Annotated in this window: 390 protein-coding genes, 1 tRNA gene, 1 rRNA gene and 9 pseudogenes; 216 read left to right on the forward strand and 185 right to left on the reverse strand. The window is 68.7% G+C overall.

Annotation, left to right across the window (positions count from 1 at the left end):
* Positions 1 to 3: 3 nt before the first annotated feature.
* From rrf to recN, 7 genes and pseudogenes are all read left to right on the forward strand, one after another.
* Positions 4 to 120: ribosomal RNA gene (rrf, locus tag GVY64_RS06670) — 5S ribosomal RNA — on the forward strand.
* Between the two features lie 816 nt (positions 121 to 936).
* A pseudogene (locus tag GVY64_RS06675) lies at positions 937 to 1,938 on the forward strand (hypothetical protein); the annotation flags it as partial.
* An 842-nt stretch (positions 1,939 to 2,780) separates the two neighbouring features.
* Positions 2,781 to 3,671: an HAD-IIA family hydrolase gene (locus tag GVY64_RS06680; RefSeq protein ID WP_159839713.1), complete on the forward strand. Its 891-nt coding sequence runs from the start codon at positions 2,781 to 2,783 to the stop codon at positions 3,669 to 3,671.
* Positions 3,672 to 3,684: 13 nt separating this feature from the next.
* Positions 3,685 to 3,993 carry a hypothetical protein gene (locus GVY64_RS06685; RefSeq protein ID WP_201297929.1) on the forward strand — a complete coding sequence of 103 codons (309 nt, stop codon included), beginning with the start codon at positions 3,685 to 3,687 and terminating at the stop codon, positions 3,991 to 3,993.
* A 1-nt stretch (position 3,994) separates the two neighbouring features.
* Positions 3,995 to 4,816: a TlyA family RNA methyltransferase gene (locus GVY64_RS06690; protein WP_159839714.1), complete on the forward strand. Its 822-nt coding sequence runs from the start codon at positions 3,995 to 3,997 to the stop codon at positions 4,814 to 4,816.
* Positions 4,813 to 5,772: an NAD kinase gene (locus tag GVY64_RS06695; protein WP_159839715.1), complete on the forward strand. Its 960-nt coding sequence runs from the start codon at positions 4,813 to 4,815 to the stop codon at positions 5,770 to 5,772. Before GVY64_RS06690 ends, GVY64_RS06695 begins: the two co-directional genes overlap by 4 nt.
* Complete coding sequence (gene recN / locus GVY64_RS06700) at positions 5,750 to 7,534, forward strand: DNA repair protein RecN (RefSeq protein ID WP_159839716.1); 1,785 nt, start codon at positions 5,750 to 5,752, stop codon at positions 7,532 to 7,534. The genes GVY64_RS06695 and recN overlap by 23 nt, the downstream gene beginning before the upstream one ends.
* Before the next feature lie 9 nt (positions 7,535 to 7,543).
* On the opposite strand, the gene GVY64_RS06705 is transcribed toward recN, so the two are convergent.
* The gene (locus tag GVY64_RS06705; RefSeq protein ID WP_159839717.1) at positions 7,544 to 7,963 is read right to left on the reverse strand and encodes an SRPBCC family protein; all 420 of its coding nucleotides are present in this window, start codon (positions 7,961 to 7,963) and stop codon (positions 7,544 to 7,546) included.
* A gap of 433 nt (positions 7,964 to 8,396) precedes the next feature.
* Between GVY64_RS06705 and GVY64_RS06710 the strand changes: the two genes are divergently transcribed.
* The 14 genes from GVY64_RS06710 (at position 8,397) to GVY64_RS06775 (ending at position 23,094) form a co-directional block, all read left to right on the forward strand.
* Positions 8,397 to 8,831 carry a hypothetical protein gene (locus GVY64_RS06710; protein WP_159839718.1) on the forward strand — a complete coding sequence of 145 codons (435 nt, stop codon included), beginning with the start codon at positions 8,397 to 8,399 and terminating at the stop codon, positions 8,829 to 8,831.
* A gap of 391 nt (positions 8,832 to 9,222) precedes the next feature.
* Positions 9,223 to 10,437, forward strand: a complete 1,215-nt coding sequence (gene steA, locus GVY64_RS06715) for a putative cytokinetic ring protein SteA (RefSeq protein ID WP_159839719.1) — start codon at positions 9,223 to 9,225, stop codon at positions 10,435 to 10,437.
* A 10-nt stretch (positions 10,438 to 10,447) separates the two neighbouring features.
* Positions 10,448 to 11,392: a copper transporter gene (locus tag GVY64_RS06720; RefSeq protein ID WP_159839720.1), complete on the forward strand. Its 945-nt coding sequence runs from the start codon at positions 10,448 to 10,450 to the stop codon at positions 11,390 to 11,392.
* Between the two features lie 224 nt (positions 11,393 to 11,616).
* The gene (locus tag GVY64_RS06725) at positions 11,617 to 13,338 is read left to right on the forward strand and encodes a CTP synthase (RefSeq protein ID WP_159839721.1); all 1,722 of its coding nucleotides are present in this window, start codon (positions 11,617 to 11,619) and stop codon (positions 13,336 to 13,338) included.
* 4 nt (positions 13,339 to 13,342) lie between these two features.
* Complete coding sequence (locus tag GVY64_RS06730; protein ID WP_159839722.1) at positions 13,343 to 14,002, forward strand: NUDIX domain-containing protein; 660 nt, start codon at positions 13,343 to 13,345, stop codon at positions 14,000 to 14,002.
* 6 nt (positions 14,003 to 14,008) lie between these two features.
* Positions 14,009 to 14,953 carry a site-specific tyrosine recombinase XerD gene (xerD, locus tag GVY64_RS06735; RefSeq protein WP_159839723.1) on the forward strand — a complete coding sequence of 315 codons (945 nt, stop codon included), beginning with the start codon at positions 14,009 to 14,011 and terminating at the stop codon, positions 14,951 to 14,953.
* A 159-nt stretch (positions 14,954 to 15,112) separates the two neighbouring features.
* On the forward strand, positions 15,113 to 15,577 hold the full coding sequence (locus tag GVY64_RS06740) for a cupin domain-containing protein (RefSeq protein ID WP_159839724.1): 465 nt from the start codon (positions 15,113 to 15,115) through the stop codon (positions 15,575 to 15,577).
* Between the two features lie 190 nt (positions 15,578 to 15,767).
* Entirely contained in the window at positions 15,768 to 16,712 is a 945-nt protein-coding gene (locus GVY64_RS06745; RefSeq protein WP_159840047.1) for a ParA family protein, read from the forward strand.
* A 518-nt stretch (positions 16,713 to 17,230) separates the two neighbouring features.
* Complete coding sequence (locus GVY64_RS06750) at positions 17,231 to 18,037, forward strand: segregation and condensation protein A (protein ID WP_159840048.1); 807 nt, start codon at positions 17,231 to 17,233, stop codon at positions 18,035 to 18,037.
* Positions 18,038 to 18,092: 55 nt separating this feature from the next.
* Positions 18,093 to 18,749 (forward strand): SMC-Scp complex subunit ScpB, encoded by a 657-nt coding sequence (gene scpB / locus GVY64_RS06755; protein WP_159839725.1) that lies wholly within the window; start codon positions 18,093 to 18,095, stop codon positions 18,747 to 18,749.
* A gap of 9 nt (positions 18,750 to 18,758) precedes the next feature.
* A complete protein-coding gene (locus GVY64_RS06760) occupies positions 18,759 to 19,838 on the forward strand; it encodes a pseudouridine synthase (RefSeq protein ID WP_159839726.1) in 1,080 nt (359 codons plus the stop codon).
* A gap of 35 nt (positions 19,839 to 19,873) precedes the next feature.
* A complete protein-coding gene (cmk, locus tag GVY64_RS06765) occupies positions 19,874 to 20,581 on the forward strand; it encodes a (d)CMP kinase (protein WP_159840049.1) in 708 nt (235 codons plus the stop codon).
* Positions 20,578 to 21,996: a ribosome biogenesis GTPase Der gene (der, locus tag GVY64_RS06770; protein ID WP_159839727.1), complete on the forward strand. Its 1,419-nt coding sequence runs from the start codon at positions 20,578 to 20,580 to the stop codon at positions 21,994 to 21,996. The genes cmk and der overlap by 4 nt, the downstream gene beginning before the upstream one ends.
* A 339-nt stretch (positions 21,997 to 22,335) precedes the next feature.
* Entirely contained in the window at positions 22,336 to 23,094 is a 759-nt protein-coding gene (locus GVY64_RS06775) for an acyl-[acyl-carrier-protein] thioesterase (protein WP_159839728.1), read from the forward strand.
* On the opposite strand, the gene GVY64_RS06780 is transcribed toward GVY64_RS06775, so the two are convergent.
* On the reverse strand, positions 23,091 to 24,539 hold the full coding sequence (locus tag GVY64_RS06780) for a mannitol dehydrogenase family protein (RefSeq protein WP_159840050.1): 1,449 nt from the start codon (positions 24,537 to 24,539) through the stop codon (positions 23,091 to 23,093). The genes GVY64_RS06775 and GVY64_RS06780 overlap by 4 nt on opposite strands.
* A 476-nt stretch (positions 24,540 to 25,015) precedes the next feature.
* On the opposite strand from GVY64_RS06780, the gene GVY64_RS06785 reads away from it, so the two are divergent.
* The 3 genes from GVY64_RS06785 to GVY64_RS06795 are packed head-to-tail and all read left to right on the forward strand — an operon-like array spanning position 25,016 to position 26,758.
* A complete protein-coding gene (locus GVY64_RS06785) occupies positions 25,016 to 25,495 on the forward strand; it encodes a Dps family protein (RefSeq protein ID WP_159839729.1) in 480 nt (159 codons plus the stop codon).
* Positions 25,495 to 25,929, forward strand: a complete 435-nt coding sequence (locus tag GVY64_RS06790) for an anti-sigma factor (RefSeq protein ID WP_159839730.1) — start codon at positions 25,495 to 25,497, stop codon at positions 25,927 to 25,929. The genes GVY64_RS06785 and GVY64_RS06790 overlap by 1 nt, the downstream gene beginning before the upstream one ends.
* Positions 25,919 to 26,758 (forward strand): RNA polymerase sigma factor SigF, encoded by an 840-nt coding sequence (locus GVY64_RS06795; RefSeq protein WP_159839731.1) that lies wholly within the window; start codon positions 25,919 to 25,921, stop codon positions 26,756 to 26,758. Before GVY64_RS06790 ends, GVY64_RS06795 begins: the two co-directional genes overlap by 11 nt.
* 6 nt (positions 26,759 to 26,764) lie before the next feature.
* Here GVY64_RS06795 and GVY64_RS06800 read toward each other — a convergent pair whose 3' ends face one another.
* From GVY64_RS06800 to GVY64_RS38870, 3 genes are all read right to left on the reverse strand, one after another.
* Positions 26,765 to 26,998: a hypothetical protein gene (locus tag GVY64_RS06800; RefSeq protein WP_159839732.1), complete on the reverse strand. Its 234-nt coding sequence runs from the start codon at positions 26,996 to 26,998 to the stop codon at positions 26,765 to 26,767.
* A gap of 205 nt (positions 26,999 to 27,203) precedes the next feature.
* Positions 27,204 to 27,485 (reverse strand): hypothetical protein, encoded by a 282-nt coding sequence (locus GVY64_RS37680; RefSeq protein WP_236566706.1) that lies wholly within the window; start codon positions 27,483 to 27,485, stop codon positions 27,204 to 27,206.
* Positions 27,486 to 27,604: 119 nt separating this feature from the next.
* Positions 27,605 to 27,736 (reverse strand): hypothetical protein, encoded by a 132-nt coding sequence (locus GVY64_RS38870; RefSeq protein WP_328820880.1) that lies wholly within the window; start codon positions 27,734 to 27,736, stop codon positions 27,605 to 27,607.
* Positions 27,737 to 27,781: 45 nt separating this feature from the next.
* Between GVY64_RS38870 and GVY64_RS06805 the strand changes: the two genes are divergently transcribed.
* Positions 27,782 to 29,401, forward strand: a complete 1,620-nt coding sequence (locus GVY64_RS06805; protein WP_328820881.1) for an AMP-binding protein — start codon at positions 27,782 to 27,784, stop codon at positions 29,399 to 29,401.
* Positions 29,402 to 29,452: 51 nt separating this feature from the next.
* Here GVY64_RS06805 and GVY64_RS06810 read toward each other — a convergent pair whose 3' ends face one another.
* Both GVY64_RS06810 and GVY64_RS06815 read right to left on the reverse strand, forming a co-directional pair.
* On the reverse strand, positions 29,453 to 30,817 hold the full coding sequence (locus tag GVY64_RS06810) for a WS/DGAT/MGAT family O-acyltransferase (protein ID WP_159839733.1): 1,365 nt from the start codon (positions 30,815 to 30,817) through the stop codon (positions 29,453 to 29,455).
* A gap of 193 nt (positions 30,818 to 31,010) precedes the next feature.
* Positions 31,011 to 31,661, reverse strand: a complete 651-nt coding sequence (locus GVY64_RS06815) for a DUF6968 family protein (protein WP_159839734.1) — start codon at positions 31,659 to 31,661, stop codon at positions 31,011 to 31,013.
* Positions 31,662 to 31,859: 198 nt separating this feature from the next.
* Between GVY64_RS06815 and GVY64_RS06820 the strand changes: the two genes are divergently transcribed.
* On the forward strand, positions 31,860 to 32,354 hold the full coding sequence (locus tag GVY64_RS06820) for a hypothetical protein (protein WP_159839735.1): 495 nt from the start codon (positions 31,860 to 31,862) through the stop codon (positions 32,352 to 32,354).
* Positions 32,355 to 32,409: 55 nt separating this feature from the next.
* On the opposite strand, the gene GVY64_RS06825 is transcribed toward GVY64_RS06820, so the two are convergent.
* The 3 genes from GVY64_RS06825 to GVY64_RS06835 all read right to left on the reverse strand — a co-directional run bounded on the left by GVY64_RS06825 (position 32,410) and on the right by GVY64_RS06835 (position 34,385).
* Positions 32,410 to 33,177 carry a hypothetical protein gene (locus GVY64_RS06825; RefSeq protein WP_236566666.1) on the reverse strand — a complete coding sequence of 256 codons (768 nt, stop codon included), beginning with the start codon at positions 33,175 to 33,177 and terminating at the stop codon, positions 32,410 to 32,412.
* A gap of 189 nt (positions 33,178 to 33,366) precedes the next feature.
* Positions 33,367 to 33,750 carry a helix-turn-helix domain-containing protein gene (locus tag GVY64_RS06830; RefSeq protein ID WP_159839736.1) on the reverse strand — a complete coding sequence of 128 codons (384 nt, stop codon included), beginning with the start codon at positions 33,748 to 33,750 and terminating at the stop codon, positions 33,367 to 33,369.
* 146 nt (positions 33,751 to 33,896) lie between these two features.
* On the reverse strand, positions 33,897 to 34,385 hold the full coding sequence (locus GVY64_RS06835; protein WP_159839737.1) for a nitroreductase family deazaflavin-dependent oxidoreductase: 489 nt from the start codon (positions 34,383 to 34,385) through the stop codon (positions 33,897 to 33,899).
* A gap of 172 nt (positions 34,386 to 34,557) precedes the next feature.
* On the opposite strand from GVY64_RS06835, the gene GVY64_RS06840 reads away from it, so the two are divergent.
* Entirely contained in the window at positions 34,558 to 35,424 is an 867-nt protein-coding gene (locus GVY64_RS06840; protein ID WP_159839738.1) for a mycofactocin-coupled SDR family oxidoreductase, read from the forward strand.
* A 16-nt stretch (positions 35,425 to 35,440) separates the two neighbouring features.
* Here the strand turns inward: GVY64_RS06840 and GVY64_RS06845 are convergent.
* Positions 35,441 to 36,017: pseudogene (locus GVY64_RS06845) on the reverse strand (TetR/AcrR family transcriptional regulator).
* 94 nt (positions 36,018 to 36,111) lie between these two features.
* A complete protein-coding gene (locus tag GVY64_RS06850; protein WP_159839739.1) occupies positions 36,112 to 36,987 on the reverse strand; it encodes an LLM class F420-dependent oxidoreductase in 876 nt (291 codons plus the stop codon).
* A 338-nt stretch (positions 36,988 to 37,325) separates the two neighbouring features.
* Between GVY64_RS06850 and GVY64_RS06855 the strand changes: the two genes are divergently transcribed.
* The 7 genes from GVY64_RS06855 to GVY64_RS06885 all read left to right on the forward strand — a co-directional run bounded on the left by GVY64_RS06855 (position 37,326) and on the right by GVY64_RS06885 (position 44,625).
* Positions 37,326 to 38,528 carry a cytochrome P450 gene (locus GVY64_RS06855; RefSeq protein ID WP_159839740.1) on the forward strand — a complete coding sequence of 401 codons (1,203 nt, stop codon included), beginning with the start codon at positions 37,326 to 37,328 and terminating at the stop codon, positions 38,526 to 38,528.
* Positions 38,529 to 38,589: 61 nt separating this feature from the next.
* On the forward strand, positions 38,590 to 38,817 hold the full coding sequence (locus tag GVY64_RS06860) for a ferredoxin (RefSeq protein WP_159839741.1): 228 nt from the start codon (positions 38,590 to 38,592) through the stop codon (positions 38,815 to 38,817).
* Positions 38,817 to 39,368, forward strand: coding sequence for a nuclear transport factor 2 family protein (locus GVY64_RS06865; protein WP_159839742.1), 552 nt, complete (start codon positions 38,817 to 38,819; stop codon positions 39,366 to 39,368). Before GVY64_RS06860 ends, GVY64_RS06865 begins: the two co-directional genes overlap by 1 nt.
* A 5-nt stretch (positions 39,369 to 39,373) precedes the next feature.
* A complete protein-coding gene (locus GVY64_RS06870; protein ID WP_159839743.1) occupies positions 39,374 to 40,624 on the forward strand; it encodes a hypothetical protein in 1,251 nt (416 codons plus the stop codon).
* Between the two features lie 24 nt (positions 40,625 to 40,648).
* The gene (locus tag GVY64_RS06875; protein ID WP_159839744.1) at positions 40,649 to 42,250 is read left to right on the forward strand and encodes an acyl-CoA synthetase; all 1,602 of its coding nucleotides are present in this window, start codon (positions 40,649 to 40,651) and stop codon (positions 42,248 to 42,250) included.
* Position 42,251: 1 nt separating this feature from the next.
* Positions 42,252 to 43,367 carry an NAD(P)H-dependent amine dehydrogenase family protein gene (locus GVY64_RS06880; protein WP_159839745.1) on the forward strand — a complete coding sequence of 372 codons (1,116 nt, stop codon included), beginning with the start codon at positions 42,252 to 42,254 and terminating at the stop codon, positions 43,365 to 43,367.
* Positions 43,368 to 43,398: 31 nt separating this feature from the next.
* The gene (locus GVY64_RS06885) at positions 43,399 to 44,625 is read left to right on the forward strand and encodes a cytochrome P450 (protein WP_159839746.1); all 1,227 of its coding nucleotides are present in this window, start codon (positions 43,399 to 43,401) and stop codon (positions 44,623 to 44,625) included.
* Between the two features lie 55 nt (positions 44,626 to 44,680).
* On the opposite strand, the gene GVY64_RS06890 is transcribed toward GVY64_RS06885, so the two are convergent.
* On the reverse strand, positions 44,681 to 46,045 hold the full coding sequence (locus GVY64_RS06890; RefSeq protein WP_159839747.1) for a cytochrome P450: 1,365 nt from the start codon (positions 46,043 to 46,045) through the stop codon (positions 44,681 to 44,683).
* 155 nt (positions 46,046 to 46,200) lie between these two features.
* Between GVY64_RS06890 and GVY64_RS06895 the strand changes: the two genes are divergently transcribed.
* Entirely contained in the window at positions 46,201 to 47,400 is a 1,200-nt protein-coding gene (locus tag GVY64_RS06895; RefSeq protein ID WP_236566667.1) for an MCE family protein, read from the forward strand.
* Here GVY64_RS06895 and aztA read toward each other — a convergent pair.
* Complete coding sequence (aztA, locus tag GVY64_RS06900; protein WP_159839748.1) at positions 47,397 to 48,083, reverse strand: zinc ABC transporter ATP-binding protein AztA; 687 nt, start codon at positions 48,081 to 48,083, stop codon at positions 47,397 to 47,399. The two genes, GVY64_RS06895 and aztA, sit on opposite strands and share 4 nt — an antisense overlap.
* A gap of 58 nt (positions 48,084 to 48,141) precedes the next feature.
* Between aztA and aztB the strand changes: the two genes are divergently transcribed.
* The 7 genes from aztB (at position 48,142) to GVY64_RS06935 (ending at position 56,231) form a co-directional block, all read left to right on the forward strand.
* Positions 48,142 to 50,145: a zinc ABC transporter permease AztB gene (gene aztB, locus GVY64_RS06905; protein WP_159839749.1), complete on the forward strand. Its 2,004-nt coding sequence runs from the start codon at positions 48,142 to 48,144 to the stop codon at positions 50,143 to 50,145.
* The gene (aztC, locus tag GVY64_RS06910) at positions 50,142 to 51,059 is read left to right on the forward strand and encodes a zinc ABC transporter substrate-binding protein AztC (protein ID WP_159839750.1); all 918 of its coding nucleotides are present in this window, start codon (positions 50,142 to 50,144) and stop codon (positions 51,057 to 51,059) included. Before aztB ends, aztC begins: the two co-directional genes overlap by 4 nt.
* Positions 51,060 to 51,090: 31 nt before the next feature.
* On the forward strand, positions 51,091 to 52,254 hold the full coding sequence (gene aztD / locus GVY64_RS06915) for a zinc metallochaperone AztD (protein WP_159839751.1): 1,164 nt from the start codon (positions 51,091 to 51,093) through the stop codon (positions 52,252 to 52,254).
* A gap of 72 nt (positions 52,255 to 52,326) precedes the next feature.
* Complete coding sequence (gene bla, locus GVY64_RS06920) at positions 52,327 to 53,235, forward strand: class A beta-lactamase (protein ID WP_159839752.1); 909 nt, start codon at positions 52,327 to 52,329, stop codon at positions 53,233 to 53,235.
* Positions 53,236 to 53,397: 162 nt separating this feature from the next.
* Entirely contained in the window at positions 53,398 to 53,658 is a 261-nt protein-coding gene (locus GVY64_RS06925) for a hypothetical protein (protein WP_159839753.1), read from the forward strand.
* 58 nt (positions 53,659 to 53,716) lie between these two features.
* Entirely contained in the window at positions 53,717 to 55,555 is a 1,839-nt protein-coding gene (locus GVY64_RS06930) for a hypothetical protein (RefSeq protein ID WP_236566668.1), read from the forward strand.
* 250 nt (positions 55,556 to 55,805) lie between these two features.
* Entirely contained in the window at positions 55,806 to 56,231 is a 426-nt protein-coding gene (locus GVY64_RS06935; protein ID WP_268895604.1) for an amidohydrolase family protein, read from the forward strand.
* Between the two features lie 211 nt (positions 56,232 to 56,442).
* Here GVY64_RS06935 and GVY64_RS06940 read toward each other — a convergent pair whose 3' ends face one another.
* From GVY64_RS06940 to fabG, 4 genes are read right to left on the reverse strand one after another with little or no spacing between them, the layout of a single operon-like run.
* Positions 56,443 to 57,717 (reverse strand): ABC transporter substrate-binding protein, encoded by a 1,275-nt coding sequence (locus GVY64_RS06940; RefSeq protein ID WP_159839755.1) that lies wholly within the window; start codon positions 57,715 to 57,717, stop codon positions 56,443 to 56,445.
* Entirely contained in the window at positions 57,714 to 58,535 is an 822-nt protein-coding gene (locus tag GVY64_RS06945; protein ID WP_159839756.1) for a carbohydrate ABC transporter permease, read from the reverse strand. The genes GVY64_RS06940 and GVY64_RS06945 overlap by 4 nt, the downstream gene beginning before the upstream one ends.
* Complete coding sequence (locus GVY64_RS06950; RefSeq protein ID WP_159839757.1) at positions 58,525 to 59,391, reverse strand: carbohydrate ABC transporter permease; 867 nt, start codon at positions 59,389 to 59,391, stop codon at positions 58,525 to 58,527. The genes GVY64_RS06945 and GVY64_RS06950 overlap by 11 nt, the downstream gene beginning before the upstream one ends.
* 56 nt (positions 59,392 to 59,447) lie before the next feature.
* A complete protein-coding gene (fabG, locus tag GVY64_RS06955) occupies positions 59,448 to 60,200 on the reverse strand; it encodes a 3-oxoacyl-ACP reductase FabG (RefSeq protein ID WP_159839758.1) in 753 nt (250 codons plus the stop codon).
* A 155-nt stretch (positions 60,201 to 60,355) separates the two neighbouring features.
* On the opposite strand from fabG, the gene GVY64_RS06960 reads away from it, so the two are divergent.
* The gene (locus tag GVY64_RS06960; protein WP_159839759.1) at positions 60,356 to 60,826 is read left to right on the forward strand and encodes an SRPBCC family protein; all 471 of its coding nucleotides are present in this window, start codon (positions 60,356 to 60,358) and stop codon (positions 60,824 to 60,826) included.
* Positions 60,827 to 60,905: 79 nt separating this feature from the next.
* On the opposite strand, the gene GVY64_RS06965 is transcribed toward GVY64_RS06960, so the two are convergent.
* Positions 60,906 to 61,073, reverse strand: a complete 168-nt coding sequence (locus GVY64_RS06965) for a DUF305 domain-containing protein (RefSeq protein ID WP_236566670.1) — start codon at positions 61,071 to 61,073, stop codon at positions 60,906 to 60,908.
* A 256-nt stretch (positions 61,074 to 61,329) separates the two neighbouring features.
* On the opposite strand from GVY64_RS06965, the gene GVY64_RS06970 reads away from it, so the two are divergent.
* On the forward strand, positions 61,330 to 61,887 hold the full coding sequence (locus GVY64_RS06970; RefSeq protein ID WP_159839760.1) for a TetR/AcrR family transcriptional regulator: 558 nt from the start codon (positions 61,330 to 61,332) through the stop codon (positions 61,885 to 61,887).
* Positions 61,888 to 62,265: 378 nt separating this feature from the next.
* Positions 62,266 to 63,507 carry a PepSY-associated TM helix domain-containing protein gene (locus GVY64_RS06975; RefSeq protein ID WP_159839761.1) on the forward strand — a complete coding sequence of 414 codons (1,242 nt, stop codon included), beginning with the start codon at positions 62,266 to 62,268 and terminating at the stop codon, positions 63,505 to 63,507.
* Positions 63,508 to 63,515: 8 nt separating this feature from the next.
* On the opposite strand, the gene GVY64_RS06980 is transcribed toward GVY64_RS06975, so the two are convergent.
* Together GVY64_RS06980 and GVY64_RS06985 are read right to left on the reverse strand one after the other, a co-directional pair.
* Entirely contained in the window at positions 63,516 to 64,160 is a 645-nt protein-coding gene (locus GVY64_RS06980) for a LysM peptidoglycan-binding domain-containing protein (RefSeq protein ID WP_159839762.1), read from the reverse strand.
* 221 nt (positions 64,161 to 64,381) lie between these two features.
* Positions 64,382 to 64,618: a peptide deformylase gene (locus tag GVY64_RS06985; protein ID WP_159840054.1), complete on the reverse strand. Its 237-nt coding sequence runs from the start codon at positions 64,616 to 64,618 to the stop codon at positions 64,382 to 64,384.
* A 258-nt stretch (positions 64,619 to 64,876) separates the two neighbouring features.
* On the opposite strand from GVY64_RS06985, the gene GVY64_RS06990 reads away from it, so the two are divergent.
* From GVY64_RS06990 to GVY64_RS07025, 8 genes are all read left to right on the forward strand, one after another.
* Positions 64,877 to 65,077 (forward strand): hypothetical protein, encoded by a 201-nt coding sequence (locus GVY64_RS06990; RefSeq protein ID WP_159839763.1) that lies wholly within the window; start codon positions 64,877 to 64,879, stop codon positions 65,075 to 65,077.
* Between the two features lie 459 nt (positions 65,078 to 65,536).
* Complete coding sequence (locus GVY64_RS06995) at positions 65,537 to 66,778, forward strand: oxygenase MpaB family protein (RefSeq protein WP_159839764.1); 1,242 nt, start codon at positions 65,537 to 65,539, stop codon at positions 66,776 to 66,778.
* Positions 66,779 to 67,146: 368 nt separating this feature from the next.
* Positions 67,147 to 67,341 (forward strand): hypothetical protein, encoded by a 195-nt coding sequence (locus tag GVY64_RS07000; protein ID WP_063023499.1) that lies wholly within the window; start codon positions 67,147 to 67,149, stop codon positions 67,339 to 67,341.
* A gap of 229 nt (positions 67,342 to 67,570) precedes the next feature.
* Positions 67,571 to 68,791, forward strand: coding sequence for a sensor histidine kinase (locus GVY64_RS07005; protein WP_159839765.1), 1,221 nt, complete (start codon positions 67,571 to 67,573; stop codon positions 68,789 to 68,791).
* Positions 68,788 to 69,465, forward strand: a complete 678-nt coding sequence (locus GVY64_RS07010) for a response regulator (RefSeq protein WP_159839766.1) — start codon at positions 68,788 to 68,790, stop codon at positions 69,463 to 69,465. The genes GVY64_RS07005 and GVY64_RS07010 overlap by 4 nt, the downstream gene beginning before the upstream one ends.
* Before the next feature lie 193 nt (positions 69,466 to 69,658).
* Positions 69,659 to 70,603: an alpha/beta hydrolase gene (locus GVY64_RS07015; RefSeq protein WP_159839767.1), complete on the forward strand. Its 945-nt coding sequence runs from the start codon at positions 69,659 to 69,661 to the stop codon at positions 70,601 to 70,603.
* Positions 70,604 to 70,619: 16 nt separating this feature from the next.
* Positions 70,620 to 72,539 (forward strand): ABC transporter ATP-binding protein, encoded by a 1,920-nt coding sequence (locus GVY64_RS07020; protein ID WP_159839768.1) that lies wholly within the window; start codon positions 70,620 to 70,622, stop codon positions 72,537 to 72,539.
* On the forward strand, positions 72,536 to 74,251 hold the full coding sequence (locus GVY64_RS07025; RefSeq protein WP_159839769.1) for an ABC transporter ATP-binding protein: 1,716 nt from the start codon (positions 72,536 to 72,538) through the stop codon (positions 74,249 to 74,251). The genes GVY64_RS07020 and GVY64_RS07025 overlap by 4 nt, the downstream gene beginning before the upstream one ends.
* Positions 74,252 to 74,321: 70 nt before the next feature.
* Here GVY64_RS07025 and GVY64_RS07030 read toward each other — a convergent pair whose 3' ends face one another.
* Entirely contained in the window at positions 74,322 to 75,074 is a 753-nt protein-coding gene (locus GVY64_RS07030; protein WP_159839770.1) for a hypothetical protein, read from the reverse strand.
* Positions 75,075 to 75,101: 27 nt separating this feature from the next.
* On the opposite strand from GVY64_RS07030, the gene GVY64_RS07035 reads away from it, so the two are divergent.
* Complete coding sequence (locus tag GVY64_RS07035; protein ID WP_159839771.1) at positions 75,102 to 78,314, forward strand: BTAD domain-containing putative transcriptional regulator; 3,213 nt, start codon at positions 75,102 to 75,104, stop codon at positions 78,312 to 78,314.
* Positions 78,315 to 78,327: 13 nt separating this feature from the next.
* Here the strand turns inward: GVY64_RS07035 and GVY64_RS07040 are convergent, their stop codons facing one another.
* Positions 78,328 to 79,068: an SDR family oxidoreductase gene (locus GVY64_RS07040; protein ID WP_159839772.1), complete on the reverse strand. Its 741-nt coding sequence runs from the start codon at positions 79,066 to 79,068 to the stop codon at positions 78,328 to 78,330.
* 377 nt (positions 79,069 to 79,445) lie between these two features.
* Here GVY64_RS07040 and GVY64_RS07045 point away from each other — a divergent pair, with 377 nt between their 5' ends.
* Positions 79,446 to 80,084 (forward strand): fatty acid desaturase, encoded by a 639-nt coding sequence (locus GVY64_RS07045; protein WP_159839773.1) that lies wholly within the window; start codon positions 79,446 to 79,448, stop codon positions 80,082 to 80,084.
* 39 nt (positions 80,085 to 80,123) lie between these two features.
* Here the strand turns inward: GVY64_RS07045 and GVY64_RS07050 are convergent, their stop codons facing one another.
* Positions 80,124 to 80,336, reverse strand: a complete 213-nt coding sequence (locus tag GVY64_RS07050) for a hypothetical protein (RefSeq protein ID WP_159839774.1) — start codon at positions 80,334 to 80,336, stop codon at positions 80,124 to 80,126.
* A 224-nt stretch (positions 80,337 to 80,560) separates the two neighbouring features.
* Between GVY64_RS07050 and GVY64_RS07055 the strand changes: the two genes are divergently transcribed.
* Complete coding sequence (locus tag GVY64_RS07055; RefSeq protein WP_442939536.1) at positions 80,561 to 81,271, forward strand: hypothetical protein; 711 nt, start codon at positions 80,561 to 80,563, stop codon at positions 81,269 to 81,271.
* 200 nt (positions 81,272 to 81,471) lie between these two features.
* Here GVY64_RS07055 and GVY64_RS07060 read toward each other — a convergent pair whose 3' ends face one another.
* Positions 81,472 to 81,963 (reverse strand): hypothetical protein, encoded by a 492-nt coding sequence (locus GVY64_RS07060; RefSeq protein WP_236566671.1) that lies wholly within the window; start codon positions 81,961 to 81,963, stop codon positions 81,472 to 81,474.
* Between the two features lie 283 nt (positions 81,964 to 82,246).
* On the opposite strand from GVY64_RS07060, the gene GVY64_RS07065 reads away from it, so the two are divergent.
* Entirely contained in the window at positions 82,247 to 82,435 is a 189-nt protein-coding gene (locus GVY64_RS07065) for a hypothetical protein (protein ID WP_159839776.1), read from the forward strand.
* Positions 82,436 to 82,568: 133 nt separating this feature from the next.
* Here the strand turns inward: GVY64_RS07065 and GVY64_RS07070 are convergent, their stop codons facing one another.
* From GVY64_RS07070 to GVY64_RS07095, 6 genes are all read right to left on the reverse strand, one after another.
* Positions 82,569 to 83,240: a serine protease gene (locus tag GVY64_RS07070; RefSeq protein WP_159839777.1), complete on the reverse strand. Its 672-nt coding sequence runs from the start codon at positions 83,238 to 83,240 to the stop codon at positions 82,569 to 82,571.
* A 274-nt stretch (positions 83,241 to 83,514) separates the two neighbouring features.
* Positions 83,515 to 84,189 carry a PAS and ANTAR domain-containing protein gene (locus GVY64_RS07075; RefSeq protein ID WP_236566672.1) on the reverse strand — a complete coding sequence of 225 codons (675 nt, stop codon included), beginning with the start codon at positions 84,187 to 84,189 and terminating at the stop codon, positions 83,515 to 83,517.
* 139 nt (positions 84,190 to 84,328) lie between these two features.
* Positions 84,329 to 84,481 (reverse strand): hypothetical protein, encoded by a 153-nt coding sequence (locus tag GVY64_RS07080; protein ID WP_159839779.1) that lies wholly within the window; start codon positions 84,479 to 84,481, stop codon positions 84,329 to 84,331.
* A gap of 42 nt (positions 84,482 to 84,523) precedes the next feature.
* A complete protein-coding gene (locus GVY64_RS07085; protein ID WP_159839780.1) occupies positions 84,524 to 84,715 on the reverse strand; it encodes a DUF3072 domain-containing protein in 192 nt (63 codons plus the stop codon).
* Between the two features lie 90 nt (positions 84,716 to 84,805).
* A complete protein-coding gene (locus tag GVY64_RS07090) occupies positions 84,806 to 86,119 on the reverse strand; it encodes a uracil-xanthine permease family protein (protein ID WP_236566673.1) in 1,314 nt (437 codons plus the stop codon).
* A 75-nt stretch (positions 86,120 to 86,194) separates the two neighbouring features.
* Complete coding sequence (locus GVY64_RS07095) at positions 86,195 to 88,999, reverse strand: aminotransferase class I/II-fold pyridoxal phosphate-dependent enzyme (RefSeq protein ID WP_159839781.1); 2,805 nt, start codon at positions 88,997 to 88,999, stop codon at positions 86,195 to 86,197.
* A gap of 289 nt (positions 89,000 to 89,288) precedes the next feature.
* Here GVY64_RS07095 and GVY64_RS07100 point away from each other — a divergent pair, with 289 nt between their 5' ends.
* Positions 89,289 to 90,278 carry a BtrH N-terminal domain-containing protein gene (locus GVY64_RS07100; RefSeq protein WP_159839782.1) on the forward strand — a complete coding sequence of 330 codons (990 nt, stop codon included), beginning with the start codon at positions 89,289 to 89,291 and terminating at the stop codon, positions 90,276 to 90,278.
* Positions 90,279 to 90,309: 31 nt separating this feature from the next.
* On the opposite strand, the gene GVY64_RS07105 is transcribed toward GVY64_RS07100, so the two are convergent.
* The gene (locus tag GVY64_RS07105; protein ID WP_236566674.1) at positions 90,310 to 90,762 is read right to left on the reverse strand and encodes a winged helix-turn-helix transcriptional regulator; all 453 of its coding nucleotides are present in this window, start codon (positions 90,760 to 90,762) and stop codon (positions 90,310 to 90,312) included.
* Positions 90,763 to 90,846: 84 nt separating this feature from the next.
* Between GVY64_RS07105 and GVY64_RS07110 the strand changes: the two genes are divergently transcribed.
* Positions 90,847 to 92,073, forward strand: a complete 1,227-nt coding sequence (locus tag GVY64_RS07110) for an MFS transporter (protein ID WP_159839784.1) — start codon at positions 90,847 to 90,849, stop codon at positions 92,071 to 92,073.
* Positions 92,074 to 92,165: 92 nt separating this feature from the next.
* Here the strand turns inward: GVY64_RS07110 and GVY64_RS07115 are convergent, their stop codons facing one another.
* The gene (locus GVY64_RS07115; RefSeq protein WP_159839785.1) at positions 92,166 to 92,705 is read right to left on the reverse strand and encodes a winged helix-turn-helix transcriptional regulator; all 540 of its coding nucleotides are present in this window, start codon (positions 92,703 to 92,705) and stop codon (positions 92,166 to 92,168) included.
* A gap of 58 nt (positions 92,706 to 92,763) precedes the next feature.
* Between GVY64_RS07115 and GVY64_RS07120 the strand changes: the two genes are divergently transcribed.
* Both GVY64_RS07120 and GVY64_RS07125 read left to right on the forward strand, forming a co-directional pair.
* Positions 92,764 to 93,408 carry a dihydrofolate reductase family protein gene (locus GVY64_RS07120; RefSeq protein ID WP_159839786.1) on the forward strand — a complete coding sequence of 215 codons (645 nt, stop codon included), beginning with the start codon at positions 92,764 to 92,766 and terminating at the stop codon, positions 93,406 to 93,408.
* 139 nt (positions 93,409 to 93,547) lie between these two features.
* Positions 93,548 to 93,808 (forward strand): hypothetical protein, encoded by a 261-nt coding sequence (locus tag GVY64_RS07125; protein WP_159839787.1) that lies wholly within the window; start codon positions 93,548 to 93,550, stop codon positions 93,806 to 93,808.
* A 48-nt stretch (positions 93,809 to 93,856) separates the two neighbouring features.
* Here the strand turns inward: GVY64_RS07125 and GVY64_RS07130 are convergent, their stop codons facing one another.
* Positions 93,857 to 94,087: a mycothiol transferase gene (locus tag GVY64_RS07130; protein ID WP_236566675.1), complete on the reverse strand. Its 231-nt coding sequence runs from the start codon at positions 94,085 to 94,087 to the stop codon at positions 93,857 to 93,859.
* On the opposite strand from GVY64_RS07130, the gene GVY64_RS07135 reads away from it, so the two are divergent.
* The 3 genes from GVY64_RS07135 to GVY64_RS07145 are packed head-to-tail and all read left to right on the forward strand — an operon-like array spanning position 94,020 to position 98,282.
* Positions 94,020 to 95,489 carry a serine/threonine-protein kinase gene (locus GVY64_RS07135; protein ID WP_236566676.1) on the forward strand — a complete coding sequence of 490 codons (1,470 nt, stop codon included), beginning with the start codon at positions 94,020 to 94,022 and terminating at the stop codon, positions 95,487 to 95,489. The genes GVY64_RS07130 and GVY64_RS07135 overlap by 68 nt on opposite strands.
* 13 nt (positions 95,490 to 95,502) lie before the next feature.
* Positions 95,503 to 96,768 (forward strand): DUF7373 family lipoprotein, encoded by a 1,266-nt coding sequence (locus GVY64_RS07140; RefSeq protein ID WP_159839789.1) that lies wholly within the window; start codon positions 95,503 to 95,505, stop codon positions 96,766 to 96,768.
* On the forward strand, positions 96,765 to 98,282 hold the full coding sequence (locus tag GVY64_RS07145) for a serine/threonine-protein kinase (RefSeq protein ID WP_159839790.1): 1,518 nt from the start codon (positions 96,765 to 96,767) through the stop codon (positions 98,280 to 98,282). The genes GVY64_RS07140 and GVY64_RS07145 overlap by 4 nt, the downstream gene beginning before the upstream one ends.
* 41 nt (positions 98,283 to 98,323) lie before the next feature.
* On the opposite strand, the gene GVY64_RS07150 is transcribed toward GVY64_RS07145, so the two are convergent.
* Positions 98,324 to 99,250 (reverse strand): AraC family transcriptional regulator, encoded by a 927-nt coding sequence (locus tag GVY64_RS07150; protein WP_159839791.1) that lies wholly within the window; start codon positions 99,248 to 99,250, stop codon positions 98,324 to 98,326.
* A 102-nt stretch (positions 99,251 to 99,352) separates the two neighbouring features.
* On the opposite strand from GVY64_RS07150, the gene GVY64_RS07155 reads away from it, so the two are divergent.
* The 4 genes from GVY64_RS07155 (at position 99,353) to GVY64_RS07170 (ending at position 102,464) form a co-directional block, all read left to right on the forward strand.
* Positions 99,353 to 100,189: an NAD(P)H-binding protein gene (locus tag GVY64_RS07155; RefSeq protein WP_159839792.1), complete on the forward strand. Its 837-nt coding sequence runs from the start codon at positions 99,353 to 99,355 to the stop codon at positions 100,187 to 100,189.
* A gap of 224 nt (positions 100,190 to 100,413) precedes the next feature.
* Positions 100,414 to 100,611 carry a response regulator transcription factor gene (locus GVY64_RS37685; RefSeq protein ID WP_442939539.1) on the forward strand — a complete coding sequence of 66 codons (198 nt, stop codon included), beginning with the start codon at positions 100,414 to 100,416 and terminating at the stop codon, positions 100,609 to 100,611.
* A 175-nt stretch (positions 100,612 to 100,786) separates the two neighbouring features.
* A complete protein-coding gene (locus tag GVY64_RS07165; RefSeq protein WP_159839794.1) occupies positions 100,787 to 101,290 on the forward strand; it encodes a hypothetical protein in 504 nt (167 codons plus the stop codon).
* Position 101,291: 1 nt separating this feature from the next.
* The gene (locus GVY64_RS07170) at positions 101,292 to 102,464 is read left to right on the forward strand and encodes an MAB_1171c family putative transporter (RefSeq protein ID WP_159839795.1); all 1,173 of its coding nucleotides are present in this window, start codon (positions 101,292 to 101,294) and stop codon (positions 102,462 to 102,464) included.
* Between the two features lie 36 nt (positions 102,465 to 102,500).
* On the opposite strand, the gene GVY64_RS07175 is transcribed toward GVY64_RS07170, so the two are convergent.
* Positions 102,501 to 102,908 (reverse strand): VOC family protein, encoded by a 408-nt coding sequence (locus GVY64_RS07175; RefSeq protein WP_159839796.1) that lies wholly within the window; start codon positions 102,906 to 102,908, stop codon positions 102,501 to 102,503.
* A gap of 91 nt (positions 102,909 to 102,999) precedes the next feature.
* Here GVY64_RS07175 and GVY64_RS07180 point away from each other — a divergent pair, with 91 nt between their 5' ends.
* The 3 genes and pseudogenes from GVY64_RS07180 to GVY64_RS07190 all read left to right on the forward strand — a co-directional run.
* Complete coding sequence (locus GVY64_RS07180) at positions 103,000 to 104,037, forward strand: helix-turn-helix transcriptional regulator (RefSeq protein WP_159839797.1); 1,038 nt, start codon at positions 103,000 to 103,002, stop codon at positions 104,035 to 104,037.
* Positions 104,004 to 104,285, forward strand: coding sequence for an ArsR/SmtB family transcription factor (locus tag GVY64_RS07185; protein WP_159839798.1), 282 nt, complete (start codon positions 104,004 to 104,006; stop codon positions 104,283 to 104,285). The genes GVY64_RS07180 and GVY64_RS07185 overlap by 34 nt, the downstream gene beginning before the upstream one ends.
* A gap of 23 nt (positions 104,286 to 104,308) precedes the next feature.
* Positions 104,309 to 104,882, forward strand: a pseudogene (locus GVY64_RS07190) (cation transporter); the annotation flags it as partial.
* A 112-nt stretch (positions 104,883 to 104,994) separates the two neighbouring features.
* On the opposite strand, the gene GVY64_RS37190 reads toward GVY64_RS07190, so the two are convergent.
* The gene (locus GVY64_RS37190) at positions 104,995 to 105,126 is read right to left on the reverse strand and encodes a MerR family transcriptional regulator (protein WP_236566677.1); all 132 of its coding nucleotides are present in this window, start codon (positions 105,124 to 105,126) and stop codon (positions 104,995 to 104,997) included.
* Between the two features lie 165 nt (positions 105,127 to 105,291).
* On the opposite strand from GVY64_RS37190, the gene GVY64_RS07200 reads away from it, so the two are divergent.
* Positions 105,292 to 105,684: a hypothetical protein gene (locus GVY64_RS07200; protein WP_159839799.1), complete on the forward strand. Its 393-nt coding sequence runs from the start codon at positions 105,292 to 105,294 to the stop codon at positions 105,682 to 105,684.
* 40 nt (positions 105,685 to 105,724) lie between these two features.
* Here GVY64_RS07200 and GVY64_RS07205 read toward each other — a convergent pair whose 3' ends face one another.
* A complete protein-coding gene (locus tag GVY64_RS07205) occupies positions 105,725 to 107,578 on the reverse strand; it encodes a hypothetical protein (RefSeq protein ID WP_159839800.1) in 1,854 nt (617 codons plus the stop codon).
* 428 nt (positions 107,579 to 108,006) lie between these two features.
* Here GVY64_RS07205 and GVY64_RS07210 point away from each other — a divergent pair, with 428 nt between their 5' ends.
* The 4 genes and pseudogenes from GVY64_RS07210 to GVY64_RS07225 form a co-directional block, all read left to right on the forward strand.
* Entirely contained in the window at positions 108,007 to 108,483 is a 477-nt protein-coding gene (locus GVY64_RS07210; protein ID WP_159839801.1) for a LysM peptidoglycan-binding domain-containing protein, read from the forward strand.
* Between the two features lie 9 nt (positions 108,484 to 108,492).
* A complete protein-coding gene (locus GVY64_RS07215; RefSeq protein ID WP_159839802.1) occupies positions 108,493 to 108,687 on the forward strand; it encodes a LysM peptidoglycan-binding domain-containing protein in 195 nt (64 codons plus the stop codon).
* Positions 108,688 to 109,249: 562 nt separating this feature from the next.
* Positions 109,250 to 109,531 carry a hypothetical protein gene (locus GVY64_RS07220; RefSeq protein WP_159839803.1) on the forward strand — a complete coding sequence of 94 codons (282 nt, stop codon included), beginning with the start codon at positions 109,250 to 109,252 and terminating at the stop codon, positions 109,529 to 109,531.
* Positions 109,532 to 109,686: 155 nt separating this feature from the next.
* Positions 109,687 to 109,989 (forward strand): annotated as a pseudogene (locus GVY64_RS07225) (tetratricopeptide repeat protein); the annotation flags it as partial.
* Here GVY64_RS07225 and GVY64_RS07230 read toward each other — a convergent pair.
* Complete coding sequence (locus GVY64_RS07230) at positions 109,979 to 110,326, reverse strand: hypothetical protein (RefSeq protein ID WP_159839804.1); 348 nt, start codon at positions 110,324 to 110,326, stop codon at positions 109,979 to 109,981. The pseudogene GVY64_RS07225 and the gene GVY64_RS07230 sit on opposite strands and share 11 nt — an antisense overlap.
* 198 nt (positions 110,327 to 110,524) lie before the next feature.
* On the opposite strand from GVY64_RS07230, the gene GVY64_RS07235 reads away from it, so the two are divergent.
* The 3 genes from GVY64_RS07235 to GVY64_RS07245 all read left to right on the forward strand — a co-directional run bounded on the left by GVY64_RS07235 (position 110,525) and on the right by GVY64_RS07245 (position 112,080).
* On the forward strand, positions 110,525 to 110,839 hold the full coding sequence (locus tag GVY64_RS07235) for a hypothetical protein (protein ID WP_159839805.1): 315 nt from the start codon (positions 110,525 to 110,527) through the stop codon (positions 110,837 to 110,839).
* 442 nt (positions 110,840 to 111,281) lie between these two features.
* Entirely contained in the window at positions 111,282 to 111,488 is a 207-nt protein-coding gene (locus GVY64_RS07240; RefSeq protein ID WP_201297930.1) for a recombinase family protein, read from the forward strand.
* 412 nt (positions 111,489 to 111,900) lie between these two features.
* Entirely contained in the window at positions 111,901 to 112,080 is a 180-nt protein-coding gene (locus tag GVY64_RS07245) for a hypothetical protein (RefSeq protein ID WP_159839806.1), read from the forward strand.
* 88 nt (positions 112,081 to 112,168) lie between these two features.
* On the opposite strand, the gene GVY64_RS07250 is transcribed toward GVY64_RS07245, so the two are convergent.
* Positions 112,169 to 113,788 (reverse strand): MFS transporter, encoded by a 1,620-nt coding sequence (locus GVY64_RS07250; RefSeq protein WP_159839807.1) that lies wholly within the window; start codon positions 113,786 to 113,788, stop codon positions 112,169 to 112,171.
* 286 nt (positions 113,789 to 114,074) lie between these two features.
* Between GVY64_RS07250 and GVY64_RS07255 the strand changes: the two genes are divergently transcribed.
* Positions 114,075 to 114,647, forward strand: a complete 573-nt coding sequence (locus tag GVY64_RS07255; RefSeq protein WP_159839808.1) for a TetR/AcrR family transcriptional regulator — start codon at positions 114,075 to 114,077, stop codon at positions 114,645 to 114,647.
* A gap of 420 nt (positions 114,648 to 115,067) precedes the next feature.
* Here GVY64_RS07255 and GVY64_RS07260 read toward each other — a convergent pair.
* The 4 genes and pseudogenes from GVY64_RS07260 to GVY64_RS07275 all read right to left on the reverse strand — a co-directional run.
* Positions 115,068 to 115,484, reverse strand: a pseudogene (locus tag GVY64_RS07260) (SDR family oxidoreductase); the annotation flags it as partial.
* Between the two features lie 87 nt (positions 115,485 to 115,571).
* A complete protein-coding gene (locus tag GVY64_RS07265; protein WP_159839809.1) occupies positions 115,572 to 115,832 on the reverse strand; it encodes a 3-hydroxyacyl-CoA dehydrogenase NAD-binding domain-containing protein in 261 nt (86 codons plus the stop codon).
* Between the two features lie 155 nt (positions 115,833 to 115,987).
* Positions 115,988 to 116,299, reverse strand: a pseudogene (locus GVY64_RS07270) (alpha/beta fold hydrolase); the annotation flags it as partial.
* 268 nt (positions 116,300 to 116,567) lie between these two features.
* The gene (locus GVY64_RS07275) at positions 116,568 to 117,212 is read right to left on the reverse strand and encodes a hypothetical protein (protein ID WP_236566678.1); all 645 of its coding nucleotides are present in this window, start codon (positions 117,210 to 117,212) and stop codon (positions 116,568 to 116,570) included.
* A 662-nt stretch (positions 117,213 to 117,874) separates the two neighbouring features.
* Here GVY64_RS07275 and GVY64_RS07280 point away from each other — a divergent pair.
* Both GVY64_RS07280 and GVY64_RS07285 read left to right on the forward strand, forming a co-directional pair.
* On the forward strand, positions 117,875 to 118,048 hold the full coding sequence (locus tag GVY64_RS07280) for a hypothetical protein (RefSeq protein WP_159839811.1): 174 nt from the start codon (positions 117,875 to 117,877) through the stop codon (positions 118,046 to 118,048).
* A 51-nt stretch (positions 118,049 to 118,099) separates the two neighbouring features.
* The gene (locus GVY64_RS07285) at positions 118,100 to 118,432 is read left to right on the forward strand and encodes a glycosyl hydrolase family 65 protein (RefSeq protein WP_159839812.1); all 333 of its coding nucleotides are present in this window, start codon (positions 118,100 to 118,102) and stop codon (positions 118,430 to 118,432) included.
* A 210-nt stretch (positions 118,433 to 118,642) separates the two neighbouring features.
* Here the strand turns inward: GVY64_RS07285 and GVY64_RS07290 are convergent, their stop codons facing one another.
* Positions 118,643 to 121,063: a heavy metal translocating P-type ATPase gene (locus tag GVY64_RS07290; RefSeq protein ID WP_201297946.1), complete on the reverse strand. Its 2,421-nt coding sequence runs from the start codon at positions 121,061 to 121,063 to the stop codon at positions 118,643 to 118,645.
* A 128-nt stretch (positions 121,064 to 121,191) separates the two neighbouring features.
* A complete protein-coding gene (locus GVY64_RS07295) occupies positions 121,192 to 121,488 on the reverse strand; it encodes an SHOCT domain-containing protein (RefSeq protein ID WP_159839814.1) in 297 nt (98 codons plus the stop codon).
* Between the two features lie 585 nt (positions 121,489 to 122,073).
* Between GVY64_RS07295 and GVY64_RS07300 the strand changes: the two genes are divergently transcribed.
* The 7 genes and pseudogenes from GVY64_RS07300 to GVY64_RS39060 all read left to right on the forward strand — a co-directional run.
* Complete coding sequence (locus tag GVY64_RS07300; RefSeq protein ID WP_159839815.1) at positions 122,074 to 122,298, forward strand: DUF2933 domain-containing protein; 225 nt, start codon at positions 122,074 to 122,076, stop codon at positions 122,296 to 122,298.
* A gap of 512 nt (positions 122,299 to 122,810) precedes the next feature.
* Positions 122,811 to 123,422 (forward strand): ATP-binding cassette domain-containing protein, encoded by a 612-nt coding sequence (locus tag GVY64_RS07305; protein ID WP_442939549.1) that lies wholly within the window; start codon positions 122,811 to 122,813, stop codon positions 123,420 to 123,422.
* The gene (locus GVY64_RS07310) at positions 123,419 to 124,909 is read left to right on the forward strand and encodes an ABC transporter permease (RefSeq protein ID WP_159839817.1); all 1,491 of its coding nucleotides are present in this window, start codon (positions 123,419 to 123,421) and stop codon (positions 124,907 to 124,909) included. The genes GVY64_RS07305 and GVY64_RS07310 overlap by 4 nt, the downstream gene beginning before the upstream one ends.
* 15 nt (positions 124,910 to 124,924) lie before the next feature.
* Positions 124,925 to 125,527, forward strand: a complete 603-nt coding sequence (locus GVY64_RS07315; RefSeq protein ID WP_159839818.1) for a hypothetical protein — start codon at positions 124,925 to 124,927, stop codon at positions 125,525 to 125,527.
* A 1,044-nt stretch (positions 125,528 to 126,571) separates the two neighbouring features.
* Positions 126,572 to 127,417, forward strand: coding sequence for a hypothetical protein (locus GVY64_RS07320; RefSeq protein WP_159839819.1), 846 nt, complete (start codon positions 126,572 to 126,574; stop codon positions 127,415 to 127,417).
* Positions 127,418 to 127,559: 142 nt separating this feature from the next.
* Positions 127,560 to 128,933 (forward strand): MFS transporter, encoded by a 1,374-nt coding sequence (locus GVY64_RS07325; RefSeq protein ID WP_201297931.1) that lies wholly within the window; start codon positions 127,560 to 127,562, stop codon positions 128,931 to 128,933.
* A gap of 337 nt (positions 128,934 to 129,270) precedes the next feature.
* Positions 129,271 to 129,549, forward strand: a pseudogene (locus GVY64_RS39060) (hypothetical protein); the annotation flags it as partial.
* A 670-nt stretch (positions 129,550 to 130,219) separates the two neighbouring features.
* Here the strand turns inward: GVY64_RS39060 and GVY64_RS07335 are convergent.
* The 3 genes from GVY64_RS07335 to GVY64_RS07345 form a co-directional block, all read right to left on the reverse strand.
* Positions 130,220 to 131,347, reverse strand: coding sequence for a PLP-dependent cysteine synthase family protein (locus GVY64_RS07335; RefSeq protein WP_159839821.1), 1,128 nt, complete (start codon positions 131,345 to 131,347; stop codon positions 130,220 to 130,222).
* A 106-nt stretch (positions 131,348 to 131,453) separates the two neighbouring features.
* On the reverse strand, positions 131,454 to 132,047 hold the full coding sequence (locus GVY64_RS07340; protein ID WP_159839822.1) for a hypothetical protein: 594 nt from the start codon (positions 132,045 to 132,047) through the stop codon (positions 131,454 to 131,456).
* A 554-nt stretch (positions 132,048 to 132,601) separates the two neighbouring features.
* The gene (locus GVY64_RS07345; RefSeq protein WP_159839823.1) at positions 132,602 to 133,237 is read right to left on the reverse strand and encodes a class I SAM-dependent methyltransferase; all 636 of its coding nucleotides are present in this window, start codon (positions 133,235 to 133,237) and stop codon (positions 132,602 to 132,604) included.
* Between the two features lie 456 nt (positions 133,238 to 133,693).
* On the opposite strand from GVY64_RS07345, the gene GVY64_RS07350 reads away from it, so the two are divergent.
* The 8 genes and pseudogenes from GVY64_RS07350 to GVY64_RS07380 all read left to right on the forward strand — a co-directional run bounded on the left by GVY64_RS07350 (position 133,694) and on the right by GVY64_RS07380 (position 140,208).
* Positions 133,694 to 134,341 carry a hypothetical protein gene (locus tag GVY64_RS07350; RefSeq protein WP_159839824.1) on the forward strand — a complete coding sequence of 216 codons (648 nt, stop codon included), beginning with the start codon at positions 133,694 to 133,696 and terminating at the stop codon, positions 134,339 to 134,341.
* A 101-nt stretch (positions 134,342 to 134,442) separates the two neighbouring features.
* Positions 134,443 to 135,558, forward strand: coding sequence for a PLP-dependent cysteine synthase family protein (locus GVY64_RS07355; protein WP_159839825.1), 1,116 nt, complete (start codon positions 134,443 to 134,445; stop codon positions 135,556 to 135,558).
* The gene (locus GVY64_RS07360) at positions 135,555 to 136,868 is read left to right on the forward strand and encodes an MFS transporter (protein ID WP_159839826.1); all 1,314 of its coding nucleotides are present in this window, start codon (positions 135,555 to 135,557) and stop codon (positions 136,866 to 136,868) included. Before GVY64_RS07355 ends, GVY64_RS07360 begins: the two co-directional genes overlap by 4 nt.
* Positions 136,816 to 137,625, forward strand: coding sequence for an alpha/beta fold hydrolase (locus GVY64_RS39065; protein ID WP_442939543.1), 810 nt, complete (start codon positions 136,816 to 136,818; stop codon positions 137,623 to 137,625). Before GVY64_RS07360 ends, GVY64_RS39065 begins: the two co-directional genes overlap by 53 nt.
* A gap of 111 nt (positions 137,626 to 137,736) precedes the next feature.
* Positions 137,737 to 138,135 (forward strand): annotated as a pseudogene (locus GVY64_RS38875) (replication initiator); the annotation flags it as partial.
* A gap of 46 nt (positions 138,136 to 138,181) precedes the next feature.
* Positions 138,182 to 138,775 (forward strand): replication initiator, encoded by a 594-nt coding sequence (locus GVY64_RS07370; RefSeq protein WP_159839827.1) that lies wholly within the window; start codon positions 138,182 to 138,184, stop codon positions 138,773 to 138,775.
* 12 nt (positions 138,776 to 138,787) lie between these two features.
* On the forward strand, positions 138,788 to 139,003 hold the full coding sequence (locus GVY64_RS07375; RefSeq protein ID WP_159839828.1) for a helix-turn-helix domain-containing protein: 216 nt from the start codon (positions 138,788 to 138,790) through the stop codon (positions 139,001 to 139,003).
* A gap of 32 nt (positions 139,004 to 139,035) precedes the next feature.
* Positions 139,036 to 140,208, forward strand: coding sequence for a tyrosine-type recombinase/integrase (locus GVY64_RS07380; protein ID WP_236566679.1), 1,173 nt, complete (start codon positions 139,036 to 139,038; stop codon positions 140,206 to 140,208).
* Positions 140,209 to 140,250: 42 nt separating this feature from the next.
* Here the strand turns inward: GVY64_RS07380 and GVY64_RS07385 are convergent.
* From GVY64_RS07385 to GVY64_RS07400, 4 genes are all read right to left on the reverse strand, one after another.
* Positions 140,251 to 140,324: transfer RNA gene (locus GVY64_RS07385), tRNA-Pro, on the reverse strand.
* 159 nt (positions 140,325 to 140,483) lie between these two features.
* A complete protein-coding gene (locus GVY64_RS07390; RefSeq protein WP_159839830.1) occupies positions 140,484 to 141,287 on the reverse strand; it encodes an SDR family oxidoreductase in 804 nt (267 codons plus the stop codon).
* Entirely contained in the window at positions 141,284 to 141,904 is a 621-nt protein-coding gene (locus GVY64_RS07395; RefSeq protein WP_159839831.1) for a TetR/AcrR family transcriptional regulator, read from the reverse strand. The genes GVY64_RS07390 and GVY64_RS07395 overlap by 4 nt, the downstream gene beginning before the upstream one ends.
* A gap of 312 nt (positions 141,905 to 142,216) precedes the next feature.
* A complete protein-coding gene (locus GVY64_RS07400) occupies positions 142,217 to 143,020 on the reverse strand; it encodes a GNAT family N-acetyltransferase (protein ID WP_159839832.1) in 804 nt (267 codons plus the stop codon).
* Positions 143,021 to 143,205: 185 nt separating this feature from the next.
* Here GVY64_RS07400 and GVY64_RS07405 point away from each other — a divergent pair, with 185 nt between their 5' ends.
* The 3 genes from GVY64_RS07405 (at position 143,206) to GVY64_RS07415 (ending at position 145,625) form a co-directional block, all read left to right on the forward strand.
* Positions 143,206 to 143,781, forward strand: a complete 576-nt coding sequence (locus GVY64_RS07405) for a TetR/AcrR family transcriptional regulator (RefSeq protein WP_159839833.1) — start codon at positions 143,206 to 143,208, stop codon at positions 143,779 to 143,781.
* A gap of 73 nt (positions 143,782 to 143,854) precedes the next feature.
* Positions 143,855 to 144,643: an oxidoreductase gene (locus tag GVY64_RS07410; RefSeq protein WP_159839834.1), complete on the forward strand. Its 789-nt coding sequence runs from the start codon at positions 143,855 to 143,857 to the stop codon at positions 144,641 to 144,643.
* 142 nt (positions 144,644 to 144,785) lie between these two features.
* Positions 144,786 to 145,625, forward strand: coding sequence for an MBL fold metallo-hydrolase (locus GVY64_RS07415; RefSeq protein ID WP_159839835.1), 840 nt, complete (start codon positions 144,786 to 144,788; stop codon positions 145,623 to 145,625).
* A gap of 301 nt (positions 145,626 to 145,926) precedes the next feature.
* Here the strand turns inward: GVY64_RS07415 and GVY64_RS07425 are convergent, their stop codons facing one another.
* Positions 145,927 to 146,265: a TetR family transcriptional regulator gene (locus GVY64_RS07425; RefSeq protein WP_201297933.1), complete on the reverse strand. Its 339-nt coding sequence runs from the start codon at positions 146,263 to 146,265 to the stop codon at positions 145,927 to 145,929.
* A 485-nt stretch (positions 146,266 to 146,750) separates the two neighbouring features.
* Here GVY64_RS07425 and GVY64_RS07430 point away from each other — a divergent pair, with 485 nt between their 5' ends.
* A complete protein-coding gene (locus tag GVY64_RS07430; protein ID WP_159839837.1) occupies positions 146,751 to 147,662 on the forward strand; it encodes a class I SAM-dependent methyltransferase in 912 nt (303 codons plus the stop codon).
* A gap of 45 nt (positions 147,663 to 147,707) precedes the next feature.
* Here the strand turns inward: GVY64_RS07430 and GVY64_RS07435 are convergent, their stop codons facing one another.
* Both GVY64_RS07435 and GVY64_RS07440 read right to left on the reverse strand, forming a co-directional pair.
* Entirely contained in the window at positions 147,708 to 148,958 is a 1,251-nt protein-coding gene (locus tag GVY64_RS07435) for an alkane 1-monooxygenase (protein ID WP_159839838.1), read from the reverse strand.
* Positions 148,959 to 149,705: 747 nt separating this feature from the next.
* The gene (locus GVY64_RS07440; RefSeq protein ID WP_159839839.1) at positions 149,706 to 151,028 is read right to left on the reverse strand and encodes a lipase family protein; all 1,323 of its coding nucleotides are present in this window, start codon (positions 151,026 to 151,028) and stop codon (positions 149,706 to 149,708) included.
* Positions 151,029 to 151,197: 169 nt separating this feature from the next.
* Between GVY64_RS07440 and GVY64_RS07445 the strand changes: the two genes are divergently transcribed.
* From GVY64_RS07445 to GVY64_RS07455, 3 genes are all read left to right on the forward strand, one after another.
* On the forward strand, positions 151,198 to 151,737 hold the full coding sequence (locus tag GVY64_RS07445; protein ID WP_236566681.1) for a TetR/AcrR family transcriptional regulator: 540 nt from the start codon (positions 151,198 to 151,200) through the stop codon (positions 151,735 to 151,737).
* 99 nt (positions 151,738 to 151,836) lie between these two features.
* Positions 151,837 to 152,493, forward strand: a complete 657-nt coding sequence (locus GVY64_RS07450) for an SRPBCC family protein (RefSeq protein WP_159839841.1) — start codon at positions 151,837 to 151,839, stop codon at positions 152,491 to 152,493.
* Positions 152,493 to 152,900 carry an ArsR/SmtB family transcription factor gene (locus GVY64_RS07455; protein ID WP_159839842.1) on the forward strand — a complete coding sequence of 136 codons (408 nt, stop codon included), beginning with the start codon at positions 152,493 to 152,495 and terminating at the stop codon, positions 152,898 to 152,900. Before GVY64_RS07450 ends, GVY64_RS07455 begins: the two co-directional genes overlap by 1 nt.
* Positions 152,901 to 152,923: 23 nt before the next feature.
* Here the strand turns inward: GVY64_RS07455 and GVY64_RS07460 are convergent, their stop codons facing one another.
* On the reverse strand, positions 152,924 to 154,183 hold the full coding sequence (locus tag GVY64_RS07460; RefSeq protein ID WP_159839843.1) for a KasA/KasB family beta-ketoacyl-ACP synthase: 1,260 nt from the start codon (positions 154,181 to 154,183) through the stop codon (positions 152,924 to 152,926).
* A 106-nt stretch (positions 154,184 to 154,289) separates the two neighbouring features.
* Here GVY64_RS07460 and GVY64_RS07465 point away from each other — a divergent pair, with 106 nt between their 5' ends.
* Complete coding sequence (locus tag GVY64_RS07465; protein ID WP_159839844.1) at positions 154,290 to 155,240, forward strand: GlxA family transcriptional regulator; 951 nt, start codon at positions 154,290 to 154,292, stop codon at positions 155,238 to 155,240.
* A gap of 14 nt (positions 155,241 to 155,254) precedes the next feature.
* Here the strand turns inward: GVY64_RS07465 and GVY64_RS07470 are convergent, their stop codons facing one another.
* Together GVY64_RS07470 and GVY64_RS07475 are read right to left on the reverse strand one after the other, a co-directional pair.
* Positions 155,255 to 155,896: an HAD family hydrolase gene (locus GVY64_RS07470; protein ID WP_159839845.1), complete on the reverse strand. Its 642-nt coding sequence runs from the start codon at positions 155,894 to 155,896 to the stop codon at positions 155,255 to 155,257.
* Positions 155,897 to 155,955: 59 nt separating this feature from the next.
* Positions 155,956 to 157,206, reverse strand: coding sequence for a cation:proton antiporter (locus GVY64_RS07475; RefSeq protein WP_159839846.1), 1,251 nt, complete (start codon positions 157,204 to 157,206; stop codon positions 155,956 to 155,958).
* 327 nt (positions 157,207 to 157,533) lie between these two features.
* On the opposite strand from GVY64_RS07475, the gene GVY64_RS07480 reads away from it, so the two are divergent.
* The 10 genes from GVY64_RS07480 to GVY64_RS07525 all read left to right on the forward strand — a co-directional run bounded on the left by GVY64_RS07480 (position 157,534) and on the right by GVY64_RS07525 (position 168,412).
* Positions 157,534 to 158,349, forward strand: coding sequence for an SDR family oxidoreductase (locus GVY64_RS07480; RefSeq protein WP_236566682.1), 816 nt, complete (start codon positions 157,534 to 157,536; stop codon positions 158,347 to 158,349).
* 10 nt (positions 158,350 to 158,359) lie between these two features.
* The gene (locus GVY64_RS07485) at positions 158,360 to 159,538 is read left to right on the forward strand and encodes an acyl-CoA dehydrogenase family protein (protein ID WP_159839848.1); all 1,179 of its coding nucleotides are present in this window, start codon (positions 158,360 to 158,362) and stop codon (positions 159,536 to 159,538) included.
* Between the two features lie 5 nt (positions 159,539 to 159,543).
* Complete coding sequence (locus tag GVY64_RS07490; protein ID WP_159839849.1) at positions 159,544 to 160,707, forward strand: acyltransferase family protein; 1,164 nt, start codon at positions 159,544 to 159,546, stop codon at positions 160,705 to 160,707.
* A gap of 371 nt (positions 160,708 to 161,078) precedes the next feature.
* On the forward strand, positions 161,079 to 162,110 hold the full coding sequence (locus GVY64_RS07495) for an L-tyrosine/L-tryptophan isonitrile synthase family protein (protein ID WP_159839850.1): 1,032 nt from the start codon (positions 161,079 to 161,081) through the stop codon (positions 162,108 to 162,110).
* 8 nt (positions 162,111 to 162,118) lie between these two features.
* Positions 162,119 to 162,922 carry a TauD/TfdA dioxygenase family protein gene (locus GVY64_RS07500; protein ID WP_159839851.1) on the forward strand — a complete coding sequence of 268 codons (804 nt, stop codon included), beginning with the start codon at positions 162,119 to 162,121 and terminating at the stop codon, positions 162,920 to 162,922.
* Positions 162,923 to 162,949: 27 nt separating this feature from the next.
* Positions 162,950 to 164,746: an NAD(P)/FAD-dependent oxidoreductase gene (locus GVY64_RS07505; protein WP_159839852.1), complete on the forward strand. Its 1,797-nt coding sequence runs from the start codon at positions 162,950 to 162,952 to the stop codon at positions 164,744 to 164,746.
* A 9-nt stretch (positions 164,747 to 164,755) separates the two neighbouring features.
* Positions 164,756 to 165,697, forward strand: a complete 942-nt coding sequence (locus GVY64_RS07510) for a GlxA family transcriptional regulator (RefSeq protein ID WP_159839853.1) — start codon at positions 164,756 to 164,758, stop codon at positions 165,695 to 165,697.
* A 186-nt stretch (positions 165,698 to 165,883) separates the two neighbouring features.
* Positions 165,884 to 167,560 (forward strand): S8 family peptidase, encoded by a 1,677-nt coding sequence (locus GVY64_RS38645; RefSeq protein ID WP_159839854.1) that lies wholly within the window; start codon positions 165,884 to 165,886, stop codon positions 167,558 to 167,560.
* Between the two features lie 4 nt (positions 167,561 to 167,564).
* Positions 167,565 to 167,972 carry an NYN domain-containing protein gene (locus tag GVY64_RS07520; protein ID WP_159839855.1) on the forward strand — a complete coding sequence of 136 codons (408 nt, stop codon included), beginning with the start codon at positions 167,565 to 167,567 and terminating at the stop codon, positions 167,970 to 167,972.
* 89 nt (positions 167,973 to 168,061) lie between these two features.
* Positions 168,062 to 168,412 (forward strand): hypothetical protein, encoded by a 351-nt coding sequence (locus tag GVY64_RS07525; RefSeq protein WP_159839856.1) that lies wholly within the window; start codon positions 168,062 to 168,064, stop codon positions 168,410 to 168,412.
* 72 nt (positions 168,413 to 168,484) lie between these two features.
* On the opposite strand, the gene GVY64_RS07530 is transcribed toward GVY64_RS07525, so the two are convergent.
* Together GVY64_RS07530 and GVY64_RS07535 are read right to left on the reverse strand one after the other, a co-directional pair.
* A complete protein-coding gene (locus GVY64_RS07530) occupies positions 168,485 to 170,062 on the reverse strand; it encodes an MFS transporter (protein ID WP_159840059.1) in 1,578 nt (525 codons plus the stop codon).
* A 37-nt stretch (positions 170,063 to 170,099) separates the two neighbouring features.
* Complete coding sequence (locus GVY64_RS07535; protein ID WP_159839857.1) at positions 170,100 to 170,597, reverse strand: MarR family winged helix-turn-helix transcriptional regulator; 498 nt, start codon at positions 170,595 to 170,597, stop codon at positions 170,100 to 170,102.
* Positions 170,598 to 170,866: 269 nt separating this feature from the next.
* Here GVY64_RS07535 and GVY64_RS07540 point away from each other — a divergent pair, with 269 nt between their 5' ends.
* From GVY64_RS07540 to GVY64_RS07570, 7 genes are all read left to right on the forward strand, one after another.
* Entirely contained in the window at positions 170,867 to 172,531 is a 1,665-nt protein-coding gene (locus GVY64_RS07540) for a fatty acyl-AMP ligase (protein ID WP_159839858.1), read from the forward strand.
* A gap of 29 nt (positions 172,532 to 172,560) precedes the next feature.
* On the forward strand, positions 172,561 to 172,827 hold the full coding sequence (locus GVY64_RS07545) for an acyl carrier protein (RefSeq protein ID WP_159839859.1): 267 nt from the start codon (positions 172,561 to 172,563) through the stop codon (positions 172,825 to 172,827).
* Positions 172,824 to 177,101, forward strand: a complete 4,278-nt coding sequence (locus tag GVY64_RS07550; RefSeq protein WP_159839860.1) for a type I polyketide synthase — start codon at positions 172,824 to 172,826, stop codon at positions 177,099 to 177,101. Before GVY64_RS07545 ends, GVY64_RS07550 begins: the two co-directional genes overlap by 4 nt.
* A 451-nt stretch (positions 177,102 to 177,552) precedes the next feature.
* Entirely contained in the window at positions 177,553 to 179,136 is a 1,584-nt protein-coding gene (locus GVY64_RS07555; RefSeq protein ID WP_159839861.1) for a carboxylesterase/lipase family protein, read from the forward strand.
* A 134-nt stretch (positions 179,137 to 179,270) separates the two neighbouring features.
* The gene (locus GVY64_RS07560) at positions 179,271 to 179,678 is read left to right on the forward strand and encodes a hypothetical protein (RefSeq protein WP_159839862.1); all 408 of its coding nucleotides are present in this window, start codon (positions 179,271 to 179,273) and stop codon (positions 179,676 to 179,678) included.
* Between the two features lie 201 nt (positions 179,679 to 179,879).
* Positions 179,880 to 180,134: a S1 RNA-binding domain-containing protein gene (locus tag GVY64_RS07565; RefSeq protein WP_159839863.1), complete on the forward strand. Its 255-nt coding sequence runs from the start codon at positions 179,880 to 179,882 to the stop codon at positions 180,132 to 180,134.
* A gap of 418 nt (positions 180,135 to 180,552) precedes the next feature.
* On the forward strand, positions 180,553 to 181,239 hold the full coding sequence (locus GVY64_RS07570; RefSeq protein ID WP_159839864.1) for a PAS and ANTAR domain-containing protein: 687 nt from the start codon (positions 180,553 to 180,555) through the stop codon (positions 181,237 to 181,239).
* 18 nt (positions 181,240 to 181,257) lie between these two features.
* Here GVY64_RS07570 and GVY64_RS07575 read toward each other — a convergent pair whose 3' ends face one another.
* Complete coding sequence (locus GVY64_RS07575; protein WP_159839865.1) at positions 181,258 to 182,334, reverse strand: baeRF2 domain-containing protein; 1,077 nt, start codon at positions 182,332 to 182,334, stop codon at positions 181,258 to 181,260.
* A 792-nt stretch (positions 182,335 to 183,126) separates the two neighbouring features.
* Between GVY64_RS07575 and GVY64_RS07580 the strand changes: the two genes are divergently transcribed.
* A complete protein-coding gene (locus tag GVY64_RS07580) occupies positions 183,127 to 183,288 on the forward strand; it encodes a hypothetical protein (RefSeq protein ID WP_159839866.1) in 162 nt (53 codons plus the stop codon).
* 493 nt (positions 183,289 to 183,781) lie between these two features.
* Positions 183,782 to 186,538, forward strand: a complete 2,757-nt coding sequence (locus tag GVY64_RS07585; protein WP_159839867.1) for a hypothetical protein — start codon at positions 183,782 to 183,784, stop codon at positions 186,536 to 186,538.
* On the opposite strand, the gene GVY64_RS07590 is transcribed toward GVY64_RS07585, so the two are convergent.
* Complete coding sequence (locus GVY64_RS07590) at positions 186,520 to 187,992, reverse strand: MFS transporter (RefSeq protein WP_159839868.1); 1,473 nt, start codon at positions 187,990 to 187,992, stop codon at positions 186,520 to 186,522. The two genes, GVY64_RS07585 and GVY64_RS07590, sit on opposite strands and share 19 nt — an antisense overlap.
* A gap of 115 nt (positions 187,993 to 188,107) precedes the next feature.
* On the opposite strand from GVY64_RS07590, the gene GVY64_RS07595 reads away from it, so the two are divergent.
* Positions 188,108 to 188,764, forward strand: coding sequence for an EthD domain-containing protein (locus tag GVY64_RS07595; RefSeq protein ID WP_159839869.1), 657 nt, complete (start codon positions 188,108 to 188,110; stop codon positions 188,762 to 188,764).
* A 5-nt stretch (positions 188,765 to 188,769) separates the two neighbouring features.
* On the opposite strand, the gene GVY64_RS07600 is transcribed toward GVY64_RS07595, so the two are convergent.
* Positions 188,770 to 189,648: a LysR family transcriptional regulator gene (locus tag GVY64_RS07600; protein ID WP_159839870.1), complete on the reverse strand. Its 879-nt coding sequence runs from the start codon at positions 189,646 to 189,648 to the stop codon at positions 188,770 to 188,772.
* Between the two features lie 71 nt (positions 189,649 to 189,719).
* On the opposite strand from GVY64_RS07600, the gene dapA reads away from it, so the two are divergent.
* Both dapA and GVY64_RS07610 read left to right on the forward strand, forming a co-directional pair.
* A complete protein-coding gene (gene dapA / locus GVY64_RS07605) occupies positions 189,720 to 190,655 on the forward strand; it encodes a 4-hydroxy-tetrahydrodipicolinate synthase (protein ID WP_159839871.1) in 936 nt (311 codons plus the stop codon).
* Positions 190,652 to 192,190 carry a DHA2 family efflux MFS transporter permease subunit gene (locus GVY64_RS07610; RefSeq protein ID WP_159839872.1) on the forward strand — a complete coding sequence of 513 codons (1,539 nt, stop codon included), beginning with the start codon at positions 190,652 to 190,654 and terminating at the stop codon, positions 192,188 to 192,190. The genes dapA and GVY64_RS07610 overlap by 4 nt, the downstream gene beginning before the upstream one ends.
* 50 nt (positions 192,191 to 192,240) lie before the next feature.
* Here the strand turns inward: GVY64_RS07610 and GVY64_RS07615 are convergent, their stop codons facing one another.
* Entirely contained in the window at positions 192,241 to 192,795 is a 555-nt protein-coding gene (locus GVY64_RS07615; protein WP_159839873.1) for a TetR/AcrR family transcriptional regulator, read from the reverse strand.
* Positions 192,796 to 192,880: 85 nt separating this feature from the next.
* On the opposite strand from GVY64_RS07615, the gene GVY64_RS07620 reads away from it, so the two are divergent.
* A complete protein-coding gene (locus GVY64_RS07620) occupies positions 192,881 to 193,597 on the forward strand; it encodes an SDR family NAD(P)-dependent oxidoreductase (RefSeq protein ID WP_159839874.1) in 717 nt (238 codons plus the stop codon).
* A gap of 9 nt (positions 193,598 to 193,606) precedes the next feature.
* Here GVY64_RS07620 and GVY64_RS07625 read toward each other — a convergent pair whose 3' ends face one another.
* On the reverse strand, positions 193,607 to 194,038 hold the full coding sequence (locus tag GVY64_RS07625; RefSeq protein ID WP_159839875.1) for a type II toxin-antitoxin system Rv0910 family toxin: 432 nt from the start codon (positions 194,036 to 194,038) through the stop codon (positions 193,607 to 193,609).
* A gap of 622 nt (positions 194,039 to 194,660) precedes the next feature.
* Here GVY64_RS07625 and GVY64_RS07630 point away from each other — a divergent pair.
* The 9 genes from GVY64_RS07630 (at position 194,661) to GVY64_RS07670 (ending at position 204,262) form a co-directional block, all read left to right on the forward strand.
* Positions 194,661 to 196,031, forward strand: a complete 1,371-nt coding sequence (locus GVY64_RS07630) for an ATP-binding protein (RefSeq protein ID WP_159839876.1) — start codon at positions 194,661 to 194,663, stop codon at positions 196,029 to 196,031.
* Positions 196,031 to 196,456 carry a roadblock/LC7 domain-containing protein gene (locus GVY64_RS07635; RefSeq protein WP_159839877.1) on the forward strand — a complete coding sequence of 142 codons (426 nt, stop codon included), beginning with the start codon at positions 196,031 to 196,033 and terminating at the stop codon, positions 196,454 to 196,456. The genes GVY64_RS07630 and GVY64_RS07635 overlap by 1 nt, the downstream gene beginning before the upstream one ends.
* A 73-nt stretch (positions 196,457 to 196,529) precedes the next feature.
* Positions 196,530 to 196,880, forward strand: a complete 351-nt coding sequence (locus GVY64_RS07640; RefSeq protein WP_039805398.1) for a DUF742 domain-containing protein — start codon at positions 196,530 to 196,532, stop codon at positions 196,878 to 196,880.
* Positions 196,855 to 197,460: a GTP-binding protein gene (locus GVY64_RS07645; RefSeq protein ID WP_159839878.1), complete on the forward strand. Its 606-nt coding sequence runs from the start codon at positions 196,855 to 196,857 to the stop codon at positions 197,458 to 197,460. Before GVY64_RS07640 ends, GVY64_RS07645 begins: the two co-directional genes overlap by 26 nt.
* A 2-nt stretch (positions 197,461 to 197,462) precedes the next feature.
* Positions 197,463 to 198,728, forward strand: coding sequence for a cytochrome P450 (locus GVY64_RS07650; protein ID WP_159839879.1), 1,266 nt, complete (start codon positions 197,463 to 197,465; stop codon positions 198,726 to 198,728).
* A gap of 13 nt (positions 198,729 to 198,741) precedes the next feature.
* On the forward strand, positions 198,742 to 199,971 hold the full coding sequence (locus tag GVY64_RS07655) for a cytochrome P450 family protein (protein ID WP_159839880.1): 1,230 nt from the start codon (positions 198,742 to 198,744) through the stop codon (positions 199,969 to 199,971).
* 297 nt (positions 199,972 to 200,268) lie between these two features.
* Positions 200,269 to 201,555, forward strand: a complete 1,287-nt coding sequence (locus GVY64_RS07660; RefSeq protein ID WP_159839881.1) for a cytochrome P450 — start codon at positions 200,269 to 200,271, stop codon at positions 201,553 to 201,555.
* Positions 201,556 to 201,760: 205 nt separating this feature from the next.
* Positions 201,761 to 203,023 carry a cytochrome P450 gene (locus tag GVY64_RS07665; protein WP_159839882.1) on the forward strand — a complete coding sequence of 421 codons (1,263 nt, stop codon included), beginning with the start codon at positions 201,761 to 201,763 and terminating at the stop codon, positions 203,021 to 203,023.
* A 9-nt stretch (positions 203,024 to 203,032) separates the two neighbouring features.
* Entirely contained in the window at positions 203,033 to 204,262 is a 1,230-nt protein-coding gene (locus GVY64_RS07670; protein ID WP_159839883.1) for a cytochrome P450 family protein, read from the forward strand.
* Positions 204,263 to 204,297: 35 nt separating this feature from the next.
* Here the strand turns inward: GVY64_RS07670 and GVY64_RS07675 are convergent, their stop codons facing one another.
* The gene (locus tag GVY64_RS07675) at positions 204,298 to 205,245 is read right to left on the reverse strand and encodes a hypothetical protein (protein WP_159839884.1); all 948 of its coding nucleotides are present in this window, start codon (positions 205,243 to 205,245) and stop codon (positions 204,298 to 204,300) included.
* Between the two features lie 59 nt (positions 205,246 to 205,304).
* Between GVY64_RS07675 and GVY64_RS07680 the strand changes: the two genes are divergently transcribed.
* On the forward strand, positions 205,305 to 206,633 hold the full coding sequence (locus tag GVY64_RS07680; protein ID WP_159839885.1) for an MFS transporter: 1,329 nt from the start codon (positions 205,305 to 205,307) through the stop codon (positions 206,631 to 206,633).
* A 358-nt stretch (positions 206,634 to 206,991) separates the two neighbouring features.
* Positions 206,992 to 207,492 carry a flavin reductase family protein gene (locus GVY64_RS07685; RefSeq protein ID WP_159839886.1) on the forward strand — a complete coding sequence of 167 codons (501 nt, stop codon included), beginning with the start codon at positions 206,992 to 206,994 and terminating at the stop codon, positions 207,490 to 207,492.
* Positions 207,493 to 207,523: 31 nt separating this feature from the next.
* On the opposite strand, the gene GVY64_RS07690 is transcribed toward GVY64_RS07685, so the two are convergent.
* Both GVY64_RS07690 and GVY64_RS07695 read right to left on the reverse strand, forming a co-directional pair.
* Positions 207,524 to 208,390 (reverse strand): TIGR03619 family F420-dependent LLM class oxidoreductase, encoded by an 867-nt coding sequence (locus GVY64_RS07690; RefSeq protein WP_159839887.1) that lies wholly within the window; start codon positions 208,388 to 208,390, stop codon positions 207,524 to 207,526.
* Positions 208,387 to 208,788 (reverse strand): MerR family transcriptional regulator, encoded by a 402-nt coding sequence (locus GVY64_RS07695; protein WP_159839888.1) that lies wholly within the window; start codon positions 208,786 to 208,788, stop codon positions 208,387 to 208,389. Before GVY64_RS07695 ends, GVY64_RS07690 begins: the two co-directional genes overlap by 4 nt.
* 495 nt (positions 208,789 to 209,283) lie before the next feature.
* Between GVY64_RS07695 and GVY64_RS07700 the strand changes: the two genes are divergently transcribed.
* Together GVY64_RS07700 and GVY64_RS07705 are read left to right on the forward strand one after the other, a co-directional pair.
* On the forward strand, positions 209,284 to 209,931 hold the full coding sequence (locus tag GVY64_RS07700) for a hypothetical protein (RefSeq protein ID WP_159839889.1): 648 nt from the start codon (positions 209,284 to 209,286) through the stop codon (positions 209,929 to 209,931).
* Positions 209,932 to 210,284: 353 nt separating this feature from the next.
* Positions 210,285 to 211,028, forward strand: a complete 744-nt coding sequence (locus GVY64_RS07705) for an IPT/TIG domain-containing protein (RefSeq protein WP_159839890.1) — start codon at positions 210,285 to 210,287, stop codon at positions 211,026 to 211,028.
* A gap of 237 nt (positions 211,029 to 211,265) precedes the next feature.
* Here GVY64_RS07705 and GVY64_RS07710 read toward each other — a convergent pair whose 3' ends face one another.
* From GVY64_RS07710 to GVY64_RS07725, 4 genes are all read right to left on the reverse strand, one after another.
* Positions 211,266 to 212,327: an NAD-dependent epimerase/dehydratase family protein gene (locus GVY64_RS07710; protein ID WP_159839891.1), complete on the reverse strand. Its 1,062-nt coding sequence runs from the start codon at positions 212,325 to 212,327 to the stop codon at positions 211,266 to 211,268.
* 79 nt (positions 212,328 to 212,406) lie between these two features.
* Entirely contained in the window at positions 212,407 to 212,649 is a 243-nt protein-coding gene (locus tag GVY64_RS07715) for a hypothetical protein (protein WP_063020934.1), read from the reverse strand.
* Between the two features lie 43 nt (positions 212,650 to 212,692).
* Positions 212,693 to 213,019: a plasmid stabilization protein gene (locus tag GVY64_RS07720; protein WP_067809656.1), complete on the reverse strand. Its 327-nt coding sequence runs from the start codon at positions 213,017 to 213,019 to the stop codon at positions 212,693 to 212,695.
* A gap of 128 nt (positions 213,020 to 213,147) precedes the next feature.
* On the reverse strand, positions 213,148 to 214,308 hold the full coding sequence (locus tag GVY64_RS07725; protein ID WP_159839892.1) for a lipase family protein: 1,161 nt from the start codon (positions 214,306 to 214,308) through the stop codon (positions 213,148 to 213,150).
* 451 nt (positions 214,309 to 214,759) lie between these two features.
* On the opposite strand from GVY64_RS07725, the gene GVY64_RS07730 reads away from it, so the two are divergent.
* Together GVY64_RS07730 and GVY64_RS07735 are read left to right on the forward strand one after the other, a co-directional pair.
* Positions 214,760 to 215,164, forward strand: coding sequence for a hypothetical protein (locus GVY64_RS07730; RefSeq protein ID WP_159839893.1), 405 nt, complete (start codon positions 214,760 to 214,762; stop codon positions 215,162 to 215,164).
* Positions 215,165 to 215,421: 257 nt separating this feature from the next.
* Entirely contained in the window at positions 215,422 to 215,733 is a 312-nt protein-coding gene (locus GVY64_RS07735) for a DUF427 domain-containing protein (protein WP_159839894.1), read from the forward strand.
* A 141-nt stretch (positions 215,734 to 215,874) separates the two neighbouring features.
* Here GVY64_RS07735 and GVY64_RS07740 read toward each other — a convergent pair whose 3' ends face one another.
* Positions 215,875 to 216,273: an NUDIX hydrolase gene (locus GVY64_RS07740; RefSeq protein ID WP_159839895.1), complete on the reverse strand. Its 399-nt coding sequence runs from the start codon at positions 216,271 to 216,273 to the stop codon at positions 215,875 to 215,877.
* Positions 216,274 to 216,335: 62 nt separating this feature from the next.
* Positions 216,336 to 216,932: a helix-turn-helix domain-containing protein gene (locus GVY64_RS07745; RefSeq protein WP_159839896.1), complete on the reverse strand. Its 597-nt coding sequence runs from the start codon at positions 216,930 to 216,932 to the stop codon at positions 216,336 to 216,338.
* Positions 216,933 to 217,156: 224 nt separating this feature from the next.
* Here GVY64_RS07745 and GVY64_RS07750 point away from each other — a divergent pair, with 224 nt between their 5' ends.
* A complete protein-coding gene (locus GVY64_RS07750; RefSeq protein ID WP_159840060.1) occupies positions 217,157 to 218,149 on the forward strand; it encodes an NAD-dependent epimerase/dehydratase family protein in 993 nt (330 codons plus the stop codon).
* Between the two features lie 3 nt (positions 218,150 to 218,152).
* On the opposite strand, the gene GVY64_RS07755 is transcribed toward GVY64_RS07750, so the two are convergent.
* The 9 genes from GVY64_RS07755 to GVY64_RS07795 all read right to left on the reverse strand — a co-directional run bounded on the left by GVY64_RS07755 (position 218,153) and on the right by GVY64_RS07795 (position 226,152).
* Positions 218,153 to 218,923, reverse strand: a complete 771-nt coding sequence (locus tag GVY64_RS07755; RefSeq protein WP_159839897.1) for a glucose 1-dehydrogenase — start codon at positions 218,921 to 218,923, stop codon at positions 218,153 to 218,155.
* Positions 218,924 to 218,998: 75 nt separating this feature from the next.
* A complete protein-coding gene (locus GVY64_RS07760) occupies positions 218,999 to 219,847 on the reverse strand; it encodes a helix-turn-helix transcriptional regulator (RefSeq protein WP_159839898.1) in 849 nt (282 codons plus the stop codon).
* A gap of 109 nt (positions 219,848 to 219,956) precedes the next feature.
* A complete protein-coding gene (locus GVY64_RS07765) occupies positions 219,957 to 221,192 on the reverse strand; it encodes a cytochrome P450 family protein (RefSeq protein WP_236566684.1) in 1,236 nt (411 codons plus the stop codon).
* Positions 221,189 to 222,460: a cytochrome P450 gene (locus GVY64_RS07770; RefSeq protein ID WP_159839899.1), complete on the reverse strand. Its 1,272-nt coding sequence runs from the start codon at positions 222,458 to 222,460 to the stop codon at positions 221,189 to 221,191. Before GVY64_RS07770 ends, GVY64_RS07765 begins: the two co-directional genes overlap by 4 nt.
* Entirely contained in the window at positions 222,457 to 223,044 is a 588-nt protein-coding gene (locus tag GVY64_RS07775) for a GTP-binding protein (protein ID WP_268895597.1), read from the reverse strand. Before GVY64_RS07775 ends, GVY64_RS07770 begins: the two co-directional genes overlap by 4 nt.
* Positions 223,045 to 223,081: 37 nt before the next feature.
* A complete protein-coding gene (locus tag GVY64_RS07780) occupies positions 223,082 to 223,447 on the reverse strand; it encodes a DUF742 domain-containing protein (RefSeq protein ID WP_159839901.1) in 366 nt (121 codons plus the stop codon).
* Positions 223,444 to 223,860: a roadblock/LC7 domain-containing protein gene (locus GVY64_RS07785; protein ID WP_159839902.1), complete on the reverse strand. Its 417-nt coding sequence runs from the start codon at positions 223,858 to 223,860 to the stop codon at positions 223,444 to 223,446. The genes GVY64_RS07780 and GVY64_RS07785 overlap by 4 nt, the downstream gene beginning before the upstream one ends.
* Positions 223,857 to 225,182, reverse strand: coding sequence for a sensor histidine kinase (locus tag GVY64_RS07790; RefSeq protein ID WP_236566685.1), 1,326 nt, complete (start codon positions 225,180 to 225,182; stop codon positions 223,857 to 223,859). The genes GVY64_RS07785 and GVY64_RS07790 overlap by 4 nt, the downstream gene beginning before the upstream one ends.
* Positions 225,183 to 225,735: 553 nt before the next feature.
* Positions 225,736 to 226,152 carry a hypothetical protein gene (locus GVY64_RS07795; protein WP_159839903.1) on the reverse strand — a complete coding sequence of 139 codons (417 nt, stop codon included), beginning with the start codon at positions 226,150 to 226,152 and terminating at the stop codon, positions 225,736 to 225,738.
* Positions 226,153 to 226,328: 176 nt separating this feature from the next.
* On the opposite strand from GVY64_RS07795, the gene GVY64_RS07800 reads away from it, so the two are divergent.
* Together GVY64_RS07800 and GVY64_RS07805 are read left to right on the forward strand one after the other, a co-directional pair.
* Positions 226,329 to 226,736, forward strand: a complete 408-nt coding sequence (locus tag GVY64_RS07800) for a TIGR03668 family PPOX class F420-dependent oxidoreductase (protein ID WP_159840063.1) — start codon at positions 226,329 to 226,331, stop codon at positions 226,734 to 226,736.
* Positions 226,737 to 226,831: 95 nt separating this feature from the next.
* Positions 226,832 to 227,263, forward strand: coding sequence for a nitroreductase/quinone reductase family protein (locus GVY64_RS07805; RefSeq protein WP_159839904.1), 432 nt, complete (start codon positions 226,832 to 226,834; stop codon positions 227,261 to 227,263).
* Positions 227,264 to 227,289: 26 nt separating this feature from the next.
* Here the strand turns inward: GVY64_RS07805 and GVY64_RS07810 are convergent, their stop codons facing one another.
* From GVY64_RS07810 to pruA, 6 genes are all read right to left on the reverse strand, one after another.
* Entirely contained in the window at positions 227,290 to 228,510 is a 1,221-nt protein-coding gene (locus GVY64_RS07810) for an MFS transporter (protein WP_442939545.1), read from the reverse strand.
* Positions 228,507 to 229,148 carry a GntR family transcriptional regulator gene (locus GVY64_RS07815; RefSeq protein WP_159839905.1) on the reverse strand — a complete coding sequence of 214 codons (642 nt, stop codon included), beginning with the start codon at positions 229,146 to 229,148 and terminating at the stop codon, positions 228,507 to 228,509. Before GVY64_RS07815 ends, GVY64_RS07810 begins: the two co-directional genes overlap by 4 nt.
* A 138-nt stretch (positions 229,149 to 229,286) precedes the next feature.
* Positions 229,287 to 230,696 (reverse strand): amidase, encoded by a 1,410-nt coding sequence (locus tag GVY64_RS07820; RefSeq protein ID WP_159839906.1) that lies wholly within the window; start codon positions 230,694 to 230,696, stop codon positions 229,287 to 229,289.
* Between the two features lie 112 nt (positions 230,697 to 230,808).
* Entirely contained in the window at positions 230,809 to 232,251 is a 1,443-nt protein-coding gene (locus GVY64_RS07825) for an amino acid permease (protein ID WP_159839907.1), read from the reverse strand.
* A gap of 263 nt (positions 232,252 to 232,514) precedes the next feature.
* Positions 232,515 to 233,474: a proline dehydrogenase family protein gene (locus GVY64_RS07830; RefSeq protein WP_159839908.1), complete on the reverse strand. Its 960-nt coding sequence runs from the start codon at positions 233,472 to 233,474 to the stop codon at positions 232,515 to 232,517.
* Positions 233,474 to 235,111: an L-glutamate gamma-semialdehyde dehydrogenase gene (gene pruA, locus GVY64_RS07835; RefSeq protein ID WP_159839909.1), complete on the reverse strand. Its 1,638-nt coding sequence runs from the start codon at positions 235,109 to 235,111 to the stop codon at positions 233,474 to 233,476. Before pruA ends, GVY64_RS07830 begins: the two co-directional genes overlap by 1 nt.
* A 125-nt stretch (positions 235,112 to 235,236) precedes the next feature.
* On the opposite strand from pruA, the gene GVY64_RS07840 reads away from it, so the two are divergent.
* Positions 235,237 to 236,490 (forward strand): PucR family transcriptional regulator, encoded by a 1,254-nt coding sequence (locus GVY64_RS07840; RefSeq protein WP_328820887.1) that lies wholly within the window; start codon positions 235,237 to 235,239, stop codon positions 236,488 to 236,490.
* 234 nt (positions 236,491 to 236,724) lie between these two features.
* Here the strand turns inward: GVY64_RS07840 and GVY64_RS07845 are convergent, their stop codons facing one another.
* Entirely contained in the window at positions 236,725 to 237,774 is a 1,050-nt protein-coding gene (locus GVY64_RS07845; RefSeq protein WP_159839911.1) for a saccharopine dehydrogenase NADP-binding domain-containing protein, read from the reverse strand.
* 130 nt (positions 237,775 to 237,904) lie between these two features.
* On the opposite strand from GVY64_RS07845, the gene GVY64_RS07850 reads away from it, so the two are divergent.
* Both GVY64_RS07850 and GVY64_RS07855 read left to right on the forward strand, forming a co-directional pair.
* Positions 237,905 to 238,852 (forward strand): AraC family transcriptional regulator, encoded by a 948-nt coding sequence (locus tag GVY64_RS07850; RefSeq protein ID WP_159839912.1) that lies wholly within the window; start codon positions 237,905 to 237,907, stop codon positions 238,850 to 238,852.
* Positions 238,853 to 239,158: 306 nt separating this feature from the next.
* Positions 239,159 to 241,162, forward strand: coding sequence for a serine/threonine-protein kinase (locus GVY64_RS07855; protein WP_159839913.1), 2,004 nt, complete (start codon positions 239,159 to 239,161; stop codon positions 241,160 to 241,162).
* A 146-nt stretch (positions 241,163 to 241,308) separates the two neighbouring features.
* Here GVY64_RS07855 and GVY64_RS07860 read toward each other — a convergent pair whose 3' ends face one another.
* Positions 241,309 to 243,720: a hypothetical protein gene (locus tag GVY64_RS07860; protein ID WP_159839914.1), complete on the reverse strand. Its 2,412-nt coding sequence runs from the start codon at positions 243,718 to 243,720 to the stop codon at positions 241,309 to 241,311.
* A complete protein-coding gene (locus GVY64_RS07865) occupies positions 243,721 to 244,224 on the reverse strand; it encodes a hypothetical protein (RefSeq protein WP_159839915.1) in 504 nt (167 codons plus the stop codon).
* Positions 244,225 to 244,483: 259 nt separating this feature from the next.
* Between GVY64_RS07865 and GVY64_RS07870 the strand changes: the two genes are divergently transcribed.
* The 5 genes from GVY64_RS07870 (at position 244,484) to GVY64_RS07885 (ending at position 247,151) form a co-directional block, all read left to right on the forward strand.
* Positions 244,484 to 244,930 (forward strand): ester cyclase, encoded by a 447-nt coding sequence (locus GVY64_RS07870; RefSeq protein ID WP_201297934.1) that lies wholly within the window; start codon positions 244,484 to 244,486, stop codon positions 244,928 to 244,930.
* Between the two features lies 1 nt (position 244,931).
* The gene (locus GVY64_RS07875; RefSeq protein WP_159839916.1) at positions 244,932 to 245,408 is read left to right on the forward strand and encodes a DUF3237 domain-containing protein; all 477 of its coding nucleotides are present in this window, start codon (positions 244,932 to 244,934) and stop codon (positions 245,406 to 245,408) included.
* Positions 245,409 to 245,497: 89 nt separating this feature from the next.
* Positions 245,498 to 246,163, forward strand: a complete 666-nt coding sequence (locus tag GVY64_RS07880) for a MerR family transcriptional regulator (RefSeq protein ID WP_201297935.1) — start codon at positions 245,498 to 245,500, stop codon at positions 246,161 to 246,163.
* Positions 246,148 to 246,297, forward strand: a complete 150-nt coding sequence (locus tag GVY64_RS37195; protein WP_201297936.1) for a hypothetical protein — start codon at positions 246,148 to 246,150, stop codon at positions 246,295 to 246,297. Before GVY64_RS07880 ends, GVY64_RS37195 begins: the two co-directional genes overlap by 16 nt.
* Complete coding sequence (locus tag GVY64_RS07885) at positions 246,294 to 247,151, forward strand: hypothetical protein (RefSeq protein WP_236566686.1); 858 nt, start codon at positions 246,294 to 246,296, stop codon at positions 247,149 to 247,151. Before GVY64_RS37195 ends, GVY64_RS07885 begins: the two co-directional genes overlap by 4 nt.
* Before the next feature lie 32 nt (positions 247,152 to 247,183).
* Here the strand turns inward: GVY64_RS07885 and GVY64_RS07890 are convergent, their stop codons facing one another.
* Together GVY64_RS07890 and GVY64_RS07895 are read right to left on the reverse strand one after the other, a co-directional pair.
* Positions 247,184 to 247,714, reverse strand: coding sequence for a class IV adenylate cyclase (locus tag GVY64_RS07890; RefSeq protein ID WP_159839918.1), 531 nt, complete (start codon positions 247,712 to 247,714; stop codon positions 247,184 to 247,186).
* 148 nt (positions 247,715 to 247,862) lie between these two features.
* Positions 247,863 to 248,267 (reverse strand): helix-turn-helix domain-containing protein, encoded by a 405-nt coding sequence (locus tag GVY64_RS07895; protein WP_159839919.1) that lies wholly within the window; start codon positions 248,265 to 248,267, stop codon positions 247,863 to 247,865.
* 306 nt (positions 248,268 to 248,573) lie between these two features.
* Between GVY64_RS07895 and GVY64_RS07900 the strand changes: the two genes are divergently transcribed.
* From GVY64_RS07900 to GVY64_RS07925, 6 genes are all read left to right on the forward strand, one after another.
* The gene (locus tag GVY64_RS07900; RefSeq protein WP_159839920.1) at positions 248,574 to 248,726 is read left to right on the forward strand and encodes a hypothetical protein; all 153 of its coding nucleotides are present in this window, start codon (positions 248,574 to 248,576) and stop codon (positions 248,724 to 248,726) included.
* A 118-nt stretch (positions 248,727 to 248,844) separates the two neighbouring features.
* A complete protein-coding gene (locus tag GVY64_RS07905; protein WP_159839921.1) occupies positions 248,845 to 251,493 on the forward strand; it encodes a lantibiotic dehydratase in 2,649 nt (882 codons plus the stop codon).
* The gene (locus GVY64_RS07910) at positions 251,490 to 252,458 is read left to right on the forward strand and encodes a lantibiotic dehydratase C-terminal domain-containing protein (protein WP_159839922.1); all 969 of its coding nucleotides are present in this window, start codon (positions 251,490 to 251,492) and stop codon (positions 252,456 to 252,458) included. The genes GVY64_RS07905 and GVY64_RS07910 overlap by 4 nt, the downstream gene beginning before the upstream one ends.
* Positions 252,455 to 253,840, forward strand: coding sequence for a SagB family peptide dehydrogenase (locus GVY64_RS07915; RefSeq protein ID WP_159839923.1), 1,386 nt, complete (start codon positions 252,455 to 252,457; stop codon positions 253,838 to 253,840). Before GVY64_RS07910 ends, GVY64_RS07915 begins: the two co-directional genes overlap by 4 nt.
* The gene (locus tag GVY64_RS07920; RefSeq protein ID WP_159839924.1) at positions 253,837 to 255,759 is read left to right on the forward strand and encodes a TOMM precursor leader peptide-binding protein; all 1,923 of its coding nucleotides are present in this window, start codon (positions 253,837 to 253,839) and stop codon (positions 255,757 to 255,759) included. Before GVY64_RS07915 ends, GVY64_RS07920 begins: the two co-directional genes overlap by 4 nt.
* Before the next feature lie 13 nt (positions 255,760 to 255,772).
* Positions 255,773 to 256,156 (forward strand): hypothetical protein, encoded by a 384-nt coding sequence (locus tag GVY64_RS07925; RefSeq protein WP_159839925.1) that lies wholly within the window; start codon positions 255,773 to 255,775, stop codon positions 256,154 to 256,156.
* 5 nt (positions 256,157 to 256,161) lie between these two features.
* Here GVY64_RS07925 and GVY64_RS07930 read toward each other — a convergent pair whose 3' ends face one another.
* The 4 genes from GVY64_RS07930 to GVY64_RS07945 are packed head-to-tail and all read right to left on the reverse strand — an operon-like array spanning position 256,162 to position 260,407.
* Positions 256,162 to 256,917, reverse strand: a complete 756-nt coding sequence (locus GVY64_RS07930; protein ID WP_159839926.1) for an ABC transporter permease — start codon at positions 256,915 to 256,917, stop codon at positions 256,162 to 256,164.
* On the reverse strand, positions 256,914 to 257,906 hold the full coding sequence (locus GVY64_RS07935; protein ID WP_159839927.1) for an ATP-binding cassette domain-containing protein: 993 nt from the start codon (positions 257,904 to 257,906) through the stop codon (positions 256,914 to 256,916). Before GVY64_RS07935 ends, GVY64_RS07930 begins: the two co-directional genes overlap by 4 nt.
* A 9-nt stretch (positions 257,907 to 257,915) precedes the next feature.
* Complete coding sequence (locus GVY64_RS07940; RefSeq protein ID WP_159839928.1) at positions 257,916 to 258,719, reverse strand: hypothetical protein; 804 nt, start codon at positions 258,717 to 258,719, stop codon at positions 257,916 to 257,918.
* On the reverse strand, positions 258,716 to 260,407 hold the full coding sequence (locus GVY64_RS07945) for a hypothetical protein (protein ID WP_159839929.1): 1,692 nt from the start codon (positions 260,405 to 260,407) through the stop codon (positions 258,716 to 258,718). The genes GVY64_RS07940 and GVY64_RS07945 overlap by 4 nt, the downstream gene beginning before the upstream one ends.
* Before the next feature lie 492 nt (positions 260,408 to 260,899).
* Here GVY64_RS07945 and GVY64_RS07950 point away from each other — a divergent pair, with 492 nt between their 5' ends.
* Positions 260,900 to 262,459, forward strand: a complete 1,560-nt coding sequence (locus GVY64_RS07950) for a phytoene desaturase family protein (protein ID WP_159839930.1) — start codon at positions 260,900 to 260,902, stop codon at positions 262,457 to 262,459.
* Here the strand turns inward: GVY64_RS07950 and GVY64_RS07955 are convergent.
* From GVY64_RS07955 to GVY64_RS07975, 5 genes are all read right to left on the reverse strand, one after another.
* The gene (locus GVY64_RS07955) at positions 262,447 to 263,433 is read right to left on the reverse strand and encodes a zinc-binding dehydrogenase (RefSeq protein WP_159839931.1); all 987 of its coding nucleotides are present in this window, start codon (positions 263,431 to 263,433) and stop codon (positions 262,447 to 262,449) included. The genes GVY64_RS07950 and GVY64_RS07955 overlap by 13 nt on opposite strands.
* Positions 263,434 to 263,449: 16 nt before the next feature.
* Positions 263,450 to 263,872, reverse strand: a complete 423-nt coding sequence (locus GVY64_RS07960) for an organic hydroperoxide resistance protein (protein WP_159839932.1) — start codon at positions 263,870 to 263,872, stop codon at positions 263,450 to 263,452.
* A 2-nt stretch (positions 263,873 to 263,874) separates the two neighbouring features.
* The gene (locus GVY64_RS07965; protein ID WP_159839933.1) at positions 263,875 to 264,321 is read right to left on the reverse strand and encodes a MarR family winged helix-turn-helix transcriptional regulator; all 447 of its coding nucleotides are present in this window, start codon (positions 264,319 to 264,321) and stop codon (positions 263,875 to 263,877) included.
* A 115-nt stretch (positions 264,322 to 264,436) separates the two neighbouring features.
* Complete coding sequence (locus tag GVY64_RS07970; RefSeq protein ID WP_236566687.1) at positions 264,437 to 265,435, reverse strand: PQQ-dependent sugar dehydrogenase; 999 nt, start codon at positions 265,433 to 265,435, stop codon at positions 264,437 to 264,439.
* A gap of 224 nt (positions 265,436 to 265,659) precedes the next feature.
* A complete protein-coding gene (locus GVY64_RS07975) occupies positions 265,660 to 266,571 on the reverse strand; it encodes a dienelactone hydrolase family protein (protein WP_159839935.1) in 912 nt (303 codons plus the stop codon).
* 215 nt (positions 266,572 to 266,786) lie between these two features.
* Here GVY64_RS07975 and GVY64_RS07980 point away from each other — a divergent pair, with 215 nt between their 5' ends.
* A complete protein-coding gene (locus tag GVY64_RS07980; RefSeq protein WP_159839936.1) occupies positions 266,787 to 268,790 on the forward strand; it encodes a CocE/NonD family hydrolase in 2,004 nt (667 codons plus the stop codon).
* 40 nt (positions 268,791 to 268,830) lie between these two features.
* On the opposite strand, the gene GVY64_RS07985 is transcribed toward GVY64_RS07980, so the two are convergent.
* Together GVY64_RS07985 and GVY64_RS07990 are read right to left on the reverse strand one after the other, a co-directional pair.
* Positions 268,831 to 269,751 (reverse strand): LLM class F420-dependent oxidoreductase, encoded by a 921-nt coding sequence (locus tag GVY64_RS07985; RefSeq protein WP_159839937.1) that lies wholly within the window; start codon positions 269,749 to 269,751, stop codon positions 268,831 to 268,833.
* 29 nt (positions 269,752 to 269,780) lie between these two features.
* The gene (locus tag GVY64_RS07990) at positions 269,781 to 271,016 is read right to left on the reverse strand and encodes a PucR family transcriptional regulator (RefSeq protein WP_159839938.1); all 1,236 of its coding nucleotides are present in this window, start codon (positions 271,014 to 271,016) and stop codon (positions 269,781 to 269,783) included.
* Positions 271,017 to 271,324: 308 nt separating this feature from the next.
* Between GVY64_RS07990 and GVY64_RS07995 the strand changes: the two genes are divergently transcribed.
* Positions 271,325 to 271,798, forward strand: coding sequence for a gluconokinase (locus GVY64_RS07995; protein ID WP_159840066.1), 474 nt, complete (start codon positions 271,325 to 271,327; stop codon positions 271,796 to 271,798).
* A gap of 22 nt (positions 271,799 to 271,820) precedes the next feature.
* Here GVY64_RS07995 and GVY64_RS08000 read toward each other — a convergent pair whose 3' ends face one another.
* The 7 genes from GVY64_RS08000 to GVY64_RS08030 form a co-directional block, all read right to left on the reverse strand.
* Complete coding sequence (locus GVY64_RS08000) at positions 271,821 to 272,594, reverse strand: DUF5995 family protein (RefSeq protein WP_236566688.1); 774 nt, start codon at positions 272,592 to 272,594, stop codon at positions 271,821 to 271,823.
* A 285-nt stretch (positions 272,595 to 272,879) separates the two neighbouring features.
* On the reverse strand, positions 272,880 to 273,674 hold the full coding sequence (locus GVY64_RS08005) for a M50 family metallopeptidase (RefSeq protein WP_159839940.1): 795 nt from the start codon (positions 273,672 to 273,674) through the stop codon (positions 272,880 to 272,882).
* Positions 273,675 to 273,759: 85 nt separating this feature from the next.
* Positions 273,760 to 275,430, reverse strand: a complete 1,671-nt coding sequence (locus GVY64_RS08010) for a serine/threonine-protein kinase (RefSeq protein WP_159839941.1) — start codon at positions 275,428 to 275,430, stop codon at positions 273,760 to 273,762.
* Between the two features lie 86 nt (positions 275,431 to 275,516).
* The gene (locus GVY64_RS08015; protein WP_159839942.1) at positions 275,517 to 276,407 is read right to left on the reverse strand and encodes a bile acid:sodium symporter family protein; all 891 of its coding nucleotides are present in this window, start codon (positions 276,405 to 276,407) and stop codon (positions 275,517 to 275,519) included.
* An 85-nt stretch (positions 276,408 to 276,492) separates the two neighbouring features.
* On the reverse strand, positions 276,493 to 277,542 hold the full coding sequence (locus GVY64_RS08020) for a Gfo/Idh/MocA family protein (RefSeq protein ID WP_159839943.1): 1,050 nt from the start codon (positions 277,540 to 277,542) through the stop codon (positions 276,493 to 276,495).
* 514 nt (positions 277,543 to 278,056) lie between these two features.
* Positions 278,057 to 278,728 (reverse strand): response regulator transcription factor, encoded by a 672-nt coding sequence (locus tag GVY64_RS08025; RefSeq protein WP_236566689.1) that lies wholly within the window; start codon positions 278,726 to 278,728, stop codon positions 278,057 to 278,059.
* Positions 278,710 to 280,398: an ATP-binding protein gene (locus GVY64_RS08030; RefSeq protein ID WP_201297937.1), complete on the reverse strand. Its 1,689-nt coding sequence runs from the start codon at positions 280,396 to 280,398 to the stop codon at positions 278,710 to 278,712. Before GVY64_RS08030 ends, GVY64_RS08025 begins: the two co-directional genes overlap by 19 nt.
* Positions 280,399 to 280,553: 155 nt before the next feature.
* On the opposite strand from GVY64_RS08030, the gene GVY64_RS08035 reads away from it, so the two are divergent.
* Genes GVY64_RS08035 through GVY64_RS08045 form a run of 3 tightly spaced genes read left to right on the forward strand, consistent with a single transcriptional unit; the run spans position 280,554 to position 283,286 of the window.
* Positions 280,554 to 281,360, forward strand: a complete 807-nt coding sequence (locus GVY64_RS08035; protein ID WP_159839944.1) for an ABC transporter ATP-binding protein — start codon at positions 280,554 to 280,556, stop codon at positions 281,358 to 281,360.
* On the forward strand, positions 281,350 to 282,234 hold the full coding sequence (locus GVY64_RS08040; protein WP_159839945.1) for an ABC transporter permease: 885 nt from the start codon (positions 281,350 to 281,352) through the stop codon (positions 282,232 to 282,234). The genes GVY64_RS08035 and GVY64_RS08040 overlap by 11 nt, the downstream gene beginning before the upstream one ends.
* A 2-nt stretch (positions 282,235 to 282,236) precedes the next feature.
* A complete protein-coding gene (locus GVY64_RS08045) occupies positions 282,237 to 283,286 on the forward strand; it encodes an ABC transporter substrate-binding protein (RefSeq protein WP_236566690.1) in 1,050 nt (349 codons plus the stop codon).
* A gap of 93 nt (positions 283,287 to 283,379) precedes the next feature.
* On the opposite strand, the gene GVY64_RS38650 is transcribed toward GVY64_RS08045, so the two are convergent.
* Positions 283,380 to 283,502, reverse strand: coding sequence for a hypothetical protein (locus GVY64_RS38650; RefSeq protein WP_268895598.1), 123 nt, complete (start codon positions 283,500 to 283,502; stop codon positions 283,380 to 283,382).
* A gap of 97 nt (positions 283,503 to 283,599) precedes the next feature.
* On the opposite strand from GVY64_RS38650, the gene GVY64_RS08050 reads away from it, so the two are divergent.
* The 3 genes from GVY64_RS08050 (at position 283,600) to GVY64_RS08060 (ending at position 286,636) form a co-directional block, all read left to right on the forward strand.
* The gene (locus GVY64_RS08050) at positions 283,600 to 284,838 is read left to right on the forward strand and encodes a NupC/NupG family nucleoside CNT transporter (protein ID WP_442939546.1); all 1,239 of its coding nucleotides are present in this window, start codon (positions 283,600 to 283,602) and stop codon (positions 284,836 to 284,838) included.
* A gap of 86 nt (positions 284,839 to 284,924) precedes the next feature.
* Entirely contained in the window at positions 284,925 to 285,869 is a 945-nt protein-coding gene (locus tag GVY64_RS08055) for a GlxA family transcriptional regulator (protein WP_159839946.1), read from the forward strand.
* Positions 285,870 to 285,901: 32 nt separating this feature from the next.
* Entirely contained in the window at positions 285,902 to 286,636 is a 735-nt protein-coding gene (locus GVY64_RS08060; protein WP_159839947.1) for an HD domain-containing protein, read from the forward strand.
* A gap of 4 nt (positions 286,637 to 286,640) precedes the next feature.
* Here GVY64_RS08060 and GVY64_RS08065 read toward each other — a convergent pair whose 3' ends face one another.
* The gene (locus GVY64_RS08065) at positions 286,641 to 287,396 is read right to left on the reverse strand and encodes a siderophore-interacting protein (RefSeq protein WP_159839948.1); all 756 of its coding nucleotides are present in this window, start codon (positions 287,394 to 287,396) and stop codon (positions 286,641 to 286,643) included.
* A 111-nt stretch (positions 287,397 to 287,507) separates the two neighbouring features.
* Here GVY64_RS08065 and GVY64_RS08070 point away from each other — a divergent pair, with 111 nt between their 5' ends.
* A complete protein-coding gene (locus GVY64_RS08070; protein ID WP_159839949.1) occupies positions 287,508 to 288,335 on the forward strand; it encodes an NADPH-dependent oxidoreductase in 828 nt (275 codons plus the stop codon).
* A gap of 10 nt (positions 288,336 to 288,345) precedes the next feature.
* Here GVY64_RS08070 and GVY64_RS08075 read toward each other — a convergent pair whose 3' ends face one another.
* Positions 288,346 to 289,338, reverse strand: a complete 993-nt coding sequence (locus GVY64_RS08075) for an LLM class flavin-dependent oxidoreductase (protein WP_159839950.1) — start codon at positions 289,336 to 289,338, stop codon at positions 288,346 to 288,348.
* Positions 289,339 to 289,405: 67 nt separating this feature from the next.
* On the reverse strand, positions 289,406 to 290,593 hold the full coding sequence (locus GVY64_RS08080) for a serine hydrolase domain-containing protein (protein ID WP_236566691.1): 1,188 nt from the start codon (positions 290,591 to 290,593) through the stop codon (positions 289,406 to 289,408).
* 202 nt (positions 290,594 to 290,795) lie between these two features.
* Between GVY64_RS08080 and GVY64_RS08085 the strand changes: the two genes are divergently transcribed.
* The gene (locus tag GVY64_RS08085; protein WP_159839951.1) at positions 290,796 to 292,232 is read left to right on the forward strand and encodes an amino acid permease; all 1,437 of its coding nucleotides are present in this window, start codon (positions 290,796 to 290,798) and stop codon (positions 292,230 to 292,232) included.
* A gap of 13 nt (positions 292,233 to 292,245) precedes the next feature.
* Here GVY64_RS08085 and GVY64_RS08090 read toward each other — a convergent pair whose 3' ends face one another.
* The 7 genes from GVY64_RS08090 to GVY64_RS08120 form a co-directional block, all read right to left on the reverse strand.
* The gene (locus GVY64_RS08090; protein WP_159839952.1) at positions 292,246 to 292,611 is read right to left on the reverse strand and encodes a DUF4345 family protein; all 366 of its coding nucleotides are present in this window, start codon (positions 292,609 to 292,611) and stop codon (positions 292,246 to 292,248) included.
* A gap of 288 nt (positions 292,612 to 292,899) precedes the next feature.
* A complete protein-coding gene (locus GVY64_RS08095) occupies positions 292,900 to 294,366 on the reverse strand; it encodes an MDR family MFS transporter (RefSeq protein ID WP_159840072.1) in 1,467 nt (488 codons plus the stop codon).
* 85 nt (positions 294,367 to 294,451) lie between these two features.
* Positions 294,452 to 294,853: a DUF779 domain-containing protein gene (locus GVY64_RS08100; protein ID WP_159839953.1), complete on the reverse strand. Its 402-nt coding sequence runs from the start codon at positions 294,851 to 294,853 to the stop codon at positions 294,452 to 294,454.
* Positions 294,853 to 296,370, reverse strand: coding sequence for an aldehyde dehydrogenase (gene adh / locus GVY64_RS08105; protein WP_159839954.1), 1,518 nt, complete (start codon positions 296,368 to 296,370; stop codon positions 294,853 to 294,855). Before adh ends, GVY64_RS08100 begins: the two co-directional genes overlap by 1 nt.
* Positions 296,371 to 296,474: 104 nt before the next feature.
* On the reverse strand, positions 296,475 to 297,677 hold the full coding sequence (locus GVY64_RS08110) for a helix-turn-helix domain-containing protein (protein WP_159839955.1): 1,203 nt from the start codon (positions 297,675 to 297,677) through the stop codon (positions 296,475 to 296,477).
* A gap of 242 nt (positions 297,678 to 297,919) precedes the next feature.
* Entirely contained in the window at positions 297,920 to 298,474 is a 555-nt protein-coding gene (locus tag GVY64_RS08115) for a hypothetical protein (RefSeq protein WP_159839956.1), read from the reverse strand.
* Between the two features lie 596 nt (positions 298,475 to 299,070).
* Complete coding sequence (locus tag GVY64_RS08120; RefSeq protein WP_159839957.1) at positions 299,071 to 299,415, reverse strand: hypothetical protein; 345 nt, start codon at positions 299,413 to 299,415, stop codon at positions 299,071 to 299,073.
* A 213-nt stretch (positions 299,416 to 299,628) separates the two neighbouring features.
* On the opposite strand from GVY64_RS08120, the gene GVY64_RS08125 reads away from it, so the two are divergent.
* Together GVY64_RS08125 and GVY64_RS08130 are read left to right on the forward strand one after the other, a co-directional pair.
* Complete coding sequence (locus GVY64_RS08125) at positions 299,629 to 300,141, forward strand: mycothiol transferase (protein ID WP_159839958.1); 513 nt, start codon at positions 299,629 to 299,631, stop codon at positions 300,139 to 300,141.
* Between the two features lie 89 nt (positions 300,142 to 300,230).
* Positions 300,231 to 301,640: a metallophosphoesterase gene (locus GVY64_RS08130; RefSeq protein ID WP_236566693.1), complete on the forward strand. Its 1,410-nt coding sequence runs from the start codon at positions 300,231 to 300,233 to the stop codon at positions 301,638 to 301,640.
* Positions 301,641 to 301,655: 15 nt separating this feature from the next.
* Here the strand turns inward: GVY64_RS08130 and GVY64_RS08135 are convergent, their stop codons facing one another.
* The gene (locus GVY64_RS08135; protein ID WP_236566694.1) at positions 301,656 to 303,149 is read right to left on the reverse strand and encodes an AIM24 family protein; all 1,494 of its coding nucleotides are present in this window, start codon (positions 303,147 to 303,149) and stop codon (positions 301,656 to 301,658) included.
* Positions 303,150 to 303,499: 350 nt separating this feature from the next.
* On the reverse strand, positions 303,500 to 303,796 hold the full coding sequence (locus GVY64_RS08140) for a hypothetical protein (protein WP_159839961.1): 297 nt from the start codon (positions 303,794 to 303,796) through the stop codon (positions 303,500 to 303,502).
* Between the two features lie 410 nt (positions 303,797 to 304,206).
* On the opposite strand from GVY64_RS08140, the gene GVY64_RS08145 reads away from it, so the two are divergent.
* Positions 304,207 to 304,401 carry a hypothetical protein gene (locus tag GVY64_RS08145; RefSeq protein ID WP_159839962.1) on the forward strand — a complete coding sequence of 65 codons (195 nt, stop codon included), beginning with the start codon at positions 304,207 to 304,209 and terminating at the stop codon, positions 304,399 to 304,401.
* Between the two features lie 98 nt (positions 304,402 to 304,499).
* On the opposite strand, the gene GVY64_RS08150 is transcribed toward GVY64_RS08145, so the two are convergent.
* From GVY64_RS08150 to GVY64_RS08165, 4 genes are all read right to left on the reverse strand, one after another.
* The gene (locus GVY64_RS08150; RefSeq protein WP_159839963.1) at positions 304,500 to 305,204 is read right to left on the reverse strand and encodes a DUF6081 family protein; all 705 of its coding nucleotides are present in this window, start codon (positions 305,202 to 305,204) and stop codon (positions 304,500 to 304,502) included.
* Positions 305,205 to 305,212: 8 nt separating this feature from the next.
* Positions 305,213 to 306,142, reverse strand: coding sequence for an SAM-dependent methyltransferase (locus tag GVY64_RS08155; RefSeq protein WP_159839964.1), 930 nt, complete (start codon positions 306,140 to 306,142; stop codon positions 305,213 to 305,215).
* A gap of 177 nt (positions 306,143 to 306,319) precedes the next feature.
* On the reverse strand, positions 306,320 to 306,787 hold the full coding sequence (locus tag GVY64_RS08160) for a pyridoxamine 5'-phosphate oxidase family protein (RefSeq protein WP_159839965.1): 468 nt from the start codon (positions 306,785 to 306,787) through the stop codon (positions 306,320 to 306,322).
* A gap of 26 nt (positions 306,788 to 306,813) precedes the next feature.
* A complete protein-coding gene (locus GVY64_RS08165) occupies positions 306,814 to 307,647 on the reverse strand; it encodes an SAM-dependent methyltransferase (protein WP_159839966.1) in 834 nt (277 codons plus the stop codon).
* A gap of 254 nt (positions 307,648 to 307,901) precedes the next feature.
* Between GVY64_RS08165 and GVY64_RS08170 the strand changes: the two genes are divergently transcribed.
* Positions 307,902 to 308,798: a helix-turn-helix domain-containing protein gene (locus GVY64_RS08170; protein ID WP_159839967.1), complete on the forward strand. Its 897-nt coding sequence runs from the start codon at positions 307,902 to 307,904 to the stop codon at positions 308,796 to 308,798.
* Between the two features lie 556 nt (positions 308,799 to 309,354).
* Here the strand turns inward: GVY64_RS08170 and GVY64_RS08175 are convergent.
* From GVY64_RS08175 to GVY64_RS08185, 3 genes are all read right to left on the reverse strand, one after another.
* Positions 309,355 to 310,365: a zinc-binding dehydrogenase gene (locus GVY64_RS08175; RefSeq protein WP_159839968.1), complete on the reverse strand. Its 1,011-nt coding sequence runs from the start codon at positions 310,363 to 310,365 to the stop codon at positions 309,355 to 309,357.
* A gap of 70 nt (positions 310,366 to 310,435) precedes the next feature.
* Positions 310,436 to 311,185: an LGFP repeat-containing protein gene (locus GVY64_RS08180; protein ID WP_324198435.1), complete on the reverse strand. Its 750-nt coding sequence runs from the start codon at positions 311,183 to 311,185 to the stop codon at positions 310,436 to 310,438.
* Between the two features lie 453 nt (positions 311,186 to 311,638).
* Positions 311,639 to 312,520 (reverse strand): LysR family transcriptional regulator ArgP, encoded by an 882-nt coding sequence (locus GVY64_RS08185; protein ID WP_159839970.1) that lies wholly within the window; start codon positions 312,518 to 312,520, stop codon positions 311,639 to 311,641.
* A 74-nt stretch (positions 312,521 to 312,594) separates the two neighbouring features.
* Here GVY64_RS08185 and GVY64_RS08190 point away from each other — a divergent pair, with 74 nt between their 5' ends.
* Positions 312,595 to 313,218, forward strand: coding sequence for a LysE/ArgO family amino acid transporter (locus GVY64_RS08190; RefSeq protein WP_236566695.1), 624 nt, complete (start codon positions 312,595 to 312,597; stop codon positions 313,216 to 313,218).
* Between the two features lie 9 nt (positions 313,219 to 313,227).
* On the opposite strand, the gene GVY64_RS08195 is transcribed toward GVY64_RS08190, so the two are convergent.
* Both GVY64_RS08195 and GVY64_RS08200 read right to left on the reverse strand, forming a co-directional pair.
* Positions 313,228 to 314,034: an LLM class flavin-dependent oxidoreductase gene (locus GVY64_RS08195; protein WP_159839971.1), complete on the reverse strand. Its 807-nt coding sequence runs from the start codon at positions 314,032 to 314,034 to the stop codon at positions 313,228 to 313,230.
* 208 nt (positions 314,035 to 314,242) lie between these two features.
* A complete protein-coding gene (locus GVY64_RS08200; RefSeq protein WP_236566696.1) occupies positions 314,243 to 314,830 on the reverse strand; it encodes a TetR/AcrR family transcriptional regulator in 588 nt (195 codons plus the stop codon).
* Positions 314,831 to 314,896: 66 nt separating this feature from the next.
* Here GVY64_RS08200 and GVY64_RS08205 point away from each other — a divergent pair, with 66 nt between their 5' ends.
* Positions 314,897 to 315,670: an SDR family NAD(P)-dependent oxidoreductase gene (locus GVY64_RS08205; RefSeq protein ID WP_159839973.1), complete on the forward strand. Its 774-nt coding sequence runs from the start codon at positions 314,897 to 314,899 to the stop codon at positions 315,668 to 315,670.
* A gap of 59 nt (positions 315,671 to 315,729) precedes the next feature.
* Positions 315,730 to 316,746 carry an NADP-dependent oxidoreductase gene (locus GVY64_RS08210; protein ID WP_159839974.1) on the forward strand — a complete coding sequence of 339 codons (1,017 nt, stop codon included), beginning with the start codon at positions 315,730 to 315,732 and terminating at the stop codon, positions 316,744 to 316,746.
* Here GVY64_RS08210 and GVY64_RS08215 read toward each other — a convergent pair whose 3' ends face one another.
* The 3 genes from GVY64_RS08215 to GVY64_RS08225 all read right to left on the reverse strand — a co-directional run bounded on the left by GVY64_RS08215 (position 316,747) and on the right by GVY64_RS08225 (position 318,903).
* Positions 316,747 to 317,100, reverse strand: a complete 354-nt coding sequence (locus tag GVY64_RS08215; RefSeq protein WP_159839975.1) for a hypothetical protein — start codon at positions 317,098 to 317,100, stop codon at positions 316,747 to 316,749.
* 75 nt (positions 317,101 to 317,175) lie between these two features.
* Positions 317,176 to 318,003, reverse strand: a complete 828-nt coding sequence (locus tag GVY64_RS08220) for an SAM-dependent methyltransferase (protein WP_159839976.1) — start codon at positions 318,001 to 318,003, stop codon at positions 317,176 to 317,178.
* A 150-nt stretch (positions 318,004 to 318,153) separates the two neighbouring features.
* On the reverse strand, positions 318,154 to 318,903 hold the full coding sequence (locus GVY64_RS08225; RefSeq protein ID WP_159839977.1) for an IclR family transcriptional regulator: 750 nt from the start codon (positions 318,901 to 318,903) through the stop codon (positions 318,154 to 318,156).
* Between the two features lie 244 nt (positions 318,904 to 319,147).
* Between GVY64_RS08225 and GVY64_RS08230 the strand changes: the two genes are divergently transcribed.
* From GVY64_RS08230 to GVY64_RS08265, 8 genes are read left to right on the forward strand one after another with little or no spacing between them, the layout of a single operon-like run.
* Positions 319,148 to 320,182: an NrtA/SsuA/CpmA family ABC transporter substrate-binding protein gene (locus GVY64_RS08230; RefSeq protein ID WP_159840074.1), complete on the forward strand. Its 1,035-nt coding sequence runs from the start codon at positions 319,148 to 319,150 to the stop codon at positions 320,180 to 320,182.
* Position 320,183: 1 nt separating this feature from the next.
* Positions 320,184 to 321,023, forward strand: a complete 840-nt coding sequence (locus GVY64_RS08235) for an ABC transporter permease (RefSeq protein ID WP_159839978.1) — start codon at positions 320,184 to 320,186, stop codon at positions 321,021 to 321,023.
* Positions 321,020 to 321,802, forward strand: a complete 783-nt coding sequence (locus tag GVY64_RS08240; RefSeq protein WP_159839979.1) for an ABC transporter ATP-binding protein — start codon at positions 321,020 to 321,022, stop codon at positions 321,800 to 321,802. Before GVY64_RS08235 ends, GVY64_RS08240 begins: the two co-directional genes overlap by 4 nt.
* Positions 321,799 to 322,824, forward strand: a complete 1,026-nt coding sequence (locus GVY64_RS08245) for an ABC transporter substrate-binding protein (protein ID WP_159839980.1) — start codon at positions 321,799 to 321,801, stop codon at positions 322,822 to 322,824. The genes GVY64_RS08240 and GVY64_RS08245 overlap by 4 nt, the downstream gene beginning before the upstream one ends.
* On the forward strand, positions 322,821 to 323,921 hold the full coding sequence (locus tag GVY64_RS08250; RefSeq protein ID WP_159839981.1) for an LLM class flavin-dependent oxidoreductase: 1,101 nt from the start codon (positions 322,821 to 322,823) through the stop codon (positions 323,919 to 323,921). The genes GVY64_RS08245 and GVY64_RS08250 overlap by 4 nt, the downstream gene beginning before the upstream one ends.
* Positions 323,918 to 325,087, forward strand: coding sequence for an LLM class flavin-dependent oxidoreductase (locus GVY64_RS08255; RefSeq protein WP_159839982.1), 1,170 nt, complete (start codon positions 323,918 to 323,920; stop codon positions 325,085 to 325,087). The genes GVY64_RS08250 and GVY64_RS08255 overlap by 4 nt, the downstream gene beginning before the upstream one ends.
* A gap of 13 nt (positions 325,088 to 325,100) precedes the next feature.
* Positions 325,101 to 325,808, forward strand: a complete 708-nt coding sequence (locus tag GVY64_RS08260; protein ID WP_159839983.1) for a class II aldolase/adducin family protein — start codon at positions 325,101 to 325,103, stop codon at positions 325,806 to 325,808.
* Between the two features lie 32 nt (positions 325,809 to 325,840).
* Positions 325,841 to 326,782, forward strand: coding sequence for an ABC transporter substrate-binding protein (locus GVY64_RS08265; RefSeq protein ID WP_159839984.1), 942 nt, complete (start codon positions 325,841 to 325,843; stop codon positions 326,780 to 326,782).
* Positions 326,783 to 326,846: 64 nt separating this feature from the next.
* Here the strand turns inward: GVY64_RS08265 and GVY64_RS08270 are convergent, their stop codons facing one another.
* Positions 326,847 to 327,002: a hypothetical protein gene (locus GVY64_RS08270; protein ID WP_159839985.1), complete on the reverse strand. Its 156-nt coding sequence runs from the start codon at positions 327,000 to 327,002 to the stop codon at positions 326,847 to 326,849.
* Positions 327,003 to 327,364: 362 nt separating this feature from the next.
* Between GVY64_RS08270 and GVY64_RS08275 the strand changes: the two genes are divergently transcribed.
* Positions 327,365 to 327,643: a hypothetical protein gene (locus GVY64_RS08275; protein WP_043736702.1), complete on the forward strand. Its 279-nt coding sequence runs from the start codon at positions 327,365 to 327,367 to the stop codon at positions 327,641 to 327,643.
* Between the two features lie 102 nt (positions 327,644 to 327,745).
* Here GVY64_RS08275 and GVY64_RS08280 read toward each other — a convergent pair whose 3' ends face one another.
* Positions 327,746 to 330,973 (reverse strand): BTAD domain-containing putative transcriptional regulator, encoded by a 3,228-nt coding sequence (locus tag GVY64_RS08280; protein ID WP_201297938.1) that lies wholly within the window; start codon positions 330,971 to 330,973, stop codon positions 327,746 to 327,748.
* A gap of 57 nt (positions 330,974 to 331,030) precedes the next feature.
* Here GVY64_RS08280 and GVY64_RS38655 point away from each other — a divergent pair, with 57 nt between their 5' ends.
* The 3 genes from GVY64_RS38655 to GVY64_RS08290 all read left to right on the forward strand — a co-directional run bounded on the left by GVY64_RS38655 (position 331,031) and on the right by GVY64_RS08290 (position 332,435).
* Positions 331,031 to 331,162: a hypothetical protein gene (locus GVY64_RS38655; RefSeq protein WP_268895600.1), complete on the forward strand. Its 132-nt coding sequence runs from the start codon at positions 331,031 to 331,033 to the stop codon at positions 331,160 to 331,162.
* Positions 331,162 to 331,749: an NADPH-dependent FMN reductase gene (locus GVY64_RS08285; RefSeq protein WP_159839986.1), complete on the forward strand. Its 588-nt coding sequence runs from the start codon at positions 331,162 to 331,164 to the stop codon at positions 331,747 to 331,749. Before GVY64_RS38655 ends, GVY64_RS08285 begins: the two co-directional genes overlap by 1 nt.
* Positions 331,750 to 331,883: 134 nt before the next feature.
* A complete protein-coding gene (locus GVY64_RS08290; protein ID WP_159839987.1) occupies positions 331,884 to 332,435 on the forward strand; it encodes a dihydrofolate reductase family protein in 552 nt (183 codons plus the stop codon).
* A 75-nt stretch (positions 332,436 to 332,510) separates the two neighbouring features.
* Here GVY64_RS08290 and GVY64_RS08295 read toward each other — a convergent pair whose 3' ends face one another.
* The 3 genes from GVY64_RS08295 to GVY64_RS08305 form a co-directional block, all read right to left on the reverse strand.
* Entirely contained in the window at positions 332,511 to 332,753 is a 243-nt protein-coding gene (locus GVY64_RS08295; RefSeq protein ID WP_159839988.1) for a hypothetical protein, read from the reverse strand.
* 323 nt (positions 332,754 to 333,076) lie between these two features.
* On the reverse strand, positions 333,077 to 334,042 hold the full coding sequence (locus GVY64_RS08300) for a DUF5996 family protein (protein ID WP_268895601.1): 966 nt from the start codon (positions 334,040 to 334,042) through the stop codon (positions 333,077 to 333,079).
* A gap of 228 nt (positions 334,043 to 334,270) precedes the next feature.
* Complete coding sequence (locus GVY64_RS08305) at positions 334,271 to 334,465, reverse strand: hypothetical protein (protein WP_159839989.1); 195 nt, start codon at positions 334,463 to 334,465, stop codon at positions 334,271 to 334,273.
* 424 nt (positions 334,466 to 334,889) lie between these two features.
* Here GVY64_RS08305 and GVY64_RS08310 point away from each other — a divergent pair, with 424 nt between their 5' ends.
* A complete protein-coding gene (locus GVY64_RS08310) occupies positions 334,890 to 335,732 on the forward strand; it encodes a class I SAM-dependent methyltransferase (protein ID WP_159839990.1) in 843 nt (280 codons plus the stop codon).
* Between the two features lie 5 nt (positions 335,733 to 335,737).
* Positions 335,738 to 336,352, forward strand: coding sequence for a TetR/AcrR family transcriptional regulator (locus tag GVY64_RS08315; RefSeq protein WP_159839991.1), 615 nt, complete (start codon positions 335,738 to 335,740; stop codon positions 336,350 to 336,352).
* Positions 336,353 to 336,406: 54 nt separating this feature from the next.
* On the opposite strand, the gene lipB is transcribed toward GVY64_RS08315, so the two are convergent.
* From lipB to GVY64_RS37695, 4 genes are all read right to left on the reverse strand, one after another.
* Positions 336,407 to 337,042, reverse strand: coding sequence for a lipoyl(octanoyl) transferase LipB (gene lipB, locus GVY64_RS08320; RefSeq protein ID WP_159839992.1), 636 nt, complete (start codon positions 337,040 to 337,042; stop codon positions 336,407 to 336,409).
* Between the two features lie 78 nt (positions 337,043 to 337,120).
* Positions 337,121 to 337,600 (reverse strand): hypothetical protein, encoded by a 480-nt coding sequence (locus GVY64_RS37200; RefSeq protein WP_201297939.1) that lies wholly within the window; start codon positions 337,598 to 337,600, stop codon positions 337,121 to 337,123.
* A 377-nt stretch (positions 337,601 to 337,977) separates the two neighbouring features.
* Positions 337,978 to 339,264: a PucR family transcriptional regulator gene (locus GVY64_RS08330; protein ID WP_328820890.1), complete on the reverse strand. Its 1,287-nt coding sequence runs from the start codon at positions 339,262 to 339,264 to the stop codon at positions 337,978 to 337,980.
* Entirely contained in the window at positions 339,261 to 339,401 is a 141-nt protein-coding gene (locus GVY64_RS37695) for a hypothetical protein (RefSeq protein WP_236566707.1), read from the reverse strand. Before GVY64_RS37695 ends, GVY64_RS08330 begins: the two co-directional genes overlap by 4 nt.
* Before the next feature lie 31 nt (positions 339,402 to 339,432).
* On the opposite strand from GVY64_RS37695, the gene GVY64_RS08335 reads away from it, so the two are divergent.
* Positions 339,433 to 340,359, forward strand: coding sequence for a class I adenylate-forming enzyme family protein (locus GVY64_RS08335; protein WP_159839993.1), 927 nt, complete (start codon positions 339,433 to 339,435; stop codon positions 340,357 to 340,359).
* A gap of 326 nt (positions 340,360 to 340,685) precedes the next feature.
* On the opposite strand, the gene GVY64_RS08340 is transcribed toward GVY64_RS08335, so the two are convergent.
* From GVY64_RS08340 to GVY64_RS08375, 8 genes and pseudogenes are all read right to left on the reverse strand, one after another.
* Complete coding sequence (locus tag GVY64_RS08340) at positions 340,686 to 341,441, reverse strand: ZIP family metal transporter (protein WP_236566697.1); 756 nt, start codon at positions 341,439 to 341,441, stop codon at positions 340,686 to 340,688.
* Between the two features lie 202 nt (positions 341,442 to 341,643).
* On the reverse strand, positions 341,644 to 342,552 hold the full coding sequence (locus GVY64_RS08345) for an alpha/beta hydrolase (protein ID WP_159840080.1): 909 nt from the start codon (positions 342,550 to 342,552) through the stop codon (positions 341,644 to 341,646).
* Positions 342,553 to 343,048: 496 nt separating this feature from the next.
* Complete coding sequence (locus GVY64_RS08350; RefSeq protein ID WP_159839994.1) at positions 343,049 to 343,771, reverse strand: alpha/beta fold hydrolase; 723 nt, start codon at positions 343,769 to 343,771, stop codon at positions 343,049 to 343,051.
* Positions 343,772 to 343,910: 139 nt separating this feature from the next.
* A pseudogene (locus tag GVY64_RS38660) lies at positions 343,911 to 344,018 on the reverse strand (NAD(P)H-binding protein); the annotation flags it as partial.
* Positions 344,018 to 344,458: an SgcJ/EcaC family oxidoreductase gene (locus tag GVY64_RS08360; protein WP_159839995.1), complete on the reverse strand. Its 441-nt coding sequence runs from the start codon at positions 344,456 to 344,458 to the stop codon at positions 344,018 to 344,020. The pseudogene GVY64_RS38660 and the gene GVY64_RS08360, both read right to left, overlap by 1 nt.
* Complete coding sequence (locus GVY64_RS08365) at positions 344,455 to 345,177, reverse strand: SDR family NAD(P)-dependent oxidoreductase (RefSeq protein ID WP_201297940.1); 723 nt, start codon at positions 345,175 to 345,177, stop codon at positions 344,455 to 344,457. Before GVY64_RS08365 ends, GVY64_RS08360 begins: the two co-directional genes overlap by 4 nt.
* An 8-nt stretch (positions 345,178 to 345,185) precedes the next feature.
* The gene (locus tag GVY64_RS08370; protein WP_159839997.1) at positions 345,186 to 345,821 is read right to left on the reverse strand and encodes an SgcJ/EcaC family oxidoreductase; all 636 of its coding nucleotides are present in this window, start codon (positions 345,819 to 345,821) and stop codon (positions 345,186 to 345,188) included.
* Between the two features lie 175 nt (positions 345,822 to 345,996).
* Positions 345,997 to 346,626: a glyoxalase gene (locus GVY64_RS08375; RefSeq protein ID WP_159839998.1), complete on the reverse strand. Its 630-nt coding sequence runs from the start codon at positions 346,624 to 346,626 to the stop codon at positions 345,997 to 345,999.
* Between the two features lie 190 nt (positions 346,627 to 346,816).
* Between GVY64_RS08375 and GVY64_RS08380 the strand changes: the two genes are divergently transcribed.
* From GVY64_RS08380 to GVY64_RS08390, 3 genes are read left to right on the forward strand one after another with little or no spacing between them, the layout of a single operon-like run.
* Positions 346,817 to 348,517, forward strand: a complete 1,701-nt coding sequence (locus tag GVY64_RS08380) for a GMC family oxidoreductase N-terminal domain-containing protein (protein ID WP_159839999.1) — start codon at positions 346,817 to 346,819, stop codon at positions 348,515 to 348,517.
* Positions 348,518 to 348,570: 53 nt separating this feature from the next.
* On the forward strand, positions 348,571 to 349,098 hold the full coding sequence (locus GVY64_RS08385) for a GNAT family N-acetyltransferase (protein WP_201297941.1): 528 nt from the start codon (positions 348,571 to 348,573) through the stop codon (positions 349,096 to 349,098).
* 47 nt (positions 349,099 to 349,145) lie between these two features.
* Positions 349,146 to 349,730 carry an NAD-dependent epimerase/dehydratase family protein gene (locus GVY64_RS08390; protein WP_159840000.1) on the forward strand — a complete coding sequence of 195 codons (585 nt, stop codon included), beginning with the start codon at positions 349,146 to 349,148 and terminating at the stop codon, positions 349,728 to 349,730.
* A gap of 6 nt (positions 349,731 to 349,736) precedes the next feature.
* On the opposite strand, the gene GVY64_RS08395 is transcribed toward GVY64_RS08390, so the two are convergent.
* The 11 genes from GVY64_RS08395 to GVY64_RS08445 form a co-directional block, all read right to left on the reverse strand.
* The gene (locus tag GVY64_RS08395; RefSeq protein WP_159840001.1) at positions 349,737 to 350,906 is read right to left on the reverse strand and encodes a MarP family serine protease; all 1,170 of its coding nucleotides are present in this window, start codon (positions 350,904 to 350,906) and stop codon (positions 349,737 to 349,739) included.
* Between the two features lie 116 nt (positions 350,907 to 351,022).
* The gene (locus GVY64_RS08400; protein ID WP_159840002.1) at positions 351,023 to 353,731 is read right to left on the reverse strand and encodes a fumarate reductase/succinate dehydrogenase flavoprotein subunit; all 2,709 of its coding nucleotides are present in this window, start codon (positions 353,729 to 353,731) and stop codon (positions 351,023 to 351,025) included.
* Complete coding sequence (locus GVY64_RS08405; protein WP_159840003.1) at positions 353,728 to 354,468, reverse strand: ABC transporter ATP-binding protein; 741 nt, start codon at positions 354,466 to 354,468, stop codon at positions 353,728 to 353,730. The genes GVY64_RS08400 and GVY64_RS08405 overlap by 4 nt, the downstream gene beginning before the upstream one ends.
* Positions 354,465 to 355,322: an ABC transporter permease gene (locus GVY64_RS08410; RefSeq protein ID WP_159840004.1), complete on the reverse strand. Its 858-nt coding sequence runs from the start codon at positions 355,320 to 355,322 to the stop codon at positions 354,465 to 354,467. The genes GVY64_RS08405 and GVY64_RS08410 overlap by 4 nt, the downstream gene beginning before the upstream one ends.
* Positions 355,319 to 356,746 (reverse strand): ABC transporter substrate-binding protein, encoded by a 1,428-nt coding sequence (locus GVY64_RS08415; protein WP_159840005.1) that lies wholly within the window; start codon positions 356,744 to 356,746, stop codon positions 355,319 to 355,321. Before GVY64_RS08415 ends, GVY64_RS08410 begins: the two co-directional genes overlap by 4 nt.
* Positions 356,747 to 356,758: 12 nt before the next feature.
* Entirely contained in the window at positions 356,759 to 356,986 is a 228-nt protein-coding gene (locus GVY64_RS08420) for a 4Fe-4S dicluster domain-containing protein (protein ID WP_039797742.1), read from the reverse strand.
* Positions 356,987 to 357,772 carry a GntR family transcriptional regulator gene (locus GVY64_RS08425; RefSeq protein ID WP_201297942.1) on the reverse strand — a complete coding sequence of 262 codons (786 nt, stop codon included), beginning with the start codon at positions 357,770 to 357,772 and terminating at the stop codon, positions 356,987 to 356,989.
* Positions 357,773 to 357,978: 206 nt separating this feature from the next.
* Complete coding sequence (locus tag GVY64_RS08430) at positions 357,979 to 358,974, reverse strand: 1-aminocyclopropane-1-carboxylate deaminase/D-cysteine desulfhydrase (protein ID WP_159840006.1); 996 nt, start codon at positions 358,972 to 358,974, stop codon at positions 357,979 to 357,981.
* On the reverse strand, positions 358,971 to 359,582 hold the full coding sequence (locus tag GVY64_RS08435) for a QsdR family transcriptional regulator (RefSeq protein ID WP_236566698.1): 612 nt from the start codon (positions 359,580 to 359,582) through the stop codon (positions 358,971 to 358,973). The genes GVY64_RS08430 and GVY64_RS08435 overlap by 4 nt, the downstream gene beginning before the upstream one ends.
* A gap of 46 nt (positions 359,583 to 359,628) precedes the next feature.
* Positions 359,629 to 361,422 (reverse strand): acyl-CoA dehydrogenase, encoded by a 1,794-nt coding sequence (locus GVY64_RS08440; protein ID WP_159840008.1) that lies wholly within the window; start codon positions 361,420 to 361,422, stop codon positions 359,629 to 359,631.
* A gap of 296 nt (positions 361,423 to 361,718) precedes the next feature.
* Positions 361,719 to 364,697, reverse strand: a complete 2,979-nt coding sequence (locus GVY64_RS08445) for a helix-turn-helix transcriptional regulator (protein ID WP_159840009.1) — start codon at positions 364,695 to 364,697, stop codon at positions 361,719 to 361,721.
* 331 nt (positions 364,698 to 365,028) lie between these two features.
* Here GVY64_RS08445 and GVY64_RS08450 point away from each other — a divergent pair, with 331 nt between their 5' ends.
* Complete coding sequence (locus GVY64_RS08450; protein WP_159840010.1) at positions 365,029 to 366,174, forward strand: epoxide hydrolase family protein; 1,146 nt, start codon at positions 365,029 to 365,031, stop codon at positions 366,172 to 366,174.
* Positions 366,175 to 366,263: 89 nt separating this feature from the next.
* On the forward strand, positions 366,264 to 367,232 hold the full coding sequence (locus tag GVY64_RS08455; protein WP_159840011.1) for a hypothetical protein: 969 nt from the start codon (positions 366,264 to 366,266) through the stop codon (positions 367,230 to 367,232).
* Positions 367,233 to 367,359: 127 nt separating this feature from the next.
* Here GVY64_RS08455 and GVY64_RS08460 read toward each other — a convergent pair whose 3' ends face one another.
* Positions 367,360 to 368,571, reverse strand: a complete 1,212-nt coding sequence (locus GVY64_RS08460) for a helix-turn-helix domain-containing protein (protein WP_201297943.1) — start codon at positions 368,569 to 368,571, stop codon at positions 367,360 to 367,362.
* A gap of 200 nt (positions 368,572 to 368,771) precedes the next feature.
* Between GVY64_RS08460 and GVY64_RS08465 the strand changes: the two genes are divergently transcribed.
* The 6 genes from GVY64_RS08465 (at position 368,772) to GVY64_RS08490 (ending at position 372,991) form a co-directional block, all read left to right on the forward strand.
* On the forward strand, positions 368,772 to 369,113 hold the full coding sequence (locus tag GVY64_RS08465; RefSeq protein WP_159840012.1) for a hypothetical protein: 342 nt from the start codon (positions 368,772 to 368,774) through the stop codon (positions 369,111 to 369,113).
* On the forward strand, positions 369,113 to 369,400 hold the full coding sequence (locus tag GVY64_RS08470; protein WP_159840013.1) for a hypothetical protein: 288 nt from the start codon (positions 369,113 to 369,115) through the stop codon (positions 369,398 to 369,400). The genes GVY64_RS08465 and GVY64_RS08470 overlap by 1 nt, the downstream gene beginning before the upstream one ends.
* A 497-nt stretch (positions 369,401 to 369,897) precedes the next feature.
* Positions 369,898 to 370,032 (forward strand): hypothetical protein, encoded by a 135-nt coding sequence (locus GVY64_RS38665; RefSeq protein ID WP_268895603.1) that lies wholly within the window; start codon positions 369,898 to 369,900, stop codon positions 370,030 to 370,032.
* Positions 370,033 to 370,315: 283 nt separating this feature from the next.
* On the forward strand, positions 370,316 to 370,864 hold the full coding sequence (locus tag GVY64_RS08480) for a hypothetical protein (protein WP_159840014.1): 549 nt from the start codon (positions 370,316 to 370,318) through the stop codon (positions 370,862 to 370,864).
* Positions 370,861 to 371,997 (forward strand): hypothetical protein, encoded by a 1,137-nt coding sequence (locus GVY64_RS08485; RefSeq protein ID WP_159840015.1) that lies wholly within the window; start codon positions 370,861 to 370,863, stop codon positions 371,995 to 371,997. The genes GVY64_RS08480 and GVY64_RS08485 overlap by 4 nt, the downstream gene beginning before the upstream one ends.
* A 61-nt stretch (positions 371,998 to 372,058) precedes the next feature.
* Positions 372,059 to 372,991, forward strand: a complete 933-nt coding sequence (locus tag GVY64_RS08490; protein WP_159840016.1) for an FAD-dependent oxidoreductase — start codon at positions 372,059 to 372,061, stop codon at positions 372,989 to 372,991.
* Between the two features lie 16 nt (positions 372,992 to 373,007).
* Here GVY64_RS08490 and GVY64_RS08495 read toward each other — a convergent pair whose 3' ends face one another.
* Positions 373,008 to 373,505 carry a helix-turn-helix domain-containing protein gene (locus tag GVY64_RS08495; RefSeq protein ID WP_159840017.1) on the reverse strand — a complete coding sequence of 166 codons (498 nt, stop codon included), beginning with the start codon at positions 373,503 to 373,505 and terminating at the stop codon, positions 373,008 to 373,010.
* 447 nt (positions 373,506 to 373,952) lie between these two features.
* Between GVY64_RS08495 and GVY64_RS08500 the strand changes: the two genes are divergently transcribed.
* The gene (locus GVY64_RS08500) at positions 373,953 to 374,243 is read left to right on the forward strand and encodes a hypothetical protein (protein ID WP_159840018.1); all 291 of its coding nucleotides are present in this window, start codon (positions 373,953 to 373,955) and stop codon (positions 374,241 to 374,243) included.
* 96 nt (positions 374,244 to 374,339) lie between these two features.
* Here GVY64_RS08500 and cysC read toward each other — a convergent pair whose 3' ends face one another.
* From cysC to GVY64_RS08515, 3 genes are read right to left on the reverse strand one after another with little or no spacing between them, the layout of a single operon-like run.
* The gene (cysC, locus tag GVY64_RS08505) at positions 374,340 to 376,175 is read right to left on the reverse strand and encodes an adenylyl-sulfate kinase (RefSeq protein ID WP_159840019.1); all 1,836 of its coding nucleotides are present in this window, start codon (positions 376,173 to 376,175) and stop codon (positions 374,340 to 374,342) included.
* Positions 376,175 to 377,107 (reverse strand): sulfate adenylyltransferase subunit CysD, encoded by a 933-nt coding sequence (gene cysD / locus GVY64_RS08510; RefSeq protein WP_159840020.1) that lies wholly within the window; start codon positions 377,105 to 377,107, stop codon positions 376,175 to 376,177. The genes cysC and cysD overlap by 1 nt, the downstream gene beginning before the upstream one ends.
* A 9-nt stretch (positions 377,108 to 377,116) precedes the next feature.
* The gene (locus GVY64_RS08515; protein ID WP_159840021.1) at positions 377,117 to 378,016 is read right to left on the reverse strand and encodes a helix-turn-helix domain-containing protein; all 900 of its coding nucleotides are present in this window, start codon (positions 378,014 to 378,016) and stop codon (positions 377,117 to 377,119) included.
* A gap of 84 nt (positions 378,017 to 378,100) precedes the next feature.
* On the opposite strand from GVY64_RS08515, the gene GVY64_RS08520 reads away from it, so the two are divergent.
* The 3 genes from GVY64_RS08520 to GVY64_RS08530 are packed head-to-tail and all read left to right on the forward strand — an operon-like array spanning position 378,101 to position 381,213.
* On the forward strand, positions 378,101 to 379,264 hold the full coding sequence (locus tag GVY64_RS08520; protein WP_159840022.1) for a hypothetical protein: 1,164 nt from the start codon (positions 378,101 to 378,103) through the stop codon (positions 379,262 to 379,264).
* Positions 379,264 to 380,040, forward strand: a complete 777-nt coding sequence (locus GVY64_RS08525; protein ID WP_159840023.1) for an SDR family oxidoreductase — start codon at positions 379,264 to 379,266, stop codon at positions 380,038 to 380,040. Before GVY64_RS08520 ends, GVY64_RS08525 begins: the two co-directional genes overlap by 1 nt.
* A 3-nt stretch (positions 380,041 to 380,043) precedes the next feature.
* Positions 380,044 to 381,213, forward strand: a complete 1,170-nt coding sequence (locus tag GVY64_RS08530; RefSeq protein WP_159840024.1) for a sulfotransferase family protein — start codon at positions 380,044 to 380,046, stop codon at positions 381,211 to 381,213.
* Between the two features lie 496 nt (positions 381,214 to 381,709).
* On the opposite strand, the gene GVY64_RS08535 is transcribed toward GVY64_RS08530, so the two are convergent.
* Entirely contained in the window at positions 381,710 to 382,387 is a 678-nt protein-coding gene (locus GVY64_RS08535) for a PaaI family thioesterase (protein ID WP_159840025.1), read from the reverse strand.
* A 199-nt stretch (positions 382,388 to 382,586) separates the two neighbouring features.
* Between GVY64_RS08535 and GVY64_RS08540 the strand changes: the two genes are divergently transcribed.
* Entirely contained in the window at positions 382,587 to 383,237 is a 651-nt protein-coding gene (locus GVY64_RS08540) for an HAD family hydrolase (RefSeq protein WP_159840026.1), read from the forward strand.
* Between the two features lie 8 nt (positions 383,238 to 383,245).
* Here the strand turns inward: GVY64_RS08540 and GVY64_RS08545 are convergent, their stop codons facing one another.
* The gene (locus GVY64_RS08545; RefSeq protein WP_159840027.1) at positions 383,246 to 383,839 is read right to left on the reverse strand and encodes a TetR/AcrR family transcriptional regulator; all 594 of its coding nucleotides are present in this window, start codon (positions 383,837 to 383,839) and stop codon (positions 383,246 to 383,248) included.
* A gap of 21 nt (positions 383,840 to 383,860) precedes the next feature.
* On the opposite strand from GVY64_RS08545, the gene GVY64_RS08550 reads away from it, so the two are divergent.
* Both GVY64_RS08550 and GVY64_RS08555 read left to right on the forward strand, forming a co-directional pair.
* Positions 383,861 to 384,226: a hypothetical protein gene (locus tag GVY64_RS08550; RefSeq protein WP_159840028.1), complete on the forward strand. Its 366-nt coding sequence runs from the start codon at positions 383,861 to 383,863 to the stop codon at positions 384,224 to 384,226.
* Positions 384,223 to 384,723, forward strand: coding sequence for a hypothetical protein (locus tag GVY64_RS08555; protein ID WP_159840029.1), 501 nt, complete (start codon positions 384,223 to 384,225; stop codon positions 384,721 to 384,723). The genes GVY64_RS08550 and GVY64_RS08555 overlap by 4 nt, the downstream gene beginning before the upstream one ends.
* 241 nt (positions 384,724 to 384,964) lie before the next feature.
* Here the strand turns inward: GVY64_RS08555 and GVY64_RS08560 are convergent, their stop codons facing one another.
* From GVY64_RS08560 to GVY64_RS08570, 3 genes are all read right to left on the reverse strand, one after another.
* Positions 384,965 to 385,462, reverse strand: a complete 498-nt coding sequence (locus tag GVY64_RS08560; RefSeq protein WP_159840030.1) for a hypothetical protein — start codon at positions 385,460 to 385,462, stop codon at positions 384,965 to 384,967.
* Between the two features lie 140 nt (positions 385,463 to 385,602).
* Complete coding sequence (locus GVY64_RS08565; protein WP_159840031.1) at positions 385,603 to 386,409, reverse strand: ABC transporter ATP-binding protein; 807 nt, start codon at positions 386,407 to 386,409, stop codon at positions 385,603 to 385,605.
* Positions 386,406 to 387,077: a FadR/GntR family transcriptional regulator gene (locus tag GVY64_RS08570; protein WP_159840032.1), complete on the reverse strand. Its 672-nt coding sequence runs from the start codon at positions 387,075 to 387,077 to the stop codon at positions 386,406 to 386,408. The genes GVY64_RS08565 and GVY64_RS08570 overlap by 4 nt, the downstream gene beginning before the upstream one ends.
* A gap of 257 nt (positions 387,078 to 387,334) precedes the next feature.
* On the opposite strand from GVY64_RS08570, the gene GVY64_RS08575 reads away from it, so the two are divergent.
* Positions 387,335 to 389,005: a 2-isopropylmalate synthase gene (locus GVY64_RS08575; protein WP_236566705.1), complete on the forward strand. Its 1,671-nt coding sequence runs from the start codon at positions 387,335 to 387,337 to the stop codon at positions 389,003 to 389,005.
* A gap of 138 nt (positions 389,006 to 389,143) precedes the next feature.
* Positions 389,144 to 389,335 carry a hypothetical protein gene (locus GVY64_RS08580; protein ID WP_159840034.1) on the forward strand — a complete coding sequence of 64 codons (192 nt, stop codon included), beginning with the start codon at positions 389,144 to 389,146 and terminating at the stop codon, positions 389,333 to 389,335.
* A 224-nt stretch (positions 389,336 to 389,559) separates the two neighbouring features.
* On the opposite strand, the gene GVY64_RS08585 is transcribed toward GVY64_RS08580, so the two are convergent.
* Positions 389,560 to 389,943: a nuclear transport factor 2 family protein gene (locus GVY64_RS08585; protein ID WP_159840035.1), complete on the reverse strand. Its 384-nt coding sequence runs from the start codon at positions 389,941 to 389,943 to the stop codon at positions 389,560 to 389,562.
* A gap of 88 nt (positions 389,944 to 390,031) precedes the next feature.
* Between GVY64_RS08585 and GVY64_RS08590 the strand changes: the two genes are divergently transcribed.
* A complete protein-coding gene (locus tag GVY64_RS08590) occupies positions 390,032 to 390,814 on the forward strand; it encodes a helix-turn-helix domain-containing protein (protein ID WP_159840036.1) in 783 nt (260 codons plus the stop codon).
* 18 nt (positions 390,815 to 390,832) lie between these two features.
* On the opposite strand, the gene GVY64_RS08595 is transcribed toward GVY64_RS08590, so the two are convergent.
* Together GVY64_RS08595 and xylB are read right to left on the reverse strand one after the other, a co-directional pair.
* A complete protein-coding gene (locus GVY64_RS08595; protein ID WP_159840037.1) occupies positions 390,833 to 391,462 on the reverse strand; it encodes a maleylpyruvate isomerase family mycothiol-dependent enzyme in 630 nt (209 codons plus the stop codon).
* A gap of 153 nt (positions 391,463 to 391,615) precedes the next feature.
* The gene (xylB, locus tag GVY64_RS08600; protein WP_159840038.1) at positions 391,616 to 393,022 is read right to left on the reverse strand and encodes a xylulokinase; all 1,407 of its coding nucleotides are present in this window, start codon (positions 393,020 to 393,022) and stop codon (positions 391,616 to 391,618) included.
* Between the two features lie 229 nt (positions 393,023 to 393,251).
* Here xylB and GVY64_RS08605 point away from each other — a divergent pair, with 229 nt between their 5' ends.
* Positions 393,252 to 393,743 carry a hypothetical protein gene (locus tag GVY64_RS08605; RefSeq protein WP_159840039.1) on the forward strand — a complete coding sequence of 164 codons (492 nt, stop codon included), beginning with the start codon at positions 393,252 to 393,254 and terminating at the stop codon, positions 393,741 to 393,743.
* Here GVY64_RS08605 and GVY64_RS08610 read toward each other — a convergent pair.
* From GVY64_RS08610 to GVY64_RS08635, 6 genes are all read right to left on the reverse strand, one after another.
* Positions 393,734 to 394,744, reverse strand: a complete 1,011-nt coding sequence (locus GVY64_RS08610) for a glycoside hydrolase family 172 protein (protein ID WP_159840040.1) — start codon at positions 394,742 to 394,744, stop codon at positions 393,734 to 393,736. The genes GVY64_RS08605 and GVY64_RS08610 overlap by 10 nt on opposite strands.
* On the reverse strand, positions 394,741 to 394,920 hold the full coding sequence (locus GVY64_RS08615; RefSeq protein WP_159840041.1) for a hypothetical protein: 180 nt from the start codon (positions 394,918 to 394,920) through the stop codon (positions 394,741 to 394,743). The genes GVY64_RS08610 and GVY64_RS08615 overlap by 4 nt, the downstream gene beginning before the upstream one ends.
* Before the next feature lie 56 nt (positions 394,921 to 394,976).
* The gene (locus GVY64_RS08620) at positions 394,977 to 396,461 is read right to left on the reverse strand and encodes an FGGY-family carbohydrate kinase (RefSeq protein ID WP_159840084.1); all 1,485 of its coding nucleotides are present in this window, start codon (positions 396,459 to 396,461) and stop codon (positions 394,977 to 394,979) included.
* A 2-nt stretch (positions 396,462 to 396,463) separates the two neighbouring features.
* Positions 396,464 to 397,876, reverse strand: coding sequence for an L-fucose/L-arabinose isomerase family protein (locus GVY64_RS08625; protein WP_159840042.1), 1,413 nt, complete (start codon positions 397,874 to 397,876; stop codon positions 396,464 to 396,466).
* A 109-nt stretch (positions 397,877 to 397,985) separates the two neighbouring features.
* Positions 397,986 to 398,864, reverse strand: coding sequence for a glycosyl hydrolase family 32 (locus tag GVY64_RS08630; protein WP_159840043.1), 879 nt, complete (start codon positions 398,862 to 398,864; stop codon positions 397,986 to 397,988).
* Positions 398,865 to 398,963: 99 nt separating this feature from the next.
* Positions 398,964 to 401,255, reverse strand: coding sequence for an excinuclease ABC subunit UvrA (locus tag GVY64_RS08635; protein ID WP_236566699.1), 2,292 nt, complete (start codon positions 401,253 to 401,255; stop codon positions 398,964 to 398,966).
* Positions 401,256 to 401,318: 63 nt separating this feature from the next.
* On the opposite strand from GVY64_RS08635, the gene GVY64_RS08640 reads away from it, so the two are divergent.
* Complete coding sequence (locus tag GVY64_RS08640; RefSeq protein WP_159840045.1) at positions 401,319 to 402,287, forward strand: helix-turn-helix transcriptional regulator; 969 nt, start codon at positions 401,319 to 401,321, stop codon at positions 402,285 to 402,287.
* The last annotated feature ends 466 nt before the right edge of the window (positions 402,288 to 402,753 follow it).

The raw sequence follows: 402,753 nt of genomic DNA on the forward strand, positions 1-402,753 counted from the left end.
AGTTACGGCGGCCATAGCGGTGGGGAAACGCCCGGTCCCATTCCGAACCCGGAAGCTAAGCCTGCCAGCGCCGATGGTACTGCACTCGACAGGGTGTGGGAGAGTAGGACACCGCCGGAACATCCTTCGCGATAGGGGACCCAGATACTGGGTCCCCTATCGGCGTTTGAGCACCTGATGGAGCTCCGACAGACTTGCCGTACCGGCGCCCCACCGCAGGTACGTGATTGAATTCGTGGGACTACAGACTTTTGCGACACCAAGAAAGGGAGCACCGTGCCGGAACAGAACGACGATCGGAAGCCCTTCCGGCGCGGCGCTCCCGACTCGGGACCCGGCCGACGAGACGACAACTCGGACGCAGGCCGACGCGGCGGTGGATTCCATCGCCGAGGCGAGTCCGGAGAGCGCGGCGGCTTCGCGCGGCGCGAAGGGTCGACTGGCTCCGGCCGGCGAGACAGCTCCTCCGAACGCGGCGATTTCCAGCGCCGGGACAATTCCGGAGGGTTCGACCGTCGCGGAAGCAGCGGCAATGACGACCAGCGTGGCCGTGCGGGTGAGCGCGGCGGGTTCCGCCGCCAGGACTCCGGCGATCGCGGTGGTGACAGTGGCGGCTTCCGGCGCGGGGGTGACGCGTCGAAGCGCGGCGGATTCCAGCGTCGGGACGAGTCCGGGGGACACGGCGGATCCGCAGGGAGAGGTGGGCCTGCGCAGCGCGGTGGGTACCAGCGCCCGGAGAACTCGGACGAACGCGGTGGCTTCAAACGCCGGAGTGAGAGCGGAGAGCGCCGCGACGATGCGCGGGGCGGGTATCGGTCCGCCGGCGACTCCGGCGCTCGCCGCGGGTTCGAGCGTGGCGGTTCCGGCGACCGTGGCGGATTCCGCCGCCAGGACTCCACCGACCGTGGCGGTGACAGTGGGGGATTCCGGCGCGGGGGTGACCAGTCCAAGCGCGGTGGTTTCCAGCGCCGGGACGAGTCCGCGGGTGCTGGTGGCGATGTCCGCCGCGGTGAATCCGGCGATCGCGGCGGATTCAAGCGTCGCGGCGATTTCGATGAGCGCGGTGACGCGGCAGGACGCGGCGCGTCCGGCTACCAGCGGCGCGATGACGAGAGCCATCGCGCGGGTTCGGATCGCGACGAGCGGCGCGGCGGCGCGGACCGCGAAGGCCGCGGTCCGCACGGTGACGCGTCGCAGGACCGTCGCCGGGGCGGCAAGGGCGCCCGTAGCGGTGCCGGGCGTTCCCTCGATCGCCGCCCGCCGCGGCCGGAGGAGCCCGATCTGCCGGATGAAGTGCAGGCCACCGACCTCGACCCGGCCGTGCGGCGGGACCTGCTCAGTCTGGACAAGGGCAATGCGGAGACGGTCGCCCGGCACTTGGTGATGGCGGTACGACTGCTCGATGACGATCCCGGGCTCGCGCTCGCCCATGCCCGGGCGGCGCGGCAGCGAGCCGGGCGGATCGCAGTCGTCCGTGAGACCGCGGGCGTGGTGGCCTATCACGCCGGCGAATGGGCGGAGGCCCTGTCCGAACTGCGTACCGCGCGCCGGATGTCCGGTGGTTCGGGGTTGCTGGCCGTCATGGCCGATTGCGAACGTGGACTGGGCCGTCCGGAACGTGCGATCGAACTCGGTCGCAGCGAGGAAGCGCGTGCTCTGCGCGGTGACGACGCCGCCGAACTGCGCATCGTGGTCGCCGGCGCGCGGATGGACCTCGGTCAGTACGACCAAGCCGTCGTGACCTTGCAGACTTCGGATTTGGATCCGTCCCGGACCGGTTCCGCCGCGGCGCGCCTGTTCTACGCCTACGCCGATGCGCTCGTCGCCGCGGGCCGTACCGACGAGGGCCTCACCTGGTTCCTGAACGCCGCCTCGGCCGACCTGGACGGAGAGACGGACGCCGAAGAACGGGCCGCCGAACTCACCGGAGATATCTGAACCTGCCGTTGAGGCGGTGCGCACCGGTTCATCCGGCGGCGTTCAAGTGCCGCGTTCGTCTCAGAGTCGTTCGCAAGCACGACTCTCCGCTTCGGCGGGCGAGTTCGAAAGCTGTTGGCGCCGGTCTGCCTTTGCCGCCCCTGCCTCCTCTGTAAGGCGCTTCACTGTAAGCACGCCTGGGCCGCTGGATAGAAGTCCTGAGATCGTCTCCAAGCCGACACACGTGTCCGTGCTGCACTCAGGCGTGCCAGCTCCAGCGGCGTGACGCGGGTCGTCCCTTCGGCGGGCGAGATTTGCAGCCGGCCGTCGAGGTGGCCGCACCTGACGGCTGGGGTACTTCCTCTCAGCAGGACGCCCGGCCGCTTCAGCAGCTCGAGGAGTTGGGTGGTGGTCTGCTGGGGCAAGTGGGTGCGGGCGGCATAAAGCGCGCTGCTGGGATGCAGTCGGTTCCTTCTCGGCCCTTCTCGCGGCGGGTTCGGAGTTCGGCCATCACCGGTGGCGACGAGAAGAGCGCGGTGAGGCGGCCGGCTCGCGTTGTCGACGTCGTGGTCCGGCGATAATCGGCACGAGGCGCAGCATGGCGGAGGGTGCGGAGGTGCGCACTGTGCCCGCGCGATCACATCGTGGTCGTGATGTGCAGGAGCGGCGACCATGGGCTTGATCAGAAACTGCGCTGTCTCGCTTGCGATCCGGTGCGGCAGGAGTGGCCGACGCCACGTCTTTCCGGTGTGCCCGCCGGCGTAGTGTCGAGTGTCTCGGACTCGCCGAGCGGATGTGCTGCCGGAGGGCCCGGCGGTGATGAGTCGGCACGGCGCCGATCGGTGACACGGAGTGAGAGTGGTGTGAAGCGACTACGAGATCGCTACCGAGCCCTGCTGCTGGATCTGGACGGGACGCTGTACCGCGGTCACGAGGTGATCGTGGGGGCGCCGGAGGCGCTCGCCGCGAGCGGGCAGCCCGATCAGCGGCTGGTGTATGTCACGAACAACGCCAGCCGCGGGCCGCAGGTCGTGGCAGCGCATCTGTCCGAACTCGGCTTTCCCGCCGCTCCCGACGACGTGGTGACCAGCGCCCAGGCCGCGGCGCGGTTGCTGGCCGAGCGGCTCGATCGCGGCGCGCCCGTTCTGGTCGTCGGCACCGACGATCTGGCCGCCGAGGTGGACGGCGTCGGACTGCGACCGATCCGGCGTTTCGACGGCGCCGCGCCCGCCGCGGTGGTGCAGGGGCATTCACCCCAGACCGCCTGGCCGGACCTCGCCGAAGCCGCCTATGCCCTGCGTGCGGACGCCCTGTGGGTCGCGGCGAACACCGACCGGACTTTGCCGAACGAACGCGGCCTCGCGCCGGGCAACGGCGCGATGGTCGCCGCACTGCGGGCCGCTTCCGATCGGGAGCCGATCGTGGCCGGCAAGCCGTATGCGCCGCTGTTGGAGGACGCGCTCGTCCGGGCCGGTTCCCGCTCGGCCTTGGTGGTGGGCGACCGTCTGGACACCGACATCGAGGGCGCCAACCGGGTCGGTCTGGACTCGCTGCTGGTGCTCACCGGCGTCAGCACGCTCGACGAACTGCGCGAGGCCCCGGATGCTCAGGTGCCGACCTATGTCGCCGATTCGCTCGACGCCCTCAATCACGCGGTCGTCGCCGCCGAGCCGGATGCCGACCTCGGCGACATGCTGCAGCGCCACCCCGGGCGAGCTGTGACGGTCCGCGCGTCCGATTCGGAAATCCGATAGCGTTGACGCCACGATGACTACACCCACGCCTCGTCCGAACGGTCCCGGCACGGCGGCCGGTGCGCACGGTCCCCGGCCCGGGGTTCCGCTGCCCGGTCAGCACCTGCCGGGTGCGCAAGGCCGTCCGGAGCCTGCCGACCCGGATCGTATCCGCGGCGAGGTCGACAGCCTGCTCGCCGAACTCGAGCGTCCCGGTTGGAACGGGCCCGTGCCCGCGACCGACAGCGCCGAGGCCGGAGTCGACATCACCCGTCGCGCTCGCATCCTGGAGCAGGCACATGACGTGCTGGTACAGGCCTTGGCCACGGTGGACAAGATCTGAGGTGGCCAGACGCGCACGGGTGGACGCGGAACTGGTTCGCCGCGGATTGGCGAGATCGCGAGAACACGCGGTCGAACTGATCGGCGCGGGCCGCGTCCTGATAGCTGGAACGGTCGCGGTGAAGGCGGCGACCGCCGTCGAGGCGGGTACGCCGCTGGTGGTCCGCGAGGAGCCCGACGAGGTCTCGTGGGCCTCGCGCGGCGCGCACAAACTCCTCGGCGCGCTGGCGCGGTTCGAGCCGGACGGGCTGTCCGTGGCGGGCAAGCGCTGCCTGGACGCGGGCGCTTCGACCGGCGGTTTCACCGACGTGCTGCTGGCGCGGGAAGCGCGGGAGGTCGTCGCCGTCGACGTCGGGTACGGCCAGCTGGTCTGGCGTCTGCGTACCGACGAGCGGGTCCGCGTGTTCGACCGCACCAACGTGCGCAACCTGACGCCCGAAATGATCGGCGGCACGGTCGACGTGGTGGTGGGCGACCTGTCCTTCATTTCGCTGAGCCTGGTGCTGCCCGCGCTGGCTGCCTGCGCGGCGCCTGGCGCCGACCTGTTGCCCATGGTGAAACCACAGTTCGAGGTCGGTAAGGAGCGGGTCGGCTCCGGCGGCGTGGTGCGGGATCCCGCGCTGCGCGCCGACGCGGTGCGTGGTGTCGCGGCGGCGGCCGCGGAGCTGGGCATGCGCACGGTCGATGTAGTGGCGAGCCCGCTGCCGGGACCGTCGGGCAATGTCGAATACTTCTTGTGGCTGCGCAACGACGGGCCTTTCGCCTACGACGGCGAGCAGGTCGCTGCGCTGGTCGAGCGTGCGGTTGAGGAGGGTCCACAGTGAACGCGCTGGCCCAGCCCTGCGGCCGGGAGATCCTGCTGGTGTCACATCCGGGCCGGGCGGAGATCATCGAGACCGCCCATCGGGTGGCGAAGATCTTCGCGGACGCGGGTATCTGCCTGCGCGTGCTCGCCGACGAGGCGGACAGCACGCGGTTCGAGGCCGAGCCGGGCGGCTATCCGGTGCGCGTGGTCGAGCACAGCCCGGAGGCAGCGGTCGGCTGCGAGATGGTGCTCGTGCTCGGTGGCGACGGAACGTTCCTGCGCGCTGCCGAACTGGCGCGTCCGGCCGGGGTGCCGGTGCTCGGGATCAATCTCGGCCGCATCGGTTTTCTCACCGAGGCCGAGGCGGAGCATCTGGATGAGGCGCTCGCCCAGGTGGTCCGGGGGGATTACACGATCGAGCATCGGATGACCATCGACGTCACGGTCCGCGTCGAGGACGAGGTCGTCGACAGCGGATGGGCGCTGAACGAGGCGAGCATCGAAAACGCTTCGCGCATGGGGGTGCTGGAAGTGGTGTTGGAGGTCGACGGGCGACCGGTGTCGTCGTTCGGCTGCGACGGCATCCTGATCTCGACGCCGACCGGTTCGACCGCCTACGCTTTCTCCGCGGGCGGTCCGGTGGTGTGGCCGGAACTCGAAGCCTTGCTGGTGATTCCGAGCAATGCCCATGCCCTGTTCGCGCGGCCGCTGGTGACCAGCCCCGAGTCGCGGATCGCGGTCGAGTCCGTGGCGACCGGACACGATGCGATAGTTTTCCTGGACGGCAGGCGCACGCTCGCACTGCCCAGCGGGGGCCGGGTCGAGGCGGTTCGCGGCGCTCGACCGGTGCGCTGGGTGCGACTGGACTCCGCACCCTTCGCCGACCGGATGGTGCGCAAGTTCCAATTGCCCGTGACAGGCTGGCGTGGCCGACGGCGAACGGAGAGCACAAGTGCTGACAGAGATCAGGATTGACGGGCTTGGCGTCATTTCCACGGCGACCGCGCAATTCCACGCGGGACTGACTTGCCTGACCGGCGAGACCGGCGCGGGCAAGACCATGGTGGTGACCAGCCTGCATCTGCTCAGCGGTGCGCGCGCGGACGCGGGCCGGGTCCGGCTCGGCGCGTCCCGCGCCGTGGTGGAGGGCCGGTTCACCATCGAGGACGTCAACGATGCCGCCCGCGCGGAGGTCGCGCACGTGCTGGAGGCGGCCGCGGCCGAGCAGGACGACGACGGCAGCGTCATCGCGATCCGCACGGTCGGCAGCGACGGACGCTCCCGCGCGCATCTCGGTGGTCGTGGCGTCCCGGCCTCGGTGCTGGCCGATTTCACCGCGCCCTTGCTGACCGTGCACGGTCAGAACGACCAGCTGCGGTTGCAGCGTCCCGATCAGCAGTTGTCGGCACTGGACCGGTTCGCGGGCGACGCGGTGGCCGCGCTGCTGCGGAAGTACCAGGTGCTGCGCCGATCCTGGCTGGACGCCCGCGCCGAGTTGCTCGAACGCACCGCGCGCAGCAGGGAATTGGCCCTCGAGGCCGAGCGGCTCGAACACTCGCTGAACGAAATCGACGCCATCTCTCCGGAACCCGGCGAGGACGTGCGCATCGTCGACGAGGTGCGCAGGCTCAGCGACCTGGATTCGCTGCGGGAAGCGGCGGCCACCGCGCACGAGGCGCTGGCCGGGCCTGCCGACGCACCCGCAGACGGTTCCGGCGCCATGGAAGCGCTCGGCACCGCCCGCGCCCGCATCGAAGCCGCCGACGACCCGGCGCTGATTGCGCTCGCGCCGCGCCTGGCCGACGCCATCGCCGTGGTGGTCGACGTGACCACCGAGTTGAGCAGCTATCTGTCGGATCTGCCGTCGGATCCGGGTGCGCTGGATTCGCTGCTCACCCGGCAGGCCGAATTGAAGACGCTGACCCGCAAATACGCAGCCGACATCGATGGGGTGCTGGCCTGGGCGCAGGAGGCCCGGACCCGGCTCGGTTCACTGGACGTCTCCGAGGAGGCGCTGGCGAAGCTGGCCGCCGAGGTGGACACCGCCGCCGAACGGGTGCGGGAGGCGGCGAAGAAGCTGAGCGCCGCGCGGCGGAAGGCGGCGGGCAAGCTGGCCGCCGCGGTGAGCGCCGAACTGGGGGGTCTGGCGATGGGCAAGGCGCGCCTGGAGGCCGAGGTGCGGCCGGTGCTCGCGGGCGCGCAGGACTCGGCGCCGCTCACCGTCGACGGCCGGGAGTTGCATGCCGGCGCCATGGGTATCGATGAGGCCGAGTTCCGGTTGGCGGCGCATTCGGGCGCGCAGTCGTTGCCGTTGAGCAAGAGCGCGTCCGGAGGTGAGCTGTCGCGCGTGATGCTGGCGCTGGAAGTGGTGCTGGCCGGCTCCGAGCACGGAGCGACCATGGTGTTCGATGAGGTCGACGCGGGCGTCGGCGGGCGCGCCGCGGTGGAGATCGGCCGCAGGCTGGCCCGGCTGGCGCGCACGCATCAGGTGATCGTGGTGACCCATCTGCCGCAGGTCGCCGCGTTCGCCGATACGCACCTGGTGGTCGACAAATCCGACGACGGCAAGGGCGCCGTCAACAGCGGCGTCCGTGCGCTGACCAACGACGAGCGCGTGGTCGAGCTGGCGCGCATGCTGGCCGGTCTCGACGACACCGAAACCGGCCGGGCGCACGCGGAGGAACTGCTCGCGACGGCGCGCGCAGAGAAAGCGGGCGCCGAGGCGGCCGCGCGCTGAGCGCGCCGGTCAGCGCACCGCCTTTTGCGCACCCTTGATGAACTGGCCGATCAGGTTCTTCAGACCGAGTTCCAGCACCTTGGCGGGCACCGGCAGCGACGGGTCCGATTCCATTGTGTAGGAGACCAGAGTGCCGTTGTCGGCGTCGGCGAAAGTGACGATGCCGACGTGCCGCTTCACCGGCGCGCCCTTCACGATCTTGTATTCCATCCGCTCGCCGGGCACGAGCTTCGTGATCTCCTCGGTGACCCCGACCGGGCCGAGACCGATCAGATGCTGCGCGCCGACGCCCTCGCGTTCGGTGAGGCCGGGCTTGATCAGCTTGACCTGGACCGGGATGTAGGGGCTGATGCTCTCGCGGTCGGCGAAAAGCCGGTAGACGACCTCGCGCGGGGCGGCGATGACGGCGTCGACGGTGGTGCTGGCCATGAATTCTCCTCTTCCAGTTACGTGTGACCGGCAGCATATAGCTACAGCGGGCACCGCTCGGCGATCGTGTCGTCCGCATCACAATCCGGGATGAGCTGTCTCGTAGGGAGGGATTTCGGGCTGGTGTACGGCGCCCGGCTCGAGCAGGGAAGGAGCCGTGGCCGCCGCATACAGTGTGCTCTATCTACTGGTGACATACGTGCGTCTTCCTGAAATCGCGCGAAGTCGGATCTCGGCTCGACGAAAAGTAGACGCATACGCAGCCGGATCAGCTCACGAAGCACACCTCGTGTCAACGTTTTTCGTCGCGCGCCAGTCATCGCATGCGAATGATGTCCGCAATGTCCGATTCATCATCTACTATTGAACTCAGTAGGTTAACGGTGGATGAATTCCGCCGGGCAGCGGGAAGTGCCGAGGCAAAGGGGCCGACATGCGCAGCGTTCTTCCAGTGATGACCGAGATCGGCGGGGCGCGTCGTCGCGGCCCGGCCGGCCGACGCCGGAATGTGGCAAGAACGGGGGCATTCGCGCTGATCGTGGCCGGTCTGGCCGCGGGAGCGATCGGCGCGGCCGGTGGGGCTGCCGCGGAGTCGTTGTCCCGCTCCGACCACTCCGGTCGCGCCGGTTCGCACGGCGACTCGACAGGGTGGCATGAGATCGACCCGTTCGGCTACCAGCATTCCGACCCGAACCCGCTGCGGCAGAACGAACATCAGCATGCCCTGCGCGAGTACCACCGGAAGAGCAAGCCCCCGCCTGCCGAAAGCGGCCCCGGCGACGGCACGGGCGACGCGGCCTGGAGCCGCACGCCACGTCCGGACGGTAGCGGCTGGACCGTGTGCCGCCCACAGGCGAAGTGGTGCTGAGCGATCGAGTTCGCGGGCTCGGTACGGCACGGTCGCCGTGATCCGCATCGGCCGGCGGTGGTCGTCTCGCTGGAATCGGCGCGGTAGCGATATGTTCGCTGGCTGGTGATTCCGGGTGGATACGACCTCTGATCTCGGGCGGGCGGGCGCTGTGGCACATCGGTCCGGGCCGTTGGGCAAGTGGTTTTCGTTTCGCCGCCAGGAGGCGTCCTGGGAGATGTATCTCCTCTTTGGATTGCTCCGAGCAGGGATATTAGGCCGGCGTCGACGTGATCCGTATCGAGACGGCGCATCGGTCCGGCGGTGACCGCGAGCACGCAGAGGCGCGAATGCGGCGTGCGGAACGGCGCGCCTCCACCAATGGTTGAGAGTTTGCCGCCATCATCGGCACATGAAGATGCCGGCGCTGTTGTCGAGAAACACCGAAACGCTGCCTGGTCTGATCGGGACGGCCCGGGTGGATCGCAACACCCGGCGGCTGCTCACACGGGTAGGGCCGGGCGACATCGTCGTCCTCGACGAGATGGATCTCGACCGGATGACCGCCGACCGGCTGGTCGAGGCGCGCGTCGGTGCGGTGATCAACACCTCGCCGTCCATTTCCGGCCGTTACCCGAACTTGGGACCCGAAGCGCTCGTCGCCAACGGGATCCTGCTGCTGGACACGGTGAGCTCGGATGCGTTCAAGAAGATCAAGGACGGCGTCAAAGTTCGTGTCGTCGACGGCGTGGTCTACGCCGACAAGCTGATCAAGAAGGAACCGGAGGTCCTCGTCGAGGGCATCGAGCTCACCGAGTGCGCGATCGCGGAACGGATGATCGAGGCGCGCAACGGCCTGGCCGATCATCTCGAGGCGTTCGCGGGCAACACCATCGAGTTCATCCGCACCGAGAGCGCGCTGCTCATCGACGGATTCGGTGTTCCGGAACTGGATCTGGTGATGAAGCACCGGCACGTGGTGGTGGTCGCCGACGGCCCGGAGCACGCCGAGGATCTGCAGCGGCTCAAGCCGTTCATCAAGGAGTACGCCCCGATCCTCATCGGCGTCGGCCGTGGCGCGGACACCCTGCGCAGGCGGGGGTACCGGCCCGACGTCATCGTGGGCGACCCCGAGGAAATCACCACCGCCACCATGAAATGCGGCGCAGAGGTGATCCTGCCGGCCGACACCGACGGCCATGCCAAAGGGCTCGAACGCATCCAGGACCTCGGTATCGGCGCGACGACGTTCCCCTCCTCGGGATCTGCCGCCGATCTGGCGCTGCTGCTGGCCGACCATCACGGCGCGGCCCTGATCGTCGCCGCGGGGGCGCCCGCCTCGCTCGACGACTTCTTCGACCGCGGCCGCCGCGACAGCAGTCCGGCCACCTTCCTCACCCGGCTCAAGGTCGGCACGAAGCTGATGGACGCGAAGGCGGTCGCCACCCTGTACCGCAACCGCGTGTCCGGGGTCGCCGTCGCGCTGGTCGTGCTCGCCGCGCTGATCGCGGTGATCGTCGTGCTGCTGGCGTCCAACAGCGGCGGGGACGTCCTGGACTGGGGTGCGGACATCTGGAACCGCTTCGCGCGGTGGGCGCAGGGGCAAGCCGAATCTTGGGAATTCTGAACGGAGAACGATGATTTCGATGCGCCGACATGTCATCTCGATCGTCGCGATCTTTCTCGCGCTCGCGATCGGTGTGGTGCTCGGATCTCAGACGCTCGCGGCCGATCTGCTCTCCGGATTGCGGGCGGACAAGACCGACCTGCGGCAGCAGGTCGACATCCTGACCGAGCAGAACCGGCTGCTCGGCGAGCAGGCCGTGGCCGCCGACCGGTTCATCGCCGGGTCGTCGGGGCGCATCCTCGGCGGTGCGCTGGCCGACCGCAGCGTCGTCGTGTTCACGACGCCGGACGCCGATCCGGGAGACGTGGAGGCGGTGACGCGGGCGCTGGCGGCCTCGGGGGCGGCAGTCACCGGCCGGATCGCGCTCACCGAGGCGTTCATCGACGCCACGGAGGGTGACCGGATGCGCACGGCGCTCACGAACGTCATCCCGGCCGGGGCGCAGCTGCGGACCGGCGCGGTGGACCAGGGCAGCATGGCCGGTGATCTGCTCGGCCTGGTGCTGCTGCTCGATCCGGAGAACGGGCAAACGCGGAGCACTCCGGAGGAGCTCGGGCTGGTCCTGGAGACCCTGCGTGGCGGCGGGTTCCTCGCCTACGGCGACACGCCGGTGCGACCCGCGCAGCTCGCGGTCGTGATCACCGGCAACGGCGTCGCCGCCGCGGAGAACGGCGCGGGCTCGAATGCCGCGCGCTTCGCCGGCGCCTTGCGCGGCCGTGGTGCGGGAGTAGTCCTCGCGGGCCGCGCGGGCGCCGCCGATGGGCCGGGGCCCATCGCCGTGGTCCGTACCGACGCCGCGCTCGCGGCCCAGGTGAGCACCGTCGACAATCTCGACCGCGAACTCGGCCGGGTCACCACCGTGCTGGCGCTCGGCGAACAGCTCAACGGTGCCGCCGGACGCTACGGCACCGGCGCCAAAGCCACGTCGCTCACGCTGGCCGCCGTCCCGGGCTGACGAACTGACGGAGATCTTGTCACCGGAGGCGTTCGCACAGGTCACAGGCCTGATCGACCGTTACCGCCGACGCCGGGCCACCGGCTCGCGGTGAATACCGGCGAGCGGGACGCGACCGACCTCACATTCCGGCCGCCGCGGCTCTGATCGAAGTCTCGGCGATCGGCGGGCAAACGCGCGTGGCATTCGAACGGACGGGCGGATTCGTGTTACCGTGAAGACCCGTGGGTCAAACACGGATTCAGGCGCGAACGGACACGAAGCACATCTTCGTCAGCGGTGGTGTCGCCTCCTCATTGGGTAAAGGTCTTACCGCCTCCAGCCTCGGTCAGCTGCTGACGGCGCGTGGGCTGCGCGTCACGATGCAGAAACTCGACCCGTATCTGAACGTCGATCCCGGCACGATGAACCCCTTCCAGCACGGCGAGGTGTTCGTGACGGAGGACGGCGCGGAGACCGACCTGGACGTCGGCCACTACGAGCGCTTCCTCGACCGGGACCTGTCCCGGGACGCGAATGTGACGACCGGGCAAATCTATTCGTCGGTCATCGCCAAGGAGCGTCGCGGCGAGTACCTCGGCGACACGGTGCAGGTGATCCCGCACATCACCGACGAGATCAAGAACCGGATCCTCGCCATGCGCGGCCCGGATCTGCAGGGCCAGACGCCGGATGTGGTGATCACCGAGATCGGCGGCACCGTCGGCGACATCGAGTCGCAGCCGTTCCTGGAGGCCGCCCGCCAAATCCGCCACGACGTCGGGCGCGACAACGTCTTCTTCCTGCACGTGTCGCTGGTGCCCTACCTCGCGCCCTCCGGTGAGCTGAAGACCAAGCCGACCCAGCACTCGGTGGCGGCGCTGCGCAATATCGGCATCCAGCCCGACGCGCTGATCCTGCGCTGCGACCGCGAGGTCCCGCAGGCCCTGAAGAGCAAGATCGCGCTGATGTGCGACGTCGAGGTCGACGCCTGCATCTCCACGCCGGACGCGCCGTCGATCTACGACATCCCGCGCGTGCTGCACCGGGAGGGCCTGGACGCCTACGTGGTGCGCAGGCTGGGGCTGCCGTTCCGGGACGTGGACTGGACCGTGTGGGGCGACCTGCTCGACCGGGTGCACTCGCCGCGCGAGACGGTCGAGGTCGCGCTGGTGGGCAAGTACGTCGACCTGCCCGACGCCTACCTCTCGGTCACCGAGGCGCTGCGCGCGGGCGGGTTCGCCTCGCGCGCGAAGGTGAACATCCGCTGGGTCCCCTCGGACGAGTGCGAGACCCCCGTCGGCGCCCAGCACGCGCTGCGCGACGTGGACGCCGTGCTGATTCCCGGCGGGTTCGGCATCCGCGGCATCGAGGGCAAAGTCGGCGCGATCCACTACGCGCGCACCCGCGGCATCCCGCTGCTCGGCCTGTGCCTGGGACTGCAGTGCATGGTGATCGAGGCGGCGCGCCGGGTAGGGTTGGCAGAGGCCAACTCGGCCGAATTCGAACCGGACACACCGCATCCCGTCATCTCCACCATGGCCGACCAGGAGCAGGCCGTGGCAGGCGAGGCCGATCTCGGTGGCACCATGCGGCTGGGCGCCTACCCGGCGACGCTGGCGAAGGGCTCGGTCGTCGCGCAGGCCTACGGCAGCGAGCACGTGTCCGAGCGTCATCGCCACCGCTACGAGGTGAACAACGCCTATCGCGACAAGATCGCCGAGAGCGGCTTGCGGTTCAGCGGCACCTCGCCGGACGGGCACCTGGTCGAGTTCGTCGAGCTGCCCGCCGACGTGCATCCGTTCTTCGTCGCCACGCAGGCGCACCCTGAGCTGAAGAGCCGCCCGACCCGCCCGCATCCGTTGTTCGCGGCGCTCATCTCGGCGGCGCTGAAATACAAAGCGGCGGAACGACTTCCGGTGGACATTCCGGGTGAAGAACTGGCGGGTGCGACGGAACAGGTGTAGCGGCATGACCAACGGGGGCGCTGCCGAGCCCGGCAGCCACGATTTCGAGATCGAATCCAGCAAGACCGTCTACAGCGGCGCGATCCTCGCATTGCGGCTCGACCAGGTGCGGATGCCGGGCGGCCGGGTCGTCGAGCGCGAGGTGATCGAGCATCACGGCGCCGTCGCCGTGGCCGCGATCGATGACGACGGCAACGTGGTGCTGATCAATCAGTACCGCCACCCGATCGCCAGGCGGCTGCTCGAGCTGCCCGCCGGGCTGCTCGACGTGCCCGGGGAGGATCCGCTGCTCGCGGCGCGCCGTGAGCTGGCCGAAGAGACCGGGTTGGCCGCCAGGGAATGGGCGGTCCTGGTCGACGTCGCGCTCTCACCCGGGTTCACCGACGAAGCGCTGCGGATCTACCTGGCCCGCGGGCTGTACGAGACCGACCGGCCCGATCCCGAATTCGAGGAGGCGGATCTGGAAGTGGTCCGCATGCCGGTCGACGCGGCGGTCCGCGCGGCACTGAGCGGGGAGATCGTCAACGCCACCGCGGTCGCGGGCGTGCTCGCGCTGGCGGCCGCGCGGGCGGGCGGTATCGAACCGCGACCGCCGGACGCGCCCTGGGACGGTCAGCCCACGACCTTCCTCCGCCGCAAGGCGGCCGAGAAGTCCGAAGACTGACCGGAGGTGCTCGGTCGCGAGCTCGACGCCTACCTCGACCATCTCGCCGTCGAGCGCGGCGTCGCGCCCAACACCCTCGGGGCCTATCGGCGTGACCTCGGCCGCTATCTGGACTTCTTGACCGGGCGCGGGATCCGCTCGCTCGACCGGGTCGCGGAGTCGGACGTCGCCGAGTTCACCATGGCGTTGCGGTCGGGCGGCCACGGACACCCGCCGCTGGCGGCGAGTTCGGTGGCCCGCGCGCTGATCGCGGTGCGGGGCTGGCATCGCTTCGCCGCCGCGGAGGGGCTGACCGACACCGACGTGGCGCACGCGGTGAAACCGCCCGCGCCGGGCCGCAGGCTGCCCAAGGCACTGCCCTACGACCAGGTGCTGCGGCTGCTCGAGGCGGCGGGTGGTGGTCAGGCGGACGCCGCGGCGGGCGTCGACGGCGGGCCGCGCGGCCTGCGCGACCGTGCGCTGCTGGAGTTGCTGTATTCCACCGGCGCCCGGATCTCGGAGACGGTCGGATTGGACGTGGACGATCTCGATCTCGAGGAACGGTCGGTCGTGTTACGCGGCAAGGGCGGGAAACAGCGCCTGGTGCCGATCGGGCGACCCGCCCTGGCCGCTGTGGACGCCTACCTGGTGCGCGGACGGCCTGTGCTCGCCGCGCGCGGAAAGGGCAACGCCGGAGCCCTTTTCCTGAATGCCCGCGGCGCGCGGCTGTCCCGGCAGAGCGCCTGGCAGGTGCTGCACACCGCAGCCGAACGGGCGGGCATCGCGGCGGCGGTATCGCCGCACACGTTGCGTCACTCTTTCGCCACCCATTTGCTCGACGGTGGCGCCGATGTCCGGGTGGTGCAGGAATTGCTCGGCCACGCCTCGGTGACCACCACCCAGATCTACACCCTGGTCACCGTCAACACCCTGCGTGAAGTCTGGGCGACCGCGCACCCGCGCGCACGGTAACCCGTTCGGCGCTCGACGATTTCCCCTGTGTGGACTGTTCGGCCGGCGCGGCTCGTGAGGCGGAACAAAGTGGACCCCGGTCCGGTTGTTTCGGTCACCGGGTGCGCGCGGTGCGCTCACCGGCGGCCCGGACTCCGACCACGACACGAGGTGAGCTGCATGGCAAAGTCTTTCATCGTCCACGAGGCCGACGTCGAAGCGGTTCCGCTGCCCGGCGGCGGCTCCTTCCGGCTGCTCGAGGACAGCGAGAACTCCGCGGGGTTGTTCGGCGCCAATCGCCTCACCCTCGCCGCCGGCGCGGACGGCACCCGGCCGCACCACCACACGAAGTCGACCGAGATCTTCTATGTGCTGGACGGCACGATGGAGTTTCTCGTCGACGGGGCCCGCAGCGCCGTGGGCAAAGGCGGCTTGGTGGTGGTGCCGCCGGGTGTCGTGCACGCCTTCGGCGCGGGCGCGGACGGGCCCGCCGAGTTCCTGGCTGTGCTCACACCCGGTATCGTCCGCTTCGATTACTTCCGGCAACTCGGCCGGATAGCGCGCGGGGAGGCGGACTGGGACAGCATGAACGAATTGCACGACCGGTTCGATGTTCATTTCGACGGCGGACCGCAATGGCGTTGACCAGCGCCGGACGAACACGCCGCGCGCAGGCGCGGCACTCGAGTGCCGTCAAGCGGTAGCGTCTATCGAGAGCTGGACCGCACGAAAGCGAGGTCGGCCCTGATCGGCCTCGCTACGCTCGGCGAGGCAACGGGCAGGAACGTATAAGGAGCAGCGGATCGTGACGACAGCCGGAGCGGCAGAGCCGCCGATGGGTGCTGGGGCGGAGCCGCTTACGGGCTCGCGACCGGGTCCGTACTCGGACGCCGCGGCGGAAACGCTGTGGGGCCACGGAGTCGAGCCGGTCCCGGAGGACGCGACGCTCGGCCCGACCGGACGACCGTTGCGGCTGGTGCCGGACCCGCCGCCGGTCGGCGAGCACGGTGACGCGTTGATCGTGGCCATGTGCAATCAGAAGGGCGGGGTCGGCAAGACCACCTCCACCATCAATCTCGGTGCCGCCCTGGCCGAATACGGCCGGCGCGTGCTGCTCGTCGACCTGGATCCACAGGGCGCGCTGTCGGCCGGTCTCGGCGTCGCCCACCACGATCTCGAATCGACGGTGCACGACCTGCTCATCGGTTCCAAGGTGTCCATCGACGACGTGCTGATGCAGACGCGTGTCCCCAACATGGACCTGTTGCCGAGCAACATCGACCTCTCCGCCGCGGAGATCCAGCTCGTCAACGAGGTGGGCCGGGAACAGTCGCTCGGCCGCGCGCTGGAGCCGGTGCGCAACCGCTACGACTACATCCTCATCGACTGCCAGCCTTCACTGGGCCTGCTCACGGTCAACGCCCTGGCCTGTTCGGACGGCGTGATCATCCCCATGGAGTGCGAGTACTTCTCGCTGCGCGGGCTCGCCCTGCTCAACGACACCGTCGAGAAGGTGCGGGACCGGCTGAACCCGCGGCTGAGCCTGTACGGAATAGTGGTCACCATGTTCGACTCTCGACTGCTGCATTCCCGCCAGGTCATGGCGCGCGTCGTCGAGGTGTTCGGTGAGCTGGTCTACGACACCGCCATCGCGCGCACCGTCCGTTTCCCGGACGCCAGCGTCGCGGGCGAGCCGATCACCACATGGGCGCCGAAATCCAGTGGCGCCGAAGCGTATCGGTCGATGGCCCGGGAAGTCATCCACCGATCCGGCCGGTGAGCGGCCGCTCCGACCCCTCGTCTGCGTCCCACCACGACCCGTCCGGCCAGGGGTCTTCCGCGGCCGGATCGACAGCCAGGCCCGACGACCGGGCGCCCGATCCGCCGGACCCGACGGCTCCGGGGCAGCCTCCCGCGCTCGGGAACGCCGCCGCCGCGTTCATCGCCGCGGGCCGGGACGCGACGCCCCGGCGCCCGAACCCGGCCATCCTCGGAGGCGCCGCGCCCCAGCCGGACGCCGATGATTCGCTCCGGCCGCACGGCGCGGAGGAACCGTCCACGAGCCCACTCACGCAGCCCGTCGAGGCGGCCGCGCGGGAGGCCGCCGAGACATCGGCGGATCGGCCCGCTGACGCACCGGACGCCCGCGCCGGTTCGCCGGATGCGCCGAACCCGTCCGCCGGTTCAGCGGGTGCACCTGACGCGGCCGGTGGTTCGCCGGACGACCCCGGACCGTCGCCGGGCACAGCGAAGACGGGAGAGCCGCCGACGGTCGAGCCGCAGGCGTCCGGGTTCCGGCTGCGGCTGAGCAACTTCGAGGGGCCGTTCGATCTGCTGCTCACCCTGATCAGCTCGCGCAAACTGGACGTCACCGAGGTGGCGTTGCACAAGGTCACCGACGAGTTCATCGCCTACACCAAGGCATTGACGGCGAACATGGCGCGGCAGAACACGCTGCGCTCGGACAAGATCCTGGACCAGACGACCGAATTCCTGGTCGTCGCCGCCACGCTGCTGGATCTGAAGGCCGCGCGCCTGCTGCCGTCCGGGGAGATGACCGACGCGGAGGATCTCGAGCTGCTCGAGGCGCGCGACCTGTTGTTCGCCCGGCTGCTGCAGTACCGCGCGTTCAAGCAGGTCGCCGAACTGCTCGGCGAGCTGGAGGCGGCCGCGCTGCGCCGCTATCCGCGGGCGGTCGGCTTGGAGGAGCGCTACGCGGGCCTGCTTCCCGAGGTTACGCTGGGTGTCGGGGCGGCCGAGTTCGCCGCGATCGCCGCGGCGGCCTTCCGGCCACGTCCGGTACCCAAGGTCGGGCTCGACCATCTGCACACGCACGCGATCTCGGTGGCCGAGCAGGCGGCCCTGGTGCTGGAACGGCTCAAACAGCGCGGTGCGGGCGCGTGGACCTCGTTCGGCGAGCTGGTCGCCGACTGCGAGGTGCCGGTCCAGATCGTCGCCCGCTTCCTGGCGCTGCTCGAGCTGTATCGCGGCAAGACGATCGAGTTCGACCAGCCGGATCCGCTCGGTCCCCTGGCGGTCAGCTGGATCGGCGACGAGGCCGCGCAACAGGCGGACACCGTGACAATCGAGGAGGACTACGGGTGAGCGAGCACAGCGCGCGATCGCGCACGACGGGGCCGGGCTCCGGCGAGGCTCGGTCATGAGCGAGGCAGTGGTGGAACTCACCCCCGAGCCGCTCGCGGACGACGAACTCCGTTCGGCGCTGGAGGCCATGCTGCTGGTCGTCGACTCGCCCGCACCGGCTGACCAGCTCGCGACCGCGCTCGGCGACACCGCGGAGCGCGTCGAGCACACCCTGCGCGCGATGTCCGCCGAGCTGTCGGCGCGCTCCAGCGGGATAGATCTGCGTTTCGTCGGCGACGGCTGGCGCTTCTATACTCGCAGCGAGTACGCGCCGTATGTGGAGCGGATGCTGCTCGACGGCTCCCGGTCGAAACTGACCCGGGCGGCGTTGGAGACGCTGGCGGTGGTGGCATACCGTCAGCCGGTGACCAGGACCAGGGTCAGCGCGGTGCGCGGCGTGAACGTCGACGGGGTGATGCGCACGCTGCTGGCCAGGGGCCTGATCGCCGAGGCAGGCGTCGACCCGGAGACCAACGGGACGCTGTACCGCACCACCGAACTGTTCCTGGAACGGATCGGGCTCGCTTCGCTGAGCGACCTGCCGCCGCTGGCGCCCCTGCTTCCGGGCGTCGACCTGATCGACGAGATCAACGAGAGCCTGGAGACCGACCCCCGGTACACCAGGCTGAAGAAACCCGCCGAGGCCGATTTGGACCTCGGCACCGAAGAGTGACAGGACATCATGAATACGCCCGCTCGCCGAGATGGCACACCGGATCGTAGGAAACGCGGCGCCCAGCCCGAACGGGGCGGCGCAGGCCGCGGCTCGAGTTCGCGCGACGCGCGTTCGGCCCAACGGGGGGCCACCGCCCGTGGCGCCCAGCAGGGTGGCGCAGGCCGTGGACTGGCGCAGCGCGGATCGGGGCAGGCTCCCAACCCGCAGCGGCACACGGCCGCGGCCGGTAAGAAGAAGCCCAAGCCGCAGCGCCAGGCCGTGCAACCGCCGCTGCTGAGCAATGCCAAGCCCGCGCGCCACCAGAACGTGGAGGCCGCCGAATCCGGTGGCCACACCAAGCTCCCGTGGGGCGAGGGGGAGCGGTTGCAGAAGGTCCTCGCCAAGGCGGGCGTCGCATCGCGGCGGGCCGCCGAGGAGATGATCGCGCAGGGCCGCGTGGAAGTCGACGGCATGATCGTGCGCGAGCAGGGCCTGCGCATCGACCCGCAGCACGCCGTGGTGCGCGTCGACGGCACCCGCGTGATGGTGCGCGAGGAACTCGTGCACGTCGCGCTGAACAAGCCCAAGGGCTGGCAGTCCACCATGTCCGACGATCTGGGGCGCCCCTGCGTCGGCGACATCGTGGCGGAGCGGGTCGCCGCGGGGCAGCGCCTCTTCCACGTCGGAAGGCTGGACGCGGACACCGAGGGCCTGCTGCTGCTCACCAACGACGGCGATCTGGCGCACCGGCTCATGCATCCGTCCTTCGAGGTCTCGAAGACCTATCTGGCGACGGTGCACGGCGAGGTGAACAACCGCGCGGTCGCCAAGCGGTTGCGCGAAGGCGTAGAGCTGGAGGACGGTCCCGCCAAGGTCGACCGCTTCCAGGTGCTCGAACTGGGGGAGGGACGTTCCCTGGTGAAGGTGGTGTTGCACGAGGGGCGCAAGCACATCGTGCGGCGCCTGCTCGACGCGGTGGGCCATCCGGTCGTCCGGCTGGTGCGCACCCATATCGGTCCGGTCGCGCTGGGCGACCAACGGCCCGGCACTCTGCGGGTGCTCGGCCGTGATGAAATCGGCAAACTCTACGAGGCGGTGTCGTTGTGAACGGTGTGGAGATCCCGGTGCAGGCGCCGGCGCGGATGGCCGGTACGAGCCCGCTGGTGGTCGCCATGGACGGGCCGTCGGGCACCGGTAAGTCGAGTGTGTCGCGGCGGCTGGCCACCCGGCTCGGAGCCAGGTACCTCGACACCGGCGCCATGTACCGCGTGGCGACGCTGCGCGTGCTGCGCGCCGGCATCGAGCTGACCGACACGGCGGCCATCGCCGCCGCGGTCAAGGAACTGCCGCTGTCGATCGGCACCGATCCCAGTCGCGAGGTGATCGAACTCGACGGCGAGGACGTGCGGTCGGAGATCCGCGGTGACGCCGTCACCAAGGCCGTTTCGGCGGTCTCCGCGGTGCCGGAGGTGCGCGAGCTGCTGGTCGCCATGCAGCGCGACATCACGACGGCCGCGGGGCGGATCGTGGTGGAGGGCCGCGACATCGGCACCGTCGTGCTGCCCGCCGCGGACGCCAAGATCTACCTGACCGCCTCCGCCGAGGCGCGGGCACACCGGCGCAATCAGCAGAACATCGCCGAGGGCCGGGGCGACGACTACGCGGGCGTGCTCGCCGACGTGCAGCGCCGCGACACCCTCGACTCGACCCGCAAGGTGTCCCCGCTGCGCCCGGCCGAGGACGCGGTGGACGTCGACACCAGCGAACTGTCCATGGACGAGGTCATCGACGAGCTGTATCGCGTTGTCGCGGAGCAGGTCTCGGCGTACGGGGCCGGAGGAGACCGATGAACGAGGACGTGCTGGCAGGCGACGGCGTCTGGAGCGACGAGGCCGACTGGGAGCTGGCCGAGCTCGAGGGCGAATTCGAGGACGCGCAACACGTCGCGATGCCGACGCTAGCGGTGGTCGGCCGCCCGAACGTGGGCAAATCGACGCTGGTGAACCGGATCCTCGGCCGCCGTGAGGCGGTCGTGGAGGACATTCCCGGCGTGACCCGCGACCGCGTGTCCTACGAGGCGAACTGGGCAGGCCGCCGATTCCTGGTCCAGGACACCGGCGGCTGGGAGCCCGACGCCAAGGGGTTGCAGCAATCGGTGGCCCGTCAGGCCGAACTGGCCATGCAGACCGCCGACGCGATCCTGCTCGTGGTCGACGCCGTCGTGGGCGCCACCGCCACCGACGAGGCGGCGGTGAAGAAACTGCGGCGTTCCGCGGTCCCGGTCATCCTGGTCGCGAACAAGGTCGACGACCAGCGGGTGGAAGCGGAAGCGGCGGCGCTGTGGTCGCTCGGATTGGGCGAGCCGCGCATGGTCAGCGCCGCGCACGGCCGCGGCACCGGCGACCTGCTCGACGACGTGCTCCAGGTGCTGCCCGAGACGCCGCGCGAAGGGACCGGCGGCGCGGGCCCGCGCCGGGTGGCGCTGGTCGGCAAGCCGAACGTCGGCAAGTCGAGCCTGCTGAACAAGCTGGCCGACGACGAGCGCTCGGTGGTGCACGATGTCGCGGGCACCACGGTGGATCCGGTCGACTCCCTCGTCGAACTGGGCGGCAAGGTCTGGAAATTCATCGATACCGCCGGGCTGCGCCGCAAGGTCGCCAACGCCAGCGGCACCGAGTTCTACGCCTCGCTGCGCACCAAGTCCGCGCTGGAGGCCTCGGAGGTGGCGATCATGCTGATCGACGCCTCGCAGCCGATCACCGAACAGGACCTGCGAGTGATCAGCATGGTCGCCGACTCCGGACGGGCGCTGGTGCTGGCGTTCAACAAGTGGGACCTGGTCGACGAGGATCGCCGCCTGCAACTGGAGCGTGAGGTCGACCGCGAGCTGGTGCGGGTGCCGTGGGCGCAGCGGGTGAACATCTCCGCGCAGACCGGTCGCGCGGTGCAGAAGCTGGTGCCCGCCATGGAGACCGCGCTCGAGTCCTGGGACAAGCGCATTTCGACGGGCAGGCTCAACACCTGGCTGAAGGAAGTGACCGCCGCGACCCCGCCGCCGATGCGCGGCGGCAGGCTGCCGCGCGTGCTGTTCGCCACCCAGGCGACCACTCGGCCGCCGACGTTCGTGCTGTTCACCACCGGGTTCCTGGAGGCGGGTTACCGGCGCTTCCTGGAACGCAGGTTGCGCGAGGAGTTCGGCTTCGCCGGTTCGCCGGTCCGCATCTCGGTGCGTGTGCGGGAGAAGCGGGATCGGTCGAGGAAGTAGGCGGTCACGGTGCCTCGTGTGGAGTGCTCGGCGGATGATCCTCGGTTACGTCCGTGCGGCCGCTGAAGCTCCTCAGGGCGGCCGATCCGGCAACTCGGGCGTGCCGGGGGAGCTTGCCCCGTTTCCGGATCCGGCACGCGTCCTCGCCGAAGGGGCGGCGCACACGGGGCCCAGCGTAGACAACGCAACCACCATCCGATCACGAGCTAATAATTGGCGACTCGCCTTCGGTGCGACATGTTTCATGAAAATTACTAATCAAACCGCTCATCTTCTCGTATAGATGACGATATGCGCGTACTCATCGCCGGGCTGGCAAATAGCTGGCATCATCCGGTCATGGTCATTCCCAGCGTGCTGCCGGAACCGCCGGCCGTCCTCACTCCCTTCGAGACGGGATGGCCCGTGCGTCTCGCCGACACCGACCGCGACCAGCGCCTGCGGCTCGACGGTGTCGCGCGCTATCTCCAGGACGTCGGTTACGACCATCTCGACGTCTTGGAGGACGGCGATATCCACCGATTGTGGGTGATCCGCCGGACGGTGATCGATGCGCTCAAACCACTCGGGTTCGGCGAATGGGCGACGCTGCGGCGCTGGCCCTCGGCCACGTCCACCCGGTGGTGCGCGATGCGGGTGCAGATCTGCGGCAGCGCGGGCGGCCTCGTGGAGACCGAGAGTTTCCTGATCCACTTCGGCACGGAATCGGGCGTTCCGACCCGGATGAGCGACCGGTTCCTCGCGCCCATGCTGGCGTGCACCACCGAGCATCGGCTGCGCTGGCAGGCCGAACTCACCGAGCCCATGCCGACGGCCGGTGAGCCCGGCGTGCAGATCCGGCCGTTCCCGCTGCGGGTCACCGATATCGACCTGCTCGACCATATGAACAATGCCGTCTACCTCACCGCGCTCGAAGAGGTGCTCGCCGATCACGCCGAACTGAAGTCCGGGCCGCACCGCGTGGTGGTCGAATACGGGAAGCCGGTGCGGTCCGGCGAGGACGTCGAGCTCGTCGCGCGGCGCGGGGAATCGAGCCTGGACGTGTGGTTCGCCGTGGGTGCGGACTGCCGCGCCGTCGCCCGCGTCACCCCGCGTTAGCGAGCCAGCTCCGCCACGGTGGCGTGCGCTCCCCGGGTGCGCAGGCTGCGCAGAGCGGCCGAGTAGGCGGCGACGAACCGGGGGTGGTCGATCAGGTCGCCGAACAGCGAGCGCTCGCCGAGGAAGGCGGCGGGCTGCTCGCGCTCCCGCCGGGCGAGTGGAATCAGCCGGTCACGCAGCCGGTCGACGATCTCGATCGGCTCGCCGTGCTCGTCGACGCCCTCGGCGTAGCGCGCCCAGCTCGCGACGACCGCCGCCGCGCACTCGATGTTCCCGCCGGTGGCGAGCTGGGTCCGGACCACCGGCAGCAGCCACTTCGGAATCCGGTCGGAGGATTCCGCGCACAGCCGGGCGATGGTGTCGCCGATCGCGGGGTTGGCGAACCGGTCGAGCAGCGTCCGCTTGTAGTCGTCCAGGTCGACTCCGGGCACCGGGCGCAACGTCGGTGTCGCCTCGGTGTCCATATAGCGCAGCAAGAAGCGCCGGAAGGCCGGGTCCTGCGCGGCTTCGTGCACCAGCCGGTAGCCGCTCAGGTAGCCGAAGTAGCACAGCGCTTGATGGCTCGCGTTGAGCAACCGAAGTTTCATCAGTTCGTACGGGGTGACGTCGTCGACGATCTGGACTCCGACTTCCTCGAAGGCCGGTCGGCCGAGTCCGAACGAATCCTCCAGCACCCACTGGACGAACGGTTCGGTCACCACCGGCCACCGATCGGTGAGTCCGTAGCGACGCTCGATCTCGCCGGTCGCTCCGGCGGGGGTCACCGGCGTGATCCGGTCCACCATCGAATTGGGGAAGCGCACCTGCTCGGCCACCCAGGAGCCGAGTCCGGGATCGCGCAGCCCGGCGAACGCGCCGAACATCCGCCGCGCGACGTTCCCGTTGCCCTCGATGTTGTCGCATGACAGCACGGTGAACGGCGCGACCCCGCGGGATCGGCGCCGGGCCAGCGCTTCGGTGACGAACCCGAAAACGGTCACCGGCGCCCCGTTCCCGGCGAGATCGGCGCGGATGCCGGGATCGTCGGCGTCGAATTCCCCGGTGGCGGCGGCGATGTGGTAGCCACCTTCGGTGATGGTGAGCGAGACGATCCGGGTGGCGGGGTCGGCGAGTTTCGCCACGACGGCCTCCGGATCGTCCGGCGCATATTCGTACTCGACGAGAGAGCCGATCGTGCGTGTGGTCCACGTGCCGTCCGCGCCGACCGTCGACAGCGTGTACAAGCCGTCCTGCGCCCGGAGCACGTCGCGCATCCGGCGATCACCGGGCAGGACGCCGACCCCGCAGATGCCCCAATCCTGCCCGAGCCCGCGTTCGAGCAAGCGGTCGACGTACATCGCCTGGTGCGCCCGATGGAAACCGCCGACGCCGAAATGCACTATGCCCGTCGAGATCCGGGATCGGTCGTACCTCGGTGTCGAGAGGCGACCGGCGAATTCCGCCATCGTCGCTGCCCGCAGGGGCGTCGACGTCCGCTCCGGCATCACGCACCTCCCCGTGTTGTGTGGATCACACCATAGTGCAGCGACGGTCCCGGATCGGGCGGCGCGGCCTCGGTGCGTCGAGCTGTCCGAGCCGGTCGCCCACGTGCGGATCAGCACCGTGGTGCGGCGCTGGCATGCCGCTCCGGACGAGGCCGAACGGCCCGCCCGCGCGGCAGCGGGGCTGGTGCGAGTTCGGTCACTTCGCTGCCGATCGCCACCGTGTGGCGTCACTCTGCTCGGTCGGCCGCGCGGTGTCGGCATCGGTTCCACCAGCCTGTTCGTGCCCTGCTCCGCTCGGACAGGTCGAGCGGCCAGGCCGCACCGCGAGCCGGGGCGATCGCCCCGCTTTTCCGGCTGGGCACTCTACCGGACGGTTTAGTGCGGCACGACTGGGTAGACCGTCGATGACCCGATCGACGGCAGAAAGGTTCGAGACGATGTCCCAACCCATCACCAGTACGTTGGACCCGGAGCAGCAGCGCATCGCGGGCGAGACTCTGCAGGGGACGGTGGTCGACCTGATCGACCTGTCGCTGATCGCGAAGCAGGCGCACTGGAACGTGGTCGGCTCCAACTTCCGATCGGTGCATCTGGCGTTGGACGAGTTGGTGACCGCAGCGCGGGAGTTCACCGACGCGGCCGCGGAACGCGCCACCGCCGTCGGCGTCAGCCCCGACGGGCGCGCCGCGACCGTGGCCAAGGATTCCGGCGCGCTCGGCATCGGCGAGGGCTGGCAGCAGGACACCGACATCATCGACACGATCGTCGGCAACCTCGCCGCCGTGATCAAGCGGCTCCGTGAGCGGATCGCGGCGACCGAGAAAGCCGATCCGGTGACCCAGGATCTGTTCCTCGCGATCGCGGCCCGGCTGGAGCAGTTGCACTGGATGTGGCAAGCACAGCTCGCCACGGCCTGATGCGGGTCATCACGTGCGCGTTCGGCGCGCCCGCCACCGACACCACCACGGTCGCGGTGCGGATCCCTGCCGACGCGCGACACCTGGCCTTGATCCGCGCGTTGAGCGACACCGTCTGCCTGGTCGCCGAGGTGCCGCTGGACGCGGCCGCGGACATCCGTCTGGCGATGAACGAGTCGGCCACGATGCTGATCGCGGCCGCCGTCCCCGGCTCGACGCTCGGCTGCGCGTTCACCTACGGCCTGGGCCGGATGAGCGTGCGCGTCGACGCGGTCGCCGTGGCCGAGGTCGAAAGCGACCCGTTGAGCTGGGAATTGGTCCGCATGCTCACCAGTTCCCGGTCGATTTCCCGTGACCCTTTTGATTCCGATCTCGGCGGGTACCCGACCGTTATCGAATTCAGTTGGGAACGAGGACCATTTGATGACACGTGAGTTCACGACCGACGGAAATGATACGGCGAGCCGTACCCGCGCGGGCGACAGTTACGACAACATCGAGCCGTGGTTCGAGAAGATGGCCGCGATGAAGGATGGTGATCCCCATCGCGCCGCGCTGCGCGAGGAGGTGACGCGGCGCTGTCTTCCGCTCGCCGAGCACATCGCCCGCAAGTTCTCCGGCCGTGGTGAGGCATACGAGGACCTGTTGCAGATCGCGCGGGTCGGGCTGGTGCTCGCGGTGGATCGGTTCGATGTCTCGCGCGGCAGTTCGTTCCTCGGGTTCGCGGTTCCCACGATCATGGGCGAAGTCCGCAGGCATTTCCGCGACAACACGTGGTCGTTGCGAGTGCCGCGGCGGCTCAAGGAGATTCAGCTGCGCGTCGGCCCCGCCACCGAAGCACTGTCGCACCGCCTCGGCCGGATGCCGACGGCCAGGGAGATCGCCGAAGAGCTGGACGTCGAACTGGGTGAGGTCACCCAAGCGCTCATCGCGAGCAACGCCTATCAGACCAACTCGCTGGACACCGGCGGCCGAGAGGACGCCGAGGGTGCGCCGCAGTCGCTCGCCGACACGCTCGGGGCCGAGGAACCGTGCTACAACCTGCTGGAGCAGGCGATGGCGGTGCGTCCCCTGATCGCCGAGCTGCCGCCGCGCGATCGGCAGGTGCTGATCATGCGCTTCTACGAGTCCCGGACCCAGAGCCAGATCGCCGAGCAGCTGGGCGTCTCCCAGATGCAGGTCTCGCGCATCCTCGCCCGGATTCTGGGCAACCTGCGCGAGCGCGCGCTCGGTTCCGACGAACTCGCGTCGCGCGCCGCCTGAGTCCGCCTAGGTGCCCGGCCGGGCGGCCGACTCGGTCATCGGCGTGGCGGAGACCTCGCCCGTCCAGCCGCACGGCAGGGCGCAACTGGCGATGACCTTGGTCTCCATACCGCCGTCGTCGTAGCGCATGGTGGTGGTGGCCGCGTAAGCGGGATAGCCACACGCTCGGCATTTGCCGAAGAAATCGAGGATCTCTTCGGCGCGGGAGTGCGCGATTCGTCGTGCGGGCTTGTCGTCCATAACCTCTCCAGCCAGCGTGCGGTCCTGCCGAGCAGGCGTCTGCGACGTTAGGACCGGTCGTCGCGCCCGGCGGACGTTTCGGTGATCGTTGGGCTGATTCACAGGCGCGGCGCGCGTGCTTTGGGCCGGTTCCCAGGCGCAGGTGAATGCTGGGCAATCGCAGCGTATTCCCTGCGTATCGCTGGTAGTGGCGACGAGTCGGGGGCTACTTGAATTTATCTGTGACTGACGTTACAAAGGAGCTACCCGCCGACCCGAAGTTCTTCGAACCGGCCGACGAGAAGTGCACAAGTTGGTTACCGATGTCATCGATGTGGTCGCCGAGTTCGCGATCGCCCGCAAGACCATCTGGGATCTGCTGCTCGAACCGCAGACGTATCCGCGCATGTTCACCGGTATCGGTGCGTGCGAGCAGATCCAGTCGGCCGACGGCGCCGTGGTCTGGCAGATGCGCGTCGGCACCTATCGGTCCGGCATCCGCACCCACCAGATCCGGTTGAGCGTGGGCCGGTGGTATGAGAGTTTCGAGATGCAGTACGCCGCGCTGGGCAGCTTCGCGTCGGTGCGGCTGCACGGCGACGAAGAGCGCACCAAAGTCACGGTCACCTATTTCGCGCCGAGCCGGGTGCATCCGCGCGTGGCCGAGTTGTCCAACGTGGCGATCGCGGACTGGACCAAGAGCGGGCTGAAGCGGGTGGCCGACGTCGCCAAGGGCGCGCGGACGTCCTTGGTCGTCAACGGGAGGATTCGCCGATCCGGCGCAATGCGGGCGTGGCGCGGCAGATGGTGGCCACCAGCGTCGTGCTGCCGGTGCGTCTGGATCGCAGCTTCAAACAGCTGCGCTCGCTGGCGAAGTGGGGGTTCAACCTGGCAGGCGGGTACGCGGCGGGAGCGGCGTCCACGCCGGAGCGCATCGCCGTCATCGACGATCGCGGCACCCGGTCCTTCGCCGACATGCACGAGCGGACCAACGCGCTGGCCGGTGCGATGGCCGCGCACGACCTCGGTCCGGGTGACGCCATCGGCCTGCTGGCGCGCAATCACGCGGCCATGGTCGAATGCATGGTCGCCGCAGGCAAATTGGGCGTGGACGTGGCGCTGCTCAATTCCGGGCTCGCGGGCCGCACCATCGAGGAAATCGTCCAGCGCGACCGGCTGTCGGCATTGTTCGTCGACGGTGACCTGGAGGAGTTGGTGCGCTATCTGCACGCCGACATCCCGCGCTACAACACCGACGAACGCCCCCCGGTGCCGGACCGGACGACCGTGAACCAACTCGTGGCCGAGGGGCACACGACCTTTCGCACGCCTGCCCAGCCGGGCCGGCTCATCGTGCTCACCTCGGGCACCAGCGGGACGCCGAAGGGAGCGCGCAGGCCGCATCCGAAGGGCTTCGGGTCTATCGCGGCCTTGCTGTCGCGCATCCCGATGCAGATGGACGAGACCATGCTGATCCCGGCACCGCTCTTCCACACCTGGGGGCTGGCCGGATTACAACTGAGCACCGCGCTGCGCGCGACCGTGGTGCTCGCGGAACGGTTCGACGCGGAGGACTGCCTGCGCCGCATCGCCGAGCACAAGGTGAACACGGTGATCGTGGTGCCGACCATGGTGCAGCGCATCCTGGATCTGCCCGCACACGTGCGCGGCCGCTACGACACCTCCAGCCTGCGGCACATGATCAGCTGTGGTGCGCCGCTGGCCGGCGCGACCGTCGAGCGCTTCATGGACGCCTACGGCGACGTCCTCTACAACGTCTACGGCTCCACCGAGGTCTCGTGGGCGACGATCGCCACACCCGAGGACCTGCACACCTCTCCGACCACGGCAGGACGCCCGCCGCTGGGCACCAAGGTCGCCGTACTCGGGCCGGATCATCGCAGGCTGCCGATCGGGGCCACCGGCCACATCTTCGTCGGCAACCACATGCTGTTCGACGGTTACGTCAACTCGGCGCCGCCGGACGAGGCGCACGGCATGCTCGACACCGGCGACCTCGGCTATCTCGACGCCGCGGGGCGGCTGTTCATCGCCGGGCGGGACGACGAGATGATCATCTCCGGCGGCGAGAACGTCTTCCCCCGTCCCGTCGAAGAGGCGCTCGCGCATTTGCCGCAGGTCAGCGACGTCGCGGTAGTGGGTGTGCCGGACCACGAGTTCGGTCAGCGGCTGGTGGCGTTCGTGGTGAAAAGAGAAGGGGCGGGGCTGGATTCGGACATGGTCCGCACCTACATCCGCAACCGGTTGAGCCGCTTCTCGGTCCCGCGGGACGTCACCTTCCTGTCGGCGTTGCCCCGGGGCGACACCGGCAAGATCCTCAAGCGTCTGCTCGCCGGTCCCGGCGCGACCAAGCCGGAGCTGCCACCCTCGATCAACGGGCTGGGGACGGCGAGTTCCTCCTGACACCGCCTGCTCGGCGCGACGTGGTCTCGCCACCACGGCAGCGTCCGGCGCTTAGTAGACGGTGTCCTCCAGATCGGTCAGCGCGGTTTCCAAGTGGTCGAGCAGCCTGGCCACATCGGGCACGCTGCGGCGGCAGGCGACGATGCCGATGTCCAAACTGTCGGCGCTGCTGGTGAGGGTGATGTTCACCGCCTGGCCGTCGAACGGGATCGACAGCGGATAGCTGGCGGCGACGCGGGCGCCGTTCCAGTACTGGGGTTCGCGCGGCCCCGGGATATTGGAGATGACGATGTTGAACGGCGGACTGGTCAGCGCGACCGTGGCGGGCAGCAGCAGCGACAAGGCGAGCGGGCTCAGCGTCAGCGCCGAGAGCGAGACCGCCTGCACGGGCGAGAGCGCGCGGTAGATCTCCTTGCTGCGGTGCATCGAGGAGCTGATCGCGGCCAGCCGCGCGGCCGGGTCGGGCAGGTCGGTGGCGAGATTGCACAGCAGCGCCGCGACGGCGTTGCCCCCGCTCGCGCCGTCATCGGATTCCGGACGCAGCGAGACCGGCACCATGGCGATCAGCGGTTTGTCCGGCAACGCGACATGGTCGAGCAGGTAGGCGCGCAGCGCGCCCGCCGACATGGCCAGGACCACGTCGTTGAGCGTGGTGCCGGTCATCTTCTTGACCTGCCGGATCCGGTCCAGCGGCCAGGAGCGGGCGGCGCACCGGCGGGCGCCGCCGATCGGGACGTTGAACATGGTGCGCGGCGCGGCGAAGGGCAGCGTCAACTGCTGTTCGAGCAGTGCGGTACGGGCCAGGCGCAGCGCGGAAGGCGCTGACCCCGCCGCGGCGAGCAGCGCACGCGCCCGGGTGCCGAGCGTGTGCTTGCCCGGTTCGTGCTCGCGGCGCCCGGTGGACAGCGGAAGATGCCAGGGCACCAGCGCCTCACCGGACTCGGGGTCGGTGGTGAGTGTGCGCTGCAACAGCCGTTGCGCGCCGACGCCGTCGATGAGCGCGTGGTGCATCTTGGCGTACAAGCCGACCCGGTCGCCGGCGAGCCCTTCGATCAGATGCGCTTCCCACAGCGGCCGGTGCCGGTCGAGCAGGGTGCTGTGCAGCCCTGCGGCCACCTCGGTCATGGCGTCCAAGCCGCCCGACTCCGGCAGTGCCCAGCGCTGGACGTGGTAGTCGAGTTCGACGGCGTTGTCCACCGTCCAGGCCAGCTGCGGCGTGCCGAACAACCGGGCCGGGCGCTTGCGGAACATGGGGTGGAAGTTCTGGTCGGCCGCCAGCGTCGCGTACGCGCGCCGGGCGAACTCGGGCCCGCTGCCGTCCGCGGGGTCGAAGATCGACAGCGAACCGACGTGCATCGGATGCTCGCGTGATTCCGCAACGAGGAACAGGGCGTCCACCGGCGAGATGAATTCCATGGGCAGTTCCCTCCTGGCGACGCCGCGACTCCGCCACGGTCTGGTTCAGGACGTGGCGGAAGGTCGGCGACGGGCGGCCGGACTGCTCATGGCGCGGGATGCCGCACCGGTCGAACGACGATCCACCAACCGATGATTCGATGCCGAATCCGGACCGGCTGGGCGGTTCGCCGCGGAATTGTGCGTCTCGATCTCAGGACAGGCGGCTGACCGGCCAATCCTGCGGCAGCTCGAGGCGTTCGCTGATCATGCTGATCGCGTTGTGCAGCGCCTGGATCTCGTCGACGCCGCTGGCCACCGACGCGCCCTGCTCACTGATGTGGAATCGGCACAGATGCTTGCGCCGGTCGGCCGCCAGGTAGGGCCTGCCGATGATGATCGACAACGAGCTGTCGGCATCGCGCAGCGTGCGGGCCGCGATGAGAGCCTGCGGTTCCTGCACGGCCGTCGTGGCGGCGCGCGACGGACGGGTGGGGGCGGCCGGGAACCCGGGATCGGAGGGCTCGGTCACGGCGAAGTGCGCGCCGTGGCTGTTGGCCTGCCGCAGCTCCTGAGCGATCTCCTGGAAAGCGCGGTACAGCGCGGCGATCGAATCGGCGCCGTGCGCCCACCGCTCGCCGATGCCCTGGATGCGGAATCCGCACACCACGCCGGTGTCACCCGGTGCCATCTGGGGTTTTCCCACCTCGATCGACACTTCTCGCGTGGCGTCGGCTACGGTGCGGGTGGCGATCACCTCCCTGATCCGCCGCCATTTCGTGCTCGCGATCGCACCGCCGTGTTCGGACTCGCGCACTGCGGGCGTGGTCGTGTCACCAGTGACCCGCGCCGGTATCGCTCTCATGATGTCTGGAGTACCCAAGTTGGACCCCGGTTTATCCTGCGGTTCGAGGTGACCTGGACCGCAGGGCGAAGACACGCCGGACCGGCAAAGGGGCTACCGGACGGTTAACGCGCCTCGGGTTTGGCAGGCTGTCGCCGAGGTGTGATGGTGGGGCCGCGACGATGAGGAGGGGCGGACGAAGTGGTAACGATTGCGCAGTTGCGAGCGGTTCTGTCGATCCTGCGCGTCGACCCGGAGGAGGTCGGCGGGCGGCTGGACGACACGGGTCTGCGTGGTGCGGACGCCGAGCGCGTCCTATTGATCGGTTTGCTACACCGGATCGCGAGCAGTGAGCTGCGTCAGGTCGTCACCACGACGATGGACGACGAGGAGGCCGCCAGGGCCGCGGCGGTGAGCACCCTTCCGGTGAACGGCGAGAACCCCACCGAGCAGGTGCGTTTCGACGCGCACTGGCTGCACGACCGGATCGGCGCACTGGCGGCGGCCACCACCGTGGACCCGGTGCCGGTGCTGTTGGACGCCGCCGCGCGGTCGGCGGACGCGGCCGAGGTCCTGCTGCTGCTCAGCCGCAATCCCCGAGGCCACGACGCGGACACCAGATGGGAGCGCGCGCTCGACGATCTGGGGCGCGCCTATCACCTGATCAACGACGAGCGCGTGGGGCGCTCGAACACGACGACCGCGCCGCTGTAGCGGCGCGGTCGTCGGAGGTCTCGCCCCGGCGGCGTGGCACGCCGCCGGGACGGAATCACTTGGGTTGCGCGGGCGTGGCCTGCACGGGTTTGTCGGCGAAGCGGGTGGTTCCCTCAGCCGCCTGCAGCGTGGTGAGCAGGTCGACGCCCGCCACGACGAGCGTGGGCCCGCCGACCGCGATGGTCCCGAGGATCCCGCCGAGGCTCGCGCCGGTCAGCAGGCCGGCCACACAACCGACGGCGATGGTGACCAGGCAGCCGATCGTGGCGCCGATGGCGGTGCCGACGAAACCGCCGATAGCGGTGGCGAGTCCGAACTGCCCGGCGAATTCGTCACGCGCACGCTGATTCTCGGTCATCGACGCGACCGGTGTGGCGACCAGCGGCTCGGTGATCGCGACACCTTCCGGCCGGATCGGCTTCAGCTCCAGCACCGTGCCGTCCTTTTTCACCTCCGGACGCACCGCAATGGCGGCGCCCGCGATCCGGAAGTCGAGCGGCAACGTCATGGCGACGTGGCCGTCGTGATCGCGGATGTCGACCACGTCGATCACTTGCGCGATGTCGGCCGGGGCGCCTGTGTCGTCGATGAGCACGCCGTTGCGCTCGGTCAGCCGGGCGTGCTCGTCACCGGCGGGCTGATCACGCAGCGCTTTGGCCAATTCGAAGGTCCCGCCCCGGAGTGCGGCGACCACGGTCTGCTCGACGATCTTGGCCGAGTAGGTGATGTCGGGAGCCGGCTCGGCGTGAGCGACGCCCGCGCCGATGGTGAGCGAGCCGATGGCGAGTATCGCTGCCGCAGTGGTGCCGCGGAGTTGCATCATTCGTCCAATCCTTCATCGGGTTCACACCTGCCTCCAGCACGGCCGGACCCGCGCACTCCGGCGGCGCAAGAGCAGTCGTCCAGGGTCGCTGAGCAGCCTAGCAGCGCCCACAGCAACCGACGAGCGTTCCGGCTCGGCCGGTCGGAGATACCGAATAATTCTCCGACCGGCCGACTTTCGGCTCGGCGATCAGCGCGCCGCGGCGAGTTCGCTTGCCGGCTCGGCACGCAAGATCATCGCGCTGGTGCCGGGCGGCCACTCGAGTCCCGCGTCGAGCCGGTCGAGCACTTCGGCGCTCGGGCACGCGTTGCGCGACCGCTCGATCTCGCTGACCAGCTTGGCAGGCGGGCCGCCGTTGCCCGCCACGTCCGCCTGGGTCCACTTCCGCTCCCGCCGCCGCGCACGCACTCGCGCGGCGAGCGCGTCGAGGTCGAGCGCGACTTCGGTTCGCACCTCGTCGTGCACTTCCGGCGTCGGTGGCGCCGAGCGCGCCGGTTCGCCGGGCTCGTCCGTCCGGTGCTTCTCGCGCAGCATTCCGCTGGTGATCAGCCTGGACCGTTTCCGCCTACCCATTTTCGCCACACGCTCTCCCATCCTCTGTCGAGTCGATCGATTGCGTCGCACTGCTCCGGCGGCGGACAGCGCCCATCGCGCCGGGAACGCTGAACATCATGGGGGGAGTGCGGGTGCGGACCGCGTTCGACGCGCCGGGCGCGGGGTCAGCGCGCCTCGTCGTCCGGTCGCAGAATCAGCACCGGTATCTCGCGCTCCGTCCAGGATCGGTAGGCGTCGAAGTCCGGGTAGAGCGCCACCAGCAAGGGCCACAGACGTTTTCGCTCCTCCGGTGTCGCCACCCGGGCGCGGACGCGGCGCTGCTCGGCGCCGATCTGCACCCGGGCTGCGGGATGTGCCAAGAGGTTGAAGTACCACTGCGGATGGTTCGGCAACCCGCCCTGCGAAGCGACGATCACCAAGTCGTCGCCGTCGACGAGGTACAGCAGCGGGGCGGTGAACAGCTTGCCGGATTTGCGGCCGCGGTGCTCGAGCAGCAGGGTCGGCACCGGCTTGCGGAAACCCGCGCCGATCCGCCATCGCCCGCCGACGCGTCCTGCGGTCCGGCGGAAGACCCATACCTGGGCTTTGGACATGTACTTGATGAGCGCCGCGACCAGCGGCGAATCGAGATGGCGCGGCCGGCTCGGGGTCATCGGACCCCCCGATCGCGACGGGTTGCGCGAGCGCAATCGAGTGCGGTGGCGAGTGATTGATCCATACCTATGTCCGTAGTATTGTCCAGACAGATGTCCGGTTACTATTCCATAGCGATGCGGCGCGTGTCGCGGGGTGGCGGGAACCGGCGACGAGCACGGTGGAGGAAACATGGATCGGGTCAGCGGCAAGGTCGTCCTGGTAACCGGTGCGGGGCGGGGGCAGGGTCGCAGTCACGCGGTCGCCCTGGCCGAGGAGGGCGCCGACATCGTCGCCTTCGACATCTGCGCCGACATCGCCAGTAACGAGTACGCGCTGGCCACCGAAGCGGATCTCGCCGAGACGAAGGAGTTGGTCGCGAAGACCGGCCGCCGCGTCGTGGCGCGCAAGGTCGACGTGCGGGATCGGCCCGCGCTGCACGAGGCGATCGCGGCGAGCGTCGCCGAACTCGGGCGCCTGGACGTGGTCGTGGCGAACGCCGGGATCTGCCCGCTCGGCCACCACGTGCCGTTGCAGGGATTCGTCGACGTCTTCGACGTCAACTTCGTCGGCGTGGTGAACACCGTGCACGCCGCCCTGCCGCATCTGGGCGCGGGCGCCTCGATCATCGTGACCGGTTCGGTGGCGGGCTTGGTGCCGCAGACCGGGTTCAACGGCCAGCAGGCGCTGCAAGGCCCCGGCGGCGACGGCTACGGCCTGTCGAAGAAGATGATCCGGTCCTACACACAGACGTTGGCCTTGACGCTGGGACCGAGTTCGATCCGCATCAACGCGGTACACCCGACCAATGTCGACACCGACATGCTGCACAATCCGGGCATGTATCAGATCTTCCGGCCCGACGTGCAGAACCCGACGCGCGCCGACGCCGAGGTCACCTTTCCGTTCATGCAGGCCATGCCGATTCCCTTCGTCGAATCCTCGGACATCTCGCACGCGATCACGTTCCTGGCCTCCGACGAGTCGCGCTACGTGACCGGCTTGCAGATGTTCGTCGACGGCGGGGCGTCGCTGAAATTGGGCCTGGCCGGGCAGTGACGCGCAACCCGCCGCGTCACTGCAGGATGAGCATCGCGGACCGCTCGATGCGGTCGGCGATGTCGGAATACGATTCGTAGCCCATCCCGGCGTGGACCAGCGCGCCCATACAGCAATTCGAGTGATTTCAGAACGTCCGCGTCGGGATTTCCGGACAGCGCATGCGCGAGCCGGGCGCGGATTTCCAGACCGATGCGGGCCCGCAAATGTTCGACATCCGGATCGCGGCCGAGCAGCGCGCTGGTGACCGCGCCGGACAATGCCGGTTCGTCGGCGACGAGCAACGCGATGCTGCGTAGTTCGGCGATCACCCGCACGGTGGCATCCGGTTCCTCGCTGACGGGCGAGGGCGTCGCGCGCAGCCTGCGCCAGAAGATCTCCGCGACCAGGTGCTCCTTGGAGGAGAAATATGTATAGGCGGTGGCGGTGCCGACCTTGGCGTTGGCGGCGACCATCCGGATGGTCATGCCCGCGAACCCCTCCCGGGAAAGCACTTCCAACGCCGATCTGGTGAGCTTCTCGACGGTGTCGGCTTGTTTTCCGGACAAGCGCCGCCGCGTCGCCTCGACGGTTCTGGAATGGCTTTCGGACATGTGTCTAGACTAGAGTTGTCACTCTATTCCGGCAACTTCCGTGCTGGGTGAACGGCTGTGTGTCCGGCCACTGTGGAAATGTCCGCGCGGTGCGCTACGGCCGGGCGCTCATGCCGAGTGGCCGTCCCATGGCGGTCAGCTTGCCGGAGAGCCGGTCCAGATAGGCGAGCACCGCCCCTTCGTCCTTGTCCGGTAGTCCGTAGACGACGTCGGTGACGCCCGCGCGCTCCCAATCGTCCAGGCGGGCGGCATCCGGTGTGGCGTCGAGAGCCACCACGCGTGGACGTCCGGAGAGACCGGCCTGCTCCCAGATCTCGTGCAGTAGCGCGAGCCGATCCGTGATCTCCGTTTCCCCGGGGGTGGTGATCCAGCCGTCGGCGGAGTCGGCGCTCCAGCGGAAGGTGTGTTCGGTGCCGGCCGCGCCGATCAGCACCGGCACCGCGCGCCGCACCGGCTTGGGCCACGCCCAGCTCGGTCCGAAGCGCACGTACTCGCCGTCGTGGCTCGCCTCGTCCCGGCTCCACAGCGCCCGCATCGCGGCCAGGTATTCGCGCAGCACCGTGCGCCGTTTGCGCGCCGGCACGCCGTGATCGGCGAGTTCGTCGGTGTTCCAGCCGAATCCGGCGCCCAGCAGCACCCGGCCACCGCTGAGATGGTCCAGGGAGGCGATCGTCTTGGCCAGGGAGATCGGATCGTGCTCCACCGGGAGCGCGACGGCGGTGGCCAGTTCGATGCGCTCGGTGACGGTGGCCGCCATGGACAGCGCCACCCATGGGTCGAGCGTCCGCAGGTACCGGTCGTCGGGCAGGGACGCGTCGCCGGTCTGTGGGTGTGCCGCGGTGCGCGCGACCGGGATGTGGGTGTGCTCGGGGACGTAGAAGGAGTCGAAGCCCGCCTGCTCCGCGGCGCGGGCGGCGGGGGCGGGCGCGATGCCGCGGTCGCTGGTGAACAGCACGATGCCGAATCGCATGGGAACCCTCGTCTCGTCGCGTCGTTCGATGCGGCGTCCGTCTTCCGCCTGCGGCACCCCTCGTCATCTCGCAGGCGGAGGCCGGCGGCTGCCGGACCGTAGGTGTCTGGACAACTGTTCGGAATGTAGTCCGGTCGGCCGCCCTCGGCAAGAACGCGTTCTTGTTTCTCGGCGGTATGGACGCTGTTGATCCAGGATTCGAAGAGATCGCTCGTTCGGGATTGTCCTGAAAATGCGTCAGTGGTACCGTCCAGACACATGTCCAGCTATGTGTCTCTCCGGTGTGGGATCTTGTCACGCCCGGCGGAGAACGTGTTCTCGGTTTGGGAGTGTGGGCGATGACCGCTGCGGTGGAGCCGCTGGTGTTCGATCCGTATGACTACGGGTTCCACGAAGATCCGTATCCGACGTATCGGCGGCTGCGGGAGGAGGCGCCGCTGTATCACAACCCGGATCTGGGCTTCTGGGCCTTGTCGCGGCATGCGGATGTGGTCGGGGCGTTCCGTGACAGTGTGCGGTTGTCGAGTGCGAACGGGGTGTCACTGGATCCGGCGGCGTGGGGGCCGCATGCGCATCGGGTGATGTCCTTCCTGGCGATGGACGATCCACGGCATATGCGGATGCGGCGCTTGGTATTCAAGGGGTTCACCCCGAAGCGGGTGGCGGAGATGGAGAACCGGATCCGGGAGCTGACGCTGTCGTATCTGGAGCCCGCGGTGGCCGGCGGTCGTTTCGACTGGATCGATGCGGTGGCGGGCAAGTTGCCGATGGACGTGATCTCGGAATTGATGGGAGTCCCGGCAGCGGATCGGGTGGAGATCCGGCGGTTGGCCGATCTGGTGGTGCACCGCGAGGACGGTGTGCTGGATGTTCCGGTGGCCGCGGCGGAGGCGTCGATGAAGCTGCTGGTCTATTACGCCGAGATGGTGGCCGAGCGGCGGCGTGCGCGGCGAGAGGATCTGACTTCGGCTCTGCTGGACGCGGAGATCGAGGGCGACCGCTTGGCGGACGAGGAGATCATCGGGTTCTTGTTTCTGATGGTTGTGGCGGGAAACGAGACCACCACCAAATTGCTGGGTAACGCCTTGTATTGGGGGGCGCGTAACCCGGGGGAGTACGCGAAGGTCGCCGCGGACCCGGATCTCGTCTCGGACTGGGTCGAAGAGACCTTGCGTTACGACACCTCCAGCCAGATGGTGGCGCGCACGGCGGCCGAGGATCTGGACTATCACGGCGGCACGATCCCGGCGGGGTCGAAGGTGCTGTTGCTGATCGGTTCGGCCAACCGTGATCCGGATGTGTTCGACGACGGTGACAGTTTCCGCATCGATCGTGCCGACAAGTCGGGTCTGGCGAGTTTCGGCGCGGGAGTGCATTTCTGCCTCGGCGCCCATCTGGCCCGGCTGGAAGCGACCATCGCGTTGCAGGAGTTCGCCTCGCGCGTCACGACTTTCGACATCGTTTCCGACGGCATCCAACGCGTGCATTCGTCCAACGTGCGTGGTTTCGCGCACCTACCCATCACCGTGGAGACACGATGAGCCGCCGATCCGAACGGTTCCGCAGGCCGGGCTCGCCCCACCGGATCGCGCGGAGCCGGTCATGAGAATCCGGGCCGATCTGGATCTGTGCCAGGGGCACGCCGTCTGTCAGGCCGAGGCGCCGGAGGTGTTCCGGGTGCCCAGACGCGGCCGGGTCGAAATCCTCGACGACGGGCCGGACGCCGGCCTCCGGCCCGCCGTGGCGGACGCGATCCGTTACTGCCCTACCCAAGCCCTGTCGATCGCCGGCGAAGGCGCGACCGACTCCTCCCCGAAAGGTAGCGACTGATGCCAGGTTTCGACCGCGCCGAGCTCGACGAGATGATCCAGCGCTGGATCGTGGAGAACCAGCGCTGCGAGGAAAAGGGCGACTGGAAGCCGCTCGCGCAGATGTACACCGAGGACGCCACCTACGGCTGGAACTACGGCCCCACCCAGGAGTTCATGGCCGTCGGGCGTGACGAGATCCGCGACCTGGCCCTCGGCCAGGAGATGGCCGGGCTGGAGGGCTGGACCTACCCCTATCAGGAATTCGTGGTCGACGACCGCACCGGCAACGTCATCGGACTTTGGAAGCAGGTCAGCGAGGCCACACGTCCGGATGGGCGCAACTACTCGCCCGAGGGCATCGGCGGTAGCTGGTTCCGCTACGCGGGCGACTTCCAATGGTCCTGGCAGCGCGACTTCTTCGACTTCGGTAACGTCTCGGCGCTGTTCCTGGAGATGATCACGAACAAGGCGCTGACGCCGGGCATGCAGAAGCGCATCGAGCGCTCGGTCTCCGGTCAGCCGCTGCCCGGCTGGTATCGCGTCGGCGAGTCCCCCGTTCCGCTGTGGTGACCGACATGGCCGCACCACACAGCCGATTCGCCGACCTGGACCGGGAGACCCTGGCGGCGCTGGTTCCCGAGCTGCTCCTGTGCGGGCACCTCATCGACCGCTCCGGCATGGCCCATTCGATCGCCGCCTTCGGCCGCGAGGGCATGACCGCGATCGCCATCGAGGAGTGGCAGGTGGCCAGCCCGGTCTACACCCGGCGCATGCAGCGGGCGCTCGGCTTCTCCGGCGACGGCGTGGAGACCATCTTCAAAGGCCTGCAACTGGACATCGGCGCGCCACCGCAGTTCATGGATTTCCGTTTCCGGGTCGACGACCACCACCGCGGCGAGTTCTGGCTCGACCACTGCGGTGCGTTGGCCGACGTGGAACCGATGGGCGATGACTTCGTCGTGTCGATGTGCCACGACATCGAAGACCCGACCTTCGACGCGACCGCGCTGGCCACCAACCCGCACGCCCAGGTCCGGCCGATCCACCGCCCGCCCCGCCGTCCGGCCGACCGCACGCCGGTGTGCGCGTGGACGGTCGTCATCGATCCCGCTCACGTGCCGCCGCAGGTGCCGCCCAACGCCGACCTGGTCGCCGGGTCGGCGGCGGCCGGACTCGAGCTGGCCGATATCGACCGCGACGACGAAGGACGGCCGGACTACTCCGGCCCGCTGCTCAGCGATGTGCGCTTCGCGGACTTCTCCCGCTCCGCGCTGGTCCGTCTCGCCGACGAGGTGTGCCTGCAACATCATCTGCTCACGCTCGGTTTCATGATCGCGGTGCGCGCCCGGGCGGACGCCGCCGCGGCGCTGGAGATCGGGCGCAAACAGTTCGCGGGGATCGCCGGGCTGACCAGTGAACGCTTGCGCAGTTGCCTCGGTCTCGGTGACGACGCCGCCGCGCTCGCGACGGTGCTGCGGTTGCATCCGGCGCTTAATCCGTTGGCTTACACAGGGATCGAGATCGACGAGTCCGGCGGTGCGGTCACGGTGACGTTCCCGGCCACGAGCGGCGCGCGCACCGACGGAACCTGGCCGTCGATGCTCGACCCCGAGCATCTAGAGCCGCTGAACACGCTGGTCCGCGGCGTGAACCCGCGCTTCTGCGCGGAAGTCGTCGCCGCGGGTGAGCAGGGTTGGCGCGCCGCCGTCACGCTCGGCGACGAACCGTTCCGGGAGGCGACGGAGGTCGCGCTGACCCGGTTCAGCACCGGCGCCGCCTTCACCTTCACCGACCGGGGGATACCCCTGCCGCTCACCGTCGTGTGACCGCCCACCCAGAGATGGAACGACATGGCCAACAACTTCGCCGATCTCTTCGAGCACTCCGTGGACGCCATGCCCGAGCGGGTGGCGCTGATCCAGTCCGGCCGCCGGGTGACCTTCGGTGAACTCGACGCCCGCGCCAACCGCCTCGCGCACCATCTGGCGAGCGTCGGCGTCGCAGCGGGAACGCACGTGGGTTTCCAGATGCACAACAGCATCGAGACGATGGAGGCGCTCATCGCGTGCTTCAAGCTCGCCGCGGTGCCGATCAACATCAACTACCGGTACGGCGTGGCGGAACTGGCCTACGTCTACGCCGACGCGGATCTCGAAGTGCTCGTGCACCATTCCTGTTACGCCGACGCGGTGCGCGAAGCCCGCGCGCGGACACCCGCGCTGCGGCACACGATCTGCGTCGCCGACGAAGACGGCCCCGCCACGGAGGGCTCAGGTTACGAGTCCGCCCTTGCCGGTCGGCCTGCCGATCGTCCGGCGGTCCACCGCAGCGCCGACGACCTGTTCATGATGTACACCGGCGGGACGACCGGGATGCCGAAAGGCGTCATGTGGCGGCAAGAGGACATGTGGCGGGTCCTCGGCGGCGGCATCGACTTCTACACCGGCGAACCGGTCGCCGACGAGTTCCAGCAGTCCCGTACCGGAGCCGGGATCGATCCGAGCAGGTGGCTGGTGCTGCCGCCGCTGATCCACGCCGCCGCCATGATGCCCACCTTCACCGCGCTGTGGTCGGGCAACACGGTGATCTTCGAGTCCCGCTTCGACGCCGCGCGCGTCTGGCGGACCGTCGCCGAGCAACGTCCTCAGGTCATGGTGATCACCGGCGACGCCATGGCCAGGCCGTTGCTCGAGGCGTACCAGCGCGCGCCGGTGGACGCCTCGTCCTTGCTCGCGATCGCTTCCGGCGCCGCGCTGCTGTCGCAACCGGTGAAGAACGCGCTGCTGGAGCAGTTTTCCTGGGCGGTCGTCTCGGATTCCATCGGATCGTCCGAAACGGGCTTCGGCGGCATCGGTTTCGCCCGGAAAGACGACGACCCCGCCCGCGGCCCCCGCGTGCAGACCGGCCGCGGCGCGGTCGTCGTGGACGACGACGGCCGCCCCGTCGCGCCCGGATCGGAGGGCTGGCTGGCCAAGACCGGCAACGTGCCGATCGGCTACTACAAGGACCCCGGGAAGACCGAGAAGTTGTTCAAGACCGTCGACGGCGTCCGCATGGTCGTCACCGACGACCGAGCCCGCGCCGAAACCGACGGCTCGATCACGCTGCTCGGGCGCGGCAACATGGTGATCAACACCGGAGGCGAGAAGGTGTTCGTCGAAGAGGTCGAAAGCGTGGTGAAGACCCACGAATCGATCTACGACGCGGTAGTGATCGGGGTGCCGCACGAACGCTGGGGTCATCAGGTCGCCGCCGTGGTGTCGCTGACCGGCCCCGGGCCGCTCGAGTTCGCCGACCTGCACGCGCATGTTCGCAATTTTCTGGCCGGATACAAAGTGCCCAAACAGATCTGGGTGGCGGACGCCATCGTGCGCGCGCCCAGCGGCAAACCCGACTACCGGTGGGCCAAGCAGTATGTAGCCGGTCGAGGGCCCGACCACAAGGCGGACTGACATGATCCGGGTGATCCAATGGGCGACCGGCGGGGTCGGACGGGCCGCCATCGAGGGCATTCTCGACCATCCCGAGCTGGAACTGGCCGGAGCCTGGGTGCACAGCGCGGACAAGGACGGCATGGATCTGGGCGAGCTGATCGGACGCCCGCCGATCGGGGTGCGCGCGACCACCGACGCCGACCGTCTGCTCGCCACACCGGCCGACTGCGTGCTGTACAGCCCTTTCCTGGCCGACACCGAGACGGTGCGCGCCATCCTGCGCTCCGGCAAGAACATCGTCACCCCGCTGAGCTGGTTCCATCCGCGCCCCGCGGAGCGGCAGCGATACGACGAGCTGTGCCGCGCCGCCGGAGTGACATTGCACGGCACCGGAATACATCCCGGTGGCATCACCGAGAAGATCCCGCTGGTGGTGTCGGCGCTGTCGGGGCGGATCACCGCGGTCCGCGCCGAAGAGTTCTCCGACATCCGCACCTACGGCGCGCCCGAGGTGGTCCGGGACTGGATGCTGTTCGGCGCGACGCCGGAGCAGGCCGCGGCCAGCGTCATGGCCGACGTGCTCGCGGGCGGCTACGGCCAGTCGGTCCGGATGATCGCCGAAGCGCTGGGCATCGCGCTCGACGAACAGGTGCGGGTGACGCACGAGACCGCGGTGGCCACCGCGCCGATCGATTCGCCGATCGGCCCGATCGCGCCGGGACGCGTCGCGGCCCAGCGCTTCCGCTGGCAGGGGACCGTCCGCGGCACGCCGGTGATCACGGCCGCGGTGAACTGGTTCATGGGCACCGAGGACCTGGATCCGCCATGGACCTTCGGGCCGGCGGGGGAGCGCTACGAGGTCGAGATCGTCGGTGATCCCGGTGCGACGGTGACGTTCACCGGCATGCACGCGCACAGCGCCGCCGCCGGTCTGGTACGCAACCCCGGCATCGTCGCCACGGCCATGCACTGCGTGAATTCGATTCCCTACGTGGTCGCCGCCCCGCCGGGTGTGCGGACCTATCTCGAACTGCCGCTCGTGGCGGGGCGCGCCGCCGCCTCGTTGCGCGGGGCCGCCTGCGACGGGTCCGCGGCGGCCGAACCCGACGCCGCGCGGCGAACTCCGCTGCGTTGACCGGCGTGCTCGTTTCATCCAGGAGGTAGCAATGGCAGCACCGGCATTACCGGTCGGGTGGGACTTCACCGACCCGGCGCTGTGGGAGAACCGCAGTCCCGTCGAGGAATTCGCGCAGCTGCGCCGGACCGCCCCGGTGTGGTGGAACGCGCAGTCCGACGAGTCCTCCGGCGGGTTCCGCGACGGCGGCTACTGGGTGGTCAGCAAGCTCGCCGACATCAAGGAGATCTCGAAGCATCCGGAGCTGTTCTCCTCCGAGCGCAAAGGGGCCATCATCCGCCTGCCCGGCGACATCACGCCGGAGCAGATGGCGCTCACCGGCGCCTTGCTGGTGAACATGGATCCGCCCAAGCACGCCAAGATCCGGCGGATCATCTCCAAGGGCTTCACCCCGCGCGCGGTGGAGAGCCTGCGCGCCGCGCTGACCGAACGCGCCGCGCGGATCGTGCACGAGGCCAGGAAGTCCGGCAGCGGCGACTTCGTCGAACAGGTCGCCTGTGAACTGCCGTTGCAGGCGATCGCCGAACTGATCGGCGTGCCGCAGGCGGATCGGCGCAAGCTGTTCGACTGGTCCAACCAGATGCTCAACTACGACGATCCCGAATACGGCGATCCCGCCATGGCCTCCACGGAGATCCTCGGCTACGCCTGGAACATGGCCGAGCAGCGGCGCGCCTGCCCGGTGGGGGACATCGTGAGCGAGCTGGTGCACGCCGACGTGGACGGTGAAGCGCTCGGCTCGGACGAGTTCGGCTTCTTCGTCATCCTGCTCGCCGTGGCGGGCAACGAAACCACGCGCAACGCCATCACTCACGGGATGAAGGCGTTCGTCGATCATCCCGAGCAGTGGGAGATCTACCGGCAGCAGCGCCCGCGCACCGCACCCGACGAGATCGTCCGGTGGGCCACCCCGGTGACCGCCTTCCAGCGCACCGCGACGCAAGATCTTGAACTCGGCGGGCAGCACATCCGGCAAGGTCAGCGGCTCGGATTGTTCTACAGCTCGGCGAATTTCGACGAGGAGGGCTTCACGGATCCGTTCACGTTCGACGTGCTGCGCGATCCGAATCCGCATGTGGGCTTCGGGGGCACCGGCGCTCACTATTGCGTGGGCGCGAACCTGGCGCGACTGGAGATCGATCTGATGTTCGACGCCATCGCCGACGCGATGCCCGATCTGCGGGAAGTCGCCGAGCCCGTGCGGCTGCGGTCCGGGTGGATCAATGGCATCAAGAGCTGGCGCGTGCGCTACGAGTAGATCCGTGCGGGCTCCCCGTCACCGACGGGGAGCTCTCGCGTGCCCGGCCGCGCCGTCAGCCGTTGTCGTCCCTGCGGCGCCTGCGATAGCGGACGGTGCAGGGCTGGGCGAGCTGCACGACCATCTTGGAGTGATCGTTGCGGTAGCTGTCGGACGGCTGGGTCATCTCGAACTCCCAGTCCCGCAACAGCAACGAGAAGATCGCCTTCAGCTGCATCAGCGCGAACGCCGCGCCGACGCAGCGGTGGCGGCCCGCGCCGAACGGAATCCAGGTCCAGCGGTTGACCAGGTCGGCCTGGTTGGGATCGATGTAGCGGCCCGGATCGAACGCGTCCGGATCGGGGAAGTCCTCCGGGATCCGGTTCGAGATCGCGGGAGTGGCGGCGACATGGTCACCCGCCTCGATCCGATGGCCGCAGACGTCGAATTCGCCGCGCGCCACCCGCATCAGGATGATCAGCGGCGGGTGCAGGCGCAGCGTCTCCTTGAGCACGGATTCCAGCACCGGTATCTGGCGCAGCGCGCCGAAGCTGATGTCCGAGCCGTCGGCGTAGAGCTCGTCGAGTTCGGCGACCACGCGGCCGAGCACCTCGGGGTGGCGCAGCAGTTCGATGATCGTCCAGGCCGCCGTGCCGGAGGTGGTGTGATGACCGGCGAACATCATGGAGATGAAGATGCCGGTGATCTCGCCGGCGCTGAAACGCGGTGCGCCGTCGTCGCCCGGGATCGAGATGAGCACGTCGAGCATGTCCCGGTCGTCCTTGCCGGTGGGCGGGTCGGCGGCCCGGCGATCCATGATCGCCTGAACCAGCTCGACCAGCTCGGCTCGCGCCTGGTCGCGGCGGCGGAAGCTCTCGATCGGGGCGTACGGGTCGACGTAGGCCAGGGCGTCGGTGCCGCGTTCCAGGTCGTGGTACAGGTGGGCGAAGCGGTCGTCGAGGTCGTTGCGGAATTTCACGCCGATCAGGCAGGCCGAGGAGGTGTAGATGGTCAGCTCGGCGAAGAAGTCGAGCAGGTCGATCTCGCCTTCGTCACCCCAGCGCGCGAGCATCCGCTCGACCTCGCGGGCGATGGTCTCGGCGTGCCCGCGCATATGCTCGGCGCGCAGCGCCTGGTTGTGCAGCATCTCCTTGCGGCGTTCCGGGCTGGCGTCGAAGACGACGCCCTCGCCGAAGATCGGCTTCATGAAGGGGTAGGCGGCAGCCTGGTCGAGATCGTCGTCGCCGGAGCGGAAGAAGAATTCGTTGGCCTCCGCGCCGGACAGCAGGATGACCTGGCGCCCGGCCAGGTCGAACGAGCCGACGTCGCCGCACTCCGCGCGGACCCGGCGCATGAGCCCGATCGGGTCGACGCGGAACTCCTCCAGATGACCGTGCTCGTGGTCGCCTCCGGATACCCGCCGTGGTTTCACCAGAGTCATTGGAAATCCTTCCCCAGATAAGTGTCCAAGTTTTATGATGGACACGTGTCTGGACAGTACTACGGTTAGCGAGCGTCCGGCAAGACGCGGCCGACGGCCGTCGTCGCGCCCGCCGGACGCCGTAGCCGCGGGATGCGTGATCGGTGGATTCGACGATGAATTTCGGCAGGCAGACGATGCTGGTGACGTGGCGGCTCCTGCGGTTGAAGATCGCGGGCGCGGTGCTGATCCTGCTCGTCACCGCGGTCGTGGTGGTCGCGGTGACGATGTACGCCGGGCGTTTTCGGGCGACGGTGCCCCTTACCGTCGAGACGCCGCGCACGGGACTGGTGCTCGACGCCGATGCCGAGGTGCGCATGCGGGGCGTCGAACTCGGCAGGGTGGACGCCGTGGAATTCCACGGTGACCGGGCGCGGCTGCGCCTCGCGCTCGATCCCGGGCTGCTGCGGCTGGTGCCGGCCAACGCGACGGTGGACATCCGCTCCACCACCGTATTCGGCGCGAAGTACGTGAATTTCGTCGTGCCGAGCATTCCTTCGCCGACTCCCATGCGCCCCGGATCGACGATCCGGGCGGAATCGGTGACGGTGGAATTCAATACGCTGTTCCAGCGTCTGAGCGACATCCTGGCGAAGGTCGAACCGGGCAAGCTCAACGCCACCCTGGCCGCGTTGGGCGCCGCCCTGCAGGGACGCGGCGACCGCCTGGGCGATCTGCTCGCGCGCGCGGACGACTACCTGCGGCAGATCAACCCGAGCCTGCCCGCGCTGCGGCGTGATCTCTCCGCCGCCGGGCACGTCACCGGACTCTACGCCGACACCGCCCCCGATCTGCTGCGCACGGCGGACAACGCGACCGCGACCGGCCGGACGGTCGCCCAGGACGCGGAAGATCTGGACGCCGTGCTGCTCACCCTCATCGGTCTGGCCGACACCACCCGCTCGACGCTCACGGACAACGAGCGAGAGCTCACGGCGGTGCCGGCGATCCTGCGACCGGCCGCTTCGCTGCTCGACACGTATTCACCTGTGCTGCACTGCGTCGTGGTCGGCATCGCGAAAGCACTTCCCGCGGCCGAGGCCATCATCGGCGGCAACAAACCCGGGGCCATCTTCAACGCGAGTTTCATGTACGGGGCACAGCCCTACAAATTTCCGGACGACCTGCCCAAAGTGAACGCGACCGGAGGGCCGCGCTGCGACGGGATTCTCGACCGAGTTCCGGACAGTCACGCCCGCTATGTGGTCACCGATACCAACGAGGGCGCGCCGTTCACCCCGTCCACCACCGTCACGCCCAACCCGCCCAAAGTCTTTCAGATCCTCTTCGCCGGAATGCCCGGCGTGCCGCGCTAGTCGACCGTTTCGGGGAGGTTTCCGCGCAGGACGGTGTGCGGATCGCCCTCGCAGGCGACTCGGCCGTCTCGCAGCAGCAGGCAGTGGTCGGCGCGCAGGGCGTCCTCGCGGCTGTGCGTCGCGTGGACGACCGTCACGCCCTGCGTCCCGACGTGGCGGATCGCCTCGGCGATCTCCTGCCGGGCAGTGGAGTCCAGGCCGGTGGCCGGCTCATCCAGCAGGAGCAAGTCGGACTCCTGCGCGAGTGCACGTGCGAGCAGCGCGCGTTGACGCTGACCCCCGGAGAGGGTGTCGAGCCTGCGCTCGGCCAGGTCGGCGATGGCCATCCGGTCCAGGCACGCGCGCACGACGGCGCGATCCTGCCGGGTCAGGCGCCGCCATGCGCCGCGGTGCGCCCAGCGTCCCATGGTGACCGTCTCGCGGACGGTGATCGGCAAGGTCGCGGGAACGGCGCTGTGTTGCACGACGTACGCCGGCCGCCGCAGATGTTCCCGGCGAACGGTGCCCCCGGTGGGCGTGATGACTCCGGCCAAGACGCCGAGCAGGGTGGATTTGCCGGAACCATTGGGTCCGACGAGGGCGGTCACTCGCCCGGCCGGGATCGCGGCGCTGAACGCGCGCAGCACCGGACGTCCTCGATAACCGGCCGTCACCTCGGCGACGTCGACAGCGGGCGGCGGCATGTGCGGCTCCGATCAACTCATTGAAATGAAAACCGTTATCATTGTAGAGTGCTGGCTCATGGAGTGGTTGGCCCCGTTCGAGGTCTCGTTCGTGCAGCGGGCGTTGTGGGGCGGATTACTCGTCTCGTGCCTGTGCGCGCTGGCGGGCACCTGGGTGGTGATGCGCGGCATGGCGTTTCTGAGCGACGCGATGGCGCACGGCATGCTGCCCGGAGTCGCGATCGCCGCGTTGCTCGGCGGAAACCTGTTGCTGGGCGCGGCCTTCAGCGCCGCGGCCATGGCGGCCGGAGTCTCGGTGCTCGGCCGCGGCACCAGGTTCGCCGCGGACACCGGTATCGGACTGTTGTTCGTCGGGATGTTGTCGGCAGGCGTGATCATCGTGTCGCGATCGCCCTCATTCGCGGTCGACCTGACCGGCTTCCTCTTCGGTGACGTCCTCGCCGTCGGCGAGCGGGACCTGTGGTACCTGGCGGCGGCTTCGGTGCTCGCGGCGGCGATCTCGCTGCTGGGCTACCGAGCGTTCGTCGCGCTCACCTTCGATCCGCGCACGGCGCACACCCTCGGCTTGCGGCCCCGAGTGGCGAACGTGGCGCTGATCGCTCTGGTGACCCTGGCGATCGTCGCGTCGTTCCACATCGTCGGCACACTGCTGGTCTTCGGCCTGCTCATCGCCCCGCCCGCGGCGGCCGTCTACTGGGTGCACCGCATCCCGCTGATCATGCTCACCGCGGCGGCGCTCGGCGCGCTGGCCACCTTCGCCGGGCTGTTGATCTCGTGGCACGCGCGTACCGCCGCGGGGGCGACCATCGCGGCGACCGCGGTCGCCTTGTTCTTCGTCTCGGCGCTGTCGTCCTGGCTCCGTGACCGGATCCGCTCCTCGCGGGTGACCCCGAAACCACTGGCGCTCGCACTGGTGCTCGCCGCGATCACGCCCCTGATCGGTTGCGGAACAGAGGAATCCGCGCCCGCCGAGCCCGCCCCCCACGGATACGTGGCGGGCGCGGAGGAGACCGACGAGGCGCAGCCGCGTCTCGTCGCCGCCGACACCGCGACCGGCGCCGTGCGGGTGATCGACCTCGTCACCGAGGACGTCCAGGATCTCGGCCGGATGGCAGGCGTCGACCGGGTGACCGCCGACGGGCGCTTCGCGTTCCTGTCCGCCCGCGACGGGGTGCGGATCGTGGACGCGGGCGCGTGGACGGTCGACCACGGCGACCACGTGCACTACTACCGCGCATCCGCCCGGGATCTGGGCGAGGTCACCGGCGGCCCGATATCCGCCGTGCATGCCGACAGCGCGGTCACCGCAGTGGTTTTCGAAACAGGTGGCACCACACTGCTGGACCGGTCCGCGCTCGGCGCGGGGTCGCGGACGGAGCGTGGTGTGATCGCGGACGGAGCCGCCGTGCCGTACGCCGAGCGTCTGCTCGTGGCCGTGCCATCCGATGGGCGGATCGAGGTCCGCACCCGCGACGGCGCGCCCGCCGAGGTGCTCGCGCAGCCGTGCCCGCATACGCGTGGCTCGGCGGTGACCAGGCGAGGCGTCGTCTTCGGCTGCGCCGACGGTGCTTTGCTGGTGACGATGCGGAACGCGGTGTTCACCGGCGAGAAGATCCCCTACCCACAGGGCACCGCGGAAGGCGAGCGCGCGGTCGAGTTCTTCCATCGCCCCGGCAGCGCGACGCTGGTGGCCGCGGCCGGACGACGTGGCGTGTGGGTGCTCGACGTCAGGAGCAGGACCTGGACCATCGTGCCGACCGGCCCGGTGGTCGCGGCGAACACGGCGGGAGAGGGCGCCGCTCTGCTGACCCTCACCGCGGACGGCTTCCTACACGGCTACGACGTCGCGTCCGGCCGCGCGTCCGCCCCGGCACGCCCGCTCATCGCGCCGGTGCCCGAGGGCACGTCCCCGCCGCGGATCCTGGTCGACGAACACCGCGCCTACCTCAACGATCCAGCGGCGCGGGCGATCCACGAGATCGACTACACCGACAACCTGCGCACGGCGCGCACGTTCCGCCTCGACATCGCGCCCACATCGATCGCGGAGACCGGCCGATGAGACCCGCTGCCCGATGGTTGGCGCCGGTCGTCGTCGCGCTGCTCGCGCTGACCGGATGCTCGATCGCCGGCGCGCACCGCGACCGCGTCGTCGTCACCACCAACATCCTCGGCGACCTCACCCACGCCGTCGCGGGCGACGCGGTGGAGGTCACGGTGCTCATGCCGGCGAACGCGGACCCGCACTTCTTCGCCGTCTCCGCGCAGCAGGCGGCCGAGCTCGAACGCGCGAGCCTGATCGTCTACAACGGGCTCGGCCTCGAGGAGAGCGTGCTGCGCAATGTCGAGGCGGCCGAGCAGGCCGGGGTGGCGAGCGTATCCGTCGGCGCGGCGATCGACCCGATCAGCTATACGGCGGAGGATGCGGACGGGAGGCCGGATCCGCACTTCTGGACCGATCCGCGTCGCGTGCGCCGGGCGGTGGAGGTCATCCGGGACGGGATCGTCGACCGGGTCCCCGGCGTGGATGCCGCGGCCGTCCGCGCCGGAGCCGATCGCTACCTGGCCGAACTCGACCGGCTCGAGCGCTGGATGATCGAGCGGTTCGCCACCATCCCCGCCGAGCGGCGAAAGCTGGTCACCAACCACCACGTCTTCGGCTACTTGGCACGGCGATTCGGCTTCGAGGTGGTCGGCGCCGTGGTCCCGGGCGGGACCACGCTCGCGTCACCGAGCCCGTCGGATCTCTCCGCCCTCGCCGGGACCATCCGGGCCGCCGGGGTGAGCGCGATCTTCGCCGACTCCTCGCAACCGGACCGCTTGGCCCGCGTGCTGGCCGAGCAAGCCGGTGTGCGCGTGCAGGTCGTCTCCCTGTACTCCGAATCCCTCACCGAACCGGGCGGAGGTGCGGGCACCTACCTGGAAATGATGCGGGCCAACACCGAGGCGATCGTGCGCGGCCTCACTGCCCCATAGCCCCAACCACCAACGAAAGACGGAGTCACCCATGCCCGTTCGGTCACGAACCACGACATCGTCCGCTCTGATCGGCTTGCTGACCGTCGTGCTCGCCGGTTGCGGCGCCGACGCTTCCCCGGAACCGGAAGACCGGCGCGCACCGATCGCCGATCCCGTCGCGATCACCTACGACGGCGGAATCCACGTACTGGACGGAAACAGTCTCGCACTCGCGGCCACGGTCGAGCTCGACGGCTTCAACCGGCTCAACCCCGCGGGCGACGACCGTCACCTCATCGTCTCGACCAAAGAGGGCTTCCGCGTCTTCGACGCCGCCACAGCCGAATTCACCGGCACCGACTTCCCCGGACCCCACCCCGGGCACGTGGTCCGGCATGCCGGGCGAACGGTGCTGTTCAGTGACGGCACCGGCGAAGTCGTCGCGTTCGACTCCGCCGATCTCGCCGACGGGCGGCCGCGGACCGCCACCTACCGCGCCGCCGCTGCGCACCACGGCGTCGCGATCGAACTCGCCGGCGGCGACCTCGTCCTCACGCTCGGCGCCGAGGAGAAGCGGACCGGGATCGTGGTGCTCGACAAGAACCGCGCCGAGAAGGCGCGCAACGAGGACTGCCCCGGCGTGCACGGGGAGGCGACGGCCGCGGGCGAGGCCGTGGTGATCGGCTGCGAGAACGGCGTGCTGATCTACCGCAACGGCGTCATCGGCAAGGTGACCAGCCCGACCGAGTACGGCCGGATCGGCAACCAGGCGGGCAGCGAAGCCTCGCCCGTCGTCCTCGGTGACTACAAGCAGGACAAAGACGCCGAACTCGAACGTCCGCAACGCGTCTCGCTGATCGACACGGTCACCGGGGCATTGCGCCTGGTCGATCTGGGTACCAGCTACACCTTCCGTTCGCTGGCTCGCGGCCCGCACGGCGAAGCGCTGGTCCTGGGCACCGACGGCCGCATCCACGTGATCGATCCCGTCGCGGGCGCCGTCGTGCGCACCATTCCGGTCACGGGCCCCTGGCAAGAGCCGCTGGAATGGCAGAAGCCGCGTCCCGCGCTGTTCGTCCGCGGCGGCACCGCCTACGTCTCGGATCCCGCCGCGAAGCAGATCCACCGCGTCGACCTGGCCACCGGGGCGAAGACGGCGAGCGTCACGCTGCCGAACACACCGAACGAAGTGAGCGGCGTGGTCGGGCACTGACCCCGGGCTCTCGTGGGTGGGGACGCAGGATAATCGCCATGGCCTGCTGGGTGTTCACCTGAAAGGACGCGTATGACATCGCCGCCGTCTACATTCGGTCGTCGTGTGCTGCTGACCGCGGCGGCATTCATACCGCTGGCCGGGTGCGCTACGGAAGAGTCGTCGTCCTCCTCCGCTCCCACAGTGCAGGCGGCGGAGCGCCACGATCGATTGATCGAGCTGGAAGGAAAGTTCGACGCCCGCCTGGGCGTCTACGCCCGCGCCACCGGGACGGGCGCCACCATCGCCCACCGCGCGGACGAACGATTCGCGTTCTGCTCGACATTCAAGGGCCTGGCCGCGGCGGCGGTATTGCAGCGCAATCCGCTGTCGCACTTGGATACCGTCGTCACCTATACCAGGGACGACCTGCTGAAGAACGCCTCCGTCACGCCGCGTCACCTGGATACGGGTATGACGATCCGGCAACTGTGCGACGCCGCGATCCGCTACAGCGACGGCACCGCGGGCAACCTCCTGCTCCGCGATCTCGGTGGCCCCGCCGAATTGACGGCGTACGCGCGGAGTCTGGGCGACACGGTCACCCGGATGGACCGGATCGAGCCCGCGATCACCGAAGCCACCCCGGGCGATCCGCGCGACACGACTTCGCCGAGAGCCTTCGGCGAGCTGTACCACCGCATCGTGGTGGGCGACGCGCTGCCACCGGACAAACGCGACTTCCTGCGCGACCTGATGGAACGCAACGCGACCCCGGCCGGAGCCCAGCGGATCCGGGCCGGCACACCGCAGGGCTGGACGGTGGCCGACAAGACCGGGACCGGTGACTACGGCACGCTCAACGACATCGCGATCGTGTGGCCCCTGGCTTCCCCGCCACTCGTCGTCGCCGTCATGTCCAGCAAGGCCGCCCGGGACGCCTCGTACGATCAAGGCCTGCTCGCCGAGGCCGCCGCGTACGTCGTGGACACTCTCACCTAGCGGGCCGCCGCGATTCCCGACCGAAAACGGGAGGCATGTCTTGTCCGCGGCCGTCGTCACGGCGGCGGGAAACCGGTTGCGTTGCAGGCTCATCGCCAGAAACCCGCTGCAACACGAGCCGGACGTCCCCAAGGCCGAGTGGTTCACCGAGGGCGGTGATTCATGGAGGCACTGTGTTCGATCGGACCCAGCGGGTTCGCGCGATATGCCCGGCTGTTCCACCCGGTCGAACCCGGCGACGATCCGTTCGATCCCGGCATTTTGCTGGATTTCGAGGGCGACCTCGGCGTCGAGGCGCTGCGGCGGCTGACCGGTATCGCGGGCAGCGCCGCGCTGATCGAGGCGTTGCCGGCGGACACATCACTGGACGTCGAGGAGACCCTGTCGTCGAGCGACCTGCCGTATCGGCGAGACCGAGCGTGACCTCTCCGTAGCGCGAAGGGAAGGATCCCCGACCGGACCACCGCTACGGTGGGATGACATGGACACTGCTGTGCTCGCCGTGCCGGAGCCCGCACGCGTCCCTCGATCCGCGGCGACGAGGGGCCGGCTCCGGCGGATCTCGAACGCACAGCCGGTGGTCGTGGCGGCCGGTTGCCTGCTCGTGCTGCAGCTGGCGATCCGCTGGTGGGTGGCCGACAGCGGCTACTTCTATTGGGACGATTTCATCCTGGTAGGCCGCGCGGCCCGATTCGGTCTGTGGTCGACGGACCTGCTGTTGTACGACCACGACGGCCACTTCATGCCGCTGGCCTTCGCGACCGCCTGGGCGGTGAACGCGGTGGCGCCACTGGTCTGGGCGGGCCCGGTGGTGGTGCTGCTGCTCCTGCAACTGGCGGCGTCGGTCGCCGTGGTGCGCATGCTGCTGCTCCTCGCCGGCCCGCGCTGGCCCCTCTTGTTTCCGCTGGTCTTCTACCTGTTCTGCCCTCTGACGATCCCGGCTTTCGCCTGGTGGGCCGCCGCGCTGAACGCATTGCCGCTGCAGTTCGCCCTCGCCTGGGTGATCGGCGACGCGGTGCTGCTGGTCCGGACCGGGCGGCGCCGGTACGCGCTGTCCGGGATCGCGGTGTCGGCGGTGGCGCTGCTCTTCTTCGAGAAGTCCGCGGTCGTGCCGTTCGTCGCGTTCGCCGTCACGGCGCTGGCCCGCCATGTCGACGGCGGCGCGGCCCCGATTCGCGTGGTGGCGCGGCGGGGCGCGGCGCTGTGGGCCGGGTCGGGCGTGGTCCTGGCCTGCTGGTCGATCGCCTATCTCGTGGTGGTCGACGGCCCCGGCTTGCCCGACCGGTGGGACGAGTTGCGTGACCTGCTGCCCGGCGCCGCATCGCTGGGAATCGCGCCTGCCCTGTTCGGCGGGCCGTGGGTGTGGGAGCGGTGGCTACCGTCCACGCCGTGGGCGGATCCGCCGGGGTGGGCGGTGGTAGCGGCCTGGCCGGCGCTGATCGCGGTCGTGCTGGCGACAATGCGCGCCCGGCAGCGGATAGCTGCGGTCTGGCTGACGGCCGCGGCCTATGTTCTGATCGCGCAGCTGGCCGTGGCGCTGGCCCGCGGCGGACCGAACACCGCGGGGGAGCTGATGCAGTCGCTGCGCTATTTCGCCGACACAGCGGTGGTACTGGCGGCCGCGGGGGCGCTCGTGCTGCGAGCCCGTCCCCGGCCGTCCCGGGGACCGACGGTCGCGGGCCGGCCCGCGACGGCCACGGTGACGGTGGTGTTCGTCGTCAGCAGTCTCTGGTCCACCTGCACGTTCGTGCGATCGTGGCGCGCCGGCCCGACCGAGTCCTACATCACCACCGTGAAATCGGGCTTGAACGCGTGGGACGGCGCGCCCCTGCTCGAGCAGGAAGTGCCGTGGAATGTGCTGAATCCTCTGGCCTATCCGCAGAATCTGACCAAGAACGTGCTGGCGCCCGTGGCCGCCCCCGGCACGTTCGCGGACTCGACACCGCACCTGCGGATGATCACCGACAGCGGCGCGATCGTCGACGCGGCGGTCTGGTGGAACCGGATCATCCTGCCCGGACCGGAGCCCGGCTGCGGGCACCGCATCCACGGCTCCGCCCCGGCGCGCCTGCCGCTCGACGGCCCGATGCTCGAGAACAAATGGACGGCGCAACTCAACTACCTCGCCGGCCGCGACGGCCGGATCGCCGTGGCGCTGGAACACGGCGAAGCGGTCACGGCGCCGGTCCGGAAAGGCCCGAACACCGTGTTCGTTCGCCTCATAGGCAGCGGGTCCGCACTCCGGATCGCCGCCACCACACCGGACTTGAACCTGTGCGTCGGCGTCGGACCGGTCGGTGTCGCCTCCTACGACAACTGAACCGCCACACCTTTTCCGGTGCCGCGCGATTGTCCGGCCGCCGCGCGACCCACTTCACGTGCTCCTGAGTCCCGATAGCGCGGGGCGGGGCTGCGGTTTGCGCCTGACGCGCGGGCGATATCTGATTCCTTCACGGTCCTGAAGATTTCCTCACTCGGAATTGACGACTATTTCGTCGTAGTTGATGATTTCATCTAATATCGTTCCTGGCCCGTTACTGCAACACCTACGCGGCGGGACTGTTCCTATGATGGTCACCGGCATGACGCAGCGCTACCCGAACATCCGGTTCCAGCTGGCGCACGCGGGTGGGACGCTGCCGTTCCTGTCCCACCGCGTCAGCGTGGCCGCGCAAACGGTGATCGGCGAACTGTGGCCTGCGGACCTGCCCCGGCCGTCGATCCTCGACACGCAACGCCAGATCGCGAACTTCTACTACGACACCGCGCTCAGCGGATCGGCCGCGGCGATGGCGGGCGTGCTCGCGGTCAGCTCCCGCGACCACGTCGTCTTCGGTTCGGACTGGCCGTTCAGCGCGCTCACCCTGCCCCAATCGGGCACCCACGATCCGGCTCCCGGGCTCAGCGGCGTCTTCGACGCCGATCAGCGGATGGAGGTCGAACGGATCAACCCGCTGCGGCAGTTGCCCCGGCCGGCCGCGGCGGTCGACGCGTGAGCGGCCGTCGCCGCACGCCATCGGGCGGGCCTGCGGCCGCCCGGCGAAACTCCGCACCGCGATCCCGGATGCTCGCGCTGCTGGGGCTGGTCATCGGGTTGTGCTCCGGTGCGGCGGTGACGGCCTTCTACGACCGGAAAGCGTTGGCGCGCACGGCGGATCGCGGCCAGGTCGCCGCGACGTGATCCGCCGGCGCGCTCACGGCGCTCGCTCAGTTCTGCGCGACGGCCTCCTCGGCTGCGGCGCGGGCACGTGGCAGCGCCTCCCGCACCGGAATCCGGCCCAGATACATTTCGGCGAGGATCGGGTCGACGGCGCGCAATGCGGCCGGGAAACCCGGCCCGCCACCGGAGGAAATGCGCGGGCCGCGCAGCACGTCGAAGAAGGGGGCGACATCGACCCCCTTATCGGCCCAGTAGTCGCGATAGCGCTGCTGTTCGGAGACGACTGCCGGGATGGTGGCGCCGCCTTCGGCCAGAAAGCGATTTCCCGCGCCGCTGCCGAGCCAGGCCAGTACCCGGCGTACCGCGTCCGGATGCCGGGTGGCCGCGTTACCGGCGACGCCGATCGCGTTGTTCGTGCTCACCCGTCCGGCCGGGCCCGCGGGCAGCAACGCGACGCCCCAGGCGAAGCGAGCCTGCTCGGAGATCTGGGCGAGAGTGAACGTTCCGGACTGGAACAGCGCCAGTTTTCCTTGCAGGAACGCGTTCTTCGCGAAGTCGGGATTGGTATTGGTGTCGGCGGGCGAGGGCGTGAGTCCGTCGGCGATCAACCGCACCAGATAGTCGGACGCCGCCACGCCCTGCGGGCTGTCGAAGACGAAGTGATCGCGATCGTCCTGGAAGCGTGCTCCCGCCGAGCCCAGATAGGGCAGTTCGACGGACTGGAAGTCGCGCCCCCCGTTGTAGGCGTACGGGGCGACGGCCGCCAGCCGGCGCAGCAGCGGCCGTAGGGTGTCGTCGCCGTCCGGATTCCAGCGCAGTGCGTTCAGTTCCGCCGGATCCACGTGCGCGGCCGCGAGCAAGTCGCGGTTGTAGTAGACCGCTGTTCCGGCATCGACGAATTGCGGTACGGCCCACAACTTTCCGTCGCGTGTGTACTGCGTCACCGCCGACGGGTCCCAGGCTGTCACGGCCTCGGGACCGAGTGCCGCCCCGATGTCGATCAAGCGTCCGGCGTCGGCGTAGTCCTCGTACAGGTTGGTCCAGAACAGGTCGTCGGCAGTGCCCCCGGCGACGTCCAGCCGCAGCTTTTGCTGATACGACGCCCACGGCACCACCGTGATCCGCACTTCGATGTCCGGATTCGCCCGTTCGAACTCCGCGAGCGAGGCACGATAGGCGGGGACGAGGCTCTCGTCCCAGATCCGCAGCCCGAGCACGGTGCGGCCGGATCCGTCGCCGTCGCGGCCGAGCCACAAGACGGCCGCGACCAGCAGCACCGCGGCGAGCGCGAGGGCGACCACCACGCGGGTCGAAGTCCTCATTTCACTCCCGTCCACGCGATCGAGCGCAGCACCTGCCGCTGGAAGATCACGAACAGCACCACCAGCGGCGCGATGGCCAGCGTCGTGGCCGCCATCACCAGCGTCCACTGCGCGTTGTACCGGGTCTGCAGGTTCGCCGTCGCCACGGTGAGCACCTGCCACGAGCGACCGCTGCTCGCGACCAGCGGCCACATGAAGTTGTTCCACTGCGAGACGATCGTGATCAGCGTCAAGGTCGCCAGCACCGGCCTGCTCATCGGCACCATCACGTGCACGATGATGTCGAGGGTGTTCGCGCCGTCGAGCCGCGCCGCCCCGATCAGCTCCTGCGGGATCGCCCGGAAATACTGACGCAGCAGGAAGATCGCGTAGGGCGAGCCGAATACGAACGGCAGCACCAGCGCCCAGAACGTGTTCAGCAGCTCCAGTTGCGCGAACATCAGATAGAGGGGGATGAGCGTCACCATCGGCGGCACCATCATGGTGGCCAAGTACATCCAGAACAACGCGTCGCGGCCCGGGAATTCGGTGCGCGCGAACGCGTACGCCGCCAGCACCGAGGTGATCAGCTGGCCCCCGGTGACGAACGCCGTCATCAGGGCGGTCACCAGCACCGCCCGACCGAATCCGTAGTCCAGCACCGTCCGGAAGTTCTCCGCGGTGACCGGATGCGGAAGGGTCAGCGGTGATCCGGTGGCGAACTGCTCGGGCGTCTTGACCGCCGTGAGGGCGCTGAGCAGCAGGGGAGCGACGGTCAGCAGCGCGCCGGCGGAGAGCACCGCATAGGCCGCCGCCGAACGAAGGCGATCAGAATTCATAGGTGGTCCGATTCCGGAAGTAGCGGTGCTGCGCCATGGTGATCGCGAACATCACCGCGAACACCACCAGCGCCATGACCGCGGCGCGGCCCGGACGCGCCGCGTCGAATGCTTCGGTGAAGATCCGCATCGCGAGGACGTCCGTGCGATCGCCCGGCCCGCCCTTGGTCAGCGCGTACACCGTGTCGAAGGTCTGGAACGCGCTCAGCACGCCGGTGACCAGGACGAAGAACATGGTGGGACGCAGCAGCGGCAGGATCAGCCAGCGGATCCGCCGCCATCCGGTGGCCCCGTCCAGCGCTCCCGCGTCGAGTATCTCGCTCGGTATCGCGCGGATTCCGGCCACGAAGAACAACGCCACGTATCCGAAGTTCGCCCACACGCTCACCGCGGCCACCGACGGCAATGCCAGCGCCGGATCCGACAACCACTCGACGCGCCGGCCGAGTACGGCATTGACGGCGCCGCCGGTGGGCGCGAGCATCCACTGCCACACCACACCCACCGCCACCGGCGCGCACATCCACGGCAGCGTGTACATGACGCGCAGGCTCGTCGCGCCGCGCCGTCGCGCCAGCAACGCCGCGACCGCGAAACCCAGCACGGTCTGCGCGGGCACCACGATCGCGGTCAGCGCGAGCGTCACCAGCAGGGCATGGCCGAAGGCGGCGTCGGTCAGCACCGACCGCCAGTTGCGCAGGCCCACGAAATCCAGCGGCCCCAACAGGTTCCAGCTGTGCAGACTGAGCCAGGCCACCACCAGGATCGGCGCTATCAGGAACGCGCCGACGCCGAACAGGCTCGGCAGCAGCAGAACATAACTCGTCACGCTACGACGAGCCCCAAGCCGGTTCATGTGCTGCGACGTTACCGCCCCCGCCCACCCGCACCCGGCGGGCGGGGGCGGGGTCGTCAGTCGGTCGGACCGCCCGCCACGTAGATCACCTGGCCCGATACGAAACCGGCGCCCTCGCTGACGAGGAACGAGGCGGTGTGCGCGATGTCGTCCGGTGTTCCCACGCGCTGCACGGGAATCTGTGCGGCGGCGGCCTTCTGGAAGTCCTCGAACGAGACGCCGACGCGCTCGGCGGTGGCGGCGGTCATGTCGGTGACGATGAACCCGGGCGCGATGGCATTGGCCGTCACGCCGAACTTGCCCAGCTCGAAGGCCAGGGTCTTGGTGAAGCCCTGCAGGCCGGCCTTCGCCGCCGAGTAGTTGGCCTGGCCGCGATTGCCGAGCGCCGAGGTGCTGGACATGTTCACGATCCGCCCCCATTTCTGCTCGACCATGTACTTCTGCACCGCGCGGGTGAGCAGGAAGGCGCCACGCAGGTGCACGCCCAGCACCGCGTCCCAATCCGCGACGCTCATCTTGAACAGCAGGTTGTCGCGCAGGATGCCCGCGTTGTTCACCACGACGGTCGGCGCGCCCAGCTCGTTCTCCAGCTGCTCGACGGCGGCGGCGACCGAATCCTCGTCCGACACGTCGGCGCCGAGTGCGAGGGCCTGTCCGCCCGCCTCGGTGATCGCGCGGACCGTATCGGCGCAGGCTGCCGCGTCGAGGTCGAGCACGCCGACACGAAGCCCGTCCGCCGCCAAGCGCTTGGCGATCGCCGCACCGATCCCTCGTGCGGCGCCGGACACTACTGCAACTCGCTCGCCCATGAGCGCGTCCCTTCGTCGGTCGGATGTCGGATCAGTCATACCGCACCTGCCCGCCGTCGTGTCCGGGACCATTCCGCCCGGATCGGCGCGCGGGATTTCCACCGGTCTCGAGCAGAAGGCTTGCCCGGCTCTCGACCCGATGCTTCGATCGGCATGTGACCGACCAGAACGAGGTTCCCCGTATCGTCAGCGCCAGCCGCGAGATCAACGCGGGCCCGGCGGAAATCTTCGAGCTCATCGCCGATCCCGCCGAGCAGCCGCGCTGGGACGGCAACGACAACCTGGCCGAGGCCGCGACGGGGCAGCGGGTGCGCGCGGCCGGCGCGGTGTTCAGCACGACGCTGACCAACGGAGCGGTGCGCGACAATCACGTCGTGGAGTTCGCCGAGGGCAGCCGCATCGCGTGGCGCCCGTCGGAGCCCGGGAAGGAGCCGCCCGGTCACCTCTGGCGCTGGGAGCTCGAGCCGGTGGGCGTGGGCCGAACCCGGGTCACCCACACCTATGACTGGACATCGCTCACCGACGAGAAGCGCCAGGTCCGCGCTCGCGCGACCACCGCGGACAAGCTTGCGGCCTCGCTCGATCGCCTCGCCGGACTAGCCGAGCAGCAAGCGGTTTCGTCGTAGTCACCGTTCGCACGTCAGCGTGGGGCGGTGGTTCAGGCCGGTAGGCCGATGAGCGCGGCTTCCTGTCCTTGGGTGCTGATCATGTCGCGGGCGGCTGCTCGACCACGCCGCCGTGCAACAGGCGATCAGCGGCCTGCGCCATCTGGATGCCGCCGTAATGGTGGCGCTGCATCAGGCGCAGGAACCGCGTCGCCGCCTCCGCGCCGCGCGCGCCGGCGAGTGCGTCGAGGTCGGCCTGGCTCGCCATACGTGGTGGCGGCAGCGTCGTGTATCCGAACGACCCGGTAGGGGGTGGCGGCGTCGGAGGAGCGCGGTTCCGGCGCGGCGCTACGGAGTCCCTACCCACGGAGTCGAGCCGGTCCGGCCCCTCGTCGCGCCGGACGCTGTTGTCCGGTTACCTGAGTCGGTGTGCGCGTGTCACGCCGGACGTCAATGGGTGCGGCTCCCCTCCGCGCGTTGCCGGTCGTTCGGCGCGGTGCGGCCGGTCCGGTAACCTTGCCCGAATGACCTCGCCACGCCGTGTGAACAGGGGGCCGAAGGCGGCGGCCGGCAACCGGGCGGCCTTGATTCAGGCGGCGCGAGAGGTCTTCGCCGACAGCGGTTTCGACGCGCCGTTCAGCTCCATCGCGCGGGCCGCGGGAGTCGGGCAGGGCGTGCTCTACCGGCACTTCCCGACCCGGGAGAGCATCGCGCTGGCAGTGTTCGAGGAGAACATCGACGGCATCGAGGCGCTGGCGGCCGATCCGGCGGTCACGGTCGACGACCTGCTGGCGATCATGGTCGATCAGATCACCACCTCGGCGGCCTTCATCGCGATGATCCATCCCACCGATACCGACGACATGCGCCTGTTCGAGGTGGCGCGACGGTTGATCACCCTCATCGCGGAAAAGCTCGCGGATCCGGCTCAGCGCGGCACGATCAGTGCCGACATCACCACCGCCGACGTGGTCCTGGCGCTGGCGATGCTCGCGGCGGTGCTGTCGAAGACCGACGCGCAGTCGAAGAAGGAGACCGCCCGGCAGGCCTGGGCGTTGCTGGACCGCGCGTTGCACGACTGACGGCGAGGGGCGCGTCGCGGATGCGCGCGTTCAGCGCGATCGATCGATCGACGTGAACGTGTCTGCTACCCGCCCGAGCGAACGGACGACATACAGCAGGCCATCGGCGAATTCCCGTCGCCCGACGTCCATTCCGGTTTCCGACGACCAGCGGGCGAGCAACCGACGCACCGCGGCGTCGGCGCCGCTGGTGCGCAACCGCACCGCGGCGGCACGCGTTTGCCGCTGTGCCTGATCATCCAGGGCGACAGAGGCTTTCGGTGGCCTGCGCGTGGCGGACGCCGACGAGGTGCGGCGTCGATCTCGTGCCCGCCGGGTGACCGGGTGATGCGTCCTGCCTGCGTTGGGAAGGCTCGCTTTTGAAGTTAGCCTAACCTTATGAACGCGACCGTGGTGGTGTCCGAGCCGGGCAAGCGGATCGTCCGGGGGCGCAGGCGAGCCCGAAGACCGGTGCGCCGCAAGCTGATCGTGATCCACCGCTGGTCGGCGTTGCTGCTCGGGCTGGTCCTGGTGATCCAGTGCACCTCGGGCGCGATCCTGCTCTACCACGCCGAACTGTTCCGGGCTCAGCACGCCTCGTTCTATCGGCACACCGACGGACCGCCGGTGCTCGACGGTGAGCAAGCCGTCGCGCTGGTTCGCGCCGCCGATCCCGACTTCGACGTCGGCTGGGTCGGCATGGACGGCGGCGTCCTCGTGGTCGGGAACATCGGCTACACCGCCGCCTACTCCGTCGACCCCGGCACCGGGCGGATCAACGAGCGGGTGGATCTGACCGACGGACTCTTGGGCTGGCTGGCCAATCTGCACAACTGCGCCTTCGGCTGTGCGCGGTACTCCGGCGCGATCCCGGTCCTGGAGAACAAGGCGCCGGTCATCCACATCAAGTGGGGGGCAGTCATCGTGGGCTCGATCGGCCTCCTGCTGGTCTCGCTCGCGGTATCCGGTGCGGTCATCTGGTGGCCGTCGCTCAAACGGCTGCGCCAGGGGTTCCGCGTCCGGCTCCGAAAGGGCCGCTTCGCCCGGGACCGCGACCTGCACAACGTGATCGGCATCATCGCCGTGCCGTTCCTGCTGGTATGGGGCATCACCGGCATCACCATCGAATGGCCTGCCGTGCAGCGCGCCTGGCTCGTCGCGACCGGCGGCAACACCGTTCTCGAACGCACCGAGAAGTCCTTCGTGCCGAGGCCGGGTGGTGCGGACCGTGCCGCTGTCTCCCTCGGCGAGGCGGGCGCGATCGCGCATCGAGCCGCCCCGGGCCGGCTCGCTTACCTCGTGCTGCCCACGGACACCACCCCGTACTACCGTGCCACGGTCGCCGGCGCCTATTCCCCGCGCGAGCACCGCCTGTTCTACAGCGGCGACGTGCTGGTCTACGTGAACGCCTACGACGGCTCCGACATCAAGGTGGTCGACGCGAGCCACGACCGGCCGCTGGCGAACACCTTCTACGCGAAGGTCTTCGAGCCCGCCCACTTCGGCTGGCTGGTGAACGGCTGGTGGCGGCTGATCTGGCTCGCTCTCGGACTGACTCCGCTCGCCCTCGCCGTCACCGGTCTGTCGACTTGGTCGGTGCGGCGCCGGGCCCGGCGCCGCGACAACCGCGCGGTGACGTAATCGCGGAACTACGACGGGAAGTAGATCACCTGGCCCGCGAAGACCGTGTCGGGGTTGTCGATGTGGTTCGCCGCTGCGGCGACCCCGACGCGGGTGTCCGCATCGGTGGTGCCGTATACCCGGCGGCACATCGATCGCAACGTATCGCCCGCGACGCTTTGGCGGCGATTCAGGCCGGGCACGACAAGGATGTGCCCCGGTGCCGGTTCGGCGCCCGAAAGGTGGTTCGCCAGTTCGATCACCAGAGCGAGATGCTCGTCGCCGTACCAGCGTTCCGCCAGAGTCGCGAGGGTCTCGCCTTCGACGACCGTATGGTGGCCGACATCGCCCAGTTCCGGAATGTGCAACCAGGCGCCGGGCTGTATCTCCCGTTGTGCCACACCGTTGACGACTTCCCAGATCAACTGCACGCCGGTGTCCTCGGTGCCGTAGTAGCGCTGGGTGATCTGCCTGCGTGTCGCGGTGGAGTCGGTGGTGGTGACGAGATGCCGCCGCGTGATGTAGGGGATCCAGAGTTGCTGTCCGACATCGATCGAATCCGGGTCGGCGAGGTGGTTCTGGCGCGCGATCGCCGGGAACAGGCTGCTGTCTCCGTACTCGCGATGCGCGATCCCGGAGAGGGTGTCGCCGGGTCGAACTTCGTACTTCTTCAACTCTTCCACCTTCTCTGCTCGGGCGGCGAATGGTGCCGCGACTGCATTCCTGCGGAATCTCTCGTCACCGTTTGTCGCGTCGGGCCGACCTCGGACATCCGCGGGACGCTTCCGCACCACCGAATGCTCGCCGGAATCGGTTGCGCAATCGTGAGTAGCCGACTACTCGTTTTCCTGGACGCCGCTATGACCTGGGATCACGGGGTATCCGTGCCGGGAAGTCAACTGTTGCCGGGGTGAGTCCAGTGCCGGTCTTTGATCATGCGACGGGCGGCTCGCTTGTTTCTGCCGAGGAGGCGTTCCAGATACAGACGACCGGCGAGGTGGTCGGTCTCGTGCTGAAGACAGCGGGCGAGGTAGCCGGTGGCTTCGACGGTGACGGAGCGCCCGGTCCGGTCGACGCCGGTGACCCCGGCCCAGTGCGCCCGCCCGGTGGGATACCACTCGACCGGGTCGATTCAGCCGCTGCGCACCGAGCAAGACGGCGCGCTGCCCGATCGACAAACTCGACGCCTCGCGTTCGTGACCCACGAGGTGTGCTCACCGCGGGCGTTTCGGCAGCCGACGACGGGTACTCACGTGTGCCGTTGCGGGGCAGTTCTTTTCGATCGTGTGAAGATGCGCCGGGGCTGATTGGGTCGCCGGGCGCCGGGTAGCACCAAGACGTGGCGCACAGAGCCACAGTCGGTTTCATCCGCTACCGAAAGGAGCAAGTGATGGCAGACCAGAACAACCCCGGGCAGTTCGGCAACCGCTCCGACACCGAGGAGCAGGCGCGCCGCGGCGGCCAGGCCAGCACCGGCAGCTTCGGCGACCGCAACTCCGCCGATCCGAGCGCGGCCGGGCGTAAGGGCGCCGAAGCCCAGCCCACCGAGGCCAAGGCGCGTGGCGGCCAGCACAGCCACGCCGGTCGCTGACGTCGACCGGACAACACGGGCCGGGCGGTACAACCGCCCGGCCCGTTTCATGTCCGGAGTCGCTGCTGCCAGGGGCCGTTCCCTGCGCACGCGGATCCGGGGCGATCGCCGCGGCGTATTCGCTACGAGCGCTATGTGACTACTCGTTATTGATATTGCCGAGCGTTGGGTCGGGTGGTGCCGCTGCCGTCACCGCTGACTGCGGGGCAGTGGACGATTGTGGAATGCGTGTCCGACTGCTGTGAATATGCTGATCATACTCGGTGATCGCATCGCCTACGCGGACACTCCACCGCAGCGTGAGTGGATGAGAACAAGTTCTGAAAAGTAGAGACAACGCGGCATTCGCCTTGCTAAGTTAATGAATGTTCTTATCGCTTGCGACGGCGAGGAGCGGGCGTCGCACCATACGTCGCATCATCACGGTGACGCCCGCGCTCAATGAGGAGTGGCGCAGACATGGATCGACTCAGCAGGCGTAATGCCTTGAAGGCCGGGGGCGTACTGGGCGCGTTCGGCGCTCTGGCCATGGTGACTCCGGCGCGCGCGGAGCCGTGGACGTGGTCACCGCAGGGTTCGGTGGCGGGCACGGGAGAAGGAGCCGACCCGCTCACCGTGTGGGATCCCGAGGTGGACCAGTTGGTCGCCTCGCTGGTGGACCGGGGGGAGGTGCCGAGGGTCAACGAGTTGTTGCGCACCTGGACCAGGAACGGCCAGCCGCTGCCTGCCGGGCTGCCGACGGAACTGCGCGACTTCATGGAATACGCCCGTCAGCTGCCGCCCTGGGCGGATCGGGCCAAGCTGGCCACCGCGGTCGAGTTCAACAAGAAGCGCGGCCTGTATCTCGGCGTGCTGTACGGACTGGCCAGCGGCATGATGAGCACGGTCATTCCCAAGGAGGCGCGCGCGGTCTACTACTCCAAGGGCGGTCACGATCTGAAGGACCGCATCTCCAAGACCGCCAAACTCGGCTACGACATCGGGACCGCGAATGCCTATGGTCCCGACGGCGAGATGGTCGTCACCTGCTTGAAGACCCGGTTGGTGCACGCCGCGGTGCGCCACCTGCTGCCGCAGTCCCCGCACTGGGTGCACTCGGCCGAGGAGGACATCCCGATCAGTCAGAACGACATGATGGTCACCTGGCACAGCCTGCCCACGACCGTCATGAAGCATCTGACCGCGTGGAACGTGCCGATCCCCGCCGCCGAGTCCGAGGGGTTCCTGCACTCGTGGCAGGTGTGCGCGCACATGCTCGGCATCCGGGACGAGTACATCCCGAACTCGTGGGCCGAGGCCAACTCTCAAGCCGCTCAGGTGCTCGACCCGATCCTGGCGGCGACCCCCGAGGGCGCCGAGCTCGCCGACCGCCTGCTGCGCCTCGGCGCGAATCTCGATCTGGCCATCCTGACCAAACCGGTGCTCGGTGCGTTCACCCGCTTCCTGCTCGGCGACAAGATCGCCGACGGGCTGGCCATCGCCAGGGAGCCGGTCTGGGACCCGCTACTGCGGGTGAGCTGGGGGCCGTTCATCGCCGTGCGCGAAGGGCTGCTTCCGGTGGTGCCGTTGGCGCCGGATGCCTACTGGTTGTTCGACGAGTTCCTCCGGCAAGCGGCTCTGGTCTACCTGGCCGAACTGGAGATGCCGATCAGCATCGAGATCCCGACGATGAACCGGGACATGAACCGCCCGCCTCGCTGATCCGGTGCGGCTGCCTCACGGGGTTCCGGCGCGTCTGCGCGACCGGTTCCCGGGCGGCAGGCCCGCAGCCGCAGGTCGGAAAATCTGCGCGACGAAGCGCTCGAGCGCACGGCCGATAGCTATTAAATTACTAGCTATTCTTTTCCTGAGATAACCGAGAAGAGTGACACCTCGCCGTAAGGGCCGATGCCGCGGTCGGTCTGATCGAGCGTGGGCCACATGTCTCGACCGAAGTGATGAGGAGTTCGTCGACCAATGAGCCATCGGACGCTCGGTCCGCCGCATGGCTCGACCGCGATGCGATCGATGTCCGTAGGCGGAGCGGGATACGCCGCATCGATACCGCCGCGCCGAACAGTGCGGCGGACATGACGAATCCGCAGCATATCCGGCATATCCATATCGAATCCGGCGCCTTGATCCTGGACTACCGCGCTTGTGCGGAACAGGCGAGGAGCGTGGCCGCCGGTCTGGCGCGCAGTCATCCGGAGTTGATCGTCACCATCGATGACGACGTCCACGTCGAGCTGCCGGAATTGCCCTGCGGCGATCTCTGGCGGTGAGTACCGCCGTCGAACCCATTCCGGCCCGACGGCGCAGGCCACACCGCGCAGCCGGGTGAGGTGGTCGGCCGGAGCAGGAGCAACCCGGAGACCCGGTCGTCCAGGCGACGGGGTCGGCCGGCCTACGCACGTACGCGTAGGCGAGCCGGGGTCGGCTGCGTCGATCGTCGTAGCCGGTCGCGCGCCCGCGCGGGAGCGGGAGCACGCGCGGATGCCGTACGCTCACGGCATGGTTGTGCAGGCGGCGTCGCGACGGCTGTCCGCCTGGTTCTCGCGTCGGCCCACTTGGTTCCCGGATGTCCTGCTGGCGCTGTTCGTCACCGTGATCCAGGTGCAGAGCGCCGCGATCCCGGTGCCGCTCGAGCCGGCCTACACACCGGTGTCGGGTTTCGGATATGTCCTGCTGATCGTCAGCGGCCTGGCTGTGGCCGCGCGCCGCAGACAGCCGGTGGCGGTGTTCGTGGTCACGGCGTTGGCCAGCCTGGCGTATTTCGGTCTCGGCTTCCCCGACCGCGCTTCCTATCTCGCGCTCTTCGTCGCCCTGTACACCCTCGCCGCCTACGGCGACGGGCGGCGGTCGCTGCTGATCGCCGGTGGGGGCATCACGGTGCTCGCCCTCGGCTGGCTGATCGCCGCGGCGGACATCAAGCCGCTGGTGGCCATCGGCTGGGTGTTCTTCCGGATCGGCGCGTCGGTGATCAGCACGATCCTCGGTGAGTCCGTCCGGTCGCGTCGGGTCATCGCCGCCGACGCGCAAGAACGGGCGGAACTGGCCGAACGGTCTCGCGACGAAGAAGCCAGGGCGCGCGTCGACGCGGAACGGCTGCGCATCGCCCGCGAAGTCCACGACACCGTCGCCCACGCGATCGCCATCATCAACGTGCAATCCGGCGTCACCGCGCACGTGCTCGACAAGCGACCGGAACAAGCCCGCGAAGCGTTGCGCACCATCGAGCAAACCAGTTCGCGGGCACTGCGGGAGATGCGCGCGATCCTCGGGGTCCTGCGCGATGGCGACGAACGCGAGCCGTACCCCGGCCTCGGCCAGATCGACGAACTCGTCGGCAAGGCCCGCGACGCCGGGCTCGACATCGCTGTCGAGCAGACCTCCCCGGTGACGCCGCTGCCGAGCGCGGTGGGCAGCGCCGCGTATCGCATCGTGCAGGAATCCATCACGAATGTCATCCGGCACGTCGGCCCGACGAGAGTGACGGTGGCACTGGAACCCGGTATCGACACTTTGCGGATCCGGGTGGCCGACGAGGGCCGCCGCGACCGCGCGCAGGTCCCGGCGCGTCCCGACGGCTCACCCACAACCGGCCGCGGCATCGTCGGAATGCGCGAACGCTGCCGGCTGCTCGGTGGTGAACTCGACGCGGCCGCGCGTCCCGGCGGCGGATTCGAGGTCACCGCCCGCCTGCCCCTGACCCCGATCGGATCGCGCTCGTGAACTCCACGCCACCGATCAAGGTCCTGCTCGCCGACGACGAACGCCTGGTCCGTTCCGGCTTCAGAGTCCTGCTCGACCTGGAAGACGACATCACGGTGGTCGGTGAAGCCACCACCGGCGCGGAAGCTGTCGAACTCGCGCGCGCCACTCGCCCCGACGTCGTCCTCATGGACATCCGCATGCCGCGGCTGGACGGGATACGCGCCACCGCGCAGATCGCGGCGGCCGCCGGGATGGAGCAGGTCAGAGTGCTCATCCTCACCACCTACGACACCGACGAGAACGTCTTCGACGCCTTGCAGGCGGGCGCGAGCGGATTCCTGCTGAAAGACGCGGGACCCGCCGAACTCTTGCACGCCATCCGGGTGGTCGCCGCCGGTGATGCGCTGCTCGCGCCACGCGTCACCCGCCGCCTCATCGGCCAGTTCACCGCGCAGCGCAGGGCCGCCAAGTCCGCACAGGAGCGGCTGGCGGTGCTGACCGATCGCGAGCGCGAAGTGCTGGCGTTGGTGGGGCAGGGCATGAGCAACGACGAGATCGGCGCCGCGCTGTTTCTCAGCCCGGCCACCGCACGCACCCATGTCAGCCGCGCGATGGTGAAACTGGGTGCGCGCGACCGAGCGCAGCTGGTCGTGATCGCCTACCAAACGGGGCTGAGCGATCCCACGCAGTAGCCGGTGCCGTGTAGGTCCCGGCTCCGGGTCAGCGTCGCGAACAGCAAGAAATCGCTGCTTATTTCGCTGACGCGTGCGCGATAGGCTACGACGACCGACGCAGCCTGGTGCGACCGTCGTACGCGGATTCACGTACACGGCGACTCCTGTCGCCGGAAGCCGAGCATGCCCGGCGGGCGCGACGATCGACGGCATGATCCTGGATCCCGAACTCGAAGCAGCAGTTCCGTTCTTCCCCCCGGCCGACCTGTCCGACCCCGGGACGGCGCGGGAGAGACTCGCCGCGCTGGCCGCCGCGATCCCGGCACCGGCCATCGCGCACCTGGAGATCGAAAACCGCACGGTGCCCGGCGCTGTCGAGGTGCCGGTCCGAATCTATCGGCCCCGCGAGGCGCGGGGCGCGATCATCTGGCTGCACGGCGGCGGATTCGTCATGGGTGATCTGGACACCGAACATCCGTGGGCCACGCTGATCGCCGACAATTCCGGCGCGACGGTGATCTCGGTGGGCTACCGCTTGGCCCCCGAACATCCGTTTCCCGCCGCCCACGACGACGTCTACGCGGTGCTGGCCTGGACCGCCGAGCATGCGGCCGAGCTGGGCATCGACCCGGCGCGGATCGCGATCGGCGGCCACAGCGCCGGTGCGGGCCTAGCGGCCGCGGTCGCCTTGCGCGCGCGTGACGAGCAAGGGCCGTCGATCCGCTTCCAGCTGCTCAATCAGCCCGTCCTCGACGACCGGCAGCAGGCCTGGTCGGCGCGCACCTTCACCGACACGCCCTTCGTGACTCGGGCGAAGGTCACCCAGATGTGGCAGCACTACCTGGGCGCCACGCCCGCGACGCCGTACGCCGCGCCCGCACGGGCCGCCGATCTGTCCGGTCTGCCGCCCGCCTACATCGCCACCGCCGAGTTCTGCCCGAACCGCGACGAAGACATCGACTACGCGCTGCGCTTGCTGCAAGCGGGCGTGCCGGTCGAACTGCATCAGTGGCCGGGCACCTTCCACGGGTCACAGGCGATCATGTCCGCCGGGGTATCCCAGCGCCAGAGCGCCGAACTCGCCGCCGCCCTGCGCCGCGCCCTGAGCGCGGACGCGTCGACGGGCTCGAAAACCGCTGCCCAGCAGAGCGCTTGACGAAGGCGGGAGAACGATGACCACCATCGACCTCGCCGAGGCGAGTAATCAGACCACCACACCCGCGCCGGACGTCGATTCCCCGGCGGAGCCGAGCGCGGCGAAGTTGCTGCGCCCCTTCGCGGGCGGTTTCGCCGCCGTCGTCGTCCTGCAGATCATCGGCGCGGTCGCCGGCCTGGCGCCATTGCTCGCGGTTGTCGAACTGGGACGAACTCTTCTGTCGCCCAACCCTGTCGACCACGATCATGTCCGGATGATCGTGCTCGCGGGCGCGGGCGGGATGTTCGTCCGGCTGCTGTGCACGGCCGCGTCGTCCGGCATCGGGCATCGGCTCGACGGCCGGGTGCAACTGGCGTTCCGCAGGCACCTGGCCGCGCGCCTGGGACGGGTGCCGATCGGCTGGTTCTCGCGGCGCGGCAGCGGCGAGCTGGCGAAGATCGTGGGCAAGGACGTCGATGCCGTGCATCCGCTCATCGCGCACACCCCGGGGGAACTCGTCGCCGCATTCGTGGTGCCGCTGGTATCGCTGATCTATCTGTTCACCGTCGACTGGCGGCTCACCTTGATCACGCTGATACCGGTCGTGCTGGCGGTGGCGCTGGTGCCCCTCATGATGACCCCCACCCGGTTGCGCGAGCAGAAGCACTTCGACGCGGGAATGGGCCGGATCGCGAGCGCGACCGTCGAGTTCGTCCAGGGCATCTCGGTGGTCAAGGCGTTCGGCTCCGGCGAGCGCGCCCACCGCAGGTTCCGCACGGCCACCGACGATTTCGCGGACTCCTTCCTGCGCATGGTGCACGGTCTGGCCGGGATCGGCGCGGCGATGCAGGTGGTGCTGTCGCCGCCGTTCGTGCTGCTGGTCGTGCTGCTCGGCGGAGCGGTGCTGATCCCGAGCGGTTCGCTCGCCCCGGCGGATCTGCTGCCGTTCCTGCTGCTCGGGCTCGGCCTGACCGCTCCGGTCGCGGCGCTCGGCCACGGCTTCGACGATCTGCAGGCCGCGCAGCGCGCGGTCGGCCGGATCCGGGACGTGCTCGCGGTGCCGTCGCTGCCGGAACCCGCGCGCCCGACAGCGCCGCGCGGGCACCGGGTGGAACTGCGGGACGTCCGATTCGGCTACGAAGCCGAGCACGAGGTGCTGCGCGGTATCGACCTGGTACTCGAGCCGGGGACGGTCACCGCGATCGTCGGGCCGTCGGGCAGCGGGAAATCCACACTGGTTCAGCTGTTGCCCCGGTTCTACGACCCCACCCACGGTTCGGTCCGGCTGGGCGGCGTCGATCTGCGCGCACTCGGCAGCCGGGAGCTCTACCGGACGGTTTCCTTCGTCTTCCAGGACGTACGACTGCTGCGTGCCTCGGTCGCGGACAATATCGCGCTGGCGGTACCGCAGGCCGACCGCGACGCCGTGGTCCGGGCGGCGCGGCTGGCGAACATCCATGATCGGATTCTCGAGCTGCCGCGCGGATACGAGACGGTCATCGGCGCCGATGCCGGATTGTCCGGTGGTGAGGCGCAGCGGATCGCGCTCGCACGCGCGCTGCTGGCCGACGCGCCCGTCCTCGTGCTCGACGAGGCGACCGCCTTCGCCGATCCGCAGACCGAGCAGGCGGTGCGCCGAGCCCTGACGACACTGAAGGGCGATCGGACGATCCTGGTCATCGCGCATCGTCTCGAGACGATCGCCGACGCCGACGCCGTCGTGCTGCTGGAGAACGGATCGATCGTCGAACGCGGCAGCCCCGTCGAATTGCTGGCGCGGGACGGCAAGTTCGCCGACTTCTGGCGGTCGCAGCGATCCGCGCGAACCGATGACATCGAAACCCTCGGCGGCGTGCTGCGGCGCGAGCTCGGAGCGTGGGGCGGCCGCCGGAACGCGACCACCCGGCGGCCCGCCGACGTCGCCGACCGGACATCGCGAGGAGGCGAGTCCCGATGATCCGAATCCTGCTGCGCGTGCTGGGACACGAGTACGCCAGGCCCGTACGTCGCACCGTGGCCCTGATGGCGGCCACCTCGATCGCCGAAGGGCTGTCCTACGCGCTTCTGGTCCCGGTCCTGCGGGCGCTGTTCGGGAACACGCCCACCGACGCGTGGCCCTGGCTGATCGCCTTCGCAGCGGCGATCGCGGGTTACGCGGCGCTGCGCTATCGCAGCGATCTGTCCGGATTCCTGGTGGGGACCACGCTCTTGCGCGGGGTCTATCGCCGCTTCGGCGATCACCTGGCCCGATTGCCGCTCGGCTGGTTCACCGCGCGCCGCGTCGGAGAGGTGTCGGTGCTGGCGAGCGAGGGCGTGCTGCAGGCGATGAGCGTGATCGCGCATCTGCTGGCGCCGATGATCAACGCCGCGGTGACTCCGCTGACGATCGTCGCCGTGATGCTCGCCTACGACTGGCGCATGGGGCTTGCCGCGCTGGCCGCCGTGCCGATCGTGGCGGCGATCCAGATCTGGACGGGACGTTCGATGGCCGCCGCCGACGCCGAACGCACCGAACGCGCCGAGGAGGCCACGGGCCGCGTCATCGAATATCTGCAGGCGCAGCCTGTGTTGCGGGCGGGCGGCCGGACCGCCGAACGATTCCGCCTGCTCGACGACTCGTTGGCGGGACTCGAACGCGCCTCCCGCCGCGCCGTGCTGTCGGCGCTGCCCGGCATCGTGGGCTTGGCGCTCACGGTTCAGGCGATGTTCACCGCGCTGCTGGCCCTTGGCGCCTACCTGGCGCTCGGCGGCGACGTCGGTGCGGCGGAGATCCTGACCCTTCTTGTGCTCGCCGCCCGCTGCGCGGACCCGCTGCTGTCGCTGTCGGAAATCGCGGGCAAACTCCGCAGCGCTCGCTCCGTGCTGGCCGGCCTGGACACCTTGTTGCGCACCGAGCCGCTGCCGGAACCCAGCCGGCCCATCCGGCCGGTCGGACACGACCTGGTCTTCGAGTCCGTCGTCTTCCGGCACGGCGGCCGCACGGTGATCGACGACGTGTCGCTGTCCGTGCCCGAGGGACGGCGGGTCGCCATCGTCGGCCCCTCCGGCGCGGGCAAGAGCACACTGCTGCAGTTGGTCGCACGGTTCTACGACGTGGACGGCGGCACCGTGCGCGTCGGCGGAGCGGGCGTGCGCGCGATCAGCACCGACGTGCTGATGGAGCGGATCGCCATCGTCTTCCAGGACGTCTACCTCTTCGACGGCACCATCGAGGAGAACGTGCGTCTCGGCCGTCCCGGCGCCACCGAAGCCGACGTGCGGGCCGCGGCGACCGCGGCCCGGTTGGACGAGGTGATCGAGCGGCTGCCCGGCGGCTGGGCGACGAAGGTCGGCGAGGGCGGCGCGCTGCTGTCCGGTGGTGAGCGCCAGCGGGTCTCGATCGCGCGAGCGTTGCTGAAGAACGCGCCCATCGTGCTGCTGGACGAGGTCACCTCCGCGCTGGACCCGGTGAACGAGGCGGCCGTGCACGACGGCATCGAGCGGCTGATGGCCGGACGCACGGTGGTGATGGTCGCGCACCGACTGCGGACCGTCCGCCGGGCCGATCACATCGTCTTCCTGGACAACGGCCGGATCGTCGAACAAGGCAGCCACGACGAGCTGCTGCGCGACGGTGGCCGCTACGCCGACTTCTGGGCGATGTCCACGGCGACGGTGGCGAGCGAGTGAGCCGATGTCGGCACCGCGGCTGCCCCCGAGCCGCGGTGCCGACATCTCGGCTCGACCCGGAGCGGCCCGGTCACGCGGTCCGCTCGTGGTCGGGTGCGGACGGGCCGCGCGTGTGCTTCGCCCAGCGTCGCAGCCCGGCCGGGCTGCGCAGCATCAGCACGCCGATGGCGGCGACGGCGATGCCGCGCGGTGCTTCGTAGATGAATCCGGACAACCCCTGGGTGGCGGGAATCGGCAGGAAGAATCCGACCATGCCGAGCAGCGTGAGCACCGCGATCCAGCGGGGAACCGTGTTGTGGCGCAGCATGCTCGCGCCCAGCAGGCCCATGCCGGCGAGCATGACCAGACCGCCGATCGAGTTGAACAGCGCGAACGCGGTCGTATCGATCATGTTGTCGTTGTCCGCGATAAGGTGCGCGGTCGCCGGGTCCTGCGCGAACGGGTAGGCGACGAACAATTCGACGGTGAGATGCCCGGTCGCGGTGACGATATTGCCGAGCAGGTAACAGACCGTGCCGAGGAACCCGGCCGTGCCGAGTCGCGGCCGCAGCCACGCGTACATCCCGGGCAGTCCGAGCACGAGCAGGACGGTGCCGACGCCGAGCAGCGTCTGGGCGATCGGTGTCCCCGGGCTGGTCAGCGCCTCGACCGAATGGCCCTTGCGTGCCACGATCGGATGCAGTGTGCCGCCCGCGATGCACAGGACGCCGCCGATGGTCAGCGCGGCGCCGCACATCCGCAGTACAGTCTCGCGGGAGGGACCGCCGACGGTCCGCTCGTCGCCGGTGGCCGGGGTTGGCAGGAGTGCTTTTGTGTGTGTCATGAGCCAAGAGTCGACGAGGGCGCTGGTGTGACGCTGGTGCGCGGCCGGTCCGGCGACGACCCGCCCGCCATCGCGGTGCTCGGGCCGCTGGAGGTGCGCGGCCCGGACGGCGCCCGCATCACCATCCCGGCGCGCAAACACGCCGATCTCCTGGTCATCCTGGCGGCCGAGCGCACCGCTCGCAGCGCGGACTATCTGTGCGAATTGCTCTGGCGGGGACGCCCGCCCGAGAGTGCCCTGGTCACGCTGCAGGGCTATGTGTCGCGATTGCGCAGGGCGCTGCGGCCGCTGCCCGAAGTGCGAATCGAGACGGGCCCCAACGGCTACGTGCTGCGGTGCGGCGGCTCGGGCACCGACCTCGACCTGCTCGACGTGCTGTCCAGGGACGCCCGCGCGGCGCACGCCGACGGCGACGTGGCACGCGCCGTCGATCTGCTCGAACGCGCTCTGCGGCTGTGGCGCGACGAGGCGCTGCCGGACGTCGGTGACATCGCCGAACTCGCTCCCGAGCGGGCGCGTCTGGACGAGCTGCGGTCGGAACTGATCGGACTGTGCGCGGAGGGCTTGATCGTGCTGGGCCGGGCCGGGCACGCGGTCACACTGCTAACCGACGAACGCCGGCGGCATCCGCATCGGGAAGGCACGGCGCGATTGCTGGCGCTGGCGCTGCGCGACAGCGGACGGGTCTCCGAGGCGCTGGACGTGCTCACCCGGCTGCGACGTGCGCTGCGCGAGGAGTTCGGCCTGGATCCCGCGCCCGATACCGCCCGGGTCGAGAACGAGATCCGCAATCCGCCGCAGCCGCCGTCGCCGTCGCCCCGACGGTCGGCGCTCGTCGGGCGCGACGACGTCGCCGCCGTACTCGACCGCGCCCGCGAACGGTCGCAGCGAGGGCTGGTCGTCGTGACCGTGCGCGGCGCGCCCGGCATCGGCAAGACGGCCGTCGTCGAGGACAGCGTGCGACGCCACGGCGACGCGGCCTTCTTCACCGCGGGCAGCAGCGGCGTGGATTCCTCCGCCTCGGCGACGTTGACGCCGTGGCTGGATCAGGCGGCGCTGGCCGGGCGCACCGTCCCCGCGATCCCGACGCCGCGCGCGCTCGCCGCGCTGTTCGCGGAGGTGGTGCGGGAGACCGGCCGGATGGTCGCCGTGATCGATGACGTGCAGTGGGCCGACCCCGACTCGGTGCGGATGATCGCGGCGGCCTTGCGCGTGCTGCGCGCCCATCCCGTCCTGCTGCTGCTCACCATGCGGCCCGAGCCGCTCCCGCCCGAGGTGGACGCCGCGGTGCGGCTGCTTCAGGACGCGGGTTCGGCTGTCACGGTGCATCTTTCGCCGCTGTCCGACGCGGACGTGGCGGAGCTGGTGCGTGTGGACGCGGGCTTGTCGGCTCCCGAGGTGCGCGCGCAGATCGTCGCGTTGAGCGGCGGCAGCCCCTTCGTCGCCGCGCAACTGTGCGATCTCGTGCGGGCCGGACGTCCGCTGGACGTCGGGGGCGCGGCCACCGAGATCACGGCGGCGAAACTGGGCGCCGTTCCACCGTCGGCGCGTGCGCTCGCCGAGCTGCTGGCCGTCATCGGCCCGCACGCTCCGGTGGGATTGGTCGCCGCCGCCGACGGCGCACCGCGGTTCGACGACCGGATCGGCGAACTCGTCGCCGCGCGGGTCGTCTCCGTCGAGGACGGTGTCGTCGCCTTCGGGCACGAACTCGTGCGTGCCGCCGTGCTGGCCACCATCGGCGCGGTACGAACGGCGTCGCTGCACAAACGGATCGCGGATGCCCTGGCCGACCTGCGGCCCGGCGCGCTGGTGGCGCAGGCCGTGCATCGCAGCGCGGCCGCGCTCGATGCGCTGGATCCCGCCGCCGCCGACGCCTGCGCCGCCGCGGCGCGGGACGCGCTGCGGCGCGACGCGGCCACCGAATGCGCCGAACTCGCCGCGCGCGGGTTGCGGCACACGGATCCCGGTGACGCGGAGGCGGCGATCGAATTCGATTGGCTGGCCGGACAAGCGCACAACCGCCTCGGCCGCTACGACGCTGCCGCCGCCTGTTTCGACCGCGCGGGGCGGCGCTGCGGTGAACGCGGTGACTGGGCCGGGCTGGCGCGGACCGCGCTGCTGGCCGCGCCGCGCGGCGTAGCCGGATACTTCTCCGGATACGGTGTGGTGCAGACGGGTTCGTCGGGATTGCGGGCGCAGGCGCTGGCGCACCGCCTCGATCTCGACGCCGATCTGGTGGCCGAGGTGGAGGCGATCGAGGCCGCCGATCGCGCGATCCACGGCCTCGCGGGCGATCTCGACGCCTTGGCCGAAGCGCGGGCGCGGAGCGCACCGGGCAGCCGGTCGTGGCCGCAGGTGCTGCTGGCCGAGTTCGTGTGCACCTGGGATCCGGCGACCGTCGCCGACCGGCGCAAGATCGCCGAGGAACTCGAGGAACTCGCCGGGCACGATCGCGCTGCCCGGGCGACGGCGGTCCATCTGCGCCGGGTCTGCGCGTTGGAGGCGGGCGACCTGCGGCTGGTGCGCCGGTTGTCGGCTGAATTCGCCCGGCTCGCCGCCGACGGCGGCACCGACCTCGCGGCCACTCAGCTGTGGTGGCAGGTGATGCTCGCGGTGCTGCGCGGCGACTACCAGCGGTCCCGGTCGCTGATGACGCGCTTCGCCGCCGATCTGGGAGCGGTCGACGATCAGGCCCGGTTGCTCGCCGAGGCCTCGGTGCTGACCAGCAGTTCGATCGAGCTGTGGCACCGCGGACGGCTCGGCGAGGCACTGGCCGAGGCCGACCGCATGGCCGAGGACTTCGACGAGGATTTCGCGCTCGTGGTCGCGATGGCCGCGGCCGAGCTGGGGGACCACGACCGGGCGATGTCGTCGATCGAGTCGATCGTCGCGCTGCCGGGCAGATGGCACGGCCCGCGCGTCGTCGTGCGGGTGCCGCTGCTGCTCGAGGCGCTGCTCGCGGTGGGCCGGCGGGCGCCGCGGCAGCGCGACCGGGTGGTCGAGCTCACCGCCGGACTCGAACCGCTGACCCAGGGCTGGGGCGAGACGCTGCTGGTGCAATGGCCGGGTCTGGTGTGTCTCGGGCCGTCCGGCCTCTACCGCGGCACCGCACGCGGAATCCTCGGTCTCCCCGGCGCGCGGGACGAGGTGGTGGCCGCGCGCGACCGTGCGCGTGCGCTCGGCGCACGGCCATACGAGGCACGGGCCGAGTACCGCTTGAGCCGATGGCCGTTCGCCTGATCGGTCGGCGGATTCAAAGGGTGTTCCGGAGCCACTCCCGGTAGTGCGTGGGCGCCAGGCGCGCGTCCGGGCCCGCGGTGAGCACATCGCCGGGGACGGCGGCGAACATGCCCGCGGTGTCGTCGGTGACGACGATGCGGTCGTCGTGCCGTGCGGCGAGGGTGAGCCTGCCGAGTTCGTCGAGGGTGAACACGTCCGGGCCCGCGACGTCGCGGACCCCGCCCAGCGGGTCTCCGGTGGCGACCTCGACGACGGCGTCGACCACATCCGCGGCGGCGATCGGCTGGATCGGGGTGGCGGGCAGGCGGACGGTCTCGCCGTCGGAGGTCCACGACAGCACCGAGTCCATGAACTCGAAGAACTGTGTGACGCGCACGATGGAGTACGGCGTCGGCCCCTTCCGCAGCAGGTCTTCCTGCAAGGTCTTGGCCCGGTAGTAGTCGAGCTGGGGCACCCGGTCCACGCCCACGATGGACAGCACGACCTGGTGCCCGACACCGGCGTTCTGCCCAGCGGCGAGCAGGTTGCGCATGGAGGTGCGGAAGAACTCCAGCGACGCCTCGTCGAAGGTCGGCGAGTTCGCCAGGTCGATCACGACCTGCGCACCCTCCAGCGCCTGGTCCAGCCCCTGACCGCTGATCAGGTCGACACCGGTGGACATAGCAGCGGGGACGGCCTCGTGCCCGGCCGCGGTCAGCTTCCGGACCACCTGCGACCCGATCCGCCCGGTACCGCCGATGACTGTGAGCTTCATGGTTTCTCGCCTTTCGCGGTCGGCCACCGGGCACCCCGGCGGTTCATGGCAGGCGATTGCTGTGGCTTCTGCGGCCGAGCCAGCATCCCACTGGCGAATCGGCGGTGGGGCGAGTTCGCGATCCCGCACGACAGAACCGTTACCGGTTCGTTCCGGTCCTGGTACCGCGTCTGCTCGGGCGGCGGGTTCGCCGGTCGGTCGCCGGTGCCGACGGCCCGGACCGGTGGTCGTCGAAACCCACCCGGCGCCGTCCCCGTCCAGCGACTCGTACACCGCACCGGTGTGGACGAGGGCGATCCGGGCACCGTTTCGTTGCGTGGACGTAAGGGGCGCGACAATCCCCGTAGGGGTGATCGTGGGGCAGGTCGCCGTTCGCGTTGCTCAAAGCCGGTCATCTCCTGCATCACCGCTACAGCCGGATCAGGGAGCGCGCCCAGGTCTACGATCCGGCGAAGTCCAGCTGGGCGAAGGCCGCGCCCGGGTACTACCTGCGGCTGTTCGGCGGGCTGTATCTGGTCGAGGTCGCGGCGGTGGTGCTGGCGGCGCTGCCCGCCGCGGCGGTGCGCAGGCTCGCCCGCGCGGCGGACGGGCCGGACACGGTGGCTGGGCCGTTGCTGGGACGCCTCGCGCAACCCGAGGTGTCGCGGCAGTTCCGCGTCGACGCGGCCGCGATCGCGCTGCTGTACGGTGCGGCGTTCCTCGCCTACGGCGGCGACTGGTGGATGCTGCTCACGGCGCTCGCCGGGCGCGACGCCATCGTCTCGCTGTCGGACAACGCCTACCACTACGGCACCGCTCTCGATGCGCCACTCGAGGCGCTGAACCTGAAACTGCCCGCACCGCTGGAGCTGCTGGCATTGAGCTTCAATCTGCACGGGATGCACCATCGGCTGCCGGGCCTGCGCTGGTACGAGCTTCGGCCCGCCTTCGATGCCGAGGGCGGGCGGTACGACGCCGGTTGGTTCCGCGCGGTGGCCCGCCAGGTTCGCGGCCCGCTCCGGCTCACCGATCGCTGAACAGGCGGCGCCGGTGACCCGCGCCGATCACTCCTCGGTTCAGAACGCGGCGCTGCGGAACGCGTCGTCTTCCGGGTCGTCGTCGTTGTCCGAGATCGTGGAGGCGGAATGCTCGTGGTCGGGCTCGGGTTCGGTGGCCGGGAGCGCGAGGCGGATGTCGTCGAGCCGTTCCGCCCCGCAGCGGGGCAGCAGGCCGACCACGGTGTCGGCCAAGGCGTGCGGATTCGCACTCGAAAGCGTCGAATCCGCCACTGTGCGCGAGCGTCTCACTGCTGCGGGGGGAGGGAGAAGGCGAGTGGCTTCCGGATTCTCGGTAGAAGGCCATTGCCGGGCAGCGGTTTCCATCGAAGCGGTGTGCTCGATGGTGCGGGCGTCACCGGTATGGAGTTCGGGAGGCGGGCAGCAGCCGGTGCGGGGCGGCCCTACACTCGACGCACACGCATGCTTCGGACGGAGGTGATCGGCGGTTGAATCCCATGGATCCGCGCGACCAGCACACCGCACGTTATGAACCCGGTTATCAGCCGGGGAATTACCGTGATCCCGGATACAACCGCGATCGCGGGTATGGACAAGATCCCGGATACGGACAAGATGCCGGATACGGCCGAGAGCCCGGCTATGGCCAAGACGTCCGGTACGGCCAAGACTCCGGATACGGCCACGGCTCGGGGTTGGACCAGGATCACGGCTACAGCGCCTACGAGTCCGACCGTCCGGCCCGTCGGTCGCGGCCACACCAGGGTCCGGACGTCAACATCGGCATGTTCGTCGGCGGTGTGATCGCGGCGGCCGTGGTGACCGCGCTGGCGGCCTGGTTGTGCGCCTGGATCATCGAGATCATCGCCACCCGGGTCACCGAGAGCGGTGAGTTCGGGGTGTGGAGCCCGATGTCCCAGGACGCGTACTGGTTCGCCGTGGTGGCCTTCATCTGCGCCCTGCTGGCCGGCGTGCTCTGGTATCTGCTCCGCTTGGGCACTCCGTCACCGGAACTGTTCTTCGGCTGGATCGTCGGAATCCTCACCGCGGCGGCGGTGATCATTCCCCTGGCTCTGTCCAGCCACCTCTGGGTGGGTATCTCCACCGGTATCGAACATCTGGTGATCGGTCTGCCCATCTTCAGTCTCGTACGCATGGTGGGTGCCAAGAGCACCGTGCCCCCCGATAGCGCACGGTCGGCCGGGTAGCAGCCGCGGGCCGTGGCGGCCCCATGGCGCGGCCGAGGCGGCGAGCAGCGGTCGGATGGGCGGAGTGGATGTGCGGCGGCCGGAATAGGGGCGCTTATATCGTCGGGTCGCGTCGTCGACGATTTCGAGTAATGCGAGGCCGGGCGGATCGGTGACCCGCCCGGCCGTGTGAATTACCTCGATTCGGTTCTTCCGATGGATCAGAACGGCGTGAAGAAGAAGCCGAACCACGCACCGACTGCGGCGCCGACCGCGCAACCGATGACGGCGCCGACGATGAAGAACCAGATTCCGATGGCGATGCCGATCGCGCAGCCGATCGCCGCACCGATCACCGCGCCGCCGAACAGGGCGTCGTGCATCAAGCCCTGAATCTCCGGTGTGACCGCCGCGGGCGACGGCACGCCGGCCGCCGGTGTCAACGTCAACGTCCTACCCGACTGGTCGAGCGCGGGTGTGACGCTGAAGTTCTGCCCGGTCTCCATACGCAGTGTCGTCGGTATCGTGCCGACGATCGCGCCGTTGTCGGCGATCACTTCGACCGCATCCGGCGTCACCTCGAACTTCCCCGAGGCCAGATCGACGGTAGCGGTGCGGTGATCCGCCGCCAGCGTCGTCGTGTAGGAGATAGGACCATCCACCCCGTTCATCGTGAGGTCTGTCAGGGTGCCCTCACCATGCGCTGTGGCCATTGCTATTCCTGTCGACGCTACGGCCAACAGGGCGGTCGCCACCAATTTCTTGATAATCATTCGGGCGTCCAATCATGGGACCTGTGTGGATTCCCCCGGGCGGGCATCATCGACCGTCAGCTATGATCTTTCTCCCTCAACCATTCGGTTGTCGATAGGTATCCGCTATGAGGCATTTCCGTACTCGAAGTCGGAAATTGTCTCGGCCGCCCGTTGAAATACAAGAGGACACGGATCGGCGCGTTGCGGCGGCTTCATCGAGGTGCGCTGGTACAACCCGTTCATGACTCGGCAGACACCGACAATTAGGCACGCGCGCCTGGCGTTGGAGCAGGTTGCCGCCGAACTCGACCAGACGGCTTTTCGCGGCGGCTATCTCACCTCCGAGCGCATGCGATTTCTCGCGACCAAGGTCCGCGACGCGTTCCAGGTGTACGACGACGCCGTCGAATCGGCCGCACCGGCGGACTGACCGGCAGCGTGGCCGCGGTACTCACCGCCGGCAGTGCCGACCTCGCTCGACGTGTCGCGACCACGGATGGATCCGGCCGAGCTCCGATCGCCTATCCGGCCTGGTGTTGGTTCGCGATCATCCTGTCGGCGGCTCAGATCGGCCGGAACCCCGCGCCGACGCCGTCGCGGGAGTCGATGTCGGCGAGGATGGCGTTGATGTCGGTGCCCACCTCGGGGCCGAGGCACCCCATGCCCAGATAAGCGTTGACCATGCCGACCAGCGTCGAACCGAGGACCACCGGCGCGCCGGAATCGCCTTTGAGCACACACATCTGGGTCCAGGTATCGCTGCTGTCACCCATCAGGTCGCCCCAGGCGACACCGCAGGTCCGGCCGGTGGTCCGGCCTTTCTTGCACACGACGTCGGGAAATTGCGCGGGGCCGCCGAGACCGTCGATGAAGAATCCTCCGACCTCCCGGGTGGGAGCGACCCGTGCGGCATCGAATTCGATGATTCCGTAGTCCAATTCGTGATCGGCGTAGACGAATCGCCCCAGCACCCCGTAGCTCGGATAGGTCACCGACGTGACGTGCGCCCCGGGTTCGCCGCAGTGGCCCGCCGTCAATCCCACCAACCTGTTCGCCGCGTCGTAACCGATGGTGGTGAGCGTGCATTCGGCTCGGTCGTCGATCGCGATGCCCGAGCCGCCGCCCATCGGCGGCGGCGGTAACTGCGGAACACCGGCCGCCGTGCCCGCGCCGGCCGAGATCGGTCCGCACGCGAGTGCTGCCGCGGCTACGACCTTCATCAGCGAACGAGTCATTGTTCCTCCCACCGGACCGGACGTGCTTTCCCGACCTGGACCGCAGCGCTCCTGCCCTCGAATCCGGAGCATGCGCGAGCTTTCCAGCGTTGCCCCTGCGGGCTACCCACGCCGACGAGACGGAAACGGAACGCCGCTTCCAGTGGGTCCGCCGCGACAGCGCGCCGCTGGGCCGGCAGCGCAGCGCTCACCGAGCCGCTCGCAACGCGAAGCCGGTGCGCCGGGCATTCCGAGCGGGCGAGCGTGCCGCCGCCGCGACGGAGCCGGGCGATGGTCAGTCGGGGTATTCGTGGATGGTCAGCAGGAGATGGTCCAGCCTGGTCCGTTGCTCGACGGGACCGCCACCGGCCGCCGCGGCGACGGTGACCAATTTGGCCGCCAGCACCCGCAGTTTGGTGTTCGTCTCCTGGGACCGCCACCGCAACACTTGGAAGGCTTGCTCGGCGGTCAGGCCGTAGGCGAGCATCAGCATCCCTTTGGCTTGCTCGATCGCCGCGCGGGCCTCGACCACTTCCGGGAGCGCCTCGTCGAGGGCTTCACGCCGTTGCTGGTCGACGGTGGCGGTCAGATCGATGAAGTAGCCCGAGGTGCCCACGACCGCGCCGGTGCCGTCGAAGATGTGGTCGGCGACCACGAGCACGTGCCGGACATTGCCCGCGGTGTCGATGATGCGGTGGCGGCTGCAGAACGCGCCGTGGTCACGGACCGCGGTGGCGAGGGCGTCGGCGACGGCGGCGCGGTCGGCGGGGTGTTTGTGCGACAGCACCAGGTCGGTGGTCGGCTGTACCTGGCCGGGGAGGTAGCCGTACAGCGCCGCCACCTCGTCGGACCATTCCCAGCGCTGGTCGTCGAACCAGAACCGGAAGCTGCCGACCCGGTCGGGACGTTCGTCCTCCGGTCCGGTGCGGTCCGCGGCGTCCTGCCCATCGGCGTGGCTCACCTGTCTCATCATGCTCCTGCGCAGCGGCGCCGGAGGTCACAATCGAGGGCGGTCGGCACGAGGGCTTCGAACAGGCGGGCTCCCGGGCGAGCCGGCTTTCGCTACCGGCGGAGCGGCGGTGAACCCTCCCCGGTCCGCGGCGCCTGATCTACGTGTCCGGGTCTTTCTCCCGGCCGTCTCCGGGGCCTGGGCCCGCCAAGTCGCCGGAAGCCTCGGACCCGCCCTCGAGGACGTCCTTTTCTCGATCGTCCGGGTTTTCGTGCGTGCCTTCGTCGTTCGCGGCGTCGTACGGATGGTTCATCAGTGATTCTCCTCAGAGGCGTAGACGCTCCGACCGAGCCGGTCAGGCGCCGCGGCCGGTGTGCTGCTGAAGTTCGTCGATCAGTTGCGAGGCTTCCGCCTTCGTCAACTCCGCCGGCACCTCCGCGCCCGCCTCTTGGGCCAGGGTGTGCAGATAGGACTCCTGCGGGCCGGTCATCGGCTCCTCGCCGGTGGTCCACTGATCCGGATCCTTCTCCGGCTTCGGCTGCACCATAGCCACTCCTCACGTCGGCAGAACAGGTGTTCGACTCCTGCCTACCCGGATCGGCGATCCTCAATCACCGAGGCGGTGATACGACGAGGGTCACCGATCCGTCGATTTCTCCGGCTTGCGCGCCTCGTCGGCGGGGTGGGTTACGACCGTTCCGCGCCAACCACCGATCAGCCGCATCGCGTGATAGATCGCCAGTGCGGCGAGGGCGCCGAGGGCGATGCCGCCGAAGTCGAGGTCGCCGATCACCCAGGTGAAATCGGCGATACCGATGACCAGTGGGATGGCGGCGGTGAACTGGTTGATCGGCTTACCGAAGTCCACCCGGTTGCTCACCCAGATGTGCACGCCGAGGATGCCGACCAAGCCGTAGAGCGCGGTCGTCACACCACCGAGCACCCCGGCCGGGATGGCGGCGATCACCGCTCCCACCTTCGGTGACAGGCTGAGCACGATCGCCGCGGCACCGGCTACCCAGTAGGCAGCGGTCGAGTAGACCTTCGTCGCGGCCATCACGCCGATGTTCTCCGCGTAGGTGGTGGTCGCCGAGCCGCCGCCACTGCCGGCCAGCACCGTCGCCACGCCGTCGGCCACCAGCGCGCGGCCCAGGCGCCGGTCGTAGTCGATGCCGGTCATCGTGGTGATCGACTTGACGTGGCCGATGTTCTCCACCACGAGCACCAGCACCACCGGCAGGAACATCGGCAGCACCGAGAGGTGGAAGCTCGGTGCGTGGAAGTCGGGCAGCCCCACCCAGGAAGCGTCCCCGATCGCCGCGGTGTCGACCTCACCGCGCGCGAGCGCGAGCAGATAGCCGAGCACGACACTGGCGACGATCGCCAACCGGCCGAGCAATCCGCGGAAGAGCACGAGGCACAGGATCAGCAGGATGAGCACGACCGTCGCCGTGATCGCGTCCTTCTCGAAATTCGTCTTGGCGGTCGGAGCCAGGTTCAGCCCGATGAGGGCGACGATGGTGCCGGTGACCACCGGCGGCATCAGCGCCTCGATCCAGTGGGTGCCTGCGAAGTGCACCACCACGCCGATGACGATCAGCAGGACGCCAACCACGACGATTCCGCCGAGCGCCGCCCCCATTCCGTGCGAGGCGGTCGCCGCGAGGACCGGAGCGATGATCGCGAAGCTGGAACCCAGATAGCTCGGCAGCCGGTTGCGGGTGATCACCAGGAACAGCAGGGTTCCGACCCCGGAGAAGAGCAACGTCGCCGACGGCGGGAACCCGGTGAGGACCGGCACGAGGAAGGTGGCGCCGAACATCGCCACCACATGCTGCAACCCGATCCCGATCGTGCGCGGCCAGGTCAATCGCTCGCCGGGGGCGATCACACCGCCGGTGCCGACCTCGGTCCAGCGGAACATCGATCCGGTTCGCGATTCGGGCGTCATGGGAGCAGTGTGCGGCATCGTCGCTCGTCGCGCCGGGTTCGCCCGCCCGGGCTGCGGGAAACTTGCCGGACCGCCTTACGAGATCCCGACTCGACGATGGTTCACGGGCGCCGCAGCTGCCTCGGACAGACCGCCGGACACCGCGGTACCCGCATGACGGGCCGCGGTCAGCCGCGCGAGCGCGGCTTCGGTGAAGACCGACAGCCCGAGGTCGGGGTTGTATCCGTGAATCTCCTTGACGTCGAGCTCGGCCAGGAAATACAGGATCTCCGTCGAGATCACCTGCCCGGGCACCAGCACGGGGAAGCCGGGCGGGTAGGGGACGACGAAGGTGGCGGACACCAGCGGCATCCCCTTGGCGAGCCGCCGCCCGGCGTCGCCGAGCAGGACATGCTCGCGGTCGGACTCCTCGTACCCGGCGTAGAACGCCGATCGCATATCCCCGAACGAGCTGGCCCCGTCGGGACGAAACGCGCTGTCGAACTCGCTGAAATCGGGGAGTGCAGGCAGTTCCTTGGTGATCTCGTCGATCCGGCGCTGTTGCAGGGCGCGATCGGCCTTACCGGCCGCGCTCCGGCTGGTCTCGAAGTCGGCAGCCACCCGGCGTAACACGTCGAGCAGGTAGTGCACGCTCGACCAGGTGACGCCGATGGTGAAGATCAACAGCACGCTGTTGATCGAAGTCTTGTTGATCTGGATGCCGAAGCGATCCATCAGGATCTTCTCGCGGAAGTCGAACCCGTTCATGCCGGTCGCGCCGACGAACAGGGTGACCCTGGTGGGGTCGAGCACGAACTGATCGGACCGCCACGCCTCGTTCCACTCGGCCAGGCCACCCTGCCTGACCTGCCGGTACGAGCGGACTTCGGAGGGCCGGAATTCGTCGGGCACCAGGTCGTCCTCGTCGAGGATGCGGAACCACTTGCCGATCAACCGGTCTTTGCGGACGCGGTGACGGAAGACCAACGCCATGTCGTAGGCGTGCCGGACCAGCTGGAAGCCCTCGATGTCGACCTGCCTGCGGGCCAGATCCAACGACGCCAGGAGTTGCTGATTCGGCGACGTCGAGGTGTGGGTCAGAAACGCCTCGGCGAATGCCTCACGGGCGAGCGCTTTGAAATCCTGGTCGCGGACATGGATCATCGACGCCTGCCGCAGCGCGGACAGCGACTTGTGGGTGGAATGCGTCGCGTACACGCGGACGCGCGCACGTTCCGGGTCGGGAAGCAGGCGGCGATCACTCCACTCGGCACGGTCGACGCCGTGCATCGACGCACGCCACCGGCGGTATTCCTCCGCGTATCCCGGCGAGGACAACGTCGATGCGAGTTGCTCGGCGGCGACCATCGCGGTTCGCTGTCGCGCCCACGGCACCGCCGTCGCGAACGCGTACCACGCCTCGTCCCACAGGAAGCAGATGTCCGGCTTGATCGCCAGCACCTCTTCCATCACGCGCCTGGGGTTGTAGACGATGCCGTCGAACGTGCAGTTGGTCAGCAGAAGCATGCGCACCCGATCCAGTTGGCCGGCCGCCTCGAGATCCAGCAGCGCCTTCTTGATGGTGTGCAGCGACACGGCTCCGTAGATCGCGAACTGTTCGAGCGGGTAGGCGTCGAGGTACAGCGGGTACGCCCCGGCGAGCACCAAGCCGTAGTGGTGCGACTTATGGCAATTGCGGTCGATCAGGACGATGTCGCCCGGGCGGGTCAGGGCCTGCACGACGATCTTGTTCGCGGTGGACGTCCCGTTGGTCACGAAGTACGTCCGGTCGGCACACCACGTCTCGGCGGCTTTGTCCATCGCCACCCTGATCGTGCCGTGCGGGTCGAGCAGGGAGTCCAGCCCGCCGGAGGTGGACGACGTCTCGGCCATGAAGATGTTGCGGCCGTAGAACTCGCCCATGTCCTGCAGCGACTTGGAGTTGAAGATGCTCGCGCCCCGCGCGACGGGCAGCGCGTGGAACTGGCCGACCGGCGCGGCCGCATAGGCCCGCAGGGCATCGAAAAACGGTGTGGCGTAACGGCACCGGATCCCGGCGAGCACCGTGCTGTGCAGGTCGGTGACGTCGTTGAGCCGATAGAACGTGCGATCGTAGATGTCCGGCTCGGCTTCGGTCTCCGCGGCGATCGATTCGTCGGTGAGCAGATACAGGTCGATATGGGGCCGCAGCTTCCGGATCCACTCGCCACATTCGACCCAGTCGGGGGCGCGGTCGGTCACGACCACGCCGTCGTTGGCGCCGAGCAATGTGGTCATCAACGGCAGCCGGTCGCGGGAACGGAGCGGTAGGTCGTGCCGGATGATCGCCGCCTGGATCTCGCCGTTCAGCGCGACGGCGGTGATGGCGTCCTCGATGCTCGCCACGACGAGCAGTTCGAACTGCACATCGTCCGACGATTCGCGAAGCGCCCGCAGGCTCTCCGCCAGGCCCTCCGGCGCTTCGGGCGGGGAATCGTCGCCGAGCAGGACCGTGTAGAACTGCTGCTGCTTGGCCCGGGCCACGAGTTCCTGCTCGGCCAGCGGCGCGGCTGTGTCGAACAACGCCGCGCGGTCGCCGTACTCCGAGAGCAAGCGCACGGCCAGCGACACTTCCTCGGCGAGCCGTACCGTCGCCAGATCGGCGAGGTATCCGCGAAACGCCGTCAGCCGCGCCGCGCCCGGGTACAGCCAGTACCGCTCGTAAGCGCCGAGACGATCGAGGAGGCGCCGCACCCGGGCGGCTTCGTGGGTGGTGTCCAGCCCGGCGCTGTTGACATCGGCGAGTCTGCGGCACGCGTCGTCGAGCAGATTCCACGTGTCGATCCGCGAGTACGACGGGTTGGCCACCGCCGCCAGCGCGGAAACGGAAAGCCCTTTCGGGCGTTCGCCATCTCGATGCATGTCGTCAGTTACGCCCCTCGGTCGGTGGGCGAAGTGATCAGTCGACCAGGACGGATCACCCTCGAACATTCATCCCTGCAGTCATTGTGCTCCGCCGTAGATCGAATTCCTAGGCGCAGAGGTCGCGGCGGTTGGACTCTCCCGTCACGGGAGAGTCCACCATGTCGGCAACGCTCTTTCCGTCACCATCCACGAGTGCGCTGCGCCCACTCCTTGGTGACGCCGACTCCGTCGGGCAGGCAAAGGCGCCGCGCGAAGGGCTGACGATCTGCGCCCAGGAAGGCATGACATGACCGCGGTGAGAGACATTGATGTCCGCAGTGCCCAGCATTGCGAGACGACAGCTCTGGGGGTGCTGTTGCGGAAACAGGGCATCGACCTCTCCGAGCCGATGCTCTTCGGCCTCGGCTCCGGTCTGTCCTTCGTCTACTGGGACAGCAAGACCATGGGCTTCCCCTTCCTCGGCGGACGGGCCAAGCCGTTCGACCTCACCAGGAATCTGGCTGGCCGACTCGGGCTGGAACTCGCGGTCCAGGAGACCGCGTCCCCTCGCAGGGCTTGGGCGAACGTGGTTGCTCCCATCGACGCAGGCCACCCCGTCGGACTTCAGCTCGACAGCTACCACCTGGACTACTTCACGTCGAAGGTGCACTTCGGCGGGCACATCGTCGCCATGTACGGCTACGACGACCGCGACGCCTACCTGGTGGACACCGATCAGCAAGGCGGCAAGGTGTCCACCAGTCTGACCAGCCTCGCCGAAGCCAGAGCCGCGCGCGGCCCGATGACCGCCAGGCACCGGTCCTTCACCCTCACCGTCCCGAGGAACCCGCCGTCCCTACCCAGCCGCATCATTCCGGCAATCACCGCCTGCGCCCGCGCCTTCCTCGACCCGCCCATCGCCAACCTCGGCCACCGGGGCATCGAGAAGGCGGGCAAACTGGTGCCCACCTGGCTGCGGCGAACCGACGACCCGCGGCGGGACCTGGCGCAGGTTGCCCTTCTGATGGAGAAGGCAGGTACCGGCGGCGCCCTGTTCCGTAACTTCTACCGGAACTTCCTCGCCGAATGCACCCGAATACTGGACAGCCCCCACCTGCGCACCGGCCTCGAGTTGTACACCGAGGCAGCCACCCTATGGACCGAAGTCGCGGCACTGATCGCAGCGGCCGGTGATTCAGGCGACGCGCAGCCTCTCGTCCAGGCGGGCGCGGTTCTCTGCGATCTCGCACGCATAGAGCGCGAGGCCATGCGGGCGCTGAGCTGCCTGGGGGAGTGAGCGGACCACCAGCCCACTACTGCCGCATGGCTCAGCCGACCTTGCGGACTCGGGCCGTTGCCGCTGTGAGGGGCTCTCCGGCCGGGGTTTCGGGGCGCAGTTCGGCGACGGGGCTGCCGTCGAGGCTCAGCAGTGTCGAGTGCGGCTCGTCGTCGCCGAAGGCGTGGCGTTCTCCCCATTGCCGCAACGCGACGATGGTGGTGAAGAGGTCTTGTCCGGCCTCGGTGAGTTCGTAGGTGCGGCGCTTGCCTCCGGGAGCCGGGTCGGCGGTGAGGATGCCGTGGTCGACGAGTCGGCGGAGACGGTCGGCGAGGATATTCCGCGCGATCCCGAGACGCTGCCGGAACTCGGTGAACGCGGCCGCGCCGTCCATGGCGTCGCGCACGATCAGCAGGCTCCACCGATCGCCGACCAGGTCGATCGTTCGAGCCACGGGGCAGGTGGGATCGGTCCAGTCGCGGGACGAACCGTGCGTCGGGGGCACAACGCTCCTTTCCATTCGGTTGCAATCCGAAACCATTATGCCTACGGTCGAATGGTTTCATTCTGCTACTAATCAGGAGGCGCGGTGTCGACGGGAGTAACCCGATCCCAGCGATGGATCCTGGCGCTGGTGTGCGCCGTGGCGGTGTCGACGGTCTACGCGATCCAGCCGGTAGTGGCAGCGGCAGGGCGCGATCTGGAATTGCCGCCGGAGTCGCTGGGCCGGCTGGTCGCCGCCGGGCAGATCGGCTACTTCGCCGGTCTGATGCTGTTGGTCCCGCTCGGTGACGTGGTCGACCGCCGACGGCTCATCGCCGCGCATCTGGCGCTCACCGCCGTGGGGGCCGCGATCGCGGCCGCCGCACCCAGCGGCATTCTCGTCACGGCGGGACTGGCCGTGGCGGGGATGTTCGCGGTCGTGGTGCAGGTGACGGTCGCCTATGTCGCCGCCGTCTCCGAACCGAGCGAGCGGGGCCGCAATATCGGCGCCGTCACCTCGGGTGTGGTGATCGGCATTCTCGGTGCCCGAGTCCTCGCGGGCGCGCTGGGCGACACGGTCGGCTGGCGCGCGGTCTACGCACTGCTCGCCATCCTCTGCGCGGCACTGGGCATCCTCGCCCGAGCAAGGCTGTACCCGGACCGGAGGGCGACCGGTGCGCGATACACCCAGGTGCTGGCGTCGATGGGGCGGCTCGTGCGCACCGATCGACTGTTGCTGAGCCGGGGCCTGATCGGCTTGTTCCTGTTCGCATCCTTCGGAACCCTCTGGAGCGGGCTCGCACTGCCGCTCGGTGCTCAGCCCTGGAACCTGAGCACCACCGAGATCGGCCTGTTCGGGTTGGTAGGCCTGGCCGGAGCGCTCGGTGCCGCCCGCGCGGGACGATGGGCCGACGCGGGCCACGCCCAGGCGATCACGGGTTGGTCGCTGACAGCGCTCATCGGCTCGTGGGTGCTCATCGCCCAGGGCCGCTCGTCCCTGGGGCTGCTCGTGGCGGGCATCGTCCTGCTCGACTTCGCCGTCCAAGCCGTGCACGTGAGCAGTCAGCACCTGCTCACGGCCGCGCATCCGAATCGCGCGGGCAGTGTCATCGGCGTCTATATGTCCTTCTATTCCCTCGGGTCCGCCCTCGGGGCGGTCACGACCACGTGGGCATACGGCTCGTGGGGGTGGCGGGCCTCGTGTGGGGTCGGCGCCCTCTATGCGCTGTCCGCGCTGGTTGCATGGGTGCTGGCTCGGCTCGGCGGGCGTCCGGCTGTCGCGCGGTCCGCGGGATACGTGAAAACGCCGATCCCGAGCACTGCGAATCGCTGATCGCTTCCGATCCGCGCGGAACCGGCAGCCCCACCCGGCTCGTCACAGCACTGCCGACGGAGGCCAACGCCTCTCGGCGGCGGCAGGCGGACCTATCCGGCGGCGTCGTGTTCCGCCCCGGCTGCTGCTTCGTGATAGGCGGCGGTCAGTTCCGCGAGCACGCCGTCGGTCGGTATCGGCGCTCCGGCCAGGTGGATGGCGCGGAGTTCGGCCATGAATCGCTCCCAGAGCGGGGGACCGCCGGCGGCCAGCAGCTCGGCTCGCACGGTCAGCTCCGGCGCCGTGTTCAACCAGTGCGCGCCCCACGCGCCGAGCTGGGCCATGACCGGGACGAGCTGGATGGCTGCCTCGGTGAGATGGTATTCGACCTTCTGGCGGTGGCTCGGGTCGTCATCGCGGGTGAGCAGGCCCGCGTCGACGAGTTTCGCGAGGCGATTGGCCAGGATGTTCGACGCGATGCCCTCCATGGACGCGGCGAGCAGCTCGCGGAAGTGGGTGAAGCCGCCGAACATGATGTCGCGCAGAACGATCAAGCTCCAACGGTCCCCGAGCAGCTCGATCGTCATGTTGATCGGGCAGCCCGACTTCCCCGGAGGGACTGGCAGCTTGTCATGAGCAACTGGTTGCACCATGGGATCAGTGTAGGTAAGTTGCCTACTGATTGCATATTGCAACCAGAAAGGGTTTCCGATGGCACAGTTGGTCCGCGTGCAGAACTTCAATGTCTCCACCGATGGCTACGGTTCCGGGGAAGGGCAAAGCTTCGAGCGCCCCTTCGGCCACGCCGATCCGAGTGCGCTCTTCTTCTGGACGGGCGCCACCGCGCACTGGCCCACCCGGACCGAACCAGGGGGGACCTACGGCTTGGACGACTACTGCACTCGCGACTTCACCAACAACATCGGCGCCGAGATCATGGGACGCAACAAGTTCGGTCCCCAGCGGGGGCCGTGGGAGAACTACGAGTGGCAGGGCTGGTGGGGAGACGAACCTCCGTTCCACACACCGGTGTTCGTCCTGACCCACCACGTGCGTCCGTCGTTCACGCTGGGAGACACCACCTTCCATTTTCTCGACGCAACGCCGGAAGCAGCGCTGGCGCGGGCATTCGAGGCCGCCGAGGGCAAGGACGTGCGCATCGGCGGTGGTGTCGCCACGGTCCGGGAATTCCTCGACGCCGACCTGATCGACACGATGCATATCGCCGTCGCACCAGCCGAACTCGGTCGCGGCGAGAGGTTGTGGGAGAGCCCCGATGAACTCGTCGACCGTTTTCACCTGGAGCGGATCCCGAGCCCCAGTGGCGTGGTGCATCATTTCTTCTGGCGACGGTGACGTGGTGATGCCGGCGTTCCGCGGCGAGCGTCGCGGCCTCCGCCCGCTGCCCGGCGCCGGTGCGCCGCGGATTACGAAACCTTCTGTCATGGAGACGTACTCTCGACATCGGGGTATTCGAGTCAGGCACAGGTGGACGATGGGCACGCGATGGTTCGGGGTGTCGGCTCTGGTGGCGTTCGTCGGCTCGGGACTGCTGCAAGTGGCTTTCTACTGGTCCACGCGGCCTTGGCTGGTCTGGCCCGGATGGGTCCTCTTCGTGGCGGGGATGGTGGGGATATCCGTGGCGGTGTGTCACGTGGAGCGCCGGGCGCGGGCGGAATCCGAACAGGAAGCGGAACGAATGCGTGAGCTGCGTGCGATGTACGAGCGAATGTTCCAGCAGCGCGACGAGCAGTAACGCGGTGCTCCGCGAGCGTCAGGTGTTCCTGTCACGGAAGGTTCTGGATCAGTGTCCGGCCGCACCGTCGATCAGTTCGCGAAGGATGTCCGCATCCCCGGCATGGCGGCCGGTCTCCTCGATCATGTGGGACTCGAAGCGCCTGGGCAAGAAGAGGTTCCGAACGTTATAGTCGGCCCATTCGTGGGCGTGGTGCGGGAGGGGAATCCTGGTGGACGTTGTCGAGGGCGCGGTGTTCGCCGGGTATCGGATCGAACGTCGACTCGGCGCGGGCGGCATGGGCACCGTCTTCCTCGTCCGGCATCCCAGGCTGCCGCGCAGGGACGCGTTGAAGATCCTGGCCGATTCGCACCGGGACGATCCGGAGTTCCGCGCTCGCTTCCTGCGCGAGGCCGAGATCGCGGCCCGCTTGCAGCACCCCAATCTCGTCGCGGTGCGCGACCGCGGCGAGCAGGACGGTCGGCTGTGGATCACGATGCAGTACGTCGACGGCGTGGACGTCGCGGAACTGATCCGGCGCGGCCAGGGGGGTCTGGACCCGGCGCGCGCCGTCCACATCGTCACCGAGGCGGCCCGCGGACTCGACGAGATCCACCGCGCCGGGTTGCTGCATCGTGACGTGAAACCGGCGAACATCTTGGTCGCACCCCAGCCCGACGGCTCGGATCGCGTGCTGGTCACCGACTTCGGCATCGCCCGTCCCGCCGACGACTCACCCACCCTCGCCGTCGGCGGCATGACGGCCAGCCTCGCCTACGCCGCCCCGGAACAGATCAGCGGCGACCGCGCCGACCGGCGCGCTGACGTGTACTCCCTGGGATGCACCCTCTATCAGGTGCTCACCGGATCGGCGCCGTTCCCCAGGGACAATCCGGGTTCGGTCATGTACGCCCATCTGAACGAGCCGCCGCCCCGCCCCTCGCTCGAAAAGCCCGGCGTGCCTGCTGCGTTCGACGCGGTGGTGGCCAAGGCGATGGCCAAGAATCCCGGCGATCGGTTCCCGAGCTGCGGGGATTTGGCGCGCGCGGCCGAGGCGGCCCTGACGGACGCGGTGCCGGTGATCGCGCCGTCGAGCGATGGTCGTCGCCGTGGGCGGCGACTCCTCGCGATCGTCGTCGCGGTCGCGGCGGTGGCGTCGGCGGCGATGTCGGTGTGGGCGTTGACGCGCACCGACGAATCGTCGGCTCGTCCCGTCCCGCGCTCGACCAGTCCGGTGCCGGCGGTGTCGAGCGCCTGGGGGGCTCATGCCTATATGGCAGAGGCCTTTGCCCAGTTGCTGCCGTTCTCGCCGGACGGGGTCGGTTATCGAGAGGCCGCGTTCTGCCGGGCGGTGGACGAGCGCGGCAGGCAGATCGCTTTCGCGGCCGAGGTCCCCGTAGGGATACTGCGGTGCACCGGTGACCGCGATCCCACCGTTACGCTCGAAGTCTTCTGCAACGCGGATCGTTCGGTGATGGTGCCGATTCCCCGTGAGCGGACCGAGGGTGCGGAGCAGTGGAGCCGCGCATCCGGTGCCGGAAGTCTGCACTGGAGCAATTACACGACGGTGCTCGGGGAAGTCTCGGGTCGGCTGGACGTGTACTTCGACGCTCCGAACCGGAAATTCTGCAGGCTGCAAGTGGTCGGCGGCGATTCCGGCGCCGAAATGCGCGCTCGATGGTGGGCCGATGCGCCACTGTGACAAGGTGTCAGGGATGTTCGTTCGAACAGCGGCGATTCGCGTCGCCGGCACGATCGCGGCGTTGGTGACCGTACTGGTGGTGAGCGGCTGTGTGCGGCAGGGCAAGCCGGTGCCCGCTCACGCGGACCTGGCCGCACTGGACGTCGGCTACTACTCCGTCGAGCCACTCACCGAGCCACACGTCGCCGAGAAACGGTACGGGCGGGTGGTGGAGTCGGTACGCATGGCAGAAGCGGTGATCGATCCGGTCGAGGCCTATCCGGCCCTGGTCTTCGGGCTCGGCGCGGTGCGGGTCGCGCCGCTGCCGACCCCCGTCAAGACCTCCGGACTGTTGTCGGCGCCGGTTCAGGCGGTGCTGGAACGGCACGGCATGCTTGCCGGTTTCTCGGTCAGCGGCAGTGACACGGAAATGGCGGGTACTCCGATCGTCGGCGCCGCCCGCATGCTCACCGTGATGCTGCTCCGATTTCCCGACGCCGAGTCGGCCCGGCGGGCCGCGCAGGAAATCGATGCCGTCGACGCCGCCGTCAGTGCGGAGAACGTACCCATCGCGATTCCGGATCATGCTGCCGCACACGCCCATTGGAGACCGACGGTGCCGACGCTCGCGGCCACCATGGCGCACGAGTCGTTCGTGATCAACGTGCTCGCCGGGCATACCACGCCGGACCCCGCCGCACTCACCGGTCTGGCGAGTCGCGCCTTCGCTGCGCAACTGACGAGATTGCGCGATTTCCAGCCCACGCCGGAAGACAAGGTCGCCGCTCTCCCGCTGGACCGCGACGGCATGCTCCGGCGGATCGTCCCGGACAAGCCCGGACAATGGACGTTCCCGGTGGCGATCGCCCCGGGCAGCGTCCGGACCGCGGGGTGGAATGCCGCCATCTGGCCGATGGGCATCGTCTACGGCCCGCGCGGCGCCTACCTGCACAGCGGCCGTCCGCTGGAAGGGGCGGAGAAAGGACAACCGCAGGAGTTGCTGGCCACGATCGGACACCACTGGCTCGCGCGGTTCGCGACCGTCGCCATCGCCCGCGCGGAGTTCGACGCCCACGCGGGCGAGGAGACAGGGGCGGGTGCCCGCCCGGCGCCCGTGCCCGCGGGGCTGCCGGACACGCGCTGCGGCGAGCGGCTCGACGGCACGGAGTTCGCGCCGCGCTTCAGGTGCCAGGTGCTGTTCGGGCGCTACCTGGCGGTCGTCTCCGGACGGACTGCGGCGGACGCCCAGCAGCGGGCGGCGGCCCAGTACGCCGTATTGCTGAACAGCGAGTCCGAATGACCGAAACATTCCTACCGGGCACGATTTTCGCCGGGTACCGGATCGAACGGCTGCTGGGCAAGGGAGGCATGGGCGCGGTCTACTTGGCCAGGCATCCCCGGCTTCCGCGGTGGGACGCGCTGAAAGTGCTGTCGGCGCAGCAGGCCGTCGACGCCGTCTTCCGGGCCCGGTTCGTGCGTGAGGCCGACCTCGCCGCGCAACTCGACCACCCCAATATCGTCGCCGTGCACGATCGAGGCGTGGACCAGGGGCGGCTGTGGATCGCCATGCAATTCGTGGACGGTCCCGATACCGGTGCTCTTCTCCGCCGCGCGCCCGGCGGCTTGCCGCCGCACCGGGTGGCGGACATCGTCGGCGCGGTCGCGCGGGGTCTCGACGCCGCCCACCGGGCCGGGGTGCTGCACCGCGACGTCAAGCCGGGCAACATCTTGCTGGAATCGCGCGAGAACGAACCGGACCGGGTCTTCGTCACAGACTTCGGCATCGCGCGTGCGCAGGCGGAGTCGACCTCGCCGACCGAGCCGGGCACAGTCCTGGCGACGCTCGCATACGCCGCCCCGGAGCAGCTCACCGGAGGCGCTGTCGATCACCGCGCCGACGTCTACGCCTTGGGCTGCACGCTTTACGAATTGCTGACCGGCGCGCGCCCCTTTCCACGGCCGAGCGCGGCCGAAACCGTGCGAGCCCATCTGCGGGACGCGCCGCCGCGCCCGTCCGCGGTCCGGCCGGCCCTGCCGCAGGGAGTCGATGAGGTGGTGGCCCGCGCGCTGGCCAAGGATCCGGACCACCGCTACCCGTCATGCGGGGAACTCGCCGCCGCGGTCGCGACGGCGGTCGGGACGAAGCAACAGCCTGCTCCGGTCGGCGGTTCCGTCACGTCCCGGTCGCGGATACGATTCGCGCTCGCAACGGCTGTCGGGGTGGGTGCCGTCGTACTCGGTATCGGCACAGTCCTCGCGTTGACCGGCAACCTCGGCGGCGAGTCCTCGGCCTTGCCCACCTCGGCCGCCCGGTCGAGTACCGCGGCGGCCCCGACCACTGCCGTCGGCGATCGCACCGACTGGGGCAGCTACCAGACCGTGATCCGCCAGTTCCCGAGGCTGTTGCCCGCGACGCCGAATGCCGTCGGCCATGGCGGCATTCGATGCCATCCGGTAGACCTGGGCGGGAACCCGGTCGAATTGAACTCGCAACTCGGCGAGCTGGCCAGGCTCCAGTGCGACGGCGACCGAAACCCGGTGGAGCGGCTCGTCGTGAACTGCAACACCGATCGGCAGCCGAACCCGGTGGCGCCGTTCACCGATATGACCGTGCGCGGTGACGAGTCATGGCAGCGAATCGCCGGGACCGGGCGAGTCATCTGGGGCGACCTCACCGGCGTGGACGGCCGACCGACCGGCACCGTCCTCGTGCAATTCGACCCACCCATCCGCGACTTCTGCCACATCCTGGTCCGCGGCGGCGCCTCCGGCCAGGATCTGTACGACCGCTGGTGGCGCGACGCACCTCTCTAGCCGAATCGCGGTGCGCGGCATTCCTGACATCCGGCCGGAGGTCAGGTCGCGATGCTCGGCGTATCGACCCGCTCCGCACGGCGGTAGATTCCCGGGGCGACGCCGTAGGCGCGCTTGAACGCTTTGGCGAAGGCGAACTCGGAGCCGTAGCCGACCTGTGCGGCCACATTCCGGATCGGGGCGTCGGATTCGCGGAGCATGCGGCCGGCGTTGGTCATGCGCCACCAGGTCAGATACGACACCGGTGGTTCGCCCACCAGCGCGGTGAATCGCTGGGCGAACACCGATCGGGACAGGCCGTTGCGCGCCGCCAGCTGTTCCACGGTCCAAGGGGCGGCCGGGCGGGCGTGGATGTCGCGCAAGGCTCGACCGATCGCCTGATCGCCGAGCGCTCGCGCCCATCCCGGCGAATCCGCGCATTCGTCCGCCCAGGTGCGCAGGATATAGAGCAGCATCGCGTCGACCAGCGGGGGAACGATGCCGTCGCGGCCGGGGCGATCCTGGTCGAACTCGGTCGCCAGCAGGCCGACGAGATGACCGAGCTCGGCGTTCCCCGCCGGCAGGTGCAGAACCTCGGGCAGGTCCCTCATCAGCGGATGCGGCCGCGTTCGATCGAGCTGGTACGCGCCACAGAGCAGAATCGACCGCTCTCCAGAACCGTCGACGCGGACACGGCCGATCGGCGAATCGGGCTGCGAGCGCTCGGGAAGGAAGTCGATCAGCGGCGTTCGAGGGTCGTCGGCGAGGGCGTGCGAACTCCCCGTGCGAAGGAAGACCACGTCGCCGGGGCTCAGCGCGAGAGGGTCGGTTCCGTCGGTCAGCAGCCAGCAGGTGCCGCTGAGCACGACATGGAAGGTCGTGCCGGTGACGGCCGAAAAGCGCAGACCCCAGGGCGCGCGTACGTCGGTGCGGGCCGCGCGGGTCCGTCCCGTTCGCATCGCGGCGAGCGCATCGGAGAGAACATCCACAAGTCAGGACTCTAGGACATGTTTTCCGGATTCTCAGGCATTCATCATCCTGGCCTAGATCCGTAGATTTTCTCTCGAACAACCGATCCGAGGAGGAAACCCATGACTGTTCTGGTGCTCGGCGCGACCGGTAAGACCGGTAGGCCCGTGGTGGACGCGCTGGTGGCCCGCGGCGTCGCCGTGCGCGCGGCAAGCCGCAATCCCGCGCCTTCGACCGCTGGTGTCGAGCCGGTGCGTTTCGACTGGGCCGATCGTGCGACCTGGGTTCCTGCGCTGCACGGCATCGACAGCATGTACGTGGTCGGCCCGTACGCCGTGCCCGGCGAACCGGGCCTGCTCGGCGATCTGCTGGCCGCCGCTGTGGACGTGCGCAAGGTCGTGCTGCTGTCGGTGCTGGGCGTCGACCAGTTACCCGACGCGATTCCGATGGCCGCTTGGGAGGCGGACGTGCGTGCTTCGGGTAAGCAATGGGCCATCCTGCGGCCCAATTGGTTTCAGCAGAACTTCGGCGAGGGCTTCGCGGCGTCCCTCCGGGAAAACGGCGAGCTCGCGCTCCCGGCCGCCGATGCCGCAGTGGGCTTCGTCGACACCCGAGACATCGCGGAAGTGGCGGTCGCCGCACTCGTCGAGGAGGGGCACGCCGGAGAAGTCCACATCATCACGGGTCCAGAGGCCCTCACGCTCCGGCAGGTCACCCAAACCCTGGGGGAAGCCGCGGGCCGGGACCTGGGTTACGCGCCCATCACTGCCGACCAGTTCGCCGACGGACTGCGAAAGGCCGGTCTGGACGAACGCTCGATCACCTGGCAGCAGGGCCTGTTCCGGTTGATCCGGGACGGCGGCAACGCCGTGGTGACCGATACGGTCGAGCGACTCACCGGTCACCCGGCGCGGCAGTTGAAGTCCTACGCCCGCGAACACGCAGCCGCCTGGCGGTAGCCCGCGCCCGGTATCCCGCCGGTAGCGCATGCGTGGTCGGTCCGACGATGATCCGGAGCGCGACGATGCCCTCGGTGAGAACCGAGTGCACGATCGCCGACGCCGGTGGTCGACGTGGCAAAGCCGCGCTGGGCACCGGCGCCGACACCGGATCGGGTTCGCCGTCTCGGGCGCCTCGGCCGCGGCCGGGGACTGACCGGCCGCGACCCGGACAAGCTGCGGATATGGGTGTACGAGTGGGGATCGAGCTGATTGTGGCCGAACTCGTCGCGGAGGGCCTCAGCAATCGGCAGATCGCCGAACGGCTCGTGGTATCGCCACGCACCGTCGACCGGCATCTCGAGAACATCCTCGGAAAACTCGGCTTCACGTCACGGGCCCAGATCGCCGCGTGGACGGCGCGAGAACACCGAACACGCTGATGCGCGCCTCCGAACGGCCGGAGCGCCCACACGGCCGCCTCGGCAGCGCAGGCCTGAAGGGAGGTTGACATCGAGAAGGCTTGTGCGACAAGCCAGGCCGGTGACGATTCCCCGTAGGCGACTACGCTCACCGGATTATCGGCATAGGTGACGTCATCGACGAGGAGAAGGCGTAATGGAGGATCTCGCCGCGCGATTCGAGGAACTGGGTCGCCTGGTACCGATCCCCGATCCATGGGACATGACGGAATACCTCGACCGAGTGGCAGCGTATCGGGCACGGCCGATCACGTTGTGCCCCATCGATGTCGGCGCACTCGCGGGAAACGGATGCGGCACCGGAAGTGGCCTGTGGATCGCCCGGGAAGACGACGACGTGATCATGTACGGGGCCGATACCGAATGGCATGCCGACCACATCATCGCCCACGAGGTCGGTCACATGCTGCTCGGCCACGGAGAGACGTCCAGCGGTCCCGCGGCTGATCTGCCGTTGCGCGAGTTGATGCCCTCCCTGTCGCTGGAGACCATTCGCAGCGTCCTGGGGCGCCGAGACTACGGCAGTGAGCGCGAGCGCGCCGCGGAAACCTTCGCCGACCTGCTGCTGGTCGAAGCGATGCTGCCGAAGCGGTCGGTGAGCCGGTTCCGCTCGACGTTCTTCCGGAACCGGCACCGATGAGATGACCTCTCCCATCCCAGGTCTGATCACTTGGCCTGTCCTCACGGTGCTCGCCTCGGTGCTCGCCTGTCGGTGGTGGCTGTTGCGGGAAAGCCTCGTCGACCGGCTCATCAACCGCGCGCTCGCCGCCGCTGTCTTCGAACACCTGTTGCGAGAGGCATGGTTCGAACAGGCACTGGCCTGGCTGTTGCCCGGCGCCGACCGCGACGTGGTGAACGTCGCCCGGCAGCTGTCGCTGGGAGCAGTCCTGCTGACCGTCTCGCATATCTACGGCATCGCCGAATTGTGGGCAGGCGCCGATCCCGCCCAGACGTGGCGCAGGCAGCGGCGTTACTACCTCGTCACGATCACCGCCACCGCCGTCATCCTGATCGCGGGCACGCCCGCCCGCCGCGCCGACCAGCTGATCGACCAGACCCTGGGCTGGCGCGCTGTCGTCATCTGGGTCGTGTTCGCCCTGCCGCTCGGCGCTACTGCCCTGCACGTCGGCCGGGTAAGCGTGCGCGAAATGCGTGCCGCGGGCGAGACCACCTGGTCCGAACGTGCACTGTACACAGCCATCCTGGGCACCGTGGCAGCTCTCGGGGGCGTAGCGGTCGTGTACCCGATCGAGGCCTTCAGCAGTGTCCTGACCGGCCGCCCGTCGTGGGATCCGGAGATGCGCTGGAAAGCATGGAGCGGCTTTCTCCTCTCGGCAGTCGGCGCTCCCGCCGTGGTCACGGTGCCGCTGATCAGCGCCCTACTCACCCACTTCGGATGGGACCGCACCAGCCGGTACTGCCGTCGCCTGCAGCCGATGTGGGCCGATCTCACCGCAGCCGTGCCCGGAATCGTCCTGGAGACGCCCCACGACCACTACGGCCGGACAGACCCGGCCATCCGTCTGCATCGCATGACGGTCGAAATCCGGGACAGCCTGCTACATCTCAAGCGCTACAGCGACAGCCCCGACGATCTGGCCGCCACCGGCGGTGACCCGCACAGCTATGCGCGTCGCGTCGCCGAGGCCATCGCCACAAAAGCTGCAGGGCACCCTCCGCGCGCGAGTCGCTTCCCGCCTCGGCACCGAATCCGGCCGGGCACAAGGGATCTCACCGCGGAATTGCATCAGCTACTCGCGCTTGCCGAGGCATGGCCACACGTTCGCGGCCTGGCGAAGTCGCCGGAGCCATGAACGTGCGGCATCCGCTCGGCGAAGTCGTCGACCGCGTTATCCGCTGACGACGTCGACGACCCAGACGACACCGAAACGGTCACGCAGCATTCCGTAGGCGGCCGCCCAGTTCGCCGGAACCATCGGAACCACGATGGTCGCGCCCGCGGTGAGTTTCCCCCAATAGCCCGATACCTCTTCGACCGTCGTGCCGCGCACGGAGACGAAGAACGCGTTCTCGCCCGGGTCGTAGCCCGTCTGCACGGGCACGTCGTAGGCCATGATGTGGAACCCGTTGTCGGCCTGTACCTGGCCCCACATGATCTGGTCGGCCCCGGCGTCGACGTTCCCGGCGTCCTTGTAGGTGACAACGGCGAGCTGACCGCCGAAGACGGACTGATAGAACTCCAGCGCGGCGCGGGCGTCACCGCGGAAGTTCAGGTGGGTGGTGGTGGTGAGGGACACAGTTGCTCCTGTTCGGCTCGTCGGCTGACGTGAGCAACATTCGCAAGGGTAGTGGCCAGGTTGTGTCCGCTACTTCGGACAGAATGAAAACATGCCGAAAACGTCCGCGCGACTGCTGGCGCTGCTGTCCCTGCTACAGGCGCGCCGGGACTGGCCGGGGGCGCTGTTGGCCGAGCGGCTGCAGGTCAGCCCGCGTACCGTGCGCCGCGATATCGACCGCTTACGCGAACTCGGCTACCCCATCGCCACCACCAAAGGTCCCGACGGTGGATACCGCCTCCGCGCGGGCGCCCAGCTCCCGCCGCTGTTGTTCGACGACGAACAGGCCGTCGCCCTGGCTGTCGCACTCCAGATCGCCACCACCGCAGGCGCCGGTGTCGAGCAGGCCGCGGCGCGCGCGCTGAACACCGTCCGTCAGGTCATGCCCGCGCGGTTACGCCACCGCATCGACACCCTGCCGATCACCGCCGTCGCACCGCCCGAGGACCGGCCGGCGCCCGAGGTCGGCACGGAGGTCCTCACGGCGATCGGCGCCGCCCTCCACGCCCGCGAAGTGCTGCGTTTCGACTACGCGGGCGCGTCCTCGACGAATGCCGCCGCGCATCCGCCGCGGCGAGTGCAACCCCATCATCTCGTCACCTGGGGCGGACGCTGGTATCTCGTGGCGTGGGACCTCGACCGCGAGGACTGGCGGACCTTCCGCGCCGACCGGATCACCCCGCGAACCCCCACCGGCCCCCGGTTCACGCCGCGTGAACTCCCGGCGGACGACGTCCCCACATTCGTGGCCGGCAGGTTTCGTGGCTCGGATGCGACCGGGAATTGGCCGTGCCATGGGGCGGTGATCCTGCGCCTGCCCGCCGCCGATGTCGCGCCGTTCCTCCACGACGGGGTGGTCGAGGCGCTCGGTCCCGACAGCTGCCGGGTAGTACTCGGCTCGTGGTCGTGGACCGCACTCGCCGGCGTGCTCGGCAGGTTCGACGCCGAAATCGAAGTCATCGGGCCGCCCGAACTCACCGCCGCGTTCGCCCACCTGGCCCGCCGCTACGCCGACGCGGCGAACAGTGGAACCCGAAGGCCCGGTTCGGGCACGCCTTGTCCGATCCGACCCGAAGCCGGATCCTGTTGAGTCTGCGGCGAGCGCCGGGATACCCGTCGGAGCTGGCGGAGCAGATCGGGGTGAGCCGCCAGATCCTGTCCAACCATCTGGCCTGCCTGCGCGGCTGCGGGCTGGTGGTCGCGGTACCGGAAGGCCGGCGCAGCCGCTACGAACTCGCCGATACCCGGATCGCCGCGGCGCTGGAGGATCTGCTGGGGCTGGTACTGGTGGTGGATCCGGCGTGCTGCCCGGCCGCCGAGACCGAAGAGTGCTGCTGATGGCTTCCCTCGGCATGCCGTACGCGCTGATCGAAGGCGCCCGCGTCTCCTCCACCGCGTTGATCGGGTTCGGGCTGGACTCGGTGATCGAGGTGTCCTCGGCGGCGGCCGTGGCCTGGCAGTTCGCCGGTCGCGATCCCGAAACGCGGGAGAAGGTGGCGTTGCGGGTCATCACGTGCTCCTTCTTCGCCCTCGCCGTCAACGTCACCGTCGACTCGTTCCGCGCACTGTTCGGGTTCGGCGAGGCCAAGCACTCACCGGCCGGCATCGGGCCGGCGGCGACGAGCCTGGTTGTCATGCCGGTGCTGTCGGCCGCACAGCGCCGCGCCGGCCGCGAACTCGGATCCGCCTCTCGCCGATTCCAAGCAGACCTTGCTGTGCACCTACCTTTCGGCGGTGCTGCTGGCCGGGCTTGTGCTCGACAGCTTGTTCGGCTGGTCCTGGGCCGACCCGATCGCCGCGCTGGTCATCGCCGCCATCGCGGTGCGCGAGGGCGTCGACGCCTGGCGCGGGGAGACCTGCTGTGCCGCCCCGGCCGCGCGCACCGCGGGCGGCGACTGCGCGTCCTGCGACCGCTGCGACCATCCCGACGGATAAGACCATAGTTCGGCGTCGATCTCGGCCGGCTCGGCCGTCGCCCGGGCCCGCAATCCCGCATCGGTGTGGCGGCGGCCGAACCGGGTGGCGGGCAGCAACTCGGCCACCTCGTTCAGGTGAACCCGAGCCGCTGCGCGGCCTTGATCACCGGCAACACGGTGACCGCCTGTTCGGGATACAGCCGATGCCCGCCAAGGGACCGCTGCGGTTCGGCGAGCAGTCCGCGCCGCTCGTAGTACCGCAATGTCTGGGTGTTCGCCCCGGCCGCTTCGGCCAGTTCGCGCGGCTACCCACGGATGAGTCGGAAAGCGCCACGGCATCGAGGACGGGCGTGGCCGTCGTGGCGAAGTCGGCGTTTCGCGAGGACACTGAGGACGTAGCACCCAACTCGTCCTCAGGAGCACATGCGATGCCAACCAACGGGCCTTTCGGCATCGATCCGGAAGAATTCGAACGCGCACTGCGTGGAGCGGGAACCGAGCTCCGTGATCTGCTCGGGAAAGCCGGCGTGTTCCTGGATCGCGTAGATCACGCGAGTGTCGGCTCACTGGCGTCGCTGCTCGGTCAGTTCGTCCAACCGCAACGGCCACGCCCGCCGGAACCCGAGGGCGAGACCACCGGCGAGACCGGCAGCGGGGTGTGGGTGATCTACAGCATCGATGACAGCGGCGAGGCCAGGGTCGACCAGGTCTTTCCCAGCGAACTCGAGGCCTTGCGCGCGCATCGCGACAACACCGACGATCGCCGTCGGGTGCGGTTCCTGCCCTATGGGGTTCCGGCAAGCGTGCTGGACGCGCCCTGACGGTGGCGGATCGCGCGGAATGTAGCCTCCGCCGAGTTCGTCATCCGGTGGGAGTTGCCGGAAGATGTGCTGATCCCGCGCAGTGCTCGAGCCCGTTGCCGCGCCTTCCGTTCGACGTTTCCCGAGGCGGGCGGATGCGAGCGCCCCTGCGTTGCCAGTTCCAGACGGGGACCAGCTCGCTGCTTTCGTTGAGGACGCGTACGAGCATGCGGATCTGCTCGAGATCGATCCCTGCCGGGGTGAGGTGGTGGTATTGCCGACCCGCCGGTTCTGCTGGGGTGCGGGGGTCGACTTCGCTGGGCGGGAACGCGATGAGCAAATCGGTCGCCGTTCGGATGCCGAGTTGGCGCAGTCTTACGCGGGTGTTGGTGCCGGCGCGAACGCCAGGGCCGAGGCTTCCGCTGAGCTGCGCGGTCCAGCTCGGGTCCTCGGAGGAGGGTTTGGGCGACGATTTGTTGTCCTGACGCAGGGCCTGCCGTCGTTCACGCCGCGTCACTTCACTGTGGTCCAGGTGGAAGTACAGCTGCGCCTGATCGATCCAGTCCACCAGTCGGCCGATGGGAACACGCGTGTGGAGGATGACATCGACGAGATTTGCCGTCACCAGACTCTGCATGTCTTCGATGCCTTCTTCGATGAGCCGGGATTCGTACCATACGTTCAGGCCGTCGATCTGATTGAGCGGATAATTCGGAGTGAGCTGGGGGACCGCAGCCCGCAGAGCGACCGCCGTAGTCCTGTGGAGTGCGTAGATCCCGACGATCGGGAAAGCGCCCACCACGAAGGCAATCGCTGATCGAACACCGGCTTCGAAGCTGTCGATCAGTTGATACAAGGCCACCAACGTGGCGAAGACGACGATTATCCGCAGGAGCGCGGAGGCATACGCACTCGGCCTGAGGTCACTCTGGAAGAATCGGCGGACGAGGCTCTGCACGGTGAATGCGTAGGCGCCGAGAAATCCGAACTTGAGGATGTCCCACGCGGTGGTGGGATTCTCGACGAAGCTCAGATCCCAGAGGACCGCTGTCCAACAGGTCGCGAAACCGATCGTAGCGAGGAATATGGGAAAAAGGGTGTCGGTCTTGATCACGAAATCGGATCCGCCTGCGGAGGACACGGCACGTCCATAGTAGGCGTTGAACTTCTGCCGATAGATATTGTGTTCCTCCTCCTGGAGGTAACCGCCGTCCGCAAGCCATTCCGCATAGAATTCCGAGGATTTCGGTGGCCGCGGCAAGTATTTCGGTTCGTCCACCGCGAGGCGGTGGAGATTGATGACGTACTCGCTCCACAGGGCGCCCGCGCGCTGCCCGAGGAATCGGATGTACAACCAGCTGGGCAAGAAAGACAGCACCCATACGATGAAGACTCTCAATGCGGCGGTGGACACGTCGTCTGCCGAACTGTGACGATGAATTCCGCCCCATACGGTGAGAAATGCGAACACGATCGGGACCACGATCAGAACATTCATCAGCACCAGAACGACTTCGCGACTGAACCATCCCGACGACCGGCTCCACGACACCGCGCGGCCTATGGGTGTGCGGCCTGCGACGGGGTCGGCGATACCCTGTGTCAGCGAGAGCAGGGACTCTTGTGTGTGCGGGTGCTCGCGCAGCGTCCGCCGCAGGTGTTGCGCGAGGCGCTTGCGGCCGCCCCTGATGCTGGTGGCTTCGACAAGGCGGCCGAGCTCGGGGTCCGTGCGAAACAATTCACCGAGTTCGCTGTCGATGGCACGGGCCACCCGATCGTTCTCGGTGAAGAATTGCGCAGCTCGGAGGCGGTAGTCCCGGCTGTTCTGCGGGAAAGTTTCAGGGCACCGCGATGCCATTGTGAGGGCTCCGGAAAGTTCCGTTGCCAAGGCATCCGTTCGTGCTGTGGCGTCCATATCTCCTCCACCCGACTGCCGCCGACCATCGAGCTGGTCCGGTGTGCTGCGAATCGACCCGGCCGTCTGCACGAACTCATGTGTGCGTTCGCCTCGGGCTCCATATCGCCATCGCATGCTCGCCGTGTTGATCTTGGATAGCACCAACCGTAGGCTCACCCATCCGGTTGGTAACGAGTAGTCGACTACTCATTTCGACGCCGGTTGCCGCGCACTGCTCGGTCGGGGGCCGCGCAATTGTTCGCTTTTCGAGCGCTTCGGCATGAGTAGCGGGCTACCCGACTTAGAATCCGTCCGACCGAAGACTTCAACGGACTTTGTGCCGACTATACGCTGGATCCGGCGATTCCGACCCGGACATCGTTCATCGAATTGATCGACATCCTCGGAAACCGTGAACGGTGCGGTTCCATCGAAAGGAGTAAATCATGCTCAACACCCACACAGTCGTCGCAGGCGATACCCTGACGGCGATTGCGAAACGATTCTACGGGCAGGCTTCGCTTTTCGAGCTGATCGCCGTCGCCAGCGGGGTTCCGGATCCCGACTCGATCCAGGTCGGAACTGTCCTGATCCTTCCCGACGTGAGCCGCAAGCACACGGTGGTGCGTGGCGAAACCCTCTCCGGTCTGGCGGCGCATTTCTATCGCCCGCAGAACTCGGGCTTGTTTGCGCTGATCGCCGCGGCGAACGGCATCGACGACCCCGACGTGATTCACGTCGGCCAGGTCCTGATCATTCCCGGCATCACCTACAAGGTCGTTTCCGGCGACACCCTGTCGAAGATCGCCAAGCGCTTCTACGGTAACGCGGCGTTGTTCCCGCTGATCGCCGAAGCGAACGCGATCCCGAACCCCGACGTCATCGGCGTCGGCCAAGAACTGATCATCCCCCCGAAGAGCTAGGAGCTACTCATGGCAGCCGAATGGCACCGAGTCGTCGCAGGCGAGACCCTGTCGGGGATCGTCAAGAAGAAGTACGGCGATCTGAGATTCCTCCAGATGATCGCCGAACTGAACCACATCTCGGACCCGAACCTGATCAGAGTCGGCCAGGACATCATGCTCCCCCTGCGGTCCGTTCTCGCCGGAACAGCGGACGTCGAGTAGTCGTCGATCGATGCAGGAGGCCGCGATCCGAACCTACGGGCAACCCTCCCAGTCGCGGATGCTTCCACTTCTGGGAGGGCCGGACTCCCACCGGCGCCGGACGCGCTTACCGGTGGACAGCGCGCCGACCATTGCGTGTACGGCCAGCCGCGTCTCGGTTCGTTTCCGGATATTTCCGGCCAACAGGGCGGCGATCGTGCCGGCAATGGATGCAGTCACAGAGTAAATGGCGGCTTTTGAATACCTCTTTCTCGCAACGCCTTCCATACGCTCCCCGTGCTCTTGCCGAGCTGCGTGCAACAGCAGGAAAAGGGGCTGTCGATTTAGCTGTCGGCGTCGGTTCGTAGCCGAGGTCACGCCGTGATAGGTATCAGAGTTCGACGGGCGAAGGCGCCGCATCGGTAAGGTGTCCGCCGCTGGCGACACGCTCGATCCGGGCGATGGCCCGTCAGCGTGTGCGGGTCGGGGTAGGACATCCTCGCTGGCTCGACGCTCCTGAGATCGCCCCGGTCTTCCGCACACCGACAGTGAGGCGAGATACTCGCCTCCGAAAGGAGTCTGGATGCCACCAGCACGCCCACTGGAGTTCCGTCAGCGCGTGATCGAGTTGGCCCGCAGCAGCGACAGGCCGGTCGGTCAGGTCGCGAAGGGCTTGGGGATTTCTGAGTCGTGCTTGCGGAACCGGCTCGAAGTGCCGATCGATGAGGGCGCTGAGGGCGTGACCACCGCCGAACGCAAGGATCTGGTCGAGCTGCGGCGCAAGACTCGGCAGTTCGAACTCGAGAACGAGGTGCTCCGTAAGGCGGCGGCCTACTTCGCGCGGGAGAACGTTCTCCCAAAATAGTGTTCGCGGTGGTCGCCTAATTGGCCGAAGCTGGCGTCCCGGTCACGGTGGCATGCCTGTGTGCTGCGGGTGTCGACCTCCGGGTACTACGAACGGAAACATCGCGGTGAGTCCGCGCGTGCCTGCGCCGATCGTGAGCTCGACAACTTGCCGGCGCTTGTCGGGATGCGGATCGGACGGCTGAGGCGATCATTCTTTACGAGCGGACCCTCGCTGACCGGGAGCGGGTCCTAGGCCCCGAGCACCCGGACACCCTGGCCTCTCGCAACAACCTCGCCAGCGCCTACACTGCGGCGGACCGGTTGGATGAGGTGATCCCACTGTTCGAGCGGAACCTCACCGAGTCCCAGCTTGGGGCGTCGGTGAGTCATCGGCGGTCGAGTTGTAGAGCGCCGCTGATAGAGGTGGGGCAGGAGGTTGGGGCTGTCCCGACGCTTCGCGTGCCGGCTACTTCTTGATCCTGTCCAAGGGGTATGCGGCCATAGAGCAGACGACAATCGCGTAGACCGCCAAGAGAACGAGAACCGGTAGAGGGATTCGACGTGCGGGGTCTATCGCTATGTATGCGGTGTAGATGATGGGTGGAACGCAGAGTGCACCGGAGAGGGTGGCCCAGAAGGCGACCAGGTTGTTCGCCTTCTTTCGCCGCTGAGGATCGGTGAGTGTTGTGTCCGGGATGTCGTCGCCGTAGCCTTCGCTCGGACTGGTTGCTACTCCGCGGTATCCCTTCGAGGCGATATAGGCACAGCTGATGAAGATCAGTCCGAATATCAAGCCGACGATGAATGCCTGCATAACCCCTCACCCGATCCGTTCCCAGCGGGAGAGGTTCCACCGGTGTCAGATTCCGGTGAAACCTCTCCCGGGAGGGTACCTAGTCCAGCGGCGAAACGCCGATCACCACGGCGACGACCGCAGAGATCACCTTCTTCTTGACTGCCGGTGTCAGTGCCTTCCACGCCCACGCCCACGCCGGCGCCGAAGATGCAGCTGATGACCGCGTCTTCGACGTACTTCGGGGCGTCGCCGCCGCCAGCTACATCGCGCAGGACGTCGATCGCGACGCTGGCCAGAGCCCCCTGCGCGCAGGAGATCACCGCATGGCCCCAGAAGGCGGCAACCGGGGATTCTCGCATCGGTGTGGTCGAGCTTGCGCTGATGTTGGACTGGGACGCGCTAACGGGGATCGCGCTTGCCACCGACGTGCTCGCGACCGAGGTCGCTCCCGCGACCGCTGCGAGTACGATTGAACTCGCAGCGATCAACTTGTGGAAACTGCTCATTGGTTCTTCCTGTCTTCGGTTGTGAACTGCTGACAGCTGCAGGCGTGCGGCTCCAGGTGTTGGGGAGCGGCCACTCCCCAACACCAAGGTCTTTCTTCCTATTACGGGCTACCGCCGATCCAGTGGCGCAGAAGATGTTGTGAGGCGATGCGGTGCAACGCCGTCACCGATCTTGCGTAGCGCTCTCTGCCCCTCGATCGACATCTCCCATCGCCGTACCCCTCCTTCAAGATCGATTTGTTCCGTCGCTTGTATGGACGCGATCGCGCGGTGATCGGTTCCATCGATCGAGAAGAAATTTTTCGCGCCTCGAAGCAGGCGGGTGAGAATGCTATACACGCTTCCGCGTCCGCAAACGATCGTTCACGAGCACTCTGCGCCGCAGCGTGTTCCGCAGGCCGAATGTGTAAAGCATCCTGTGTACGCGGCAACGTCAACCTGTCGGGGGTTACCGATACATTCCGTGCGTGAGAATCGGCTACGGGCGGGTCTCCACCCGCGATCAGCATCCCGAGGCCCAGCACGACGCGCTCACCGCGGCCGGGTGCGAGCAGGTCTTCCTCGACAAGGTGTCGGGCAAGCTCGCATCCCGTCCGGAACTCGACAAGGCGCTGCTGGTGGCCAAAACAAAGATGTCTACGCCGCGCTGGCCCGCTCGCGCACCGTGTTCTTAGCGGCCACGGAGGAAGACGACCTCGAGGTTCTACAGACAGCCGATGAACACCTGCTCGCCGTGGAAAGCCTCCTCCGCTCCTTAAGCGAGCAAGCGCGTGGTAAGCCGCCGGTCCGTCGAGTCATCGCCGGATAACTCTGATCAGCGAAGAGTCCGGTTTCACGCACGAGAATGAGGCCTGGCGTGTGGGGGTGGTCGGGTCTCGAGGTGCTGCCGCGCTCTGCCTCAGCGGGAGAGCTCGCCTCTGGTCCTGGCGCGCCGACGCTGGTGTCCCTCACTTAGACGGTCCAAGTCCATAACTTGCTCTCCCGACACACCCGGGCTGACACACAAAGGCGAGTGACAATCGGTGCGCGCTGGGGCCCGGCGGGCGTATCCCGGAGGAGGGGCCGAGGTACGGAAAGGAGTGCGTCATGTCGAAGTCTGGTGGGAAGGGCCACGGCGGCGGCAAGATGACCGCCGCGGCCGCATCCCGAGTCCAGTCCGCTGCCGCGAAGAACCCGGGCAGCAGTTCGGCGACGTCCGGCTTCGCCTCGCGGGCTCAGTCGAGCGCGGCGAAGCCCAGCAGCGGTAAGAGCGGCGGGAAAAAGTAGCTGTGGGCCCGCTGTCCCTACAGCGGGGTGAGCAACCCGAATCAGCGCTGCCGACGGTGCTCGCGCGTACCTGCCTCCCGACCCCTCTTCACGGCTTGGACTTCCGCTTATAGGCGAGGAGTACGGAATCCTCAGCGGGTTTCCATGGCAGGAGGACTGCGATGGCAACCGCGAGCAACAGTGACGCCGAAACCGTCACATAGGACGCGAGGGCGAATCCCTCCATGGACGCGGATTTCATTGCGTAGATCAGATCGGCCTTCTGTTGGGCGAAGGCGGGACTGGTGGGGCGGTCGACCATTTCCAGGACGGCGATGACGGTTTCGCGAGCGAAGCTCTTCTCGTTCGGGGTCATCAGGAAGTCTGGGATGGCATCGATGCGCGGGCCGACCTTGGTCGTATACACCGACGCCACGATGGATCCCAGCACTGCGACGCCGAGAGTGCCGCCCGCCTCGCGGGTGGTGTCGTTGACCGCAGAACCGGCTCCTGCCTCGTCGAGGGCCACCGAGGACATGATCGACTCCGTTGCGGGGCCTTGCACGATCGCCAGCCCCAAGCCCATCAGCACCATCGAGACAAGCACAGGACCGACGTACGGTGTCTCCACCTTCACCTGCCCGGCGATGGACATCCCCACGCTCATCACCACCAGACCGGAAACGATGACGGCGGTGGTGCCGACCTTCTTGGCGATCAGCGTCGCCAGCGGGGCGCCGACGGCGACGGACGCGGCGAACGGCAGCGAGTGCAAACCGAACTGCAGCGGCGACAGCTCCATCACTCCCTGGAAGTAGGAGGTGATCATGAACAAGAACCCGAACATGCAGAAGTAGGCGACCGCGATCGCCGCCGCGGGCAAGGAGAACCGCCGGATCCGGAACAGGTCCATGTTCAGCACGGGCGAGATGGCGCGCATCTCCCACCGGATGAACCCAACGAAGCAGACCACCGAGAAGACGAAGCCCGTCAGGCTGATCGGGGAAAGCCAGCCTTGCTGCGGGGCCTCGATGATGGTCCACACCAAGGCGGTAACGCTCGCCAGTGACAGGGCGATGCCGACGACGTCGAGTCTGCCGACGTGCACGCCCTTCGACTCCGGGACCAGGATTCGGGCAAGGACGAGAAGGACGGTGGCCGCGGGAATGTTGACCCAGAAGACCGAGGGCCAGGAGAAGTGCTCCAGGAGCCAGCCGCCGGCGGTGGGCCCGATCGCGATGGCGAAACCGGCCATCGCCGTCCACGCCGCGATAGCGATCGCCCGTTCCCTGACGTCGGTGAAGATGTTGATGATCATCGCCAGGGTCGCTGGGAACACCGCGGCGGCGAACACCCCCATCGCGGCTCGGGCGGCGATCACCTGGCCGAGGTCGGTGGCCAAGGCGCCGGCCAGGGACATCACCGCGACGCCGGCCAGCCCGAGCATCATCACCTTGCGTCGGCCGTAGCGGTCGCCGAGGTGACCGAACGCCAGTAGCAGGCCCGCGAAGGTGAGTGTGTAGGCGTCGACCACCCATTGCAACCCGCTGAAGCTGGCGCGCAACTGCACTCCCAGCGAGGGCAACGCGACGTTGACGACAGTGTTGTCGAGCACCACGAGCAGTTCCGCGATACAGATGACGACGAGGGCAGGCCACCGGCCCCGCGCTCCCAGGTCCGTGGTGTCCACAGTCGGTGCGGATGGTGCCGCGACAGCTGAGTGGGGCATAGCGAATCGACTCCTCGTCATTGCGATAGGGCCACCTCGGGAGGGGCGTTTGCAGGCCGGACTGTCTGCCGCGTCCTACCTTCGCGATACCTCGACCACTCCCGCAGGATTACTCGTTACCGCTCGTAACAGTAAGGCCAAGGTAGTAGAACGAATGGTCTATTGCAAGCCCCGATAAGGCCTCGTACACAGGTAGTTTTGAACAGGACGTAGGTCAGATAAGACACAATGGTCTAATCTGGTGCCTCGGCAGCTCGGTGGGTCCGTGCCGAAGGTGAGGAGGGCAATGGCTACGAATGCGCGGAGTCGCTTGATCGAGAGCGCGATCGAGCTGCTCCGACGTCGAGGTGTGGCAGGCACGGGGATCGCCGATCTGCTCGAACACAGCGGTACCGCCCGGCAATCGATCTACAAGCACTTTCCTGGCGGCAAGACCGAGTTGATCGAGGAGTCGGTCCGGACCGCGGCGGCTTGGATCGAGCAGATGCTCGAGCAGATGGCCGACACGCTGTCCCCGCCGGAAATGCTGCAGGCCTTCGTCGAGTATTGGAAATGGGTGCTGGTGACCAGCGACTACCAGTCCGGATGCCCGATCGCCGCGGCAGCATACGGTGGTAGCGAAGCACCCGGTGCCCGAGAACTGTCCAGCCAGGCATTCCGGCGCTGGGAACACCACCTGGCCGGGCAAGCCATCGTCCAAGGCGTACCCACCCGTACAGCGCACAGTTTGGCGACCACGACAATTGCCGCGATCGAAGGCGCGGTCATGATGTCGATCGCAGACCGCAGCATCACACCCCTCAACCGCACATACGACCAGCTGCGCGAACTGCTCCGGATCCATCTCGAGGCGCCCTGATCGCCACGTCCGGCCTCGGCCACAACCTGGGCAAATCGCAATCGCCATCGAGGGCGCTCGCGTGACGGGTACGGTTCTCCAAGCCGCCGGGCCAGACCTCACCATCCTCCGGTACGACAGCGTTCTACCTTCCGCTCGGATGCGTCATCGCGAGTCGACCCCGCGAACCAACCTGCCAATCAGGGAGAAGGCCCTCACCGGGGCTCTCCAGGTCTGGGCGCGAGATGCACCGACCCTCGATATGCGCACCTTCACACTGGCTGGGCGGCAACACATTCGCGAAGTCGGCGGTGGGATGACGCCTCGCTACGCCTCTCCCGAGCAGTTGAGAAGAGAGACGGTGAGGCGGCGGACCGACATCTACAGCCTCGCGGCTACTGTGCTCGAGATGTGGCTCGGTAAGGCCCCGCGGGGGTTTGTTCAGCCCTGGCGCGTCGGCCGGATCGTCAGGTCCCCGATTTCGACATCCTCGGGTTGGGCGATCGCGAATGCGATCGCCCGAGCTACCGCCGTAGGGTCGATGCCGAGATCGGCCATGTTCCGCCTGACATGTTCATGCAAGGCCGGATCGTCGATGGCATGGTCGATGAACTCGGTGCGGACCAGGCCCGGGGAAATCGATGTCGTCCGCAGCACGCCGTCGGTGCTCTCCTGTCGCAAGCCTTCCAGGAGAGTGCGGACTGCGTTCTTCGTTCTGGCGTACACCGTCTGCGTGGGGACGATTTTCAGGCCGGAAACCGAGAGGACCGTGACCAGGTGACCGCCGCCCTGGCGGCGGAATATCGGTAGCGCTGCGGCGATACCGTGCAGAATTCCCTTGACGTTCACGTCGACCACCCGCTGCTGGCACCCCCGTAATGGCGACGACCTTGCTGCCTGCGCGGGGATGCAGACCGAAAAGGAGCTATGGGGGCGCAACCCCCCTCAGTGCTGGTGGGATACCGCCGAGCCGAGGGCGGTCGTGTAGGTCAGCCGCGTGCGAGTGTCGGCGATGTCGTGATCCGAGGCGCCGAGCTCGGCGAGGTAGATTGCCGCGTACTGCTCATGGGCGACCCGGCATCGATCCAGGGCTTGTTGGGAAATGTCGTAGACGGCAACGGTTTTGCCTTTGAAGGCCGAGTGCCAGGCGATCTGCCCGCCGAGCACTCCGGCGCCGAGCACGGCGACCTTGTCGAGGTTGGACATAGCGATTCCCTTCGATGTTCGTTGTGATTTCACTGCGGCGCGGACGCCGCCAGGCAAGCGCGATGTCGTGCAGCGTGCGCGACATGGACCCAGCTCGCCGTTGTCCGCGCACGCGCGGCAAGATCGGCAGGCATCGCCGCCGGGGTCGGGTGCGGTCAGCGATGCGTCGCAGTGGCGAGGAATCCCAGCACCAGTTCGGCGAACTTGTCCGGGCACTCGATCTGCGGCATGTGGCCGATCCCGGCGAACAGGAAGGTCTCGGCGTGCGGGAGCAGTCCGCTGGCCGCTGTCAGGTGATGAGCGGGAAGGATCCGGTCGCGGTCTCCCCAGACGATCAGGGTGGGGCGTGGGTGCTCGCGGCGCGGGACCGGCACGACATAGGACGGGGAGCGCTGCATCGTGACGTGGGCGGCGCGGTCCGCCATCGCAGGGACGAGCGTCACGGCTGTCGCGCCGCTACCGATGAGTTGGAAGACCCGCGCGCGCTCGCTTTGCGAGAGGCCGGCCCAGGGCGGGGCACAGGGAAGAGGCGGCAGGTCGGGGTCCGCCTCGCGGTTGATGGCGATACAGGCTTCGGGGTGTTTGCGCATGTTTCGAGCGAACTCCTCGGCGGCGCTCGCGCAGCACTGATAGTCCAGATGCCCTGCCCGACCATATTCTGTGCCAACGGTGCTGCGTAGCAACGTGGCGGAGGGAACGCCGCGCCCACCGTTTTCGGCAACGTTGGAGGTGAGGTCAGCTGCGATACAGCCCGGGTTTGTCCGGTCGTGGCCCCGGTGTGGCATCGGCTCGGGAGGCGGGTTCCACAGGGCCCGGCGCGTCGGCTACACGCCGCCGACTGTCGACCTCGGCGGCGGCTCTGGTATCGACCTCGCGTCGCGCGAAGGCGATATCGCGTGCGCTGCGCACGGACAATCGGCCGAGTGAGGTCGCGGCGAAGAACAGGATCAGCGCTCCGAGACCATAGAAGTAGGCCAGCTGTAGCAGGGCCCGTTTCAGGTCGGAGGTGGCGACGGGTTCGCCGACATCCCCGATTTTCAGTGTGTCCGCCAGTGTTGGCCCGATCACGAACCACAAGCCCGCCGCCGCTGCCAGCCACGCGCCGAAGCTCGCCACGAGCCGGTTGCGGCTGGCCAGCATGAGCAATCCGCCGATGATCGCGGCGACGCCGGGCAACACCTGGAGCCACCCGCGCGCCGACGTCCACACCCACGGGTCGTCCGGAGTGAACGCGAAGTCAAAGTAGGGTCCGATGAACGGGATCAGCGCACCCCAGAGGCCCAGCAGTAGCACCGCGAGCCCGCCGAGGGCGCCCCGGCTACGGGGAATTCGAAGGGGACGACCGTGGTCTGCGTGAACGGTGTCGTCGACGTCTCTCATGACGCCTCCATTCGTCGAAGTAGGTTGCATATGCGGCCTACCCTTTGCGCACCGCCATACGCACGGAAACGCGTGCGGGTCCGCTGCCCGCGGTGATCGGCGGTTTCGAAGGCCATCGGCGGCCGCACGGATTATGCGCCTGCCGACCCGATCCCTTTCATCGGAGGATCGCCGTGGTCAGCCGCTTCCGGACCGTGATATCCGGCGGCCTCGCGTTCGGCGACGTACTGCTCGTGCCAGCGCTCGACGAGTGGAACCAGTTCGAACGCCGGTGGTCGTCCGCCCGGGCGGCTGCGGTTGCGGCGGTGTCCGGCTTGATCGGCCGGACCGGGATTATGGCAGTGATATCACGCTCGCGCAGGTCGGTGCGATCGGCGGCCGAGTCGGCTGCGGACCTGGAGCGTTGATGGAACCTGGCAACGGATCCTGGACGAGGTGATCGTCGAGGAGGACTCGATCGGTTGTGTTCAGGTTTTGAGTGCGGTGGCGCGGACGTCGTCGTTGGATGGTGGGGTACTTGCGGGGTGCGTATGCGAAGAATCTGGGCGATCCGGGGTGGGAGGATTCATCGCGGAGTTGTGTGCGGAGACTGAGAGTTTCGCGTCGTTGTGGGCGTTGAATGATGTGGCGGTGCAGGTGAGTAGGCGGTGGGGGAGTTGGAGATGTTCTTGACGAGTAGGTCGTTGCCGTCGGTGCCGAATGCGTGGATGCAGGTGTACATGCCGGTCGATGAGGTGGCGTGGGGCACGTTACGGGCGTTGTTGGCGATGAGTCTGAGGGAGCGGCGGCGTCCGTGGGTGGAGAATCGCGAGTTGTATCACGCTGCGGCGGGCTGAGTGCCGGGGCTCGCGGAAGCCACTCTCGAGGAGCCGGAGCCCCTTCCGCCCGTGGATGCCTTGGACAGTCCGGAGCATGCCATTGCGAAGGGGTTGCTCGGGATCAGGTGTTCGACCGCGTATCCCGGGCTGCCGGACAACCTGGCCGCGATCCGGTTCGGCCTGCACTACCGGAGTCACCGCATCGACGTCGACCTCGACCACACCCGGCTTCGGCTGACCAGCCGCCCCAGCGCCACCACCGCCGACATCCCGGTCGAGGCCGCCGGAATCCGAACCACCCTGGGCAGCTCCGGGACTTCCCGCTCGCACCGACCGGGCATACCACCACCGAACGGATACCTCACCGGGTCCCGTGACCCGGGGATGGATGAGCAGCGCTGAATCTCGAATCGGACCGGATTCCGCACACGATCATGATGTGGCCGCACCAGCAGCCGGGCATCATGGCGCCGATGCCACGGTGGCCTGACCGTCCGCTCGTCCGATACCCGAGACCGCGGGTTGGACCGTGTCGGACACCCCATGTCTGTCTGAGGTGATGGCCGGGCACAGCCGTTTTCGAGGCTGGGTCTGGAGCCCGGCGGCCTTGTCCTACGCGATCACCGGCGTTGCCTCGGAGGTTCCAGTGTGCGCCGGCTTGGATGTCGGAAGCCGGAGTCGTTTGAGGGCGAGCGCGTTGACGGCGACGATGAGGCTGGAACCGGACATGGACAAAGCGGCGATCTCCGGGCGCAGCATCAGGCCGAATGCGGGTTCGAAGACGCCGGCGGCGATAGGCAGGGCGATGGTGTTGTACCCGATCGCCCAGGCCAGATTCTGGCGCATCTTGCCCAGCGTGCCGCGGCCGATACGCAGGGCGGTGGGCACGTCGAGCGGGTCGGAGCGCATCAGCACGACATCGGCGGTTTCGATGGCCACGTCGGTACCTGCGCCGATGGCGATGCCCAGGTCGGCCCGGGCGAGGGCGGGAGCGTCGTTGACGCCGTCGCCGACCATGGCGACCCGGCGGCCGCCGCGTTGTAGTTCCGCGATCTCGGCGGCTTTGTCGCCCGGCAGTACTTCGGCGATGACGGTGTCGATGCCGAGCCGTTCGGCGATGCGCTTCGCCGTGGCTTCGTTGTCACCGGTCAGCATGACCACCTCGATCCCGAGATCGTGCAGCGCGGCGACGGCCGCTGGTGAGGTTTCGCGGGGCGCGTCGGCGATGCCGATGACCGCCGCCGGTTTGCCGTCCACCGTGGCGATCACTGCGGTGCGTCCGGTGGCGGACAGTTCGTCGCGGCGGGCGGCCAGCGCGCCGAGGTCGATGCCTTCTCGTTCGGCCAGCCGCCGGTTACCGACGACGACACGGCGGCCTTCGACCTCGGCGATCGCACCGTGGCCGGGGACGTTCTCGAACGCTTCGGCCCGAACCTGGCCGACCCCTGCTTTGTCCGCGTAGCGGACGACGGCCTGGGCGAGGGGGTGTTCGGATTCGCGTTCCACCGCGGCGATCAGGCGCAGCAGCTCTGCTTCACCGATGCTGGCGGTGATGAGGTCGGTGACCTCGGGTTCGCCCTTGGTGAGCGTTCCGGTCTTGTCCATCACCACCGTATGGATGCGGGCCGAAGTCTCCAGCGCCATCGCGTTTTTGAACAGCACACCGCGTTTGGCGCCGAGCCCGGTGCCGACCATGATCGCGGTGGGTGTGGCCAGCCCGAGGGCGTCCGGACAGGTGATGACCACGACGGTGATCGCGAACAGGATCGCCGCCGAGAAGGGACGATCGGAGAGCAGGAGCCAGGCCGCCAGCGTGCCCGCACCACCGATCAGCGCGACGAGCACCAGCCAGAACGCCGCCTTGTCGGCCAGACGCTGGCCGGGGGCCTTCGAATTCTGGGCTTCCTGCACGAGTTGCACGATCTGCGCCAGCGCGGTGTCCGCGCCGACCTTGGTCGCGCGCACGCGCAGGGTGCCGTTGGTGTTGATGGCGGCGCCGATGACCACCGAGCCGGGAGCCTTGTGCACCGGCAGGCTTTCGCCGGTGACCATCGATTCGTCGACCTCGCTCTCACCGTCCTCGACGATGCCGTCGACGGCGATCTTCGCGCCCGGACGCACCAGCAGCAGATCACCGACCGCCACGTCGGCCGTGGGGATCTCGACAGGTTCGCCGTCGCGCAACACCAGCGCTTTCGGCGGCGCGAGGTCGAGGAGGGTGCGGATGGCGTCGTTGGCGCCGCCGCGGGCGCGCATCTCGAACCAGTGCCCGAGCAGTACGAACGCGGCCAGCACGGTGGCGGCCTCGTAGAACACTTCGCCGCCGCCGGTGAGCGTGATCACCAGCGAATACAGCCAGCCCGAGCCGATCGCGACCGCGACCAGCACCATCATGTCCAGCGTGCGGGCCCGCAGCGCCCGCACGGCGCCGTCGAAGAAGATCCACGACGAGTAGAAGATGACCGGCAGGCTGAGCAGGAGCGCCCAGAGGTCTTCGCGCAGCCCGAACGGAACCGGCACGTCCAGCCCCAGAACGTCTCTGCCGATGGGCGACCAGATCACGATCGGGATCGAAAACACCAGCGCGACCAGGAACCGGTTGCGCATGTCGGCGACCATGGCCGCCATCGACATCCCGGCATGCCCGCCGTGACCCATCGCCTCGTGTGGTGAACGCAGGTCGCCGGCGCCTGCCGGGTGTTCGGTGCGAGCAGGGGCTGCCATGGTGTGGGCGACATCGTCGATAGGCTTCGCAGTCCCCGGCTGACCAGCCTGTCCGGCGTGGACGTGGTGCGCGTCGACGGTGGGTGGATCCGGCTCGGTCAGCGGGTCGCAGATGTGGGCGGGCATCGAGCGTCCGGCGCAGTGGTAGCCGCATTCGATCACCCAGTCCCGCAACGCCGCAATCGTGGTCCGGGTCTGGTCGTAGACCACGGTGGCGGTCTGCGCCACCGGGTTGACCTCGACTCGATGCACCCCGGGGCGGCGGGCGAGCCGGGCGGCGACAACGTTCTGCTGCGAGGCGAACAGCATGCCACGCACGTCGAGCACCGCGGTGGCGCTCTCCTTCGGCGGGGGTAGACGGGTCTCGGTATGGCTGGGCACAGGATCCCTCCTCCAGGAGGCGGTAGTCGACCGTATTCGGTGAGGAGTACTACTCCCTAGAGGTCGCCGGGGCTGTTCGCACCGGGGCCGGGGCCGATACCGCCACGCAGCGTAGCCAGGCGATGGTGGTATTCGTCGGCATCGATCTCACCGCGGGCGAATCGCTCGGCCAGCACGTGCTCGGCGCTGGGGCGCACGATCGGCGCGCCGCCGACCGGCGCCGACGGCTGCGCCAAGTACCGGACTGTGAGGATCACCCCGGCGAGCACCAGAACCCAGAACAAAACCATGCCCACGGTCATGAGCGCGTAACCCCACCCACTCATCCCTTCGTCGCCATACCAGAACATCATCGGAAGCTCCTTCATCGAGGCAAATCATCGGCGTCGTCGCGACCTCCCATCCCGGTGACGTGTCAGCCTGGGCGTGCGATCGACGCCCTCTACGATCCGCGCCGCCGACCGCGGCAACTAGAGACCAGGTGCCCTTTCCGACGCATCCGAAGGTCCCTACCCCCCTTGGGTATTACCGCGCAGACTCGACGCATACGCCGCCGACCTACTGTCACCGGCTCCGGAAGGGGACGTTTTTGTTGCGCTACCCGTCGTGCCGAGCCGGGTGAGGGAGCTGGCGTGCGTGTCACATCGGTTGCCCCATCATCGGGCAACCACCCATCAGGCCGCACATCCATTGACACAACATGTGCATGGGGTTCATGACGTCGATTTCCTTCTCGTCGAGCGATCCGGCCGCAGTGGCCGGTCCGCAAGGTTGGTCGTGCGGTGTCGTCGAGGTTGCCGCGTCGATACCCCGCAAGGGTAGGGACCTTTGGCGGTCGGATGGAGGTCCTTCGGCGCCCCTCGAGGCGACCTCGTCCCATCTTCGGCGACCGGTGTGCGAGCGCAGACTCGAGGTGATCGCGAGAGAAGGGAAATGCGATGAACACCCGGCATCTTCCGTGGTACGCGTTGGCGTTGGCCGTGCTGGTCGCCGGTCTGGCCATTTCCGGAGTGTCGATGTCGACACTGCTGGTGCTGCTGGTGGTGCTGGCCTGCCCGCTGATGATGATGTTCATGATGGGCGGCCAGGGACACGGCAACGACGACCAGTCACGCCAGATGAGCAAAAGCCACGACCACGACCCCACCTCCGACCGACCGTAACCGTGCCGCTGAACGGGACCGTACGAAGGTTCGCCACCCACAGTACGACGGGTTTCTGCTGGTGATGATCGGGTTCCTCTTGCAGTGGCCGACCACTTCGGTTCCGGATCGCGATCTGGGCCTACGTGCGGTTGGCGCACAGCCACGAACGTGAGGTCGCCGCCCACTTCGGCGATGAATGGGCCGCCTACGCCGCGCGGGTACCGGCGTCTGTGCCACGGCTGTCTCGCGCCGGGGACGAGCGGCCGTGGCGCGACGACTCACCATCGGTACGACGAGCGGTCAGCGGGCTACACGGGAATACCGCACGTGACGAACCGTTCCGGCAGCGGGCTCGATCACCGCATCTGATCAACTGAGCGGAGCACTCGATGTCCACACAGCATGCCCGGTCTGACACTCCAACCACCGAAATGCTCACAACGGCGACGACCTGTGCGCCGGTGTTGACCGCCACGGGGATCGGGAAATCGTTCCGTCGTGGCGGGTGGCCCTTCGCGTCGAGGCAGATTGTGCTGCGCGGCGTGGACCTGGCGTTGTGCCCCGGTGAGGTGGTGGGAATGGTCGGGGAGAACGGGTCGGGCAAATCGACGGTGATGAAGATCCTGGTGGGCGAACTGCAACCGGACACCGGCACCGTCACCCGATCCGGGCTGCTCGGATACTGCCCGCAGCAGCCGGTGATCTACGAACGGTTGACCTGTGACGAGCACATCGAACTGTTCGCCCGCGCCTACCGGATGACCCGGGCGGATCAACAGCGCGCAGAGCGAGAACTGTATGCGGCGTTGGGTTTCGAGCGTTACGCCCGGACCAGGGCGGATCGTCTGTCCGGCGGGACGCTGGCCAAACTGAATCTCACCCTCGCCCTGCTGGCCGATCCCGCCGTGCTGCTGCTCGACGAGCCCTACGCCGGATTCGACTGGGACACCTACCTGAAATTCTGGGATCTGGTCGCTCACCGCCGCGCCGCGGGCCGCTCGGTGCTGATCATCAGTCACTTCGTCGCCGACGAGGACCGCTTCGACCGCATCCTGGAACTACGCGACGGGCAGGTGACACCGCGAATCGCCGGCGCTGCGGCATCGGACCGACCGCCCTCGACCAGCGAGCCGCGGCCATGAAACGATCCGTCCTGCCCTACGTGCGGGCCTTCGTCACCGATTACGCCCGCAACCCAGTGAACCTGGTGGTGCTGGTGCTCGTGCCCGCACTGTTCGTGTTCGTCGCCGCGGGAACGATCTCCGATGCCATGGAACTGCTCGGCGGTATCGAGATGTCGGTGGAGACCGCGACAGTGGGCTGGTCAGCTGGTTTCCTCGCGGGCCTGGCGATGTACTTCCAGATCCGCGCTGCCCGCGCCGCCGACCGGCGGCTGGTGGTCGCCGGGCTGGCGCCCGGACGACTGGTCGCCGCCCGCGCCGCTACGGGACTGCTGCTTGCCGCGCTGGTGTCGGCGGTGTCGCTGGCGGCGTTGACCGCGCGCACCGGCCTCGACCACCCGCTCCGCACGATCGCCGGGACGCTGATGTTCGCGGTGATCTATCTGGCCATCGGCGCCGTGCTCGGGGTGCTGGCCACCAACCCGGTCAACGGCGCGGTGCTGGTGTTGTTCGTGTGGATCATCGACGTGTTCTTCGGGCCCTCCCGCATGGGCACCGACCAAACCTTCATTCGCTGGTTGCCGACGCATTTCGTGACCTTGTGGATGATCGACCTGCCCTCCGGGCACGGCGGACGGATCACCGACCTCGGCTACGCCCTGCTGTGGTTGATCGCGGCGGTCGCAGTCGGCTCGGTCGTGCTTGTCCGCGCCGCCCGCGCCGCGCCGCCCGCGCGCCGCCCGTCCGGGCAGTTGGTCACCGGCCTGCGGTTGGGTCTGGTCGATCTGCGCCGCAACCCGGCGCTGCTGGCGTTGCTGGTGGTCGTGCCGGTGGTGTTCATCCTGCTCGCCAAGGTGACCACCCCAGAACGCACCATTGCGATCTCGGTGCGTCACGGCGATCGGACCGTTGCCGACACATTCTGGTTCCCCGAGGTACACGCGGGCACGATGGCACCTATCGCGGTCGCCGCGTTGGCCACCCTGGCCGGGCTGTTCGTGGTGGCCGACTCCGAGGCTGGTGATCGAAGACTGCGGCTGGCTGGATACCGCCGCAGTGTACTGCTCGCCGTTCGTTTCGGCGTCCTCACGGTCGCGGCGGCGGTCATCGGCCTCGCCGCCCTCGCGATCACAGCGACGGTCTTCACGCCCGCGCAGTGGGCCGGATTCATCACCGCCCTCATGCTCGCCGCGATCACCTACGGCCTGATCGGGATGATTCTCGCGCCGCTGTTCGGCCGCGTCGCCGGCGTCTTCGTCGCCTTCCTGATCCCGTTCCTGGACCTCGGCCTGATCCAGAGCCCGATGCTGCGCCCCGAACCCGCTCCCTGGGCGCGGCTCTGGCCCGGATACGCGAGCACCCGATTACTGTTCGACACCGGCCTGACCACCGACTTCGACCTGCCCGCAACGCTGCTGCTCGCCCTGGCCTGGCCGAGCGGCTTGGTGGTGATCGCAGCCGTGCTCTTCGGTCGTGGCACGCGAGCGCGACCGCGCCTGGGCATCTGATCGGGACAAGCGCCGGTGAAGATCGCGATAAACGAAGTCCAGCAGTGGGAACACACAGCGTGCCTACGGCTGCATCCAGAACATGAGCTGATCTGCTCCTCCGCGCCGCTGGACACGCATACCGCGGCCGACGCCGACGTGCCAAGCACGTTCATCCGCTCGCGGCTCGACGCCGATGTGCTCGAACGGTTCCCGAAGCTGCAACTGGTGGCCACCCGGTCCACCGGCTACGACCATATCGATCTCGGGTACTGTGCCGCGCACGGCATCACCGTCAGCAATGTTCCCGACTACGGCGACTCCACCGTCGCCGAACACGTCTTCGCCTTGATCCTCGGCCTCGCCCGGCACCTCGTCGACGCGGCCGAACGCACCCGCCGCGGCGGGTTCTCCCAGGCCGGACTGCGCGGATTCGAGCTGCGCGGCAAGACCCTGGAGTTCTCAGATGCGCTCTCAGACATGGATGCTTGGGTAGTCACGGCCACAAAAGCCAATCAGCCCCGGCTGCATCGCTGGGCCGGCACCATCGTCACCGGACTTGTCACGCCCGGGCGGAGGCGTGAAGCCGCGGCCATCGAAACAGTTCGCCCGCGAGGCGGCGGCCGTGGTTCCGGCTGAGGTGGTGTGCAGGACCGAGGGCGCCCGAAGGGGGTGACCCGGGATGGTGGTCGATCGCTGCGATCGTAGTCGGGCTCGCGGTCGTGGTGTTGGTCGCCGAGCAGCTGGTGAAGGCCCACTGTCGGACTGGCGCGGGGATCGGCGCGTCGACGTTTCTGATCGCGGGCCGTGTTCCTCGCTTTCGACCCGGAGAACCTTGCTGTCGGCGCGGTCGGGTCCGCGCAGAGCGCGCCGGGCATCCTGGTGCCGACCGTGATCGGTTCGGCGATGGTGGCTATACAGGGCGGGAGTAATGATCGGTGCGGTCGAGGGCCGGTGGCCGGTTGGCGGTATTCGGTGGCGCCGGACCGAAGGAGGCTTACCTCATGGGTGACTGTGTGCCGGTGCGGTGGTTCTCCGGGGACTCGACACGTGAAGCGCACTGTCGGGCGACGTCATCGCAGTCGAGATGGCTCACCTCGATTGTCGCGATGTGCCCTGCGGCGTGGTGAACGATTCCTGTTCGGTGAAACGCGCGATCACGGCTCGGACGACAGGATTCGACGCGGTCACCTGCCGCTCGAGGCGGCCCTGCGCGGAACTCCATGACCGCACGCCTGCGCGTATGGATGGTGTGGATGCGGGAGCCGGTTCAGCTGTGCTCGGGACGGAATTCCTCGACGGTGGGGGCGAACTGATCGGCCATGTCGTGTGTGGTGTGCAGCCCCGGGGTCATCCTCACCGACGCCAGGCGGCCGCGTGGCAGCATCCCGGCGAAGTGTTCGGCCAGCCAATGCGGGCGGGTGTCGTTTCGTCGTCTCGGGGAATGATCAGCACGGCGCGGTGAGCCCGATCAGCTCTTCGGGGGCGCGGGAGGCCCGGTCGCGGCCGATTGCCGCGGCGGCGATGCCGGCCGGATCCCGACCCGCGTCACGATGAGAACCCGGCGGCATAGGTCGATGGAACTAGGAGTGAGCCATGTCATGAACACCCAACTTGCATATACCCCCAGGGGGTATTAAATTTTCGGATGTCCACCACAGCAGGATCGGAAAGGCCGCGACAATGACCACTCAGACTTACTCCCATCACCATGGCGGGCACGCCGCTCATATCGGTCACGGCCATCACGCCGAGCACGCGGCCGCCTCCGCCGACGCCGGTCACGGAGATCACGCCGCGCACGACGGCCAAGCGCCGGGCGGGCTCCAGATCACCCAGGACGGGTACACCTTGGAGTTGGCGGAACCCATCACCGAGCCGGGTGAGATCGACTTCCGGTTCCGGATCCTGGGCCCGGACGGGAAGCCGGTCACCGATTACACCGCCATCCACGACCGCGACCTGCACCTCATCGTGGTGCGGCGCGAACTGACCGGGTTCTGGCACGTCCACCCCGAACTGGGCGCCGACGGCACCTGGGCGGTGCGGCTGAACCTTCCGGAAGCGGGCGCGTATCGCGTGTTCACCGATATCGCCCCGCGGGCGCTCGGAAAGACCATCACCCTCGGCGCGGATCTCGCCGTGGCGGGTGCGTACCGGCCGCACCCCGTTCCGGAGGCCGCGCGCACCGCGGTCGTGGACGGATACGAGGTGAGCCTCGATGGTGATCTCGTGCCCGGTGAGGGCCGCCTGCTCACTCTCACCGTGCGCGAGGACGGCGCACCGGTCACCGATCTCCAGCCGTACCTGGCCGCCTACGGGCATCTGGTGATCCTGCGGGCGGGCGATCTGGCCTATATCCACGTGCATCCGAACGGTGAACCCGGCGACGGTGTGACCGCGCCCGGACCGGATGTCACCTTCCACACCGCCGTCCCCGGACCCGGCACGTACCGCCTGTTCCTGGATTTCAAGCACGGCGAGGTCGTGCGCACCGCCGCCTTCACCCTGCCCACCGTCACCCACTGATCACCGCACATCGGTGGGCGGGCGCATGGTGCGCCCGCTCACGTAGCGGGGAAGGAGCCCGACATGTGCGAATGCTGCTGTCGAAGCACCCGTGACCCACCCCAACTCGCCCGAGGAAGTATTTGCGATGCGCTCCGCGCCCATGACCAGCTCACCGTTCCACAACCACGACTACCTGCGCCTGTTCACCGCCCAGGTGACCGGCCTGTTCGGCACCGGATTGACCACCGTCGCACTGGGATTGCTCGCCTACGAACTCGCCGGGGCCGCCGCGGCCGCAGTTCTCGGCACCGCCCTGACCATCAAAATGCTCGTCTACGTTACGGTCGCTCCGATCGTGGGCGCCTACGCTGACCGCTTCCCCCGCCGACCGTTCCTGGTGTCGCTGCATCTGATTCGCGCCACCGTCGTGCTCGCCTTGCCGTTCATCGACCAGATCTGGCAGATCTACGTGCTGATCGCCGTACTGCAAACCGCTTCGGCCGCCTACACTCCGACCTACCAGGCCGTCATCCCCGACATCCTGCCCGATGAGCGCGAATACACCCGGGCCCTGTCAGCGACCCAGTTGGCCGCCACCATGGAAACCCTGCTGAGTCCCATGCTCGCCGCGGCCGCGCTGACCGTGATGAGCTTCCACTGGCTGTTCGCCGGTACCGCGATCGGATTCGCCATCTCGGCAGCACTGGTGATCACCGCTCGCATACCGAACGTGACCGCCGCGACCGAGGGCTCCTTCCGTGAACGGATCACGGTCGGCATGCGCATCTTCGCGGCCACACCGCGGCTGCGCGGCCTGCTGGGATTGAACCTCGTCGTCGCCGCCGCCGGATCGGTGGTGATGATCAACACGGTCAACTACGTCCGCGACACCCTCGGTGGCAGCCAGTCCGGCGTCGCGGCGTTGCTGGCCGCCAACGGTTTCGGCACCATGCTCGTCGCCGTGTCCCTTCCCCGCGTCCTCGATCGCCTCGGTGCCCGACCGGTCATGCTCACCGGTGCGGCCACCCTGCTGGCCGGACTCGGATCGGCCATCGCCCTGTCCTTCGCCGATGCCGGTGGCTGGCGCTGGGCCGCCGCGATCGCGGTGTGGGCGACCGTCGGTATGGGCACTGCGGCGATACTGACACCCACAGGGCAGGTATTGCGCCGCTCCTCCCGGCCGGCTGACCGCCCCGCACTGTTCGCGGCCCAGTTCTCGCTGTCGCACCTGGCTTGGCTGCTCACCTATCCGATCACCGGATGGCTGACCACCGTCGCCGGATTCACCACGACCTGGGTGGTCCTCGCCGTGCTCGCGGCTGGTGGAATCGCTGTGGCAGTGCGGATGTGGCCGCGGCACGATCCGGAGGTCATGACCCATCTGCACGAGGTCGGCACCATCGATCCAGCTCGCCTGATCGACGCCGTACGCGTGGACGACCGCTTCTACCGGCACACCCACGCCTACGTCATCGACGCCGAACACCCACGTTGGCCGACACAACAGCGGCTGGCCGAAAGCACCGCAGCCTGAACAACCCCATCGAACCGAATCACCTGGCGGGCACCCGAATTCCGGGTGCCCGCCACTGCGTCGGCCCACCTTCGGCCCGTTCGGCTCGAGTGCGACGAGCCCACCCGTGCGTTTCATCGATCGTCTCGGTCGGCGCCCCGAATGCGCAGCTGCGGGGCGGCACGTTCTGTGGTGAGCGCGTCATCGCGGAGTTCACGAGCTGCGTGAACGATGTCTCCTCGAGGTACAAGAAATCCATGGCTAGAACCATCCGAACCCGGCAGTTGAGCCGCCGGACCGCGCTGAGTTTCAGAGAGATCGCCGCGATGATCGACCCCGTCGTGGGGGCTGGGGCAACTATTACGGGCACTTCTACAAGCCCGAGTCGATCAGTTTCTTGGAACGCCAGATCAATTCGTTTCTCGTGACATGGGCCATGGGGAGTACAAGCGGTATCGCCGTGCCGTCGGCCGGGCACGTCAGAAGATGGCCGAGTTCGCCTGAACCTATCCCGGCATGGTCGCGCTCTGGAAGCACGGCGCGTTGCCCACCGGTTCGACATCGGGAGCCGTGGCGACGGGAGAGCACGGTTCTGAGAGCGGCGGCGGGTGAGATCCCGCCGCCGCCTACCTCGTAGAAGGCTCCATACCGTTGTCCGCCAACCGGCGCGACCGATGGCGGTGTAGACCGAGCCCCTGTCGGAATGGTGGATCAAGTCGCCGTCGCGGATGTCGTAACTCCAGACCGCGTACTCCGGGGCACTGAGCACCAGTTCGTGTCACAGCGGTCCGAGATTTCCAGACCACAATACGGTTGGAAAACGCATCCCGGACCGCGGCCAGTCAGTACGCGCCCTGACCACGCGGGATGGGGTGGCATCGGCCACCTACAGCCGGTTCGGCCGATTCGCGGTGAAGACGCGTCCGAACAGATGCGGTGCCGGTGCCGCGCGGGTATCTTGCCGCGTGGAGGAGACCCGCCTACGCAGGAACGCGCCCTGCAACCCGGCGCCGCGCATCACTCGCTCCACCCGTTTCCGACCGCCCGCGATGCCGCGCCGTGCCAGCATCGCGGGCGCGCGGCGGAGGGTCGTAAGTGCCGCCGGAGCTGCTGTGGATATCGACGATCTCGGCCTCGTTCGATGACCAAACCGGGTTGGGAGTAGTGGATCCTTTCGGTACCACGACGCAGCTTGCCCTCGATGATGCGACGTGCGTGGCCGAATTACTGTGGTGCGTCGCCCTCATCTACTAACGAGCGACGCACCACGGGACCGCGTACCGTGTCACATCTCTGTGTCGGCATCTTCATGAAGGAGTTGTTACTGGAGAAGCCATCGTCTTGGGGTCGATCACGGTCGTAGAGCGGGTCCAGGAGGTAACGACACGCTCACTGGGATGGGTGATAGTTGCGGGTTCGATCGGTGGGTCGACGTCGAGCAACCCGTGTTCGGCGCAGTAGCGGTCGTTGTAGATGGTGTCGAAGTAGCGCTGTGGTCCATCCGGGAATACGGCCGCGATCGTGGTGTCTGCGTCGAATACGCGAGCTGCCCAGCCGGCGACCAGTGCCACCGCGCCCACGCTCCAGCCACCGGACGCGTGGTGGGTCGCGGCGAGCGTTCGCGCAGCCCACACGGCCTCCGAGGGCGCCACCCAGTGCACTTCGTCGAACGCCGGGTAGTCGACATTGGCTGGGAAGATGCTCGAGCCGAGGCCGCGCATCAGGCGCGGCCCAGATGGTTGGCCGAAGATCGTCGAGGCCACTGTATCCACGCCGATCAGCTTGAGGTCGGGATTGAAACGGCGCAGCACCCGCGAAACGCCGGCCGAGTGGCCGCCCGTGCCGACGGCGCACACCAGGACGTCGATGTTGCCGAGCTGCTCGACCAGCTCGATCCCCAAGGATTCGTAGCCGTCGACGTTGTCGGGATTGGTGTACTGGTCCGGAGTCCAGGCGTCGGGATGACGATCGAGCAACTCCGCGACACGCTCGCGGCGCGCCTGTTGCCACCCGCCGGTCGGGTGGGGTTCGGTCACGAGCTCGACCCGCGCTCCATAGGCTGCCAGCATCCGCGAAACGATGGGCTCCAGTCCTGTATCGGTTACCACGGTGACCGGGTGGCTGTGGACGATTCCGGCCAGAGCCAAACCCAAGCCCAGAGTTCCGCTTGTGGATTCGATGATCGGCGCGCCGGGTGCGAGATCCCCTCGCTCCTCCGCGCGCTGCACCATGTGCAATGCGGGGCGGTCCTTCATCCCGCCAGGATTGAACCCCTCCAATTTGGCCCAGAACCCGCGACCGGCCGGAGCCAGCGGGGCTCCGATGCGCAGCACTGGGGTGTTGCCGACCAGTCCGTGGGGCCGCCGGGCCGCTCCCGGTGCGCTGATCAAGCCGACGGGTACGTCGGTGCGGTTGTCGAACATGATGTGGTTCATGACTGTCGCTTCCTGTATCAGCACCGCTGTCCATGCGGCGCTAACGATGAGAGGGGCAGCTGACACCGGTCGGCAGTACGACATACGCCGGCCTGGTGCTGACCTGTCAGCGTCGGGCGATACAGAGCCGAGTCAGGATTTCCCGCCCATGGGCGGGCACGGGTCGGCCAGGTGGGGCACGTACACCGCCGACGGGCAGAGAAAGTACTGCCGTGAGAACAATGAGGGCCGCCGATAGCATCAGCCCGAGCAGTTGCAGCGGCAGGACGGTCGACGCGGTGCCGGGCAGGAGGGATTTGATGACACAGTGCGCGATGTGCGCTCCGCAGTGATCGTCTACGTAGTCGGACACCGCGTCATCGGGGCTGTGTCCGTGCACAGTTGCCTGCCCGGTGCCCCCGACAGGGAAGGTCGAAGCATGCGTGTGTGCGTCTGCTCTCAGTAGCCCGCAGTCGATCGCCGGTGCTACGAGCAGCACTAGGGCGAGCAAGACCAGCGCGAAACCGCCCCGCCGCAGCAGGCGGATGAGGCCGACGACGCCTCGACCTTCGCGCCCGCGATCCAGCCGGGTCGTCCTTGCGGCACCGGCTTTGGCGGTGAATTGGCGATCGAGTATTCCGATGCCCTGCTTGGCAAGCATGTCAGCGACGGGGGTGTCAGCCGCAATGCAGCGCTCGGAGTAGTCAGGCGCTTGACTCATGACAACCTCCGTTCGGCTTCGATCGGCTGTGCTCAACCTTCACCGCTGCCCCAAGGAGCGCGATCGCATTACCGTGACGTTATACCCTACGGGGGTACCCTGTCAATCGTCGTCGAACTGCACCGGCGCCTCTGGCTGAACGGCCTCGGCAGCACCCGGCTCGCCCTGTGATTGTGCCCAGTCATCCGCATCACCGTCTTCTGGTTGATGATGGCGCACAGCGTCATTGAAGGCGAGCAGTGGAATCTCGCCGTCAGCTCATGGAGTACCAAGCGTCTGTGCCCCCGACTCGGATGAAGTCACCCAGGCGGCACGGCATCGTCCTTGTCGACCGCTCAGATACTCGAGTTGCCGAGGTCACCTGCAACCACGTCGGCATATTCGCTCGGGCCGTGCGTCAGCACGACCGATGCGAGGCCCTCGGATAGGAGGCTCCCCAGCCGGGCGGTCCCCAGAACGCAACACCCGCCGCGCTCACGTCGGCCTCTGCCGGATGACCCCACCCCACCGGATATACCCCCCGGCTGCACCCGGCCACTGACTGATCGACTCGACTAACCAGGCTTGCGGCCCAGCACCCGGAACACGACACCGCCACGGCCCGTGCGGTCGGCGTAGTCGATGGCGAACCCCGCATCGGTGAAGTAGGCGACAGGCTCACGAGTCAGATAGTCCGCTGCCATCCGCACAGTCAGCGGCTCAACCCACCGCATCACCGCCGCGACCGCCCGTGATCGGGCCGGGCCGTGCTCGACTGCGACGAAAATCCCGCCCGGGCGCAGCACCCGCCACGCCGCCCGCGCCGCGGCCGCCGGATCCGGGATCGTGCAGAAGGTGTAGGTGGAGACCACCGTTTCCGCCGAGGACTCGGGCAGGTCGAGCTGCTGCACATCACCATGGCGCAGTTCCACCGGCACCGCCGCCACCCTCGAGCGCGCGAGTGCGAGCATCGGCTCGGACAGATCCACCCCGATCACGCGGGTCACCCCGGCACCGTAGAGGGGCAGGTTCAACCCGCTGCCCACGCCGATCTCGACCACCACCCCACGCGCCTGCTCGACCGCCCACCGGCGGGCATTGCCCATCAGGAAGCGTTCCGACCACCCGATCTGCCGGTCGTATCCAGCGGCGAGGCGATCGAACACCCGCTGCACGTGACCCAATTCATCCCGCGTGGCCTCACCCGACATGCACCTACTCAACCGCTTCCGACCACCGCGGCGCATCCGGGAACTCCCTGAAATCGACACCGCTGTGCTCCCGGCCTGCACATGCTCGAGCGAGCGTACCGTCGGAACTTTTGCTCATCGGCTGCTACCACGACCGCAGCACATGACCGGCGACCCGGTCGCGCCGAATACGGCATGGCGTGCTGGTCAGCTCGGACCATCTGCATCGCGCGGGCCCGGTTCCGGTCTACGGAGAAGCTCAGCAGGTGAGCAGGCGATACGGTTGCACTGCCCCTCCGCCGACTTGTGGCTCGCCGCAGAGCGGCGTCAGTGAGCCAGGGGGCGGAAAGTGATCATCAGGTATTTGTCCCGGTCGTGCGAGGGATTCGAGGTTTCGGGTTCGCCGGTGAGGATGGCGTGGACCTCGTCACACAGCAGAGAGACTATGGATACAGGTAGTAGATTGTCTCGCGAGGTGTGGGCAGTCCCGCTTCGGCGCTGGCGCACCTACGAGGCGAGAATCGTCTGATCTATTCGATGAACGGAGGTGGTACGGGTGAATGCGATGATCGACCGAGCCGATTGCGTCCCAGGGGCGACAATGTCCTTCTGGATGGCGGTCAATTCGCCGACGTGCCATCTGCGGGATCAGCCTTTTGCCCGCGCATGCCCCCATCTCCCTGTTCCCGCAATGGGCGCACCGTGATGCTCCTCAACCGGCTGCGGCGTCCGTCGGTGGTGGTGGCACTGCTGATGGCGGTGCTGCTCGTTGCCCCGACCATCGACTGCGCGCTGCTCGGCGGCGACAAACATCTGCACATCGGTGTCGCCGCCGCCACCGCTTCGACGGGCGCTTCGCACGATCATCACGCCGACCGCGCGGTCGGTCATGTGACTGATGACTGTGATCAGCACATGAGTCATTGCATCGTGAAGTCGGTGCTGGGCTCCGGTGCGGGACTTCTCCTGCCGTTGCTGTGGCTGGTGCTGGCGGCAGTCACGGCGGTCGGTACCGCCTACCTCATGTCAGCGGGCATCGGTGGTGTTCGGGGGCCACCGATGGGCCCCGTACCCGTGCTCAACGGGCAGGACATCCTCACCAGATTCTGTATCGCCCGACGCTGATCGGTCAGCGCCAGGTCGACGTGTCTTCGTCGGCCAGTGTTCGCTGCCCGCTCAACGTCTCACCGCGCCTTGCAGCGGTTCGGATACAGAAAGCGACAGTCATGAACAACGTGGTCTTCGGCAAGCTCGCCGAGACATCTTTTGCTCCGGTAGTCGCGGGGGAGCCCAGTTCCCTGGTCGGAAACACCCCCGTCCTGTGGGTGGGTGCGCCATTGGCGCCCGCCGGGCGAGGGTTCTGGGCCAAATTGGAGGGGTTCAATCCTGGCGGGATGAAGGATCGGCCCGCACTGCATATGGTGCGGCGCGCCAAGGAACTAGGTGATCTGGCACCCGGAGCGCGCATTATCGAGTCCACCAGCGGGACTCTCGGATTGGGTCTGGCGCTGGCGGGAACGGTGTATCGCCATCCGGTGACCGTGGTCACCGATCCGGGCCTGGAGCCGATCGTCGCGCGCATGCTGGCGGTCTACGGGGCACGGGTCGAACTCGTGGCCGAGCCCCATCCCAGTGGCGGCTGGCAGCAGGCGCGACGCGGCCGCGTCGCTGAACTGCTGGCTCTCGAGCCCGGCGCCTGGTGCCCTGAGCAGTACAGCAATCCCGATAACGTCGAGGGCTATGAATCCATGGCCTTCGAACTGCTCCAGCAGCTAGGTGGTGTCGATGTACTGGTGTGCTCGGTGGGCACGGGAGGCCACTCGGCTGGAGTGGCTCGGGTGCTACGCCGGTTCAACCCCGACATGACACTGATCGGGGTGGACACTGTCGCCTCGACGATCTTCGGCCAGCCCGCGGGCACCAGATTGATGCGCGGCCTGGGTTCCAGCATTTTCCCGAAGAACGTCGACTACGGCGCGTTCGACGAAGTGCACTGGGTGGCGCCGTCGGAGGCGGTATGGGCATGCCGGACTCTGGCGGGCACGCACTACGCCACCGGCGGATGGAGCGTCGGCGCCGTCGCGTTGGTCGCCGGGTGGGCAGCGCGTATCCACTCCGCAGACACACGGATCGCGGCGGTGTTCCCGGATGGGCCGCAACGCTATTTCGACACCATCTACAACGACGACTACTGCGACGAGCACGGCCTGCTCGATGCCGACCCGCCGATCGAACCGGATGTCATCGAACATCCTGCCGCGCGGGTGGTGCACTCGTGGACCCGCTGCAGTTCTGTCATCGCTCCCCACGCTCAGGTTTCTGCAGGAGACAGCGCATCGTGACCGTGTTCCGGAAGTTCCGCAGCTTCGATCTCGCGGCGCGACTGCTGATGGTCAACCAGTTCGGCATCAACCTCGGGTTCTACATGTTGATGCCATACCTGGCGGGCTACCTCGCCGGCCCGCTCGGGTTGGCCGCATGGGCGGTCGGGCTGGTGCTCGGCGTGCGCAACTTTTCCCAACAGGGCATGTTCCTGATAGGCGGCACGCTTGCCGACCGACTCGGCTACAAACCTCTGATCGTCGCGGGGTGTCTGCTGCGAACCGGCGGTTTTGCACTGCTGGTATTCGCTACATCGCTGCCAGGGTTACTGGTCGCTTCCGCGGCCACGGGGTTCGCCGGAGCGTTGTTCAATCCAGCCGTGCGCGCATACCTGGCGGCTGACACCGGAGATCGCCGTGTGGAAGCGTTCGCGGTGTTCAACATCTTCTATCAAGCAGGAATCCTCGCCGGACCGCTGGTTGGGCTGGCGTTGATGGCCGTGGACTTCCAAGTAACGGCTGCTGCCGCGGCGGCGGTGTTCGCGGCGCTGACGGTAGCGCAGCTGTTTGCTCTACCGACTCGCCGCGGGGAGACCGGTGCCGAACATGCCTCGGTGCTCGACAACTGGCGCACCGTGGCGTCGAATCGCAGGTTCATCTGGTTCTCGTTGGCGATGATCGGCTCGTATGTGCTGTCGTTCCAGGTCTACCTCGCCTTGCCTCTTCAAGCCGAATACGTGGCAGGGGAGCGTTCTCAGGTCCTGGTGTCAGCGTTGTTCGTCGTCTCTGGTGTCGTAGCCGTCGCCGGGCAGCTGCGCATCACCTCCTGGTTCAGAGCACGCTGGGGAACCGGACGCAGCCTCGTGGTCGGCATGGCTATCCTGGCCGCGTCGTTCCTTCCTGTTCTCGTGGTTCCGGGATCCGGGCGATTCGGGAGCGCCGCGGCAGTTGTCGCGCTGCTGGTCTCGACTGCGTTGCTGGCGGTAGGTACCGCGGCGGTGTTCCCCTTCGAGATGGACACCGTCGTCTCTCTTGCCGACGGGAAGCTGGTAGCCACCCATTACGGTTTCTACAACACCATCGTCGGCGTCGGTATCCTGGCGGGCAATCTCGCCACCGGTGCGGTGGTCGGTGCCGCGCGGTCCGCTGACGCGGACTGGGCGGTGTGGGCCGGGCTCAGCGCGATCGGGGCTATCGCCGCGGTTGCTTTGCACAGGCTGGACCGTGGGGCCGCTGATCTCCCCATCCGAGAAGGCGAACAAGCCACGCTTCGTGTGAGTGGTCGCCAAGCCCTCGACCGGGCAGCGCCGGAGCCGTCGTCACGGGCGTGACGGATGTCCGTTGCACGCCACCGTTGTCGGCGCTGGGCCTGCGCTCATCCTCATGCACGCCGGCGGACCGGATCACGAGAGCATGCTGCCGCTCGCCGAGCGACTGGCCGACCGTCACATGGTGGTGCTTCCGGATCTGCGCGGCTACGGCCGATCTGTCTGTACCGATCCAGCTCGGCATACCTTGGCCCAGTACTCCGCCGACCTCGTCTCCCTGCTGGACCATCTCGGGTTGCCGACTGCGGCATGCGGCGGTGCAGGTCTCGGCTCGACCATCACCCTTCGCGCCGCCGCGGAACACCCGCAGCGAGTGCACGCGGGTGTGTTGATCGGGGTCGAAGACATCGAGGACGATGCGGCGAAAGAGGAGGAAATCCGGTTCCTGGATGCTTCGCCGATCGGGTGGCGACGCACGGCATCGAGGCGGGATGGGCGCCGATCCTGGCCGGTTTCCCGCCTGTGGTCGGCGCTATGGTGCGTGACGCGATACCCCGATCGGATCCTGCGAGCATCGTCGCCGCCGCGGCCATTGGCCGTGAAAGATCTATTCGCGACGTCACCGAACTGGTCGCGATCCCCGCAGCTACGACGGCGATCAGGACATCATGTCCGGCATCCGGGAAGTCGTCGGGGATCTGGGTCGCGAGATGCGCGAGAGTGGGTTTCGTGGTCGGCTGCCGGACTTGGACGTCAAACCGCAGGATCGGCGGCCGCGCTCCACTCGGCGCCAGCAGGATGTGCCGGATCTGCCGCGTAAGAAGGTCGCCAAGCACACCATCGGGGAGGCGTATGCGGGCAAGCACCGTCCGGGCATGTTCATCACCCTGACCATGCCTTCCTACGGCGGCATCAACCGTTATGGCGCGCCATCGACCAGGACGGCAAAACCTGCTCCGACGGCTCCCCACGCAACCCGGACTCCTACGACTACACGCGTGCGGCGCGGGACATCGTGCATTTCTCGGCGCTGTTCGATCGGTGGATCCAGAACCTGCGGCGCGCGGTGGGCTATGACGTGCAGTACTTCGCTACCGTCGAACCGCAACGGCGGGGTGCCCCGCACCTGCATGTGTTGCTGCGCACCGACATCCCCCGCGAACTGATCCGCCGGGTCACCGCCGCGACTTACCACCAGGTGTGGTGGCCGCACTTCGACCAACCGGTCTATGACGACGACCGGATGCCGGTCTGGGACAGGGCTGCGTTGACGTTCGTGGATCCGCGGTCGCGTCGGCCGCTGCCGGACTGGGAGAGCACGTTGGATGTCCTCGACACCGTCGACGATCTCGAGCCCGCGCACACGTTGCGGTTCGGTGAGCAGGTCGACCCCCCGGCACATCCGGGGTGTGGTGCCGGGTACGCAGGCGGACAAGACGATCGGCTACGTCACCAAGTATCTGACCAAGTCCATCGCCGAAGTGCTGCACACCGAATCCGCGCGCACCGAGGCTCATTACGACCGGCTGCATGCGGAGTTGCAGCGCATCCCGTGCTCGCCGCGCTGTCCGGTCTGGCTGCGCTACGGCATCGTCCCGAAAGGCGCCAGCGACAGAGCCATTCCCGGCCGCTGTAAGGGCAAGGCGCACCGCCGAGACACCCTCGGACTGCCGGGCCGGCGGATCCTGGTTTCTCGGCGTTGGTCGGGCAAGACCCTGCCCGATCACAAGGCAGACCGCGCGGAGTTCGTTCGGCAACTGCTCGCCGATGTCGGCATCGTCAAACCCGACACCTCGCACCTGGTGGTCACCCCGGTCGAGCCTGGCGACCAGTCGGTCCCGCCGCGCGATCACCTGATCCTGGCCGCCATCGCCCAACGCACTCGATGGCGCGCGGAATACACCAATGCCCTGCTCGCCGCCGGGCTACCAGCACAACAGGAACATTCGGCAATTCGGCAAGCAGCATAGGAGGAGACTGCGATGGAGCTGAATGAGCTACTGGGGACCACGTGGTACACGACCGAGGAGGTCGCGCAGATGCTGCACGTGGATGCGTCGAGCCTTCGGCGGTGGCGGACTGCTCGCCCGCCGCAAGGGCCGCCGTTCGTGCAGGTCTCCGATCGGGTGGTCCGCTACAGCCGCACCGACGTGGAGGCGTACATGCGGGCCAAGCGTGTCGACCCGGCGGCGGCGTGATGGCCGAACAGGTGCATGTCCTCCCGCTGGGTGTGGCGCTGCGGGCCGACGTTGAAGTTCGGCAACGCGCCAAGCCGTACCGCGCCCGGGTCCGCTGGGTTGATCCGGCCACGAGGAAACGCCCCTCGGTGTCGGAAGCGTTCGAGACCCGGGAGGAAGCCGACGAGTGGATCGATCGCATTCGGCAGGCTGCGGCGCGGGGTGTCGATCCGAAGATGGCCACGGCGACGCTGGCTGACTACGGGAGGGTCAGCCTTGAACTGGCGTTGCGCGGCATTGAGCCGAAGACCCGCGATCCGTACTTGGCGGGCTGGCGCCGGCGGGTGCTGCCCACGGTCGGGCACCTGCCCGTCACCATGATTACGGCTGGTGTGGCCGACCGTGCGGTGGGAGCCTGGATCGCGGACGGGTGCAGCAAATCGACGGTGAAGAACACCCTGGCGGTGTGGGGCCGCGTGATGGACCAGGCGGTCCGTGATGAGCTGATCGACCGCAATCCGGTACAGGTGACCGGCTGGCAACGGCAGTTCGCGCAGGTCGAGGACGAGTCGGAAGACCCGCGCGCGCTCGCTGTGCCCGATTGGCAGACGCTTACCGCCTTGGCGGATGCGCTGGTGGCGGCGTCGGCCGACAACTACCGCGGTTGGGGTGAAGTGGTGCTCTTCGCCGCGTGCACCGCCACCCGTATCGGAGAGGTCTCCGGCTGCCGGGTCACCGATATCGACGTGGATGACTGGGTGTGGACGCTGCGACGGCAAACCACTCCCGGACCGGGCGGGATGCAGGACAAGGGCACGAAAGGCAAACGGGCGCGCAAGATTCCGATCATCGCGGAACTTCCTCCGCTCGTGTCTCGCCGGATCGCCGCGATAGGGGACAAGCCGGAGGCACGGTTGTTCGTCGGCCCCCGCGGCGGACGCATCTCCACCGGGGTCCTGCGGCGGGCGACGCACTGGGACGACGTGGTCGCCGCCTTGGGCTACGAGCATCTGCGGCGGCACGGGCTCCGGCACACCGGGCTGACGTGGTTCGCCGACGCGGGTGTGCCGGTGCATCGGCTCCAGAAGATCGCCGGACACCGCGATCCCCGGATCACCGAGCGCTACCTACACCCGGACATCAAGTCCTTGCAGGATGACGGCAACCTGCTCTCGCAGCATCTACGGTCCCCACGTGGTCCCCAACTCCGCGTGGTCGGCGAATGAAGAAAGCCCCTCCGACGCTGGTCAGAGGGGCTTTCTCGTCTGTCGGGCTGACAGGATTTGAACCTGCGACCACTTGACCCCCAGTCAAGTGCGCTACCAAACTGCGCCACAGCCCGTTGCGTCCGCTGTGCGGGCGCTCGAAGAGATTACCGCACGAGGGTAGGGCGGTGCTAATCGCCTAGTCAGAGTGGGTTGTGATGCCTGGCGGGGTGGGTGGTGGCTTGGGCTCGCGGGTGCGGGCGGGGGCCGTGGCGCGGGGCTGAAGGCGGGGGCGCTCAGCGATAGTCGTCCACGTGGTCTACCGCCCACTGGGCGAAGGTGCGGGCGGGGGTGCCGGTGATCGACTCGGAAGTGGGGCCGACGGGGCTCGGTTCCGTTCCGGCCTTCGCCCACAGGTCGAGGACCGGGCGGTAGTAGAGGTCGGCCGCTTCCTCGTAGCTCAGTTCGATCAGGTTGATTCGCTCGCCCAGGGCGGCGGCGATGGCGGCGACCTGCTGGCGATGCGACAGGGATTCCGGGCCGGTCAGCGGGTAGATTTTGCCCGCGTGGGAGGGGTCGTCGAGCGCTGCGATGGCCGCGGCGGCGATGTCGGCCTCGTGGATCGGGGTCAGTTGCAGGTCCGGGAAGGGGACGCGGACGACGCGGTCGGCCTTGATGGTGGAGAACCAGAAGCGAGCGTTGGCCGCGAAGGCACCGGGCCGCAGGACGGTCAACGGCAGGCCGGATGCGCGCAGCGGGTTCTCGACCGCGAGATGCCTTGCCCCGATGGGGTTGTGGTCGTTCTCGGCCGCGATGGAGGACAGCAACACGATGTGGGCGACTCCGACGGCCTTCGCGGCGTCGACGAAGTTGTCGATGCCCTCGGCGGCGGCGTAGCAGAAGATTTTGTCGACACCCGTGAGGGCGGCGGTGACCGATTCGGGTTCGGTCAGGTCGAGCCCGACGAGGTCGACGCCGTCCGGCACGGTGGTTTCGGCCGGTTGGGAACTTGCCGCCCGTACCGGCTTTCCGGCTTCGCGCAGTTGATCGACGACGGCGCGGCCGACGATGCCGCGAACGCCGGTGACGAGGTAGGTCATGAGGTCTCTCCTTCGGAAGGGGAATCGGTGAGATGGGCGAGAATGCGGCGCAACTGTGCGCCGTAGCGCTGCTCGAACTCGGCGGACTGGGCATCCACGCCGAACAGTTCGCGAACCTGCACCGGCAGCAGCAGGGGAGCGATGACCATCCCCATCACCGCGAGCTGGAAGGCGGCGGGGTCGAGGTCGGCGGCGACCTCGCCGTCCTCTTGCCTGCGCCTGGTCACGGCGAGATCGCTCCGTGATATCGGGTGCTCGCCGGGCGGTGCGGCATCCGACAGTCCGCGCCACATGAGCAGGCGGATGCCGCGCGGGTCGCGCAACCCGTCGCGCAGATAGTTCGTGACCACCTCGGCCAGCGGCAGCGCCGGATCGTTGAAGGCGGCCTCGCGCTCCAGCCAGCTCTGCTGGAGCGCCCGGTAAAGGCCTTCCTTGCCGCCGAAGTAGTAGGTGATCAGCTGCTTGTTGACGCCGGCTCGTTCGGCGATGTCGCCGACTCGGGCGCCGGCGTAGCCCTTTGCGGCGAACTCGTCCAAGGCCGCTTCGAGCAGACAGCGTTTGGTCCGTTCGGCGTCGCGGACGCGGTGGACGGGATCCGGGGTGCGATGAGTCGGCACCTGCCCAGCGTAGGACGTTATTTTACAGATGGCTAATTGTTTTAGACATTCAGGTGATTCGTAGGCGTAGGTGTAGCGGCCCGACCCGGCCGTTATGTCGACCGGTCTACCAAAACCGTTCTACTGCAGCATAATTCGACTTAGGCCACGGAAGCATGCCCAGGTCTGTCTGGGTTCGCAGCGCGAACTGTCCGAGGCGGCAGGCGTCGGTGGACCGGCACGCAGTGCTCCAGCGCCGGTCGGTTGTCGACTAATCGTCCGTCGGATCTGCGCTGGATTCAGCGCCTCTGTATCGAATTCGGCCGCTGCACGCTATGTGGAGTGCTCGTCCCGGGCCGTCGAAAAGGAGTGATCGAACTCTCGGTGGCAACCAGCCGGTACGCGGCAGTGCAGGGCACTGCCGGGCGACGACGGCGTTTGCACGACCGTCGATTTCGAGCGTCTGCGCACCGTGAAGCCCAGCGTCTCGTGCAAACCGATCGCTGTCGTATTGCGGGCCAGCGCGTGCAGGAACGGTGTCTCGCCGCGCGCGCGGATGCCCGCGCCGATCGCGCGGATCAGGCGGGTGGCGAACCTGCGGCCCCGGAATTCCGCGTCGGTGCACACGGCGCTGATCTCGGTCCAGCCCGGCGGATGCAGACGCTCTCCGGCCATCGCGACCAGTCGGCCGTCGACCCGTAGGCCCGAATAGGTGCCCATTTCGATGGTCCGTGGCGCGTAGGGGCCGGGTTCGGCGCGGGCGATCAGTTCCAGGATCTCGGGCACATCGGCTGCGGTGAGAACTTCCAGTTCCGGGTCGTGGGCGACGCGCAGCGCGGCGCCGTCCATCTGTACCGAGTCCATCTCGTCCAGCACCGTCCAGCCGTCCGGCGGCACGTGGCCGGAGCCGCGCAAGGTGGTACTGCCACCAGGTCCGAGCAGTGTGGCCAGGTCGGCCCAGTCCTGCGCGTCCAGCACCGGCGGGTGTCCTACGAACCTGGCGACCTGCGGGTCGTAGCGGCCGATCCGTCCCACCCAGCCGGCGAACCGGCGGTGCGCGCCACGCAGCGACGCCCTGACCGGGTCGTCGAGCGGGTGTAGTGCGGTATCGGCGTCGATGGTCGACTCGGTGGTCACCGCGCACTCCTCCGTAACAGCGTCCTGCCGGGAAGGTCAGCGAGGCGCACGATTAACGGGACATCGTTGCGCTCAGCGGGATTTCGATACCGATCCCGGCCGCAAAGCAGCGTCCGGTCGCAGGCCTGTGCACCGGTGGGCCACCTTTCTTGACCCGTAGGTCTAAAACCGTTAGGGTTCCGGTCATGGGCAGGCCACGCAACTTCGACGCCGATACGGTGGTGGAGCGGGCCATGGAGACGTTCTGGACCCATGGGTACGCCAATACCTCTCCCGCCCAGCTGGCCGAGGCCACCGGTATCGGGAAGGGCAGTCTGTACCATGCTTTCGGCAGCAAGCGCGCGTTGTTCGACCGGGCTCTGGACCGATACGACAGGCTGGGGATCGAACTGGCGGCCGACGTCCTGACCCGCCCGGGTTCCACCCGGGATTGTGTGGCCGATTTCCTGCGCGGGATGGTCGATGCCGATCTGGTGCAACCGGTTCGGCGCGGCTGCCTGGCGGTGAACACCGCCATGGAATTGGCGGGGCACGATGCGGAGATCGCCCGGGCGGTGCGCACCATGCAAGACCACGTGATGGCGGCGTTGGAGGCCCGTATCGACCAGGGGCGGCGCGACGGTGACGTGCGCGCGGGCACCGACCCGCGAGAGATGGCCGAGTTCCTGATGAACACCATCGTCGGCCTCCGCGTGATGGCCAAGACCTACGACGCGCCCACGCTGCATCGCATCATCGACACCGCTCTGGCCGGCCTCTGAAATTCGCTTCCCGCCGCCGCCTCGAACGCTGCCCACATTTTTGACCTGTAGTTCAAGAAAGAGAGGATCACTCATGGATCTCGAACTGTCCGGCAAGACCGCCGTCGTCACCGGCGCAGGCCGCGGCATCGGCCTGGCTGTCGCCGAAGCGTTGTCCGCCGAGGGCGTCCGGGTGGTCGGCGCCGCGCGCACCATCACCCCAGAACTCGAAAAGGCGAGTGTCGCAGCCCTTTCCGTCGATCTCGCCACCTCGGCGGGAGCTACCCGGCTGATCGATGCCGCACTGGACGAATTGGGCGGCATCGACATCCTGATCAACAACGTCGGCGCTGTGAACGCCGCTCGTCTGGAACTGGGCGGTTTCCTCGATGTCGAGGACGAGCAATGGCGAGAACTCTTCGATCTGAACTTGTTCAGTGCCATCTGGGTCACCCGCGCGGCTCTGCCCAGCCTGCTGGAGCGGCGCGGCGCGATCGTCACCGTCTCGTCGATCAACAAGCATCTCCCGGCCGCGGGCCCGGTCGGTTACAGCGAGGCCAAGGCCGCGTTGACCGCGCTCACCAAGCGGCTCAGCGAGGAGTACGCGCCGCGCGGGGTGCGGGTCAACACCGTCTCTCCCGGTGTGGTGGGCACGCCGATGTGGCGCGGACCGCACGGTGTAGGCGCCAAGTTCGCCGCGGCGCAGGGTGTTTCCCAGGAGCAGTTGCTCGCGGCGGTCCCGGAGCAGTTCGGCATCGCCTCCGGCCGGATCAGTGAACCGGAGGAGGTCGCCGCCCTCGTCGCCTTCCTCGCGTCGCCGAAAGCCGCCAATATCGTCGGTGCGGACTACGTCATCGATGGCGGCACCCTGAAGATCGCCTGACATCGGTCGAGGCGGGGGCGACCGGCGCCGGACATGTTCGTACACTTCGTTTTCGGGTGACGACCATGGTCGGCGTCTGTCGCGCTCGACGGCACGGGCGGGCTAGGGTGGCCGGCCGGACGGCGCGGATAGGAGCGGACTGGTGCGTGTCCATCATTTGGATGCCGGGGGAACTCGTCCTTTCGGAGGCCGTTTGTTCGACGGCAGGCCGGGGATACGGCGCAGGGCCGCCGGCGCGTGTCACTGCTTGTTGATCGAGCACTCCGCCGGATTGGTCCTGGTCGACACCGGATACGGTGAACAGGCGCTGATCCGGCCGGATGCCTGGGTCGGGCGGCAGCTCATCCGGCAATCGAACCCGGTGCTCGACCACCCGATCGCCCGGCAGATCGAGGCGCTGGGCTTCACCCGCGACGACGTCCGGGACATCATCGTGACGCACCTCGATCTCGATCACGCGGGCGGCCTCGCCGATTTCCCCGCGGCCACCGTGCACGTCCACTGTGCGGAGTTGGACGCCGTCGAAGGGCCGTATGGTCGTCGCGAGGAATTCCGTTATCGCCGAGCCCAATTCGAGCACGGACCCAAGTGGTCGGTTTACGACGAATCCGACAGCGATGCGTCGAGCTGGTTCGATTTCCAGGCGGTCCGCGAACTGCGGGGCCTGCCCTCGGAAATACTCCTCGTTCCGCTGGCCGGACATACGCGCGGTCACGTCGGTGTGGCCGTCGACATGGGAGACGGTTGGTTGTTGCACGCCGGCGACGCCTATACCTATCACGGGCAGATGAATGCCGAGCCGTCCATGCCGGTGGGCGCGCGACTTTTCCAGTGGTATGTGGACACTCGGCGGCAATCCCGGATCGAGAATCAGCAGCGGCTGCGCGAACTCGTCCGTGACCACGGCGACGCGGTGACCGTGTTCTCCGCGCACTGTGCGACCGAATTCGAGCGGCTGAGCACCGCACGCCGGACCGCCTGATCCACGCCGACGAGCGGCGCCTTCCGGCCCGCCGGTTCAGCGGCGGGCGACCGCCCGGGCCACACTGCGGAACAGTCTACGCCGCAGACTCGCCCGCGCTCGGCGCAGCGGCCAGCCATCGTCGACGACGCACCGCGCCAGACGCAACCGGCCCAGTTCTGACAGCGGGGCATTACGGTGGGACACGAAGATCTCCGGCAGGTGAATGCGTTCCTAGACAGCTCGCACTTCACCCGGAGGTCTTCGCCATGTCAGCCCGACACGCAGCTACCAACGTCCGTGGTCAGTACATCTAGGGCACCTACCGCTGCAACCGGCCGGTCATCCGGAAACGCACCGCGAACACCTCGGCCGGATCGTCGTAGAGCCGGACGATCTCGTCGCGCATCTGGGCGTAGACCTCCAGCGCCGAGCTCACCGTCTGGAAGTGGTTGTAGAACGAGCCGAAACCGGCGTCGGCGGCGTCGGTGATCTCTTGGATGCTCGCCGCCGACCTGCCTTCCGACAAGAACTTGCGTGCGGCGGCCGGCAGCGCGTTGCGGGAGTGGTCGTGCGCACGTCCCAGGTTCGGGACGCCGCCCTTGTCGGGTGCCGAGCACCTGCCGAAAGGTCCTGCCGCGAGCCGTGACAGCGTCGTCACGGCGGCGTGCCGCACTCCGCGCCGAGTGGTGACCGATCCGTCCGGGGTAGGGCGGCAGGTGCTGGATGGCGATATGAGGCAAATGTAGCTATCCGTTGGCGTCCTGACCCGAGTAGTGCGCTACCCGATCGGGCCTGTCTTCGGCGCCCATGAGCGCAGCTGATCACGCAGGTCGACCCCCTGTGAGTGGCGCTCCGGCGGAGGGCGCGGCGAGCGGTCGCCCAACGGTCGGGTGGCATCGTGCCGCCGAGTGTTTGCTGATATGGCCGGTTACGAGACCAGGTTCTCGGATGTCGAGGTAGCGTGAAGGAAGTGCCGGCCGAGGTCCGGACACGTCGGCGACGTCGCCGTCGGCGTGGGCGTCCTCGTCGGCTGCGAGTGGTCGGTGCGTCTTCGGACATCGTGGTCGCATCCGGCTGGAAGCCGTCACGGCCCGGCGGCTCCCGCTGAACAGCAGTGCTGGTTTGCGAGAAAGTTCCGCCGTCATGAGTGTTCATGCCCCCCTCTACCGCGAAATCCTCTCCCGGGAAGAGCTGCCGGACGAGTTCTTCGGACTGTTCCTCGACCCGACCCGGACCTACAGTTGCGCGCTGTGGACCCACTCCGACGACACCCTGGAAAAAGCCCAGATGGCGAAGATCGATCTCGCCTTGGCCAAATGCGATCTCCAGCCGGGGATGACCTTGCTGGACGTCGGGTGCGGATGGGGTTCGACCATGCTGCGCGCCATGGACACCTACGGGGTGAACACGATCGGGTTGACCCGTAGCCGCAACCAGTACCGTTACGTGCGGGACATGCTCGTCGACCGGCTGATCCGTGGACGCCCGTACGGCGGGGTGCGCGTGCAGGGCTGGGAGGACTTCGACCGGCGCGCCGACCGGATCGTCTGCATCGGAGCGCTGGAACACCTGCCGGTGGACCGCTACGGGGAGTTCTTCGATTTCGCCTACCGGATCATGCCCGCGGACGGGGTGCTGCTGCTGCAGACGGTGGTCAGCCACAGCCGGGACCACCTTCGGGCGCACGGAGGCCGGATCACCAGCGACGATTTCGCGTTCTTGCGGTTCCTGCGCGAGACCATCTTCCCCGGCGGACAGCTTCCGCTACCGACCGGCCATCATCCCAAAGGGATCACCGAATACGCGGAGGACGCCGGTTTCACCGTCGCCGATGTGCTGGCACTGGGTCCGCACTACACCACCACACTGGACCGCTGGGCCGACGCCCTGCGCGAACACCGGGATCAGGCGGTCCGGCTCGCCGGGCAGGACACCTACGACGCCTACCTGCGTTATCTGACCGGGTCCGCCGAGTACTTCCGCCGTGGGCACACCGACGTCATGCAGTTCACCTGCCGCAAACCCGATGCGCGGCGCCCATCCGTCCAGTTGTGAGCCCGGCGGTTCGGCCGCGGAAGGCTCACTCCGCAGGCGGTGGCGTCACCGATTCGCCTCGGTCGGGAACCAGTCCTCGTCGGTGTCGGTGGACAAGGTCGAGCCGTGGGCGCGCGGGCTCGCATCCGTCGGCGCCGCCGCACGCGGACGCCGGATCGGCAGGATGAGCCTGCGCCTGCGGGGCTTGATATTGATCAGCGAGAGGTCGCCGTTGTAGTGGTCCACGACGCGGTGGTCCATGACCGCGCGCCACAGCGGCGGGATCGCGGCGAGTACGACCATGGTGGCGTAGCCCGCGGGCAGCTGGGGCGCCACGTCGCAGCTGCGGAGGGTTTGGTAGCGGCGGCCGGGATTGGCGTGGTGGTCGCTGTGGCGTTGCAGGTGGAACAGGAAGATGTTGGTGACCAAGCGGTCGCTGTTCCAGCTGTCGCGCGGCGAGCAGCGGGCGTACCGGCCGTCCGGACGCCGGGTGCGCAACAGTCCGTAGTGCTCGACGTAGTTGACCGTCTCCAGCAGCCCCGCGCCGATGACCGCCTGAATGGCGAGATACGGGATCGTGCCGGGACCGAACACCACGATCAAGGTGGTGAACAGCGCCGCGCTCATCGCCCACGCTTGCAGGAGATGATTGCTGGGGCTGAGCCACGGTTTGCCGTTGCGCGCCAGCCGCTTGCGTTCCAGGTCGAGAGCGGAGCGGAATCCGCCCGCTATCGTGCGCGGCAGGAATTGCCACAACGATTCGCCGAAGCGGGCACTGGCCGGGTCCTCGGGGGTGGCGACGCGAACGTGATGGCCGCGGTTGTGCTCCACGAAGAAGTGCCCGTACCCGGACTGCGCGAGCGCGATCTTGGCCAGCCATCGCTCGAGACGTTCGGAGCGGTGGCCGAGTTCGTGTGCCGCGTTGATACCGATTCCCGAGACGAAGCCGAGGGTCACGGCCAAGCCGAGCTTGTCGGCCAGGCTCAGCTCATGGCCGCTCCACAAGAAGCAGGCGATGAGCAGGCCGATGAACTGCATCGGCAGGAAGAGGAAGGTGCACCACCGGTAGTAACGGTCGTTGGACAACGCCTCGTAGTCTTCGTCGCGAGGGTTGCTTCCATCGTCGCCGATGGCCCAATCCAGCAGCGGGATGATCACCAGCACGATGATCGGCCCGATCCACCAGAACACCTCCAGCCCGGTGTGTAACACCAGCTGAGAGGGGAGAAGCGCGCAACCCGGGGCGATCAGCCCCAGCACCCACAGATAGCGTTTGGGGTCGCGGGCTCGCGTGTGCTCGAAGATCGTCATAGTCATCTCGCCGATCCGTGAGGACAACACTCAACCGACAGTTCCGACTGCGGACAACACTTGCACCGTGCACGCGACTCCAGAATAGCTAGAAGTTCGCTGACTGGTGGCGATCCGTCGAAACAGCCGATTGAGCGGGCGATGCACGCCTTCGGCGTCCGCATTGCTGATCGGTCGGATCGGAGGTTTCCGAGAAAGCTTCGGTGTGGGTGGCGTGTCCGGCTCGGGTGGTAGTGGCCGGATTCGTCAACCGTGATCGCCTCGATCGTGGAGACCTCGGTTGTCGGGCTGTTCCCCGTGTTTCGACGGCGAGGTATCGATCTGTGCCCGGCCTGCGGTCGGCGCCGCCGCGTCGGGGACGAGTCGATCCGGGCCGGATCTCCGAGCGTCACCGCTGTGCGCACCTGAGCGGCTCAGGCCGGTGGGAATGAGCCAACTCCGACATTCGAACCTTTCTGTACCGAAATCGACCTAGCTGACGAACGGTGATACTGGGGACAGCTAACTCAGTGCAAATCATCTGCCGGATTCGGCTGATGGGTGTCGACCTTTTGCGGGTTAAGCTGCTCGCCGCCCGGGGGTACCTGCGCGTCCCGGGCAGCAAGTCGGCCGCGGCTCGGTCGTGGGACCGAACCGCGGCCGACCACTGTGCGAGGAGATCACGGCGCTACGGGTGGAACCGCTGCGCGAGGCGCTGCGCCGAGACTCCGATCGAGATACCGACGGTATCCGACTGTTCGGTGTTTCCGCAAATCAGGGCAGTGCCCCGCAATTGGACGGTGCGGGCTGGTCGGCGAGCCGCTGGGTCATCCAGTCCTGTGAGGCCACCAGGGAGGGGAAGAACGCCAGCACGTGGGTGGCCCGCAACCCGCTGATGACGCTGGGCAGCTCGCCGTTCGCGTTCAATTGGACAGGCGCGCCGCCGCCGCACCACCCGGCAGCCAGTTCGCGGACGGGCACGTACGGCGCACCCTCGTCGATCGGGCTCGAGGCGATGAGCACGGGCACCTGCGGGGTGAGCGTGCCGACGCGCTGATCGTTGAACGCCGCCTTCAGGACCGGGGACTGATCGATCACCGCGGTGAGCGGTTGCCCGCTGGTGGTCCACTGTGAGGTGTTCGGGAACTGCTGGGCCAGGCCGAGCGGTACAGCGCACTTGTCCGCCGACTCGCGCAGGATCGCCTTGCCGGTGTCGTTGAGTTCGGCGTCCAGCACCGGGCGGGTCTCGGGATAGTTCGCGGCGATGCCGTTGAGGATCCACGCGAAGGCGGGTCCGAGCGGAGCCCGGCCGTCGTTGAATCCGATGAAGTATTCGTCGTCGACGACCGGCCCGCCGGCGTAGGCGCCCCGCACGTTCAACTCGGGGGCGTAGCTCGGCTGCAATTCGGCCGCGCCGGCGGAGGCCATGCCGCCCTGGGAGTAGCCGTACAGGATGACGGGCGAGCCGGGATGGAGGCTGGTGCCCGGCAATTGCAGCGCCGCACGTGCGGCGTCGAGCAGCGCGTACGCCTGAGATTTCCGGTTGAGATAGTCGTGCACCGCCGGTGTGCCCAGACCGTGGTAATCGGTCACCATCACCGCCATGCCCCGGGCCAGCAGGGTGTACAGCGCCAGCACGTCGTATTCGACGATGACGTCGAAGGGAGGTTGGTATTGGATGAATTGCGCGAGCAGTTTCGAGGGCGCGCACTGATCGCCCTGCCCCTTCGTGCCGACCGCGTAGGCGATCAGCGGGCGTTCGCCCGGGCCGGTCCATGGCTGAGCCGGCTCCAGATAGGTGCCCACCACCGCCGCTCGCTCGCCGTGGGTATCACTGCTGGCATACATGATGCGCGTCGACGTCGCCGGGATCTGCCCCGGTTGTCCGGGGACCGATATCGCCAGACGCGACCCTTCGGCGCGGATGATGGAGCCCGGCGCGCCCGCCGGTGACGCGGGCGGAATGTAGAAATCGTCGCCGGCCACGGTGTCCGCGGCCGGTTCCGTCCATGCTTGCGGGGCGGTGATCGCCCCGCCCCCGACCACGAGGAAAGTTCCCGTCAAAGCTGTGGCCAATCTGAGTATTCGGCTCCTCACGATGCGATCCTTCCTGCGATTGGGATACCCAGGGCATCTAGAATCGGATACTGAGAGTATCTGTAAGGGGTAGAGATTGTCCGGGAATAGCGATGAGTGTCGGCCGCTTCGGGGAACAGGACGTTCGCGGCCGACACGAGCGCAAAGTCGAGCACGGACGCGCACCGTATTGATCGCGACCGCCAAGCGCCTTTTTCTGGCGGACGGCTATCAAGCGACGACTCTGGACAAGGTCGCGAAAGCGGCCGGTTTCACCAAAGGGGCGGTGTATTCGAACTTCCGCACCAAAGACGAGTTGTGTCTGGCCGTGCTCGACGAAATCCACGACGAGCGGGCAGCGGAAGTCGCCGCGATCCTCGCCGCGCCCACGGCCGCCGAGCGGCTGAAGCGGATGACGGAATGGGCCGAACGGGTGGTCGGTGATCCCGACTGGACGCGACTGGAACTGGAGTTCGGCGTCCAGGCGCGCCGCGACGAGCACCTCCGCGCCGAACTCGCGACCCGGCTCGGCGCCATCACGGGCATGGTAGGCGCGGCCTTGCAGGCGGCCGGTGATCACCATGCCCCGATGCCGCAGGCGGAAGCCGCCGTCGCGGTGCTGGCGCTCGGCGTCGGGCTGGGCCTGTTCCGATCCATCGATCCCGGCATCCCGGTCGCGGGCATGATCTCCGCGCTTCGCGCCATCGCAGGGGTGTCCCCGAACGACTGATCGGTCGGATTCGGCCGCGCGCGTGGGCCGGATGCTGTCGGGTCTTGCGTGCTCGCCGTCGGTCGATAATATAAGTGAAAACTTATCAAGGAGGAACTCATGCCCCTGTTGTCCGATCCCGCCGCCGTCGCCGGGCTCGTCACCCGTGAAGTCCGCACCGGATCGCGCGACGGCACGCCGACCCGGATCGCCGTCGCCCGCCGCCGCTATCCGACCGATCAGGCGGATCTGTGGGACGCGCTGACCGATATCGAGCGGATCCCGCGCTGGTTCCTGCCCGTCAGCGGTGACCTGCGGGTGGGCGGCCGCTATCAGCTCGAGGGCAATGCCAACGGTGTCGTCGAAGAGTGCGATGCGCCGGAACGGTTCGCCGTGACCTGGGAGATGGGTCCGCAGATCTCATGGCTGACGATCGTCCTCACGCCGATCGAGGACGGCACCGAGCTGGAGTTGCGGCACGAGGCGCCGGTCGATCCCGAGTTCTGGGTGCAGTACGGCCCCGGCGCGGTGGGCGTCGGGTGGGATCTCGCCCTGGTGGGCCTCGGCCTGCATCTTTCGAGCGGAGCGCCGGTGGACGCGGCCGAAGGCCTTGCCTTCCCGACGACCCCCGAGGGCGTGACGTTCGTCCGGACGGCGGCGCTGGGCTGGGCGGAGGCTGCCGTCAGGGACGGTGACGACCCGGCCGCGGCGAACTCGGCGGCGCTGCGGACCGTCGACTTCTACACGATCGTGCCCGAGGACGGCTCCGAGTCCTGATGGATCGGGCTCCCGCACAAATCTTCGAGGCGCTCGGCGACCCGGTCCGCCGGTTCATTCTCGAATTGGTGGCGACCGAGGAACAGCCTGCGGGCGCGGTGGTCGCCGCCGTGCGACAGCACATGCGGATCTCGCAGCCCGGCGTCTCCCAGCACCTCAAGGTGCTTCGCGACGCCGGGCTGGTGCTCGTCCGCGCCGAGGGCACGCGACGGTGGTACGCCCTCGACCCCGCGGGCGTCGACGCCGCCCGAGCCTGGCTGACCGAATTGGCGGACCCGCTGCACCGGTTCGCGCAACCGCTCGACGCGCTGGCGACGGAGATCGCGCGCGGAAAGCGCGCTCGTCGAAGCGCCGGAAGCGATCGAACCGGCGAAGAGGATTCCGGCCGCAGCGCCCGCCACGCGTGAGCCCGGCGGGGACGACTCTCCGGTCAGCAGCGGCCGAACACGACCGCCGCGTTGTGGCCGCCGAAACCGTACGAGTTGTTCAGCGCGTACTCGATGTTCTGGGCGCGCGCGCTGCCGTGTACGATGTCGAGCTCGATCTCGGGGTCCTGGTTGTCGAGGTTCAGCGTGGGCGGCACCACCCCGTCTCGGATGCTGAGCACGGTCAAGGCGGCTTCGACCGCGCCGACCGCGCCGACCGAGTGCCCCAACGCGGACTTGGGCGCGTAGACCGAGGCATGATCACCCACCGCCGCGCGGATCCCCTTGGCTTCCGCCAGGTCGCCGAACGGGGTGGCCGTGGCATGGGCGTTGACGTGGTCGATGTCGGTGGGGCTCACGCCCGCGGTTTCGATCGCGCGGCGCATCGCGCGGATGTTGCCCGCGCCCTCCGGATGCGGGAGGACCATGTGGTAGCCGTCGGCGGTCAGGCCCGCGCCCATCAGGCGTGCCAGCGGCTCGGCCCCGCGCGCTCGTGCGTGGTCCTCCGACTCCAGCACGAACAGCGCGGCGGCTTCGCCGAACACGAAACCGTCGCGGTCTCGGTCGAACGGGCGCGAGGCGCGCTCGGGCTCGTCGATCCGGGTGCTCAACGCCCGCATCATCGAGAATCCGGCCACGGCCAGCGGGTTGATCCGGCCTTCCACGCCGCCCGCGACGATGATGTCGGCCTCGCCCAGGATGATCGAACGCCAGGCGTGCACCAGCGCCTCGCATCCCGACGCGCACGCGGAGACAGGGGTGATCACACTGGCGCGCGCGCCGAGTTCCAAGCCGACCACCGCGGCCGCGCCGTTGGGCATGGCCATCGGCACCGCGAAAGGGGACACCTTGCGGTAGCCCGCGTTCTGCATCTGGTCGTTGGACTCGATGATCGTGTCGGCGCCGCCGAGGCCGGTGCCGATGCAGACGCCGAGCCGGTCGAGGTCGACCTCCGGCCGGCCCGCGGTGTCCCAGATCCGGTTGCCCATGACATAGGCGATCTGCTGGACGTAGGACATGCGCCGCTTCTGGACTCGGCTGAGTTCGTCGGTCGGATCGAGCTTGAACTGGCCGCCGATGTCGACGGGGACCTGGAAGCGCTCGAAGTCGGGGTCCTGCACCTTGGCGATCCCGGTCTCCCCGGCGAGCAGTCCCTTCCATGTCGCATCGGTGTCGGCGCCGACAGCAGTGGACATCTCCACGGCGGTCACGACCACACCCCGGAACCCTCCGTTGCTGGTGGAGAAGTCCGTCAAATCGGACATCAAACCCCTTCTTTCGGCTTGTCGGCTCGGATGCTCCAGCGAGGCTATGTGCGCGCCGGAAGGCCGGGGTAGTAGCCCGAGTGCCGATCACCGCTACGATCGGGCCATGCAATCGGATGGGGGCGCGCGCCGGGTGACCGTGGTCATCCCCGACGAAGTAGTCGTTCTGGATGCCGCGATCCCGATCGACGTGTTCGGCTCCGATCCCAACTACCGGCTGGAGGTGTGCGCGGTCTCGCCGACGGCGCCGACGTCGGTGCCGGGGTTGTCCTGTGTGGCGGTGGCCGGGCTCGAGGCTCTGCGGCACGCGGAAACGGTCGTGGTGCCCGGTTACGCCTCCTACGCGACGCCGCCGCCGGAACCGGTGCTGCGCGCGCTTCGCGACGCCCACGGCCGAGGCGCGCGCATGCTGTCGATCTGTACCGGCGCGTTCGCTCTGGCCGCCGCGGGGCTGCTGGCCCACCGGCCCGCGACGACGCATTGGCGGGCCGCCGCGTTGCTGCAGAGCCGGTATCCCGAGGTCGAGGTCCATGCCGATCGCCTGTTCGTGGACGACGGCGACGTGCTGACCTCCGCAGGCGTGACCAGCGGGATCGACCTCTGCCTGCATGTGGTTCGCAAGGACATCGGCGCGGCCGCCGCCAACGAACGTGCGCGTGACCTGGTGGCGCCACCGGTTCGCGAGGGCGGTCAAGCGCAGTACACCCGGCAGTTCCTCAAGCAGACCTCCGCAGGCGTGCTCTCCGAGACGCGCGCGTGGATCCTCGCGAACCTCGACCACAAGCATTCGCTCGAGGACCTGGCCAAGCGGTCGAATCTCTCGCGCCGCAGCTTCATCCGCCGATTCCGGGAAGAGACCGGAACCTCCACGCACGTCTGGATCACCAGCGCGCGCCTGAACCAGGCGCGGGAACTGCTGGAGACGACGGAGCTGCCCATCGACCAGATCGGCTACCGCGTCGGCCTGGGCAACCCGGCCAATACCCGGGCGGTGTTCAAGCGCTATCTCGGTGTCAGCCCGGGGCAGTATCGGCGCACGTTCGCGATCCGCGACTGACGGGTGCCGCCGGTCTAGCCGGGCAGCCGCTGCGCCGGATAGCCGTGCAGCCGCGGATCGGCGTCGCCGACGACGACAGGATGGCCGACCAGTTCGAACATCGCGATGTCGGAGTGGTGGTCGCCGAACGCCGCGCAAGACGACAGATCGATGGCCGCGTCCTCGGCGTACCGGCGCAAGGCCGCGGATTTGTCGGCGCCGACCATCGTCGCGAGGACCTCGCCGGTGTACTTCCCCGCCGCCGTCGCCAAGGTCGTGCACAGCACCGACGACGCGCCGACGGCCTCGGCGATCGGGCGCAGCGCGGGGGTGAACGAGCCCGACACCAGGACGATCCGGCTCCCGGCGCGGGACAACTCGTCCAGCCGCCGTCGCACCGCGAGGTTGAAGAACGCCGGGTCCGCGGCGCGGGAGGCGAACCATGCACGGCCGACGCGCCGCACCTCGGCGACGTCGCGGCCGGCCCAGTGCCGATAGAACCACCGATGGGATTCGCCGCGGCTCATTCCCGCCGCCCGAAGCGCCCAGAACTCCTCGAGCACGGGGTCGGCCGCTGCGGCGCGCCCGCGTTGCCGCGCGTCGAAGGAGAACAACGACAAGAAGGTGACCTCACGCACCAACGTTTCGTCGACATCGACGAAAACTGCTGCAACCATGCGGCTTTCGGCCCCCAGCGGCGCATCTACCCCCGTGGATTCCGGAGTGCCCCGTCGGGTCATGGGGCCGTGGCCTCGGTGTGAACGGCGGAATCGGTGCGCGGCCCTTTTTCCCCGGTTCCCCGATCACCGTCGGGCAGGGCGCGCGGGACACCGAAGAGTTTCAGCAGCGGCGCCGTCATCGCGGTGGTGATCAACGCCATCATGACCAGTAGCGAGTACAGCCGCTGGTCGATGACGCCGATCGTCAGCCCGATGTTGAGGATTACCAGTTCGGTCAAGCCTCGGGTGTTCATCAGCGCGGCGAGTGCCGCGGACTCGGTCCGGTCGGTGCGGCTGAGACGAGCCGCCAGGTAGGTGCCGCCTAGTTTGCCCGCGAGTGCGGCGCCCATGATCGCGGCGAACTCGGCGATACTGGCGCGGTCGAGTCCGCCCAGGTTCACCTGGAGGCCGGCCACGACGAAGAACGCGGGCAGGAAGATGCTGCTGAGCAGTTGGGCGCCGCTGTCGACGGCCGCGCGCAGTCGTCGGGGGAAGACGACGCCGAACAGGAACGCGCCGAAGATCAGATGCAACCCGATCCATTCGGTGGCGGCTCCGAGCAGTAGAGCGCCGGAGACGCCGATGAAGACCATGTTGGCGGGGTTCTTCTCGGATCCGGCGCCCGCGAGGCGGTCCAGGGCGGGACGTACCGCCCACCACATCATCATGACCAGCGGAACGAACAGCAGCAATCGCCAGTGGTGGCCGAGGCCGGGTCGGGCGATGCCGATGACCACCGCCAGGACACACCAGGCGAGGATGTCGTCGAGTGCGGCGCAGGTCATGGCGGACTGGCCGAGTCGGGTGCCGAGCAGCTTGCGGTCGTGCAGGATGCGCGCCAGCACCGGGAACGCGGTGACGGCGAGCGCGCAACCGATGAAGAGCGCGAAGTTGAGCTGGTTGCCGCCGTCGTGCCGGGCCAGCGCCCAGAGCGCGATGACGGAACCGAGTGCGAACGGTGTGAGGTAGGCCGACAGCGCGATCGCCGTGACCGACCGCCGCCGCCCGGCGACGGACCGGAGATCCATCTCGAGTCCGGCCGAGAACATGAAGATCATGACGCCGACGTTCGCGAACGCGGTGAGATACGAACGCGTGTCGTGCGGGAAGATCGTCTCCGACAACTGGACCCCGAGAATCGTGGGGCCCGCGAGTATGCCTGCCACGATCTCGCCGATCACCGGGGGCTGGCCCACCCTTGCGGCCAGCCAGCCCAGCAGGCGCGCCGCGGCCACGATCAGGACGAGGTCCAGAAGCAAGAAGATCATTTGGTCGCTCGGCAAGGCCTCGACTCCGTTCGACATCGAGGACATCGCGGAAGCGGATTCGACACGGGCACGGGGCATCCGCCTACCGCATCGATCGCAGCGCGGAACCCCCGAAACATGGACTGTCTGTTCTGCGACGATATCGCACCCGACCGGCCGGCGAGAGTGGACAGTGAGCTACGCCACCCTCACCGTGACCGCGCGCGCCTGCTGGCGCAAAGGAGTGCATCTCTGTCGCGGATCGTACTGGCTGGTCGCTCTTTTCGGCGGGAATACTTCCATCCATGGCTTGCGCCGGTCGGAGGGCGCAGCCGAGGGGAGTCGACGTTGTTCGAAGGTAAAACAGTACTCGTAACCGGTGCGGCAACCATCATCGGCGCCGAAGTAGCTCGGGTCTTCGCCGAATATTCCGCGAATGTCGTGCTGGGAGACATCGATACGGACGGAGGACAGCAGGCGGCCGCTGCGATCGGCGACCGAGCCGTCTTCGTCCCCGTCGACCTGCGCAGCGACCCGTCGGTCAGGTCGTTCGTCGCCGCCGCGATCGATCGGCACGGACGGATCGACACGCTGGTCAACATCGCGTGCGTCTACGGGGACGACGGGCCCGGCCCGGACGCGCGGGCCGAGTGGCTGGAGGTGCTGAACACCAACGTCGCCGGTACGGCGATGTTGTGCGCGGAGGCGCGCAGTGCTTTGCGCGACACATCCGGGTCCATCGTCACCTTCACCTCACCGAGCGGACGCATCGCTCAGGCCGGGCGGATTCGATACCCGGTCAGCAAGGCCGCGTTGCTGCAGCTGACCCGCAGTCTCGCACTGGAATACGCGGCCGACGGGATCCGGGTGAACAGTGTCTCCCCGGGCTGGACCTGGTCTCGCGTGATGAACGAGCTCACCGAGGGGGACCGGGCTCGCACCGACGCGGTGGCGTCCCGGTTCCACATGCTGGGCCGGGCGGGCGACGCGCGCGAGATCGGCGAAGTGGCCGCCTTCCTCGCTTCTCCCAAGGCCAGCTTCGTGACCGGCGCCGAGTGGACCGTGGACGGCGGCTACTCGGCCCTCGGTCCCGAGCAGACCACCTCGGCGATCGAGCTTCTGCTGCGTGAGCGGCCGCCATCGCACGCACCTTCCCTTGCTTAGGAATCGGATCATGACTGCAGCAACAATTTCGGCGACCTCCCTACTGAGCGCGGTGCGTTCGCTGACCCCCGACCTGGCGGCACGTCGCAGCGAGATCGATGCCGAGCGCAAGCTCCCGATGGACATCGTCGAACGGCTTCGCGATATCGGCGTCTACCGCATGTGTTTCAGCGCGGAGATCGGTGGCCCCGGCTTGACGTCGCTCGAGCAACTGGAGGTCGTCGAGGCGCTGTCCTACGGGGACACCGCCACCGGCTGGTGCGCCATGATCGGCGCAGCCACCGGCATCTACGCCGGATATCTCGACGAGCAGGCCGTCGCCGAGCTGATGCCGACGCAGGATCTGATCACCGCGGGGCTGATCTTCCCGGCCGGCCGGGCCGAACGGGTGGCAGGCGGATACCGATTGACGGGACGGTGGAAGTTCGGCAGCGCGATCACGCACGCCGATCTGGTCATCGGCGGGGCGTTCGTGACCTCGGGCGGCCGCATGGAGGAGACCGCGGAAGGCGGGCCGCTCGTCCGGCTCTTCTTCATGCGCCGTGATCAGGTCGCCGTGTTCGACACCTGGGACACCACGGGCCTGCGCGGTAGCGGCAGCAACGATTACGCGGTCGAAGATCTGTTCGTTCCCGACCATCATTCCTTCGCGTTCAGCGAACGCAAGAGCTGTCGCGGGCGGCTGTCCGAGCCGGAGGCGCTGGCCCGGATCATGCCGGGTGTGCCCCTGGGAACCGCCCGTGCGGCGCTGGATTACGTGCGCGGTCTCGCGGACGGGAAGATCGTGACCGCTACCGGACAGAAGTGGGCCGACAACTACCGTGCTCAGTACCTGCTCGGCGAGTGCGAGATGGAGTACATCGTCGCGCGCGGCGCCGTCGTCAACACGGTGGCGGAACTGTGGGACGCGCTGGAGGACACGCGGTTCGCCGACCTGCCCACCGAGCTGCGGATCGCGACCGCCCTGGCCAGGACGAACGCCTTCCGTGCCGCGCAACGGATCGTCACCCGGCTGTGCGAACTCGTCGGCACCGATTCGATCTACCGGCCGAATCCGCTCGACATCTGGTTGCGTGACACGAACACCATGGCACGGCACATCATCGCGCACGACCAGGTGATCCAGTCCACCGGCGCCTTCGTCCTGGGCGGCAGGCCGGAATTCCCCTTCGTCGTGGGTCTGGGTTGATCGCGATGGACATCGACAATCGCAAGCGGCTTCCGTCGTTGACCGGGCTGCGGTTCTTCGCGGCGTTCTCGGTCTTCGTCTTCCACGTGATGCTGCCCAACTCGCCGATTCCGCCCTACAAGCCGGTGAATCTCTTCGCCGACCCGGATATCGCGTACGACGCGGCGTGGGTGGTCGGTAAAGCCGGATTCCTGGGGGTCTCGTTCTTCTTCATCCTGAGCGGCTTCGTGCTGACCTGGTCGTGGCAGCCGGGATCGAGCAAGCTGCAGTTCATCCGGCGGCGCGTGGTGAAGATATTTCCCAACCACTTGACGCTCTGGCTGGCATCGATGGTGCTGTTCGCGGCGGCGATCACGCCGTGGAAGGCATGGCTGCCGAATTTATTTCTACTGCATGCCTGGTTCCCGCAGAACTATATCAATGCGGGGGTCAACACGCCGTCGTGGACACTGTCCTGTGAGCTGCTCTTCTATGTTCTGTTTCCGTTCCTCATTCCGCTGGTGCTGCGTATCGACGGAAAGTATCTGTGGTACGGAGCCGCGGCGATGGTGGCCGGCATGGGCGCGATCGTACTGCTGACCGTATTCGTCATCCCGGGTTCCGAGAAATCGGAACTCACGCCCATACCCGTGCTGCAGCTATGGTTCGGATATCTCTTTCCGCCGACGCGTCTCTTCGAATTCTTTCTCGGCGTGTTCATGGCGAGAATAGTGGCGGAGGGCCGGTGGATACGGATTCCGTTGTGGGCGGCCGTGGTCGCGGTCGGCGCGGGATACGTGGTGGCGACGTACACGCCGTTCTACATAGGCTTCATCCTGGCAACCGCTGTTCCGCTCGCGCTGCTGATCGGGTCGGCGGCGCAGTCGGACCTCGACGGCGCCTCGAAATTCCTGTCCAGCCGGCTTTCCGTGCGGCTCGGCGAGATCTCGTTCGCCTTCTATATCTGTCAAGGCGTGACGCTGTTCTACGTCCGTCGGTCGATGAACGCCGCCACGTTCAGTGCTCCCGTCGCGGTGCTGTTGATCGTCGGCCTGTTCTGTCTCAATATTCTCGCCGCATGGTTGTTGTTCACCTTCGTGGAATCTCCGGCAATGCGCCGCTTTGCCCGGCCGAAACGACCTGCGGTCGCCGGAGAAAGGGTAGCCGGCCAGACGCTCCGGAGTACGTGATCGACGGAGATAGAAATTCCTGTTCGGAGGCCCGTGGCGTTGCCACGGGCCTCCGAATTCATTTGTATCCCCATGCCTGGCAATATGGTTGCCCTGCCGTCCGGGCAGCGGTATCCTGATGGTGTTATAAACCACAGTTTCGATTATAAAACGTGGGGGGTGTTTCATCGAATGGGCCACGTGATTCGGATTCGGCTGTGAGCATCGGGGCTCGCCGAACCTGGATATCGGATGAAATCCGGGTTCCGAATCCGTGTCCCACTACGACGTTCTGATCGCAGGCAGCTACCGACGGCTCGATTCGCGCTGATGGCGGAATTGTCGCCGTGCGGTCCGTTGCGTGCGCTCGTCGGTGTGTCCGGAAGGTAGTAATGAGCACGACTGTCGACAACGGCTCCGAGCGCGTCCAGGAGCTCGGACGACCACGACTACACAGACCCGGCGACGACGTCGGATCCGTTGCCACCCAGATACTTCGCATCGTCTTCGCGCGCCGGCGCAGTGCCGAATCGAAGTCCCTGTGCGACCTGGCCCCGTGTGCGGACTGTTTCGCACCACATCTGGGCAAGGTGATCCGATACCTCGAGGCCCGCGTGCCGGTCCATTTCATCATCCCCGCGTTCCCGGCGAAGTCACGGAACCGCCGGAAGACGCTGGGACGCTTGCCCGATATGGCGGAGACGCTGGCGATCGAGTCCTTGCAAGGGTTCTGCGACCAGATCTCGGCCGTCTACCGGCCGGGCGCCATCGTGACGATCTGTTCCGACGGTCATGTCTTCAGTGACGCGTTGGGGATCCCGGACGGTCACGTCGACGACTACGGCGACGAGCTGCGCCGCATCATCCGGTCGACCGGCGGGGGTTCCATCGGTCTGTACGGCCTGCGCGACGCCATGCCGGAGATGAGCTGGGACGAACGCAGGCAGCGGTTGCTGAAGGAGCACTCCGACGGCATCGACGTGCTGCGCGCGGCGGTCCGGACCGATCCCGCGGCCCTGCGGATGTTCAACGGGATCCATCGCTTCATGGTCGAGGACAACGCCGTGCTGCTGCCCGAGTTGTCCGCCACGCAGCGGCGGAACCGATCGAAGGAGACGGCTTACGAAGTGGTGCAACGCAGTCAAGCGTGGAGCAGTCTGATGGCGGAGATCTTCCCGGACGCGGTCCGGCTGTCGATCCATCCGCAGGCGAACCACTCCGAGAAGATCGGATTCCATCTGCTGCGCACCCAGGACAGCTGGCTGACGCCGTGGCACGGCGTGGTGCTCGACGACGGAGCGAATTACACGCTGGTCAAGCGGATGCATGCGGAGGAACTGGGAGCGCGCGTGGTGTGGCGCAACAGCCGCCCCAGTCATTTCGTCCTCGGCACTAGGCCCGAGACCGAAGCACAGCGAGGGTGAGGAGACCCATGACGAAAAGCGTGAACAAGGTCCTGGTGGACAGCGAGCCGCTGCGGCCCTTCGGCCGTCTGGTGGCGTCCGATGCGGAGGGGCGCACCCTCGCCGACGTGCCGATCGAGGAGCTGCTCGCGCTGACGCTCCAGGCAAAGGTGGTCGTACTCCGCGGATTCGAGCTGCTCGGCAAGACGGAACTCGAAACCTATTGCCGCGCGGCGGGAGAGATCCTGCAGTGGAACTTCGGTTCCATCCTCGATCTGGTGGTCCGGGACACCGCCGAGAACTACCTGTTCGACAAAGGTGACGTCCCGTTCCACTGGGACGGTGCGTTCGCCGAGCGTGTGCCCCGGTTCTTCCTCTTCCAATGCGTGCGAGGAGAGGGCGCGGGCGGCGAGACCGTGTTCTGCGACAGTGTCGAGGCCTATCGGGACGCGCCGGAAGACCTGAGGCAGCTGTGGGCACGAACCACGATCACGTACCGCACCGACAAGCTGGCCCACTACGGCGGACTGGCCGAATGGCCACTGCTGAGCACCCATCCGGCGACCGGCGAGACGACGATCAGATATGCCGAACCACTGGACCCCGCGCGCTACGCCAATCCGCTGTTCTTGACCGTGGAGGGCATCTCGGCCGAGGACGGCGTCCGGGTCATGGAGGACTTGCGCGAGCGGCTGCACGACGCTCGCTACTGCTACGCCCACGAGTGGCGGACCGGCGACATCGTGGTGGCCGAGAACCACGCTCTGCTGCACGGCAGGAATGCGTTCACCGGCTCGGTTTCCCGGCATCTGCAGCGCATCCAGATCATCTGAGCAATCGGCCATCAGAGAGGAATGTCAATGGCTACCCCAATCTCCAGACCGGCGGACGAGTACGACGTGGTGATCATGGGCGGTGGTCCCGCCGGGTCCACGCTCGCCGCGATGCTCTGCCGCGACACCGATCTTCGTGTGGCGATCTTCGATCGCGAGGTGTTCCCCCGGGAGCACATCGGCGAATCGGGTGCGCACCCCTTGGTCCCCGTTCTGCAAGCCAGCGGCGCGCTGGAGAAGGTGCTCGCGAGTGAGTGCTGGATCCAGAAATTCGGCGGCATCTACCAGTGGGACACCGACCGGCCGTTCGTCGGCTTCTTCGAGCACGCCGACTACCTGGTCGACGGCGTCTACCGGTGGTCGGTGCACGTCAATCGCGCCGAATTCGACACGGTGCTGCTCGAGCACGCCGAAGCCTGCGGCGCGCACGTCTTCCAGGGCGTGCGGGTCGTGCGGTTCCTCCCCGGCGACGGCAAGGCCACGGTGGTGCTGGAAGACGGAACCGAGGTCGCGGCGGGCTATTTCGTCGACGCGTCCGGCCGGGCGAATCAAGTGGCCGCCCGCGGTTCGCAGCGCGACAAGCAATGGCTGTCGGATTACCGCAACGTGGCCGTCTGGTCGCACTACCGCAACTGTGTGCCCGCCCAGCGCGCGGCGGGCGACTGGAACGTCTTCCGCGACGACGACTTGTCACCGATCTACGCGGTGGCCTTCGAACACGGATGGGTGTGGTACATCCCGACGCCTCGGTTGGTCGACGGTACCCGGGAAAACGTGTGGTCCATCGGCATCGTCACCAACCCGGAGTCGATCGCCCGCGTGGATCTGCGTGATCCGGACATCTTCCTGAAGACGATCAAGTCGATTCCGGTGCTGCAGGATCTGGTGGCGAACGCGGAGCCGATTCGGGCCGAGATGCTGACGGCCACCAACTATTCCCGGGTGAGCGAATGCTTCGGCTCGTACGAGGATCGGTGGATGGCGGTCGGGGACGCGTCGTACTTCGTCGATCCGCTGTTCTCCTCCGGGATGTCCTTCGCCGTCACGCAAGCATGGGCGGCCGCATTGGTCCTGCGCAAGACGTTCGACAAGGACCTGGGCGAGCAATCGAAGGAAGACCTCTGGCGCGACTACGACGTCGAGTGGCGCGGCATGGCGCAGACCTGGGCACTGAGCATCGACCAGTGGTATCACGAGATCTCGCGCTCGCATCCGGACAGCCCCTACTGGAGCGCGGAAGGCCGCCGAGTGGAGGTCGACAACGCCACCGAGGGAACGTTCCAGGCGCTGCTGAACACCGCGCTGGTGCCCGACCTGCTCAACATCATGACCAAGGGCTCCCGCGACCCGCGTGACCTGGCCACCGAGGGTCCCTACCTGCGGGCCTTCACCGCCGCCGACGCGGTCGAGCTCGCGGCCGACGACATCGTGGCGCTGTCGGCGGACGCGCGCATCCGCGCAGGCGTGGCAGCGGACATCCCTGGCTTCAAGGGGATGTCGCCGCCGTTCGAGATCCCGCAGGAGGCGCGCGAAGGGCTGGCCATGTACTGGCGCGACCCCATCGCGAACAGCGATGCGGCGCCGGCGCCGCTCGACGACACCGTTGCCTGCCACCGGATCTACTCCGCGGCCGACCCGGGCGTCGAGGTGCGCTGCCTCGAGCGGGATGGAGGTGAACAGCTGTGGGAAACGCTGAAGCGCGGTCCCGCCCGGTGGTCGGAGCTGGCGCCGCGGTTGACGGTGCTGCAGGGACGAGCCTTGAAGCGTTTGATTCGCGCCGGATTGGTGGTGGCCGGGCCGGAAGCGGAACAGCGGGTCGGCTAGGTCCGACGCATGAGGTCATTGGCTGTTCTGGCCGTCGACGACGTGATTCCGTTCGATCTCGCGGTTCCGCTGGAAATCTTCGGCCGGACCCGGCAGGAGGACGGAACCGCGGCGTACGAGGTCCAGGTCTGCGGGGTGAACTCCGACGTTCCGTCGAAGTTCTTCGGGCTCTCCTGTCTCGGCGACATCGATTATCTCGAGGAGAAGGCCGAGACCATCATCGTGCCGGGAGCGATGAGCTACCGGTCGCGGCCGTCGGATCGGCTGCGCAAGGCGTTGGTGCGGGCCAACGAACGTGGCGCGAGGGTGGCATCGATCTGTCTGGGGGCGTTCACCCTCGCCGCCGTCGGGTTGCTCGACGGACGGCGGGCGACCACGCATTGGATGGCCGCCACCGAACTGTCGCGAAGCTATCCGCGGGTCCGCGTGGATCCCACGGTGCTGTATGTGGACAACGGGGGCATCCTGACCTCGGCCGGTGCCGCGGCCGGGCTCGATCTGTGCCTCCATATGGTGCGGAAGGACTACGGGACCGCCGTGGCGGCGGCTACCGCGCGGCTCTCGGTCATGCCACTGACCCGCGACGGGGGGCAGGCGCAGTTCATCGCGGAACGTCCGCGATCGGAGGCGGACAGCAAGTCCATCAATCCGACCTTGGAGTGGGCGGAAACGATGCTCGGTGAGAAGATCACCGTGCTGGATCTCGCGGATCGCGCCGGAGTCAGCAAGCGCACGCTGATCCGGCGCTTCCACGAGCAGGTCCGGATGACACCGAACGAGTGGCTCCAGACCGCCCGGGTACGCAAGGCCCAGGTGTTGCTCGAGACGACCATCCTCACGATGGAATGCATCACCGATCGGACGGGGTTCGCCTCGGTGGCCGCGTTCCGGAAAGTCTTCCGCAAGACCGTGGGGGTGACGCCTCAGGCGTACCGGCGGGCCTTCCGCTGACCGATCGCGCGCCTGGTATCCGGTTCTCGCCGTGGATTCGTGAAGAAAATCCGAATCCATGGCGAGAACATCTGGGCGCCGATCGTTTTCGAGGACGCGCCCAGGCGCCGCAGTGGCCGGGGTGTTTTCGTGGTTGCCGGAGCGTGGTTCATAGTTGGTGCTCGGGTCCCCACGGCGAAGGAGATCATGGTGCCAACCGCGAATTTCGGTACGAAGGACGATCCCGGCTTCGAATTGCAGCAGAGTCCCGATCTGATCGCGGTGCGCACGCACAGCGGTCGGGGGATCCGGCAGCAGTCGGGATCGGTGCGCACGCCGCTCAGCGGTGAACTCGAGGACGCGACATTGGTGCAGGCCTACCCGGAGGCAGGAGTGGAGGTCTATCGGCTCCCCGCGGGATCACGGTCGGTGGCGGAACGCAAAGAGGCGCTCGATGCCGCGCCGGAGGTGCGGTTCGCGGGGCATGTGCTGGTGGACGCGGCCACCGGGGAACCGGTGCTCTATACGGAGAACATCTTCGTGAAGTTCGTCGACCGCGTCGACCACGAGCACTGCCTCGCCGTCCTGAACGCGGCGGACCTGACGGTGCGGCGGGCGGTGTCGTATGCGACCAACGCCTATTTCGCGGCCGCGCCCGAGGGCACCGGCCAGCGGGTCTTCGACATCGCCTCCTCGCTGCTCGCGCGCGAAGACGTCGAATACTGCCATCCGGAGCTGATCCGGCACCGGGCCAGGAAGACGATCTTTCCCCAGCAGTGGCATCTGAAGAAGACCACCATCGGTGGCGTCGTGATCGACGCGCACGCCGCGGTGGAAGCCGCGCACGCGATCACCCGAGGGGCCGGGGTGACGATCGCCGTCATCGACGACGGCGTCGACATCGACCACCCCGAATTCGCCGGTGCCGCCAAGATCGTCGCGCCTCGGGATGTCACGGCGAAGACCGGCGACCCGCGTCCGAAGGACACCTACGGCACCGGCCCCGACAACGGGGACAACCACGGCACCGCGTGCGCGGGCGTCGCGTGCGCCAACGGCACGGCCGGTGCCTCCGGGGTCGCGCCGGAAGCGGCGCTGATGCCGATCCGGCTCGCCTCCGGACTCGGCTCACAGGCCGAGGCGGACGCTTTCGGGTGGGCCGCCGAGCACGGCGCCGACGTCATCTCGTGCAGCTGGGGCCCGGCCGACGGCAAGTGGTTCCAGCCGAACGATCCGGCGCACAACCGCGTCGCGGCGTTGCCCGCGAGCACCAGGCTGGCGATCGAACACGCCGTCACCACCGGACGCGGCGGCAAGGGCTGCGTGGTGCTGTTCGCGGCGGGCAACGGCAACGAATCCGTCGACAACGACGGCTATGCCAGTTTCGCGAAGGTGATCGCGGTCGCGGCGTGCAACGACACCGGCAAACGCAGCGTCTACAGCGACTTCGGCAAGGCGGTGTGGTGCGCGTTCCCCAGCAGCGACTTCGGGCACCGGCCGTTCGGGCATCCCGACGCCCTTACGCCCGGGATCTGGACGGTGGATCGGCACGGCGCCAGCGGCTACAACCCCGGCACGGTGGCGGCGGGTGACGCCGCGGGCGACTACACCAACGACTTCGGCGGAACCTCCAGCGCGTGCCCCGGCGCGGCCGGTGTGGTGGCCCTGATGCTGTCGGTGAACCCGGATCTCACCTGGGAGGCGGTGAAGAACCTGCTCAAAGGCGCCTGCGACAAGATCGACCCGCAGGGCGGCGGCTACGGCACCGACGGGCACAGCGACAAATACGGGTACGGCAGGCTGAACGCGCTCGCCGCGGTGCGGGCGGCCCGGCCCGGCGCAGCCGAGCCGGCGGGTGCGGTGCTCACCGTGGGAGGCGACTGAGCGGATGGCGGCCAACGGTGTCCGGCTGATCGTCGTGGACGCCGCGAACGTCGTCGGTTCGCGGCCCGACGGGTGGTGGCGGGATCGCTCCGGCGCCGCCTCGCGACTGCTCGAGCGAATGTCCGCGCTGCGCGCGCGTCTGGCGGAGCAGGCCGAGGTGGTCGTGGTGCTCGAGGGAGCGGCGAAGGCCGCGGTCGATGCGGGGCAACGTTCGTCCGGCAGCGTGTGCGTGGTGTGCGCGGACGGGTCGGGTGACGACGCGATCGTCGGCGTGGTGGCCGCAGCCCGGGCGGAGGATAGCAGCCGTCGGGTGACGGTGGTGACGGCTGACCGGGGGCTGCGTGATCGCGTCGCGGCCGCCGGGGCGGAGACGGTGGGGCCGACCTGGCTGCTGGACCGCCTGGGGTCGTGATCGGCAGGCGAGGGGACGTCGGTATCGCATTGGTACACCTCCGGCGTTTCACCAGATTGTCCAGTCCGTTTTGCGGCACTCTGGCCGGTATGACCGCCTCCGACGCCGTGGGGATGCCGTTGCTCTACCTGGTCGAGATCTCCGAGCCGGGCTACTTCAACCGGCCGTGGTGGAAGATCGCCAGCACCGGCGCGCCGAGTCAGGTGCACGCCGCGCTCAGCGAACTGGCCATCCGGGTCGAGCGCGACATCCAGCGTGCCGGCGGCGCCTGCCGGTGCTGGTACCGCTACGACGTGCGGTGGCCCGACGGCGCGGTGCTCGAGTGTTTCCAGGGTGCGATTCGATCGGTGCTGATTCCCGGCGAGTTGCGCTGCCTGGCCGTCGCGCTGACCTCGGCGACGACCGTGGCCGCGCGCACGGGTGAGCGTCCGCAGTACTGATCTCGCCTCGCACCCCTGGCAAGACGGGCAGAGCCCCGAGGGCTTCTCGGGGCTCTGCGCGTGCGGTGTGGCTCAGTCGAGCAGCGCCGGTTGTCTGGCGCCGTCCGTCCGGGCCGCTGTGCCTGCCTCGGCCTGCATCGGGTCGACGGCGGGATCGATGTCGATCGTGCGGCGCAACGGCCGGTTCGGCAGCAGCGCCGCCGCGATGAGCGCGACGACCGTCGCAGCCGCGGCGATGAGGAAGATCCGCCCGGTCGCGTCGCCGTAGGCGGCGCGGATGATGGTCGCGATCGGCGCGGGCAGGGCGTCGAGATCCAAGTTGCTGCCACCGGAGGACTTGGTCTGGATACCGAGCTCGGCGAATCCCTTCGCCGACAGCTCGCCGACCCGGGTGGCCAGCACCGAACCGAGCACCGAGACCCCGATCGCGCCGCCGAAGGTACGGAAGAAGGCCACGCTGCTCGACGCGGCGCCGATGTTGTGCACGCTCACGGTGTTCTGCACGGCCAGGACCAGGTTCTGCATCATCATGCCGACGCCGAACCCGACGACGGTGATGTATCCGCCGACCAGCCACAGGCTCGTCGCGTGATCGATGGTCGACAGCATCGCGAATCCGGCCACCAGCAGCGCGGCGCCGGCGACCACGAAACCCTTCCACTTGCCGCGCCGGGTGATCAACTGGCCGGAGCCGACCGAGGCGATCAGCATGCCCGTGACGAGCGGGATGGTCAGCACGCCCGCCGCGGTCGGGGAGTAGCCGCGCGCGGTCTGGAAGTACTGGCCCAGGAAAGTGGTCGCGCCGAACATGCCGACGCCGACCGCGATCGAGGCGATGATCGCCAGGCCGGTGGTGCGTTCGGTGACGATCGGCAACGGGATGATCGGCGACTCGGCGCGCGACTCCACCCACACGGTCGCGAGCAGCAGCAGCACACCGGAAGCGACGTAGATCGCCGATTCCCACGACATCCACTCGTAATAGCCGGCCTTACCGGCGAACGACACCCAGATGAGCAGCACCGAGACACCGCCGGTCAGCAGCGCGGCGCCGAGCCAGTCGATCGACACGCCCTCCTTGCGGTCGGTGGGCAGCCGCAGCGTCCGCTGCAACAGCACCAGCGCGATCACGGCCAGCGGCACGCACACGAAGAAGCACCAGCGCCAGCCCAGCGGGCTGTCGACGATGACACCGCCGAGCACCGGTCCGCCGGACATCGAGACCGCCATGACGGCACCCATGTATCCGGAGTACCGCCCGCGTTCGCGCGGCGCGACGATGGAGCCGATGATCGCGACGACGAGCGCGGTCAACCCGCCCATGCCGATGCCCTGGACGACGTGCGCGACCAGCAGCAGGGCGACGTTGCCCGCGAATCCGGCGATCACCGAGCCGACGACGAAGACGACGATGGCGGACTGGACCAGCGCCTTCTTGTTGAACAGGTCGGCGAACTTGCCCCAGATCGGGGTGGAGGCCGCGTTCGCCAGCAACGCCGAGGTGATGACCCACGCGTAGGCGGTCTGCGATCCCTGCAGGTCGCCGATGATGGTGGGCAGTGCGGTCGCGACGATCGTCGTGCTGAGCAGCGCTGTGAACAACGCCGCGAGCAGTCCGGTCATCGCTTCCAGGACTTCGCGGTGGGTCATCGCGTACGGGTCGCGTCGCGTCACCGACTCGACTGAACTAGACATCTACTTCCTGACTCTCTTTCGGAACCGGCTGGTGCGCGTGCACGGCGCTGCTCTGCGCGTGCGCGGTCAGTGCGTTGCGGAGCTTCTGCACGGCGGTGCAGGCCGCCTCGGCGTCGTCTTCGCTCCAGTCGGCGAGGACGTGCTGCAGGCCCCGCGCCCGGGAACCGCGAACGCGGTGGAGCAGATCGCGGCCCTGGTCCGTCACGCGGATGAGGGTGGCCCGCCCGTCGGTGGGATCGGCGTGCCTGCTGATGTAGCCCGCGCCGACGAGTTCGGTGACGTGCCTGCTCAGCGCGCTCGGGCTGATGCACAGGTCCATGGCGAGGTCCACCTGCCTGCACGGGCCCTTGGACTCGAGGGTGCCGAGCACCCCGATGCCGCCCGGGAGGAGGTGTCCTTCCTCCGGGTGAGCGAGTGCGACGCGGATCGCCCGGCCCATCAGATAGAGCTCTTTGATCAGGCTCTGGGCCGTATCGGGTGAGACCGCCATGTCCCCTCCAGACGAGATAAGTTGCTTGCGCTATGCAACTATATAGTAATTGCTTGCGCTAAGCAAGTAATGGCCCGGAGTGGGGACATACCGAGTGGGGGAGTGGTAGCAGCCATACAGCTAACGTGCGCGCGGCAACGCACCCCAGGGTGGGTCCGTGCCCACCCCCAGGTTTGCCGGATGCTCCCTGAGGTGCCTGGTTGTGCGGACATGGACGGCGGAAAGTAGTAGCCGACCCCAGACGCCGACCCCTACCGAGGAACCACGAGATGCAGCCGACTTACGTTCATCACGTCAGGCAGCAAATTTCTGCTCACGGGACGACCAGGTCGTACACCTACCTGCACGAGGCAGGGCGAGAGCTACGCGAAGAAGTCCTGACCTATCTCGAACTGGACCGCGACGCCCGAGCCGCCGCCGCCTGGCTGGCGAACCGCCCGGAGGCGGCGCAACCGGTCGTGCTGCTCTATCACGACGGACTGGCCTTTCTGCGGGCGTTCCTCGGCTGCCTGTACGCGGGCGTGATCGCCGTACCCGCTCCCTTGCCGCACGACGAGCGCAGCGCCCACCGCGTCGCGGGCATCGTCTCGGACTCCGGCGCGGAGCTGGTGCTCACCACCGGTGACGTGCAGCCGCTGCTCGCGGCCGCGATCAGCGCGGCCGTCGTCGCCACCGATGGCCCGCTGGGCGACCCCGGCGAATGGCGTATGCCCGATATCGGCCCGGAGACGATCGCGTTCCTCCAGTACACGTCGGGCTCGACCGGCGATCCCAAGGGCGTCGTGGTGACGCATCGCAACCTGATGCACAACGAGGCCGCGATCGCCGCGATGGGGTTCGACGACGAGTCGGTCGGCGTCAGCTGGATACCGCACTTCCACGACATGGGCCTGATCGGCATGCTGCTCGGGGCGTTGTACTTCGGCGCGGATCTGGTGTTCATGGCGCCGACCACCTTCCTCAAGCACCCGGTGCGCTGGCTGCGGGCCATCGGCGACTACCGCGCGACTTATACCGCCGCACCGAACTTCGCCTACGACCTGATCGCCCGGCGGGTGACCGACGAACAGCTGGCCGAACTCGATCTGACCAGCCTCGAGATCGCGTTGAGCGGTGCGGAGCCGGTCCGCGAACGAACCATCGCGGCCGTCACCGACCGGTTCGCGCCCGCGGGGCTGCGGCCCACGGCGTTGCTGCCCGCCTACGGGCTGGCCGAGGCGACGCTGCTGGCGGCCGTCGGGTCCGTCGACGCGGAGCCGGTCTATCGCGACACCGGCCGCGAAGCCAGGCTGGTCGGCTGCGGCCGGCCCGCCCGTGGCCTCGACATCCGCATCGTCGACCCGGACACCCGGCGGCAGTTGCCCGAGGACGCTGTCGGAGAGATCTGGATCAGGGGTAGGAGCGTCGCCGCGGGTTACTGGAACCGCTCGGAAGAATCCCGCGAGACATTCGAGGCGCACCTCGGAGCCGAAGGGCCCTTCTTGCGCACCGGCGACCTCGGCCTGCTGCACGAGGGTGAGCTGTTCGTCACCGGGCGGCGCAAAGACCTCCTGATCGTCAACGGCCGCAACCTGTATCCGCAGGACGTCGAGGAGCTGGTGCGCGGCCTGCATCCGGCGCTCGGCGCCGCCGGTGTCGCCGTCTCCGTCGACGCGGGCGGCCGGGAACGGCTCGTGGTGGTGCAGGGCGTCAAGACGGCACGCCAGGGCGCCACCACGCTCGCCGAGCTGGCGACCGCGATCAAGGTCGCGGTCGCCCGCGGGTTCGACGTGGCGGCACCGAACGTGATGCTCGTCGAGCCCCACGCGGTACCGCGCACCACCAGCGGGAAGGTCCAGCGCAGCGCGACGCGGGAGGCGTTCCTGGCGCAGCGCGTCGAGGGCGTCCTGCACGACGACCTCGAACCGGCCCTGAGCCGGGCCATGACCGCCTGACCGACCCGAATCCGCCGAGGAGCCGAAACATGTTCAGCAGCACGATCAGTCGTTCGACCACGATCCAGGATTGGCTCGTCGAGCGCGTGGCCGACTACACCGAACGCGCCCTCCGCGAGGTGGATCCGTTCGTCCCGCTCGCCGAGTTGGGCTTGGATTCCGTTTCGGCGGTGACACTGTGCGGCGAGATCGAGGACCGGTGGTCGCTCGAGGTCGACCCGGTGCTGGTCTTCGAGTACCCGACCATCGCCGACATCGCCGCCTACCTCGCCGACGAATTCACCCTGGCCGCATGACCGACATCGCCATCGTCGGCATCGACTGCCGATTCCCCCAAGCACCCGACCCGGCCGCGCTCTGGCGGCTGCTGATCGAGGGCCGTGACGTGATCTCCGAGGTCCCGGCGAGCCGCTGGAACGCCGCCGACTTCCACGACCCGGCCGGTGCGCCGGGCACGATCAACACCCGCAGCGGCGGCTTCCTCGACGACGCGGACGCGTTCGACGCCGAGTTCTTCGGCATCGCCCCGCGGGAAGCCGAGGCGATGGATCCGCAACAGCGGCTGTTGCTGCAAGCCACCTGGCGGGCTTTCGAGGACGCCACCCTCGACCCGCGCGGCCAGGCGGGCTCGCGAACCGGCGTCTTCGTCGGCGTGATGGCCAACGAATGGGCCAACCTGCAGATGAGCGACTACGCCGCGATCACGCCGCAGCACGGCTCCGGCAACGGGTACTTCATGACCGCCAACCGGCTGTCCTACCAGTTCGACCTCAAGGGGCCGAGCGTCGCGGTCGACACAGCGTGCTCGTCGTCGCTGGTCGCGGTCCATCTCGCCTGCGGCGCATTGGCTTCCGGCGAGTGCGACCAGGCCGTCGCCGGTGGCGTCAACCTCGTACTCACCCCCGCGGTCGGGGTCTTCTACACCCAGGCGGGTCTGTCCGCGCCGGACGCGCGGTGCAAGCCGTTCAGCGGCAGCGCCGACGGGATCGTGCGCGGCGAGGGCGTGGCGGTCCTCGTGCTCCGGCGGCTCGCCGACGCCCAGGCGGCGGGCCTGCCGATCTACGCGGTGATCAAGGGCAGCGCGGTCAATTCCGACGGCCGCAGCAACGGCATCACGGCACCGAACCGGTGGGCGCAGCAGCAGGTGATCGGCGAGGCGTGCGAGCGCGCCGGGGTGCGGCCCGAGCAGGTGGACTTCCTCGAAGCCCACGGCACCGGCACAGTGCTCGGCGACATGATCGAGGTCAAGGCGCTGGGACAGCTGCACGGGCGGGACCGGACGCGGCCGTGTGGAATCGGTTCGATCAAGGGCAATCTCGGCCACACCGAGGGCGCCGCGGGCGTGGCGGGACTGATCAAGGTCGCCCTCGGCCTGTGGCACGGCGTCGTCCCGCCGTCGCGGTTCGCCGATCAGGAGAACCCGCGCCTGCGCATGGCGCAGCAGGGTCTGCGGCTGCTCACCGAGCCCATGCCGCTGGCGGGCCCCGGCTACGGCGGGGTCAGCAGCTTCGGCATCGGCGGCACGAACGCCCATGTCGTGCTGGGCAGCGCCCCCGCCCCCGCCGCCGCGACGCCCGTGGCGGCCGGTGGGGGAGTACTGACGGTCTCGGCGAACGATGCGGAAGGGTTGCGGCGCAACGCGCATCGCCTCGCCGATGCCTTGGCCGCCGCCTCGCCGGACCAGTTCGCGCAATTCTGCTGGACGAGCAACCACGTCAAGGCGTCCGGGCGCGCCCGGCTCGCCCTGGTCGCCGCCGATCGTGACGCCGCGATCGCGCGGTTGCGCGACAGTGCGGAAAGCGGGGTGGTGCGCCCGCTCGGCGTCGGCTGGGTGTTCACCGGGCAAGGATCGCAATTCGCGGGCATGGCGCGTGCGCTGGACGCGGCCGGTCCGTTGTTCCGGCGCGCGCTGAAACTGGTCGATCGTGCCATGCTGGCCCCGCTCGGCCGCTCGGTGCGCGAGCTGAAGCTCGATGAGCACATCGACATCGACCGTACCGACCTGGCGCAACCGGCGATCTTCGCGATGGAGTACGCCATCGCGAAATCGCTCGCCGACGTCGGCGTTCGTCCCGCCTGGGTGCTCGGGCACAGCATCGGCGAGTTCGCCGCTGCCGCGGTGGCGGGCGTGTTCGACCTCGACGACGCCTGCCGTCTCGTCGTCGCGCGTGGCGAGCTGATGCAGCGGTTGCCCGCGGGCGGTGCGATGCTCGCCGTGCGGGCGGACGCCGACGACCTCGCCGGGCTGCTCGCCGACCGGCCCGAGGTCTCGATCGCCGCGGTCAACGGGCCGGAGGAGATCGTTCTGTCCGGCGCCGCCGAGGCGATCGACCGGGTGCGGGAGGCACTCGCGGCGCGCGGGGTGGGCGCCAAGGCGCTCACCGTGTCCCACGCCTTCCACAGTCCGCTGATGGATCCCATTCTGGAGCGGTTCGAGGCCGTCGCCCGCGAATGCGTGTATCGCGCACCGGCTCTGCCTCTCTACTCGACCGTGCGCGGGCGCCTGCTCGAGCCGAACGAGCCGATGGACGCCGCGTACTGGACCGAGCACGTCCGCGCCACCGTCCGCTTCGGCGCGGCCGTCGAGGCCGCGCTCGGCACCGAGCCCAGCCATGTCGTCGAGATCGGGCCACGTCGTATCCTCACCGGGCTGATCGGTCGCGTCCGACCGGACCTCGCGGCGCGCTGCCTGGCACCGAGCCCGGGGCCGGGCGCTACCGGAGAGGAGTTCGCCGCCACCGTCGCGGCGCTGTATCGCGCCGGCCTCGACCCCGACTGGGACCGGCTCTACGAACCCGAACAGCGCGTCCGGCGTCGGCTGCCCGGCTACGAGTTCTCCACCGACCAGCGCTTCTGGCTCGAACCGTGCACTACGCCGACGCTTTCCGCAGCACCGAAGGAATCTTCGATGGACCAATTGATCGCACTCTTCCGTGAACAGAACGCGGTACTGGCGAGCATGGTGGGCGCTCCGTCCGCCGCGCAGGCGGGTGGTGCTCCGACGGTGGTGCAAGCGGTGGCGGCGCGGACCGCCGACGCGGACCGGCCGGTCGACCCGGAAGCTGTCGAGGGGGTCGTCCGCGCCGAGTTCGCCAGGGTGAGCGGGTTTCCGGCCGATCGGCTCCGCGAAGCCCAGACCCTCGGCGACGACCTGGGCTTCGACTCCCTCATGCTGACCGACCTGATCGCCGCGCTGGTTCGCAAACTGCCCGCGGCGACCATCGACCCGGCCCGGTTCACGCCCACGACGACGCTCGGTGACGTTCTCGCGCACGTCACGAATCAGGTGGGCGCGCCCGCGCCGCGGCAATCCGGAACCGCCCCTGCCGAAGCGCCCGAACCCCGGCGCACGGCCGTCGAGCCGGAGTACCGGATCGCGGATTTCGCCGAGGTGAAGGCGATCGCCGAGCGGGTCTCCGGCGTCGAAGCGCTCGGCCTGCACAACCCCTACTTCTTGATCAACGACGGCGTCACGCGGGACACCTCCGTGGTCGACGGCGCGCCCGCGATCAACTTCTCCAGCTTCAACTACCTCGGGTTGTCCGGCCATCCGGCGGTCGTCGCCGCTGTGCAGGACGCGGTGGCACGCTACGGCAGCTCGTGCTCGGCCAGCCGGATCCTCTCCGGCGAGAAGCCGGTGCACCGCGAACTCGAGGCGGAACTCGCGGGCCTGCTCGGCACCGAGGACGCCATCGCGCTGGTCGGCGGCCACTCCACCAACGTCACGATCATCGGGCACTTGGTCGGGCCGGAGGACCTCGTGATCCACGACAGCCTCGCCCACGACAGCATCATGCAGGGCTGCAAGCTGTCCGGCGCGACCCGGCGTCCGTTCCCGCACAACGACCACGCCGCCCTCGACCGACTGCTCACCGAGATCCGCCACCAGTACCGGCGCGTGCTGATCCTGATCGAGGGCGTCTACAGCCAGGACGGCGACATCCCGGACCTGCCTGCGATCATCGCGGTGAAGAAGAAGCACAAGGCGCTGTTGATGATCGACGAGGCGCACAGCGTCGGCGTGCTCGGTGCGAGCGGCGGCGGCATCGGCGAGCATTTCGGCGTCGATCGCGGTGATGTCGAATTGTGGTCCGGGACCACGTCGAAGGCGCTCGCCGGGTGCGGCGGGTACGTCGCGGGCAGCGCGGAACTGATCCGCTTCTTGAAATACACGACGCCGGGCTTCGTCTACAGCGTCGGCATGACGCCGATGAACGCGGCGGCCTCGGCCGCGGCCATCCGGCAGCTGCGGTCCGAGGGCGAACTGCTGGAGCGTCTGCGCCGCAACTCCCGGCTGTTCCTGCGACTGGCCCGGGAGGCGGGCATCGACACCGGCGACAGCAACGACACCCCGATCATCCCGTGCATCGTGGGTGACTCGCTGAAGACGCTGAAACTGTCGAACGCCCTGCTGCGCCGCGGCGTCAACGTCAACCCGATCCTGTACCCGGCGGTACCCGAGAATCTGGCGCGGCTGCGGTTCTTCGTCACCGCCTGCCATACCGAGGATCAGATCCGCGACACGGTCAAGATCCTCACCGAGGAACTGGCCGTACTCACCGAGAGCTGACGCCCGACTCGGCTGTCGCCGATCGGACCGGAACACGCGGCGGTGCCGAGGGCGGGGCGCTCCGAACAGCTGCGTCGTGTCCCGCGCCGCGCACCCGACCGCTGTAGCATCACCCGAAGTGCCATCGCTCCAGCTCAGATGGGTAGCGGGGACGTCATGGGAGTGGGCGGACGATGAGGGCCGGGCACGACGTCCGCTGCCGCGCGGAGTTCGTGCGTCGATCGAGGGAGTCGGCCCGGAATTCAGGGGCCGTGCGCGTGATCCGCCGGATGAGGGTTGCAGCGACGAATCGGCTTCCGTCGCGTGCGGCCGGTCGACTGCCGACCGGGAAGCGCGCCGCGCCGCCGAGCCGATCGGGCTACCGCGGCGGACGAGGCCGGAAGCCCGCCGCCGACCGTAGCGACCGCATCGGAGGTATGGGGCAGCCATGATTCGTTGGATCGTGCGAACCGTGATCGCTCTGACGGTCGTCACCGGTTCGTGGTTCGCGGGTGTCCCGGCGCCCGTGGTCGCGTCGGCACCGCTGGAGGTGCTCGTGACCGGCGGCTCGATCTCCGGCCGCGTCGCCGACGGAACCGTGGAGTATCTGGGCATCCCGTTCGCCGCGCCCACCGGAGGCTCGGCGCGGTTCGGCCCGCCACGTCCCGTCCCGCCGTGGCCTGGTGTTCGTCCGGCGAGCGACCACGGGCCGCAGTGTCCGCAGAACGGATACCTGCCCGGTCTACCGCCGACCGGACCCACCAGCGAGGACTGCCTGACCATCGACGTATACGCGCCGGCCCGCGCATCCGCGCGCCCGCTGCCCGTCATGGTGTTCTTCCACGGCGGCGGTTACGTCACCGGCTCCAACAGTCAATACGACGCGCCCACCGGGATGGTCGCCGACGGCGACGTCATCGTGGCCGTCCCGAACTACCGCCTCGGACCCTTCGGCTTCATGTCGCTTCCCGAGTTGGCGGCCGAGTCCGGCGGCGCCACCGGGACGGTCGGCATCCAGGACCAGCAAGCCGCGCTGCGGTGGGTGCGCGACAACGCGCCCGTGTTCGGCGGCGATCCGGGAAATGTCACGATTTTCGGAGAATCGGCAGGCGGGGGGAGCGTCTGTACACACTTCGCCGCACCCGGCTCCGACGAGCTGTATGCCAAAGCGATCGTTCAAAGCGGCTCGTGCGACCGATCACCGCTGGTCCCCGGCAATCGCGACGATGCCTACGAGCGCTCGCAACGCTATGCGGACAGCGTCGGATGCGCGGATGGCGCAACCCGTTTGGCCTGCCTGCGCGGGCTGCCCGAAGCGACACTGCTCGACTCGCCGAGCGTCCGATTCGACGGGCCGACACCCATTTGGGTGCCCAGCGTCGACGGCGTCGTCATCACCCGCCCGCTCGACGCGGCCCTGGCGGAAGACCCCCGCAAGCGACCGCTCGTCGTCGGGAACAACAGCGCGGAAGGAGCGCTGTTCGTCGCCGAATCCGACTACGCCCGCGGCCACATTCCGGATGCGGCGAGCTATGAACGCTATGTTCGCCAATCCTTCGGCGGCTACGCCGACCGCGTACTCGCCCGATATCCGCTCGACCGTTACCCCTCGGTGGCCGCCGCCCAGACCGCGGTGATCACCGATGGCCTGTTCGCCTGTCCCGCCCTGTTCATCAGCCGCACCGCTCGCGCTGCCGGGCATCCGCTGTGGCAGTACGAATTCGACGAGGCGCCGTTCGGCGCCGACAACCCTGTGTTGCCCGGCGCCTTCCACTCCGCCGAACTCCCATATCTCTTCTCCGGTCTCATGGGTGTGCAGATTCCCTGGACCGGCGCGTCCGCCGCGTTCGCCGCGCAGATGCAACGATGGTGGACCACCTTCGCCCATACCGGCGACCCGAACGCTGCGGGCTCGCCGCAATGGTCGGCGTGGCCGGAATCGGCCGGGCACGGCACCGACGGGCCTGCACTGATCATGCGCGCGACCGGCAGCTTCATGACGGACGATTTCGCCGCTCGCCACCACTGCGCGTTCTGGGCCGAACGCGAGCGCTGACGCGTGCCCGGTGATCGGCGTCCGGACCGACCGTTGCGAAACGCGGGTGACCGTCGCGCGCGCAGGTCAGGTCGAGGTAGCTCGTTCGGTGTGGCTACCACTCGGCGCGGCACAGGTCTCCCGCTCTGCGCCGCGTGCTCGCGGAGGGCGACCACGATCTCGCAGGTCGCTTCTTCCGTGCCGCCGCCGCGGTGATCGACGACCCGTGGACGATCACGAAGCTGTTCGACTCGGCGATGCCGCACGTGGATGCCGAAAAGCGGCGGCGCACAGCGCTCCTCGGCGCACTGGCGCGACTGGTGATGGCGGTCGGCGCGCAGGATGCGGCGGTAGCGGGACAGATCGCACGGATAGCCGGGCTGCTGGACCGCCCGGCGGCGGCGCTGCGTCCGGCGGTTCTGCTCCGGGCCGCATGGACCCTCGGATCTCTCGGCGTGGAGTCGCTGCCGACGCTCGGCCGGGTTGCGTCCGCATCACCCGCCCCCTGTCCCGGCAACGCACCGGGTGAGCTTTCAGAAGCGCGAAAAGCCGCTTCGGACTGAGCTTTTCGCTACATCCCGGACGCCGGTCTTGCTCCATGGCGACGCGCTGGGTTATGGTCTTCGCCATGACTGCCGGGTCGGCGACACGCCGCACACAGAACGGTTACCCGGCCGCGCTGTGACCGTCCGGCGGGCCAGGGGCCCGCCCGCCTTCTTCACGAAATCCCAGGAATTACCGGGACATCGGAAGGAGGTGAACACATGTCCCCTTCGGAATCATCGCCGCAGCGCAGCTGGCCGGAGTTCGTCGCCGCGCACGCGCAGGGCTCCGTGCTCGAGGCTGCCGTCGTTCAGATCGCGCCGTTCGGCGCGTTCTTGGAGATCGCTCCGGGCATTCACGGGTTGCTGCACCGAACCGAGTGGTCTACCGAGCCGCAGATCGGTGCCACCCTGACGGTGCGCGTTCTCGATATCGATACCGTGAGGCAGCGGGTCGCTCTGGCGCACGCTGACTGACGCTCGGCACGGGTGTGCCGGGGCAGACTCCACCTGCCCCGGCACACACCCAAGCCTATCCGCATTCCCGCGGGCGCGGCGGGCCGTCCCTCTCGGTTCGTCGTGCGGGGAACTGCCCGTCCGGGGCCCTCGGGCCCGCCGCGTGTTGCCGCGCGAACCATTTTGCCAATCCGGGCGCGACTCCATTGCACCCCATGTAGAGGAGGTGCGCTCCCTGTGTCATAGGCAGTTCGCAAACCAGGGGTCCGTTATGGCGACGGTAGGAAGGTTGGTGTCGCCGAGCATCCCCGGCCGTGCCCGGAAACTCGCTTCGATCGGCCTAAGATGAGGTCGTCACCGCAGGTGAGCGCGGTCGGGACGGCTGCCTCGACCGACGGGATGTACGGTACGACGCTGCAGGCAGGAGCATACGGACGCGATGAACGAATCGGGCGACCGAATCGTGGACACGGCGGAGGGGACGGTAGCCAGAGTGGTCGGCGCCGGGACGCCGCAGACCACGGGAAGCTTCCGGTTCTGGTTCGCCGATCAGCGGTGGGAATGGTCGAACGAGGTCGCCGCGATGCACGGTTACGCGCCCGACACGGTGACGCCGACGACCGAGTTGCTTCTCGCGCACAAGCACCCGGAGGACCGGGATCACGTCGCCGAGGCGATCGAGAAGTCGGTCCGCAACGCCGAACCGTTCTGCAGCCGCCACCGCATCATCGACACCGCCGGTGTACCGCACCATGTCCTCGTGCTGGGCGACACCATGACCGACAAGGACGGCACCGTGGTCGGCACCGCGGGCTACTACGTCGACCTGACGGCCACCATCGCCGAGGAGCGGCAGGATCTGCTCGACGGAACGCTGCCGAGACTGTTCGAGGCGCGCGCGCTGATCGAGCAGGCCAAAGGCGTGCTGATGCGGGTCTACCGGATCAATGCCGACCAGGCATTCCACGTCCTGCAGTGGCGATCCCAGGAGACCAACGTCAAATTGCGCGACCTCGCCGCCCAGCTCATCGCCGAACTCGACTGCCTGCCGCAGGCTCCGCCCGCGGTGCAGACGGCCTTCGACCACATGTTGCTCACGCTGCACGAGCGCATGCCGAAGTCGTGAGGTCGCCGCGCCGCGGTCCTACCGCTCGCGCAGCACGGCGCCGACCCCGTCGCGCAGGGCGGCGACGGCCTCGACCAGCATGACCTCGGCCCCGATCGCCAGGGCGGCCACCGGGAGGGCTTCGTCGGCGCGGCGCATCTCCCCGGCCGAGCTGTGCGCGGCCGGGCCGAGCAGCGGGTTCGGCGCGGTCCCGGCCAACACCAAGCGGTCGCCCAGCGCCCCCGGGTCGAGCAGTAGTCGCTCCACGGCGGCGGAGCGCAACGCGGTCGTGGTCGCGGCCAGCCCGGCCACCGCCAAGCCGTCCGGAAGCCGGATCTCGGTGGCGAAGTGATCGAGCACCCGGCGGCGGCGCTGCGCCACCACCTGATGCAAGATCTCGCGGATCTCCGCGTCGAGCGCCTTCGGGTCCGAGCCCGGCGCCGGCGGACCGGCTTCGGCCTCGACGACGTCGCGGCCCTTCGCGTCGAACGCCGCGCGCAACTCCGAACGGGCGCGCGCTTCGCCTGCGAGCACGACGACCTCCGCGCCCACGGTCTCGGCCAGCCGGTCCAGCTCGTCGGCGAACTCGCGGATGTTGCGCCGCGTGGTGTCCTCGACCTGCTGCCGGAGCGTGCGATGCGACCAGTCGTCGTGCCGGATCGGCTGCGCCGGGTGGGCGGGACTGCGCAGGGCTTCCCGCGCTTCGCTGCCGTGCCCGTCGAGCGAGTAGAGTTCCGAGCCCACCCGGTCCACGAGCGCGACGACGTGCGGAACCTTCTCCGCCTGCGCTTCCAGGAGCGGCAGCAGATAGGGCAGCGGGGACACCCGGACGATCCGGGTGGCAGGCGGGCTCGGCAGGCGTTCGTCGGCGAGCACCTCGGTCTCGTCGGCGATGAGCAGTCGGCCGCAGCGTCCCCGCGGCGGCGGGTGCAGCGCGATCGCCTGGGCCAGCAGCCGCCGCAGGCGGGGCCGGGCTCCGCTGCGTTCCAGTTCGGTGTCGATCGAGCGCCAACGTAGCTCGCTCTCCCGCGTCGCGTCCTCGGTATTCTGCGAACTGTCGAAGCAGACCGAGGCGAAGGGGCCGTGCTTTCGAATTATCCGGCGGAGGTCGGCCATCGGTATCACCTGGTTTCGTCGGCCATGGACGTCCGCGCCGACGGTCTTCGGCAACCATCTGGCGCCACCCGGTCCGTTGGCCTCGGCGCCCGGGTGACTCCGTCGTGTGTGCCAACGGCTTCGGTTCGGCGAACCATAGTCGGCGGGTACCCGGGTGGCTCGGGCCGAATCAGTCGACGCGAAACTTCGCGGGGGGCCTGCCGCTGTCGCGCGCGATGGTCGAAAGGTTTGTGGCCGCGAGGTTTTGGGTGGATCCGGCCCGCCGCCCCTCGGCTCCGCCCGCACCCGGGCGGCATCGTCGCCGTTCCTGTGTCACCGAGGGATATGTGGGTCACCGGGCGGCGGCCTCGGCCGGGTTCGGCAAACGATGAGCAGCGTGGCTGCGAGCCGGGCATCGAGCGCCGGGGAGCGCGATTCCTCCGGTCCGCGTGCCGTCCGTCGGCAGGGCGCGAGCGCCGGTGCGTTTCGCCACCGGGCCCTTTTTTCGGTTTCGTGTAAGAAAGCCGGTCGAGCGGCTATTTCCACTGATCAGCGGGCAGAAATGTTACCAAGTGACCAGTTGGTGTCCGGATCGTAAACCGGAAAGATCGGTTTGTTTCATCGCGGCTGTGGTAAATGTGGGAGGTATCGGATCGACAGCGCGGTCGGCCGATAATAGGGGCGAGGAACCCGCGCTGCTCGATGTTCAGCCGTTTCGAAGCGCTCTGTCGCGGAACTACCGGCGCGCACGAACACGAGGGCTCTCCGCAAGGATGTGTACGGCCACGTGCACCAGCGCAGAGGAATGTCATCGTGATCGAGAAGCCCGAAGCGCCCGTCGCGGACGACGACGAACGAGATCGGATCGTGTGGCCCGACCCCAGCCCGCTCAGCGGCTGGTGGGCCGAGGTCATGGCTCATCGCCGGATCACCCGGCCCCATTCTTCCTCCGCCGCCGACCCGCGGCACAACTGAGCGAACCGACAGCGTCCTCCGGCCCTGTGTGACGTCGGACGGATGGATTCCGATGCCGTGCGCGGCCCTGCCGCAGGGGCGCGACGGTGGCGCGGTAATTGTGGACGTGCGTCTTATGGCGTCTCGCTCCCGAATGCACGTGCAAAAGTACTTTCATGTGGAGCCGATGACATCGGTAAACGCGATGGCGGCGTGTGAATAGCCGCTCAGGGCTCGAACACCGAGCCGGACGTGTCGCGAATTCGCCGGCCGGTCGCGCGAAACATACTCCGAGACGTGCGAAATCGAAGACTCGTTTCGAGGTTCCCTGAACTGTCGGGTGAGACGCCCCATCCCGACCGTGCTCTGCCGCGTCTCCCGTGCTTGTGCGCCGTGCCGGCTGCCCGGTCGCCGCGCTCTGCCACCGCCGTCTCCAGCGAAGCTCTGTGGCTGTCAAAGGGTTTGGCTTCTGCTTCAATGGGTGGTCACATTCGGCGGAGGACACGGGGGCGTCATGTCCGGCACCAGAGCTGTCTCCTTTCGGGGAGTCGATGTGCTCGAGGATCTGCTGCGCTGGTTGGTACGACGGCCGCCGCGGGGCGAGTCGACGCTGCCGATGGTGGTTTTGTGTGGCGATCTCACCAACGTCGATGCCTGTCTGGACATGTTCGGCACGGCACTGGGCGGCGCCTTGCACGTGGCCGTGGACGTCGATGCTCTCGACCCTTTGCCCGAGGGCAGTTCGGTGGTCGACGACACCACGCCGGGGCTCACCGATCTGCGCCGACTGCTCTACAACCTCTGCAAAGGATTGTCCGCCGACCGCTTCGGGCGATCGAGCCCGTTGCCGTTCCGGCGCTACCGGCTCGCCGAGTGGTTGATGGCCCGCAAGCTGAGTTCCGACAACGAGCTCGACGAACTGGCGTCGCTGCTGCGCAGAGACTTCGGCCGATGGGGTGAGGAGTTGCTCGGCGAAGCCGAGGCCACGGTGGGCGTGGTGCAGCGGCTCGTGCTGGGATTGCTGCGCATCGTGCTCCCGACGGCGGTGTTCCGGGCGCGAACCGGCGGTCGGATACCCGGGGTGGGCCGCGAGTTCCGCTGGTTCATGCGCCAGCAGTATCTGGCGCCGGAACAGTCCAGCCAATTCCTCGGATTCGCCCACCGGCTCACCGAGGGCGCCCGCCGCCGCGAGAACGGCGAACAGCTGGCCAAGCTGCTGGTGCACGCGTTCCTCGAAGACCTGCGGGTCGCCTACCAACGGCGCGGATTGGGCATCGGCGCGGCGCGGCGCACCACCTATCCGGTCGCGATCCTGCGCGCACTCGACGGTGAAGCCGGTCCACGGCTGCTGGATCTGATCAACGACGTTCGCAACGAGACCGGCAAGGACGATCCGTTGCTGGTGGTGGCGGGCACGCGGACGCCGCCGCTGGGCGTCACCGCGCGACCGGCGTACCGGGTGCGGCGGTTGTACGAGATCTGGCTGGACGAACTGCCCGTCGCGCGGCAGCGGCAGCGGCAGCGGGCTTGGCAGCTGTGGTTCGGGGTGCCCGCGACCGGCCCGAACGACGACGAACCGGACCCGTTCCGTCGCATAGATCCGCCCGCGCCGCCGTGGTGGGCGCGGCGGGCGGTGACGGTGACCGCGATGGCCTTGGTCGTCGTGCTGGCACTGGCCGCGGCCGGCTTCGCGACCTGGCGACCGTGGCGTGCCGGCGCACCCGCGTGCGCGACCGGTACGGCCGACCAGTGGGTGCGCGTCGTTCCCGGCGCGGACGGCAATTGCGTCGGGTTCAGCGCCTACGATCCGGACGATCCCGCGGCAGGCGGCCGGGGCTTCCTGTTCGCGAGCGACGAGCCCTTCAGCCGCCGCCTGGTGGACGTGCAGCGACGGGTGTATAAGCAGAATCTGCTGGCCGAACAGCTGGCCAGGGAGCAGCCGGCGCGGCCGCTGTTCACGCTGGTCTATTTCGGTCAGCTCACCGGCGTCCCGGGCGACTATCCGGCGCAGAGCGAGGACATCGAGGGCTTGGCCCTGGCGCAGTACAGCGGGCTCGAAGCGGTCGCGTTGCCCGACGCCCGCACGCCCGACACGATCCCGTTGATCCGGTTGCTGCTCGCGAACACGGGGCCGGCCAATCTGCAGGGGCCGCAGGTCGTCGATCTGCTGGCACCGCTCGTCCGGGCCGAGCCGAGCATCGTCGGGGCGATCGGGCTCGATCAGAGCCGCACCGCGACACTGGGCATGATCAATGCGCTGACCGGCCTCGGCCTTCCGATCGTCGCGCCGAGCCTGTCGGCCGACGAGATGGTGGCATCGTCGCCGCTGTATTTCCAGATCGCGCCGCCGAATTCCGCGATCGCCGACATGATCGAGCAGTATCTGAACTCGCTGCCCGGCTCGGCCGGACGCGGCGTACGGATCTACCACCGGCCCGACCCGACCGATCTCTACACCGAGAACATGGCCGCCGACCTGCATATCCTCGCCCGGGGCGGGCGCCGGATCTGGGACGGATCCTGGGACCGGCGCGAGGCCTTCACCGGCCCGGACAACACCGACGCGTGCGACGAGGTGCTGTTCTTCGCCGGCCGGGATTCGGAGTTCCCCGACTTCCTGCAAAGCCTCAACAAGGCGTGCGGCGACCGGCGGGTGCTGTTGATCGCGGACGATTCGGTCAACCGGTTCATGGCCAGCGCGGACCGGCGCAGGGCCGCCAACAGCGCCCGCCCGCTCGTCTACGTGGCGAAGGCGAGCCTGGTCACCTGCCGGAACAAGGGGCAGGGCCGACGCAGCCGGGTCGAGTTCTACAACCTCGCCACCACCGTGGATCCGGAGATCCCGAGCTGGAACGCCTGCGCCGAGGCGGACAAACCGCTGGGTGAGCGCGTGCAGTTGCATCCGCTGGGTGAGCGGGTCGCGCTGACCTACGACGCGGTGGGCTTGTTCGTGCGCGCCGTGCAAGCGCTGGCTCCGGCCGTCTCCGGCGTGTGGACCGAACCGATCCCGATCAGCGCGGCCGCGGTGTGGGCCGCGCTGCGTGATCTTCCTCGGCATCCGGTGATCGAATCCAGCAGCGGTGTGTTGGACTTCTCGGTCAGTCAGGGCGCGCACGCGGGGCGGGTGGCGCACGACAAGTGGGTGGGCATGCTCAGCGTGGAGCAGATCTGGGATCCCTCGACCACCGCCGAACCCGTGATGATCTACGGCTGCGGCCGGGCTTCCGCCGAGGACACCGCGCAGTGCCGCCCCTATCCGCTCGGCGGCTGACCGGCCTCCATCCGGCTGGGCTCCGGCGTCGCGCTGAGCGGCTCGGCCAAGTCCTCCAGCGACCGACCTTCGGCCCGCACCCCATAAGCCACTTCGACCAACCCGGCCGCGAACATGGCCAGCGCGCCGATGACGAACGCCAGGGCGGTCTTCCCCGGCTCACCGTCCGCGGTGAGCTCGGCGAACACCAACGGTCCCGCGACGCCGCCCGCGACCGTCCCGATCGCGTAGAAGAAGGCGATGGCCATGGCGCGGGTCTCCATCGGGAAGATCTCGCTGACGGTCAGATAGGCCGCGCTGGCGCCGCACGACGCGACGAACAGCACCGCGGTCCAGCATGCCGTGAGCGTCGTGGCGGTCAGGTGACCGCCCGCGAAAAGCCATGCGGTGCCCAGCAAGAGCACCGCCGAACCGAGATAGCTGCCCGCGATCATCGGCTTGCGCCCGACCGTGTCGAACAGCTTGCTCAGCAACAGCGGGCCCAGGAAGTTGCCGAAGCACAGCACCGCGAAGTAGTAGCCGACCCGGTCATCCGGGATGCCGAACGACCTGGACAGGATGAGCGCGTAGTTGAACGTGATGGCGTTGTAGAGGAACGCCTGCCCGATGAACAACGACAGTCCGAGCACACCGCGGCGCGGATAGTGCCGCACCATCACCTCGGCGATCTCCCGGAAGGAAATCGTCCGACGCTGCCGGATGCGGATCCGCTGATCGGACACGTCTGCCAACTCCGTGCCCGTATCCGCGCGGACGCGCTGCTCGATCGCGGCCACGGTGCGTTCCGCGTCGTCCTCGTGACCGTGGATGAACTGCCAGCGCGGACTCTCCGGGACGTGCCTGCGCACCAGCAGGATGACCAGACCGAAGACCGCGCCGAGCGCGAAGGTCAACCGCCAGCCCACATTCGGGGGGAACAGGTCCGTGTTCAGCGCGACGATGGACAGCAGCGCACCGCCGACGGCCCCGAGCCAGTAGGTGCCGTTGATGACGATGTCGATGCGGCCGCGGTACTGCTTCGGAATCAGTTCGTCGATGGCGGAATTGATGGCCGCGTACTCGCCGCCGATACCGAACCCGGTGAGGAACCGGAAGAAGACGAACCACCACATCGAGAACGACAGCGCTGTCATCGCGGTCGCGAAGAGGTACACCGCGAGGGTGATCAGGAACAGCTTCTTCCGGCCGAATCTGTCGGTCAGCCAACCGAAGAACAGCGCGCCCGAGCCTGCGCCGGCGACGTACATGGCGGCCGCGATGCCGGAAACCTGTGCGGCTGTGATGGTCAGGCCGCTGCCCGGTTGGGACAGCCGGGCAGCCACGCTGCCGACGACGGTCACTTCGAGCCCGTCGAGGATCCATACGGATCCGAGCCCGATCACGATCATCCAATGCCACCGCGACCAGGGCAGACGATCCAGTCTGGCCGGGATGTCGGTCGATATGGTCCGCACGGATCACCACCTTCGCCAAGCTCGGGGGTCGGATACCCCGAGCCGCGTCGGCCAATCGCGCCGGTGAGCTAGGCTCGCACCGAGAGTGAAACATGTTCTAGAAAGTGGCCTGCGGATGAAGACCATCTTTGCGCTGTGGGGCGTCGGAGACCTGCGCGCGGCGGATCTGGCGGCGCGCCTGCCGGAAGCGGCCGCCGCGCAGGCGAACATCGCGGACGCGGCGGTCCAGACGGCGATGCTGCGCATCACGACGTTCGACGCGCCGGTGCAGGCCGTCGTCAGCGTCTGGTGGGCGGACCGCCCGCAGACGGAGGCGGCCGAGCGAGCGTTGGGCGCCGTCGCCGAGCGCGTGGCCGGTTGGCACGTCGAGGAGGCGACGCCCATCCCGCCACCGGTCACCGCCGTGCTCGAGCGTGCGCCGGGCCTGTCGAACATCGCCTTCCTGCGCAAGCCGGACGATCTGCCGCAGGCCGACTGGCTGGACCGCTGGCGCAACCGTCACACCGCGATCGCCATCGAGACGCAGGCGACGTTCGGCTACGTGCAGAACGTCGTGACCGGGCCCGCGACGGCCGATGCGCCCGGCATCGCGGGAATCGTGGAGGAATTGTTCCCGATCGAAGCGCTCGGCGATCCGCACGCGTTCTACGGCAGTGGCGGTGACGCGGCGGAGCTGGCCCGCCGGATCGACCGGCTGATGGCCAGCGTCGCCACCTTCGGCGGCGACCGGAATCTGGATGTCGTGCCCACCAGCCGGTATCGGCTGCGCTGAGTGGGTCAGCGGCCGGGAGAGCGTTCGGCCGATTCGCGTAGCGCCACGCGAGCGGCGCGCACCACGGGATGGTCGCCCGCGCCGCGCCGATAGGCGAGGTGGGTCCGCCGCCGCGTCGGCAGTGCGACGAGCGTGACGCCTCCTGGGTGATCCCGCGTCCCGAATTCCGGGACCAGCGCGACGCCCTGCCCGGCCGCCACGAGCGCGAGGACCGTGCCGAAGTCGTCGGCGTGATGCCGGATCCGGGGCGTGAAACCCGCTGCCTCGCAAGCACGCACCGTCATCGTGTGGCACAGCGTGCCGGGCGTGCTCGCGATCCAGGGACTTTCGCGGTGCGCGGAGAGCGGGCCTGCGCAGCGCGCGGCGAGATAGACGATCTCCTCGAACAGCGGCTCGCTGTGCAGCGCGGGATCGGCCGGGACCGGCACGTAGTCGTACTCCTGGATCAGCGCGACGTCCAGTGTCTCGGCGCGGAGCGCGTCGGGAGCCAGCGCCGGATCGAGTTCGGTCACGCGCAGTTCCAGCCGCGGATGCGCACTGCTCAGCGCGACGAGTGCGGGGGAGAGGATGGTCCGCACGGCGGTGGGGAATGCTCCGATGCGCAGGATGCCGGTCAGTTCGGCGCGGGTCGTGGCGAGTTCGGCGGTGGCCTGTTCGAGCACCGCGAGAATGCGTTCGGTGTGCTGGACGAGGGTCACCGCCGCCGGGGTCAGCGTCACCCGCCGGCCGGTTCGCGCCAGCAGCGGCACACCCGCTTCGCGTTCCAGGGCGGCGAGCTGCTGGGAGACCGCCGAGGGGGTATAGGCGAGGGCCTCCGCGACCGCGGCGATGGTTTCGCGATGCGACAGTTCCCGCAGCAGGCGCAGTTTGCGGACATCGAGCATCAATGCAGCTTATGGTCTGCGACAGAAACGTGAACTGGATCTGATGGTTTCGAGCGATCAGGCTGACTGTCATGACGCTCGCAGGTCTTTTCGTCCCCCTGATCACGCCGTTCACCGCCGACGGCGCACTCGCCGCCGACGCGCTGGAGCGGCTCGCCCACGAGGTACTGGACGACGGTGCCACCGGCCTCGTCGCACTCGGCACCACCGGGGAACCCGCGACCTTGACGGCCGCGGAGCGGGCGGAGGTGGTCACCGTCTGCGCGCGCGTCTGCCGGGCACGCGACGCGCCGTTGATCGTCGGCGTGGGATCGAACTCGACTGCCGCTTCCGTCGAAGCCCTCGAAGGTCTGGACGCGCGGAGCGCCGCGGCCCTCACCGTGGTCCCGTACTACACGCGGCCCTCCGAAGCGGGCGTGCTCGCGCACTTCCGTGAGCTCGCCGCGGCGACGCCGGTGCCGCTGGTCGTCTACCACATCCCCTACCGGACGGGGCTGTCCCTGAGCACCGGCACCTTGCTCGCCCTCGCCGACCTGCCCAACGTCATCGGTCTCAAGCATGCCGTCGGCGCCGTCGACGAAGCGACCGTCGCGCTGATGAGCGCGCTGCCAGCGGATTTCGCCGTGCTGGCCGGCGACGACGTGTTCGCTCCGGCGCTGCTGGCCCTCGGCGCATCCGGCGCGATCACGGCCTCCGCCGCCGTGCACACCGCGGCTTTCGCAGCCCTGGTGGCCGCGTGGCGCACCGGTCCGGTCGGCGCGGCGCGGTCGCTCGGTCACCGGCTGGCGGCATTGTCGGCCGCGCTGTTCGCCGAACCCAATCCCACGGTGATCAAAGCGGTGCTCGCGGCGCAGGGTCGCATCCCGAGTCCGATGGTCCGGCTGCCGCTGCTACCCGCGAGCGACGCCGCGACCCGGGCCGCGTTGTCGGTGCTCGCGGAATTCCCGGCGACAGGAACCGGTAATGACTGGTATTGCGGCCCCGAAGGTGCCACGCTTAAGCGGTGACACAACCTCCGGATACCCAGGCGGCTGGGCCCGACCCGACGACCGACAAGCTGGACGCGGCCGTCTTCAAGGTCGCCGGCGTGGTCGTGCTGGGCGCGATCATGTCGATTCTCGACATCACCGTCGTCAGCGTCGCCATCCCGACCTTCCAGCGCGAATTCGACACGAGCTACGCCATCGCGGCGTGGACGATGACCGGCTACACGCTCGCGCTGGCCACCGTCATCCCGCTGACCGGTTGGGCGGCCGACCGCTTCGGCACCAAGCGGCTGTACATCATGGCGCTCACCTTCTTCGTGCTCGGCTCCCTGCTGTGCAGCACGGCATGGAACATCGAGTCGCTGATCGCCTTCCGCGTGATCCAGGGTCTCGGCGGCGGCATGCTGATGCCGCTGGGCATGACGATCATGACCCATGCCGCCGGTCCGCAGCGGGTCGGCCGGGTGATGGCGGTGCTGGGCGTGCCGATGCTGCTCGGCCCGATCGGCGGCCCCATTCTGGGCGGCTGGCTGATCGAGAACTTCAGCTGGCACTGGATCTTCCTGATCAATCTGCCGATCGGCGTGGTCGCCCTCGCGCTCGCGTTCATCGTGCTGCCCAGCGACAAGCCGGAGCCGTCGGAGTCGTTCGACTTCGTCGGCATGCTGCTGGCCTCGCCCGGCTTGGCCCTGTTCCTGTTCGGCGTCTCCTCGATCCCGGAGCAGGGGACGGTGCTCGCGGCGCGGGTGCTGATCCCGGCCGCCATCGGCGCGCTGCTGATGGTCGCGTTCGTGTTCCACGCGCTGCGCACCGAACATCCGCTGATCGATCTGCACCTGTTCCGCAATCGCGCGCTCACCTTCGCGGTGCTCACGATGGTGTTGTTCGCCGTCGCGTTCTTCGGGGCGGGTCTGCTCCTGCCGACGTATCTGCAGCAGGTGCGCGGTGAGTCGGCGCTGCAAGCCGGTCTGCTGATCGCGCCGCAGGGCATCGGCGCGATGCTCAGCATGCCGATCGCGGGCCGTTTCGTGGACAAGATCGGCCCCGGCAAGATCGTGCTCATCGGCATCACGCTGATCTCGATCGGCACCGCCTACTTCGTCCAACTCGACGCGGACAGCTCGTATCTGCCGATGATCGGCGCGCTGGTCGTGATGGGCCTCGGCATGGGCTGCACCATGATGCCGATCATGACCGCGGCGATCCAGACCCTGACCCACCAGCAGGTGGCGCGCGGATCGACGCTGATGAACATCGTCAACCAGACCGCGGGTTCCATCGGCACGGCGACCATGTCGGTGGTGCTGACCAACCTGCTGAACAACCAGCCGCTCGCACGTCCGGCGATCGCGGCGAACTTCGATCCCGGCCTGGCGGAGCAGCTTCCGCCCGGGGCGGTCGAGACCGGTCTGCAGCAGGCCGCCGAAGCGTTCAGCCACACCTACGTGGTGGCGCTGGTGCTGATCGTGCTCACCTTGATCCCGGCGTCCTTCCTGCCGCGCACGAAGCCGAAGGACCCGCAGGCAGCCGACGCGGCGACCGTGATCCACGCATAGCGGTACCTGTCCCGGGACCGCCTGTCGATCAGGCCCTCCCGGGGCATTCGTCACGGACGGTTTCGAAGGCCGTCGAAGACGATCTCCAGTCCGCGCCGCCACGACGGCGAGCCGGTGGTCTCCCCGAGCAGCGACAGCGCCCATACCAAGTTGACGACGTCCTCGTCGGTCGCGTCGGCGCGCAGCGCACCGGCGTCGCGAACGCGCGCCAGAACCTCGGACAGGTGCGACATCCCGCGTCGGCAGGCCTCCGCCAGCTGCGCCGCCGCCGGATGATCGCCGGTGAACGCCTCGAGCAGTCCGCGATCGGCGGTGAGTCTCCCGAGTAGGTCGACCACGAATCCGGTGAACGCCGTCCACGCGTCCGGCTCGGCCGCCGCCCGGGCGGCGATCTCGTCCACCGCCGCCAGTCGGGGCGGTAGGAGTGCGTCGATGAGCGCGTCGCGGGTCGGGAAATGGTTGTAAAGCGTCCCGATGCTGACGCCCGCGCGCCGCGCGATTTCCTCCAGAGAGCCTTCCAGGCCCTGCTCGGTGAATACATCGGCCGCTGCTGCGAGCAATTTCTCGCGATTGCGGGCGGCGTCGCGGCGCAGCGGTTTGGTCACCAGGTCATTCTACAAAATCTGAGGCATCCCTCGATTTCGTGCTACGGTACGAATTCGAGGGGGGCCTCAAATTTTAGGAGAAGGCATGGCACAGCAGGGAACAGCGGTGATCGTCGGCGTCGGCCCCGGTCTCGGCATGTCGATGGCGCGGCGCTTCGGCCGGGAAGGATTCCGGGTCGCGCTGATCTCACGAAGCGACGCGCGGCATGGCGCGTATCTGGCGGACCTGGCAAGTCGCGGCATCGACGCCACCGCCCACGTCGCGGACGTCACCGATCGCTCGCGGCTCGGCGCGGTACTCGGTGACATCCGCGAGGAAGGCCCGATCGGCATGGTCTACTACGGGCCGGGGCCGACGCAACATCCGGTGCCGATCACCGACGTCGACGCGGCCACGGCGCGATCGGCGTTCGAGTGGGTGTGGCCCGCGATCGACGTGGTGAGCGACGTGCTGCCCGGCATGCTCGAACACGGCGACGGGGCACTGTTTTTCGCCGGGGGCCTCTCCAGCGTCCGCCCCATGCCCATGCTCGGCCACCTCGCTCTCGCGGCCGCCGCGCTGCGCAACTACGCGCTCACCCTCAACGCCGCGCTGGCCGGGCGCAACCTCTACGCGGGCACGCTCACCATCGGCGGCCTCGTCGAACGCGGCGACATCCACGCCATGGTCACCGCCGATCCGGCGCGCTTCGGCAGCCCCGAAGGCCACACGCTCGATCCGGATGACCTGGCCGACACCGCGTGGGACATGTACCGCACCCGCGACCGCGCCGAAGAGATCTTCGACGCCCTCGGCGGGTGACGGTCGAGTTCAGCCGTAGAGGGCGATGAAGCGGTCCAGCGAACGCTCGATATCGCCCTTGACCGCGCGGGCCACTCCGGAGCCGATCGGCCCGAACAGCGGCGGGCCGCCGAGTTCGATGTCGACGGTGACCTCCGATCCGGAGCCCTTCGGCGCGACGAGCAATTGCAGTCCCAGTTTCGTGCCGCCTTTGCCCGCGCCGGTCAGTTGCAGGCGACGCGGCGGCTCGGCGGCCCGCACCGTCCAGGTGACCCGGTTGCGCAGGCCCTTCACCGAGGCGATGCCGACCAGCTGAGTGCCGACGGTCAGCTCGGCCGGAACCGCACCGCGCCACGCTTCGTGCATGGTCAGCCATTTGTCGAGTTCGGCGAGGTCGGAGGTGTGCGTCCAGGCCTCCTCGGGCGAAATCGGAACGTCGACCGAGACCTTCAGCTTTGCCATGGGCGCATGGTATCCGGCGCCGGTGGCCCGGCCGGGAGGGCGGCCGGTCGGGTGGACTTCCGGTTCCAGGCGATCGCGTCTTTGCGAAAACGAATCGAGACACCCGCCGATACATTTGTTGACGCGTCAGTGAATGTCTGTTCTGCCTGCTCGGCCCCCGTCGCCACGGGCGCACCGACCGCAGCGCCGACACGGCCGTCTCCGGTGCTCGTCCGGCGCGCGGTCCCGTACGCAGGGCGAATGGCCTACGGGTTGCACGGCAGCCCAACATTATTGCCCAACTATGTCGCGATCTGCGGCACGTATCGTCCCAGCTCCGGGAATCCGGAAAGTGTCGATGGGATCGGCAGAGACTTCGTTGGAATGCTGCTAATGTGCGAATGGTCGGGTTCTGGTTACCGTTCGGACACGATCCGGGCGGTCGGCGATTGACATGTAATCGTCTGTCCTGCGGGCACTATGCGGTAGGCGCTCTCGTGAGTGCCGGTGTCGTCGCGGGGTTCCGGTACTCCGACGCGGACCCCACCGACCGGTCCGTTCATGGTCGGCAGGCGAGGGAAGGCGAGCGAAGCAGGATGGCAGTGGGCCGATTCCTCGAGACCAGTCAACGACGAAAGAACTGATGAATCAAGATATCGCCGTGGTGCTTTCATGGATCCTCGCCGCCGCTGTGGTGATCGCCGTAGCGGGGGCGTTGTATGCAGTGCAGTATGCCAGGGCTCAGCGGGCAAAGGTCGAGACGCTGATCAGAGAACAGCGTGCGACAGAAGACACGCTCGAGCGGTTCGCCGCCACCACGCTACCCGCGGTGGCCGAGTCGATCCGGCGGTTCGAGTCCCAGGTGCCCCCGGTCGAAGTCCAGGCAGGCATGGAGAATTCGCGGCTCGCGCAGATCCTGCGGTGGATCTCCGAGCGGTACGCCGACGATCTGAGCCTGATGCGCTCGGAGACCAGGGACCTGACCAACAACGAAGCGCAGCAGGCGATCAAGGCCGCCGAGGAGACCGCGCGCACCGAGGTCGCCGCCGCGTCGCGGCAGGCGACCAGTGCCGCGGTCCGCTCGTTCGGCACCTCGGTGGTCAGCCTCGGCGCGGACGTCAGCCAGGTGGTGAGCGCCGCGCTGCGTGAGCATCGCGACGACGCGGTGTACGAGACCCTCACCCGGATCGACCACACCGTGCAGCAGATGATCCGTCAGGCGCAGTCCTACGTGATCGTCTGCGGTGGTCTGCCCGGCCGACGCTGGCCCGCGCAGACGTTGACCGACGTGGTCGGCGGCGCCATCGGCCGTGTCCGGGAATACCTGCGAGTGCGGCCCAATCAGCTCGACCGCGTCGTGATCAGCCGCGCGGTGGAACCCCTCGTGCACACGCTGGCGACCCTGCTGGACAACGCGTTGCGGTACTCTCCGCCGACCTCCTACGTGGACGTCAACTTCCAGGAGGGTCATCACGGCGTCACCGTCATCATCGATGACGCGGGCGTGCGGATGAACGCCGAGCAGATGGAGGAAGCCCGCCAGGTGCTCGCGCACGAGCGGCCCGTCGACATCCACCAGCTCGGCCCGTCGCCGAAGGTCGGCTTCCCGGGTATCGCCGCGCTGGCCCGCCGTTACGGGTTCACCGTCTACATCGACGGCCCGAACGTCTACGGCGGCATGCGCGCGATGGTCTACATCCCGGAGTCGCTGCTGGTCACCCCGCAGAACGTCCAGGAGGTCGCGCCCGTGACCGAGGCAAAACCGGAACCGGCCACGGTTCCCGCGAAGGACGCGCCGAGCGAGCAGTCCGTCGAGGACGAGCACTCGCTGACGGTCAGCGAGATCACCAGCGGCGGACTACCCAAGCGACGACGCCGAACGGTCGCGCTCGCCCCGGTCGGGCCGCGCACCGAACCCGGCCTCGCACGCCCCGAGGTCGCCGCAGCTTGGCATACCGGCTCCAAGAGCGGCCGCGCCGCCGCATCCGATGACACGGAAGGGATGACATCCTGATGGCCACACCCGTGACCGACAGCAGCAACAAACTGGGCTGGCTACTCGAAGATCTCAACATCACGGGTGTGCGGTTCGCGGTGTTGCTGTCCGACGACGGCCTGCGGATCGCGCACTCCGCGGGAATCGCCCGCGACGAGGCGGAGCGCTTCGCCGCCGCGGCTTCGGGCCTGCGCTCGCTGGGCAAGGCGCTCGGCGAGTTCTGCGGCGACTCCGCGAACGGCGTGCGGCAGAACATGACCGAGTACGACCAGGGGATGATCCTCATCACCGCGGCGGGCGAGGGCGCGCTGCTCGGCGTCGCGACCACCAACGACATCGACGTGGGCCTGGTCGCCCACCGGATGAACGAGCTGGCCGGCCGGGTCGGGCGCGAGCTCGGCAGTCAGCCGCGCAGGCGCGTAGACGGCAGCGAAATGCCATGATCGAGCGCAGCGAGCGAGTCAAAGGTACTGCGCCGCTGGGCATCACGGAGCCGAGCACGAGCGAGGTGCCGTCATGAGCAAGCCGCGGCGCGACCCGGACCTGGTCCGGGCCTATGTGCGCACCGGAGGGCGTACGCGTCCCACTCGCGAGCTGGACCTGGTTACTTTGGTCCTGACCGCCAAAGATCCACTCCCCGGCGCGTCGCCCGACGCGCGCCGGGTCATGGCCCTGTGCAGCCGTCGAGGTGCGCTGTCGATCGCCGAGATCGCGGCGTACCTCGACCTCCCGCCGTCCGTCGTGAAGATCGTCGCGTCCGATCTCATGGACGGCGGGCACCTGGTCACTCCCACCCCGGCCGAGTCCCTGCCGGAGATCGCTCTGCTGGAGGAGGTACTCAATGGGCTCCGTGCTCTCGCCGTCTGATCGCGCCGTCGACTACGTACCGGAGACCGTGACCCGCTCGGTGAAACTGCTGGTGGCCGGCAACTTCGGTGTCGGCAAGACCACGTTCGTGAGCAGCGTCTCGGAGATCAAGCCGCTGCGCACCGAGGAGACCATCACCGAGGCCAGCGTCGGTGTGGACGACATGGCGGGGCTGCCCGGCAAAAAACAAACCACGGTCGCGATGGACTTCGGCCGCATTACGCTCAGTCCGAAACTCGCGCTCTACCTGTTCGGCACTCCGGGCCAGCAGCGTTTCGTCCCCTTGTGGGAGGAGCTGGCCCGCGGTGCGCTCGGCGCGCTCGTGCTGGTCGACACCCGCCGCATCGAGAAGTCGGACGAGGTCCTCTCGGTGCTCGAGGAACGCGGCGTCCCGTATTCGGTGGCGGTCAATCAGTTCGAAGGCGCGCGGCCCTACCCGCTGGAAGAGGTGCGTGATGCCCTCGACCTGGAACCCGGCACGCCGCTGACGTCACTGGACGCGCGTGATCGGGGCACGTGCCTGCGTTCGCTGATCACGCTCGTCGAATTCTTGTTCCACCGTTTGGAGTCTCGCATTTGACCATGTCTCAGTCCTCGACCTTCCCCACGCACCTAGCCGGCGGCGCCTGCCCGGTCGCACACGGATCGCCGATCGATACCGACGGTCCCCGGATTCCGCTCTACGCGGAGGGTTTCGCGGCCGACCCGCATGGGGTCTACCGGGAGATGCGCAGGCGCCATGGTTCGCTGGTCCCGATCGAACTGTCGCCCGGTGTGCCCGCCACGCTGGTGATCGGCTATCAGGAAGCCGTCCGGATCCTCAACGATCCCGAGCACTTCCCCGCCGATCCCCGCATCTGGCAGAAGAACATCCCCGAGGACTCGCCCATCCGGCCGATGATGGAGTGGTATCCGAACGCGTTGCGCAACAGTGGCGCCGCGCACGCCCGCTACCGCGGCGCCTATACCACGAGCATCGACGCCATCGACCTGCACGAAGTGCATTCGATGGTCGAGCGCATCGCCATTCCGCTGATCAACAACTTCTGTGCGGTCGGATCCGCCGATCTGGTGACGCAGTACGCGTTCCCGCTCGTCTTCGAAGTGCTCAATCGGATCGTCGGCTGTTCGACGGAACTGGGGCAGCGGGTCGCCACGGGCATGGCGATGCTGTTCGACACCGTCGAGGCGGCCAAGGGCATGCAGATGTTGTCCGAGGCGTTGATGGAGCTGATCCAGCAGCGCCGCGCGGAGCCGGGTGACGACGTGACCTCCCGGTTGGCCCATCACTCGTCCAATCTGAACGACGAGGAGATGTTGTCGAACCTGATCAGCCTCTACGGCGCCGGAATCGAGCCGCAGCAGAACCTCATCACCAACACCCTGTTGCTGATGCTCACCGACGATCGTTTCGGCGGCGACGTCCTCGGCGGCAGCATGTCCACGCGCGACGCGCTGGACGAGGTGTTGTTCAACGACCCGCCGATGGCGAACTTCTGCATCACCTACCCCCGGCAGCCCATCCTGATCGACAACACCTGGCTGCCCGCGCATCAGCCGGTTCTGGTCAGCCTCGCCGCCTGCAACAACGATCCGGCGATCCGCGGCGGCGACCGCACCGGCAACCGTTCCCACCTGGCGTGGGCGGTGGGGCCGCACGCCTGTCCCGCGAAGTCGGTGGCGTCGGTGGTCGTCCAGGAAGCCATCGATCAGCTTCTCGATGCTCTCCCCGAAATGCAGCTGGCCGTGCCCGTGGACCAAGTGGTCTGGCGGCCCGGCCCATTCCACCGGGCGTTGGCGGCCTTGCCGGTCGTCTTCCCCAAGTCCCCTCCGTTGAACATGGTGTAAGGAGAAGCGTCCGATGTCGCAAGAGCCGATAGTCTTGGATCTGACCGGTTCCGATATCCAAGGCGAAGCGGCGCGGCTGCGCGAGCGTGGGCCGGTGGCCCTGGTGGAACTGCCCGGCGGGGTGCCGGCGTGGTCGATCACCGATGCCGTCGTGCTCAAGAGCCTTCTGGCCGACCCGCGCGTGTCGAAGGATCCCAGGCAGCACTGGGCGGCGTTCATGAACGGCGAGATCACCCAGGAGTGGCCGCTGCACCCGTGGGTGGCGGTCGACAACATGTTCACCGCCTACGGCGCCGAGCATCGGCGGCTGCGCAAGCTGGTCGCTCCCGCCTTCACGCACCGTCGGACGGTGGCGCTTCGACCGCGCATCGAAGCGATCACCGCCGACCTGCTCGACCGGCTGGCGGCGACCCCGCCCGGCACGGCCGTCGACCTGCGCGAGGGCTACGCCTACCCGGTGCCGATCCAGGTCATCACCGAACTGATGGGCGTGCCCGAACACTTGGGCCCCGGCGTGCGGAAATGTGTCGACGGATTCTTCGATACCTCCTTCGGGCCGGAGGAAGCCCAGGCCAACTACCTGGAGATGTACCGGCTCATCAGCGAACTCGTGGCGTACCGGCGGGAGACCCCGGGCGACGACATCACCAGTGTGCTGATCGCCAGCCGGGACGAAGAGGACGGCTCGCAGCTGACCGAGAAGGAACTCGTCGACACCCTGATGCTCGTCATCAACGCGGGACACGAGACGACGGTGAACCTGCTCGATCAGGCCATCTTCGCGCTGCTCACCCGGGCGGACCAGCGTGCCGACGTGGTGGCGGGCCGGATTCCCTGGTCGGACGTGGTGGAGGAGTCGCTGCGCTTCGAGGCGCCGGTCGCCCACCTGCCGCTGCGTTACGCCGTCGAGGACATCGACATCGCCGGCGTCCGCATTCCCAAGGGGGAGGCGATCCTCGCCTCCTACGTGGCGGCCAACCGCGATCCGAAGGTGCACGGCGCGACGGCGAACGAGTTCGACCTGCGCCGTTCGGTCAAGGATCACCTGGCCTTCGGTTACGGGGCGCATCACTGCCTGGGTGCGCCGCTGGCCCGGCTGGAGGCCGAGATCGCCCTTCCGGCGATCTTCCGGCGCTTCCCGGACATGCGCCTCGCGGCCGACCCGTCCGAGCTGGGCACGGTGCTCAGCTTCATCTCCAACGGTCACGCCGAGCTGCCGGTTTTCCTGGAGGTCGCGGAGTAGTCCGGCCCGCACGAATATCCCGCGCACACCTGTCCAGTTTCGGGGCTCGGCACACTCGGGTCGGGCCTGGCATCCCGCGTATCCCTCGCGATACGCGGGTACAGGTGTTTCCGCCGCTGGGCGGGCGCACCGAACCCACCCGATCGCGTCGATGTGGCGCACGAGTTATGCTCTGCCACAGCGGAATTCGGCGTAAGGTCGAATTCGCTATGCTCGCACGGCGATTCGTCTCCCGGAACCCGGGACTTGTCGTGTATACACCCTGCTCGTCGAACGTTCCGACTTTGGAGTCACGTTTTGACCCACGCACAGTCCTCGTCCTCGTCCACCTCCAGCGGCTGCCCGGTCCGGCACGGCTCACCGGTCGGTGCGGACGGTCCCCGGGTCGCGCTGTACTCGGACGATTTCGCGGCGGACCCGCATCGTGCCTATCGCGAGATGCGCGGACGGTACGGTTCGCTCGTCCCGGTGGAACTGTCGCCCGGTGTGCCCGCGACGCTCGTGATCGGCTATCACACCGCGGTGCGCATCCTGAACGATCCCGACCACTTCCCGGCCGATTCACGGACGTGGCAGCAGACCGTGCCCAGTGACTGCCCGGTTCTGCCCCTGCTCGAGTGGCGTCCGGCCGCGATCCGCAATTCCGGTCCGGAGCACGCCAGGTACCGGCAGGCCACGGTCGCGGGCATCGAGGAGATCGACCAGTTCGCACTGCGCAACACGGTGGAGCAGATCGCCGTTCCCCTGATCAACGGCTTCTGCGGGGACGGCTCGGCGGACTTGATCGCGCAATACGCGTTTCCGCTGTCGTTCGCGGTGATCAACGCCATGCTCGGGTGCCCGCCGGACATCGGGCAGCGGGCGGCGATGGGGCTCGCGGCGATGTTCGAAGGCGTGGACGCCGAACAGGGCAACGCGATGTTCACCGGTGCGATGGCCGACCTGGTGGCGCTCAAGCGATCTCAGCCCGGCGACGACATCGTCTCGCGCATCTTGCAGCACCCCGTCGATTTCGACGACGAGGAGATGGTCCAGCAGGTGCTGATGCTGTACGGCGCGGGCATCGAGCCGCAGCAGAACCTGATCGTCAACACCATGCGGTTGATGCTCACCGATCAGCGGTTCGCCGGTGGCATTCTCGGCGGCAGCCTGTCGACCAGGGACGCGCTGGACGAGGTGCTGTTCACCGACCCGCCGCTGTCGAATTACTGTGTCACTTTCCCCCGCCAGCCGATGCTGATCGACGGCGTCTGGCTACCGGCGCACCAGCCGGTGGTCATCAGCATGGCCGGATGCAACAACGACCCGGCGATCAACACGGGGCAGTACACCGACAACCGGTCGCATCTCGCGTGGAGTGTCGGGCCGCACACCTGTCCGGCCCGGTCGGTGGCCTATCTGATCGCCCAGGATGCCATCGACCAACTGCTCGACGCGCTGCCCGAGCTGCGGCTGGCCGTCCCCGCCGAGGAACTGACCTGGCGGCCGGGGCCGTTCCATCGATCGCTGACCGCCCTGCCGGTCCTCTTCCCGGAATCGCCGCCCCTGCCGGTGCTGCAGCCGGGGCGGAGTTCGGCGTCGTAGCCGCGCTCTGTCCGATGAACCGACCTCGCCGTTTGCCGAATCCAGAAGGAGGTTGCCGCTCAGAGGTCGTCGTGCACACAGCTGATGAGGGTGCGCGCCGGCCTGTCACCGATCCCCACGCATCATGTCGACCTACGCCGTCGCGGCGCGCACGCGCCCGGGCGATCGCGTTCGTCGAATTGTTCGCTTCTCTGGAGTTTCGTCTTTGACCACGCCACACTTCCCGCCGTCCACGTCCGCGAAGGGATGTCCCGTACGGCACGGCTCGCCGATCGACACCAGCGGCCCCCGCTACGCGTTGTATTCGCAGGAATACGCCGAAGATCCACATAAGGCGTACCGGGAGATGCGTCGCCGGTACGGGTCGCTCGTTCCGGTCGAGTTGTCGCCGGGCGTGCCGGCCACCTTGGTGATCGGCTACCACACCGCGCTGCGCATCCTGAACGATCCCGATCATTTCCCGGCCGATCCGCGGACCTGGCAGAAGGACGTGCCAGGCGAGTGCCCGGTCCTCCCGATGCTGGAGTGGCGGCCGAACGCGCTGCGCAGTTCGGGTCTCGAGCATCTGCGCTACCGGCAGGCGAATGTCGCGAGCGTCGGCGGGGTAGATCTGCACGCGCTGCACGGAACCGTCGAGCAGATCGCCATACCGCTGATCAACGCCTTCTGCGCGGATGGTGCGGCGGATGTGATCAGCCAGTACGCGTTTCCGCTCAGTTTCGCGGTGCTCAACGCCATCCTCGGTTGTCCGGCGGACATCGGCCAGCAGGTGGCGACCGGTATGGCCGCCATCTTCGAAGGCGTCAACGCGGACAAGGGCAACGCGATGCTCACCGACGCGCTGTACGAACTGGTGCAAATGAAGCGCAAGGACCCCGCCGACGACATCACCTCCCGGCTGTTGCGGCACGAGGCCGGACTGGACGACGTCGAGATGATCCATCAGCTGGTCACGCTCTACGGCGCGGGCATCGAACCCATGCAGAACCTGATCGTCAACACCCTGCTGCTGATGCTCACCGACGAACGCTTCGCGGGAGACTTCCTCGGCGGAAGCCTTTCCACTCGCGACGCCCTCGACGAGGTGCTGTTCAACGACCCGCCGATGGCCAACTATTGCGTCAGCTATCCGAAGCAGCCGATCCTCATCGATGATGTGTGGCTACCCGCACACCAGCCGGTCGTGATCAGTATGGCGGGTTGCAACAACGATCCCGCGATCGGCGTCGGCCAGCGCACCGACAGCCGGGCGCACCTGGCGTGGAGCGTGGGGCCGCACGCCTGCCCCGCCCGGTCGGCCGCGTATCTGGTCGTCCAGGACGCCATCGATCAGATCCTCGACGCCTTGCCCGAGATGAGCCTGGCCGTGCCGGCCGAGCGATTGAGCTGGCGGCCGGGCCCGTTCCACCGCGCTTTGGTATCCCTGCCGGTCGTCTTCCCGAAATCCCCTCCGCTGACCGTCTTCTAAGGAGTCCTGATGGACACACAACCTCTAGTCCTCGACCCCGCGGGCGCCGACATCCAGGGCGAGTCCGCGCGAATTCGCGCGCGGGGGCCGGTGACCCTGGTCGAATTGCCCGGCGGCGTGCGGGCGTGGTCGGTGACCGACGCCGACGTGCTGAAGCGGTTGCTGGCGGATCCCCGGGTGTCGAAAGACGGCAAGCAGCACTGGCCTGCGCTGATCAACGGGGAGATCCCGCAGGACTGGCCGCTGTTGCCGTGGGTCGCGGTGAACAACATGTTCACCGCGTACGGCGCCGACCATCGCCGATTGCGCAAACTGGTCGCGCCCGCGTTCACCCACCGCCGCACCCAGGCGATGCGCTCGATGATCGAGCAGATCACCGCGGACCTGCTGACCGAGCTCGCGGCGACGCCGGCCGGTGAAGCGGTGAACCTCAGGGAAGGCTTCGCCTACCCGCTGCCGATCCAGGTCATCAGCGCGCTGATGGGCGTTCCGGAATCCCTGAACGCCGGTCTGCGCACCTGCGTCGACGGCATCTTCGACACGTCGCTGGGGCCGGAGGAGTCGCAGGCGAACTATGTGGAGATGTACCGGATCCTCGGTGAACTCGTCGCCTACCGGCGGCAGACGCCCGGTGACGACATGACCAGCCTGCTGATCTCGCACCGCGACGAGGAGGACGGCTCGCAGCTGACCGAGCAGGAGCTGGTCGACACGCTGCTGCTTGTGATCAGCGCCGGGCACGAGACCACGGTGAATCTGCTCGATCAGGCCGTCTTCGCGCTGCTGACCCACCAGGATCAGCGCGCCGAGGTGACCGAGGGACGCGCGGCCTGGACCGATCTGATCGAGGAGGCGCTGCGCTACGAGGCGCCGGTGGCGCACCTGCCGCTGCGCTTCGCCGCCGAGGACATCGAGATCGACGGGCTGCGCATCGCCAAGGGCGAGCCGATTCTCGCGTCCTATGCCGGGGCCAACCGCGATCCGAAACTGCACGGCGCCACCGCCGACGAGTTCGACGTACGGCGACCGACCAAGGAGCACCTGGCCTTCGGTTACGGGGCGCATCACTGCCTGGGCGCGCCACTGGCCCGGCTGGAAGCGGAAATCGCGCTCCCCGCGCTGTTCCGGCGCTTCCCGCACATGCGCTTGGCGGCCGACCCCGCCGACCTCGGCAGCGTGTCCAGCTTCATCTCCAACGGGCACGCCAGGCTTCCGGTGTACCTGGAGCAGGCGGACTGACGGCGGACCCGCGCCTCCGGCCCGGGGGCGCGGGGTCAGCGCAACGCGTCGATGCGGCCTGTCCTGCGGGCTTTCGCCAGGCCGCGCCGGGCGAGAAAACCGTTGCCGAGCAACACGATCGTCTTGTTCGGCGGCGCTTTGAACCCGGACGCGGTGTGCGGCGCGTACACCGCCTCGGCGCCGGAGACCTCGAGCCAGCCGGTGTGCTGCCGCGATTCCAAGCCGATCAACTGCGATCGATACGCGTGTGCCAGCAGCCCCGCACGGCGCCCGCCTTGCGGCACGACCGATGGCACGGTCACCAGCACACCGCTGGGGCTGGGTCCGGTCACCTGTACCGGGACGACCATCGGATAGCCGTCGGCCTGCCGGTAGCCGAGCAGGCGATGCGGCAATTTCCCCGCCCGCGCCGCGGTCCGAGCGACGTCCACCCGCGGGCCGGTGCCCTTCGCCGGCGGCCGCTGCGGCACAGTGTCGGCGGACGGCAGTGCGGCGCCGAGGATTTCGGGTGCGCCCGCGGCGTCGAGATCCGGCCAGACGACGATGCGGTCGACGTCGACGGTGACGACCACTCGATCGGCGTAGTACGCACGCAACCACCTGTCCCAGAACACCCCGCGCCGCGGTGCGCCCAGGTAGGGCGCGGACTGGGCGCCGATGCGATCGAGTACTTCCTCATCCGGCGCCGGATCGAAACTCGCGGTGCCCTGTACCAGCACGAAGCGCGGATTGTCCCGGTTCCCGATGCCGTGCTCGCGCGCGTGATACGCCAGCGCCACTTTCGGTTCCCGCTTCATCCGCTCCAGCTTGCGCCCGAAGCCGAGCGAGGTCGTGAAACCCACCGTGCCCGCCGTGCGGTCACGCAGTCCGATCGGCGACACCGCCGAGACGACTACGCCGCCCGCGGGCGTCACATAGGCCGCGGCGCAGGTCAGGTCGCCGCCGAGCACGTCGTCCACATGGTCCGGCCAGGTGACTGCCATATGCGGAGTCTACTGCTGGGCACTTGACGAAGTGCGCGTCCTGGGCCGAGAGTGCGCTGATGGTTTCCACCGCCGAGGTGGCCGGCACGACGTTGCGCAAGGTCACGATTCGCTTGGTGCCCTTTCTCGGGCTGCTGTACTTCGTCAACTACCTGGACCGGGTCAACATCGGTTTCGCCGGACCCAGCGGCATGAAGACCGATCTCGGTCTCACCGAGACCGCCTTCGGGTTCGCCTCGGGCATCTTCTTCGTCGGCTACCTGCTGCTCGAGGTGCCGAGCAACCTGGCGTTGCACCGCTTCGGCGCCCGGCGCTGGATCGCCCGCATCATGGTCAGCTGGGGTCTGGTGGCCACGGCGATGGCGTTCGTGCCCGACGCCACCGTGCTGTACGTCCTGCGGTTCCTGCTGGGTGTCGTGGAGGCCGGGTTCTTCCCCGGCATCCTGCTGTACCTGACGTACTGGTTCCCGCAAGCGCAACGGGCGCGGATCGTGGCGTTGTTCATGACGGCTGTGCCCATTTCCACCGCCCTGGGTGCGACCGTGTCCAGCCTGATCATTCGGTACGGGGACGGGATCTTCGGCCTCAGCGGATGGCGGTTCATGTTCTTGGTGGAGGGTCTGCCCGCCATCGCGCTGGCGGTGGTGACCTGGTTCTACCTGACCGACCGCCCGGAGCGGGCGACCTGGTTGGCGCCGGCCGAACGGGCTTGGCTGGCAGCCGAACTCGCCGCCGAGCGGTCCGCGTTGCGGCGCGCCGAACACTGGACGGTGCGCCGGGCGCTGACCCACCCGCGGGTGCTCGGGCTCGCCCTGGTCTACGGCGGCATCGTCTACGGTCTCTACGCGCTCGGCTTCTTCCTGCCGACGATCATCGACGGCTTCCAGCAGCAGTACGGCGTCCGGTATTCGGTGGTGCAGCGCGGACTGATCACTGCGGTGCCCTACCTCGTCGGGGCGATCGTGATGGTGTGGTGGGGCAGGCACGCCGACCGGACCGGCGAGCGGATCCGGCATGTGGCCTTGCCCGCGCTGCTGGGCGGCCTCGCCATTCCGGTGGCCCTGTATCTGGGCGATCCGTTCGCCGCGATGGTCGCGGTCACCGTGTGCGCGGTAGGCGTGCTCGCGGCGTTGCCGACGTTCTGGTCCCTGCCCGGCACCTTCCTGTCCGGCGCCGCCGCGGCGGGCGGTATCGCGCTGATCAACTCGATCGGCAACGTCAGCGGTTTCGTGGCGCCGTACGTCACCGGCGGGTTGAGAGATGTGACGGGCAGCCAGCGGGCCGGGCTCTGGGTGGTGGGGTTGTGCATGATCGCCGCCGCGGTGGGCGTGCTGACGCTGCGTGGGCGCGCCCGTGACGTGCCCGTGCGCCGGGGCGCGGAGTCGTGACCCGGTCCGCAGAGAGCACCGCTCACCGCTGGGGCCATGGCGCGACCGGCATGGCGGGAACGCCTCCCTCGGGCCGCGCCGCCGCCTCGATGCATTGATGCGCTCGCAATGTGGCGACCGCCACGATGTGTTTTCAGTGCCGGCGCGGAAGTCGTTGTGGTGGACTATCATCCACGGGATGTAGACCGGAAAGAGCCGGTCTACAGGGGCCGTCGTACGGGCGCCCCACCCCTGCCGGCGTCGGCGTCTGAGACGACTTGCCGCCTCGGTTGTAGGGTGAGCGCTGCCCGGTCCGGCATGTTTGCGCGGCGATCGCGCGGGCATCCGGGGAAGACGTCGCATCACGCTGGGAGGACCGATGGCTACCGAAGACCGGACCGCAGTGTTCGACGCGGTGGTCGCGGCGGCGGACTACCCCGTGCTGCTGGTCACCGCGCAGGCGGATGGCCGGCGCGCCGGCTGTCTCGTCGGATTCGCGACGCAGGTCAGCATCGAGCCGCGCCGGTTCTTGATCGGCCTGTCGAAGAAGAACCACACCTATCGGGTCGCGCAGCGCGCCGACCGGCTCGCGGTGCATTTGCTGGGCAGCGAACAGCTCTCGCTGGCGCGGCTTTTCGGCGGGGAGACCGGCGACGACATCGACAAGTTCGTGCACTGCGACTGGCACGCGGGCCCGGGCGGCATTCCGGTGCTCAGTACGGTGCCGAGCTGGTTCAGTGGCCGCATCCGCGAGCGCTACGACCTCGGCGATCATGTCGGAATGCTGCTGGAGCCCGAGGACGGCGCCGTGCTGCGACCGGCCGCGGAGACGCTGCACTATCACTCCGTCGCGGATCTGGTTGCGGGCCATACCGTCTGAGGAGGTTTCCCGCGGGAACGGGCCGCGACGGCTACCTCAGTGCGTTCGCAATATCGAAGCGTTCGGCGAAGGCGGACAACTCGTCGCGGGCGCGCTCCGGGTCGCCGGTGCTCGCGCTCACCACGATGCGCGTGACGCCCTGTTCGGCCAGTCCCTCGACCCGCTCGGGCGGCATTTCGATCGATCCCCAGCGGGTGTATTCGAACGCCCCGGGGTCGCGGCCCGCCGCAGCGGCCCCGGCGCGGGCGATCTCCAGTTGGGTGGCGCGTTCGACCGGCCCGAGCATGCCGCCGGGGAAATAGCCGTCGCCGCGGGATCCGGCACGGCGCGCCGCGGCGCGGCTCGAACCACCGACGTGTATCGGCAGGGGCCCGCCTCCCGCGGGTTTCGGGTAGCTGCAGAGGCTCTCGAACCGGAAGAACTCGCCGTCGAAACTCACCCCGTCCGCGTCGCCGGACCACAGCAGTCGCAGCACGTCGATGGCCTCGTCGGCGCGGCGGCCCCGGGTGGCGAACTCGACGCCCAGGGCCTGCGCCTCCCCGGGCAGGGTGCCCAATCCCACCGTCAGCAGCCGCATCCGTCCCTTGGACAGCACGTCGATCGTCGCCAGGCGTTTGGCCAGCACCACCGGATGGTGATAGGGCAGCAGCAGCACTGCGGTGCCGAGCAGGATCCGTTCGGTCGCGGCGGCCACGAAGCTCAGCGCGTCCAGCGGGTCGGCGAACGGGACCGTCGGCGTGAATTCCATCGGCCCGACCGCGGCGCCCGGGTACAACGCGACGTGCTCGGGCAGGTAGATCGCCTCGAAGCCGCATCGTTCGGCATGCTGGGCGTAGCGCAGCAGCCGATCGGGGTCGACGCCGAAGAACGGGGTGCTGTAGCTGACCGCGAATTTCACCGCCGCTCCTCGAGCCGGTCGAACTCGCAGGCCGCCGTGATCCGCTCGAACTCGCAGGCCGCCGTGATCCGCTCGCTCAGCAGGCGACGGACGTCCCCCAGCCGTTCCAGGTACGAATCGACCTCGGCCAGCTTGCGCCGCAACGTGGAGACCGAGTCCGGGCAGACGTCGCCGGAGCCGTTCCCCGCCCGCAGGCACGCGACGAAAGGGCGGATCTCGTCGAGGTCGAAGCCCGCGCCGAGCAGTTCGCGGATCTTCGCCACGATCAGCACTTCCGCGTCGTCGTAGGAGCGGTATCCGTTGGCGGCGCGGCGGGGCCGCACCAGACCGTGCTCCTCGTAGTAGCGCAGGGCGCGCGTGCTGGTGCCTGCCCGCTGCGCCAATTCACCGATGCGCATCCGTCCTCCTTCACCTTCGTCCTCGCCACGCTAAACCTTCTCGTCGGCGTCAAGGCAAACGGCCAACAGCGCCGAGTGATCGTGTAGCGGATGCCTTCGCTGCGATGGTTACCGGCGACATATCGCGGGGGCGTTGGCCGTGGGCGCGCTCGGCGCCGCCGCAGTCCGGCTGGCGCGCCGGCGTGGTGCCCCAGCCGCGTGCGCGCTGGCGATCGTCGCCATGTTCCCGATCGCCTACGCGCAGGTGGCCGGGGCGCCTACGACGCCGATGTCCTACGACTTCCCGGAGCGGCGTTCGGCGATGCGCGCGGTCTTTCCCGATTTCGACGGCCTCACATTGCAATTGGCCGATCGTGCTGCCGTGCGTCCGGAGGACCGGAACCTGGACGGGCCTACGGGTCGCCGGCGATCGGCAACTACGCGAAGGCGCTCGGTCTCGACTACGTCAACGCCTATACGCCGATCGGGCATGCCGCCTTCGCGGGCATGCTCTGTATGGCCTGGGACGGCAGTACCTGCCCCGACGCGTTCCGCCGCGCCTTCGCGACCGAGAAGGTCACCGGTGCGGCCGTCGTCGATCTGATGAAGGTCGACCGGGTGGTGCTGCACCGCACGCAGTATCCGGATGCCCGCGACCGTCCCGCGCCCGCGGGCTGGCGGTGGGTGGACTATTCGGGACACGAACGGCACATCTGGGTGCTGGAACGGGCGGGCGGGCGCGTGTCCACCCGCAACGGGCCGATCGCGCACACTTCGGGGGTGACCGCCGAGTCGCGCGATTCCCTCGACGACAGGAGGGCGCGGGCGGTGGTCGGCTCGCCGGACGGCGGTCGCGTCGTCTTCGCCCGGCTCGCCTGGCCGGGGCATCGCGTGACGCTGAACGGGCGGGAGCTGCCGGTCGGCACGATCGGTGGTGTCTTCCTCGCCGTGGACGTCACGGCGGGCACCGACGGCGCGGAGCTGGTCGTCGATTGGCGCCCGCCCGGCAGCCGGATCGGAATAGTCACCGCCGCAGGGGGATTGACCGGCATCGGGTTCTTGCAGTGGGCGCACCACCGGGCCCGGCGGCGCACGACCGGCGCACCGCCGGTGACTCCGCAGACGCAGGTGACGCCACGCGCACCGGCGACCGTGAATGCCTGACCGCTACCGTGCCGAGCCGTTGTCCGGCCTCGATGCGGTGTGGCGCTCGAGCAGGAACGCCGACGTCGCCTCGCCGACGTCGCCTCGGCGATCGTCGCGGGCCGGTCGAGCATGGAAAGCTCCGCTCAGCCGAGCCGTTGCCCCCGGCTGGGTGGTCCGACGCGCCCGAATCGCGGAATGCCTGCCGGAGAGCACGAATCGCGCCTCGGGCAAAACCGGACGAAAACGGACGAAAACGGATCGCATTTTCATTGCGGCAGTAGTGGTTTCAGGGCGTTAATGGTTACAGCCGGGCTACCTGAAGGTCGAGCGCTCCCCGGTGCAGGTAATCAATACTGAAAAGGGGCAATGCCATGCCTACTATCACTTCGGTATCGCCGACCACGGGTCCGAGTTCAGGGGGTAACAGCGTGGTTATCACCGGAACCGGATTCGGCGGGCCGACCACCGTCCGATTCGGCGGAACCGCAACCACTTTCACTCTGGATTCACCTACTCAAATCACGGCGATCGCTCCGCCGGGCACGGGCACTGTGCAGGTCACCGTTTCCAATGCGGACGGTACCAGCAATGGTGTTCCCTACACCTACACCTCTGTGGTGCAGGTTCCCGTGGTGTCCGCGGTTATTCCGAATTCCGGGCCGGCGACCGGCGGTACCGTGGTTCTGATTTTGGGAAGCAGTTTCACCGGAGTTACCTCCGTGAATTTCGGAGCTACCCCCGCGCTGCTCTTCTTCGCGCTTTCCAGCAACTTGATCATCGCGATCGCTCCGCCGGGAACGGGTACCGTGCCGGTCACGGTCACCAATTCGGCCGGCACCAGTGCGGGAGTGCCGTTCACCTATGTGTCCGTGCCGACTCTGAGCTCGGTCACCCCGAACACGGGGCCGGTGACCGGCGGCACCACGGTCACGATCTCCGGCACCGGGTTCACCGGCGCGACCGGCGTGTCCTTCGGTCTGCTTCCGGCAGTGTCGTTCACGGTGGTCTCCGATACGCAGATCACTGCGGTCACTCCCGCGGGGATCGGTTCCGTGCCGGTGACGGTCACCGGGCCGGGCGGTATCGCTTCCGGCGTCTTCTTCACCTACAGCTGACGCGGCTCCCGCACCTACCCGTGTCCGAGGAAGGTGTGCCGCCCAGGTGAACGAGGTGTCAGGAAAACCGGAGAGGCCGACCACGATTGGGGTCGGCCTCTTCGGCCGTGCGCAGATACAGCCGTCGGCTTCGGGCATCCGCCGGCGCCGCGGCGCAAGCCGTCGGCCTTCGTGCGCCGAGCATTCCAGCCGGTGTCCACATCCGGCGGTGGAGAGCCGGAGAGTCGGCCCGGCGAATCAGCCGACACCTAATTCGCGCCCGCCCACCCCGGAGGCGAACTCCCGCCAGCGCCAAGGCCCGCCCGCTTCGCGGGCCAAGGGAGGGGTGTCGGCCCCTGCGCCCGCACGCAGGCCGGACAGCAAGTGCCGGAGGGCGTCGACCGCGGTGTACCGCGGCGTCCAGCCCAGCTCTGCCCGCGCGCGACCGGTGTCGAGGATCGGCAGGCGCAGCACCGCGTCGAACAGATCCGGCGCCGCGGGCAGAGTCCTTGCATGCCAGCCCATCGCGAGCGCGGCCCGAACGAGCGCGGGCGGTACGGACACCACCCGGGCATCGAAGAGTTCGGCCAGCCGGTCGCGATCGATCACCGGCTCCGCGGCCAGATTGAACGGTCCGCGGGCGTCGGTGGCGATGGCCAGCGCGTAGGCGCGGCCGACGTCGTCGCTGTGCACCGCCTGGAAGCGCAGTCCGCGCGGGATCGGCAGGATCGGCGGCAGGCCGGGCCGGATCAGGCGATTGGGCAGCAGCGGACCGGCGAACAACCGCCGCTGCTGGCTGGCGGTCTCGCGGCGGAAGATGAACGCCGGGCGCATGCGAACCACGCGGCGGTCCGGGTTCTCGGCCTCGAATCGATCCAGCAGTCTTTCGACGTAGGCCTTCTCCCGCGTGTACGCGGCGGTCGGCCAGCCATCGGTCGGCCAGCTCTCCGGCACCGGTTCGTCGTCGTGGCACGGGGAGTAGGCGCCGACCGACGAGGCATAGATCAACGCGGGCACCTGCGCCGCGGCCACGGCGCGCAGCACCCGTTCGGTGCCACCGACATTCGCGCGCCACGTGACCATGGGCTGATGGGTCGGCTGGAACAGCCACGCCAGATGCACCACCACGTCGGCGCCGTGGAAGTGCGATTCCAGATCGTCGGTGCGCACATCCGCGCTCACCCATTCCACGCCCTCGCGGGGCGTGCCCGGCACGCGCCGCGCGATCCCCACGATCGAGCCGACCCCCGCCTCGGCCGACAGCGTCTCCAGCACGCTCGTTCCCACGTTCCCGGTGGCACCGACCACGACGACGCGCATATCTGCTCCTTGGCTCGGCGGCGAGATCCGACAGCGGGAGGGCAGCCACGCGGCCGCCCTCCCCGCTCATCGTCAAACGTCAGATATCCGACTTCGCGAGACGCTTGGACAGAAGCTCTTTGCCCATCCGGCCGCCTTTACGGCTGTCGGCCTGCGCCTTGCGGAAGAATTCCACCAGCTCGCTGTCTCCGTCACGCTCCGCGTCCTGGATGAATGTGTCCAGACGCAGCGCGTTCTCCAGGGACGCCTCGACGAACCAGATCAAGTTGTAATCCTTGTCCCTGGTGCCGGTGACGGTGCCTGTTTCCTGCTGCTCGGCCATCTCCACTCCTCTCGCTGCTAGGTCGTCGAGCCGCGCATCGAACTCAGTCCCGTCCGAGTGCGTGCGCCAGCTCCTTCTTCGTCATCTTCGAGCGGCCTTCGACATTGCGTTTCTTGGCCTCGTTGTACAGCTGGTCGCGGGTCGGTCCTTGCGCGCCGCTGTGCGAACGCTGACCGCCGCGCTGCTGCGGCGACTTGTCGTCGGTCGACGTCTTGCTCGCGGTCTTGGACTGCCCGGACTGGGCGCGGTTCTTGTTGACCGTGCGAGCGGCCATCTCCTTCGCGCGTCCCGTGCTCGCGCCGCGGGACTTCGCCGAATCCTTGATGTGCTCGTATTGACGTTCTTGCTTGTCGGTCCAAGCCTTCGGCATGTCATCACCTCCTGTGTTTGCGGCTTACCCCGGGAATCCCCGCGCAATCCGGTCGGCGGGAATGCGCGGGGATCGACGTGGTCCGGATGCTCACGCGGCCGATGAGCGGCCGCGGGCGTCTGCCCGGGTCAGCAGGTGCTGGGCGCGGGCTCGCCGCGAACCCGGCCCTCGAGCCACCCCAGCACCGAGGGGGCGCCGAGCACCGCCGCGGTCAGATGCTCGGCATCGGGCACATGCACGGTCTGCAGCGGCACACCGGCCGAGCACCAGCGGTGGATCGTGTTGTCGATCGCGGCAACGGGAATCAGCGGGTCGCTGGGCGAATGCCATTCGAATATCGGCATTCCCGGGGCGTGGGGGTAGAGCTCCACGCTGTTCTCCTCCACCACGGACCACGCGCCCGGCGCGTCGAAGACGGAGGTGTTGTCCACGAGTTCGCGCGCGCTGCCGCCTGCGCCGACCGCGAGGATGTCGTTGGTGCAGCTGTTGGCCATGGCGTCGCGCAGCGCCCGTCCGCGCTCGTTGAGATTCTGGCTGATCGGCACCTGATCGGGATACTCCCGCTCCAGGCCGATGGCCGTCGCCATGGCCAGGCCGAACGCCGGGTGCGGCTCGAAACCCAGCCCGCGCGCCATCGCCACCAGGTTCATCGGAGCGCCGCCGATGGCCGCGCCGACGAGCCGCAATTCGGGTGCGTAGGACGGTTGCAGCGCAGCCGCCCATGCCGTGGCGAGCCCGCCGCCGGAGTAACCGGTCAGCGCCGCCGGGCTGTTCTGCAGACCGAGTTCGGGTAGTCGTTTCGCCGCGCGGACCCCGTCCAACGTGATTTGGCCGCCCAAACGCCCGGCGCCGAGCGCGAACTGGGGGCCGAGATGATCCGGCAGCGCGACCGTCCAGCCGCGCGCCAGCAGGACGTTCAGCATCGATGACGACGCCGTCAGATTCAGATCGTTGCTGTAGAGCAGGTGCGATACCGCGCAATGCGTGCCGAGCGCGTTGATGAAGTGCTGATACGACAGCAGCGGCATCCCCGGCCGTTGTCCGAGGGGAGTGAGGATCGTGGTGGTCGCCGCGATCGGCGCGCCCCGCGAATTGGTGGAACGGAACTCGACCAGCCTGACGGTGGCGCCGGGGAAGAGGGCCAGCGGCGGCAGGACCCGCACGTCCAGCACGTCGCCAGGGTTGTGTGCCGCCAGATCGGCAGGTGCGGCGTAGAACGGGTCTGGATCGGGCTGCGGATAGACCGGCTCCGCGGTGGCCGTCGTCGCCAGCAGGAGGGCGAGTGCCATCCCGCTCAGGGCGCCGAGGACACGGACCGGACCGATGCGTCTGCTACGGGGGGAACGAAGAAACGGACGAGTCACGACCTTGACCTCCAGGGGTAGTTCGGCGGATTCGCCGACCAGTGGTCTGCCTCCGAGTGCCTCGTTCGGCAAACTACCAGCGACATGTGGAGGTAAGTCAGGATTGCATGAAAAACTTTCTGGCATCAAGAAAATACGCAGATTCCGCTCTGTTCCTGAGAGGTATTGTGACATTCAGCAATCTATTAGCCATTGCATGTTGGCGCAGTCGTCCGGTAGGGGAGAACGGCGTACGAGCACATCGGTCGCGTTCGCGCGCGGGCGATCGCCGCGGAGCGCGAAAGGTGTCCCGGCCGGGGGTTGCGACGCGGCGCGAGCACGGCTTGGCTGGATCACATACACAGCGACGAGGTTCAGGACGAAGAAAGGAGCGGTCATGTCCAAGACAGCGGCCCGGAAGGTCCGCGAATCCGGTTCCGAAGCACCCGAGACGGCGCGCGCCGTGCCGGACACCGAGACCGAACCGCCGACGAAATCGGAGACCCCGGCCACCTCGCGCGCCCGGCTGCGAGTCCCGGTTCCGACCGTGGGCATGCGGATGGCCCGAGTTCCGCTTCCGCCCGGCCCGCGCACCGTGGCGACCGGTGTTTCCTCGGCGACTACGGCGGTGCGCAACCGGGTACCGGATCGGGAGTCGTTGCTCTACTTCGGCGGGCTCGGAGCGGCGGCGGTCACGGGGCTGGTGTCGTGGCCGGTCGCGGGGGCGATCGGCGTCGGCGTGTGGGTGGCCGAGCATGCGCGTCGCGGTCCGGTCGCCGCGGGAAACGGGGCCCGAGAGTGACCTGAGCGCCGGGCTCGCTCATGGTGAGGCTCGCCGGAGATATCCTCGGCGCCCGCACCGTGAGTGGCTTCGGGTAGGGCAGGGCCTGTCCAGTCGGCCGGCAAACCGCTGGTCGGTCGATATCGCGCGGTCAGCGGATCGCCATTTCCTTTCGCGCGACTACAGGAGCGAATCGAAACGGCAACATCCGTGTACCGACTCGGACACGGCTGCCCCAGGGCATTCTTTCCTCCCCGGCGGCGCGACAGGATCGCGATATGGCAAAGGCAATGTGGGACGGCGAAATTCTGGCGAGCAGCTCCGATACCGTGCTGGTCGAGGGCAACCACTACTTCCCGGCCGAGTCCGTCCGGAAGGAATTCCTCCGGCCTTCCGGGACGCACACGACCTGTCCGTGGAAGGGCGAGGCCAGCTACTACACCCTGGAAGTCCACGGCAACCGCAACGAGGACGCCGCCTGGTACTACCCCGACCCGAAAAGCGCGGCGGAGCAGATCAAAGACCACGTCGCTTTCTGGCACGGCGTGGAAGTGCTCGACGACGAGATACCGAGCGCCGCGCTCCGCTGACGGAGGGCGCGCCGCGTGCCGAATCGGCGCCCTTTCCGCGTCGTGCCGCAATACCCGCACGGCCGGCTGGAGGCACGGATCCGTCCCGGATCACTGGACGCATCGGCCTGATGCTCCGGCCCGCGCCCGGTTCCCGGCGGTCTACCAGTCGACCGCGCCGAGTTCGTGGAGTTTGCGGAAGACCAGCATGGAGCCGGGGGCCACATGGTCCATGGCGGCGTACTCGCTCACGGTGAAGTAGCGCAGTTCGGCGATCTCGCTCGCGGGCGTGGGGTCGCCGTCGAGTTCCGCGGTGAAACAGGTCATGTGCAGCCGGGTGCCGGGGGAGTGCCCGTACGCCTCGGCCTGGAACACTCCGAGTTCGTCGCAGGAGACGACGCCGACGCCGAGTTCCTCGCGCACCTCCCGGTGCAGCGCCGCCTCGGGCGTCTCACCCGGGTCGATCTTGCCGCCGGCCATGTAGAAGACGTCCTTGCCGACCGAGCGCGCTTGCAGCAGGCGGCGATCCCGGACATGGGCCAGTGCGGCGGTGCGAATCACCGGCCCACTGTACTGAGCGGCCGGAGCAGGTCGCCAACCGGTTTTCGCCCGAATCGCCCCGCTCAGTGCTCGAGCACGGCGCGGTGCAGCAGTTCGCCGATGCGCCGGTGGAGCAGCGCGGTGTCGTCCCCGTGGGCGACGAATTCCAGGAACAGCGCCGCACCGGCCGCCAGCGCGATGACGGCCCTGGCGTCCAACTCGGACTGTGCGCGGGATGCGGTGTCGCCCGCGGCGAAAAGTGCGGCCGCCGGGGCGCTGAACCCGGCCCACAGCCGGTGGCGCAACTGTTGGTCCCGGTCGAGCGCGGTCAGCAGCCCGGGAACGGCGGCGCGCACCTCGCCGCGCGCGAACAGTTCCCGGCTGCCGCGCAGCACCCACTCGAGCCACCCCTGCCGGTCAGTTCCCTCGAACGGCCCCAGATCGGGCGTCTCACCCAGCACGGCGTGCAGCACCAGTTCGGCCTTCGATTGCCAGCGGCGGGCGATCGATGCACGGCCGACGCCCGCGCGGGCCGCCACCGCCCGCACGCTCAGCTCGTCCCATCCCTTTTCGACCAGCATCTCCCGCACGGTCGCCAGCACTCGCTGCTCGACCGACTCGTCCCGCGGCCTGCCTGCGCCCCGGCTCGCCGAATGCGGGTCCTGCGCCGTTTCCGCCATGCCGCTCCCTGCCTCGATTACGATGCCACTGGCATCGAATTTGTGCCGATGCTTCAGCTGTGCGGCCATTGTCGCGTGTGCCGAAGGCGCGGCGCCGGTGGACCGAACGGCGGAATCCATGGTGACGAAGGAACGAAATGGGTGGACTGAAGGACATACCGGCGGCAACCGGCACGGCGGCGGGCGACACGGACCCAGCCGGCGGGAAGCGGCGGGCGGCCGGTCTGCGCATCGCCGTCACCGGCGGCACGGGATACCTCGGCGCGCACACCGTCTCGGCTCTGCTGCGAGCAGGGCACCGTGTCGTGCTGCTGGTCCATCCCAGCGAATCCGTCTCGGCGGTCGTCGACATGTTCGACACCACGCCCGAAGCGCTCGCAGTACTGCCGGGCGACATCCGGGACCCCGAGACGGTCGAAGCGTTGCTCGACGGATGCGACGCCGTCCTGCACGCGGCGGGCGTGGTCGGCACCGACGACCGGCGCGAGCAACTGATGTGGGAAGTCAACGCCGACGCGACCGCCACCGTCCTGGCCCGCGCGACCGCGCTCGGCCTGGATCCGATCGTGCACGTCGCCAGCTACAGCGCACTGTTTCCCAGTCCCGATCCGGTCATCACGCCAGACAGCCCGACCGCGCCGGGGCGCAGTGCCTACGGCCGCACCAAGTCGGCGGCCGATCGGATCGCGCGGGCGTTGCAGGCCGCGGGCGCTCCGATCGTGATCACCTATCCCTCCAGCGTCGTCGGCCCCGGTCTCGGCGCCCAGGCCGGAATCACCTCCGACGGGTGGGGCGCCATCCTGCGCGCACGCGTCGCTCCGCGGATCCGCGGTGGCATGCAGATGATCGACGTCCGGGACGTGGCCGCGGTGCACGCCGCCGTCATGCGCCCCGGCCTCGGGCCACGGCGCTATCTGTGCGGCGGCCACATGGTGGCCTTCGACGAGATCGTGGACATCCTGGAAAGCGCTGTGGGACAGCGGATCCGGCGGATCCCCGTGCCGAAGGCCGCGCTGCTGGGACTCGGACGGCTCACCGACGCCGCCGCCCGAGTCCTGCCGATCAGCGCCGGGCTCGGCTACGAGGCGGCGTGGTTGCTCACCACGGCCACGCCGACCGACGACTCCCGCACGCTGGCCGAACTCGATCTGCGCTGGCGGCCCATCCGGGAAGCGATCATCGACTCCGTGCGTCGCGAAGCCGTTTCCACGGCCTGACGGTCAGATCAGCTCCCGGGAGACAGCCGCGACCAGACCACCGTCGATGACCAGGTCCTGCCCGTTGACGTAGGACGCCTCGGCGGAGGCGAGGAAGGCCACGGCGTCGGCCACCTCGTCGGCGGTGCCCAACCGGCGGCTCGCCACTTCGGTGAGTACGGCGGCGTGCGCGTCGGGGCTGACATTGTCGTGGAACATCGGGGTCTCGATGTACCCGGGGCTCACCGAATTGACTCGAATCCCCCTGGGGCCCAGCTCCGCCGCGAGAGTGCGGGCCAGGTTGTGCACGGCCGCCTTGGTAGCCGCGTAGAGGGTGGCGCCGGGCAGGCCGCGGTGCAGCGTCCACGACGCGTTGATGACGACCGACGCGTGCTCCGACAGCAGCGGCAGCACTTTCTGGATGGTGAAGAAGACGCCCTTGAAGTTGATGTCCACGACCCGGTCGAACTCGTCCTCGGTGATCGCGGCGCTCGGCTGGAAGGACGCGACCCCCGCGTTGGCGAAGACCACGTCGAGACGGCCGTGCCGGTCGCGCAAGGCGGTGGCGAGCGCGTCGAGATCGGCGAGACGACCCGCGTCGGCGCGGATCGCGATCACTCGCTCACCGCCGTGCAGCGCTTCCACCGCGGCCTTCAGCCGCGTCTCGTCCCGGCCGGTGATGACCACCTGAGCGCCTTCGGTGAGCAGCCGTCGTGCGGTGGCCAGCCCCATGCCGCTCGAGCCGCCGGTGACCAGCGCGACCTTGCCGTCGAATCGGGAGATGTTGTGCGTCATGGGAATCAGCGTGCCGAAGGCCACGGCGGCCGAACAGTGTCCAGTCGACCTAGGTGTGGCACCACCAGGCTGTGGTCACGCCGGGGCGGCGAGCCTGATCCGCATCAGCCCGTCGACCCGCTGCGCGGTATCGGTGCCGGATTGCGGGTTGTAGAGCACCAGGAACCAATACGGGTGGTCGGCCACCGCCAGGGTGGTCGTGTCGAACAGCAGGTTGCCTGCTTCGGGGTGGCGCACCGCCTTGACTGCTGGGCCCGCGGCGTCCACATCGTGGCGGGCCCACAACTCGGCGAACTCCGGGCTCGCGGCGGTGAGCTCGCCGATCACCCGGTCGAACTCGGGGTCGCCGGGGTGGTGCGCCGCGTCCGCGCGGAAAGCGGCCACGACCGAGGGAGCGATCGCGCTCCACTCCGCGTGCATGCCGCGGTACCTGACGTTGGTGAAGAACGAGATCAGGCAGTTGCGGTCGGCGTCGGTGAACCCGAAGACGGTGCGCGCGGCGTCGTTCACCGCGAGCAGATTCCAGGAGCGGTCCCGCAGCACCGCAGGCCGCGACCCCCACGCGTCCAGCAACTGGCGCAGCTGCGGGGTGACCTCGGCGTCGCCCATCGCACCCGACGGCGGCGGGTTCTGACCGGCGAGCAGATACAGGTGGGTCCGCTCCGGGCCGGACAGTCGCAGCGCCGCGGCGATCGCGTCGAGCACCTCCGCCGACACGGTGATGTCGCGCCCCTGCTCCAGCCACGTGTACCAGGACACGCCCACTCCGGCGAGGGTGGCGATCTCTTCCCGCCGCAACCCGGGCGTGCGCCGCCGTCCCACTGTCGGCAGGCCCATGTCCTCCGGCCTGAGCCGGGCCCTGCGGGTGCGGAGGAAGTCGCGGAGCTCGGCGCGCCGGTGCGCCGCCGTTGATTCGCTGGCCATAGGCCACGGTAACAAGGCCTGGCCGCCGCGACGGGCACGCCATCGCGAGGTCTACTCGCGTACAGCCGCAGCCATGCGCCACTCGCGGACGCCTTCGGGGCGCTTGCGATCAGTTCCCGAGATGCACCGGGAACGATGCGAGGTCGTTCTGGGTGAGCACCGGCAGGTTGCGAATCTCTTCGACCGGCACGGCGAAACGCAGCTCGGGGAAGCGGGTGAACAGGGCGGGCAGCGCGATTCCCGCCTCGAGGCGGGCGAGCGCCGCACCTGGGCAGATGTGCGGGCCGTAGCCGAAAGCCAAGTGCCGGTGTGCGGTCGGGCGGGAGACGTCGAAGTCGTCGGCGTCCGCGCCGTGCACGGCGAGATCCCGGCCGATCGCACGGTAGGACATGACCACTCCCTCGCCCTTCTCGATGACGATGTCGCCGACGGTGATGTCCTCGGTGGCGAAACGCATCAGCAGATGGGTCACCGGGCTGTCCCAGCGCAGGGTTTCCTCCACCGCCGCGTCCCAGGTGAGGTCGCCGGCGCGGACGGCGCTCAACTGCTCCGGCCGCCCCAGGAGCGCGCGCACGGCGTTGAGGATGAGGCCGATCGTGGTCTCGTGCCCGGCGGCCACCAGCGCCTTCAGGTTGCCCACCACTTCTTCCTCGGTCAGCGGCTCGATGTCGTCGCCGCCGACGATGAAGGCGCTGGTCAGGTCGTCGGTCGGGTCGGCGGTCTTCGTGCGCACCAGTTCGGTGAAATAGACGTCCAGCTCGTCGATCACCCGCAGCCGTTCGTCCTGCGGCGTCAGCAGCGAGAAGAACGCTTTGTACCAGGTCAGCAGCATCGGATGAGCGGCGCGGTCCACGCCCATCAACTCACTGACGACCCGCATCGGCAGCGGATAGGCGAACACCGTCTTGAGATCGACCACCGCGCCGTCGCGTCCCGCCTCGGCGAGATCGTCCAGCAGTTCGGCGGTCAGGCGTTCGATCGTGGGGCGCAGTGCGTCCAGCCTGCGCTTGGTCAGCGCCTGAGTGGTCTTGATCCGCAGCCTGCGGTGCTCGGGGCCGTCGACGGTGAACATGGAACGGCCCGCGTCGACCATGCCGATCAGCGGCCACTGCCTGGTCACCGCGCCGGACTGCCACAGCGACCACGCGCCGATGTCCTTGACCAGCCGGGTGTCGACGAGCAACTGCCTGGCCAGCGCGTGCTGGGTGACGGTCCAGGCGGGCACGCCGAGCAGCTCGATCCGGGTGAGCGGGCCGGCGTCACGCAGCAGGCTGGTCTCCCGGCCGAGGTCGCCGACCATCGGATCGATGACAAGGGTCGTTGCGTGTGGGCATGCTCTGCTCACGGGGTACCTCCGACGGCGCGAACGGGTGTGAAACGGACGGGCAGGGTGGTCATGCCGCGCAGGAAGGCCGACGGCCGCCGGACCAGGTTCTGGGCGGGTATCGCCAAATCGAGGTCGGGCAGCCGGTCGAGCAGCACCTCGATGCCGGTGCGCGCGATGACCTCGGCGATCTCCTGCGCGGGAAAAGGGCAGCGGTATTCGCCGTAGCTGAACGCGAAGTGCGCGCTGTTACCGGTGTGCGCCGGATCGGCGCCGTCGGAGACGTGCTGGCGCACATGCGGATCGGCATTGGCCGCGGCCAGGCCGAGCAGCAGCATGTCACCGGCCCGGATGACCTTGTCGCCCAGCCGCGTGTCGCGAGCGGCCCAGCGTCCGGCCAGGATCTGGGTCGGCGTGTCCTCCCACAGCACTTCGTTCATCGCCTGGCCCACGCTGTGCCGTCCGCCGCCGAGGGCGGCGGCGAACCGGTCGTCGGTGAGCATCAGCCGCACCGAGTTCCCGATCCAGTCGGCCGTGGGCAGATACCCCGCGGCGGTGACCGCCATCAGGTCGAGGACGTATTCCTGGTCGGTGAACGGGGCGGGATGCGCCAGCATCCGGGACACCAGGTCGGCGCCCCGCGCCGCCTTCTTGGTCGCCAGCAGGCGCTGCATGTGCTCGGCGAACTGCTGGTGCGCGGCCTGGGCGTCGGCACCACCGTCGGCGAGCGTCTTCATCGTCCACGCCAGCCGCGGTCCGTCCTCGTCGGGGAAGCCGAGGACCCGCGCCAGCGCCAGCACCGGCAGCGGCTCGGCGAAATCGGCGACCAGCTCCGCTTCGCCCCGGCCGCAGAACGCGTCGATCAGGCGGTCGGCCAGATCCTCACAGGTACGGCGCAATTGGAAGGTGTCGACGAGCTCCAGCGCGGGCTCGACCATCGCCACGTGCCTGCGGTGCTCCGCGCCCGCGGTGAAATAGATCGACGGCATCGGCTGCCCGACCATCGGCAGCAGCGGCCAGTCCGGCGGGATGTTCGGCCACTGGTTCCACCGTGCGACGTCGCGCGGAAACAATTCGGGGTCGCTGGTCACCTGGTGCAGTTCGCGGTAGCCGATGACCAGCCACGCGGGCACGCCGCCGGGCAACTCGACGGCGACCACCGCGCCGTGCTCGCGGCGCATCTCGTGATAGAGCTGGTGCGGGTCGGTATGGAAACGGGGGCCGCTCAACGTGACCGGCGCGGTGCGGACGGGGCAGCTGTCGGTGGAACTCGGCGCTGGCGTGGTCATGACGCGGCCTCCGGAGTCGGGAACAGGGGGCGCCTGGCCACCGGTGGCGGCGCGAGGGAGTAGAGGTGCTCGACGAGCGTGATGAGGACGCCCTTCCCGGACTCGCGTGAGCGGGCGTCGCAGTCGATCACCGGCACGTGCGGATCGAGGTCGAGCGCGTCGCGTACGGCGTCGGGGCGGTGACCGCCGCCGAAGTCGTTGCAGGCCACGACGAACGGCGTCCGCTGATGTTCGAGGCGGTCCACGGCGTACCAGGAGTCGGCGATCCGGTGCGGATCGACCAGCACGATCGCGCCCAGTGCACCGGTGAACAGCCGATCCCAGAGGAACCGGAACCGCTGCTGCCCGGGCGCGCCGAACAGATACAGCACGTGCTCGTCATCGACGGTGATCCGTCCGAAGTCGAAGGCGACGGTGGTGGTCGACTTGCCCGGCGCGCCGCTGGGGTCGTCGATCTCCAGCCCCTCGTCGGTCATGATCGCTTCGGTGTCGAGGGGGCGGATCTCGCTGACCGCGCGAACCATCGTCGTCTTGCCCACGCCGAAACCGCCGACGATGACGATCTTCAGTCCCCGCGTGGTCACCTGACGCAGGGGCGCGTCCGCGCGGGCGGGCCGCGGGTCAAAGTTTGCGAAGTCCAACGAGCACCTTCTCGAGCGTCGTGGTGTCGGGCAGGAAGTGCCATGGCGAGCCGGGTGCGGCGGCCTGCGGCGGACGCACGGTGATCTTGCCCGCGTGCAGCAGATCCGACAGCAGGATGGTGGCGATGCCGACCGGGATCCGCAGCTCGGCGGCGATTTCCACGACGGCGGTCGGGCCGCGGCACAGTTCGAGGATCGCGACGTGCTCGGACTGCATACCCGGCGCGGGCGCGCACTCGCTGACCACCAAGGTGACCAGGTCGAAGGTGTCGGTGTCCGGCTTGCTGCGTCCTCCGGTCAGCGTGTAGAGCCGGTCGGGGTCGTCGTCGCGGCCTGGCCTGGTCACGACACGCCCGCTCCCGGGAAGCGCGGCGCGGCCGCCAGGTGCTCGCCGAGCTGTTCCACCAGCTCGCGCATGTTGTGGCCGACCAGACCGGCATCGGCGTCCTCGGCGGCCACGACCGCGATGTGCGCGCCCAGCCCGGCCTCGACGATGAACAGGATGCCCCCGTAGAACTCGGTCATCGACTGGCGGACCCCGGCCCGGCCGTCGCCGAATTCCACCGAGGCGCCGTGCGAGAGGCTCTGGATGCCCGCCGCGATGGCGGCGAGCTGGTCGGCCCCGTCCACGGTGAGATCGGGTGTGTGGCAGATCTTCAGCCCGTCGCTGGAGAGCAGGAGGGCATGCCTGGTGCGCGGCGTCCGGGTGAGCAGTTGTTCCAACAGCCAGCTCAACTGGGCGGTCTCGGAGGTCGTCATCGTTCGTTCTCCACGGAGACGGAAGGGGCGGGGGAGGTATCGGCGGCGCTGCCGGTCGCGGGCCTGGTCACCGCGCGCTGGAACGCGCCGAGCGAGTCCGGCCGTGCCGCAGGGGGCGTCGGCGCGGCAGGCTCCGGTGTGGCGAGCCCGTCGGGGTGGACCGCGGCCAGCGTGCTGCCGCGACGCCGCTTGGGCAGCGCCGGGCTCGCGCCCGCGGGGGAGTGCTCGGCGGTAGACGGGCGTACCGCGGCGGAGGGCGCAGGCTCCGGGTCGGTGGGCGTGGGTTCCGGCGGCGCGGTGACGCGCTCCCGTGCGACGGGCAGCGTGCCGGTGGTGGTGGACGGCTGGGGCCGCTCCACCCGGGTGGTGAGATCGCGTGGAATCACCACGACCACGGCGGTGCCGCCGATGGCGGAGGGCCGGAAGGAGACGGTGAGCCCGTGTTTGCGCGCGAGATTGCCCACCACGGCGAGGCCGAGCCGGGTCCCGGTGAGCGAGGACAAGTCGGCGCCTGCGCCGCGGGCGTCCGGCCCGCCCGCCGCCACCGCTGCCTCGGCGCGGCGCAGCGCCGACTCGCTCATGACCAACCCGCTGTCCTCGATGGTGATGATGACGCCCGCGGGCACCTCGGCGGCGTAGACGTGCACCTCGGTGGTGGGCGGGGAGAAGTTGCAGGCGTTGTCGAGCAGCTCCGCCAGCGCGTGCATGACGCCCTCCGCGGCGTGCCCGGAGACCGCGATGTCGGCGATCGCGCGCAACCGCACGCGCTGATAGCCCGCGACGCGTCCCATCGCGCCGCGCAGAATCGATTCCATGGCAATGGGTTTGGCCCACCGGCGGCCGGATCGCGCGCCGCTGAGCACAGCGATGCTGTCGGCCAGCCTGCCCGCCTGGGCGGTGCGGTGATCGAGCTGCAGCAAATCGGCGAGCACGGTGGGATCGCCGTGGCGGTGTTCCATCTCGCGCAGCTCCGCCAGCATGCTGGTGGTCATCGCCTGCATGCGGCCCGCCGCGCCGGCGAAGGCCGCCATGGCGGCGGTGCGCCGGTTCTCGCTGCTCTCGGCGCGCGCTTCGTACTCGGCGACGGCCTCGGTCGCCGCGGTGACCTCGGCTCGGGCGCCCGCGGCGGCGAGCGCGCCGTCGTCCCGGGCCCGGTCCGCCGAGTGCCGGGCAAACCGGGCTTGCCTGCGGAAGTGGACCGCCGCGGTCACCGCTGCGCATAAGGCGGCGGCCGCGGCGGTGGCGCCGGCCGCGAGCGTAATACGGAATTCCGTGGGTGCGTAGTACACCGCCGCCGTGACGACGGCCGCGCTCGCGACCACGCAGGCGGACAATGTCAGGTACGGCGTTCTCGGCCGGTGAACGGCGTCTTGGACGGCCTCACCCGCCGCCCGAGGCAACAACTCTGACAAATTCCGTACTTTCGCACTCGCGCTCACCGCCGGGAAATGGCATCACTACCCCCTCTGCGTGCCCCATCCACCCCAAATACGCAGACCGACAAGCAGTTTCGAATCTCGCGGCCCGAGCATAGCGGGCGGGTCGGTGCAGCGCCACTCGACAGATTTCGAGGGAACGGGGAACCGGTGCATATTCCCTGGTCGGTGTAGATGCTCCGATTACGCTGGTGGCGGCCGAAAAGTGGGCCACGACAGCGCGGGCGGTGAAAGAAATGCCGAATTACTGTTTGCCTGGAATTCACTATCGGCGGACCGGACATCGTGTGGCCCGCGGTATTCCGAGGCGGTATTCGAAATTTGGATTACCGGCGCACCGGGGTGGTCACGGCGGCGCGTGGTGAGCGCCGGGGGCGGTGTGGCCGGCCCGCCGGACTTCCCTGGCCGGGGGCCGAAACCGAGCCGCTGTCGTGTTCGATCAGAGTTGTGCGGTCTGCTCGCACGGAGGCAGACCGTCGGCCTGGCGGAGCACTTCGGCGACGGACTCCAGGTACAACAGCGTCCGCAGCGACACGCCGTTCACGGCTTGGCCCAGGCGGCGCAGGGCCGAATTGTCCAGGTGTGCGATGACTTCGGCGTCGTCGGCCCGGTCCGGACCGGGATCGAAGACGAAATAGCTGGGGTCCAGCCCGAACACGTGAGCCAGCCCGGCGCGGGCCTGCTCCGGCAGCGCGGTGAGTTGTCCGCGCCGGACTTTCGCCAGGTGACCTGGCTCCAAGTCGTACCCGGCCGCGGTCACCCAGGTCTCGACCGTATCGTCGGCGAGCGGGCGCCCGTGCGCACGCTCCCACATCTCGAACGCTAGGTTCAGCCGAGCAGTGATATCGATGTCCACGACCGCCTCCACTTTTTGGCTTATACAGCCTCTTGACGGGTCACGCATTGACTCGACCGTAGCGTGGGAGTAGTCGAACGCCGTGATTTCACGGCAAATGTCCGGTTGCATAGGGGAGGTAACCGACCGGATCCCCGATTCGCGGGGACGACGATGTCGAGGAGACGGGTGTGCGACTGAATTCCGAGGAGGCCCGCAAACGATTCGCGACCAGTCCGGTCGCGCGGTTGGCGACCGTTTCGGCGCGGTCGCGCCCCCACCTGGTGCCCATCGTGTTCGCCGTGGCCGGCGAGATCGTCTACACCAGCGTCGACGCGAAGCCGAAGACGACCACCGCGCTGCGCCGTCTGGACAACATCGCGGCGAACCCGGCGGTCGCCGTGCTCGTCGACAGCTACGACGACGACTGGACCCGGTTGTGGTGGGCCCGCGCGGACGGCGCGGCTCGCCTCGCCCACGGCGCCGAAGCGGAAGCGGCGATCCGCCGATTGACCGCGCGCTACCCGCAGTACGAGCGACAGCCGCCACCGGGACCGGTGATCGCCATCGAAGTGGAGCGCTGGTCGGGATGGTCCGCGAGCTGAGCGGGCCGCGCCGGTTCCGGTACAGTCCGATTCGCCGTTTCCCGCCGCGGGATACGGCGAGCCGGACCACCCGTCGAGTCGATCGTGAGGATCGCATGCCCTCGAATTTCGCGCTGAAAACCATGAATACGGTGCATCGCGCCCTGCTGAAACTCAGCTTGGGGAAGCTGGGCAACGATTTCTCCGGCATGCCGTCGCTCGAACTCACGACCACCGGCCGCAAATCCGGGCGACCGCACGCGGTGATGCTCACGGCGCCGATCGTCGACGGCGACACCTATGTCGTCGTCGCCTCGCGCGGGGGCGACCCCGTTCACCCGGCGTGGTTCCTGAATCTGCGCGACAATCCGGATGTCGTCGTGTCGGTGCGGAGCGGGCCGAAGACGCCGATGACGGCTCGGGTGGCCACGCCGGAGGAGCGGGCGCAACTGTGGCCCCGGGTCACCGCCGCGCAGTCGGTGTACGCCGGGTACCAGACGAAGACCACGCGCGAGATCCCGCTTGTCCTGCTGACGCCGAAGGGGTGAGACCCGCGCCTGCCCGGCGGTGAGGGTCAGGCCCGATAGTCGCGCAGCACCGGAACGAGGCATGCGGCCGCCGCGAGCCCGCCCACGCCGAACATCGCGGGATAGCCGAGGCCGAACGTGTCGTGCAGGAACGACAGCAGGGCCGGGGTGCCGAACCCCAGGTAGCTCGCCGAATAGAAAACGGCGGTCAGCCCGGCCAGGTCGTCCGGGCGGGCGATGCGCTCGATCTCTTGCAGCCCGGCCACCAGGCCGATGCCGTAACCGGCTCCGAGCACCACGGCGGCGGCCAGCGTCGCCCACAGGGTAAGCACGCCTGCGGCCAGCGCGGCGAGTGTCATCCCGATCGTCACCGCGATCAGCGCCGCCGCGGCTGCGCGTGCAGTGCCGGGCCGGTCGAACCGGCGTACGACGGACTGGACGGCGAACCCGCAGCCCAGCGTGACGAGGCAGACCATGGCGGAGAACGCGATCGGCGCAGCGCCGACCCGGGGCGCCATGAGCGCGGGCAGCACCGCGTACGCCGCCGCGGCGGAGGTGAACAACCACAGCGCGGCAGGCAGCGCGACCGTGCGGAAACGCCGGTGTCCCGCCACGGGAATCCGCAGGTCATCGCGGAGCCGACCCGGATTCCGCCGGAGGAGTACGGTTTCCGGCGCATGCCTCACCCACACGGTCGCGATCAGGCACAGTCCTACGTCGACCAGGTACGCGAGGGTGTGCGGCCACGGCGCCCATTGCGCCAGTACTCCGGCGCAGCAGGCGCCGAGTGCGAAGCCACCGGTGAGGCTCATCGCGGAGCGGCGCGCGCCCGTGCCCGCGGGCAGCGGCGGGCCGTAGGGTGGTTGCGTCAGCTCTTTGAGCCAGCTGCCGCCGACGGCCATCGCCAGCCCGAGCGCGATCCCGCACAGCACCCGGCCGGCCGACATCAGCGGCACCGACGCGGACCCGAACGCGAGCAGCAGCGATCCGGCCGCGGCGATCAGCGGCGCGGGCCGGAGCAGGGCGCGGCGGCCGTGCCGATCCGACAGCGGCCCGCCGATCAGCAAGGCGGGGACGATGCCGAGCACGTAATAGAACAGCAGCAGATCGACGGTGGTGGCCGCCAGCCCGTCCTGCTTGTACATCACCAGCAGCGGAGTGAATTCGTTTCCGCCCCAGGCGATGGCGAACATCGCGGCGACCACACCGCGCCAGCGTCCTGCGACGACCGGACCGGGAGGCGCGGTGACGGTGAGTGTCGCCGTCACCGGCCTCGTAGCTCCAGTTGGTGCACGCCGGAGAGGTGCTCGACCAGCGCGTCGGCGAATCCGTCGACGTCCGCCGCCGCCACCAGGTCGGCCAGCCGCCCGTGCTGCTCGATGATCCGGGTGATGTCGACCGGGCCCCGGCGCAGCGCGACGCTGTTCATCCGGCGCTGCCGCTCGCGCAGCGAGTCGTAGAAGCCCGACAGCAGCGGATTGCCGCCGGCGAGGACGTAGGTGCGGTGGAAATCGGTGTCGGCCAGCGCGAATGCGTCGAGATCCCCCGCGGCGGCCAGCTCACGCTGCCGTTCGATCGAGGAGCGCAACGCCGCGACCAACCCGGCGGTGTCGTTCGCGGTCGCGCTGCGCACCGCCGCGGTCTCGACCACGTAGCGGGCGTGTGCGACGTGCTCGGCCTCGGCCGGCGGGATCGGCGCCACCAGCGCTCCGCGTTTCGGGTAGAGCTTCATCCAGCCTTCGGTCTCCAGCCGCAGGAACGCCTCGCGCACCGGTGTGCGGGAGGTGCCCAGGCTTGCGGCGATCTCCCCCTCGCTGATCAGCTCCCCTCCGGCCAGCGCGCCGGAGAGGATCCGCTCCTTCACGGCACGATAGGCCTGTTCGGCCGATGAATACGTCTTAGACACAAGTTGTATCCTACAACTGATTCGCTGCAAGGTTGCGGCAGGGTCGGCCGGAGTCGGTGACACCCGCTGCCGGAGCGACGCACGCGCGATACGCACCTATCCCGACCGGCTGTCGCGCCGAGACGGGCCCGAGCGGATCTATCCGGCTTGATGGATTACCGGGCGAGGCTGCGGACGCACCTGCTCGAGCTGTGCGGCGATCGGGAGGATCCTCGTCTCGCCGTTCGTGGGACCGACCAGCTGAACCGACAAGGGCAGCCCGTCGTCGCCGACACCGGCGGGCACCGAGGCGGCGGGATGGCCGGTGACGTTCCAGATCGCGGTGTAGGCGACCATCGGAACGGAGGCGAGCTGCGCGCGCACCGTGTTCGCCCCATCGAGCACGCCGAGCAGCGGCGGGCGGATCGCGATGGTGGGCGTCAGCAGCAGATCGCACTCGGTGAAGATTCGATCGGCCTTGCGCCGCACCGCCTCTCCGCGCCGGATCGCCCATTCGACCACCGGCCTGCGCGCCCACGCGCCGACCGCGATCGTCTGCTTGGTGCGGCGTTCCAGCAGTTCCGGATGATCCACCTCGGCCAATTCGGCGCGCACGCCGCCGAAGAACTGCGGGAAGAAGGCGTGCGTGGAATCCGGATAGTGCGGGTCGATCTCCGCCACCGTGTGGCCCAGTTCGGCGAGCAGGATCGCGGTGTCGCGCACAGCGCGCACATGCTGCGGATCCGGTCGCACCGCCGGAATCGGTGATTTGACGCTGTAGCCGATGCGCAACGGCCGGGCCGGTCCGCGCGCCGCCGCCTCGAACGAACTCGACGGTTCCGTCGCCCGGAACCGGTCGGTGCGGGTACTGCCGCGGATCACGTCGTAGACGACGGCCGAGTCCAGCACCCCGCGGGTCAGCGGCCCGGCGACACCCAGCGCCCACCACAGGTGCTCGTTCGGGGAAAGCGGCACTCGCCCGCGTTGCGGCTTGAGACCGAACAATCCGCAGCAGGCTGCCGGGATCCGGATCGACCCACCCCCGTCGCCGCCGAGCGCGGCGGGCACCAGCCCGGCCGCCACCGCGGCGGCGGACCCGCCGCTGGATCCACCCGCGGAGCGGCTCGGGTCCCACGGATTGCGGGCCATGCCGAACGTGCTGGACTCGGTGAAGGGCCACTGCCCGAATTCCGGCATCGAGGTCTTGCCGACGATGATCGCCCCGGCCGTGCGCAGCCTGCGCACCGCCTCGGCGTCCGTCACGGCGGGCGTGGCGTTCGCCCTGGTGCCGAAGCTGGTCACCACGCCGGCGACGTCGAATTCGTCCTTCACCGCGACCGGCACCCCGTGCAGCGGCCCGACCGTGCCGCCCGCCGCGCGTTCCCGGTCCCGCTCGACGGCCTCGGCCCTGGCCTCCTCCCGCAGGACGTGGGTGAAGGCGCCGAGGTCCGCGGCGGCGTCGATCCCGTCGAGCGTCGCCTCGACCAACTCCTCCGCGGACAGCGCCCCCTGGACCAGCAGCTCGCGCTGTTCGAGCACACCCGACGAAACGACCTCTTGCAGATCCATCCGCTCGCGCTCCTTCCGGGCTCGACGCCGATGCCGACATTCCCGACCGTATGCAGTCGAGCAACCATTCCGCAATGGATACCGCGTGCGAACCTGTCCAGTGGATCGGCGTTCAGGAGGACGCGGGGCCCTCGGCCGTGGCGCGGCGGCCGCGCTCGAGCTCGGAATGGGTGCGCGAGTAGCCGAAGTAGACGAGCAGACCGGCCACCAGCCAGATCACGAAACGCGCCCACGTCTCCCAGGGCAGCGACCAGATCAGGTACAGCGAGAACCCGATGCCGATCAGTGGCACGACCGGCATGAACGGCAGGCGGAACTCGCGCGGCTCGTCGGGACGGGTGCGCCGCAGCACGATCACGGCCACGGACACCACGATGAACGCCATCAGGATGCCGATATTGGTCAGCTCGGCGACCACGGTGATGTCCAGCAACCCGGCCATCAGCGCCGAGCCGATGCCGACGATCCAGGTCACCCGGGTGGGCACCTTGCGGACCGGATGGGTCTTGGCGAACCACGCGGGCAACAGCCCGTCGCGGCTCATGGCGAACCAGACCCTGGTGACGCCGAGCATGAAGGTGAGCACCACGGTGACGATGCCGACGATGGCGCCGACCGCGATGATGTTCGCTACGCCCGGCTGCCCGACCGACTCGAAGGCGGTGGAGAACCCGCTGGTCGGACTGATCTCGGTGTACTTCTGCATGCCGGTCAGCACCAGGGTGGCCAGCACGTAGAGCACCATGGCGATGGCCAGCGAATAGATGATCGCCTTCGGCAGGTGCTTCTTGCCCTCGGTGGACTCCTCGGCGGCGGTGCTCATCGCGTCGTAGCCGAACACGGCGAAGAAGACGGTGGCCGCGCCCGTCCACACCGCGCCCGTGCCGAACGGGAAGTACGGGGTGTAGTTCGCGCTGTCGATGTGGAACACGCCGAGCACGATGATCAGCACGACCAGCGCTACCTTGATACCGACCGCGACGGTCTCGAACCGGCCGACGCTGCGGATGCCGCGCGAGAGCAACCACGCCGTGCCGAGGCAGAACAGCATGGCGAACACGTCGACGACGTGCCCCTCGCCGGTGCCCGCCGCGCCCAGCATCCAGTCCGGGAGCGTGATGTCGACCTGTTCCAGCAGGAACTTGAAGTACCCGGAGACCCCGATGGCCACCACCGCCGCGACCGCGACGTACTCCAGCAGCAGATCCCAGCCGATGAACCAGCCCGCGATCTCGCCGAGCGACACGTAACCGTAGGTGTAGGCGGACCCGGCCTTGGGCACCATCCCGGCGAACTCGGCGTAGCACAGCGCGGCCGCGGCGCTGGCCACGCCCGCGATGAGGAACGAGATCAACACCGAAGGACCGGTGACCGAGTGCGCCACCGCGCCGGCGAGGGTGAAGATGCCCGCGCCGATGATCCCGCCGACGCCGATCGCGGTGAGCTGCCACAATCCGAGCGACCGCGACAGTTGCTCGTCGGCCGCGGCTTCGTCCTCGACCTCGCCGAGCGGCTTGCGGCGCGTCATCTGGGCGCGTAGGTGCGCGAGAGACATGCGACTCCTGTGTTTGTTTTCCAGCGCCTGCGCCGCGAACGGCGGATGCTCGGTCTCGCTTCGCTCGAAACCGTATGTTCCGCCAGTATGGTCGCGTGGCATCGCAAGTTGCGGCGAAAGCGTGCCAGTGCTGGTGATCCGGTTCAGGTGTGCGACCCCCGGCCGAAAGTCCGCCTCCGGCGGCCGACCGCTGGAAGCACGGCCACGTCACCGGCGTCTGTGGTCACTTCGCGACTGGATCCGGTTTCCGGACCGGGCAGCGCTCAGCGGTCGCGGCCGAAGGAGCGCAGGAAGAAGGCGATGTTGGCCGGGCGCTCGGCCAACCTGCGCATGAAATACCCGTACCACTGGTCTCCGTAGGGCACGTAGACCCGCAGCGCGTGGCCCGCTCCGGCGAGGCGCCGCTGTTCGGCGTCGCGGATGCCGTGCAGCATCTGGAACTCGAAATCGCCGGATTTGCGGCCGCTTTCCCACACGTGGCGCAGCGCCGCATCGATCAGCGCGGGGTCGTGCGTGGCGATCATCGGGTAGCCCTTGCCCTCCATCAACACCCGCAGGCAGCGCAGATAGGACTCGTCCACCGCGGAGCGGCTCTGGTAGGCCACCGACGCGGGTTCGCGATAGGCGCCCTTGCACAACCGGATCCGTGATCCGGGTCCTGCGAAAGTCCGGCAGTCCTCCTCGGTGCGCTTCAGATAAGCCTGCAGGACAGTGCCCAGCCACGGGAAGTCCATCCGCAGCTCGCGCACGATCGACAGCGTCGAGTCGGTGGTCGTGTGGTTCTCGGCGTCCACGGTCACCCAGATCCCGGCCGCCTTCGCCGCCGTGCAGATCTCGTAGGCGTGTTCGCGGGCGATGGCGTACCCGTTCTGCGGAAGCGACTGGCCCAGGGCGGAGAGCTTGAGCGACACTTCCAGCCGCGGCACCGAGGTCTCGTCCGCGGCGCCCAGCTCGGCCAGCGCCGACAGCAACCGCAAATAGTGCGCCACGGTTCCGCGGGCATGGTCGAGATCGGTGGTGTCCTCGCCGAGGTAGTCGATGGTCACGCAGCGGCCGGAGCCGAGCAATGCCGAGGCCGTGGCGACCGCGTCGCTCTCGGTCTCACCCGCGACGAACCGGTCGACCAGCTTCTTCGTGGTGGCGGCGCGGGTGATCGCGCGCTCCACGCGTGGGGAACGGGAGGCCGCCAGCAGGGCGGGCCGCAGCAGTCCGGAGAAGGCCATCACAACTCCTGGTGCGGGTAGCGGTGGTCGGTCGCGGGAACGAACGTTTCCTTGATCGTGCGAGCGGAGGTCCAGCGCAGCAGGTTCTGTGCCGAGCCTGCCTTGTCGTTGGTGCCCGACGCGCGCGACCCGCCGAACGGCTGCTGGCCGACGACCGCGCCGGTGGGTTTGTCGTTGACGTAGAGGTTGCCCGCCGCGAAGCGCAACCGTTCGAGGGCTGTGCCGATCGCCGCGCGGTCCCGGGCGATGACCGCACCGGTCAAGCCGTAGGGCGAGCCCCGGTCGATGAGGTCGAGTGTGGATTCGAACGAGCCGCGGGCGGAATCGTCGTAGACGTGCACGGCCAGGATCGGTCCGAAGTACTCGGTGCGGAATGCCTCGTCGCCCGGGTCGTCGCCGAGCAGGACGGTGGGCTCGACGAAGTAGCCGACGCTGTCGTCGGCGTGACCACCCGTGGCGATGGTCAAGCCGGGGGTGGCCTTGGCGCGCGTGAGTGCGTCCGCGTTCTTCGCGAACGCCCGCCGATCGATGAGGGCTCCGCCGAAGTGCCCGAAGTCGGCGACGTCGCCGTAGCTGAGCGCGGCCACCCGGTCGATGAACTCGCGGCCCATCCGGTTCCAGACCGATCGGGGGAGGAATGCGCGCGAGGCGGCGGAGCACTTCTGGCCTTGATAGTCGAACGCGCCGCGGATCAGGGCCGTGCTCAGCACCTCGGGATCGGCGGAGCTGTGCGCCACGACGAAGTCCTTGCCCCCGGTCTCGCCGACCAGGCGCGGGTAGGCGTCGTAGTGGTCGAGGTTCGCCGCGACGCTGCGCCAGAGGTGCCGGAAGGTCGCGGTGGAGCCGGTGAAGTGAATGCCCGCGAGCCGGTGATCGGCCAGCGCCACCTGCGAGGCCTCGGGGCCCGCGCCGTGCACCATGTTGATCACGCCGGGCGGCAGCCCCGCCGCCTCCAGCAGTCGCATCGTCCAGTACGCTGCCACCGACTGGGTGACGGCCGGTTTCCACACGACGGTGTTGCCCATCAGCGCGGGCGCGGTGGGCAGGTTGCCCGCGATGGCGGAGAAGTTGAACGGCGTGATCGCGTAGACGAACCCTTCGAGCGGACGGTAGTCCATCCGATTCCACACCCCGGGGGCCGAGAGCGGCTGGTCGGCGAGGATCCGGCGCGCGAAGTGCACATTGAACCGCCAGAAGTCCACCAGCTCGCACGGGGTGTCGATCTCGGCCTGGTAGGCGGTCTTGGACTGACCCAACATCGTTGCGGCCGCGATGGTTTCGCGCCAAGGACCGGCCAGCAGGTCGGCCGCGCGCAAGAAGACCGCGGCGCGCTCGGCGAAGGGCAGCGCCCGCCAGCCCGGCGCCGCGGCGGTCGCCGCCGCGACGGCGTCGTGAACCTCGCCCGGTCCGGCCGTGGTGAGCGTGCCCAGCACGGCGGCGTGCCGGTGCGGCTGCACCACCGCGATGCGCTCGCCGCAGCCGTGGCGGTGCGCACCGCCGATGACGTGAGTGACCTCGGTCGGTGTCGCGGCCAGCTCGGCCAGCTTCACCCGTAGGCGCTCGCGTTCCGCCGTGCCCGGCGCGAAGCTGCCCACCGGTTCGTTGACCGGTGGGGGCGGCGACACGACGGCATCCATGAGACCTCCTGCGGCTGGATGATTTTTCGGTAGATGGAAGTCAACACCGGAAAACTGCCCGGAGAATGGGTCGATCGGACAAAGATGGGGCAAGTGCGTTGTCGACTTGGCCGAAGGACGGGACCGTGGGCGGGGATGCTGATCAGGGCGCCGCGGAGATCGACCTGTTCGCGTTGGCACAGATGATCGCGGACGACGCGCGCGGGATGGTGTCGATCGAGGACTCGCAGTCGCATGTGCTCGCGTACTCGGCGTCCGACGAGAACGCCGACGAGTTGCGCGTGCGCTCGATTCTGGGCCGGGAGGGCCCGCGCGAGTATCTGAGTCTGCTGCGGCAGTGGGGCGTGTTCGATCGGCTGCGTAACACCGATGAGGTCGTCGACGTGCCCGCGCACGACGAGCTGAACATCAAGCGCAGGTTGGTGATCGGCGTCCGTCGTCCCGCGGACCTGCAGGCGCGCGGCCCACAGATGCTCGGCGCGATCTGGCTGCAGCAGAGCGATCGGCCGTTCGCCCCGGACGCCGCCGAGATCCTGCGCGGCGCGGCGGCCATCGCGGCACGCCTGATCTCCCGCAACCTCGACGCGCCCACAACCGAGGCGCTGCTGATCCGGCGGCTGTTCGGCGCGGGCGGATCGGCGATCGACGCGGCGGCGGTCGCCGACGCGCTGCGCCTACCGTCGACCGGTCCGGCGGCGGTGATCGGGTTCGCGCTCGTGGCGGGCGAGCGGGCGGCGGGCGCCGAGGCGGCCGCCATAGGCGGCGTTCTGCGATTGCGGGCCGGAGCTTTTCGCGGTGACTCCGTGACCACCACGATCGGTGACCGCGTCTATGTGCTGCTGCCCGGTTACCGCTCCCCGCAGGCGGTGACGGCGTGGACGCGCCAGCTGATCGACCAGTTCGAGGCCCAGCGCTCGCTGTCGCTGCGGGCGGCGATCGCCTGTCCGGTACCCGATCTCGGCCGGGTGGCCGATGCGCGCTCGGAAGTCGATCGGGTCCTGGACCGCAGCGGCGCGGCCACGCCCGCGAGCCGGGTGACCACCCTGGCCGAGGCGCGGACCGCGGTGCTGCTGGGTGAGGTGCTCGATCTCGTCGGATCGCGGCCGGAACTGCGCGATCCGCGGCTGCGCGCGCTGTTCGACTACGATCGCAAGCATTCCGCGAGTCTGCGCGACAGCGTCGAGACCTATCTGCGCGAACACGGCGACGTGCGCGCCGCCGCCGCGGCACTGTGCGTGCATCCGAATACGCTGCGCTATCGCCTTCGCCGCGTCGAGGACGTCCTCGGCATGAACCTCGACGACCCCGCCGATCGCCTGCTGCTGGAGATCCAGCTCGCCCTGCACCGGCGCCCGCGGCCACCCGGGTCGGGAGTCTGACGGCGCGCGGCCCGGTCGCGGCTGCTGAACGGGCTTGCCGGCCGTGTCTGCACTCTCGATGACCGAACCGGCCTTTGTCCGCGGCGCGCCGGAGTCGCTGCCGACCACCTGGTAGGCATATGCGGCTCGAGCCCGATCCGGCGCGCCGTCCACCAACACTTACCCCTGTCGTCGCGAGTGCCCGTCTACCGGAAAGGTGGATGATCGCGCATTCCCGGCGTGCGAGGGGGCGCGTCAGGCAGTGGTGTGGTCCATCGATTCCACCGACCATCGGATGCCTCGCGCCGCAAAGGAATCGAGGACATCGGCCGGATCGAACGCTTGGCTGGGCGCGAGCACGCCCGCCGCCGCGCCGTCCGTGGCGAGCCGGATCGCCGCGTCTGCGGCGGCGGTCGCCGTGAAGCGGTAGGTGTCGGTGCCCTCGGCGTACGCGCGGGCACCGCCACCGGGGCCGGTGACCTCCGCCAGCACCAGGAACCGGCCCGGATTGCCGGGATCGTCCTCGGGGAACTCGGGCAGCGACTCGGCGAACTCCGGCGTGAGGCCGGCGAACAACGCGGCCACCTCGGCCTCGGCGACGGCTTCGATGTGGTCGGCCGGAACATGCCGGGGAATGGTGAGTACTTCGGTCAGCGCGAACTTGACCACTCGCACGGGCTGCGGCACCCCGGGGAAGGTGATCTCGGTCGTCCGCGCCGGGACGTCGGTTCGCCATGTGCCGCCGGTGAAGACGACGCCGCCGGAGGCGAATACGTCGGCATTGGCGATTGCCGTGCGTCCGCTGCCCCGCGATATCACGGCCCCGCCGGTGTGCCGGTGCGCGAGCGTCACCTGCCGGGGCTGCTCGACCCGGGCCGCCGCCAACGAGCCGACCAGGTCGCCCAGAAATCCTCCGTCGTTGACCATCGGCACGACGGTGACGCCCGCCTGCCGAGCGGGCTCGGCGTAGACGTCGAAGAGCCGCTCGACGTGGCCCTGCTCCCCGCTGGTGTCGACGTAGTGCGTGCCCGCGGCGATCGCCGCGCGCACCACCGGCTCACCGAACTCGAGGAACGGCGCCACCGCGCTGATCACGACCTCGATGTCACCGAACGCGTCCGCGAGCGCGGCCTCGTCGAGCCCGGCGACGCGGACGGTGGCGTCGGGGAGACCGGTCTCGGCCGCGGCCGCTCGCAGCCGGTCGGCGTTCCGGCCGATCAGGACCGGCGCCACCCCGCGGCGGCGAAGTTCGGCGACGACGAGTTTTCCGGTGTGCCCGCTGGCGCCGTAGACGGCGATTGTCATTTCGGTTCCTTGTCTTTCGGCTGGTTCACTACGAATGACCGTACGGACACCGCGAAATACGAACAATGTCGTGGAATCCTCGATTCATGTCCGATCGTCTAAGCCTGGTGCGATGCGCTAGCGTGGCGGGATGGACGTGCTCAGTGACGTGATCGCGGCGATGCGAACCGGTCGTCCGCATTCGAACCTGATGCGCAGACGAGCGCCGTGGTCCTCCTGGTTCGAATCCGCGAGCGGCGCGGGTTTCCATGTGCTGCTGCAAGGTTCGTGCTGGCTGTTGCGGCCTGCGGCGGAGCCGATCGCGCTCGGTGTCGGCGACGTGGTGTTCCTGCGCCCGGGCGCGGCCGAGCACGGTTTGGCGGACTCGCCGCAGACCTCGGTCCCGCCGTCGGCGCGGACGACGCTCGCCGACCCGGATACGGGCGTGCGGGACGCGGAGGTCGTGATGCTGTGCGGCGCCTACCTGATGGACCGGTCGATGCCCCACCCGCTGCTCACCGAGCTGCCGGAGGTGGTGCACCTGCCGGCTCGGCTCGGCCGGTACCCGCACCTGCGGGCCGCGACCGAGCTGCTGGGCGCCGAGCTGGAACGGCCGGGGCACGGCACCGACGTGGTCGTGACCGGCTTACTGGACACGCTGCTGCTGTACATCCTGCGTGCCTGGTACGACGAACAGGCACACTGCGGGCGGCCCGGCTGGGCGGCAGCGCTGGCCGACCCGTCGATCTCCGTCGCGCTGCGCGACATGCACGACGATCCGGCGCATCCCTGGACGGTCGGGGAGCTGGCCGGGTGCGCCGGACTGTCCAGGGCCGCGTTCGCCAAGCGATTCGCCCAGCTCGTCGGCCGTTCGCCGCTGGCGTACCTGACCTGGTGGCGGATGACCACGGCGGCCAAGGCGCTGCGGGACACCGACGAACCGCTCGCCGTGATCGCCGGCCGCGCGGGTTACACCTCCGAGTTCGCCTTCGCGAAAGCGTTCAAGCGCGAGTTCGCCGCCGCGCCGGGCGCGTATCGTCGGAGCAGCCGAAACCGCACTGCGACAGACCTTTTCGTCGCCACTGCGGATCGGAACTGATCGGACACGGTGGCTTCGGGCGCCGACTATCGCGATACGGCTCGCAGGCCGGTGTTCAGCATCCATGCCGCGATCTGGGCTGTGGTGGTCGCGACTGTCGCCTGACACCGCGGCTCCGACCGGGCCGCCAGGCCAGGGACCTGCGCCGACGCGAATCGGCGGTTGACCGGCCCGCTGCGTGATACGCCTGCCGAAGGGATCGGCCGCGGCCTACAGTTGAGCGCAGGAACCCGGGTCACGGCCCCGGGAAGGCGTTCGGCTCGGTCCGCGCCGGACACCCTCCGGGTCCCCGTCACGGAGGACGAGATGACGACGCGACGTCAGACGCTCGAGGTGGGGTCGCGATTCGGGCCGTATCGCCTGGATCGCCTGATCGGTCGTGGCGGCATGGGGGAAGTGTTCGAGGCCTACGACACCGTCAAGGACCGCACCATCGCCCTGAAGGTGCTGCCCGAGCGGCTGCACGACGACCCGGTGTTCCGGGAACGGTTCCGGCGCGAATCGCATGTCGCGGCGCGTTTGCAGGAACCGCACATCATCCCGATCCACGACTACGGCGAGATCGACGGCCGGCTCTTCATCGATATGCGCCTCGTCGGTGGCGACAGCCTGCGCGCGCTGCTGACCGCGCGGGCGCCGCTGGAGCCGGAGCGGGCGGTCGCGATCGTCCGGCAGGTCGCCGCGGCACTGGACGCCGCACACGCCGACGGGTTGGTGCACCGCGACATCAAGCCGGACAACATCCTGCTCACCCCGGACGGCTTCGCCTACCTGGTGGACTTCGGGATCGCGCAGTCGGCCACGGGGGAAAGCCTCACCAGCACCGGTTCGGCGATCGGATCGTTTCACTACATGGCGCCGGAGCGGTTCCACTCCCACGCCGTGACCCCCGCCGCCGACGTCTATGCCCTGACCTGCGTGCTGTACGAATGCCTCACCGGATCGCGGCCGTTCCCGAAGGACACCGAAGCGCAGATCATCTCCGCGCACCTGTTCGAGCCGCCGCCGCGCCCGCACGAGTGCCGTCCCGGACTGCCCGCCCGATTGGACGAGGTGATCGCGCGCGGCATGGCCAAGGACCCGCAGGCCCGGTATGCCACGGCAGGAGAGCTCGGCGCGGCCGCGCAGGCGGCGGTCGCCTCGAGCCGCTCGCCGGAGACGCCGACGGAACCGGAGGACAAAGGTCCGCCGACCACTGGGGGTCCGCCACCGGACCGATCGGGTGCGACGGCCGGGCCGGGCCGCCGGGACGGCGGACGACCCCGCCGCCGCCGGGTGCTCCGTGTGCTCGCCTTGCTGGGCGTGGTCCTTCTGGCCGCCGCGCTCGGCTTGCTCGGCTGGGAGTCCACCCGGCCCACCACCGGCGCCGCGGTTCCCGACGCGAGCGCTCCGCACGGCCCGGACATCGACCTGCTGTCTCTGGTGGGCCCCTCTGGTTACAAACGCGCCAACTGTGTGCACGAGAATCCCGCTGCACCGACCGTGGCCGTGGTGTTCTGCGCCGCGAATCCGGCCGCGAGCGATCCCGCCGCGCGGTTCCTGCGGTTTCGCACCGTCGACCAGTTGCGCGGCTACATCTCCTCCTTGCTGACCGGCCTGCAAGGACGGAATTGCCCCGGAGATCCGCCGGGGCAGGACGGACCGATGTTGCGCGACGGCGCGGAAGTCGGCCGCAAATCGTGTTTCCTGAGCAAGGCGGACGATCCCGCCGCGCCGCGCCCGGCGCTGCTGGTGACGGACGAGCAGGCGTTGGCCGCCGCGGTGTACCTCTGGGATCCGGCCGACCAGCCGTACCGCGATTATGTGGCCGCGCGCAACGGTTTCGGATTCCGTACTCCCGAGACGGCTCGGGATCCGGACTCTTTCACCCCGGCGGATCGCGCGGTGCTGAACCACCTGGCCGGTGATTTCGGTCCGGCCAATTGCCGCCATGCCGACCCCCCGCCCGGTCCGGTGGACGCGGTGCTGGCCTGCGGCACGAAGGCCGGATTTCCGGCTGCGGAGTTCTTCGGCTTCCCGGACCAGGAGTCGGCGATGTACCTGTACGAGGCGAACCGCGGACAGTTCTCGGGGCATGTGTGCGGCAGCGGCGACCCGGGCGACGACGCCTGGCGACAGAACGGCAACGTCCTCGGCCGCTTCTTCTGCTACCCGAACACCGATCCCGCGCTGGGACCGAGCTGCCTGTTCGTGGTCCACCAGAAGTTCGCGATCGCCGGGCATTTCTGCACGCTGCGCGCCGATCACCCGGACCAGGGACCGAAGAGCGAAGCCGACCTGACGGCGTGGTTCCGCCAGTACTTCGGCTAGCACGAAGATTCCGCTGCCCGGCGCGTCCGTCAGCGCGAGTCGGCTCGTCGTCAGTGGGAACTCCTGAGCGGCTCAGCGCCTTTCGGCCTCCGCGGCACGCCTACGATCCGTGACTACCTTGCCGACGAGTGGCAGATGAAATGTCTCTATCGGTCGCGTGCGGCGTCGGCCTCGGTCTCCTTCGGGATCGTCCGCCACATCGGCGCCGGACGCGCGCCCTGCCGGTGCAATTCCAGCAGGCGCGGCCGGGCACGGTCCCAGAACAGACGGATGATCCTGCCTTGCGCCTCGGCTGCTCCGATCACCGGCCGGGTCGATTCGGCGCTCGTTACCAGCAGCTCACTCAGCCGTCGTTTCCGCACGTCCGAGGGCGGATGGGAACCGAGTTGACGAGCCTCTTCCGCGCCGGTCTCCAGCAGCGACAACGCGCGATCCATCACGTCCAGGACATCGAAGTACAAGCCGATGCCCAGGAAAGCGCCTACCAAGTCGATGTTGTCGACATCACCGAAACCGGCTGTCGCGAGAATGCCCAAACTGATCTCGTCGGCCAGGAGCTCCTGGTGCCAGGAGTGCGTGAGTGACTCGATATCGGGGACCGGCAGCATTTCCGCGCGCGGCGTCGCGTCACGGGCGTGCACCAGGAGGTGTGCGTACGCCCGACCCAGGACGAAACGGAGGAGGAAGTCACGCAGGTCCGCGGCGAAGTCGAGCTGACCACCGGACAATCCGCCGAGCGCATGGCCGACGACGCTGCCGGTCATGGCGTAAACGCTGACGATCTCGGCGAAGCGCGCGGCGAGCATCGGCTCGGCATCCAATCGCTCGGCCGCGGCGGACTCGTCGAAGGTGAAGCTGGTTCTACCGCTCGCATCGGTGCGCCGCTGCGGCAGGGCCGACAGGACTGCTTCACCGAACTTGAATGCGAACAGCGACAACTCGTCTTCGACGAGCATCAGGCAGGTGCCCCGAGCGTCCCAATGACCCGGCACGGGTGCGAGCACCGCGTCGAGCCGACCCGTCCGGAGGTGGCCGACGAGCGGACGGGGGAATTCGGCCACCTCGGCCCGCAACGCACTCTCGGTCCAGCCCAGCACTTCGGAGAACAGGTCGCCCACGTCCCGCGGATCGCGACCCAGGTGCACCGTCGCCGCTCGCGGATCGTCGGCTCGCTCGACGCGGAGGAAGCCTTCCAGTTCGGTTCCCAGAGTGGCTGGCTCGACTCGAGCGCGGGCGCCGAACAGGGCGTCGGTCCGCGCCAGCAGATTCCGGTAGTAGTGCGAGGCGGCTTCGGCAGGGGTTAGCGACCCAGGATCGAGCGGGGGCTCGGGCGTAGGCGTTTCTTTCGGGATGGTTCGCCAGCTACGGGCGGCTCGCACGCCGCGCTGGCGCAGGTCCAGCAGGCGCGGTCGCGTGCGTTCCCACAGCATACGCACGATGTCCGCCTGAACCTCGGCGTTCTTCAGCGCCGCTCGGAACCGTTCGGCCTTCTCCCGCTCGTCCGTGCCATCGACGCGAGCCAGCTGCTCGAGCGACTCCCGCATTCGTCGCCTGCGCAGATAGGACGGTGGGTGCGAGCCCAGCTGGCGGACGTGCTCGTCGCCGGTTTCCAGCAGGGACACCGCTCGATCCATGACATCCAGGGCATCGAAGAACAGGCTGATGCCCAGAAAACTCAACTCGATCGGATATTCGTCGGTGCAGTTGAGCGCCAGGCCCATGCCGATGAAGTCGGCTTCGAGCTCCTGCTTCCACGAGTAGGTCAGCGTACCGACGTCGTCGATCGGCAGGACGCCTCGGCTCGACGCCGTCTTGTGCAGATGGCCGAGCAGGATGTGCCCGTACTCGTGGCCGATCACGAAGTTTTCCAGGGACTGTCCCAACATGTTCGCGAAGTTGAGGTAGCCCGGCGGCAGCATGGGATAGGACTCGGTCCGATCGAACCGGCCGGTCACGGCGTAACCGGTGAGGGCGTCGACGAACCGAGCGAGGACATCCGGATCGGAGTCGATCCGCTCGGTCACGGCGGACACGCCGAGTCGATAGTCGTGCAGATGTCCGTCGTGCACGGGGCCGCGCGGGATCGCCCAGGCGACTGCCGCGCTCAGCTTGTGCCAGAACTTCTCCATCTGGTCCTCGACGAGCACCAGGTAGGCATCCGAACGGCCCGGCGTCAGCGTGCACACCGCGTTGAGCTGCCCGGTTCGCAGCGGACGCACCAACGGGCGCCCGACGACCCGGGGCAAACCGTCCGGGAACATGATCGGTATGGCCGCTTCGATCCTGTCCTGGATTCTGCTCAGCTGCTCGACTGCGATCTCGTCGCGGCCCGCGCGACCGCGCATGAACTGGGCGACCACCCGCTCCGCCTCCGCCCGTATTTCGGGGGTGATCTCGGGGGCCGCGTAGTCACGCAGGATCCGTTCGAGGATTTCCGTAGCGAGGGTTTGGAATTCGGCCAGGCCGGCTCCGGCGAGATCGCCGGGCTCGGGCTCCTCCAGTGCCGCCCGCAGCTGCTCGTAATACCGTTGTGCTGCTTCCTGGGCGTCACCGTGCACCTACGCGCCGCCCTCGGGAGCCGGATCGCCATCAATCGTCTCGACCGCGATGTCCGCCGTCTCGACCGCGATGTCCGCGCCGAACCTTTCGGTCACTGTTCGAGTGACCTCCTGCGCGCTGCCGCCGCTGGAAAGCAACTGCGGCAGGGTCGATACCACTTTGCCGAACATGCCTTCCGGCTCCCTGACCTCCACGGTCACGTTGCCGTCGACGGTGACGATCACGACGGTGCCGTACACGACATCCGGGGTGCGGTAGAACGCTTTCGGAGCGCCCGGTCGCAGGTCGATCACCTGACCGCCCTTGCGCTGCTCCAAGATGTGCAGTACCGCACCGACGGCGGCTGCCGCGCCGATCAGCAGCAGCGTCACGGTAGTGACCGGCTCGATCCCGCGGCGCGGGAACTCCTGCACCTCGACGCCGTGCGCCGCTGCCAGCGCGCGAGCCGACGGCACGTCCCACGGGTCCAGGACGACGGCCTGCGTATGCGACGGCTCGTTCACCGAAATGCCCCCAGCGCGAAGAGAATCGAGTCGAATTATCAGCGTGCCACATCTCGGTGTTCTGCGCGACCTCGCCGCATGTCGAGTTCACCGAGCACTTCTTCGAGCTGATCGCCGGAACTCACGCGTCGGACAGGTACTTCGGCGAGGAGTAGTCGCCGTCTTCGCGGCGTCCGGGCCATAGCTCGTCTCCGAGTCGAACGCTCGACTCGTCCCGGGCACCGTAGACAATAAATACGGTCGAACGTATAGTTACGTTGTGGGTAATGGTTGGATGATGGACCTGGCGACGGAACTCGCGGTGGTCAAAAGCAGGCAGGACGTGGCTGCGGCGTTGCGACTCATGCACGGCGAAATGGTCTTGGAAGCGCCTGCGTTCGGGACGGTGGCGCGCGGGCTGGACGCGAACGAGGTGGCGTTACGAACCTTCTTCGCCTCGTTTCCGGACTACGACGTCCAGCTGGGCGGGCACGCGACCGAGCGGGAGACGCTGGTCTGCTGGGGCGCGGTGCGAATGACCATGACCGGCAACAGATTCGGCGTCGAGCCGAACGGCAGGCGGGCCGAGCTGCCGGTGTTCCTGCGCTTCGCGTTCGCCGACGGGCTGATCGCAGGAGAGTACTTCCATTTCGACCTGTCGGAGCTGTGCGCCCAATCGGGCGTCTCCACCGACGCGGTACGGCTGACGTTGTTCGGAGGGAGATGACATGGACGCACGGGTCACGGACATCGCCGGGATCGACACCAGGCAGCTGTTCGACGTCGTGGTGGATCTGGCGCCGCCGCTGAACATCGGACAGGGCCGGGTGCTGTTCGGTGCGGTAGGCGGATCCTTCGAAGGTCCGAAGCTGCGCGGCGCGGTGCTGCCGGGCGGCGGCGATTGGGCGACGTTCCGGCAGGACGGGAGCATGACGCTCGATGTCCGGCTGACCTTGCGCACCGACGACGACGCCTTGGTGCAGATGACCTACGGCGGACGGTGGATCATACCGGAACCGGTGCGCGACCGGATGGGGAATCCGGCCACGCGACATCTCGTCGATCCCGGGAGCTACTACTTCCGTACCACCCCGGTGTTCGAAACCGGCGCTCGAAACTATCGGTGGCTCAACGATGTCGTATGCGTCGGCTCGGGATATCCGGTCGAGGGCGGCATCGCCTACCGAGTGTTCGAGGTCGTCTGAACCGGGAACCCGCCGCCCACTTCACGCGGATCGCACGGCGGTGCATCGTCGCTTGACATTGTCGCGGCGACAACGTTTTCACTGGTGCCATGCGGATCAGAGAACTCGCCGACGCGGTCGGCATCACCACCCGCGCCGTGCGGCACTACCACCGCATCGGACTGCTGCCGGAACCTCCGCGCCAACCCAACGGCTACCGGCGATACTCGCTGCGCGACGCTGTCGAGCTCGCTCGGATCCGCCGTCTCACCGAGCTGGGATTGAGCTTGGACGAAGTCCGTGACGTCCTGGCCGAGGACGCGGGCAAGGACCTGGTCGAAGTGCTCGTCGAGCTGGACGCGGACCTGGCGCGCCAGGAGGCGTCCATCCGGCAGCGCCGCGCCCGCTTGGCGCAGCTGCTGCGGCAGGCGGAGGAGGGCGGCGGGCTGTCCGCCGACGCGCCGGTCTCCCCGGCTCTCGCCGCGCTGTTCGACGACATGGCCCGCGCCGGTGCCCGGCGTCCCGGGCCGGAGCCGGCGATGGCGGTCAAAGAACGCGAACTGCTGGCGCTGCTGGAGACCAGCGCACCGGTCGGCGACGGCCTGCTCGACGGGATGGTGCGCGCCCTGAGATCCGATCCGGAAGCCATGACGCGCGCGTACGAGACCTTGCCCAGCTCGATGAGCTGTCGGCAGTACCAGAGGACGATCCTCGGGTGGAGGAGGCAGCCCGGGCCGTTGTCGCCGGCATGCCGGACGGGATGCTGGAGGCGCTGAGCGTTCCTGGCGATCAGCAGCTGGAGCCGTCGGGCGGGAATGGTTTCGCGGAAGCGTTCTTAGCGGACTTCGCACCGGCGCAGGCGGCGGCGATACGCCGCGCCATCGAACTGCTGCGGGAGCGGGGACGGTGAAGGGGCTGTCGGCCATGCGCAGGGCCGTGCGGTGGTCGTTCGCGGCGGTGCTGCCCGGCGAATCGGCGGTCGTCGTCTGCCTGATGTCGGGGACATCCATCGCACCGCCCGCACGGTCGGCCGTGGAGCTGTCGGCGTTGGCCGTGTCGGCGGCCGCGGCCACGCTGCTTGTCCTGGATTCTTTCCGGCACCGCCTCGCCGCCCTGACCTGGCGTCGGGCGATCTCGGCTGCCGTCACGGATCTGGTTCCCGCGGTCGTACGCAAGCTCGTCGCGCACGAGTTCGCACTCGTCACCAGCTTTCTGCGCTGGGTGACTCGCCGCGGACCCCACGGTGTGCGAGACGGCGACGTGGCGGTGCCGTACGCCTCCGGGCAGGCGGCCGTCATGTACGGCTTCCTCGTCGTCTGTGTCGTGGAGACAGTGGCTCTCGCCTACGTCATCCCTTGGCGGCTGGTGCACGCGATCGTCCTCGTCGTCGACGTATGGGGCGTCTTCTTCGTCATCGCGTTGCATGCCTCCTGTGTCGTACGCCCGCACGTCATCGGCGCCGACGGCTCGCTGCGGCTGCGTTACGGAGCGCTACTCGACATCCGCATCCCCGCCGAGCGCATCGCATCCGTCCGCGTGCACCGCCGCTACCCCGACACCCGACTGGCGGCCGTGGACAGCGATGCCGCAGCAGATCTCGCCGTAGCCGGTCAGACAACGGTCACCGTGTCACTGACCGAACCGGTCGCCTTCACCCGGCCGTTGGGCAAGCCGGCGCAGGCTCGCACCTTCCGCTACTTCGCCGAAGACCCGGCCTTCGCTGTCGCACAACTCCGCGCCCGCGCCTGGCTCGACAGAACCTGAACCGGCCGCGCGTGGTCCTCGGATAACGGCGCTCAGAACCGTAGCTCGCGAACGGCGTCGAGGTCGATGCCGTGCCGTGCGTAGATCTTGATCGTGTTCTCGCTGGTGAGATCCGCCTCGGTGTAGCCGAGGAGCCCGGCGATCCGGATCACCTCGTCCTTGGTCGCGGCTTCGATTTCCAGGTACGGCGGAATCCGCGGCCAGGTGTCGAGCTCGAGTTGGGCGCCGTCGAGGACGAAACTGACTCGTTCGGTCTCCTGGTAGGACTTCGCGGTGAAGCCCAGCGTCTCGAGCAGAGCATTGGTGGCGGTGAAGTCGGCGACGCCTACCTCCACTTCATGGGTGCCGTCGATGGCGTCGCTGACGATGTGCTTGACGGCGAGCGTGGTCCCGTCCCCGTTGTCCCGCAGCCTGATCCACTTCGACGCATCGCCCGGCGTGACGTCGTAGACATAGCGGCGCATGAACCGCTCACCCACCTTCCGCCCACCCTTGTCCACGATGTGCTGTCCGATGACATCCGGGTCGATGTCGAGAATCTTGGCTTCGTGCTCGATAGGCACTACTGACTCCTGTCCGGGTCCGCTGGGCCGACGATGTCCGGCGCGCCGGATGACGAGCCGCTCACCGAGCCTAGGACGAGCGGACGCCGACGGCCGCCGCTGCCCGGCCCGGTGCGGCATGCGATTCCGGATCCGGACCTCGCTCAGCTCAATCCCGAAGTCGTTGCCTGGAGAGGAGGAACGCAACGAACTCACGAGCGTGCCGGAGGTTTTCGGGGTCCAACTGTCGGAGTTCGTCCTGCAGATCCGACAGGTCGTCGCCCGCGGGTTGTTCGAGCGACGATTCGGGGTCTGCGGTGTCGACGAAGTAAGCGGCGGGCACCTCGAGGGCCGCTGCGATCGCGCGCACAGCGGCCAGCGATGGGTTCTTACGACGGCCGTCCAGAAGCTGATACAGATACGGCTCCGACACGGGAGCGCCTGCCGCTCTCGTGCGTCGCGACAGTTCCTTCACGGTGATCCGCGCCTCGGGGTCGGTGGCCGACTGATCGAGGAGCACTCTCAGTCGCTCGGCGAAACCGGTTCTCTCTGTTGGATGTTCGTTGACCGGCATGTCATGTCCATTCTTGCGCAGGGCCTGTGATTCCCGAGACGTGGGCGCATCGGTCGGAGTTCGACAGCGGAAGTGTTCGCCGCGGGTCGAATCCTAGGCGAGCGTGCTCAGGGGTACCCGATTCGATATCCGGTCCTGCAACGTCGGGGGTTCCCAATCGGCGCTCTATGCTATAGCATATGAAAGGTCATGCTATCGAATAGCAGCGGGGGCGGCAGAAGATCTGCAGCATGACGTAGCCAATGCCCACTCACGGACCCGTGCCGTGTGTCACCGCTGCGGTAGATGCAAGAGGGGGGTGAAAACATGCCCGCACACAACAACCTCAGCCGCCTGTCCGCCGATGTCGATCTTCTCGACGAGCTCCAGGTGGAGACCCTGACCAGCGACGCCGCGCCGCACGGCAGCCAGCCGGTCGCCTCGGTCGATGGAAACACCGGTGGCGGCTGCAGCTCGTAAGAGCAGCCGAATCGAAGCCCGGTCCCGCTCGTGAAGCGGGACCGGGTCTGCCGGCTCGCTACTTCTTCGTCACGGCACCGAGTACGAATTCCATCTGAGCGATGAGGACTGGGCGATCATGTCTTTCCAGCTGCGCGAACAGCCTTCGAGGTCCACTGGAGGCGGGACCGCGGCGCTTCGCCCTTCGGCGATCGCCAGGATCGCGGCATTGCCCGCCGAGGCGCTCACCGGCCTCCGCTCGAACACCACCTACGTTGCACTCGCGCAGATTCACAGCTTGCGGAAGGCACTCACCGACCGAGGTGTGGTGCTCAGCGACCAGCTGTACGAAGTCGTCGGCGAGCTGCCCCCGAGCGACATTCGTCGTCGGCGGCTCATCGGCCTGAGACGGTCGATCCACAATCAGCGCCCACTCAGCGGGGACGAATGGAATCCGGAACTGCGGACTGCCATTCCGGCGCGACTCGCGGCCGAGGTGGAGCTCTGGCAGCAAACGCTCGATGACCTGCACGAGGCCCTCTCGAACCTGGAAAACACCGTCGCGGCCGAGCGGGAGCGGCTGAGCACGGTGCTTGCTCGACTGGCCGGCTACGACTGTGTTCGCCGCGGTATCGCGGCCAGCAGCGAGCCCCTTGCCGCCGAGGTCGAACTCTGGCTCACCCGAGGCATCGCGCCCAAACGCCGCAAGGTGGAACGCATTTGCAAATTCGTCGTCCGCGCGGCGACGAAAACGACACTCTACAGTGCTTTCACCATCGCGGCGGAGGTCGATTGGACCGCCGACGCCACAGCATCTCCGCTCCAGAATCTCACGCCGGACTTCGTCGTAGACCTGGAAGCCCGGCTGATCGGCTCGATCGCCGCAAGAGTGGCTGATCACCCGCGGGTGAGGCCGCGCCTGACTGTGCGGGTCAACCCCACAGCGACCCGGGTCGGCGAGCGCATCCTCCTAGTCACACTGCGGGAGGCGGTCGCCTCCGTTCGGGTGACTCCGCTGGTGGACGCCGTGGTCTCCGAACTCGGGGCGACACGCACTGCACGTCCGCTCGACGCGGCAGTGCGGGATATGTCGAACCGTCTCGGCATCGACCGCTCCGACGCAGCCACTCTATTCGGCAAGCTCATCCATGCCGATGTGCTGATACTGGACGGTCCGGCAGCCGATACCACGGTGGACCCGGTCACGGCTCTGTCGTCGTGGTTGTCGGTACATCATCCTACTTGGGCTGTGACCGCTGAGTTGCAAGCGCTGGCACGGCTGCTCGCCAGTCCGCCGGCCTCGGGTGACGTGTCCGGCCACCGGCGCTGGTCGCACCGAACCACCCAGTATGTCGAAGGCATCCGCAACCGGCTGCACCTTCCGCCGATCGAGCCCATGCTCACCTCGTCTCCGGTGCACGAAACAGCGGTGCTCGCAACGGGCGTACCGGCATCGTCGGCGGAATGGGACGAACCGCTGCAAGATCTTCAAGCGGTGAACCGCGTTGTCACCGCCCTCGACCCTCTGACTGTCACACGGGTCTGCATACATGAGCTGTTGTCCGATGCCTTCGATGAGGATCGCAGTATCCCCTTCGTCGAAGCGCACCTGCATCTGCAACAGGTCCTGCAGCGAGGTGACATCGATAGCGCCGCCGAGGCGGACCTCCGGCTGATGTTCACAGCGCCGTCGACACGCAGCCAGGTCGACCTGCTGCTCCGCCCCGATACACCCTGGCAGCATCCGAGGCTGCGTCATATGCATTCAGTGCGTCAGCAGATGCTCGCCGCGCTGCGCGCGGGGCAGACTCCCGGCGGCATCGAACTCTCGCCGGAAACGGTGTACGCCTCAGCGGCCCAATGGCCTGAAGAGATGGCCGGATCGGCGTCGGTGGCGTACTACGTCCAACCGGACCACGCGGGCGACAGGTGCCGATTCGTGCTGAACGCATCGCATCCCGGGTGGGGGCGGAACCGCTCCCGTATCCACCACCTTCGTGAACGCGCCGGGCACCATCCGCGGCCGCTGGCCGGCCCCGAGAATCCGGACGGCGTCGTCTTCGCCGAGATCGAGGGAACATTTGGAGCAGCATTCAATCAGTGCACTCCAGCGGCTCCGTACGCGATCGCCTACCCCGGCGTCCCGCCGCGCCGCAGTGCCGAGCAGTGCATCCCGCTGTCCGATCTGCACATTCGGTTGGACGCCCGTCGGTTGACCCTGCACTCCACTGCGCTGCGTACTCAGGTGCTTCCGGTCCACAACGGCATGATGGATACGCGGTTGCTGCCGTCCGCAGCGCGGACATTGTGTTTGTGGTTCGGCGCCTTCCACTCCTTTCGGGCATCCGTCGTCACGCCGTTCGCGCCCTTCGGTCGGGAGGTCGCTCCCGGCGTGCGCCGATATCCTCGAATCAGCATCGGATCAGTGGTCTTTTGCCGGCAGGCATGGATCATCGATACCGGCATCGTGCCGTGCCCCCACCGCACCGAAACCGACGGGCAGTTCCTGCTCCGTCTGTCCGGTTGGCTGCACGAACTCGCGCTCCCCGAGCGGTTCTTCGCACGGGCGTATCTCACGACCGAGCAGGTATTCGACAAGCGCCGCAAACCGTTGTACATCGACGTCCGCAACATCGTCGCCACCCTTGACGCCTTCCGGAATTTTCCCGATACGCCGCGGATCGTCCTCGAGGAAGCCCTTCCCGATCCCTTGCTTCCGGCGAACTCTCCGCTGCGGCACGTCATGGAGTACGTCATCGAACTTCCCACCGTTGGGCCGCTGCCATGACAAGCCGACTGTCCTCGGCAGATCGAACCGCGGCGTCACCGTGGGTCAGTGCGCACATCTTCTACCAGGGCTCGTTGAACACGGTGGTCACCGATCTCGTCGGTCCGCTCACGCAACAACTTTCCAACGACGGCTCGATCAGCGATTGGTTCTATCTCCGCTACTGGGATGGCGGTCCGCACGTGCGCTTGCGGCTGTTGCCTGCCCACGGCGTCGCAGCCGGAAGGATACGCCGCAGCGTCCTCTCCGCTGCGACTACCTTCTTCGAAGTCAACCCGTCGCGCACTCAGTTGTCCCAGCGTGACTACCGCTCGTACGCACACCGGCTCGCGGCCCGCGAAGGCGCGCAGAGCTTCTCGGACACATTGTTTCCCAACCAGTCGGTGCAGTTCATCGCATACGCACGAGAACACGACAGGTACGGCACCGGACGCGCCATCGCCGCGGTCGAGCAGCACTTCGGCCGAGCCAGCCGAATGGCGACAGCAATCGTGACCGCCGCTCCTTCCGATAGGCAGCTCAACGCGGTCGCCCTGGTCGCGATTCTGCAGTCGTGGCTCGCCGCCACCCGCGACCTCTCCACCCTGCACACATGGTCGGTGAACCACCCGTGGGATTCCTTCCGTCCCATCGCCGCCGGCTATGACGCACTGCTGCACGAGCGGTACACCGGACAGCGGGGCAGGCTCATCGAAGTGGTTCGCGACGTCATCGCTGCCCCCGGCTCCACCCTTTCTCGCTGGTGGGACACCGTCACCGAACTCGTCGCCGACGTGGCCGTGATAGAAGCCGATGCGCCACAGGAACTTCCGATATCCGCGACCACGTCGTGCGCTGGGTTGCCGATCCTCGATATCTGCGCGCACCTGTTCTGCAACCGCATCGGCGTGGCACCCCACGAGGAACACTATCTGCGACATCTGATCCGGCGGTTGCTCGGCGAGTTGGTGGGAGCTCGCTCGTGACGGCATCTGCTCCGGGATGGACAGCCACCGACCGCCCATTCGCCGCTGAGCTCCGTGAGCGCTATTCCCTGCCGCCCGCGCTGTCCGCCGGCACCAAGAGCGAAGACATAGTGGCGCTGATCGCGTGGCCACGAATCCACCCACTTCCACCTGGGGCTCGCGCACGAACCGGGGTACTGCGCACCCTCGCCGATGGCGCGCACACAGTGGACGAACTCACCCGCGTACACGGTGCGGAAGTCCGAGCAGTCCTGCGGTCTTTGTGGGCACGAGGGCTTCTCGCCGTCACCGTCGACTGGGAGGGCGCACCGCTGTACACCATGGTGCCGTTCGATCGGCCCTCCGCATTCCAGCCCCGGGCCGAAGAACTCGAGCTGTCGAAATACACCATCGTGCGACGCCACCACGAGCATCTGGTCTCGGAGAACCCGACGTCCTGGTGCGATATCCGACTACACGATGCACGGATCGCCGCATGGCTGCTCTTTCCGTCGCCGGCAGCGTTCCCGGCTCCGGTCGCCGATCACGTCCGCACCGATCTCGCCTGGTCGAAGCATCTCCGTCCGCGGCTCCCACAGGCGGATCCGTCCTCGGACGAGCCCCCGTGGAGCGCTCACGAACTGTGGTTCCATCACCGCAGTTCCTTGACCGGGCGTGGTTGGCATGCCGAAGCATTCGCAGCGACCACGTCGGCACGCGAGCAGCCGGTCCGGCCGATGCCCGCCACGGACAGTTCGATCGAACTGCACGCGCCAGATCTACTGTCCTTGCGCGAGCTCGACATAACGCTGACCGAAGCACTAGAGGATCGTCGATCGTGCCGCCGATTCGATGACGCGCACCCGGTTACGGTGACCCAGCTCGGCGAACTACTGTTCCGAGCCGCAGGGGCCCGCGACCGCACGCGGACTGCTACGCCCGGCCGCCCCTATCCATCCGGCGGCGCGGCTTACGAGATCGAGATCTACCTCGTGGCGCACGCGGTCACCGGTATCGAACGAGGCATCTATCACTACCGCCCGGCCGATCACACATTGTGTCCGATCACAACCGGCGAGCACACTGCGCTCGCGCAGTTTCTCCGGCCGATCGGCCCAACGCTCGGTGGTGCCACGCCGCAGGCGCTGCTCATCATCGCCGCGGAGGATTCCGTACTACGCAAATACGCGCAGATCGGCTACTCCTTGATGCTCCGCAATGCCGGCGTTCTGACACAGAACCTGTATCTCGTAGCGACAGCGCTCGGGCTCGGGGCCTTGGCGTGGGGTCCGGTCGACATCGCCGCGCTCGCCGAAGCCACGCGCCGGGCTCCATGGCAGTTGTGCGGTCTCGGCTCCATGGTCGTCGGCGCCGCACAACGATCTCGGGAGAATCCGACATGAAGATCCCCGCCACCACGGAAAATCCGCCGCTCCTAGCCGAGGTCCGCGGCAACGGGGTGCTCGCCGACGCGGTCCGCGCAGAGCTCGCTGATCTGGTAAACGTCACCTCGCCTCCGGTCTTGTCCACGGTCAGCGACAAATGGGCGAGCACACACCTCGAGGCTGCCGGCGACCGACCACAGCTGGGGGTTCACACCGAACTCGGCCGGGTGGTCATCGGCCCACTGCAGCTGCCCGGCGAACCGGGGTGTCCGCGTTGCGCGGACGTGCGCCGGACCGAAGCCAGGATCGAGCGCGATATCTATGCGCGTCTGATCCGGGAACACCGAGCCGCGCTGGACGACCAGCCGTCGCGATGGCTGACGCGACAAGCAGGCAAGCTCGTGGCGGTCCTCGTAGCCGACGAGTACCAACGCTACGCAACCGGGCGTCAGCCGAGAACCTTCCGTGCCTTGCTCATCATCGATCTGGCCGACCTCACGGTCTCCCGCCACCCGTTCCTGCCCGTGCCCGGTTGCGCATGCAATCCCCTTCCTGCCGACACCCCAGAGTCCACACAGATCACCCCGCGATCGGAGCCCTTCGTCGGACCCAGCGCTTTCCGGACGCGCAACATCATGACCGACAGGGAGCGATTGAATTCCGCCTACGTCGACAGCGAGACCGGTCTGATAGCTGTGCTACGCCGCACGTACACCGACGTGCTGCCCCGTACCAGCGCCCAGTTCCGCCGACCCAACGGAGCCTTGGAGTCAGCTGCTGGTCGCGGTAGGCGCTTCCCGGACACCGAAGTAGTCGCCATTCTCGAGGCCCTCGAGCGGCACGCCAACCTGTGTCCGCGCGGCAGGCGCACCGTCGTCCGCGGCAGCTACGCCGAGCTGGCGCCAGTAGCTCTCGACCCCCGCAGCACCGGCCTTCCCACGCAGGCCGCGTACGACACCGATGACAAACTGCAGCCCTTCACACCGGACACCTCTTGTACGTGGGTCTGGGGACTCTCGATGATTCGGCGCCGGCCGATCCTGGTCCCCGAGACTCTCGTCTACTTCGGCTTACCACCGGCGACGCACACCCGGTTCGTCCACGAAACGTCCAATGGCACCGCGCTGGGAGCCAGCAAGGAGGAGGCCGCGCTGCACGCCTTGCTCGAAGTGATCGAACGCGACGCGTTCCTCATCACCTGGTACGGCTCCTTACCCGTGCCCGAACTGGATCTCGATACGTTCTCCACCGACGCACGCCTGATCGTCACCGGCTTGCGGGAGCGTGGCTTCGACGCCCGGGTATTCGACACCACCATGGAGCACGGCGTACCGAGCGTCTGCGCGCTCGGCGTCAATGTCGAGACAGATTGGCCCAAGGCCGCGGTCGCAGCCGCGGCACATCCTGTGCCCGGTGCGGCCGTACTAGCCGCACTCACCGAGGTCAGCGCGATGCTCGCACACAACTCTGAATCGAACGAGTTGCCCGAGTACCGACGGCGGTGCACGGATCTGGCTGCGGACCCGTCGTCGGTGCGTCTGCTGATCGATCACGCCAACATGTACTTCGCGCCGGAAGCGTTCGACCGGATGCGTTTCCTGACCGCACCGCGCGCCACCGTACGCCGTGTGCCGGAAACGCCCGCGCGGCTCGACGCCATCACCGACATCAGCGAAGCGCTCTCCACCATCGTGTCGATGCTCGGGGACAGCGGGATGGAACCAGTCATCGTCGACCTCACCGGGCCAGAGCACGCCGCCGCCGACCTGTCCTGTGTGCGAGCCATCGTCCCCGGTGCCGTCCCGATGGCGTTCGGCCACGCCAATCGACGAGTCGAGGGCATCCCGCGGCTTCTTTCGGTCCCGCATCACCTCGGGTACATCGCACGTCCCCTCACGACGGCCGAACTGAATCAGGACCCGCACCCGTTCGCATGACAGGAAGACCGCGATGTATTTCATGTTTCTCGGCTGGAAGCTGCACAAACTCGACCACCCTGTCACTTTCGATGAACTCCGAAAGTGGGTGGCGGACAAAGCGCGAAGTGACTTCACTGGCTTCCCGGGCGTTCGCTTGAAGACGTGGGTGTCTTACGAGAGCACCGGTGTGTGGGGTGCGATCTATATTGTTGACGACCCAGAAGCCGTGAGCATGGACAAGTTGCCGCGGCTTCCGAACGGCAAAACCGGCCCGATCGGGGTGCCGCCGCACTTCTCCACCGGCTGGCTCGACGTCGAGACCACCGTGTTCGGCGGTAACGATCCGACGGAGTTGCCGCTGTTGGGGTTGGTGCCCCGCGCTACGGCCCCATACGTTTCGAAGAGTGACGATTGACGTTGTCAGTCAGCCGCTTTACGGAACGTGCGCGTTCCCCACCACAGCGCGGCGGCCATGATCACCACGGCGAACGTGCCCCCTCGGGCGATCACTGCGAGGTCGAACGACCCGTCGAAACAGGTACGGACGGCATCGACGATGTGCCTGGTGGGCACGAAGCCGGCGATCACCTGGAGCCAGGTCGGAGCGATTGTCATCGGCAGGAAGATGCCGGACAGAAGCAGGAGAACCATATTGAGGCCCTGGGTGATCGGGGACATCGCGTTGGCATCCTTCATCGTGAGCCCGAGAGCGCATGAGGCCGCGGTGAGCGCTCCAGCCAGCAACAACACCAGGGTGAGCCCCGCCAGGACACCCCCGAAGGCCGGTCGCATACCCATCACATAGCCGATCGCGATCAACGCCAACGCTTGGGCAGCCACCAGCGTCACCACCCGCAGTATCCGTCCGACCAGCAGAGCCGTACGGCTGGCAGGCGTCACCCGTTCCGCCTCGATGACACCGTCATGCAATTCCGTTATCACGAGGAAGCCTGCGAAGGTAGCGCCGAAGAGCGCTTGCATGACGAGCATCCCGGGCACGAAGAACGCGTTCGTGTCGGTTGTCCCGATCCGATCGGCCAATGGTGACAGCAACGGCCCGTACGCAACGAGGTACAACGCGGGATTGCTCATGGTGACCAACAACCACCCTGGATAGCGCAACATGATCCGCATCTGCCGCCGGTAGACGATGAAACATTCACGCGCGAACTTCATACCGCACCACTTCCGCTACGGTCCTCCCGCAGCGAGCGGCCGGTGAGCTCGAGGAAGACGTTATCCAAGGTCGGCGAGTGGATCGAGGCCGACCGCAACTCGACTCCGGCGTGCTCCAATTGCCGCATCAACTGCTGCATATTCGTTTTGCCGTGACCGACGCCGGCCCGCACCCGACATCCGTCGATCCGGATGTCGTCGCCGGACTCGGCGAGCGTGCGTATCGCCGCGACGGTGCCCGCCACCATCGTCACGTCGGTTACCTCCATGTCCAGGGTTTCTTCTCCATAGCGGGCCTTCAGCGCTTCCGGTGTGTCGTCGGCGATGATCCGACCGTCGTCGATGACGATCACGCGATCACTGAGTGCGTCCGCCTCGTCCAAGTAGTGGGTTGTCAACAGCACGGTGGCTCGGCGGTCAGTGCGCAGCCGGCGGATGTGGTCCCAGAGGTTGGCACGCGATTGCGGGTCGAGCCCGACCGACGGTTCATCGAGAATCAGCAACCGGGGATCGTGCACCATCCCGATGGCGAGGTCGAGCCGACGGCGCTGTCCGCCGGACATGCTCTTGCACTGTCGCTTCTCCAGCCCGATCAGGTCCAGTTGCTCGAACAAGGCCCCGGCACGGTGGCGTGCTTCCTTCTTCGAAAGCCCGTACAGCATCCCGTGATCGGTGACCTCGTCGAGCGCCGTCGCCGCGGCGTTTGTCGATCCGGCTTGGGACACGTACCCGATATTGCGGCGGACCTGCCGGGAATCGGTCGCGATATCGAATCCGGCGACCAGCGCTTGCCCCGACGTCGGCGGCAGCAGCGTGGTCAGCATCCGCAACGTCGTCGTCTTCCCGGCACCGTTCGGGCCGAGACAGGACACGATCTCCCCTTCCGCCACATCGAAGGTGACCCCTTTCACCGCGTGCACCCGCTCAGCGGTACGCCGGCGACGCAGTCGAGGATGGAAGATCTGTTCGAGTTCACATGCCTTGATCATCGCTGTCGGTCATCCTCCGATTGCCGGTTCGTGCGTGCTCGAGCTCTCGAAGACGATCCGCGACAGCGCCAGCCGCCACGCCGACCTGAGCGCGCCGATGTCTCTCTCGGAGAGAACATTCCGGTCAATCGTCCAGTGCGCGGTCATCTCCGGTACTCGGCTGTTCATCGTCACACTCAGGTCGATGACGGGGGCGGGTTCTTTCGCGCAACCGCCCCTGCTCGCCGCATTCCGTGCGCGCTCGTGTGGCATCTGCTTGTGCTGGAACTCGAACGACACCGGGGGCTCGGGCAACGCTCGCAGGATCGGACCCGTCGCCGTATCCGCATCCCGCAATCGCCGGTACCGAGCGCCCGCGGCTGGAACCTCGTCGAGTTGGCGGTCGACCTCGTCGATCACCGAGCGGACCGCATGCAGGCGACCTCGGAAGGCCGCGGCGACATCCAGACCTTCCAAGACCAGGTTCGCCGGAAACGTGGTCACATCGCCGAACCGAGCGGCCGAATCGGCGGTGCGGAGGTCGTCCGCAGTCGGGATGTTCAGCACGATGGATGCCTCCGCGGGTCCTTGGGCCCCACGGTCAGGTCGAACTCGCACGATCGCCATCGTCAATGCCGTCAACGGTGCGCGCCACCCCGGCGTGTCCCGGTCACGAGGCGACCAGGCGAACGTATCGACGTACTCGGCGGGGTCCGGCTCGGATGATCGGACCAACCAGGCCGGGGCGCACAAGGCGTGCTGCAGCAATATCGCTGCCCAGTAAGCCGGTTCGTCGCGAGGGGCAGGTTCCTCGGCTCGATCTGCCCTGTTCACGAACATTTCCTGACGATGACGCGAACCACGTGAGGCATGACCGCGCTGACCCACGGATCATCATCGAGCAACACGAACGACGATGTATAGCCCCGGGCATGCAAGGACCGAATCAGTTCCTCCTGCCGCACGGCTGCCGTCGGGGGATCGCCACGAGTTCCGCGCACGTCGGCGGGGAGTTCGGGCACGGGGGCAGGACGGTAGTCCGGTTCGTCATGATAGAGCGACTGTCGGCACCTGGTCGCGGTGACGATCCCGTCCTCGACCGCATGCGCGAGGTCGACCCCGCACCCATAGGCCAGGGTGATCCCGTCGACGAGGACGGCAACGACCGGCGCGCCGAGAACCTCGGTGAGGGCGAACAACTGCACCGACACACGCATCGCCTCCAGCGCCGACAGACAGTAACTGCCGAGCGCGCCGACGAATACCGCAGCATCGATCTCCGGGAACCGGTACCCGGCTCGACCTCGCACCGTCGAGAGGGTGATCGAACGACAATGATCGAGCAGCCCCGCCAGGACCGCGTCATCGAGGCTGTCACTGTAGGCGGTGCCGACCGGCGGCCCATACTCGGCTTCCGCTCCTGCTATCCCGAAAGCAGTGGCCGCGCTCATCGCGACTGGCGCGTGATGATCGAGGCTGTAGCCGAACACGGATCCGTCGCGTGGAGCCGCGAGCGCCGCGTATGTTCGCAACGCGGCACGCGCCGCGGACAGCCGCGCCGAGACGGTGTCTTTGCCGACCCCGAAGGCCCGGATCCCGGTGCTGATTTCGCCGGCCGGATCGGCAACCACCGATTCGGCGACGCGGAGCGGCAGCTGCGCGTGCGGTCCCTCGCTGACCGTGCTGATGACGCCCACGCGGTCATCCGTGATTTCGACAGCGCGGCGAGCGAAGTCCTCGTCCTGCAACGCAGCCGTCGACCGCACGGTTGCCAGACGCCGCAGAAATGACTCCGGGTCAGGTGGTCGCGACGTTCGCCGGAGTGGAAGGTGACGATGTGTGGTCGTTTCCAATGTTTCGGTGTCGATGCGCGCCAGCCGCCGACCGGTACTGCCGTCATCGATCGTGGTCGTGCACCGGATCAGAGTTCGGGCTAGATAGGCAGCAACCGCGGCAAGGGCAGCGGCCGCGTAATCAGCCGACGGAGCTGCCGAGTCGATGGCATCCAAGCGCGGACGCACTTCGGTGAAGGTGACGCCCGGCGGCGCGATCCACACGGACGACTGCCCGAGCGCCGCCAGCACCAGGGGCGCGTCTTTGCGCAGGCACCACTGCTCGACCGAGGCGATGCGATCGGCGTCGGTGATCGCCAGGCACGCGACCGCGTTGCACGCCGAGAAATCGACCATGTCCAGCGCGGCGGGGTCGACGCACGTCGTCTCGATATCCGAGTCCCGAAGAGCCGCGGCGGCTGCCTCGGCCTGCGGGCCGACGCCGATGACGACTGTCGGCGCGGCCCGCAACACAGCGAGCGCGGCCGCAGGGTCCGCTACGGAGTAGCCGAGGAGATCGACTTCCGGGTCGTCACCCGTGTGCGGGTCCTCGGAGCTCTGCTGGACCACGCCGAGGTCGACCAACATGGATATCAGCTTCTCCGCGAAACGTCGATGCTGCTGCGGGAACGGCTGAGTGACATCACGCAGGGTGTTGTGCCCGTCCAGCAGTGGGGCGAGAAGGGCCATCCACCCCTCGGCATCGGGAACGGTTCTGGTGACGAATCCGCGGTGCGACAGAACCGCGAGCCGGTCATCGGCAGTCGTGTAGAAGGCGTTCCTCCGAAGCCGCAACACCGGTTCGTCGGCGTTCCTTCCAGACCGGCGATTCACCGCATCCGCCGCCGGCGCGCGCACATCGACTTGCCCCGGCCGAGCATGGTCGGTAACCAACTGAGTACCCCCCCAGAATCAAGACTCCCCTTGCGGCATAAGCTATCACGCCTTGCCGACATGGCAGCCCGAAATTCTGATCCGCGAGGCCAGGCCCCCAGTCGATGTTCCGCCGACCGGTTCCCCGTGCCGCGCCGGCCGGATGCCGGAAGTGGCCATCGGCGGCCAGGGTGGAGGTCGCGTCATCCGATCGCCGTCGCTACGGCTGTGATCGGTTCGGAGTTGATTCCTCGCCCTTGTCGGCGGTGTCGCTGTCCATCCGGTGCCGATTCGTGGTATCGAGAACGGATGACGCCGGCGCGCTCCTCCTACGATGTCGTGATCGTCGGCGGCGGGCACAACGGTTTGGTGGCCGCCGCGTATCTGGCGCGGGCCGGGCGGTCGGTGCTGGTGCTCGAGCGGCAGCCGCAGGTCGGTGGCGCGGCGGTGTCCGAGCGGGTGTTCGCGGGCGTCGACGCCCGGCTGTCGCGGTACTCGTATCTGGTGAGCCTGTTGCCGCGGTCGATCGTGACGGATCTGGGCTTACGGTTCGAGACGCGGCGGCGGGCGGTCTCGTCCTACACACCGGTCGGGGAGGACGGTTTGCTGGTCTCGTCGGCGCCCGCGCAGACAGAGGCGAGTTTCGCGCGGTTGACCGGCTCGGACAGGGAATACCGGGCATGGCGGCGGTTCTACGCGTCGACGGGGCAGCTGGCCCGGCGGGTCTTCCCGACGCTGACCCTGCCGCTTCCGTCGGAAGAGGCGTTGCGGCACATCGTGGACGATGCGGCCACCTGGGAGGCGCTGTTCGAGCGGCCGCTCGGTGAGACGATCGAGTCGACCTTCGCCGACGACACGGTGCGCGGCGTGGTGCTCACCGATGCGCTGATCGGCACGTTCACCCACGCGCACGATCCGTCGCTGCGGCAGAATCGCTGCTTCCTGTATCACGTGATCGGCGGCGGGACCGGCGACTGGGACGTGCCGATCGGCGGCATGGGCGCGCTCACCGGCGCACTGGCCGAGGCCGCGCGTGCGGCAGGAGCGGAGATCGTCACCGGGTGTGAGGTCACGAGCGTCGGAACCGATGGCGAGACAGCGGAAGTCGGTCACGTAGACGGCAAGGTCGGAGCGCGGCATGTTCTGGCGAACGTGGCACCGTATACCCTAGCCGGGTTGCTCGGCGAGGCTCCGCCGCAGAAGCCCGAGGGCGCACAGGTGAAGATCAATATGCTGCTGCGCCGCCTCCCACGATTGCGCGACGCGCGAGTCGATCCTCGGGAAGCATTCGCCGGGACTTTCCACATCGGCGAGTCGTACGCCCAGCTCGACCGAGCCTACGGCGAGGCCGCGATCGGCCGGATACCGTCCGCGCCGCCGGCCGAAATCTATTGCCACACTTTGACCGATCCGACCATCCTGTCACCGGAGCTGGCCGCTCGGGGTGCGCATACCCTCACCCTGTTCGGACTGCACGCTCGCGCGAAGCTTTTCGCCGCCGACCATGCTTCGGTCAAAGCCGAGTTCGTGCACGCCACGCTGGCGCAACTCGATTCCGTACTGGCCGAGCCGATCGCCGACTGCTTGGCGAAAGACGAGGACGGCGCGCCCTGCCTGGAGGCGAAGACACCGATCGAACTCGAGCGCGAGGTCGGCCTGCCCGGTGGACACATCTTCCACCGGGATCTGGCCTTCCCCTACCTCCCGGAGGACGCCGACCCGGCCGACCCCGCCGCCCGGTGGGGCGTGGCGACCGGCCACCGCAACGTGTTCCTGTGCGGTGCGGGCGCCATCCGGGGCGGCGGCGTCAGCGGCATTCCCGGGCACAACGCCGCGATGGCCGTGCTCGCCGCCGGTCAGGCGGGCTGAGCCCGCAGCGCGATCTTGGCGGCGCGACCCGGCGTCTCGGTGGCGACAGCGGCGTCGGCCGCGGCCTCCAGCGGGTAGGCGGCTTCGATGTCGAGCCGCAGCTCGCCGCGGGCCGCGAGATCGATCAGTTCGCCGATGAGCCGTCCGCGCTGGTCGGCGCCGATCTCCTCGATCCGCTTGGCGCCCCAGAATCCCTTCACCACGACTTGGCCGAAGATGAGACTGCCCGCGTCGAGCGACAGCGGCTCACCCGAGAGCGCGCCGAAGGAGATCAGCTGCCCGCCCGGCGCGAGCAACGCCAATTCGGCGGCCGCGGCGCGCCCGCCGACCTGATCGACCGCCCGGACGATGGGCGCACCCGAGGTGGCGGCTTCGACCTGCTCGCGCCAGCCCTCGCTCTCGGTGTCGAGCACCGGTTCGTAGCCGAGTTCGCGCAGCGCAGCGACGGAGCCGGGGCCGCGAACCAGATTCAGCACGTGCAGCCCGCGCTGCCGCGCGAAGACGTTCACCAGTCTGCCGACCGCGCCGTTGGCGGCATTGATCGCCAGCCACTCGCCGGGCCGCAGCCCGAGGTCGTCGATGAGCATCAGCGCGCTCAACGGCATGGCCAGCAACTGGGCCGCGGTCTCGTCGGAGACCGTGTCGGGCAGTGGGACGACCTGGCGGGCCGGGACCACGAAGTACTCGGCCCACACGTTGATCGCACCGGATACCGTCACGCGCCGTCCGACCGACATATGGGTGACTCCGGGACCCACCGCGTCGACCCGCGCGACCGCTTCGCTGCCCGGAATGGCGGGCAACTCGGGCCGGTAGCCGTACACGCCGCGCACGATGGCCAGATCGTGGTTGTGGATCGGCGACAGGATCAGCGCGAGCCGCACCTCACCGGGTCCCGGTTCCGGGATCGGGCGGTCGGCGGTGGCCAGCACGTCCTTCGGTTCACCGAATCGTTCGAAGACTACGGCACGCATATCCGCTCCTTCTCGATCAGTCGTCGGCGACAAGGACCTGGACGTCGATGTTGCCGCGGGTCGCGTTGGAATACGGGCACACCTGGTGTGCTTTGTCGGCGAGCGCCTGCGCGTCCTCCCTGGAGAGATGGGGGAGCGACACCTCCAGGGTAACCGCAAGGCCGAAGCCGCCCGCACCGTTCGGCCCGATGCCGACCTTCGCGCCGACCGCGGAGTCGTCGATGTTCGCCTTGGCCTGCTTGCCGACCAGACGCAGCGCCGAATGGAAGCACGCCGCGTAGCCGGCCGCGAACAGTTGCTCGGGATTGGTGCCCTCGCCGTTGCCGCCCATCTCCTTGGGCGCCGACAGGTCGACGTCGATCTTGCCGTCGGTGGTGCGCGCGTGGCCGTTGCGTCCGTCTCCGCTGGCCAGGGCCTCGGCGGTGTAGAGGATCTGCATGTCTACTCTCCTTCGTTCAGCTGTGACTTCAGTGCGTCGGTCAGTCGGTGCAGGATGCCGCGCAACGCGGTGACTTCGTCGATGGACAGGCCGCTGGCCTCGGCCATCTGGGCCGGGATGTCGCCCGCCTCGGCGCGCAGGGCGCGGCCGCGGTCGGTGAGCCGGATGTCGACGCGGCGTTCGTCGGCCGCCGACCGCCGCCGCTCGAGCAGGCCCGCCGCCTCCAGCCGCTTGAGCAGCGGGGAAAGAGTGCCGGAGTCCAGATCGAGCGCCTGGCAGACGTCGCCGACGCTGCGTTCGTCGCGTTCCCACAGCGCCAGCATGACCAAATACTGCGGGTAGGTGAGCCCGAGCCGTTCCAGCTTCGGGCGGTAGACCGCGGTCATCGCCCGGGACGCCGCGTAGAGCGGGAAGCAGAGCTGCTCGTCGAGGGTGAGGCGATCGGTCATGAGCAATAATCTAGTGAGCAATTCGATTGTGCACAACGTATATGGTTCGTCGTGCTCGTCACAGTGCGAGAGGCGGCGATGCCGACGCTGCCGCAGGAGTTCGGCCGGGCCGGGCTCAGCGAGCCGGGAAACGGAGGACGCGGTCGTCGCCGCCGCGGGGGTCGCCGCGACCGTCGGTGTTGGAGGTGGTGAGCCATAATGCCCCATCCGGCGCGACCTCCACGGTGCGCAAGCGTCCGTACCGGTCCCGCAATTCGGCGCGGGGCGCGCCCACGCGGCCGTCCACGAGCGGCACGGTCCACAGCCGCTCGCCCCGCAGCGCGGCCACATACAGGGTGTCCCCGGCGATGGCGATGCCCGACGGTGAGGCTTCCGCGGTGGTCCAGGTCAGCAGCGGATCGGTGAACCCGCGGCCGGCGCCGCCCGCGCCCTCGACGTCGGGCCAGCCGTAGTTGCGGCCGGATTCGATCAGATTGATCTCGTCGAACCGGTTCTGCCCGAACTCCGCCGCGAACAGGCGACCGGCCCGATCCCACGCCAGCCCCTGGACGTTGCGGTGGCCGAGACTGTAGACCGGTGAGCCGGGAGACGGATTGCCCGCAGCCGCCCGGCCTTCCGGGGTCAACCGGAGGATCTTTCCGTTGAGGCTCGCCGGATCCTGCGATCGCCCGGATTCCCCGGCGTCGCCGGTTCCGGCGTACAGCATGCCGTCCGGCCCGAAGGCGATGCGTCCGCCGTTGTGGATGCCTGCCTCGGCGATTCCGGCGACCAGCACCTCCGGTGGACCGTCGAGCCGGAATCGGACGATGCGATTGTCCGTCTCGGAAGTGAAATAGGCATAGATATAACGGCTTTCGGCGTAATCCGGCGCGACGGCGAGCCCGAGCAGTCCGCCTTCGCCCCGCGCGGCGACGCCCGGCACCTGATACACCTGTTCCGGCGCACCGCCCGCACCGACTCGCAGAATCCGTCCGGAGTCGCGCTCGGCGACCAGCGCCGTGCCGTCGGGCAGGAAGGCCAGCCCCCACGGCACGTCGAGGTCCTCGGCGACATCCTCGGCGGCGTCGAGGTCGGGCCGGCCGGCGGGATTGCTCGGTGCGACCGTGCCCGCCACCGGAGGTGCGCTACTCGGCCCGGTCGAGTTCTCGGCTCCGCAGGCGGTCATCACCGCCGCGAGCAGGAACGCCGCGAGCGCTGCGGACGAGTGATGACCGTGCGACCGAATCCGTCCCGCGGCCTGACCTCGCCTGCGCGCGCGTCGAACGACCGATCGGGACCGCCGGCCGGAGCCGCGGAGAAACCTCCGGATTCCGTTGCGCTGGCGCGATTCGGTCGTCATCAGCCGAGATACGTTCCGTACCAGTCTAATACGCGACGCCACGCCTCGGTGGCCGCTGTCGCGTTGTACCGCTGACCGGTGTCATTGAAGAAAGCGTGGTCCGCATCGGGAGCGGTGAAGATCTGATGCGGATTGCCCGAGCGCGCCAGCGCCGCCTCCGCGGCGGGCCGCGAGGCGTTCACCCGGGCGTCGGCCGCCGCGTAGACGCCGAGCACCGCGGCCTTCGACGCGGACAGATCGCCGTTGTCCGGGAACGGCCCGTAGAAGGGCGTCGCGGCGGCCGGCGGCGACGGGCCGGAGGCCAGTAGCAGCCAGGTGAGGCCGCCGCCGAAGCAGAAACCGGTGGCGCCGAGCTTCTTTCCCGGCACTCGGCGCTGCAGTTCGTCGAGCCCTGCGCGCAGATCGGCGACGAGTTGGTCCGGTGGAATGCGGCTCAGCTCGGCGGTCGCCGCGGCCGGATCGGTGAACGCGCTGGTGCCGCCGTGCGCGGACAGCAGGTCGACCGCGAGAGCGGAGTAACCCGCGCCCGCGAAACGTCCCGCGACCGAACGGATGTGATCGGTGAGGCCCTTGTTCTCGTGCACGACCAGCACCCCGCCCCGTGGCTGCGGCGCCGCGGCCCACGCCGCTTGCAGCGGCGCCCCGCCGGGACCGTCGAAGGTGACGGCGGTGGTCGGAAGGGCGGCCGCGGAACCCGGTGGCGTCGAGGGCGTGGCGGGCGACGGCGCGGAATCCGAGCTTTCGGTGCCCGTGCCCGTGCCCGTGCCCGTGCAAGCGGCCAGCAACGCAGCGGCGGCGGTGGCGCCGAGCCCGAGCAGCCCCAGCCTGCGCAACGCCTCCCGCCGGGTGAGCAGGCCGTCGGCGTGATCTGCCGCGATCTCCTCGGCGATGTAGCGCTGCAGCGGCGTCATGAGCCCCACGATAAGCCGGATCGTCGGCGGGCGCGCGGTGTTCACCGTCTGTTCGCCCGCGACAAACCGGCCCGACCGCACCTCCCACGCCGTTCGCCGCGAGATTGCTACGTTGGCGCTCAATCGGGCGATCGATGGTCGGTCCGCACACCGGTCGAGGGAGCGAGATGGCAGCGGCGCGTGGCGTGAGACGAACGACGATCAGGGCGATCCGGATGACCACCTTGGTCGCGATGCTGGCGGCGATGGGATTCGTGTCGGCGCCTGCGGCCGCCGAGCCCTCGGTGGACGCGCACAGCGTGCGGTGGACCGCGTTGCACGACGGTCCCCAGCCGTATGCCGACGTGCACATCGACTGGGACGTCCCGATCCGGATGAGCGATGGTGTCGTCCTGAAGGCCAACGTCTACCGGCCGGTGAAGCAGGGCGGCGAGGTGGAGCGGCAGCCGCTGCCGACCGTCGTGAACCTCACGCCCTACACCAAGCTCATGACCAATCTCATCGATACGGCGCTCGCGGTGCCCGGCTTGCAGCCCTTGACGGTACGCCTGGTCAACCGCGTGAATCTGACCCGCACACCGGTCAGTGGTTTCGGTGATCTGCTGCACGCGGTCGACGGCGGCACCGTGCAGACCGTGCTCGGGCTTGATCGCAACCTGATCCGTGCCGGCTACACGCAAGTCATCGCCGACGTCCGCGGCACCGGGTTCTCCCAGGGCGCCTGGGACACCCTCGGCGAGCGGGAACAACTCGACACCCGCGAGGTGATCGAGTGGGCGGCCGCGCAGCCGTGGTCGAACGGCCGGATCGGCATGAGCGGCGGCTCGTATTCGGGTATCAACCAGTTGCGCGCGGCCGAGAACGCCCCGGCGCCGTTGCAGGCGATCTTCCCGGTGGAACCGGGCAGCGATCTCATGCGTGACGTCGTCGCGCCGGGCGGCGGCGTGGGGACGACGTTCCTTCCACTGTGGCTCAGCACGGTCAACCAGCTGAAGCTGATTCCGGACGTGCAGTCGATGTTGCGGGGCACCTTCGACTGGTCGTGGCTGCAGGAACGGATGTCCGATCCGGCCAGCAATGTCGATCTGCTGGCTCAGGCGCTGCTCACGCCCTCGCTCGACCACGTGCCGCCCGCGCTGGCCGACGCGTTGGACGAGGACAGCTATTTCCGGCGCGGCATCGAAGGTCATCCGGAACGCATCACCGTCCCCACCTTCGTCTACGGCGGCTGGCACGACATCTTCGCCAACAGCGCGACCAAGCTGTACAACGCTATCCCGCTGCCCGCGGGCCGCAAGCAGTTGATCGTCGGCGACACCTACCACGCGAATCCCGGTGCGGGAACAGGGATTCCGGGCGCGCCGCCGCGGCTGGACGTGTTGCAGCGCGTGTGGTTCGACAAGTGGTTGAAGGACGTCGATCACGGTTTGGGCGATTTCGGCCCGATCACGGTGTGGGAGCAGGGCGGCGGCTGGATCACGCTCGGGCAGTTCCCGCAGCAGGACCTCAACCATCGCCGCGTGTATCTGTCGGCGGAACCGAGCGGCACCGCCGGAAAGGCCGTGTACGACGGGTCGCTGACGATGAGCGTCCCCGACGAGCGGCAGACCTTGACCGTGGCCCCCGGCCTCGCCGCGGCGTGTTCCCGCGACACCGCGCAGGGGTCGGCCGGGATGGCCGCGGTGGTGGACGTGTGCGCGAAGGACTCGCGCATCGCCGAGCGCAACGCCCTCACCTTCACCAGTGCACCGATGACCGAGTCCACGGTCATCTCGGGGCCGGTGAACGTGCACCTGAACACGGTGCACGACGCCACCGACGGCTACTGGAGCGTCACGGTGAACGACGTCGCGCCCGACGGCTCCTCGAAGGTGCTGACCACCGGGCAGCTGACCGCGTCGCTGCGCGCCGTCGACGAGCAGAAGAGCAGCCGTACCCCGGCCGGCGACCTGACCGAACCGTTCAATCCGCTCACCCTGGACAGTGTGCGGCCGGTCGTGCCCGGGGAGCCGGTGGCGCTGGACATCGCGGTCATTCCCACCCAGGCGGTGCTGCGACCCGGCCACCGGCTGCGGATCGATGTCTTCGCGGGCAACTCGCCGAAGGCGCTGGCCTTCCGGCCCATGCTCAACAACACCCAACTGAAGCCGCAGCACCTGGAGCTGGATCCGTCGGCGCCGAGCTTCGTCATCGTGCCGACCAACCGCCCGCTGGGCTGAACCCCGGCGTGGGTCGCCCGGACAGGCGACCCACACGAGCTCACAGTTGCGACTGCACCTGCGCGGAGATCAGCTCGAGATGCGCGAGATCGCTCAGATCCAGCACTTGCAAGTAGACGCGGCTGGTGCCGATCTCGGCGTACCGGCCGATCTTGTCCACCACCTCGGCGGGCGAACCGGCCAGGCCGTTGGCCTTCAGCTCGTCCACTTCGCGTCCGATCGCCGCGGCGCGGCGCGCCACCTCGGCGTCGTTCGCGCCGACACAGACCACCAGCGCGTTGGAGTAGACCAGGTCGTCGGCGGCGCGACCGTATGCCTCCGCGGCGGCGCGCACCCGGTCGAACTGCCGCGCGCTGTCTTCGAGCGAGGAGAACGGCATGTTGAATTCGCTCGCGTACTGCGCGGCCAGCCGTGGGGTGCGGTTCGCGCCTTGCCCGCCGATCAGCACGGGGATCGGGTCCTGCACCGGTTTGGGCAGCGCGGGGGAGTCGGTGAGCTGGTAGTGCTCGCCGTCGTAGCTGAAGGTGTCGCCGGGTTTGGTGGCCCACAGCCCGGTGATGACGGCCAGCTGTTCCTCCAGCCGGGCGAATTTGTCGGCGGGGAACGGGATGCCGTACGCGGCGTGCTCCTCGGCGAACCATCCGCTGCCCAGGCCGAATTCGACTCGGCCGCCGGACATCTGGTCCACCTGCGCGACCTGGATCGCCAGCGGGCCCGGCAGCCGGAAGGTGGCGGCGGTGACCAGGGTGCCCAGGCGGATCCGCTTGGTCTCCCTGGCAAGTCCGGCCAGGGTGATCCAGGCGTCGGTGGGGCCGGGCAGCCCGTCGGCGCCGCCCATGCTCAGGTAGTGGTCGGAGCGGAAGAACGCGTCGAATCCCAAGTCCTCGGTGGCCTTGGCAACGGTGAGCAGGGTGTCGTAGCTCGCACCCTGCTGCGGCTCGGTGAAGATGCGTAGTTCCATGTCGACGACCCTAGCCGGTGGGCCGGACCTCACGCGCGGTGCGGAGATCGTCGCTCATCCGGCGGCGCTTCGGGCTCCGGCCGCGTGTAGGTCCGCGCGATGAGCGCGGCCCGCAACCGGTAGAGCGCGTGGGGAGCGGCGGTGTCCAGGCCGGTGAGGCGGCCGATGCGCTTGAGTCGATGGTCGACGGTGTTCGGATGCAAGTACATCGCCCGGGAGGTGCGGCGGCGGTTGAAGTCGTTGCGGATGTGCTCGCGCAAGGTGTCGAACAGTTCGGGATGGCCGTCGAGCGGGTCGAGCAGGGCGGCCAGCCGGTCGCGGCCAGGCCCCGGCCGAGTGAGCTGGTATTCGAGAGCCAGATCCGCGAACCGGTACAGGCCCGGCGGGCTCTGCAAGCGCCGGACCATGTCGAGCAGTTCGTGCGCCTGGTCGGCCGCGCCGGGGATACGGTCGGGATCGGCGGCCAGGGCGGTCACCGTGAGTGGAGCGGGCACCGCCGCGGCCAGCGCGGCGACCAAGCCGCCGAGCTCCTCCTCGGCGACCAGCGACGCCGGTACCAGGATGGTCCCGCCGATCGCGCTGAGCACCGCGGGCACGTGCCTGCCGCAGTGCACGGCGAGGCAGATCTGCATGCGCTGCCGGATGCTGTGCCCGTCTCCGGGGCGGCGGCCGGGAGGATGTTCCGCACCGGGCCGTTCGACCGCCACGGCGAGCACGGTGTAGCGGTCGGCGAGCGGAATGCCGTACTCCCGGTAGACCTTGGCGTGGTGGTGGCCTCTGAGCAGAGCGACCGCGACGCCGTGCCCAGCCGCCTGATCGACGGCGGGTGCGGCGGACAGGTAGGCCAGCGATACTGTCGCGGTGACGGCGTGCAGAGCGTCGAAGAGTCTGCGTATGTCGTCGGGCGGCGGAGCCTGTGTGCGCTGCAGGTGCTCGTCGAGATAGAGGCGGAAGCCCTCATGCACCAGATGTTGCACGGTGTCCAGGCGAACCCCGACGCCGGCCCACCGGGTGGCGGCCTCGAAGATGCGGACCGTGCGGGCGGGTTGCCCGGGGTCGACGGACGCGACGAGATCGAGGCAGTGCGCGACGGTGGCGCGGATCTCCTCCCGCAGCAGATTCCCGCGCTCGACGTGCCGCCGGGGAATGATGCCGAGCAGGTGGCGCACGATGTGCTCGGTGGCCGGGACGAGTTCGCCGGAGGCGGTGGGGGCGCTGGGTGTGGGTGGCATGCCGCTGCTCAGATCCCGCTCCCGGCCGCCCATAGGGCGAGCGTGCGGTCGCGGTCCGGATGTCGGACCAGGTCCGTGTCTTGCATCGTCGCAAACATTCGGTACTTCCGTCCAGTCTTCCGCGCTGTCTCGAAAATATCTGTGACAGAACAAATTTCGTGTTCTGCGACATCGCACGGTCTCGGCATTCGAAATCTATCGGGCGGTGGCGGCGATCGTCACTGCACGGGTGGACGAAGTGGCCGCGCGTAGGTTGTTGCCGGGGACAAGTCCGCGCGCACAACTGATCCGCCGCCGTACGGGAAGAGGTTCGAGTGCACGAAGTAACGGTGATCGTCGTGATGGGCGTCTCGGGTTCGGGAAAGACGACGGTCGGCACCGCCTTGGCCGAGGCGCTGGGGGTCGAGTACGCCGAAGGCGACGATTTCCACTCGCCCGCGAACGTCGCGAAGATGGCGGCGGGCATCCCGTTGGACGACGCCGACCGGGAACCCTGGCTCGACGCCCTGGCAGCGTGGCTGGCCGAGCGATCCGGACGGGGCGGCGTCGTCGCCTGCTCCGCGCTCAAACGGGTCTATCGCGACCGGCTGCGCGCGTCCGCTCCCCACGCGTTCTTCCTGCATCTCGACGTGCCTCCCGGCGAACTCCAGCGTCGCGTGGCCGCGCGCCGAGGGCATTTCATGCCGCCGGAGCTGCTCGCTTCACAGCTGGCCACCCTGGAGCCGCTGGATGCCGACGAGTGCGGTCGCACCGTCGACGCGACACGACCGCCCCAGGAGGTGATCCGGCAAGCGGTGGCAGCGCTGCACAGGTGACGCTGCGTCCGGTAGATGTTCGCTAGAGCGCGCCGACGTCCGAAAGGGCTTGGAAAGCCGGATCGATTCCGCGCCAGAGCGCATCGATCTCGGCGGCGACGGCGGACGCCGCGGCCGGATCCTGCAGCCCCAAGCCGTTCGCGAAGATGACGACATTGGCGCCCGCGTCGGCCAGCCGGAGCAACGGACCGGTCGCCACGCCGCGGCCCAGCAGCAGGTCCAAGCCCTCGCCGACGAAGTAGAAGCGCCACAGCGGCCCCAGGTCGCCGCCGTAGACGGCTTTGGTCGCCTCGACGATCAGCGCGCCGTGCCGGGCGATCGCGTCGACGATGCGGTAATAGTCGCGCGCGTTGGCGGTGGTGCTGCCTACCGCGGCGACCGAATAGGACAGGTCGACGGTCAGATGGGCGTTGTAACCGGCCATCGCGACGCGCGCGGGGGACAGATCGCAAAGGCGGGTCAGCGCGAAGTAGTGCGCCCAGTGCGGGTCGGCGGACGCCCCGGTGAATTCGGCGTGCACCGTGTGCAGGAAGCGCGAGAGCAGCTCGAGACTGATCCGGTGCGCCCATTCCGGGTCGTCGAACGACGCGGGGTCGCGTTGCAGCGGTAGGACGGCGGCTTGCTCGACCGCGTCGAGTCCGAGGGCGAACACACCGCGCAGGTCACGGTGAGCGACCAGGATCTCGGTGATCCGCCGGTGCCGCTCGACTGCCTGCTCGAGCTGTGCCAGCGCGGAACCGGTCAATGTCCCGGTGTCGGACAGGTTCGTGATCGTGGCCGTTTCGGCTGGAGTCAACGGTGTGCCGCAAGCCGTGCCGACCGGTGCGGCGAAGGCGATAGGGCAGAAAGCTATTGTGGCGACTAGCACTGCGACGGCCGACGTCAGTGTCGAAAAGGCGTGCCGGACAGAGGCATTGGATGTGCGCGCGAGGAGGTTCGCCATGCTGGCTCCGAAGATGAATCGCGATCTGGTGTCGGGACGGCCGATAGGGGTGAGCTCGGCGATGCGCCGCGGCCGCGGGTGAGGCGATGGCACAGGTCGGCACCGAAGCCTAGCCGAGCCGACCCCGCGGCGCGGCGGTCAGCGTGCTTCGAAGCAGGAGCCGGACGGCGCGCCCGGCAGGCAGACCTCGGCGATGGCGGAGACGAGCAGCCACGCGCCGAGCAGCAGCGAACCCACCGCGACGGCGCCGAACACGAAAACCCAGAGCAGGCCGGGCAGCCGGGTGAGCCGGGCGAGTTGGTCGGCGTCGGAATCGACCTCGTGATAGCGGGCACGTTGCTGCCGGGAACGGCTGCGCTGCAGTTCGAGCACCGGACGAGCCCCGGCGAACAGCAGGAACCAGGCCCCCAGATACGCGAAACCCGCTTGTAGCGTGTCCGTGCCGAACCAGGATACGACGAAGACCACCGCTCCCAGCCCGAGTACGGTGATGCCGCCGTAGACATTCCTGATCTTGATCAACAGCGCGGCGAGCAGGGCGATCGCGGTCCACAGCATCAGGGTGATCCGGCTCGCGCCCAGCAGCGCGGCGAAACCGAGCCCGAGCAGCGGCGGGGCCGGATAGCCTGCCATCGTGGTGAGAATCATCCCGAGCCCGTACGGTTTTCCGCTCGACACCGTGAGACCCGAGGTGTCCGAGTGCAAGCGGATGCTGTTGAGCTTCCGGCCGGTCAGCAACGCGACCAGGGCGTGCCCGCCTTCGTGCGCGATGGTGACGATATTGCGGGTCAGTCGCCAGATGGGGGTGTAACCCACCAGCGCGAGCGCCACCACGGCGGCCGCCACCACCAGCCACCACGGCGGTTGCGCTTGCGTCGTCGTCAGACGATCGGCGATGGAGGCGCCGCGCTCGAAGAATTCCGCTCTGTCCACCGCCGCACCTTAACCGCCCGCCGCCGCCCGCGCTCGGGCGTGCGTTCCCGTGCACGGCACCCGGCGCGACGGTGGCGTCCGGTCCTCAGCTCTTGTGCAGCACCCCTTCGATGTTGCCGAGAATGCCGGAAAGGCTGTAGGCCACCGAGCCGTCCGGTTGCAATCTGACCGTCGACGTGGAGCCGTTGTCGAAGCAGGTGGGCGAGCCGCCGGAGAGGCGCGCGACGAAGGACAGCTCGGTCTCGGTGGCGCCGGTGAGCGTCTCCGTGCGCTCACAGCGCTCGCCCTTCAGTTTGCCGGTGTTCGACGACTGCGCGACTTCTTCGCCGACCGTGCCGTCTCTGATGGTCAGCACGATGTCGAAGGACGCGAGCACGTCACGGGCCACGCCTTTCCACTCGCCGACAAACGCCTTCGGAATACTTGTGCCGGAGGGACTGCTGGTGGTCGCATTCGCGTCACCGGCCTGCGTGGCGGTAGTCGTCGTCGAAGGAGCGCTGGCGGTTCGGGTGGTCTGGGCGATCGAACGGTTCGATTCGTCGTCGCGTAGCTGCGCGCCGACCACGAACGCCGCGACGGCGACGGCGACGGCGACGACCAGCGCGCCCGCGATGAGCAGGGCGCGGCCGGTGCGGCGCGTCGGAGGTGGATCGGCGACTGCGCCGAACCGGGGCGAACTCTGCTGCGCGGGCGGGTAGGTCTGGTGTCCCATGAACGGGGGAGAGGCGTGCGGCGAGCCGAGGTACTGCATCTGTGTGGGCACCGATCGCCCCGGGTCGCTGTAGGTGTTCGGATGCGCGGCGGGGACGACCATCGTGTCGGCGGTGCGCGCCGAATCGGCCGGTGCGGACCGGGTCACGTGGTCGAACGCGCCGGAATCCAGGTTCAGCAGCTCCACCGCGCGGCGGCTGACCTCCTCGAGCACCGGGGCGGGCAGCCAACCGGCACGCTCGGGGATGCCCAGAGCGGTGAGCTGGGTGAGCAGCTGGTCGGGGGTCGGACGTGCGGCGGCGTCCTTGGTCAGGCAGGCCGCCACCAGCGGTCGCAGCCGTTCGGGCACGTCGTCGAGCTGCGGCTCCTCGTACATCACCCGCCACAGGATCTGCATCGTCTCGCCCACGCCGAACGGTCCGTGGCCCGTCGCGGCGAACACGAGGACGCCGCCGAGAGCGAAGACGTCCGCCTGCGGGCCCACCGGATCGCCGGTCACCTGCTCCGGGCACATGAACCCCGGGGAGCCGATGACTTTTCCGGTGGTGGTGAGCTTGCTGTCGTCGGCGGCGCGGGCGATGCCGAAATCGATCACCTTCGGGCCGTCCAGCGCCAGCAGGACATTGGACGGTTTGAGGTCGCGATGCACCACCCCGGCCCGGTGGACCGCGGTCACCGCCTCGATCAGTCCGTGCGCCAGCACGAGCAGCGCGTTCTCGGTGAGCGGCCCGTACCGGTCGACCGCGTCGGACAGCGCGAATCCGGCCACGTACCCGGTGGCCAGCCACGGCGGATCGGCATCCACGTCGGCGTCGAGGACCGGCGCGGTGAACTGTCCGCCGACCCGGCGCGCCGCGGCGACCTCGCGCCGGAAGCGCTGCCGGAACTCGGCATCGATCATGTCGGGCCGGATGACCTTGACCGCGACGGTGCGCCCGCCCGCGTTCCGGCCGAGGTAGACCCGGCCCATGCCGCCCGCACCGAGCACGCCGAGCAGACGGTAGTCCCCGATCCGGGCCGGATCGTTCGTGCCGAGCGGTTGCATCGCGCAGCTGGCTCCCTTCGAATCAGGTCGAACCTCGGAGAGGCTACTCATCGGCCGCGGCCCTGTCCGCACAGGTCGCTGCCCCGCTAACCCGCGACGCTCGGCTCGACCTCGGGTTGCTCCCGCCGCGCCCGCCTGGCCAGCAGATATGCCGCGATCGCCGCCGGGATGTTCATCAGGACCCCGTACACCGCGCCCGGCACGGCCATGGTCTCGTTGTCCAGCACCGACGCGGCGACCGCGATCGCGAGCGCGGCGTTGTGCACGCCGATCTCCATGGCCGAGGCGATCGCCTGATCGGCTTCCACGCGCAACACTCGGGGCACGAAATAGCCGACCGCGAGGCTGATCACGGCGAAGGACAGGCAGATCGCGGACAGTTCGCCGATGTGCTCCGACAGCGTGTCCAGGTTTGAGCCGACCCCGGCCGCGACCACCAGCGCCAGCACTACCACGGAGAGGATCTTCACCGCGCCGCGCATCCGGCGCGACCACTCCGCGAACCGCCGGTGCACCACCATGCCGATCGCGACGGGCACGAGCACGATCGCGAATACCTGAGCGAATTTCTCCGGCCGCAGTCCGACCGAACCCGCACCGTCCAGAAACAAGGCGTACGACAGCGCCACCACCACGGGCATGGTGAACACGGCCAGCACCGAATTGATCGCGGTGAGCGTGATGTTCAACGCCACGTTGCCTCCGGCGATGTGACTGAACAGGTTCGCCGACGCTCCGCCCGGGGACGCGGCGAGCAGCAGCATGCCCGCGGCCAGCGCGCCTTCCAAGCCGAACAGATAGACCAGGCCGAGGCACAGCGCGGGAAGCACGACCATCTGGCAGGCCAGCGCGATCACCGCGGCTTTCGGATACCGCAGTACGCGGGCGAAATCATCGGTGGTCAGGGTCAATCCGAGCCCGAACATCACCAAAGCCAGCGCCAGCGGCAGCAGTACCGCGAAAACCGTTGCACCCATTCGGGTCTCCTCTCCGCCGAGCGGCCGGACCGGCCGATCCCGCGCTCCGACGTTATCGAGTCGCGGGGGAGGTGGCCAGACCCGGTCAGGCGGCGACGGTCACACCGCGGGCCGCTGATTCTCGCGCTTTCGTCAGCAGGCGCAGGGTGGTGACGGCCTCGCGCGGGTCGACCGGCACGGGCGCGCCGTCGAGCAGCGCCGCGGCCATCGCCGCGTAGAACTCGGGATACGCGCCGGGCAGGGTCGGAACGGGGGCGAAACCGGGTTCCGCGCCCAGCGTGCCCCAGCGGTCGGCATCGACGGCGCCCCAAGTTGAATCGCCCGGACGGCGGCCGGACCGGAGCGCGTCCTCCTGCGGGTCCAGCCCGTAGGTGACGTACCCGGCTTCCGACCCGAGCACGCGGAAGCGCGGACCGAGCTGCGGCGCGACGGCGCTCATCCACAGATGGGAGCGGACACCGCCGGTGTGGGTGAGCGCGACGAACGCGTCGTCGTCGGTGGTGATCCCAGCACGCCGCCGGTCCAGTTCGCAGTACACCGAGGCCACCGGGCCGAACAGGGTGACGGCTTGGTCCACCAGGTGGCTGCCGAGGTCGAGCAGGATGCCCGCGCCTTCCTCGTCGGTGCCGGTCTCCCGCCAGCCGCCCTTCGGCACCGGACGCCACCGTTCGAACCGCGACTCGAAACGCCGTACCCGCCCGAGTCTCCCGGTCTCGATCAGGTCCCGTACGGTCCGGAAGTCGCCGTCCCAGCGGCGGTTCTGGAAGACCGAAAGCGCCAGCCCGGCGCGCTCCGCGCGACCGACGAGGTCCTCGGCGTCGTCCACCGCGACCGCGAACGGCTTGTCGACCACCACCGGCAGCCCGGCCGCCACTGCCTGACGGGCCAACGGCGCGTGCGTGCGGTTCGGCGTCGCGATCACGACCAGGTCGATGGCGTCCGGCGCGGCGAACAGGTCCTCGGCTCGCGGCACCACGCGCACGCCGGGATGTTCGGCGCGCGCCTGGGCCGCGCGTTCTTCCGAGGAGGTGACCACGGCCGCGACCCGCATCCGAGGCTCGGCGGCGATCAGCGGCGCGTGGAAAACCGACCCGGCCAGGCCGTAACCGAGAACGGCGACCTCGACGATGCTCATGCCCCGACGCTACCGCCCGGCGACCGCGGCAGGCGTCGCCACGTTCGCAGTGGTCCACGCCCGCACCCGCGCAGCTGGAATAGTCAGCCCCCGGCGGGACCGCGTGCCGCCGGGCGCGGCATGGTCAGCCCGCTGACGCTGGGCGTGCGAGGAGCAGCCCGCTGGGGACTGCGCATCGCCGGGCCTGGTTGGGACAGCCCGGGGGAGTGCGTATTGCTGGGCGGGAAAGGAGCAGTCCGCCGGGGCGCGCACTGCCAGGCGTGGTTGGGACAGCCCGGGGGAGTGCGTTTCCCTGGGCGCGGTCGGGGCAGCCCCTGGGGGTGCGTTTCGCTGGGCGTGGCAGGAGCAGTCCGCCGGTGCGCACACTGCCGAGCGTGGTCGGGGAAGGCGTCTCGCGAGTGCCGCACACTGGCGGGCGCGGAAGGGTCGGCCTGACAGGCGCATACCGGCGAGCGCGGTCGGAAGGGCCGGCTCGCCGGGGCCGCTTGACGTCGAGCGCGGTCCCGCCACCTGCTCACTGTTGCGAGGTGGCGGAGTACTCCTGTTCCGGGCGTCCCGTGGCGCCGTAGCGCAGACTCATGCGCACCGTGCCGCTCGCCACGAGCCCGGCCAGGTAGCGCTGGGCGGTGGCCCGCGACACACCGATGGCGCCCGCCACCTCGCCCGCGGACAGAGGTGCACCCGCCTCGACGATCGCTTGCAGGACAGCCTCTTTGGTCGGGGAGGACACCGTCGCCGCCGGGCTCGCGGTGACCGCAGGACGCAGCGCGTGCAGCGCCGCGGACACCCGGGCGTTGTCGACCTGCGGCACCGCGAGAATGCGCCGGTAGCGGGCATAGGCGGCCAGCCGGGCGGCCAGTTCGGTGTGCGGGAACGGCTTGACGAGATAGGCCAGCGCACCCGCCGCGACGGCGGCTCGCACGGCGTCGCTCTCCGTCGACGCGGTGAGCATCATCGCGTCGCAGCGAATCTCGCGGACGAAGTCGATGCCGGATCCATCGGGAAGGTAGACGTCCACCAGGGCCAAGTCGATCGGCGCGGACGCGACGAGATCCCGCGCGGCCGCGAGGGTGTTGGCGGTACCCGCCACCGTGAAACCAGGGATGGCCTGCACGATTCCGGCGTGCAGGTTCGCCACCCGGAAGTCGTCGTCGACGACCAGGACGGTCAGGGTCGGCGTGGCCACGACACCTCGCTTTCCACGAGCACCCCCGGGATGCGGGCGATGAACTCCGCGCCGGTGAGCGGCGGCCGGCCGCCGCCGGGATTCGACAGGCGCACGTCGCCGCCATGGGCACGGGCGATCTGGCGGATCAAGGCCAAGCCGAGCCCGCGCCCGCCGGGGACACCGCGATCGTCGCGGGTCGAGACCCCTTCGGCGAACAAGGTGTCCACCAAGTCGGGGGCGACGCCGTCGCCGCTATCGGCGACGGTGATGTGCAGTGTCGAATCCTCCTGCACCAACTCGACTTCCACCTGCCGCACCGGCCGGTCCCGGTCGCGGACGGCCTCCATGGCATTGTCCAGCAGGTTGCCGAGCACGGTGGTCACGTCCACCGGATCGGCGAGGTCACCCTCGACCCAGGTGTGGGGCCCGAGCGCGAGTTCGACCCCGTTCTCCCTGGCGTGCGCGGCCTTGGCGGCCAGGAAGGCTTGCAGGTACGGGTCGTGAATGGCGTCGATGCCCGGCGTCGCCGGACCGAGGGGGCCCGCCCCGACCAGCTCGTCGACCGAGCGCGCCGCCTCCTCGACGCGCCCGCTGTGCAGCAGTCCGCTGACCAGGTGCATCTTGTTGGAGAACTCGTGGCGCTGCGCGCGCAGCACCGTGCTCATCGACTGCACCGCGTCCAGCTGCCGGGTCAGCGATTCCACGTCGGTGCGGTCGCGCACCGTGAGCACCGCGCCGAGATCGTGCCCGTCGCGGCTGACCCGGCGCGCCGAGACGATGACAATGTTCGCGCCGACCGTCGCCGAGGCGGGCGGTTGGTCGGGTTCGCGCAATACTTCCAGCACCCGGGGCGTCAGGCCGATCTCGTCCACCGGGCGACCGATGTCCGTGGCGATGCCGAGCAACCGGCGCGCCTCGTCGTTGACGAACGTCGTGCGCCCCGAGGCATCGACGGCGAGCACGCCGCCGCCGATGCCGTGCAGCACCGCCGCCTGGCCGCGCACCAGTTCGGCCAGTTCGTCCGGTTCCAGCCCCAGCGTCAGCCCGCGCCACCGGCGGGCGAGCAGGATCGATCCGGCGATGCCGACCGCGAGCGCCACCGCAACCAGCCCGCCCGCGGTGCGCAGATCGCCGAGCAGTTGCTCGTGCACCGCGTCGGTGGCGATGCCGACGCTCACCGCGCCGACCACACGGTCGGCGTCGGGCGCGAGCACCGGGACTTTCGCGCGCACGGAGTCGCCGAGCGTGCCGCGCTCTTCGGTGATCGATTCGCGTCCCGCCAGCGCCTCGGACGGATCGGTGCTGACGTGCTCGGCGAGCCGTCCGGCGTCCGGGTGCGCGAGGCGGATGCCCGCGTCGTCGGTGATCACGACGAACAGCGCGCCGTTGCGCTGTGTCGCGTCGACCGCGAGCCGTTCCAGGGGACCCGCGGCGAGGTCGCGGCGCACGCCGGGATCGTCGGCGACCGCACCGGGCGCATACCTGGCCACCTCGGCGCGCACCACCGGGTCGGCCGCGACGGTGCGCGCGACGGCCAGCGCCCGCTGGCCGTAGGCGTCGCGCAGCCGCTGGTCGCTGAGGTAGCCGAACACCGCGAACGCCACACCGAGCGTCAGCGCGACGACCAGGATCTGCGACAGCAGAACCTGGGTTCGCAACCGCACGGCCCGCGCGCCCTCAGTGGCCATGGCCGCAGCATAGGCGCAGACCACCGCGCACGGTGCATGAGCAGAATGCGCAAAACCTGCGAATCCCGCGTTTGTGGCCGTTGTGCGCACAAGCTCCGGCGTGTGACCGGCGCCACGTACGTTCGCCCTACCCGACCTCGCAGGAGTAGGAAGCAATGACGCAATCACTCATCGAGCTGCGGAGCGCGACCAAGCGCTTCCCCGGCACCGGCGGCGGCATCCACACCGCCGTGCGCAATCTGAACCTCACCGTGGCCCCCGGCGAATTCGTCGCCGTCGTCGGCCCCACCGGATGCGGCAAGTCGACCACGTTGTCGCTGGTGTCCGGCCTGGAACCGGCGTCGGCCGGGCGGACGCTGGTGCGCGGGAAGGATGTCGACGGCATCCCGGACGGCATCGGCTACATGTTCCAGCAGGACGCCGTACTGCCGTGGAAGAACGTGCTGGACAACGTGGCGCTCGGCCCGCGCTTGCGCGGCGCGTCGAAAGCCGAGGCGCGCGCGAAGGCGTCGGGGTGGGTGCGCAAGGTCGGTCTGGCCGGGTTCGAGAAGTACTACCCCCACCAGCTGTCCGGCGGCATGCGCAAGCGCGTGGCCCTGGCGCAGACGTTGGTCAACGAGCCGCAGATCCTGCTGATGGACGAGCCGTTCAGCGCGCTGGACGTGCAGACCCGCCAGCTCATGCAGGACGAACTGCTGCGGGTCTGGGCGGGTACCGACGCGGCGGTCATCTTCGTCACCCACGATCTGGAGGAGGCGATCGTGCTCGCCGACCGGGTGGTCGTCATGACCGCGAGCCCGGCCACCGTCTGCGGGGACTTCCCCGTCGGCTTGGCGCGGCCGCGCAGTGTCGAGGAAGTTCGGTTGACCGCCGAGTTCCGCGACATATATCAGGAGATCTGGGAGACGCTGCGCGATCAGGTCGAGGCGGCGCGCGCGAAGGGAGCCTCCCGTGTCGCATGACGTGCTGGTGCCCGACGCCGCCGCGCCCGTGGTGGAGACCGAGACCGAAGAGCAGATCCTGGCCAGAGTGCGCACCACCGCCCGGCGGGCCCGCATCCGCACCTGGGGCCTGCGCGCTGCTCTGGTGGCGCTGTGGCTGGGCGCGTGGGAACTCACCGCCACGGTCTGGATCGACCCGTTCTTCTACTCCAAGCCGTCGCTGATCTGGGCTCGGCTGGTCGAATGGTTCAGGGAGGGAACCCAATTCGGCTCCATCTGGCTGCAGATCTACACCACCGTGCAGGAGGCCGTGCTCGGCTTCGTGATCGGCACGGTGGCCGGCGTCGTGCTGGGCGTGCTGCTCGGGCGCAGCCGGTACTGGGCCGAAGTGCTCGCGCCGTTCATCAAGGCGCTCAACGCCGTGCCGCGTATCGTGCTGGCCTCGCTGTTCATCATCTGGTTCGGACTCGGGTTGAGTTCCAAGGTCGCGACCGTGGTGGTGCTGGTGTTCTTCGCGGTGTTCTTCAACGCGTTCACCGGCGCACGCGAGGTGGACGGCAACGTGATCGACAACGCTCGCATTCTCGGTGCGAGCCGTGGGCAGGTGCTGGTGTCGATCGTGCTGCCGAGCGCGACCACCTGGATCCTGTCCAGCCTGCACACCGCCTTCGGCTTCGCGCTGATCGGCGCGGTCGTGGGCGAATACGCGGGAGCGAGTAAAGGTTTGGGGCTGTTGATCAGCAACGCGCAAGGCACGTTCGACTCGGCGGGCATCTACGCGGGCATGATCGTCATCACCGTGATCGCGCTGATCGCCGAATGGGGGATCGGCATGGCGGAGAACCGGTTGCTGAAGTGGCGGCCCTCGCAAGCGTCGTCGAACCACGGGATCTGATCATGAGGTATCGCAAGCACCTGGCGCTCGTCGCCGTCGCGATCGTGGCACTGCTGACGACCACCGGATGCCGGGACTCCCGCACCATTCCGATGGCCGACGGCAGGCCGCAGATCACCATCATGGTGGGCGGGCTGGAAAAGGTGATCTACCTGCCTGCCATGCTCACACAGCAACTCGGCTTCTTCGAGCGCAACGACATCGATGTGAAACTGCTCGGAGAGCAGTCCGGCGCCACCGCCGAGACCGCGTTGCTCACCGGCGACGTGCAGGGCGTGGTCGGTTTCTACGACCACACCATCGACCTGCAGGCCAAGGACCAGTGCATCCGTTCGGTGGTGCAGATGTCCGACGTGCCCGGTGAGGTCGAACTGGTGTCGAAGGCGGACCCTGACGTCACCTCGGTCGCCGATCTGCGCGGCCGCAAACTGGGCGTGACCTCGCTCGGTTCCTCCACCGACTTCCTCACCCAGGCCCTCACCGGCCAGGTCGGCATGAGCACCGCCGACTACACCCGGGTGAAAGTCGGTGCGGGACAGACGTTCATCGCGGGCATGAACCACGACGGCATCGACGCGGGCATGACCACCGACCCGACCGTGGCGCAGATGGTGAACTCCGGCGATGCGCGGATCCTGGTCGACCTGCGCACCGAGGCAGGCACCCGCGCCGCGCTCGGCGGGCTGTATCCGGCGACGTCGCTGTACATGAGTTGCGCGACGATCGACGCCCACCCGGAGATCGTGGGCAAACTCGCCGCCGCGTTCGTGCAGACGTTGCAGTGGATCCGGACGCACACGCCCGAGGAGATCGCCGCGAAGATGCCGCCGCAGTACGCGAGCGCGGGCAAGGACCTCTACGTCCAGTCGATCCGCGACTCCATCGGCATGTTCAACGGCGACGGCCTGATGAAACCCGAAGGCGCGCAGAACGTGCTGGACATCCTCGGCAAGTACTCGAGGAATGTGCGTCCCGTGCGCGATCGCATCGACCTGTCGAGGACCTACACCACGCAGTTCGTCGAAGAAGCGTTGCGCGCGCCGCGCCAGTGACCGTGCTCGGCATCGCTGCGCGCCGCCCGGGAGTCAGGACGCTTCCGGGCGGCGCGGCGTCGGCCGCATCGTCTCCCGCGCAGTGTTCGAACTTCAGGATTCGAAGACGCTGACGATGCGCATCGAGGCGATGGCCGACACGGCCTGGACGAACAGCACCACGAGCGTGATGACGCGGGCGGTCTCCTCGTCCCGCTCGAGACCGGCGAGCGGCATGAACGCCTGGCTACCTGAGTTCCGCAGCCGTCGTCGATCTTCTCAACTGTGGAGACAACGCACCATAGACCGACATGAGAGTTGCTCCCACAAGCCGATGCACGCCGCCGCAGCCGGGGTGCGCGTGCACTATCTGATCGGGCTCGTCGGGCTGGCGTGCTTTCTGCTGCTGGCATGGTTGCCCAGTACCGACCGCCGCGCCGCCGCCGGCCGGCTGCCGCGCATAGGCATCTTGCTCATCCTGCAGGTGGCGCTCGGTTTCCTGCTGCTGAAGACGGGGATCGGGCGCACCGTGATCCGGGCGATCAGCGACACCTTCGACCATATCCTCGGCTACGCCGCCCAGGGGACGGCGTTCGTGTTCGGCGACCTGCCCGAAGTCGGCAGCGGAGGGCCCGCCTTCCTCTTCGCGGTGCTGATGCCGATCGTGCTCGTCTCCGCCTTGATCGGCATCCTGCAACACCTGCGGGTGCTGCCATGGATCATCAAGTATCTCGGCCTGCTGCTGGCGTGGGTGAGCGGCTTCGGCAAGATCGAATCGTTCAACGCGGTCGCCTCCGCCATCCTCGGTCAGTCCGAGGTGTTCATCTCGCTGCGCGCCATGCTCGACGACATCCCGTCCCAGCGGATGTACACCCTGGCGGCCTCGGCGATGTCGACGGTCTCGGCGGGCATCCTCGGCGCCTACATGCAGCTCATCGATCCGAAGTACGTGGTCGCGGCCATCATGCTGAACATGCTGGGCGCCTTCGTGGTGTGTTCGTTGATCAACCCCTACGCGGTCACCGCCGCCGACGACGCCAGGCTGCTCGGCGCGGAGATCGCCGACAGCCGCAAGCGGCAATCGTTCTTCGAGATGCTCACCGAGTACATCTTGGTCGGCTTCAAGGTCGCTTTCACCGTCGCGGCCATGCTGATCGGATTCATCGCTCTGCTGGCCATGATCAATGGGATCTTCGCCGCGTTGTTCCACGGCACCACGTTCCAGGATGTGATGGGACACGTCTTCGCGCCCGGGGCCTGGCTCACCGGCATCCCGTGGGACGAGGCGGCGGCCGCGGGCCGATTCATGGGCACCAAGCTGGTGTCCAACGAAGTGGTCGCCATGCAGGAGTTGAATAGGCAACACGGCGGACTGTCCGACCGCACCGTCGCGATCGTGTCCACCTATCTGGTTTCGTTCGCCAATTTCTCCACCATCGCCATCGTGACCGGCGCGGTCCGCAGCCTCAGCGAGAAACAAGGAACGGTCATCGCCCGCAACGGCCTTCGCCTGCTCTACGGCGCTACGTTGGTCAGCTTCCTGTCCGCCACCATCGTCGGTCTCCTCACCTAGGCGCCGAGAGCGCCCTCGCCGCGCATGGCCGGATCTGTGGGGAAGGCGTCCTTGTGTACTCGTCGCGCCGGCTCGAGACTAGGTGCATGCGGGCAAGCGGTGACGTCGTGGTGGCGGTGTCGGACGGGGTGCTGATGCTCGACGTCGCCGGGCCCGTGCAGGTGCTGCACTGGGCCGGGCGCCGCATTCGATTCGCCTCGCCCGACGGCGCCCCGGTCCGCACCGACGTCGGTGTGCCCCTGGGCGTCGACGGGGCGCTGAGCGAGCTGAGCGCAACGGTGGACACACTCGTGGTGCCCGGCTATCCCCCGGAGGATCGCGTGTCCGGCGAACTCGTGGAAGCGGTGCGCGTGGCCGGCCGCGCGGCGCGGCGGGTGGCCTCGGTATGCACCGGCGCGTTCGTGCTGGCCGAGGCCGGTTTGCTGGACGGGCGGCGCGCCACCACGCATTGGCTGGCGTGTTCGGCTCTGGCTGAACGCTTTCCGAGCATCCGCGTCGAGGCCGACGCCATCTATCTGCGCGACGGCCCGATCATCACCTCCGCCGGGGTCACCGCGGGCATCGACATGGCCTTGGCACTGGTGGAAGAGGAGCACGGCGCGGAGCTCGCGCGCTCGCTGGCCAAACATCTCGTCGTGTTCCTGCACCGGCCCGGCGGCCAGTCCCAGTTCAGCGTGCGCACGAGCATTCCGGCGCCGCGCACCGCGGGCCTGCGGCACGCCGTGGACGCGGTGATCGCCGACCTGTGCGCCGATCACAGCTCGGCGGCCATGGCCGCCCGTGCCGCGCTGAGCGAACGCCACTTCAGTCGCGTATTCCGGCAGGAGATCGGCATGACGCCGGGACGTTACGTCAAACAGGCACGGCTGGAAGCGGCGCAAGCACTGCTCGAGTCCGGCGACGAGCCGATGTCGGTCATCGCCCGCCGCAGCGGCTTCGGCTCCGAGGAGACGATGCGGCGGACCTTTCTCGAACTGCTCGGCGTCTCGCCGAGCGACTACCGCAGGCGCTTCCGCGCGCCCGCGTGCTGATCACACCTGTCCCACTCACCAGGAGTTCGACCATGTCGCTGTCTCGTCGTGCCGCGCTCAGCGCGGGGATTGCCGCGAGTGTATTCGCCGTCGCCTCGAAAAGCGCTCAGGCACAAGTCTTTTCGCTGCACCACCCGCAAACATCGTTGACCGGCAAGGCGGACGAACTCATCACCGTCGAACTCTCGCCCATGCTGCGCAACCACAGCATGCGGGGGTTCCTCTTCGGACGTGCGGTCGCCGAGCGGCACGGTCTGCGGCCCGGCTCCGACTACGACGAGGAGACGATGTACCTCATCTGCGCGCTGCACGACCTCGGTCTGACTGACGGCGCGACCGGCGACCAGAAGTTCGAGATCGACGGCGCCGACCGCGCCGCGCGCTTCCTCGAGGACAACGGCGTCACCGACGCCAGGGTGGACACGATCTGGGACGCTATCGCCGCGCACACCGCGGGCTACACCGACTCGCCGGTCTGGCGCCGCCGCAGGCCGCCGGAGACCTGGATCGCCGTGGACGGGATCGGCGTCGATGTGGGCGGCGCGCCGACCGACCTGCCGCCCGGCTTCGCCGACTTGGTGCACACCGCCTATCCGCGGCTGGGCGGCAGCCGCGCGCTCGGTGCGGCGATCGAAGCCCAAGCCGCGGCGAACCCGCGGAAGGCGCCGCCCGCGAGCCTGGCCGGCGCCATCCTGCAGCAGCGTCACCCTGAATACCCGACGCTCACCTGGGACGCGATCGTGGCGATGAGCGGGTGGGGCGATTGACGGTTCAGGCGTTGGCCTCCTCGGTCGCCCGCAGTTCGGCCTTCCATTGCCGGAAGCCTTCTTCGGTGCGGCCGCGACGCCAGTATCCGGAGATCGATGCCGCCCACTCGGCGGAGACACCGCGATCCTTACGGATGTAGCGGCGCAGATCTTTCATGACCGCGTCGGCTTCCCCGTGAATGAACACTTGGACCTGCCCCGGCGACCACGGCGCGGAGCGGACGGTCTCGGCGAGCACCTCGCCCGGGGACCGAACGCCCCGGTGCAGCCAAGTCAGCTCGATGCCGTCGGGTTTCTTCACCGGCAGTTCGTCGTCCGGACCGGCGACCTCCACGAACGCCAGCCCGGTCGCGTCGGCGGGCAGAGCCTCGAGCGCGGCGGCGATGGCGGGCAGCGCCGCCTCGTCACCGGCCAGCAGATGCCAATCGGCATCCGGGCGCGGCGAGTAGGCGCCGCCGGGACCGTACGCGTCGATGGTCGCGCCGGGCTCGACCGTGGCCGCCCACGGTCCCGCGATGCCCTCCGCTCCGTGATAGACGAAATCCACCGCGATCTCCCCGGCGACGGGGTCGACCGAACGGACGGTGTAGGTGCGCAGCACCTCGTTACCCTCCTGCGAAAAGATGAACTTCACGTAGGAGTCGGTGAACTCGCTGGGCCGGAACGCGGCGAAGCCGGGACCACCGAGGTGCACCCGGATCAGATGCGGCGTGAGCCATTCGGTGCGCTGCACCGTGAAGGTGGTGCGAGGACGTGCCAAGGGAAACCTCCGATAAATATTATTAGGATTGCCTTACTTACCCTACCTGTGTTCGGCTCAGCCTGCGGCCAACCGCTGACGGCGCGCCGGGCGGGCGAAAGGATGAGGCCCATGACGCAGTCCGTGCCGACACCGACCCACGCCGTGCAACAGCGCTACCGCGACCCGCGACCGGTCGAACCCGCCCAGTGGAACCAGGTCCTGCAGGTGCTGCACGAGCATCGCTCGGTGCGCCGCTATCTGGCCGACCCGGTGCCCGACGCGACCCTGCGCGTGCTCATCTCGGCGGCGCAATCCGCGCCCACCTCGTCGAACCTGCAGGTCTGGAGCGTCATCGCGGTGCGCGACCCGCAGCGCAAAGCCCGCTTGGCCGCGCTCGCGGGCGATCAGGCCCACATCGTGCAGGCACCGGTGCTGCTGGTCTGGACGGCCGACTTCGCGCGCCTGCGCCAGCTCGCCGACGACCGGAGCGCGCCGCTGGAGGGCGCGGACTACCTCGAATCGAGTTATGTCGGCTTCATCGACGCCGCGCTCGCGGCGCAGAACGCGGTCGTGGCGGCGGAATCGCTCGGGCTCGGCACCGTCTACATCGGCGCGTTGCGCAACAAGCCGGAAGAAGTCGCCGCCGAACTCGGCCTGCCGCCACAGGTCTTCGCCGTGTTCGGTGTGGTGGTCGGCCACCCCGACCCCGCCGAGGACGCGCGGGTGAAGCCGCGCCTGCCGCAGGACGCCGTCCTGCACCGGGAGACCTACGATCTGGACGCACAGCGGGCGCATGTGGCCGCGTACGAGACCCGGATCGCCGAATTCTATGCCGAGCAACAACTCTCGCATTCCTGGACCGAACGTGTCCTGGCCCGGCTGGCCTCGGCGGCAGCGCTCAACGGTCGGCATCGGCTGCGCGAATCGCTGACCAACCACGGCTTCCGCTTGCATTGATCCCGCCGTCTCAGGCCGCGACCTTCTCGGTGAGCAGTTCGAACGATCGGGCACGGTCGTCGATGTCGTACACCAGCGTGTTGATCATCAGTTCGTCGGCCCGGGTGCGCTCGAGCAGGTCCGCGAGCTGCGCGCGCACCGTTTCCGGTGAGCCGAGCAACTGCCCGGCGCGGCGCTGGCGGATGAACGCGCGCTCCTGCTCCGACGGACGGAACGCGGCCGCCTCCTCCGGGGTGGCCAGCGCCTGCGGCGTGCCGCGCACCAGGTTCAGAAAGGCCAGGTCACGCGGCCTGGCGAGGACCTCGGCGCGCTCGTCGGTGTCCGCGCAGATCGCCGCGACCGCCACCATCGCGTGCGGACGCTCCAGGCGCGGCGAAGGCCGGAAGTGCTCGCGGTAGAGCGCGAGCGCGGGCTCGGTGTTGTCGGGGCTGATGTGGTGGGCGAACGCGAACGGCAGCCCGAGCACCGCGGCGACCTGGGCGCTGTAGCCGCTCGAGCCGAGCAGCCAGATGTCCGGCTCCTCGCCGCGGCCCGGCGTCGCGGCGATGCCGCCGGGATCGCTGCCGCGGAAATAGCCCAGCAGGGCGGCGAGTTCCTGAGGGAACGATTCCGCCGAGAGTCCTTCCGCGGTCCGCCGCAGCGCGCGGGCGGTCGCTTGGTCGGTGCCCGGCGCGCGCCCGATGCCCAGGTCGATCCGTCCGGGATGCAGCGCGTGCAGGGTGCCGAACTGCTCGGCGACCACCAGCGGCGCGTGATTGGGCAGCATCACCCCGCCGGAGCCGACCCGGATGGTCGAGGTGGCGGCCGCCAGATGCGCCAGCAGCACGCTCGGCGCCGAGCTGGCGATGCCGGGCATGTTGTGGTGTTCGGCCACCCAGAACCGGTGATACCCCAACGCCTCGGTGCGCCTGGCCAATTCGGTGGTCGCCTCCAGCCCCTCGCCGACGGTGCGGCCGGACTGCACCGGCGCCAGATCCAGTACGGACAGCGGGACGTCGATCATGGGTCTCCTCCACAGTGGCGATCTCCACTGCCAACGCCGCCCGTGCCCGCGGTATTTCGCGGCCGTCTCAGCCGCGTGCGATCGCCCGGAACACCTCGATGGTGTCCTGCTCGTCCTGGGTGGTGCCGTGATCGCTGAGTTTGACGATGACGGTGCCGCTGGGCGGGTCGACGTAGACGTACTGGCCGTAGACGCCGACGGCGGTGAGGTCCGCGCTGTCGCCACCGGTCGGATGCCACCATTGCGCGCCGTAAGCCCACTCGCCCACCCGGTGCGGGGCCGGGGTGCGGATGCGATCGATCCAGGCCGGCGGCACGATCTGCGCCTCGCCGACCCGTCCGCCGTCCAGCACCAGTTCGCCGATCTTGGCGAAGTCGCGGGCGGTCGCGTTCAGGCAGCAGAAACCCTTTTCCTGGCCGCCTGCGCGATCCAGATTCCACAGCGCCTCGTCCTCGGCGCCGATCGGCGCCCAAATGTCGCGCTCCAGCAGTTGGGCCAGCGGCAGGCCCTCGACCCGTGCCAGCGCCATGCCCAGCAATTGGGTGTCCACGCTGCGGTACTCGCCCGCGCTGCCCGGCGGGAAGCGCAGGCCGCGGTGCGCGCGGACGAATCCGTCGAGGTCCTCGGTGAGGTACATGCGGGCGGTGCCGGTCAGCGGCAGGTACTTGTTGTAGTTCTCCGCGACGTCGACGCCGGAGGCCATGTCGAGCAGGTCGCGGATGGTAACGGCGTCGTACGCGCCGCCGGTGGCCAGCTCGGGCAGGATCCGCACCAGGCGGTCGTCCTCGGCGAGTTTCCCCGCGGCGACGGCTCGGCCGGTCAGCAGCGACACGATGGACTTCACCACCGACCAGGAGGACTGCCGGGTGGTCGCCGTGATGCCGTCGCGGTACCACTCGTGGGTCAGGGCGCCGCCGCGCAACACGAGGAACGAATTGGTGTGCGTGGTGTCGAGGAACTCGGCGATCGACACAGCCGAGCCCTTCCACGGCACCTGGCCGGGCAGCGGCCGCGGCGCCCTCGGCAGGGGACGCGGGACAGGGGAGGCGGCCACCGTCCGGCTCTCGAACAGCGCGCCCTGCGTCGACGGCGGATCGGTCAGCAGCCGCAGCAGCGTCGGCGGCGCGGGGATGTGCAAGATCGCCGTCGTCGCGAACGCCGCGCCGATCAGGACGGCGACGACCGCGAGCAGGACGACGAGAGCGCGCAGCGCGGCACGTCCGGGTCGCATGCGCCGGAGGGAGAGTTCGGTCATGACGGAAGCCGATCGGTAGGGGATCCGATGATGGCATGCCCGGCGCCGGACCGGTAGCCGCGATCGCCCCGGCGACGACGCGCGCGCGGCCGGGGCGGTAGCGTGACGCCCTGAGCCGGGCAGCCGTGCGATGATCCGACATCGTGTTACGGCGCACCGGCGGGCGACCGGCGCCGCTGCCCAGCGAGGGAAGGACCGCAGTATGACAGCCTCCGATCGGCACCTGCAGGACGCGGAACCGCTGGCTCCGGCGGACGGCGGGGACTCGGAGGGATACGCCAGGGGCCTCAGCCCGCGCACCATCCAGATGATCGCCATCGGCGGAGCGATCGGCACCGGCCTGTTCTACGGCGCGGGCGGCGCGATCGAGCAGGCGGGCCCCGGTCTCATCCTCGCCTACCTCGCGGCGGGCCTGGCCATCTTCGTGATCATGCGCGCGCTCGGCGAACTGCTGACCTACCGGCCGATCTCCGGCAGCTTCGCCGAGTACGCGCACGAGTTCCTCGGCCGTTTCGCCGGATTCGCGACCGGCTGGTCGTATTGGGCGGTGTGGGTGGCCACCTGCATGGCCGAGATCACCGTGGCGGGCAAGTATGTGGAGTACTGGTTCGACATCGCGCCGTGGGTCACCGCGCTGGTGGTGCTCGCGGTGATGTTCGGCGCCAACCTGATCTCGGTGCGGCTGTTCGGCGAGGGCGAGTTCTGGTTCTCCACCATCAAGGTGACCGCGATCGTCGGCATGATCCTGCTCGGCATCGGCGTCCTGCTGTTCGGATTCGGTCACGCGGCCGATCCCACGGTCACCAATCTGTGGTCCGACGGCGGCGTGTTCCCCAACGGCATCGGCCAGTCGCTGCTGGTGCTGCAGATCGTGCTGTTCGCCTACGTCGGTGTCGAATTGGTCGGCGTCACGGCCGGGGAGGCGCGCGAACCCCGCACGACCCTGCGCAAGGCGATCAACACGCTGCCGTTCCGGATCGGCCTGTTCTACGTCGGCGCGCTCGTGGTGATCATGGCGGTGTCCAGCTGGCGCAACTTCCACGCGGGCAAGAGCCCGTTCGTGGAGGTCTTCGAGCAGATCGGCATCCCCGGCGCGGCGGGCATCGTCAACTTCGTGCTGCTCACCGCGGCGCTGTCGTCGTGCAACTCGGGGATCTACTCGACCGGCCGGATGCTGCGGACGCTGTCGCTGCGCGGTGAGGCGCCCGCCCGACTGAACAAATTGAGCGCGAACGCGGTGCCCTACACCGGGATCACCGCGTCGGCGGCGGCGATGGTGATCGGCGTGGTGGTCAACGTCATCTCGCCGGACAAGGCCTTCGCCTACATCACCTCGGTGTCGACCATCGGCATCATCTTCGTCTGGGGCGTCATTCTGGTCTGCCACCTGATCTACCGGGCCAAGGTCGCCCGCGGCGAGCTGCCAGCGAGCGACTACCGGCTGCCCGCGGCGCCCTACACCACCGTGCTGGCGTTGGCGTTCCTGGGGTTGGTGGTCGTGCTGCTGCTGTTCACCGACAGCGGACGCACCGCGATCGTCGTCGGCCTGGTGTGGGCGGCGCTGGTGTCGGCCGGGTACCTGGCGCTGCGCAAGCTCGGCCGGGCCGACACGCCGCACGCCACCGTGCGCACCAGGTGACGAGCGCTTTCCGCTAGGCGGCGAGGAAGAGCGCGGCGGCGCCGGCAACCTCGACAACGCCGTAGAACCAGGTGGGGTAGAAAGCCGCTCGCTCGTCGAGCGCCGCCGACGCCACCCGTCCGAACGCCATACCCGCCAGCGCCGCGCCGACGGCGACCATGATCCCGCCGCGCAGCGATCCGAGGTCGAGCGCGGCGACCGCGAGCACGGCCGCCATCGCCAGTCCGAATCCGCCGTAGACGGCGCGCACTTCGTATCGCGCGCTCGCTTCGCCGAGCCGGATGCCGAACGGCCGGATCAGCGCTGTGGGTGCGGCGAGGGCGTACACACCCATACCCAGGAAGAACACGCCGACGATCCCGCATACGGCCTGTGCCACTGCGACCTCCAATTTCTGGTTCGGTTGGGAAGCCCAGATTGCGGCACGTCCGGCTCCGGACGCTTCCGAAAACCCGCTGCATCGGGTCGTGTCCTCCGGATCGCCCCTCTGGCGTCAGCCGCGCCGGGCACCAGGTGCTCGGGCGGAGGGCTGCGCGGTGCGGCGAGCCGCAACGGTGGTCGCTGTGCCCGCCGGGGCAACCTCGCATCGGTGGCTGAACACGCACAAGAAGCCCCTCGGTGTGGCTGGTCCGTGCCCCGTCGCAAGCCCTCGTCCGGCGAGCGGGAGTCAGTCGGTCGCCGCCCGCCGCGGCATCATCGCCGCCGCCATGACCATGACCACGGACATCGCCGCGATGGCGACGAAGACCAGATGCACCGCCGAGGCCAGCGTGGTGGGCAGCGGGTGATCGGTGTGCCCGACCCGTGCGTTCACGATCGCGCCGAACACCGCGACGCCCACCGCGCTGCCGATCGAGCGCGCGAACATGTTGGCCGAGGTGACCACACCCCGCTCGGACCACTCGGCGCTGGTCTGCGCGGCGATCAGCGTCGGGGTCGCGACCAGGCCCATGCCGGTGCCGATCACGAAGCAGGACGCGGCGACCTGCCACAGCGCCGCGTGCTGCGTGATCAGCAGGGTGCTCGCGGCGCCCACCGCTGCCAGGCCGCTACCCAGCAGGGCTGTCGCGCGAAAGCCGAACCGCAGGTACACCTTTCCGGCTTGGGACGCCGCGAGCGGCCAGCCCAGCGTCAGCGCGCCGACCGTCAGGCCCGCGACGAGCGCGCCGGTGCCGAGCACGCCCTGGGCGAAGGTCGGCACGTAGGAGGTCGCGCCCAGCACGATCGCGCCGATCAGGACCGACACCAGGCTGCTGGCGATCACCACCCGACGGCCGAACACCCACAGCGGCAGGATCGGATTCCGCACCCGGCGTTCCACCAGACCGAACAACACGAGCAGGGCGACGCCGCCCGCGAAGATGCCGATGCTCACCGGCGAGGACCAGGCCCACGCCTGGCCGCCTTCGAGCAGCCCGAGGATCAACGCACCCGCGCCCACCGTCAGCAGGGCCGCGCCCAGGTAGTCGACGCGCTGCCTGCGCCGGGGCGCGCTCTCGGCGAAATGGCGTACCAGCATCCATCCGGCCAGCGCGGAGAGCGGCAGATTGATCAGGAAGATCCAGCGCCAGCCGACGTACTCGGCGAACAGGCCGCCCAGCAGCGGGCCTGCCACGCTCGACATGGCCCATACGCTGGCCAGATAGCCCTGGACCCTGGCGCGTTCGGACAGCGTGTACAAGTCGCCCGCGATCGTCATCGTCATCGGCTGGATCGCGCCCGCGCCGATGCCCTGCACGGCGCGGAAGACGATCAGTCCGAGCATGCTGGTCGCCACGCCGCACAGCAGCGAACCCAGCGCGAACATCGCGATTCCGAACAGGATCACGGGTTTGCGCCCTACGGTGTCGGCGAGCTTGCCGTAGATCGGCACCGTCACCGCCTGCGCCAGCAGATAGATGGAGAACAACCAGGGGAACTGCGCGAAGCCGCCGAGATTGTCGGTGATGGTGAGCACCGCCGTGGCGATGACCGTCGAATCGAGCGCGACCAGCGCGGTGGCCAGCATCAGCGAGCCCAGGATGGCGCCGCGTTCGGAGCGGAACCCCACGGACACCGGCACAGTATCGGTCGCCACCGCGGCCCCTCTCGTTCGCCTGTCTAACCACCTCGAACGACCGTATCCGCTGCCCAGCTATTCCCGCATGGAATTTTTTTCGCCCACCGAAGCGGGAAAGGGCTGCTCACCGGTACTCCGGTGAGCAGCCCCATGCTCCGGGTCAGGGGGACAGATCCGCCCCGGTGGGTGGCGGTTCGGCTTCGAGGAGGGCGAGTTCCTCGTCGGTGAGCAGCCGCGACCGGATCAGGAACCGCACACCTTCGGGCGCTTCCAGAGAGAATCCGCTGCCCCGGCCGGGCACCACGTCGACGGTGAGGTGCGTGTGGCGCCAGTACTCGTACTGGTCGGCGCTCATCCAGAACGGCGTGTCCGCCGCGGGATGTCCCAGCAGCACGTCCGAGGCGCCCACCCGGAATTCGCCGCGCGGGTAGCACATCGGTGAACTGCCGTCGCAGCAACCGCCGGACTGGTGGAACATGACCGGACCGTGCTGTTCGATCAGCAGGCGCAGCAGTTCCTCCGCGGGCCCGGTGAACTCGACGCGCTGGACCGGATCCGGCATCAGAAGAACCCGAGCTTGTCCGGCGAGTAGCTGACGAGCAGGTTCTTGGTCTGCTGGTAGTGGTCGAGCATCATGCGGTGGTTCTCGCGTCCGATGCCGGACTTCTTGTAGCCGCCGAACGCCGCGTGCGCGGGGTAGGCGTGGTAGCAGTTGGTCCACACCCGGCCCGCCTTGATCTGGCGGCCCAGGCGATAGGCCGCGTTGATGTCGCGGGTCCACACGCCGGCGCCGAGCCCGTAGAGGGTGTCGTTGGCGATCTTCAGCGCCTCGTCGACCGAGTCGAACGTGGTCACCGACACCACCGGTCCGAAGATCTCCTCCTGGAAGATGCGCATGTCGTTGCGGCCGGAGAAGATCGTCGGCTCGACGTAGAAACCGCCGGGGAACTCGTCCACCTTGCGCGGGCCGCCGCCGGTGAGCACCTCGGCGCCTTCCTGGCGGCCGATATCGATGTAGGACAGGATCTTCTCGAACTGGTCGTTGCTGGCCTGCGCGCCGATCATGGTGGTCTCGTCGAGCGGGTTGCCGCTGCGGATGGCCTTGGTCCGTTCGACGCACCGGGCGATGAACTCGTCGTAGATCGAGGAGTGGATCAGCGCCCGGGACGGACAGGTGCACACCTCGCCCTGGTTGAGTGCGAACATCACGAAGCCCTCCACCGCCTTGTCGAGGAAGGCGTCGTCGGCGGCCATGACGTCGGGCAGGAAGATGTTCGGGCTCTTGCCGCCCAGCTCGAGCGTGACCGGGATGATGTTCTCGCTGGCGTACTGCATGATCAGCCTGCCGGTGGTGGTCTCGCCGGTGAAGGCGACCTTGGCCACGCGCGGGCTGGCCGCCAGCGGCTTGCCCGCCTCGACGCCGAAGCCGTTGACCACGTTGAGCACTCCGGGCGGCAGCAGATCGGCGATCAGTTCGACGACCTTCAAGATCGAGGCCGGGGTCTGCTCGGCGGGCTTGAGCACCACCGCGTTACCCGCGGCGAGGGCGGGCGCGAGCTTCCATGTGGCCATCAGGATCGGGAAGTTCCACGGGATGATCTGACCGACGACGCCGAGCGGTTCGTGGAAGTGGTAGGCGATGGTGTCGGCGTCGATCTCGCTGATGCCGCCTTCCTGGGCGCGGACCGCCCCGGCGAAATAGCGGAAGTGATCGACCGCCAGCGGCAGGTCGGCGGCCAGCGTCTCCCGGACCGGCTTGCCGTTCTCCCAGGTCTCGGCCACCGCCAGTGCCTCGAGGTTGTCCTCGATCCGGTCGGCGATCTTGTTCAGGATATTGGCGCGCTCGGTGGTCGATGTGGCGCCCCATGCGTCGGCCGCCTGGTGCGCGGCGTCCAAGGCCAGCTCGATGTCGGCGGCCGAGGACCGCGCCACCTCACAGAAGGTCTGGCCGTCCACCGGGGAAGGGTTCTCGAAATAGCGGCCTTCGACCGGGGCGGTCCACTCCCCGCCGATGAAGTTGTCGTAGCGCGGGGCGAATTCGACGACGCTGCCCTCGGTTCCCGGCTTTGCGTAGCTCATGGCGGATGACTCCTCGCTGGTTGCGGACGTGATGCACACGGCGCCACGGCCGTGATGCGGGTCACTATGCCCGGCGAGGGTTGACGAAACGTTGAGGCGCGCACTCAGTCGCGCAGCGCGGCGTGCCGCCGGGCGGCCGCGAGCGCACGCCTACCGTCGCTCGCGGGGAGCAGGCCCAGCGCGTGTTCGTGCACCTCGACGTCATACGGCGCCCGCTCGCCGTAGCGCAGCGCGTGCTCGACGTTCCCGCTGGACAGCACCGCGGTGCGCACGCCGACCTCCAGATACTCGCGCCAGTGCACGATGCCCGGCGTATCCGAGTCCGGCAGCAGCGGCCCGCGATACAGCTCGACGGCCGTGGCGGTGTCGCCCGCTTCGAGCGCCGCGAGCACGTCCACGGCGTCACAAGACAGCGGGCTCACCAGCTGATAGACCCGGCTGGTGATGTCGCCGCCGGTAGCCCGCCGCAGATAGGACATCTCCGATTTGAGCGTGCTCGCGCCGACCGGCCGGTCGCCGTACACCGCGAAATGCAGGCGTTCGTGGGTGAATCCCTCGGGCTCGAGTGCCAGCAGCGTCAGGATCTCGAGTTGTCTGGGGCGCAGCCGCACGGGCGCGCCGTCGCGGAGGAGACGGGCCGCGCCGAGGCAGGTCAGCCGGACCCCCGGCGCGGTCGTGCGGTGCTGCAGCTTGGTTTCGATGGCGGTGACCAACGTGCGTGCGGTGGACATGGCCAGCGGGTGCGCGCGGTCCCAGGTGGTGGACAGGTCGAGCACACCCAGTTGTCGACCGTTCGCGGCGCGGATCGGGGCGCAGTAACAGACCCAGCCGTGCAGGGCCGCGACCAAGTGTTCGGCGGAGAACACGGTGTGCGGCCGTTCGGTGCGCAACGCCAGCGACAGTGCGTTGGTGCCCATGTGCGCCTCGTCCCAGCGACCGCCGGGCGCGAAGTTCACCTGTTCGGCGCGGCGGCGCATGACCGGACCGCCGTGCGACCACAGGATGGTGCCGGTCTCGTCGGTGATCGCCGCGACGTAGTCCGCGCCTTCGGTGATGTCGCGCAATTGATCGGTCAGCTCGGAAACCGGGATACGCAACGGGGATTCGGCCCAGCGGGCGGCCACGTCGGCTTCGGCGAGGGGCGCCTGCTCGCAGGCCGGATCGACAGTGCGCAGCGACCGCAGCCACGATTGCGCGACCTCGCTACGCAGCGCGGAGTCACCCTGCGGTGTCCCGGCGGGTATCCATCGGGACCACTCTTGTTCCAGTGCAGCGCGTCGCTGCGAGAGGGAACTGCGCTGTGCCATCTCGCGGATCCTGTGTCTTCGCTCCGATCGTCTTCGTGCCCTCCCATCATGCCCCAGCGCCCGCCCTGGCATTTCGTTTCGGCCTCCCCGCTACAGGCCTGGACGAATCGGCGGTCGACGGTCGGAACGCCGCGTTCCCCGGCAGCGAGGCGCGTGGGCGTGCTCCTGCCCGGGAATCCCGGCGATGCGACAGGCGATCGGTGTGCGGTCGTCTCACGGCGGCCGCACACCGTCCCGGCCGATTACGGCGTGGAGAATCCGATCAGCGCACCGATGCCCGCGCCGATCGGAATGGTGACCAGCGCGCCGACCCCGCCCAGGAAGAAGCCGATCACGGCGCCGATGCCCGCGCCGATGAGGGCGCCGATACCGGCGTTGTACTGCTTGCGCGCGAGCGTCTCGTCCTCGCCGACGAACTGGTTCAGGCGCTCGGTCGTCGCGGGCGAGCCCACCGGCGTCACCGTGAGGGTGCGGCCGGAATCGGAGATGGCCGGCGCCAGCACGTGCGCCGCGCCGGAGGCCTGGAACGCCAGGGGCATGGTCGCGACGACCTGTCCCGCTTCGTTGCGAAGCTCGACCGCCCTCGCATCGGTCGTCAACGCGAAGCTGCCCGCGTCCAGGGTGGTGACCACCCCGGAGCCGTCGGCGGCCGGAGCCGAGGTGAAACCGAGTCCCTGCTCGACGCCGTGCACACCGACCTGCGCGGGCGCCGCGGGCTGGGCGTGCGCGACGCCCGTCGCTATTCCGGTGGCCCCGACCGCGAGCAGGGCGGTTGCGGCGAATCTGTTGACTCTCATCGTATTTCCCCACTTAGTCGTGTCGGCCACGAGTGCCGACGGATCCCCAAGATGCCGGTTGTCGGCCCCACCCATTCTGGCCGCAGCGCTTTCTCGAAGCAATCGTTCTGCGAATTTCACGGCAAATAGGGGACATCGACTCGCTACGGCCACGCCTGAATTCCACACTGTCAGCACCCGTTTCGTTGTCCAATTCGAGCGGATTGCAGAATGTGTGCTGAATTGCGTTATCTCGAGCGGAATTCGACCGGCAGCGCGCGTGGAATTATCCATACTCTCAGGCCGACAGTATGTATCGGCGCGTCTTCGATAGGCGAGCGCTGTGCGGACGCTGAGAGCGTCACGACTCGATTCGGCGGAGGGCGCTCGGCTCTCCTGCTGGGGCGGTCACTCTGCGCAGGAAGGTAGTCGGCGACCGCTGTGCGGGTGCGGCACTCGTGACCGGGATCGGTTCCGGCTCCTGCCGCGATGCCGGAATGCGCCGGCAGCCAGGTGATTCCGGGATCGCCGCGCGTGCGGGCGCTACTGCGATCGCGTGCCGGAACGATCGCGTGGAACCGGAGATCACCTGGCGGACTGTGCGAGAGACCTTCTGGTCAGAACGCGCTTCCGGTGCCGGGCAGCAGCCAGGCGATGCCCGGCCAGGCGCCGAACGGGCCGCCCCAGTAGCCGAACGGGCTACCCCAGTAGCCGTAGCCGCCCCAGCCGCCGTAGCCGCCCCAGCCGCCGTAACCGTGGTGCCCCCATCCGCCGTGGCGGTGCCACCCGCCGTGGATCTCCTCGGCCTGGCTCGTCTGGGTGACGGCCTGCTGCTGGGCCACCGCGGGGGCGGCCATCGCGGGGGCGGCGACCGCGGCGACGGGTGTCAGTGCAAGCGCGGCGATCATCGCCAGGCGGACAACCGCCTGTCGGGCGCGTCCGGTCTCGGCGTCGTGCATCATCGGTTCTTCCTCACTTCGGTACGTCTTCGTCCGGTCGGTGACCGATTCGATGGCCATCGACCAATCTCACCAATGCATATCGTACCGTTGAACAACGGCACACTCAATGTGGTGCGATCGTGCGAGATTCTCCGGTCGGCACGTCGCCGCTCGTGCCGGGGAGGCGTGCTCGGTAGCGTCTGTGCAGCGGACCATTCGAAAAGGAGTCGACCGATGGCTACCAGTGCCGATGTGCTGACCGACGCCTACGAGCGGATCAAGGAGGTGGTGCACGAAGCCGTCGACGGGCTGGCGGACGACGCCCTTGCCCACCGCGTCGATCCGGGCGCCAACTCGATCGCCTGGCTGATCTGGCATCTGACCCGCGTGCAGGACGATCACATCGCGGATGTGGCCGGCATCGAGCAGGTATGGACCGCGCAGGGCTGGTATGACCGCTTCGGCCTGCCTCTCGACAAAGGGGCGACCGGTTACGGCGATCGCCCCGCCGATGTGGCGGTCGTCCAGGCGTCGGCCGAGTTGCTCGCGGGGTACTACGACGCGGTGCACGACCAGACGCTGCGCTTCGTCCGGACACTGCGGGACGGCGACCTCGACCGCGTCGTAGACACCCGATGGGACCCACCGGTGACGCTGGGTGTGCGGCTGGTCAGCGTGATCTCCGACGATCTGCAGCACGCGGGTCAAGCCGCGTTTCTGCGCGGCGTGCTGGAACGGACGGCATAGCCGGTCCCGGGAAGTCCGTATCCCGTACCCGCCTGCGCCGTGCCGTAAGTTGATGCCGCGCAAACCGAATGCACACAGAGAGTGCCGCCGTGGTCGTGAAAAGTGTTCTGATCGGTGTCGCCGTGCTCGTCCTCGTGGGAGTCGTCGTGCTCACGGTGGTCGGCGCCCACTGGTATGTCTGGCGGCGGCTCGTGCGGGACACGACCGCGGCGGGAACACGCGCGCGACGGGTCGGCACCGCCGCCATGCTCGCGGGTCCGTTGCTGCTGTTGGGGACGACGGTGGCGGAGCTGGCGTCCGCGCCGTTCGCGGTGGTCCGGATCATCGCCTGGCCCGGCTATCTGTGGGGCGCGTTGTTCATGTACCTGCTGTTGGCGCTGGCGATCGGGGAGCCGATTCGGCTCCTGGCGCTGCGCCGGTTCGATGGGGGCCGAGCGGTACGGGAGCCGGACTCTCGTGCGGATATCGCTTCCTTGTCGGCGCTTGTGGCTGTGCGGGAGTCTCCTTCGCGAGTCGGCTCCGCGCCGGAGCCTCCCGTAGGCGTCTGTTCCGCGTCGGAAGCGCCTGGGGGAACCGGATTCGTGCCTGCGTCTCCCATAGGAAGCGGGTCGGAGTCGTTGGCGCCTCGGACCTCGCCGGATACGGCTGCTCCGGTCGAGTCCTCGCCCACGCGGCTACCGCGCCGCGTCTTTGTCTCACGGGTGATGGGCGGCGCCGCTGTCGCCGCCGCGGCGACGACCGTCGGCGTCGGCGCCTACGGAGTCCTGAACGGACCGAATGTCATGCGTGTCGCGGTGCCGCTGGCGAAGCTGCCGCGCGGGGCCGACGGATTCCGCATCGCGGTGGTCAGCGACGTGCATCTCGGCCCGATCCTGGGGCGCGGTTTCGCGGAGCGCGTGGTGCGGACCGTCAACGACACCCGGCCCGATCTCATCGCGGTCGTCGGCGACCTGGTGGACGGCAGCGTGGAGCATCTTCGCTCGGCCGTCGAGCCGCTGGCCGGGCTGCGCGCCCGCCACGGCGCGTTCTTCGTGACCGGCAACCACGAGTACTTCTCCGGCGCCGAGCAGTGGGTGGAGCACGTCCAGGAACTGGGCATGCACCTACTCGCGAACGCACGCACCGAACTACCCGGATTCGACCTCGCGGGCGTCAACGACGTGCAGGGCGAACGAACCGGGCAGGGCCCGGACTTCGGCAAGGCGCTCGGTGACCGCGACCGCGACCGCGCCGCCGTGCTGCTGGCGCACCAGCCCGTGCTGATCGACGACGCGGTGGCGCACGGCGTCGATCTGCAGCTGTCCGGCCACACCCACGGCGGCCAGCTCTGGCCTGGCAATTATCTTGCGGGCCTGGCGAATCCGACCGTCGCCGGGTTGGAGCGGTACGGCGACACCCAGTTGTACGTCTCCCGGGGAGCCGGGGCGTGGGGTCCGCCGGTGCGGGTGGGCGCACCGTCGGACATCACCGTCGTGGAACTCGTCTCGCTGCAGGCGTGACCGCGCCGGTCGCCGTCACCCGAACAGGCCGCCCAGTACGCCACCGCTCTGGCCGGCTTCCTGCCCGCCGCCGGTGCCTCCGACGAACCCGCCGGGCGGCAGCTCGGACGGCTGCACGATGACGAAACCGCGTCCGGAGAACGACAGCGTCATGCCCTCACCGGTGCTGCGGCCCATCAGCCGGCCGAGTCCGAACGAATCGTTGCGTTTGATGCCGGTCTGCAGGCTCGATGACCACGCGACCGCCGCCTGCGGGTCGGCATAGGTGGGCTGGTCGACGTTGAGTACCACCGGCGTGCCGTGCGTGGTGATGGCGATGCGGCCGCGACCGGTGAAGACGCAGTTGAACAATCCGGCGTTGCTGGCGAAACCGGCGGCTCCCTGCACCATCCGGATGTCATAGCGCAGGGAGGAATCGAAGGCGAGGACGTTGGCGCCGTTGATGGTGAGGCCGTCGGTGCCGTCCAAGTCGATGGTGTGCACGTCGGCGGCGCCGTTGGCGACGAACAGGTCGCCGTGCCCGGACACCTTCATCAGCGGCACGCCCTCGCCGGTCAGCCGCTGCTGGATGGCCCGGCCGATCCCGCCCGCCCCGAGCGCCTGGAAATGCAGATCTCCCTGGTAGGCGACCATCGATCCGGCGCGGGCCATGACCTCGCCGTTGACGGCCACCTTGATCATCTTGCCGCCCTGCTTCTGGATGCCCGCGCCGGTGACTTCGGCGTGGCTGGGGGCGAACAGATCGCTCTGCATCGGCAGTGCTCCTTGCTGAGGTGAGGGCATCGGGGGTGGCGGCACCGCGGCGGGCGGCGCGGAATAGGCCGGTGGCGTCGGGTAGGAGGGTGGGGGCGCGGGCTGGTACGCCGGGGGCGGAGCCGATGGATACGCCGGTGGCGGTTGATGTGCCGGTGGGGGAGCTGATGGATACGCCGGTGGCGGTTGATGTGCCGGTGGGGGAGCTGATGGATACGCCGGTGGCGGTTGATGTGCGGGTGGGGGAGCCGGAGACGGCTCGTCGTCGATGTTCACGCCGAAAGCCGTTGCGATGCCCGCCAGCCCGTTGTCGTACCCCTGGCCGACCGCACGCACCTTCCATCCGCCGCCGCGACGGTAGATCTCCACGCACACCACGGCGGTCTCGGTGCTCAGGCCGGTCATCGGGAAGGCCAACGTGCCGGAGGAGGCGGCGATGGTCGCGCGCAGCGAACCCGCGGCCGCGAAGGTGGGCGGGCCGTTGCCGTCCAGGCTCGCGGTGACGACGACACGATCCACATCACCCGGCAGCGCCGTGGTCTGGATGTCCACCGCGTCGCCCGCGCCCTGGCCGTGCCGGTAGGTGACGCCGGGGGCGACCGGTTGATTGAAGAAGACGAAGTCGGCGTCGGAGCGCACCCGCCCCGCCGCGTTCAGCAACAGCGCCGATACGTCGACGGGAGCCGAGCAGGTGACGGTCACCGTCAGCCGATCGCCGGGCGCGGGGCGGTTCTCACCGCGGGCGAGGTCGGTCACGGCAGGCCGTCCGATCCGCGGCGGCGTCGTCGGGTTGACATGCGATTCACGGGGTCCAGTGTGTCGTGTGCCCGCAACCCGCGCCACAGGCATACCGGGGACTACGCACTCACCAGGCGTTTCGTGCCGCGGTAGCCGTGCAGGCAGGCATATGCCCACACGCGATCAGGCGGTGGCCGTGCCCCTTCCGCAGCAGGCGCCGCCGGTCCGGTACCGCGACTCTGCCGCTGCTCGGTGATGCCGGCGACCAACTGGCCTGCGGCGCGGCGGTCCCGCATCCGTCCGGGGGCGAAGCACCGCAACGCGGGTGAGCCCGGCCGGGTCGACCGGGCTTTCGTCGCGGATCCGGATCAGAGCACTTCGGCGTACATGGTGCCGTCGAGGATGCCGAATTCGACCTGCCCGGGGAACAGGGGCAGGGCGCCGGTGGCGTGCTTGCTGTGATTGAGCGCGATGGTTTCGGTGGCCCATCGGTGCAACGGCTCGGGTAGCCGCAGGACCCGATGGTCGGTGCAGCGAACGTACGGGTAGGTGATCTCGCCGGGCCGGGCGAGCGGGTTGTGGATGTCGAGCGCGGCGATGTCCAGGACCAGTCCGGTCTGCTTGGCGGAGGCGACGGTCGGTGGCTGCAGTTCGATGTCGTCCATGACCGAAGACGGTAGCTCGAAGGATGCCGGATGCGGGTGATTCCGCGCGAATGTCCCAATGATTTCACCGGAAGTGGGGGACGGCGAGGTTCATCGAATCGGGTGAACCCCACCGCTACCACCAGCGATCGCGGTCGGCTTGGGCATACCGGTGCCGCGCTGGAAGCCCCGGAGCCACCGGGACGGTGCTGAGCCTATGCGACGCTGAGGGTTCGCGGGGGAGTTTCCGTCGAATCGGTCGGCACTACCGCCGAGGCCGGATTCGATGCCGACCCGTCGGTAACCCGCGACGGAATGTCCGGTTTCGGGTGCTGCGCCGTACTATGCCTGCGGCGTCAAAGAAGCTGTGCGCGTTGAGTATCCGGCACGGCTGTGTGCTGTTCGTTTTTTCTTCAGGAGGGTGGAAGTCGTTGCTCTATGTAGTCATCGCGGCCATTGTCATCGCATTACTGGCCGTGTCGGCCGTGGCGATGGTATGGGATCCGCGCCGTCGTACCGAGTTGGACGAGTACGACTACGAATACGGCATGGACGGCGATGACGCCGCGCCGGACGAGTACGCGCGCTCGCGCAACGTCGAGTGGCCGCGCAAGGAGAGCGTCTGACCGGCGCGAACCGGCCTCGAGTTGGCGGCGAACGAACCGGGTGCCCAGCCGAATGCGGCTGGGCACCCGGTGTTTTCGACGGCTTTCGCCGTGATCGGTCACGCCACGGTGAAGCCGCGCCACGCCGCGTGCAGGCCCTGTCCGCGCAGCGACGTACTGCGCCCGTCCTCGATCGGATGCAGGGTGATGATGCCGAAACCGATCTGCACCGTCTCCGGCAGTTGTGGCGCAGTGGTGGTGTACACCGGTGCGCCGTCGACGTACCAGCCCGCGGTGCCCGCGGCGCGGTCGATGGTGACGCTGTAGCGGTGGAACTCGCCCGGCTTGATGTCCACCCCGGCCAGCGGCGCGTGCACCACGTGGGTGAACGCCTCCTCCGCGGGGACGACACCGGGCACGAACAACCGTTCGTGGATCGCGTACGCGTGCTTGCTCGTCGCGATCAGATCGAAAACCTGCGCGCTGCTCATATCGAGGACGTTGAACGCGGCGAAACCGTCGCGGTAGTCCTCGCCGGTGGCGCCGACGTTCTCCGCCGCCATCTCCACCGCGAAAGTCCGTGGCCCACCAGTGAGATCGAACGTCTCGGTCGACACCAGCAGATGCTTCGGGTTGTCCAGGATCTGGACCTCGGCGTGGGACCGGGTGAAGGCGTCGATCCGGACCGACACGGCGCCCTCGCCGACCTCGGTGCGGGCGGCCGGGTCGGCGTAGCGCCAGGTTTGGTCCGGGCCGAGCGGGACCTCCAGGAAGCGCCACCGGTCTGCGCGCAGATCGGGGCCGTTCAGATCGTCGTAGGTCATCGTGGGAGTCACCTTTCAGCAGTGTCGCGCACGGCGGATTCCGATAGGCCGGGCTCGGTCGCCCGGCGGCGCAGGGCCGTCACGACTCCGTTCGACGATCCGGACTTGTAGCCGACGCCACCGAGCAGCAGGCGCTCCTCGGTCAGCCGCGGGCGGAGCGCGGGTCCCATCGGCCACCAGTCGTCGAGTTCGACCAGCCCCGGCTCGATCAGTTCCAGATCGCCGAAGTACGAGGCGATCTGCTCGCGAGTGCGGTACCAGCCCGAACCCAGGCCCATCTCGGTGAAACGCCGTTGCAGCTCGATGGCCATCTCGTGCGCCTCGCCGCCGTCGGCGGGATCGTAGAAATGCGTGATCGCGACGTAGGAGCCGGCCGGGAGCGCATCGATGTACCGGCGCATGATCCCGGCCGGATCGAGGTCGTCGTCGACGTGATGCAGGATGCCGCACAGGATCAGCGCCAGCGGGCGGGTGAGATCGAGGTGCGGGGTGACCTCCGAATGCGCCAGCAGGGTGTCGGGGTCGGTCAGGTCCGCGGGCACGAAATGGGTGTACGCGTTGCGCTCGAGCAGGACGCGGCCGTGGATGTTGCAGACCGGGTCGTTGTCCACGTACACCACGCGCGCCTGGGGATTCTGCTGTTGCGCGATCTCGTGGGTGTTGCCGACGGTCGGCAGTCCGGCGCCGATGTCGAGGAACTGGTCGATGCCCGCGGTGCCGGCCAGGTAGCGCACCACGCGGTGCAGCCAGCGGCGATTCATCCGGGCCACATCGCTCTGCCGCGGCGCGACTTCGGCGACCTTGTCGCGCACGTAGCGGTCGACTTCGTAATTGTCCTTGCCGCCGAGGGTTGCGTCGTAGACGCGGGCGATGCTCGCGCGTGTCGTGTCCACGCCTACCGGCGCGCGGACACCGGTCTGGGGAGCGGGATCGGACATGGAGACCTCTCTCTAGTTTCCGTCGCCTGGCTCACCAGCCTAGAGACCGCCGAATCGGCGAGCAATCCGTGCGGATGCGTTCGGCCAGTGCTGTTTTCGTGGACCGAGGGCGGGCGTACCGGCCGGGGCCGAGCATTGGGACCGGTCGGTATTCGCGGGTGATCGCGAGGTGACGAATCAGGACGCGCCGGGCCGGTGCAGCACCCGTCCGGGCAGCCATCCGCCCTGCACATGCGTCACCCGCCACCAGTCGATGTGCACCACCACGGCCTCGATCGGTGTGGACAAGAACGGTTCGATCTGTGGCTCCTTTCGTAACAACGCTTCGAAGGTCTCCTCCCGCTCGCCGGATCCGGTGCGCACCACGGCCGTGCCCAGGCCTTGTGCGAACGGGTGGAGGATTCCGTCGGGCACGACCTTCACCCCGACGTTCGGATTGGCGCGCAGGCCCTCCAGCGTCCGCCCGCCCGACTCGAGCACGAGCGTCAAGCGGAACGGATCGCCGTCCAATTCGGTGAAGAACGCGTTCGAGCACCAGTTGACGCCCTCTTTCGACGTCGCGAGGTCGATGCTGGTGAAGCCGAGGACGCCGGTCAGCTTGTCCTGGATGTCCTGATCGGTGATCTGCACGTCGTTCGAGGTCATGTCGGGCTCCGTGGTGAGGGAGGGGTTTATCTCTTGCGGCCGACGCCGCCGAGGATGAGACGTTCGTCGGGCCACGGCGTGCGCAGCGCGGGGCCGCCGGGCCACCATTCGTGCAGCTCGACCAATCCCGGTGGCACCATCTCCAGCCCGTCGAAGAACGATTGGACCTCCGCGCGGGTGCGCCACCGCCCGGTGCCGAGGCCCTCGTCGTGCAGTGCCCGCTCGGCCAGCCTGGCCAGTGCGTGCAGGTGCTCGTTCTCGTCGGCCGGATCGTAGAAGTGGCTGATCATCACGTAGGACCCCGGTGCGAGGCGATCGATGTACCGCCGCATGATGCCCGCGGGATCCTGGTCGTCGTCGAGGTGATGCAAGGTGCCGCACTGCATCAGCAACACCGGCCGGGTCAGATCGAGGTGCTGGTTGACGGCGGGGTCGTCCAGCACCTCGGCGGGCCGGGTGAGATCCAGGTCCAGGAAGTGGGTGCGCTCGTTGGCTTCGAGCAGTTCTCGTCCTCGTGCGACGCAGACCGGGTCGTTGTCCACGTACACCACCGCGACCTCGGCGCCGAGTTCCTGGGCGATCTCGTGGGTGTTCTTCCGCGTGGGCAGGCCGCTGCCCAGATCGAGGACCTGGTCGACGCCCGCCGATCGGGTGACGTACCGGACCGCGCGCTCGAGCCAGCGCCGGTTGGCGGCGCCGACGTCGTCCTGATGCGGCACCGCCTTCTTCAGGTGCTGGTACACCTGCCGGTCGGACTCGAACCAGTCCGTCCCGCCGAGGGCGTAGTCGTACACGCGTGCGATGCTGGGTACGTCCGGATCGACACCCGCTAGTCGGGTCGATGCCTCTGCCGACGTCATGGCGCTCCTCCTCCGCGTGGCCACCGTCGGGGGCGACTCTACGCACAGCCGTCCCGTCGCGCTCGGGAATGCGGTCGAGATATTGCGTTGGCGCTCTTGCGAATCCATAATTGCGCACTCGATTCGCGGCACGCGTCCGCGTCGGGGCCGGTGCCGAGGTGCGGCCGAGTAGGATCTTCAGCCGACGTTCAGACAGCTGTGATGGTGGAGGCACTGGGCCCCGCGGTCTAACCCCCGATCGGCCGGAGGCAGGCATGACCAACGACGAGGACAGTGGCGACAACGCGGAATTCCCTGCGGCGGAACGCGGTCCGACCGTCTTGCGGATCGCGCTGGGCAGCCGGTTGCGTCAGCTGCGCGAGGGCTGCGGGATCAGCAGGGAGGCCGCGGGCGACGCCATTCGGGGGTCGCATGCCAAGATCAGCCGCCTGGAACTGGGCCGGACCGGCTTCAAGGAACGCGATCTGCACGACCTGCTGAACCTCTATAGCGTTGTCGACCCCGCTGAACGGGAAACGTACTTCGAATTGGCTCGCCGGGCCAACGACCCGGGCTGGTGGCAGCACTACAGCGATCTGCTTCCGGCGTGGTTCGAGACCTACATCGGTCTCGAGCAGGCGGCCACCACGATTCGCACCTACGAGGCACAGTTCGTCCCGGGCCTGCTGCAGACCGCCGATTACGCGCGCGCGGTGATCCAGCTGGGCAACACCGACGAGACCGAACGCCGCGTCGCCATCCGGATGCGCCGCCAGCAGATCCTCTACCGCGCCGCCGCTCCTACGCTGTGGGCGGTCATCGATGAGAACGCGCTGCGCAGGCCGGTCGGCGGGTTGGTGGTCCTGCGCGAGCAGATCGAGCATCTGGCGGCGATGGCCGACCGGCCCAGCATCAGGATGCAAGTCCTGCCGTATGCGGCGGGCGGGCACTCCGCCGCCGGCGGCCCGTTCAGCATCCTTCGTTTCCCGGAACCCGAGTTGGCCGACATCGTCTACACCGAGCAGCTCGCCAGCTCGCTGTACTTCGACAAGCAGCGCGATGTCGAGCTGTACATGTCGGTCATGAACCGGCTCAGCGTGGAGGCGCTGTCGCCGGCCGACAGCGTGGATTTCCTCAACGGGCTACTCGCCGAGATGCATCCGGACGAATAGGACGCCTCCGGCGACGAAAGGTGGCGCCCGTACCGGCGTGCCGGTCACGTCCGTGCGCAGAGTTTGCCGAACGGGTCGCACGCCACCGTATCGGCGGTGTCGCCTGCTGTCGGGGCGGACTCCTCGCCCAGCACGCGGGAACCGGGCGGTCGGCCCGATCGAGGTCCGGCTCGAAGCCTGCGAATCGAATCTGCGTTGCGGGTCGTGAAAGTCGTTGACAACACGGATAACTCGGCAGAATGCGAGGCTCAGTTGATAACAGTTCCATATCTCAGACCAGTGGCTGATGCGCACTCGTTACCTAAGGGCGCTCGGTCACCTCGATTTTCGAGGATTTCACTCCGGGCGACGCCCATGCACATGCACACGCGCATGTATGTACCGATGGACGATCACCGATGCGACGGGGCCGCCGTGATGTGGCAGTATCCCTGTCGAGGTCGGGGTCTGAGGATCGACTCGGGCACTGGCTGGTTCGGCCGCGGCGGCCCCAACGCGAGTTGGGGTCGCCGGCGGAGCCGTCACACACGGCGCGAATGTCCGGATTGCCGAAAGTTCACGGTGTCAGCACGATCCGGATCGGATTGCCTTCCTTGTTCTCCAGCGCGTGGACCGCTGACTCCGCTTCGGCCAGTGGAAGTACCGCACTCACCGACTTGGCGAAATCGATCCGATGCGCGCGGCGCAGGCGCACCAGTTCGAGCACGTGATCGGGTTCGGAGCCGTAATGCCCACGCAGTTGTTGTTGCCGGAAGCTGAAGATGGTGCCGTTCGTGATGGTGATCGGTTTGTCGGTGAGTCCGACCAGCATCAGCCGTCCTTCGTCGGCGAGACATCCGACGGCCTGTTCGCGGACGGGCGCCGCGCCCGCGAAGTCGAACGCGGCGTCGAGTCCGGCGCCTCCGGTGGCGGCGAACACCTTCTTCGGCAGCTCCGCGTCGGACGGGTCGAGCGCGAGGTCCGCCCCGAAGTCCAGCGCACGCTGCCGAGCGGCGGGCAGCGGATCGACCGCGATGATCGGCGCGGCGCCGATCAGCCGGAGCAACTGGACCGCGTGCGCGCCGAGTCCGCCCACGCCCCAGACGCCCGCCGACTCCGCGGCCCGGACCTGGCCGGTCCGGGTGATGGCGGCCCAGGGTGTCGAGACCGCGTCGGGGATGAAACAGGCTTGTTCGAACGGCAGGTCGTCGGGAATGGGCACCACGGTCTCGGCGGCGGCCAGCGCGTATTCCGCCCACCCGCCGTCGTAGTCCACGCCACGGGTGTAGGTTCTGCCATCGCGGATCTCGCCTGCCTGCAACAACACTCGATCACCCGGCTGTAGGTCGCGGACCTCGGGCCCCACGGTGTGCACCGTGCCCGCGACCTCGTGGCCGAGGGTGACCGCGTCGCCGGTCAGGTACATCGGCGACAGCACGCCCTCGATGAGGTGGACATCCGACAGGCAGACACCGGCGGCGGCGACCGCGATCAGCACTTGGCCCGGCCCGGGGGTGGGCACCGGTACGTCCTCCAGGCGGAAGCGCTGCCCGTCGGCAGCGCGTGGGAAAAGTCGTCCAGCGAGCATGCTCTCAACTCCTCGGCAAGCCGGTCGGTCGATTCGGGTACCGCGCGGGCAGCGGCGATCGGTGGTCCTGCTACGGGGACCAGGTGATGCGGCCGCCCTCGAAGTCCTGGGCTTTGCCGTTCTCGAAGTCGTATTCGTCGCTGGTGGGATAGCCGTAGCGTCCGGCTTCGCCCGCGGCGGCTTCCCATGACTCCCGGATGGAGCCCCAGACGACGTGGGCGCCGGTGCGCGACGACCAGTAGATGGCTCCGCCGCCGAACAGGTTGTAACGGCCGTTACCGGCGCGGCCCGCGGATTCGTCGGTGATGGGGAACCCCAGCGGGCTGCTCTCCCAGCCGTAGGAACCCCACTTGTCGCGGATCACGCCACCGATCTGATGCGCGGCGGTGCCGACGGACCAGTAGATCGAACCGTTCTGGAAGACGCTGTAGCTGCCCGGTTTCGACGGTGTCGCGCCTTCCCGCGCCACGGGGTAGCCGAGTGCGCCGCCCTCGTAACCGAGGTCGCCCCATTTGTCGCGGATCGCGCCGCCGACTTGGTGGGCGCCGGTGTCGGGGTGCCAGTAGATGGAGGAGCCGCGCTCGAACGCTTGGTAGCGGCCACCGCGAGCGGCGGGGGACTCGGGCGTGACCGGGTCACCGAAGAACCCCGGCCCACCGGCCTGGTCGTACTCGGCTTCGATCTGCCCGCCGACGTCGTACGGACCGATCGGGCGCGCGGCCGCATCGGGTCCGATGCCGGTGAGCAGGGTGCCGAGTGCGGCCGCGATGGCGAATGCGCCGCGGGTGCGCGAGCGGTTCGGGCGACGGTGCCGTGCCAAAGTGAACTCCTGTGCATCTCGGGTGGGTGCGGGATGGAGCTGAAGCTGTGGTCGGCCTGCGAAGATCAAATTACCTCCCCGCGTCCCGATACGGAGGGATACGAGGTACTCGGATGTCCTGATGTCGTGCGATGCGCTGGCCGTGGCCGTGGCCGTGGCCGTGTCCCGGGTCCGGACTGTCGTCGGCGCCCGGGTTCGCCGGGCGGTATGGGCCGAACCGTCGCCGCGGTGCTGCGTCACGCGGCAGCCCACCGCTGCGTCGAATGCCATCGCGCCGGACGGATTTGCTGTCGAGAACCCATCCAACTCGCTCGAGGCTCCGAACAAACAGGCGGTGCTACCGTGCCCACGGTCGCACCTTCTCGGATACGGCGCCGCCGGGTCGGGGTGCTCGCACCACTGTCCCGGCGGTGTCACGAAACGGAACATGTTGCCGAGCAGCACAATTCGTATTCAGCGCAGCACGTCCGCCGCTTCGGCCGCGATGGTGGCGGCAACGGCGCCGAGGGCAGGGGAGTCCAGCCGCCACTGCTGCCAGTACAGCGGGACATCGATGACAGCGCGGGGATCGATCGAGACCAAGCGGCCGGTGGCCTGGTCCTCGTGGGTCTGCAGGTCGGGCAGCATGCCCCAGCCGAGCCCCAGCCGGACCGCCTCGGCGAATCCCGTGGAGGACGGCACGTAATGGCGCGGCGGATCCAGCGGTTTGCGACTGCGTCTGCGCAACAGGCGATCTTGTAGGTCGTCCTTGCGATCGAACAGCACTACCGGAGCGGCGGCATACGCTTTCGCGGTCGGGCCGTCGGCGAACCAGGTGGCGGCGAACTGCGGGCTGGCCATCGGCCGGTACCGGATCGCGCCGAGCCGCTCTACCTTGCAGCCCTGCACCGGTTGCGCGGTCGAGGTGATCGCCGCCATCACGGTGCCGTCGCGCAGCAGGCGCGTGGTGTGCTCCTCGTCCTCGCGATGGATCTCGAAGCACACGCCGCGCGGCGCGCGGCCGAGAGCGGGTAGCACCCAGGTCTCCAGCGAGTCGGCGTTGACCGCGATCGGCACCCGGATCGGACCGTCGGCGGGCTCGCCGCCGAGCTCGCGCGCGGTGTCTCCCGACAGCAACTGGATCTGCCTGGCCAGCCGGAGCACCGCCAGCCCGGATTCGGTGGCGCGCACCGGTTTCGTGCGTTGCACGAGGATCCGGCCCGCGGCGTCCTCCAGCGCCTTGATGCGCTGGCTGACCGCCGACGCTGTCACGCTCAAGCGCCGCGCCGCGGCGTCGAAAGTCCCCTCGGTGATCACGGCGTCGAGTGCGCGAAGCTGGTCGAGTTGCAGATCCATATCAAGGAATGCTAATGATACTTAAGAATCTTTAGCTTGCCTGGGTGCAATCCGCGCCCTTAGCGTCGCTGGACGTGAGCGTTTCCTCCGCGGCGCTGGCCGCCGCCTCCGGTTTGGGCTTCGGGTTGTCGCTGATCGTGGCGATCGGCGCGCAGAACGCGTTCGTGCTGCGTCAAGGGATCAGCGGCAGGCATGTGCACGCGGTGGTGGCGGTGTGCGCGGTATCCGACATCGTGCTGATCGCGGTCGGCGTCGCCGGCTTCGGCGTGGTCGTCGAGTCGGCTCCCGCGGTGCTCGTGGTGGCGCGGTACGGGGGCGCGGCGTTTCTGATCGGCTATGCGGTCCTGGCGGTCAGGCGGGCGTTCGGCGCCGCGGCGCTGCGCACCGAAGCGGGGCGGGCCACCGCGGCACTCGGCGCGACGGTGGCGACCACCCTGGCACTGACCTGGCTCAATCCGCACGTCTACCTGGACACCGTGGTGTTGCTGGGGTCCTTCGCCAGCACCTATGCGAGTCCGGATCGCTGGTTTCTCGGCGCGGGGGCGATGCTGGCCAGCGTGCTCTGGTTCACCGCTCTCGGCTTCGGTGCGCGCCTGGTCGGTCCGCTGTTCACCCGTCCGCGGGCTTGGCGGGTGCTGGATTCGCTGATCGCGGCGGTGCTGCTCGGCCTCGGAGTGGGACTGTTGTGCGGCGGATGAGCACCGCGATCAGAGCTGGGCCTTGATCTTCGCGGCGAACTCGTAGCCGGCCTCCCACCGCGGCCCGGACGGGGCGAGGACGACGCGTGCCGCGCCGGCCTCGGCGTAGGCGGCCATTTGCTCGGCCGCCTGGCCGGGATCGGTGGCCAGCGCAGGCGCCACGACCGTCACGGTGAGCGGCGGGCGGCCGTATTCCTCGGCGAGCGAAGCCAATTCCGCCGCTGCGGCGCCGATCCGGTGCGGCTCGAGTCCGATGGCGACCCAGCCGTCGGCGAAGGCGGCGGCACGGCGCCGCGCCCGCTTGCCGTCGCCCGCGACCAGCACCGGCGGCATGGTCGCACCGGGTGCCAGCGCGACCTCGGTGCCGTCCGCGAGTGTGGTGGGTCGCCCGGTGACCAGGTCGGGCAGGACGCGCAGCGCCTCGTCCGTGCGACGGCCGCGCTCGGCGAAGGACGCACCGGCCGCGAGCCAACCGACATCCCCGTGCGCGGGGTTGCCCGTGCCGACACCGAGGATCAGCCGATCGCCGGATACATACTGCAGCGTGGCGATCTGCTTCGCGGCCCAAGCGACCGGCCGCAACGCCAGCAGCAGCACGCCGTAGCCGATGCGGATCCGGTCGGTCGCGGCGGCGGCGGTGGCCAGCACCACGGTGCTGTCCAGGATCGGCGCGCCGGCGACGAGATGGTCGGTGGACCACACCGAGTCCAGTCCGCTCTGCTCGGCGAGGCGGGCGGCGGCGCGTACGTCACCCAGGATGGGCTGCGCGGGGTCGGGCGTCGAAGTGGGCAGGATGATGCCGATGTCCAAGGTCATGGTTTCGACGCTACGAATCCGCGGCCGCCGCGCCAATGTCTCGTTCGCTCGAGTCGATGTTCCGTACGCTCGTCGCAAAAATCTTCTCGGAGAGCGGTTTCCGCCACTCGGCAGGAAATGACCGATGGTAGGCGTCGGATCGCTCGTGACCGCGGCGTGCAGTTCCACCGGTGGTCGGCCGCGTGTGTGTGGCGAACCTGTCGCGCGATCAGGCCGGCTCGCGGGGAAGCAGCGCCTCGACCAGAGAACGGGCCCGAGCCGCCGGACCGGTCGGTCCGAATGCCTGTGTCGTAGCGTAGACGCCTTCCATCAGCAGCATCAGCTGGTCGGCGAGCGCCGGTGGATCGTCCATCGGCACGGTGGCCGCCAGCTCGCCGGCCAGCGCGCCGAGTTGCGCCCGCACCCAGTGCTTCATTGTCACAGCGTTTCGGTGACCGAGCGCGTCGTGGTCGGGCAATTCCCCGAGCGCGATGAGGAAGGGGCAGCCGCGGCAGGATTCGGGGCGCACCTGCTCGGCCAGCGCGTCGAACAGGGCGAGGATGCGCTCGCGCGACCCCTTCCCGGCCGCCGCCGCGCGGAACCACTCCCGGTACCGGTGGTCCTCTCGCTCGAGATACGCGGCGACCAGCTCGTCCTTGGAGCCGAAGATGCGGTAGAGGGTGGGCGGTGCGACGTTCGCCTCGGCTGCGACGCGGTCCACGCCGGTCGCGCGAATTCCGTCCTGGTAGAACAGCTCCCGCGCGACGGCGAGGATGTGCTCCTTGGTGTCCGCGGCGGCGCGGCGTTTCGGTCCCACGGGAATACCGTAGCGCGCTCCAGCGATGTTAGGGAACGTTACATAACAACAATGCGGGAGTGCAGAATGACCGACTTGAACGGAAAGACCGCCCTGGTGACCGGCGCCTCGCGGGGGATAGGCCGGGCTATCGCCGAGCGTTTGGCCGCCGACGGCGCCGAGGTCGCCGTGCATTACGGCACGAACGTGGAGGCCGCGGAAGCCACGGTGGCGGCGATCCGGCGCGCGGGCGGCCGGGCGTTCCCGGTGCGCGCCGAACTGGGCCGGGACGGGGACATCGACCAACTGTTCGGCGAACTCACCGCAGGACTCGGTGACCGGCCGCTGGACATCCTGGTCAACAACGCCGCGATCATCGCCTACGACGCCACGGTCGAGCAGGCCACGCCCGAGCACTTCGACCGGTTGTTCGCGGTCAACGTGCGGGCGCCGTTGTTCATCGTCCAGCGGGCGCTGCCGTTGCTGCGCGACGGCGGACGCATCGTCAACATCTCCTCCGGCGTCACCTGGTTCGCCACGCCGGAGGTCGTCTACGGCATGACCAAGGGCGCGCTCAACGTGCTCGGCCGATCACTGGCCAACACGCTGGGGCCGCGCGGGATCACGGTGAACACGGTCTCGCCCGGCATCACCGACACCGACATGAATTCCTGGCTGCACACCAACGACGGCGCGATCTCCGGTGTGGCGGGCATGACCGCGCTCGAGCGCGTCGGCCGCGGGTCGGACATCGCCGACGCGGTGGCTTTCTTCGCCTCCGACGACGGACGCTGGGTCACCGGCCAGACGCTGGAGGTGAACGGCGGCCTGTTCCTCGGGCCGAAATCGCCGTCCTGGTGATCGCCGGACACGGGCGGGTGCGGGCGTCCGGCGCCCGCACCCGCGGCTAGGGTGGGCGCATGGTCGAGTCGACGCGAATCGTGCTTGCTTCCCGGCCGGTGGGTGCGCCCACCCCCGATAATTTCCGGACCGAGACCGCGGAACTCCCCGCTCCGGCCGAGGGCGACGTGCTGTTGCGCACCCTGTACCTGTCGCTGGACCCGTACATGCGCGGCCGGATGAGCTCGGCCGAGTCCTACGCCGATCCGGTGGAGATCGGCGGGGTGATGGTCGGCGGCACCGTCGCCGAGGTGCTCGAATCCCGCGACCCGTCGGTCGCGAAAGGCGATGTGGTGCTGGCCTATTCGGGGTGGCAGACCCATGACGTCACCCCGGCGCGCTTGGTCCGCAAGCTCGACACGGGCAATGCTCCGATCTCCACCGCGCTGGGGGTGCTCGGCATGCCGGGTTTCACCGCCTACGCGGGACTGCGCAAGATCGGCCGACCGCAGCCGGGCGAGACGCTGGTGGTCGCCGCGGCCACCGGGCCGGTCGGCTCGGCCGTCGGCCAGATCGCGAAGATCGGCGGCACGCGCACGGTGGGCATCGCCGGCGGCCCGCGCAAGGTCGCCTACCTGAACGAACTCGGCTTCGACGTCGCGCTCGACCACCGCGCCCCCGATTTCGCCGACCAGCTGGCGGCGGCGGTTCCCGACGGCATCGACGTCTACTTCGAGAACGTCGGCGGCGCGGTGGCCGACGCGGTCTTCCCGCTGCTGAACTCCTACGCGCGCGTGCCCGTCTGCGGGCTGATCGCGAATTACAACGCGACCGGCGCCCCGGACGGCCCCGACCGACTGCCCGCCTTCTACGGACGCATCCTGACCAAGAGCCTCACGGTGCGCGGATTCATCCAAACCGAATTCGTCAGCGAGCTGTACCCGGACTTTCTGCGCGAGATGGGGGAGTGGGTCGCCGATGGTCGCGTGCGCTATCTCGAGGACGTCGTGTCCGGCTTGGCCGCCGCGCCAGAGGCGTTCATCGGCATGCTGGAGGGCCGCAATTTCGGCAAGGTGGTCGTGCGGGTCGCCGACTGATCAACCGGCGGCCGCGCCGCCGCCGATCCCCAGGTAGACGACCATCAGGATGAACAGGAACCAGCCTGCGCCCTGCCAGATGGGCCAGGTCCGGCCGCGGCGCCACTGCACGTAGGTCTCGATGAAGGCGCCGATGCCGCCGATCAGCAGGACCACCGCCGGGCCGAGCACCACCGCGAGCTGTGCGGCGCTGTCGCACAGCAACCTGTCCGCGTCCGCGCACTCGCGCTGCGCGGCCCACAGCACGCTCAACAGGAAGACCAGCCCGGCGGTGGCGAGCACGGAGGCGACGTAGGTCGCCGCGCGGCGGAATCCGCGCGGATCGCGCCAGCGCTTCTCGACGTCTTCGACCATGTGTCCACCACCTCGCCGTCCGCAGCCGCCGGTTCCCCCGACGTGATTGCCGAACGGCGTCGGCTCAAACGCCGCTCAGGGCTTGCGCCCGACGCCGGCCCAGTACCAGGCGGAACGCTCCTGGGCCGGGGCGGCGTCCGTGTCCGGACGCCAAGCGTCGACCGGAACGACACCCGGCTCGACGAGTTGGGTTCCAATGAAGAAGGATTCGGTCTCCGTGCGGCTGCGGGGGCGGAACGCGATCCCGGCCTGCCGGGCGGCGGCCACCGCGCGCGCCGTGGCCCGCGCGTCGAAATCTTCCGTGAAATGGGTGAGCACCAGATAACTGCCGGACGGCGCCGCGTCCAGCAGCCGGCCGACGACGCCGAGCGGATCCTCGCTGTCGTCGAAGAACATCATGACCGCGACCAGCAGAATCGCGATGGGCCGGTCCGGGTCGAAGGTCTCGGCCAGTGCGGGCGCGTCCAGGATGGCGTGCGGATCCCGCAGGTCGGCGTCGAGGAAGTCGATTCTGCCCTGCGGGGTGCTCGCCATCAGGGCTCGGGCATGGGCGAGCACGAGCGGGTCGTTGTCGACGTAGAGCACGCGCGCGGCCGGATCGATCCGCTGGGCCACTTCGTGCGTGTTGCCCGCGGTGGGGAGGCCGGTGCCGATGTCGAGGAACTGGGCGATGCCCGCGTCGCGGGCCAGATGGCGCACCGCCCGGCCGAGGAACGCGCGATTGGCGCGCGCCATGTCGCGGATGGCGGGGATGTGCATGGCGACGGTGTCGCCGAGCGCGCGATCGGCGGGGTAATTGTCCTTGCCGCCGAGCCAGTAGTCGTAGACCCGCGCCTCGTGCGCGAGGCTCGTGTCGAGCTTGCTGGAGACCCCGGCGCGCGCCCGCGCCTGACCGTTCGGCATGCAACTCCCTTCCCCGGTGACGCCGGCCGTCACCGGCGTGGGCTGCTGTCGCCGCCGAATGAGGACCCCGCCCTGTGCATTACGCGTCAAGAATAGGGTGGCTCGTTCGCTCCTGGGGTCTTTCGACCGGATCGTCCCTTTTGCGGACGGCTACTCCGCAGCGGCGAACCTGGCCGCGATCTCCTGCGCGGTGACCTTGGCGAGTTCGACGAAGAACGGCACGCGTTCGGGGATCATCAGCGTCGTGGGACCGCGCAGGCCGAGCGCGAACCGGCAGCGGCCTGCCGGATCCAGGATGGGCAGACCGATGGTGCGGAAACCGGGATCGAGTTCCTCGTCGTTGTAGGCGTATCCGCGCTCGCGCGTGATCACCAATTCGGCGCGCAGCTCGCCGGGCCCGGACACCGAGCGCTCGGTGCCCTCGTCGTACGGGAGCTCGCGCAGTTGCTCGTCGGTGACCTCGGACCAGGCGAGCAGCGCCTTGCCGAGCGCGCTGGCGTGCAACGGCAGTCGCACGCCCTGCAGGGCGTGCCCGTCGGTCTCCCGCCACCGGCTGGTGCCGAGCAATACGGCATGGATGCCATGGCGGGTGGCGACCGAGCAGCTGGCCCCGGTGGTGCCCGCGAGCTGCTCCAGACACGGCTCGGCGAGGTAGATCCGGTGCTGGCGATAGGCGATCTGCCCCCACTCCGCCAGCGCGCCGCCCATGCGGTACCGGCTGGATTCGGCGTTCTTCTCCAGGAAGCCCACCTGCACGAGCGTGGCCAGTAGCCGGTGGGTGGTGCTGACGGCGAGACCCTGCTGCCGCGCCACCTCCGAGACGCCGCGCTCCCGGCCGTCGCGAAAGCAGTCCAAGACCGACAGGGCGCGGGTGACGGTCTGCACGCCGGAGGGTTCCACGACTGCGACGGTAACACAGCGGTTGGGGGCCAGAAGGTTCGGCTTTTCCAATATGCGGAAAACGATCAGGGCACTGTCTTCCTCCTTTGCAGTCGGAGGCCCTCGTTCACGGATCAAAGCCGACCAGTACAGCGTCCTGGATATGTCAAGCTTTCCGATCTTCGGAAAGCATTACCTCGTGACGCCGCGCCGCCGTCCCTACTCTCCGAGAGCATTGATCGACAACGGACAAGGAGTCCTCACGATGTGGCGGCAAGCCCTCATGCGCATCGCGCTAGCGATCGTTCCCCTCGTCGCACTCGTCGCCGCGTGTGGTTCGGATACCGGCGCAGACACCGGCGCGGGCGCCTCCTTCGTGCTGAAGGTCGCCGACCCGGGGAACTCCGGTCCGCTGGCGGTCGGCAAGCGCGACGGCACCTTCGACGCGGCGCTGGCGCCGCTCGGCGCGAAGATCGAGTGGGTCACCATCACCCCCGGCTTCAGCTCCAACCTGAAATTGTTCAACACCAAGGAACTCGACGTCTCCGGTGCGGCGTTCAGCCCCGTGGTGGGCGCGCTGTCCAAAGACGTCGGCGTGCGGATCGTCGCGGTGCAGGATCCGGCGGGCAAGGACCAGAGCGGCATCATCGTGACCCCGGAATCGGGTGTGCACTCGGTGGCCGACCTGGCCGGTAAGCGCGTCGCGGTGAATCCCGCCGCCAAAGGCGAATACATCCTCTTGAAAGCGCTGGCGCAAGCGGGCGTCCCGGCCGACAAGGTCACCCGGGTGCCGCTCCAGCAGAAGGACGCCGCCTCGGCGTTCGCCACCGGCAAGGTGGACGGCTGGGCCTCGTTCCTGGTGCCCTACCAGGAGGCGAAGGCCAACGGCGGCGTCGAGATCGCCACCGAGAAGAGCATCGGATCCAACGACAACACGGTCGTCGTGTTCCGCACCGAGGTGCTCGAGCAGCGCCCGGATGTGGCGGCGAAGTACCTGGACGTGCTGCAGGATCTCACGGTGAAGCAGCGCGCCGACCCCGCCGCCTTCGAGAACGTCTTCGAGAAGACCGGTCCGCGCGCACTGTCGGGCGCGCGACTCGCCGACGCCCACCGGGTGGGCGGCGAGGCCACGGTCCCGCACCTGCCGAACGAGGCGGACGCCACCGCCTTGGCCGACGTGGTGAACACCTTCTTCGACAACGGCGTCATCAACCGCAAGATCACCGCCGCCGACATCTTCTACGACTTGAAGTCCCGGCTGACGCCCGAGCAGCTGGCCTCGATCCAGGCGGGCAGCTGAGATGGCGGTGATCCCCATGGCGGGGCCTGCGCCCACCGAGCTCGCCCCGCCCCGTAGCCGGGCCGGAAAGCGCAGGCCCGCTTGGCTTTCGGTGCCACTGCGGTTCCTGCTTCCCGCCCTGATCGTCGCGGGCTGGTGGACGGGCTCCGCGACCGGAGCGCTCTCCGAGCGCGTGCTGGCGGGCCCGCCCGCGGTGTGGACGGCGTTCACCGAGCTGCTCGGCACCGGCCAGTTGCTCGACTTCGCGGTCGCGTCGTTCGCGCGCGCCGCCTTCGGCGTCGGCATCGGGGTGGCCATCGGCCTGACGCTCGGTCTCGTGTCGGGGCTGTCGAGTCTCGGTGAGGAATTGGTCGATTCGACGATGCAGATCCTGCGCGCGGTGCCGTTCCTGGCGCTGGTGCCGCTGTTCATCGCCTGGTTCGGCATCGATGAGCTGTACAAGGTGTTGCTCATCGCCGTCGCGACGGTGGCGCCGATGTACGCCTACACCTACCTCGGCGTGCGCAACGTCGATCGCAAGATGGTCGAGGCCGCGCGCAGTTTCGGGCTCACCGGCCCGCGGCTGGTGCTCGAAGTCATCCTGCCCTCGGCCCTGCCCGGCGTGCTGATGGCGCTGCGGGTGTGCCTGTCGATCAGCATCACCGGTCTCATCGCGGCCGAGCAGGTTGGCACCAGGGAAGGCGTGGGCTACCTGGTCACGCTGGCCCAGGAGTACAACCGCACCGACTACATGGTGCTGTGCGTCGTGTTGTACGCGCTGCTCGGGTTGGTCTTCGACGGACTGGTGCGGTTGGCGGAGCGGTTCGCGATGCCCTGGCGCGGGCAGGTGGCGATCCGATGACCGCCGTCACCGAACAACTCGGAGCCGAGGTGACCACCGCGCCGGCGACGGAGGAACCGGTCGCCGTTTCGATCTCCGGCCTGCGCAAGTCGTTCGGCGCGAAGACAGTGCTCGACGGCGTGGATCTGACCATCCGGCGCGGCGAGTTCGTCGTCCTGCTCGGGCCGAGCGGCACCGGCAAGACCACCCTGCTGCGCCTGCTCACCGGCCTCGAGGCACCGGACGCGGGACGGGTCCTCGTGCCCGGCCGCCGCACCACCGTCTACCAGGAACCGCGGCTGATTCCCTCGAAACGGGTGCTGGCGAACGTCGTCGTGGGGCAGCGCCGTTCCCGGCAGCACCGCGAAGCCGGGCTGCGCGCGCTGGCCGAGGTCAACCTCGACGGCAAAGCCCGGCAATGGCCCGCCACGCTCTCCGGTGGCGAGGCGCAGCGCGCGGCGCTGGCCCGCGCCCTGGTCCGGGAACCCGAATTACTGTTGTTGGACGAGCCTTTCGCGGCCCTGGACGCGCTGACCCGCCTGCAGATGCAGGATCTGGTCGGCGACCTGGTCGCCCGGCATCGTCCGGCGGTGCTCATGGTGACCCACGACGTCGACGAGGCGATTCGCCTGGCCGACCGCGTGCTGATCCTGGACCAGGGGCGCTTCGCCGTGGACGTCGCCATCGACGTGGCCCGCCCGCGCGACCGCGCCGACCCCGAGACCTTGCGTTACCAATCCCTTTTCCTCACTCAGCTCGGCGTGGGCCGTACCACGCCCGCTCCAAGGAGTGCCTCATGACCGACACCCTCTGGTACACCCGCTGCCCGGTGCCCACCGCGAGCGGGCTCGCGCACAGCCTCGGCTGGCTCGGCGACGCCGCTGCGCGAGCCGGTCTGGAGTTCGGCGTCCTCCAGGATGCGGGGCCGGAGCTGGCCGGCCACCACTTCCTGCACGATCTGGCCGGACTGATCCGCGAGGGCGGCAACGTCCCGGCACTGGCGGCGCGCGCCCAGGGCTCGCCGACCCGGTTGATCGGCTTGACTTGGATCGATGAGGCGCAGGCCATCCTGGTCGGTCCGCAGTCCTCCGTCGGCGGCCCCGGCGAGCTGGCCGGGCTGCGCGTCGGCGTACCGGCGTGGGCGCAGGACCAGGCGCGCAGCTTCCCCCGCGCCATGGCCCTGCACGGTTTCGCGAACGCCCTGCGGCTCGGTGGCCACACACTCGCCGACGTGCGCGTGGTCGAGATCGGTGTGGAGCGCGATCCGCAGGTTCGTACGGAGGTCCAGGTGAACCGCCGCGTCGTCACCTGGGGTGTCGAGGAACTGCTGCGCGGCGAGGTGGATGCCATCTATGTCAAAGGCGCTCGGGCACAGGAGGTCGCGCGGGAGCACGGCCTGCGCGTCGCGGTGGACCTGGACGCCGCCGAAGCGCGACGCTTCCGGGTCAACAACGGCACGCCGCGGCCGATCACCGTGCACTCCGACCTCCTGGAGTCGCGCCCGGAGCTGGTCGTCGAATTCCTGGCGCAGAGCCTGCGCGCCGCCGACTGGGCCGCGGGCAATCTGGCCGGTGTCCGCGATGTGCTGCAGCGCGAGACATTGTCCGGCCCGGAGGGCGTGGTCGCGGCCTACGGCGAGAACTTCCACCGGGATCTGCACCCGGCATTGTCGGAGGAGCGGATCGAATTGCTCGGCGTGCAGAAGCAATTCCTCTACACACACGGGTTCCTCGCCGCCGACTTCGACCTGGACTCCTGGGTGGCGCACGAGCCGCTGGCCCGGGCCAGCGAACTCGTCGAGTCGGGGAAGGTCCCCGCATGACGGAGTTCCTGTGGCGCTTGCCTTCCCGAGGTGACGGCCGCCATGCCCCTGCGGGACGACGCAATCGCGGCGGATTCGGCGGCCCGGCCTCACCGACGCCGGCGACCGATCCGCGGCCGGGGCACTTCGGTCCGTTCGACGACCTCGCCCAGATCATCGATGCCGCCGAGCTGGCCGGGCTGGACGGGGTGCTGGCCCCCTACGACCCGCAGGGCGAGGAATCGTGGCTCGTGGCGGGCGGTGCGCTGCGCGGCACCCGGTACTCCCGCGTCGTCGTCGAATTCCAGCCCGCGTTCGGCACGCCGGTCTACGCGGCGAAGATCTCCGCCACCCTGCAACGCATCTCGGGCGGGCGCCTCGCCTGGCAACTGGCCGTGGACACCGATCCCGTCGACGCGCGGGCACGCGGCGATCGCGTCACCGGAGACGACCGCTACGCCAGGGCCGCGGAGTTCCTCACCGTCGCCCGGGGCGTATGGAACGAGGCCCCGGTGCCCTCGGCGGGATTCGCCGGCACCGGGTTCCACTACGAAGGCGCGCACTACGACGTGATCGACGGCGGTTTCCGCGGCATCCTGTCCGGGCTGCCGTTTCCAACCGTCTATCTGACCGGCCATTCCGCGGCCGCGCTGGAGCTCTCGGCCGAATACGGTGACGTGCACGTCTTCACCGAGACCGCGGCGGGCGTCGGCACCGCGATCGCCGCCTTGCGGGAGCGCGCGACCGCGGCGGGACGGACGGTACGCGCCGGGCTGGAACTTCCGGTCATCGCGCGGGAAACCGAGGAGGAGGCCTGGGCCCGCGTCGATCGGCAGTGGCGCGAGGTGCACCCGGACGGCCCGGACGCACTCGAGCACGATCTCGGCGACGGCCGCTGGGCCGGATTCGCCGACCTCGGCTACACCGCCGCCATCGGCATCGTCGGCAGCTACGCGCAAGTGGCGCAACACCTTTCCTCCTACTCCGAGGCAGGCATCGACAGCGTGGTGCTCTCCGGACACCCGCATATCGAGGAACTGCACCGAACGGGCGAGCACCTCTTGTTCCTCGCCGACCCGGTCGGCCGCACCCTGACCGCGCAGGAGGCAACCGCATGACCATCGACATCTACTGGCGCATCGGCATGGAGGGCGACCACGCGTCGCTGCGTACGCCGCGCCGTTACAACCGCGGCCACGCCAACGGCTACGGACCGGGCAATATCGCACCCGCCATCCGTGGCGGCGCCCTCGACGGCTACGGCTACATCGACCACATGGCGGCGGTGGCGAGGGCCTCCGAATCGGCCGGTTTCCTCGGCGGCCTGCTGCCTTCGTTCCCGGTGACCGACGACCCGTGGGCGGTCGCGGCGGCGCTGGCCAGGGAGACCACCACTTACCGTTTCATGGTCGCGTTCCAGCCCGGCTTCTTGCATCCGGTGCAGGCGGCGCGGATGTCTGCGAGCCTGCAGCGGGCGACCGGCGGCAGGCTGGTCTACAACATCATCAGCGGCGGCGGCGGGCCCGCCCAGCTGTGGTGGGGCGACAAGGTCGCGCACGACGATCGCTACGCCCGCACCAGCGAGTTCCTCGACGTGCTGCGCGGCGTGTGGGACGGCGACCCGTACGACCACGACGGCCGGTTCTTCCGGACTCGAGGCGCCGCGCTCGCCCCGGGCATCGCCGGACAGCCGTTTCCCGAGGTGTACTTCTCCGGGTCCTCGGCCGCCGCGGTGCGGGCGGCGGGCAGGCACGCCGACTACTACCTGTCCTGGCTGGAGCCGGTCGCCGACCTGCGCGCCAAGTTCGACGGCGTGCGCGCTCACGCCGAAACCACCGGCCGCACACCGAAGTTCGCTGTCCGCATCGACGTACTGGCCCGGCACACCGAGGAGGCGGCCTGGGCGGAGATCGAGAAGGGCTGGGCCTTCGTCGACCGCGGCGCCGCCGAGCGGGCTGCCAAGGGCGACTCGGTCGGCGCCGCCCGCATCCAGGGATGGGTGCCGGAGACCATCACCGGCTACCGCGACCTGGAAGTCCAGCCCAACGTCTGGTGCGGCTTCAGCCTGATCCGCGGCGGCCCGGCATTCGGCCTGGTCGGCAGCTACGAGCAGGTCGCGCAGCGGCTCGACGAGCTGATCGACCTCGGTGTCGACGCGTTCATCCTCGCAGGCAACCCGCATCTGGAAGAGGCGTACCGCGTCGGCGAAGAAGTGCTTCCGCTGCTGGGCCGATCCCGGCTCACCGCCTCCGCTCCCGCCGCATCCCTTTCCCCCGCACGATGATTCAGGAGAGATCATGACCACCACCGAGACCCGGTTGCCGGAGTCCGTCACCGCTTTCGTCGCCGCCGCGACCCGCGACGCCGAGAAGGCCTTCCGGGTGTTCCGGGAGACCGGCACTGTGTCCGGCAACGGCACCGTCAACTTCGTCGAACGCGTGCCGGGGGAGGAGATCGCCGTCGCCCTGAACGAGCCGGGGCCGTGGGCCGACGACCGCACCATCGCGCCGGTGGTCGCCACTTTCGACGGTGAGGTGCTGTCCGGGACCGGCTCCGCCGGATTCGTCACCGGGTACGCGAAGGTGTTCCGCGCGCATCCGGAGATCACTTCCGTGGTGCACATCCACACCCCGTGGCTGGGCGGGTGGGCGCAGACTCATCGCACGCTCCCGATCCGCTACGCGGCCGCACAGCGGCTCACCCTGTCCAGGGCCGTCCCGCCGCACATCGACCGCAGCGTCGGCGCGGGCGATTTCATCCTGTCCCAGCTGGTCGAGGACCCGGACCTGGTCGCGATCTTCGAGGCCAACGGCGGTGCGAACGTCATCGGGCGTGCGGGGCTGCTGGAGCTGGCGAAGTTCGTCGTGCTGCTCGAGGAGGGTGCGCAGTATCAGGCGATCGCCGAAACCCTCGGCGGCTCGGTCGAATTCGACCCGTCCAATCTCGCGGTGCAGTGGAGCCGCACCGGCCTCGCCGACGAGGCCCGCCGCCGCGGCCTGATCTGACCGGCGCCGCACATCCGAACCGAGGAGCGATCATGACCATTCGTGTCGGCTACTTCCCGCACAACAATTCCCTGTTCGTCCTGCGCCACCGCGGCATCCTGGAGAACCTGCTGCCCGAGGTGGAATGGGTGGACCTGCGTGACCTGCCGCGCCCGGCGCCGGTCGACCCGCGATCGGGACTACCGTCGCTGCATTCCGATCACCTGTTCGAGGGCGGTTACGACTTCATCGGCACGGGCTTCACACCGCCGCTGACCGCGCTCGCCAACGGACGCGACATCGTCTACGTCGGCATCTCCGGGCCGCGGGTGGAGAACGGCCGCCTGGTCACCAGGGCCGATTCCGGTATCGAGACGGTGCTGGATCTGAAGGGCAAGCGGGTCGGCATCGCGCACGGTTCCTGGCAGACCACCCTCGCCCTGCTCGCGCTGGACCGCGCGGGCCTGGCGTGGAAGGACATCGAGCCGGTGGACACCGACGTGCACGACGGCGGCGCGGCGCTGCTGCGCGGCGATCTGGACGCCTGGGTCGGCGCGTACCCAGGTCTGGCCGCGATCGAGGCGGCCGCCGACCTGCGGACGCTCGTGGACACCGAGTCGCTGTTCAGCCACCCCTCGCTGTGGTTCACCCGCCGGGACTTCGCCGAAGGCAACCCCGCGGCGCTCACGGCGATCATCACCGCTTTGCAGCAGTCGGACGCGTGGATCGAGGACAACCCGCGCGCGGCCGCCCGGTACTTCGTCGACGACGTGACAGCCCGCGGCGGGACCGCGAGCCTGGACGCGTGGGAGGCCGCGCTGCGCGGCAGGCCCTTCGGCGTCGAACCCGTATCCGAGGAATTCCTCGACGAACAGCAGCACGCGGCCGATCTGCTGGCCGCCAACGGCCTGCTGCCGCGGACGGTGCGGGTGCGGGACGCGGTACTGCCGTGGATCGGCGAGACGGTGATCGCGAAATCCGGCGTAACGGTCTGATCGGACGAACGGCGGGCCGGGGTGTCGCAGGATCCCGGCCCCGTTCGGCGTGTTCGAGGAAATGTCAGCGCGGTGAGATATTCGGCCTGCCGCCGTGTCTTTCGGTGGAGCGCAGCTCGTACCAATAAGCGGCGACAGCGGTGGCATAACCGGCCACGACGGCTGTCGCGGTGACGATCAACAGCGTGATGAACAGTGGAATCAAAATAGCGGTGTGCATTGTGCCCTCCCCGCGGTCACGGTGATCTCAGCGGAAGGTTCGGCGCCGCACTGCACCGACATGTCGGTCCCGCACCTAGTGAAATCGTAGTGCTCGCAGCCTCCTGCGGCACGGCAGACGGCTGTGAGTTCGATCATGGGCGGAACGGTGTGTCGCGGAGAATACCTGCGCACCGTGCGGTCTAATCGATCTTGCCTCGACTTCCCCGGCAGGGAAGCAGGACGCGACACGGGACCGCCGAATCAGCGGCCGTGGGCGTCGCAGTGCCCGTCGCGCGCCGGAATTCTACGGTGGCGCGGTTCTTTCGCTCGAATCTGTCTCCGGCATCACCTCGGCATGCGAAAAGGAGCACGAACGTGAGCATGATTCTCGCCGCGCTGCACGACACCGTGATCGCGCAGTTCGAAAATCCGACCGCGGAAGAGCCGCCGCTCGCGGACAAACTGATGCAGATGGGCCGTTACTTCACCTGGTTGGTCCAGTTGTCCGGAATCACGGCGATCACCTACGGCGGCGGCAGGTTCGCGTGGGAGAAATGGAACGGCGGGACTCTCCAGTCGCCGAAGATGGTCGCCAGCGCGATGGCCGGTGGCGCGGTGGCGACGAGTGCGGGCACGATCATGAACGCGATCATCGGCTGACCCGCGGTCCGATTCGTGACGCACCGGCTCGGCGGCCACCGTCGGGCCGGTGTTGTTCGGCCCCGACGACTGCATCGCCGGGCAGCGGTGCGTTGCATGGTGTCAGGTGGCGGCGATGCTCAGCATGACCTCAGCCGCCAGGTCGCGCGCCTCGAGCGGAGCCGATCGTGTTCCCGCGGTGTGGCGCTCGGCGAAAGCGCGCTCGCCGAGCGCCGCGCTCGTGAGGTTCGCCGGCCGGTCGATGTCGGGGCGTTCGGCGGGGAGCACAGCGATGCCGTTGGCCTCGCGCACCGCGGCGGCGGTGCCGAGCAGGAAAGCCGCGGCCTCCGGCAGACGTAGCTGGGCCAGTGGCGAGGCGAGCGCGGCCAGGGCGAAAGCTGTGTCGCGGGGTGCGCCGATGTGTTGCGCGCCGTCGAACGCGGTCAGGAACAACTCGAACGCGGCGTCGAGTTCGCCGCGCTGCTCCAGGATGTAGCCCAGCTCGACCTGCAGCATCGGCAGGAACAGCGGAGTCTCCTCGCCCTCGGCCAGGGGGAGTGCCAGCAGCTCGCGCACGATCCGCTCCGCCGCGTCGGCTCGGCCGTCGCGCCGCGCGACGAACGCGAGCACGATCGAGGCGAACAACCGTCCGGGGTCGTACCCGTGCTCGGCCGCGATGCGCTGCGCCTGTTCTCCGAGCGTCCGCGCCCGGCTGAACTCGGTGTGCTGCATGGCGATCCAGCTCAGCCAGCACAGGTGCGTGCACGCTTGCCCCCACAGTTCCAGTTCCTGCGCGAGGCCGAGTGCGTCGGCGTGGATGTCGGCAGCGGCAGCCAGTTCACCGGTGAGCTCGGCCAGCCCGCCGAGCCACTCCGCGGCCTGCAGGCGGCCCCAGCGGTCGTCGAGCTCGGCGAACAGCCGCGCGGCCGTGCGCGCGTGCCGTTCCAGTTCCGGCAGGTCGACGCGATTGTGCGCCGCCTTGGCCAGCGCCACGTGCGCGGACGCCACGCCCCAACGGTCACCGAGTTCCGCGCAGACCGGCAGCGCCTTGCGCAGCAGCGCTTCCAGCTCGAGCACGTCACCGGATTCCAGTGCGGAGAACCCGAGGAACAGTTCGGCGCGCGCCCGCCCGGCCGGATCATCGACCGTGTCGTACAGGGCGAACACCGCGGCACGCTTGGCGTGACCGTCTCCGAATTCGCCTTGCTGGAAGGCGAATCCGGTGTTCCACGCCATTGCCCGAGCCCGATGACGCGGTGCGCCGCCGAGCGCCAGCGCCGCGTCCAGCCACCGCCGCGCCTCGGTGAGCCGCCCGCGCAGCTGCCAGTACCAGGCGAGCGCGTTCACCAGCCGCAGCGCCCGGTCCGCATCGCCCGCGCGCAGAAAACCGTCCAGCGCCGCACGCAGATTCGCCGAGTCGTCGTCCAGGCGCCGCAGCCAGCGCCGCTGGTCGGCGCCGTACAGCTCGGGTTCGGCGCGCTCGGCCAGCCGCAGGTGGTACCGATGGTGGGCCAGGTGCGCCGCCTCGAACTCACCGGCCTCGGCCAGCCGGTCGAGACTGAACGCGGCCACCGATTCCAGCAAGCGGTAACGGCGTCCGGCCGGGTGCACCAGCGACCGGTCGGCCAGCCTGCCGACGACGTCGGTGACCATCGACGCGTCCACGGCCGGATCGTCGCCCACGGAGCACACCGCCTCCGCGGCCGCCAAGGTGCAACCGCCCGTGTGTACCGCCAGCCTGCGCAGCACCGCTTGCTCGGTCTCGTCCAGCAGGCCCCAGCTCCAGTCGATCATCGCCGCCAGGGTCTGCTGCCGCGGCGGCACTCCGCGATGCCCGGTGGCCAGCAGCTTGAACCGGTCGTCGAGCCGGGCGACGATCTCGTGCACACCCAGCGCGCGCACCCGGGTGGCGGCGAGCTCCAAAGCGAGCGGAATACCGTCGAGCCTGCGGCACAGCGTCGCGACCGGCGCGGCGGTGTCGCCGTCGAGGGTGAAATCGCGGTCACCCGCGCGCGCTCGCGTGACGAACAGGCGCACCGCTCCCGCTCGGGCGATCTCGTCCGGCGCCGCGTCCCGGGCGGGCACCTCCAGTGGTTCCAGGGCGACGACGTCCTCGCCGGGCAGCCGCAGCGGCTCCCGGCTGGTGGCCAGGATGCGCACTCGGGGGGCCGCGCCGAGCAGCACCTCGGCCAGGTCGGCGGCGCGGTCCACCACGTGCTCGCAGTTGTCCAGCACCAGCAGCAACTCTTGCTCGGCCAGCGCCTCGCACAGCGACCCGGTCGGGTCGGCGCCGTCCACGGCGCGGATGCCGAGCACACCGGCCACGGCGTCGGCCAGGAACGTCGCGCCGTCGGTCCTGGTCGGTTGCAGCGCGGCCAGTTCCACCAGCCAGGTTCCGTTGCCGAAGCGTCCGGTCACCGCCGCGGCGGCGGCGAGCGCCAAGCGCGTCTTGCCCACCCCACCGGGCCCGGTCAGCGTGACGAGCCGGGCGTCGCCGACGGCGTCGCACAACTGCGCGAGGTCGGCGTCGCGGCCGATCAGCTCGGTGCGCGGCGCGGGAAGGTTCGAGCTGCGCCGCCGGGCGACGACGCTTTCCGGTGACCGGGCGGCGCGGGGCAGGTCCTGCGCCAGGATCGCGCGGTGCAACTCGACCAGTTCCGGGCTCGGGTCGATGCCGAGTTCGTCGGCGAGGTGCCTGCGCAGCTCCTCGTAGCCGTCCAGCGCCTCGGCCTGCCTTCCCGCGCCGTAGAGCGCGCGCAGATGGGCGGCGCGCAACCGCTCGCGCAGCGGGTGCGCCGTCACGAAGGCGGTGAGTTCGCCGGCGACTTCCCGGTATTCGCCCAGCGCCAGCCGCGTTTCCGCCAGCTCCTCCACTGCCACCAGGCGCTGCTCCTCGAGCTGGGCGATGGCGGGCTGGGCGAACGGCGCGTCCCGGAAATCGGCGAACGCGGGCCCGCGCCAGAGGGCGAGTGCCGCCGTGAGCGCGCCGGCCCGCTCGGCCGGGTCGGTCGCCGCGCGCGCGGCAGCCACCAGCGCGCGGAACTCCTGCGCGTCGATCTCGGTGGTGGCCAGCCGATATCCCGGTGGCGGGGAGACCACCAGATCCCGTCCGCCGGGTTCGGCGTCTGCCAGTGCCCTGCGCAGCTGCGAGGCCTTGGCCGCCAGCGTGCCCGCCGGATTGCCGGGCGGGTCGTCGGTCCAGATGTCATCGATCAACCGGTCACCGGACACCGGTTGGCCGGGCGTGACCAGCAGGTCGGCCAGCAGCGCCCGCACTTTGGTCCCCGGAATCGGCACCACGTCGCCCACATCCGTCCAGACCGTCAACGGACCGAGCACCCCGAAACGCATGCGGGCAGCCTATGTCAGCGGCGCCGGAGGCCGACCGCAAACAAATCGGAAGGTGCTGTGCCCACAGTGGGAACGCCGGACATCGGACTCGCGGAAAGAGAGCTCGACATGAAACCCATCCCCGCCCCGCCCCGGATCGGCTACGCCACAGGCGCCGTCGAGAAGACGCTCGCCGCCGAGGGCCTGTGATGACGGGCGCGGGCCAGGTCCGGGTGGCGCTGATCGTGGGCAGCACCCGCACCGGCCGTTTCGGCCCCACAGTGGCGGACTGGTTCGCCGGGCGGCTGGACCGCCGCAGGCAAGTGGACGTGGACCGGATCGATCTCGCGACGACGGGGCTGCCCGATCGACTGACCGATCACGACGAGCCGCTCCCGGCCGCGGTCCGCGCTCTCGGCGCGCGGCTGGCGGTCGCGGAGGCGTTCGTCGTGGTCACTCCGGAGTACAACCGGAGCTTCCCGGCCGCGGTGAAGAACGCCGTCGACTGGTTCGACGCGGAGTGGGCCGCCAAGCCGGTCACGGTGGTGGGATACGGCGGCGACGCGGACGGCGGTCACGCCGCCGCCCAGCTACGGCCTGTCTTCGGCGAACTGAACGCCGTGCCCATCCGGCGTACCGTGACCATCACCAAGGCCTGGCAGCGCTTCGCGAGCGACGGCAGCTGGCCGCGGCGCGACGCGGAACTGGACGAAACCGTCGATGCCGCGATCGACCAGCTCTTGTGGTGGGCGTGCGCCTTGCGCGCGGCCCGGGCCTGCACGCCGTTCGTGCGGTAGAAAGCAACCGCGAACCGAGTCGGTGCGCCGGTGACGGACCGACCGTAAACAAACCGTAAGGCGGTGCAGGCAGAGTCGTTCTCGACAGCGAGACCGGCCGCATCCGGCGACCGCCGCACGTGAAAGGAAAACCGATGGGCACCATCGCAGTACACGAATTCATCGCCCTCGACGGGGTGTACGAGGATCCGTCCTGGACCTTCGAGTACGGGTTCGACCCGAAGATGGGGGAGACCCTGGGTGCGATCACCTCGGCGTCGAAAGCGATCCTGCTGGGCCGCACCACCTTCGAGATGTTCGCCCCGGCCTGGTCGACCCGCACCGCCGAGGACGACCCGGGCGCGCCGTTCTTCAACGACACGATGAAATACGTGGTGGGTGCGGGGGAGCCGCAGGTGGAATGGGCCAACAGCACCCGTCTGGGCGCTTACGACGCGGATGTCATCCGCAAGCTGAAGGACGAGGTCGACGGCGTCATCTACGTCAGCGGCAGCGGCACGCTGGTGCGGGCGCTGCTCGCGGACGGTTTGGTCGATGACCTGCATCTGTTCGTGTACCCGATCGCGCTCGGCAAGGGTAAGCGCCTGTGGAGCGACGGTGTGGAGGCGACCAAGCTCGCGCTCAAAGAACAGGAGGTCTACGCCAACGGCGTCGTCCACTTGGACTACGGTCCTGCCGAGGCCTGATGCCACGCGGAAGGGCGGCCCGTTCGGGCCGCCCGAGCGATCCGGCTCGCCGCGGGGTGGGCGACGGGGCCGGGATCAGCGCCCCCCGGTGCAGTAACCCTCCGGGGTGTACTGGCACGGACGCTCGTTGCGTCCACGGTATCCGCCGTGGTTGCTGCTCCTGGAACGCTCGCCCACACCGGAACCGCGCTTGTCGGCGGGGTTGTGCGAGTACCGGTCCGCTGTGGTGGTGACAGAAGGTTCGGGCCAAGCGACCGCCGCCGCCGTGAAGACCGACCCACCGATCAGCGCCGAGGCCACCACTCGACGCACTGTCACGCGCTTCCTCGTGTTGTGCATTAGTTTCATCCCGTCGATTAACGTGCCGTCATATAACGATACATTGATCAATGAGTCGTTGGCCATAATAACTTCCCACTGTGGGGAACGGCTCGGTCGACCAGCGCCGATGAGGTCCGTGCTGCTACGTGTTCGATCTTGCCCTGTGCAACGTGCCGTTGTTCAGGTAACCGCGCAGAGTGCGCCCCAAACCCTGACGAGCACATCCGGCCCGCGGGCTACGCATGCGGAGAGGGCGTCCCGCTGCTGGAACGATCACCTGCGACCGTCGAGGGCCGCATCGATTCACCCGGCCGAGCCGGTCACCGTCGCGTCTGCTCTGTGCCGCGCGATCCACGTTCGCGCTGCCAGCGATCCGGGTCGGCCTCCAGCGCGGCGCGGTCCCAGTGGCCGAGTCCGGCGGCGGCCGCATACGTCGTGTCGAGGAACTCGAGCAGTGCGCGCTCGGGTGCCGGGGACGTGCGAACCGCCTCGTAGGGCAGGAGGAATTGGCCGTTCTCCCGGCTGTAGAAGGCATCCGGCGGACCGACCGGGTACTCGGCGAACCCCTCGGGCTCCGGGTACGCGTAGGCGTAGAAGGCGCCTTCGGCCCCGCCGCCAGGCCAGAAGCCGCAACTGCTCAGTTCGTGCGAGTAGCCCTCGACCATGACCCAGTCGCCGCAGTTGGGCGCGCCACCCGGGTGCCGAGGAGCTGCCCGCCCGGAGAATCTGGTGCACGCCAAGTCCATCGCTCCCCAGAAGAAGTGCACCGGGCTCACTTTGCCGATGAAACGCGAACGGAACTCGTGCATGACCCGATCGGCGGCGAGCAGTTGGCGCCAGAACAAGGTGGCCGCAGCCGCGTCATAGGAGCGATGCTCGTAGTCCTCGGCGAACGGGATGGCGGGTTCGACCTCGTTGGGCCTGGCCTGGATGCGCACCGGAACGCCGAGTTCGCCCAAAGCCTCGACGGTTTCGGCGTAGAAGGCCGCGACCGGCTTGGGTTCGAGCGCGACCTGCCGGCTTCGGCCGTCGCTGGACCGGATGTGCAGCTGATGATCGAGGAAGTCGAATTCGATGTCGAAGCAACCGGTCGGATGCGGGATGGACGAGGTGGTCAGTCCCCTCGGGCTGACGTAGAAGGTGACCTGCCACCAGTGGTTGACCAGCGGAGCGTGGGAGAGCCGGATCTTGCCGACGATCTGCGTCCACATGTGCAGCGTCTCCCGCGTGGGCGTCCAGTCGTCCACCCGCAGCGCCGGCCACGGCCCGGTCGTGGCTTCTGTCACTGCGCACCTCCGTCTCGTTCGGGGTTGTCGGTGCCGGTGCCGCACGCAGGCGCCCGCGAAGCCCGGCGCAGTGCTCGTAATCCGCACCGTACCCCGTGCGCAGGCCCTCGGAAGCTCGACATGCGACAGAGTTGGCAACTGTCCGGCAACATTGCCTGCCTCCGCTGCGGACCGATCAACCCGACGGACACGGCGCACAGGCATGCCCCGGGATCGGCAGGCGACCCCTCACGGCCTGCGCGGCCACCTGTCGTCGGGTGACGGCATGCTCGCCAACGGCAGGGCGACGCCCTTCCGGGTTGCCCGGGCTCTGCGGCGGGAATCCGGATCCCACACCATGGCCGCGGCCGCACCGCCGAGCAGAACCACGACGATGCCGACGATCGCCACCCACAGCAGTACCACCGATGTTTCTCCAGTCATCCCCGTCCGCTCCGTATGGCACGTTATCCCCAGGCGGACAATTGCTTTCGCGATGGCGAGCATTCTTCCCACGCCGGGTGGCCGGCGCGAATCGACGCGCGGATTCTGTGCTGTGCCAGCACCACGAGCTCCCGCGTTTGGGATACGTCTGGTAACGCATAATGTCGGGCACGGTGGGCCGGCAGGAAGCATCACCGACGCTCGGCGGACTGGTGGAGCGGCGCTCGTCGTGAAGGCGGGCATGCGCGCCTTGACGCCGAAGGCCCGTTTGGTGCCTGCGGCGCGCGCCTGACGCGATCGATTTCGTTCCCCCGAGAACCCGCCGTCCGCTCGAAGACGAGGCATCGCATTGACCTCGGCGACGCCGGGGGTCATTATGAACAGATGTTCATGAACATGTGTTCATAATGTTCGAGGAGGTTCGATGACCGAGATCGTCAACACCGCGCAAGCCGAGGCATGGAACGGCTACGAAGGTGCGCACTGGGCCGAACACGACGGCCGATACGACGCGGTCAACAGCGGGTTCAACGAGCCGCTGCTGACCGCCGCGGACATCCGGGACGGCGATCGAGTGCTGGACATCGGTTGCGGGAACGGACAATTGACGCGACTTGCCGCCGCCAGGGCGGGCTCAGGATCGGCGACCGGCCTCGACCTGTCCGGTCCGATGCTCGCCCGCGCCCGCGACCGCGCGCGGGCCGAGGGCATCGCGAATGTGTCGTTCCGGCAAGGCGACGCGCAGGTGCACCCGTTCCCCGCGGCCGCGTTCGACGTGGCGATGAGCCGCTTCGGGATCATGTTCTTCGCCGACCCGGTCGCCGCCTTCGCCAATATCGTCCGTGCGCTGCGACCCGGTGGCCGCCTCGCGTTCGTGGCCATGACCGCACTGGCGGGAACCGATCTCGGCACCGTATTCGGTTCGCTCGCCGCCCATTTCCCGTACGCCGGGCCGCAGGACGGCCACGGCCCCACCTCGTTCTCCGATCCCGGCCGGGTTCGCGAGGTGCTGTCGGCCGCGGGGTTCGACGACATCGGCTGCGCGCGGGTCGAGGCGGACGGCATCTGGGGCCGCGACACCGCGGACGCGGCCGAGTTCCTCTTGGGCTGGGGCCCGATCCGTCATCAGCTCAGCCTGGTGGACCCAGCGGTCGAGGTGGATGCCCGGCAGACGTTGCTCGACGCGTTGCGGCCGTTCGACGGCCCCGACGGCGTCCGGCTGCGCGGCACCGCCTGGCTGGTCACGGCGTCGGCGCCGCTACTGTAGGCCGAATGGCACCGAGAAAGGCCGCAGCCCTCAGCGATCGCGACGACGACCGTGATCTACGCGCCCACCTGATCGCTACCGCTGAGCGGATGATGGTGGAGCAGGGTTCGGCCGGTCTCACCGTCCGTGCAATCGCGCGAGCGGCCGGGGTCGCCACCGGGGTCCTCTACAACCATTTCGCCGACAAGGAGGAACTGCTCGCCGCCGCGCTGCGCGCGCACGTCGACGAGGTGCAACGCGGTCTCGGCCTGCTGCCGCAGGCGGGAACCGGTGCGGTAGAAGCGAATGTGCGCGTCTACCTGGACCGAGGACTGGCGCTGCACCGGGCGATCGTGCCGGTGATCGCCGGACTGCTCGCCCGACCCGAGGTACTCGCCCGCTTCGCCGAATCGGATGCCCGGCAGGACTGGCGGCATCGGCTGGCCGACTATCTGCACGCCGAACGTGATCTCGGCCGCCTCGCGCCGGACGCCCGGGTCGACGCCGCGGTCGCCGTGCTGGCGGGCATCTGCCACGACCAGGTCTTGTCCGCCCTGCTGGCGGCGCGGCCCGTCGCGGTCCCGCCATCGCTGGATTCGGTGGTGGCGGTGGTGCTCGACGGAATCCGCGCGCCGTCCTGAGTCCGGATCGTCGCCGTTTCCCGTCGGTACGTGATCGCCCGGCGCGCCGGACGATCAGCCGGCCTCGAACGCGGCGGCCACGATCGGGCGCACCTGTTCCATGGTGGCTGCCCCGGTCTCGCGGGCCACGGAGGTCATGTCGACGTCGGGAAGCCCGCAAGCGACAGCCCAGTGCCACGGTTCGAGGTCGCCGTTCACGTTGAGCGCGAAGCCGTGACTGGTGATCCCGCGGCTCTGGCGCATCCCGATGGAGACGATCTTGCGGGCGGTGCGGGTGGTCCACACCCCGGTGAGCAGTTCCGAGCCCGGTGGGGTGTCGCGGCGTTCCGCGGGAACGTCGAGCCGGCCGAGCGCTTCGATCAGGCGGAACTCGACCTCCCGGATGTAGTCGACCACCCCTTCGCCGGAATCGAGCCGCACGATGAGATAGCCGACCAGCTGGCCCGGGCCGTGATAGGTGAGCTGGCCCCCGCGAGTGGTTTCCACGACCGGGATGTGGTGAGCCGGATCGGGCAGGTGCTCCGGCGGCGTCCTGCGCCCGGCGGTGTAGACCGGCGGATGGCTCAGCAGCCACAGAGTGTCCGGCCGCGCGCCGCTGTGGCGTTCGTCGACCAGCTCGGCCATGCGCTCCATGGCCTTGTCGTAGTCGACGAGGTCGTCCTGGATCAGAGTCAGCGGCCGGGATCGCATGCTCCGACCATATCGCCCGCTGCCGTACCGGCGAACCCGCCCCGTGACGGCCAGGTCTCGGCGCCGCCCGCACGGCGACTAGGACGTGGTGCGCAATCCCGGCTGTGGGTGGGGCGCCGCGGCGCGGCGCTTGGCGGCGAACGGCAGTGCCACCATGTACAGGCCGGAGAACAGCAGCACGGCGAGCGGCAGAAGCGGCAGGTAGGAAACCCAGACGAGGGGATCCTCGGGTGCCAAGGCGACGAATGTGGCGAGGACGGTCAGGAGGAAAACGATGCCCGACCAACGGTGCAGCCGCCGGACCCGCTGTGCGGGTCGGGGAGCCTCTGTCGCCACCTCCTGCCGGGGTACGGCTGCTCGGTCACGCCGCGTGCCGGTGTACCACGACACGAGTAGGCCGAGCCCGGAAAAGAGAAGCAGAGCGAGGGGAGGCAGTGGCACGTAGGACAACCAGACCGGGCCCTGTAGCGCCAAGGCGGCGACCGTGACGATCAAAGTCACGGCGAAGATGACGGCCAGCCACCGGTGGGTCTGCCGAATCCGCTTGTTCCAATCCATGAGTCCTCCTCTGCTTGTGCGCAACCCCCGGAGATCGCCGGGTGGACGTCGGTGGTGAAGACGCTAGCCAGGTCCGGTCACCAGTACTTCTCGATTCCTGATCGTTTCCGAAGGTGCCGCCGAGACCGAGGCTTCGAGTCCGAGGTCGACCGGTCGTGTCGCGCTGCTCGGTCAGCTCGGCGGGCTCGCCGTCACCGTCCTCGCCGCAGCCCCGGCCTCCCGCGGCGTGCCCGGAGCTGCCGATCTCGCGTGCGAGCACAGTCCGGAGTGGGACCGGTTTCGCCATGACATTCCTGGTCCGCGGGATCATTCGCGGGGCGATGTTCGTGGTCGTCGCGGTCAGCGCCGTGGGCGGTGTCGCGTTGCCGATCGCGCACTCACGCCGTTTCCGGCCGCGGAGCCCGCGGTCCGTACCAGTGGCAGATCAGCAGGGCGAGTTCGACGTCGAGCCGATCGCCGGCGATGGGCCTGCCGCGTCGGGAAATCGCGCGACCGACGCGGTATTTCACCGAGTTGGAGTGCAGGTCGAGTTCCATGGCGGCCGCTTTGTAGCTCGATCCGGAGCGCAGGAATACCTGGAGTGTCTCGCGCAGCCGGGCGTCGTTGTCGGTGTCGCAAGCCAGGTCGCCGAGCACCTCACCGACCCATTCCCGGACTTCCGTCTCGTGGCCGCCGAGCAGGGCCGCCACCGGTAATCCGGGATCGTCGGCCGCGACGACCCGATCTCCGGTGTCCCCCCGCGCCAGCGCGACCGAACGTGCGCTCCGGGCCAGGCGATGCGACCGGCGAAATCCCGCGACGCCGGGAGCCATCGCGCCGATCGCCACCCGCGGCGCATCGCTCAGCGCGGCCGTGAAACCGCGGAGGCGCGCGACCGCGTCGGACCGCGCCGAGCGGTACGGCAGCCAGGCCCAGCCGCTCCGTTGATCGTCGGCGACGAACAGAGGAGTCGCGTCGGCTCCCGCGGGCTCGGCCGAGCCGCGGACGAACCGCTCCAACCGGCCCAGTTCGTCGCCGGGCGTGCCGGAATCCGGATACCAGGCGATGAGCGCCAGATGGTGCCACCGCAGCGGATAGCGGATCTTCTCGGTGGTGGCGTCGACATCGACGGCGCTGTTGCCCTCCAGAATCTCGCGCACACCGAGCGCGCGGACGTTGTTGCGCGTTTCCAGCCAATGCTCGCGCTCGCTTTCGTACAGCGCGACGACTTGCTGGATCACTTGATCGAGGTATCCGAACAACCGCGTGGTCATCGCCCGGCCGACGAGGAATTGGTCGGCAGGCGCGAGGTCGGCTGCCTGCAGTTCGGCGAATACCTCTTCGGTCACCAGCCGCTGGCCGAGGTGATAAGCCCGGACGAGGGCATTGAGCGGGACGCCGTGCTGGGCCAGCCGCCGGGTGTACTCGCTGGCCGCCACGGGAAGGTGGATGCGCGCGGCGGGGATGTCGTGGCACAGCGCGTGCAGCACGGTGTCGATGTTGCCCTGCACACTCGCCCCGAGCAGGTCGACGGTGTGGACATCCGCGCGCAATTCGGATATCTCCTGCTCGACGCCGCGTCGGATACTCGCGCTGATCTCCGTCACCCGCTCGTTCATGCGGGCGGCGATTATCCCGACAAGACGGTCCATCTCGGCAGCACGGTCGCGACGAGAACTCGTCACCAGCCGATCGTAATTGCCGCGTCGGCGCCCGCGCGGCGAATCACGAGGTCGATATTGTCCTCCGGCGACAAAGCGGGCGAAGAAATTGAGCGTTGCACGACGGTGTCCAGCCCACCTGCGCTTTCTACCGTTGTCATCGAATCCCAACGCCGTTGCCGAGGAGATCGCATGACGCTTTCGACCCTCCCGGATCGTCGCGCCGACGCCGCCCCGCACGCACCCGCCATTGCCGATGATCGCATCGAACTGAACAACAGCGAATTCCTGGCGGCAGTCCAGCGGGCCGCTTCCGCTCTGCGCGCCGTGGGTGTCACGAGCGGCGACGTCGTGGCGACCATGCTGCCCGGGGCCGTCGACCTCGTGGTGTCGCTGTTCGCCACATGGCGCCTGGGGGCTGCGGCCGCCGTGATCGACCCGATGGTGAACGACGCGGAAGCGGGCCGACGGATATCCGACGCCGGTTCCACGGTCGTCATCGCCACCACCCGCCCCGCAGGGGTCGACCCTTCGGTTCCGGTCGTCCCGCTCGCCGCGACAGGACGCGACGTGGTCGATCCGGCGCGGCCCGATGCGGAGGAATTGGCGCTGATCACCTATTGCGGCGACGACCGGGAGATGCTCGACCACCGTCACCTCACAGCCATGTGCCGATTCGTGATCGAGGTGTTCGCCCTCACCGAGGCCGACCACAGCCTGTCGACTCTGCCGATGCGGCAGATCTGCGGCATCTGGCTGGGGGCCCTGTCACCGCTGGCCGTCGGTGGCCGCGCCACCATGGTCGGCCACCTCGACCCGTGGTCGTTCCTGGATCGGATCGAGCGATTCCGGCCCACCTACTCCTCCGCGGTCCCCGGCCTGTACGCGGCGCTGACGGAGTTGCCCGGCCGGATGCGGGCGGACACCACGTCGGTGCGCTTCGCCCTCTGCTGCGCGGCCCCTGCCCGGATCGAACTGCGCACCAGGTTTCAGCACCGCTATGGGATACCCATCGTCAATGGACATGGACTGAGCGAGGTCGTCGCGCGAGCGCACGCGCTCCGCTCACCGGCGGTGACAGAGCACGAACCGAGCAGCACGTACGTCGCGCCGCAGTGAGCAGGCCACCGGCCGGCGACGGAGTCCGTCCTCCGGTGGCTGATTGCGGGTGTCCGCGATCACCAGGGCAGGACGCCTTCGGCGTCGAAGAAGCCGCCGGTTGCAGGCCGCTGTTCGACGCCGGATAGGCGACGCCCGGGTAGGCATGCGCCTGGGTGCCCGGCGTGGCGACCCGGGTCGGAGAGGCGAGACTGCTGCTGATATCGACCACCACTGGGGCGGCGGAACGCTGAAGCAGCGGCGGGAACGCGTGCTGAAGCGCGCTCCAAATCGAGCAGGAACACATCTCGGGGTGCGAGCATCGACGAAACCCTTGGACAACAACACTAGTGATCGAGCTGGGACAGGGCGAACGCGGTGAGGAAACCGGACACCGTGATCAACCCCACCCACAGATGGGCGTTCTCGAACGCCTCCGGGATCATCGTGTCGGTGATCATGGCCAGGATCGCGCCGGCGGCCAAGGCGGTGATGGCGGCCAGCACGGCGGGCGCGGCGTCACCGAGCAGTCCGTAACCCGCCATCGCCGCCACACCACTGATCAGCGCTATACCGCCCCACAAGCCGAACACATAGCGCGGGTGGCGGTGCGCGCGGCGCATACCGGCCGCGCTGGACAAGCCCTCCGGGATGTTGCTGATGAATACCGCGGCCACCGTGACGGCGCTGACGGCTCTGCCGCCCAGCAGGCTCGTCCCGATGACGATGGATTCCGGTACACCGTCGAGCAGCGCGCCCAGCGCGATGGCGGTACCGGAGCCGGATTGTTCGGACTCGCTGGGCTGCTGGTCTCCCGAGCGCTTGCGGTGCCGGGCGCCGCGGCGGGCCAGGGCGATGTTGGCCAGGGTATAGATCACCGCACCGCCCACCGCGCCGATGGCGGTGGGCGGTAATCCGGCGCGTTCGTGCGCGTCGGCGATCAACTCGAACGACACAGCCGAGAGCAGCACTCCGCTGCCGAAGCCCATCACGGCGGCCACGATCTTCGCCGGGATCCGGGCGAAGAACCCCACCGAAGCTCCCATCAGCAAAGCGGATCCGGCCAGCAATCCCCACCCGCCCGCAGCCCACAACCCTGACACCCGACCGTCTCCTCACTGCTCGGAACGTGTCGGCCGGTCTGGATCATCGGCCGGCCACCTGTCGGAGCTACCCGCGTCTGCCGAGGCGGAAACGAGGCACTGCGAGTCGCGGCGTACGGGCGCCCCCCGCGTCCGAGCCCGCATGCCCTCGCCGGGCAGAGACGCTTTCGCCGAGAAGGCGCAACGCCGTCGGGACGGAGGATCAGTGTGCGCCGAGCGCGTCGAGGATCATCGGACGCGCCGTCGCGAGCGCTTGCTGCCAGTAGGGCCAGGTGTGCGTTCCGTCGAGGACGTCGATGCGGGCGGTGATATCCAGTGCCGCGAGCCGATCACGGAACATCTGCGCGGACGCGATCGTCATCGTCTCGAGGCTCATCGCGTTCACCGTGTTGCCGAGGCCGAACGGCAGATCGGGCGGGCCGGGCAGGCCGTTGCCGGTCGAGACGTACATCGGCAGTCCGCGCAGCAGTTCCGCTTGCTCGGTGGCGTCGTTGCGGCTCCAGGCGGGGTCGCCGGCCGGTCCCCACATGTCGTCGACATTGAAGTTGCCCTCGTCCCACATGGCGGCGCGCATCGCCTCGTTCCAGAGCGGGAAGGTCGGGTGCAGGAATCCGGAGAAGGAGCCGGCGAACTTGAACTGGTCGCGGTGATGGGCGGCCAGTGTCAGGGCGGCATTGCCTCCCATGGAGGGTCCGACGATGGCGTTGTTGGTGCGCGAGACGCCGTACCGCTGCAGATAGGCAGGCAGTTCCCGGGTGAGGAAGGTCTCCCATTTGTACGTCGTCTCTTGACCGTTCGTACTACTCGGCCGGTACCAGTCGGTGTAGAAGCTGGAATGCCCGCCGACCGGGAACACCAGGGTGACGTTGTCGTCCGCGAATTGGCGCAGAGCGTCGGTATCGGTCGTCCACTGACTGTGATCGGCCGGTGCGCGCAGGCCGTCGAGCACGTAGAGCGCCGCGCTCCCGCCGCGCGCCGCCCACTGCACCTGCACTTTGATCGGTCCCATGCTGGACGGCACGAAGAGATCCGTGTATCCGCCTGCCCTGGCCCGCGATATCGGTGCGTGAATCGGCGCGGCGGTGGCCACGGTCGCGCCGATCGACGACATGAGCACAATTGCCGCCACGGCAGCGCCTGCCTTCTCGATGATTCGCCGCTTTCCGGATCGCGCTGCCGCGCCCACCCGCGTACCTCCTACCCTGTTCGGTCACTGAAAATTCCGATTCGTTTGTCCGCGAGAGCAATTCGCACTCTCCACACTCGGGCCCGCCGCACCCGGGATCGGAAAGCACATCCTAGTTGCGCCGCGGCAGGTCCCCAGCGTCGTCGCAGTCAGGCATGGGAAGCCCAGACCTGATGTGCCGGTGGTGCGGGCGGCTCCCGGTACCGGGTGATCGATGCTGCCGTCCCGGGATGCCGGCTGGAAACGTTGGTGAGCGACCTTGCCAAATGGTAGCCCGAACAACTGCTCGCGACGCGCCTCCGGAACCGACCGACACTACGGCGTGTCGCCGACCGGCTCCCGTGCGGCGAACGGTCACCAGCGCTACGCGGAAACCGATCCGCACGCGGACGCCCCGGTCCGCGAGCGAAGCGTTGCCGGGCTACGGCCTGGGCAGCTCCGCCGCGGGCGTGCTCGGTGTCGCGCACAGTCTCGTGGCGAGGTCGGCCCACACTCGCGGATGGGTCGCCCAGAGATTGTGGGCGACGCCGGGGAGTTCCTCGAATCTTCCGCGTGGGACCAGTGCGGCGAGCTGACGCAGTGGCCACGACGGGCGGATGTCGTATTGCAGGGCCACGAAGGTCATCACCACATCGGAATCGGCCAACCGCCGCAGAAGGTCCGGTTCGTGGATCCACTGCACGAACGACGCGCTCAGGGCGGCGTGCACGTCCGGTGCCCACCCGACCTCGATGTCGGCTTCCAGATGCCGTGCGGACCGGTAGGCCTGGGACCAGGTGCGGTCCTTGTGCAGTCCGTGCCCGGCCACGCCGACCACGGATCCGACCCGGCCGGGATGGTCCAACGCGTAGCGCACCGCCAGGTCCGAGCCCCAGGAGTGGCCGAGCACCACCCAACGGTCGATCCCGGCGGCTCGCCGCACCGCTTCGATATCGGAGACGGCCCGGGCGAGGTCGTGTGGTCCGCCCTCGGAGCGTCCGACACCCCTGGGCTCCGGGTACCATGCGCGCATCCCGCGAGGAGCCAGCCGGTCGTCCTCGAGGTAATGGACGCTGCCCGGCCCGCCGGACAGGACCACGACCTCGGGTCCGCGTCCGGTGACACCGACGTGCAGCGAAATCCCGTCGTCGGCAGGCGCCGTCATCGATCGCATCGCACCCCCTGGCCGCAGCGGAACCGCATTGCCGATTCCGCCGCTCCACCTTATTGCCGAGACGCGTGTGGGCTCGCAAGGCGGGGCAGACCACAGCGGGTTGTGACGTCGCCACGCGTGGTGGCGCGGTGGTGGCCCGGCGGACGATCGCGGTGACGCGATGCCCTCGGGCCAGTGCCCGGTCGACCACCATGCGCCCGGTGCGTCCGGTGGCGCCGAGGACCGCGATGGCGGCCATCAGTGGGCGGCGGGGCGGGTGGCGGGCTGGGACCGGAACGACACCGCTTCCATGAGCGGTTTGCGCTGGGTCTTCTGCACGGCCGCGATGCGCCACTGCCCGTCGGTGTCGCGGACCACGGTGTAAGTGGCGAGTTTGCCCAGCTTCTTCGGCGCTCGCTTCCGTGATTCCCCGCGCGTCACGACGACCGCGGTATCCATGCCGTAGTACCGGATGTCGAGGATGTCGACGGTCAACCGCGTGCCTTTCAGGAAGCTGTCGAACAAGGCCTGGTGCGCGCGGCCGATCTCCGCACCGCCGCGGTAGACGGTGCCGACATAGGTGACGTCGGTGGCGTCCTCGGTGAAGCAGGCGCCGTAGGCGGCGCCGTCGCCGGCGTTCCAGGCCTGCCTGCTGCGCTCGAGGAGGGCGCGAATGGCGGCGGTGTCGGTGGTGGTCATTGCGATCTCTTTCGGTCGGCCAGCAGGGCCAGGGCGGCCCGGCGCGGGAGCAGCCGCAAGGCGGCGATGAGTGCCCGGTCGAGCGGGCTGGTGAGTACGACGGCGCCGGTGTCGCAGGCCAACGCCTTCCACGTGCGTTCCGCCACCTGCTCGGGCGTCTGGATCAGCCAGGGCGGCACGTCGGTGGCGGTCTGCGAGGCGGTGGCGGTGACGCCGGGACACAGGGCCAGCACCCGGACACCGCGTGATCGTTGTTCGTACCAGAGGGTTTCGGACAATGCCGTGACGAAGGCTTTCGTCGCGCTGTAGACGGCGAGGCCGGGTTTCGGTGTGTGCCCGAGCGTCGAGGACACGTTCACCAGCACGCACCCGGGCGTGGCCGCGCCGAGGAAGGCGCGAGCCAGAACGAGCACCGCCCGGCAGTTGAGATCCAGAGCGGCCAGCGATGATTCGATCGGGAGCGCGGCGAAATCGCCGTGCTCGGCGGTTCCGGCATTGTTGACCAGCAGCGTGTATCCGCCGGTGCGCAGCCGCTCCGCCGCCGCCCGCAATCCGTCTTCGGTGCCCAGATCGGCGGTGAGATAGTCGTGGCCGTCACCGAGTTCGGTGATCAGGGTCTCGAGCCCTTCGGCGCCGCGCGCCACGGCGGTCACCGAACAGCCGTGTGCGGCGAGAGTTGTCGCCATCGCCCGCCCGATTCCCGCACTGGCGCCGGTCACCAGAGCCTTCACCGTTCGGCTTCCGGCTTCGTCGCCGGGGCGAACAGAAACGCGACGCGCTCCATGACCGGCTGCCGCTCGGTGTTGTGGAAACTGGCGATCCGCCACTGGTCGTCGGCTTCCCGGACCAGCGTGTAGGTCTGCGTCTTGGACAGCTCCGCCGGGCGGTCGTCCTCGTAGCGGTCGCCCCGGCTGGTGACGATGGCGACGTCGTCGCCGAAGAAGCGCACGGCGAGGAAGGAGTCGGCGAGTTCGGTGCCCTTCAGGAAGCCCGCGAACAAGGCGCGGTGCGCCCCGGTCAGGTCCCGACGGCCCGCGTAGTGGGTGCCGAGAAACGTGGTGTAGGTGGCGTTCTCGGTGAAGGTCGCACCGAACGCGTCGGCGTCGTTGCGGTCCCACGCCGCGGTCATCGCCGCGATGGTTCCGCACACTGCGCGCAGGTCGTCGGCATTGCCTCCGTCGGGGGTGACCTGCGTGCACTCGGTGACGCCTGCGTCGCGGACGCCGGAGGTCCGATCCAGCCACAGATATCCGCCGCCGGCGACCACGCCCAGCGTCAGTGTGGCGACCCCGAGCGCTCGCACCGCGGTGCGGCGTCGCTTCCGGCGCGGCATGGTCGGTTCGGTCTCGGCGATGGCCGTCATGGGAAACCCCTTCCACATTTATCTTCTCGTAAGACGTATCTTTAAAGAAGATGTCTCTTCGTTGAAGAAGAGAATATGGATGGCGTGGCTCGCTGTCAACCGCCTCCCGGCGACGCCGAGCGGGCCGGTGCGATGGCCGACTCGAAACGGCGCTGTCCTGGTCGGCCCGACCGGCTCAGACCGTGGTCTCCCAGGCGAATCCGTCCGGGTCGGTGAAGCTCCCGAGGGTGCCGTCGAAGGCGATCCGATGCGCCCCGGTGCCTTCCGGGGCGACGCCGGCGTCCTTGGCGGCGGCACGGCGCCCGTAGAGCGCCAGCTTGACCGAGCCGGGCGGGGTGGCGAACTCGACGTACTTGCTGCCGAAGCTCTTCGCCACGGCCAGGCCGCGATCGACGTAGAACTGCTTGGTCGCCTTGACGCTGTCGACCCCGAGGAGCACCACGAAATCGTCGACCTCCCTGGTCGCCGGGCCGGTGTCCTTCTTCGACGACGTCGCGACCTTCCAGATCGCCCCGTCCGGAGCCTGGACGACCCCGCCGTAGCCCCAGAAGCTCTTCTTGGCGGGCTTCAGTGTCGTCGCGCCCGCGTCGAGCGCACTGCCGACGAGGCTGTCGACGGTGCTGGGCTGCGACACCACCAGCGACAGGATGTAGCCGCGGAATCCGGTGGTCGGCGCGTCGGTCGCGCGGACGCGCACCCGGTCGCCGAGGTCGAACGCGGCGGCGTAGAAAGCCGCGGCGGCGGCGGGGTCGGGAGTCTCGAGGACGACGGATTCGATGGCGGTTCGATCAGTGGTGAGGTTCATGACAGTGACGCTAAGCGCGGGGCGATGAGGAGCGCTTCTCGATTCCTGACCGGTTCGCTCGCGAGTAACCGCAGCAGTCTCCTGCGGTTGCTCGCGTCCGGGGCGGCGGGCGCGAAGATGGCCGGAAATATCGATATCGCGTCCGTATCTCTCGTCCGGCCTGCGTGTTTGCCGCCATACGCTCGAGCGCATGGACAGCCACTACGACGTGCTCGTCATCGGTTCCGGCTTCGGCGGCAGCGTCGCCGCGCTGCGCGCGACCGAGAAGGGATACCGGGTCGGCGTGCTGGAGGCGGGCCGGCGATTCGCCGACCACGAGTACGCGAAGAACTCCTGGCATCTGCGCGAGTACCTGTGGGCGCCGAAACTCGGTTGCTACGGCATCCAGCGGATGACCTTGCTCAACGACACCTTCATCATGAGCGGGACCGGGGTCGGGGGCGGTTCGCTGGTGTACGCCAACACGCTATACGAGCCGCCGGAGAAGTTCTACCGCGACAGGCAGTGGGCGCACATCACCGATTGGCGCGACGAGCTGGCGGCGTACTACGACCAGGCCAAGCGGATGCTCGGCGTCACCGAGAATCCGGTGACCACTCCGACCGACCGGATTCTGCGCGAAGTCGCGCAGGACATGGGCATCGGCGACACGTATTGCCGCACGCCGGTGGGAGTGCTGTTCGCGGACAACGATTCCCGGCCGGGCCGGCAGGTCGCCGACCCGTTCTTCGGCGGCGCCGGACCGGCTCGCTCGACCTGCACCCACTGCGGTGAATGCATGACCGGCTGCAGGCACGGAGCGAAGAACACCTTGGTGAAGAACTACCTCTACCTGGCCGAAAAGGCTGGGGCCACGGTGCATCCGCTGACCACCGTCACGGACGTGCGCCCACGGGCCGAGGGCGGCTACGAAGTGCGGACGGTGCGCACCGGGCGATGGGTGCGCAAGGCGGCGCAGACCTTCACCGCCGACCAGGTGATCTTCGCGGCGGCCGCCCTCGGCACGCAGAAGCTGCTGCACCGGTTGCGTGACAGCGGCAGTCTGCCGCAGGTCTCCGCGCGGCTGGGACACTTGGCCCGCACCAACTCCGAGGCTGTGCTCGCCGCGCGCTCCCTGCGCAAGGACACCGATTTCACCAAGGGCGTCGCGATCACCTCCTCGATCCATCCCGACGAGCAGCACACCCACATCGAGCCGGTCCGCTACGGCAAAGGCAGCAATGCGATGAGTCTGCTGGCTACCGTGCTCGTGGACGGTCAAGAAGGCCGGGCCCGATGGTGGCTGGGAGTGCGGGCGCTGGTGGCGCAGCGCCGTCACCTGCTGCACCTGCACAATCCGCGACGCTGGTCCGAGCGCACCATCGGCGTGCTCGTCATGCAGAACGTGGACAACTCGATCGTGACCTACACCAGGCGCGGCGTTTTCGGCAGGCGGATGACGACCAGGCCCGGTGACGGCGCCGCCCCGCCCACCTGGATCCCGGAGGGCCACGAGGTGACCCGGCGGATCGCCGAGAAGATCGACGGCCTCCCGCAGGGCGGGTGGACCGAACTGGCGAACATCCCGATCACCGGCCACTTCATCGGCGGCTGCGCGATCGGCGACTCGGCGGAGACCGGCGTCGTCGACCCGTATCACCGGGTCTACGGATACCCCGGCCTGCACATCACCGACGGCTCGACCATTTCGGCGAACCTGGGTGTGAATCCCTCCCTGACCATCACCGCCCAAGCCGAACGGGCCATGGCGTTGTGGCCGAACAAGGGCGAGGACGACCCGCGACCGCCCCTCGGAACGGCCTACCGCAGGCTCGCGCCGATCGAACCGAAGAACCCGGCGGTCCCGGTCGCCGCACCGGGCGCGTTACGACTGCCCATCACTCCGGTCTGAACAGGAGGAAATACGGTCGCGCCGGGAACGGTCCGGGTGAAAGGATCGGCGCTGTGCCCGCCCACGTCACCCTGCAACCGCTCGACGAGCGATGTCTCACCGATCTGCTCCATGCGGCGGTGGCGGATGCCGAGCCGGGGGAGGTGATGCCGGTCGAGGGGCCGGGCGGCTGGGATACCGACCAGCAAGCGCGCTTCCGGGCGTTCCACCGCCACCGCGCGCTGGCCAGTCCGCCGATCGAGTCGACCTACGGCATCCGAGTGGGCGGCGAGGTGGTCGGCGCGGCACGACTGTGTCCGCTTCCCGACGCGCCGGACGCTGCCGAGGCGGGAGTCTGGATCGGACGCTCCCGCCGGGGAGAGGGCATCGGCACCGCGGTTTTCGCCGAATTGATCGATCAGGCGGCCGCCGAGGGCTACACGAAACTCTTCGTGAGTACGACGACGGACAACACCGCCGTCCTGCGCCTCCTGGCCGCACGCGGCATCGAATGCACGGTGCACGGCGACGCGGCCACCGCCTGGGTGCGCTGCGACCGAACTTCGTCGCCTACGCCACAGTCGCGCGAACGCGAGCGATGAGGGGGCCGGGAAACACCCGGCGCCGCGGGCGCTGGAAAATCGACACCATGCGCATCTTCCTGGCCGGTGCGACCGGCGTGATCGGAGTCCGCTTGCTTCCGCTGCTCGTCGAGGCGGGGCACGAGGTCGCGGGGATGACCCGCTCGGCGGCCAAGGCCGACCAGGTGCGGGCGGCAGGCGCCGAGCCGGTGGTGTGTGATGTCTACGACGCCGACGCGCTGACCGCCGCCGTGGTGCGGTTCGGAGCCGACATGGTGATGCACCAGCTCACCGACCTGCCGGACGACGCCGCGCTGCTGCCGGAGCGGGCCGAGGCGAACGCGCGCATCCGCACCGAGGGCACCGGCAACCTGATCGCGGCCGCGCGGGCGGCCGGAGCGAAACGTTTCCTCGCGCAGAGCATCGCATGGGAACCGCCCGCGGGGCGCGGCGCGGCGATCCAGGAGCACGAAGCGGCCGTGCTGGCCTTCGACGGTGTGGTGGTGAAGTACGGCCAGTTCTACGGCCCCGGCACCTATTACGAGACCGAACTGCCCACGCACCCGCGCGTGCACGTCGACGACGCCGCGGAGCGGACGATTCCGCTGTTGGACGCCTCGAGCGGTGTGGTGATCGTCGCCGACGCCTCCTGACGCCGGTCAGGCGGCGCACGGGCCGGTGTCGACCGGCCGGTCCGAACGCCACGCGTGGTCGAGCCGGTCGAGAACCTCGGGCAGGCTCGTGGCGAACCCGACGTTGCTGTTGTTCTCGTCGACACCGAACACGATGGCCAGCACGCGGCCGTCGCGGTCGACCAGCGGGCCGCCCGAATTGCCGTGCTGGATAGCGCCGTCCAAGGTGTAGATCTCGCGTTCGCCCAGACCGGTGCGGTAGATGTCGCGCACCTGGCGCGCGGCGCGGCTGCGCACCCGGGTGGCGGACGCGGTGTAGGACCCGCCCCTGGGATAGCCGAGCGCGATGGCGTCGGTGCCGGGACCGGCGGGTTCGGGGGCGACGGTGAGGGCGGGCGCGGCGAGACCGGGGACGGCGAGCACCGCGATGTCCATGGTCGGATCGAACTGCACGACCGTCGCGGCGAGCGGCTCGGTCGCGGTGTCGACGGAGACTTTGCTCGATCCGGCGACGACGTGCGCGTTGGTCAGCACGCGCTCCGGTGCGATCACGAATCCGGAACCGGACTGGCGCACGCCGCAGGTCGGCGCGAGGTCTTGGATCCGAAGGACGCTCGGCCGCAGTGCTGCGGGCATCGGACCCTCGACGATGCCCGGATCGGGCGGCGCGAGCGGCCTGCCGATGCCCGCGTCCACGATCGGCCCGGTAAGCACCTCGGACAGGCCGGACAGCCAGAACGGCGCGACGCCGTCGACGGTTCGCACGGTCGTCGAATCACGCACCAACGCGGCCGATTCCAGCGGTGCGGCGAACAGCCACACCACCAGCGGGACCGCGAGCGCGTGGACGAGACACCCGCAGAGGGCGTCGGCGCGTTGCGTGACCGGGCCGGAAACCGCGGCGCGCGCGGCGCGTCCGGCCCGGTGCCCGGCGATCGCGCCGAACGCGACCATGCCGGCGATCACCGTCACCGCGAGCAGAAGCCGCACGACACCCGGGGCGAACCGGCCGAGCGCCGCGGCCGAGAGCGCCGCGCCGAGGATCGCCCCCGCCAAACCACCCGCGAGCCCGGGCAGTCCCACGATCGCGCCGCGGCGCCAGCCGAGCACCGCGGCGACCGCGAGGGCGGCGAGCACGGCGAGATCCAGCCAGTTCGGCACGGTCAACGCCACACTCCCGTCGCTGCTGATGGACAACGGCGACACTTGTCGTCGGCCGCCCCGTCACCACCCGGCTATACCCTGGTTAGCGCGTCGGCAACGGTCGAGCCGCTAATCTAATCAGCGATTCGAGCTGCGGCAACCACGTCGCCCTACGCCGTGGGCTGGGTGGCCAGCGCCCGCCGGGCATACGCGCGCACGTCGGCGTCGGTGTCGTCGATCGCGGCGCGCAACGCGTCGTGCGCGGCGGGCAGGTCCGGCCACGCCGACAGTGACAGCACCGCCGCCTTGCGGACGTCGAGATGCGGGTCGCGCAGCGCCGCAGCCAGAATCGGCACCGCGAGGTCCGGGTCCGCGCCTGCGAGTCCGCGCGCCGCCCCCTGCCGGATCTGCCAGGCCGAGTGGCGCAGGGCGGCATCCAGCGCGGCGACGTCCGCGGGCTCGGCGCCGAGCTGGGCGAACGCGCTCAGCGCCGCGGCGCGGACCAGCGGGTCCTGGTCGTCGCCGAGGCGACGGATCACCTCGGTCCCGCCGTCGCCGATGGCGGCCAGGCCCTGCGCGACCGCGATCCGCACCTCCCGGTTCTCGTCGGTGGCCAGGGTGGCGACACCGTCGCGATCGTTCAGCGAGACGAGCGCGCGAACCGCCTCGATGCGGACGCGATGGTCCCCATCCGCGAGCGCGGCGCGATACTGCGCTGCCTCGCCCGCCCGCAGCGCGCGCAACAGATCGATCACGGTGGACCGCACGACGGGATCCGCCGAACCGAGCCGGTCGGCGAGTCCCGCGGCCGAGGGCAGCACCTCGACGAGTTCGCGCAGGCCGGCCGCGGCCGCGCGGCGGACCGAAGCCGCCTCGTCGTCCAACGCCTCGCCCAAGGCGATGGCGAAGCCCTCCGGCGTGTGCTCGGTGAGCACCGAGATCGCCGCGGCCCGTACGCCCGCGTCCGGATTGGTCAGATAGGCCGACAATTGCGCCACCGTGGGCACGTCGAGCGCGAGCAACGCGACGATCCGGGGTGACGGGGGAGTGGCGGGCTGCGCGATACCGGCTTCGGTCCGCTCGTGCTCAGCGACGACGCCGGTGTGCGACGCAGGGCCGACGGGCTGGTGCGGCTGGTGCACCGGCACCGCGTCGGCATCGGCCGAGGGCAGGTCGTCGAGCCCGGGCACGGGAACCAGGTACGGCGCCACCGGCCGCTTCAGGAACGCCATGGTTCCGTCGGGGTTCTTGCGCAGGTTGAGGTGGTATCGCCATTCGACATCGTCGCGTTCGGGTAGGTCGGCGCGCTCGTGGTAGAGGCCCCAACGGGATTCGGTCCTGGTCAGTGAACTGCGGGCGGCCATCTCGGCGCAATCGCGGATGAACGACACCTCCACCGCGCGCATCAGCTCGTGCGGCGTGCGCGCGCCGATGCTGTCGACCTCCGCGCGCATCCGTTCGAAGGTCTCCACCGCGATGGCCAGCTTGGTCGCCGTTTTGGGCGGCGCGACATAGTCGTTCACGAAACGCCGCAACTTGTATTCGACCTGTGGTTGCGGCGGCCCGTCCGGCTGACGCAGCGGCCGGTAGATCAACTCGTGGGCCGCGGCCAGCTGGTCCTCGGGCAGCTCGTCCGGCACGGTGACCTCGTCCAGGGTGGACGCGGCGTGCGCGCCGGCCAGATCACCGAAGACGAACGCGCCGATCATGTAATTGTGCGGTACGCACGCCAGATCGCCCGCCGCGTACAAGCCGGGCACCGTGGTGCGCGCATGCTCGTCGACCCACACGCCGGAGGCGGAGTGCCCGCTGCACAGGCCGATCTCGGAGATGTGCATCTCGATGTCATGGGTGCGGTAGTCGTGGCCGCGGTTGGCGTGGAAAGTACCGCGGGTCGGGCGCTCGGTCGTGTGCAGGATGCCTTCGAGCGTGCTCAGCGTCTCGTCGGGCAGGTGCGACACCTTGAGATAAATCGGGCCGCGCGCGGATTCGATCTCTCGTTTGACCTCGGACATCATCTGGCCCGACCAGTAGTCGGAGTCGACGAAGCGTTCGCCTTCGGCGTTGACCTGGTAGCCGCCGAACGGATTGGCGACGTACGCGCAGGCCGGGCCGTTGTAGTCCTTGATCAGCGGGTTGATCTGGAAGCATTCGATGCCGCTGAGTTCGGCGCCCGCGTGGTAGGCCATCGAGTAGCCGTCGCCCGCGTTCGTCGGATTCTCGTAGGTGCCGTACAGGTATCCGCTGGCGGGCAGCCCGAGCCTGCCGCACGGCCCGGTGGCCAGGACCACCGCTTTCGCGCCGACGGCCACGAATTCGCCGGTGCGGGTGTGCAGGGCGGCGGCGCCGACCGCGCGCCCGTTGTCGGTGAGCACGCGCACCGGCATGAGCCGGTTCTCGATGCGGATCTTCTCGCGCATCTTGCGCTGGCGCAGCACGCGATACAGCGCCTTCTTGACGTCCTTGCCCTCGGGCATCGGCAGCACGTACGAGCCGGAGCGATGCACCCGGCGCACCGCGTATTCGCCGTACTCGTCCTTCTCGAACTTCACGCCGTAGCGCTCCAGCCGCTGCACCATGGCGAAGCCGCGCGTCGCGGTCTGATAGATGGTGCGCTGGTCGACGATCCCGTCGTTGGCCCGGGTGATCTCGGCGACGTAGTCCTCCGGTTCCGCCTTGCCCGGGATCACGGCGTTGTTCACGCCGTCCATGCCCATGGCCAGCGCACCGGAGTGCCGCACGTGGGCCTTCTCCAGCAGCAGCACGTTCGCGCCGCGCTCGGCGGCGGTGAGCGCGGCCATCGTGCCCGCCGTGCCGCCGCCGACGACGAGCACGTCGCAGTCCAGCCGAATCCGTTCCGACAGCGGCGGAATGTTCACAGTCTCTCCAGGATCTCGGCCTTCGTCGCGGACCGGTCGATCGCCTCGCGCGGGCTGGGCACGGGGACCAGCGCGCGCAGCGTGCCGCCGCCGAGCACGGCGATGCGGTCGCCGAGCAGCAGGGCTTCATCGAGGTCGTGGGTGACGAAGACGATGGTGGTGGGGTGGGCGCGCCAGGTCTGGATCAGCAGGCGCTGCATGGTCTGCCTGGTCTGGGTGTCCAGCGCGCCGAACGGCTCGTCCATCAGCACGGCGCGCGGCGCGGCGGCCAGGCTGCGCGCCAGCTGCACGCGCTGGCGCATGCCGCCGGACAGGTCGCGCGGCAGGTAGTCGCCGTACCCGGTGAGCCCGACCTCCTCCACCCAGTGCAGGGCGGTGGCTCTGCGCTCGGCCCGGGGCGTGCCGCGCAGGCGCAGGGCGAGTTCGATGTTCTGGCGTACCGTGCGCCACGGCAACAGCGCGTCGTCCTGGAACACCAGGGCGCGGTCGGCCGCGGGCCCGGTGACGGGGTCGCCGTCGGCCAGCACGGCTCCGCCTTCCGGCGCGCGCAGTCCGGCGATCGCGCGCAGCAACGTCGACTTGCCGCATCCGGATTTGCCGACGACGACGAGGATTTCCCCCGGCGCGATCGACAAGTCGAGTCCGTCGAGCACCGGTTCGCCGCCATACGCGATCCGGACGCCGGTGAGGCTCAATCGCATTCCGGTCGATGCCGGTGCGTCGATCACTGTGGTCATGCTTCGACCTCCCTGGGCAGCCAGCGGGTGATGCGGCGGCCGGCCAGCTCGACCAGCCCCGAAGTCGCGAAACCGAGGACGCCGATGGTGATCATGCCGACGAACACCGCCGGATAGTCCACGATGGTGTAGGCCTGCCAGGTGCGGTAACCGACGCCGAGGCGGCCGGAGATCATCTCCGCGGAGATGAGACAGATCCACGCCACGCCGACGCCGACGGACAGTCCGCTGAAGACGCCGGGCAGGATGCCGGGGAACACCACCCGCGCGAGGACGTCCAGCCGGGACGCGCCGAGCGTGCGCACGGCGTCCTCCCAGATCGTCGGCAGGGCGCGCACCGCGTGCCTGGTGCTCACCAGCACCGGGAACAGCGACGCGGTGAAGGTGATGAACACGATGCCGGATTCGTCGCTGGGGAACAGCAGGATCGCGACCGGGACCAAGGCGATGGCCGGGATCGGCCGGACCAGTTCGGCCAGCGGGCCGAAGGTGTCGGCCAGCAGCCGCGACCGGCCCAGGCCGATCCCCGCGAGCACGCCGATCACCGCCGCCAGCCCGAAGCCGGTGACGATTCGGATCAGCGACTGCGCGATGTCCAGGTAGTACTGGTCGGCGCGCAGTTGCGCGCCGAATTCGGCGACGATCTCGGTGACGGTCGGCAGCGTGTCGAAACGCAGGCCCGCCCGCACGTTGTTGACCGTGAGCAGTTGCCACAGACCGACCGCGACGGCGACCGAGGAGACTCGCAGCAGGCGCGAGCGCCAGGCCGATCGCGGCGTCGGAGTGGCCGCCGATCGGGTGGCGGCGGGTTCGGCTGTGACGGGCGCCGCCGGTGCGGCGAGTTCGCTGGTCATCCGCGTACTTCCGTGACGGCCTGGTCGTAGGTGACCGGCGCGGCGGACGGATGCGCCCGCCGGTAGCGCTGCGCGGCCGCGGGGGTGGTGAAGGGCAGGTAGGCGGCGCCGTCGCGCAGCCAGATCGACTTGTCGGCGAACCAGCGGGTGCCGAGCTCGGTATCGGGGACGTAGGCCGCGCGGATCGTCCGGCCCTGCGCCTTCGCGGCCTGGACGGCGCGCAGCAGGCAGGTCGGATCCGCGGCCGGTTGCGGCTGGGCTGCGCCGTCCACCCACAGCTCGCCGGCCAGCGCGGGGTTTTCCGCGGCTTTGCCGCAGACCGGGTCGGCGCCGGTGACCCGGGTCGGGTTGGCATTGGACGCCAGGTCACGGTCGTAGTCGCCGCGGCCGGTCTCCGCGTACGCCTTGCGCAGCGGCCCGTCGTCGACGAACCGGTCGATGTCCAGGTCCGCGAAGTCGCCGATCGACTTCAGATATGCCACATCGCCTTTGAGCGCGTTGATCAGGCTCGGCTTGAGCGTGGTGTCGAAACTCGTTCCGCCGGGACCGTTGTAGAGATACACCACCTCCTGCGGCAGTCCGGACCCGTCGGCGACGATCTTCGCGGCCTCGAACGGCTTCTCCTGCAAGAACCGGGTGGCGTCCAGTTGCGCGGCCAGGAACGCCTGCAGCACCTCCGGATGCTCGGCGGCGTAGGCGCGCCGGGCGACCACGCCGTGGAAGGTCGGCACGCCGAGTTCGGCGCCGTCGTAGAGCAGCTTGGCCTTGTTCTGGAAGACGACCAGCCCCGGCCACGCGACGAACTGGGACAGCGCGCCCACCTGACGGGATTCCAGGGCCGTCGCGCCGACCTGCGGCTGCTGGTTGAGCACCTCCACGCCCTTGGCCGGATCGATGCCGGCCCGCGACAGCGCCTGCACCAGCGTGCCGTGCCCGGCCGAGCCCACGCTGGCCGAGATCTTCTGCCCGGCCAGGTCGGCGATGCCGGTGGCCGCCGAATCGTTCGGCACCACGACCATGTTCAGCGCGCCCTTGGGGTTGTACCCGGTGACCGACACCAGTTCGGTGCGCGAGCGCTCGTTGACCTGGGTGCGGGAGCCGTTGATCAGCAGCGGGTAGTCACCCATCGACCCGATGTCGATCTTCTCGGCCACCATCTGCGCGGTGATCGGCGCGCCGGTGTCGTAGTCCTGCCACTCGACCTGGTACTCGGCTCCGCCGCTTGCGGTGATCTTCCGCAGCCGCTGCTCGAGGTAACCCTGCGCGCGCAGCAGCGTGCCCGCGGTGACGGTGTTGATGGTCTTGGACTGGTAGCCGACGACCACCTTGACGGTGCCCGCCGGTGTGTCGTCGCTCTGCTCCAGCGAGCACCCGGTGAGCGCGAGCGCGGCGGCGAGCAGGACGGGGGCGAATTTCACTTTCATCGGTCTTCCAGATCAGCGGAGCAGGTAGGGCATGTTGACGGTGACGGCGCCGGTCGGGCAGCGGGCCGCGCAGGGACCGCAGTACCAGCACTCGTCCACGTGCATGAAGGCCTTGCCGTTCTCGGGGTTGATGGCCAGGGAGTCGAGCGGGCAGATCTCGACGCACAACGTGCAGCCCTGGATGCACAGCGACTCGTCGATGGTGACGGGGATGTCGGCGCGCTGGTTCACGAGTGCCATCTAGAGGACCTTCCATTCGGGGGTGCTGCGGGTCAGGCTGCCGCGCATGGTGATGCGGTCGCCGCGCATGCGGATGTACTCCAGATCGACCGGGCGGCCGTCGTCGAGCCGGGTCAGTCGTTCCAGCATCAGCAGCGGCGCGCCGCCGGGGATGTCGAGGGTGGAGGCGGTGTGCGGGTCGGCGGGCACCGCCTCCAGGGCGAGGTCGGCCGAGCCGAGCGAGTGGCCGCTGATGCGTTCCAGCAGCACGAAGACGTCGGTGTGCTCGAGGTCGTGGCCGAGTACCTCGGTGCCGATGTCGGGCACGAGGTAGGTGAGGTCGAGACTCAGCGGCAGATCCGCGAGGTAGCGCAGCCGCTCCAGGTAGACCACGCGTTCGCCCGGCGCCAGGCCGAGCCTGCGGGCGACGGCGGGCGGCGCGGTGACGTGCATCGCCGCGCGCACCTCGTTGCGCACGGTGCCGTGGCCCTTGAACGTCTCCTGTAGGCCGAGCAGCGCGTCGAGTCCGTGGTCGAATTTGCGGGTGGCCACCCGGGTGCCCACTTTGGGCGCCCGGTCGATCAAACCCTCGTCCTTCAACAGCGCCAACGCGTCGCGGACGGTGTTGCGCGAGGAGCCGTACTCGGCGGCGAGTTCCTGTTCGCTCGGCAGCGCGCCGTCGAACGCGCCCGCGTGCAGTTGGTGCCGCAGAACGTCGGCCACCCGCCGCGCTTGATCGGCGCGCAACTGCCGCACCGGCGTGGGCTCCGCTGCCACCGTCTCCGCCTTTCCATCGCTGACCTGCACGAATAGCGACGATAACGGGGTGGCGGCGGCGAATTCGCCCGCGTTTGTGCCGAGAAAAATCAGGGGATGTTATTGCGCCGGGTCCGTCGTGGTCCGACCTGGCGATATGCGCGGCGGACCGGCTAATACGCCACGTCGGACGTCGGCGGCCGAATTCCGATCACAGCGATTCGAAAGCGGGGCCCTGCGGCCCGCGCCGTGCGAATCTACGGTCGCGGACCGTAAGTATTGAGGAACAGCACCGGCCCCGCGCCGAAGTCGCCCGCGTCGTCCATGGCGAGCAGCGCGGCGAGTGCTTTGGCGGTGTAGACGGTTTCCAAGTGCAAACCGGTCTGTCCGGCGCGCTGCTCGGCTTCCCGGGCAGCGAGCGTGGTGTGGCCGTAGCCGGGGCCGAGCCAATCGGTGGTCATCGTGACGTCCTCGGGCCGCAGCCCGGTGGGGGTGAAGCGCGCTCCGCGGGCGCGAAGCAGATGTTCGGTCCGGGTGGCGAGACGCACGATGTGCTTCGCGTCGAGTGCGAGTGCGTCGTTGACGACCACGCCGACGACGCGCGTGCGCAACCCGGCCAGACGCAGACCGAGAGCGAGTCCGGCGGCGGTGCCGCCGGATCCGACGGCGGTGACGATGTGGCCGGGTTCGGGGAGTTCGCCCGCGCCGACCTGGGCCGCGATTTCGCAAGCCGCCTCGACGTAACCCAGGGCGCCGACCGGTGACGACCCGCCCGCGGGCAGGAAGTACGGGCGTGTGCCGCCACGGATCCTGCGCAGATACAGCCACGGCGCCGCGAGTATCGTGCGCACCTTGCTGTGCGTGAAATACAAGGTGGCGCCCGAGTTCCGCAGTCGCCGCAGTTGGGCGCGCACGTGGTCGTCCACCGGTTGGTCGACCAGGGCGAGCGCGGTATCGATGCCCTGGGCGCGGCCGTACAAGGCCGTGGCGAGCCCCCAGTTCGTTCCGGTGCCGCCGACGGTGAGAATGGTGCGCGCGCCGCGTCGGCGTGCCTCCGGCAGCAGCCATTCCAGCTTGCGGACCTTGTTGCCGCCCCATCCGCCGTCGCCGTATCCGCTCTCGTCCTTGCACCACAGCTCAGCCGTGGTGCCGAGGTCGCACCGGCGTACGGGCGTCGGGGCGGTGCCGAGGCGGACGAACGGCAACGTCTCGGCCACCTCGGGAAAGCGCGCGTGCAGTAGCGCTCCGGTCACGGCGTGATCGCCTCGGGGATGCCCAGCAGCGCCGCCTGGACCTCGTGCAGCCGGTCGACGTCGCCGCGAATGCCCGCGACGCTGTCGTTGTACAGGAACGCCTCGCCGAGCCGGACCAGCGCGTAGGCCAGTAGCGCCGGTTCCAGCGGGGGCTGATAGCCGTCCTCTTCCGTCGCGCGGACGATCAGCTCCTGGACGGTGCCGACGACCAGCGGTTGCACCGGGCCGTCGCCCGCGGTGAGAATGCGCAGCCCGGACAGCGGCTCGTTCTCGAAATAGCGCCGGAACGGTTCGTTGTCGGTCATCCACCGGTTGACCCGGTACAGCACGTCCAGGATGCGCCGCGCTCCGGTGGAGCGACGGCGGGCGTCGGCGCGGGTGAGCAGCGCCTCGAACTCCCCGGCCAGGACCGCACCGAGCACCCCGTCGCGGGAGCCGAACCAGCGGTAGACCGACGCGCGGCTGAGCCCGAGCTGTCCGGCGATCGCCTGGATGTCCACGCGCTCACCGGCCAGGAACGCCCGGCGGGCATGCTCGATGACCTGTTCCCTGGTCGCGGAGGCCGGTCGGCCGGGAGGGCGAGTGGTCCGCTGGCTGGAATCGATCACCGCGGAATGATACATCGTCGAGACGGTGTATCGAAACGGGCTGTGTTCAGAACCAGGCGTCGCGCATCTGCAGAGTAGTCCGGTCCAGCCGGGCCAGCAGATCCAGCGCCGGTGCGGTCTTGGGCAATTCGAAACGATAGAAGAACCGGGCCGCGTGCCGCTTGCCATCGTAGAAATCGCCGGAACGATCCCCGGCTGCGAGGAACTGTTCGAGCCAGATCCAGGCCAGCACAGTGTGCCCGAACGCTTCCAGGTATACCGAGCTGTTGGCCAGCGCGGCCTCGGCATCGCCGGAGGCGAACAGTCCGGCGGTCACCTCGACCAACCGCCGCCATGCCGAATCCAGCTCCGCGGCGAGTTCGGCCGCCTCGCCGCCCGCCGCGCGTGCGGCGGTGATGGTCGCATCGACGCGCGCACCGAGCGCGAGCAGGCTGGCGCCGCCCTGCTGGGTGACTTTGCGTCCCAGTAGGTCCAGGCCCTGGATGCCGTGTGTGCCCTCGTGGATCGGGTTGAGCCGGTTGTCCCGGTAATGCTGCTCGACGTTGTATTCACGGGTGTAGCCGTAGCCGCCGAGCACCTGGATGGCAAGGCTGTTGGCCTCGAGGCACCACTGCGACGGCCAGCTCTTGGCGATCGGGGTGAGGATGTCCAGCAGCAGGGTGACCGCGCGGCGTTCGTCCTCGGATTCGGCGGTGCGCTGTTCGTCCACCAGTCGCGCGCAGTAGAGCACCAGCGCCAGAGCGCCTTCGGCATAGGACTTCTGCGCCAGCAGCATGCGCTTCACGTCGGCGTGCTCGATGATCGGCCGCTGCGGCGCGGACGGGTCGGCGGGGAGCTTGGCCCGGCCCTGCGTGCGCGTGCGCGCGTAGTCCAGCGACTCGAGGTACCCGGTGTAGCCGAGCGCCGTGGCGACCAGGCCGACGCCGATGCGCGCCTCGTTCATCATGTGGAACATGTAGGTCAATCCGCGATGAGGCTGGCCGACCAGGTAGCCGACCGCGCCGGGCGCGCCACCCGGCGTCCAGCGGCCCTCGCCGAAATTCAGCACGGTGTTGACCGTGCCGCGGAAGCCCATCTTGTGGTTGAGCCCGGCCAGCGCGACGTCGTTGCGCTCGCCGATCGATCCGTCGTCGCCGACCAGGAACCGGGGCACCACGAACAGCGAGATGCCCTTGGTGCCCGCGGGCCCGCCGGGGATCTTGGCCAGCACCAGGTGCACGATGTTCTCACCGAGCTCGTGATCGCCGCCCGAGATCCACATCTTGGTGCCGAACAGGCGGTACGTACCGTCGTCCTGCGGTTCGGCGCGGGTGACGATGTCGGCCAGCGACGACCCGGCCTGCGGCTCCGACAGGCACATGGTGCCGAAGAAGCGGCCCTCGAGCATGGGCCCGACGAACTTCTCGACGTGCTCGGGTCCATGGGCGATGAGCAGATTCGCGTTGGCGACGGTGAGGAACGGGTAGCCCGCGGTGCCGGGGTTGGCCGCCTGGAACCAGGCGTAGCTCGCCTGCGCGACGGTCGCGGGCAGCTGTGCGCCGCCGAGTTCGTAATCCATTGCCGCCGAGGGCAGCCCGGCCTTGGCGAAAGCGGCCAGCGCCTGGCCGACCTCCGGGATGATGGTCACGCGTTCGCCGTCGAAGGTGGGTTCGTTGGCGTCGTTGAGCTTGTTGTGCGGCGCGAAGTACTTGGTGGCGAGCTGCTCGCTGAGCTCGAGTACCGCGTCGAAGGTCTCCCGCGAGTGCTCGGCGTACCGCGCGCGCTTGGTCAGCCCCTCGACGTCCAGCCACTCGTAGAGCAGGAAATCGAGATCGCGCCGGGACAGCAGGGTCGACCGCATCAGCCAGTCCTTTCGAGACATGTTCGACTTACTGTATCTTACGGACCGGTGGCCGGATGTCTACCGGTGCGGTCGCGCGCTCTCGGCGCCGAAGCAGGTCGTCTTCGCCGCCGGTGCTTCGATCGCGGTCCGGCGAGGTGGGTGAGGTGGTCGGTCGGCACGCTCCGGCCGGGATTTTTCGGCCGGGGCATGGCCTAGCGGTCCGAACGTGGTAGGCGACCTGCCGGAGCTGCCGCAGTTCAGCTGTTGCCATCCAGGCACAGTGCGGCGGGGCGGCGTCGCCCGTAAGTGGCCGGTCATCCCTCGGGAACGAGCAATCCACGTTCCCGCGCGATGGCGGCCGCCTCGGTGCGGCTGGACACACCGAGCTTGGTGAGGATCCGCGAGACGTGCACACCCGCGGTGTTGGCGCTGATGAACAACTCGGCCGCGATCCGACGGTTGCTCGCGCCCGTGGCCACCAGGCGCAGCACGTCGAGTTCACGCGGGGTCAGCCCCGAGGTGTTCGCCGACCGGGCCGCGGCAGGCCGGCGACCGGAGTCGGCGAGTTCGATCCCGGCGCGGTCGGCCAGCTGCCTGGCCTGCTCGGCGAGTGGCGCCGCCGCCACATCGTCCGCTAGCTGGAGAACGGACCGCAGGGCGCTGCGCGCTGCCGGTCGATCACCGGCGGCCAATTCCGCTTTGCCGGATTCGAGCAGGCTGCGGGCCAGCTCGAAGGGCCGGCGCAGGGTTCGCCAGGAAGCGGCCACCGCGGTCCAGTCGGCGGGACGGCCACTGCGCACGGCGTGGCAGGAATTCCGGTATGCGGCGTCGACCGCGGTGGTCACCGGCAGCCTTTCCGTTACGGAGTGCAGAACCAATGGGGCGCAGCGAGTTCGGGCGACAGCATCGGCCAGCGCCCATGCCTCGTGATGATGCGCGGCCAGATCGTCCGCGGTCAGCGTCGCTGCGCCGATCTCGGCGGCGCGCTGCGGATTGCCCTTCGCGAGCGCGATCTCGGTCTGCACGGTGTGCAGCTGGATCTGATATTGCCTGGCCCAGCGCCGATCTCCGAGCAAGGGCTGCGCCTTCGCAGCGCTCATCGTCGCGGCCTCGTCGTCGCCACGCGCCAGCAGGATCCGCGCGTGACACAGCAGCAGCGCGGCGGTGCTCAACGGCGGCAACTGCTCGGTGAGCGATTCGTCGATCAGATCGAGCGCCTCGTCCCAGCGGCCCAGGGCGGTGAGCGCCTGCGCCCATTTGACCAGCAGAATCGGCGCGGCCTCGGCGAATCGGTAGCTCTCGTGCGCGGCGCGCAACCCCTGTTGGATCGCCGCGATGGCCGCCTCGTCGGCGCCTGCCGACACCAGCAGCGCCGTCTCCCACAGCACCACGGTCAGCAAAGTGCCCGGATCTCCCGCGGCCTTCGCGGCGGCATGCGCCCGCTCGAAATGGGTCATGGCGACGTCCGGACGGTCCGCGGTGGCCAGCCCGAGATAGGCGTGGGCACGCGCGGCCAGTGACGAGGCGCTCCGGTCCTCGCGAAGGACGCTCGAACGCCGCCAGTGGCTCACTGCGGTCGCGACATCCGCACCGGCCGCCTCCTCGAGCACACCCGGCGGGCGGAGTGCCGTAGCCGTGACCGATGAGGTGTCGTGGGCGGTCGGGACATCAAGCAACTGTTCGGCTACCTCGACGGCGGCACGCGCGTCGTTCTCGGCCGCGGCCGCCGCGCCGCTGAACGCCCGTGCCGCGGCGAGTTCGGCGAGCACCTGGCCGCGTAGCAGAGTAGGACGGTTCGAAGGAAGACATGCCAGTGCCGCGAGCAGGTCGTCTTCGCCGCCGCCACTGCTCTGATTGCGCAGTCCGGCGCGGTAGTAGTGCAGCCGGGCGGCACGCTCCGGCTCGGTCCCCGCATCGATGGCGGCCAGCGCCTCGTCGGCCGCCGCGATCCCGCGCTCGACGACGCCGCCCCGAAAGCATGCCGCCACGACCGCTTCCACGACCTCGGCCCGCTCGGCGTGCACTCGGCTTGCCGCTTCCGCCACCCGATCCCACGATTCGAGCACTCGGTCCAGATGGCGCACCTCGACACGGTGTGCCCCGACACTTCTCGCTTCCGCCGCCGCTTCCCAGGCGGCCGCGATTGCCGAGGAGAATTCTCCGGCTGCATACGCGTGATAGGCCAGCTCGCCGGAGGGGCATTGGCCCGCATCGCGTTCGCGGAGCGCGATCAGTGCACGAGAAATGTTTCGGTGCAATCGTTTTCGCTCGGCCGGCAGCAAGTCGGCGTAGACGGCGTCGCGGATGAGAACGTGCCGGAACGCGTAACCGGTGTCGTCGGGCACCAGCAGCTGCTGGTCGACCAGCAGCTGCAACGCTGTGGTCAGCGCGTCCTCGGCGAGGCCGGAAGCCGCCGCCAGCACGGTGTGCCGGACCGGTGACCCGGCCGCCGCCGCGAGCCGCAGCACCGATGCGGCCTGATCGGGCAGGTCCGACAGGAGACCGAGCAACAGCTCGGACAGCTCGGCGGGCGTGTCCTCGGGTGCGGGGCCGAGCGCCTCCACGAACAGCGGGATTCCTCTGCTGCGTTCGAAGACGCGCGCGATCGTCCCCGGTTCCGGTTCTCTGCCGCGCAGCGCGGCCAGCTGCCTGCCGACCTCGTGCTTGGTCAGCGGCGCCGTCGAGAGCAGACGGACACTCGGGTCCCGGCGCAGGCCGGTCACCAGCCTGCGCAACGGCCCGGAATCGGCGGGCCGGTAAGTGCCGACCAAGAACAGATCCCCTTCGGCGATGTTGGCCACCAGGAAGGCGAGCAGGTCCAGGCTGGCGTCGTCGGCCCAGTGCAGATCTTCCAGCACCACCACCAGCGACTCGGTCATGGCGAACTGTTCCAGCACGGTCAAGATCTCGCCGAACAACCGGATCCTGTCGGTGTCGGCCTCCGCCGCGTCCGACCGCGCCGCCAGTTCGGGAAGCCAGCGCGCCAGCGCCGGTCGCGCCGGAAGCAGCGCCGCGAGCGCCTCCACGCCTTTGTCGCGCAGCAGTGCGCGAATGATCGCGAGGAACGGAGCGAACGGAACTCCCTTCGCACCGAATTCCGGGCACCGTCCCGACACCACCGCCGTGCGAGCATCGAGCCGCATCCCGAACTCCGCCACCAACCGCGACTTACCGATACCCGCTTCACCCCCGACCAGCACGGTATGCACCGCCGGATCCCGGTGAGCATCCTGCAACGCCGCGAGTTCGGCGGCCCGCCCCACGAAGGCGCCGCGTACCGGAAGGCTGACCACGGCGCGATCATGCCCGCACCGCGCGCTCGGCGCCAACCTGGGCAGACCCTGGCCATCACGACTTACGACCATGAAGTCGCACTCTGGGAGCTGCACGGGGTTGAACGAGATTCGCGAGAATCTCTTGCGTGCCGCCTGTGCACGTATGTCATCTGCGCTCGATAAGACTCTGTGGGCGTTCTATGCTCCTGGACTGGCCTACCGTGAAGGATTCGCGTACTAGGTCGTGTCTCGGAACTATCCTGCGGTAGTGGGATCCGCTCGTCCGGCTGCGCGTAATAACGAATTCTCGTGATTCGGTCCGCCCCTCTTTACACGAAGTATCGATGGCATGACGAACACCGAGATCCGCCCCTTCCGTATCGACATTCCGCAGGCCGATTTGGACGAGCTTCGGCTGCGCTTGACCCGCACGCGCTGGATCGATGACCTGCCCGGCGCGGGCTGGGAACGCGGTGTGCCGACCGCCTACCTGAAGGAGCTGGCCGGGTACTGGGCCGAGAAGTTCGACTGGCGCGCGGCCGAGGCGGAGCTGAACGCCTACCCGCAGTTCACCACCACCATCACCGGCCAGAACGTGCACTTCTTGCACGTGCGTTCGGCCCGGCAGAACGCCACCCCGTTGCTGCTGCTGCACGGCTGGCCCAGCTCGGTGGCCGACTTCCGTGACGTGATCGGCCCGCTCACCGATCCCGCCCCGGACGCACCCGCCTTCCACCTGGTCATCCCGTCGCTGCCCGGCCACGGTTTCTCCGGGCCGATCACCGAGACGGGCTGGAACGACGGCCGGATCGCGGCGGCGCTGGCCGAACTCATGGCCCGCCTCGGTTACGACCGCTACGGCGTGCAGGGCGGCGACCACGGTGCGTTCATCGCCCCGGCCTTGGCGCGGATAGACACCGACCACGTGCTCGGGGTGCACGTGAACGCGCTGGTCACCTTCCCGACCGGCGACCCAGCCGACATGGCCGCTCTCACCGGCGCGGAGAAGGCGCGGCTCGCCGCGATGAAGAAATTCCAGGACGACGGCTCGGCCTACATGAATCTGCAGGGCTCGCGCCCGAACACCATCGCCCAGTTGCTCGCCGACTCTCCGGCCGGCCAACTCGGCTGGATCGTCGAGAAATACCAGGAGTGGACCGACCGATCGCACGACCTGCCCGAAAAAGCCGTCGACCTCGACCGCCTGCTCGCCACCGTGAGCATCTACTGGTTCACCGATACCGCCCGCAGCGTCGCCAACCTGTACTACGAGCGCTTCCACGACGCGGCCATGTTCACCCCGAAACCCAAGGGCACCGTGCCGACCGGCGTCGCCGTGTTCAAAGACGGCGACTATGCCATCCGCCGCTTCGCCGAACGCACCCACAACATCACCCATTGGTCGGAGTTCTACTCCGGCGGCCATTTCCCGGCACTGGAGGTGCCAGAGCTGATGATCGGCGACGTCCGCGAGTTCTTCGGGTCGCTTGTCTGACTCGCCACCGTAGGGCGGACGGTCGGCGCCGTCTGCCCTGCTCCCTGGATTCGGCTAAACTTGCCGGACCACAATGAGTTTCGAGGGCCATGAACGACTCTTACGACCATCCTGGAGTCACTCCCGGAATCGCCGCCCAGGCTGTCGCTGCAGTGCTGTCCGCGATGTGGCCACGTCTTACCGGTAACCTACCGAATCCGTCGAAGGTCTGGCGCCATTGGTACACCGAGCGAAACGGCGACCGCGAACGGGCGAGGGTTGTTCTCATCGCGGGCCAAGCCGCCACTCCACCGGCGTTCTTGGACGCCGTCCCCGAAGTCCTCACCGCCGAGGGCTTCACCGTGGGGAAAACTCAGCGGGTGGCCGACCGTATCGCGCTGGTCGAGGGAAGCAGCGGTGGATACGACATCGAAGTCGTCTCCGGCGGCGACAGCATCTTCGTCGTCCTGCACAGTCAGCCGATCACGGTGACAGCGGAACTCGGCCGGACGCTTCGCCACGCCCCCGCAGAGTTCGCGCCCTGGTTCCCCCAACGCGGCGACCAAGACGTCGCCGACTCCGCGGAGATCATGGCCGAAGTAGAGGCGCTCGGTAAAAGGTTCCTGGACCTACACGCCGAGGTCCGCGAACTCGTAGCGGATGCACACGCGGAGTCACAGGAGATCGAGAGCCGAGTCCGCGCGATCGGCAACCGCTCCCGGGCGTACGGCAAATTGATCACGGACACGATGGTGACGCCCGGCGTCGCGCTGATCGTCATCGGTGTCTGGTCGGTGTTCGCGCCCAGCTCGACGGCGATCGCAACGGTCGGCATCGTCGCCGGTGTCGCGATCTTCCTGAGGTGCCTGGTCGCCCGCCGTGCCGGAGTGCCGTCGGGATTCGCGCCGATCCTCGCCGGGACAGCAGCGACGGGAGTGGGCATCACCGCCGCCGGAGGCCGCCACACGGAACCGCTGGCCGACATCTGCGTTCTCCTCGGTGTGCTACTGCTGCTCACCGGATTCGTCTTGTGGCGCATGGAGTTGCGCCGACTCGACCAGCGGCTTGCCGCGATGTGACCCGATCCCTGCCATCGGGTCGAACGTCAGCTGTAGGAGTACCCGCTGTGCAGGTCCTCGAGCAGCGCAGGGCCGCTGGGAAGCCAGCTGAGCAAGGAGTGAACGTATCGCCGTACGGTCGAACTCCTCAACCCCGATTGATCCCGCACCAAGCGGCGAAGCCTCGCACGCTCTCGTTGCTTCGTGCGTCGTCGCGGGCGAGGACGCGGATGGTCTCGTGCACCATGGGGTGGTAGCGGGTTTGCGTCGGTGCGATCTCCTTGGCTTTCCGTAGCGATGTAAGGGCTTTTGTGCGGTCGCCGTGGAGCAGGAATCCGCGAGCCAGGTCGATGTAATGGTGGCCTGCGCGCTCCCGGGGCGTCGTGACCGGAAGACGCACGTGCTCGGCACGTTTCACCGCCTCGGTGCCATCCATCATCTCTACGGCCAGCCCGACCGACCAGATGCCGACATTCGTGACGCCGAAGCAAAGCCGGTAATCGTCTCGGTCGCCACCGAGGCGGCGGGCAGTCTCCCGCGCTTCGGCGAGGTGTTGGTCGGCTACGTCGCGCCGACCCGCACGAGCTGCGGCGAGACCGGATTTCAAGTGCAAATTGCCCCACATACTGAGCACAGCCGGATCGTTGCCGCCGATCTCGGATTCGATGGTGGACCGGCTGGCTTCCAGGAAGCGGAGGGCGGTCGACCACTCGGCCGTGCAGATCAGCTCGCCCGCGCGCTGATAATCGCCCGCGAGCACGGCCAGTTGATCACCGGATCGCGCGGCTGCCCATTCGTACCGCTCGACACACAGCGAGGAAAGATCGATATAGCCGAGTTTGTAAACGAGTTGCCCGGTCGCGGCGAACGCTTCGGCGAGCAGCCCGAAGAGGCGCTCGCGCTCCGCTCCGGTCGCGGAGTGCCAGGCGACGCGCAGGTCCGCGAGCAGGCCGGGCAGAAGCGTGCCGAGATCACCGAGGCTGACCGAGTGACGCATTGCGGACGCCTTTGCGACGTCGGCGGCGAGTTCGGCTTCGGGTCGCGCGTTCATCGTGCCGTCCGGCTCGATCTTGTACGCGGCCAGTTCACGGCGGATCTCGGGTACTCCGGCGTGCACTTGCTGTTCGTCGCGAGTCTGGCGCGGGTAGGGCTGCTCGAGGAGGTCGGCGAGGTTCACCCGCAGCGCGCGGGCGCAGGCCGCGACGAAAGCCGGAGACGCGGGCGCCCGGCCGCGTTCGACCTTGCGGACCAAGCTCGCCGAGAAGTTCGCTTCCCGCGCGAGTTTCTCCTGGCTCCATCCCGCTAGCTTCCTTGCGACACGTACTTTGTCGCCGACACCGGATTCCTGGGTCATCGTCATCACGGGTTCCATTCCACAGACTTCGTTATCCCCAGGGTGACAAAGGTTTTGCCGATTCGCTGTCTTGTCCGTCGGTCACAGTCTGTTCCGGCCTCGGCACCGGGTGAGTGCATCTCTCATCCCCGGCACCGATTGCGTTCCCAGGATTCAGGGATCCCCGGCGCCGGGTGCCACACCACATCGACGGATAAGGGGCGGACATGGTGGAAATCGCGCTCGGCTACATCAGGCTGGATCGATCCGGCAGTGATCACACAGCTGAGGAGCGCGCCATTCGGGCGCTAGCCGAGCGGAAGGGCTATTCCGAACTGGAAGTGCTGGTCGTGGATCGCGATGCGCTGATGCCGACGCTGCTGCTCGTACAGGCGATCCGACGGGTGGGCGCTATGGTCGTCATCGCTCCGACTCGAGAGCACATATGGACCGCCCGGCGTGGGCTCACCGAGGAGGTGGCGCTGATCGTCGTCGCGCCCGAGCAGATGTGGGAGCGCGGGCACCGCTGGCCGCCGTTCGGGTCATCGGAGAGCGGGGTGGGCGTTTGATGTCCGGCTGGTCCGAGTTCAGCGCGGCCCTGATGGTGGGGGCGGCAGCGGTCGCGGTACTGCTGACGGTCTTCTTCGCCGCGAGCAGATGGTGGCGAAAACCGTTGCGCGGCCCTAGCGTCTATCACATCGCCGAACGTGTCGGTCATGAGCAACTGTGCCTGCTGGGCTGGCCGCCGCTGGGTTGGCCTGCGGTAGAGCCGACGGACGGCCCGGAATTCGCTCTCGGTGATGCGCACGCGCTCATGCAGGTGCATTTGGAGTGCGATGCGAACGAATGCTCGTGAAAATGCGCGGCGAAAGAGACACTCAGGATCACCGGCCGGATGCGTCCTTCGACGTACCCACGCCGACCAGGCCGCCATTGACCTGTCGGTCGCAATCATCACATGCATGGGAGTCGCCGGAACACCGGCCCATCGTCGCGACGGGCCGGTGACTTCCTCGGCATGGCGGAGTGTCAGCGGTAGACGCACCGGCCGCTGATGGGCTGCCGGCGGTGCCACCGCGACCCGTGGCTGCGCGTTGGGCAAAGCGCCGAGTCGGCTGGCATATCGGGTCCGGATTCGGCCTATCCGGCGCCGGTGGAGATCGGTGTGACCCTCATCGAACAACTCGGTGACGCGACGGTGATCGACCTCGGGTCGGAGGCCCACAACACCGGCCGCACCCGATACGTCGTCGCGAGCGCGGACATCGTCCACTGACCGGCCGTTACGTCGGACTCGTCCCACAGCGCCTCGCCGAGCAGTACGGCCCCACCCTGGGTATTCGCTGGTTTCCCTTGCCCGTCGCCCTGCCGGAGGTCGACGTGCGCCTGCACTGGCACGCCCGTCTCGACGCCGACCCGGCTCAGCGCTGGTTGCGTGACACGGTCCGCGCCGCTCTTCGCCCGCCGCACGGCGAGAACACGGGCTAGGCCCCCCTCCGGCCGAGCGACCAGTCTCGCGCCGAGCCGTGCGATGACGACCGAGCCGCCGCGAATGCGGCGTTGCCACAGACGATTCGGGTTGATGCTGTTCGGTCGCGGTGGTGGTACTTTGAACGCCGAACCGCCGGGCACGGGGGCTCTGGGACGACATCGGTCGATCAGGCGCGGCGCTCGGCATCGTATTCGTACCGTTCGACGCGCCGGTTGCCGAAGGTCGGGCGGTGGGGGCTGCGGAGTGTGACGTCTGATGATTCCCGTGTGGCGCGGGCGCGTGAGACGCGCGACTGCCGATACGGCGGCGATAAGCGGACGGGACGCGGAATCTCGCTTCGTCCCGAATCCCGCGATGGTGCGGGAGATCGAACATCGCACCCGACTGCTGCTCCAGCGCATGCAGGTGCGTGAACTGCTGACCATGCGCCAGCTGATCGAGCGCTACTGCGAATTCACCGGCGCGACGGTGCTTCTGCAGGAAAGGCTGCTGCCGGTCGATTGCTTCTTCGCGATGACGCTGAAACTCTCGGCGCCGCCCGACACGTATGTCATCGCGTACCAGAAGGCGACACCCGCCTGGCATCAGGACCACGGCATCGGGCACGAGTTCGGGCACATCATCGCCGGGCACTACGAGACCGGAAGCGTGCATAGACATTCGGCGATGTCCCCGGAGCGGGAATGGGAAGCGGAGTACACGGCGAACCTGCTCGCGCGGTGGGCGTACCAGGTGGGCCGGGTGCTCGATCGGCAACGCGCCCTGCGTCCGCTGCAGCGGACCGAAGATCTGTCCCTGCCGCTGCAGGAGAGAATGGGCTGGCTGTGATCTACATACCGCACGGGTGGCTCATCGCGGCATTCACCGTGGCCATGATCTGGAAAGCGAATCAGTATCGCCGCAACAAGGACGTCGCTCTGCTCGCGGTGGTCGGGGCGTTCTTCTTCCTCGCGTCGGGATATTCCTTCGGAGAGTACGTCCAGGATCGCTCGGACCCGTGGTTGCTGACCGCGATGGAATACGAGTTCATCGGCACCGTGCTGCTGGTGGGCGGCAAGGTCTGCATCGTCGCGTTCTTCGTGCTGGCCGCGCGGCACACCGCGCAGACGAAGAAGATCCTGCTCGCCATCGCCGTTCCGCTGCTCGCCTCCATCGCCGTGCTGGCGGTATGTGCTGTCGCCGCGGGCCCGGACGCGAAGCCCTATGGGTTCACCGACCCTGCCGTGGTCGGTTTCTCGCTGGGGGAGAAAGTGATCACCGTGCCGATCGGGGTATTGATCGTTTTCTATTGCGTCGCATACCTGCGCCTGCTGTCGGGGACGCCTGCGCACGGGATCATGCTGGCAGTGATAGGCGCGGTGCTGATGCTCGCCGCCACCGTGGCGTTCACGATTCAGCTCGGGTATTACGCCGCATCGGCGAAGCCGCCGCGAGCGCTCGTCGTGCTCGGTCGATGGGAGGTCTATCTGGGGCAGTTCATCTTCCTTCTGGGTGTGTCGTGGTATGGCTTGGTGATGCGGATCCGAGCCGTGGTCGTCGGCCTCGGGGCGCTGCGTGACGTTCTGCTGCTCTGGCGGCTGTGGCGTTTCGCGGTCGGCGTGATCACCCGGTTCCTTCCGGAACGGCCGAACCCCGGTTTCCGTCTCCGGCAACCGTTGGCGGCCGTCCTGGAACGGCGTCAAGCGATGATGGTCGACATCCGCGATGCCCTGATGCTGCTCAGTCCCCAGGTCGACCCGACATCCACCGCCACTCTGTCGGGGTACGCGCGCGAACTGCAGCGCGTCGCCACGGCCAATCGCGAGCGGCCGGTGTTGTACGGCGAGCCGCACCGCGCGGCCGTGGACAAGGCTGATACGTTCGACGCCGACCGTAAACTGCTCGTGGCCTTGGCGGCCAGCCTGGGGGAGGACATGATTCGGGTGCGTCGTCGATGGTTCCGCCCCGCCGCGAAGGTGTGAGCTGATGTTTCGAGCAGAAGTCGTCGGATGCGGTATCGGAGGGGCATGTGCCGCCCTCGCGATGGCGAAAGTGGGTGCCACGGTCCAGGTCTACGAGAGCGCGGAGCGCACGGCCGAAGTGGGCGGATGGGTCACGCTCGGCCCCGCCGCATCGACCGCGCTGGACCAGATCGGACTGGGGGAGCGAGTCAGGGCGGTCGGCTTCCCGGTGGTCAGCGTCAGCACCGTCGACACGGTCACCGGGCGGGCGGGCTCCTTCGCGCGTACCGAGCCCGGTCATCGCTGGTCCAGTACCCACGTGTGGCGCAGAGATCTCCTGGCCGTATTGCGCGAAGGCTTGGACCGAGCCGATATTCCCTGCGCATACGGAACCCGGGCCGAGCCCGGCGAACGCACGGGTGATCTGCTGGTCGGCGCGGACGGCGCGCGTTCGGCTATCCGGCGCATGCTCGGTGATCGCCGCGAGCCCACCTACACCGGCCAACTGATCCGGTACGGGCACTTCCCGGCTCCGGTGCGCGGGCTGCCGACGAACGTGCTGCACTTCTGGTCGCATCCGGACGGAGTGGTGGGGTATGTGGGGGACGATCGCGACGGATCGTTCTGGTTCAGCAGACGAAACGTCGCTTCCGCGGCCGCAGCGATCGATCCCGATGTGTTCCTCGAGGCGCTGCGCCTCACGCCGGTGCTGGACGTGCTGGAGCGTTCCGAGGTGAGCGCACCCATCGCGCTGTACGAACTCGAACCCGAGGGAAGCTGGCACAACGCGGACACCGTGCTGATCGGCGATGCGGCGCATGCTGTTTCACCGGCGGCGGGACGGGGGGCGACTGCTGCCGTCGAGGACGCGATCGTCTTGGCGAAGACCCTGCGTGGGGCGGATTCCATCGCCCTGGCACTGGAGTCCTACACGAAAGTCCGTCGCCCCATAGCGCAAGCGACCTATCGGCCGGGGTCCGCTCCGCGCGTCTCGGCGGCGGACCTGCGGCTGTGACCCGAGCGGCAGCCGGTCACTCGGATGCCGGAGGTTCCTCGCCCGTGGTCTCCGGCCGGCGGTAGAGCTCGTGCTGCTGGAGATCACGCAGGATGTTGCCGACTATGGCCCCGAACGTCGACCTGCCGAGTTCGTTCAGTGTGCCGAGTTCGGACAGCCGGAAGCCGATCGCCTCCACGCCCGCCTCGGAGAGTTCCGCCGCCAGCCGCGATTCCCTACCGGCTTGCTGTGCGGCGGCGCCGTCGAGGAATTCGCGCACGTCGACGCCCAGCGCCACGGAAATCCCCTCGATGGTGCGGAAACTGGGGTTGCGGACGCGTCCGAGCCGGATATGCGAGACCTGAGCCGGGCTGAGTGGATAGCCGAGCGCGGTCGAGCGTTCGGCGATGTCCTTGTTGGAGTAGCCCCGTGCATCCCGCTGCTGGGCAGCGGCGATCACCCGATTGAGGTGCCGCGCGATCGGACCGGCGTCTTCCGTCGGCTCCTCGGCGATGTCCTCTCCGTCCCCAGACACGACCTGTGCCACCAACCTCCTGATTCGGCCCGTCACCGTGGAAACATGGTATCCGGCGGTAAAGGATCAGAGCGCATCGGCTAGATATCTATCGCTTTACAATCAGATCCTATCGCTCTACGCTCGTATCCGAACCGATTAGGAAGACGTCGTCACAAACCGGCTCCGTGTATCGACTGTGGAGGGGATAGCCGATCCACGAAGCCGGGCTTCGAAGAGTGGACCGACGACAATCGGGGAAGTCGAAGGGCAGACGGACGAGCGCCGTCTGCCCTTCGGTGTGCGGGCTCAGTCCATTCGGCTCAACCGCGCGATGATCGTCGCCGCCATCGACGCGGGATCGCCGTGGTGTGATCGGGGATCCGCTGGCCGACTGTGGGTATCCCCGGCGGCCGGTGGACGCGTTCGCCGTTCCGTGCCGCAGTGGATCGCTGGCATACTGATCAAATGGCCATGATATGGGGGAACGCCGTTCGATGGGTGTCGGATACTCAGCCGGGCGTCATCGAGGTACAGTTCACCGACGCCGACGGTGTTACGCACAGCTTGATCGACAAAGTATGGATCTTCGGCCCACCCAACGACTTGGGATCGGACTCGGCCTACCCGGTGCCCGTCGAGATCGGCGTGGACCTCGTCGAACAGATCGGTGACTCGACGGTGGTCGATCTCAAAGCGGAGCCGCACAACACCGACCGCATCCGATACATCGTTCCGAGCGCGGGTATCGTCCGCTGACTGCGATGGCGCTGTCCTCCTCAGAGCTGACGCGGTACATCCGGAGAGCGGCGCCCGCATGCTGCTGATCTCCGGATAGTCGGCGCCGACGCGGGCTCAGTCCATTCGACTCAACCGCGCGATGATCGTCGCCGCCATCGACGCCGGGTCGCCGTGGTCGGGCCGGAGGATGATCTCGGCTTCGGTCGGCGCTTCGTACGGGTCGTCGATACCGGTGAAACCGCGGATCTCGCCCGCGCGGGCCTTCGCGTACATGCCCTTGGGGTCGCGGGCTTCGCAGACCGCCAGTGGCGTGTCCACGAATACCTCGAGGAACGGAATGCCCGCCGCCTCATGGGCGGCACGAACGCGATCGCGGTCGGCGCGGTACGGGCTGATCAGCGAAACCACCGCCACCACACCGGCTTCGGCGAATAGCTTCGCCACTTCGCCGACGCGGCGGACGTTCTCCTCGCGGTCGGCCGCGCTGAACCCGAGATCCGAGTTGAGGCCGTGGCGCAGGTTGTCGCCGTCGAGGAGGAACGCCGGACGGCCCGCGGCGACCAATCTGCGCTCCAATTCCACTGCGACGGTGGACTTCCCGGAGCCGGACAACCCCGTCAGCCAGACTGTGAGGCCGCGGGTGGCGCGTTCGTCGCGCTCGACGGCGGTGGAGTGCCAGACCACCCGGGAGGACGGCAGGCTGGGGCCGGTGATCATGCCCGCGGCGACGGTGTTGTTCGTCGTATCGTCGACGAGGATGAAGCTCCCGGTGGCACGGTTGCGACGGTACGGGTCGAACAGCAAGGGTTGGCGGGTGCGCAGCTGGACACGGCCGATCTCGTTGAGCGCCAACGACTCCGCGTGCTCGTCGCGGTGCAGGGTGTTCACGTCCAGCCGATAGTCCAGGGAACGCACTTCGGCGGTGGCCGCGCGCGTGGTGTGCCGGATGGTGTACGTCGCGCCGGGCGTGAGCTGGGTGTCCTCGGCGAACCAGCACACCATCGCGTCCAGATCACGTCCCGCGGTCGGTCGGTTGTTCGGGCGGCAGATCAGATCGCCACGGGAGATGTCCAGTTCGTCGGCGAGTTGGATGGTGACCGCTTGCGGTGGGAAGGCTTCCGCGACGGGCGCGCCGCCCGGACCCCAGATCGCCTCCACCGTGGTGGTGAAACCGGATGGCAGCACCGCCACTTCGTCACCCGGCTTGAAGACCCCGCCCGCTACGGTGCCGGCGTATCCGCGGAAATCCTGCGCGTGGCTGCGCGTGACGTACTGCACCGGAAAACGTGAGTCGATCAGGTTGCGATCGGAGGCGATGTGCACCTCCTCGAGATGGTGCAGCAGGGGAGTGCCCTCGTACCACGGCATGCTCGCGCCGCGATGCACGATGTTGTCGCCGTGCAGCGCCGACACGGGCACGAAGGTCAGATCGGAGACGTCCAATTTGGAGGCCCACCGCGCGAACTCCGCACGGATCTCCTCGAACCGCTCCTGCGACCAATCCACCAAGTCCATCTTGTTCACGCACAGCACCAGGTGCGGGATGCCGAGCAGACTGGCCAGGAACGCGTGCCTGCGGGTCTGTTCCACCACGCCCTTGCGGGCGTCCACCAGGATCAGCGCCAGGTCGGCGGTCGACGCGCCGGTGACCATGTTCCGGGTGTACTGCACGTGCCCCGGGGTGTCGGCGATGATGAATTTCCTTCTCGGCGTGGCGAAATAGCGATGCGCCACGTCGATGGTGATGCCCTGTTCGCGCTCGGCGCGCAGGCCGTCGGTGAGCAGTGCCAGGTTGGGATAGTCGTCGCCGCGGTCGCGGCTGGTCCGCTCCACCGCGGCGAGTTGATCGGTGAACAGCGTCTTGGAGTCGAACAGCAGCCTGCCGATCAGCGTGGATTTGCCGTCGTCGACGCTGCCCGCGGTGGCCAGGCGCAACAGTGTGGTCGTCATCAGAAGTAGCCTTCGCGTTTGCGGTCTTCCATCCCCGCCTCGGAGATGCGGTCGTCGGCCCGGGTGGCGCCGCGCTCGGTGACCCGCGCCGCGGCGACCTCGGCGACCACCTCCGCGGGCGTGGCCGCGGTGGACTCCACGCAGCCGGTGCAGGTCGCGTCGCCCACGGTGCGGAAGCGCACCGTGGCCTCGTACGGCTCCTCGCCGCCGAGCAGCTGGAGAAAACGCGTGTGCGCCAGCAGCATTCCATCGCGCTGCACCACCGGCCTGCGGTGCGCGTAATACAGCGGCGGCAGTTCGATGTCTTCGGCGGCGATGTAGCTCCAGATGTCCAGCTCGGTCCAGTTCGACAGCGGGAACACCCGGATGTGCTCGCCGGCCCGGTGCCTGCCGTTGTACAGGTTCCACAGCTCCGGGCGCTGCCTGCGCGGATCCCACTGGCCGTACTCGTCGCGGAAGCTGAACACCCGCTCCTTGGCGCGGGCCTTCTCCTCGTCGCGGCGGGCGCCGCCGAAGACCGCGTCGAAGGCCCCCTCCTGGATCGAGCGCAGCAGCGTCGTGGTCTGCAACCGGTTGCGGGAGGCGCGCGGCCCGGTCTCCTCGACCACCCGTCCGGCATCGATGTCGTCCTGCACCCGCCCGACCACCAGGCGCAATCCCAGGCGCGCCACCGTCTCGTCGCGGTAGGTGATCACCTCGTCGAAATTGTGCCCTGTGTCGATGTGCAACACGGGGAACGGTAGCGGCGCGGGCCAGAAGGCCTTGGTCGCCAAGTGCAGCATCACCACCGAATCCTTGCCGCCGGAGAACAGCAACACCGGACGCTCGAATGTCGCTGCCACTTCACGGAATATGTGCGCCGACTCGGCCTCGAGCGCGTCCAGATGGGGCAGCTCGTAGGTGCTCACCGTCGACTTCGCGTACTGGCTCACACCGCAAAACTAGAACACGTTTCGGTTGTCGGTCAATGGTCTGCGTCCGCCCGAGTTCGCCGTCACGGCATCGGCGGCGGCCACCAGCGCGCTCCCGCGGCGGGCGATCTCGGCCCCGGTGACGGAGCGGCCGACGTACATCGTGAGCACCATGTTCTGCCTGCCGTCGCCGTCGTAAGTCGGCGCGGCGAGCAGGCTCACCGCGTGCTCTTTGCGGGGCCGCAGATCCGCGCCGAGATACACCCGCTCGCCCAGGCTGGTCACCAGCTCGCCGACCAGTTCGCGCAGCTCGGGAGGTAGATCACGGTCGGCGACGCCGGCCAGCAGCGAGTACAGCCGCCGTCCGGCGGTGGTCATGCTCTCGACCAGGAATCCTCGCTCGCGGCATTCGGCGACGACCTGGCGCAGGCGCGCTTCGTCCTGGCGCAGCGGCACCGCGGGCGGCTTGGCCAGCCAGGCGTCGAAGGCCGCGTCGGTGTCCCAGAGCACGTACATCAGGCCGACCGGAGGCGCGAAGTGGTAGGCCGCGCCCACCTTCACCAGGCCGGGCCCGGTGCTCTCCAGCACCATGATCTGCTCGCCGACGACCGCGGAGGCGGTGCAGGTCGTGTGGTAGCGCGCGGAGAGTTTCTCCAGCTCCACGCGGGCGAGCGCGGAGATGGCGAAGCTGTCCTGCGCCACCCGGCCCGCCGCGATCAGCGCCGGTCCGAGCCCGTAGGTGCGGGTCTGGGCGTCGCGCATCAGGTAACCGCCCGCGGTCAGCTCGGTGAGGATGCCCAGGCAGGTGGGTTTGGCCAGGTCGAGTTCGCGGGCGAGCTCGGAGAGCCCGAAGCGTTTCCCACGCTGTTCGACGAAGAAATCCAGGACCTGCACCACGCGGGCGGTGGGCGCGGAACGACGGCCGACCATTGACCACTCCTAGAACACGTTCTAATCTTTCTCGTATCGAAATGTACCAGAGTGGTACATATTTGGAACACCGGAGAGAGCCTCTTGCTGACACAGCCGTTCGCGGACGCCATCGCCGCCGCCGAGCAGATCATCACCGGAGCCGCGCACATCCGCACCGAACAGGACCTCGTCGAGGGCTACGACTATCTGGCGGGCAGCATCCGCGCGTCGTTGCAGATGGCCTGGGCCTATGAGCTGGACTTCCCGTTCTTCGTCATGTCCACCGGGCCGTACACCAAGATGGGCCTGGACAACCCCGACACCCTCTACTACCACTCCTATCTACGGCCGGACGCGGAATACGTGGTGACCGGCACCCGCGGCACCACCCGCGACCTGAGCTTCCAGGTGCTCAACGGCAACTACTCGCCGGTGGACGTGCCCGACAGCCTCACCGCCTTCGACGACCGCGAGCTCGACATCCGGCCGGACGGCACCTATGAGATCCGATTCGGACCGGGCGAGGCGGGTCCCGGCTACGTCCACCTCGGCGCCGACGCGGCGATGCTCGTGGTGCGTGAAGTGCACAGCGATTGGGCGACCGAGAAGGCGGGCACGATCCGCATCCAGCGCGTGGACCGGATCGGCGACGCGCCGCCGCCGCCGACCAAGGACCTGCTGGCCAAGCGGTACGGCGTGGCGGGCAAGATGCTCGTGTCGCGGTTGCAGACCTTCCTCGCCTTCCCGGAGTGGTTCTATCTGAACCTGCCGGTGAACACGCTGACCGAGCCGAGGCAGACCCCGGGCGGGCTCAGCACCCAGTTCTCCTCGGTGGGGCACTACGAGCTGGACGACGACCAGGCGATGATCATCACGGTGCCCAAATCCGACGCGCCCTACCAGGGCTTCCAGCTGGGCAGCATGTGGTACCTGTCGCTGGACTACATCAACCACCAGACCAGCCTCACCGCCGACCAGGCGCACGTGGACCCGGACGGGATGATCCGGCTGGTGGTCAGCGAGCGCGACCCGGGGCTGGCGAACTGGATCGAGCGCACCGGGCACGCCAGGGGCTACCTGCAGTTCCGCTGGCAGCGGCTGTCGCGGGAGATGAAGCCCGACGACGGGCCGACCGTGGAGCTGGTCTCCGTCGCCGATCTGCCGGATCGCCTGCCGTTCTACGACCAGGCCCGGGTCACGCCGCAGCAGTGGCGCGACCGGATCGCGGCCAGGCAGGTCGCCGTCGCGGAGAGGATGCTCGGCTGATGTTGTTGCAGGACAAAGTAGTCGTCGTCTCCGGTGTCGGGCCGGGGCTGGGACGCGCGATCGCCGTGCAGAGCGCGAAGGCGGGCGCGGACGTGGTGCTGGCCTCCCGGACCGAGTCGCGGCTGACCGAGGTGGCCGAGGAGATCACCGAACTCGGCAGGCGCGCGGTGGTCGTGCCGACCGACATCGACGACGAGGCGGCAGCCGCCAACCTGGTGGAGACGGCGCACAGCGCGTTCGGCAAGGTCGACACGCTGGTGAACAATGCCTTCGCCATCCCGCCCATCGTGGATCTCGCCGACGTCGATCTGGATCAGGTGCGCGCGGGTTTCGAGACGAACGTGCTCGCCGCGTTGCGTCTGACCCGGCTGTTCGTCCCCGCGCTGACCGAGAGCAAGGGCTCGGTGGTGATGATCAACTCGGCGGTGCTGCACCACTCCCGGCGGACTTTCGGGCCGTACAAGATGGCCAAGGCCAGCCTGCTCGCGCTGGCCCAGAGCCTGGCCACCGAACTGGGCCCGAAGGGCATCCGGGTGAATTCGGTGGCCCCCGGCTACATCTGGGCCGACAACCTGAAGTGGTACTTCAACTACCTGGCGCAGCAGCGGGGGATCACCCCCGAGGAGGTCTACGCCGAGACCGCGAAGACCACCGACCTGCGCAAGCTGCCCGAACCCGACGAGATCGCCGACGCGGTCGTGTTCTTCGCGTCCGCCATGGCGCGCGCGATCACCGGCGCGTGCCTGGACGTCAACGCCGGCGAATTCCACCACTAGGAGATGACCGTGATCGGTAGGGACGACGTCGGAACCATCGACGACCTGCACGCTTCGGCCACGAAGGTGGTCGGGCTGGACGACTTCGGCACCGACGACTACCGCGAGGGACTCGGGGTGCTGCTGGAATCCTATGCCAAGGACGCCGAACTGACCCCGTTCGGCAACAAGGTGAATCGCGCCTTCCTGCGCGGCGCTTTGATCGCCCGGTTGCTCAGCGAGTCCGCCTGGCGGCAGTTTCCGGAGCACGCCGACGTGGCGATCGAACGTCCGATCTTCGTGACCGGGCTGCCGCGCTCGGGCACGACGGCGGTGCACCGCCTGCTCAACGCCGACCCGGCGCACCAGGGGCTGGAGATGTGGCTGACCGAGATGCCGCAACCGCGCCCGCCGCGTGAGACCTGGGCGAGCAACCCGGTGTATCAGCGGCTCGCGGCCGCCTACGACAAGCACCACGTGGAGCATCCGGAATTCATGGGCGTCCACCACATCTCGGCCGATCAGGTCGAGGAGTGCTGGCAGTTGCTGCGGCAATCGGCCATGTCGGTGTCCTACGAGTGTCTGGCCTACCTGCCCACCTATTCCGAGTGGCTGCGCGACCGGGACTGGACGCCCGCCTACCGCAGGCACCGGCGCAACCTCCAGTTGATCGGGCTGCCGGACGCGCAGAAGCGATGGGTGCTGAAGAATCCGAGCCACTTGTTCGCGCTGGACGCCATCTTCGAGGTCTATCCGGACGCGCTGATCATCCAGATGCACCGCGATCCGCGCACCATCATCGCGTCGGTGTGCAGCTTGAACGAGCAGGCGACGGCGGGCTGGTCGGAGAAGTTCCGCGGACCGGTGGTCGGCGCGACGCAGCTGGATCTGTGGGCGCGCGGCGCGGAGCGGTTCCTCGTCGACCGCAAGCGCCACGACGCGGCGCAGTTCTGCGACGTCGACTACGACGAGTTCGTCGCCGACCCGATCGGCACGGTGGAGTCGATCTACCGGCACTTCGGGCTGCCGCTGACCGGTGAGGCGAGCGCGGCGATGACCGCGTTGCACGCGGAGAGCACCTCGGGCGCCGCGCGTCCGGCGCACCGCTACACCCTCGACGATTTCGGGCTGACGGCCGAGCAGGTGGACGCCCGATTCGGCGCGTACCGGGAAGCGAATTTCCCGGGGCGGTGATGGGTCCCGCGCTCGCCGGTCGCAAGTGCGCCGGCGAGCACCGGGCTGCCCTGGCGGCGAAGGCATTTCACGCGCGATTGCATCGAGTGCAGGCGCGGCCGCCCCGTTTCGTGAGCGCCTCGCCTACCAGCGGTTACTCGATCAACGCGAAACAGCCCGCTCTGTCGGGCATTCCGTGCAGTCGTGCACCTTGTGCCGTTCCCGAGGTGCTCAGCGCAGAAGGCGGCCGCCGCGAATCGATGGCGTATAGTCCTTGTCTCGCAGGCGCACTCGCGCGCGATCTCGAACCAGGTGTTTCACGGAGCACCGACAGCGGATGCTCGTGCACGCCGAGGGAAGGCGGAGCGGAGAGCAAACCGGCGGCGGGGCATGCGCCCAGCCAGCCGCCATTGGGCTCACACGCGTGCCGCGTTCCGACTCGACGCCATCGATCGAACTCCAGCGGCCGAGGCGCCGGACCGGCCGATGCTCTTGGTTCGGGGGCGAGCGCCGTGGGTCAGGGCTGCCCCGGCCTGAGCACGATGAACAGGCCGTTGGCCTCCGCGCACAGCCGGTCGCCGTCGTGCAGGGTGGCCCGCACGTAGACCTTGCGCCCCTCCTGCCGTTCGGCCCACGCCCGCACCTTCAGCTCGGTGTTCAGCGGCGTGATCGAGCGGTAGTCCACGGTGAGCGACGCCGTCCTGGTCACCGAGCCCGAACGCACCGCCGCCGCCATGCCGAGCAGGTCGTCGAAGGCGATGGCGATCTGGCCGCCGTGAGCGGCGCTGTTGCCGCCGAGGTGGAACGTGCGGAAGGTGAGGCGCGCGTCCACGCCCTGCTCCGGGTCGACGTGATCGATCAAGAACGGCGGCAGGGTGATGTTGCCGCGGGCAGGCAGGTCGAAGCGGGTCCAGTTGGGCGTCGACCACTCGTCCACCCGGGCGGCGTCGAGCTTGTCGTTCAGTTCTTTCAGAATGCCGATCGCCTCCACCGCCAGCTCGTCGGAGGGCGAGGCCAGCCGGACCCGGTCCATCAGGCCGCGCACCTGCTCGATGAACTGCCCGTAGTGCGGCCCGCCGCGGGAGATGTCGTCTTTGGCGGCCTCGTGGGCGGCGATCAACTCGGTCATCGGCCGGAACCCGCCCTCGTGGTGCTCCTTGCTCGGCAGCGAGTCGCCGGCCTGCGGTTCGTTCATAAGAACAAGTTATCGGTTGCCCGCTGAATGCTCGCCGCGCGGGTGCTGTGTCCGTCGTCACCGACCGTCACCGCCTAGGCTGGGGCGCGACCGGATATCGCCTGCTCCCGGGCGGCACCGGCACGGTTCCGGCGGCCGGACGCGCAATCCGGCTGCGGGCGACCTCTGACCGTTTCGGCTGGCGAAAGGCTCTGTGCGCATGGGTATCACCGCGGTCGTGTTCGATATGGACGGCGTGCTGATCGATTCCGAGCCGGTCTGGGAGGCGGTGCGGCGAGGCTACGTCGCGGAGAAAGGTGGCCGTTGGCTGCCCGACACCCAGCAGCGGCTGATGGGGATGAGCACCGGTGAGTGGTCGGCCTATCTCAGCGGCGAACTCGGGGTCGGCGAGTCGCCGGAGACCGTCGCCCGGGACGTGATCGACCGGATGGCCGAGCGCTACGACGCGGGCGTGCCGCTGCTGCCGGGCGCGATCGCGGCCGTGCAGCGAATCAGCGAGCAGTGGCCGTTGGGGCTGGCCAGCTCGTCGCCCCGCGCGCTCATCGACACGGTGCTCGGCCGCACGGGGCTGATCGAGTACTTCTCCGTCACCTTCTCCACCGAGGAGGTCGATCGCGGCAAACCGGCGCCGGACGTCTACGTGACGGTCGCGACGTTCCTGCGTCAGCGCCCGTCCGACTGCGTGGCCGTGGAGGATTCCAGCAACGGCCTGCGCTCCGCCCACGCGGCGGGGATGCGGGTGATCGCGGCGCCGCGGCCGGAGTACCCGCCCGCCGCCGACGCGCTGGCCCTGGCCGCGAAGGTCATCTCCGGCCTCGACGAACTCACGCCTGCGCTGATCACCGGGTGACTCCTGGGTCAGGGGCGGTAGGAGGTCAGCAGGGTGCGGGCGGCGCCGGTCAGGTCGTCCTCGAGCCAGGCGGGCAGCTCCGGAGCGTTGGCGTGGCGGCGCAGCGCCGCATAGGGCAGATCGACGATGGCGCGGCTGACCGCATCGATCTCCCGCTCGCCGTCCCGCCCGAACAGGGCATGCGCGATGCGGCGCAGATGGTCGATCAGCGGCGCGTTCATGGCGGCCAGGGTCGCGTGGAACTCGTCGTCCGGCCCGCCGTCGAGCAAGTCGCGGGGGCGCAATTCGAGCAGGAGTTTGGCGTCGTCGGGTAGTTCGCGCCCGAACCGCAGAGCCGCTCGGACCATCCCGACGCCCGCCTCCACCGGGTCCGGTTGGTCCGCGGCCGCGAGGGTGCCCTCCTGGAACCGGCGCAGCGCGCGCAGCCATGCCGCGGTGAGCACGCCGTTGCGGTTGCCGAAGCGGTGGTACAGGGTGCCGACCGGGGCGCCGCTGGCCTCGGCGATGGCCGACACGCTGGCCGCGCGGGGTCCCTCTGCGAGCACGAGGGTGCGCGCTGCGTCGAGGATCACGTCGGTGTCGTGCTTGCGGGGTGGCGCCATGTACTAGTACGTTCCTTCTATATGGAGCGTTTGTCCTATATAGATGAGCATGCCAGATCGATCGACGCGAACCGCGACCGGGCGTGGAAAGCGATGCTGAAAGTCGTCTGTCACGACCCGCACGAGCCGTCACCGCCGAGCGGGTTCGTCATCGATTCCGTCGCGGAACCGCACCGTTTGGCGCTGCACGGACAGCACTGGTTCTCGAAGTACGCGCTGATCTTCGAATTGGACGAGGAGGGGCCGAGCCGGACCCGCGTCCGCGCCCGCAGTTACGGCGACTTTCCCGGGCTCCACGGGCGGATCTACCGTGCGCTGGTAGTGGGAACGGGCGGTCACCGCCTGGTCGTGCGCCAGATGCTGCGCCGAATCGCGGCGGCGGCATGATCCCCGGGACGGTGTGGGGCGCCACCGAGGCCGAGCGCGAAGCGCCCCTGCCGTGCGACGACCGGCAGGCCGGCGGTCTGCAGGCCGATCGCGCGATCAGCGTCGACGCGCCGCCCGCTCTCGTCTACGCCTGGCTGTGCCAACTGCGCGTCGCTCCCTACAGCTACGACCTGCTGGACAACTTCGGCAAGCCCAGTCCGCGCCGTCGCGACCCGGTACTCACCGAACTGGCGGTCGGACAGCGGTTCATGTCCCAGTTCGAGCTCGTCTCGTTCGTTCTGGGCAAGCACATCACTCTGCTCGCGAACAAGGTGTGCGTCACCTACGCGGTGCGTCCCGAAGGCGCGGGAACCCGGCTCCTGGTCCGGATCCGCTGTAACGCACCGAAATTCGTCGCCGTGGCGCTCGCCCTCGGCGACCTGCTCATGATGCGCAAGCAACTGCTGACGCTGAAGGAGCTCGCCGAAGCCGAGCACCGCGCCACCTCGACGGCGTAGTTTCGTTCTCGCCGGTCATGTGTCGTGCTGCCTGATCGTGCCTAGGGCGCGGCCGCTTCGTGGAGCCCGCGCACTCCACGCTCACGGCGGCCCCGGCCGAGTGACCTGCTGGTCTTCGCCCTCACGGTGGCCGCTGTGATCGTGCTGGTGCGGCGACGACCGTGCTCGCCGGGCGCCGGGTCTGATTCGGCGCGACGGTCCTGCACACGTGGCTGACCGGTGCGGGCCGAGGCGGTGGCGCTCAGCCAAGGCGTTCGACCAGGTCGAATTTTCGTTGTTCGAAGCCCTTCGGCACGGTGTCGCGCACCGAGATCAGAGCGTGCGCCCACGATCCGAGGAGGCTGTGGTCGCCCACCGTGCGGCCGGTGTCCGGTGTGGGGTCGGCGGTGAGCAAGGGCAACGGGTGGATGCGATGGCGGGCTTCGTTCTCCAGCACGGTTGCTTTGTCCACGAAGATCCGCAGGTCGTGATTGAGCAGGTAGCGGCCGACGGCACCGTGTTCCGGCGGAACCAGTTCGGCAACGGAACCAACTGTGCGATAGAGATTTTCGCCGATCGACGGCGCACGTGCATCCCGTCCGGCCCAGGTGACCCGGGCCGGCTCGGCGAGCAGTCGTTCGATTCCTTGGACCAGGTGGTGGCCGATCCTCGCGTGGGCCATGAGGCGCGCGCCCACGTCCACGTAACCGAGCACGAGGTGGTCGTCGGTGCGCAGTACTGCCCGATAGAGCTGCCACACGTAGCCGTATTCCCTTCGGTGATAGACGATTTCGTTGCATGCTCACACGGGAATGCGGTGTGGCGATTACAGCGGCGTTACCACCGTGGTGCGGTCGAGTCGGAGGGAAGTCGTGGCGCACAGCGCAACTCGACGTGGGTCTACTCCGGCCAGGCGGAAAGTTTGCGGGCCGCTCGCGCGGTCCAGCGACCGTCGTCGTGCCGGACCTCCACCGGGTGTGCGAAGGTGGCGGTGACGTTCTCGGTGGTGATCGTGTCGGGAGCGGGGCCCGTCGCGACGGTGTGACCCTCCGCGATCAGCAACGCGTGCGTCGTCGTGCTGGGCAGTTCCTCCAAATGGTGGGTGACCAGGATGGAGGCGACGTCGGGGTGGGTCCGGTCCAGGGTGTCGAGGGTGTCCAGCAACTGCTCGCGGGCGGCGACGTCCAGCCCGGTGGACGGTTCGTCGAACAACAGCAGCCGCGGTTCGGCGATCAGCGCTCGGGCGATGAGGGCCCGGCCGCGCTCGCCCTGGCTCAGCGTGGGCCAGACCTCCTTCGCCTTCCCGGTGAGGCCCACGGTGTCGATCATCGCGTCGGCCCGGTCGAGCTGGTCGGGCGTCGGTGTCCAGCGCATGGGGGTGTCGATCGTCGCGGTGAGGCCGGTCAGCACGACCTCGCGGATGGTCAGTGGGGAGCGCAGCGGGTGGCGTGGGTTCACCTGACCGATGCCACGGCGCAGCCGCTGCAATTCGACGCGGCCGAGTTCCGCGCCGAGCACCCGGACCGACCCGGACGTGGGAAAGATAACCGCGCCGCAGAAGCCGAGCAGCGTGCTCTTGCCCGCCCCGTTGGGACCGAGCAGCGCCCAGCGTTCAGCCGCGCGCACGGTCAGCGAGATCCCGTCGATGATCTTCTTGCCGTCGCGGCGGAACGTCACATCGGTCAGTTCCAGCACCGGATCGGTCACGTGAAAGCCTCTTTCAGGGTGGTCAGGTGGGCGCGGCTGTATTCCGCCGCGGCGGCGGGGGCGCGGGCGGCGATCGCCTCGGCCAGCCGCTGGTGCGCGGCGTGATCGGCGGACTCCGACGGCACCGGCCGGATCTTCAGCATGTCGATCATGGCCAGGCGCAGCCGGGGCAGGAAGGTGTCGAACAGCTGGGTCAGCACGTCGTTGTGGGCGGCCACGATGACCGCCCGGTGGAACGCCATATCGGCGTCGACGTGCTCGGCCACCGGTTCGCCATGGGCCTCCCGGGCGGCCAGGGTCCGGCGGATCGCACGCAGGTCGGCGGCGGTGCGCCGCTGCGCGGCCAGGGCGGCGGCCTCGGCCTCGATCGCGATGCGCGCTTCGATCACCGAAGCGATGGTGGCGCGGCGCAGCACCGCGTCCCACTCCTCGGTCACCTCCAGCGCCGTCACGAAGACGCCCGCGCCTTGGCGGCTGTCGAGCACGCCTTTCCCGGCGAGCTCGCGGATGGCTTCCCGTAGCGTCGAGCGGCCGACGCCGAGCTGCGCGGCCAGCGTGGTCTCACCGGGCAGGCGATGACCCAGCGGCCATTCGCCTGCCTGAATGCGGGCGAGCAGTACTTCGGCCGCCTGCGCGGCCAGAGGATGGCGCCGTACCTGGGAGATCATCCGATACCTCTCTACTTGTCTGAGGAGTGGTGTACAGTCTAGCCATCATGCGCACCATGCTTCTGCTCAGCCGCCACGGCGGGGCCTGAACGACCGGCCGCCCGCCGTGGGGCTTCGTCGTGGCCGGTCACCGTTCGTCGTGACGGCCGCAATGGCCAGGAAGCAGACCCATGAGCACCGCTTTTCCCAGCATCGACACTCCCGAGGGCGAGATACCGGACAAGGCTCCGGCGTGGAATCGCCAGCGGCGCTCCCAGATGCCTTCGTATCGTTACCGCGATGTCCACGCGCGCGTAGAAGTACCGCTCACGCAACGGAAGTGGCCCGAAGCCAGGATCACACAGGCGCCCCTGTGGGTGCCGGTCGACCTGCGCGACGGCAACCAGGCGCTCGCCGAACCGATGGACCCGGCGCGCAAGAGCCGGTTCTTCGAGCTGCTGGTCGCTATGGGGTACAAGGAGATCGAGGTCGGTTACCCGTCGGCCTCCCAGACCGACTTCGACTTCGTCCGGCTCCTCGCCGAGGACGACATCGCACCCGAGGACGTGACGATCGCCGTCTTCACCCCCGCACGGCGGGATCTCATCGAGCGCACCGTCGCCTCGATCCGCGGCATCCCCAACGACGTCGTGATCCACATGTACACCGCGACCGCGCCCGCATGGCGTGACATCGTGCTCGGCAAGGATCCCGCGGCGCTGCGCGAGCTGATCCTCGACGGCGGCCGCGCCGTGCTCGACTGCGCCGCGGACCTGCCGAACGTGCGGTTCGAGTTCTCGCCCGAGGTGTTCAACCTGACCGAGCCCGACTACGTGCTCGATATCTGCGACCGGATGACGACCTTGTGGGACGCCACCGCGCAGCGGCCGGTCATCCTGAACCTGCCCGCCACCGTCGAGGTCGCCACCCCGAACGTCTACGCCGACCAGATCGAGTACATGCACCGCAATCTCGCCCGGCGCGACAGCGTCATCCTGTCGGTGCACCCGCACAACGATCGCGGCACCGGCATCGCGTGCGCCGAACTGGCGGTGCTCGCGGGCGCACAACGCGTGGAGGGCTGCGTGTTCGGCAACGGCGAGCGCACCGGCAACGTCGACATCGCCACGCTGGCCTTGAACCTGCACGCGCAGGGCGTGGACCCGATGATCGACTTCTCCGACATCGACGAGATCCGGCGCACCGTCGAACACTGCACGAGCATGCCGATCCACGAACGGCACCCGTACGTCGGCGACCTGGTGCACACCGCGTTCTCCGGAACCCATCAAGACGCGATCAAGAAGGGCATGGCCGAGCACCGGGCTCGGGCCGCCGCGACGGGCACGGCGGAGCGCGCACTGGACTGGCACGTGCCGTATCTGCCCATCGATCCCGCCGACCTCGGCCGCAGCTACGAGGCGGTGATCCGGGTGAATTCCCAGTCCGGGAAGGGCGGCATCGCCTATCTGCTGCACACCGAATACGGCATGGACCTGCCGCGGCGCCTGCAGATCGATTTCGCCGGGCACGTGCAGGCGATCGCCGACGACACGGGAGTCGAGATCACCGCCGCCGAGCTGCGCGACCTTTTCGAGGCGGTGTATTTCGAGGACCCCTCGGGGTTGGCCTTGAAAGACTGGCGCACCAGCGGCGACGAGGCGAGCACCGAGCTCACGTTGATCATCGACGGCGTCACCCGCCGCACGCGGCGCACGGGCAGCCCGCTCGAAGTGCTGACCGGGGCGCTGGCCGAGGCCGGATATCCGATCGAGGTGCTGGGACTGACCCCGCAGTCGATCGGGCGGGACGACGACAGATCCGAGATCGCCTACCTGGAGTACCGCAGCGGCGGACGCACCGGCTGGTCCTGCGGCCGAGCGGATTCCGCCGTGGCGGCAGCACTGGCTGCGGTCGTGCGCGCCGCCGCACGTTCGGCACGCCGATGAACGTCTGACGCGGCCGGGAATCAATGAGGCTTTACCAGCTTCGGACCGGTCACCGCGGTCGATGAGTTCGCTCAGCGCGCGTGGGGCGACGCATACGACCCGGCGCGCGTCCCGGTCGAATGCCGTCTCGCCGTCTATGTGATCGATGAGGAGCTGGACGAACTGGTACCGGCGGTGGTAGCCGATCTCGGCATCGATGCGGACGGACACTCGACAGTCGTCGGCCGGAACGTCACCGTCGGTCTGCGGGCCATCTCGTCGGAATCGCCGGAGACCAGCTTCTACCAGCATCTCGTCGACCAGTATCGGGATCAGCCCACCGCGGATTGACGCCCCCCGAAGCGGTCGGTCCGGCGGCGCGGATCGGGACGACAGATGCTGTCGAGGCGCCGGCGGGTCCGGTGCCTCGACCGCATCAGGTGGAGGAATCCCGGCAGGAACAGCCGCGCTCAATTACCCGGTCTGCGCCGTAAAGCTCTGTTCCGAACCGGCATCGGCGGCTCCAAGGAGGAATTCGGTCGACGTCGGGTAGTCGGATTCTCCCCGGCGAGTGATCAGAACATGCCGTGCGGGATCTGCGCGGGTTCGGGCACCGGTTGCATGACGTCCCAGTGCTCCACGATCTTCCCGTCGACCATGCGCCAGATGTCGACCACCGCCTGATCAGGCTCTGTGTCGTCCGGCATGACCATGCGGTAATGCATGACCACGTACTCGTCGTCGGCGACCACCCGCGCGAGCTCCAGTTTCGCTCCGGCCACGGGCGCCTGTGCGATGAACTCGATGAACGCGTCCTTGCCCGACGGGTTTCCGGGGCTGTGCTCGAGGAAGTCGTCGTGCAGCAGCGTGTGCAGAACATCGATGTTTCCGGCCGCGAATTCCCGGAAACCCCGCAGGGCCAGTTCTTTGTTGCGAAATGCCGTGTTGTCGTCAGTCATGCCGCCGAGGGTGGCATCGGACGATTTCGGGTGTCGATTACATGCCAGGTAATGGCGGGCGTGACCGTCCCGTCGTGATACTGGGCCGATGAACGGTGACCGACCGGTCGGCGAGCTGCTGCGAGAGTGGCGGCACCGGCGCAAACTGAGTCAGCTGGATCTGGCCATCCGGGCGGACGTCTCCGCCCGGCACGTCAGTTTCGTCGAGACCGGCCGCACCATGCCCAGCCGCTCCATGGTGCTGCATCTGGCCGACCAGCTGGACATTCCGCTCCGTGAACGCAACCGCGTGCTGATCGCCGGGGGCCACGCGCCCGAGTACCGGCGCCGCGACTGGACCGATCCCGCCCTGCGGCGCGCCCGCGAGGCCGTGCAGCGAGTCCTGCATCTGCACGAACCGTATCCCGCGCTGGCGGTCGACCAGCGCTGGAATCTCGTGCAGGCCAACGACTGCGTCGGCGTGTTCTTCGACGGCGTGGATCCGGCACTGCTCGAACCGCCGATCAACATGATGCGGCTCGGACTGCACCCCGGCGGCTTCGCGCCGCGGCTGCGTAACCTCGAGCAGGTCCGGGCTTTCCTGCTGCCCCGGCTGGCACGACAGGTGATGGCGACCGGGGATCCGCAGTTGGCGGCGCTGCACGAGGAACTGCGCTCCTATGGCGCCTCGAGCGGTGCGGACAGTGATCCGGTGGACATCACGTTGCCGATCCGGCTGCGCCACCGGGACGCGGACCTGACGTTCTTCAGCACGATCACCACGTTCGGCGCGGCCTTCGACCTCACGCTCGACGACATCGCCGTCGAGGCGTACTTTCCTGCCGACGACGAAACGGCTGCCTACCTGCGCAGTTCAGCGCTGAACCGGTGAGTGCGCGCCTGCCCCGGCTCATTCCGGCACGGTGAACCGCTCGGCGGGTTCGCCCGTCAGGTGTCCTGGCGGCAGCTTACGCCCGCACAGGACCAGCAGCAGGTCCTGCGCGCTCCCCGAGAGCACCGCGCCGGAGCCGTAGCGGAAGTCCAGGTCGTCGGCGCGCAATTCGACACCGCCGAGTTTGGCGCCGAACAGTTTGACGGTCCTGGGTTGGATCGTGTCCAGCACCAAGCGCATCCGATCCTCGGGCACCCGGCGATCGAGCCCGAGCGCCACGGTGATGTCCAGCCCGTGGATGACGTCGTGGCTCAACGCGTGGGCCAGTCCGCCGCCCGGTGGCCGCCACGGGTGATCGACATTGTCCCACAGCGATTTCAGCAGATCCGAGGTGCTGAGCGTGGCGGCGTCCATCCGGGCGGTGCGGTCGGCCATGCGGTTGAAATTCCCGAACGCCGCGAGCATCCCCAGCGTGAAGCGTGCACTCGACAGGCGATACGGCATGGTGATGTGCGCGACCACTTCGCGCACCCGCCAGCCCGCGCACAGCGTCGGCGCGTCCCAGCCCGCGGCATCCAGCCCGGCCAAGAGTTCGGCGAGCTCCGTCCGTTCCGCCGTCACCGCCCTTCGCACCTGAGTATCGATCATTCGTCCACCTCTCTTCGACGAGGTGATCCAACCCCGCACGCCGTCGAGGCGCCACCCGGCGACGAAATTCAGCGACTCGGGAAGTGGCGAAGGAGGTGCCCGCGAATTCCGGCCCGTACGCGCTGGGCGCACGGCCGGGAACGAAGACCGTGGTCAGCCGTACAGTGCCTGGCGTGCGCTCCGGTATCGGGCACGGATCTCTCGTCCGAGCGTGGCATCGGTCGGGGCCGGAATCTCCGCGACCGAGCGCCCCGGCCAGGACGGTGGCCGGGATGTGCCCGCCTGGGCCCAGGCCGCTTGGCGGGCGGCGCCGAGCGCGACGTACTCGTCGGGTTCCGGAATCGTCACCGTGACGCCGAACACCTGCGCGGCGGTCTCCGCGACCAACGGTGAGCGCGCGGCTCCGCCGATGAGCAGCACGCGCCGCGGCGTCACGCCACTGCCGGTGAGGTGGTCGAGCGCGTCGGCGAGATGGCACAGCAGACCCTCGAAGGCGGCGCGGGCCACCGTGCCCGGGCGCATCGCCTCCGGCCGCAACCCGTGCAAGCTGCCCGCGGCGCGCGGCAGGTTGGGGGTGCGTTCACCGGCGAGATAGGGCAGCAGGACCACGCCGTCCGCGCCCGGCGGCTCCTGCGCGGCCAGCGATTCGAGCGTGGGCAGGTCCACACCGAGCAGATCGGCGGCCGAAGTCAGCACGCGGGCGGCGTTCAGCGTGCAGACCAGTGGCAGGAACGCGCCGGTGGCGTCCGCGAACCCGGCGACCGCGCCGGTCGCGTCGGCGGCGGGCCGGTCGGCACGAGCGAAAACCGTCCCGCTGGTGCCGAGGGAGACCACCACGTCGCCCTCCGTGATGCCCAAGCCCAGCGCGGCCCCGGCATTGTCCCCGGTTCCGGCGGCCACCAGTGCGCCCGACGGTGTGCGCCCGGCGGGCTGGGCCGGGCCGAGTACCTGGGGCAGGGCGGGACGACGTCCACGAAAGGCCAGGGCGAGCAGATCTTCGCGATAGCCGCCGCCGGCGGGCGACCAATACCCGGTGCCGGAGGCATCGCCCCGGTCGGTGGTCGGCTCGAGCATGCGGCCTGGTCCGCCGCCGCGTAGCCGCCAGGTCAGATAGTCGTGCGGCAACACGACGCGCGCGGTGCGGTCGGCGAGTTCCGGCTCGTGGTCGGCCAGCCAGCGCAGTTTGGTGACGGTGAAGGCCGCCACCGGCACGCTGCCCACCGCATCGGCGCAGGCCTGCCGCCCGCCGAATTCCTCGATCAGGTCCTCCGCCGCGTCTGCGGAGCGAATATCGTTCCACAACAGCGCATCCCGTACCGGCACGCCCGCGGCGTCCAACGCGACCAAGCCGTGCTGCTGCCCCGCGACGGCGATCGCGTCGACGTCGTCGAGTAATCCCGCACCGGCCACCCGCAGCGCGTCCCACCACGCGGCCGGGTCCACCTCGGTTCCCTCCGGGTGCGGGGCCCGCGCGCGCCCGAGAACCGCACCGCTGTCGGCGTCGCAGACAACCACCTTGCACGACTGGGTGGAACTGTCGATTCCCGCGACCGTCGTCATCCCGCCCACCCCCGGCGAATTCGGCCGATATCGCCGCCACGGCAGCCGCGGCGCGGCGGACGCGGGCCGAGGAAGGCGGCCTCGCACGAAGCCGGCCGCTTGCCGAAAACGAACCCACCGCGGGATCCGGCGAACCTTCCGAGCACACCCATACGAACACCTTGCACCCCGACGGCCCCGCACCGGCGCATATCGCGTACGCGTCCACCGCATGGTGCAGACTGGCGCGATGAGCATCGACCCCACCGACGTGCGTATCCGCACGGGAGACGGGACGCAACTGCCGGAACTCACCGAGGACGCGCTCGGCGACCTGCTCGACGAACCGCCCGGACCCGGGCACGCCGTGCTCGAACTCGGCCGCGCCGACCTGCATGAGATCCGGGCCCGGTTGCTGCCCGACGGTGTCTACGAGCTCGAGCACCGAGCCGGTTCGGCGACGGAGACCTTCCAGATGTACACCTCCGACCCGGTGCTGGTGCGCGACGTGCTGTGGGCTTGGCTCTCCGAGGATCCGTGGTGGCGCGACTCGGTCGCGTGGTTCCCGGTCGACCCGGCGATCGCGGAACTGCGCGCCGTGCAGGACGAGCTCACCGGACTGCTGGACGGCCTCACCGCGATGGACGATCTCACCGCGGGCATGGACGCAGCACTGGCGCGCGCCGACGAACTGCTGACATCGGACTTTCCGCCGGATACGGACGACCTCGATCAGGCCTGATACCACCAGGCTGTGGTCGCCAGCTCGGCGTCCGCCAGCGGGAGATAGGTCGCCGCGTCCTGCCATCCCAGGGCCTGCACGGTGACGCGCAGCTCCCGCTCGTAACAGATGGGATCGCGCACATGCCAGCGGTACATGCCGAACCGCTGCTCCGGGCGATAGATCTCCTCCGGCGGCAGTACCTGGTGCAGCCCGAGATAGGGCGTGGAATACGTCCGGTAGGTCCCGTCGAGGTCGAAATTCCAGGCGCCGCCGAAATAGTCCTCGGTACCCGTGCCGCAAATAGTGGGGTGGTCGGTGTCCCCGTCGAGAAAGAACTTCACTTCGCCCTCACCCCACCATCCCGGTGCGCACGGGCGGATGGCGAGGTAGGTGCCGACGTAACGGCCGGGCCCCGGCACCGTGTCGAGAATCGTGTGAACGGCTGGATTCCCCACGCCGGTCGTATGTGTCCATCGTGTGTGCAGATACCCCGCGTCGTCCGGCACGTCCTCTTCGGTGTAGGTCGCCTGGTAGTACACCGGGACTTCGCGGCCGCAACGATTCTCCAGCGTGATGCGCGCACGGTGCCGAAACGGCATGGGCCAATAACTGTTCAAGCCACCAGCGGGCGCGACGACCACCATCTCGGAACCGAGCAGGGCCGTCTCGCCCCAGCCGTTGCAGAAGAAGTCGCCGAGGGGCGCCTCGATCGCGGGCGCTGGTGCGTCGTCCCAGGCCATGCGCAGGGTCAGCCCGCGTAGGACGGAACGTTCGGTGGTCAGCCAGAAATGCCGGAACACTCCGGGGCCGGAAACATCGGCCAACGTGGCGGTCTCACCGTGCGCGAGCGCGATGGAGGGCGAGACCTTCCAGCCCGGGCCCAACAGGCGCGCCGCATGCGCTCCGGTGCCGTCGGTCGCCCGGGCGCCCGCGCCCGGCGCGCCCGTCGGATTCTCGGCGCTGACCGACCGGGTTCGCGTGCCGTCCAGCCGCCACAGCTCACCGCCCGGCGCGGTCATGATCCCGGCCACCCGTATCGGGGCGCGGTCGGCGCGAGCCCGGCTCGGCGCGCGTTCTTCGTCCCGCCCGCCGCGGCCAGTTGCGCACACCAGCCGGTCCACCACTCCACGAGCACGATCGGATGGGAGGCGACGACGGAGCCGAAATCGTCCTGGGTCGGAGTGATCGTGGGCATGAAATCCTCGTATCGTTCTGCGAACCGACTCTGCATCGCCGCACGGACATCCGCGATCAGGAAGAGGCGCCGGCACGGTGCTGTTCGGCCGCGAGGAAACGCGCGATATCCGTCGTGCGATCGTACAGATCTCGGTAGTGCCGGTAGTACTCCGCGTATTTCGCGACGTGCTCGAGGTGCGGCCGCACGGTGTCCACGACGGGATTCCACCCCGAGGTGTCGACCCCGGCCGCCTCGGCCGCGAGCAGAGCGTCGCCCAGGCTCGCGCCGACGGTATCGGCGGGCAACTGCTGCGGCAGCCCGGTGACATCGGAGACGATCCGGGTCCACAGCCCGCCTTTGGTGCCACCGCCCACCGCCACCAGACGCCCCGCCCGCCCGCCGGCTTCGGTCATGGCCTCCAGGTTGTGCCGTACCCCGTACGCGATGCCCTCCAGAACCGCGCGGTAGAGCTCGGCCCGTCCGTGCCCCAGGGTGAGTCCCGCGACGACGCCGCGAGCGTCCGGGTCGAACAATGGAGTGCGCTCCCCGGCGAAATACGGCAGTACGAGCAGCCCCCGGCTGCCCGCGGGCACGTCCGCCGCCGCCACCACCAGGTCGGCGAACTCTCCGCCCACGAGCTTGCGCAGCCAATCGGTCACCGCGCCGGAGGTGGCCATGCCCGCGGCGAGCGTGTACGTATCCGGCCAGGTGCCGCAGGTGCCCCAGAGACCGGGATGCGGGCGCGGGTCGGTGAGCACCTGCACCAGGAACATCGTGGTGCCGTACATGATCATCGCGTCGCCCGGCGCGCGGACGCCGACGCTGGCCGCCTCGGCCCAGGCATCGATGGTCCCGGTGGTGACCGGCAGTCCCGCAGGCAGTCCCGTGGCGGCCGCCGCGTCCGCGCTCACCCGGCCGACGATCTCGGTGGGCCACGCCAGCTCCGGCAACGTCCAGCCCGGCACGATCCGCTCCGCCCAATCCGTGGCCCACGCTCGTGCGCGCAGGTCGTACAGGGGTACGCACTGACTGGCCGATTGGTGGTCGAGAACGTAGCGGCCGGTGAGCCGGTACACCAGGAAAGAGCTCGCCATCAGCAGCATCGCGGTGCGCGCCGCGATGTCCGGCTCGTGCCGGGCCAGCCATCGGGCCTTCGGGCCGACCGCCTGGCTGGTCAGCGGTGACCCGGCGCGGTCGAGCACGGCCCGCGCGCCGAATTCGGCGTTCAGCTCCGCTATCTCGGCGCCGGCTCTGGTGTCGACGCCGTAGAGGATGGCCGGGCGCAACGGCCTGCCCTGCGCGTCGGCGGGCAGCAGGCACGGGCCGATACCGGATACCGCGAGACCCTCCAGCGCGGCGCCGTCGGCCGCCGCCGCCAACTCACGGGCGAGCGCGACGAAGTCGGCCCACCAGATCGTCTCCGCGTCGTGCTCCACCCAGCCGGGACGCGGCATGGACACCTCGTGCGCCCGCTCGGCTCTGGCGACGATCCTGCCACGGGCGTCGGTGAGCACGCCCTTCGAACTCGAGGTCCCGATGTCGATGCCGAGGAACACCATCGTCACCGCGTGAACTCGTCCACCGTGACGTCGAGCAGCTCGCACGTCGCGCGCACGGCGGCCCGGTGGTCGCCGGGCACCGCGTGGATGTGGTTGGCACCGAACCGGTTCAGGAAGTCCTCGGCGCGCGCGTCCAGCCGGGCGAACGCGTGCGGCCACTCCCAGGTCGACTGCTTCATCAGCGTGTCGTTGGTCTGCTGGTCGTAGTGCTCGAACTCGCCGAGCATCAGCTGCATGCGGTAGGCGCCGTCCAGACGGGTGAGCCGCGCCAAGGTCATCTGTCCCGGCGCGGCCAGATGGTGCACCGAGGCTCCGCCCGCGGGAAAGAAGAACACCTCCGGATACAGATGCACCTTTGCCAGGTTCTCCGCGGGATCGGCGCTGCGCGCGGCGAACCAGGTGGCGTGCTGGCCGGAATTGCACAGATCCCAGATGTCGCGATCGGCGTGGTAGTGCCGGACGTCGGCGAACAGCACCGGGGTGCCCGCGATCCGCTTGAGCAGTTGCATGGTCAGCGCGCCGTCCATGTCCGCTTCGGTGGCGCAGACGTGCGGTTCCTTCGGGCCGTTCCAGTCGTAGGGATCGTTGAGGAACGCCTCGGTGACGTCCATGGTGGCGAAATACTGGGTGAGTTCGGGCTGTCCTTTGATCCCCGAGAAATCCAGCCGCCATTCGGCGATCAGTTCGCGGACCGCCAGATAGGAGCGGATCTGGCGTTCCAGCAGCTGCGGAGTGAGCTTCGCGCCGTCGTAGTGCACGCCCGCGGTGTGCCGCTCCAGCCACTCCCGCGCGGCCCTCGCCTCGCCGGCGTCGGCGAGTTCGGCGCGCCGCACGATCTCCCACTGATCGATTTCCTCGACGTCGATGCCGAACTGCCGCTGCCACTGATCGGTGTTGGCGACCGCGGTGTTCATGCCCATCGGCCGCCCACCGAATCGCCCGAATGTCGAACCGCGCAAGCCCGATACGGCCGCCGCGGCTCGCGCGCGCACGCCGATGGCCTCGACGAGTTCGGGATCCGACGGGTCACCCCATAGTCTGCCGTGCTTGCGCCCGATCTGATCCAACGCGCCGCCCGCGGCGAGCATGCCCACCATGCCCGGTTGCACCGGGTCGATATTCGACAGCAACAGCAGCGGCCCCGGTATCGCGCCCGCCGCGAGCATGGTGAAGTGCGGGAACGCCCACACCGCATAGTGCAGAACGGTCAGATCGACGCCCGCCGCCGCGACCGTGCGCGCCACCGAACTCGCCAGCGCGTTGTCGCTGACCGGCGCCGCGCCGCGGACCACGTCGTGGCCCGCCGTCTTCAGCGCGGACACCAGCCGGTCCTCGCTGGAGGCGATGAAATCGGCGATGCCCGCATGCACATAGTCGCGGCCATCGGAAATGCTGATAACGCCGATACGGGCCATGCCGGTCCCTCCCGTAGGTGGGGTGATCGGAGAGTTCGACTCGATCAACAGATACCAGCCGCGGCCGGGCCGCAGACGCGTTTCGCCGAAATCGCGCGCGCCGGTCCGCCTAGCGCGGAACCGTTTTGACGACGCGCGACTGCGGAAAGCGAAGCGGCGCCAGATGGACCCCGCCCTGACCCCAGCCCGCGCTGGTGATCCACCACCGGCCGTCGTCGTGGATCACTTCGGCGGCGTGCGCGGCGATGTGGCCGACCTTGTCGCCGATGCGGAAGCGAAAAGGGCTGTCGCTGCGGAAGACATCGGTGCCGACATATCGCGGGCGTGGACCGATGAACAGATACCACCACCCATCATGCCGGACGACGTAAGGGGATTCGGTATTGCCCGCTTCGGTGCCTTTGACCGGGTCCGTGTAGGCGATATGCCGCTCGCCCCAGTGCACGAGATCGGTGCTGGTGCGGTAGGCGACGACGTGATGACCCCCCGCGGGGGTGCTGGTCGCGCAGTAGTACAGCACCCACTGGTCGCCCACGCGCACCACCATGGGGTCGCGCGCGTCGTAGCCGTCGTGGAACACGGGGCCCGCCGGCGATCTGGTCCAGCGGAACAGGTCCGGTGAGGTCGCCAGGTTCATCGCCGCGCCGGTGCGGTCGGCACCACCCGCCGCGTAGAACATGTAGTACTGCCCATGGGCGTCGACCACGTAAGGCGCCCACAGATGCGTTTCGCCGTAGTCCCGGTCCACTCGCAGGGCGCAATCGTGCTTGATCCACGGCCCGTGCAGCCGGTCCGCGACGGCGTGGGCGAACTCGGTCTCGTCGAACGGGTCCGCCGGTTCGGGATGGGTGATTCCGAAAAGATGCCACCGTCCGGCATAGTCACGAACAATCGTGTGGTCGTTGATGTACCACGGTTCCGTTTCACCGGCGCTCGGGTCGTAGATCCGTCCGAAAGCTCCCGCCCGAACCACCTCCCGTGTCGTCATAGGTTCATAATGCGCCGGGGTATGCGTCCGTGTGCCGTCCTGCGGATATCGGTGGATCTCGGCACAGGCATCGTCCGCGGGACAGGTGATTGCGGGCGGTCATACGCGAACGGTGACACTGCGCCGCAGGTACTCCGCCGTCAGCGACCGGTGATCCGCCAGCAAGGCCGCCGGGGTCCCGGCGAAAACTATCTCGCCGCCGTGCTTTCCGCCGTCGGGTCCGAGATCGATCACCCAATCCGCGCGCGCGACGACGTCCAGGTCGTGCTCGACGACGATCACCGTGTTGCCCGCGTCGACCAGCCGGTCCAGCAGCCCCACCAGGGTGTCGACGTCGGACATGTGCAGCCCGGTGGTCGGCTCGTCCAGCACGTAGACCCCCGCGCCGTCGCGCCGCTGGAGATGATCGGCCAACTTGACGCGCTGGCGCTCGCCGCCGGACAGCGAGGAGAGCGCGCGGCCGAGAGTGAGGTAGCCGAGACCGACGTCGAGCAGTGCCCGCAACGGTGTGCCGATGCGCCGGTCCCCGTCCGGTGCCCAGAAATCGAGCGCCGCTTCAGCGGACATCTCCAGGACGTCGGCGATCGACGCGCCGCGGATCTCGTAGGCGAGCGCTTCGGGCCGGTACCTGCGCCCGTGACAGCTCTGGCAGACCGTGGTGACCGGGTCCATGTATGCCAAGTCGGTGAAGATCACTCCCGCACCGTCGCATTCGCCGCAGGCGCCGTCCGAGTTGAAACTGAACAACCCCGGTCGGACGCCGTGTCGCTTGGCGAAGAGCTGACGCAGCGGGTCCATGATGCCGAGATAGGTGGCGGGGCTGGAACGTCGCGAGGCGGCGATCGCGGACTGGTTCACCGCGATGACCTGTGGGTGCGCGGTGACGAACGCCCCCGACACCAGCGTGCTCTTGCCGGACCCGGCCACGCCGGTCACCGCCGTGAGCACGCCGGTCGGGAACCGGGCGGTCAGGTTCTTGAGGTTGTAGGCGTCGGCATCGGCGACGGTGAGCCAACCCGTCGGCTGCCGGACCTCTTCCTTCACCCGCCGCGCGCGGCGCAATCCCGCACCGGTGGGTGTCCGTGCGACCCGCAGCTGATCGACCGTGCCCTGGAACACGACCTGTCCGCCGTGCGAACCGGCGCCGGGCCCCATGTCGACCACATGGTCGGCGACGGCGATGACATCGGGGGAATGCTCCACCACCAGCACGGTGTTGCCCTTGTCCCGCAGCCGCCGCAACAGTGAGTTGAGACGTCCGACATCGCGGGGATGCATGCCGACGCTCGGCTCGTCGAAGATGTAGGTCATGCCGGTGAGGCTGGAGCCGAGATGCCGGACGACCTTCAGCCGCTGCGCCTCGCCGCCGGACAGGGTCGCGGTCTCCCGATCGAGCGACAGATAGCCGAGCCCGACCTCCTCGATCCGGCGCAGCCGGGCGATGGCCGCCTGCGCGATCGGGCGAGCCACCGGATCAACCAGGCCTGTGAGCACCTCGATGAGGTCGGTGACCTCCAGCCTGCCGTAGTCCGCGATGCCGAGCCCGTCGATGCGGCTCGCCAGCGCGGCGGCATTGAGCCTGGCGCCCCCGCAGTCCGGGCAGACCTCCTCGGTGACCACCGCGCGGGCGGCTTCCCGATTCTTGTCCGACAACGCGGCGAGGTCGCGCTTGATATACAGGCGATCGAACCGCTCCAGCAGACCTTCATAAGCGTTGTTCCCCGCCGAGCCGTTCCGGTTCTTACGCGGCACCCGGAATCCCTTGCCGTGCAGAAACAATCGCCATTCCTCCGGACCGAAGTCCCGCAGCGGCTTGTCGGGATCGAAAAGCCCGGACTCGGCGTAGAGCTGCCACTGGAACGTTCCGACCGCGAACGGCCCGAAGGTGATCGCGCCCTCGTTGAGCGACTTGCCGGTATCGAGCAGCTTGTCCAGATCCGGGCGCACCACCTGCCCCAGGCCGCCGCACGCGGGGCACATGCCCAGCGGATCGTTGAACGAGTAGCGAGTCGCCTCGCCCGCGCTCGGCACGCTGTGCCGGGAGAACAGCACGCGGATGATCGACTGGATATCGGTCATCGTTCCCACCGTCGACCGGGAGTTGCCGCCGATCGGCTTCTGGTCGACGACCACGGCGGGCGCCAGATTGTCGATCGCATCCGCCTCCGGCCGCTCGTATTTGGGCAGGCGGTTGCGGATGAACCAGGTGAAGGTCTCATTGAGCTGCCGCTGCGACTCGACCGCGACGGTTCCGAAGACGAGCGACGACTTGCCCGATCCGGAGACGCCGGTGAAGACCACGATCTTGCCTTTGGGGATCGTCAGTGAGACGTCGCGGAGGTTGTTCTCGCGCGCGCCGACGATCGTGATGGAGTCTCGATGAGCTTGCACGACCGTCACGTTAGGGGTCGATGAGGTCGGAATCTGTCCTCCTTCGCGGCCATACTGGGCCATGTGACCCAGACCGCCGCGCGCTTGCTGCAGCTGCTCTCGCTGTTGCAGACCCGCCGCGAATGGAGCGGCCCGGAGCTCGCCGCGCGGCTCGGGGTCACGGTGCGCACGGTGCGCCGCGACGTCGAGCGTCTGCGCGAGCTGGAATATCCGGTGGTGGCCGGCCTCGGCGCTCTCGGAGGATACCGCCTGGAAGCGGGCGCGGCGCTGCCACCGCTGCTGCTCGACGACGAGGAGGCGGTCGCGATCACCCTCGGACTGCGTGGCGCGGCGCAGGGCGCGGTCATCGGGATCGAGGAATCGGCGGCCCGCGCCCTGGTGAAACTGCAGCAAGTCCTGCCGTCCCGATTGCGCCGCCGCGTCGACGCGATAGACGCCACCACCGTGTCGCTCGGCGGACCGGCCGCCGGCCCGATGGTCGATCCCGAGGTGCTCGTCACCCTGGCCGCCGCCGCGCGCGACAGCGAACGGATCCGATTCCGCTATCGCGACAAGACCGACGCGGACAGCAGCCGTCTCGCCGAACCGCACAGCCTCGTCTCCGCAGGCCGGCGCTGGTATCTGGTGGCCTGGGACGTCGACCGCGCAGATTGGCGTACCTTCCGCGTGGACCGGTTGTCGTCACCGCAGCCGATCGGCACACGTTGCGCGCCCCGGCTCCTGCCCGCCGCGGACGCGGCGAGTTTCGTGACCAGCCAGTTGGCGCGCTCGAGGCCGGTTCGCCACGTGGTCCTACGGGTCCATGCCCACGCGGACGTCCTGGTGGAGGCGTTCCGCGTGCGCGCGGAGGAGATCGAACCGCTGGACGAGCGGACCTGTCTCCTGCGCACCTCCGCGGATTCACTGGAATGGACCGCCGTTCGCATCGCGCACTTGGACCTGGACTTCGAGGTCGTCGAACCCACCGAAATGAAAGACCTCCTGGCAAGGCTCGGCGCCAAATTGCTCCGGGCATCGGGGAACGCCGGCTAGGCGCGAATCGATCTTGTCGTGGTCTGAATCACACTTGTGTCATTCAGGCCGTAATCGCACGGGTCGCGCGCCTCTGACCTGCGAATTCGCGCGCTGGACAGGCGATTTGACGAAGCGTTCGACGCCGCGTAACTTATTCCAGGTCAGAGCGACACGGACACCGACCCGGAGCCGAGAAGCAAGGCGGAGACGCTGAGCGGAAGGACCGGGAAACGAGGTAGGACGAGGAGCGCCTGGCGATCACACTGGCTCGACAGGGAGCCCGATTTTGGTCGGGTGAACGAATGGGCTAAGCTGGAAAAGTTGCCTCACTGAAGTTCCGGTTGATTCGGAGTGAATGTGTGTGCGTGTGTTCTTTGAGAACTCAATAGTGTGTCGATGAATGTCAGTGCCAAATATTATTTTGGTTCCGGCTCTTCCGCTCCCCGTGTGGAGGGTCGGACATTTTTTGTCAGCTAATTTTCCG

The sequence above is a fragment of the Nocardia sp. CY41 genome (assembly GCF_009829325.1).
In the GTDB taxonomy this organism is placed as follows: Bacteria; Actinomycetota; Actinomycetes; order Mycobacteriales; family Mycobacteriaceae; genus Nocardia.

What these genes read in the sequence shown, in the direction of transcription:
- GVY64_RS06685 (WP_201297929.1), top strand. Translation starts at nt 3,685, where the DNA reads ATGACTACACCCACGCCTCGTCCGAACGGTCCCGGCACGGCGGCCGGT.
- GVY64_RS06705 (WP_159839717.1), bottom strand. Translation starts at nt 7,963, where the DNA reads ATGGCCAGCACCACCGTCGACGCCGTCATCGCCGCCCCGCGCGAGGTC.
- GVY64_RS06710 (WP_159839718.1), top strand. Translation starts at nt 8,397, where the DNA reads ATGCGCAGCGTTCTTCCAGTGATGACCGAGATCGGCGGGGCGCGTCGT.
- steA (WP_159839719.1), top strand. Translation starts at nt 9,223, where the DNA reads ATGAAGATGCCGGCGCTGTTGTCGAGAAACACCGAAACGCTGCCTGGT.
- GVY64_RS06720 (WP_159839720.1), top strand. Translation starts at nt 10,448, where the DNA reads ATGATTTCGATGCGCCGACATGTCATCTCGATCGTCGCGATCTTTCTC.
- GVY64_RS06730 (WP_159839722.1), top strand. Translation starts at nt 13,343, where the DNA reads ATGACCAACGGGGGCGCTGCCGAGCCCGGCAGCCACGATTTCGAGATC.
- GVY64_RS06740 (WP_159839724.1), top strand. Translation starts at nt 15,113, where the DNA reads ATGGCAAAGTCTTTCATCGTCCACGAGGCCGACGTCGAAGCGGTTCCG.
- GVY64_RS06745 (WP_159840047.1), top strand. Translation starts at nt 15,768, where the DNA reads ATGGGTGCTGGGGCGGAGCCGCTTACGGGCTCGCGACCGGGTCCGTAC.
- scpB (WP_159839725.1), top strand. Translation starts at nt 18,093, where the DNA reads ATGAGCGAGGCAGTGGTGGAACTCACCCCCGAGCCGCTCGCGGACGAC.
- GVY64_RS06760 (WP_159839726.1), top strand. Translation starts at nt 18,759, where the DNA reads ATGAATACGCCCGCTCGCCGAGATGGCACACCGGATCGTAGGAAACGC.
- cmk (WP_159840049.1), top strand. Translation starts at nt 19,874, where the DNA reads ATGGCCGGTACGAGCCCGCTGGTGGTCGCCATGGACGGGCCGTCGGGC.
- der (WP_159839727.1), top strand. Translation starts at nt 20,578, where the DNA reads ATGAACGAGGACGTGCTGGCAGGCGACGGCGTCTGGAGCGACGAGGCC.
- GVY64_RS06775 (WP_159839728.1), top strand. Translation starts at nt 22,336, where the DNA reads ATGGTCATTCCCAGCGTGCTGCCGGAACCGCCGGCCGTCCTCACTCCC.
- GVY64_RS06780 (WP_159840050.1), bottom strand. Translation starts at nt 24,539, where the DNA reads ATGGCGGAATTCGCCGGTCGCCTCTCGACACCGAGGTACGACCGATCC.
- GVY64_RS06785 (WP_159839729.1), top strand. Translation starts at nt 25,016, where the DNA reads ATGTCCCAACCCATCACCAGTACGTTGGACCCGGAGCAGCAGCGCATC.
- GVY64_RS06790 (WP_159839730.1), top strand. Translation starts at nt 25,495, where the DNA reads ATGCGGGTCATCACGTGCGCGTTCGGCGCGCCCGCCACCGACACCACC.
- GVY64_RS06795 (WP_159839731.1), top strand. Translation starts at nt 25,919, where the DNA reads ATGACACGTGAGTTCACGACCGACGGAAATGATACGGCGAGCCGTACC.
- GVY64_RS06800 (WP_159839732.1), bottom strand. Translation starts at nt 26,998, where the DNA reads ATGGACGACAAGCCCGCACGACGAATCGCGCACTCCCGCGCCGAAGAG.
- GVY64_RS06805 (WP_328820881.1), top strand. Translation starts at nt 27,782, where the DNA reads ATGGTGGCCACCAGCGTCGTGCTGCCGGTGCGTCTGGATCGCAGCTTC.
- GVY64_RS06810 (WP_159839733.1), bottom strand. Translation starts at nt 30,817, where the DNA reads ATGGAATTCATCTCGCCGGTGGACGCCCTGTTCCTCGTTGCGGAATCA.
- GVY64_RS06815 (WP_159839734.1), bottom strand. Translation starts at nt 31,661, where the DNA reads ATGAGAGCGATACCGGCGCGGGTCACTGGTGACACGACCACGCCCGCA.
- GVY64_RS06825 (WP_236566666.1), bottom strand. Translation starts at nt 33,177, where the DNA reads ATGATGCAACTCCGCGGCACCACTGCGGCAGCGATACTCGCCATCGGC.
- GVY64_RS06830 (WP_159839736.1), bottom strand. Translation starts at nt 33,750, where the DNA reads ATGGGTAGGCGGAAACGGTCCAGGCTGATCACCAGCGGAATGCTGCGC.
- GVY64_RS06835 (WP_159839737.1), bottom strand. Translation starts at nt 34,385, where the DNA reads ATGACCCCGAGCCGGCCGCGCCATCTCGATTCGCCGCTGGTCGCGGCG.
- GVY64_RS06840 (WP_159839738.1), top strand. Translation starts at nt 34,558, where the DNA reads ATGGATCGGGTCAGCGGCAAGGTCGTCCTGGTAACCGGTGCGGGGCGG.
- GVY64_RS06850 (WP_159839739.1), bottom strand. Translation starts at nt 36,987, where the DNA reads ATGCGATTCGGCATCGTGCTGTTCACCAGCGACCGCGGCATCGCGCCC.
- GVY64_RS06855 (WP_159839740.1), top strand. Translation starts at nt 37,326, where the DNA reads ATGACCGCTGCGGTGGAGCCGCTGGTGTTCGATCCGTATGACTACGGG.
- GVY64_RS06860 (WP_159839741.1), top strand. Translation starts at nt 38,590, where the DNA reads ATGAGAATCCGGGCCGATCTGGATCTGTGCCAGGGGCACGCCGTCTGT.
- GVY64_RS06865 (WP_159839742.1), top strand. Translation starts at nt 38,817, where the DNA reads ATGCCAGGTTTCGACCGCGCCGAGCTCGACGAGATGATCCAGCGCTGG.
- GVY64_RS06870 (WP_159839743.1), top strand. Translation starts at nt 39,374, where the DNA reads ATGGCCGCACCACACAGCCGATTCGCCGACCTGGACCGGGAGACCCTG.
- GVY64_RS06875 (WP_159839744.1), top strand. Translation starts at nt 40,649, where the DNA reads ATGGCCAACAACTTCGCCGATCTCTTCGAGCACTCCGTGGACGCCATG.
- GVY64_RS06880 (WP_159839745.1), top strand. Translation starts at nt 42,252, where the DNA reads ATGATCCGGGTGATCCAATGGGCGACCGGCGGGGTCGGACGGGCCGCC.
- GVY64_RS06885 (WP_159839746.1), top strand. Translation starts at nt 43,399, where the DNA reads ATGGCAGCACCGGCATTACCGGTCGGGTGGGACTTCACCGACCCGGCG.
- GVY64_RS06890 (WP_159839747.1), bottom strand. Translation starts at nt 46,045, where the DNA reads ATGACTCTGGTGAAACCACGGCGGGTATCCGGAGGCGACCACGAGCAC.
- GVY64_RS06895 (WP_236566667.1), top strand. Translation starts at nt 46,201, where the DNA reads ATGAATTTCGGCAGGCAGACGATGCTGGTGACGTGGCGGCTCCTGCGG.
- aztA (WP_159839748.1), bottom strand. Translation starts at nt 48,083, where the DNA reads ATGCCGCCGCCCGCTGTCGACGTCGCCGAGGTGACGGCCGGTTATCGA.
- aztB (WP_159839749.1), top strand. Translation starts at nt 48,142, where the DNA reads ATGGAGTGGTTGGCCCCGTTCGAGGTCTCGTTCGTGCAGCGGGCGTTG.
- aztC (WP_159839750.1), top strand. Translation starts at nt 50,142, where the DNA reads ATGAGACCCGCTGCCCGATGGTTGGCGCCGGTCGTCGTCGCGCTGCTC.
- aztD (WP_159839751.1), top strand. Translation starts at nt 51,091, where the DNA reads ATGCCCGTTCGGTCACGAACCACGACATCGTCCGCTCTGATCGGCTTG.
- bla (WP_159839752.1), top strand. Translation starts at nt 52,327, where the DNA reads ATGACATCGCCGCCGTCTACATTCGGTCGTCGTGTGCTGCTGACCGCG.
- GVY64_RS06925 (WP_159839753.1), top strand. Translation starts at nt 53,398, where the DNA reads ATGGAGGCACTGTGTTCGATCGGACCCAGCGGGTTCGCGCGATATGCC.
- GVY64_RS06930 (WP_236566668.1), top strand. Translation starts at nt 53,717, where the DNA reads ATGGACACTGCTGTGCTCGCCGTGCCGGAGCCCGCACGCGTCCCTCGA.
- GVY64_RS06935 (WP_268895604.1), top strand. Translation starts at nt 55,806, where the DNA reads ATGGTCACCGGCATGACGCAGCGCTACCCGAACATCCGGTTCCAGCTG.
- GVY64_RS06940 (WP_159839755.1), bottom strand. Translation starts at nt 57,717, where the DNA reads ATGAGGACTTCGACCCGCGTGGTGGTCGCCCTCGCGCTCGCCGCGGTG.
- GVY64_RS06945 (WP_159839756.1), bottom strand. Translation starts at nt 58,535, where the DNA reads ATGAATTCTGATCGCCTTCGTTCGGCGGCGGCCTATGCGGTGCTCTCC.
- GVY64_RS06950 (WP_159839757.1), bottom strand. Translation starts at nt 59,391, where the DNA reads ATGAACCGGCTTGGGGCTCGTCGTAGCGTGACGAGTTATGTTCTGCTG.
- fabG (WP_159839758.1), bottom strand. Translation starts at nt 60,200, where the DNA reads ATGGGCGAGCGAGTTGCAGTAGTGTCCGGCGCCGCACGAGGGATCGGT.
- GVY64_RS06965 (WP_236566670.1), bottom strand. Translation starts at nt 61,073, where the DNA reads ATGGCGAGCCAGGCCGACCTCGACGCACTCGCCGGCGCGCGCGGCGCG.
- GVY64_RS06970 (WP_159839760.1), top strand. Translation starts at nt 61,330, where the DNA reads ATGACCTCGCCACGCCGTGTGAACAGGGGGCCGAAGGCGGCGGCCGGC.
- GVY64_RS06975 (WP_159839761.1), top strand. Translation starts at nt 62,266, where the DNA reads ATGAACGCGACCGTGGTGGTGTCCGAGCCGGGCAAGCGGATCGTCCGG.
- GVY64_RS06990 (WP_159839763.1), top strand. Translation starts at nt 64,877, where the DNA reads ATGGCAGACCAGAACAACCCCGGGCAGTTCGGCAACCGCTCCGACACC.
- GVY64_RS06995 (WP_159839764.1), top strand. Translation starts at nt 65,537, where the DNA reads ATGGATCGACTCAGCAGGCGTAATGCCTTGAAGGCCGGGGGCGTACTG.
- GVY64_RS07000 (WP_063023499.1), top strand. Translation starts at nt 67,147, where the DNA reads ATGACGAATCCGCAGCATATCCGGCATATCCATATCGAATCCGGCGCC.
- GVY64_RS07005 (WP_159839765.1), top strand. Translation starts at nt 67,571, where the DNA reads ATGGTTGTGCAGGCGGCGTCGCGACGGCTGTCCGCCTGGTTCTCGCGT.
- GVY64_RS07015 (WP_159839767.1), top strand. Translation starts at nt 69,659, where the DNA reads ATGATCCTGGATCCCGAACTCGAAGCAGCAGTTCCGTTCTTCCCCCCG.
- GVY64_RS07020 (WP_159839768.1), top strand. Translation starts at nt 70,620, where the DNA reads ATGACCACCATCGACCTCGCCGAGGCGAGTAATCAGACCACCACACCC.
- GVY64_RS07025 (WP_159839769.1), top strand. Translation starts at nt 72,536, where the DNA reads ATGATCCGAATCCTGCTGCGCGTGCTGGGACACGAGTACGCCAGGCCC.
- GVY64_RS07030 (WP_159839770.1), bottom strand. Translation starts at nt 75,074, where the DNA reads ATGACACACACAAAAGCACTCCTGCCAACCCCGGCCACCGGCGACGAG.
- GVY64_RS07040 (WP_159839772.1), bottom strand. Translation starts at nt 79,068, where the DNA reads ATGAAGCTCACAGTCATCGGCGGTACCGGGCGGATCGGGTCGCAGGTG.
- GVY64_RS07055 (WP_442939536.1), top strand. Translation starts at nt 80,561, where the DNA reads ATGGATCCGCGCGACCAGCACACCGCACGTTATGAACCCGGTTATCAG.
- GVY64_RS07060 (WP_236566671.1), bottom strand. Translation starts at nt 81,963, where the DNA reads ATGGCCACAGCGCATGGTGAGGGCACCCTGACAGACCTCACGATGAAC.
- GVY64_RS07065 (WP_159839776.1), top strand. Translation starts at nt 82,247, where the DNA reads ATGACTCGGCAGACACCGACAATTAGGCACGCGCGCCTGGCGTTGGAG.
- GVY64_RS07070 (WP_159839777.1), bottom strand. Translation starts at nt 83,240, where the DNA reads ATGACTCGTTCGCTGATGAAGGTCGTAGCCGCGGCAGCACTCGCGTGC.
- GVY64_RS07075 (WP_236566672.1), bottom strand. Translation starts at nt 84,189, where the DNA reads ATGAGACAGGTGAGCCACGCCGATGGGCAGGACGCCGCGGACCGCACC.
- GVY64_RS07080 (WP_159839779.1), bottom strand. Translation starts at nt 84,481, where the DNA reads ATGAACCATCCGTACGACGCCGCGAACGACGAAGGCACGCACGAAAAC.
- GVY64_RS07085 (WP_159839780.1), bottom strand. Translation starts at nt 84,715, where the DNA reads ATGGTGCAGCCGAAGCCGGAGAAGGATCCGGATCAGTGGACCACCGGC.
- GVY64_RS07090 (WP_236566673.1), bottom strand. Translation starts at nt 86,119, where the DNA reads ATGACGCCCGAATCGCGAACCGGATCGATGTTCCGCTGGACCGAGGTC.
- GVY64_RS07095 (WP_159839781.1), bottom strand. Translation starts at nt 88,999, where the DNA reads ATGCATCGAGATGGCGAACGCCCGAAAGGGCTTTCCGTTTCCGCGCTG.
- GVY64_RS07100 (WP_159839782.1), top strand. Translation starts at nt 89,289, where the DNA reads ATGACCGCGGTGAGAGACATTGATGTCCGCAGTGCCCAGCATTGCGAG.
- GVY64_RS07115 (WP_159839785.1), bottom strand. Translation starts at nt 92,705, where the DNA reads ATGGTGCAACCAGTTGCTCATGACAAGCTGCCAGTCCCTCCGGGGAAG.
- GVY64_RS07120 (WP_159839786.1), top strand. Translation starts at nt 92,764, where the DNA reads ATGGCACAGTTGGTCCGCGTGCAGAACTTCAATGTCTCCACCGATGGC.
- GVY64_RS07125 (WP_159839787.1), top strand. Translation starts at nt 93,548, where the DNA reads ATGGGCACGCGATGGTTCGGGGTGTCGGCTCTGGTGGCGTTCGTCGGC.
- GVY64_RS07130 (WP_236566675.1), bottom strand. Translation starts at nt 94,087, where the DNA reads ATGCCGCCCGCGCCGAGTCGACGTTCGATCCGATACCCGGCGAACACC.
- GVY64_RS07140 (WP_159839789.1), top strand. Translation starts at nt 95,503, where the DNA reads ATGTTCGTTCGAACAGCGGCGATTCGCGTCGCCGGCACGATCGCGGCG.
- GVY64_RS07145 (WP_159839790.1), top strand. Translation starts at nt 96,765, where the DNA reads ATGACCGAAACATTCCTACCGGGCACGATTTTCGCCGGGTACCGGATC.
- GVY64_RS07155 (WP_159839792.1), top strand. Translation starts at nt 99,353, where the DNA reads ATGACTGTTCTGGTGCTCGGCGCGACCGGTAAGACCGGTAGGCCCGTG.
- GVY64_RS37685 (WP_442939539.1), top strand. Translation starts at nt 100,414, where the DNA reads ATGGGTGTACGAGTGGGGATCGAGCTGATTGTGGCCGAACTCGTCGCG.
- GVY64_RS07165 (WP_159839794.1), top strand. Translation starts at nt 100,787, where the DNA reads ATGGAGGATCTCGCCGCGCGATTCGAGGAACTGGGTCGCCTGGTACCG.
- GVY64_RS07170 (WP_159839795.1), top strand. Translation starts at nt 101,292, where the DNA reads ATGACCTCTCCCATCCCAGGTCTGATCACTTGGCCTGTCCTCACGGTG.
- GVY64_RS07180 (WP_159839797.1), top strand. Translation starts at nt 103,000, where the DNA reads ATGCCGAAAACGTCCGCGCGACTGCTGGCGCTGCTGTCCCTGCTACAG.
- GVY64_RS07200 (WP_159839799.1), top strand. Translation starts at nt 105,292, where the DNA reads ATGCCAACCAACGGGCCTTTCGGCATCGATCCGGAAGAATTCGAACGC.
- GVY64_RS07205 (WP_159839800.1), bottom strand. Translation starts at nt 107,578, where the DNA reads ATGGACGCCACAGCACGAACGGATGCCTTGGCAACGGAACTTTCCGGA.
- GVY64_RS07210 (WP_159839801.1), top strand. Translation starts at nt 108,007, where the DNA reads ATGCTCAACACCCACACAGTCGTCGCAGGCGATACCCTGACGGCGATT.
- GVY64_RS07215 (WP_159839802.1), top strand. Translation starts at nt 108,493, where the DNA reads ATGGCAGCCGAATGGCACCGAGTCGTCGCAGGCGAGACCCTGTCGGGG.
- GVY64_RS07220 (WP_159839803.1), top strand. Translation starts at nt 109,250, where the DNA reads ATGCCACCAGCACGCCCACTGGAGTTCCGTCAGCGCGTGATCGAGTTG.
- GVY64_RS07230 (WP_159839804.1), bottom strand. Translation starts at nt 110,326, where the DNA reads ATGCAGGCATTCATCGTCGGCTTGATATTCGGACTGATCTTCATCAGC.
- GVY64_RS07235 (WP_159839805.1), top strand. Translation starts at nt 110,525, where the DNA reads ATGACCGCGTCTTCGACGTACTTCGGGGCGTCGCCGCCGCCAGCTACA.
- GVY64_RS07245 (WP_159839806.1), top strand. Translation starts at nt 111,901, where the DNA reads ATGTCGAAGTCTGGTGGGAAGGGCCACGGCGGCGGCAAGATGACCGCC.
- GVY64_RS07250 (WP_159839807.1), bottom strand. Translation starts at nt 113,788, where the DNA reads ATGCCCCACTCAGCTGTCGCGGCACCATCCGCACCGACTGTGGACACC.
- GVY64_RS07255 (WP_159839808.1), top strand. Translation starts at nt 114,075, where the DNA reads ATGGCTACGAATGCGCGGAGTCGCTTGATCGAGAGCGCGATCGAGCTG.
- GVY64_RS07265 (WP_159839809.1), bottom strand. Translation starts at nt 115,832, where the DNA reads ATGTCCAACCTCGACAAGGTCGCCGTGCTCGGCGCCGGAGTGCTCGGC.
- GVY64_RS07275 (WP_236566678.1), bottom strand. Translation starts at nt 117,212, where the DNA reads ATGAGAGACGTCGACGACACCGTTCACGCAGACCACGGTCGTCCCCTT.
- GVY64_RS07280 (WP_159839811.1), top strand. Translation starts at nt 117,875, where the DNA reads ATGTTCTTGACGAGTAGGTCGTTGCCGTCGGTGCCGAATGCGTGGATG.
- GVY64_RS07290 (WP_201297946.1), bottom strand. Translation starts at nt 121,063, where the DNA reads ATGCTGTTCGCCTCGCAGCAGAACGTTGTCGCCGCCCGGCTCGCCCGC.
- GVY64_RS07295 (WP_159839814.1), bottom strand. Translation starts at nt 121,488, where the DNA reads ATGATGTTCTGGTATGGCGACGAAGGGATGAGTGGGTGGGGTTACGCG.
- GVY64_RS07300 (WP_159839815.1), top strand. Translation starts at nt 122,074, where the DNA reads ATGAACACCCGGCATCTTCCGTGGTACGCGTTGGCGTTGGCCGTGCTG.
- GVY64_RS07310 (WP_159839817.1), top strand. Translation starts at nt 123,419, where the DNA reads ATGAAACGATCCGTCCTGCCCTACGTGCGGGCCTTCGTCACCGATTAC.
- GVY64_RS07320 (WP_159839819.1), top strand. Translation starts at nt 126,572, where the DNA reads ATGACCACTCAGACTTACTCCCATCACCATGGCGGGCACGCCGCTCAT.
- GVY64_RS07325 (WP_201297931.1), top strand. Translation starts at nt 127,560, where the DNA reads ATGACCAGCTCACCGTTCCACAACCACGACTACCTGCGCCTGTTCACC.
- GVY64_RS07335 (WP_159839821.1), bottom strand. Translation starts at nt 131,347, where the DNA reads ATGAACCACATCATGTTCGACAACCGCACCGACGTACCCGTCGGCTTG.
- GVY64_RS07340 (WP_159839822.1), bottom strand. Translation starts at nt 132,047, where the DNA reads ATGAGTCAAGCGCCTGACTACTCCGAGCGCTGCATTGCGGCTGACACC.
- GVY64_RS07345 (WP_159839823.1), bottom strand. Translation starts at nt 133,237, where the DNA reads ATGTCGGGTGAGGCCACGCGGGATGAATTGGGTCACGTGCAGCGGGTG.
- GVY64_RS07355 (WP_159839825.1), top strand. Translation starts at nt 134,443, where the DNA reads ATGAACAACGTGGTCTTCGGCAAGCTCGCCGAGACATCTTTTGCTCCG.
- GVY64_RS07375 (WP_159839828.1), top strand. Translation starts at nt 138,788, where the DNA reads ATGGAGCTGAATGAGCTACTGGGGACCACGTGGTACACGACCGAGGAG.
- GVY64_RS07390 (WP_159839830.1), bottom strand. Translation starts at nt 141,287, where the DNA reads ATGACCTACCTCGTCACCGGCGTTCGCGGCATCGTCGGCCGCGCCGTC.
- GVY64_RS07405 (WP_159839833.1), top strand. Translation starts at nt 143,206, where the DNA reads ATGGGCAGGCCACGCAACTTCGACGCCGATACGGTGGTGGAGCGGGCC.
- GVY64_RS07410 (WP_159839834.1), top strand. Translation starts at nt 143,855, where the DNA reads ATGGATCTCGAACTGTCCGGCAAGACCGCCGTCGTCACCGGCGCAGGC.
- GVY64_RS07430 (WP_159839837.1), top strand. Translation starts at nt 146,751, where the DNA reads ATGAGTGTTCATGCCCCCCTCTACCGCGAAATCCTCTCCCGGGAAGAG.
- GVY64_RS07435 (WP_159839838.1), bottom strand. Translation starts at nt 148,958, where the DNA reads ATGACTATGACGATCTTCGAGCACACGCGAGCCCGCGACCCCAAACGC.
- GVY64_RS07450 (WP_159839841.1), top strand. Translation starts at nt 151,837, where the DNA reads ATGCCCCTGTTGTCCGATCCCGCCGCCGTCGCCGGGCTCGTCACCCGT.
- GVY64_RS07455 (WP_159839842.1), top strand. Translation starts at nt 152,493, where the DNA reads ATGGATCGGGCTCCCGCACAAATCTTCGAGGCGCTCGGCGACCCGGTC.
- GVY64_RS07460 (WP_159839843.1), bottom strand. Translation starts at nt 154,183, where the DNA reads ATGTCCGATTTGACGGACTTCTCCACCAGCAACGGAGGGTTCCGGGGT.
- GVY64_RS07465 (WP_159839844.1), top strand. Translation starts at nt 154,290, where the DNA reads ATGCAATCGGATGGGGGCGCGCGCCGGGTGACCGTGGTCATCCCCGAC.
- GVY64_RS07470 (WP_159839845.1), bottom strand. Translation starts at nt 155,896, where the DNA reads ATGGTTGCAGCAGTTTTCGTCGATGTCGACGAAACGTTGGTGCGTGAG.
- GVY64_RS07475 (WP_159839846.1), bottom strand. Translation starts at nt 157,206, where the DNA reads ATGATCTTCTTGCTTCTGGACCTCGTCCTGATCGTGGCCGCGGCGCGC.
- GVY64_RS07485 (WP_159839848.1), top strand. Translation starts at nt 158,360, where the DNA reads ATGACTGCAGCAACAATTTCGGCGACCTCCCTACTGAGCGCGGTGCGT.
- GVY64_RS07490 (WP_159839849.1), top strand. Translation starts at nt 159,544, where the DNA reads ATGGACATCGACAATCGCAAGCGGCTTCCGTCGTTGACCGGGCTGCGG.
- GVY64_RS07495 (WP_159839850.1), top strand. Translation starts at nt 161,079, where the DNA reads ATGAGCACGACTGTCGACAACGGCTCCGAGCGCGTCCAGGAGCTCGGA.
- GVY64_RS07500 (WP_159839851.1), top strand. Translation starts at nt 162,119, where the DNA reads ATGACGAAAAGCGTGAACAAGGTCCTGGTGGACAGCGAGCCGCTGCGG.
- GVY64_RS07505 (WP_159839852.1), top strand. Translation starts at nt 162,950, where the DNA reads ATGGCTACCCCAATCTCCAGACCGGCGGACGAGTACGACGTGGTGATC.
- GVY64_RS07510 (WP_159839853.1), top strand. Translation starts at nt 164,756, where the DNA reads ATGAGGTCATTGGCTGTTCTGGCCGTCGACGACGTGATTCCGTTCGAT.
- GVY64_RS38645 (WP_159839854.1), top strand. Translation starts at nt 165,884, where the DNA reads ATGGTGCCAACCGCGAATTTCGGTACGAAGGACGATCCCGGCTTCGAA.
- GVY64_RS07520 (WP_159839855.1), top strand. Translation starts at nt 167,565, where the DNA reads ATGGCGGCCAACGGTGTCCGGCTGATCGTCGTGGACGCCGCGAACGTC.
- GVY64_RS07525 (WP_159839856.1), top strand. Translation starts at nt 168,062, where the DNA reads ATGACCGCCTCCGACGCCGTGGGGATGCCGTTGCTCTACCTGGTCGAG.
- GVY64_RS07530 (WP_159840059.1), bottom strand. Translation starts at nt 170,062, where the DNA reads ATGACCCACCGCGAAGTCCTGGAAGCGATGACCGGACTGCTCGCGGCG.
- GVY64_RS07535 (WP_159839857.1), bottom strand. Translation starts at nt 170,597, where the DNA reads ATGGCGGTCTCACCCGATACGGCCCAGAGCCTGATCAAAGAGCTCTAT.
- GVY64_RS07540 (WP_159839858.1), top strand. Translation starts at nt 170,867, where the DNA reads ATGCAGCCGACTTACGTTCATCACGTCAGGCAGCAAATTTCTGCTCAC.
- GVY64_RS07545 (WP_159839859.1), top strand. Translation starts at nt 172,561, where the DNA reads ATGTTCAGCAGCACGATCAGTCGTTCGACCACGATCCAGGATTGGCTC.
- GVY64_RS07550 (WP_159839860.1), top strand. Translation starts at nt 172,824, where the DNA reads ATGACCGACATCGCCATCGTCGGCATCGACTGCCGATTCCCCCAAGCA.
- GVY64_RS07565 (WP_159839863.1), top strand. Translation starts at nt 179,880, where the DNA reads ATGTCCCCTTCGGAATCATCGCCGCAGCGCAGCTGGCCGGAGTTCGTC.
- GVY64_RS07570 (WP_159839864.1), top strand. Translation starts at nt 180,553, where the DNA reads ATGAACGAATCGGGCGACCGAATCGTGGACACGGCGGAGGGGACGGTA.
- GVY64_RS07575 (WP_159839865.1), bottom strand. Translation starts at nt 182,334, where the DNA reads ATGGCCGACCTCCGCCGGATAATTCGAAAGCACGGCCCCTTCGCCTCG.
- GVY64_RS07585 (WP_159839867.1), top strand. Translation starts at nt 183,782, where the DNA reads ATGTCCGGCACCAGAGCTGTCTCCTTTCGGGGAGTCGATGTGCTCGAG.
- GVY64_RS07595 (WP_159839869.1), top strand. Translation starts at nt 188,108, where the DNA reads ATGAAGACCATCTTTGCGCTGTGGGGCGTCGGAGACCTGCGCGCGGCG.
- GVY64_RS07600 (WP_159839870.1), bottom strand. Translation starts at nt 189,648, where the DNA reads ATGCTCGATGTCCGCAAACTGCGCCTGCTGCGGGAACTGTCGCATCGC.
- dapA (WP_159839871.1), top strand. Translation starts at nt 189,720, where the DNA reads ATGACGCTCGCAGGTCTTTTCGTCCCCCTGATCACGCCGTTCACCGCC.
- GVY64_RS07620 (WP_159839874.1), top strand. Translation starts at nt 192,881, where the DNA reads ATGGCACAGCAGGGAACAGCGGTGATCGTCGGCGTCGGCCCCGGTCTC.
- GVY64_RS07625 (WP_159839875.1), bottom strand. Translation starts at nt 194,038, where the DNA reads ATGGCAAAGCTGAAGGTCTCGGTCGACGTTCCGATTTCGCCCGAGGAG.
- GVY64_RS07630 (WP_159839876.1), top strand. Translation starts at nt 194,661, where the DNA reads ATGAATCAAGATATCGCCGTGGTGCTTTCATGGATCCTCGCCGCCGCT.
- GVY64_RS07635 (WP_159839877.1), top strand. Translation starts at nt 196,031, where the DNA reads ATGGCCACACCCGTGACCGACAGCAGCAACAAACTGGGCTGGCTACTC.
- GVY64_RS07640 (WP_039805398.1), top strand. Translation starts at nt 196,530, where the DNA reads ATGAGCAAGCCGCGGCGCGACCCGGACCTGGTCCGGGCCTATGTGCGC.
- GVY64_RS07645 (WP_159839878.1), top strand. Translation starts at nt 196,855, where the DNA reads ATGGGCTCCGTGCTCTCGCCGTCTGATCGCGCCGTCGACTACGTACCG.
- GVY64_RS07650 (WP_159839879.1), top strand. Translation starts at nt 197,463, where the DNA reads ATGTCTCAGTCCTCGACCTTCCCCACGCACCTAGCCGGCGGCGCCTGC.
- GVY64_RS07655 (WP_159839880.1), top strand. Translation starts at nt 198,742, where the DNA reads ATGTCGCAAGAGCCGATAGTCTTGGATCTGACCGGTTCCGATATCCAA.
- GVY64_RS07670 (WP_159839883.1), top strand. Translation starts at nt 203,033, where the DNA reads ATGGACACACAACCTCTAGTCCTCGACCCCGCGGGCGCCGACATCCAG.
- GVY64_RS07675 (WP_159839884.1), bottom strand. Translation starts at nt 205,245, where the DNA reads ATGGCAGTCACCTGGCCGGACCATGTGGACGACGTGCTCGGCGGCGAC.
- GVY64_RS07680 (WP_159839885.1), top strand. Translation starts at nt 205,305, where the DNA reads ATGGTTTCCACCGCCGAGGTGGCCGGCACGACGTTGCGCAAGGTCACG.
- GVY64_RS07685 (WP_159839886.1), top strand. Translation starts at nt 206,992, where the DNA reads ATGGCTACCGAAGACCGGACCGCAGTGTTCGACGCGGTGGTCGCGGCG.
- GVY64_RS07695 (WP_159839888.1), bottom strand. Translation starts at nt 208,788, where the DNA reads ATGCGCATCGGTGAATTGGCGCAGCGGGCAGGCACCAGCACGCGCGCC.
- GVY64_RS07700 (WP_159839889.1), top strand. Translation starts at nt 209,284, where the DNA reads ATGGCCTGGGACGGCAGTACCTGCCCCGACGCGTTCCGCCGCGCCTTC.
- GVY64_RS07705 (WP_159839890.1), top strand. Translation starts at nt 210,285, where the DNA reads ATGCCTACTATCACTTCGGTATCGCCGACCACGGGTCCGAGTTCAGGG.
- GVY64_RS07710 (WP_159839891.1), bottom strand. Translation starts at nt 212,327, where the DNA reads ATGCGCGTCGTCGTGGTCGGTGCCACCGGGAACGTGGGAACGAGCGTG.
- GVY64_RS07715 (WP_063020934.1), bottom strand. Translation starts at nt 212,649, where the DNA reads ATGGCCGAGCAGCAGGAAACAGGCACCGTCACCGGCACCAGGGACAAG.
- GVY64_RS07720 (WP_067809656.1), bottom strand. Translation starts at nt 213,019, where the DNA reads ATGCCGAAGGCTTGGACCGACAAGCAAGAACGTCAATACGAGCACATC.
- GVY64_RS07725 (WP_159839892.1), bottom strand. Translation starts at nt 214,308, where the DNA reads ATGGCACTCGCCCTCCTGCTGGCGACGACGGCCACCGCGGAGCCGGTC.
- GVY64_RS07730 (WP_159839893.1), top strand. Translation starts at nt 214,760, where the DNA reads ATGTCCAAGACAGCGGCCCGGAAGGTCCGCGAATCCGGTTCCGAAGCA.
- GVY64_RS07735 (WP_159839894.1), top strand. Translation starts at nt 215,422, where the DNA reads ATGGCAAAGGCAATGTGGGACGGCGAAATTCTGGCGAGCAGCTCCGAT.
- GVY64_RS07745 (WP_159839896.1), bottom strand. Translation starts at nt 216,932, where the DNA reads ATGGCGGAAACGGCGCAGGACCCGCATTCGGCGAGCCGGGGCGCAGGC.
- GVY64_RS07755 (WP_159839897.1), bottom strand. Translation starts at nt 218,923, where the DNA reads ATGACGCACAACATCTCCCGATTCGACGGCAAGGTCGCGCTGGTCACC.
- GVY64_RS07760 (WP_159839898.1), bottom strand. Translation starts at nt 219,847, where the DNA reads ATGGCCAGCGAATCAACGGCGGCGCACCGGCGCGCCGAGCTCCGCGAC.
- GVY64_RS07770 (WP_159839899.1), bottom strand. Translation starts at nt 222,460, where the DNA reads ATGACCACGCCAGCGCCGAGTTCCACCGACAGCTGCCCCGTCCGCACC.
- GVY64_RS07785 (WP_159839902.1), bottom strand. Translation starts at nt 223,860, where the DNA reads ATGACGACCTCCGAGACCGCCCAGTTGAGCTGGCTGTTGGAACAACTG.
- GVY64_RS07805 (WP_159839904.1), top strand. Translation starts at nt 226,832, where the DNA reads ATGCCCTCGAATTTCGCGCTGAAAACCATGAATACGGTGCATCGCGCC.
- GVY64_RS07820 (WP_159839906.1), bottom strand. Translation starts at nt 230,696, where the DNA reads ATGGATCTGCAAGAGGTCGTTTCGTCGGGTGTGCTCGAACAGCGCGAG.
- GVY64_RS07825 (WP_159839907.1), bottom strand. Translation starts at nt 232,251, where the DNA reads ATGTCTCTCGCGCACCTACGCGCCCAGATGACGCGCCGCAAGCCGCTC.
- GVY64_RS07830 (WP_159839908.1), bottom strand. Translation starts at nt 233,474, where the DNA reads ATGGCCTTCTCCGGACTGCTGCGGCCCGCCCTGCTGGCGGCCTCCCGT.
- pruA (WP_159839909.1), bottom strand. Translation starts at nt 235,111, where the DNA reads ATGGATGCCGTCGTGTCGCCGCCCCCACCGGTCAACGAACCGGTGGGC.
- GVY64_RS07845 (WP_159839911.1), bottom strand. Translation starts at nt 237,774, where the DNA reads ATGACAATCGCCGTCTACGGCGCCAGCGGGCACACCGGAAAACTCGTC.
- GVY64_RS07850 (WP_159839912.1), top strand. Translation starts at nt 237,905, where the DNA reads ATGGACGTGCTCAGTGACGTGATCGCGGCGATGCGAACCGGTCGTCCG.
- GVY64_RS07855 (WP_159839913.1), top strand. Translation starts at nt 239,159, where the DNA reads ATGACGACGCGACGTCAGACGCTCGAGGTGGGGTCGCGATTCGGGCCG.
- GVY64_RS07875 (WP_159839916.1), top strand. Translation starts at nt 244,932, where the DNA reads ATGGACGCACGGGTCACGGACATCGCCGGGATCGACACCAGGCAGCTG.
- GVY64_RS07880 (WP_201297935.1), top strand. Translation starts at nt 245,498, where the DNA reads ATGCGGATCAGAGAACTCGCCGACGCGGTCGGCATCACCACCCGCGCC.
- GVY64_RS37195 (WP_201297936.1), top strand. Translation starts at nt 246,148, where the DNA reads ATGCTGGAGGCGCTGAGCGTTCCTGGCGATCAGCAGCTGGAGCCGTCG.
- GVY64_RS07895 (WP_159839919.1), bottom strand. Translation starts at nt 248,267, where the DNA reads ATGCCGGTCAACGAACATCCAACAGAGAGAACCGGTTTCGCCGAGCGA.
- GVY64_RS07900 (WP_159839920.1), top strand. Translation starts at nt 248,574, where the DNA reads ATGCCCGCACACAACAACCTCAGCCGCCTGTCCGCCGATGTCGATCTT.
- GVY64_RS07905 (WP_159839921.1), top strand. Translation starts at nt 248,845, where the DNA reads ATGTCTTTCCAGCTGCGCGAACAGCCTTCGAGGTCCACTGGAGGCGGG.
- GVY64_RS07910 (WP_159839922.1), top strand. Translation starts at nt 251,490, where the DNA reads ATGACAAGCCGACTGTCCTCGGCAGATCGAACCGCGGCGTCACCGTGG.
- GVY64_RS07920 (WP_159839924.1), top strand. Translation starts at nt 253,837, where the DNA reads ATGAAGATCCCCGCCACCACGGAAAATCCGCCGCTCCTAGCCGAGGTC.
- GVY64_RS07925 (WP_159839925.1), top strand. Translation starts at nt 255,773, where the DNA reads ATGTATTTCATGTTTCTCGGCTGGAAGCTGCACAAACTCGACCACCCT.
- GVY64_RS07930 (WP_159839926.1), bottom strand. Translation starts at nt 256,917, where the DNA reads ATGAAGTTCGCGCGTGAATGTTTCATCGTCTACCGGCGGCAGATGCGG.
- GVY64_RS07935 (WP_159839927.1), bottom strand. Translation starts at nt 257,906, where the DNA reads ATGATCAAGGCATGTGAACTCGAACAGATCTTCCATCCTCGACTGCGT.
- GVY64_RS07945 (WP_159839929.1), bottom strand. Translation starts at nt 260,407, where the DNA reads ATGGCCCTTCTCGCCCCACTGCTGGACGGGCACAACACCCTGCGTGAT.
- GVY64_RS07950 (WP_159839930.1), top strand. Translation starts at nt 260,900, where the DNA reads ATGACGCCGGCGCGCTCCTCCTACGATGTCGTGATCGTCGGCGGCGGG.
- GVY64_RS07955 (WP_159839931.1), bottom strand. Translation starts at nt 263,433, where the DNA reads ATGCGTGCCGTAGTCTTCGAACGATTCGGTGAACCGAAGGACGTGCTG.
- GVY64_RS07960 (WP_159839932.1), bottom strand. Translation starts at nt 263,872, where the DNA reads ATGCAGATCCTCTACACCGCCGAGGCCCTGGCCAGCGGAGACGGACGC.
- GVY64_RS07965 (WP_159839933.1), bottom strand. Translation starts at nt 264,321, where the DNA reads ATGACCGATCGCCTCACCCTCGACGAGCAGCTCTGCTTCCCGCTCTAC.
- GVY64_RS07975 (WP_159839935.1), bottom strand. Translation starts at nt 266,571, where the DNA reads ATGACGCCGCTGCAGCGCTACATCGCCGAGGAGATCGCGGCAGATCAC.
- GVY64_RS07980 (WP_159839936.1), top strand. Translation starts at nt 266,787, where the DNA reads ATGACCACCTTGGTCGCGATGCTGGCGGCGATGGGATTCGTGTCGGCG.
- GVY64_RS07985 (WP_159839937.1), bottom strand. Translation starts at nt 269,751, where the DNA reads ATGGAACTACGCATCTTCACCGAGCCGCAGCAGGGTGCGAGCTACGAC.
- GVY64_RS07990 (WP_159839938.1), bottom strand. Translation starts at nt 271,016, where the DNA reads ATGGGCGGCCGGGAGCGGGATCTGAGCAGCGGCATGCCACCCACACCC.
- GVY64_RS07995 (WP_159840066.1), top strand. Translation starts at nt 271,325, where the DNA reads ATGGGCGTCTCGGGTTCGGGAAAGACGACGGTCGGCACCGCCTTGGCC.
- GVY64_RS08010 (WP_159839941.1), bottom strand. Translation starts at nt 275,430, where the DNA reads ATGCAACCGCTCGGCACGAACGATCCGGCCCGGATCGGGGACTACCGT.
- GVY64_RS08015 (WP_159839942.1), bottom strand. Translation starts at nt 276,407, where the DNA reads ATGGGTGCAACGGTTTTCGCGGTACTGCTGCCGCTGGCGCTGGCTTTG.
- GVY64_RS08020 (WP_159839943.1), bottom strand. Translation starts at nt 277,542, where the DNA reads ATGAGCATCGTCGAGGTCGCCGTTCTCGGTTACGGCCTGGCCGGGTCG.
- GVY64_RS08030 (WP_201297937.1), bottom strand. Translation starts at nt 280,398, where the DNA reads ATGGCCACTGAGGGCGCGCGGGCCGTGCGGTTGCGAACCCAGGTTCTG.
- GVY64_RS08035 (WP_159839944.1), top strand. Translation starts at nt 280,554, where the DNA reads ATGACGCAATCACTCATCGAGCTGCGGAGCGCGACCAAGCGCTTCCCC.
- GVY64_RS08045 (WP_236566690.1), top strand. Translation starts at nt 282,237, where the DNA reads ATGAGGTATCGCAAGCACCTGGCGCTCGTCGCCGTCGCGATCGTGGCA.
- GVY64_RS38650 (WP_268895598.1), bottom strand. Translation starts at nt 283,502, where the DNA reads ATGCCGCTCGCCGGTCTCGAGCGGGACGAGGAGACCGCCCGCGTCATC.
- GVY64_RS08050 (WP_442939546.1), top strand. Translation starts at nt 283,600, where the DNA reads ATGCACGCCGCCGCAGCCGGGGTGCGCGTGCACTATCTGATCGGGCTC.
- GVY64_RS08055 (WP_159839946.1), top strand. Translation starts at nt 284,925, where the DNA reads ATGCGGGCAAGCGGTGACGTCGTGGTGGCGGTGTCGGACGGGGTGCTG.
- GVY64_RS08060 (WP_159839947.1), top strand. Translation starts at nt 285,902, where the DNA reads ATGTCGCTGTCTCGTCGTGCCGCGCTCAGCGCGGGGATTGCCGCGAGT.
- GVY64_RS08070 (WP_159839949.1), top strand. Translation starts at nt 287,508, where the DNA reads ATGACGCAGTCCGTGCCGACACCGACCCACGCCGTGCAACAGCGCTAC.
- GVY64_RS08075 (WP_159839950.1), bottom strand. Translation starts at nt 289,338, where the DNA reads ATGATCGACGTCCCGCTGTCCGTACTGGATCTGGCGCCGGTGCAGTCC.
- GVY64_RS08080 (WP_236566691.1), bottom strand. Translation starts at nt 290,593, where the DNA reads ATGACCGAACTCTCCCTCCGGCGCATGCGACCCGGACGTGCCGCGCTG.
- GVY64_RS08085 (WP_159839951.1), top strand. Translation starts at nt 290,796, where the DNA reads ATGACAGCCTCCGATCGGCACCTGCAGGACGCGGAACCGCTGGCTCCG.
- GVY64_RS08100 (WP_159839953.1), bottom strand. Translation starts at nt 294,853, where the DNA reads ATGCCGGATCCGGTCCAGCGCGTCGAGTTCACCGGGCCCGCGGAGGAA.
- adh (WP_159839954.1), bottom strand. Translation starts at nt 296,370, where the DNA reads ATGAGCTACGCAAAGCCGGGAACCGAGGGCAGCGTCGTCGAATTCGCC.
- GVY64_RS08110 (WP_159839955.1), bottom strand. Translation starts at nt 297,677, where the DNA reads ATGGCACAGCGCAGTTCCCTCTCGCAGCGACGCGCTGCACTGGAACAA.
- GVY64_RS08115 (WP_159839956.1), bottom strand. Translation starts at nt 298,474, where the DNA reads ATGAGAGTCAACAGATTCGCCGCAACCGCCCTGCTCGCGGTCGGGGCC.
- GVY64_RS08120 (WP_159839957.1), bottom strand. Translation starts at nt 299,415, where the DNA reads ATGATGCACGACGCCGAGACCGGACGCGCCCGACAGGCGGTTGTCCGC.
- GVY64_RS08125 (WP_159839958.1), top strand. Translation starts at nt 299,629, where the DNA reads ATGGCTACCAGTGCCGATGTGCTGACCGACGCCTACGAGCGGATCAAG.
- GVY64_RS08140 (WP_159839961.1), bottom strand. Translation starts at nt 303,796, where the DNA reads ATGGACGACATCGAACTGCAGCCACCGACCGTCGCCTCCGCCAAGCAG.
- GVY64_RS08150 (WP_159839963.1), bottom strand. Translation starts at nt 305,204, where the DNA reads ATGACCTACGACGATCTGAACGGCCCCGATCTGCGCGCAGACCGGTGG.
- GVY64_RS08155 (WP_159839964.1), bottom strand. Translation starts at nt 306,142, where the DNA reads ATGTCCGATCCCGCTCCCCAGACCGGTGTCCGCGCGCCGGTAGGCGTG.
- GVY64_RS08160 (WP_159839965.1), bottom strand. Translation starts at nt 306,787, where the DNA reads ATGACCTCGAACGACGTGCAGATCACCGATCAGGACATCCAGGACAAG.
- GVY64_RS08165 (WP_159839966.1), bottom strand. Translation starts at nt 307,647, where the DNA reads ATGACGTCGGCAGAGGCATCGACCCGACTAGCGGGTGTCGATCCGGAC.
- GVY64_RS08170 (WP_159839967.1), top strand. Translation starts at nt 307,902, where the DNA reads ATGACCAACGACGAGGACAGTGGCGACAACGCGGAATTCCCTGCGGCG.
- GVY64_RS08175 (WP_159839968.1), bottom strand. Translation starts at nt 310,365, where the DNA reads ATGCTCGCTGGACGACTTTTCCCACGCGCTGCCGACGGGCAGCGCTTC.
- GVY64_RS08185 (WP_159839970.1), bottom strand. Translation starts at nt 312,520, where the DNA reads ATGGATCTGCAACTCGACCAGCTTCGCGCACTCGACGCCGTGATCACC.
- GVY64_RS08195 (WP_159839971.1), bottom strand. Translation starts at nt 314,034, where the DNA reads ATGACCTTGGACATCGGCATCATCCTGCCCACTTCGACGCCCGACCCC.
- GVY64_RS08205 (WP_159839973.1), top strand. Translation starts at nt 314,897, where the DNA reads ATGACCGACTTGAACGGAAAGACCGCCCTGGTGACCGGCGCCTCGCGG.
- GVY64_RS08210 (WP_159839974.1), top strand. Translation starts at nt 315,730, where the DNA reads ATGGTCGAGTCGACGCGAATCGTGCTTGCTTCCCGGCCGGTGGGTGCG.
- GVY64_RS08215 (WP_159839975.1), bottom strand. Translation starts at nt 317,100, where the DNA reads ATGGTCGAAGACGTCGAGAAGCGCTGGCGCGATCCGCGCGGATTCCGC.
- GVY64_RS08220 (WP_159839976.1), bottom strand. Translation starts at nt 318,003, where the DNA reads ATGCCGAACGGTCAGGCGCGGGCGCGCGCCGGGGTCTCCAGCAAGCTC.
- GVY64_RS08230 (WP_159840074.1), top strand. Translation starts at nt 319,148, where the DNA reads ATGTGGCGGCAAGCCCTCATGCGCATCGCGCTAGCGATCGTTCCCCTC.
- GVY64_RS08235 (WP_159839978.1), top strand. Translation starts at nt 320,184, where the DNA reads ATGGCGGTGATCCCCATGGCGGGGCCTGCGCCCACCGAGCTCGCCCCG.
- GVY64_RS08240 (WP_159839979.1), top strand. Translation starts at nt 321,020, where the DNA reads ATGACCGCCGTCACCGAACAACTCGGAGCCGAGGTGACCACCGCGCCG.
- GVY64_RS08245 (WP_159839980.1), top strand. Translation starts at nt 321,799, where the DNA reads ATGACCGACACCCTCTGGTACACCCGCTGCCCGGTGCCCACCGCGAGC.
- GVY64_RS08250 (WP_159839981.1), top strand. Translation starts at nt 322,821, where the DNA reads ATGACGGAGTTCCTGTGGCGCTTGCCTTCCCGAGGTGACGGCCGCCAT.
- GVY64_RS08255 (WP_159839982.1), top strand. Translation starts at nt 323,918, where the DNA reads ATGACCATCGACATCTACTGGCGCATCGGCATGGAGGGCGACCACGCG.
- GVY64_RS08260 (WP_159839983.1), top strand. Translation starts at nt 325,101, where the DNA reads ATGACCACCACCGAGACCCGGTTGCCGGAGTCCGTCACCGCTTTCGTC.
- GVY64_RS08265 (WP_159839984.1), top strand. Translation starts at nt 325,841, where the DNA reads ATGACCATTCGTGTCGGCTACTTCCCGCACAACAATTCCCTGTTCGTC.
- GVY64_RS08270 (WP_159839985.1), bottom strand. Translation starts at nt 327,002, where the DNA reads ATGCACACCGCTATTTTGATTCCACTGTTCATCACGCTGTTGATCGTC.
- GVY64_RS08275 (WP_043736702.1), top strand. Translation starts at nt 327,365, where the DNA reads ATGATTCTCGCCGCGCTGCACGACACCGTGATCGCGCAGTTCGAAAAT.
- GVY64_RS08280 (WP_201297938.1), bottom strand. Translation starts at nt 330,973, where the DNA reads ATGCGTTTCGGGGTGCTCGGTCCGTTGACGGTCTGGACGGATGTGGGC.
- GVY64_RS08285 (WP_159839986.1), top strand. Translation starts at nt 331,162, where the DNA reads ATGACGGGCGCGGGCCAGGTCCGGGTGGCGCTGATCGTGGGCAGCACC.
- GVY64_RS08290 (WP_159839987.1), top strand. Translation starts at nt 331,884, where the DNA reads ATGGGCACCATCGCAGTACACGAATTCATCGCCCTCGACGGGGTGTAC.
- GVY64_RS08305 (WP_159839989.1), bottom strand. Translation starts at nt 334,465, where the DNA reads ATGACTGGAGAAACATCGGTGGTACTGCTGTGGGTGGCGATCGTCGGC.
- GVY64_RS08310 (WP_159839990.1), top strand. Translation starts at nt 334,890, where the DNA reads ATGACCGAGATCGTCAACACCGCGCAAGCCGAGGCATGGAACGGCTAC.
- GVY64_RS08315 (WP_159839991.1), top strand. Translation starts at nt 335,738, where the DNA reads ATGGCACCGAGAAAGGCCGCAGCCCTCAGCGATCGCGACGACGACCGT.
- lipB (WP_159839992.1), bottom strand. Translation starts at nt 337,042, where the DNA reads ATGCGATCCCGGCCGCTGACTCTGATCCAGGACGACCTCGTCGACTAC.
- GVY64_RS37200 (WP_201297939.1), bottom strand. Translation starts at nt 337,600, where the DNA reads ATGGATTGGAACAAGCGGATTCGGCAGACCCACCGGTGGCTGGCCGTC.
- GVY64_RS37695 (WP_236566707.1), bottom strand. Translation starts at nt 339,401, where the DNA reads ATGACAACGGTAGAAAGCGCAGGTGGGCTGGACACCGTCGTGCAACGC.
- GVY64_RS08335 (WP_159839993.1), top strand. Translation starts at nt 339,433, where the DNA reads ATGACGCTTTCGACCCTCCCGGATCGTCGCGCCGACGCCGCCCCGCAC.
- GVY64_RS08345 (WP_159840080.1), bottom strand. Translation starts at nt 342,552, where the DNA reads ATGTCGTCGATCGGCGCGACCGTGGCCACCGCCGCGCCGATTCACGCA.
- GVY64_RS08350 (WP_159839994.1), bottom strand. Translation starts at nt 343,771, where the DNA reads ATGACGGCGCCTGCCGACGACGGGATTTCGCTGCACGTCGGTGTCACC.
- GVY64_RS08360 (WP_159839995.1), bottom strand. Translation starts at nt 344,458, where the DNA reads ATGACCACCACCGACACCGCCGCCATTCGCGCCCTCCTCGAGCGCAGC.
- GVY64_RS08370 (WP_159839997.1), bottom strand. Translation starts at nt 345,821, where the DNA reads ATGACGGCCATCGCCGAGACCGAACCGACCATGCCGCGCCGGAAGCGA.
- GVY64_RS08375 (WP_159839998.1), bottom strand. Translation starts at nt 346,626, where the DNA reads ATGAACCTCACCACTGATCGAACCGCCATCGAATCCGTCGTCCTCGAG.
- GVY64_RS08380 (WP_159839999.1), top strand. Translation starts at nt 346,817, where the DNA reads ATGGACAGCCACTACGACGTGCTCGTCATCGGTTCCGGCTTCGGCGGC.
- GVY64_RS08390 (WP_159840000.1), top strand. Translation starts at nt 349,146, where the DNA reads ATGCGCATCTTCCTGGCCGGTGCGACCGGCGTGATCGGAGTCCGCTTG.
- GVY64_RS08405 (WP_159840003.1), bottom strand. Translation starts at nt 354,468, where the DNA reads ATGACCACAGTGATCGACGCACCGGCATCGACCGGAATGCGATTGAGC.
- GVY64_RS08410 (WP_159840004.1), bottom strand. Translation starts at nt 355,322, where the DNA reads ATGACCAGCGAACTCGCCGCACCGGCGGCGCCCGTCACAGCCGAACCC.
- GVY64_RS08415 (WP_159840005.1), bottom strand. Translation starts at nt 356,746, where the DNA reads ATGAAAGTGAAATTCGCCCCCGTCCTGCTCGCCGCCGCGCTCGCGCTC.
- GVY64_RS08420 (WP_039797742.1), bottom strand. Translation starts at nt 356,986, where the DNA reads ATGGCACTCGTGAACCAGCGCGCCGACATCCCCGTCACCATCGACGAG.
- GVY64_RS08440 (WP_159840008.1), bottom strand. Translation starts at nt 361,422, where the DNA reads ATGCGGTCGACCCTGCTGTCCCGGCGCGATCTCGATTTCCTGCTCTAC.
- GVY64_RS08450 (WP_159840010.1), top strand. Translation starts at nt 365,029, where the DNA reads ATGACGAACACCGAGATCCGCCCCTTCCGTATCGACATTCCGCAGGCC.
- GVY64_RS08455 (WP_159840011.1), top strand. Translation starts at nt 366,264, where the DNA reads ATGAACGACTCTTACGACCATCCTGGAGTCACTCCCGGAATCGCCGCC.
- GVY64_RS08460 (WP_201297943.1), bottom strand. Translation starts at nt 368,571, where the DNA reads ATGACGATGACCCAGGAATCCGGTGTCGGCGACAAAGTACGTGTCGCA.
- GVY64_RS08465 (WP_159840012.1), top strand. Translation starts at nt 368,772, where the DNA reads ATGGTGGAAATCGCGCTCGGCTACATCAGGCTGGATCGATCCGGCAGT.
- GVY64_RS08470 (WP_159840013.1), top strand. Translation starts at nt 369,113, where the DNA reads ATGTCCGGCTGGTCCGAGTTCAGCGCGGCCCTGATGGTGGGGGCGGCA.
- GVY64_RS08490 (WP_159840016.1), top strand. Translation starts at nt 372,059, where the DNA reads ATGGCGAAAGTGGGTGCCACGGTCCAGGTCTACGAGAGCGCGGAGCGC.
- GVY64_RS08500 (WP_159840018.1), top strand. Translation starts at nt 373,953, where the DNA reads ATGGCCATGATATGGGGGAACGCCGTTCGATGGGTGTCGGATACTCAG.
- cysC (WP_159840019.1), bottom strand. Translation starts at nt 376,175, where the DNA reads ATGACGACCACACTGTTGCGCCTGGCCACCGCGGGCAGCGTCGACGAC.
- GVY64_RS08515 (WP_159840021.1), bottom strand. Translation starts at nt 378,016, where the DNA reads ATGGTCGGCCGTCGTTCCGCGCCCACCGCCCGCGTGGTGCAGGTCCTG.
- GVY64_RS08525 (WP_159840023.1), top strand. Translation starts at nt 379,264, where the DNA reads ATGTTGTTGCAGGACAAAGTAGTCGTCGTCTCCGGTGTCGGGCCGGGG.
- GVY64_RS08530 (WP_159840024.1), top strand. Translation starts at nt 380,044, where the DNA reads ATGACCGTGATCGGTAGGGACGACGTCGGAACCATCGACGACCTGCAC.
- GVY64_RS08535 (WP_159840025.1), bottom strand. Translation starts at nt 382,387, where the DNA reads ATGAACGAACCGCAGGCCGGCGACTCGCTGCCGAGCAAGGAGCACCAC.
- GVY64_RS08540 (WP_159840026.1), top strand. Translation starts at nt 382,587, where the DNA reads ATGGGTATCACCGCGGTCGTGTTCGATATGGACGGCGTGCTGATCGAT.
- GVY64_RS08545 (WP_159840027.1), bottom strand. Translation starts at nt 383,839, where the DNA reads ATGGCGCCACCCCGCAAGCACGACACCGACGTGATCCTCGACGCAGCG.
- GVY64_RS08550 (WP_159840028.1), top strand. Translation starts at nt 383,861, where the DNA reads ATGGAGCGTTTGTCCTATATAGATGAGCATGCCAGATCGATCGACGCG.
- GVY64_RS08555 (WP_159840029.1), top strand. Translation starts at nt 384,223, where the DNA reads ATGATCCCCGGGACGGTGTGGGGCGCCACCGAGGCCGAGCGCGAAGCG.
- GVY64_RS08570 (WP_159840032.1), bottom strand. Translation starts at nt 387,077, where the DNA reads ATGATCTCCCAGGTACGGCGCCATCCTCTGGCCGCGCAGGCGGCCGAA.
- GVY64_RS08575 (WP_236566705.1), top strand. Translation starts at nt 387,335, where the DNA reads ATGCCTTCGTATCGTTACCGCGATGTCCACGCGCGCGTAGAAGTACCG.
- GVY64_RS08585 (WP_159840035.1), bottom strand. Translation starts at nt 389,943, where the DNA reads ATGACTGACGACAACACGGCATTTCGCAACAAAGAACTGGCCCTGCGG.
- GVY64_RS08590 (WP_159840036.1), top strand. Translation starts at nt 390,032, where the DNA reads ATGAACGGTGACCGACCGGTCGGCGAGCTGCTGCGAGAGTGGCGGCAC.
- GVY64_RS08595 (WP_159840037.1), bottom strand. Translation starts at nt 391,462, where the DNA reads ATGATCGATACTCAGGTGCGAAGGGCGGTGACGGCGGAACGGACGGAG.
- xylB (WP_159840038.1), bottom strand. Translation starts at nt 393,022, where the DNA reads ATGACGACGGTCGCGGGAATCGACAGTTCCACCCAGTCGTGCAAGGTG.
- GVY64_RS08605 (WP_159840039.1), top strand. Translation starts at nt 393,252, where the DNA reads ATGAGCATCGACCCCACCGACGTGCGTATCCGCACGGGAGACGGGACG.
- GVY64_RS08610 (WP_159840040.1), bottom strand. Translation starts at nt 394,744, where the DNA reads ATGACCGCGCCGGGCGGTGAGCTGTGGCGGCTGGACGGCACGCGAACC.
- GVY64_RS08615 (WP_159840041.1), bottom strand. Translation starts at nt 394,920, where the DNA reads ATGCCCACGATCACTCCGACCCAGGACGATTTCGGCTCCGTCGTCGCC.
- GVY64_RS08620 (WP_159840084.1), bottom strand. Translation starts at nt 396,461, where the DNA reads ATGGTGTTCCTCGGCATCGACATCGGGACCTCGAGTTCGAAGGGCGTG.
- GVY64_RS08625 (WP_159840042.1), bottom strand. Translation starts at nt 397,876, where the DNA reads ATGGCCCGTATCGGCGTTATCAGCATTTCCGATGGCCGCGACTATGTG.
- GVY64_RS08630 (WP_159840043.1), bottom strand. Translation starts at nt 398,864, where the DNA reads ATGACGACACGGGAGGTGGTTCGGGCGGGAGCTTTCGGACGGATCTAC.